The 461,373-nt window shown below is 73.6% G+C and carries 330 protein-coding genes, 1 tRNA gene, 4 pseudogenes and 1 riboswitch (2 of these 336 only partly in view); of the genes and pseudogenes, 200 read left to right on the plus strand and 135 right to left on the minus strand.

Annotated features, from left to right (window positions below):
* Positions 1-59 carry the final stretch of a preprotein translocase subunit SecG gene (secG, locus tag O7606_RS01690; protein ID WP_281597205.1) on the plus strand. Its footprint begins 196 nt before the window's first position, so the window shows 59 of its 255 coding nt (coding positions 197-255); the start codon falls outside the window, past its left edge; its stop codon occupies positions 57-59.
* Between the two features lie 110 nt (positions 60-169).
* Here the strand turns inward: secG and pgl are convergent, their stop codons facing one another.
* From pgl to tkt, 6 genes are all read right to left on the minus strand, one after another.
* Positions 170-922, minus strand: coding sequence for a 6-phosphogluconolactonase (gene pgl / locus O7606_RS01695; protein ID WP_281597206.1), 753 nt, complete (start codon positions 920-922; stop codon positions 170-172).
* A 108-nt stretch (positions 923-1,030) separates the two neighbouring features.
* A complete protein-coding gene (locus tag O7606_RS01700) occupies positions 1,031-2,047 on the minus strand; it encodes a glucose-6-phosphate dehydrogenase assembly protein OpcA (RefSeq protein ID WP_281597207.1) in 1,017 nt (338 codons plus the stop codon).
* A 49-nt stretch (positions 2,048-2,096) separates the two neighbouring features.
* Positions 2,097-3,647, minus strand: a complete 1,551-nt coding sequence (gene zwf / locus O7606_RS01705; RefSeq protein WP_281599446.1) for a glucose-6-phosphate dehydrogenase — start codon at positions 3,645-3,647, stop codon at positions 2,097-2,099.
* 2 nt (positions 3,648-3,649) lie between these two features.
* A complete protein-coding gene (locus O7606_RS01710; RefSeq protein ID WP_281597208.1) occupies positions 3,650-5,299 on the minus strand; it encodes a glucose-6-phosphate isomerase in 1,650 nt (549 codons plus the stop codon).
* Positions 5,300-5,315: 16 nt separating this feature from the next.
* On the minus strand, positions 5,316-6,518 hold the full coding sequence (gene tal, locus O7606_RS01715; protein ID WP_281597209.1) for a transaldolase: 1,203 nt from the start codon (positions 6,516-6,518) through the stop codon (positions 5,316-5,318).
* A gap of 16 nt (positions 6,519-6,534) precedes the next feature.
* Positions 6,535-8,673 carry a transketolase gene (gene tkt, locus O7606_RS01720; protein WP_281597210.1) on the minus strand — a complete coding sequence of 713 codons (2,139 nt, stop codon included), beginning with the start codon at positions 8,671-8,673 and terminating at the stop codon, positions 6,535-6,537.
* 272 nt (positions 8,674-8,945) lie between these two features.
* Between tkt and O7606_RS01725 the strand changes: the two genes are divergently transcribed.
* The 3 genes from O7606_RS01725 (at position 8,946) to O7606_RS01735 (ending at position 11,352) form a co-directional block, all read left to right on the plus strand.
* Positions 8,946-9,902: a heme o synthase gene (locus O7606_RS01725; RefSeq protein WP_281597211.1), complete on the plus strand. Its 957-nt coding sequence runs from the start codon at positions 8,946-8,948 to the stop codon at positions 9,900-9,902.
* A gap of 186 nt (positions 9,903-10,088) precedes the next feature.
* Positions 10,089-10,424, plus strand: coding sequence for a hypothetical protein (locus O7606_RS01730; protein WP_281597212.1), 336 nt, complete (start codon positions 10,089-10,091; stop codon positions 10,422-10,424).
* A 10-nt stretch (positions 10,425-10,434) separates the two neighbouring features.
* Entirely contained in the window at positions 10,435-11,352 is a 918-nt protein-coding gene (locus tag O7606_RS01735; RefSeq protein ID WP_281597213.1) for a hypothetical protein, read from the plus strand.
* Positions 11,353-11,475: 123 nt separating this feature from the next.
* On the opposite strand, the gene O7606_RS01740 is transcribed toward O7606_RS01735, so the two are convergent.
* Positions 11,476-12,483, minus strand: a complete 1,008-nt coding sequence (locus tag O7606_RS01740) for a COX15/CtaA family protein (protein WP_281597214.1) — start codon at positions 12,481-12,483, stop codon at positions 11,476-11,478.
* Positions 12,484-12,599: 116 nt separating this feature from the next.
* On the opposite strand from O7606_RS01740, the gene O7606_RS01745 reads away from it, so the two are divergent.
* From O7606_RS01745 to O7606_RS01780, 8 genes are all read left to right on the plus strand, one after another.
* Positions 12,600-13,379, plus strand: coding sequence for an ArsR family transcriptional regulator (locus O7606_RS01745; RefSeq protein WP_281597215.1), 780 nt, complete (start codon positions 12,600-12,602; stop codon positions 13,377-13,379).
* Positions 13,376-14,806, plus strand: coding sequence for a Fe-S cluster assembly protein SufB (gene sufB / locus O7606_RS01750; protein ID WP_281597216.1), 1,431 nt, complete (start codon positions 13,376-13,378; stop codon positions 14,804-14,806). Before O7606_RS01745 ends, sufB begins: the two co-directional genes overlap by 4 nt.
* A gap of 55 nt (positions 14,807-14,861) precedes the next feature.
* On the plus strand, positions 14,862-16,010 hold the full coding sequence (gene sufD / locus O7606_RS01755) for a Fe-S cluster assembly protein SufD (protein WP_281597217.1): 1,149 nt from the start codon (positions 14,862-14,864) through the stop codon (positions 16,008-16,010).
* Between the two features lie 2 nt (positions 16,011-16,012).
* Positions 16,013-16,357: a non-heme iron oxygenase ferredoxin subunit gene (locus O7606_RS01760; protein ID WP_281599447.1), complete on the plus strand. Its 345-nt coding sequence runs from the start codon at positions 16,013-16,015 to the stop codon at positions 16,355-16,357.
* On the plus strand, positions 16,357-17,130 hold the full coding sequence (gene sufC / locus O7606_RS01765) for a Fe-S cluster assembly ATPase SufC (protein WP_281597218.1): 774 nt from the start codon (positions 16,357-16,359) through the stop codon (positions 17,128-17,130). The genes O7606_RS01760 and sufC overlap by 1 nt, the downstream gene beginning before the upstream one ends.
* A gap of 4 nt (positions 17,131-17,134) precedes the next feature.
* Positions 17,135-18,469 carry a cysteine desulfurase gene (locus O7606_RS01770; RefSeq protein WP_281597219.1) on the plus strand — a complete coding sequence of 445 codons (1,335 nt, stop codon included), beginning with the start codon at positions 17,135-17,137 and terminating at the stop codon, positions 18,467-18,469.
* Between the two features lie 42 nt (positions 18,470-18,511).
* Positions 18,512-18,985, plus strand: a complete 474-nt coding sequence (sufU, locus tag O7606_RS01775) for a Fe-S cluster assembly sulfur transfer protein SufU (protein ID WP_281597220.1) — start codon at positions 18,512-18,514, stop codon at positions 18,983-18,985.
* 128 nt (positions 18,986-19,113) lie between these two features.
* Positions 19,114-19,536 carry a metal-sulfur cluster assembly factor gene (locus O7606_RS01780; RefSeq protein WP_281599448.1) on the plus strand — a complete coding sequence of 141 codons (423 nt, stop codon included), beginning with the start codon at positions 19,114-19,116 and terminating at the stop codon, positions 19,534-19,536.
* Positions 19,537-19,676: 140 nt separating this feature from the next.
* Here the strand turns inward: O7606_RS01780 and O7606_RS01785 are convergent, their stop codons facing one another.
* The gene (locus O7606_RS01785) at positions 19,677-19,955 is read right to left on the minus strand and encodes a superoxide dismutase (protein ID WP_281597221.1); all 279 of its coding nucleotides are present in this window, start codon (positions 19,953-19,955) and stop codon (positions 19,677-19,679) included.
* 14 nt (positions 19,956-19,969) lie between these two features.
* Positions 19,970-20,593 (minus strand): superoxide dismutase, encoded by a 624-nt coding sequence (locus O7606_RS01790; protein ID WP_348651151.1) that lies wholly within the window; start codon positions 20,591-20,593, stop codon positions 19,970-19,972.
* 89 nt (positions 20,594-20,682) lie between these two features.
* Here O7606_RS01790 and O7606_RS01795 point away from each other — a divergent pair, with 89 nt between their 5' ends.
* The 4 genes from O7606_RS01795 to O7606_RS01810 all read left to right on the plus strand — a co-directional run bounded on the left by O7606_RS01795 (position 20,683) and on the right by O7606_RS01810 (position 22,449).
* A complete protein-coding gene (locus O7606_RS01795) occupies positions 20,683-21,321 on the plus strand; it encodes an acVLRF1 family peptidyl-tRNA hydrolase (protein ID WP_281597223.1) in 639 nt (212 codons plus the stop codon).
* A 121-nt stretch (positions 21,322-21,442) separates the two neighbouring features.
* Positions 21,443-21,682, plus strand: a complete 240-nt coding sequence (locus tag O7606_RS01800; protein WP_281597224.1) for a winged helix-turn-helix domain-containing protein — start codon at positions 21,443-21,445, stop codon at positions 21,680-21,682.
* A gap of 118 nt (positions 21,683-21,800) precedes the next feature.
* Positions 21,801-22,229: a hypothetical protein gene (locus O7606_RS01805; RefSeq protein WP_281597225.1), complete on the plus strand. Its 429-nt coding sequence runs from the start codon at positions 21,801-21,803 to the stop codon at positions 22,227-22,229.
* Between the two features lie 49 nt (positions 22,230-22,278).
* On the plus strand, positions 22,279-22,449 hold the full coding sequence (locus O7606_RS01810) for a DUF433 domain-containing protein (protein WP_281597226.1): 171 nt from the start codon (positions 22,279-22,281) through the stop codon (positions 22,447-22,449).
* Positions 22,450-22,962: 513 nt separating this feature from the next.
* Here O7606_RS01810 and O7606_RS01815 read toward each other — a convergent pair.
* Positions 22,963-23,295, minus strand: a complete 333-nt coding sequence (locus tag O7606_RS01815) for a YnfA family protein (RefSeq protein WP_281597227.1) — start codon at positions 23,293-23,295, stop codon at positions 22,963-22,965.
* 159 nt (positions 23,296-23,454) lie between these two features.
* Here O7606_RS01815 and O7606_RS01820 point away from each other — a divergent pair, with 159 nt between their 5' ends.
* Positions 23,455-25,641 carry an EAL domain-containing protein gene (locus O7606_RS01820; protein ID WP_281597228.1) on the plus strand — a complete coding sequence of 729 codons (2,187 nt, stop codon included), beginning with the start codon at positions 23,455-23,457 and terminating at the stop codon, positions 25,639-25,641.
* Positions 25,638-25,961 (plus strand): hypothetical protein, encoded by a 324-nt coding sequence (locus O7606_RS01825; protein WP_281597229.1) that lies wholly within the window; start codon positions 25,638-25,640, stop codon positions 25,959-25,961. Before O7606_RS01820 ends, O7606_RS01825 begins: the two co-directional genes overlap by 4 nt.
* A gap of 24 nt (positions 25,962-25,985) precedes the next feature.
* On the opposite strand, the gene O7606_RS01830 is transcribed toward O7606_RS01825, so the two are convergent.
* Complete coding sequence (locus O7606_RS01830; protein WP_281597230.1) at positions 25,986-26,906, minus strand: neutral zinc metallopeptidase; 921 nt, start codon at positions 26,904-26,906, stop codon at positions 25,986-25,988.
* A 217-nt stretch (positions 26,907-27,123) separates the two neighbouring features.
* On the opposite strand from O7606_RS01830, the gene O7606_RS01835 reads away from it, so the two are divergent.
* On the plus strand, positions 27,124-28,728 hold the full coding sequence (locus tag O7606_RS01835; RefSeq protein ID WP_281597231.1) for an ABC-F family ATP-binding cassette domain-containing protein: 1,605 nt from the start codon (positions 27,124-27,126) through the stop codon (positions 28,726-28,728).
* Positions 28,729-28,814: 86 nt separating this feature from the next.
* Here the strand turns inward: O7606_RS01835 and O7606_RS01840 are convergent, their stop codons facing one another.
* Positions 28,815-29,354, minus strand: a complete 540-nt coding sequence (locus tag O7606_RS01840; RefSeq protein WP_281597232.1) for a GNAT family protein — start codon at positions 29,352-29,354, stop codon at positions 28,815-28,817.
* 148 nt (positions 29,355-29,502) lie between these two features.
* Positions 29,503-30,102, minus strand: coding sequence for a cadmium resistance transporter (locus O7606_RS01845; RefSeq protein WP_281597233.1), 600 nt, complete (start codon positions 30,100-30,102; stop codon positions 29,503-29,505).
* Between the two features lie 237 nt (positions 30,103-30,339).
* Between O7606_RS01845 and O7606_RS01850 the strand changes: the two genes are divergently transcribed.
* The 4 genes from O7606_RS01850 (at position 30,340) to O7606_RS01865 (ending at position 34,688) form a co-directional block, all read left to right on the plus strand.
* Positions 30,340-30,567: a helix-turn-helix domain-containing protein gene (locus O7606_RS01850; RefSeq protein WP_007072022.1), complete on the plus strand. Its 228-nt coding sequence runs from the start codon at positions 30,340-30,342 to the stop codon at positions 30,565-30,567.
* Positions 30,568-30,685: 118 nt separating this feature from the next.
* On the plus strand, positions 30,686-31,393 hold the full coding sequence (locus O7606_RS01855) for an enoyl-CoA hydratase/isomerase family protein (RefSeq protein WP_281599450.1): 708 nt from the start codon (positions 30,686-30,688) through the stop codon (positions 31,391-31,393).
* A gap of 121 nt (positions 31,394-31,514) precedes the next feature.
* Positions 31,515-33,479 (plus strand): ABC transporter ATP-binding protein, encoded by a 1,965-nt coding sequence (locus tag O7606_RS01860; protein WP_281599451.1) that lies wholly within the window; start codon positions 31,515-31,517, stop codon positions 33,477-33,479.
* 51 nt (positions 33,480-33,530) lie between these two features.
* Positions 33,531-34,688, plus strand: coding sequence for a hypothetical protein (locus O7606_RS01865; protein ID WP_281597234.1), 1,158 nt, complete (start codon positions 33,531-33,533; stop codon positions 34,686-34,688).
* Here O7606_RS01865 and mug read toward each other — a convergent pair.
* From mug to O7606_RS01895, 6 genes are all read right to left on the minus strand, one after another.
* Positions 34,660-35,226, minus strand: a complete 567-nt coding sequence (mug, locus tag O7606_RS01870; protein ID WP_281597235.1) for a G/U mismatch-specific DNA glycosylase — start codon at positions 35,224-35,226, stop codon at positions 34,660-34,662. The two genes, O7606_RS01865 and mug, sit on opposite strands and share 29 nt — an antisense overlap.
* A complete protein-coding gene (locus O7606_RS01875; RefSeq protein WP_281597236.1) occupies positions 35,223-35,984 on the minus strand; it encodes an SDR family oxidoreductase in 762 nt (253 codons plus the stop codon). The genes mug and O7606_RS01875 overlap by 4 nt, the downstream gene beginning before the upstream one ends.
* Before the next feature lie 33 nt (positions 35,985-36,017).
* Entirely contained in the window at positions 36,018-36,452 is a 435-nt protein-coding gene (locus O7606_RS01880) for a hypothetical protein (RefSeq protein ID WP_281599453.1), read from the minus strand.
* Positions 36,453-36,583: 131 nt separating this feature from the next.
* Positions 36,584-37,384 carry a DUF692 domain-containing protein gene (locus tag O7606_RS01885; RefSeq protein ID WP_281599454.1) on the minus strand — a complete coding sequence of 267 codons (801 nt, stop codon included), beginning with the start codon at positions 37,382-37,384 and terminating at the stop codon, positions 36,584-36,586.
* 65 nt (positions 37,385-37,449) lie between these two features.
* Positions 37,450-38,364, minus strand: a complete 915-nt coding sequence (locus O7606_RS01890) for a TIGR04222 domain-containing membrane protein (protein WP_281597237.1) — start codon at positions 38,362-38,364, stop codon at positions 37,450-37,452.
* Between the two features lie 87 nt (positions 38,365-38,451).
* Complete coding sequence (locus O7606_RS01895) at positions 38,452-39,024, minus strand: TetR/AcrR family transcriptional regulator (protein WP_281597238.1); 573 nt, start codon at positions 39,022-39,024, stop codon at positions 38,452-38,454.
* Positions 39,025-39,115: 91 nt separating this feature from the next.
* Between O7606_RS01895 and O7606_RS01900 the strand changes: the two genes are divergently transcribed.
* The 3 genes from O7606_RS01900 (at position 39,116) to O7606_RS01910 (ending at position 41,873) form a co-directional block, all read left to right on the plus strand.
* Positions 39,116-39,967, plus strand: a complete 852-nt coding sequence (locus O7606_RS01900; protein WP_281597239.1) for a carbon-nitrogen hydrolase family protein — start codon at positions 39,116-39,118, stop codon at positions 39,965-39,967.
* Positions 39,968-40,011: 44 nt separating this feature from the next.
* A complete protein-coding gene (locus tag O7606_RS01905) occupies positions 40,012-40,656 on the plus strand; it encodes an HAD-IA family hydrolase (protein WP_281597240.1) in 645 nt (214 codons plus the stop codon).
* A gap of 272 nt (positions 40,657-40,928) precedes the next feature.
* Positions 40,929-41,873 (plus strand): RIO1 family regulatory kinase/ATPase, encoded by a 945-nt coding sequence (locus tag O7606_RS01910; RefSeq protein WP_281597241.1) that lies wholly within the window; start codon positions 40,929-40,931, stop codon positions 41,871-41,873.
* Positions 41,874-41,963: 90 nt separating this feature from the next.
* On the opposite strand, the gene O7606_RS01915 is transcribed toward O7606_RS01910, so the two are convergent.
* Positions 41,964-42,212, minus strand: coding sequence for a DUF2630 family protein (locus O7606_RS01915; protein ID WP_281597242.1), 249 nt, complete (start codon positions 42,210-42,212; stop codon positions 41,964-41,966).
* Positions 42,213-42,682: 470 nt separating this feature from the next.
* On the opposite strand from O7606_RS01915, the gene O7606_RS01920 reads away from it, so the two are divergent.
* The 8 genes from O7606_RS01920 (at position 42,683) to O7606_RS01955 (ending at position 51,577) form a co-directional block, all read left to right on the plus strand.
* Positions 42,683-43,999: a cytochrome P450 gene (locus tag O7606_RS01920; protein ID WP_281599456.1), complete on the plus strand. Its 1,317-nt coding sequence runs from the start codon at positions 42,683-42,685 to the stop codon at positions 43,997-43,999.
* A gap of 15 nt (positions 44,000-44,014) precedes the next feature.
* Positions 44,015-44,905 carry a terpene synthase family protein gene (locus tag O7606_RS01925; protein WP_281597243.1) on the plus strand — a complete coding sequence of 297 codons (891 nt, stop codon included), beginning with the start codon at positions 44,015-44,017 and terminating at the stop codon, positions 44,903-44,905.
* Complete coding sequence (locus O7606_RS01930) at positions 44,902-46,530, plus strand: prenyltransferase/squalene oxidase repeat-containing protein (protein WP_281597244.1); 1,629 nt, start codon at positions 44,902-44,904, stop codon at positions 46,528-46,530. The genes O7606_RS01925 and O7606_RS01930 overlap by 4 nt, the downstream gene beginning before the upstream one ends.
* Before the next feature lie 98 nt (positions 46,531-46,628).
* Positions 46,629-49,238 carry a nitrate- and nitrite sensing domain-containing protein gene (locus tag O7606_RS01935; protein WP_281597245.1) on the plus strand — a complete coding sequence of 870 codons (2,610 nt, stop codon included), beginning with the start codon at positions 46,629-46,631 and terminating at the stop codon, positions 49,236-49,238.
* A 94-nt stretch (positions 49,239-49,332) separates the two neighbouring features.
* Positions 49,333-49,758: a roadblock/LC7 domain-containing protein gene (locus O7606_RS01940; RefSeq protein WP_281597246.1), complete on the plus strand. Its 426-nt coding sequence runs from the start codon at positions 49,333-49,335 to the stop codon at positions 49,756-49,758.
* Between the two features lie 8 nt (positions 49,759-49,766).
* On the plus strand, positions 49,767-50,153 hold the full coding sequence (locus O7606_RS01945) for a DUF742 domain-containing protein (RefSeq protein WP_281597247.1): 387 nt from the start codon (positions 49,767-49,769) through the stop codon (positions 50,151-50,153).
* A complete protein-coding gene (locus O7606_RS01950) occupies positions 50,134-50,730 on the plus strand; it encodes an ATP/GTP-binding protein (protein ID WP_281597248.1) in 597 nt (198 codons plus the stop codon). Before O7606_RS01945 ends, O7606_RS01950 begins: the two co-directional genes overlap by 20 nt.
* 115 nt (positions 50,731-50,845) lie before the next feature.
* A complete protein-coding gene (locus O7606_RS01955) occupies positions 50,846-51,577 on the plus strand; it encodes a DUF899 domain-containing protein (RefSeq protein ID WP_281597249.1) in 732 nt (243 codons plus the stop codon).
* 82 nt (positions 51,578-51,659) lie between these two features.
* Here the strand turns inward: O7606_RS01955 and O7606_RS01960 are convergent, their stop codons facing one another.
* Both O7606_RS01960 and O7606_RS01965 read right to left on the minus strand, forming a co-directional pair.
* Positions 51,660-54,518 carry an aconitate hydratase gene (locus tag O7606_RS01960; RefSeq protein WP_281599457.1) on the minus strand — a complete coding sequence of 953 codons (2,859 nt, stop codon included), beginning with the start codon at positions 54,516-54,518 and terminating at the stop codon, positions 51,660-51,662.
* 274 nt (positions 54,519-54,792) lie between these two features.
* The gene (locus O7606_RS01965) at positions 54,793-55,437 is read right to left on the minus strand and encodes a C39 family peptidase (RefSeq protein ID WP_281597250.1); all 645 of its coding nucleotides are present in this window, start codon (positions 55,435-55,437) and stop codon (positions 54,793-54,795) included.
* Positions 55,438-55,797: 360 nt separating this feature from the next.
* Between O7606_RS01965 and O7606_RS01970 the strand changes: the two genes are divergently transcribed.
* Positions 55,798-57,489, plus strand: a complete 1,692-nt coding sequence (locus O7606_RS01970; protein ID WP_281597251.1) for a right-handed parallel beta-helix repeat-containing protein — start codon at positions 55,798-55,800, stop codon at positions 57,487-57,489.
* A gap of 39 nt (positions 57,490-57,528) precedes the next feature.
* On the opposite strand, the gene O7606_RS01975 is transcribed toward O7606_RS01970, so the two are convergent.
* Positions 57,529-57,714: a hypothetical protein gene (locus O7606_RS01975; RefSeq protein WP_281597252.1), complete on the minus strand. Its 186-nt coding sequence runs from the start codon at positions 57,712-57,714 to the stop codon at positions 57,529-57,531.
* A gap of 19 nt (positions 57,715-57,733) precedes the next feature.
* Here O7606_RS01975 and O7606_RS01980 point away from each other — a divergent pair, with 19 nt between their 5' ends.
* Positions 57,734-58,468, plus strand: a complete 735-nt coding sequence (locus O7606_RS01980) for a hypothetical protein (protein WP_281597253.1) — start codon at positions 57,734-57,736, stop codon at positions 58,466-58,468.
* Positions 58,469-58,524: 56 nt separating this feature from the next.
* Here the strand turns inward: O7606_RS01980 and O7606_RS01985 are convergent, their stop codons facing one another.
* The gene (locus O7606_RS01985) at positions 58,525-58,983 is read right to left on the minus strand and encodes a DUF5980 family protein (protein ID WP_281597254.1); all 459 of its coding nucleotides are present in this window, start codon (positions 58,981-58,983) and stop codon (positions 58,525-58,527) included.
* A 283-nt stretch (positions 58,984-59,266) separates the two neighbouring features.
* Here O7606_RS01985 and O7606_RS01990 point away from each other — a divergent pair, with 283 nt between their 5' ends.
* From O7606_RS01990 to pulA, 6 genes are all read left to right on the plus strand, one after another.
* Positions 59,267-59,962, plus strand: a complete 696-nt coding sequence (locus tag O7606_RS01990) for a cellulose binding domain-containing protein (protein WP_281597255.1) — start codon at positions 59,267-59,269, stop codon at positions 59,960-59,962.
* Between the two features lie 177 nt (positions 59,963-60,139).
* Complete coding sequence (locus O7606_RS01995) at positions 60,140-60,388, plus strand: ATP-binding cassette domain-containing protein (protein WP_281597256.1); 249 nt, start codon at positions 60,140-60,142, stop codon at positions 60,386-60,388.
* Entirely contained in the window at positions 60,334-61,092 is a 759-nt protein-coding gene (locus O7606_RS02000; RefSeq protein WP_281597257.1) for an ABC transporter ATP-binding protein, read from the plus strand. The genes O7606_RS01995 and O7606_RS02000 overlap by 55 nt, the downstream gene beginning before the upstream one ends.
* 273 nt (positions 61,093-61,365) lie before the next feature.
* Entirely contained in the window at positions 61,366-61,800 is a 435-nt protein-coding gene (locus O7606_RS27580) for a transposase (RefSeq protein WP_348651111.1), read from the plus strand.
* Positions 61,801-61,805: 5 nt separating this feature from the next.
* Positions 61,806-62,807, plus strand: a complete 1,002-nt coding sequence (locus tag O7606_RS02005; protein ID WP_348651112.1) for an IS3 family transposase — start codon at positions 61,806-61,808, stop codon at positions 62,805-62,807.
* 746 nt (positions 62,808-63,553) lie between these two features.
* Positions 63,554-69,163: a pullulanase-type alpha-1,6-glucosidase gene (gene pulA / locus O7606_RS02010; RefSeq protein WP_281597258.1), complete on the plus strand. Its 5,610-nt coding sequence runs from the start codon at positions 63,554-63,556 to the stop codon at positions 69,161-69,163.
* A 160-nt stretch (positions 69,164-69,323) separates the two neighbouring features.
* On the opposite strand, the gene O7606_RS02015 is transcribed toward pulA, so the two are convergent.
* Together O7606_RS02015 and O7606_RS02020 are read right to left on the minus strand one after the other, a co-directional pair.
* Positions 69,324-70,856, minus strand: a complete 1,533-nt coding sequence (locus tag O7606_RS02015) for a hypothetical protein (RefSeq protein ID WP_281597259.1) — start codon at positions 70,854-70,856, stop codon at positions 69,324-69,326.
* A 478-nt stretch (positions 70,857-71,334) separates the two neighbouring features.
* On the minus strand, positions 71,335-72,816 hold the full coding sequence (locus O7606_RS02020) for an aminopeptidase P family protein (protein ID WP_281597260.1): 1,482 nt from the start codon (positions 72,814-72,816) through the stop codon (positions 71,335-71,337).
* A gap of 114 nt (positions 72,817-72,930) precedes the next feature.
* Between O7606_RS02020 and asnB the strand changes: the two genes are divergently transcribed.
* Positions 72,931-74,892: an asparagine synthase (glutamine-hydrolyzing) gene (gene asnB, locus O7606_RS02025; protein ID WP_281597261.1), complete on the plus strand. Its 1,962-nt coding sequence runs from the start codon at positions 72,931-72,933 to the stop codon at positions 74,890-74,892.
* Between the two features lie 89 nt (positions 74,893-74,981).
* Here asnB and O7606_RS02030 read toward each other — a convergent pair whose 3' ends face one another.
* On the minus strand, positions 74,982-76,106 hold the full coding sequence (locus tag O7606_RS02030) for a lytic polysaccharide monooxygenase (RefSeq protein WP_281597262.1): 1,125 nt from the start codon (positions 76,104-76,106) through the stop codon (positions 74,982-74,984).
* 385 nt (positions 76,107-76,491) lie between these two features.
* Between O7606_RS02030 and O7606_RS02035 the strand changes: the two genes are divergently transcribed.
* Positions 76,492-77,424: a carbohydrate kinase gene (locus O7606_RS02035; protein ID WP_281597263.1), complete on the plus strand. Its 933-nt coding sequence runs from the start codon at positions 76,492-76,494 to the stop codon at positions 77,422-77,424.
* A 396-nt stretch (positions 77,425-77,820) separates the two neighbouring features.
* On the opposite strand, the gene O7606_RS02040 is transcribed toward O7606_RS02035, so the two are convergent.
* Complete coding sequence (locus tag O7606_RS02040; protein WP_281599459.1) at positions 77,821-78,648, minus strand: MBL fold metallo-hydrolase; 828 nt, start codon at positions 78,646-78,648, stop codon at positions 77,821-77,823.
* A gap of 17 nt (positions 78,649-78,665) precedes the next feature.
* Positions 78,666-79,079, minus strand: coding sequence for a hotdog domain-containing protein (locus O7606_RS02045; RefSeq protein WP_281597264.1), 414 nt, complete (start codon positions 79,077-79,079; stop codon positions 78,666-78,668).
* 75 nt (positions 79,080-79,154) lie between these two features.
* Between O7606_RS02045 and O7606_RS02050 the strand changes: the two genes are divergently transcribed.
* Positions 79,155-80,258 carry a phosphatase PAP2 family protein gene (locus tag O7606_RS02050; RefSeq protein WP_281597265.1) on the plus strand — a complete coding sequence of 368 codons (1,104 nt, stop codon included), beginning with the start codon at positions 79,155-79,157 and terminating at the stop codon, positions 80,256-80,258.
* A gap of 70 nt (positions 80,259-80,328) precedes the next feature.
* On the opposite strand, the gene O7606_RS02055 is transcribed toward O7606_RS02050, so the two are convergent.
* From O7606_RS02055 to O7606_RS02065, 3 genes are all read right to left on the minus strand, one after another.
* Entirely contained in the window at positions 80,329-81,636 is a 1,308-nt protein-coding gene (locus O7606_RS02055; protein ID WP_281599460.1) for a PH domain-containing protein, read from the minus strand.
* Between the two features lie 245 nt (positions 81,637-81,881).
* Positions 81,882-82,403 carry a PH domain-containing protein gene (locus O7606_RS02060; RefSeq protein ID WP_281597266.1) on the minus strand — a complete coding sequence of 174 codons (522 nt, stop codon included), beginning with the start codon at positions 82,401-82,403 and terminating at the stop codon, positions 81,882-81,884.
* An 18-nt stretch (positions 82,404-82,421) separates the two neighbouring features.
* Positions 82,422-82,706 (minus strand): hypothetical protein, encoded by a 285-nt coding sequence (locus O7606_RS02065; RefSeq protein WP_281597267.1) that lies wholly within the window; start codon positions 82,704-82,706, stop codon positions 82,422-82,424.
* A 243-nt stretch (positions 82,707-82,949) separates the two neighbouring features.
* Between O7606_RS02065 and O7606_RS02070 the strand changes: the two genes are divergently transcribed.
* From O7606_RS02070 to O7606_RS02080, 3 genes are read left to right on the plus strand one after another with little or no spacing between them, the layout of a single operon-like run.
* Positions 82,950-84,041 carry a MoxR family ATPase gene (locus tag O7606_RS02070; protein ID WP_281597268.1) on the plus strand — a complete coding sequence of 364 codons (1,092 nt, stop codon included), beginning with the start codon at positions 82,950-82,952 and terminating at the stop codon, positions 84,039-84,041.
* Positions 84,020-85,006, plus strand: a complete 987-nt coding sequence (locus O7606_RS02075) for a DUF58 domain-containing protein (protein ID WP_281599461.1) — start codon at positions 84,020-84,022, stop codon at positions 85,004-85,006. The genes O7606_RS02070 and O7606_RS02075 overlap by 22 nt, the downstream gene beginning before the upstream one ends.
* The gene (locus O7606_RS02080; protein WP_281597269.1) at positions 85,003-85,953 is read left to right on the plus strand and encodes a VWA domain-containing protein; all 951 of its coding nucleotides are present in this window, start codon (positions 85,003-85,005) and stop codon (positions 85,951-85,953) included. The genes O7606_RS02075 and O7606_RS02080 overlap by 4 nt, the downstream gene beginning before the upstream one ends.
* 52 nt (positions 85,954-86,005) lie before the next feature.
* On the opposite strand, the gene O7606_RS02085 is transcribed toward O7606_RS02080, so the two are convergent.
* Positions 86,006-86,164: a hypothetical protein gene (locus O7606_RS02085; protein WP_281597270.1), complete on the minus strand. Its 159-nt coding sequence runs from the start codon at positions 86,162-86,164 to the stop codon at positions 86,006-86,008.
* Positions 86,165-86,545: 381 nt separating this feature from the next.
* On the opposite strand from O7606_RS02085, the gene fabG reads away from it, so the two are divergent.
* The 4 genes from fabG (at position 86,546) to O7606_RS02105 (ending at position 90,048) form a co-directional block, all read left to right on the plus strand.
* Entirely contained in the window at positions 86,546-87,250 is a 705-nt protein-coding gene (gene fabG, locus O7606_RS02090) for a 3-oxoacyl-ACP reductase FabG (protein WP_281597271.1), read from the plus strand.
* 93 nt (positions 87,251-87,343) lie between these two features.
* Positions 87,344-88,111 (plus strand): enoyl-ACP reductase FabI, encoded by a 768-nt coding sequence (gene fabI / locus O7606_RS02095; RefSeq protein ID WP_281597272.1) that lies wholly within the window; start codon positions 87,344-87,346, stop codon positions 88,109-88,111.
* 77 nt (positions 88,112-88,188) lie between these two features.
* A complete protein-coding gene (locus O7606_RS02100) occupies positions 88,189-89,208 on the plus strand; it encodes a ferrochelatase (RefSeq protein WP_281597273.1) in 1,020 nt (339 codons plus the stop codon).
* Positions 89,209-89,268: 60 nt separating this feature from the next.
* On the plus strand, positions 89,269-90,048 hold the full coding sequence (locus O7606_RS02105; RefSeq protein ID WP_281597274.1) for an HAD-IIA family hydrolase: 780 nt from the start codon (positions 89,269-89,271) through the stop codon (positions 90,046-90,048).
* 85 nt (positions 90,049-90,133) lie between these two features.
* Here O7606_RS02105 and O7606_RS02110 read toward each other — a convergent pair whose 3' ends face one another.
* The gene (locus O7606_RS02110; RefSeq protein ID WP_281597275.1) at positions 90,134-90,925 is read right to left on the minus strand and encodes a hypothetical protein; all 792 of its coding nucleotides are present in this window, start codon (positions 90,923-90,925) and stop codon (positions 90,134-90,136) included.
* Positions 90,926-91,079: 154 nt separating this feature from the next.
* On the opposite strand from O7606_RS02110, the gene O7606_RS02115 reads away from it, so the two are divergent.
* A complete protein-coding gene (locus tag O7606_RS02115) occupies positions 91,080-91,892 on the plus strand; it encodes a DUF3097 domain-containing protein (protein ID WP_281597276.1) in 813 nt (270 codons plus the stop codon).
* A gap of 43 nt (positions 91,893-91,935) precedes the next feature.
* On the opposite strand, the gene O7606_RS02120 is transcribed toward O7606_RS02115, so the two are convergent.
* Positions 91,936-93,267 carry a serine hydrolase domain-containing protein gene (locus O7606_RS02120; protein ID WP_281597277.1) on the minus strand — a complete coding sequence of 444 codons (1,332 nt, stop codon included), beginning with the start codon at positions 93,265-93,267 and terminating at the stop codon, positions 91,936-91,938.
* Positions 93,268-93,403: 136 nt separating this feature from the next.
* On the opposite strand from O7606_RS02120, the gene O7606_RS02125 reads away from it, so the two are divergent.
* The 4 genes from O7606_RS02125 to O7606_RS02140 all read left to right on the plus strand — a co-directional run bounded on the left by O7606_RS02125 (position 93,404) and on the right by O7606_RS02140 (position 98,235).
* The gene (locus tag O7606_RS02125) at positions 93,404-93,874 is read left to right on the plus strand and encodes an NfeD family protein (RefSeq protein WP_281597278.1); all 471 of its coding nucleotides are present in this window, start codon (positions 93,404-93,406) and stop codon (positions 93,872-93,874) included.
* Between the two features lie 5 nt (positions 93,875-93,879).
* Positions 93,880-94,989, plus strand: a complete 1,110-nt coding sequence (locus O7606_RS02130) for an SPFH domain-containing protein (RefSeq protein ID WP_281597279.1) — start codon at positions 93,880-93,882, stop codon at positions 94,987-94,989.
* A gap of 136 nt (positions 94,990-95,125) precedes the next feature.
* A complete protein-coding gene (locus O7606_RS02135) occupies positions 95,126-95,908 on the plus strand; it encodes a hypothetical protein (protein ID WP_281597280.1) in 783 nt (260 codons plus the stop codon).
* A gap of 143 nt (positions 95,909-96,051) precedes the next feature.
* The gene (locus O7606_RS02140; RefSeq protein WP_281597281.1) at positions 96,052-98,235 is read left to right on the plus strand and encodes a transglycosylase domain-containing protein; all 2,184 of its coding nucleotides are present in this window, start codon (positions 96,052-96,054) and stop codon (positions 98,233-98,235) included.
* A gap of 88 nt (positions 98,236-98,323) precedes the next feature.
* Here O7606_RS02140 and O7606_RS02145 read toward each other — a convergent pair whose 3' ends face one another.
* Positions 98,324-98,668, minus strand: coding sequence for a hypothetical protein (locus O7606_RS02145; RefSeq protein WP_281597282.1), 345 nt, complete (start codon positions 98,666-98,668; stop codon positions 98,324-98,326).
* Between the two features lie 210 nt (positions 98,669-98,878).
* Between O7606_RS02145 and O7606_RS02150 the strand changes: the two genes are divergently transcribed.
* The 5 genes from O7606_RS02150 (at position 98,879) to O7606_RS02170 (ending at position 104,106) form a co-directional block, all read left to right on the plus strand.
* Positions 98,879-99,679, plus strand: a complete 801-nt coding sequence (locus O7606_RS02150) for a helix-turn-helix transcriptional regulator (protein ID WP_281597283.1) — start codon at positions 98,879-98,881, stop codon at positions 99,677-99,679.
* Positions 99,670-99,858, plus strand: coding sequence for a DUF397 domain-containing protein (locus O7606_RS02155; RefSeq protein ID WP_281597284.1), 189 nt, complete (start codon positions 99,670-99,672; stop codon positions 99,856-99,858). The genes O7606_RS02150 and O7606_RS02155 overlap by 10 nt, the downstream gene beginning before the upstream one ends.
* Positions 99,859-99,937: 79 nt before the next feature.
* Complete coding sequence (locus O7606_RS02160) at positions 99,938-100,804, plus strand: RNA methyltransferase (RefSeq protein ID WP_281597285.1); 867 nt, start codon at positions 99,938-99,940, stop codon at positions 100,802-100,804.
* Positions 100,805-100,871: 67 nt separating this feature from the next.
* Entirely contained in the window at positions 100,872-102,323 is a 1,452-nt protein-coding gene (gene argG / locus O7606_RS02165; protein WP_281597286.1) for an argininosuccinate synthase, read from the plus strand.
* 118 nt (positions 102,324-102,441) lie between these two features.
* Complete coding sequence (locus O7606_RS02170; protein ID WP_281597287.1) at positions 102,442-104,106, plus strand: PucR family transcriptional regulator ligand-binding domain-containing protein; 1,665 nt, start codon at positions 102,442-102,444, stop codon at positions 104,104-104,106.
* An 83-nt stretch (positions 104,107-104,189) separates the two neighbouring features.
* Here the strand turns inward: O7606_RS02170 and O7606_RS02175 are convergent, their stop codons facing one another.
* Complete coding sequence (locus tag O7606_RS02175) at positions 104,190-105,014, minus strand: hypothetical protein (protein WP_281597288.1); 825 nt, start codon at positions 105,012-105,014, stop codon at positions 104,190-104,192.
* Positions 105,015-105,293: 279 nt separating this feature from the next.
* On the opposite strand from O7606_RS02175, the gene O7606_RS02180 reads away from it, so the two are divergent.
* Positions 105,294-105,575, plus strand: coding sequence for a BON domain-containing protein (locus O7606_RS02180; RefSeq protein WP_281597289.1), 282 nt, complete (start codon positions 105,294-105,296; stop codon positions 105,573-105,575).
* A gap of 22 nt (positions 105,576-105,597) precedes the next feature.
* On the opposite strand, the gene O7606_RS02185 is transcribed toward O7606_RS02180, so the two are convergent.
* A complete protein-coding gene (locus O7606_RS02185) occupies positions 105,598-106,947 on the minus strand; it encodes a hypothetical protein (protein ID WP_281597290.1) in 1,350 nt (449 codons plus the stop codon).
* Between the two features lie 54 nt (positions 106,948-107,001).
* On the opposite strand from O7606_RS02185, the gene murD reads away from it, so the two are divergent.
* Complete coding sequence (gene murD / locus O7606_RS02190) at positions 107,002-108,345, plus strand: UDP-N-acetylmuramoyl-L-alanine--D-glutamate ligase (protein ID WP_281597291.1); 1,344 nt, start codon at positions 107,002-107,004, stop codon at positions 108,343-108,345.
* A gap of 124 nt (positions 108,346-108,469) precedes the next feature.
* Positions 108,470-109,519, plus strand: a complete 1,050-nt coding sequence (locus O7606_RS02195) for a GNAT family N-acetyltransferase (RefSeq protein WP_281597292.1) — start codon at positions 108,470-108,472, stop codon at positions 109,517-109,519.
* 118 nt (positions 109,520-109,637) lie between these two features.
* Here the strand turns inward: O7606_RS02195 and O7606_RS02200 are convergent, their stop codons facing one another.
* Positions 109,638-110,261: a TetR/AcrR family transcriptional regulator gene (locus O7606_RS02200; RefSeq protein WP_281597293.1), complete on the minus strand. Its 624-nt coding sequence runs from the start codon at positions 110,259-110,261 to the stop codon at positions 109,638-109,640.
* A gap of 85 nt (positions 110,262-110,346) precedes the next feature.
* Here O7606_RS02200 and O7606_RS02205 point away from each other — a divergent pair, with 85 nt between their 5' ends.
* Positions 110,347-110,817, plus strand: coding sequence for a nuclear transport factor 2 family protein (locus tag O7606_RS02205; protein ID WP_281597294.1), 471 nt, complete (start codon positions 110,347-110,349; stop codon positions 110,815-110,817).
* 52 nt (positions 110,818-110,869) lie between these two features.
* Here O7606_RS02205 and O7606_RS02210 read toward each other — a convergent pair.
* Both O7606_RS02210 and O7606_RS02215 read right to left on the minus strand, forming a co-directional pair.
* A pseudogene (locus O7606_RS02210) lies at positions 110,870-112,225 on the minus strand (acyltransferase); the annotation flags it as partial.
* Between the two features lie 98 nt (positions 112,226-112,323).
* Positions 112,324-113,466, minus strand: a complete 1,143-nt coding sequence (locus tag O7606_RS02215; RefSeq protein WP_281597295.1) for a BadF/BadG/BcrA/BcrD ATPase family protein — start codon at positions 113,464-113,466, stop codon at positions 112,324-112,326.
* Between the two features lie 203 nt (positions 113,467-113,669).
* Here O7606_RS02215 and O7606_RS02220 point away from each other — a divergent pair, with 203 nt between their 5' ends.
* From O7606_RS02220 to O7606_RS02245, 6 genes are all read left to right on the plus strand, one after another.
* Complete coding sequence (locus O7606_RS02220; protein ID WP_281597296.1) at positions 113,670-114,629, plus strand: MurR/RpiR family transcriptional regulator; 960 nt, start codon at positions 113,670-113,672, stop codon at positions 114,627-114,629.
* A gap of 50 nt (positions 114,630-114,679) precedes the next feature.
* Positions 114,680-116,113, plus strand: coding sequence for an N-acetylglucosamine/diacetylchitobiose ABC transporter substrate-binding protein (gene ngcE, locus O7606_RS02225; protein ID WP_281597297.1), 1,434 nt, complete (start codon positions 114,680-114,682; stop codon positions 116,111-116,113).
* 24 nt (positions 116,114-116,137) lie between these two features.
* Positions 116,138-117,049, plus strand: a complete 912-nt coding sequence (locus O7606_RS02230; protein WP_281597298.1) for a sugar ABC transporter permease — start codon at positions 116,138-116,140, stop codon at positions 117,047-117,049.
* Between the two features lie 10 nt (positions 117,050-117,059).
* On the plus strand, positions 117,060-117,992 hold the full coding sequence (locus tag O7606_RS02235) for a carbohydrate ABC transporter permease (RefSeq protein WP_281597300.1): 933 nt from the start codon (positions 117,060-117,062) through the stop codon (positions 117,990-117,992).
* 111 nt (positions 117,993-118,103) lie between these two features.
* Positions 118,104-118,478, plus strand: a complete 375-nt coding sequence (locus tag O7606_RS02240) for a hypothetical protein (protein ID WP_281597301.1) — start codon at positions 118,104-118,106, stop codon at positions 118,476-118,478.
* A gap of 155 nt (positions 118,479-118,633) precedes the next feature.
* A complete protein-coding gene (locus tag O7606_RS02245) occupies positions 118,634-119,020 on the plus strand; it encodes a hypothetical protein (RefSeq protein ID WP_281597302.1) in 387 nt (128 codons plus the stop codon).
* Positions 119,021-119,167: 147 nt separating this feature from the next.
* Here the strand turns inward: O7606_RS02245 and O7606_RS02250 are convergent, their stop codons facing one another.
* Positions 119,168-120,379 (minus strand): pectate lyase, encoded by a 1,212-nt coding sequence (locus O7606_RS02250; protein ID WP_281597303.1) that lies wholly within the window; start codon positions 120,377-120,379, stop codon positions 119,168-119,170.
* A 233-nt stretch (positions 120,380-120,612) separates the two neighbouring features.
* Between O7606_RS02250 and O7606_RS02255 the strand changes: the two genes are divergently transcribed.
* From O7606_RS02255 to O7606_RS02265, 3 genes are all read left to right on the plus strand, one after another.
* Entirely contained in the window at positions 120,613-122,277 is a 1,665-nt protein-coding gene (locus tag O7606_RS02255; protein ID WP_281597304.1) for a bifunctional 3'-5' exonuclease/DNA polymerase, read from the plus strand.
* A gap of 88 nt (positions 122,278-122,365) precedes the next feature.
* Positions 122,366-122,959: a nucleotidyltransferase family protein gene (locus tag O7606_RS02260; RefSeq protein ID WP_281597305.1), complete on the plus strand. Its 594-nt coding sequence runs from the start codon at positions 122,366-122,368 to the stop codon at positions 122,957-122,959.
* Between the two features lie 8 nt (positions 122,960-122,967).
* Positions 122,968-123,636 (plus strand): M15 family metallopeptidase, encoded by a 669-nt coding sequence (locus O7606_RS02265; protein WP_281597306.1) that lies wholly within the window; start codon positions 122,968-122,970, stop codon positions 123,634-123,636.
* Between the two features lie 10 nt (positions 123,637-123,646).
* Here O7606_RS02265 and O7606_RS02270 read toward each other — a convergent pair whose 3' ends face one another.
* Both O7606_RS02270 and O7606_RS02275 read right to left on the minus strand, forming a co-directional pair.
* Positions 123,647-124,456: a metal-dependent hydrolase gene (locus tag O7606_RS02270; protein WP_281597307.1), complete on the minus strand. Its 810-nt coding sequence runs from the start codon at positions 124,454-124,456 to the stop codon at positions 123,647-123,649.
* A 199-nt stretch (positions 124,457-124,655) separates the two neighbouring features.
* A pseudogene (locus O7606_RS02275) lies at positions 124,656-125,012 on the minus strand (transposase family protein); the annotation flags it as partial.
* Positions 125,013-125,259: 247 nt separating this feature from the next.
* Here O7606_RS02275 and O7606_RS02280 point away from each other — a divergent pair.
* Together O7606_RS02280 and O7606_RS02285 are read left to right on the plus strand one after the other, a co-directional pair.
* Positions 125,260-125,559, plus strand: a complete 300-nt coding sequence (locus O7606_RS02280; protein ID WP_281597308.1) for a type II toxin-antitoxin system Phd/YefM family antitoxin — start codon at positions 125,260-125,262, stop codon at positions 125,557-125,559.
* Complete coding sequence (locus O7606_RS02285) at positions 125,556-125,798, plus strand: type II toxin-antitoxin system RelE/ParE family toxin (protein ID WP_281597309.1); 243 nt, start codon at positions 125,556-125,558, stop codon at positions 125,796-125,798. The genes O7606_RS02280 and O7606_RS02285 overlap by 4 nt, the downstream gene beginning before the upstream one ends.
* Before the next feature lie 550 nt (positions 125,799-126,348).
* On the opposite strand, the gene O7606_RS02290 is transcribed toward O7606_RS02285, so the two are convergent.
* Positions 126,349-126,558 carry a hypothetical protein gene (locus tag O7606_RS02290; protein ID WP_281599914.1) on the minus strand — a complete coding sequence of 70 codons (210 nt, stop codon included), beginning with the start codon at positions 126,556-126,558 and terminating at the stop codon, positions 126,349-126,351.
* 1,314 nt (positions 126,559-127,872) lie between these two features.
* Here O7606_RS02290 and O7606_RS02295 point away from each other — a divergent pair.
* Genes O7606_RS02295 through O7606_RS02315 form a run of 5 tightly spaced genes read left to right on the plus strand, consistent with a single transcriptional unit; the run spans position 127,873 to position 132,695 of the window.
* Entirely contained in the window at positions 127,873-128,487 is a 615-nt protein-coding gene (locus O7606_RS02295; protein ID WP_281597310.1) for a hypothetical protein, read from the plus strand.
* Positions 128,472-129,920 carry a radical SAM protein gene (locus tag O7606_RS02300; protein WP_281597311.1) on the plus strand — a complete coding sequence of 483 codons (1,449 nt, stop codon included), beginning with the start codon at positions 128,472-128,474 and terminating at the stop codon, positions 129,918-129,920. Before O7606_RS02295 ends, O7606_RS02300 begins: the two co-directional genes overlap by 16 nt.
* A gap of 35 nt (positions 129,921-129,955) precedes the next feature.
* Complete coding sequence (locus O7606_RS02305; RefSeq protein ID WP_281597312.1) at positions 129,956-130,681, plus strand: hypothetical protein; 726 nt, start codon at positions 129,956-129,958, stop codon at positions 130,679-130,681.
* Entirely contained in the window at positions 130,678-131,913 is a 1,236-nt protein-coding gene (locus O7606_RS02310) for an MFS transporter (RefSeq protein WP_281597313.1), read from the plus strand. The genes O7606_RS02305 and O7606_RS02310 overlap by 4 nt, the downstream gene beginning before the upstream one ends.
* Entirely contained in the window at positions 131,910-132,695 is a 786-nt protein-coding gene (locus O7606_RS02315) for a hypothetical protein (RefSeq protein WP_281597314.1), read from the plus strand. Before O7606_RS02310 ends, O7606_RS02315 begins: the two co-directional genes overlap by 4 nt.
* A 40-nt stretch (positions 132,696-132,735) precedes the next feature.
* Here the strand turns inward: O7606_RS02315 and O7606_RS02320 are convergent, their stop codons facing one another.
* Together O7606_RS02320 and O7606_RS02325 are read right to left on the minus strand one after the other, a co-directional pair.
* Positions 132,736-134,052: a glycosyltransferase family 4 protein gene (locus O7606_RS02320; RefSeq protein ID WP_281597315.1), complete on the minus strand. Its 1,317-nt coding sequence runs from the start codon at positions 134,050-134,052 to the stop codon at positions 132,736-132,738.
* A gap of 183 nt (positions 134,053-134,235) precedes the next feature.
* Positions 134,236-136,176, minus strand: a complete 1,941-nt coding sequence (locus O7606_RS02325; RefSeq protein WP_281597316.1) for an amylo-alpha-1,6-glucosidase — start codon at positions 136,174-136,176, stop codon at positions 134,236-134,238.
* Between the two features lie 84 nt (positions 136,177-136,260).
* Here O7606_RS02325 and O7606_RS02330 point away from each other — a divergent pair, with 84 nt between their 5' ends.
* Positions 136,261-138,981 carry a glucosidase gene (locus tag O7606_RS02330; RefSeq protein WP_281597318.1) on the plus strand — a complete coding sequence of 907 codons (2,721 nt, stop codon included), beginning with the start codon at positions 136,261-136,263 and terminating at the stop codon, positions 138,979-138,981.
* Positions 138,982-139,065: 84 nt separating this feature from the next.
* Positions 139,066-139,767: an HAD family hydrolase gene (locus O7606_RS02335; RefSeq protein ID WP_281597319.1), complete on the plus strand. Its 702-nt coding sequence runs from the start codon at positions 139,066-139,068 to the stop codon at positions 139,765-139,767.
* A 400-nt stretch (positions 139,768-140,167) separates the two neighbouring features.
* Here the strand turns inward: O7606_RS02335 and O7606_RS02340 are convergent, their stop codons facing one another.
* The 4 genes from O7606_RS02340 to O7606_RS02355 form a co-directional block, all read right to left on the minus strand.
* Positions 140,168-140,443 (minus strand): hypothetical protein, encoded by a 276-nt coding sequence (locus O7606_RS02340; RefSeq protein ID WP_281597320.1) that lies wholly within the window; start codon positions 140,441-140,443, stop codon positions 140,168-140,170.
* A gap of 46 nt (positions 140,444-140,489) precedes the next feature.
* On the minus strand, positions 140,490-140,921 hold the full coding sequence (locus O7606_RS02345; protein WP_281597321.1) for a hypothetical protein: 432 nt from the start codon (positions 140,919-140,921) through the stop codon (positions 140,490-140,492).
* A gap of 240 nt (positions 140,922-141,161) precedes the next feature.
* The gene (locus O7606_RS02350) at positions 141,162-141,860 is read right to left on the minus strand and encodes a VOC family protein (RefSeq protein ID WP_281597322.1); all 699 of its coding nucleotides are present in this window, start codon (positions 141,858-141,860) and stop codon (positions 141,162-141,164) included.
* Positions 141,861-141,917: 57 nt separating this feature from the next.
* The gene (locus tag O7606_RS02355; protein ID WP_281597323.1) at positions 141,918-142,496 is read right to left on the minus strand and encodes a DsbA family protein; all 579 of its coding nucleotides are present in this window, start codon (positions 142,494-142,496) and stop codon (positions 141,918-141,920) included.
* A 242-nt stretch (positions 142,497-142,738) separates the two neighbouring features.
* On the opposite strand from O7606_RS02355, the gene O7606_RS02360 reads away from it, so the two are divergent.
* The 6 genes from O7606_RS02360 to O7606_RS02385 all read left to right on the plus strand — a co-directional run bounded on the left by O7606_RS02360 (position 142,739) and on the right by O7606_RS02385 (position 150,719).
* On the plus strand, positions 142,739-144,028 hold the full coding sequence (locus O7606_RS02360; RefSeq protein ID WP_281597324.1) for an ABC transporter substrate-binding protein: 1,290 nt from the start codon (positions 142,739-142,741) through the stop codon (positions 144,026-144,028).
* 55 nt (positions 144,029-144,083) lie between these two features.
* Complete coding sequence (locus O7606_RS02365; protein ID WP_281597325.1) at positions 144,084-145,091, plus strand: sugar ABC transporter permease; 1,008 nt, start codon at positions 144,084-144,086, stop codon at positions 145,089-145,091.
* A gap of 1 nt (position 145,092) precedes the next feature.
* Complete coding sequence (locus tag O7606_RS02370; RefSeq protein ID WP_281597326.1) at positions 145,093-145,923, plus strand: carbohydrate ABC transporter permease; 831 nt, start codon at positions 145,093-145,095, stop codon at positions 145,921-145,923.
* A gap of 10 nt (positions 145,924-145,933) precedes the next feature.
* Positions 145,934-147,139, plus strand: a complete 1,206-nt coding sequence (gene ugpC / locus O7606_RS02375; RefSeq protein ID WP_281597327.1) for a sn-glycerol-3-phosphate ABC transporter ATP-binding protein UgpC — start codon at positions 145,934-145,936, stop codon at positions 147,137-147,139.
* 161 nt (positions 147,140-147,300) lie between these two features.
* Positions 147,301-150,228, plus strand: a complete 2,928-nt coding sequence (locus tag O7606_RS02380; protein ID WP_281597328.1) for a BTAD domain-containing putative transcriptional regulator — start codon at positions 147,301-147,303, stop codon at positions 150,226-150,228.
* A gap of 107 nt (positions 150,229-150,335) precedes the next feature.
* Entirely contained in the window at positions 150,336-150,719 is a 384-nt protein-coding gene (locus tag O7606_RS02385; RefSeq protein ID WP_281597329.1) for a fibronectin type III domain-containing protein, read from the plus strand.
* A gap of 209 nt (positions 150,720-150,928) precedes the next feature.
* Here the strand turns inward: O7606_RS02385 and O7606_RS02390 are convergent, their stop codons facing one another.
* Positions 150,929-151,468, minus strand: a complete 540-nt coding sequence (locus O7606_RS02390; protein ID WP_281597330.1) for a GNAT family N-acetyltransferase — start codon at positions 151,466-151,468, stop codon at positions 150,929-150,931.
* A 102-nt stretch (positions 151,469-151,570) separates the two neighbouring features.
* On the opposite strand from O7606_RS02390, the gene wrbA reads away from it, so the two are divergent.
* Positions 151,571-152,191 carry an NAD(P)H:quinone oxidoreductase gene (wrbA, locus tag O7606_RS02395; RefSeq protein ID WP_281597331.1) on the plus strand — a complete coding sequence of 207 codons (621 nt, stop codon included), beginning with the start codon at positions 151,571-151,573 and terminating at the stop codon, positions 152,189-152,191.
* Between the two features lie 227 nt (positions 152,192-152,418).
* On the opposite strand, the pseudogene O7606_RS02400 reads toward wrbA, so the two are convergent.
* Positions 152,419-154,293: pseudogene (locus O7606_RS02400) on the minus strand (anthranilate synthase family protein); the annotation flags it as partial.
* A gap of 219 nt (positions 154,294-154,512) precedes the next feature.
* On the opposite strand from O7606_RS02400, the gene O7606_RS02405 reads away from it, so the two are divergent.
* The 3 genes from O7606_RS02405 (at position 154,513) to O7606_RS02415 (ending at position 159,238) form a co-directional block, all read left to right on the plus strand.
* Positions 154,513-155,907, plus strand: a complete 1,395-nt coding sequence (locus O7606_RS02405; RefSeq protein ID WP_281597332.1) for an FGGY family carbohydrate kinase — start codon at positions 154,513-154,515, stop codon at positions 155,905-155,907.
* Positions 155,908-156,008: 101 nt separating this feature from the next.
* Positions 156,009-158,819 (plus strand): nitrate- and nitrite sensing domain-containing protein, encoded by a 2,811-nt coding sequence (locus O7606_RS02410; RefSeq protein ID WP_281597333.1) that lies wholly within the window; start codon positions 156,009-156,011, stop codon positions 158,817-158,819.
* A 5-nt stretch (positions 158,820-158,824) separates the two neighbouring features.
* Positions 158,825-159,238 (plus strand): roadblock/LC7 domain-containing protein, encoded by a 414-nt coding sequence (locus O7606_RS02415; RefSeq protein WP_348651152.1) that lies wholly within the window; start codon positions 158,825-158,827, stop codon positions 159,236-159,238.
* Positions 159,239-159,453: 215 nt separating this feature from the next.
* On the opposite strand, the gene O7606_RS02420 is transcribed toward O7606_RS02415, so the two are convergent.
* The gene (locus tag O7606_RS02420) at positions 159,454-160,974 is read right to left on the minus strand and encodes a GH1 family beta-glucosidase (protein WP_281597335.1); all 1,521 of its coding nucleotides are present in this window, start codon (positions 160,972-160,974) and stop codon (positions 159,454-159,456) included.
* A gap of 910 nt (positions 160,975-161,884) precedes the next feature.
* Here O7606_RS02420 and O7606_RS02425 point away from each other — a divergent pair.
* Positions 161,885-164,782, plus strand: coding sequence for a glycoside hydrolase family 48 protein (locus O7606_RS02425; protein WP_281599463.1), 2,898 nt, complete (start codon positions 161,885-161,887; stop codon positions 164,780-164,782).
* 312 nt (positions 164,783-165,094) lie between these two features.
* Here O7606_RS02425 and O7606_RS02430 read toward each other — a convergent pair whose 3' ends face one another.
* A complete protein-coding gene (locus O7606_RS02430; protein ID WP_281599464.1) occupies positions 165,095-165,823 on the minus strand; it encodes a DUF3159 domain-containing protein in 729 nt (242 codons plus the stop codon).
* Positions 165,824-165,913: 90 nt separating this feature from the next.
* Between O7606_RS02430 and O7606_RS02435 the strand changes: the two genes are divergently transcribed.
* Positions 165,914-166,801 (plus strand): phosphatase PAP2 family protein, encoded by an 888-nt coding sequence (locus tag O7606_RS02435; RefSeq protein WP_281597336.1) that lies wholly within the window; start codon positions 165,914-165,916, stop codon positions 166,799-166,801.
* Positions 166,802-166,827: 26 nt separating this feature from the next.
* Entirely contained in the window at positions 166,828-167,496 is a 669-nt protein-coding gene (locus O7606_RS02440; RefSeq protein WP_281597337.1) for a maleylpyruvate isomerase N-terminal domain-containing protein, read from the plus strand.
* A 30-nt stretch (positions 167,497-167,526) separates the two neighbouring features.
* Here the strand turns inward: O7606_RS02440 and O7606_RS02445 are convergent, their stop codons facing one another.
* Entirely contained in the window at positions 167,527-168,714 is a 1,188-nt protein-coding gene (locus O7606_RS02445) for a low temperature requirement protein A (RefSeq protein WP_281597338.1), read from the minus strand.
* 174 nt (positions 168,715-168,888) lie between these two features.
* On the opposite strand from O7606_RS02445, the gene O7606_RS02450 reads away from it, so the two are divergent.
* On the plus strand, positions 168,889-169,863 hold the full coding sequence (locus tag O7606_RS02450; protein ID WP_281599465.1) for an LLM class F420-dependent oxidoreductase: 975 nt from the start codon (positions 168,889-168,891) through the stop codon (positions 169,861-169,863).
* A 113-nt stretch (positions 169,864-169,976) separates the two neighbouring features.
* Here O7606_RS02450 and O7606_RS02455 read toward each other — a convergent pair whose 3' ends face one another.
* The 7 genes from O7606_RS02455 to O7606_RS27585 form a co-directional block, all read right to left on the minus strand.
* Positions 169,977-170,270, minus strand: a complete 294-nt coding sequence (locus O7606_RS02455) for a hypothetical protein (RefSeq protein ID WP_281597339.1) — start codon at positions 170,268-170,270, stop codon at positions 169,977-169,979.
* Positions 170,267-170,593 (minus strand): winged helix-turn-helix domain-containing protein, encoded by a 327-nt coding sequence (locus tag O7606_RS02460; protein ID WP_281597340.1) that lies wholly within the window; start codon positions 170,591-170,593, stop codon positions 170,267-170,269. Before O7606_RS02460 ends, O7606_RS02455 begins: the two co-directional genes overlap by 4 nt.
* A gap of 162 nt (positions 170,594-170,755) precedes the next feature.
* Entirely contained in the window at positions 170,756-173,008 is a 2,253-nt protein-coding gene (locus O7606_RS02465) for a transglutaminase domain-containing protein (RefSeq protein ID WP_281599466.1), read from the minus strand.
* Positions 173,009-173,223: 215 nt separating this feature from the next.
* A complete protein-coding gene (locus tag O7606_RS02470; protein ID WP_281597341.1) occupies positions 173,224-174,360 on the minus strand; it encodes a DUF58 domain-containing protein in 1,137 nt (378 codons plus the stop codon).
* Positions 174,361-174,369: 9 nt separating this feature from the next.
* On the minus strand, positions 174,370-175,365 hold the full coding sequence (locus O7606_RS02475) for a MoxR family ATPase (protein WP_281599468.1): 996 nt from the start codon (positions 175,363-175,365) through the stop codon (positions 174,370-174,372).
* Positions 175,366-175,388: 23 nt separating this feature from the next.
* Complete coding sequence (locus O7606_RS02480; RefSeq protein WP_281599470.1) at positions 175,389-177,983, minus strand: fibronectin type III domain-containing protein; 2,595 nt, start codon at positions 177,981-177,983, stop codon at positions 175,389-175,391.
* A gap of 220 nt (positions 177,984-178,203) precedes the next feature.
* A complete protein-coding gene (locus tag O7606_RS27585) occupies positions 178,204-180,825 on the minus strand; it encodes a tetratricopeptide repeat protein (protein WP_348651131.1) in 2,622 nt (873 codons plus the stop codon).
* A 263-nt stretch (positions 180,826-181,088) separates the two neighbouring features.
* On the opposite strand from O7606_RS27585, the gene O7606_RS02495 reads away from it, so the two are divergent.
* Positions 181,089-181,172: transfer RNA gene (locus tag O7606_RS02495), tRNA-Leu, on the plus strand.
* 123 nt (positions 181,173-181,295) lie between these two features.
* Here the strand turns inward: O7606_RS02495 and O7606_RS02500 are convergent.
* Both O7606_RS02500 and O7606_RS02505 read right to left on the minus strand, forming a co-directional pair.
* Complete coding sequence (locus O7606_RS02500; protein ID WP_281597342.1) at positions 181,296-182,006, minus strand: recombinase family protein; 711 nt, start codon at positions 182,004-182,006, stop codon at positions 181,296-181,298.
* The gene (locus tag O7606_RS02505) at positions 181,984-182,625 is read right to left on the minus strand and encodes a hypothetical protein (protein ID WP_281597343.1); all 642 of its coding nucleotides are present in this window, start codon (positions 182,623-182,625) and stop codon (positions 181,984-181,986) included. Before O7606_RS02505 ends, O7606_RS02500 begins: the two co-directional genes overlap by 23 nt.
* A gap of 298 nt (positions 182,626-182,923) precedes the next feature.
* Here O7606_RS02505 and O7606_RS02510 point away from each other — a divergent pair, with 298 nt between their 5' ends.
* From O7606_RS02510 to O7606_RS02520, 3 genes are all read left to right on the plus strand, one after another.
* Positions 182,924-184,090 carry a hypothetical protein gene (locus O7606_RS02510; protein ID WP_281597344.1) on the plus strand — a complete coding sequence of 389 codons (1,167 nt, stop codon included), beginning with the start codon at positions 182,924-182,926 and terminating at the stop codon, positions 184,088-184,090.
* Positions 184,091-184,304: 214 nt separating this feature from the next.
* Positions 184,305-184,691, plus strand: a complete 387-nt coding sequence (locus tag O7606_RS02515) for a hypothetical protein (protein ID WP_281597345.1) — start codon at positions 184,305-184,307, stop codon at positions 184,689-184,691.
* A 20-nt stretch (positions 184,692-184,711) separates the two neighbouring features.
* Complete coding sequence (locus O7606_RS02520; RefSeq protein WP_281597346.1) at positions 184,712-185,215, plus strand: DUF6036 family nucleotidyltransferase; 504 nt, start codon at positions 184,712-184,714, stop codon at positions 185,213-185,215.
* 158 nt (positions 185,216-185,373) lie between these two features.
* On the opposite strand, the gene O7606_RS02525 is transcribed toward O7606_RS02520, so the two are convergent.
* Positions 185,374-186,276 (minus strand): recombinase family protein, encoded by a 903-nt coding sequence (locus tag O7606_RS02525; RefSeq protein ID WP_281597347.1) that lies wholly within the window; start codon positions 186,274-186,276, stop codon positions 185,374-185,376.
* Between the two features lie 557 nt (positions 186,277-186,833).
* Between O7606_RS02525 and O7606_RS02530 the strand changes: the two genes are divergently transcribed.
* On the plus strand, positions 186,834-188,240 hold the full coding sequence (locus O7606_RS02530; protein ID WP_281597348.1) for an NAD(P)/FAD-dependent oxidoreductase: 1,407 nt from the start codon (positions 186,834-186,836) through the stop codon (positions 188,238-188,240).
* Between the two features lie 455 nt (positions 188,241-188,695).
* On the opposite strand, the gene O7606_RS02535 is transcribed toward O7606_RS02530, so the two are convergent.
* Genes O7606_RS02535 through O7606_RS02545 form a run of 3 tightly spaced genes read right to left on the minus strand, consistent with a single transcriptional unit; the run spans position 188,696 to position 191,948 of the window.
* Positions 188,696-189,502 (minus strand): MurR/RpiR family transcriptional regulator, encoded by an 807-nt coding sequence (locus tag O7606_RS02535; RefSeq protein ID WP_281597349.1) that lies wholly within the window; start codon positions 189,500-189,502, stop codon positions 188,696-188,698.
* Positions 189,499-190,734, minus strand: coding sequence for an allantoate amidohydrolase (locus O7606_RS02540; RefSeq protein ID WP_281597350.1), 1,236 nt, complete (start codon positions 190,732-190,734; stop codon positions 189,499-189,501). Before O7606_RS02540 ends, O7606_RS02535 begins: the two co-directional genes overlap by 4 nt.
* The gene (locus O7606_RS02545) at positions 190,731-191,948 is read right to left on the minus strand and encodes an alanine--glyoxylate aminotransferase family protein (RefSeq protein ID WP_281597351.1); all 1,218 of its coding nucleotides are present in this window, start codon (positions 191,946-191,948) and stop codon (positions 190,731-190,733) included. Before O7606_RS02545 ends, O7606_RS02540 begins: the two co-directional genes overlap by 4 nt.
* A 166-nt stretch (positions 191,949-192,114) precedes the next feature.
* On the opposite strand from O7606_RS02545, the gene O7606_RS02550 reads away from it, so the two are divergent.
* From O7606_RS02550 to O7606_RS02560, 3 genes are read left to right on the plus strand one after another with little or no spacing between them, the layout of a single operon-like run.
* Positions 192,115-193,656: an AtzH-like domain-containing protein gene (locus O7606_RS02550; protein WP_281597352.1), complete on the plus strand. Its 1,542-nt coding sequence runs from the start codon at positions 192,115-192,117 to the stop codon at positions 193,654-193,656.
* Positions 193,657-193,665: 9 nt separating this feature from the next.
* Positions 193,666-194,307 (plus strand): nucleotidyltransferase family protein, encoded by a 642-nt coding sequence (locus tag O7606_RS02555; RefSeq protein ID WP_281597353.1) that lies wholly within the window; start codon positions 193,666-193,668, stop codon positions 194,305-194,307.
* Positions 194,300-195,409, plus strand: coding sequence for an XdhC/CoxI family protein (locus O7606_RS02560; RefSeq protein ID WP_281597354.1), 1,110 nt, complete (start codon positions 194,300-194,302; stop codon positions 195,407-195,409). Before O7606_RS02555 ends, O7606_RS02560 begins: the two co-directional genes overlap by 8 nt.
* 10 nt (positions 195,410-195,419) lie before the next feature.
* Here O7606_RS02560 and O7606_RS02565 read toward each other — a convergent pair whose 3' ends face one another.
* A complete protein-coding gene (locus O7606_RS02565) occupies positions 195,420-197,039 on the minus strand; it encodes a PucR family transcriptional regulator (RefSeq protein ID WP_281597355.1) in 1,620 nt (539 codons plus the stop codon).
* A 152-nt stretch (positions 197,040-197,191) separates the two neighbouring features.
* Between O7606_RS02565 and uraD the strand changes: the two genes are divergently transcribed.
* The 9 genes from uraD to O7606_RS02610 are packed head-to-tail and all read left to right on the plus strand — an operon-like array spanning position 197,192 to position 205,409.
* Entirely contained in the window at positions 197,192-197,710 is a 519-nt protein-coding gene (gene uraD / locus O7606_RS02570; protein ID WP_281597356.1) for a 2-oxo-4-hydroxy-4-carboxy-5-ureidoimidazoline decarboxylase, read from the plus strand.
* On the plus strand, positions 197,707-198,048 hold the full coding sequence (uraH, locus tag O7606_RS02575; RefSeq protein ID WP_281597357.1) for a hydroxyisourate hydrolase: 342 nt from the start codon (positions 197,707-197,709) through the stop codon (positions 198,046-198,048). The genes uraD and uraH overlap by 4 nt, the downstream gene beginning before the upstream one ends.
* Positions 198,049-198,050: 2 nt before the next feature.
* Positions 198,051-198,893 (plus strand): factor-independent urate hydroxylase, encoded by an 843-nt coding sequence (gene pucL, locus O7606_RS02580; RefSeq protein ID WP_281597358.1) that lies wholly within the window; start codon positions 198,051-198,053, stop codon positions 198,891-198,893.
* Entirely contained in the window at positions 198,893-199,753 is an 861-nt protein-coding gene (locus tag O7606_RS02585) for an FAD binding domain-containing protein (protein WP_281597359.1), read from the plus strand. Before pucL ends, O7606_RS02585 begins: the two co-directional genes overlap by 1 nt.
* Positions 199,750-200,262: a (2Fe-2S)-binding protein gene (locus O7606_RS02590; protein ID WP_281597361.1), complete on the plus strand. Its 513-nt coding sequence runs from the start codon at positions 199,750-199,752 to the stop codon at positions 200,260-200,262. Before O7606_RS02585 ends, O7606_RS02590 begins: the two co-directional genes overlap by 4 nt.
* Positions 200,259-201,614 carry an 8-oxoguanine deaminase gene (locus tag O7606_RS02595; protein ID WP_281597362.1) on the plus strand — a complete coding sequence of 452 codons (1,356 nt, stop codon included), beginning with the start codon at positions 200,259-200,261 and terminating at the stop codon, positions 201,612-201,614. Before O7606_RS02590 ends, O7606_RS02595 begins: the two co-directional genes overlap by 4 nt.
* Positions 201,611-203,875 (plus strand): xanthine dehydrogenase subunit D, encoded by a 2,265-nt coding sequence (pucD, locus tag O7606_RS02600; protein WP_281597363.1) that lies wholly within the window; start codon positions 201,611-201,613, stop codon positions 203,873-203,875. The genes O7606_RS02595 and pucD overlap by 4 nt, the downstream gene beginning before the upstream one ends.
* Positions 203,875-205,188, plus strand: coding sequence for an allantoinase AllB (allB, locus tag O7606_RS02605; protein WP_281597364.1), 1,314 nt, complete (start codon positions 203,875-203,877; stop codon positions 205,186-205,188). Before pucD ends, allB begins: the two co-directional genes overlap by 1 nt.
* The gene (locus O7606_RS02610; RefSeq protein ID WP_281597365.1) at positions 205,185-205,409 is read left to right on the plus strand and encodes a hypothetical protein; all 225 of its coding nucleotides are present in this window, start codon (positions 205,185-205,187) and stop codon (positions 205,407-205,409) included. Before allB ends, O7606_RS02610 begins: the two co-directional genes overlap by 4 nt.
* 255 nt (positions 205,410-205,664) lie before the next feature.
* Here O7606_RS02610 and O7606_RS02615 read toward each other — a convergent pair whose 3' ends face one another.
* The gene (locus O7606_RS02615; RefSeq protein ID WP_281597366.1) at positions 205,665-207,125 is read right to left on the minus strand and encodes an SDR family oxidoreductase; all 1,461 of its coding nucleotides are present in this window, start codon (positions 207,123-207,125) and stop codon (positions 205,665-205,667) included.
* A 761-nt stretch (positions 207,126-207,886) separates the two neighbouring features.
* Here O7606_RS02615 and O7606_RS02620 point away from each other — a divergent pair.
* On the plus strand, positions 207,887-208,636 hold the full coding sequence (locus O7606_RS02620) for an NPP1 family protein (RefSeq protein ID WP_281597367.1): 750 nt from the start codon (positions 207,887-207,889) through the stop codon (positions 208,634-208,636).
* A 154-nt stretch (positions 208,637-208,790) separates the two neighbouring features.
* Here the strand turns inward: O7606_RS02620 and O7606_RS02625 are convergent, their stop codons facing one another.
* Positions 208,791-209,180 carry a GPP34 family phosphoprotein gene (locus O7606_RS02625; RefSeq protein WP_348651132.1) on the minus strand — a complete coding sequence of 130 codons (390 nt, stop codon included), beginning with the start codon at positions 209,178-209,180 and terminating at the stop codon, positions 208,791-208,793.
* Between the two features lie 20 nt (positions 209,181-209,200).
* Between O7606_RS02625 and O7606_RS02630 the strand changes: the two are divergent.
* Positions 209,201-209,431 (plus strand): annotated as a pseudogene (locus tag O7606_RS02630) (response regulator transcription factor); the annotation flags it as partial.
* 84 nt (positions 209,432-209,515) lie between these two features.
* Positions 209,516-209,701, plus strand: a complete 186-nt coding sequence (locus O7606_RS02635) for a LuxR C-terminal-related transcriptional regulator (RefSeq protein WP_281599475.1) — start codon at positions 209,516-209,518, stop codon at positions 209,699-209,701.
* 75 nt (positions 209,702-209,776) lie between these two features.
* Here O7606_RS02635 and O7606_RS02640 read toward each other — a convergent pair whose 3' ends face one another.
* Positions 209,777-210,556 carry a glucose 1-dehydrogenase gene (locus tag O7606_RS02640; protein WP_281597368.1) on the minus strand — a complete coding sequence of 260 codons (780 nt, stop codon included), beginning with the start codon at positions 210,554-210,556 and terminating at the stop codon, positions 209,777-209,779.
* 126 nt (positions 210,557-210,682) lie between these two features.
* Here O7606_RS02640 and O7606_RS02645 point away from each other — a divergent pair, with 126 nt between their 5' ends.
* The 5 genes from O7606_RS02645 to O7606_RS02665 all read left to right on the plus strand — a co-directional run bounded on the left by O7606_RS02645 (position 210,683) and on the right by O7606_RS02665 (position 222,521).
* A complete protein-coding gene (locus O7606_RS02645; RefSeq protein ID WP_281597369.1) occupies positions 210,683-211,321 on the plus strand; it encodes a TetR/AcrR family transcriptional regulator in 639 nt (212 codons plus the stop codon).
* A 793-nt stretch (positions 211,322-212,114) separates the two neighbouring features.
* Positions 212,115-219,440, plus strand: a complete 7,326-nt coding sequence (locus O7606_RS02650; protein ID WP_281597370.1) for a non-ribosomal peptide synthetase — start codon at positions 212,115-212,117, stop codon at positions 219,438-219,440.
* Positions 219,437-220,609, plus strand: coding sequence for an FAD-dependent monooxygenase (locus tag O7606_RS02655; RefSeq protein WP_281597371.1), 1,173 nt, complete (start codon positions 219,437-219,439; stop codon positions 220,607-220,609). Before O7606_RS02650 ends, O7606_RS02655 begins: the two co-directional genes overlap by 4 nt.
* A gap of 2 nt (positions 220,610-220,611) precedes the next feature.
* Complete coding sequence (locus tag O7606_RS02660; RefSeq protein WP_281597372.1) at positions 220,612-222,057, plus strand: condensation domain-containing protein; 1,446 nt, start codon at positions 220,612-220,614, stop codon at positions 222,055-222,057.
* On the plus strand, positions 222,054-222,521 hold the full coding sequence (locus O7606_RS02665; protein WP_281597373.1) for a nuclear transport factor 2 family protein: 468 nt from the start codon (positions 222,054-222,056) through the stop codon (positions 222,519-222,521). Before O7606_RS02660 ends, O7606_RS02665 begins: the two co-directional genes overlap by 4 nt.
* Positions 222,522-222,569: 48 nt before the next feature.
* On the opposite strand, the gene O7606_RS02670 is transcribed toward O7606_RS02665, so the two are convergent.
* Complete coding sequence (locus O7606_RS02670) at positions 222,570-223,787, minus strand: iron-containing alcohol dehydrogenase (protein WP_281597374.1); 1,218 nt, start codon at positions 223,785-223,787, stop codon at positions 222,570-222,572.
* Positions 223,788-223,807: 20 nt separating this feature from the next.
* Positions 223,808-225,295, minus strand: a complete 1,488-nt coding sequence (locus O7606_RS02675) for an NAD-dependent succinate-semialdehyde dehydrogenase (protein ID WP_281597375.1) — start codon at positions 225,293-225,295, stop codon at positions 223,808-223,810.
* Between the two features lie 171 nt (positions 225,296-225,466).
* Between O7606_RS02675 and O7606_RS02680 the strand changes: the two genes are divergently transcribed.
* The 3 genes from O7606_RS02680 to O7606_RS02690 all read left to right on the plus strand — a co-directional run bounded on the left by O7606_RS02680 (position 225,467) and on the right by O7606_RS02690 (position 227,705).
* Complete coding sequence (locus O7606_RS02680; protein ID WP_281597376.1) at positions 225,467-226,204, plus strand: GntR family transcriptional regulator; 738 nt, start codon at positions 225,467-225,469, stop codon at positions 226,202-226,204.
* 90 nt (positions 226,205-226,294) lie between these two features.
* On the plus strand, positions 226,295-226,864 hold the full coding sequence (locus tag O7606_RS02685) for a DJ-1/PfpI family protein (RefSeq protein ID WP_281597377.1): 570 nt from the start codon (positions 226,295-226,297) through the stop codon (positions 226,862-226,864).
* Between the two features lie 19 nt (positions 226,865-226,883).
* The gene (locus tag O7606_RS02690; protein WP_281597378.1) at positions 226,884-227,705 is read left to right on the plus strand and encodes an alpha/beta fold hydrolase; all 822 of its coding nucleotides are present in this window, start codon (positions 226,884-226,886) and stop codon (positions 227,703-227,705) included.
* 25 nt (positions 227,706-227,730) lie between these two features.
* Here the strand turns inward: O7606_RS02690 and O7606_RS02695 are convergent, their stop codons facing one another.
* Entirely contained in the window at positions 227,731-228,291 is a 561-nt protein-coding gene (locus O7606_RS02695) for an ankyrin repeat domain-containing protein (RefSeq protein WP_281597379.1), read from the minus strand.
* A gap of 6 nt (positions 228,292-228,297) precedes the next feature.
* Positions 228,298-228,888 carry a GIY-YIG nuclease family protein gene (locus tag O7606_RS02700; RefSeq protein WP_281597380.1) on the minus strand — a complete coding sequence of 197 codons (591 nt, stop codon included), beginning with the start codon at positions 228,886-228,888 and terminating at the stop codon, positions 228,298-228,300.
* Positions 228,889-229,111: 223 nt separating this feature from the next.
* On the opposite strand from O7606_RS02700, the gene O7606_RS02705 reads away from it, so the two are divergent.
* The 3 genes from O7606_RS02705 (at position 229,112) to O7606_RS02715 (ending at position 234,046) form a co-directional block, all read left to right on the plus strand.
* On the plus strand, positions 229,112-229,309 hold the full coding sequence (locus O7606_RS02705; protein WP_281597381.1) for a DUF6229 family protein: 198 nt from the start codon (positions 229,112-229,114) through the stop codon (positions 229,307-229,309).
* Position 229,310: 1 nt separating this feature from the next.
* On the plus strand, positions 229,311-232,172 hold the full coding sequence (locus O7606_RS02710) for a type 2 lanthipeptide synthetase LanM family protein (protein WP_281597382.1): 2,862 nt from the start codon (positions 229,311-229,313) through the stop codon (positions 232,170-232,172).
* Between the two features lie 107 nt (positions 232,173-232,279).
* Positions 232,280-234,046: an ATP-binding cassette domain-containing protein gene (locus O7606_RS02715; RefSeq protein ID WP_281597383.1), complete on the plus strand. Its 1,767-nt coding sequence runs from the start codon at positions 232,280-232,282 to the stop codon at positions 234,044-234,046.
* Between the two features lie 59 nt (positions 234,047-234,105).
* Here O7606_RS02715 and O7606_RS02720 read toward each other — a convergent pair whose 3' ends face one another.
* Positions 234,106-234,513, minus strand: a complete 408-nt coding sequence (locus O7606_RS02720) for a hypothetical protein (protein ID WP_281597384.1) — start codon at positions 234,511-234,513, stop codon at positions 234,106-234,108.
* Between the two features lie 374 nt (positions 234,514-234,887).
* Between O7606_RS02720 and O7606_RS02725 the strand changes: the two genes are divergently transcribed.
* The gene (locus O7606_RS02725) at positions 234,888-236,465 is read left to right on the plus strand and encodes an ABC-F family ATP-binding cassette domain-containing protein (protein WP_281597385.1); all 1,578 of its coding nucleotides are present in this window, start codon (positions 234,888-234,890) and stop codon (positions 236,463-236,465) included.
* 12 nt (positions 236,466-236,477) lie between these two features.
* Positions 236,478-238,097, plus strand: a complete 1,620-nt coding sequence (locus tag O7606_RS02730; RefSeq protein ID WP_281597386.1) for an ABC-F family ATP-binding cassette domain-containing protein — start codon at positions 236,478-236,480, stop codon at positions 238,095-238,097.
* A 112-nt stretch (positions 238,098-238,209) separates the two neighbouring features.
* Here the strand turns inward: O7606_RS02730 and O7606_RS02735 are convergent, their stop codons facing one another.
* The 3 genes from O7606_RS02735 to O7606_RS02745 all read right to left on the minus strand — a co-directional run bounded on the left by O7606_RS02735 (position 238,210) and on the right by O7606_RS02745 (position 244,525).
* The gene (locus O7606_RS02735) at positions 238,210-242,403 is read right to left on the minus strand and encodes an FG-GAP-like repeat-containing protein (protein ID WP_281597387.1); all 4,194 of its coding nucleotides are present in this window, start codon (positions 242,401-242,403) and stop codon (positions 238,210-238,212) included.
* A 150-nt stretch (positions 242,404-242,553) separates the two neighbouring features.
* Positions 242,554-242,925 carry an MmcQ/YjbR family DNA-binding protein gene (locus O7606_RS02740; RefSeq protein WP_281597388.1) on the minus strand — a complete coding sequence of 124 codons (372 nt, stop codon included), beginning with the start codon at positions 242,923-242,925 and terminating at the stop codon, positions 242,554-242,556.
* Between the two features lie 121 nt (positions 242,926-243,046).
* Positions 243,047-244,525 carry a proline-rich domain-containing protein gene (locus O7606_RS02745; protein WP_281597389.1) on the minus strand — a complete coding sequence of 493 codons (1,479 nt, stop codon included), beginning with the start codon at positions 244,523-244,525 and terminating at the stop codon, positions 243,047-243,049.
* A gap of 156 nt (positions 244,526-244,681) precedes the next feature.
* Here O7606_RS02745 and O7606_RS02750 point away from each other — a divergent pair, with 156 nt between their 5' ends.
* Positions 244,682-245,884, plus strand: coding sequence for a cellulose binding domain-containing protein (locus O7606_RS02750; RefSeq protein ID WP_281597390.1), 1,203 nt, complete (start codon positions 244,682-244,684; stop codon positions 245,882-245,884).
* 58 nt (positions 245,885-245,942) lie between these two features.
* On the opposite strand, the gene O7606_RS02755 is transcribed toward O7606_RS02750, so the two are convergent.
* Positions 245,943-246,488 (minus strand): hypothetical protein, encoded by a 546-nt coding sequence (locus O7606_RS02755; protein WP_281597391.1) that lies wholly within the window; start codon positions 246,486-246,488, stop codon positions 245,943-245,945.
* A 297-nt stretch (positions 246,489-246,785) separates the two neighbouring features.
* On the opposite strand from O7606_RS02755, the gene O7606_RS02760 reads away from it, so the two are divergent.
* Together O7606_RS02760 and O7606_RS02765 are read left to right on the plus strand one after the other, a co-directional pair.
* Positions 246,786-248,318 carry an endo-1,4-beta-xylanase gene (locus tag O7606_RS02760; protein WP_281597392.1) on the plus strand — a complete coding sequence of 511 codons (1,533 nt, stop codon included), beginning with the start codon at positions 246,786-246,788 and terminating at the stop codon, positions 248,316-248,318.
* A 489-nt stretch (positions 248,319-248,807) separates the two neighbouring features.
* Positions 248,808-249,029 (plus strand): hypothetical protein, encoded by a 222-nt coding sequence (locus O7606_RS02765; RefSeq protein WP_281597393.1) that lies wholly within the window; start codon positions 248,808-248,810, stop codon positions 249,027-249,029.
* Between the two features lie 101 nt (positions 249,030-249,130).
* On the opposite strand, the gene O7606_RS02770 is transcribed toward O7606_RS02765, so the two are convergent.
* Positions 249,131-249,967, minus strand: coding sequence for a FadR/GntR family transcriptional regulator (locus tag O7606_RS02770; protein WP_281597394.1), 837 nt, complete (start codon positions 249,965-249,967; stop codon positions 249,131-249,133).
* Positions 249,968-250,366: 399 nt separating this feature from the next.
* Between O7606_RS02770 and O7606_RS02775 the strand changes: the two genes are divergently transcribed.
* From O7606_RS02775 to O7606_RS02835, 13 genes are all read left to right on the plus strand, one after another.
* Positions 250,367-252,502, plus strand: a complete 2,136-nt coding sequence (locus O7606_RS02775; RefSeq protein ID WP_281597395.1) for an alpha-amylase family protein — start codon at positions 250,367-250,369, stop codon at positions 252,500-252,502.
* Positions 252,503-252,568: 66 nt separating this feature from the next.
* Positions 252,569-253,645, plus strand: a complete 1,077-nt coding sequence (locus O7606_RS02780; protein ID WP_281597396.1) for a Zn-dependent alcohol dehydrogenase — start codon at positions 252,569-252,571, stop codon at positions 253,643-253,645.
* Positions 253,632-254,669, plus strand: a complete 1,038-nt coding sequence (locus O7606_RS02785; RefSeq protein WP_281597397.1) for an aldo/keto reductase — start codon at positions 253,632-253,634, stop codon at positions 254,667-254,669. The genes O7606_RS02780 and O7606_RS02785 overlap by 14 nt, the downstream gene beginning before the upstream one ends.
* Positions 254,666-255,526, plus strand: coding sequence for an amidohydrolase family protein (locus O7606_RS02790; protein ID WP_281597398.1), 861 nt, complete (start codon positions 254,666-254,668; stop codon positions 255,524-255,526). Before O7606_RS02785 ends, O7606_RS02790 begins: the two co-directional genes overlap by 4 nt.
* Positions 255,523-257,130 carry an altronate dehydratase family protein gene (locus O7606_RS02795; RefSeq protein ID WP_281597399.1) on the plus strand — a complete coding sequence of 536 codons (1,608 nt, stop codon included), beginning with the start codon at positions 255,523-255,525 and terminating at the stop codon, positions 257,128-257,130. The genes O7606_RS02790 and O7606_RS02795 overlap by 4 nt, the downstream gene beginning before the upstream one ends.
* Positions 257,131-257,173: 43 nt before the next feature.
* Positions 257,174-258,445, plus strand: a complete 1,272-nt coding sequence (locus O7606_RS02800) for an extracellular solute-binding protein (protein WP_281597400.1) — start codon at positions 257,174-257,176, stop codon at positions 258,443-258,445.
* Between the two features lie 33 nt (positions 258,446-258,478).
* Positions 258,479-259,369, plus strand: coding sequence for a sugar ABC transporter permease (locus tag O7606_RS02805; protein WP_281597401.1), 891 nt, complete (start codon positions 258,479-258,481; stop codon positions 259,367-259,369).
* Between the two features lies 1 nt (position 259,370).
* Positions 259,371-260,261 (plus strand): carbohydrate ABC transporter permease, encoded by an 891-nt coding sequence (locus O7606_RS02810; protein ID WP_281597402.1) that lies wholly within the window; start codon positions 259,371-259,373, stop codon positions 260,259-260,261.
* A 37-nt stretch (positions 260,262-260,298) separates the two neighbouring features.
* Positions 260,299-260,706, plus strand: a complete 408-nt coding sequence (locus O7606_RS02815) for an RbsD/FucU family protein (protein WP_281597403.1) — start codon at positions 260,299-260,301, stop codon at positions 260,704-260,706.
* Positions 260,703-260,831 (plus strand): hypothetical protein, encoded by a 129-nt coding sequence (locus tag O7606_RS02820; protein ID WP_281597404.1) that lies wholly within the window; start codon positions 260,703-260,705, stop codon positions 260,829-260,831. Before O7606_RS02815 ends, O7606_RS02820 begins: the two co-directional genes overlap by 4 nt.
* A complete protein-coding gene (locus O7606_RS02825; RefSeq protein WP_281597405.1) occupies positions 260,828-261,853 on the plus strand; it encodes an NAD(P)-dependent alcohol dehydrogenase in 1,026 nt (341 codons plus the stop codon). Before O7606_RS02820 ends, O7606_RS02825 begins: the two co-directional genes overlap by 4 nt.
* A 108-nt stretch (positions 261,854-261,961) precedes the next feature.
* Positions 261,962-262,846 carry a fumarylacetoacetate hydrolase family protein gene (locus O7606_RS02830; RefSeq protein WP_281597406.1) on the plus strand — a complete coding sequence of 295 codons (885 nt, stop codon included), beginning with the start codon at positions 261,962-261,964 and terminating at the stop codon, positions 262,844-262,846.
* The gene (locus O7606_RS02835) at positions 262,843-264,285 is read left to right on the plus strand and encodes an aldehyde dehydrogenase (NADP(+)) (RefSeq protein WP_281597407.1); all 1,443 of its coding nucleotides are present in this window, start codon (positions 262,843-262,845) and stop codon (positions 264,283-264,285) included. Before O7606_RS02830 ends, O7606_RS02835 begins: the two co-directional genes overlap by 4 nt.
* A 54-nt stretch (positions 264,286-264,339) precedes the next feature.
* Here the strand turns inward: O7606_RS02835 and O7606_RS02840 are convergent, their stop codons facing one another.
* From O7606_RS02840 to O7606_RS02885, 10 genes are read right to left on the minus strand one after another with little or no spacing between them, the layout of a single operon-like run.
* Positions 264,340-265,398, minus strand: coding sequence for a Gfo/Idh/MocA family oxidoreductase (locus tag O7606_RS02840; protein ID WP_281597408.1), 1,059 nt, complete (start codon positions 265,396-265,398; stop codon positions 264,340-264,342).
* Complete coding sequence (locus O7606_RS02845) at positions 265,395-266,558, minus strand: pyridoxal-phosphate dependent enzyme (RefSeq protein WP_281597409.1); 1,164 nt, start codon at positions 266,556-266,558, stop codon at positions 265,395-265,397. The genes O7606_RS02840 and O7606_RS02845 overlap by 4 nt, the downstream gene beginning before the upstream one ends.
* Positions 266,555-267,391 (minus strand): IclR family transcriptional regulator, encoded by an 837-nt coding sequence (locus O7606_RS02850; protein ID WP_281597410.1) that lies wholly within the window; start codon positions 267,389-267,391, stop codon positions 266,555-266,557. The genes O7606_RS02845 and O7606_RS02850 overlap by 4 nt, the downstream gene beginning before the upstream one ends.
* Positions 267,392-267,393: 2 nt before the next feature.
* Positions 267,394-268,608, minus strand: a complete 1,215-nt coding sequence (locus O7606_RS02855; RefSeq protein WP_281597411.1) for a M20/M25/M40 family metallo-hydrolase — start codon at positions 268,606-268,608, stop codon at positions 267,394-267,396.
* A complete protein-coding gene (locus O7606_RS02860; RefSeq protein WP_281597412.1) occupies positions 268,605-270,137 on the minus strand; it encodes an FGGY family carbohydrate kinase in 1,533 nt (510 codons plus the stop codon). Before O7606_RS02860 ends, O7606_RS02855 begins: the two co-directional genes overlap by 4 nt.
* On the minus strand, positions 270,134-271,075 hold the full coding sequence (locus O7606_RS02865) for a sugar phosphate isomerase/epimerase family protein (RefSeq protein ID WP_281597413.1): 942 nt from the start codon (positions 271,073-271,075) through the stop codon (positions 270,134-270,136). The genes O7606_RS02860 and O7606_RS02865 overlap by 4 nt, the downstream gene beginning before the upstream one ends.
* Positions 271,076-271,090: 15 nt before the next feature.
* Positions 271,091-271,894: an SIS domain-containing protein gene (locus O7606_RS02870; RefSeq protein ID WP_281597414.1), complete on the minus strand. Its 804-nt coding sequence runs from the start codon at positions 271,892-271,894 to the stop codon at positions 271,091-271,093.
* Positions 271,891-272,721, minus strand: a complete 831-nt coding sequence (locus tag O7606_RS02875; RefSeq protein WP_281597415.1) for a carbohydrate ABC transporter permease — start codon at positions 272,719-272,721, stop codon at positions 271,891-271,893. The genes O7606_RS02870 and O7606_RS02875 overlap by 4 nt, the downstream gene beginning before the upstream one ends.
* Positions 272,718-273,686, minus strand: coding sequence for a sugar ABC transporter permease (locus O7606_RS02880; protein ID WP_281597416.1), 969 nt, complete (start codon positions 273,684-273,686; stop codon positions 272,718-272,720). The genes O7606_RS02875 and O7606_RS02880 overlap by 4 nt, the downstream gene beginning before the upstream one ends.
* Complete coding sequence (locus O7606_RS02885; RefSeq protein WP_281597417.1) at positions 273,683-275,005, minus strand: sugar ABC transporter substrate-binding protein; 1,323 nt, start codon at positions 275,003-275,005, stop codon at positions 273,683-273,685. The genes O7606_RS02880 and O7606_RS02885 overlap by 4 nt, the downstream gene beginning before the upstream one ends.
* Positions 275,006-275,227: 222 nt before the next feature.
* Here O7606_RS02885 and O7606_RS02890 point away from each other — a divergent pair, with 222 nt between their 5' ends.
* From O7606_RS02890 to O7606_RS02900, 3 genes are read left to right on the plus strand one after another with little or no spacing between them, the layout of a single operon-like run.
* A complete protein-coding gene (locus O7606_RS02890) occupies positions 275,228-275,953 on the plus strand; it encodes a GntR family transcriptional regulator (RefSeq protein ID WP_281597418.1) in 726 nt (241 codons plus the stop codon).
* A gap of 15 nt (positions 275,954-275,968) precedes the next feature.
* On the plus strand, positions 275,969-276,367 hold the full coding sequence (locus O7606_RS02895; RefSeq protein WP_281597419.1) for a Rid family hydrolase: 399 nt from the start codon (positions 275,969-275,971) through the stop codon (positions 276,365-276,367).
* A gap of 2 nt (positions 276,368-276,369) precedes the next feature.
* Positions 276,370-277,119: an MBL fold metallo-hydrolase gene (locus O7606_RS02900; protein ID WP_281597420.1), complete on the plus strand. Its 750-nt coding sequence runs from the start codon at positions 276,370-276,372 to the stop codon at positions 277,117-277,119.
* A 30-nt stretch (positions 277,120-277,149) separates the two neighbouring features.
* On the opposite strand, the gene O7606_RS02905 is transcribed toward O7606_RS02900, so the two are convergent.
* The 3 genes from O7606_RS02905 to O7606_RS02915 all read right to left on the minus strand — a co-directional run bounded on the left by O7606_RS02905 (position 277,150) and on the right by O7606_RS02915 (position 280,997).
* Positions 277,150-278,631, minus strand: coding sequence for a gluconokinase (locus O7606_RS02905; protein WP_281597421.1), 1,482 nt, complete (start codon positions 278,629-278,631; stop codon positions 277,150-277,152).
* 339 nt (positions 278,632-278,970) lie between these two features.
* Complete coding sequence (locus O7606_RS02910; protein WP_281597422.1) at positions 278,971-280,047, minus strand: hypothetical protein; 1,077 nt, start codon at positions 280,045-280,047, stop codon at positions 278,971-278,973.
* Positions 280,044-280,997, minus strand: coding sequence for a hypothetical protein (locus O7606_RS02915; protein ID WP_281597423.1), 954 nt, complete (start codon positions 280,995-280,997; stop codon positions 280,044-280,046). The genes O7606_RS02910 and O7606_RS02915 overlap by 4 nt, the downstream gene beginning before the upstream one ends.
* A gap of 230 nt (positions 280,998-281,227) precedes the next feature.
* On the opposite strand from O7606_RS02915, the gene O7606_RS02920 reads away from it, so the two are divergent.
* From O7606_RS02920 to O7606_RS02980, 12 genes are all read left to right on the plus strand, one after another.
* On the plus strand, positions 281,228-289,345 hold the full coding sequence (locus O7606_RS02920; RefSeq protein WP_281597424.1) for a type I polyketide synthase: 8,118 nt from the start codon (positions 281,228-281,230) through the stop codon (positions 289,343-289,345).
* A 1,265-nt stretch (positions 289,346-290,610) separates the two neighbouring features.
* Positions 290,611-294,861 (plus strand): type I polyketide synthase, encoded by a 4,251-nt coding sequence (locus O7606_RS02925; RefSeq protein ID WP_281597425.1) that lies wholly within the window; start codon positions 290,611-290,613, stop codon positions 294,859-294,861.
* Complete coding sequence (locus O7606_RS02935; protein WP_348651153.1) at positions 294,861-308,267, plus strand: type I polyketide synthase; 13,407 nt, start codon at positions 294,861-294,863, stop codon at positions 308,265-308,267. Before O7606_RS02925 ends, O7606_RS02935 begins: the two co-directional genes overlap by 1 nt.
* 14 nt (positions 308,268-308,281) lie before the next feature.
* Positions 308,282-322,960 carry a type I polyketide synthase gene (locus tag O7606_RS02940; protein ID WP_281597426.1) on the plus strand — a complete coding sequence of 4,893 codons (14,679 nt, stop codon included), beginning with the start codon at positions 308,282-308,284 and terminating at the stop codon, positions 322,958-322,960.
* 50 nt (positions 322,961-323,010) lie between these two features.
* A complete protein-coding gene (locus tag O7606_RS02945) occupies positions 323,011-334,527 on the plus strand; it encodes a type I polyketide synthase (protein ID WP_281597427.1) in 11,517 nt (3,838 codons plus the stop codon).
* Positions 334,528-334,582: 55 nt separating this feature from the next.
* Positions 334,583-344,617, plus strand: a complete 10,035-nt coding sequence (locus tag O7606_RS02950; RefSeq protein ID WP_281597428.1) for a type I polyketide synthase — start codon at positions 334,583-334,585, stop codon at positions 344,615-344,617.
* A gap of 25 nt (positions 344,618-344,642) precedes the next feature.
* The gene (locus O7606_RS02955) at positions 344,643-350,789 is read left to right on the plus strand and encodes a type I polyketide synthase (RefSeq protein WP_281597429.1); all 6,147 of its coding nucleotides are present in this window, start codon (positions 344,643-344,645) and stop codon (positions 350,787-350,789) included.
* A 27-nt stretch (positions 350,790-350,816) separates the two neighbouring features.
* Positions 350,817-351,674 (plus strand): 3-hydroxyacyl-CoA dehydrogenase family protein, encoded by an 858-nt coding sequence (locus tag O7606_RS02960; RefSeq protein ID WP_281597430.1) that lies wholly within the window; start codon positions 350,817-350,819, stop codon positions 351,672-351,674.
* Positions 351,675-351,700: 26 nt separating this feature from the next.
* On the plus strand, positions 351,701-351,985 hold the full coding sequence (locus O7606_RS02965; protein WP_281597431.1) for an acyl carrier protein: 285 nt from the start codon (positions 351,701-351,703) through the stop codon (positions 351,983-351,985).
* On the plus strand, positions 351,982-353,112 hold the full coding sequence (locus O7606_RS02970; protein WP_281597432.1) for an acyl-CoA dehydrogenase family protein: 1,131 nt from the start codon (positions 351,982-351,984) through the stop codon (positions 353,110-353,112). Before O7606_RS02965 ends, O7606_RS02970 begins: the two co-directional genes overlap by 4 nt.
* The gene (locus tag O7606_RS02975; RefSeq protein ID WP_281597433.1) at positions 353,109-354,182 is read left to right on the plus strand and encodes an HAD-IIIC family phosphatase; all 1,074 of its coding nucleotides are present in this window, start codon (positions 353,109-353,111) and stop codon (positions 354,180-354,182) included. Before O7606_RS02970 ends, O7606_RS02975 begins: the two co-directional genes overlap by 4 nt.
* Positions 354,183-354,777: 595 nt before the next feature.
* Positions 354,778-356,742, plus strand: coding sequence for a BTAD domain-containing putative transcriptional regulator (locus O7606_RS02980; RefSeq protein WP_281597434.1), 1,965 nt, complete (start codon positions 354,778-354,780; stop codon positions 356,740-356,742).
* 19 nt (positions 356,743-356,761) lie between these two features.
* On the opposite strand, the gene O7606_RS02985 is transcribed toward O7606_RS02980, so the two are convergent.
* Together O7606_RS02985 and hemA are read right to left on the minus strand one after the other, a co-directional pair.
* The gene (locus tag O7606_RS02985) at positions 356,762-357,427 is read right to left on the minus strand and encodes a class I SAM-dependent methyltransferase (protein ID WP_281597435.1); all 666 of its coding nucleotides are present in this window, start codon (positions 357,425-357,427) and stop codon (positions 356,762-356,764) included.
* A 30-nt stretch (positions 357,428-357,457) separates the two neighbouring features.
* Entirely contained in the window at positions 357,458-358,699 is a 1,242-nt protein-coding gene (gene hemA, locus O7606_RS02990; RefSeq protein ID WP_281597436.1) for a 5-aminolevulinate synthase, read from the minus strand.
* 206 nt (positions 358,700-358,905) lie between these two features.
* Between hemA and O7606_RS02995 the strand changes: the two genes are divergently transcribed.
* The 7 genes from O7606_RS02995 to O7606_RS03025 all read left to right on the plus strand — a co-directional run bounded on the left by O7606_RS02995 (position 358,906) and on the right by O7606_RS03025 (position 365,362).
* The gene (locus tag O7606_RS02995) at positions 358,906-360,444 is read left to right on the plus strand and encodes an AMP-binding protein (protein ID WP_281597437.1); all 1,539 of its coding nucleotides are present in this window, start codon (positions 358,906-358,908) and stop codon (positions 360,442-360,444) included.
* A gap of 2 nt (positions 360,445-360,446) precedes the next feature.
* Positions 360,447-361,967, plus strand: a complete 1,521-nt coding sequence (locus O7606_RS03000) for a long-chain fatty acid--CoA ligase (protein WP_281597438.1) — start codon at positions 360,447-360,449, stop codon at positions 361,965-361,967.
* A complete protein-coding gene (locus tag O7606_RS03005; protein WP_281597440.1) occupies positions 361,964-362,842 on the plus strand; it encodes a metallophosphoesterase in 879 nt (292 codons plus the stop codon). The genes O7606_RS03000 and O7606_RS03005 overlap by 4 nt, the downstream gene beginning before the upstream one ends.
* Positions 362,839-363,555 carry a 4'-phosphopantetheinyl transferase superfamily protein gene (locus O7606_RS03010; RefSeq protein WP_281597441.1) on the plus strand — a complete coding sequence of 239 codons (717 nt, stop codon included), beginning with the start codon at positions 362,839-362,841 and terminating at the stop codon, positions 363,553-363,555. The genes O7606_RS03005 and O7606_RS03010 overlap by 4 nt, the downstream gene beginning before the upstream one ends.
* Before the next feature lie 6 nt (positions 363,556-363,561).
* Positions 363,562-364,314, plus strand: a complete 753-nt coding sequence (locus tag O7606_RS03015) for an alpha/beta fold hydrolase (RefSeq protein ID WP_281597442.1) — start codon at positions 363,562-363,564, stop codon at positions 364,312-364,314.
* Between the two features lie 83 nt (positions 364,315-364,397).
* Positions 364,398-364,568 (plus strand): hypothetical protein, encoded by a 171-nt coding sequence (locus O7606_RS03020; protein ID WP_281597443.1) that lies wholly within the window; start codon positions 364,398-364,400, stop codon positions 364,566-364,568.
* 56 nt (positions 364,569-364,624) lie between these two features.
* Positions 364,625-365,362: an NAD(P)H-binding protein gene (locus O7606_RS03025; protein WP_281597444.1), complete on the plus strand. Its 738-nt coding sequence runs from the start codon at positions 364,625-364,627 to the stop codon at positions 365,360-365,362.
* A 51-nt stretch (positions 365,363-365,413) separates the two neighbouring features.
* Here O7606_RS03025 and O7606_RS03030 read toward each other — a convergent pair whose 3' ends face one another.
* Together O7606_RS03030 and O7606_RS03035 are read right to left on the minus strand one after the other, a co-directional pair.
* A complete protein-coding gene (locus O7606_RS03030) occupies positions 365,414-366,157 on the minus strand; it encodes a sigma factor-like helix-turn-helix DNA-binding protein (protein ID WP_281597445.1) in 744 nt (247 codons plus the stop codon).
* A gap of 30 nt (positions 366,158-366,187) precedes the next feature.
* Positions 366,188-366,307 (minus strand): sigma factor, encoded by a 120-nt coding sequence (locus tag O7606_RS03035; protein ID WP_281597446.1) that lies wholly within the window; start codon positions 366,305-366,307, stop codon positions 366,188-366,190.
* A gap of 206 nt (positions 366,308-366,513) precedes the next feature.
* On the opposite strand from O7606_RS03035, the gene O7606_RS03040 reads away from it, so the two are divergent.
* From O7606_RS03040 to O7606_RS03055, 4 genes are all read left to right on the plus strand, one after another.
* On the plus strand, positions 366,514-370,230 hold the full coding sequence (locus O7606_RS03040) for a hypothetical protein (RefSeq protein ID WP_281597447.1): 3,717 nt from the start codon (positions 366,514-366,516) through the stop codon (positions 370,228-370,230).
* A gap of 47 nt (positions 370,231-370,277) precedes the next feature.
* Complete coding sequence (locus O7606_RS03045) at positions 370,278-372,020, plus strand: SWIM zinc finger family protein (RefSeq protein WP_281597448.1); 1,743 nt, start codon at positions 370,278-370,280, stop codon at positions 372,018-372,020.
* Positions 372,021-372,174: 154 nt separating this feature from the next.
* Positions 372,175-374,070 (plus strand): glycerophosphodiester phosphodiesterase family protein, encoded by a 1,896-nt coding sequence (locus O7606_RS03050; protein WP_281597449.1) that lies wholly within the window; start codon positions 372,175-372,177, stop codon positions 374,068-374,070.
* A gap of 173 nt (positions 374,071-374,243) precedes the next feature.
* Entirely contained in the window at positions 374,244-374,780 is a 537-nt protein-coding gene (locus tag O7606_RS03055; RefSeq protein ID WP_281597450.1) for a pyridoxamine 5'-phosphate oxidase family protein, read from the plus strand.
* Between the two features lie 143 nt (positions 374,781-374,923).
* Here the strand turns inward: O7606_RS03055 and O7606_RS03060 are convergent, their stop codons facing one another.
* Positions 374,924-375,097: a CsbD family protein gene (locus tag O7606_RS03060; protein ID WP_281597451.1), complete on the minus strand. Its 174-nt coding sequence runs from the start codon at positions 375,095-375,097 to the stop codon at positions 374,924-374,926.
* 250 nt (positions 375,098-375,347) lie between these two features.
* Here O7606_RS03060 and O7606_RS03065 point away from each other — a divergent pair, with 250 nt between their 5' ends.
* The 3 genes from O7606_RS03065 to O7606_RS03075 all read left to right on the plus strand — a co-directional run bounded on the left by O7606_RS03065 (position 375,348) and on the right by O7606_RS03075 (position 377,398).
* The gene (locus tag O7606_RS03065) at positions 375,348-376,004 is read left to right on the plus strand and encodes a hypothetical protein (protein ID WP_281597452.1); all 657 of its coding nucleotides are present in this window, start codon (positions 375,348-375,350) and stop codon (positions 376,002-376,004) included.
* 99 nt (positions 376,005-376,103) lie between these two features.
* Positions 376,104-376,613, plus strand: a complete 510-nt coding sequence (locus O7606_RS03070; protein ID WP_281597453.1) for a sigma-70 family RNA polymerase sigma factor — start codon at positions 376,104-376,106, stop codon at positions 376,611-376,613.
* Positions 376,610-377,398, plus strand: a complete 789-nt coding sequence (locus O7606_RS03075; RefSeq protein WP_281597454.1) for a hypothetical protein — start codon at positions 376,610-376,612, stop codon at positions 377,396-377,398. The genes O7606_RS03070 and O7606_RS03075 overlap by 4 nt, the downstream gene beginning before the upstream one ends.
* A gap of 124 nt (positions 377,399-377,522) precedes the next feature.
* On the opposite strand, the gene O7606_RS03080 is transcribed toward O7606_RS03075, so the two are convergent.
* From O7606_RS03080 to O7606_RS03095, 4 genes are all read right to left on the minus strand, one after another.
* The gene (locus O7606_RS03080; RefSeq protein WP_281597455.1) at positions 377,523-377,849 is read right to left on the minus strand and encodes a hypothetical protein; all 327 of its coding nucleotides are present in this window, start codon (positions 377,847-377,849) and stop codon (positions 377,523-377,525) included.
* 413 nt (positions 377,850-378,262) lie between these two features.
* Complete coding sequence (gene rph / locus O7606_RS03085; RefSeq protein WP_281597456.1) at positions 378,263-380,848, minus strand: rifamycin-inactivating phosphotransferase; 2,586 nt, start codon at positions 380,846-380,848, stop codon at positions 378,263-378,265.
* Positions 380,849-381,124: 276 nt separating this feature from the next.
* On the minus strand, positions 381,125-381,901 hold the full coding sequence (locus tag O7606_RS03090; RefSeq protein WP_281597457.1) for a hypothetical protein: 777 nt from the start codon (positions 381,899-381,901) through the stop codon (positions 381,125-381,127).
* Positions 381,902-382,158: 257 nt separating this feature from the next.
* Positions 382,159-383,748, minus strand: a complete 1,590-nt coding sequence (locus O7606_RS03095; protein WP_281597458.1) for a DUF6194 family protein — start codon at positions 383,746-383,748, stop codon at positions 382,159-382,161.
* Positions 383,749-383,794: 46 nt separating this feature from the next.
* Between O7606_RS03095 and O7606_RS03100 the strand changes: the two genes are divergently transcribed.
* Positions 383,795-384,535, plus strand: a complete 741-nt coding sequence (locus O7606_RS03100) for a MerR family transcriptional regulator (RefSeq protein WP_281597459.1) — start codon at positions 383,795-383,797, stop codon at positions 384,533-384,535.
* Between the two features lie 151 nt (positions 384,536-384,686).
* Here O7606_RS03100 and O7606_RS03105 read toward each other — a convergent pair whose 3' ends face one another.
* Complete coding sequence (locus O7606_RS03105) at positions 384,687-387,026, minus strand: DUF4153 domain-containing protein (RefSeq protein ID WP_348651133.1); 2,340 nt, start codon at positions 387,024-387,026, stop codon at positions 384,687-384,689.
* Positions 387,027-387,245: 219 nt separating this feature from the next.
* Between O7606_RS03105 and O7606_RS03110 the strand changes: the two genes are divergently transcribed.
* Positions 387,246-389,132 carry a glycoside hydrolase family 15 protein gene (locus O7606_RS03110; RefSeq protein WP_281597460.1) on the plus strand — a complete coding sequence of 629 codons (1,887 nt, stop codon included), beginning with the start codon at positions 387,246-387,248 and terminating at the stop codon, positions 389,130-389,132.
* Here the strand turns inward: O7606_RS03110 and O7606_RS03115 are convergent.
* The 8 genes from O7606_RS03115 to O7606_RS03150 form a co-directional block, all read right to left on the minus strand.
* Positions 389,129-390,064, minus strand: coding sequence for an ECF transporter S component (locus tag O7606_RS03115; protein WP_281597461.1), 936 nt, complete (start codon positions 390,062-390,064; stop codon positions 389,129-389,131). The two genes, O7606_RS03110 and O7606_RS03115, sit on opposite strands and share 4 nt — an antisense overlap.
* Positions 390,061-391,773, minus strand: coding sequence for an ABC transporter ATP-binding protein (locus O7606_RS03120; protein ID WP_281597462.1), 1,713 nt, complete (start codon positions 391,771-391,773; stop codon positions 390,061-390,063). The genes O7606_RS03115 and O7606_RS03120 overlap by 4 nt, the downstream gene beginning before the upstream one ends.
* Positions 391,770-392,924: a CbiQ family ECF transporter T component gene (locus O7606_RS03125; RefSeq protein ID WP_281597464.1), complete on the minus strand. Its 1,155-nt coding sequence runs from the start codon at positions 392,922-392,924 to the stop codon at positions 391,770-391,772. The genes O7606_RS03120 and O7606_RS03125 overlap by 4 nt, the downstream gene beginning before the upstream one ends.
* Entirely contained in the window at positions 392,917-393,843 is a 927-nt protein-coding gene (locus O7606_RS03130; protein WP_281597465.1) for a hypothetical protein, read from the minus strand. Before O7606_RS03130 ends, O7606_RS03125 begins: the two co-directional genes overlap by 8 nt.
* Positions 393,840-395,276 (minus strand): prenyltransferase/squalene oxidase repeat-containing protein, encoded by a 1,437-nt coding sequence (locus O7606_RS03135; protein WP_281597466.1) that lies wholly within the window; start codon positions 395,274-395,276, stop codon positions 393,840-393,842. Before O7606_RS03135 ends, O7606_RS03130 begins: the two co-directional genes overlap by 4 nt.
* Positions 395,277-395,331: 55 nt before the next feature.
* Positions 395,332-395,811 (minus strand): hypothetical protein, encoded by a 480-nt coding sequence (locus O7606_RS03140; RefSeq protein ID WP_281597467.1) that lies wholly within the window; start codon positions 395,809-395,811, stop codon positions 395,332-395,334.
* 38 nt (positions 395,812-395,849) lie between these two features.
* Complete coding sequence (locus O7606_RS03145; RefSeq protein ID WP_281597468.1) at positions 395,850-396,935, minus strand: prenyltransferase/squalene oxidase repeat-containing protein; 1,086 nt, start codon at positions 396,933-396,935, stop codon at positions 395,850-395,852.
* A 96-nt stretch (positions 396,936-397,031) separates the two neighbouring features.
* A riboswitch (cobalamin riboswitch) is annotated at positions 397,032-397,173 on the minus strand.
* A gap of 8 nt (positions 397,174-397,181) precedes the next feature.
* A complete protein-coding gene (locus O7606_RS03150) occupies positions 397,182-397,976 on the minus strand; it encodes a helix-turn-helix transcriptional regulator (protein WP_281597469.1) in 795 nt (264 codons plus the stop codon).
* 128 nt (positions 397,977-398,104) lie between these two features.
* On the opposite strand from O7606_RS03150, the gene O7606_RS03155 reads away from it, so the two are divergent.
* Positions 398,105-400,114 (plus strand): ABC transporter ATP-binding protein, encoded by a 2,010-nt coding sequence (locus tag O7606_RS03155; RefSeq protein ID WP_281597470.1) that lies wholly within the window; start codon positions 398,105-398,107, stop codon positions 400,112-400,114.
* 51 nt (positions 400,115-400,165) lie between these two features.
* Here O7606_RS03155 and O7606_RS03160 read toward each other — a convergent pair whose 3' ends face one another.
* The 10 genes from O7606_RS03160 to aroB all read right to left on the minus strand — a co-directional run bounded on the left by O7606_RS03160 (position 400,166) and on the right by aroB (position 410,994).
* A complete protein-coding gene (locus O7606_RS03160; RefSeq protein WP_281597471.1) occupies positions 400,166-400,888 on the minus strand; it encodes an HAD family hydrolase in 723 nt (240 codons plus the stop codon).
* Complete coding sequence (locus tag O7606_RS03165; protein WP_281597472.1) at positions 400,885-401,982, minus strand: sugar phosphate nucleotidyltransferase; 1,098 nt, start codon at positions 401,980-401,982, stop codon at positions 400,885-400,887. The genes O7606_RS03160 and O7606_RS03165 overlap by 4 nt, the downstream gene beginning before the upstream one ends.
* Positions 401,979-402,956 (minus strand): sugar phosphate isomerase/epimerase, encoded by a 978-nt coding sequence (locus tag O7606_RS03170; RefSeq protein WP_281597473.1) that lies wholly within the window; start codon positions 402,954-402,956, stop codon positions 401,979-401,981. The genes O7606_RS03165 and O7606_RS03170 overlap by 4 nt, the downstream gene beginning before the upstream one ends.
* The gene (locus O7606_RS03175; RefSeq protein WP_281597474.1) at positions 402,953-403,924 is read right to left on the minus strand and encodes a BadF/BadG/BcrA/BcrD ATPase family protein; all 972 of its coding nucleotides are present in this window, start codon (positions 403,922-403,924) and stop codon (positions 402,953-402,955) included. Before O7606_RS03175 ends, O7606_RS03170 begins: the two co-directional genes overlap by 4 nt.
* Positions 403,921-404,952, minus strand: a complete 1,032-nt coding sequence (locus tag O7606_RS03180) for an alcohol dehydrogenase catalytic domain-containing protein (RefSeq protein ID WP_281597475.1) — start codon at positions 404,950-404,952, stop codon at positions 403,921-403,923. The genes O7606_RS03175 and O7606_RS03180 overlap by 4 nt, the downstream gene beginning before the upstream one ends.
* Positions 404,949-406,217 carry an aminotransferase class III-fold pyridoxal phosphate-dependent enzyme gene (locus O7606_RS03185; protein ID WP_281597476.1) on the minus strand — a complete coding sequence of 423 codons (1,269 nt, stop codon included), beginning with the start codon at positions 406,215-406,217 and terminating at the stop codon, positions 404,949-404,951. Before O7606_RS03185 ends, O7606_RS03180 begins: the two co-directional genes overlap by 4 nt.
* Positions 406,210-407,655: a trehalose-6-phosphate synthase gene (locus O7606_RS03190; RefSeq protein ID WP_281597477.1), complete on the minus strand. Its 1,446-nt coding sequence runs from the start codon at positions 407,653-407,655 to the stop codon at positions 406,210-406,212. Before O7606_RS03190 ends, O7606_RS03185 begins: the two co-directional genes overlap by 8 nt.
* Before the next feature lie 60 nt (positions 407,656-407,715).
* Positions 407,716-408,627 (minus strand): sugar nucleotide-binding protein, encoded by a 912-nt coding sequence (locus O7606_RS03195; protein ID WP_281597478.1) that lies wholly within the window; start codon positions 408,625-408,627, stop codon positions 407,716-407,718.
* Complete coding sequence (locus O7606_RS03200) at positions 408,624-409,859, minus strand: MFS transporter (protein ID WP_281597479.1); 1,236 nt, start codon at positions 409,857-409,859, stop codon at positions 408,624-408,626. Before O7606_RS03200 ends, O7606_RS03195 begins: the two co-directional genes overlap by 4 nt.
* An 85-nt stretch (positions 409,860-409,944) precedes the next feature.
* Positions 409,945-410,994, minus strand: a complete 1,050-nt coding sequence (gene aroB / locus O7606_RS03205; RefSeq protein WP_281597480.1) for a 3-dehydroquinate synthase — start codon at positions 410,992-410,994, stop codon at positions 409,945-409,947.
* Positions 410,995-411,517: 523 nt separating this feature from the next.
* On the opposite strand from aroB, the gene O7606_RS03210 reads away from it, so the two are divergent.
* The 6 genes from O7606_RS03210 to O7606_RS03235 all read left to right on the plus strand — a co-directional run bounded on the left by O7606_RS03210 (position 411,518) and on the right by O7606_RS03235 (position 419,838).
* On the plus strand, positions 411,518-412,477 hold the full coding sequence (locus O7606_RS03210; protein ID WP_281597481.1) for a helix-turn-helix domain-containing protein: 960 nt from the start codon (positions 411,518-411,520) through the stop codon (positions 412,475-412,477).
* 988 nt (positions 412,478-413,465) lie between these two features.
* Complete coding sequence (locus O7606_RS03215; RefSeq protein WP_281597482.1) at positions 413,466-414,452, plus strand: helix-turn-helix domain-containing protein; 987 nt, start codon at positions 413,466-413,468, stop codon at positions 414,450-414,452.
* A 72-nt stretch (positions 414,453-414,524) separates the two neighbouring features.
* The gene (locus O7606_RS03220; protein WP_281597483.1) at positions 414,525-417,281 is read left to right on the plus strand and encodes a LuxR family transcriptional regulator; all 2,757 of its coding nucleotides are present in this window, start codon (positions 414,525-414,527) and stop codon (positions 417,279-417,281) included.
* Positions 417,282-417,399: 118 nt separating this feature from the next.
* Positions 417,400-418,215, plus strand: a complete 816-nt coding sequence (locus O7606_RS03225) for an alpha/beta hydrolase (RefSeq protein ID WP_281597484.1) — start codon at positions 417,400-417,402, stop codon at positions 418,213-418,215.
* Positions 418,212-419,048: an alpha/beta hydrolase gene (locus O7606_RS03230; protein WP_281597485.1), complete on the plus strand. Its 837-nt coding sequence runs from the start codon at positions 418,212-418,214 to the stop codon at positions 419,046-419,048. The genes O7606_RS03225 and O7606_RS03230 overlap by 4 nt, the downstream gene beginning before the upstream one ends.
* Positions 419,041-419,838 carry an alpha/beta hydrolase gene (locus tag O7606_RS03235; RefSeq protein WP_281597486.1) on the plus strand — a complete coding sequence of 266 codons (798 nt, stop codon included), beginning with the start codon at positions 419,041-419,043 and terminating at the stop codon, positions 419,836-419,838. Before O7606_RS03230 ends, O7606_RS03235 begins: the two co-directional genes overlap by 8 nt.
* 12 nt (positions 419,839-419,850) lie before the next feature.
* Here the strand turns inward: O7606_RS03235 and O7606_RS03240 are convergent, their stop codons facing one another.
* The 4 genes from O7606_RS03240 to O7606_RS03255 form a co-directional block, all read right to left on the minus strand.
* Positions 419,851-420,255 carry a DUF4430 domain-containing protein gene (locus O7606_RS03240; RefSeq protein WP_281597487.1) on the minus strand — a complete coding sequence of 135 codons (405 nt, stop codon included), beginning with the start codon at positions 420,253-420,255 and terminating at the stop codon, positions 419,851-419,853.
* A 137-nt stretch (positions 420,256-420,392) separates the two neighbouring features.
* On the minus strand, positions 420,393-420,860 hold the full coding sequence (locus tag O7606_RS03245; protein WP_281597488.1) for an SRPBCC family protein: 468 nt from the start codon (positions 420,858-420,860) through the stop codon (positions 420,393-420,395).
* A gap of 51 nt (positions 420,861-420,911) precedes the next feature.
* Positions 420,912-421,739 (minus strand): hypothetical protein, encoded by an 828-nt coding sequence (locus O7606_RS03250; RefSeq protein ID WP_281597489.1) that lies wholly within the window; start codon positions 421,737-421,739, stop codon positions 420,912-420,914.
* A gap of 1 nt (position 421,740) precedes the next feature.
* A complete protein-coding gene (locus O7606_RS03255) occupies positions 421,741-422,262 on the minus strand; it encodes a DUF4352 domain-containing protein (protein WP_281597490.1) in 522 nt (173 codons plus the stop codon).
* Between the two features lie 252 nt (positions 422,263-422,514).
* Here O7606_RS03255 and O7606_RS03260 point away from each other — a divergent pair, with 252 nt between their 5' ends.
* Genes O7606_RS03260 through O7606_RS03270 form a run of 3 tightly spaced genes read left to right on the plus strand, consistent with a single transcriptional unit; the run spans position 422,515 to position 431,371 of the window.
* Positions 422,515-423,597: a serine/threonine-protein kinase gene (locus O7606_RS03260; RefSeq protein WP_281597491.1), complete on the plus strand. Its 1,083-nt coding sequence runs from the start codon at positions 422,515-422,517 to the stop codon at positions 423,595-423,597.
* Positions 423,594-426,392, plus strand: coding sequence for an SNF2-related protein (locus O7606_RS03265; protein ID WP_281597492.1), 2,799 nt, complete (start codon positions 423,594-423,596; stop codon positions 426,390-426,392). The genes O7606_RS03260 and O7606_RS03265 overlap by 4 nt, the downstream gene beginning before the upstream one ends.
* On the plus strand, positions 426,389-431,371 hold the full coding sequence (locus O7606_RS03270; RefSeq protein WP_281597493.1) for a class I SAM-dependent DNA methyltransferase: 4,983 nt from the start codon (positions 426,389-426,391) through the stop codon (positions 431,369-431,371). Before O7606_RS03265 ends, O7606_RS03270 begins: the two co-directional genes overlap by 4 nt.
* Positions 431,372-431,711: 340 nt before the next feature.
* Here the strand turns inward: O7606_RS03270 and O7606_RS03275 are convergent, their stop codons facing one another.
* The 3 genes from O7606_RS03275 to O7606_RS03285 form a co-directional block, all read right to left on the minus strand.
* Entirely contained in the window at positions 431,712-431,906 is a 195-nt protein-coding gene (locus tag O7606_RS03275; RefSeq protein ID WP_281597494.1) for a DUF397 domain-containing protein, read from the minus strand.
* Positions 431,899-432,780, minus strand: coding sequence for a helix-turn-helix transcriptional regulator (locus O7606_RS03280; RefSeq protein ID WP_281597495.1), 882 nt, complete (start codon positions 432,778-432,780; stop codon positions 431,899-431,901). Before O7606_RS03280 ends, O7606_RS03275 begins: the two co-directional genes overlap by 8 nt.
* 713 nt (positions 432,781-433,493) lie before the next feature.
* Positions 433,494-434,663, minus strand: a complete 1,170-nt coding sequence (locus O7606_RS03285) for an ISAs1 family transposase (RefSeq protein WP_281594764.1) — start codon at positions 434,661-434,663, stop codon at positions 433,494-433,496.
* 1,044 nt (positions 434,664-435,707) lie between these two features.
* Here O7606_RS03285 and O7606_RS03290 point away from each other — a divergent pair.
* A complete protein-coding gene (locus O7606_RS03290; RefSeq protein WP_281597496.1) occupies positions 435,708-437,291 on the plus strand; it encodes a S8 family peptidase in 1,584 nt (527 codons plus the stop codon).
* Positions 437,292-437,676: 385 nt separating this feature from the next.
* Positions 437,677-438,447 carry a hypothetical protein gene (locus O7606_RS03295; RefSeq protein ID WP_281597497.1) on the plus strand — a complete coding sequence of 257 codons (771 nt, stop codon included), beginning with the start codon at positions 437,677-437,679 and terminating at the stop codon, positions 438,445-438,447.
* 29 nt (positions 438,448-438,476) lie between these two features.
* Here O7606_RS03295 and O7606_RS03300 read toward each other — a convergent pair whose 3' ends face one another.
* Entirely contained in the window at positions 438,477-439,139 is a 663-nt protein-coding gene (locus O7606_RS03300) for a TetR family transcriptional regulator (RefSeq protein ID WP_281597498.1), read from the minus strand.
* Positions 439,140-439,230: 91 nt separating this feature from the next.
* Here O7606_RS03300 and O7606_RS03305 point away from each other — a divergent pair, with 91 nt between their 5' ends.
* The gene (locus O7606_RS03305) at positions 439,231-439,461 is read left to right on the plus strand and encodes a hypothetical protein (protein WP_281597499.1); all 231 of its coding nucleotides are present in this window, start codon (positions 439,231-439,233) and stop codon (positions 439,459-439,461) included.
* 9 nt (positions 439,462-439,470) lie between these two features.
* On the opposite strand, the gene O7606_RS03310 is transcribed toward O7606_RS03305, so the two are convergent.
* A complete protein-coding gene (locus O7606_RS03310) occupies positions 439,471-440,331 on the minus strand; it encodes a GNAT family N-acetyltransferase (RefSeq protein ID WP_281597500.1) in 861 nt (286 codons plus the stop codon).
* Between the two features lie 239 nt (positions 440,332-440,570).
* Here O7606_RS03310 and O7606_RS03315 point away from each other — a divergent pair, with 239 nt between their 5' ends.
* The 5 genes from O7606_RS03315 (at position 440,571) to O7606_RS03335 (ending at position 444,868) form a co-directional block, all read left to right on the plus strand.
* Positions 440,571-441,377, plus strand: coding sequence for a hypothetical protein (locus O7606_RS03315; protein ID WP_281597501.1), 807 nt, complete (start codon positions 440,571-440,573; stop codon positions 441,375-441,377).
* Positions 441,374-442,210, plus strand: coding sequence for a hypothetical protein (locus O7606_RS03320; protein WP_281597502.1), 837 nt, complete (start codon positions 441,374-441,376; stop codon positions 442,208-442,210). The genes O7606_RS03315 and O7606_RS03320 overlap by 4 nt, the downstream gene beginning before the upstream one ends.
* Positions 442,211-442,399: 189 nt before the next feature.
* Entirely contained in the window at positions 442,400-442,945 is a 546-nt protein-coding gene (locus tag O7606_RS03325) for a hypothetical protein (protein ID WP_281597503.1), read from the plus strand.
* A gap of 72 nt (positions 442,946-443,017) precedes the next feature.
* Entirely contained in the window at positions 443,018-443,758 is a 741-nt protein-coding gene (locus tag O7606_RS03330; RefSeq protein WP_281597504.1) for a HEAT repeat domain-containing protein, read from the plus strand.
* Positions 443,759-443,764: 6 nt separating this feature from the next.
* Positions 443,765-444,868 (plus strand): HEAT repeat domain-containing protein, encoded by a 1,104-nt coding sequence (locus O7606_RS03335; protein ID WP_281597505.1) that lies wholly within the window; start codon positions 443,765-443,767, stop codon positions 444,866-444,868.
* Between the two features lie 762 nt (positions 444,869-445,630).
* Here O7606_RS03335 and O7606_RS03340 read toward each other — a convergent pair.
* The gene (locus O7606_RS03340) at positions 445,631-452,407 is read right to left on the minus strand and encodes a colicin E3/pyocin S6 family cytotoxin (RefSeq protein WP_281597506.1); all 6,777 of its coding nucleotides are present in this window, start codon (positions 452,405-452,407) and stop codon (positions 445,631-445,633) included.
* A gap of 49 nt (positions 452,408-452,456) precedes the next feature.
* Positions 452,457-455,654 carry a DNRLRE domain-containing protein gene (locus O7606_RS03345; protein ID WP_281597508.1) on the minus strand — a complete coding sequence of 1,066 codons (3,198 nt, stop codon included), beginning with the start codon at positions 455,652-455,654 and terminating at the stop codon, positions 452,457-452,459.
* A 343-nt stretch (positions 455,655-455,997) separates the two neighbouring features.
* Here O7606_RS03345 and O7606_RS03350 point away from each other — a divergent pair, with 343 nt between their 5' ends.
* The 4 genes from O7606_RS03350 to O7606_RS03365 all read left to right on the plus strand — a co-directional run.
* Positions 455,998-457,605, plus strand: coding sequence for an RHS repeat-associated core domain-containing protein (locus O7606_RS03350; RefSeq protein ID WP_281597509.1), 1,608 nt, complete (start codon positions 455,998-456,000; stop codon positions 457,603-457,605).
* Position 457,606: 1 nt separating this feature from the next.
* Positions 457,607-458,068, plus strand: a complete 462-nt coding sequence (locus O7606_RS03355; protein ID WP_281597510.1) for a hypothetical protein — start codon at positions 457,607-457,609, stop codon at positions 458,066-458,068.
* 132 nt (positions 458,069-458,200) lie between these two features.
* Entirely contained in the window at positions 458,201-458,482 is a 282-nt protein-coding gene (locus tag O7606_RS03360; RefSeq protein WP_281597511.1) for a hypothetical protein, read from the plus strand.
* Positions 458,483-459,322: 840 nt separating this feature from the next.
* On the plus strand, positions 459,323-461,373 hold the 5' portion of the coding sequence (locus O7606_RS03365; RefSeq protein ID WP_281597512.1) for a DEAD/DEAH box helicase. The gene runs 4,381 nt beyond the window's last position; only the first 2,051 of its 6,432 coding nucleotides appear in the window; the start codon lies at positions 459,323-459,325; the stop codon falls past the right edge of the window.

A 461,373-nucleotide genomic window follows, 5' to 3' on the forward strand; every position in this document is an offset into this window, starting at 1 on the left:
TCTGGTTCGCCTGCATCGTCGGTCTCGGGCTCTGGCTCAAGCTGGCCGTGCCCGCCTGACGACCGCTGCGCCACACCCGCCGCGCGCGGCCCGTCCTCGGACGGGCCGCGCGCCGCTTTCTGCCCCCGCTGAGATGTCAGGAAGGTGCCCCTCCCTGCGCGCCAGGGCGTCAGGAAGGGGCTCCTCCCTGCACTGAAGCGGCGGCGGGACGGTCGAGCAGCCAGCGGGTGCGGGCGGTCCCGCGCGCCGCGGCGGCCGGCAGCGGCGCCCCCGCCAGGGACTCCCGGACGGCCGTCGCCTTGTCGGCCCCGCTGGCCACCAGCCAGACCTCCGCGGCGGTGACGATGGTGGGCAGGGTCAGCGTGGTCCGGGTCGGCGGCGGTTTCGGGCTGTCCCGGACGGCGGCGACCGGCCCGGTGGCGTCGCCCACCGGGTGGCCGGGGAAGATCGAGGCCACGTGCCCGTCCTCGCCGACGCCCAGCATCAGCACGTCGAACCGGGGCAGGGCGGCGTCGCCCGGCCCGGCGGCGGCCAGCTCCGCGGCGTACCGGGCGGCGGCGGCTTCCGGGTCGTCGCCGTCCGGGCCGTCGGAGGCGGGCATCGGATGCACCCGGGCCGGGTCCAGCGGAACCTGGTCGAGCAGCGCCGCCCGGGCCTGCGTCTCGTTGCGGTCCGGGTCGCCGGCGGGCAGGAACCGCTCGTCGCCCCACCACACGTCGACCCGGGACCAGTCGACCGCGTCCCGGGCCGGCAGGGCCGCCACCGCCCGGTACACGGCCGCGGCGATCCGCCCGCCGGTCAGCACCACCGCCGCCTGACCCCGGTCGGCCTGCGCGTCGAGCAGCTTCACCAGCAGCCGGGCCGCGACCGCCTGCGCCAGCAGGTCGGCGTCGGCGTGTACGGCGACACTCGCCTCACTCATGCCTGTGCCTTCTCTCGTGGACCGCCCGGCGTCCGCCCGCGGTACGTGTGTACGTGACGGCCCGCCCGCCGCCGGGTCGGACGGCGGCGGGCGGGCCGGTCGAACGCCTCAGCCCTGCGTGTCGCGGCCGGCGTGCGCGGTGACGCCCGCCTCGGCGCGTCGGGCGGTGGCCGGGTCCTTCCAGACGTGCACCCGCTGGGCGGGGCGGTCGTCGAGGCCGGTGAGCCCGGCCGTCGCGCCGAGCGCCTCCGCGTACACCTGGTCGGCGTCGAGCCGGCGCAGCTCCTCGGCCAGCTCGTCGCCGAGCGGGCGACGCACCAGGGGCAGGGCCCGGTCGGTCTGCCCGGTACGCCGGAAGGTGGCCATGCTGTCGTCCCGGGTGAGGGCCAGCTCGTCGCCGTTGGCGCAGCGCAACTGCACCTCCCGCATCCGGGGCTGGTCGTCGGCGGGCTCCCAGCGTGGGGTGATGCCCAGCCGGCTGCCCAGCCAGCCGCACATCAGCGCCGCCGTCGGATCCTTCCGGGGCGCCACCACGGTCGCCTCGGTGACCTTCGCCGCGGTGGTGTCGAACGCCCCGGCGACCAGGGTGCGCCACGGGGTGATCCGGCTCCACGCCAGGTCGGTGTCGCCGGGGGCGTAGTCCTCGGCCCGGTGCCGTAGCGCCTCGATCGGGTCGGCGGCCCTCGCGGAGTCGGTGATCCGCCGATCGGCGACCACCCCGAGGAAGTCGGTGGCGATCTCGGCGGGCGGCTCGCCGTGCCACCAGGTGACCACCGGCACGTCCGGCACCAGCAGCGGCATGACCACCGACTCGGCGTGCAGGGCGAGTCGGCCGTACATCCGCATGACGACCGCCTCGCACGGGCCGAGCCGGCCGCCGACGACGATCTCCGCGTCCAGGCGGCTGCGGTCGCGTTCGATGTCCGAGCGGACCACGACCAGCAGCCGGCACGGGTGGGCGGCGGCGGCGATGGTGGCCGCCGCCTCCGCTTCCCGGACCCGCCGTTCGTCCACCACCACGATCAGGGTGAGCGCCATGCCGCTGGCCACCCCGCCCGCGCTGCGCCGCTCGGCGGCGAGCGCCTTGACCACCTCGTTGCCGGTGGTGTCCCACAGCCCGATCACTGGAGCCTCCTGGTCTGCTCGCCGTGCCCGCCCGCGCCGGCCCGGCCGGTCATGCCCGCCGCCAGGCGCGGCCCTCTTGGGCCAGCATCTCGTCGGCGGCCCGGGGCCCCCACTCGCCGGCCCGGTACGGCTCGGGCTTGGCGCCCGTCCAGGCCCGTTCCAGCGGGTCCACCACCTGCCAGCTCTGCTCCACCTCGGCGGCGTCCGGGAAGAGGGTGCGGTCCCCGATCAGCACGTCCAGCACCAGTCGCTCGTACGCCTCGGGGCTGGCCTCGGTGAACGCCTCGCCGTACTGGAAGTCCATGGCGATGTCCCGGACCTCCATGGTGGTGCCGGGCACCTTGGAGCCGAACTTGAGCACCACGCCCTCGTCCGGCTGCACCCGGATGACGAGCTGGTTGTTGCCGAGCATCTCCATGTCGGCGTCGTTGAACGGCAGGTGCGGCGCCTTCTTGAACATGATGGCCACCTCGGTGACCCGGCGGGGGAGCCGCTTGCCGGCGCGGATGTAGAACGGCACCTCCGCCCAGCGGCGGTTCTGGATGCCCAACCGCACCGCCACGTACGTCTCCGTGGTGGAGTCCGTCGGGACGCCCTCCTCGTCCAGGTAGCCGACGGCGCGTTGCCCGCCGACCCAGCCCGGCAGGTACTGGCCCCGCACGGTGTCCCGGTCGATGTCCTTCGGCACGGTGATGGCCCGCAGCACCTTCAACTTCTCGGCCCGGATCTCGTCGGCGTCGAAGCTGGTCGGCTCCTCCATCGCCACCAGCGCCAGCAGTTGCAGGAGGTGGTTCTGGAACACGTCGCGGGCCGCCCCGGCCGAGTCGTAGAACCCGGCCCGGGAGCCGATGCCGACGTCCTCGGCCATGGTGATCTGCACCGAGTCGACGTACCGGGAGTTCCACAGCGGCTCGAAGAGGTTGTTCGCGAAGCGCAGGGCGAGGATGTTCTGGACCGTCTCCTTGCCCAGGTAGTGGTCGATGCGGAACACGTCCTGGCTGGTGAAGACGTCGTCGACCAGGTCGTTGAGCGCCTTCGCCGAGGGCAGGTCGTGGCCGAACGGCTTCTCCACCACCACCCGCCGCCACCCGCCGGAGCGGGCGTTGTCGGCCATGCCGGTGCGGGCGAGCTGCTTGAGCACGGTGGGGAAAGCCGCCGGGGGGATGGAGAAGTAGAAGGCGGCGTTGCCGGGGATGCCGTGGGTGTCGCGCAGCTCGTCGAGGGTGGCGGCCAGGTGGTCGAAGGCGGCGTCGTCGTCGAACGAGCCGCCGACGAACTTGATGTTGCCGGCCAGCCGCGCCCACACCTCCTCCCGCCAGGGGGTCCGGGCGTGCGACTTGGCCGCCTCGTAGGCGAGGGACTCGAAGTCGCCGTCGCCCCAGTCCCGGCGGGCGAAGCCGAGCACCACGAAACCGGGCGGCAGCAGCCCCCGGTTGGCCAGGTCGTACACCGCGGGTAGCAGTTTCTTACGGGCCAGGTCGCCGGTGACGCCGAAGATCACCAGAGCGCAGGGCTCCGGGATCCTCGGCAGCCGCCGGTCCTGCGGGTCGCGTAGCGGGTTCACGCCGCCTCCTCGCTCCGCCGGATCGTTCTCGGTCATCGTCACGTCCGCACCCGCCGGGCGGCGTCCAGCAGCTCCGCCACGCCGGCCGTCCGGTCGGTCAGGTGCAGCCGCAGCAGCGGGCGGCCCCGACCGGCCAGGGCCTGCCGGTCACCGGCGGCCTGGGCGGCCTGGAGCTCACCGAAGGTGTACGGCCGCCCCGGCACCGGCAGGTCGTCGGTGACCGCGCCGGTGATCTGGAGGAAGCTGCCCACCTGCGGGCCGCCCTTGTGGTACTGGCCGGTGGAGTGCAGGAACCGCGGCCCCCAGCCGAAGGTCACCGGTCGACCGGACGCCTGCGCCAGCAGCGCCCGCAGCTCGGCCGCGTCGGCGTCGGCGAACCGGTCCAGGTACGCCATGACCGCCAGGTAGCCGTCGTCGCCGAGCCCGTCGAGCAGCCAGCGCAGCACGCCGGGCAGGTCGCCCGGAGCGCCCGCAGGCGCGTACGCCTCCACCGCGCCGGAGGTGAACGACGGGGTCTCCGACACCGGGCCGGCGGCCAGGATGCGGTTGGTGTTGTCCTTGCTCTCGGTCACGTTCGGCTGGTCGAACGGGTCGACGCCGAGCACCACCCCGGCCACCGCCGTGGCGTACTCCCAGGTCAGGAAGTGCGCGCCGAGCGACCCGTTGACCGCCACGTCGACCGGCGCGCCACCGGCGGGCGTCACGCCGGCCGCGAGCGCCCCGCCGTAGCTGACGGTGAGCACGTCCGGGCCGGTCGCGCCGGGGCTGGTCGGCGACTCCACCACCACCGGCAGCAGGCCGAGGCCGCCCTTGCCGGTGGACTCGGCGACGAGCTGCTCGACCCAGTCGCCGAGCCCCTCGATGCCGGTGCCGTCGGCGACCAGGGCGATCTTGTCCCGGCCGACGGTGGCGGCGGCCCCGAGCGCCGCCCCCAACGCCAGGCCCGGGTTGTCGGCCCGGCCGCCGAAGCTGTCGGCGAGCGCCTCGGCCTGGTCGACCAGCTCCACCACGTCCACGCCGGCCAGCGCCGCCGGAACCAGGCCGAACGCGGTCAGCGCGGAGAACCGGCCGCCCACCTCCGGGTCGGCGAGCACCACCGACGCGCCCATCTCGGCGGCGGTCGCGGCCAGCGGCGACCCCGGGTCGGTGACGACCACGAAGTGCCGGCCGGCCTCCGCCTCGGTCATCCCGGCGTCCAGGAACGCCTGCCGGTACGCGCGCCGGTGGCTGTCGGTCTCCACCGTCGAGCCGGACTTGCTGGCCACCACGACGACCGTGCGCTCCAGCCGGTCGGCCAGCGCCGCCCGGACCTGGCCCGGGTCGGTGGTGTCCAGCACGGTCAGCGGTCGGCCGAGGGTGCGGGTGATCACCTCGGGGGCCAGCGAGGAGCCGCCCATCCCGGCCAGCACCACGTGGTCCAGGTCGGCCAGCTCGGCTTTCAGCTCCGCCAGCCGGGGCAGCAGCTCCCGGCTGCGGCGGTGGGTGTCCACCCAACCCAGCCGGATCCTCGCCTCCTCCTCGGCGTCCGGACCCCACAGCGTCGGGTCCTTGCCGGCCAGCCGGGCCGGCACGTCCGAGCGGAGCAGCGCCTCCCGGGTGGACGCCGCGCCCGCGGCGTCCACCACGTCCGCGCCGTACACGGACAGCCCGCCGGCGGACTCCGCCGGCCGGTCGAGCAGGCCGCTCACGCCGCCGCTCCCGGGCTCACGCGTTGCCCCCGGCGCGCTGCGCCGCCTCGGCGTGGCCGGAGGCGGCCTCGTTCGGCGCGCCGGCGCCCCCGGCGGCGGCCTCCAGCGACGCCGTGACCCCGTCGAGCAGCTCCCGCCAGCTCACCTCGAACTTCTCCACGCCCTCCCGCTCCAGGGTGGCGATCACGTCGGTCAGGTCCACCCCGACGGACTCCAGGTCGGCGAAGACCTGCCGGGCGTCGTCGTACGCGCCGGTGACGGTGTCGCCGCGGGTCTCGCCGTGCTCGGCGTACGCGTGCACGACCGACTCGGGCATGGTGTTGACCGTGCCCGCGGCGATCAGCTCCTCCACGTAGATGACGTCCCGGTAGTCCGGGTTCTTGGTGGAGGTGGACGCCCACAGCGGGCGCTGCGGGCGCGCCCCGGCGTCGGCGAGCGCCTGCCAGCGGTCGGAGGAGAAGACCTCCGCGTACCGCTCGTACGCCAGCCGGGCGTTGGCGACGGCGGCGCGTCCCTTCAGTCCCAGCGCGCGTTCTTTGCCTGCGGTGTCCGTGGCCTTGCCGGCCATCCGATCAAGTCGTTTGTCGACCTCGGAGTCGACGCGGGAGACGAAGAACGACGCCACCGAACCGATCGTGGACAGGTCGTGGCCGTTCGCCTTGGCCTGCTCCAGCCCGGCCAGGAACGCCTCCATCACCGCCGAGTAGCGGTCCAGCCCGAAGATCAGCGTCACGTTGACGCTGATCCCCTCGGCGAGCGTGTCGGTGATCGCCGACAGCCCCGCCTCGGTCGCCGGGATCTTGATGAACAGGTTCGGCCGGTCGACCAGCCACCACAGCGCCTTCGCCTCGGCGACGGTCTTGTGGGCGTCGTGGGCCACCCGCGGGTCGACCTCGATGGAGACCCGGCCGTCGACCCCCTCGCTGGCGTCGTAGGAGGGGCGCATCACGTCGCAGGCCCACCGCACGTCGTACGTGGTGAGCATGCGGACGGCCTCCTCGACCTCCACCCCCCGGGTGGCCAGGTCGCGCAGTTGCCAGTTGTACTCGTCGGCGTCACTCAGCGCCTTGGCGAAGATGGTCGGGTTGGTGGTCACCCCGACGACGTGCTGCTCGCGGCGGAGCTGGTCCAGCCCGCCGGAGCTCAGCCGCACCCGGGAAAGGTCGTCCAACCAGACCGCCACGCCGGCGGCGGTCAACTCGCTCAGTCTGTCCGTCATACCGTCCACGCTCCCCTCAGTTGCCGGTGGTGAAACCGGTGATGTCGCCGACCCGGGTCAGCGCCGCGTGCGCGGCGGCCACGATCCGGTCGGGGGTGAAGCCGAACTGCTCGAAGAGCACCGTGTGCGGCGCGCTGGCCCCGTAGTGCTCCAGGCTGACCGTCTCGCCGCAGTCGCCGACCACGGCCCGCCAGGACATCGCGATGCCGGCCTCCACGCTGACCCGGGCCTTGACCCCGCGCGGCAGCACCGACTCCCGGTACGCCTCGTCCTGCTCGTGGAACCACTCCTGGCAGGGCATCGACACGACCCGGGTGGGCGTGCCCTCGGCCTCCAGCCGCTCCCGGGCGGTCAGGCAGAGCTGCACCTCCGAGCCGGTGCCGACGATGATCACCTGCGGCTTGCCGTTGCCCGCCTCGGCCAGCACGTAGCCGCCCTTGACGGTGCCGTCGGCGCCGGCCAGGACGGACCGGTCCAGGGTCGGCAGGGCCTGCCGGCTCAGCGCCAGCGCGGTCGGCCGGTCGGTGTGCTCCAGCGCGGCGCGCCACGCCCAGGCCGTCTCGTTGGCGTCGGCCGGGCGGACCACGTCCAGGCCGGGGATGGCCCGCAGCGCGGTCAGGTGCTCCACCGGCTGGTGGGTCGGGCCGTCCTCGCCGAGACCGATCGAGTCGTGCGTCCACACGTACGTCACCGGGAGCTTCATCAGCGCGGCCAGCCGCACCGACGGGCGCATGTAGTCGCTGAACACCAGGAACGTGCCGCCGTACGGGCGGGTGCCGCCGTGCAGCGCGATGCCGTTGAGGATCGCCCCCATGGCGTGCTCGCGGATGCCGAAGTGCAGCGTGCGGCCGTACTCGTGGCCGGGGAACTCCTTGGTGGCGTGGCTGCTGGGGACGAAGGACGGCTCGCCCTTCATCGTGGTGTTGTTGCTCTCCGCCAGGTCGGCCGAGCCGCCCCACAGCTCCGGCAGCACCGGCGCGAGCGCGGCCAGGACCTTGCCGGAGGCGGCCCGGGTGGCGACGCCCTTGGGGTCCGCCGGGAACTCCGGCAGCGCGTCCGCCCAACCGTCCGGCAGGGTACGGGTGGCGAGCCGGTCGTAGAGCGCCTTGCGCTCCGGGTCGGCCTCGGCCCACCTGTCGAACGCCTGCTGCCACTCCTGCTGCTCCTGCTCGCCCCGGTTCAGCGCGGCCCGGGTGTGCCCGAGCAGCTCCTCGCTGACCTCGAAGGTGCGCGCCGGGTCGAAGCCGAGGATCTGCTTGGTGGCGGCCACCTCGTCGGCGCCCAGCGCCGAGCCGTGGATCTTGCCGGTGTTCTGCTTGTTCGGCGCGGGCCAGCCGATGATGGTGCGCAGCGCGACGAACGACGGCCGGTCGGTCTCCGCCTTCGCGGCCAGCAGCGCCTGGTACAGCGCCTCGACGTCCTCGTGGTACTCGCCCTGGTCGGCGTCGCCGCTGCGCCAGTCGACGGTCTGCACGTGCCACCCGTAGGCGGCGTAGCGGGCGGCGACGTCCTCGCTCTTGGCGATGCGGGTGTCGTCCTCGATGGAGATCTCGTTGTCGTCGTAGATCAGCGTGAGGTTGCCGAGCTGCTGGTGCCCGGCGAGGGCGCTGGCCTCGTGGCTGATGCCCTCCTCGATGTCGCCGTCGGAGGCGATGCACCAGATCTGGTGGTCGAAGACCGACGCGCCGGGGGCGGCGTCCGGGTCGAACAGGCCGCGCTCGCGGCGGGCCGCCATCGCCATGCCGACCGCGTTGCCCAGGCCCTGGCCGAGCGGCCCGGTGGTGGTCTCCACGCCCGGGGTGTGGCCGTGCTCGGGGTGGCCCGGGGTGAGCGAGCCCCACTGCCGCAGCGACCTCAGGTCGTCCAGGCTCAGCGGGTAGCCGGAGAGGAAGAGCTGGACGTAGAGGGTGAGGCTGGAGTGCCCGGCGGAGAGGACGAAACGGTCCCGTCCCGGCCAGTTCGGGTCGGCCGGGTTGTGCCGCATCACCCGGTTGAAGAGGAGGTACGCCGCGGGGGCGAGGCTCATCGCCGTGCCGGGGTGGCCGTTGCCGGATTTCTCCACGGCGTCCATGGCCAGCACGCGGGCGGTGTCGACGGCCCGGCCGTCGAGGTCGGACCAGTTGAGTGGGGCGTTCTCGGATCGTTTGGCAGCCACGTTGTTGTGCTCCTCGGCAGGATCGGCGGAACCCTCAGAGATGACCCTATCGAGCGCTGGTAAACCCTCGCGTACGGATCTCCGCATGCGGTGCGGCCGACCGGGTCCACCTGCCGCCGGTCGGACGACCCCGGTCGGGTGTGATGGCGGGCACGGGGGACGGGGCGAGCGGGCTGCGCGGATCACGCCGCGTAGGCTGTCGGTCGGTGTGTGGGTCCGCGAACCGGCCGCCGCCGAGTCGATCTCCTGCCGACGCCGGAAGGTGGCCGTCCGTGAGCATGATCACCGAGCGCCCCGTCAACAGTCCCGTCGGGCCTGCCCCGACGGAGACGGAGGCGGAGGACGCCGGGGCGCGGCAGGACGTGCGGGGGGTGGTCGCCGCGTACGTCGCCCTCACCAAGCCGCGCATCGTCGAGCTGCTCCTGGTCACCACCGTCCCCGCGATGATGCTCGCCGCCGGCGGGCTGCCGTCGCTCTGGCTGATGGCCGTGGTGGTGGTCGGCGGCGCGCTCGCCGCCGGTGCGGCGAGCGTGATCAACTGCTACCTGGACCGTGACATCGACCAGTTGATGCGGCGGACGAAGCGTCGGCCGCTGCCCACCCACACCGTTACTCCGCGTAACGCGTTGGTCTTCGGGTTGGTGCTGGCGACGGTGTCGGTGGCGTTGATGGCCGCGTTCACCAACTGGCTGGCCGCCGGGCTGACCCTGGCCGCCATCGTCTACTACGACCTCGTCTACACGCTGTGGCTCAAGCGCACCACCCCGCAGAACACCTTCTGGGGCGGCGCCTGCGGGGCGGCCCCGGTGCTGATCGGCTGGGCGGCGGTGACCGGGTCGTTGGCCCCGGCGGCGTGGGCCCTGTTCGCGGTGGTCTTCTTCTGGCAGATGCCGCACTTCTACGCGCTGGCCATCAAGTACAAGGCGGACTACGCCCGGGCCGGCATCCCGATGCTGCCGGTGGTGGCCTCCACCCGGCGGGTCAACGCCGAGATCATCGTCTTCACCTGGCTGACGGTGGCGGCGTCGCTGGCGGTCTGGCCGCTGGGCATGAGCCCGGTCTACGGGGTCACCGCCCTGGTGGTCGGCGGGATCTTCCTCGTCGAGGCGCACAAGCTGACCCGGCGGGCCGCCCGGGGCGAGGCGGTCAAGCCGATGCGCCTGTTCCACTGGTCGACGACCTACCTGACCATCCTGGCCGCCGCCGTCGCCCTCGACGCGCTTCTCTGAGCGTGCCGTCTTCAGGCTGGCGCTGACGTCATCCGGTCGTCACATTCCCCGCCCGTCTTGCCCGGTTAAAACGGACATAGCGGGGCAAGGTGGCTGATCATGCGGGATAAACGCGTGGGTAATTGGCATCACAAATAGTTCATGGTTCTCGCCCATGCGAGCCGGAGTCTGCTTACGCTTCGCGTCATGGCAGATGGTTCCGATACGACGCTGACAGCCGAACAGGCCGCCCCGCGCCCGGCGCCCGACGGTCTGGTGTCCGCCCTCAAGGCGTTCGCCGACAGCCACGGCGGCGCGACGGCGGTCGTCGAGTACGTCGGCAAGCGGGGCGCGCGGATCGTGCTGGTGGGCGCCGACGGGGTGTGGGCGGACCAGTTCGCCGGCGACACCGACGTCGCACGGCAGGCCTGCGCCCAGGCCGGCGTCACCGTGGAGAACGCCTGGGAGCGCGAGCTGATGGACCAGATGCGGCCGAGCAACGACCTATGGCGGTCGATGGCCCGCCGCACCATGGCGCGGTAGCCGACCGACCTTGTCCGACCGTCACCAGCCGACCCGGGGGAGACCCCGGGTCGCTCTTGTCACCTGCGGTGAGCTGCCCGACCTCGACCCCGACGACCGGCTGCTGCGGCGCCCGCTCGCCGCCCGGGGCGTGACCACGGAGGCCGTCGCCTGGGACGCCCCGGGCGTGGACTGGGCCGGGTACGACCTCGCCGTGATCCGTTCGACCTGGGACTACGCCACCCGCCGGGACGAGTTCGTCGCCTGGGCGGCCACCGTGCCGCGCCTGGCCAACCCGGCCGACGTGATCGCCTGGAACACCGACAAGCGCTACCTCGGCGAGCTCTCCGCCGCCGGGCTGCCCACCGTGCCGACCACCTGGGTCGCCCCCGGCCGGCCCTGGGCGCCGCCCGGGTCCGGCGAGTACGTCGTGAAACCGGCGGTCAGCGCGGGCAGCCTGGACACCGGTCGGTACGACCTGGCCGACCCCGAACACCGCCGGCTCGCCCTGGCCCACCTGGCCCGGCTCGGCGCGGCCGGCCGACTCGCCATGGTCCAGCCCTACCTGTCGGCGGTCGACACCGCCGGGGAGACCGCCCTGCTCTACGTGATCGGCCCGGACGGCCCCACGTTCAGCCACGCGATCCGCAAGGGCCCCATGCTCACCGGCCCCGACCAGGGCGTCGACGGCCTCTACCGGACCGAGACGATCGACAGGCGCGCCGCGACGCCGGCCCAGCGGGCCGTGGCCGAACGCGTCCTCGCGGCGGTGCCCGGCGGGGCACGTCGGCTGCTCTACGCCCGGGTGGATCTGATCCCGGGGGCCGGCGGCGCGCCGGTCCTGGTCGAGCTGGAGCTCACCGAGCCGTCCCTGTTCCTCGGCCACGCCGAAGGGGCCGCCGAACGTCTCGCCGACGCCATCGTGGCCCACCTGACCGCCACCGCCTGACCGCGCCCGCCCCGGCCCGCTGGGGCGTTGGCCGGATCACTGATACGGGGCGGTCAGCTCGGGCTGAAGCCCCGTTTTCCGGGAAGGTGATGTCCGGGCCGTCCCGGGTGGCGGAGCGCCAGCTCAGGGACGACCGGTGGTGAGGGGCGCCGCCCGCTCGGGCCGTCGCCCCGTCTCGTCGTCCCCGACGACCCGGGCCGCCCCGGCGTCGACGTCGGTGGCCCCCGGGTCGGCGGGGAGGGCCGGGCGGCGTTCCCGGGTCGACCACTGGACCGACAGGGTGGCCAGCAGCACCAGGCAGGAGCCGAGCATGTGCGCGCCGACCAGCAACGCCGGCAGGTTGGTGGCGTACTGCACGAACCCGATCAGCCCCTGACCGAGCTCCACCGCGACCAGCACGAGCGCCGCGCGGGCCGGACCGGTCGCGCCGACCGCGCGGAACGCGAAGACCAGCGCCACCGACAGGCCGACGAGCAGGAAGACGCTGTCCGCGTGCACCTGGGAGATGGTCGCCGGGTCCAGCCCGTTGCGGGCCGCGCCGTGGTCCCCGGCGTGCGGGCCGCTGCCGGTGACCCAGGTGCCGATGACCAGCACCGCCACGCTGACCAGCGTGGTGAGCCGGGCCAGGGCGCGCAGCGGCGCGGGCACCACCGGCACGGTCGGCCCGTCCGGCTCCTTCGTCCGCCGCCACAGCGCGTACGCCGCCGCGATCACCGCCATCGAGGCGAGGAAGTGCAGCCCGACCACCCACGGGTTGAGGTTGGTCAGCACGGTGATCCCGCCCACCACCGCCTGCGCGGGGATGCCCAGGAACACGGCGATGCCCAGCGGCAGCAGGCCGGGCCGCCGGGGCCGGTGCAGCAGCACCGCCAGCAGGGTGGCCAGCGCGATCAGGCCGACCACGAAGGTGAGCAGCCGGTTGCCGAACTCGATCACCCCGTACACACCCATCTCGGGGGTGGTGGTGTACGACTCGTCGGTGCACCGGGGCCACGTCGGGCAACCGAGGCCCGAGGCGGTCAACCGGACCGCCCCGCCGGTGACCACGATCCCGACGTTGGCGATGATCGAGGCGAGCGCGATGCGGCTCAGCAGGGTGGCGGAGACCGGGGACGGAACGGGACGCGTCACGTGGTGGATCCTACGCACCGTAGTGGCCGGGCCCGGATCGGCTCCTGCCGTGCGGTGGTTCGGATCACCGGGACCCCGGTTTGCAGCGCTCCGACGAAATACGTAACGTTGGCGTTGTGAAAAACGCGGCGGCGCGCTTCGGGCAGCAGCCGGCGACCGGTCCGGTCGCCGGGACGCCCGGCCCTGCCGCCGTCTCCCCGCGGGAGGCCGCCGACGTCTCCACCCGGGAACGGGTGACCCGGTTGCTGCTGGAGCAGGGCGCGGCCACCGCCGGGCAGCTCGGCACGGCCCTCGGGCTCAGCCCGGCCGCCATCCGCCGGCACCTCGACGCGATGCTCGCCGACGGGGACGTCCTCGCCCGCGAGCAGGCCGTCCGGGGCCACCGGGGCCGGGGTCGTCCGGCCAGGGTCTTCGTGCTGACCGACGCCGCGCGGGTGCGCTGCGGCACCCACCACTACGACAACATGGCCACCGCCGCGCTGCGGTGGATCGCCCGCAACGGCGGCTCCGAGGCGGTCGAGGCGTTCGCCACCGAGCAGGTGTCGGCGCTGGAGGCCCGCTGCCGGGCCGCCCTGGAGGACGCCGGCGACGACCCGCTGGCCCGGGCGGAGGCGCTCGCCGGAGCGCTCACCGCCGAGGGTTACGCTGCCAACGCGTCCACGATCGCCTCCGGCGGCCAGTTGTGTCAGCACCACTGCCCGGTGGCGCACGTGGCCGCCGAGTTCCCCCAGCTCTGCGAGGCCGAGACGGCGGTGATCTCCCGCCTGGTCGGGACCCACGTGCAGCGTCTGGCCACCATCGCGCACGGCGACGGGGTGTGCACCACGCACATTCCCGCCCAGCCGGGGCGTGCCCAGTCCGGAAAGACCGTCACCACTGTGAGGACAGATAGATGACCGAGCAGATCGTCCAGCCCCTGACCCAGGAAGAGCAGCTCGCCGCCCTCGGTCGCTACGAGTACGGCTGGGCCGACCCGGACGTCGCCGGGGCGGTCGCCCAGCGTGGCCTCAACGAGGCGGTGGTGCGGGACATCTCGGCCAAGAAGAACGAGCCGGCCTGGATGCTCGACCTGCGGCTGAAGGGCCTGCGGCTGTTCGGCCGCAAGCCGATGCCGGCCTGGGGCGCCGACCTCACCGGGATCGACTTCGACAACATCAAGTACTTCGTCCGGTCCACCGAGAAGCAGGCCACGAGCTGGGAGGACCTGCCGGAGGACATCAAGAACACCTACGACCGGCTGGGCATCCCCGAGGCCGAGAAGCAGCGGCTGATCGCCGGGGTGGCCGCGCAGTACGAGTCCGAGGTGGTCTACCACAAGATCCGTGAGGACCTGGAGGAGCAGGGCGTGCTCTTCCTGGACACCGACACCGCGCTGCGCGAGCACGAGGACATCTTCAAGGAGTACTTCGGCACGGTCATCCCGGTCGGCGACAACAAGTTCGCCGCGCTGAACACCTCCGTGTGGTCCGGCGGCTCGTTCATCTACGTGCCGAAGGGCGTGCACGTGGAGATCCCGCTCCAGGCGTACTTCCGGATCAACACCGAGAACATGGGCCAGTTCGAGCGGACGCTGATCATCGTCGACGAGGGCGCGTACGTGCACTACGTCGAGGGCTGCACCGCGCCGATCTACTCCTCCGACTCGCTGCACAGCGCGGTCGTGGAGATCGTCGTCAAGAAGAACGCCCGCTGCCGGTACACGACCATCCAGAACTGGTCGAACAACGTCTACAACCTGGTCACCAAGCGCGCCGTGTGCCACGAGGGCGCGACCATGGAGTGGATCGACGGCAACATCGGCTCCAAGGTCACCATGAAGTACCCGGCGGTCTACATGACCGGCGAGCACGCCAAGGGCGAGGTGCTCTCGGTGGCGATGGCCGGCGAGGGCCAGCACCAGGACGCCGGCGCGAAGATGGTGCACGCGGCCCCGCACACGTCCAGCACCATCGTGTCGAAGTCGATCGCCCGGGGCGGCGGCCGGACGTCGTACCGGGGTCTGGTGCAGGTGCTGGAGGGCGCGCAGCACAGCGCGAGCACGGTCAAGTGCGACGCGCTGCTGGTCGACACGATCTCCCGGTCGGACACCTACCCGTACGTCGACATCCGTGAGGACGACGTGTCGATGGGGCACGAGGCGACCGTCTCCAAGGTCAGCGACGACCAGCTCTTCTACCTGATGAGCCGGGGCCTGAGCGAGGACGAGGCGATGGCGATGATCGTGCGCGGCTTCATCGAGCCGATCGCCAAGGAGCTGCCGATGGAGTACGCCCTGGAGCTCAACCGCCTGATCGAGTTGCAGATGGAGGGCGCGGTCGGCTGACCGACCGCCCGACGCGAGCAATCCGCCGACCCGAGACCGACTGACCAAGGACGAGATGACTACCCAGGCTTCCGCGCCGCCGAGCACCAAGTCGCAGGCGCTGCGCTCGTACGACGTCGCCGACTTCCCGGCCCTCACCGGCCTGGAGGAGGAGTGGCGTTTCACCCCGCTCAAGCGGCTGCGGGGTCTGCTGGACGGCGCGGTCACCGACGAGTCCGCGCACTGGCCGACCGTCCAGGTCGGGCCGCTGCCCGACGGGGTGACCGTGGACGTGCTGACCCGCGACGACCCCCGTCGGGGCAGCGTGCTGACCCCGTTCGACCGGGTCAGCGCCCGCGCCTACGGCGAGGCGGACCTGGGCCGGCTGGTCCGGGTCGCCCCGCAGGCGGTCCTCGCCGAGCCGGTGACCCTGACCGTGCAGGGCGGGCCGCGGGACGTGGTCGCCTTCGGGCACACCTTCGTCGAGGTGGGCGCGCTGTCGGAGTCGGTGCTGGTGGTCGAGCAGGTCGGCAGCGGCACGCTCGCCGACAACGTCGAGGTCTCCGTCGGCGACGGCGCGAAGCTGACCCTGGTCACCGTCGCCGACTGGGCCGACGACGCGGTCCAGGCCCAGCACCTGAAGGTCCGGCTGGGCCGGGACGCCCGGGTGGTCCACGTCCAGGTCACCCTCGGCGGGGACCTGGTCCGCCAGTTCACCACCGTCGAGTACGCCGGGCGGGGCGGCGAGGCCGAGCTGTACGGGGTGTACTTCGCCGACGCCGGGCAGCACCTCGAACACCGGCAGCTCGTCGACCACACCATCCCGGACTGCCGCAGCAACGTCGGCTACCGGGGCGCGTTGCAGGGCGCCAGCGCGCACACGGTCTGGGTCGGCGACGTGCTGATCCGGGCCGAGGCGACCGGCACCGACACGTACGAGATCAACCGGAACCTGCTGCTGACCGACGGCGCGCGGGCGGACTCCGTACCGAACCTGGAGATCGAGACCGGCGAGATCGCCGGCGCCGGGCACGCCAGCGCGACCGGCCGGTTCGACGACGAGCAGCTCTTCTACCTGATGGCCCGGGGGATCCCGGCGGACGAGGCCCGTCGCCTGGTGGTCCGGGGCTTCTTCGCCGAGATCCTCAACAAGATCCCGGTGGAGTCGCTGCGCGAGCGGCTGGGCGACGCGATCGAGGCGCGGCTCACCAAGGCGGGCGCCTGATGATGATCCGGATCTGCGCCACCGGCGACCTGCCGAAGGGCTCCGTGATCAGCGCGGACGTCCACGGCACCCAGATCGCGCTGGTGCACACCGAGGACGGCGAGTTCCACGCCGTCCACGACGAGTGCTCGCACGCCTCGATCGCCCTCTCCGAGGGTGAGCTGGACGGCTGCGCGTTGGAGTGCTGGCTGCACGGGTCGCGGTTCGACCTGCGCACCGGCGAGCCGACCGGGCTGCCCGCCACCGAGCCCGTACCCGTCTATCCCGTCGAAGTCCGCGACGGCGACATCTACCTTCCCGTGGGCGACGACGGCCGCCCGATGCCGAGCAATGGAGTGACCCGATAATGAGCACCCTGGAGATCCGCGACCTGCAGGTGTCGGTCAAGCTGCCCGAGGGTGAGCTCAAGCCGATCCTGCACGGAGTCGACCTGACCGTCCGCTCCGGCGAGACCCACGCGATCATGGGTCCGAACGGCTCCGGCAAGTCCACCCTGGCGTACTCGGTCGCCGGTCACCCGAAGTACGAGATCACCGGCGGCACGGTGACCCTCGACGGCGCCGACGTGCTGGCCATGGAGGTCGACGAGCGGGCCCGCGCCGGGCTGTTCCTGGCCATGCAGTACCCGGTCGAGGTGCCCGGCGTGTCGGTGGCGAACTTCCTGCGTACCGCCAAGACCGCGATCGACGGCACCGCCCCGAAGCTGCGCACCTGGGGCGGCGAGCTGCGCGGCGCGATGGAGCGGCTCCAGATGGACCCGGCCTTCGCCCAGCGCAACGTCAACGAGGGCTTCTCCGGCGGCGAGAAGAAGCGGCACGAGATCGTGCAGCTCGAGCTGCTCAAGCCGAAGATCGCGATCCTCGACGAGACCGACTCCGGCCTGGACGTCGACGCGCTGCGGGTGGTCAGCGAGGGCGTCAACCGGGTCCGCGACACCGGCGACACCGGCCTGCTGCTGATCACCCACTACACCCGGATCCTGCGCTACATCAAGCCGGACTTCGTGCACGTCTTCGTGGCCGGGCGCATCGTCGAGCAGGGCGGTCCCGAGCTGGCCGACAAGCTCGAAGAAGAGGGCTACGAGCGGTACGTGGCCGGGGCCGGCTCGGCGCGGGCCTGACACCATGTCGGCGATCACGATCCCGGCGGGCATGCCGCAGTACGACGACGTGCCCCGCTTCGACGTGGCGGCGGTGCGTGCCGACTTCCCGATCCTCGACCGGGAGGTCAACGGGCACCGGCTGGTCTACCTGGACAGCGCCAACACCTCGCACAAGCCGCGCCAGGTGCTCGACGTGCTGCGGGAGCACTACGAGCGGCACAACGCCAACGTGTCCCGCTCGGTGCACACGCTGGGCACCGAGGCGACCGAGGCGTACGAGGGGGCCCGCGCGAAGATCGCCGCGTTCATCGGCGCGCCGGGCGTCGACGAGGTGGTCTTCACGAAGAACTCCACCGAGGCGATCAACATGGTCGCGTACGCGTTCTCCAACGCCTCGCCGCGCGCCGACGCCACTGCGCCGGCTGCTCCGTCGCGTGAGACGGACGAGCGGTTCCGGCTGGGGCCCGGCGACGAGATCGTGATCTCCGAGATGGAGCACCACTCGAACATCGTCCCGTGGCAGTTGCTCTGCGAGCGTACCGGTGCGACGCTGCGCTGGTTCCCGGTCACCGAGCACGGCCGGCTGGACGAGTCCGGCCTGGACGACCTGGTCAACGAGCGGACGAAACTGGTCTCGCTGGTGCACATGTCGAACATCCTCGGCACGGTCAACGCCACCAGCCGGATTACCGCGCGGGTCCGCGAGGTCGGCGCGCTGCTGCTGCTGGACTGCTCGCAGTCGGTGCCGCACCTGCCGATGGACGTGGTCGACTACGACGTCGACTTCATCGTCTTCACCGGTCACAAGATGTGCGGCCCGACCGGCATCGGCGTGCTGTGGGGGCGCGGCGAGCTGCTGGCGGCGATGCCGCCGGTGCTCGGCGGCGGCTCGATGATCGAGACGGTCACCATGGCCCGGTCCACGTTCGCCGCGCCGCCGGCCCGGTTCGAGGCGGGCACCCCGCCGATCGCCGAGGCGGTGGCGCTCGGCGCGGCCGTGGACTATCTGACCGGCATCGGCATGCGGTCCGTGCAGTGGCACGAGAAGGAGCTGACCGCGTACGCGTTGGACGCCCTGGGCACCGTCCCCGGGCTGCGGGTATTCGGCCCGGCGACGCCGGTCGGGCGGGGCGGCACCATCTCGTTCGCCCTGGGTGACGTGCACCCGCACGACGTCGGGCAGGTGCTCGACTCGCTCGGCGTGCAGGTGCGGGTCGGTCACCACTGCGCCCGGCCGGTGTGCGCCCGGTACGGCGTGCCGGCGATGACCCGGGCCTCGTTCTACCTCTACACCACCACCGAGGAGATCGACGCCCTGGTGGCTGGCCTGGAACAGGTGCGGAAGGTGTTCGAGTGAACGGCGACGCAGGAGCCTGCGGATCGACGGGAGTTCAGCCTGATGCAGCTTGAATCTCTTTACCAGGAGATCATCCTGGACCACTACAAGCACCCGCACGGTCGCGGCCTGCGGGATCCCCGGGACGCGACCGACCGGGTCGCCGAGGCGCACCACGTCAACCCGACCTGCGGGGACGAGGTGACCGTCCGGGTCGCCACCGACGGCGTCGTGGTGCACGACGTCTCGTACGACGGCATGGGCTGCTCGATCAGCCAGGCGTCGGCGAGCGTGCTGCACGAGCTGCTGCGCGGCCGGGACGCGCGGGAGGCGTTCGCCGTGCACGCGGCGTTCGTGGAGCTGATGTCCGGCCGCGGCGAGGTCGAGCCGGACGAGGACGTGCTCGGTGACGGGGTGGCGTTCGCGGGCGTCGCCCGCTTCCCCGCCCGGGTCAAGTGCGCGCTGCTGCCGTGGATGGCGTTCAAGGACGCCGCGGCACGCGCCGGTGTGGGCGCGAGCCCGGAGGTGAAGGCATGAGTTCGGAGAACACCGCGACGGCCGCCGTGCCGTCGAGCGAGGACATCACGACGGCCCCGACCTCGAACGGCGTCGCGTCGTCGAACGGCGTCGCGCCGGCGTCCGAGACCGCGCCGTCGAACGGCGTCGTGTCGTCGAACGACCCGGCCCCGGCGGCCGAGGCCGCCCCGTCCGCCGAGACCGTCTCGTCGACCGAGGCCGTTCCGTCGGACGGCGGCGCGCGCGGCAAGGCCGCCGTCGCCGACATCGAGGAGGCGATGAAGGACGTCGTCGACCCGGAGCTGGGCATCAACGTGGTCGACCTCGGCCTGGTGTACGGGGTGCACGTCGGCGACGACAACGTCGCCACCCTGGACATGACGCTGACCTCGGCGGCCTGCCCGCTGACCGACGTCATCGAGGACCAGGCCCGCCAGGCGCTGACCACCGGCCCGGGTGGCGGCCTGGTCGACGACATCCGGATCAACTGGGTGTGGCTCCCGCCGTGGGGCCCCGACAAGATCACCGACGAGGGCCGCGACCAGCTCCGTTCCCTCGGCTTCAACGTCTGACCGGCTCGCGCCGGGAGGCGCCGACCATTTCCAGGATGTGGGGGTGTCCGCTGCGGCGGACACCCCCACATCCCGTATCCGGCCCCGCCGGAGCGGGGCTGTGGGTGAGGTCGGGCGGACCTCAGCGGCCCGCGCCGGCGTCAGCGGGCCGGGCCGGGCGGTGGCCCGACGTCCGTCGCCGAGGCCATCAGCAGGGTCAGCTCCTGGACCAGCTCGTCCATGGTCTGCCCGGTCTGGGAGCGGACCAGGCTCAACGACAGCTCGGCGAGCAGGCAGAACCCCCGCACCCGGGCGCCCTCGTCGGGGAACCCGGCGAGCAGTTCCTCGGCCCCGGCGAGATCGCCACGGTGTCGGGCCGCGACGACCCCGGCGGCCTGCTGGGCCGCCGTGAACGCCGCCATCGGATCGGCGCCGGTCATCGGGTGGCCACCCGTCAGCGGGGGAGCAGCGGGTTGCCGGCGGCCCGGGCGGCGTCGAACCGTCGGGTCACGTCGGCCCAGCTCACCAGCCCCCAGAGCCGGTCGACGTAGTCCGGGCGCACGTTGCGGTACTGGAGGTAGTACGCGTGCTCCCAGGCGTCGAAGACCAGGATCGGGGTGCTGCCCTGCCCGACGTTGCCGTGGTGGTCGTAGACCTGCTCGACGATCAGGCGCTGGGCGAGGGGCTCCCACGCCAGCACGCCCCAGCCGGAGCCCTGCACGCCCTTGGTGGCGGCGGAGAGCTGCCCGGCGAACGCCTCGAACGAGCCGAAGTGCTCGGTGATCGCGGCGGCCAGCTCGCCGTCCGGCCGGTCACCGCCGTCGGGGGAGAGGTTGTTCCAGAAGATCGAGTGCAGCACGTGCCCGGAGAGGTTGAACGCGAGCGTCTTCTCCAGACCGACGAGCGTGGCGAAGTCGCCCTTCTCGCGGGCCTCGGCGAGCTGGTCGAGGGCATCGTTGCTGCCTTTGACGTACGCGGCGTGGTGCTTGCTGTGGTGCAGCTCCAGGATCTCTCCGGACATCGCCGGCTCCAGCGCGCCGTAGTCGTAGGACAGGTCGGGAAGCGTGTAGATCGCCACGCCGTCCACCCTGCCCTTGTTGCCACTCATTTGCAACTGCCATCAGTTGGCTTCTAGGGCCCGGGTCGGCATGCCGTAATGTCGGGACCATGAGCAGTCGACCCGCCGCCGGAGGTGGCCGCTGGGTCGAGGTCGACCCGCCCCGGGTCGCCCGCTGGGTCGACGGCTTCGCCGACCGGCACGGCCCGCCGACCACCACCGCCCAGCCGTACGGGCTGCTGCTCACCGCCCCCGACGGCGGCACCGCCGAGCTGCACACCCCGCCCGGCGTGCCGCCCACCGCCGACGTCCCCGCTTTCGTGGCGGCGGCGAGCGCCCCGCGCCGCATCGGCCTGCTGCTGGCCCGCAAGGGCGCGGTGGCGCTGGGCGTCGCCGACGGCGCGAAACTCGTCACCCACAAGGCCGACACCCGGTACGTGCAGGGCCGCACCGCCGCCGGTGGCTGGTCCCAGCAGCGGTTCGCCCGCCGCCGCGACAACCAGGCCAAAGCCGCCCTCGGTGAGGCCGCCGACCTGGCCGTACGGCTGCTGCTGCCCGAGGCGGCCACCCTCACCACCCTGGTCTGCGGTGGCGACCGCCGGGCGGTGGACACCGTCCTCGCCGACCGTCGCCTGGCCCCGCTGGCGGAGCTGCGCGCCGAGCGCCTGCTGGACGTTCCGGAGCCCCGGCACGCCGTCCTGCTCGCCGCCATCCCGGCGGCCTACGCCGTGCACATTCTGGTCCGCTGAGGGGCGGAGAGCCCCGGCGGTCAGCGCGGGGTGGCGGGACCCAGACAGGAGCGGGCCCGAGTGGCCGTGCTGCCCAGTCGCGGTGTGATCGAATCGGGTTGCCACGCGAGGAGTGCCAACCATGCGAGAAGTGCCGGACTACTGGCGCATCGCCGATGATGTGATCGCCGACGTCAGGTCCAAGAAGTTGAAGCCAAGGGGCGAGTTGCCCTCGATCGCCGATCTACGCGAAACCTATGGCGTCAGCCACGGGACGGTGCAGATGGCATATGCCCGGTTGGAAGCCCTGCGGGTGATCCGGCGACAGCAGGGCAAGGGCGTCTTCGTCAACGATCCGGCGCTATGGATGCGGGAACCCTGACCTCTCGCCGAGCCGGACAGCAGGTGCGACACCTGGCAAGCGGAGATCGGCCGGAACGGGTAGGAAGGTCTACGCAGTGCGATGCTGACAGTGAGCGGCTGGCGGAAAGGGGCGGGTAATGATCGACAAATTGCACGACGCCCTCCTGACGCCGGCCGACACCGCGCGATATCTCGGCGTACCCCGTAGCGCCATGTACTCCTGGCTGTTCGAAGGGGCGGCCGGAGCGCCGCTCGTGCACAGCGTTCCGGCCGCCAGGCGGGGTTGGCCGTCAGTGCCGTTCGTCGCCGTCATCGAGGCGTACGTCCTTCGTTCCCTCCGTGAGCGGAAGCTCGGGAAGGACAAGATCCGCGACGCCGCAGCCGAGATCCGTAGCGCCTTCGGTAACCCCTATGGGTTGGCCGACCGGCGGATCGCCACGGATGGCATCGACGTCTTCGTCCACTACCTGGACACGGACGAGTTGGCGCGAGCCGGTGACCGCCAGATGCCGATCCGCGAGGTGATCTCCGACTGCCTGAAGTGCATCGTCTGGGAACTCCGCTGACGACTATCCGGCCCGGTTGCGGCTGCGTCAGTACCCGGCCACTGCTCAGGTGATCATCGATCCCCGTTTTGGTTGGGGTGCTCCCGTCATCGCACGCACCAAGGTCCCCGTCGAAGCAGTAGTAGGGATGTGGCGCGCAGGTGAGCCCTCCGATGTCGTTGCCGACGAGTACGGTCTGATCATTGACGAAGTCGAACAAGTCATCCGAGTCGCCGCCTGAGTTCTTCGTCGATCGCTGCTTGGGCAAGGGAATCCCGCGAGCTCTGATCGCAGCAGGCTGGGCAATCCACCTGGTGTCCGACATCTTCGCTGCCGACGGCCAGTTCACCGGGCCTGGTTGAGTCGGGTCTCACGATTCACTGCCTGAGCAGCGCAGAACTGTCGCCTTTGGTGCGCGCCCAGCGGTTCGAGCACCACCGCGACAAGATCTGGCGGTACGGCAGGGAAGGACCTCCCGGCTTTCTGCATGGTCTACGCGGACTCCGTCGTCCGGCGTCGGCCGTAGGGCCACTTGTCGGATAGATGGGTCCTTCCTGCACCTGACCGGCGAGGTCATGACCTCTTGGCTTCCCCCGAAGGCGGTGCGCGGTCGCAGGGCTGGTCGTAGGAAGGCCTCGCGTCGCCCCCCCGCCGGCACAGTTTGTCGATCAGCTCCGCCCGATCCTGAACGAGCAGGACTGATCCGGCGTCCGTGCTCCGCGCCCCCTGTCGGCAGGGGGCGCCCGGAACCCTTTCAGCCGCGTGGGGCGTACATGATGACGGCGACGCCGACCAGGCAGATCACCGCGCCGGTGAGGTCCCACCGGTCGGGGCGGAACTTGTCCACCACGACGCCCCAGGCCAGCGAGCCGGCGACGAAGATCCCGCCGTAGGCGGCCAGGATCCGGCCGAAGTTCGGGTCCGGCTGCAACGAGGCGGCGAACCCGTACGCGCCGAGCGCCACGATCCCGGCGGCGATCCACAGCAGGCCGCGGTGCTCGCGCCAGCCCTGCCAGATCAGCCACGCCCCGCCGATCTCGGCCAGCGCGGCGAGCGCGAACAGGGCGAGGGAACGCGCGACGGCCACCCGGTCGACCCTACCGACACCCGCTCCGGCCGGGACGGCGCCCGGTCGGGTTCTGACGGTTTTCCGACTCGACGCCCACCGGCGCGGGGGGAACGGATTCGCTAGGGTCTTTCGGAGTTCCGCTCTGCCTGGTCAAGTGGATCATTTTGTGGGGGGCTGATGGCGCCGATTCGACGGCGGGCTGTCCTGATCGGCGTGAATCACTGTGGATTCGACCTGAAACTGCCCTCGCTCCGGTACGCCGAGAGCGACGCGCAGGCGCTGCGGAACGTCCTGTTGGACGAGCGGATCGGCACCTTCGACGACGACGACGTGCACCTGTTCGTCGGCCCCGACGCCGCGTGGAGCGTCGTCAAGGCCCGGCTGCGGGAGATCGCGCTCGACTCCCGGCCGTCGGACATGCTGCTGGTCTACTTCGCCGGCCACGCGCTGCGGCCGGAATGGAGCAGGCAGCTCGACGCTTACCTGGTCACCGACGACCTCGACCCGGACGGCCTGCGCCGGGAGCCGGACAACGGTCTGCGGTTGTCCTTTCTGAAGCGCGACGTGTTCGAGATCTTCCAGGGCACCTCGCTGCTGGTCCTCGACTGCTGTCACGCCGGCACGTACGTGGACGCGGACCTGCGGCACGCCGAGGTGATGCAGACCTACCCGACCCAGCTCGACCGGCACAGCGCGCTGCTGGCCTGCCCGGGCGGCGCGGTGGCCCGGGAGAGCGCCGAGCACGGCCACGGCGTGCTGACCCGTGAGGTGCTGCGGGCGCTGCGGGGTGACGCCGCCGACGCCACCGGCGCGGTGTCCTTCGAGCGCATGGTGACCTTCGTGGCGGAGCAGGGGCTCGAACCGCCCCCGGTGAAGCTCGCCCACACCTGGGGGCCGACGGTCGCGTTGACCCAGCCGCCGCTGTCCCGGCACGACCGGCAGGCGCTGGCCGAGAATGCCAACCCGTGCACCACCCGGGCCTGCAAGAACCCTCTCGACGACCTGTCCAGCTCCGTGATGCAGTTGCTCGGCCGGATGTTCCGGGCCAAGGCTCCGCTGCACCGCGCGCCGCAGCAGGGCCCGGCCGAGCGGGTGGAGATCATCAGGTACGCCCTGGACGCCGACTCGGTCGCCTGGGTGGAGTTCTCCGCCCGGGGCACCGCCGTGCTCAACGCGACGGCCCGGTTCGACCGGGACACGCTGGGGCCCCTGCTGCGCCGGGGTCGCGCCGACGCCCTGGAGCACCGCACGTCGATGCCGGGCTGGGTGGTGGCCGACGACGCCGGCCGGCGGCTGCTCTGCGTGCCCGTCTCCTACGCCGACGACCGGACGCTCGCCCTGACCGTGGTGGAGCCGGCGGCGGCGCTGCTCGACATGGGTGAGCCGTTGGCCGTCATGCTGCGTACCCTCTGGGACGCCAACCCGCTCGACGACCCGGTCGAGGCCGAGGTGCGGGTGCTCACCGCCCTGCGGACGGACTTCGGCCGGCTGCCGCTGGAGCTCTACGAGTACGCCTTCAGCCGTTACCAGAAACTCGTCGGGTCGATGACGATGGTGTTCCAGCCGGTGGTGGAGCTCGACCAGCGGGCGGCGGGGGTGAGCATCCAGAGCTTCGAGGCGCTGGCCCGTCGCGGTGACCACGAGTCCCGCGCCCCGTGGGCGGCTCTGCAGATGGCCCACTCCTGGGGCGACCGGTTCGTCGTCGAACGCGACGCGTTGCTGCTGGAGAAGGCGGTCCGCTCGTACGCCGCGGCCGACGCCGCCGCCCCGTGGCAGGGCACCAAGGCGCTGTCGGTCAACGTGGCGGTCCGCTCCCTGCTCAGCGACTCCTACCTGGCCCACCTGGGCCGGGCGCTCACCGAGGCGGACCTGAACCCCCGCACGCTCACCCTGGAGATCTCCGAGCAGGACCCGATCGAGCCGGGGCCGGGGGAGCGGTGGCCGCAGAAGCCGCTCGTCTACTTCCACCACCGGCTCACCGAGCTGGCCCGGGAGCTGCGGATCAGTTTCGCGGTGGACGACTTCGGAGTCGGCTACGCGTCGCTGGCCCGGATGGCGGAGCTGCCGCTGACCCAGATCAAGGTGGACCGGGCGGTGCTGCACCATCCGTTGGCGGTGGAGGAGCTCAGCCTCGTCGCCCGGGTGGCCCGCGACGCCCTCGTCCGTGGTCAGGCGCCCAGCGCCCGCGCGGTGATCGTGGAGGGCTACGACGACAAGGCGCCGGTGAGCCTCAGGCAGATATACGAGCTGGGCATCCACCACGTCCAGGGGTTCCTCTTCGGTGAAGTCGCCACCCCGGCGCTGGTCCCGTTGGACGAGTCCATGCGGGAGACCATCGCCGCCCTGGTGAGAGGAAAGAAATGACGAGCGTACGACTGTTGCTGCCGGCGGAGGTCGTCGAGGAGGCGGACCTGCCGTACGAGGGGGTCCGGGACGTCTCCGCCGTCACCCTCGCGGTCGAGGGGGTGGCCGTGGTGGCGAACCTCGCCACGTTGGCCACCCTGCAACCGCAGCTCGGCGCGTTGGTGGCGGCGATCCGGAACTGGCGGCTACGCGATCCGCGCCCGTCGGTGCTGCTGACCGTGCAGGGCCCTGGCATCGATCTGAAAATCGACCTGCCGCGCAACGTCAGCAAGGCTCAACTGCTCGACCAGCTCCGGCCGCTCTTCGCCGACGAGGACTGAGCTGCGGCCGGGCGACCGTACCGGTCACACCCCGCCGCTGAAGGTGTCGCACTGCTTCGGGTCGCCGCTGTCGTACCCCCGGGTGAACCACTCGCGGCGCTGCGCGGACGAGCCGTGGGTGAACTCGTCCGGGTTGACCGGACGGTTCGCCCGCTCGGAGATCGCGTCGTCGCCGATCTTCTCGGCGGCGTCGATGGCCTGGCTGATGTCCTGCTCGGTGATGCTGGTGAAGATCCTCTGCCCGCCGGCGTCGGCGGTGCCGGTGGCGTTCTTCGCCCACGCCCCGGCGTAGCAGTCGGCCTGCAACTCCAGTTTCACCGACAGCGCGTTGGCGTTGTCCGGGTCGCGCTGCTGCTGACGGCGCATCTGCGCCTCGGTGCCGAGCAGGGTCTGCACGTGGTGGCCGTACTCGTGGGCCAGCACGTACGGCTGGGCGAACTCGCCGGACGCGCCGAGCTGCTCGGCGAGCACCTGGTAGAAGGTGAGGTCGATGTAGACCTGCCGGTCGGCGGGGCAGTAGAACGGGCCGACGCCGGAGTCGGCGTTGCCGCAGCCGGTGGAGACCGCCTGGCTGAAGAAGACCGTGTCGGCCGGGGCGTACCGCTCGCCGAACCGCTCGGGCAGCGCGTTCTGCCAGTACGCCTGGATCGAGTTGACGTAGAGCGTGTTGCGGCAGTCGAGCTGGTCGAGGGCGTTCTCGGCGGCGCACTTCTGCTCCAGCGAGGTGTTGTCACCCTGCTCGGATCCGCCGCCGTTGGTCGCCGCGTTCAGCCCGAAACCGCCGCCGACCAACGCCACCAGCACCGCGATGACCAGGCTGATCAGCCCGCCGCGTCCGCCGCCGCCGGTCGGGATGGGAATGCCGAGTCCACCACCGCCGCCGCCGGATCCCCGCCGGTCGTCCACCTGACTGGTGTCGATACGCGCGTTCTCGTTCAGCTCCATGACGACCCCGATCGCCTCATCGGTCAGCTCCGGACCGATCCGTACCCGATGATCTTGTCGGGTAATCCGGGTCGGTCGCGTCGCGCGGCCCGGTACAATCGGTGCCGTGCTGCGCTGCGAAGGCTGAACCGCCCCGCGCCGACGGGTTGTCTCGATCCCGCCGGCGCTTTCGCGTGCCTTGAATCAGCCCTTCGGCCCTGAGAGCGAGTTCGCCAAGATGATCACTGCCACCGGCCTGGAACTGCGCGCCGGCGCCCGCATCCTGCTGTCCGACACCACCCTGCGGGTGCAGCCCGGCGACCGGATCGGCCTGGTCGGCCGCAACGGCGCGGGCAAGACCACCACCCTGAAGGTCCTCGCCGGCGAGGGGCAGCCGTACGCCGGGCAGATCGACAGGCGCAGCGCGATCGGCTACCTGCCGCAGGACCCGCGCACCGGCGACCTGGAGGTCACCGGCCGCGACCGGGTGCTCTCCGCCCGCGGCCTGGACGTGCTGATGACCCAGATGACGGAGCTGGAGGCCAGGCTCGCCGTCGACACCGACGAGCGCCTGGTCCGCCGGTACGGCGCGCTGGAGGACCAGTTCGCCGCCCTCGGCGGGTACGCGGCGGAGGCCGAGGCCGCCCGGATCTGCGCCAACCTCGGGCTGCCCGACCGGGCGCTCGCCCAGACCATCGGCACCCTCTCCGGTGGTCAGCGCCGCCGCATCGAGCTGGCCCGGATCCTGTTCCGGGACGCCGGCGAGAACGGCGGCGGCATCCTGCTGCTCGACGAGCCCACCAACCACCTGGACGCCGACTCGATCACCTGGCTGCGCGGCTTCCTCGCCAACCACAAGGGCGGCCTGATCGTGATCAGTCACGACGGCTCGCTGCTGGAGTCGGTGGTCAACAAGGTGTGGTTCCTGGACGCCACCCGCAGCGTGGTCGACGTGTACAACCTGGGCTGGAAGGCGTACCTGGAGGCCCGGGAGACCGACGAGCGGCGGCGTCGCCGGGAGCGGGCCAACGCCGAGAAGAAGGCCGGCGCGCTGATGGCCCAGGCCGACAAGATGCGGGCCAAGGCCACCAAGACCGTCGCCGCCCAGAACATGGCCCGCCGGGCCGAGAAGCTGATCTCGGGGTTGGAGGAGGTCCGGGTCTCCGACAAGGTGGCCAAGGTCCGGTTCCCCACCCCGGCCCCGTGCGGCCGGACCCCGCTGACCGCCACCGGCCTGTCCAAGTCGTACGGCTCGTTGGAGATCTTCACCGACGTCAACGTGGCCGTGGACCGGGGTTCCCGGGTGGCCATCCTGGGGCTCAACGGCGCCGGCAAGACCACCCTGCTGCGGATGCTCGGCGGCCTGCTGACGCCGGACACCGGCACCGTCAACCCGGGGCACGGGCTGCGGCTGGGCTACTACGCCCAGGAGCACGAGACCCTCGACGTGACGCGTACCGTCCTGGAGAACATGCGCGCCGCCGCGATCGAGCAGACCGACACCGACCTGCGCAAGATCCTCGGCGCGTTCCTGTTCTCCGGCGACGACGTCGACAAGCCGGCCGCGGTGCTCTCCGGCGGGGAGAAGACCCGGCTGGCCCTGGCCACCCTGGTCTGTTCCGGGGCGAACGTGCTGCTGCTGGACGAGCCGACGAACAACCTCGACCCGGTCAGCCGGGAGCAGGTGCTCGACGCCATCGCCCGCTACCCGGGCGCGATCGTGCTGGTCACCCACGACCCGGGCGCGGTGAGCGCGCTCAAGCCGGACCGGGCGATCCTGCTGCCCGACGGCGACGAGGACGCCTGGAGCGACGACCTGCTGGAGCTGGTCGAGCTGGCCTGAGCCCCGCCCGACGGGGCGCCGGCCGCGCTGCCCGCTGCCCGCTGCCCGCTGCCCGCTGCCCCGTCACCCGGCCCCTGCTGCCCTGCTCAGGGCCACTCGTCGGCGAGGACCGACCAGACCTGGTTGTCGTGCCGCTGCCCCCGGTACGGGAACGCCGACCGCAGCACGCCGTCCAGGCTCATGCCGAGGCGGCGGGCGACGTTGGCGCTGCGGACGTTGTGCGCGGCGGTCACCCACTCCACCCGGCTCATGCCGCGCTCCCGGAACGCCCAGTCGATCATGAGGCGGGCGGCCCGGGTGACCAGGCCCCGCCCCTCGGCGGCCGGCTCCAGCCAGCAGCCGATCTCACAGTTGCCGCTGGCGGCGTCGAAGGAGACGAACAGCATCCCGCCGACCAGCACGCCGTCCAGCCAGATCCCGTAGATCCGCCGGGCGTCGGCGGCCTGCCCGTCGGCGTACCGCTGCAGGACGGCGCGGGCGGAGTCCAGGTCGGTGCTGCGGGTGGCCCAGGGGACCCACGGGTCGACATGCTCCCGGGCCCGGTCGATGTGGGCCAGGAACTCCTCCGCCTGCCATGGTTCGAGCGGGCGGAGCTGGGCGTCCTCGGTGAGTGGGACGGCGAACACGGGCGCTCCTCTCCGGCGGCCGGGGCGGGGCTGCCGCGGCCGGTCGACGCCCAACCTGCCACACGCCGCGGGCGACGGTGGCCCGGGCGGCAGCCGGCGGTCGCGAGCGGCCCGACCCGGCGGTCCTGCCCGGCCCGGCGGAGCAGGGTCAGGTGGCGAGGTGGGCGAGGTGGGGGAGGACGCCGGAGCCGACCAGGATCACCAGGCCGATGGCCACGAAGATCACCGGCACCAGCCGGTGCCCGGCCCGTTCGGCCAGCCGGACGACCCGTGGGTGGCCGCCGAGCCAGGCCGCCGCCAGGCACCACAGGCCGATGGCGACCACGAAGACGAGCAGGAACACCGCGACGTCGGCCGGGCCGAGCGTGCGCAGCACGGGCACGTAGACGGCGACGTTGTCGGCGCCGTTGGCGATGGTCACCCCGGCCACGCCCAGCGTGCCGCCGACCACCGTCGGGGCTTCGTCGTCGTCCCGGCTCAGCAGCGCCCGGACGCCGAGCACGACCGGCAGCAGACCGAGCAGACCGGGCCACGGCTCCGGCACCACCAGCAGGCCGGCGGCGAGGACCCCGCTGGCCGCCAGCAGCGCGCCGATGCCGACGTATTGGCCGGCGGCGATCTGCCGTGGGCGCGGTCGGCCGGTGCTGCGGGCGGTGACGAACAGGGCCGTGAGCACCACGATGTCATCGACGTCGGTGGCGGCGAACACGACGGCCGCGCTGGCGGCGGTACCGAGCAGGTCTATCACGCGGGGCAGGGTACGCGGCTCCGGGTGGCCGCGACGGACGACGGGCCGGCCGACCACGGGTGACGTTTGCGCTGGTAGACACGGGTGGTCATGCCGATGTCATGACTTTATCGGGAACCCGACACCACATAGCGTGTCGATTGGCGAAGAGTTGATATCTGGCGCATGATCGTTCGAGGCGGTCTAATAGGTTGGACCGTTATCCGAACCGCACAGTCTGCGACGTGAGGAATCAGCATGGCAGCCACTGGCACAGCCACCAGCACCGAGAAGGGTCGCCGGATCGTCGGAGCCGAGCGTCAGACACTCGCCAAGGACCTCGTGAAGCGGTACACCGGGGGCGAGAGCATCCGCGCCCTCGCGGCCTCGACCGGCCGGTCCTACGGGTTCATCCACCGGGTGCTCACCGAGTCCGGCGTGCAGCTGCGACAGCGCGGCGGCGCCCGGCGCCGCAAGAAGGCGTGACGCGAGCAGGCGTTATCCGCCCGCCAGCGTCGTTTTTCCCCGCCGCACCCCGGTTCACCCGGTGAACGCCGGGTCCGGGGTTCGGCTGCACCACGCCGGGCCGGTGGCCACGGTGACGTTGAGTCGTCCCGACGTGCTCAACGCCCAGACCCCGGCGATGTGGCGTGCCATGAGTGACTTCTCCCGGCGGCTGCCCGGCGAGGTCCGGGTCGTCGTCGTGCGTGGTGAGGGCCGGGCGTTCTCCGCCGGGCTGGACCTCTCGGTCGCCACCACGTCCGGGCCGGACTCCTTCGCCGAGCTGGCCACCCTGCCCGAGGCCGAGTGCGCCGACCGGATCACCGAGTTCCAGGCGGCCTTCACCTGGCTGCACCGGCCGGGCATCGTCTCGGTCGCCGCCGTCCAGGGGCACGCCATCGGCGCCGGTTTCCAGCTCGCGCTCGCCTGCGACCTGCGGGTGCTCGCCGAGGACGCCCAGCTGTCGATGGCCGAGGTGACCCTCGGGCTGGTGCCCGACCTGGCCGGCACCGGCCGCCTGGTCGACCTGGTCGGTTACGCCCGCGCCCTGGAGATCTGCGCCACCGGCCGGCGGATGGACGCCGCCGAGGCGGACCGGCTCGGGCTGGCCACCGTGGTGGTGCCGAACGCCGAGCTGGACGCCGCCACCGAGGACCTGACCGCCGCCCTGCTCGCCCCGCGCCGCGACGCGGTCGTCGAGATCAAGGCCCTGCTGGTCGGCGCGGCCCGGCGTACCCCTGAGCAGCAGCAGCGGGCCGAACGTGAGGCGCAGGTACGGCGGTTGCGTGATCTTGCGGGACGCGGAGAGTAGTAAGGACCGATCGGGAAGACCCGGATTACCGCCGAGGTTGTCGTAGTCGTCGGGACAATCACATCCGACGGCTTTTCCGTACCACCCCCGGAGGTGACGCGTGTCGAACCCGCACGGCGGCATGGGCTGGAGCACGCTCCGCTCGATCCGCAACTCTGAGGAGGTCTCGACGCACCGGGTCGCCCGGGGCACCGGGCAGCGGATCGTCGCGTTCGCCCGCCCGTACCGGCGGGACATCGCGGTGTTCCTGGTCACGGTGGTGCTGGCCGCGGTCATCGGGGTCGCCACGCCGGTGCTCGCCGGTGACGTCATCAACACCATCACCGCCGGCGGGGCCGACGCCGGCGCGGTCGTGGTCCGACTGGCGCTGTTCATCGCCGGCCTGGCCGTCGCCGACGCGCTGCTCTCCCTGGCCCAGCGCTGGTACTCCGCCCGCATCGGCGAGGGGATCATCCTCGACCTGCGCACCCGGGTCTACGACCACGTGCAGCGGATGCCGTTGCAGTTCTTCTCCCGCACCCAGACCGGCGCGCTGGTCAGCCGGCTCAACAACGACGTCATGGGCGCCCAGCGGGCGTTCACCTCCACCCTCTCCGGGGTGGTCAGCAACGTCATCCAGCTCGTGCTCACCGCCGCGGTGATGTTCACCCTCTCCTGGCAGATCACCGCCCTGTCGCTGGTGCTGCTGCCGCTGTTCATCATCCCGGCCCGGCGGGTCGGCAAGCGGCTGGCGGAGATCACCCGGGAGTCGTACGACCTCGACGCCAAGATGAACGCGACGATGACCGAACGGTTCGGCGTGGCCGGGGCGCTGCTGGTCAAGCTGTTCGGCGCGCCGGAGGTCGAGGCCCGCCGGTTCGCCGGCCGGGCCGAACGGGTCCGCGACATCGGCATCCAGTCCGCGATGTACTCGCGGACGTTCTTCGTGGCGATGCTGCTGGTGGCCTCGCTGGCCCAGGCGCTCACCTACGGCCTCGGCGGCTGGCTCGCGGTCAACGGCGCGGTCAGCGCCGGCACCGTGGTCACCCTGGCCCTGCTGCTGACCCGCCTGTACGGGCCGCTGACCGCGCTGTCCAACGTCCGGGTCGACGTGATGAGCGCGCTCGTCTCGTTCGACCGGGTCTTCGAGGTGCTCGACCTGAAGCCGTCGATCGAGGAGAAGCCCGACGCGTCGCCCGTCCCGTCCGGCAACGGCCGGGTCGAGTTCCGGGACGTCCGGTTCCGCTACCCGAGCGCCTCCGAGGTGTCGCTGGCCTCCCTGGAGGAGGTCGCCACCCTGGACCGGACGGTCAACGAGCCGGTGCTGCGGGGCGTGTCGTTCACCGTCGAGCCGGGGCAGATGGTGGCCCTGGTCGGCCCGTCCGGGGCGGGCAAGTCCACCCTGTCGATGCTGCTCTCCCGGGTCTACGACGTCACCGAGGGGCAGGTGCTCATCGCCGGGCTCGACGTGCGGGACGCCACGCTCGCCTCGCTGCGCGCCGAGATCGGCGTGGTCACCCAGGACTCCCACCTGTTCCACGAGACGATCGCCGAGAACCTCCGCTACGCCAAGCCCGACGCCACCGACGACGAGATCTGGGCGGCGCTGGCCGGCGCGCAGGTCGCCGACCTGGTCCGGGCTCTGCCCGACGGGCTGGAGACCATGGTCGGCGAGCGCGGCTACCGCTTCTCCGGCGGCGAGAAGCAGCGCATCGCCATCGCCCGGCTGCTGCTCAAGGCCCCGTCGATCGTGATCCTCGACGAGGCCACCGCACACCTGGACTCGGAGAGCGAGGCGGCGGTGCAGCGGGCCCTGTCGGTGGCGCTGGCCGGGCGTACCGCGCTGGTGATCGCGCACCGGCTCTCCACCGTCCGGGACGCCGACCAGATCCTCGTCCTCGACGAGGGGCGGATCGTCGAGCGGGGTCGGCACGACGAGCTGGTCGCGGTGGGCGGCCTCTACGCCGAGCTGTACCGCACCCAGTTCGCCGTGGCCGACTCGCCCAGCCCGTACGCGGACGCCACCGGCCCGGAGCCGGTGGTCACCACCATGCCGATGTCGCCGTACCTGGCCGAGGAGGCCCTGCCCCCGGCGGCGGCGAACTGAGCCGACGGCGCGACCGGGCCGACGCTTGACCGGTCACCCGATGCTGGTGGGATGACCACTGATGGTGAGACGGGTGGGCGGCGCGGCCGGCTGGACTGGCGGGGGCGGCTGTCCGGGGTGTTCCTCGGGGCGGCCGGCGGCATGGGGGTCAACGTCCTGAGCAACGACGCCCGGTACCAGGGCGTCGTCGTCGCGGCGGTGGCGGGTGGCGTGCTGTCGGCTGCCGCCTGGCTGCGCCGGCTGCCGCCGCGCGCGCCGCTGGCCCGGCACACGGCCCGCGTCCTGCTGGCGCTGGCCCTGGTCGGGGCGGTGGTGGCCGCCCTCGCTCCGGGCGTCGCCGCCCGGGTCGCGGCCCTGGCGACGACGGCCCTGACGGTCACCGCCGTCCTCGTCGCCAGCGACCTTCAGGTCGCCGGTCGGGTCCTGGCCGGCGCGGCCTGCGTCGGGCTGGGCGTGTCCTGCGTCGCCATCGCCGTGGACTCCGGCGCCGGCCACCGGCTCCTGTTCTACGCGGTGCTCGTCATCCCCGGGGTGACGCTCGTCGGTCTCGGCGTGGAGATGCTGCTCGGCCGACCCGCCCCGGGCCAGGTGAACTACTTCCGCGGCGTCAGCCACCTCGTCGTCGGGGCGATCGTCGTCGGCCTCGGGCTGCTCGGCGTCCTGGTCGCCCTGGTGATGGACGGGCCGCCGGGTGATCTGTTCGCCATGACGGCGATGAGCGTCCTCGGCGTGGCCTACCTCGGCCTCGGCGCGGGCACCCTGCTCCGCCTCGACGTGCTGCGCGCCGTCGCGTACCTCGGTATCGGGGGGTCGGTCGCCGCCCTCGCGGTGGCGGTGGTCGAGGGTGACCCGCTCGTCCAGACGTTGCTCGGGTGTCTCGGCCTGGCCGCGGTCGGTCTCGGCGTGGCCGCCCTCCGGGGCAGCGAGGCCCTGCGCGGGCTGTCGTACCTGGTCCTCGGCGTGACGCTGCTCGGCTTCGGCGTGGTGCGGGTGTCCGACGGCCTGCGCGACGAGGAGTATCTGCCGTTGCTGACGCTCGGCGGTCTCGGCGTGGCGGTCCTGGGGCACGGCATGGTTACCCTGCGCGACAGCGCCGCGGTCGTGTCGGCGCGCTCCTGGCTGGGCGGTCTGACCAGGGATCCGGTCGGGACGACCGGCGCCCCGACCGCCGCCGAACCGGTCACGACGCCGCCGCGCGCAGCTCCCTGAAGGCCGCCCCGAGCGTGTCGACGGTGAAGTGGGCGTTCAGTCCGCTCGGGTTCGGCAGCACCCACAGGCGCGCGCCACCGAGCAACTCCGGCTGCGGCCCGAACGCCGCCTTCGGCCGGACGAAACCGATCCGGTACGCGGTCACCCCGACCACCGCCACCCACCGGGGCCGGCGTCGTTCGACCTTCGCAGTGAGCAGCTCCGCGCCGGTCACCAGCTCCTGCGCGGTCAGCTCGTCCGCGCGGGCGCTGGCCCGGGCCACCATGTTGGTGATGCCCAGCCCGTACCCGGGCAGCGTGTCCTGCTCGCTCGGGCGCAGTTGCCGGGGGGTGAAGCCGCCCCGGTGCAGGGCCGGCCAGAACCGGTTGCCAGGGCGGGCGAAGTGCCAGCCGGTCGCCGCCGACCACAGGCCCGGGTTGATCCCGACGAAGAGCACGTCCAGCCCGTCGGCGAGCACGTCGGGGATGGTCCGGTCGGCGGCGGCGGCGAGCTGCTCCCGGGTGGGCCGCGCCGACCGGCCGGCCGGGGTGGCGGTCACAGCGCGCGGGTCGCGCCGCCGTCGACCGGGATGGTCACCCCGGTCAGGTAGCCGGCGGCGGGGGAGAGGACGAACGCGGCGACCCGACCGAACTCGGCCGGCTCACCCAGGCGGCGCAGCGGGATGCCCGCCTCCGCCTCGGCGCGCGCCCGCGCCGCGTCGCCGCCCGCGGCCAGGAGCTGCGCGTTGCGGTCGGTCATGATCCGTCCGGGCAGCAGCCCGACCACCCGTACGCCCCGGGGGCCGTACTCGTCGGCGACGTCCTTGGCCACCCCGGCCAGGCCGGGGCGCAGCCCGTTGGAGATGCCGAGACCGGTGATCGGGTGCCGGGCCGAGGTGGACAGCACCAGCCCGACCGCCCCGCCCGCCGGCAGCGCGGCGGCCACCGTCCGGACCGCCCGGACGGTGCCCAGGAACACCGTCTCGAACGACTCCCGCCACTGCGCGTCACTGACCCCGGCGGCGGTGCCCCGGGGCGGCCCGCCGACCGAGACCAGCGCGCCGTCGAGTCGGCCGAACCGGTCCCGGGCGGTGTCGACCAGCCGAAGCGGCAGCTCCGGGTCGGCCAGGTCACCGGCTACGCCGACGGCGCGCGCCGGGCCGCCGAGGCGGGTGACGGCGGCGTCGACCGCGTCGGCGTCGCGGGCGGAGAGCACCACCCGCGCCCCGTCGGCGACGAGGCACTCGGCGGTGGCGTACCCGAGGCCGCGGGACGCGCCGGTCAACACGTACACCCGGTCGGTCAGTCCGAGATCCATACCGGCGATCCTGCCGCAGCCGGTCGGCGGTCGCTACCGGTGGGGGCGGTGGCGCACCCGTACCCGACCGGCGACCTGCACCGCGACGGCGTCGCCGACCCGGACGACGGCCGGCAGCCGGCGCGGCCGGGGAGCCCGGTCGCCGTCGTAGCGGGCGGCGGCCTCCCGGGTGGCGAGCTCCCCGGCGGCCAGCGGCGGCAGCCTGCCCTCGGCGCGCAACGCGCGGGCCAGGTCCCAGCCGTCGCGCAGACCGCCCCGGGACGGGCGGGCCGCCGCCCAGCGGGCGACGGCGTCCGGCCAGGCGGCGCCGAGTCCGGCGGCGAGCAGCGGCCAGTGCCGGGCGATCTCGCCGGCCCGTTTGCGCAGCAGCGCCGCCCGCGCGGCGTCGACCCGCCGGCTGTCGAAGCCGGACGGCAGCGGCCCGCCGGCGACCAGCGCCGCCACCAGCGCCGCCTGCCGCGCGGCCAACCCGCCGCCGTCCGGGCCGCCGCCGTCGACCCCGTCCGGGCCGCCGCTGCCGGCCGGGCGTGGGCCTCCCGGTTCCTGGTCGCCGTTGGGGGTCGGGCCTGCGCCGGCTCGGCTCGACCCGCTGACGTCGTTCATGTCACCGGCGGGTGGCCGGCCGCCGTGGCGAGCGCGTCCAGCTCGGCCCGCAGGGTGGCCGCCGGCGGGTAGTGCCCGTCGCGTTCCAGCAGCAGGGCGGGCGGCCGGCGTCGGGCGCAGACCTCGGTGACCAGGTCGAGCACCTCCGGGGGTACGGCACGGGTGTGCGTGTCGTGGTAGAGCCCGTCCTGTTCGAGGCCCCCGGCGACGTGCGCGTACGCGATCCGTTCCAGCGGGAACCGGTCCAGCAGGGCGAGCGGGTCGGCGCCCCGGTTGCGGGCGTTGGCGTACACGTTGGCGACGTCGAGCAGCAGCAGGGCGTCGGTGCGTTCCAGGATCTCGGTGACGAACTCCGCCTCGTCCCACTCGTCGTCGGGCCAGTCGAAGAGGGCGGCGATCGGTTCCAGCGCGATCGGGACCGCCAGCTCGGACCGGGCCCGGCGGACGTTGGCGACCACCACGTCCGCCGCCTCCCGGGTGCGGGGCAGCGGCAGCAGGTGGCCGGCTTCCACCCCGCCGGCCCGGACGAAGGCGATGTGCTCGCTGACCAGCGGCGCGGCCAGCCGGTCGGCGACGGCGGCCAGGTGGGCGACCCGGGCCGGGGCGACCGGCTCCGCGCCGCCCAGCGACAGCCGCACCCCGTGCGGCACCACCGTGACGCCCAGGGCCCGCAGCTCGGCCAGCCCGCCCGGCAGCGGCCCGGCCGGGTCGACGCTCTCCGCGATCACCTCGACGAACCGCAGGCCGGGCAGGTCGGCGACGAACCCGGAGATCTCCGGCCGCCACCCGATGCCCACCCCGTCCGGCCATGCCGCGGCCGGCCGGACGGCGGGCGGCGGCGGGCCCGTGCCGGTCGGCCCGGTCACCCGCCGCACCCGCCGCACCCGCCACCACAGCCGCCGCCGTTGCCGGTGCCGCCGTCACTGCTGCCGCCGTCCCCGCCGGCCCCGCCGGCGGAGGCGCCGGTGTCGCCGGTGGCCTGCCGCTCGATCTCGGCTTCGCCGGCGAAGGCCGGGTCGAGAGTCCAGAGCGTGGCCGTGCCGAACAGCGCCACGGCCATCCCGACCCCGGCGGCGCCGTAGGTGGAGAAGGCCGGCGTGGAGCTGGGCGCGAGGTGCCGGTAGCGGGTCCGCAGGTCGCGCAGGGCGGCCCGACCGGCGTGGGTGCGGTGCGGTATCCGGGTGGCCTGGGCCACGCCGACGACGGTGAGCCCGACGACGCCGACGAACAGGAATCCGACCGGCTGGTCGTTCGCCAGGCCGGCGACCAGTCGGAGCACGCCGACGGCCACGAGGGCGAGCAGCAGCGCGGGGCCGAGCCGGGCGGCCCGCCGATGCGACGCGGGCACCGCCAACCCCCGTCGTTCCAGGTCCTGCCGTAGCTGGTCGACCGCGGCGCTCACCCGGTGGTCCTGCGCCAGGTCCCGGGGTCGTACGCGTCGGCTGGCGGCGTCGTACACGGCCTGGTCGATCGGGTTCGCTCCGGCGGGCAGCGGCCCGGTGGCGGCCAGCCGGGGGACAGCCATCCCGATCGCGCCGGCGTGCCGCAGCGCGCCGATCGAGCTGTGCAGGGCGAGCCGGGCCCCGCCGTTGAGGTAGGCGACCTGCGGGGGGTCGAGCTGCTCCGGGCCGGACGTCCGGTCGCCCCCGAAGAGCCGGGCGCGGTGCACGACCGAGCCGACCACCGCCAGCGCCGCCACCGTCAGGTAGCCGGCGAGGAAGGTCGGTCCGGAGATGCCCCAGGTGTCACCTGCTGCGGCCAGTAGGGTCGTCGTCATCGGTTCCTCCTCCGGGGAGGCCAGGGTGCGGGCCCTCATTGTGGGAGAGCCCCGCCAGCGGCCGGCGACCCGGTGGACGGCCGTGCCTCACCGGCGGCGGACGGCCTCCTCGACCAGGTCGAGCACCGGGCCGAGGTCGCCGGCCGGGCGGCCCATCGCAAGGTGCAGCACCAGACCGTCGTAGGCCAGCTCCAGGAACTGGGCGAGCACGTCGATGGGTACGTCCTCGCGCAGCACCCCGGCGTCACGTTGCCGGGCCAACCGGTCCCGGGTGGCCTCGGCGATGGCGGCGGAGCGTTCCGCCCAGCGTCGGGCGAACGCCGGGTCGGTGCGCAGCCGGCGGGACACCTCCAGTTGGCTGCCGAGCCAGCCGGCGGTGTCCGGCGACATGGCCCGGCCGAGCAGGTCCCGCATGACCTGGACCAGGCCGTTGCGCGCGACCGTCTCCACCATGGCCGCCGCGTCGTCCTCGGCGACGGCCAGGAAGAGGGAGTCCTTGTCCCGGAAGTGGTGGAAGATCGCGCCCCGGGACAGCCGGGTGGCCTCCTCCAGCCGGCGCACGGTGGCGCCCTCGTAGCCGTGCCGCGCGAAACACGCCCGCGCGGCGGCGAGGATCTCCTGCCGACGCGCGTCGAGCTGGTCCTGACTTACTCTGGGCACGTTCCGATCGTGTCAGGTGCCCGGATCTCGTGCAAACCGTACGTACGGCTTAGGAGAGGTCGCTGTCGGCGGGCCCGCCTAGGATCACGGCATGACGTCGATCCCCGCGGCCCCGCTGACCGTCGCCGCCGTCCAGGCCGATCCCGTCCCCGGCGATCTGGTCGGCAACACGTCGACCGGCGCCCGCCTCGTCCGGCAGGCCGCCGACGCCGGGGCCCGGGTGGTCGTCCTGCCCGAGCTGTTCCTGCCGGCGTACCACCCGCCGACCCTCGCCGCCGACCCGGCCGGCACCGACGTGCCGGCCGACGCGGACGGCTCGGTGGCGGATCCCCGGCTCGACCCGCTGCGCGCCGCGGCCCGCGACGCGGGCGCGGCGCTGGTGGTCGGCGCGGCGGTGCGGCATCCCGACCAGCGGCGCACGATCTCCGCGCTGGTCGTCGACCGCGCCGGGGCGATCCGCGTCGGGTACGACAAGCAGCAGCTCTGGAGCTTCGAACGGGAGCTGTTCACCCCCGGTCGGCGCGGCGCGACAGCGCTGGTCGACGACTGGCGGCTCGGGTTGGGCATCTGCTACGACGGTTGCTTTCCCGAGCACGGGCGGGCCGCGGCGGCCGACGGCGCGCACGGCTACCTCTGCCCGAGCGGGTACCGCGTCGGCTCCGAGCACCGGCGCGACCTCTATTATCCGGCCCGCGCGCTGGACAACACCATGTACGTCGTCTTCGCCAACTCCGTCGGCGGCGCGGACCCGTGGCGGTTCAACGGCGGGGCGGCGGTGTACGACCCGGAGGGCCGCTGCCTGGTCCGAGGGTCGGGCAGTGGCGAGCAGGTGCTGGTGGCCGCGTTGGATCCGGCGCTGCTGGCGCGGACCCGGGCCGACCACCCGATGCTCCTCGACCGCCGCGCCGACCAGGGGCCGGCGCGGCTGCGGGTGCTCGTCTGACCTGGCCTCTGTCGGCGTACGCGCCGGTCCCGTAGCCTGCCCGAGTGCCGTTGCTCCTGCTGGACCTGGACAACACCCTGCTCGACCGGACCGGGCCGTTCCGGATCTGGGGTCAGCGTCTCCTGGCCGGCATCGGCGCGCCGGCCACCGACATCGACTGGCTGCTCTCCATCGACGCCGACGGACTGACCAACCGGTGGGACGTGGCCGACGCCATCCGCAGCCGGTACGACCTGCGCATCCCCTCGATCGACCTGGTCGACGGCATGCACGACGGCGTGGTCGAGCACACCAGGCTCAGCCCGCTGGTGGCCTGCGCCCTGCGGATCGCCGCCGACGCCGGCTGGGTGCCGGTGGTGGTCAGCAACGGCGTGGTACGCCAGCAGGAGACCAAGATCCGTCGGACCGGCCTGGACCGGTACGTGGCCGACTGGGTGATCTCGGAGGAGGCCGGGGTGAGCAAACCCAACCCGCGGATCTTCGCGATGGCCGCCCGGCGGGCGCGGCTGCCGCTGCGGGACGCCTGGATGGTGGGGGACAGCCCGGAGTCGGACATCGGCGGGGCGGCGGCGGTCGGTCTGCCCAGCGTCTGGCTGCGCCGGGGGCGGACCTGGCTGGAGCCCCGGTTCGCGCCCACCCACGCCGTCGACGGGGTGCTCGACGCCATCGCCACGGTGGTCGCCGCCTGATCCGCTGAGCCTGCGGGTCGGAGGGGCCGGGCGGATCGGGTCGCCGGGTTTCCCGGGCCGCCGGGTTTCCCGGGCGGGCCGGGGGGTGACCGGGCCGCCGGGCGCCCCGGCGGGGAAAACGGGTTGCCGGTGGCGGCGGCCGTCGCCGACCATGGGGCGGCGAGCAGCGCACCCGGGCAGCGCCCGGTCGAGGAGAGGAGGTCGGTCATGGCCGTCTTCGTAGAGGCCCACCACCTGCCTCCGTCAGCCTCGACCAAGGGATCACCGAACCAGTGCGAGACCACGACTCCGTTCCTCCGGCGCACGAGCGCCGTACCCGCGGCGGACGCCGCTTCGACGACGACGAGCCGCGCTTCCTGAAGCGCGGCCGGCCCACGCCGCTCCCGACCGCCGACGACGACGGCGACCCCGACCGGCCGCTGGCCGGCGACCGGTGGTCGACCTGGGACCAGGCGGTCCACGGCCCCGAGCCCCACCCGGCCTGGCTGGTCACCGAGCTGGCCGCCCAGGACACCGAGCTGGGCGTGCTGAAGACCGGCAAGGAGGCCGACGTCCACCTGGTCCGGCGCGCGGTGCCGGACACCGACCGGTCCTGCCTGCTGGCCGTCAAACGCTACCGGGCCCCGGAGCACCGGCTGTTCCACCGGGACGCCGGCTACCTGGAGGGACGCCGGGTCCGCCGCTCCAGGGAGAACCGGGCGATGGCCGGGCGCACCGCCTTCGGCCGCGAGATGATCGCCGGGCAGTGGGCGGCGGCCGAGTTCGCCGTGCTCTCCCGGCTCTGGGAGGTCGGGGTCGCGCTCGGCGGGGTCACCGTGCCGTACCCGGTGCAGTTGCTCGGCACCGAGCTGATGCTGGAGTTCGTCGGGGACGCCGACGAGGGCGCCGCCGCGCCCCGCCTGGCCCAGCTCCGACCGGAGCCGGCCGAGCTGCGCTCACTCTGGGAGCAACTGGTCGACGCGCTGACGATGCTGGCCCGCTCGGGGTACGCCCACGGCGACCTGTCGCCGTACAACCTGCTGGCGCACGCGGGCCGGCTGGTGATGATCGACCTGCCGCAGGCGGTGGACGTGGTGGCGAATCCGCAGGGGCAGGAGTTCCTCGCCCGCGACGTACGGGTGGTCAGCGCCTGGTTCGTGGCCCGGGGGCTGCCGGCGGAGCTGGCCGACTCCGCCACGTTGACCGCGCGACTGCTCCGCGAGGCGGGGCTGCGCTGACCGCGCGGACGGGTCCCCGCCCGGCGCCCCGGGCGTCGGAAGGGGACCCGTCCGCCCGTGTCCACGGCCGGGCGGCGCGGCCCGGCCGGGTCACTGGAGGTACCGCTCGACCTCCGGGACCGGCCGGGCGCCCTGCGACTCCGGGTCCCCGTGGGCCTGCCGGGCGGCCCGACGTCGGCGGAGCAGGTCCCAGCACTGGTCCAACGACTCCTCCAGCTCCCGCAGCCGGGTACGGGCGTCGTCGTCGGTGCCGGTGTGCCCGGACTGGGCCGTCGACCGGAGGCGGTGCTCCTCGTCGACCAGGTCGGAGATGCGGCTCAGGATGGTCTTGTCGTCCATGCCACGAGCCTGGCACAGCCCGTCCGCCCGCGCCCGCACACGCCCGCCTTCGACGTCGGAAGGGGTAGGTTGCCGGATGTCGACCGGGCGGTGACGACCGTGGCGTTCCACGGGCACGAGGTGGCCGCCTTCCCGCTCGCGCTGACCGGCCGGTCAGGCCGGTACCGGTCCGGGACGACCGGGGCGCGCGGACCCACCGGGGTCGGGGGCTGGCCCGGGAGTGTCGGCGGAACCGGTTTCCGGCCGTCACCGCGTAACTCTCCTATGTGGATTACGCAAATGTTGCGTGCGAAAATTCCTCACCCCCCGTCTGGTGGAACCTGCATCCTGATGTCATGCTCAGCGGGTCTTGTGACTTGGAATGACGGTCCCGCGACTCAGCGGTGATACCGGGAGGAGCCCAAAAGGTGGGATCACCACACCCCTTCCCGGCGCAGGTCAGTCGTCCCACGAGGGTTCCGCTGCGTCGGATGCTGCCCACCCTGGTCCGTGACCCGGCCCGCGCGTTGATCGACGCCGGCAACCGCACCGGTGGCGCGCTCGCCCGGCTCAACCTCGGCTCGTTCCGGCCCTATCTGGTCACCCACCCGGCGCACGTGCAGCACGTGCTGCGTGACCGGGCGGAGAACTACGAACGCGCCGGTGACGGGCTGTTCTGGCGGCCGGTCAAGCGGCTGTTCGGGGAGGGCATCCTGGGCGAGGGGCAGATCTGGTCGGCGAGCCGACGGATGCTCCAGCCGATGTTCACCGCCAAGCGGGTCGAAGCGATGATCGACGGCATGGCCGAGGCCGTCACCGCCGCCGTCGACGAGCTCGACGCGCCGTCGCGGGCCGGGCGGTTCGTCGACATCGGCGCCGAGCAGTCCCGGATCGTCTGTCGGGCGATCATGAAGGTGCTCTTCGCCGACAAGATCTCGGTGGCCGACGCGATGCGGGTGGTCGACGCCCAGGACGTGATCGCCAGCGCGGTGATCCCCCGGATCGTGGTGCCGTTCGCGCCGCTGTCGCTTCCCATGCCCGGTGACCGGCCGTTCCGCCGGGCCGTCCGGATCGTCGACGACGTGCTCGTCCCCATCGTGCGGGAATCCCGGGCCACTGCCGAGCAGGGCGACGACATCATCTCCACGCTGTGGCGGGCCCGCACCGACGACGGCCGGCAGCTCGACGAACGCCAGGTCCGCAACGACACCGTGGCCATGTTCGCCGCCACCACCGAGACCACCATCAACGTGCTCACCTGGCTCTGGCCGCACCTGGACGAGCACCCCGAGGTCGCCGAGCGGCTCTACGCGGAGATCGGTCGGGTGGTCGGTGACGAGCCGGTCCGCCGCGAGCACCTCGGCGAGCTGACGTACACCCGGATGGTCCTCGACGAGCTGCTGCGGCTGTACCCGATCGGCTGGCTGATCCCGCGCCGCGCGGTGGCCGACGACGTGCTCGACGGCGTGCCGATCGAGGCGGGGGCGACGGTGGTCGCCAGCCCGTTGATCACCCAGCGGATGGCGGCGTTCTGGGACCGCCCCGACGAGTTCGACCCGGAGCGGTTCCGCCCGGAACGGGTCCGGGCCCGGCACCGCTACGCCCACTACCCGTTCGGCGGCGGGCCGCACCAGTGCCTGGGCATGTACCTGTTCTACCTGGAGGCCCAGCTCATCGTCGCCACCATGCTGAGCCGGTACCGGTTCCGGCTGCGTCAGCCCGGCGTGCCCGGGCTGCGGCTGGCCGCCGCGCTGCGGCCCCGGCGGCGGGTGGAGCTGACCCTCACCGGCACGTCCACGGTCGCCTGAGAGGACCGCTCGGCAATGGACCTCGACAGTCACGTCGCGACCGCCCGCGAGCAGGGCCGCATCTGCGCCCTCGCCGCGAAGGGGCAGCGCGACCTGGCCACGCACGCCGCCCGGTACCCGGAGCTGTTCTCCGGGGCGCCCTTCGACGCGGCCCTGTTCAGCAACATCTCCCTCGCCATCGCCTTCGGCGCGCCCTGGTGCGGCGTCGAGGAGCTGCGCCTGACCAACCGGATGGTGCTGTGGGGTTTCGGGCTGGACTGGCAGGTGGACTACCTCGCCAAGTCGCGCCTGGAGATCGACCGGCTGGTGGCCGGCAGCCTCGCCGTGGTCGACGGCGACCCGCCCGCGCCGGACGACCCGCTGGGCCGGTTCCTCGCCGAGCTCTGCGCCGAGCTGGCGGCCAGGTCGGCGTACCCGATGCTGCGGCCGACCTGGCGGGCGGCGGTGGAGCGGACCCTGACCGCGATGGCGGTGGAATGGGACTGGAAGGCCGCCCGGCGGGACCTGAACGGGGCGCTGCCCACCTTCGACGAGTACCTCGCCAACGCCGACAACCTGGCCTGCACGGTGGTCAACGTCGCGCACTGGATCCACACCGGCGACCCGGACACCCACCGGGCGCTGCCGCGGCTGATCGAGGCCAGCGACGAGGTGCAGCGGGTGCTGCGCCTGGTCAACGACCTCGGCACGTACCAGCGGGACCTGGAGTGGGGTGACCTCAACGCGATCATGCTGGTCGCCGACCGGGCCGAGGTGGAGCAACGGATCGACGTGCTGGTGCGGCGCTGCCACGAGCTGCTGGAGCCGTTGACCGTGGACTGCCCCCGGCAGGCGCGCTACCTGGCCCGGCAGATCGGCTTCAGCAGCGGCTTCTACCGCTCCGCGGACTTCTGGGGGAACCGGTGACGGGCGTCGCCGCCGCGGCGCGGGAGCTGGTGGGCGAGACGCTCACCGCCCCGAGCGGGCAGTCGTCGGTGTCGGTGTACGAGACCGGTCGGCTGGTGAGTCTCTCGCCCTGGCTGACCCTGCACGTCGAACGGATCCGTCACCTGCTGGACACCGAGCGGCCCGGCGGCGGCTGGGGCGGCCCGGACGGGTACGCGCTGGTGCCCACGCTCAGCGCCACCGAGGGGCTGCTCGCCGCGTTGCGCCGGGGTGACCTCGACGGCACGGCCGAGCCGCTGGCGAAGGGCGCGGTCGCGGCGGTCGACCGGGGCCTGGCGTTCCTGACCGACCGGCTCGCCGCCACCGACGCGGCGGCCCTGCCGGACATGCCGGCCGTGGATCTGATCATCCCCGCGCTGGTGGAGTCGCTCGCCGTCCACCTGGCCGGGCTGCGGGACGCCGCGGTGGCGGGGCTGGAAGGGTGGCGGGACGCGCCCGCGCCGCCACTGCCGGTCGGGCTGTCCGAGGGCCGGCTGCGGCGGGTCCGGGCGGCGCTGACGTCCGGGCGGGCGCTGCCGGAGAAGCTGCTGCACGCGCTGGAGGTCGCCGGACCGGCGGCGTACCGGGCGTCCGGGGTCCGCCCGGTCGGCCCGGGCACGGTGGGGGCCTCACCGGCGGCCACGGCCGCCTGGCTCGGCGTGCCGGACGCCGGCGTCGACGCGACGGCCGCCCGCGGCTACCTGGAGGACGTGGTCCGCCAGTACGGCGGCCCGGCGCCGTGCACCAGCCCGATCAGCGTCTTCGAACGGTCCTGGGTGCTCAGCACGCTGGCCCGCGCCGGGGTGCCGGTGACGGCCCCCGAAGCGGTCCTGGGCAGCCTGCGCGACACCCTCGGCCCGGGCGGCACGGCCACCGCGCCCGGGCTGCCGGCGGACGCCGACACGACCTCGGTGACCCTGTACGCCCTGGCGCTGGCCGGGCGTCCGGCGGACCCGGCGAGCCTGTCCTCCTTCGACACCGGGGAGCACTTCTGCACCTGGCCGGGGGAGGACGGCGCCTCCATCACCACCAACGCGCACGTGCTGGACGCCTTCGGCTGGCACCTGCGGCACGGTGGCGTGCCGGCGCGGCGGCTGGCGCCGGTGGTCCGTCGGCTGACCGGCTGGCTGGCCGAGCGGCAGGAGCCGGACGGCTCGTGGCGCTCCGACCGCTGGCACGCCTCGCCCTACTACGCGACCTGCTGCGCGGCGCTCGCCCTGCACGCCTACGGGGTCGGCCCGGAAGCGGCGTCGGCGGTCGGCCGGGCGGTGCGCTGGGTGCTGACCGGTCAGCACCCGGACGGCTCGTGGGGACGCTGGGGCGGCACCGCCGAGGAGACCGCGTACGCGACGCAGGTGCTCCGGGCCGCCGGGGGCGCCGGGGCCGGTCCGGTCGGGGCGGCGGTGCGCCGGGGCTCGCGGTGGCTGTCCACGGTGGCGCCCGACGTGGACGGGCCGGCGCTCTGGCACGACAAGGATCTGTACCGTCCGTCACTGATCGTCCGCGCGGCGGTGCTCGCCGCAGTCGCGGCCGACCCGCCCGTGGGCAGCGCGGACGCCGGTGACACCGGCCCAGCCGTGCAAAGCGCCATGATCAGGACCGCTTGAGTGAACCCCGCGACGCTGCTAGCGTGCGCCGGGGTCGATCCGTGCGTCGACCGCCCGCGCTCGGGCATGTCAATCGAATACCCGGCCAGGACGGTGTAATGGGTTCCCGCAGTACGAATCTCCGTACCAAAGTCATCGCACTGCTCGCGTCGCTCGTCGCGCTCTGGGCCTTCGCGGCGTGGGTGACCGTCCGGGACGGCTTCAATCTGCTCGGGGTCCAGACCCTCAACAGCCGGGTCTTCGCGCCCAGTGAGCCGCTGCTGCTGCAGTTGCAGAAGGAACGGCGGTTGTCGCTCGCCTACCTGGGGCGGCCGGAGGCGGGGCAGTTGGAGCAACTGCGGGCCGAACGGGATCGGACCGACGGGCTGGCCGGCGCCTTCGAGGAGTCCGCGGCGCACTGGCGTACCGAGATCTCGGCGAGCGCCGAGGTCGAGCGGGCCATCGACGACGTGCTGTCCGGGTTGGACGGTCTGGACCGGATCCGCACCGAGATCGACGACAAGAGCATCGACCGTACCGCGACCCTCGGCGCGTACGTGGACGTGGTCGACTCGATCTTCCAGCTCTACGACGAGCTGGGTGGTCTCGACGACCGGCAGGTGGCCCACGACACCGCCGCCCTGATCGAGCTGAACCGCTCCCGTGAGCTGCTGTCCCAGGAGGACGCGCTGCTCACCGGCGCGCTCGCCGCCGGCCGGGTGATCAGCGCGGAGCAGGCGCAGTTCGCGCAGCTCGTGGGCGCCCAACGGTACACGGCGGCGAACAGCATCGCCTCGTTGCCGGGGGCGGACCGCAACCGCTACCGGCAGATGTCCGAGTCGGACGCGTTCCAGCGGCTGCGCACCCTGGAGGCGCAGGTCATCACCGCCCGCAACACCGAGGCCCGGCCCCCGGTCGAGGCGGACGCGTGGCGGGCCGCTGTCGAACCGGCGTTGCAGCAGCTCAACGACGTCGTCGGGGCCGGCGGTGAGGACGTCGTGGACCGGGCCGCCCCGGTGGCCGTCGGGGTGATCCTGCGGCTGGTGCTGGCCACCGGTCTCGGTCTGCTCGCCGTCGTCGCCTCGATCATCGTCTCCATCACCACGGCCCGGACGCTGCTGCGTCAGCTCGAACGACTGCAGGGCGCCGCGTTCACGCTGGCCAACGAGCGCCTGCCGAACGTGGTCGCGCGACTGGGCCGCGGCGAGGAGGTCGACGTGGCCGCCGAGGCGCCGCCCCTCGAATTCGGTGACGACGAGATCGGGCAGGTGGGGCAGGCGTTCAACGTCGTGCAGGAGACCGCCGTGCGGACCGCCGTCGAGCAGGCCGAGCTGCGGCGCAACGTACGTGACGTGTTCCTCAGCCTGGCCCGGCGTACCCAGGCCCTGGTCCACCGGCAGCTCACCCTGCTGGACGCGATGGAGCGCCGGGAGAACGACGCCGAGGAGCTGGAGGACCTGTTCCGGGTCGACCACCTGGCCACCCGGATGCGCCGCAACGCGGAGAACCTGATCGTGCTCTCCGGCTCTACCCCGGGCCGGGCGTGGCGACGCAACGTGCCGATGGTCGACGTCGTACGGGGCGCGGTGGCCGAGGTGGAGGACTACACCCGGGTCAACGTGCTGCCGTTGGGACAGGTCGCGCTGGCCGGCCGCGCGGTGGGTGACATCATCCACCTGCTCGCCGAGCTGATCGAGAACGGGCTCTCCTTCTCGCCGCCGCACACCACCGTGGAGGTGCGGGGGCAGCTCGTGGCGAACGGCTTCGTCATCGAGATCGAGGACCGGGGTCTCGGCATGACCGAGGAGGACCTGGCCGCCGCCAACGGGCGCATCATGGACCGCTCGGAGCTGAACCTCGCCAACGCCACCCGGCTGGGCCTGTACGTGGTCAGCCGGTTGACCGAGCGGCACGGCATCCGGGTGCACCTGAAGGAGTCCCCGTACGGCGGCACCACCGCCGTGGTGCTGATCCCGATGGGCCTGGTCACGGTGGGCGAGGAGGAGACCGGCGGCGCGACCGGGACGCGACCGGGCCAGCCGGAGCCGGCCGACGCCGCCGGGCCGGGCGGCGGGCAGCCGGGGCCGCGTCCGGCGGCGGTGGTCGAGCCGGCCGCGCCGCCGCTGCCGCGCGGGGACGAGTCCCACCAGTTGCCCACCCGGGTACGCACCACGCTGGAGCGCCCCCGGGCCCCCCGGGACACCCCGGTCGAGAGCGGGTCGGGGCTGCCGACCCGTCCCCGACGCTGGTCGGAGCAGTCGGCCCTGGACGGTCCCACGTTCCCGACCGGTCTGCCGGTGACGGTGCCCCGGACCGAGCCCGGCGGCGGCCCGGCCCCGACCGTCCCGCCGGCCGCGCCGACCCAGGGCGAGCCGACGACGGCGTCGGTGCCGGCCGCGCCGGCGCCGTCGGCGGAGCTGGCCGCGCCGACAACGTCGGCGGAGCTGGCCGCGCCGGCGCCGTCGGCGGAGCTGCCGAGGACGGGCTCCGGCCTGCCGTTCCGGGTACGTCAGGCCAACCTCGCGCCGGAGCTGCGGGAGGAGACGTCCAGCGTGGACGCCGCGGAGGACGAGACGGTACGCCCACCCGAGCAGGTGCGGCGGATGATGAGTTCGTACCAGACCGGCACCCGCCGGGGTCGCACCGACGCGGCCCGGCTGCTGGGTGGCCCGGGGCGTGGTCCGGAGCAGACGAACGGCCCGGACGACGAGGATTCGCAAGCGACGTGAGCGGGGCCGGCGGCGGGAGGAACCCCGTCACGCCGGCGGCGAAGGTCAGCCCCAGACGAGCACGGCGACGAGCCGGGGGAGAAGAGGACGACGAGTGGCGCAGAAGACGGCTTCGAGTGCCGACCTGACGTGGTTGTTGGATGATCTGGTCGGCCGGGTCAAGCAGGCCGAACACGCTATCGCTCTCTCCACAGACGGCCTTCTGATGGCCTCGTCGCGGGGGCTGAGCCGGGACGACGGCGAGCACCTGGCGGCGATGGCGGCCGGGATCCAGAGCCTGGCCCGGGGCGCGGGGAAGCGGTTCGGGGGCGGGCAGGTGCAGCAGACCATCATCGAGATGCAGTCGTCGTTCCTGTTCGTCACGGCGGCCGGCCGTAACGCCTGCCTGGCGGTGCTGGCCTCCGAGGACGCCGACGTGGGGCTGATCGCGTACGAGATGGCCATGCTGGTGACCCGGGTCGGCAAGTACGTGGCGTCGCCGTCCCGGCTGCCCGAGCAGTCGGCCGCGGCCGAGAAGTAGTCGCCGACATGACCGTTACCGGGGGGCCGATGGAAGAGCAGTGGGTGGACGACCACGCGGGGCCGGTGGTGCGCCCGTACGCGGTGACCCGCGGCCGGGCCCGGCCGGTGACGGGCACGTTCGACCTCATCTCCCTGGTGACGGCGGTCCAGGCGGACGTCACCCCGGAGGCGGGGCTCGGGCCGGAGCACCTCGCGATCGTCGGGCTGTGTCAACGGATGCAGTCGGTGGCGGAGATCGCGGCGCATCTCGACCTGCCGGTGGGCACCATCCGGGTGCTCCTGGGCGATCTGGTGGCCCGGCACCTGGTCGAGGTCCGCGAACCCCGGGCCACCGGCGGCCTTCCCGACGACAGCATTTTCGAGGCGGTTATCAATGGACTCAGGGCACTCTGAGCAGCCGGCGGGTACGGTGCCCACCGCGATCAAGATCCTCATCGCGGGCGGTTTCGGCGTGGGTAAGACGACCATGGTGGGCGCGGTCAGCGAGACCCGTCCGCTGCGGACGGAGGAGGTGCTCACCGAGTCGGGTGTCGGCATCGACGACCTGTCCGGGGTGGAGGACAAGGCCACCACCACCGTGGCGATGGACTTCGGCCGGATCACCATCAGCGACGACCTGGTGCTGTACCTGTTCGGCACCCCGGGGCAGGACCGGTTCTGGTTCGTCTGGGACGAGCTGGCGCTCGGCGCGATCGGCGCGGTGGTGCTCGCCGACACCCGCCGGCTGGCCGACTGCTTCCCCTCCATCGACTACTTCGAGGGTCGGGGCACCCCGTTCGTGGTGGCGGTGAACTGCTTCGAGGGGGCCCGGCAGTACCGGCTGGACGAGGTGCAGGCGGCGCTCAACCTCGACCCGGACGTGCCGGTGCTGCTCTGCGACGCCCGGCAGCGGGAGTCCAGCAAGGAGGTGCTCATCACCCTGCTGGAGCACGCCATGAAGAGCCGGGACGCGCGGCGCGTCGCGGACTGACCACGGGGTCGGCGCCCGTCGGGGCGGACGCACACCGCACGACAGAGGTGGCGGGACGGTCCGGTGACCACTATAGACTCGTCACCTCACTCTTCGTGGAAAGGCGTGCTGCCCCATGGTCGATCTGAAGGTCGTCACCCGGGACGAGTGGCTCGACGCCCGTAAGGAACTGCTCGCCCAGGAAAAGGAACTCACCAGGCAGCGGGACAGGATCACCGCGCTGCGCCGGCAACTGCCGGCGGTCGTGGTCGAGAAGGACTACACCTTCGCCGGGCCGGACGGCCCGGCGAAGCTGGTCGACCTGTTCGACGGGCGACGGCAGCTCATCGTCTACCACTTCATGTTCGACCCGCAGTGGACCGAGGGGTGCACCAGTTGCTCCCTGCTGGTCGACAACTTCGGCCACCCCGCGCACCTGAACTCCGCCGACACGACGCTGGTCGCCGTCTCCCGGGCGCCGCTGGCCACCATCACGCCGTTCAAGACCCGGATGGGCTGGACCTTCCCGTGGTACTCGTCGTTCGGCGGCGACTTCAACCACGACTTCGGGGTGACCGTCGACCCGGCCGTCGCGCCGGTGGTCTACAACTACCTCGACGCCGAGGCCCTCGCGGCCCGGGGCTTCGACCACCACATGGCCGGCGAGCAGCACGGCATCAGCGTCTTCGTCCGGGACGCGGACGGTCGCGTGCTGCACACCTACTCCACGTACGGCCGCGGCCCCGAGCAGGTGCTCAACACGTACCACTACCTGGACCTGACCCCGTTGGGGCGGCAGCGGTACGTCAACGAGTTCCCGCACCACGACACGTACGACGAGCCGTCGGCCGCCCCGCACTGCCACTGACCGGCCCGCCGACGACGGAGGTCTCCGGCGGGTGGCTGTCGCGCCACCTGCCGGAGACCTCCGGGTGAAACGGCCGCCGGGGTCAGCCGGCGATCATCCGCCGCAGCACGTACTGCAGGATGCCGCCGTGGCGGTAGTAGTCGGCCTCTCCCGGGGTGTCGATCCGGACGACCGCGTCGAACTCCACGCCGGTGTCGGTGGCGACCTTGACCGTACGCGGGGTGTCGCCGTCGTTCAGCGCGGTGACCCCGGTGATCGAGAAGGTCTCCGTGCCGGTCAGGCCCAGGCTGTCGGCGGTCTCGCCGCCCGGGAACTGCAACGGCAGCACGCCCATGCCGATCAGGTTGGAGCGGTGGATCCGCTCGTACGACTCGGCGATGACCGCCCGGACGCCGAGCAGCATGGTGCCCTTGGCCGCCCAGTCGCGGGACGAGCCGGAGCCGTACTCCTTGCCGGCCAGCACCACCAGCGGGACGTCCGCCTCCTGGTACGCCACCGAGGCGTCGTAGATGGAGGTCTGCTCGCCGGTCAGGTGGTTGACGGTGACCCCGCCCTCCACGCCCGGGACGAGCTGGTTGCGCAGCCGGATGTTGGCGAAGGTGCCCCGGATCATCACCTCGTGGTTGCCCCGACGCGAGCCGTACGAGTTGAACTCGTGGCGCGGCACGCCGTGCTCGGCGAGGTACCGCCCGGCGGGGGAGTCCGCCTTGATCGAGCCGGCCGGGGAGATGTGGTCGGTGGTCACCGAGTCACCCAGCTTGGCCAGCACCCGCGCGTCGGTGATGTCGACGACCGGCGTCGGGTCCTTCTGCATGCCCTCGAAGTACGGGGGCTTGCGGACGTAGGTGGAGTCCCCCTCCCAGGCGAAGGTGTCGCCGGTCGGGGTGGGCAGCGACTGCCAGCGCTCGTCACCGGCGAACACGTCCGCGTACGCCGAGCTGAAGCCGGTCGCGCCGATCGCCGAGGCGATGACGTCCTGGATCTCGGCGGTGTTCGGCCAGATCTCCCGCAGGAAGACCGGGTTGCCCTCGCTGTCCTCCCCGATCGGCTCGTTGGCCAGGTCGATGTCCATGGTGCCGGCCAGGGCGTACGCCACCACCAGCGGCGGGGACGCCAGGTAGTTCATCTTGACGTCCGGGTTGATCCGGCCCTCGAAGTTCCGGTTGCCCGACAGCACCGAGACGACGGCGAGGTCGGCCTCGTTGACGGCGGCGGAGATCTCCTCCGGCAGCGGGCCGGAGTTGCCGATGCAGGTGGTGCAGCCGTATCCGACCAGGTGGAAGCCGAGCTTCTCCAGGTAGGGCGTCAGACCGGCGCGCTCGTAGTAGTCCATGACCACCTTCGAGCCGGGGGCCAGGGTCGTCTTCACCCACGGCTTGCGGGTCAGGCCCTTCTCCACCGCGTTGCGGGCCAGCAGCGCCGCGCCGATCATGACCTGCGGGTTGGAGGTGTTGGTGCAGGAGGTGATCGCCGCGATCACCACCGCGCCGTGGTCCAGCTCGAACTCGACGCCGTCGGCCCCGGTGACCCGGATCGGGTCGCTGGCCCGGCCGCCCGACCCGACGGCGCTGTTGACCAGCTCGCGGGGGGCGTCGGCCGGGTCGCTGACCCCGTCGACGGCCGGCGCGTCACTGGCCGGGAACGACTCGGCGCTGGCCTCGTCGGCGCGGCCCTGCACGCCGTACGGCTTGGTCTGCTGGGGGACGCCGGGCTTGCGGCCCGGGTCGCCGCCGGTCTCGTCGGCGGAGACGTAGTCGGTGAGCGCGGAGCGGAACAGCGTCTTGGCGTTGCCCAGCGGCACCCGGTCCTGCGGGCGCTTCGGCCCGGCCAGGGACGGCTCGATGGTGCCCAGGTCGAGCTCCAGGCGCTCGGAGTACTCCGGCTCGGCGGCCGGGTCGTGCCAGAGCCCCTGCTCCTTCGCGTACGCCTCGACCAGCGCGACCTGGGACGCGTCGCGGCCGGTCAGCTCCAGGTAGCGGACGGTCTCCGCGTCGATCGGGAAGATCGCCACGGTGGAGCCGTACTCCGGGGACATGTTGCCGATGGTGGCCCGGTTGGCCAGCGGCACCGCGCTCACGCCGGGGCCGTAGAACTCGACGAACTTGCCGACCACGCCGTGCTTGCGCAGCATCTCGGTGATGGTCAGCACCAGGTCGGTGGCGGTGGTGCCGGCCGGCATCTCGCCGGAGAGCTTGAAGCCGACCACCCGGGGGATGAGCATGCTGACCGGCTGGCCGAGCATCGCCGCCTCGGCCTCGATGCCGCCGACGCCCCAGCCGAGCACGCCCAGGCCGTTGACCATCGTGGTGTGCGAGTCGGTGCCGACGACCGTGTCCGGGTAGGCCTGGCCGTTGCGCTCCATGATCGTGCGGGCCAGGTACTCGATGTTGACCTGGTGCACGATGCCGGTGCCCGGCGGGACCACCTTGAACTCGTTGAACGCGGTCTGCCCCCAGCGCAGGAACTGGTAGCGCTCCTTGTTGCGCTCGTACTCCAGCTCGACGTTGCGGGCGAAGGCGTCCTCGCGGCCGAACAGGTCGGCGATGACCGAGTGGTCGATGACCAGCTCGGCCGGGGCGAGGGGGTTGACCTTCGACGGGTCGCCGCCGAGGTCGCGGACCGCCTCCCGCATGGTGGCCAGGTCGACCACGCAGGGCACGCCGGTGAAGTCCTGCATCAGCACCCGCGCCGGGGTGAACTGGATCTCCACGCTCGGGTCGGCGCTGGCCTCCCACGCGCCGAGCTGACGGATGTGGTCGGCGGTGATGTTCGCGCCGTCCTCGGTCCGCAGCAGGTTCTCCAGCAGGATCTTGAGACTGTAGGGCAGCCGTTCGTGGCCGTCCACCTTGCTGATCTTGAAAATCTCGTAGCTCGCGTCTCCGACGCGTAGCTGGGTCTTCGCACCGAAGGTGTCGAGGCTCGCCACGTCGTACTCCTTCACACCAGCGACCATGAGTAGTCCTGAGCAGTCTGTCGCACCGGTCCGGGCGTCGCCCGACTTAGGCGACACTTACCGGCGATTCGCGCTGACCTGCAAACCGTACGTCCGTCTTGCTATCGGCGCAACCTGGTGTCAGTTCCTGGGAGGCGACGCCCCGCCATGATCCCTGGCGGTCGGCCCGGGCGTCGCCCCGACGACTCCGGTGACCGGTGGGTGGGCATGCCGGTGGGCCGGCCCCCTGTTGTCGGGGGTCGGCCCACCGGTGGTGTGGGTGTCAGGCGGAGTAGCCGCGGGTGGCGGTCCAGTCGGCGAGGGCTTCGGTGGTGATCCAGTAGGAGGCCTGGTCGGGGTTGGCGGAGTCGGCGATCTTGACGGTGTCGCCGTTGTCGCGGTAGGCGACGACGCTGATGTAGTGGCCGCCTTCGAAGGAGTGGGTGGCGCCGTCGGTGTCGGTGGCGGTGCCGGCGATGTTGGTGACGATGGCGCGGCCGTCGTCGATGGCGTTGATGATGTCGGCGCGCATCTTGTGGGTCTGGGTGGTGTCGGCGGTGGGGGTGGGGATTTCGATGGTGCGGTATTTGCCGTTGGTTTCGGTGTTGAGGTAGTTGGTGATGTCGGCGGCGGAGTTGGTGCCGGCTTCGGTGGTGCCCATCTTCTTGGCGGCTTCGTCGACGCTGGGGTTCTTGTCGAGGGCGGTGAGGGCGTTGCGGGCGGCGGAGGGGCCGCAGTAGTAGAAGTTGGGTTGGGCTTCGTAGCGGATGGTGAGGTGGCGTTCGCTGTTGGGTTTGCGGTCGGTGGTGATGGTGGTGGGGTTGGTGGTGGTGGGGTTGGCGAGGGCGGTGGTGGGGGCGGCGATGGCGCCGGCGGTGATGGCGGCGCCGGCGATGGTCAGGGCGGTGTTACGGATGATGGTGGTCATGGTGACTCCCTCTTCCGTTGGGGGTTTGGGGGTGGCGCGGGTCGACCCGGGGGGTGGGGGCCTGTGGTGGGGGTGTGCGCGGTTGTCGGGCCGGGGGTGGCTCGGTGGCGCGTCGGGGTGTAACGGCTGTTGGGCGGGGAGGCATTCCGGGGGCGCGGGGTCGGGGTGAGGCGCGTTGGTGCTCGCGCCGTGGCCCATGTACAACGCCGTCGGGTGGGCGGCCATTCCGCCGCGCCGGGCGCCGCTGACCGGACACCCGTCGCGGAATGGATGAAACCAGACATTCGGCCCGGGGTTTCCGGCCGCGGACACCGGGAAGACGCCCCGCGCCGGGGTCACCGCCCGACGAGGGGAGCGTCCGTGTCGTACCAGGCATTGTCGTCAGTCGTCGTCCCGCTCTCCGCCGCGCCGCTGTGGTGCGACGCCCGGGAGCACGGGCTCCGCGGCGACGGGATCGCCAACGACCAGCCGGCGCTCGCCGACCTGGTGGACCGGCTCGGCGAGGCGTACGCCGCCGACGGCAGGCCCCGCGTCATCCACTGCCCGCCGGGCACCTACTCGATCCGGGACGCCGGCACCGTGTGGCGCAGCGGAGTGTCCCTGGTCGGGGCCGGCCCGGCGGCCACCCGGTTCGTGCTGAGCAACGCCGGGAACCGGGCCGACCCGACCCCGCTGGCCTTCTGGACCACCGTGCAGCACGGCGCGAGCCGGGAACGGCACATCGCCGACTGCGCCTTCGTCGACTTCGAGATCGACGGCTCCGGGGTGGCCCTGACCGACTACAGCTACCTCGCCAAGGGCCTCGGTCTCCAGTACGTCGTGCGCGGGGTGTTCCGCAACCTCTACATCCACCACACCGGGGCCACCGGGCTGGGTTGCGACTTCCTCCAGGACACCGTGGTCGACGGGGTGGTGGCGGTCGGCTGCGGCCGGCTGGACAACGGCGTGCAGATGGGCGGAGCCGGCATCGGCATCGGGATCGGCGGCTGGGGCGCGATCGAACGGTGCACCATCACGAACTGCGTCACCCTCGCCAACGGCACCAACGGCATCTTCCTGGAACTGCAGAAGGACAACTGGACCCCGCCACGCGGTTACCGCATCGTCGGCTGCCACAGCCAGGCCAACCGGTTCGGCATCTCCGACTGGGGCGCCGACGGGCTGGTGGTGTCCGCCTGCACCCTCGTCGACAACCTGGAGGCGGGATTCGACATCTCCGCCAACGGCACCGCCGGGGTCGCCGGCCGGGGCGGCATCCTCAGCGACTGCGTGATCGACCGCAACGTGCGCGACGGGGTCAGCGTCGGCAACACGCCGGGGCCCTACACGGTGCGCGGCAACCGGATCAGCGGCAACGGCGCGTACGGGTACCACCAGCACGACCTCGGCCGCGGGTATCCGGGACCGGCCCACGACATCGCGATCGACGGCAACGACTTCTGGGACAACGGCCTCGACGCGATCCGCGTCGACCGGCCCATGGTCGACCTGTCGATCACCGGCAACCGGATCCGCAACAACGGCCGGCGGTGTGCCCCCGCCACCACCGGCGGCGGCGAATCGGTGCGGTACGGCCGGCGCAGCGTGACGGACCTGGCCGCGCGCTGGCCGTCCGACGGCCACCGCGGCAAGGTCCTACGGGTCGGCGCCCACTTCGCGGTGGTCACCGGCAACACCGACAGCGAGCTGAGCCTGGCCCCGCTGCGCCCGGACAGCACCACCGCCTGGAACGAGGACGTCCCGCCGCCCGGCGCGGCCTACGAGCTGCCGGCGGCGCCCGCGGTGCGCGCCGGGATCACCCTGAACGCGGCGGTCGACGCGGCCACCGTGTCCGGGAACCGGATCCGGGACCGGGACGGACACACCCAGACCCACGGGCTGTGGGTCACCGACCGGGGCGAGTGCGTGTCCTGCCGGGTCGAGGGCAACGACCTCACCGGCAACACGGTCGCCGGACTGCGGATCGACACGCCGCCGTCCGGCGGGCACTGGCCGCCCGGGCACACCGACCCCGACCGACGCCGGACCCACGGGCCGCCGGGCGCCGGCTAGGCAGGGTGGTGGCTGGGGCCGGGCGGCGGCCAGGTGGCCTCAGTCGACCGGGTCGGCGGGCGTGCCGGCCGCCTCGGCGTGCCGGTCGCGCAAGCGGGCCCGGATCTCCTCCGGCGTGTACGCCCGACGTCGCCGCTCGGCGCGGGCCACCACCACGCCGGTCGCCGCGACCCCGACCACGCCGGCCAACCCGAGGAGCTTCCACCACTGCATCCGTTGCCGCATCCGCCTAGGGTAGTGCGCCATGAGCATCAGCCTGGACGAGGCGGTCGAGCTGACCCGCACCGGTGACCTGTGGGTGTTCCGGGGGCGCAGCGTCCCGGACCGGGCCATCCAGTTCACCACCAACAGCCCGGTCAACCACGTCGGCATGGCGGTGGTGCTGGAGGACCTGCCGCCGCTGATGTGGCACGCGGAGCTGGGCCGCTCGCTGCCCGACCTGTGGTCGGGCGCCCACCAGCGCGGGGTGCAGTTGCACGACCTGCGCGACGCGGTCTGCGTCTGGGCGAACCGCTACGGCCAGCGCGCCTGGCTGCGTCAACTCGAACCGCCCGCCGATGCCGGGATGGAGGACGCGGTGCTGCGGACCGTAGCCCGGCTCGACGGCACCCCGTTCCCGTCCACCGCCCAGCTCGCCTGGCGCTGGTTGCGCGGCCGGACGCCGACGGTTCCCCGACCGTCGTTGCCGCGTCCGCTGTTCCCCGGCCGTCGCCGTGCCGTCGGCCCGGCCGGGCAGCCCGGCGCGGGCGGGCCGGTCGTCGCCGGGGCCGACCCGGACGGTCGGGCCGCCGACCGGACGTTGGAGACGGCGTACTGCGCGGAGGTGGTGGCGGTGACGTACGAGGCGATGGGGTTGCTGCCCGCCGGTCGCCGGCCGAACTGGTACGACCCGGGGCGGTTCTGGAGCGGCGACGACCTGGGCCTGACCGGCGACGCCACCCTCGGCGCGGAGATCGAGGTGCGGATCCCACCGCGGTGAGGTCTGCCCCGACCTCCGGCCGGCGGGCGACCGACCGGCAGGCCGACCGTTCCGGGTCAGCAGCCCCGGCGTTCCTGGACCCGGATCGTGACCGGGACGCTCTGGGTGTGCGCGCCGTCCGACGCGGTCAGCTCCGGCTGGTACACCCCGAACGGCAGCGGCGGCAGGGTCATCGCGACCATGTTGACGACCGTGTGCCCGTCGCCGGTACCGGGCGGGACCGGCGCGTGCGGCAGGCTCGTGGTGGTGCCGGCGGGCAGGTTCCGCGCCCCGATCTCCAGCGGCGCCGACCACTGCCCTTCGACGGCGACCAGGAAGTACGTGAACCAGGACTGGTCGGCCGGGATGCAGACCCGCTGCCCGAGGTCCACCAACTGCCAGCTCGCCCCGGCAGCGGTGGCCCCCGACGTGGTGGCCCCGGACGCGGCGGCGGGCTGGCTGCCGACGAGCGCCAGTGTCACCGCGGTGGCCAGCCCGAGCGCCAGCCGCGCGGCGGCGAAGAGTGATCGTGACATCGAAGCCTCCTCACACCTTCGACGGGTGGGCCTGGGGCGACGCCACCATCATTCGAACTTCGTCTGTCAATATGACAGCCCGTCGGGTCGCTTCCGACACGCGCGGCGGGATGCGGCGACCCGGAAACCGGCAGGCGGTCGACCGGCCCCGGGCGGCGCGGCCGGACCGCCCGACGACGGCGGTCGGGTCCGCCCCGGAAACCCGCCCCCGTGCGGGCCCGCCGGTGACTTTCCGGCCGGCAGCCGGGTGGCTAGGCTCTGGCGGGGCGGACGAGGGAGGGTCATGGCCGGCAGTCGTCGTGCTCGGGGCGAAGGCGCCGCCGCCTGGTCGTGGCTCGTGGTGGCGGTCGGCGTCCTGGTGATGGTGGTGCTGACGGCGGTCACCCTCGGGGCGATCTCCGGCGTCCGTCCGCTCGCCGACCCGGGACCGCCGCCACCGGCCGCCCCGCTGCCGGCGACGCCGGAGCCGTCGGTCTCCGTCCGGAAGGGGACGGCCGCGCCGGGCCCGCCCCGGACGCCGGGCCCGTCCCGCCCGCCGTCGGCGCCGGCCGCGCCCACCGCCGCCCGGAGCACGACCCCGGCCCCGGCCGCGACGAGCTCCCGCCCGCGGCCTGCCGAGCAGACGCCGGGCACGCTGGCCGGCAGCGCGCCCACCACCGGCCAGGTGACCGGCGACTACCGGCTGGTGGACGCCTACTCCGACGCGTTCATCGGCGAGGTGCGGGTGACCAACCGGTCACCGACCACGCAACGGTGGACGGTACGGGTGGAGGTGCCCGGCGGCCGGCTGGTGGCCGCCTGGGTGGAGAGCGCGGCGCAGCCCGCCGTCACCGGTTCGGCCGGTCGCCACACCTTCGCCAGCGGGGCCGATCTCCCGCCCGGCGGCTCGGCGGTGCTGCGGTTCCACTTCGACGGCACCGGGCGGACCAGCCGGCCGCAGCGGTGCACGGTCAACGGATCCGGCTGCGCCGGACTCTGAGACGCCGTCGAGCGCGGCTCGCCGACCCTCCCAGGCGGACCCTCCGGGGGCCTCACGCCCCGGTGGTCGACGCCGGTTCGACGCCGGTCGCCGCGGCGCGGGCGCGACGGTGGCGCAGCCAGAGAAATGTCGGCGGACGATGCGGTCCAACGCGTCCGGTGCCATCGGTGGAACACCATGGGTGAATACTTCGCCATTGAGCTGGACGGGGTGACCAAGCGGTACCCCGGCGGCGTCACCGCGGTCGCCGACCTGGATCTCCAGGTGCCCGAGGGGGAGGTCCTCGGCTTTCTCGGCCCCAACGGCGCGGGCAAGACCACCACCATGCGGATGCTGGTCGGGCTGGTCCGGCCGACCAGCGGTCGAATCCGGTGCTGGGCCGACCGCCCGGCGCCCCGGAGCAACTGGCCCAGGTCGGAGCGCTGATCGAGTCACCGACCTTCTATCCGCACCTCTCCGGCCTGGACAACCTGCGGCTGGCCGCCCGGTACGCGGGGGCGCCCGAGAGCGCCGCCGAGCGGGTGCTGGCCGAGGTGGACCTCAGCGGACGGGCCCGGTCCCGCTTCCGGGAGTACTCGCTGGGCATGAAACAGCGGCTCGGGGTGGCCGCCGCGCTGCTGAAGCAGCCACGCCTGCTCATCCTCGACGAGCCGACCAACGGCCTGGACCCGGCCGGCGTGTCCGAGATGCGTGAGCTGCTGCGTTCGCTCGGCCGACGTGGACACACCGTCCTGCTCTCCAGCCACGTGCTCGGCGAGGTCGAACAGGTCTGCGACCGGATCGCGGTCATCGACCGTGGTCGGCTGGTGGCCGACGGCACCCCGGACGCGCTGCGGGCCCGCCTCCGCAGCGGGCTGCTGATCGTCGTGGCCGACCCGCAGGACAAGGCGGTCGCCAGCCTGACCGACCACCAGGCGGTACGACGGGTCGACGTCGTCGATGGCTCGCTGCGGGTCTCCGTCGACCCCGCCCTGGCCGCCGAGCTCAACCGGCGACTGGTCGAGGCCGGTGTCGACGTACGGGAGCTGCGGCCGGTGCGGCACTCCCTGGAAGACGCCTTCCTGGAGCTGACCGGGGCCGAACGCGTCGGCGACCCGGACCCGACGAGCCCCGGGGAGGGCGACAAGTGATCGCATCGGTACGCGCCGCCTGGTTCGCAGACCGCAAACGGCCCGTGGGTTGGCGGGTCGGGCGGGGACAGGCGGGTCGGGTGGGGTGCTTCAGCGGCGCTGTCTGCTGTGCCGGGCGCTGCCTGGTGTGCCGGGCGCTGCCTGCTGTGCCAAACGGTGCCTGGTGTGCTAAGCACTGCCGGGCCTGTCCCCTCTCGGTCAGGATGGCGTGAGACACCCCGTGTGAGTGGGGTGCTGACCTGCTGAGGGCGGGGATCGGAGATCCTTGTGTACGTGTCCACTTCATCTGGCAAGCAGCCGGCGTCCGGCGGCGGGGACCCGGCGCCGAAGCCGTCGCGGCGGGTCTTCAGCCCGGAGTACAAGCTCGCGATGGTCGCCGAGTACGAGAACGCCGCGAACGGAGAGAAGGGTGCGATCCTGCGCCGGGAAGGCTTGTACTCGTCGCACATCATCGAGTGGACACGGGCTCGGGATGCCGGGCACCTCGGCCAGGCAGGGACTCCGGATTCCGGCGCTGCGTCGGCCGGGTCGCGGGTGAAGAAGTCCGCAGAACAGATCGAGCTGGAGAAGCTGCGCCGGCAGAACGAGAAGCTGCAGGCGGATCTGAAGAAGACCCGCATTGCGTTGGACATCATGGGAAAAGCGCACGCGCTCTTGGAGGAACTCTCCGAGAGCGCGGACAACGACAACCCGCCGAGGAGATCCTGACCGCCGTGTTCGGGCAGTTACGCGACGCGGACATCTCCGTGCAGCGGGCGTGCGCGTTGACCGGGACATCGCGGGCGACCTACTACCGGCGGGCGAAGCCGGTGGTCGGGCCGCGGCACGGGCCGTGGCTGCCGCGGACCCCGCCGCCGCAGGCGCTCAGCACCGCCGAGCGGGAGCGGGTCCTGGCGGTGTTGAACTCGCCTGCTTATGCCGACCTGGCGATCCCGCAGGTCTGGGCCAGGGAACTCGACGCGGGCCGCTACCACTGCTCGATGTCCACGATGTACCGCATCGCCCGCGCGGCCGGGCAGAGCCGGGAACGACGCCGGCTGGCGACCCATCCGCCCCGGGTGCGGCCGGAGCTGGTCGCGACCGGGCCGGGTCAGGTGTGGTCCTGGGACATCACCGCGTTGAAAGGACCCGTCAAAGGCGTCTGGTACCGGTGTTACGTCATGATCGACATCTACTCCCGGTACGTCACCGGGTGGCTCGTCGCGGCCGCCGAGGACGCGGTCGTCGCCCGTGACTTCCTGGCCGACGCGATCGACCGTAACGGGATCGAGCCGCACACCATCCACGCCGACCGCGGCGGCGCCATGGTGTCGAAACCGGTGTCGGAGATGCTCGTCGACCTCGGTGTCCTCCGCTCGCACTCCCGACCCCGGACCTCGAACGACAACCCGTACTCCGAGGCCCAGTTCAAGACTATGAAGTACGTGCCGGATTTCCCGGCCCGGTTCGGATCCCTCGCTGACGCGAGAGCCTTCTGCGACGGCTTTTTTACCGCCTATAACCACGAGCACCGGCATTCCGGGATCGGCTGGCACACCCCGGCGTCGGTGCACTACGGCACCGCCGAGCAGATCCGCGAGCACCGCCAGAACACCCTCGACGCGGCCCACGCCACCCACCCAGACCGGTTCAACCACCGGCCACGCCCACCGCAACTACCCGACCGTGCCTGGATCAACCAGCCCACCCAACAGGACCAAACCGTCTCAATTTGACTTGACAACTACCGGTCTGCCGCTCCCCGGCGTGCCCGGCGCCGAAGCCACCCCACCCCCTGAGTTCCTTCGGAGCTGCCCCGCCTGTGCGCCCGACCCCACCGCGTCCGTCCTCCCCAGTGCAGATCTTGGACAGTTTCAGTTCTATTTGGACGACAACTGTCCAAGATCTGCAGTCGTGGCAGTGGCAGTGGCAGTGGCAGTGGCAGTGGCAGTGGCGGGAGCGGTAGTGGGGGGCGGCAGCGGCAACGGCGGAAGTGAACGGCGGAAGCGGGAGTGGTAGTGGGGGTGGTAGCAGGGGCGGTAGTGGGGCGACAGCGGGGCGGGATCGGGGGCGGGCGCGGAGCAGAGCCGGGGGCGCGCCCGCCACCCCCGCACGAACCGGGGCGGGGGTGCGCTGCGAGGTGGGTGGGGAAGACGACGAGATGGGTGGGGAAGACCCTTGAGGTGGGGTGGGGAGGTGCGACGAGATGGGGCAGGGGAGGCGCTGCGAGGTGGGGCGGGGAAGTGAGGGACCGCGAGGGGCGGGGAAGTGAAGGACGAGGTGGGGCGGGGAAGTGGGGGACGGGAGGGGCTAGGAGGGAGGGGGCGGCGGCGCGGGGCGTGGGTCGGACGGTCAGGGTGCGCGAGCCTGACGTCGCGCTCTGCAAGGTTGCCGTAAGAATTCGACTTTGTTTGCAAGGTATTGCAGTTCGTTTCGGCAAGGGCTAGCGTGCGGGCGAATCACGACCACGGAAAGGCCGTCGATGACACCCCCGCCACCGCTCACCTCCCCACGACGACCGACGTCCTCCCCACGACGTTCCCGCAAGGCCCTCTTCGGCCTGGTGTCCCTGCTCGCTCTGGCGCTCGCCGGCGCTCCGGTCGCCGTCCAGCAGCTCGGCGCGGACGCCACCGACCGGCGCGACCCGCTCGCCGCCGCCGGGGCGCCACAGTGGCGCGCCGAGCCCTCCGCCGAGGTGCTGCTACGGGCCGCCGCGAACGACGCCCGCGCCGAGCAGTTCTACTTCGTCCTGCCCGACCGGTTCGCCAACGGCGACCCGCGCAACGACCGGGGTGGCCTCACCGGCGATCGGCTGACCACCGGCCTCGACCCCGCCGACAAGGGCTTCTACCACGGTGGTGACCTCAAGGGCCTGATCGACAGGCTCGACTACGTCGAAGGGCTGGGCACCACCGCGATCTGGCTCGCACCGATCTTCAAGAACCGGCCCGTGCAGGGCGCCGGCGACGACGTGTCAGCCGGCTACCACGGCTACTGGATCACCGACTTCACCCAGGTCGACCCGCACTTCGGCACCAACGAGGAGCTGAAGCGGCTGGTCAGGCTCGCCCACCGACGGGGCATCAAGGTCTACCTCGACGTCATCGTCAACCACACCGCCGACGTGATCAAATACGCCGAGGACCGGTACGCCTACGTCGACAAGACGACCAGCCCGTACACCGACGCGCGGGGACGCGCGTTCGAGGACCGCAACTACGCCGACGGCAGCCGGGACTTCCCGAAGGTGACCGCCGACGCCGGGCCGTACACGCCGACCTTCGCCAGCGCGGCGGACCGGACGGTGAAGGTCCCGGCCTGGCTGAACGACGTGACCATGTACCACAACCGGGGGGACTCCACGTTCGCCGGGGAGAACAGCGAGTACGGCGACTTCTTCGGCCTCGACGACCTGTGGACCGAGCGGCCCGAGGTGGTCCGGGGCATCACCAAGGTGTACGGCGACTGGATCGCCAGCACCGGCGTGGACGGGTTCCGGCTGGACACCGTCAAGCACGTCAACCTGGACTTCTGGCCGCAGTTCGCGCAGGGCGTCGAACGTGCCGCCGAGAGGGCCGGCAAGAAGGACTTCTTCATGTTCGGCGAGGTCTACAGCGCCGACCCGGAGGTCACCTCCACGTACGTGCGCCGGGGCGGGCTGCCGGCCACGCTGGACTTCGCCTTCCAGGAGGCCGCCCGCGGGTACACCGCCGCGGACGGCTCCGCGAAGGCTCTCGCCGACGTGTACGCCCGTGACGACCTCTACGCCGCGCGGGACACCGACGCCAACCGGACGACCACCTTCCTCGGTAACCACGACATGGGCCGGATCGGCTCGTTCATCGCGGCCGGCGCCGGTGACCCGGCCAGCCACCTGCGCCGCGACCAGCTCGCCCACCAGCTCATGTTCCTGACCAGGGGGCAGCCGGTGGTGTACTCCGGCGACGAGCAGGGCTTCACCGGCCCGGGCGGCGACAAGGACGCCCGGCAGGACATGTTCGCCTCGAAGACCGCCGACTACCTCGACGACGACCTGATCGGCACCGACCGTACCCACGCCGTCGACCAGTACGACACCAACCATCCGCTCTACCGCACGATCGCCGAGTTGGGCGCGCTGCGCAGGGCCCATCCGGCGTTGCGTAACGGCGTGCAGGTCACCCGGTACGCCGCCGACGGCCCCGGCGTCTTCGCCTTCTCCCGCGTCGACCCGAAGGAGCGCCGGGAGTACGTCGTCGCGGTGAACAACGCGGCGACCGCGCAGACTGTCACTGTGGACACCTGGTCAGCGAACAACACTTTCACCGGCGTGTACGGCGACGCCGCCCGCGCCACCGCCACGGGCGACGCCGCCCGCGCCACCGGGGCCGGCGACGCCGACCGGACCGCCACCGGCGACGCCGGCCGTGCCACGACCGCCGGCGACGGCAGGCTCACGGTGACCGTGCCGCCGATGTCGGCGGTGGCGTACCGGGCCGGCGCGCCGATCCCGCGGCCGACCGCCGCCCCGACCATCGCGATCACCGGCCCGGAGTCGGGCGCGGCCGTGGCCACCCGGGCCGCGGTCACCGCCCGGGTCACCGGTGACCCGCTGGCCACCGTCGCGGTGGCCGCCCGGGTCGACGGCGGGAAGTGGACGCTGCTCGGCGCCGCCGACAAGGCCCCCTACACGGTGCACCACGACCTGACCGGGCTGGCCGCCGGCACGCGTATCGAGTACAAGGCGGTGGTCCGCGACGGTCGGGGCCGGACCGCCGACGCCCGGTCCACCGCCACCGTCGCCACCCCCGACCAGGGGGCGTCGCGGGACTGGGCGGTCGTGCACTACCAGCGCCCCGACGGTGACTACGCCGACTGGGGGCTCTACGTCTGGGGCGACGTCGACCCGGCGTACGTCACCGAGTGGCCCGCCGGGCAGCCGTTCGCCGGAACGGACGCCTACGGCCGGTTCGCCTGGGTGAAGCTCAAGCCGGGCGCGAAGTCGGTAGGTTTCCTGGTGGTCGACAAAGACGGCAACAAGGACGTCGGCCAGGACCGCGTCATCGACGTGACCCGTACCGGTGAGATCTGGCTCAAGCAGGGCGACCCGACGGTACACGCCAGCTACGCCGACGCGGTCGGCGCGCCGCCGCCGCCGGTCGAGGACGGGTACGCGGTCATCCACCACCGTCGTCCGGACGGCGACCACGACGGCTGGGGCCTGCACCTCTGGGACGGCGCGGCGAACCCCACCGACTGGGCGACGCCGATGCCGCCGACCAGCGTCGACAGCTTCGGCGCGGTGTGGCGGGTGCCGCTGGCGGCCGGGGCCACCGGGCTCAGCTACATCATCCACTCCGGCGACGAGAAGGACCTGCCGACCGACCAGCGGCTCGACCTCGCCAGCACCGGCCGTGAGGTGTGGCTGCTCGCCGCGACCCCGGGCCGGCTGTTGCCGACCACCACCTCCGGGGCGGCCCGGGACGTGGACGTGACGAAACAGCAGGCGCACTGGATCGACAGGTCCACCGTGGCCTGGGCCGTCGGGCCGACCGACGGGAAGTCGTACGCGCTGGTCACCGCCCCGACCGGCGGGGTGGGCGTGGTCGACGGGGAGCTGTCCGGCACGTACGCCAGTCTGCCGTTGACCGCGCGGCGCAACGGGCTCACCGAGGCCCAGCGGGCGCGGTTGCCGCACCTGTGGGCGTACCAGGCGTTCGGGCTGGCCGACCGGGACCTGGCGAAGGTGCCGGCGGCGCTGCGCGGGCAGCTCCTGGTCACCGAGCGGGACCACGAGGGGACCCTGCTGCGCGCCACCGGCGTGCAGCTTCCCGGCGTGCTCGACGACGTCTACGCCGCCGCCACCAGGGCGACGCTCGGCCCGACGTTCGCCGGGAAGCGTCCGTCGCTGGCGGTGTGGGCGCCCACCGCCCGCGGCGTCGAGCTGGAGCTGTTCGACTCGCCGACCGCGACGCCGAGGGTGGTGGCCATGCGCCGCGACGACCGGACCGGCGTCTGGTCGGCGCGCGGGGACCGCGACTGGACCGGGAAGTACTACCGCTACCGGGTCCAGGCATGGCAGCCGGCCACCCAGAAGATGGTCACCGCGTCGGTGACCGACCCGTACTCGGTGGCCCTCGCGCCGAACTCGACGCACAGTCAGCTCGTCGACCTGGCCGATCCGGCGCTCGCCCCGGCCGGCTGGGACCGGCTGCGCAAGCCGGCGGCGGCGCCGTCGTCGAAGACGCAGATCACCGAGCTGTCGGTGCGGGACTTCTCCGTCGCCGACAGCACCGTGCCGGCCGACCGGCGGGGGACCTTCCTCGCGTTCACCGACCCGGCCACCGCCGGCATGACCCACCTGCGGAAACTCGGCGACGCCGGGGTCACCCACCTGCATCTGCTGCCCGTCTTCGACTTCGCCACCATCCCCGAGCGGCGGGGCGAGCAGAAGCAGCCGGACTGTGACCTGGCGAAGCTGCCGCCGGATTCGGACCAGCAGCAGAAGTGCGTGGCGGCGGTCGCCGACACCGACGGCTACAACTGGGGGTACGACCCGCTGCACTACACCGTGCCCGAGGGCGGGTACGCCGTCGACCCGAGCGGCGCGGCCCGGACCACCGAGTTCCGGCGGATGGTCGCCGGGGTCAACGCCGCCGGCCTGCGGGTGGTCATGGACGTGGTCTACAACCACACCTCGGCCGCCGGGGCCGACCCGAAGTCGGTGCTGGACCAGGTGGTGCCCGGCTACTACCACCGGCTGCTCGACGACGGCACGGTCGCCAACTCCACCTGCTGCGCCAACACCGCCCCCGAGCACGCCATGATGGGCAAGCTCGTGGTGGACTCCCTGGTCACCTGGGCGAAGGCGTACAAGGTGGACGGGTTCCGGTTCGACCTGATGGGCCACCACCCGAAGGCGAACATCCTCGCCGTCCGCGCCGCCCTGGACAGGCTGACCGTCGCCCGGGACGGGGTGGACGGGAAGTCGATCCTGCTCTACGGGGAGGGCTGGAACTTCGGCGAGGTCGCCAACGACGCCCGGTTCGTCCAGGCCACCCAGGCCAACATGGCCGGCACCGGGATCGGCACCTTCAACGACCGGCTGCGCGACGCGGCGCGCGGCGGCGGCCCGTTCGATTCCAACCCGCGGGCGCAGGGCTTCGCCTCCGGGCTGTTCACCGACCCCAACGGCGACCCGGTCAACGGCAGCGCCGAGCAGCAGCGCGCCCGGCTGCTGCACGCCCACGACCAGGTCAAGGTCGGGTTGGTCGGCAACCTCGCCGGCTACCGGTTCACCGACACCGCCGGCAGGCAGGTGACCGGCGCGCAGGTCGACTACAACGGCTCGCCCACCGGCTACACCGCCGCGCCGGGGGAGGCGGTCACCTACGTGGACGCGCACGACAACGAGATCCTGTACGACGCGTTGGCGTACAAGCTGCCGCCGGACACCCCGATGGCGGAGCGGGCCCGGATGCAGGTGCTCGCCCTGTCCACCGTGGTGCTCGGCCAGGGCACGGGCTTCGTCACCACCGGCACCGAACGGCTGCGCTCCAAGTCGCTGGACCGCAACTCGTACAACTCGGGGGACTGGTTCAACCAGATCCGCTGGGACTGCGCGCAGGGCAACGGCTTCGGCCTGGGCCTGCCGCCGGCGGCGGACAACCAGGACAAGTGGCCGTACGCGAAGCCGCTGCTGGCTGATCCGTCGCTGGTGCCGGACTGCGCGGCGGTGCGGCTCACCGACGCCCGGTACGCCGAGCTGCTGCGGGTCCGGGCGTCCTCGCCGGTGTTCGGGCTGGACACCGCCGCCGAGGTGCAGAAGCGGGTCGCGTTCCCGCTGTCCGGCCCGGGGGAGACCCCCGGGGTGCTGACCATGACGCTGGACGGCCGCGGGCTGGACGAGCGGTGGCGGTCGGTGACGGTGGTCTTCAACACCACGCCGAAGTCGGCGAAGCAGCAGGTCGCCGGCCTGCGTGGGGCGGACGTGACGCTGCACCCGGTGCTGCGCGACTCGGCCGACGCGCGGCTGCGGTCGGCGTCGTTCGACGCCGCCAGCGGCGCCTTCACCGTGCCGGCCCGCAGCGTGGCGGTGTTCGTCCAGCGCTGACGAGGGGTGGGCCCGGACCCGCTGGCAGCAGCGGGGCCGGGCCCACGTCTCGACCGGTACGACCTCCGGCCCCGCTCAGGTGATCACCTGGATCACTGGGCGGGGCCGCAGGGTCCTACCGTGACCGCTGCCGTCGCCGGCGTCGGCCGTCACCTGTCCGTCAGCCCTGGCAGTTCGTGATGGCTGTGCCGGCGCAGTTGTCCGGGTTGTTCTCGACGACCCGGGACCGGACGTCCAGGGTCACCGAGTTCGCCGTCCCGTTGGCGTTGAAGATGCCGCCGCCGTTCACCAGCGCCTGGTTCAGGGTGATGGTGGTACGGACCAGGCTCGCCACCCCGGCGGTCCCGTTGTACAGGCCGCCGCCGGTGAGGGTGGCCTGGTTCTCGGCGAGGTGGCTGTCGTGGACCGACAGCGCGCCGAGGTTGAGGATGCCCCCGCCGTTGCCGACCCCGGCGCTGTTGCCGACCAGTTTGCCGCCGGCCAGGTTCACCGTGCCGTTGGCGGCGTTGTAGATGCCGCCGCCGCCGCGGGTGAAGCCGAGCAGCGTCGCCGCCACCGCGGTGTTCTCCACCAGCTTGATCTTGCGGGCCCGGACCAGCGCGCCGCCTTCGACGGCGATGGCGCCACCGGAGAAGGCGGCCGTGTTCAGGGCGAACTCGCTCTTCTCGACGTCGGCGACGCCGCCGGCGACCTGGAGGCCACCGCCGTTGCCGCCGCTCTCGTTGCCGAGGAACCTGCTCTCCCTGATCACCGCGGTGCCGGTGCTGCGGACGGCGCCGCCGCCCGGCGTGACCAGCAGGACGACCGGGGCGGCCGACTTGTTCGCCTCGAACTGGGACTTCTCCACCAGCAGCGCGCCGGTGTTGTTGACCGCGCCGCCGCTGATGGCCGCGTTGTTCAGGGTCAACCGGGTGTGCCTCAGGGTGGTGATCCCGTTGTTCTGGATCGCCCCGCCGGTGCCGGTCAGCCCCACCGCGGCGTTGGCGGTCAGGGTGCTGTGCTCGATGGCGGCCTCGCCACCGGCGTCGACCAGCACCGCCCCACCCGGCCCGGAGACCAGCCCGTTGCGCAGGGTCACGCCCTTGAGGGTCAACTGACCGCCGTTGGCGACGTGGAAGAGCCGGAACTGGGTGGTGTTCGGCGTGCCGTACGCGCGCTCGATGGTCGAGTGCTTGCCGATGATGGTGAGCCGTACGGTCACCGGCGGCAACGCGTCGCCGTTGGTGGCCGCACGCAGGTCGTACGTGCACCCTTCGGCCAGGTGCAGGGTGGTGGCGTACTGCCGGTAGTTGGCTTCGGTCACCGCCGAGAACAGCGCGTCCCGGTTGCACGGCACCGGGATGGTCGGCTCGACCGGTTGGCCCGGCCCCCGCCCGTGCTGGCCGTGCTCGCCGTGCTCGCCTTTCTCGCCGGGTCGGCCTTTCCGACTGTCGCCGGGTGTGCCTTCCTGGCCTCCGGCCTCCGGGTGCTTGCCGCCGGGGGCGGTGCCGTCGCCGGTGAGGACCGACTGGGCGCCGGCCCAGCTCAGGCCGGTGAGCCGGGGCGCCCCGGTGGCCGCGACCACCCCGATGGCTCCCAGGCCGACCACGCTGGCCAGGCCCGCGGCGCCGGTGGCCAACCACAGTCGATGGCGGTTGCGCGGTGGCGCCGCCCCCGGGGCGGCTTCGTCGTTCTTTCGAAGGTAGTTGGACATCGGAGCTCTCTGCCCTCTCCTCGTACCAGACAAGGTCGCTCCGCCATGGCGAGGCGTCCTTCGCTACAAATCGGTTGTAGCTGCTGAACCACACCGTATGAGAACCTTCCTCGCCATGGGCGCTTATCCGAAATCCGCCCACATTCGGTACATCCGTTACGTAGCGGGCACGCTCTTCCCGATCCGTCGCATACCAGTGGCCCCGCTCCCGGGACGGGAACGGGGCCACCGCCATATGTGGATCAGCCGGACGACGCGACGCCGGCGGCGCGGTCCCGACGCTCGCCGTACGGGACGGGGAGAGCGTGGGCTGTCCCGGACGGCCGACGAACAGGTCGAAAGCCATGAACCGGAATAAAACTTACGAAGCAACCGTACCCGCCCGAACGGAACTCATGACCTGGTTCCGGAGAAACCAGACGCGAAGGACCCCGCCGCCCCCGGAACCGGGGAGGACGGGGTCCGTCGGGACCGTCGGTCAGCCGGGCAGGCGCAGCCCCGCCGCACGCTGCGCGGCCAACCAGGTCTCCACCTCGTCGGCCCGGCGGGGCAGCCCCGCCGACAGGTTCACCGCGCCGGTCGGGGTGACCAGGACGTCGTCCTCGATCCGGATGCCGATGCCGCGCAGCTCCTCGGGGACCAACTCGTCCTCCGGCTGGAAGTACAGGCCCGGCTCGACGGTCAGCACGTACCCCTCGCCGAGAGCGCCGTCCCGGTACGTCTCCTTGCGGGCGTTGGCGCAGTCGTGCACGTCGATGCCGAGCATGTGGCCGAAGCCGTGCAGCGTCCACCGCCGGTAGATCGTCGACTTCTCGTCCATCGCCTCGTCCACGCCCACCGGCAGCAGACCCAGGTCGGCCAGCCCCTCGGCGAGCACCCGCATGCAGGTCAGGTGCACGTCCTTGAACTTCACCCCCGGCTTGACGGCGTCGATGCCGGCCTGCTGCGAGGCGTACACGACGTCGTACACCTGGCGTTGCAGGGAGGTGAACCGGCCGTCCACCGGCAGCACCCGGGTCACGTCGGCGGTGTAGAGGTGCCGGTTCTCCACGCCCATGTCCATCAACAGCAGCTCGCCCGGGCGGGTGACCCCGTGGTTGCGCACCCAGTGCAGGATCGTGGCGTGCTCCCCGGCCCCGACGATCGAGCCGTACCCGACGTCGTTGCCGTCGTGCCGGGCGCGCAACGCGAAGACCCCCTCCAGCAGCCGCTCGGAGACGGCCCGGTCGGCCGGCAGCACCCGGGCCACGTCCTCGAAGCCCCGGACGGTGGCGTCGATCGCGTCCTGGAGCTGGGCGATCTCCCACTCGTCCTTGACCAGCTTCTGCTCCGAGATCGCGATGGCCAGCTCCCGGTCGCGGGCCGGCTGCCCCTCGGCGCGGGCCCCGTCGTAGGGCCGCACCGCCGCGTCCACCAGCGGGTCGAAACCCCGCAACACCCGGGTACGCGCCGGCGACAGCTCGGCCAGCGCCTGCTCCAGCCCGGTCAGGTCGGCGGTGGGCAGCCCCAGCTCGGTGGACTTCTCGCCCAGCGACGGACGCCGCCCCACCCACAGCTCGCCGTGCCGGCTGCGGAAGAACTCGTCGGTCTGCCGGGACGAGCGGGGGCGCATGAAGAGGGTGGCGTCGTGCCCGGAGCCGTTCGGCCGCAGCACGAGCACGCTGTCCGGCTCGTGGTCGCCGGTCAGGTAGACGAAGTCGCTGCCGGGCCGGAACCGGTACTCGGTGTCGTTGGCCCGGACCTTCTCCCCGCCGGTGGGGATCACCAGCGTCTCGCCGGGGAAGGCCGCCGAGAGCGCCGCCCGCCGTTTGGCGTGGTCGGGCGCCTCCGGGCGGGGGGCGACCGGCAGCTCGGTGTCCCGCCAGCCCTGCCGCATGAAGGCCAGGTACGCCTCGGGAAAGTCCGGGTCGTGTGATTCCGTGCCGTCCACCGGCTTCGTGTCGGTGCGCTCCTCGGCCATGCTCCCGCTCCCTCCGGTGGCGTCACTGGTTCCAGACGGTACCGCGCGCAGCCCCCCGCAGGAGAGCCCGTGGTGCCGCGACGGGCGGTCCGGGCGCGTGGAAAGATGGCCTGCATGTGCGGACTCCTGGCTTTCTTCAGCGCGCGCGGCGACGCCGGCGCGCACCGCGACGCCATCGCCGGAGCGTTGGAATGCCTGCACCACCGCGGCCCGGACGAGACCGGCGTCGAGTTGGTCGGCGACGCCACCGGCCGGTACGCGGACGGGGTGTTCGCCCACAAGCGGCTGGCCATCATCGACGTGGCGTCCAGCCACGAGCCGCTGCCCTACGCCGGCGGTCGGTACCTGCTCACCTTCAACGGCGAGATCTACAACTACATCGAGCTGCGCGAGGAGCTGGCCCGCACGTTCGGGGCCCAGTTCGCCACCGCCGGTGACGGCGAGGTGATCGTCGCCGGCTACCACTACTGGGGTGAGCAGGTGCTCACCCGGCTGCGCGGCATGTTCGCCTTCGTCATCTGGGACCGCCAGGAACGCCGCGCCTTCGGCGCGCGCGACCACTTCGGCATCAAGCCGCTGCACTACCTGGAGACCATGGACGGTCTCTACCTCGCCTCCGAGAAGAAGGCCCTGCTGCCGTTCGCGCAGTCCGCGTACGCCGGGGACGCCGGGGTGGACACGGCCAACCTCTCGCACTACCTGACCCTGCAGTACGTCCCCGAGCCCGGCACCCTGCACCAGGGGATCAGCCGGATCGGCTCGGGTGAGTACCTCACCTGGACGCCCGGTGGCCGGATCGACGTACGCCGGTGGTACCGGCCGGTGTTCCGGCCCACCCCGGTCACCGACGAGCAGCGCCTCTACGACCAGATCCGGGAGACGCTGCGGGAGAGCGTCCGGATGCACATGCGCTCGGACGTGCCGGTGGGCTCGTTCCTGTCCAGCGGCATCGACTCCACCGCCGTGGTGGCGCTGGCCCGCGAGTTCAACCCGAACATCCTCACCTTCACCGTCGGCTACGACGTGCCCGGCTACTCCGAGATCGACGTGGCCCAGGAGTCCGCCCGGCACCTCGGCGTGACCACCATCCCGACCAAGATCGGTCCGCAGGACATGATCGAGGCGCTACCGAAGATCGTCTGGCACCTGGACGACCCGGTGGCCGACCCGGCGCTGGTGCCGCTCTACTTCGTCGCCAAGAAGGCCGCCGAGCACGTCACCGTGGTGCTCTCCGGCGAAGGCGCCGACGAGTTCTTCGGCGGGTACACGATCTACCGTGAGCCGCTCTCGCTGAGCGGCGTCAACGGCCTGCCCGGCGGGGTGCAGAAGGGGCTGCGGGCGGTGTCGAAGGCGATCCCGCAGGGGGTCAAGGGCAAGAGCTTCCTGGAGCGCGGCACCACCCCGATCGAGCAGCGCTACTACGGCAACGCCCGGATGTTCACCGAGGAGGAGAAGCAGCACCTGCTGCGCCGGTACGACCCCTCGGTGCGCTACACCGACGTCACCGCCCCGATCTACGCCGAGTGCGCCGAGCTGGACGACGTCACCAAGATGCAGTACGTCGACCTCTACACCTGGCTGCGTGGGGACATCCTGGTCAAGGCCGACCGGATCTCCATGGCGCACTCGCTGGAGGTGCGGGTGCCGTTCCTGGACCGCGAGGTGTTCGAGGTGGCCGCCGGCATCCCGGTCGACCTGAAGCTGCCGCCCCGTTCCGACGCCACCAAGTACGCCATGCGCCAGGCGTTGCAGGGCGTGGTCCCACCGGCCATCGTGAACCGGCGCAAGCTCGGCTTCCCCACCCCCACCCGGGTCTGGCTGCGCGGCGAGATGTACGAGTGGGCCCGCTGGGTGCTGTCCACCTCGGGCGCCGGCGACCTGCTCGACCTGTCGTACGCGATGCGGCTGCTGGAGGAGCACAAGCGGGAGGAGGCCGACCACTCCCGCAAGGTGTGGACGGTGCTGATCTTCTGCATCTGGCACGCCATCTTCGTCGCCAAGACCCTCGACCCGGGCATCCAGCGCAACCAGTCCGCCCTGCTCACCAAGCCGGTGGTCGGCTCCATGGTCCGCTGACCGGCCCCGGACGGGCCACCGGCGGACGCCGCCGACGCGACGGCCCCGGGTCGGAGTTCCGACCCGGGGCCGTGTGGTGCGGGCGTCGGTCAGCGGCCCGAGCAGGTGATGCTCTGCGGCGCGCCGGCGTTGCCGTTGGCGGTGAAGCCGAAGGTCGTCTTGCCTCCGGCCGAGAGCGAGCCGTTGTACGCGGCGTTCGTCACCGTCACCGTCGAGCCCGACGTGGTCGACGTGGCGTTCCAGACCTGGTTGATGGACTGGCCACTGGCCAGGTTCAGGGTCGTCGTCCAGCCGGAGTAGGCCGAGGAGCTGTTGTTCGCGACCTCGACCTCACCCTGGAAACCGCCACCCCAGGTGCTGACCACCTTGAACGTCGCCACGCAGCCACCGGCCGGCGGCGGCGTGGTCGGGTTCGGCGGGGGAGTGGTCGGGTTCGGCGGCGGGGTGGTCGGGTTCGGCGGCGGGGTGGTCGGGTTCGGCGGCGGCGTGGTCGGGTTGGTGCCACCCGGGCCGATGCCGGTGACCTGGCCGTTGCCACCGTCGAAGGTCACGTCCGAGCAGCCGAAGAAGTTCTCCTGGCTGTCCGAGCGCACCCAGCGGGAGTAGATGATGTGCCGACCGCTCTTGTTCGTGGGCAGCCGACCGTTGAAGTAGTAGTGCCCCTCGTTGGTGCCGACCGCGCCGCGCTGCGGCGGGTTGGTCACGGTGAGGAACGGCTCCTCCAGGTCGCTCCAGGCGAGCGGCCGGGTGGGGCTCCAACTGTCCTTGGTCACGTAGAAGTAGAACGTGCCCGGGTGGTGCGCCCAGTTGGAGTAGTTGAACTCCATGGTCGCGCCGGCGGTGAGGTGGGTCAGCGGCCAGTCGGTGCGCGCCAGGTCGTAGCCGGCGAAGCCGGTGGCGCCGCCGCTGCACAGCTTGCCGTCCGGGACGAACCCGGTGGTCCGGCCACCGGCGTCCGAACGCAGCACGCTGAACCAGTTGTAGAGCGAGTTGGTGCCGCTCTGCGCGACCGCCGCGGAGCAGGCCGGGTTGTTCGGCCTGATCTCGCCGGTCTGGCTGAGGCCGTCCTTCCAGCACAGGTAGGTCCGGCTGCCCGGCTTCATCGCCGCGCCGTGCGCGGCGGCCGGGTCCGGCCGCAGCGCCACGGAGAAGGCCGTGGCGGCGGCGAGGGTGGCGACCGCGGCGAAGACCGCAGCCGTACGGGAACGTGACACTGGTTCTCCTGACCCGCCGGGCGGGCGAGATGCCGACCCGGCTTTACGAGCGGGCCCCGCAGCGGGGACCTCGCAGAGTGGTACGGGGTCGCGGTGCCGCACGCTCGGCAATGAAAAGGCCGGGCAGGTGCGCACCACCGTCCGGTCCGTCTCAGACGGACCGGAACGCTCACGCGACTCAGGCTCCCGGCACAGACGGCGCGTCAGCCCCCACGCCGTCCGGTATGCGACATCCCATCACGTTCCCGGCTCGTTCGCAATAGCCCACGGTCGATGACCTTCAGAAAACCGATCGCGACGACCCGGCCGGACCGCCCCGGTTGTGCCAGCCTGGTACGCACGGCCGGGGTGGTCCCGGCGGGCGGACGAGAGGATCGGGCGGATCATGGGTTACGCGGTGGTGCTCGGTGAGGCGCTTGTCGACCTGCTGGAGGCCGAGCACGACGGCGAGCCGGTCTACCGGGCGGCGGTCGGCGGCGGGCCGCTCAACGTCGCGGTCGGCGTGGCCCGGCTCGGCGGAGCCGTCCAGTTCGTCGGCTCGCTCGGCGACGACGTGCTGGCCGACCGGATCCGCCGACTGCTCACCGACACCGGCGTCGGGGTCGCCGGCGTGGTCACCGTGCCCGCGCCCACCGCGCTCGCGGTGGCGACCTTCGCCGGCGCGGAACCTGACTTCCGCTTCTACGGCGAGCCGCCGTCCTGGGCCCAGCTGGCCGCCGACGACCTCGACGTGGCGCTGGTCGAGGGCGCGGAGGTGCTCTACTGCGGCTCGATCGTGCTGCTCCGGTCGACGAGTCTGGCCGCCGCCCGTCGGGCCTGGACGCGCGCCACCGGGCTGCGGGTCTTCGACCCGAACGTGCGTCCCCGGCTGCTCACCGGGCCGGGCGCGCTGGCCGGGGCGCGCGACACCACCGCCGAGTTCGCCGCCGGCGCGCACCTGGTCAAGCTCAGCGCGGCCGACGCCGAGCTGCTCTACCCCGGCGAACCCGTCGAGCGGGTCGCGGCGCGCCTACGGGAGCGGGGCGCCGAGGCCGTCGTGGTCACCCTCGGCAAGGACGGCGCGCTGGTCGCGGCCGGCGCCGACCCGGTGACGGTGCCCGCCCCCGTGGTACGGGCGGTCGACGCCACCGGCGCCGGCGACTCGGTGATGGCGGCGCTCGTCGCCGAGCTGCTGGCCCACGGCCTCCCCACCGACCAGGCCGGCTGGGTCGACCGGGTCACCTTCGCGCTCCGGGTGGCCGGCCTGGTCTGCGAGTCACCCGGCGGCGCGCTGGCCATGCCCACCCGCGCCGACGTCGCCCGCCGCTTCGCCCACTGATCCGCCACTGCGCGCGAGCCGGCCCGCCCCTTCAGGCTTCAGGCTTCCGACTTCCGTCGAGGTCCCGCCAGAGGCCGCGCCTCGATCGCACTCGAACACGCTGGGTAACCCGTCGGCCCAGGCCCGCCCACCCTCCCGGAGGCTTTGCTCTGCGCCCATGACCGCACCGCTCACTCTCCGCTACCGGTGCGGTCGCGGGTGCAGAGCAAAGCCTCGTGTGGGATGTGGGTGGAGCTGAGGGCAGGAGGCGGAAAGTGCCTGCCTGGTGGGGTGTTGGCCAGGCTGGTGGGGAAGGTGAGCGCGACGCCGTCCGAGGCGGTGGCCACCTGGCGTGAGGGTGGTGGTCGTAAGGCTCGACGTGTGCGCGTAGCGCCGGCGTGGTCGGCGGCCGGCGGGTCAGGCGGTGCCGTCGAGCTCGGCGTAGCCGCGCCGGGCGGCGACCAGCGCGGCCCGTGCCCCGAACGGCGCCTCGGCGGCCACCCGCTCCGGCGGCGCGCCGCCGGTGTGCCCGGCCCGGATCAGCCAGGCCAGGTCGGCGAGCTGCCCGTGCTGGGCCCGGACGAAGTCGACGTCCACCAGGTCGCCGTGGCCCGGCACGACCGTCGTCGAGGCGGTGACGAGCCGCAGCAGCCCGGCCACCGCCTCCGGCCACTGCAACGGGTACGACTCCTCGAACGCCGGTGGGCCGCTCTGCTCGACCAGGTCCCCGACCACCAGGACGTCCGCGTCCGGCACCTGCACCACGAGGTCGCCGGCGCTGTGTCCGCGCCCGGGGTGACGCAGCAGGACCGGCCGCCCGCCCACGTGCAGCGTCGTCTCGGTGTGCACCTCGTCCGTCGGGGCCAGCAGCGGGGCGTCGGCCAGCTCGTCGGCCAGGCCGGGCCGCTCGGCGCGCATCTCCTCGTACGCCAGGCGGCGCAGCTCGTCCGGACGGTCGCGCAGCCACCGGGCGGTCTCCGGGTGCGCGTACACCGGGCGGGCCGGGTCGGCGGCCAGGACCGCGTTGCCGAAGCAGTGGTCGAAGTGGTGGTGCGTGTTCACCACGGTCAACGGATGCGGCGTCACCGCCCGGACGGCGGCGGCCAGCTCCCGCGCCTGGGCGACGGTGGAGAGAGTGTCCACCAGCAGCGCCGCCCCGTCGGCGACGACCAGGGTGACGTTGACGTCGAGCAGGGGCTCCCGCAGCACGTGCACCCGGTCCGCGACCTCGACGAAACCGCCCAGCCCGCCGGCCCGCCCGGTCACGCCGACCCGGCCGGTCGCGACGCCCCGACCGCGCGTTCGACGAAGCGTTGCCGGTCGAGCAGCACCCGCTCCACCCGTCCCTCGGCGACCGTCGCGTCGCCGTCGGTGACCCCGACCGTGAAGACCAGCCGCCGACCGTCCACCTCGTCCACCCGGGCCTCGGCCACCACCACCCGTCCCACCGGGGTCGGCGCGAGGTGCGCCAGCTCCACCCGGACGCCGACCGTCGTCGACCCGGGTGGCAGCCGTCGCGCGGTGGCCGCGACGGTGGCCGCCTCGGCCAGCGCGAGGACCCGGGGGGTGCCCAGCACCGGTACGTCACCGGAGCCCACGGCCTGGGCGGTGTCCGCGTCGGTGACGGTGAGCTCGACCCGGGCGGTCAGGCCCGGCGTGACGGTCTGGTCCGGCATGGCGACAGCCTACGCCGACCGCCGGGACACCGGTCGCGTTCGTCGATGCGACGCCCGCCGTTAACCTGAACGGTGATGGTCGCTGTCACTGATCCCCAGCCCCCTGCTCCGTCCGGCCCGCCCGGGACGTCCGCCGGCGGACGCCGCCGGGTGGTCGCCATGTCGATCTGGAGCGCCCTGTTCGTCGCCGGTTGGTTGACGATCGGCCTGCCCACAGACCCGGCGTACGCCTTCGTCTGGATCTGGTCCGGCGTCATCGCCTGGAACTGGGGCCGTCCATGGCGCAGCCACCTGGCGTTCGCCCGCGACTGGCTGCCGGTGGTGGTGCTGCTCGCCGCGTACAACCTCTCCCGGGGGTTCGCCGACAACGGCGCGACCCCGTACTCCTACGACCTGATCGTGGCCGACCGGTTCCTGGTCGGTTGGGCGACCGGGGGCGAGGTGCCGACCATCTGGTTGCAGGAGCGGCTCTACCGGGCGCAGGTGCGGTGGTGGGACGTGGCGGTGGCCTGGGTCTACTTCTCGCACTTCGTGGTCACCCTGGCGGCGGCCGTGGTGCTGTGGATGCGGGACCGGGCCCGCTGGGGCCGGTACATGCGGCGGTGGGGTTTCCTCTGCGCCGCCGGCCTGGCCACCTACTTCCTCTACCCGGCCGCCCCACCGTGGTGGGCGGCGCAGAACGGCCTGCTCGGGGAGGTCGCCCGGATCTCCACCCGGGGGTGGAAGGAGTTCGGCATGCACGGCGCGGGCAACATGCTCAACGCCGGGCAGATCGCGTCGAACCCGGTGGCGGCGATGCCGTCCCTGCACACCGCGTGGGCGCTGTTCGTGGTGCTGTTCTTCCTCACCTCGACCCGCCGCCGCTGGTGGCCACTGTTGCTGTCGTACCCGCTGGCGATGACGTTCACCCTGGTCTACTCCGGTGAGCACTACATCATCGACGTGCTGGTCGGCTGGGCGTACGTGGGACTGACCTTCCTGGTGGTCGGGTTGGCCGAGCGGGGGTGGGCGGCCCACCGGGCCCGCCGCGCCCCGGCGTCGCCGTCCGACGCCGCCCCGGCCGGGCCACCCGACGACACCGTCGGGCCGTCGGACACCAAGTCGTCGGACACCGAGCCGGCAGCCGACGGGCCGACGTCGACCCCGACGGAACCGCCGTCCGTACCGGCCAGCCGCTGAGCCGGTCTCCGCGCTGAGCCGTTCAGCCGGACCGGCCAGCCGGCGCTGCGCTGATCAGCCGGCCGGGCGGTCAGCCGGTCAGTCGGGCGGCCCGGGAGCGGGCGGTCAGCTCGGCCGCCAGCTCCCACGCCTCGGTCACGTCCCGGTGCAGCGCCGCCGCGCCGGCGCCACCGGCGGTGTCGGCGTGCACCGTCGCCAGCCGCAGCCGCCGCTGCACCGGGCCCTGCACCACCCGCACGCTCTGGATCCGGGCGTACGGCACCATGGCGACCTGCCGGGTGACCAGACCGGACCGGACGGCGAAGACCTGCTCGGCGAGGCCCGCGCCGAGCCTGCGGACGCTCAGCGGGCGCAGCCAGCGGGCCCGGTCCGGCGGCGCGGTCAACGGCAGCGCGTCGAGGTGTACGCCCGGCAGCACCTCGGCGACTACCAGCCCGCCGGTGGCGGGGTCGCCGACGGGCAGCAGGCGGTCCGGCCGGTTGCGGTCGTCCAGTTCCCCGGCGGAGTAACCGGCGACCTCCAGCCGCAGCCGCAGCCAGCCCTTGGCCCGCCACAGCAGTGGCCAGGTCACCCCGATGGCCTGTACCCGGTTCAGCGGGACGGTCTGCGCGCGGGTCTCCAGCAGGCCGTGGTGGACCCGCAGGGTGCCGTCGTCACGGTGCAGCCGGAAGTTCCAGTCGTCGAGCACCCGGCGGATCGGTTGCAGCAGCACCCCGGCCATCGCGGTGAGCGTGCTGGCGACGGCGATGAACGACCAGGATCCCTCGGAGAGGAACTGCCCGGCCACGAAGACCAGACCCACCGGCAGCATGAACGCCTGTGGCGTGAGCAACTGGCTGACCAGCAGGTCCTGGTTGCGTACGGCGTGCAGCGGCCGGCCGCTCGGCGCGGCGGTGACGTCGGGGACGGCGTCGGCCTGCGCTGTGGTGTCCGTACCGGTCGGCTCGGGCGTCCGGCGGGGCGGGCGTCCGGCGAGGTCGAGGAGGCGACCGCGCAGCGCCTGGGCGTCGGCGACGCTCAGGAACGCCAGCGGGGCCTCGGTCTTGCCGCCGCCGACGACCTCCAGCCGCAGCTCGGCCAGGCCGGTGAGCTGGGCGAGCAGGGGCCGGACCACTTCCACCGCCTGCAACCGTTCCAGCGGGATGGCCCGGGTCCGCCGCCACAGCAGCCCTTCGTGCACCCGCAGCTCCCGGCCGACCACGTGGTAGCCGGTCTGGTACCAACTGACCACCGAGAGCACCGTGGCGCCGAGGGCGAGCAGCACGACCATGATCGCGAACGTGCCGAGACCGACCCGGGACAGCGTCGACCAGGAGAGCCCGGCGATCACCACCACCAGTGACTTCGCCCCGTGCAGCACCGGGCTCAGCGGGTGCAGCCGTTGCCGGGGCTCACCCCCCTCGGGACCCGCGCCGACCCCACCGACTCCCGGGTACGGCCCGCCCGCCTCGGGCTGCCCGACCCCCGGGTACGGCCCGGCGGTCGGACCCGGCTCGGGGTACCCGGCGGGCCCGACCGCCGGGTACGGGTCGGGATGGCTGGCTGGTGGGTACGGGGCGGGGTGCGGCGTGCCCGGCTCGGGCCGGGCGGCGGGCGGGCCCTCGGGCCAGCCGGGGCCGCTGGTCACAGCCCCTCCGCGCGGTCTTCGCCGAGGGCGGTGAGGCGGTCCCGCAGCCGGGCCGCCTCGGCCGGCGGCAACCCGGGCACCCGGGCGTCGCTCGCCGCCGCGGCGGTGTGCAACTGCACGGTGGCCAGGTCGAAGGCTCGCTCCAGCGGCCCGGCGGTGACGTCCACGAACTGCATCCGCGAGTACGGCACGATCGACAGTCGGCGGACCAGCAGCCCGTGCCGGACCAGCAGGTCGTCGTCGCGTTCGGCGTACCCCCAGGCGTGCACGGCCCGGACGATCGTCACCACCCGCCAACCGGTCAGCAGCGCGACCAGGCCGAGCCCGAGGCCGAAGAGCCAGTGGCCGCTGAACGCCCAGCCGAGCGCCAGCCCGACGACCAGCACGGCGACGCCGATCGCCAGCCGGATCAGCTCCACCCAGATCAGGTCGGAGGAGACCCGCTGCCACCGCACCGTCTGCGGCCACGGCTCCAGTGGGTCGGCCGGCGCGGGCCCGCCGGTGGTCTCCGGGGTCACCGGTACGCCTCGCTGCGATCAGTCACCAGTCGAGGGTAACGACCGGGGCGCTGGTTCGACCTCCCGGAGAAAGCCCCGTGCGCCGAGAAAGTCGCCGAGCGTGGCGCGGTGCGCGGCGCAGGCCAGCCAGGTCTTGCGTCGGGACGGGTCGTGCAGCCGGGGGTTGTTCCACCGCAGCGCCCAGACCGCCGGGGCCCGGCAGCCGCGCGACGAGCAGACCGGCGGATCGCCGCCGTCGGCGCCGGCAGCGGGAAAAGGCTCGGCAGCGGGGAACGGACCAGCAGCGGGGGAGGGTTCGGTCACCCGGGCCAGTCTAGGTGGCGGCGCGCCGGGGAGATTGAGCGCCGGGCGGCCACGGGGGGAGCCGCCCGGCGACGGCGCAATTCTACACGGGGACACCGGCGTTCGGACACCCCCGGTCCGGCGATTCGGCGTCGACGGCCGGCGTGGCGAGAATCGCCTTCTCGCCCAGTCGGCGCTCAGCCGGGCATGCGAGGCTTGACCGCGTACCCCGTCGCCGACAACCGAGCACGCTGTGGAGGACCGGTGGCCCAGCCGACCACGCCCGACCCGACCGCTACCGACGCCCCGCCTTCGTCAACGAGCACACCGGCGGAGGACGCGACCCTGCTGGAACGGGCGTTGTTCGAGATCAAACGGGTCATCGTCGGGCAGGACCGGATGGTCGAGCGGATGTTCGTCGCGCTGCTCGCCCGGGGGCACTGCCTGCTGGAGGGGGTGCCCGGGGTGGCGAAGACCCTCGCCGTGGAGACCCTCGCCACCGTCGTCGGCGGCACGTTCGCCCGGGTGCAGTTCACTCCCGACCTGGTCCCCGCCGACATCATGGGCACCCGGATCTACCGGCAGTCCAGCGAGAAGTTCGACGTGGAGCTGGGGCCGGTGTTCGTGAACTTCCTGCTCGCCGACGAGATCAACCGGGCCCCGGCCAAGGTGCAGTCGGCGTTGCTGGAGGTGATGAGCGAACGCCAGGTGTCCATCGGCGGCCAGACCCACCGGGTGCCGGACCCGTTCCTGGTGATGGCCACCCAGAACCCGATCGAGCAGGAGGGGGTCTATCCGCTGCCGGAGGCGCAGCGGGACCGTTTCCTCATGAAGATCGTCGTGGGGTACCCGACGGACGCCGAGGAACGCGAGATCGTCTACCGGATGGGGGTCGCCCCGCCCGAGCCGACCCCGGTGTTCGACCCGGCCGACCTGCTCGCCCTGCAACGCAGGGCCGACCAGGTCTTCGTGCACAACGCGCTCGTCGACTACGCGGTCCGGCTGGTGCTGGCCACCCGCGCCCCGGCCGAGCACGGCATGCCCGACGTCGCCCAGCTCATCCAGTACGGCGCGAGCCCACGGGCGTCGCTGGGGCTGGTCCGGGCCACCCGCGCGCTGGCCCTGCTGCGCGGGCGGGACTACGCCCTGCCGCAGGACGTGCAGGACGTCGCCCCGGACATCCTGCGGCACCGGCTGGTGCTCAGCTACGACGCTCTCGCCGACGACGTGCCGGCCGACCACATCGTGCACCGGGTGATGTCGACCATCCCGTTGCCGTCGGTGGCCCCCCGGCAGCAGGTCAGCCCGCACCCCGGCGCGCCGGCGGGGCCCGGCTGGCCCGGGCAGCGGCCGTGACCCCACCGCCGCGCCGGCCGTCCGGCGTCACCACCCCCGGCGCCCGCAGCGAGGCCGTGCTGTCCCGACTCCAGCTCCTGGTCACCCGCAAACTCGACGGGCTGCTCCAGGGCGACTACGCCGGGCTGCTGCCCGGGCCGGGCAGCGAGGCGGGGGAGTCCCGCGAGTACCGTCCCGGCGACGACGTACGCCGGATGGACTGGCCGGTGACGGCGCGGACGACGACGCCGCACGTGCGGCGTACGGTGGCCGACCGGGAGCTGGAGACGTGGCTCGCGGTGGACCTGTCGGCGAGCCTGGACTTCGGCACCGGGCAGTGGCTCAAGCGGGACCTGGTGGTGGCGGCGGTGGCCGCCCTGGCACACCTGACCGTGCGGGGCGGCAACCGGATCGGCGCGGTGGTCGGCACCGGCGAGGTGACCGGGCGCGGCGCGGCCGTCGCCGGTCCGGCGACGCTGCGACTGCCGGCCCGCAGTGGCCGCAAGGAGGCCCAGGCCCTGGTACGCGCGGTCGCCGGCGTGGCCGCCCGGCCCGGACGCAGCGACCTCGGCACGCTGGTGGACGGGCTGAACCGCCCGCCCCGGCGGCGCGGCGTGGCGGTGGTGATCTCCGACTTCCTCGCCCCGCCGCAGCAGTGGGGTCGGCCGGTCCGCAGGCTGCGGGTCCGGCACGACGTGCTGGCGATCGAGGTGGTGGACCCGCGTGAGCTGGAGCTGCCCGACGTGGGCGTGCTGCCGGTGGTGGACCCGGAGACCGGCGAGCTGCACGAGGTGCAGACCGCCGACCCGGGGCTGCGCCGCCGGTACGCCGAGGCCGCCGCCGCCCAGCGCGCCGAGATCGCCCGCGAGTTGCGCGCGGCCGGCGCGGCCCACCTGCGACTGCGTACCGACACCGACTGGCTGCTGGAGATGGTCCGGTTCGTGGCCGCGCAGCGGCACGCCCGGACCCGGGGGACGACTCGATGATCCGTTTGCTGCAACCGTGGTGGCTGTTGACGCTGCTGCCCGTCCTGACGCTGGCCGCGTTCTACGTCTGGCGGCAGCGCCACCGCCGGGCGTACGCGATGCGGTTCACCAACGTGGAGCTGTTGCGTACCCTCGCCCCGAAGGGGCTGGGCTGGCGGCGGCACGTCCCGGCGGTGGCGTTGCTGCTCTGCCTGCTGGCGCTCACCACGGCCACGGCCCGGCCGGCGATCGACACCCGGGAGCCGCTGGAGCGGGCGACGGTGATGCTCGCCATCGACGTGTCGCTGTCGATGCACTCCGACGACGTGCCACCGAACCGGTTGGCGGCCGCCCAGGAGGCGGCCAAGCAGTTCGTCGGTGAGCTGCCGGAGACGTACAACCTGGGTCTGGTGTCGTTCGCCAAGTCGGCGAACGTGCTGGTGCCGCCGACGAAGGACCGGGCGGCGGTGGTGGCCGCCATCGACGGGCTGGTGCTGGCCGAGGCGACCGCGACCGGAGAGGCCGTCTTCACGTGTCTGGAGGCGATCCGGTCGGTGCCGGCCGACGGCGCGGCGGGCATCCCGCCGGCCCGGATCGTGCTGCTCTCCGACGGGTTCCGTACGGCGGGCCGGTCGGTGGAGGAGGCCGCGGCGGCGGCCCAGGCGGCCAACGTGCCGGTCTCCACGATCGCGTTCGGCACGGACACCGGGCAGGTCGACATCGGCGGGCAGGTGCAGCGGGTGCCGGTGGACCGGCTCGCCCTGGCCGACCTGGCCGAGACCACCGAGGGGTACTTCTACGAGGCGGCGTCGGTGACCGAGCTGAAACAGGTCTACCAGGACATGGGCAGCTCGATCGGGTTCCGTACCGAACCCCGCGAGATCACCCAGTGGTACGCGGCGGCGGCCCTGCTGCTGGCCCTCGCGGCGGCCGGCGCGAGTCTCCTGTGGACCTCCCGGATCCTGTGACCCGGCCCGGGCGGGCGGGTGGCGCCGGGCCGCGGCGCGCGCCCGCCGGCCGTCAGTGGGTGGCGCTGGTCAGGACGAACAGGACGGCCACCCAGACGGCGGCGAGGGTGAAGCCCAGCGGGGCGACGTAGCGGCTCATGGACGGCTCCGGTGGCGACGAGGCGGCCGGCGGCGGGAGAGGCCGGACCGGGGGGTGGGACAGGACGCGCACAGGACGTCGTGACCGGGGCTCGACCCGTGCGGCGTCCCGCCGGCACGGCGGGGGTGACCGGCGTCCCGACCGGAGGTCGGCACGGCGGGTCACCGCACGGGGAGCAGGGAGCTGGTCAGCTCACGAACCGAGTCGGGGCTCAGCGGAGCTGACGGACGGCCCGGCCACGACTCGGAGGATCGCTATCTCGCACAGCGATCACCTCCAGCGGTCGGCGGGGCCCGGAACGGGCATCATCGTACACCCGAGTCGGGGGCGTTTCCGGCGGGGTGACGGTGGGTCGTCGCGACGCGCGCCGACGGGGCCGGGTTCGCCCTTACCTGTGGGTAACCCCTAGTCTCCAACCCGTCTGTGCACTCGTTTCTCGCCCGAGGGGGACCCGTGGCCCGTACCGTGCTGGTGACCGGTGGCAACCGGGGGATCGGCCTGGCCATCGCGCAGGCGTTCGCGAAACAGGGCGACCGGGTCGCGGTGACCCACCGCTCCGGCGACGCCCCGGAGGGGCTGTTCGGGGTGCGCTGCGACGTCACCGACTCGGCCTCCGTGGACGCCGCGTTCACCGCCGTCGAGCAGGAGCTGGGGCCGGTCGAGGTGCTGGTCGCCAACGCCGGCATCACCGAGGACACGCTGCTGCTGCGGATGGGCGAGGAGCAGTTCACCCGGGTGCTGGACACCAACCTGACCGGCGCGTTCCGCTGCGCCCAGCGCGCGTCCCGCCGGATGCTCCGCAACAAGTGGGGCCGGATGATCTTCGTCTCCTCGGTGGTCGGCCTCTACGGCGGGCAGGGTCAGGTGAACTACGCGGCCAGCAAGGCCGGCCTGGTCGGCGTGGCCCGGTCGATCACCCGTGAGCTGGCCTCCCGCAACATCACCGCGAACGTCGTCGCGCCGGGCTTCGTCGACACCGACATGACCGCCGGGCTGCCGCAGGAGCGGCGCGAGCAGTACCAGGCGGCGATCCCGGCCAACCGGTTCGCCAGCGCCGAGGAGGTGGCCGGGGTGGTCACCTGGCTCGCCGGCGACTCGGCCGGCTACATCTCCGGCGCCGTCATCCCGGTCGACGGCGGCCTCGGCATGGGCCACTGACACGTCCCGCCCGCCCCGCCCGTCGGTCCGCCGCCCGCCCCGGCCGGCGAGCCGACGCCGACCACCGCACCGAAGCAACGGAGGAACCCCGACATGTCCGGACTGCTGGCCGGTAAGCGGCTGCTGGTCACCGGCGTCATCACCGACGCCTCGATCGCCTTCTCGGTGGCGAAGCTCGCCCAGGAGAACGGCGCGCAGGTCGTCCTCACCGGGTACGGCCGGCTCTCCCTGGTCGAGCGGATCGCCCGGCGGCTGCCGCAGCCGGCTCCGCTGATCGAGCTGGACGTCACCGACGCCGAGCACCTCGCCGGCCTCGCCGACGCCGTCCGTGAGCACGTCGACGGCCTGGACGGGGTGGTGCACTCGATCGGGTTCGCCCCGCAGAGCTGCCTCGGCGGCGGGTTCCTCGACGCGCCCTGGGAGGACGTGGCGACCGCCCTGCACGTCTCCACGTACTCGTACAAGTCGCTGGCCATGGCGGCGCTGCCGCTGATGTCGCCGGGCGGCTCGGTGGTCGGCCTCACCTTCGACGCGACCAAGGCGTGGCCGGTCTACGACTGGATGGGGGTGGCCAAGGCCGGGCTGGAGTCCGCCTCCCGCTACCTGGCGCTGCACCTGGGCCCGAAGGGCATCCGGAGCAACCTGGTGGCCGCCGGGCCGCTGCGCACCATCGCGGCGAAGTCGATCCCCGGGTTCGAGCAGTTCGAGGCGAGCTGGACGGAGCGGGCCCCGCTGGGCTGGAGCCTCACCGACCAGGAGCCGGCCGCCCGGGCCTGCCTGGCGCTGCTCTCCGACTGGTTCCCGGCGACCACCGGCGAGATCGTCCACGTCGACGGCGGCTACCACGCGCTCGGCGCCTGACCCGACGAGATGTGATCTCCGGCCGCCCGGCGGGGGGCGTGGTGGGGACGCCGCCGGCGGCGGGGAACAATGACGTCATGGCGTACGACGCGGTGGTGCTGGTGTCCTTCGGTGGTCCGGAGCGGCCCGAGGACGTGATGCCGTTCCTGACGAACGTGACCCGGGGCCGGGGCGTCCCGCCGGAACGGCTGGCCGAGGTCGCCGAGCACTACCTGCACTTCGGCGGGGTGTCCCCGATCAACCAGCAGTGCCGGGACCTGCTCGCCGCGGTCCGCGCCGACTTCGCCGCCCACGGGCTGGACCTGCCGGTCTACTGGGGCAACCGCAACTGGACCCCGATGCTCGCCGACACCGTCGGGCAGATGCGCGACGACGGCGTACGCCGGGCGTTGGCGTTCGTCACCAGCGCGTACGGCGGGTACTCCTCCTGCCGGCAGTACCAGGAGGACATCGCCTCGGCGCGGGCCGCGGTCGGGCCGGACGCCCCGGTGATCGAGAAGCTCCGCCAGTTCTGGGATCATCCCGGTTTCGTCGAGCCGCACGCCGACGCGGTCCGGGCCGCGCTGGCCCGGCTCGACCCGGCCCGGCGGGAGAGCGCCCGGGTGGTGTTCACCGCGCACTCCGTGCCCACCTCGATGGCCGCCGCCGCCGGTCCGCACGGCGGGCGGTACGAGGCCCAGTTGCGGGAGACCGCCCGGCTGGTGGCCGCCGCGGCGGCCCCCGACGTGCCGTACGACCTGGTGTGGCAGAGCCGGTCCGGGCCGCCGCAGGTGCCCTGGCTGGAGCCGGACGTCAACGACCACCTCGCCGCCCTGGCCGGGGCGGGCGTCACCGGCGTGGTGGTCAGCCCGATCGGGTTCGTCTCCGACCACCTCGAGGTGGTGTGGGATCTGGACACCGAGGCGCTGGCCACCGCCCGGCAGCACGGGCTGGACTTCGTCCGGGCCGCCACTCCGGGCGTCGACCCGCGCTTCGTGTCGATGGTGCGGGAGCTGGTCACCGAGCGGCTCGACCCGGACGCGGCGACGCCGCGCCGGCTCGGCGAGCTGCCCTGGTGGGACACCTGCCCCACGGTGTGCTGTGTGCCGCGCCGCTGACCGCGCCCCGGCCGCCCCGACCGTCGACCCGCGAGACCCTACCTACCCCCGAGGTGACTGATGCACGAGCGGAAACCGGTGTGCAGTTGGCTCACCGACATGGACGGCGTGCTGGTGCACGAGGGTCAGCCGGTGCCCGGCGCGCCGGAGTTCGTCAACCGGCTGCGCGCCTCCGGCAAGCCGTTCCTGGTGCTCACCAACAACTCGATCTACACGCCGCGGGACCTGTGCGCCCGGCTGAACCGGATGGGTTTCCAGGTGCCCGAGCAGGCCATCTGGACGGCCGCGTTGGCCACCGCGCAGTTCCTGGGCGACCAGCGGCCGGGCGGCACCGCGTACGTCATCGGTGAGGCCGGGCTGACCACGGCCCTGCACGCGGTCGGGTACGTGCTCACCGACTTCGAGCCGGACTACGTGGTGCTGGGGGAGACCCGGACGTACAGCTTCGAGGCGATCACCAAGGCGGTCCGCCTGATCAACGACGGGGCCCGGTTCATCTGCACCAACCCGGACGTCACGGGGCCGTCGGTGGAGGGCGCGCTGCCGGCGGCGGGCTCGGTCGCGGCGATGATCTCCAAGGCGACCGGGGTGGAGCCGTACTTCGTCGGCAAGCCGAACCCGATGATGATGCGTTCGGCGCTGAACACGATCAACGCGCACTCCGAGACCACCGCCATGATCGGTGACCGGATGGACACCGACATCCTCTGCGGCCTGGAGGCGGGGCTGGAGACGATCCTGGTGCTCACCGGGATCAGCACCCGCGCCGAGGCGGACCGCTACCCGTACCGGCCGTCGCGGATCGTCGACTCGGTGGTCGACCTGATCGACGAGCTCTGACCGGCCCCGGGGCCGGTTCGCGGGGCTCCCCGACGGCAGTCCGAACGCCCGGGGCGGCCGGGAGCACCGGGCGTCCGGCCCGGCCTCAGGGGCGCAGCGGGGCGTTGCAGGCGGCGACCAGGGCACGCCGACAGGCGGTGGTCAGCGGGCGCAGCGCCGCGTCGCGCTGCTGGGCTTCGTACCCGTTGACGGCGCCGCCGGGGGCGGCGTGCTCGGCCAGCGCGAGCACCCGGTCCAGCACGGCGGCGCGGGCGAACAGCCGCCGGGAGCGTGGGTCGAAGCCCGGCGGCAGGTCGGTGGAGCCGTCCGGCCGGCGTAGCGCCTCCAGCGCCCCGGCCAGCTCGGGCCGCCACTGGGCGACGTCGAGCCGGGTCAGCGCGGCGGTCGTCTCGGCCAGCGCGGCGGAGAGCTCGGCCTCGGCCTCGGCCGCGCCGGGCAGGGTCAGCGACGCGGCGGGCGCGTTCGCCGGCAGCGGGTAGCACCGCCACAGCACCGTCTCGAAGGTCATCCCGGAGCCGGAGGTGTGCGTCCGCACCTGGGGGATGAGCCCCAGCGCGCCGGCCACCACCGCCTCGCCGGCGAGCAGCGCCGCCCCGGCGAAGTCGCCCGGGCCGGGCAGCCCGCGCGGGTCGCCCGGCGCGGGCAGGACCAGCCGGATCTCGTCCGGGGAGAGCTTGGCCAGGGCGGGCAGGGCGGCGCGCAGCGGGACGTCCGTCCAGGTGCCGGGGGTGTCAGCGACGAGGTGCTCCTCGTCGCCGGCCACGGAGTCGGCGACCTCGTCGAAGGGGACCAGCCCGGCACGCCACGCGCGCGCCCAGGCCACGAACCGGCTCGACCGGCGCGGAGCGAGAGTGACCGCGCCCGTTGCGGGAGACATGCAGAGAAGAGTACGTGCTGAGGGCGGCTCTGTCTCGACCGTCGGCAGGGCCGTACCGCCTGCCCCGGCTTGCCCTTTTCGACCCGGTGCGCGGCTGGGGTCGGGCGGCGCGCCTGCGTGGCCCGTCCTGTTCGGCCGGCTACCGTCACCGCCCATGGGGAGGCGATACGGCGAGGACGTCCTCGCGGGAGACTGGCGGCGGCGGAAGGTGATTCCCGAGGTGGACGCCGAGCCCGACCTGGTGGTCGAGGACGCCGACTCGGGGTTCTGCGGCGCGGTGGTGGGGTTCGAGTCCGGGGCGGTGGTGTTGGAGGACCGGCACGGCCGGCGGCGCAACTTCCCGCTGCTGCCGGCGGCGTTCCTGCTCGACGGCGCGCCGGTGACGCTGCGCCGGCCGACCCGCGCAGCCACGCCCGCGCCCCGCCGACGCACCGCGTCCGGTTCGATCGCCGTGGACGGGGTACGCGCCCAGGTGGCGAAGGCCAGCCGGATCTGGGTGGAGGGGGTGCACGACGCCGCGCTGGTGGAGCGGATCTGGGGCGACGACCTGCGGATCGAGGGCGTGGTGGTGGAGCCGTTGGACGGCATCGACGCCCTGGACGCCGAGGTGCGCGGGTTCGCGCCCGGCCCGACCCGGCGGCTCGGGGTGCTCGTCGACCATCTGGTGCCGGGCTCCAAGGAGAGCCGGATCGTGGCCCGGGTCGACTCGCCGTACGTGCTGGTCACCGGGCATCCGTACGTGGACGTCTGGCAGGCGGTGAAGCCGGCCGCCGTGGGCATCCCGGCATGGCCGGTGGTGCCGCCGGGCCGCCCCTGGAAGGAAGGCGTGTGCGCCGCCCTCGGGGTGGCCGACCCGGCGGACCTGTGGCGCCGGATCCTGTCCCGGGTGGACAGCTTCGCCGACGTGGAGACCCCGCTGATCAACGCGATGGAACGGCTGATCGACTTCGTGACCGAGCCGTCCTGACGGGCGCTCTGCCGCCGCCGGGGAGTCGCGGGCGCGGGTCGCCTCAGGGGGCGCGGTGGTGGACGAAGGTGGCGATGTCCAGGGCGGTCGGGCGGCCGGCGTCGTCGCGCAGCACGGTGAGCGTCTCCCCGTCGTTCCAGCCGGAGCGGCCCCGCCACCGGTCCGGCCCCTCGGGGGCGAAGCGGACCCGCCGTTCGCCGTACTGGTGCGCCACCAGCTCACCTGCGTCGGCGTCCCAGGTGACGTCGACCGGGTGGCCCATCCACCACCAGCGGCCGGTCAGCGCGGCGGCGTTGGCCGGGGGCGGGCCGGTGGCCGGCAGCCAGGGGCGCGGCGGGGCCGGCTCGGCGTCCAGCACGGTGCTGAGGGCCTGCTGGCCGAGCGCGCCGATGGAGCCGGTCCGGAAGCCGTACGCGTTGGCGAAGCCGACCACGGCGGCGCGGTCGGGCCGGTGCGTGACCAGGGTGGCGACGTACCCGGGCATCGAGCCGCCGTGGCCCACGTACACCCGGTCGCCCTGCCGGTACAGCTCCAGCCCGAGGCCGTGCCCGCCGCGCCAGGAGTCCAGGTCGCTGATCACCACGGGCGCGCACATCTCGGTGAGGCTGGCCGGGGCGAGCACCGTCGGGTCGGGGTCGGCGAGGAACGCCGCCCAGGTGGCCAGGTCGGTGACGGTGGCCCAGAGCTGCCCGGCCGGGGCCATCGCCCCGGTGTCGGTACGGGGCTCCTCGTGGAGGGTGTCGTGCCAGGGGTGCACCACGTAGCCCCGGGCGTACGGTTCGGTGGCCTGGTAGGTGGTGCGGCGCATGCCGAGCGGGTCGAGGATCCGGTCCCGTAGCAGCGCGTACCAGGGTGTGCCGGTGAGCCGTTCCAGCGCCCCGCCGAGCAGCCCGTACGCCAGGTTCGAGTAGTGGTAGCCCCGGTACGGCGGGTACGCGACCTTGCTCCCGGTGGCCCCGGCCAGCAGGGTCGTCAGGTCGCCGCCCTCGGCGCGTTCCCACCAGTCGCCGTCCGGCTCGCGTTGCAGGCCGCTGGCGTGGCCGAGGAGCTGCCGCAGGGTGAGCGCGCCGAGCGGGGTGCCGGGCAGGTGCCGGTCGAGGGGGTCGGCCAGGTCGAGCCGGCCGGCGTCGCGGAGCTGCATGACCAGCACGGCGGTCATGGTCTTGCTGATCGACCCGAGCCGGTACTGGAGGTCGGCGTGCGGGCGTGGGCGCTCCCCGGCGGCGGCCAGGTGGGCCAGCGCGCCGTCGCGGACCACGCCGAGGACCAGGGACGGGGCCCGGCCGGTGACCTGGGTCCCGGCGACGAGGTCGTCGACCCGGCGGGTGGTCTCCGGCAGCAGCGGGCGGCCGGTCCGTTCCGACGGTGGGGTCATGGCGCTCCTCGGGCGGTGGGACGACGGGTCGGACCGACCCTACTGAGGTCCGTCCGACCGGCCCACCGGATTCCGCCGCCCGCCTCGGTGATCTTGAGAAGTGGGCCAACGTGCGCAGACGTGCCAGTATCGAATGGTGGACGCGGTGTTCTGGATCGTTCTGGGTGTGGTGTTGGCGGTCGCCGAGATCTTCACGGCGACGCTGTTCCTGATCATGTTCGCGGTCGGCGCGTTCGCCGCGGCGGGCGCGGCGGCGCTGGGCGCGCCGGTGGCGATCCAGGCGGTGGTCTTCGCCGGCGTCTCGGCGTTGACGGTGCTGGCGGCGCGGCCGACCATCCAGCGGCACCGGCGCTCCGCGGTGGAGACCGGTGACCAACCCTTCGGGGTGGAGGCGTTGGAGGGCACGACCGCGCTGGTTCTGGAGCAGGTCGACGCCGACCATGGCATGGTCAAGATCGACGGCGAGTTGTGGTCGGCCCGGTCGTACGACGCCACCCAGGTGTTCGCGCCGGGGCAGCGGGTTCAGGTGATCCAGGTCCGGGGAGCGACCGCCCTGGTCTGGCAGGACGACATATCCTCGGGGGAGCTCCCCGAAGCGAAGGGGTGAGCGTTATGGAACTGGCCATCGCGGTGCTGCTCGGCGCCGTGGCCCTGATCGTGGTGATCGCCCTGGCGAAGGCGGTGCGGATCGTGCCGCAGCAGCGCCAGGACGTCGTGGAACGGCTCGGCCGGTACAAGCGCACCCTGAATCCGGGGCTCAACCTGCTCGTGCCTTTCGTCGACGCGGTCCGCACCAAGGTCGACATGCGGGAGCAGGTGGTCAGTTTCCCGCCGCAGCCGGTGATCACCTCGGACAACCTGGTCGTCTCGATCGACACGGTGCTCTACTTCAAGGTGGTCGACTCGGTCCGGGCCACGTACGAGATCTCGAACTTCCTCCAGGCGATCGAGCAGCTCACCGTCACCACGCTGCGGAACGTGATCGGCTCGCTGGACCTGGAGCGGGCGCTGACCAGCCGGGAGGAGATCAACCGGCACCTCTCCGGCGTGCTGGACGAGACCACCGGCCGGTGGGGCATCAAGGTCACCCGGGTGGAGATCAAGGCGATCGAGCCGCCGCCGAGCATCCGCGACTCGATGGAGAAGCAGATGCGCGCCGAGCGGGACCGCCGGGCGGCGATCCTCAACGCCGAGGGGCACAAGCAGTCGCAGATCCTGACCGCCGAGGGTGAGAAGCAGGCCGCGGTGCTGCGGGCCGACGGTGACCGGCAGGCCCGCATCCTCCAGGCCGAGGGTCAGGCGAAGGCGATCCGGACGGTCTTCGACGCCATCCACACCGCGAACCCGAGCCAGAAGGTGCTGGCCTACCAGTACCTCCAGGCCCTGCCGCAGATCGCCAACGGCACCGCCAACAAGGTCTGGATCGTCCCGGCGGAGCTGACCAAGGCCCTGGAGGGGATGGGCGGCGCGCTCGGCGGGCTGAGCCAGATGGTCGGGGACGCCCCGTCGCCGGAGGCGTCCGACGGGGCCAGTGACGTCGAGCGGGAGGCCGCCGAGGCCGCGCAGGCCGCGGCGGAGGCCGCCCAGCAGATCCACGACGAGGTACGCGTCGCCGAGGCGCAGGCCACCGGTGGGCGCAGCCCGCAGGGGCTGCCCGCGCCGGAGCCGGTCTCGCCGGCCAGCCTGCTCCAGGACCCGGCCGACCAGCGCGAACGAGCCTGATTCCCGGGTAAGCCGGGCAAAAAGCGAATAACCCTCATACGGCGTTCCGTCGCCTGCCACGATCGGGTCGAGGCCCGATGGTGACCAGGCGCCGGGACGCCGTACGCGTCCCGCCCGCGACACAGCGAGGTGACGCATGAACGACGCGACACGACCGCCAGCCGACCGGACGGTGACGCCGGGAGCGCACGACCCGCTCGGACCGCTCGGCAGCCGCCGTACCGGTGGCGGGTTCGGCGTGCTCCCCTTCGTCGTCGAACCGCCCGCGAGCGGCCCGGCCACCGACGCCACCTGGGCCTGGTCGCTGCGCCGCTTCGCCCGGGGGGCGGTGTGGCTGCTGCCGGCGTACGCGATCCTCACCGGCGTGGTGGCCCTGGCCAGCGACGGCGGCGTCGGCAACGACCCTTACCCGGCCGACGGCCGGCCCCTGTACCTGGTCGGCTGGGTGGCGTCGATCTGGCTCGGCCTGCTCGCCCTGCTGGCCCTGGCCGGGCTGCTGGTGACCACCCGCAGCCGCCGGTCGGCGGTGGCCGGGCTGCTGGTCAGCCTCGCCGGCACGGTGCTGCTGCTGCCGTTCACCGGGCTGGCCGAGCAGACCCCGGTCTTCGGGGCCACCGCGCGCAGCCTGGTCCTGGTCGGGGCCACCTGCTACAGCGCCGGCTGGGCGCTGACCGGCTGGGCGGTCGCCCGGTCCGGCGTGTTCAGCATCGGTGACGGCGGCATGCTGATGATCGCCGCGCCGCTGCTCGGCGTCGGCGGCGCGTTGATCGGCTCGATGCAGACCTTCGGCGCGATGTTCGCCCTGGTCGCCGGGTTCGGCATCGCCTACCGGGCGGGCCGCCTGGTGCCGAAGCAGATCGCCCGGGACGCCGCCGCGGCGAGCCTGGCCACCCCCGCGCCCCCGGCGGCCCCCCGATGACCAGCCGGCCAACCGGACGAACGACGCCGCAACCACCACGACGGGACGATCGGACCCGCGCGACCTGGCAGCTCGCAGTGAGTTTCCTGGCAGCACGCCCGGCAGAGTGGGCAGGACGGGCAATTGCGCGCCAATCTGGGCGGATGGGTGAACGTGGTGTGGGCAGGCGGCTGGGCGCCGTGGTCGTCTGCGGCCTGCTCGCGGGGCTGGTCGTGGCCGCCGTGGCGCTGCCGGGCAACCTGGTCCTCGGGATGACGGTCAAGGCGGCCGGCGACGCGTGGCACCGCCTCCCGGCGGAGCTGCGCACCCCGGCCACCGCCCAGCGCACCACCGTCTACGCCAACGACGGTCGGACGCTGCTGACCAGCTTCTACGACCTGAACCGGCGGGAGGTGCCGCTGACCGAGGTGGCCCCGGCGATGCGGCAGGCGATCGTGGCCGCCGAGGACCGGCGGTTCTACTCGCACGGCGGGGTGGACCTGCGCGGCGTGGCCCGCGCCCTGGTCAGCAACGTCACCGACGGCACCAGCCAGGGCGCGTCCACGCTGACCATGCAGTACGTGCGCAACGTCCTCAAGACCGACCCGGAGCGCACCGCCGAACAGCGGGCCAGCGCCACCGAGATCAGCGTCGGGCGCAAGCTCCAGGAGGTCCGGTACGCGGCGGCGCTGGAGCAGACCCTCGACAAGGACGAGATCCTCGCCCGCTACCTCAACATCGCCTACTTCGGCTCCGGCGCGTACGGGATCGCGGCGGCCAGCGAACGCTACTTCGGCATCACCCCGACGGAGCTGACCCTCGGCCAGGCCAGCCTGCTGGCCGGGCTGGTGCAGTCGCCGGACGAGTACAGCCCGATCGACGGGGACGCCGACGCGGCGCTGGCCCGCCGCTCGTACGTGCTCGACGCGATGGTGGAGACCGGGGCGATCACCGCCGGGCAGGCCGACCAGGCCCGCGCCGAGCGGCTGGCGCTGAACCCGACCCCGCAGCCCAACGGCTGCACCGCCGTCGCCGACGGCCACGCCGACTGGGGCTTCTTCTGCGACTACCTGCGGAGCTGGTGGCTGACCCAGCCGGCCTTCGGCGACACCCCCGAGGAGCGGGAGCAGGCGCTGCGCCGGGGCGGGTACACCGTCGTGACCTCGCTGGACCCGCAGGTCCAAGCGTCCGCGCTGCGCCAGTCGCTGGCGGTGTTCGACCGGAACTCGCCGCGGGCGCTGCCGATCGCGGCGGTCGAGCCGGGCACCGGCCGGGTGCTGGCCATGGCGGTCAACCGCGACTACAGCCTCGCCGCCAACCCGCCGGGCCAGGACAACCGCCCCAACACCGTCAACCAGTTGGTGGCCGGCGGCGGGGCCATCGACGGCTACCAGGCCGGCTCGACGTTCAAGCTGTTCACCATGCTCGCCGCGCTGGAGGCCGGGCTGCCCCTGGCCACCAGCTACGACGCCCCGCCCCGGCTGGTCACCCGCTACCCGGCCGAGGGCTCCACGGCCTCCTGCGGGGGCCGCTGGTGCCCGGCCAACTCCAGCGCCGACATGAGCGGCCCCCGGACCATGTGGGACGGCTTCGGCCGTTCGGTGAACACGTACTTCGTGTGGCTGTCCGAGCGGGTCGGCCCGGCGAAGGTGGTGGAGATGGCCGAGCGCCTCGGCATCACGTTCCGCTCCGACGTCGACCAGCGCCTCGCCGCCACCGATGCCGCCGACTGGGGGGCGTTCACCCTCGGCGTCGCGGCCACCACCCCGCTCGACCTGGCCAACGCGTACGCCACGGTGGCCGCCGAGGGCACGTACTGCCGGCCGCTGCCGGTGGTCTCGGTCACCGGCCCGGACGGCGCGAAGGCCCCGGTCGGCGAGCCGTCCTGCCGGCGGGCGCTCGACGCCGACGTGGCCCGGGCCGCCACCGACGCCGCCCGCTGCCCGGTCGGCCAGCAGTCCGCGTACGCGCGCTGCGGGGGCGGCGGCACGGCCACCGCCGCCGGTCAGCTCCTCGGCGGGCGACCCCTGGCCGGCAAGACGGGCACCTCCGACGACGACGCCGCGAAGTCCTTCGTCGCGTACACCCCGCAGGTGGCGGTCGCCGGGATCGCCGCCAACCCGGACGACCCGGCCGACCGGGTCGGCGTCGCCGCGCAGTCCGGCGTGGTGACCGCGGTGGCCCGGGTGGTGGTCACCGCCACGGCGGGGCAGCCGGTCGTCGCCTTCACCCCGCCGAGCCGGGAGCTGGCCGTCGGCAACACCGTCCAGCCCCGGCCGACGCCGGGCCGCCCCGGCGGCAACCTGGACCTCGGCGACTGGCTCGGCCGGCTCAGCGTCCCACGCTGACCCGACGCCCTACGCCCGAGCAGGGCCCCGGATCCGCCTGGTTGCCGCCGGGCAGGTCCGGGGCCCCTGCCCTCGGGTGGAGTGACGATCAGGAAGCGTCCGGCCGGCGGTACGGGGCCCAGCCGACGAAACGCTCCCACAGCCGGCCCGGCTCCGGCACCGTGTCGGGGGTGACCCGGCACAGGTCGTCCACGGCCCGGTAGAGCATCCCGCACAGGTAGACCGCCAGGCTGACCATGTTGCCCTCGTACTCGATCAGGAGCCGCCGCCTGGCCTCGCCGCACGGCCACGGGTGCCCGCAGCCCCGGCAGACCCAGATCGGCTGCACCGGGGTGTGCGCCGTGGCGGCGCCGAACCCCGCCAGCGGACGATCGGCGGCGGGGATCCTGCGGCTCGGCTCGCGCGACTGCGGGGTCGGGCAGGGCATTGACATCGGCCTCCTCTACCGGCTGGAAGGGGATCGCCCCATATCCGGGGAAGGATTGAGGGGCGATCCCCATGCGGACCCGTCTCAGCCCTCCCCGGCGTGAAGCGGATCCGCTCACGTGACAGTCTGGTGAAGGCGCGACTACAGAGGGAAGGTGGGCGGGCTGCACGGTTCGTCCGTGCAGTTTTCGCCGCCTCAGGTACAGGAGGTGTGCAGATGGATCGACGGCCCACCGTGGAACTGTTCGCCGGTGAGCTTCGCCGGCTGCGCACCGACGCCGGGCTCTCACAGGAGGCGCTCGGCGAGCGGATCGGATACTCGGCCTCGTTGGTCGCCGCCGTTGAACAGTGTCGCCGGCCACCCCTTGAGGAGTTCGCCGAGCGTTGCGACAAGGCGCTCCAGTCGGGCGGTCTGCTGAGGAGGATCCGGGCGACGGCGCTCCGTGAGAACGTCATGCCCTGGTTCCGCGAGTGGGTCACGATCGAGCAGGAGGCCACCGCCCTGTGCAGCTTCGAGCCGATGGTCCTGCCCGGTCTGCTCCAGACCGAGGCCTACGCCCGAGCGCTGCACGAAGGGGCCAGTCAGCTCGTCGGCGAGGCGATGGAGCAACAGATCGCCGCCCGGCTGGCCCGTCAGGAAATCCTCACCCGGGATGCTCCGCCACTGTTCGTCGGGGTGCTCGACTACACGACCCTCGAACGTCCGGTGGGCGGCGACAAGGTCATGCGCGATCAGCTTCTGCATCTGATCGAGGTGGGCAATCGACCGAGGGTCCATCTGCACGTCGTTCCGAAGGGGACCGGCGCGTACCCTGGGATGAACGGCGCGTTCGTCATCGCCACCCCCGCACAGGGCGACGACATCGCCTACCTGGACAACCAGTTGCAGGGTGTGATCATTGAGAGAACGTCGGACGTACACTCGCTCCGGCGTACCTGGGAGTCCGTGCGAGCCGAGGCGTTGCCTCACGGGCAGACCCTCAAGTTGATCTCGGAGGCAGCGGAGCGATGGACCTGACCGGCGCTATCTGGCACAAGAGCACCCGGAGCAGCGGAAATTCGGGCAACTGCGTGGAGGTGGCCGACAACCTCCCCGACGTGGTCGGCGTACGGGACAGCAAGGACCGGCAGGGCCCGGTGCTCACCTTCTCGCCGCCCAGGTGGCAGCAGTTCGTGGAGTTCGCCAAGCAGCACTGACGGCACGAGCAGGCGATTCCCGCACCCGTCCCGCCGGGCCGCTTCGCCGGTCGGTCGGGCGGCCGGGGAGAATCCGGCGGTGCCCGTACACGAGATCACCGACCCTGACGACCCCCGGATCGCCGACTACCGCGCGCTGACCGACGTCGAGCTGCGTACCCGGTGGGAGCCGCCGCACGGGCTGTTCATCGCCGAGGGGGAGCTGGTGCTGCGGCGGGCGCTGCGGGCCGGTTACCCGCCCCGGTCGTTCCTGGTCGACGCCAAGCGGGTCGACCAGCTCGCCGACCTGGAAACCGGGGACGCGCCGGTCTACGCGGCCACCCCGGACGTGCTGGAGCGGGCCACCGGTTTCCACGTGCACCGGGGGGTGCTCGCCTCGTTCCGGCGCAAGCCGCTGCCGGGCGTGCCGGAGCTGCTGGCCGCCGCCCGGCGGGTGGTGATCCTGGAGGACGTCAACAACCACACCAACCTGGGCGCGGTGTTCCGGGGCGCGGCGGCGCTGGGCGTCGACGCGGTGCTGCTCTCGCCGTCCTGCGCCGACCCGCTGTACCGGCGCAGCGTACGGGTCAGCATGGGCGAGGTCTTCGCGGTGCCGTACGCGAAGCTCGACCACTGGCCGGCGGGCCTGGCGCAGGTGCGGGCGGCGGGTTTCACCGTGCTGGCCATGACGCCGGCCCCGGACGCGGTGCCGATGCAGCGGTTGGCCCCGGCGCAGCGGGCACGGGCGGCGTTGCTGCTGGGCGCGGAGGGCCCCGGCCTGACGGCGGCGGCGCAGTCGGCCAGCGACGTACGGGTGGTGATCCCGATGCGGCGCGGGGTGGACTCGTTGAACGTGGCCGCCGCGGCGGCGGTGGCGTTCTGGGAGCTGGGTCGGGACGACGAGCCGGGCCGGGACGACGAGCCGGGCCGGGACGACCCGCCGTTCGGTGACGGACAGCCGGCCTGACCTGCCCGGCCGCCCGGTCGGGCGGTTCGGCTTGCATGACCATGCGTCCTGTTGAATAATCTTCCCCGTGTCCAAGGTTCTCACCTCCCTGCCCATCGGCGAGCGTGTCGGCATCGCCTTCTCTGGCGGTCTCGACACCTCTGTCGCGGTCGCGTGGATGCGCGACAAGGGCGCCGTGCCCTGTGCCTACACCGCCGATATCGGCCAGTACGACGAGCCCGACATCGCCTCGGTGCCCGGTCGCGCGCTCAGCTACGGCGCCGAGGTCGCCCGGCTGGTCGACTGCCGCGCCGCCCTGGTCGAGGAGGGGCTGGCCGCGCTGACCTGTGGGGCCTTCCACATCCGCTCCGGCGGGCGGGCCTACTTCAACACCACCCCGCTGGGCCGGGCTGTGACCGGGACCCTGCTGGTCCGCGCGATGATCTCCGACGACGTGCAGATCTGGGGCGACGGCTCGACCTTCAAGGGCAACGACATCGAGCGTTTCTACCGGTACGGCCTGCTGGCCAACCCGCAGCTCCGGATCTACAAGCCGTGGCTCGACACCGACTTCGTCACCGAGCTGGGTGGCCGCAGGGAGATGTCGGAGTGGCTGCTCGAACGCGACCTGCCGTACCGGGACAGCACCGAGAAGGCGTACTCCACCGACGCCAACATCTGGGGCGCCACCCACGAGGCGAAGACCCTCGAACACCTCGACACCGGCATCGAGACGGTCAACCCGATCATGGGCGTCCGGTTCTGGGACCCGGCGGTGGAGATCCCCACCGAGGACGTCACCATCGGCTTCGACCAGGGCCGCCCGGTGACCATCAACGGCAAGGAGTTCGGCAGCCCCGTCGACCTGGTGCTGGAGGCCAACGCCATCGGCGGCCGGCACGGCCTGGGCATGTCCGACCAGATCGAGAACCGGATCATCGAGGCCAAGAGCCGGGGCATCTACGAGGCGCCCGGCATGGCGCTGCTGCACGCCGCGTACGAGCGGCTGGTCAACGCCATCCACAACGAGGACACCCTGGCGAACTACCACCACGAGGGCCGCCGCCTCGGCCGGCTGATGTACGAGGGCCGCTGGCTGGACCCGCAGGCGCTGATGCTGCGCGAGTCGTTGCAGCGCTGGGTCGGCACGGCGGTCACCGGTGAGGTGACGTTGCGGCTGCGCCGGGGCGAGGACTACTCGATCCTCGACACGACCGGCCCGGCGTTCAGCTACCACCCGGACAAGCTGTCGATGGAGCGCACCGAGGACTCGGCGTTCGGCCCGCAGGACCGGATCGGCCAGCTCACCATGCGCAACCTGGACATCGCCGACTCGCGGGCCAAGCTGGAGCAGTACGCCACCCTCGGCATGGTCGGCGGCGCGAACCCGCAGCGGGTGGTCGGCGCGGCCCAGGCCGCCTCGACCGGGCTGATCGGCGCGATGCCCGAGGGCGGCGCGGAGGCCATCGCCTCCCGGGGCGTCCCGTCCGCCGAGGACGAGGCCCTCGACCGCGCCGCCATGGAGTTCGGCGTCGACTGACCGCCGCTGCGGGGCCCCGGCGACCGCCGAGGGCCCAGGCGGCCGCCGGGGACACGGGCGGCCCCTGGGACACGGATCCCCTGCCGGGCTGGTCGGACGTGCTGTCACGCAGGGTAGCGTGTCGCCCGTGTTCCCTACCGTGCGTGAGGTGTTGGCGCTGGACCCGGTCCAGCACGGCGGGCCCCGGCTGGTCGCCGGCGAAGCCGGGCTGGACCGGCCGGTGCGCTGGGTGCACGTCACCGAGGTGCCGGACATCGCCACCCTGCTGCGCGGCGGCGAGCTGGTGCTCACCACCGGCATCGGGCTGCCCGCCCAGGACGCGGGGCTGCGCGCGTTCGTCGCCGCGCTCGCCGACGTGCCGGTCTCCGGGCTGGTGGTCGAGCTGGGCCGTCGGTACGTCGGCGGGGCGCCCCGGGCCATGGTCACCGCCGCCGCCCAGCGGGACCTGCCGCTGGTGGAGCTGCGCCGGGCCACTCCGTTCGTCCGGATCACCGAGGCGGTGCACGCGCTCATCGTCGACGCCCAACTGCACGAGCTGCGCGCCGCCGAGGAGATCCACCAGCGGTTCACCGAGCTGTCCGTCAGCGGGGCGGAGCCGCAGGAGGTGGTCCGGCAGGCCGCCGCCCTGGCCGGCTGCCCGGTGGTGCTGGAGAACATGTCCCGTCAGGTGCTCGCGTACGACCCGGCGGGGGTGAGCGCCGAGCTGCTGCTGGACGGCTGGGAGGAGCACTCCCGGCGGATCCGTCCGACCGGTCGGACCGCGTACGACAGCGACAGCGGCTGGCTGGTCACCACCGTCGGGGCCCGGGGCCAGGACTGGGGGCGGCTGCTGCTGCGCTGGCCGGGCCGGCAGCTCGTGCCCGACGAGGCGACCCCGCCGACCCGGCTGACCATTCTGGTCGAGCGGGCCGCCTCCACGCTGGCGTTGGGGCGGCTGATCCGGCGCGACGCCGAGGGACTGGAACGGCAACTGCACCGGACCTTGCTCACCGCCCTGCTCGACCACTCGCGACCGGTCGACGAGGTGGCGTTGCGGGCCCGCGCGCTCGGGGTGGTCCTGGAACGGCGGCACCTGGTCGGGGTGGTGGTCCGGCAGCGGGCCGACGACGCCGACGACAGCCCACCGGGCGACCCGGCCCGGCTGCGGGACCTCGCCGAGGCCGTCGGCCAGGCTTTGCGGGAGGCGAAACTGACCGCGCTGACCAGCGCGTTGGACGACCAGTCGGTGGGCGCGCTGCTGGCGCTGCCCGAGCCGGCCGCCGAGCCGCGGGCGCTGACCGCGTTCGCCGCCGCGCTGCGCCGGGTACGCCTCGACGCCCGCCCCGGGTCGCCGGCCGCGCTGGTGGTGGCCGCCGGCAGCGGGGTGGACGGCCTGCGGGAGGCGCGCCGGTCCCTGGTGGAGGCCCGACAGGTCGCCGACGCCGCCCGCCGGGACCGGCGGGACCTGCCGGTGTTCCGGCTGCCGCACGTCGGGCTGGCCGGACTGCTGCACCTGCTGCGCGACGACCCGCGCCTGCAGACCTTCGTCGAGCGGGAGCTCGGCCCGTTGCTGTCGTACGACGCGCGGCATCCCCGAGACCGGCTGCTCGGCACCCTGCGCGCGTACCTGGAGCAGGGGCGGAACAAGTCGGCGGCGGCCAACGCCGCGCACCTGTCCCGGCCGGCGTTCTACGAGCGGCTGGCCCGGATCGCCCGGATCCTCGACGCCGACGTCGACTCGGTCGAGACCTGCCTCTCCCTGCACGTCGCCCTGCTCGCCCTGGACGCCGTCCGCGCCCGGTGATCCCGAGGCGAACACCCCGGATAGCCGAAGTGGTGTCGGCCGGGCCCGTGCCCGCCGTTCCCGGGCGTTGCCCGCTGTCGTCGTCAGGGCAGCGCCGGGCCGCTCGGCTGGACGACGGTGCGGGTCGGCGCCGGGGTCTGGGGGCCGCCGCTCGGGGCGACGCTGGTCGGGGCGGGCCCGCTCGGCGACGGCGGACCGGAGGGCGACGGCGAACCGCTCGGCGACGGCGGACCGGAGGGTGACGGCGAGACGGTGGGGGCCGGGCCGGACGGGGTGGGCGTCGGGGTCGGCCGGTCGACGTCGCGGCAACCCGCCGCCGCGATCCGCGCCCGTTGGTCGGCCACGAGCTGCTCGATCAGCTTCGTCTGGAGCTTGGCGAGCTCGTACTCGGTCCGGATCCGTTCGTACTCCTCGACGTCCAGCGCGCCGCTCCGCCAGGCCGCCTCGGCAGCCTCGGCGTTGGCCTTCGTGATGGCCTCCAGGTCCCTGGTGATCGCCAACTCGTCGAGCAGGCGGTTGAGTTCCAACGCGAGGTCGACGCAGTTGCGGTCGGCCGGGTTCGCCGCGTCGTTCTGGCACCTCGCCTGGGCGTAGCGGGCGTTGTTCAGGGCGAGGGCGGCTTCGTCCGCCGCCTTCCGGGCGTCCCGCAGCTCCTGGGCGTTGGCGGCGCCCTGCTGGTACATCCGCAGCACCCGCTGGTAGCGGGCGATCGCCTGGTCGTGGCGGAGCTTCGCCTGGTCGACCCGGATCTGCTCGGCCTGGCAGACGGCCGGGTCGACCGGGACGACCGGGTACGGCGTGGTGGGCGGCACCGGCCCGGTGGCCCCGCTCGCCGTGCCCGCGGCGAGGACGAGTGTGACGAGCGCTGCGGTGAGTCCCGACAGTACGGCGACGAGCTTGCCTCTCACCGAGGTCTCCCCTCTGTCCGGGCGGGCCCGCATTCTGGCGACCGACGCGCCCTCTTCGCCCCGCCCAACGGACGCTATATCAATGAGAGGCTATGTGTCTGCCCGGCTGCCGGACGCGGGTGGCTGCCGGGCGGCTCACCCGGCCCGGCCCGGAGCGTCGCAGCCACCACCTGCCGGGATTTGTCACGGGCTTGTCGTAATGACGTCGCCGCGGGCCGGGTACCGAGGCGACAGGCCGGTTCCACCTGGAACCCCCGGATCCCCAGTGAGGAGTCCCCCGTGTTCTACCCCTGGTTCTCCGCCGGCGACGTGCCGGTGTTCCCGCCCCGCTCCGGCGACCCCGACACCGTGCTGGCCTACCGGCTGCTCGACCAGATGCGGCAGGACCCCCTGCTGCGGTACGAGCGGATCTGCATCGAGGCGCAGAACGGCGTGATCATCCTGGAGGGGGAGGTCAGCTCGGCGGAACGCCGCGCCGAGGCACACGCCCACGCCTGGCGCGCCCCCGGCGTCCGCGACGTCAACAACCGGCTGCGCCAGCGCCGTGGGCGAACGGCGTGACCGGCGGCGCGGCGACCGTGGGTCAGGTCAGCGCGGCCAGGGCCTTCGCGTACGCGGGCGGGACGAAGTGCGGGCCGCCGGGGGTGAACACGTCGGATCCGGCGGCGGCGGTCCACGCCTGCGGCGGCACCTCGGCGACCAGCGCCCGGACCACCGGCGCGTCCCGCCACTGGTCCTGCTCGGCGAGCAGCCCCAACGCCACCACCGACTCCTCGACCTCGCCGACGCACTCGAACGGCTTGTGTCCGTCCACGCCGAGCAGCTCCCGGTAGCCGGGCAACTGGCTGGCGTCGGCGAGCAGGTCGCCGCCGAAGATGTCGACGATCCGCTCGCGGGGCATGTTCGGGGCCAGGGCCAGGAAGACGAACCGGCACTTCGGGCAGTCCCGGCACCAGCGGGCGCTCGGGTCGTGCAGCTTGAACGCGGCGTTGCAGCTCGTCACCACCGCGTCGTAGCGGGTGGTCGCGGCGAACAGCCGGGCGATGTGCAGCTCCGACAGGGACCGCAGCAGCGAGAAGTACGGCTCGGCGAGCCCGGCGTGGTCGGTCAGCGCCGCCCGCAGCAGCCCTTCCGCCTCGACCCCCTTGGACCACTGGTGGTTGACCTCGTGTCCGTTCCAGATCAGGTTCGGGTCGGACGCGGACCGCTCGTTGGACATCACCACCGGACCGAGCCCGTGCAGCACGGCGGTGGCGACCGCGATCAGCGAGTTGATCGCGGTGACCGGGATGTGCCCGTTGCGCGCGCCGGCCTTGTTCAGCGCGAACAGCGCCGGGTCGAGCCTGCGTCGGGCGGCCAGCGCGGGCAGCCCGGACGCCTCGTTCACCGAGACGATCACGTGGTTCGGGTTGACCGAGAACGGCACCGGGTCCAGCCCGGCCCGGCGCAGCGCCTCCAGGCTGACGATCGAGTCCTTGCCGCCGCCGACGGCGCAGAGCGGACGCCGGTCGGCGGCGTCCAGCGCCCCGGGCGGGGCCACCGAGCCGGCGGGCGTCTCGGGGACCAGCTCCAGCACGTACGGCAGGTCGTTACGGTAGGCGTACTCGGCCAGGCCCCTGGTGTAGACGGCGGTGAGCCACGCCACGGCGGCCCCGCCCAGCGGCGCCGGGGCGATCAGCCGGGGCGGCGCGGCGGCCTTGTAGTAGCTCACCCCGGCGGCCAGGTGCAGCAGCTCCAGCACCCGGTCGAGGGCGGCCCGGGTGGCCGGTGACGGCGGCTCGGCGGGCAGCGGCAAGATGACCACCTCGGTGAACCGCAGCTCGCCGTCCGGCCCGGTGAGCGCGTAGTCCAGCCGCACCTCACCGGTGGTCAGGTCGATCGCGCGGGACGGGAAGGTGAAGGCGTCCATCCGCCGGAGCTGTTCGTTGGGCACACGCCATACTAGGCCGTGACAAATGAGCCCGTACCTGGCTGGAGGGGATCCCCTGTGCGCCTGTCTGACCTGCGCGGACGTTCTGTCGCCGTCTGGGGCACCGGTCGGGAGGGCCGGGCCGCGGTGACCGCCGTCGCCGCGCACGGCCCGGCGCGGCTGGTCGCCGTCGACGACAGCGCGAACTTCCTGTCGCTGGACTGGTCCGGGCCGCTGGCCGAGGCCGCGCCGCTGGTCACCGGCGAGGACGGGTTCGCCGCGCTGGCCGCCGCCGACGTGGTGGTCCGGTCGCCGGGCGTCCCGCAGACCCACCCGTGGCTGGTCGAGCTGCGCCGCCGGGGGGTCACCGTGACCGGCGGCAGCGCGCTGTGGCTGGCCGACCACGCCGCCCGCACCGTCGGGGTCACCGGCAGCAAGGGCAAGAGCACCACCTCCAGCCTGGTCAGCCACCTGCTCACCGCCCTCGGCCGGCCCAACGTCTTCGGCGGCAACATCGGCGTGCCGCTGCTCGACCTGCCCGAGGCCGGGCTGTACGTGCTGGAGCTGTCCAGCTACCAGTGCGCCGACCTGACCGACTCGCCCCGGGTGGCGGTGGTCACCGCGCTGTTCCCCGAGCACCTGGACGCGCACGGCGGCGAACGGGAGTACTACCGGGACAAGCTCAACCTGCTCGCGCACGGGCCGGAGACGGTGGTCGTCAACGACCTCGACGAGCGGCTCGCCGCCGAGCTGGGCGACCGGCCGAGGGTACGCGCCGGCCGTCCCGACGGCTTCCACGTCGCCGTCGGCCCGGACGGCACGCCGTGGTTCCACGCCGCCGGCCGACCCCTCTTTCCCCGTACGGCGTTGCCGCTGGTCGGCGCGCACAACGCGGGCAACCTGTGCGTGGCCCTGGCGGTGCTGGACGCGCTCGGCGTGGACGTGCCGGCCCGCGCCGACGAGATCGCGGCGGCGGTCGCCGCGTTCCAGGGGCTCGCCCACCGGCTCACCGAGATCGCCGACCCGTCCGGGCTGACCTTCGTCGACGACACCCTCGCCACCAGCCCGTACGCGGCGATGCACGCGATCGACGCGTACCAGGGCCGCCCGTTGACGGTGATCGTCGGCGGCACCGACCGGGGGCTGGACTACACGCCGCTGCGGGAACACCTGACCCAGCGGGAGATCACCGTGATCGGCATCCCGGACAGCGGGCCCCGGATCGTCGACGCCCTGGCCGGGCTGCCCCGGGTGCGTACCGAGCTCGCCGACGACCTGGTCGCGGCGGTGCGGCTGGCCCGTAAGCTCACCCCGGCCGGCGGGGTGGTGCTGCTCTCCCCGGCCGCGCCCAGCTACGGCCGGTTCCGCAACTTCGAGCACCGCTCCGAGGTCTTCGCCCAGGCCGTCCGCGACACCGCCTGACCGCCCCGCCCCGCCCCGCCCCGCCCTGGCCGGGCCGTCCGGCTGACCGGTCGCCCTTGGCCGGGCCGTCCGGCGGTCGAAATGCGGGTGCGGGCGGGCCCGCGCCGTCGGTACGGTGCCGGCCATGTCCCGCCTGGAGGTACGGCCGTTGACGGCCGACGAGCTGGCCGTCTGCGGCGCGTTGCTGGCCGGGCGGCACCGCCGGCACCGGGTCGCCCAGCCGTTGCTGCCGCCCCGCTTCGAGGACCCGGCGACCGCCACGGCCGAGCTGACGGCCGCCTTCGGGACGCCGGACGCCTCGGGCGCGGTCGCCTTCCGGGCCGGCGTCCCGGTCGGCTTCCTGCTCGGCGCCCCGAAAGCGGCGGCGACGTGGGGGCCGAACGTCTGGGTCGAGGCGGCCGGGCAGGCCACCACCGACCCCGAGGCAATGCGCGACCTGTACGGGGTGGCCGCCGCCCGCTGGGTCGACGAGGGCCGCACCGCGCACTACGTCCTGGTGCCCGCGCCCGACCGGGAGTTGGCGCACGCCTGGTTCCGGTCGGGGTTCGGTCAGCAGCACGCCCACGCCGTCCGCCCGATCCCGCCCGGGCCGCTGTCGGCCGGGCCGTCGAAGGCGGCGTCGACTCCGCCTGGGCCGTCGGCGGCGGCGTCGACTCGGCAGGGGCTGTCGGCGTCGGACGGCGCGGGGCGGCTCGTGGTGCGGCGGGCCGACCGGGCGGACGTTCCGGTGCTCGCCCGGCTCGACGCCGAGCTGCCCCGCCAGCACGGCCTGTCACCCACGTTCTCCGCCGGGCCCGCGCAGACGTTCGAGGAGAGCCTCGCCGACTGGACCGAGGACATCGACGACCCCGGCTACGCCACCTTCGTGGTGGAACGGGACGGCGAGGTGATCGGCTCGGCGTTCGGGTGCTCGGTGGAAAGGTCCGGCAGTCATCGTGGCCTGGCCCGGCCGGAGAACGCTGGCCTGCTCGCCTTCGCCGCGGTCTTCCCGCACGCGCGCGGCGTCGGCGCGGGACGGGCCCTGGGCGCGGCCGTGGTCGACTGGGCGGCCGGGGCGGGCTTCGACAGCGTGGTCACCGACTGGCGGGTGACCAACCTGCTCTCCTCGCGGGCCTGGCCGGCGCTCGGTTTCACCGAGACGTTCCTCCGGCTGCACCGCCTGGTCGGCTACTGAGCCCAGGATCGCGCGATCCTCACCGGATCACGCCCCTCGAAGCCCCAACGGTCACTGCGGGCGTGCGTAAACCTGCTGACGAGAGTCAGCCCTGGCGGTGACCGGCCACCGGCGGTCGTTACCGCTTCGGCGGGCGGTCGTCGGCGTTTTCCATCCGCTGGCCGTGGAGCACACGAAGCGCGTCGAGCGCGACCCCGGTGAGAACGGCGCGGCCGACACCGGCGCGGCCGAGCAACTCCATCCCCCGGGTTACGGCGACAAAATAGACCGCCAGCGACTGCACGTTCGCGTCGGCCGGCAGATCCCCGTTCTCCCGCGCGTGTTCCAGGCATCGGGCGTAGACCCCGGCGAGCTGTTCGATGCCGGCCTTCGTGGTCGTCGAGAGTGGATCCTCCGCGCCGGTCGATTCGACAAGCGCGCGCGTGGCGAGCGAGACCCGCCGCTCACTGCTGCTGAACTCGATCGCCATCATGAGCAGGTGGCCCCGAATTCGTTCCAGCGGCAGCGCGTCGTCGTGGCCGAGCGCTTCCGAGACGGCGCGGGTCGCCTCCTCCCGGTCCTCGGAGAGCGCCCGGAGAAACAATTCCCGTTTCCCGCCGAACGCGTTGTACAGGCTCTGTTTACCCAGGCCGGTCGCCCGCACCAGGTCATCAAGTGTCGCTGCGGCGAGGCCGTGCACGGCGAACACCTCACTGGCGCTGCTGACGACATCGCTCTCGATGAACTTGCGGGGGCGTGGCATGTGAGCCAGCTTACGTTATTGACCATCCGGTCAAAAACCTGTTAGCGTGGCCGGAGACGACACGAAGGATCAAGGGAGGGTGGACGTGAGAAGTAACGAAGATGTGGTCCGCGAGGCGTACCGGCTGGCGGAAGGCAACGTCCTCGACGGACAGGGTTTTCGCGCCTTGTTCACCGAGGATGGGACGTTCCACGACGTGCCGAATTCGCTGACCTTCCACGGGGACCAGATCCCTCAGGCGCTGACGGGCTTCGCCGGCGTTTTCCCCGACGTCCACCGTGAGCTACTCGCAGTGCATGCGCTGGGTGACGTCGTCGCCGTCGAGTTGCGAATCCAGGGAACGCATCTGGGCGGGTTCCCGACTCCGGTCGGCGAGATCCGTCCGACCGGTAACCGTATCGACGTGCCGACGGCGGATCTCTGGTATCTCCGGGCGGGAAGGGTGACAAGGTTCGCCTGTTACAACGCGGCGAACGTGCTACTCGCCCAGATCGGGGCCACGCCCGACTTCAGGTCGGCGGTCGAGGCCGCCAGGGCGACCACCACGGGGGATTAGCTCTACCGCGCCGCGCCGCGGATGCGGCAGATGGCCCGCCTCTCCGCGTCGGCCCGCCGGAGCCGGTGGCCCGTAGCAGCCGCAGCAGGCCGGCTCCGACGAGGTAGGCGACCAGCGCGCCGGCCGGCAGGCCCAGCGGCTCAGGCGACTGCCGGGGGGTCACCGCGTTGAACGCCAGCGCGGCGACCACGGTGGCGAAACCACCCACCGCCAACCCACCCCGCAGCCACGCCACCACCGGCCCGGCGGGCCGGCCCACCGGGCTGCCGCGGCGGATCGCGCGGGCCTCCACCGGGCCGAAGACCGCGACCAGCCCGGCCAGCGCCACCGACAGCATCAGCAGCCACGGCGCCCGCCAGGCCCACCAGGCCGGCGAGTCCACCGGCGGGGTGGGCAGCAGACCCACCAGGTCGAGTCCGCCGACCACCAGGATCGCCGCGGTGAGGTGCCAGAGGAAGACGGTCAGCACCACCGCGTTCACCGCGATCACCACCCGCCACGGGCCGGCGCGGCGCAGCCACCGCTCGACCGGATCCCGGCACAACATGATCAACCCTAGTTGTGCGGCCGCCAGGGCCAGCAGCGCCAGGCTCGGCGGGGCGGAGTTGTCCAACCGCTGACCGGGCACGTTGAGCATGCTCACCGGGTACGGGCCGACCGTGGTGGCCAGCACCAGCACGACGCTGCCGCCCAGCAGCAGCGGCCAGCCCGTCCGACGGTCCGGCGGCAGCCGTCGCCACCGCCGTCGGACGCCGCGCCGCGCGTCGTACCAGCCGTAGCCGAGCTGGTGCACGGCTAGCCAACCGAACAGGTAACTGCCCAGCGCCAGATGCGCCGGGCCGAGCAGCCGGCCCAGGTCACCGAGGCCGACCAGGGTCGCCAGCGCCACCGGCACGGCGAGCCCGAAGCGTTCGTGCAGCCGGTACGTCAGGGGGGTCAACGGCACCACCACCAGGTACGCCGCGAGGAACCACAGCGGCACGGTGGCGAACCAGACGACCGTACGGATCAGGGTCGGGTCGACGCCGGCCAGTCGCGCGGTCGACGCGCCGCCGGTGAGCACCAGCACCAGGACGGTGGTCGGCGGGATCAGCCGGGCGCTGCGGTCGAGCAGCCAGCCGGTGGCGGTCCCGCCCCGGCGTCGCCGGGACACCAGGGAGGCGGCGTTGGCGTAGCCGCCGACCAGGAAGAACACCGGCATCACCTGGGCCAGCCAGGTCAGCGGGTACGCCCAGGGCAGCTCCGGCAGGGCGGAGCGGCCGGTGGGGCGGCCCGTCTCGTCGTACCCGAGGACGGTGGCCGTCCAGTGACCGATCACGACCATGGTGATCGCCGCCGCCCGGAGCAGGTCGACGTAGCGTTCCCGGTCGGCCGGCGTCCGCTCGGCGAGCTGCCGCAGGCGGCCCATGCCGTCAGGCTATGCCCGCCCGCCGGGTCCGGACGGGCGAACGGCCCGGCCGACCAGCGTCGTGCCGGCGCGCAGGGTGACCGGGGGAGCGGGCGCGGTCAGGGCGCGGCGGTCAGCAGCCGGTCGTGCAGCGCGGCCGGGTCGGTCGTCCCGGGCAGGTCGCGGGCGGCCAGCCAGGCCGCCGCGGCGGCGCCGTCCCCGGCCCGGCGTACGGACGCGTCCGGCCAGCGGCGGCGCAGCTCGGCGCGGAGCGCGGCGGCGAGCGGGGTGTCCCCGGTGAGCAGCCCGCCGCCGAGCACGACCGGGTCGGCGGCCTCCGGCGGGCGGATCCGGCCGGCGCTGTCGGCGAGGTGCGCGGCGGCCTGCGCGATCAGCGCGACGGCGGTCGGCTCGGCGTCGCGGGCGGCCTCGACGACCAGCGGGGCGAGTCGGGCCAGCTCCACCGGGGGACGTCGGGTGATCGTCTGGACGAGCGCGTCCACGGTGTCCCGGGGGCGGGGCGCGACGGTGGCGTGGCCGAGCAGCGTGGTGAGGACCCGACCGCCGAGCGCGTCCGGCTGCCGCGCCCGGTCGAGGTCGGCCAGGACCCGGCGGACCGCCTCCCGGCCGAGCCAGAAGCCGGAGCCGGCGTCGCCGAGCAGCCAGCCGTGGCCGTCGGCGACCCGGTCCAGGCGCAGTCCGCGCACCCGGGCGGCGATGGCGCCGGTGCCGGCGACGAGGACGGTGCCGTCCGGGGCGGACGTGCCGGCCGCGTACGCGATCAGGGCGTCGCTGTGCACCGTGTACGGGCAGCGCAGCCCGGCGTCGCGCCAGGCGCGGTCGAAGGCGTCCCGCCCGGCCGGGTCGGCGAGGAGCCGGCCGGCGCCGGCCAGCCCGATGACCCCGGCGGCGACCCGGGACGGCGTGATCCCGGCCAGCGCGCCGCGCAGGGCGGCCCGTACCTCGTCGGCGGCCCGGTCGGGCCCGTGGCTGGTCGGGTTGCCGCCGCCGGCGCGGGCGGCGCCGAGGCGTTCCCCGGCGACGGTGGCCACGACGGCCCGGGTGGAGGTGCCCCCGACGTCCAGCCCGACGACGACGGCCCCGGAAACGCCGGCGTCCGGGCGGCCGGCGGCGGCCCCGGAGGAGCCGCCGGCGCCCGGGCGGTCCGCGACGGTCCCGGACGCGCCGCCGGTGGCCGGACGGTCCATGACGGCGCCGGCGGAGCCGCCGGGGTCCGGGCGGTCCACGTTGCTGCCGGACATGCCGTCGCACCTCCCGATGGTCGTCCCGTGGGGCGGATCCATGCTGGTCGACCCGGGCGCGACTGGCAAGGCGCGGAGGCGCGGCGCAGGGTGCGCCTCAGGTAACAGTTTGAAAACTTCGCCCACGCTCTTGACACGGAGGGGTCCTCAGTAAGAACTTTTACCACTAACAGTTAACACTCTTTTCGGAAAGGTGGGCCTCGATGGTCGGTCACGAGGTGGACGCCGCCGCCCCCGTGGCGGCCGACACCGACGGGTTCGACCGCCGCAGCCCGCTCGGCGTCGCCTCGGAGGGCGTGCTGGCCCGGGTCCGGGCCGGAGCCCCCGACCTGACCGGCGCGCTGCGCCGGGTCGCCGAACACGTGCTCAGCGATCCCGAGGCGGCGGCCCGGGCGACCATCGTGGAGCTCGCCGAACGCAGCGGCACCTCGCCGGCCACGATCACCCGGTTCTGCCGGGCGATGGGCTTCGACGGGTACGCCGACCTGCGGCTCGGCATCGCCGCCGAGACCGGCCGGGCCCGCTCCGCCGGCTGGACCGTCGACATCGGCCGGGAGATCCAGCCCGGCGACCCCCTGGAACGGGTGCTCGAACAGATCATGGCCGCCGACACCCGCGCCATGCACGACACCGCCGCGCTGCTCGACCTCGCCGAGGTGGAACGGGCCGCGGTGGCCATCGCCGGCGCGGCCCGGGTGACCATCTTCGGGGCCAGCGGCAGCGCGCTGGTCGGCGAGGAGATGCAGTTCAGCCTGCACCGCATCGGGGTGGCCGCCTGGGCCTGGAACGACGTGCACGAAGGTCTGGCCAGCGCCGCGCTGCTGCGCCCCGGCGACGTGGCGCTGGGCATCTCGCACTCCGGACAGACCCGGGAGACCATCGAGACCCTCGCCGAGGCGGGCAGCCGGGGCGCGACCACCGTCGCGTTGACCGGCTTCCCCCGTTCGCCCCTGGCCGAGCTGGCCGACGTGGTGCTGCTCACCGCCAGCCAGTCCACCACCTACCGCCCCGACGCGCTCTCCGCCCGGCATCCCCAGCTCGTCGTGCTCGACCTGCTCTACGTGGCGGTCGCGCAGCGCACCCACGACCGCGCCCACGCGGCCTTCCGGCGTACCGCCCAGGCCGTCGACGGGCACAAGGCCGCCCGCGCGGCCCTGCCCTGAACGCTCCTTCTCCCACCTCCGCACAGATCCCACTTCAAGGAGAGACGACGATGTCCGTTAGCCCCGCAAGCCCGGCCGACCTGAGCCGCCGTACCGTGCTGCGCCGCGCCGCCGCCGTGGGCATGCTGGCCACGCCGGCCGCCGGCCTGCTCAGCGCCTGCGTCGGCGGCGGTGACGACGAGCCGGTGGAGCAGGCCGCCGGCGACAAGTCCGCCACCAACCCGCTCGGCGTCAAGGAGGACGCGGCGCTGGAGGTGGTCATCTTCAACGGTGGCCTCGGCACCAAGTACGCCACCGACGTGCACATCCCCTCGTACAAGAAGGTGTTCCCGAAGGCGGAGGTGAAGTTCTCCTCGACCGAGGAGATCGGCACCGTCCTGCAACCCCGGTTCAGCAGCAACACCCCGCCGGACATGGTCAACAACGCCGGGTCGAAGTTCCTCGACCAGGGCGCGCTGGTGCAGGCCGACCAGGTGCAGGACCTCACCGAGCTGTTCGACGCCCCCGCGCTGGACGACCCGTCGAAGAAGGTCCGTGACCTGCTCGTCCCCGGCACCGTCGAGCAGGGCACCTACAACGGCAAGCCGTACGTGCTGAACTACGCGTTCACCGTCTTCGGGCTCTGGTACGACAGCGCGCTGTTCGAGAAGAACGGCTGGGTCGCGCCGAAGACCTGGGCCGACTTCACCGCCCTGTGCGACAAGATCAAGGCCGCCGGCATCACCCCGTACTCGTACGCCGGCGCGAACGCCGCCTACTACCAGTACCTCGTCCTGCTCACCAGCGCCGCCAAGATCGGCGGCCCGGACGTGCTGAAGAACATCGACAACCTCGAAGACGGCGCGTGGCAGGCCGAGCCGGTCAAGCAGGCCGCCGCCGCCTGGGCCGAGATCGGCGCGAAGTACGGCAACAAGGCGCACCTGGGCCTCAAGCACACCGAGGTGCAGCTCCAGCAGAACCAGGGCAAGGTCGCCTTCTACCCCAGCGGCTCCTGGCTGGAGAACGAGCAGGCCAAGGACACCCCGCCCGGCTTCAAGTACGCGGTCACCCCGGTGCCGAGCGTGACCGCCTCGGACGCGCTGCCGCAGACCGCGATCTACGCGGCGGCCGGCGAGATGTACTTCGTCCCGTCGAAGGGCAAGAACGCCCGGGGCGGCATGGAGTACCTGCGGCACATGCTCTCCAAGGCCGGCGCGAAGGGCTTCACCGAGCTGACCAAGGTGCTCACCGTCGTCCAGGGCGCGGTCGACGGCCTCGACATCTCGCCCGGCCTGACCAGCGGCAACGCCATGCTCACCGCCGCCGGCAAGGACTACTTCAGCTACCGTTTCGACACCTGGTACAAGAAGCTCGACGACGAGGCCCGCGCCGCCACCAACGAGCTGATGTTCTCCGGCGGCACCGCGCAGAAGTTCTGCGACCGGATGCAGAAGGTCGCCGACGCGGTCAAGAAGGACTCCTCCATCGAGAAGTTCACCCGCTAGGACCGGACAAGAGACGAGACGACCATGCGGCACGGCAGGTACCCGTTCATCGTCGGCTTTCTGGCGGCGCCGGTCGCGATCTACGTGACCTTCGTCCTCGGGCCGTACGCGCAGGCTTTCTACCTCGCCACCACCAACTGGCGGGGGGTCAGCGCCAACCCGGAGTTCGTCGGTCTGGAGAACTTCACCAAGCTGTTCTCCGACGACGTCTTCTGGAAGGCGATCCGGCACCACGGGCTCCTGCTGCTCGCCCTGCCGCTGCTCACGATCGCCCTCGCGCTCTTCTTCGCCTTCATGCTCAACGTGGGCGGGGGGAGCCGGGGCGGCGTGATGGCCGGGGTCCGGGGGTCGAGGTTCTACCGGGTGGTGTTCTTCTTCCCCCAGGTCCTGGCCGTCGTCATCGTCGGCGTCATCTTCAGCCGGGTGTACGCCCCGGACGACAGCGGCCTGCTCAACGGCGTGCTGGCCGCCGTCGGTCTCGACCCGGTGCTGTTCATGGCCGATCCGGACATCGCGCTCTGGTCGATCGTCGCGGTGCTGGTGTGGCAGGCGGTCGGCTTCTACGTGGTGCTCTTCTCCGCCGGCATGTCCTCGGTGCCGAAGGACATCTACGAGGCGGCCACCATCGACGGGGCCGGCCGGACGGCGATGTTCTTCCGGGTGACCCTGCCGCTGCTCTGGGACACCCTCCAGGTCGCCTGGGTCTACCTGGGCATCGCCGCGTTCGACGCGTTCGCCATCGTGCAGGTGCTCTCGGTCGACCAGGGCGGCCCCGACGGGGCCACCACCGTGCTCGGCATGGAGATCTACCGCAACGCGTTCAGCTACTCCCAGTTCGGCTACGCCTCGGCGATGGGCGTGGCGCTGTTCTTCCTGACGATCACGTTCGCCGCGCTCACCCTGCGCGTCAGCAAGCGTGACACGATCGAGCTGTAAGGCGGCACCGATGACCACGGAGATCGCATCCAGCGCCCCGGCCGCCCCGGCCGGAGCCGCCCCGCCGGGCCGGCGGCCCGCCTCCGCCGGCCGCCGCCAACGATCCGAGGTGGGCGCGCTCACCGTGCTGGGCCACCTCGCCCTGGCGGTCTGGGCGATCCTGGTGATCGCCCCGCTGCTCTGGACGATCCTCGCCTCGTTCAAGAGCAACACCGAGATCTTCCTCGGCAACCCGTTCGCGCTGCCCGGCAGCTTCAACTTCGACAGCTACGCCCGCGCCTGGAGCGAGGCCAACGTCGGCCGCTACTTCCTCAACAGCGTGTTCGTGGTGACGCTGAGCACCAGCGGCACCATGCTGTTCGGCGCGATGGCCGCGTACGTGCTGGCCCGCTACCCGTTCCCCGGCAACCGGGTCGTCTACTACCTGTTCGTCTCCGGTCTGGCGTTCCCGGTGTTCCTCGCCCTGGTGCCGCTGTTCCTGGTGGTCAACAACCTCGGGCTGCTCAACACGTACACCGGGCTGATCCTGGTGTACATCGCGTACTCGCTGCCGTTCACGGTGTTCTTCCTGGCCGCGTTCTTCAAGACGCTGCCGCAGTCGGTGGCCGAGGCCGCGATGATCGACGGGGCCTCGCACACCCGGCTGTTCTTCCAGGTCATGATGCCGATGGCCCGTCCGGCCCTGGTCTCCATCGCGATCTTCAACATCATCGGCCAGTGGAACCAGTACCTGTTGCCGGTGGCGCTGATGCAGGGCGAGGGGGCCGACCGCAAATGGGTGCTCACCCAGGGCATCGCCAGCATCTCCACGTCGGCCGGCTACCAGGCCGACTGGGCGGCCCTGTTCGCCGCCCTCACCCTGTCCATCCTGCCGATGATCGGCGTCTACGCCATCTTCCAGCGTCAGATCCAGTCCGGTCTCACCGCCGGCGCGGTCAAGTAGCCGCCGCCCCCCGCCGAGGTGTGGGCGGGTCACACGAAGTGCTTGACGGATCAAATTTCCGCACGGTAAATTCGACACCCGTCAATCGGTTCTGCTGGGAAGTGGTGAACCGTGCTGAAATCCCTTGCCCTCGCCGCAGCCGTCGCCGTCGTGCTGACCACCGCCTCTCCCGCCCCGGCGGCGACCACCCGGGCGGCAGACGACCCCTGGACGCCCGGCAACTGTCCGCAGGGCGTGCTCTGCATCTGGCCCGACTTCAACCCGTGGGGGACTCCGTCCCTGGTGACCAGCGCCGACTGGTCCGGCAACGTCACCGGGTTGTACTTCTACAACCGCACCTCCCGCAGCGTCGACATCCTCTACACCTTCAAGACCGACCCGTCCGGGCGCACCTACGAGAGGTGCGCGAACCCCGGCGGGGGAGACCTCTACGTGCACGGGAACGTGACGAAGGTCAGTTTCCGTGCGGGCGCCTGCAACTGGTGATCCCGTAGCGCGGCGAACCGACCCGGCCGGACCGAGGCGCGGAGGCGTGCAGGTCGGTGGGGCGGGACGGGTCGGGTCGAGCGCTGTCACGGACGAGGCGGTCCTCCGCCGGACAACCGATGTCCATCCGCGACGAATTTCCAGGTAGGTGAATCGTGCTGCTGAAGTCCCTCGCTGCCGCCGCCGCCCTCGCCGGCGTGCTGGTCGGCGCTCCGCCCGCCTCGGCGGCGACATCCCCGCCGCCGTACCTCTACTGGCCGCCCGGGAACTGCCCGCCGGGCATGTTCTGCGGCTGGCCCAACACCGACCACCCGCCGGAGGGCCCCACCGCGCCCCCGTCCGTGGTGACCGCCACCGACTGGTCTGGCAAGGTCACGGTGTTCAACTACTTCAACTACACCACCCGGAACGTCGACGTCACCTGGTCCTATTCGTACCTCGGGTCGGAGTACACCGGCACGTACTGCTCCCCTCCCGGCGACGGCCACCTCTACGTACCCATATACGTGACAAAGGTGACCTTCCACTCCCGCCCCTGCTGACCCGTCCCTGCGGCCCTGCCCTGCGGCCCCAGCCCCGCCGTGTCGATCCAGATCGACGTTGGGGATTCGGCGCTCCGCCAGGGCGGGCGGGAGGGGGCGCCGGCCGTCAGGGGGCGCCCCCTCCGCGTGGACCAGACGTGTCCGGGGCTACCGGAAGGTGACGTCGCTTCTGTTGACCTTGCAGTTGGCGTCGTTCCAGCCCTCACCGAGGTAGCTGGGCTCGCTGCCCTTGGGCACACCCTTGTACTTGCCGCAGATGGTGGCCGAGCCGATGACGACCACGCGGGTGATGGTCGCGGTGTCGTTCCAGTTGCTGTTGATGCCGGCGAGCATGTCGATGTCGTCGACGAGGACGTTGTCGATACGCACGTGGCGGGTGTGCGAGGTGGAGCAGTTGCCGCAGCCTCGGTACAGCTTGCCGGACCCCTTCAGGTAGAACCCGGAGATGTCGACCGTGCCGTTGCCGTTGTGCTGGAAGGTCTTGTCGCTGCCGTTGCGCGCGCCGCCGCCGATGACGTAGGAGGTGCCGCCGTTGGTCTGCTTGAAGGTGGCGGCGTCCTCACCGATGTCGTTCCACCACACGTTGCGCAGCGTGCAGGTGCCCTCGCAGTGCACGCCGTCACCGGCGGGTGAGCCGAGGATCACGTTCTGCAGGGTGCCGCCATTGGCGATCTTGAACATCGGGTCCTGTGACTCGCCCTGCCCGCCGTCACCGATGCAGCAGTAGGTCTTCATCCCGCCGTCGAAGGTGCCGGAGACGTTGACCGTGCCCGAGATGCTCACCGAGCCGGCCGACGACGGCCACGCGCCGGTCGGCGTGCCCGGGTTGCTGGTCGGGCTGGCCGTCGGCCCGCTGGTGGGGCCACTGGTCGGGCTGGGGGTCGGGGTCGACCCGCCGCCGTAGTACGTCTCGAACTCGGCGATCCGTGGGGTGCCGGACGCGCTGGTGATGACGAAGGAGAGCTTCTTCAGTGACGTCGAGGAGAAGTTGACGGTGCTCGGGGCGCTGCCGCCGCTGGCCAGGACGGCGCCCGTGTCGTGGTTCTTGAGCTGCCAGCCGCTGATCGAGCCGCCGCCTGAGCCCTGCACGATGACGGCGGAGGACACCGTGGTGGCGCTGCCCCACTTGACCGAGACCGTGCCGGTCGAGCCGCTCGGCGACCAGTAGCTGCTGGTGTTGCCGTCGATGACGTTGCCGTAGCTGGTGCCACTGGCCTTGCTGGAGCCGTCGGCGCCGGCGCCGAGGCTCAGGTTCGTCGCGGCCGAGGCGTGGGGAACCTGCAGCGCCAGCGCCACGACGGCGCCTGCGACCGCCGTGGCGCCACCGGCCAGCCATCGTGTGGCGACTTTGCGTCTCATCTGTGTTCACCTTTCGAGCCTGAGCGCCTCTGGTGGTGGGAAAGCGCTTTCCGGTAACGATAGAGACTGGCCGATGAAGAGGCAAGGGTCACACCCTGTTGACGGCCGCTTCCTGTGCCGTCCGGCTCCGGGCGGACCCGTTCCGCCCTCCGGCCCGCGGCAGCGGTGGTCGCCGCGCCCCGCGCTCCGCCCGGGCGCGCAAGCGTGTCGGTGGGTGGGGGCAGGATGAGGGCGTGCTGGTCGCGGTGGTGGCGGGAGAGGGCGCTGGTGGCGCGCTGTGCCCGCTGCGCCCGGACGGGCGGCCCGCCGGCCCGGCCGAGCCGGTCACCGATCTCGCCGCCGCCGTCGCCGCCCGGGAGGCCGCCGACCGGCCGCGCTGGGTGTGGGCGTCCGGCGCGACGCTCTACCCCGCCCTGCTGCGCGCCGGGGCGCGGGTCGAGCGCTGCCACGACGTCGAGCTGACCGAGGCGCTGCTGCTCGGGTATGCCGGCCGGTGGGGTGAGCCGCGCTCGTTCCCGGCGGCCTGGGCCCGGCTGACCGGCACGGCGGTGCCGCCGGATCCGCCGCCGCGCCCGGCCGCGCCGCCCGGCGACGGGCAGGCCACGCTCTTCGACGCGCCGTCCGGGCCGACCGGTCCGGGGGTCGAGGCGTTGACCCGGGTGTACGCCGACCAGCTCGCCCGGATCGCCGCCACCGAGCGCCCCGGCCGGTTCCGGCTGCTGGTGGCCGCCGAGTCGGCCGGCGCGCTGGTCGCGGCGGAGATGGGCGCGGTCGGGCTGCCCTGGCGGGTCGACGCGCACGACGCGATCCTCACCGGGCTGCTCGGCGAGCCGTCCCCGGTGGGCGGGCCGCCGCGCCGGCTGGCCGAGCTGGCCGCCCGGATCGCCGAGGCGTTCGGGGTGCGGCAGGTGCACGCCGACAGCCCGGCCGAGCTGCTGCGGGCGTTCGCCCGGGCCGGCGTCGACCTGCCGAACACCCGGTCCTGGGTGCTGCGCGGGGTGGACCACCCGGCGGTGCCGCTGGTCCTGGAGTACAAGGAGCTCTACCGGATCTGGACGGCGCACGGCTGGGCCTGGCGGGACGCCTGGGTGCGGGACGGCCGCTTCCGCCCGGAGTACGTCCCCGGCGGGGTGGTCTCCGGCCGGTGGGCGACCCGGGGCGGTGGCGCGTTGCAGATCCCGAAGGTGATCCGGCGGGCGGTGGTGGCCGACCCGGGCTGGCGGCTGGTGGTGGCCGACGCCGGTCAACTGGAGCCCCGGGTGCTCGCGGCGGTCTCCGGTGACGCCCGGCTGGCGGCGGCCGGCGGGGCGGGCGACCTGTACGCCGCGCTGGCCCGGGAGTCCTTCGGCGGTGACCGGGCCCGCGCCAAGGTGGCCCTGCTCGGCGCGATGTACGGGCAGACCGGCGGGTCGGCGGCACCCGCCCTGGCGGTGCTGCGGCAGCACTATCCGACCGCGTTCGGGTACGTGGAGGCGGCGGCGCGTACCGGTGAGGCCGGCGGGTTGGTCCGGTCGTGGCTGGGCCGGACCTGCCCGCCCGGCGGCGTCGTCGACCCGGAGGCGGGGGAGGACGACGGCGGGTTCGACCCGCAGGGGCCCCGGGCGCGGGCGGCCCGGTCCCGGGGCCGGTTCACCCGGAACTTCGTCGTCCAGGCAACCGCCGCCGAGTGGGCGTCCACCCTGTTGGCGACGCTGCGGACGGCGCTGGCCGGCACCGACGCGGAGCTGGTCTTCTTCCAGCACGACGAGGTGATCGTGCACTGTCCGGCCGGGCAGGTCGACGCGGTGGTCGAGGCGGTCACCGGCTGCGGCGAGCGGGCGACGGGGTTGTTGTTCGGCGCGACGCCGGTGCGGGTCCCGCTGGACGTGGCCGTGGTCGACTGTTACGCCGACGCCTGAGCCAACCGAAACCTTTGCACTAAATATCCGTTTCGCCCCGACACTACTGGTCGGGGCGCTCGTTGCACCCCATGTGCGTATCGCAGGAATGATCATCGCTGCCGGGGGCGGACGCCGCATCGGCGGTCCGGAGGCTCTGCTGCACCTGCGGGAGCGGCCCCTGGTGGACCAGATGATCGACACGATGACCGAGGCGGGCTGCGCGCAGACCGTGGTGGTGCTCGGCGCGGCGGCGGCCGAGGTGCGCCGCACCGCCGACCTGTCCGGCGCGACGGTGGTGGTCAACCAGGCGTGGGGGACCGGCGTGGGCTCGTCCATCCGGGCCGGGCTCGCCGCGCTCACCGACGACACCATCGAAGCGGTCGTGGTGATCCCGGTCGACATGCCCGGTCTCACCACCGAGGCGGTCCGCCGGGTGGTCGCCCTGCCGTACCCGGACGCGCTGGTCTGCGCCACCTACGGCGGGCTGCGCGGCTACCCGATGCTCTTCGGCCGCCGGCACTGGCCCGGCATCGCCACCCTGGCCAGCGCGGACGTCGGCGCGCGGCCGTACCTGCTGGCGCACAAGGACCTGATCGTCGACATCGCCTGCGACACCGTCGCCGACGGCAGCCGGGTGGACAGCCCCGAGCAGATGACCCGGTACGGCCTCACCGTGCCGCCCCAGCGCGTCGGCGCCTGACCGGCCCCGTGCCCCGACCTGCCCGCCGGAGGCGTCGATGGGCCGCGCTGCCGCTGGCCCTCGTCCTGGCCGGGACCGGATGCGTCCGGCGACCGCCACCGCCACCCGCGCCGCCCCCGTTCGTCCACGAGGTCCACCCGGTCACCCCGGCGGAGCTGGGACCCAGTTGGCGGCCGGGCTGCCCGGTCGGCGCGGAGCGGCTACGGCTGCTGCGGCTGGGTCACTGGGACTTCGACGGCCGGGCCCACGTCGGTGAGCTGATCGTGCACGAGCAGGTCGCCGCCGCCGTGACCACCGTCTTCGCCAGCCTGTACCGGCAGCGCTTCCCGATCCGGCGGATGACCCCGGTCGACCGCTACGGCGGGGACGACGACATCTCGATGGCCGCCGACAACACCTCCGGCTTCAACTGCCGACGCGCGGTCACCGAAGGGCCAGTGGCCTGGTCCAGGCACGCGTACGGGCAGGCGGTCGACGTGAACCCGGTGGAGAACCCGTACCTGCTCGGCGGGCGGGTGCTGCCCCCGGCCGGCGCCGCGTACGTCGACCGGAGCGCGTACCGGCCGGGCATGGCCGTGCCGGACGGCGTCCTCGTCCGTGCGTTCGCCGAGGTCGGCTGGGCGTGGGGCGGGGTCTGGTCCGACCCGGACTACCAGCATTTCAGCACGGGCGGCTGAACCGGGCCGGTCAGCCGTCGATGGTGAAGCGCTCCAGCACCGAGGGGGCGAGCAGGCCGAGCGCGGCCAGCACGGAGACCACCGTCAACACCGAGCGGACCACCACCACCTCGGTCTTGCCACCGGCGCGCAGGGCGATGCTGTTCGGCAGGCCGATCGGCGTCCACATCCGGCGTTTGATCGGAATGGGCCACAGGATCGGCACCCCGGCCTTGGTGATCATGTCGCCGATGATGTGCACGAAACAGCCCACCGCCATGGCCACGCCGATCATCGGGTAGCCCCGGTCGCCGGGCAGGTTGACGAACGTGTACCAGGCGCCGGCCGCCGAGGTGAGGGTGACGATCACCCAGCCGGCCCGTTCCGCCCAGCGGTCGAACAGCCCACGCAGCGCCAGGCCGATCATGAAGAACAGGATGCCGACCACCGCCCATTTCCCGTACGCGGTGCAGAGCGCGGTGGTGCCCCAACCGACCAGCACGGTGAACGGGATGGTGTGGGTGAGGGTGCGGTGCCCGTTGCTGCGTTTCGGATCCCTGCTCAGCTTCGTCGCGTAGTAGACGCCGAGCGAGATCTTCTCGATCACCTCGGCGACGAACAGCGAGAAGACGCCGAACGTGCGGGCCACCGTCGCGCCGCCCTGGTTACGGGTGACCTTGCCGGAGAGGTCGAGGTCGGGAAAGAGCGCCCCGCCGGCGCAGACCGCCGTGCCGACCGCCAGCGCCAGCGCGGACTGCTCGTAGTCGGCGAAGTGCTCGAGCGCCAATGACCCGGTCAGCCACACCGCCGCGCCGGACAGCGCGTGCGACGGTCCCATCATGCCGCTCATCCTCCCCGAAGATCGTGATCGACAAGCTACGGCACGCGTACGACATCACGGGTTCCGGGGTTGACAGTCGACAGTGGACCGATGGGCGGGCGGACGGCCGCATGGGTTGCTCGCCGCCACCTGCGGGCGGGTGAAGTCGGCATCGCCGACGGCCACCGGCCCCGGCGGCGGGTGTCGCGCAGGCGGCGCAGTAGTACGGCTTCTGGTTGGCGACTCGGTCGATCGGGATCAGGGTGCCGTCGAGGATCGCGTAGGCGAGCAGCCGGATCCTGGTCATGGCCGTGGCCAGGTCGCCGGCGGTCGCGGCGAGCAGGTCGATGGCCTCGCGGACATAACGCCAGGCCGTCGTGACGCCGATGTCGAATCCGGCGGCCAGGCGGGCCAGGGGGTCGCCGTTGCGCAGGTGGGCCAGGGCGAGCAGGGCTTGCCGGCCGGGGGCCAGGCGTCGCCACCGGGACCGTCGCTGCTGGCGGCGGGCTCGGATGAGGGCGGCGAGGTGGTTCAGGCCGCGGGTGGACAACGGAATCGCGGCAGGGTAAGACAGCACAGCGAGGCTCCCGGTTGGGGCATCTGATCTTGGTCGATTGCTGTCTTACCGGGAGCCTCGTCCTACCTGGACACCGGCCTCCCGCGCCGCCCGTGACCTGCACCGTCACGATGAAAATGGCTCATTAGGTGAAGCAACTTTTAGCCCAGTGGCTACTTCGGTGGCGGAGCCCTGTGGATGGCACCTCGGATCGGAGCTGGCATGTTTCTCCCCAGGCGGAACGGTACCGCGTGGTACAGTTCGGTGCATGACGAGGATTACGCTGCGGGAGTTCCGCGATGGCGCGGGTCGGGTGCTGGACGGAGTTGAGCGCACCGGTGAGCCGGTCATGATCACGAAGTACGAGCGGCCGGTGGCCGTGCTGGTGGGCATCGACGAGTGGGAAGAGATCGAGGCGTTCCGGGACCGCCGAGACGCTGCGGTGATCGCTCGTTCCCGTGCTGAGGGGCAGTTCGTGCCGCTGTCGGCGGCGCTGGAGTCGCTCGGGGTGGATCCTCGTGAGGTGGAGGCATTGCTGGCCGACCGGGCCGGCGATGCGGCGGCGTGAAGGTTCAGATCGACCGGGATGTGCTGGTCTGGTTGCACAAGCAGCCCCGCAACGTCTTTCTGACCGTCCTGAGCGCGATCCTCGGCTTGGTCTCCGACCCTGAGCCACAGAGCTCGACCGAGATGCGCGACGGATCCGGTCGTCGTTTGCGGGTCGGTGACTACCGGGTCCTCTACCGCCTCGACGGCGACGACTTGACCATCCACGCCGTCGGGCATCGCAAGGACGTCTACTCGTAAGCCGTCCGGGTCGCGGCGGCCTTATCAGCACAATGGGGTCGAGGTCGCCGACCGGCCGAGTCGCCGACCGGTGGGTCCCTTCGAGGCAGGGTTGCGCCACTGGCGCGGATGTCTCGCCGGCGCCCTCAGGGCCCCGGCAAAGTCGTCGGCGCGTCCGACATGAGGTATTCGGCTGGGAAGCGCCTGGGTTGCGGGCAGCAAGGCGGGTGTGACCGGTTCGGATGATCATCAGGGTGTCGAAGCCAGGTCCGCACCGGCACCGGCCCGCCCTCCGCACCGCAGGCATCACCAACATCGCCGCCGCCAACCGACATCAATGCCCGCGACAGCACCCGCCCCTTGGCCCTCCTTGGCTCACTTGACGACTTTGCCGGGGCCCTGCTGGCTGCCCGACGGCTCCTATCACGCGTTGATCTACACGGTCTGGCCAGGACGCTGCTACGCCGTCCGCGCCGTGACCGGGACCGTATCCGACCTCGTCAGCCTTCTCGTCCGACTGGTCGGTTGCGCCCTTGTCTGGCCAGGGGCTCAGTGCGTCGTGAGGCGTCCTTCAGGGCTGCTCGGTGGTGGTTCGGACGTCGAGGTGCGGCCGGTGCTCGCGGATCCACGTTTCGACGTCTGCGCGTAGCCACACCTGGCCCATCCGCAGGGTCTGGTACGGCTGCGGGAAGTCACGCCGGGACGCGATGACTCCGGCCCGCGCCCGGGACACGCCGCCCAGCATGTCTCGGATCTCTGCGATCCCGACCAACTCGCCCACACGCCGACCGTAAGCGTTCACGATACCGAGACGATCGGGAACGCCGATCGGGGTTGACGGTCGCTAACAGCGGATGCAGGATGAGGTCATGTCGCTGTCTGTGAGACGTCCGAAACCCGTCCCTTTCGCCCCTGTGCACCGCCCGGTCATTCGTCGCTGGTTCCGATTGTCCTGCTCATGCGGGTTGCGGTCCTGGCGGCGCTGTCCGGACCGGCGGTCGCCGACGCCCCTCGGGCCGCTCGCCACGTCGGCCCGCCTGGAGTCGGAGTACCAGCCGTGCCCGCCTCGGCCGGCTGACCCACCGTCGCCGTCCGGCCCGGATCCCGAGTCGGGGCCGTCGTCTCCGACCTGTCTGACCGGGCCGTCTCCGTGGCCGTACGTCTGCCGCCGGGAGTCGGGCGACGACGCGACGGTGGTCCTGTGGATCAACGGCGCTGCGCTGACCGCGCCCGCCCAGCGGTGGCGTGGCGGCGCAGGCCGTACGGTCCGGCCGAACGGGGGCCGGTGGTGAGGCGTGGGTTACCCGCTGCCGTCGACGGGCTGGTCGTCTGATGGGCCGCCGCCGGGTCGGTGCCCGGCGGCGGCACGGTTACGCCCGGCCGTCGTGGTTGTGTGCGACGTGCGGCGCGCCGTGGCCGTGTCAGCCCGCGAAGTTGCGCCTGCTGGTCGAGTACCGGGACGACCTGCTCGCCCTGATGGTCCGCCTCGGCGAGACGATGGTGGCGGCGTCGTCGGAGTTGCCGTCCGATGTGGACGTGGTGGCGCGTTTCCTGTTGTGGGCCCGCCGGCCGGCGCCGGCTACCCCCGAACCGGTTCGACCTGAACCTTCGAGACCTGTGACCCCCTCCCATGAAGATCATCTCCGCGTTGGTCGACGGCCGAGAATCCACATGGGATGAACGCTTCGATCGGCAGATGCCGAAAGTGATGGCGTCGTCACTGGTCAGTCATAGTTCCAGGTCAATGGGGATGTGATTGCCAGTCTCGACCCGGGGTCAATCATTATGTGCGGCGCGGACTATTGCGATCGACGAGGGCGTATCTCTTGACAGTCGTCCGCGCCCGGGGCAAGACTGACGAAAGCGCTCGCCGACCAGGCAAGGGCGGATCCGGTCCGGCCGGATATTCCAGAAAGGGGCCACAATGGAGGACGTCAAAGAGGTCACTCTGACCTCCGCAGAGGACATCCTGGCCGCCCTGCAGGCGGCGCACGCTGCGCCGCAGGAGATCGCCCACAGCATCCAGTGGGGCAGCGAGTAATCATCCATGTCACGCTCGGCGGTCACGCGATACGAATTGTCGTACCGGGCCACCGTGGGACCCGCGTTGGCGGAGGAAATTGCTTCCTTCGCCAACGCGGAGTTCAGTCAACTGTTCCTCAGGCGTCCCCAGGTCACCCAGTACTTCGTTTCCGCCGCCCCGGCGACCGCCGCGACCGTCGTCGCGGTACAGGACCGGTGCGACGTGGACGATTTCCGGGCGGCGATGTCGGTGAAGGAGACGCTCCCCGCCGCGGGGGCCGGGTCGCTGCCGGTGCCCCTGATCCGCCGTGAAGTCGTGCACATGATCGCCCTGCGGGAGCCCGTGCTCACCCGACAGCCTCCCGGCGGCGGCCCGGTCGGGGCGCTGGGCGGCTTCTCGTGGGGGCCCTGGCACCAGCAGCAGCGCAGCAAGTGGCGCATCGAGACCTGGCCCGGCGCGGACGTCTACCTGTCGATCGACCAGGCGGAGTGGGACCACGGTCACGGATTGCGGGCCGTCCAGCCGTCGATCGGGATCGAGGCGAACTTCTCCGACGACCGTGGTCCCGACGACTGGACGGAAGCGGCGCGGGCGCTGCTGGCGCACGCCGACCGCCTCGGCCTCAGGGACCTGCTGCCCGCGTACACCCGATCGAAAGTGGAGGCAGCCGCATGCCAGAGACCCTGATCCCGGTCGCGTCCGTCGCCGGCCGCACCCCGCGACCGTCGGCCCGGGTCTACCGGTCCGTGGCGCTGGTGAGCTACCTCGCCAGGGAATACCACATGGCGCCGTACGGCGCGGCGGTCCTCGCCAACGCGATCGAGGACGACGAGCGCCGCCGCCGTTGCGATCCGATGACGGACGTCGAGGTGATCGCGCTCGACCACGCCACGCCCGCGGAGCAGGCGGCGGCGGAGGTGCTCGCCCGCGACCCCGCGCTGATCGGCCTGAGCCTCTACGTCTGGAACTACTCCCGGACGCTCGCCCTGGCGTCGGCGCTGCGGCGGGCCCGACCCGACGCGGTGATCGTCGTCGGCGGGCCGCACGTCAGCCGCGACGACGCCCGGCTGACCCGTGCCGTCGCCGACGGCATCGTCGACTGTTGCATCGCGGGCGAGGGTGAGGGCGCCTTCCTGCGGATCCTCGGTCAGCCGAAGGACGAGCTGCCGGCGTTCGTCGACGGCGACCCGGCTCTCTTCTCGGCGCGTACGTCGCCGTACCTGTCGCAGCCGGTGCTGCGCCGGGAGCTCGACGCCACCAAGACGGTGATCATCGAAGGCTCCCGTGGCTGCCCCTTCCTGTGCACCTTCTGCGACCAGGGGTGGCGCAAGGCGCGGCTGGCCGACGACGCCCCGCTGCGGGACGAGCTGAAGGCGCTGTACGACCTCGGCGCACGACACTTCATCTTCCTCGACCCGACGTTCAACTACCACCGGTCCCGGATGCACGACGTGCTCGGCTTCATGCGCGAGGAGCTGCCGGGGGCGACCTTCAGCGCCGAGCTCAAGGTCGAGATGTTGAAGGACGACGACGTCGCCGCGCTGGACGGCCTGTGCACCCACATCGAGGCCGGCCTGCAGACCGTGCACCCCGAGACGCAGCGCGTCATCCGCCGACGGGAGAACGTCGACCGCCTCTGGGAGAACACCAACGCGCTGCTCGGCACGGGTATCAAGGTCGCCGTCAACACGATCTACGGGCTGCCCGGGGAGAGCCTGGCGGACTGGCTGGCCACCGTCGACGCCGCCTACGCCGCCACCCGCGCCCAGATCACCTCCACCTGCCTGAAGGTGCTGCCGAACACCGAGATCTGGAACCAGCGCCAGACGTTCGGCTACCTGTGGGACGAGGACGACCTGTTCCGGGCGCTGGAGTCGGACGCGATGAGCGGAGCCGAGTTCCGTCGCGCGGAGGCGCTGTCCCGGGTGCTCTCCGCCGTCCAGACCCCGGACGGGGTGGTCCCGGAGGTGCGGCTGTTCCTGGCGGACCGGCCGGGCTGGAAGCTCAGTGACTTCCTGGTGGCCATGGTCGACGGCCGGATCGTGTTGCGCAGCGGCACCGACCGGGCCGGCGCGCGGCGACTGCGCCTCGAGATGGCCGGCGAGGCGGCGGCGGCCTGACGATGGGACTTCCCCCCACGGCGACGAACGCGGGCGTGACCGCCCGGGTGGACGCGATCCTGGGGACCTTCCGGTCCTCCCGGGCGGTGGCGGCGGAACGGTTCGGCCCGCTCTCCAAGGCGTCGTACCTGGTCACCTTCGCCACCCTGACGGCACTGTTCCACGTCCACCTGGAGTGCCTGGACAGCGCGGAGCGGGGGTGGGTCGCCGGGCGGCTGGACGACGTACGCGAGGAGCTGTACGCGATGTTCCGCCGGATGACCCAGCCGCCCCGGGCGGAGGTCCGCCGGACGCCGGGCCGGTTCGCGGGCATCGCCTGCGACCTGCTCACCTTCGACGGGGAGCGGGCCGAGGCCCGGGCGGGCCGGGAGGCGTTGCGGGGCCGCGTCGTCGGACTGGACGACGTGCTCCGCAGCGGGACGTCGCCCGGCACCTACCTCTTCTGCCTCACCGAGCAGGACGAGCTCGTGCTCTACGCCGTGCCGCTGTCGTACGGCGACATGATGACGGGGGCGGTCGCCGGGGAATTCACCGTCAAGCACACGATGCTCCCGGAGGAGGGGGTGGCGGTGGTGTGCGCGGGCGAGATCCACGTGGCCGTCTCCCCGGCCGGTGCGCCGGGAGTGATCGTGACCCGCGCCTCCGGCCATTTCCAACCGCGGGCGTCGGCCGAGCTGCTGACCCGGGACCATCTGGTCCGTCGGTACGGCATGCGGGGTGACGCGGTCTGTCTGCTCTCCCACCCCGGCGCGGTCCGGTGAGTTCCGCCGTCGAGGCGGGCGCGCCCCCGGGGAGGACGCCCCTTCCCCGGGGGGCGGTCTCCTTCATCGTCGCCCAGTCGGCGTCCAACGCCTGCTCGGTGATGGAGATGTTCACGCTGAGCTGGCTGGTGCTCAGCGCGGATCAGCTCCACCTGACGCCGTTCTCGTTCGCCCTGATCGTGGCCGGTCACTTCCTGCCGGTGGTGCTGCTGGGGCCGCTGTACGGCCGGATCGCCCGGCGGATCCCGCCGATCCGGCTGTGGCGTTGGTGTCTGGCGGGCGAGGCGACCCTGACCACCGTCCTGGGGGTCAGCCTGCTGGCCGGGGCGGATCCCGCGTTCGGGGTCTTCGTCGTGTACGCCGTCGCGCTCGGCACCATGCAGGCCCTGGAGGTGCCGAGCCGGCAGTCGATGCTGATGAGTTTCCTTCAGGACGCGTTCGCCCGGGGGTACGCGCTGTTCACCTCGACCAGCCGGGCCCTGTCGGCGCTCGCCCCGCTGCTGGCCGGTCTCCTGCTCGCCAACGTCGACGTCGGCGTGGTCTTCGTCGTCAACGGGGTGAGCTTCGCGGCGATCCTGCTGGTCGTGCTGCGCAACGTCGCCCCGGCCACCGCCCCGCGCCCGGACGGCAGCCGGCAGCCGGGCCCCCGGGCGTCGATCAGGGCCTGGCGGCCGCTGCTCCTGCTGGCTTTCGCGCTCGCGGCGATCGGCAACCAGTTCCCGGTCACCAACATCCTGGCGCTCGACCATCTCTCCCACGACGGCAGCGTCGCCTTCGGCGTCGTCTCGGCCGCCCTCGCGGTCGGCATGGTGGCGGGTCCCCTGATCGCCCAGCGGGCGGAGCGGTTCGCGGCCGAGGCGACCGCGCTGGTGGCGGTGACGTTCGGGGTGTTCGAGATCGCGATGGGCTTCTTCGGCCCGATCGTCAGCTACTGCCTCCTCGCCTTCGGCGCGGGTCTGGCGCTCTCGTCCTTCATGGTCCTGTCGGTGACGACGATCAAGAAGCAGGCCGACCCGGCCGACCAACCCGGGATCATGGGCTGGTTCGGCGTGGCGACCATCGGTCTGGTGCCGGCCGGGACCCTCCTGGTGGGCTGGCTGGCCAGGTACGGGGATCAGGCCACCCTGATGGCGCCGGGCGGGCTCTGCGTCGTCGCCGGCCTCAGCTACCTCGTCCACGTGCGGCGACAGGGGGCCGAGCGCCCTGCCGTCCGGGAAGGAGCCTCGACGTGACCACGTCCTTCGCGCGCCTGTCCGACTTCCTCTCCACCGACGTCGACTGGGACGACTCCGAGGACGACGACACGATGTGGCGGGTGGGTGACTTCGCGTCGTCGTTGGTGCGCCGCAACCCGTCCCTGGTCCAGGAGCGGATGGCGGAGATCAGCCGGTCCCGGTCGCTGATGGACGAGCTGGTGCCGCACTCGGAGTTCCCGCACCGGCGGCGCGACAAGTTCGTGCTGTTCCGCGACCCGGGGGAACGGTTCGTGGTCCGGCTGCACCGCTTCCACCCCTGCGGCAGCACCGACACGGAGTACGGGCCGATCCACAACCACCGGTACCCGGGGGTGACCGTCCTGCTGCGCGGCGCGTACCAGGAGCGGGTCTACACCGAGGTGGCCCGCGACGACGCCCGCCGGACGGCCGATCTCACCCTCGACGAGGAGCGGGTGCTCGCCGGCGGCCAGGTCGACGTCAAGGGCTGGCGGACCGCCCACCAGGTCCGCAACGTCTCGCCGGACCAGGCCGCGTTCACCCTCTTCGTCCGGGGACCCTCGCTGCGCCGGTTCAGCCACATCTACGACCTGGACAACGGCACGTTCATGGACACGGCGGGCGCCCACGACCTGGCGCGGGTCGGCTTCCTGACCGCGATGATGGGGTCCGCCGCGGTGCGCAGCAGGCACGACGCGATGCGGTTCATCGGCCCCGCGGACCAGTGGTCCGAACGGTACGACGTGATGATGAGGGTGGCCGAGGGGCAGGGCTTCCCGCCCCCCGGCACAGCCCCGTGACGTCGACGCGTCACCCGGCGGGCGGGCGGCCGTCGACGCGTCACACGGCGAGCAGGCGGCCCTCGGGAATGGCGATCTTCTGGCGGACGACGGCGGCCGGGGCGGCGGTGTGGCGTACCCGCTGGGGTTGGTGCTCGCGGCGGGCGGCGGCGTAGCTGGCGGCGGTGGACGCGGCGATGGTCGCCCAGGCGTAGCGTTCGCCGACCATGGTGCGGGCCCGGCGGGCCACCCGGCGGGCGAAGACCTCGTCGCCGACGAGCTGGTCGACCGCGCCGGCCAGGGCGTCCGGGTCGCTGTGCGGGAAGGTCACGCCGGTCACGCCGGGCTCGACGATCTCGGCGAGGCCGCCGGTGGCGGCGACGGCGAGCGGCGCGCCGGCCGCGGCGGCCTCCAGGGCGACCATGCCGAACGGCTCGTAGAGGCTGGGCACCACTGTCGCGTCGGTGGCGCCGAGCAGCGCGGGGAGCTGGCCCTCGGTGAGGAAACCGGTGAAGCGTACGGTGTCGGCCAGCCCGAGGTGACCGATGCGCTCCCGCAGCTCGTCGCGGTACGGGCCGTCGCCGGCGATCACCACGCGCAGGCCGGGGTGCCGGCGGCGCAGCCGGGGCACCGCGTCGACCAGGTGCTGCACGCCCTTCTCGTAGACCAGCCGGCCGGCGAAGCCGATCAGCGGACCGTCGGCGGCGAAGCGGGCCCGGGCGGCGGCGACCGCCCGGGGGCGGGCGTGCCAGGCCCGACCGTCCACGCCGTTGGGCACCACGTCGACCCGCCCGGCCGGCACGTCGAAGAGGGTGGCGACCTGGTCGCGCATGTACCCGGAGCAGGCGATGACCCGGGTCGACGAGGTGCTCAGCCAGTGCTCGACGCCGTGGATGGTGCGGTTCTGCTCCTCCGGCAGCCAGCCCTGGTGCCGGCCGGCCTCGGTGGCGTGGATCGTGGTGACCAGGGGCAGGTCGAGGTGCTCGCTGATGGTGACGGCGGTGTGCGCGACCAGCCAGTCGTGGGCGTGCACCACGTCGTACCCGCCGGTGTCGGCGGCGCGCAGCGCGGTGCGGGTCAGGGTGTGGTTGAACGCCATCGTCCAGGCGAGCAGGGCCGGGGTGGCCAGGGGGAAGGCCACCGGGTCCTCGGGGGCGCGCAGGATCCGGACGCCGTCGGTGTACTCCTCCAGGGGCGCGCCCTCGGCGTGCCGGGTGACCACGGTGACCTCGTGGCCGGCGGCGGCGAGGGCCACCGAGAGCGCGTGCACGTGCCGACCGAGTCCACCCACGAGCACCGGCGGGTACTCCCACGAGAGCATCAGCACCCGCTGGCGGCGGGCGGGGTGGATGTCGATCACGTCCGCGTTCGGTGACATGCGGCGGCCCCCTTTGAGTTGTCGTCCCCCTGCGTGTGGCGGGCGGCAGTCGTTGCCCCGGCTGCCGCCGCCGCGCCCCGGTCCGGCCCTATCCTGCCGTCGCCGAGCTAACCGGCGGAGACATCGCCGTTGCGGGTGTGTAAAGCGGGCCTATCGGATACTGAGCCTTTACGGATGCCGGGTCTATCGGATCCGGCGTGCGCGCAGCACCTCGGCGACGGACCACGCCTGAAACGGGCAGCCGGTGGCCCCGTGCGGGGGCGTCCCGTCGGCCGTCTCGCTGATCGACCCTAGGCCATACTCGGTCAAATGGGCATCAACGCCCGTGAACAACTCGTCAACTGAAATCTTGCCCCGCCGGCAGGCGTCGGCGTACGGGCCGAGCAGCCACGGCCACACCGTGCCCTGGTGGTAGGCGGTGTCCCGCTCGGCCGGCCCGCCCCGGTGCCGGCCGAGGAAACCGGGGGAGTCGGGGGAGAGACTGCGCGGGCCCAGCGGGGTGAGCAGCCCGGCCGCCACCCGACGCAGCGTCGCCTCGTCCGGCTCCAGCGGCGCGTACGGCAGCGACCAGGCCAGGAGCTGGTTGGGGCGCAGCAGGTCGTCGTCGTGGTGCGGGGCGCCGCCCAGCGGGTACGCCGGCGCCGGCCCGTCCAGCACGTCGTGCAGCCAACCGGTCGGGGACGGGAACCGCTCCCGGAACGACGTGACCGCCCGACCGTGCAGCCGCCACAACCCGTCGGCGTCCCCACCGGCCAGCTCGGTCAGCTCGGCGAGCCCGGCCAACCCGTTGACCCACAACGCGTTGATCTCCACCGGCTTGCCGGTGCGCGGGGTCACCGGCACCCCGTACACCCGGGCGTCCATCCAGGTCAGGGCGGCCCCGGGGGTGCCGCCCTGGGCGAGCAGCCCGTCGGCCGGATCGACGCCGATGCCGTACCGGGTGCCGGCGACGTGCGCGTCCACCACCCCGCGCAGCGCCGGCAGCAGCTCGTCACCGAGGTCGGTGTCGCCGGTGACGGTCACGTGCCGACTGACCGCGTGCAGGAACCACAGCGTCGCGTCGACCGTGTTGTACTCCACCCGACCGGTGTCGGCGGTGTTCGCCAGCATCCCCTCCGACAGCGTCGCCGCGTACGACCGCAGCAGCTCCCGCCCCTCGGCCGCCCGGCCGGTGCAGAGGAACAACCCCTCGTACGAGATCATCGTGTCCCGCGACCACGCGCCGAACCACGGGTAGCCGGCCACCACGTCCGGCCCGGCCGGGGTGCGCACCACGAACGCGTCGGCGGCCAGGGCCAGGGTCGCCTCGACCGCGTCGGCCGGCTTGGCCGCCGCCACCACCGCGCGGTTACGGCGCCGGGCCGTGGCCACCACCTCGGTCGCCGGTGGCGGCGTCTCGTCGAGCCGGTCGGCCCAGGCCAGCACGGAGACCGTGTCCCCGGGGCGCTCCAGCAGGCCGGCGAACCGGCCCGCGTACCAGAGATCCTCCTCGCCGGTCAGGCCGCGCGCGATCTCCTCCCGGTGGCGTACGCCCAGCCACCACTGCCCCTCGGGCGTCCAGTCCGGCCCGGCCAGCCGGAACGCGCCCTCCACCACCACCCCGCCGTCGACCGGCTCCATCCGGGGCGCCGGCCCGTCGGCGCGGCGCTCGCCGTGCGCGTCCCGCCAGGTGCACACCGCCGCCAGCTCCAGCCGCACCGGCCCGCCGGAGACCAGCCGGTGCGTCACCGCCACGCAGGACCGGCCGGGCAGCATCGCCAGCTCCCGCTCGACCACCACGTCGCCGATCCGCCACCGCCAGCGCGGCAGGCCGTCGACCAGGGCGAACCGCTCCAGCAGCTCGTGCCCGCGTGGGTCGACCTCCCCGGAGGACCACTCGTGCGCGCCGAGCCGCGCCTGCCCGCCGGAGGGCAGCAGCACCGCCGCGTCCAGACTGGCCAGCCCCACCCGCCGGCTGGCCGGGGTCTGGCCGGCCACCACCAGCAGGCCGTGGTAACGGCGGGTGCGCAACCCGCTGACCGTGCCCATGGCGTAACCCCCGACGCCGTCGGGGACCAGCCACTCGCGGGTCGCCCCGCCGCCGAGGTCGCCACAGACCTGCGGACCGAAACCGATGTCGATCAACTTTCCTCCAGCAGCGACGTGCAACACGCCACGACGACGGTCCCCGCGGTGGTCAAGTGACCGCGCGGCGTGAAAGATGTGCGGGTGATCACTGACGTGTCGCCTCCCGTCGCGCCGGCTCCCGACGCCGAGCGGGTCCGTCTCGCCCAGGCCGACTCGGGGGAGCAGGACTGGCGCGCATGGGGTCCCTATCTGTCCGAACGGGCCTGGGGGACGGTACGGGAGGACTACAGCGAACACGGCACGGCGTGGGACTACTTCCCCCACGACCATGCGCGGTCCCGAGCCTACCGGTGGAGCGAGGACGGCATGGCGGGCGTGTGCGACGACCGGCAGACGTTCTGCTTCGCGCTGGCCCTGTGGAACGGCCGCGACCCGATCCTCAAGGAACGGATGTTCGGGCTCGGCGGCGACGGCGGCAACCACGGCGAGGACGCCAAGGACTACTGGTGGTACCTCGACTCCACGCCCACCCACTCGTGGATGACCTGGCGCTACCACTACCCGCAGGCCGCCTTCCCGTACGACGAGCTGGTCGCGGTGAACGCGCTGCGCGGCCGGGACGACACCGAGTACGAGCTGGTCGACACCGGCGTCTTCGACGACGACCGGTACTGGGCGGTGACCGTCGACTACGCCAAGGCGTCCCCGACCGACCTGTGCGTACGGATCACCGTCGCCAACCGGGGCGACCGGGCGGCCACCCTGCACGTGCTGCCCACCCTGTGGTTCCGCAACACCTGGTCGTGGGGGCTGCCCGGCAGCGACCGGCAGCCCCGCCTGGTCGGCGCCGAGGCCCGCCCGCCCGGCCGGCGGACCCGGACGACCCGCTCCGACGCCCGGCCCGCCGAGTCCGCGCGGCTGGTCGGTGAGCACCGGGTGCTCGGGCAGCTCGTGCTCGCCGGGGACGGCACGCCGACCCCGCTGCTGTGCGACAACGAGAGCAACGCCGAACGGCTCTGGGGGCTGCCCGGCCGGTCGCCGTACCCGAAGGACGGCATCAACGACCACGTGGTGTCCGGGGCCGACACGGTCAACCCGGAACGCGTCGGCACCAAGGGCGCGCTGCACTACGTCCTGCACGTGCCGGCCGGCGGCCAGCAGGAGATCCGGCTGCGGCTCACCCGCACCGCGCCGCCGCCCGCCGACACCCCGCCGCCGCCGCTCGACCTGGGGGCCGACTGGGAGGCGGTGGTACGGGCCCGGCGGTACGAGGCGGACCGGTTCTTCGCCGGCGTCGTCCCGGCCGCCGCGACCGAGGACGAGACGCTCGTCGCCCGGCAGGCGATCGCCGGGCTGATGTGGGGAAAGCAGTTCTACCACTTCGACGTCAAACGGTGGCTGGACGGCGACCCCGGCTCGTCCCCGCCGCCGGGCCGCCGACACGGGCGCAACAGCGCCTGGTGGCACATGACCAGCTTCGACGTGATCTCCATGCCGGACCCGTGGGAGTACCCCTGGTACGCCGCCTGGGACCTGGCCTTCCACTGTGTCAGCATCGCCCGCGTCGACCCGGCCTTCGCCAAGTCGCAACTGCTGCTCCTGCTCCGCGAGTGGTACCTGCACCCCAACGGGCAGATCCCGGCGTACGAGTGGGCGTTCGGGGACGTGAACCCGCCGGTGCACGCCTGGGCGGCGCTGAAGGTCTTCGAGATCGACGGCGGCCGGGACCACGAGTTCCTCGCCCGGGTGCTGCACAAGCTGCTGCTCAACTTCACCTGGTGGGTCAACCGCAAGGACACCGGCGGCAACAACGTCTTCGAGGGCGGTTTCCTCGGGCTGGACAACGTCGGCCCGTTCGACAGGTCGGCGGCGCTGCCGGTGGCCGGGGTGCTGGAGCAGTCCGACGGCACCGGCTGGATGGCCATGTACGCGCTGAACCTGCTCGACATGGCGATCATCCTGGCCGAGCACGACCGGGCGTACGTCGACGTGGCGACGAAGTTCTTCGAGCACTTCGCCTACATCGCCGCCGCCGCGTACGACCAGGGGTTGTGGGACGCCGAGGACGCGTTCTTCTACGACGTGCTGCGGCTGGCCGACGGGACGAAGGTGCCGCTGAAGGTCCGCTCGGTGGTCGGGCTGCTGCCGCTGGCCGCGACCACCCGGCTCACCGCGGGCACCATGGACCGGATGCCCGAGCTGGGCGCGCGGCTGCGCTGGTTCCTCACCAACCGCCCCGAGTACGCCGACGTGCTCGGCGCCCGCCGGCTCGGCCCGGACGGCCGCAACCAGCGACTGCTGTCCATGGTCGGCCCGGAGCAGGTGGTCCGGCTGCTGGCCCGGATGCTCGACACCGACGAGTTCCTCTCCGAGTACGGGCTGCGCACGCTGTCCCGGGCGCACCTGGATCGGCCGTTCTCGGTGACCCTGGGCGGGCAGGAGTTCAGCGTCGGGTACGAGCCGGCCGAGTCGACCAGCGGCCTGTTCGGCGGCAACTCCAACTGGCGCGGCCCGATCTGGATGCCGACGAACTTCCTGCTGATCAGCGCGCTGCGGGACTACGCGGCGTTCTACGGCGACGACCTCCAGGTGGAGTACCCGACCCGGTCCGGCCGCAAGCACACCCTCGACGAGATCGCCGACGACCTGTCCGCCCGGCTGATCGCCCTGTTCACCCGGGACGACTGGGGCCGGCGGGCGATCTACGGGGCGTGTCGGATCTTCCAGACCCACCCGGACTGGCGGGACCTGGTGGCGTTCCCGGAGTACTTCCACGGCGACAACGGGGCCGGCCTCGGCGCGTGGCACCAGACCGGCTGGACGGCGCTGGTCGCCGACCTGATCCTCACCCTGCGCCGCTGACCGGCCGGGGGCGGAAACCGGGATGAGCGCCGGCCCCCGCGCCCAGTACGGTGTGCCCGGTCCGGTCGACGGGAGGAGCGGGGGATGACGCAGACGCGACAGGAGAACGGCAGGGTGCTCGTCTTCGACGCCGACGACACGCTCTGGGAGAACAACGTCCTCTTCGAGCGGGTCATCGACGACTTCCTGACCTGGCTGGACCATCCCACCCTGGACCGGGTCGAGATCCGGGCCATCCTGGACGACATCGAACGCGCCAACACCGTCGCGCACGGGTACGGCAGTCGGGTCTTCCTGCGCAGTCTCGGCGAGTGCCTGGAACGGCTGCGGCGGCGCCCGGCCACCGTCGAGGAGCGCGGGCGACTCGACGAGCTGGTGACGGCCCTGGTCACGCACCAGGTGGAGCTGATGCCGGGGGTGGCTGAGACGTTGGACGCGCTGGCCGCCCGGCACGAGCTGCTGCTCACCAAGGGCGACCGGGAGGAGCAGCAGCGCAAGCTGGACGCCTGCGGACTGCTGCCGCACTTCCGGGCCGCGCACGTGGTGGCGGAGAAAGGCGTCGACACGTACCGCTGGCTGATCCGCGAGCACGGCTTCGATCCGGCGGTGGCCTGGATGATCGGCAACTCCCCGAAGTCGGACATCCTGCCGGCCCGGGCCGCCGGGATGAACGCGGTGTTCATCCCGAACGAGAACACCTGGGCGCTGGAGCACGACGAGCTGGATCCGGGCGACCCCCGCGTGTTGCGCCTCGCCACCTTCCCCGAGCTGCTGCGACACTTCTGAATGACAGCGTCGGCGACCGTCGCGGCGTCACACCGACCTGCCGGCGGACGGCATTGAGATTGATCACCATTGCGCCCGGTCGGCACGCCTTGTCCGGACGATCGTCGCGCGCCTAACCTTCTCCCGTGTCGACGGTCCGTCGGGGCGGGCCGGCGACACGACCGGAGCCCGGTACGGCGCACCGTGGAGCTGAGTGCGCGCGGGCCGCTCCGTGCCCCGCAGCCTGCTGTCGAGGGACGTGTCAGGTCGCGGGGGACCGGGTGGCGGAAACCGCCGCCGGACCGGACGCCCGGTGGTCAGGACCGGGGAGTTGCGGACCCGGTCCTGACCGACTCCTCCGTACGGCGGACGCCCCGGACGCGCTCGGTGCCCCCGGGGCGCCCAGTGCCCCCGGACGCGCTCAGTCGGCGTCGCCGCGGACGATCGCCACGGCCACCCGGCAGAACTCGTCCATGTCGGGAGAGAACCCCGCGGCGATGTCGGGATGCAGCCCGGAGCGGGTCTCGTCCAGCAGCCGCTGACACACCTGCTCCACCGGCTCACCGGCGTAGTCGGCCCGGACCCGGTCGGTGGCGGCCCGCAGCGCCGAGGTGAGCTGGGCCTCCAACGGCCCGCGCAGTTTCTGCTGTACCGGGTCCAGCCCCCTCGGGTCGAGGGTGACATGTGGCTCCGACATCGGCGCTCCCTTCGTCGGCGTCCGCGTACCCCGCCGCGGACGGCGGTCAAACCACGGGCGACGCCTCCGCCACCCGTACCTGGTAGGAGAACTCCTCGGCCGGCTCCTCCACGTACGACAGGCGGCGGATCTGCCGGTCGTCGGTGTAGAGGGCCACGTCCACCAGCACGCCGAGGTGGGCGAGGCCGATGGTGGCGATCCGCTTCTTGTCCGCCAGGACGGCGCAGATCCCGCCGAGCAGGGTGCTGGCGTCGGAGGTGCGGTGCCCGGGCGGGCAGCGCAGGGTCAGGTCGATCTCGACCGGCCCGGTCAGCGGGGTCCAGCCGGTGCGCTGGGCGGCGGTCAACGCCGCCTCCAGGAGAGCGCGGACCCGGGTGGCCTGCCGATGACCGGCGGCGAAGATCGACAGGGCTTCGGTCTTGACCGGTGGCAGGCCGCTCACCTCGAACGTCAGGGCGAGAGCGCGGGTGTCCTGCACGACGGCACCTCCTCGTGGGACGATCCTGCCCGAGCGGACCCGTGGGAGTGAGGCGTTCCCACGACAACCCCCCGATCGGGCCGGACGGGAGCCGGCCGAGGGTGGATCGACGACGACGGCGACGCCCCCGGCCGCGGTGACAGAACACGCTAGTGCACGACCACCTGCTCTCGGTAGTCGCCACGGTCACCGACCGGGCGGAAAGCGGCGCCGTTGCGCGGAGCGCGGCGCCGGGCCCGCTCAGTGACCGGGCGCGAAAGCGCAGAACTCGTTGCCCTCCGGGTCCGCCAGGATCCACCAGCCGATGTCGTCGTCCGGCTCGCGCAGCAGGGACGCGCCGGCGGCCACCAGCGCCGCGCAGTCGGGGCCGGTCAGGTCGACGTCCCAGTGCATCCGGTTCTTGACCGTCCTCGGCTCGGGCACCGGCGCGAAGACCCAGTGGTCCCAGGGGAAGCCGGCCCCGCCGACGACGGAGGTGACGCCGCCGTGGCCGTGGTCGACCCGGCCGCCGACCACCTCCGCCCACCAGGTGGCCTGCGCGACGGCGTCCCGGGCGTCGACGACCAGCTCGAACGGGCCGGCGGCGCGGCCCGGCCGGGAGGCGAACGCGCAGAACTCGTTGCCCTCCGGGTCGGCGAGCACCCACCAGGGGGCCTCGTCGTCGGGCTCGCGGACCAACCGGGCGCCGGCGGCCACCAGGGCGGCCGGGTCCGGCCGGTCCAACCGCAGGTCCAGGTGTACGCGGGTCTTGGCGGCGCGCGGCTCGGCGACCCGGTTGACCCAGATCGACTCCGGGCCGGGACGTCCGGGCCGACCGTCGACCCGGACGTCCCCGTCGCCCAGATCGACCACGTCGCCGCCGAGCGTCCGGGCCCAGAAGGCGCCGAGGGCGGGCGGGTCGAGGGCATCCAGGCAGAGATCCTTGAACCGGGCGATCACCGGCCCATCATGCCGCCTGCCGACCGGCGCCGCAGGGCGCCCCTCCTTGGCCGCACGTCAGCGACGGCCGCGTTTGATCTCGTGGAAGGCCGGCATCCGGACCAGGGGGAGCAGCGAGTCCCAGAGCAGCAGGGCGTCGTCGCGGTCGGGCGCCTCGGTGACGATCGGGCCGTGCACACCCCGCTCGGCGTCCGGCACCATCAGCACCGGGGAGCCGATGTCCGGGCCCGCCGAGGCGTACGCCTGCGCGTGCGACTCGCGTACCGCCTCGTCCCAGCTTTCGTCGTCGAGGGCCGGCGCGGCGTCCCCGAGGCCGGCCGCCTCGACGGCGGCGGTGACCGCCTTGTCGGCGAGCGGGTCGCCGACGTCGTGGCTGCGGGCGCCGAGCTCGGCGTAGAACCGGGCGACGTCGTCGTGGCGGCCGGCGGCGCGCAGCGCCTCGACCAGCCGCAGCGCCCGGGAGCTGGCGGTCATCATCTCGGCGAACTCCGGCGGGGTCGCGCCGTCGTTGAGGATGGCCAGGCTGAACGCCCGCCACTGGATGCGCAGCGCCCTCGCCTGTCCCACCGTCACCAGCCACCGTGAGGTGCGCCAGGTGTGGGGGCAGGCCGGGTCGAAGAAGAAGGTGACGTCCATCGACCGAGCGTAGTCGCCCGGAGATCCAATCGCAGTGGACGGCGGTTACCGCCGGTATATCCGGTTGTCGAGCCGCTGCTCAGTCGCCAGGTTTCGCCGTTCGACGTTACGGGCAGTGAGGGGCCACGAAACGCCCGGGATGACGTCGGATCCGCGACCAGACGCCTGTCCCGCTTGTTCTCGCCGCGCGCCGGGGCGCGGTCCCTTCCCCCGGCAGGTCGCCGTAGGAGAGGGGAGGGGCGATGAGCGAACCTGACGGCGCCGGCGTCCGGCGCCGACCACGGGCCCGGGCGGTGGCGGTGGCCGCCGCGTTGACGCTGCTGGCGCCGACCGCCGCCGCGTGCGGTTCGGGCGGGGACGAGGGTCCTCCGACGATCAACCTGTACTACCCGTTGGAAACGAACATGGAACAGGTGGTCGCGAACTGCAACGAGCAGGCGCAGGGCCGCTACCGCATCGCGTTCCGGGTGCTGCCCCGGGAGGCCGACGAGCAGCGGGTGCAGATGGTCCGGCGGCTGGCCGCCCAGGACACCGGCATGGACGTGCTCGGCCTGGACGTGACCTGGACGCAGGAGTTCGCCAGCGCCGACTGGATCCGGGAGTGGACCGGCGAGCACGCCGCCGACGTCGAGCAGGGCACCCTGGAGGGCCCGCTGGAGACGGCCCGGTACGAGGGGAAGCTCTTCGCGGCGCCGAAGAACACCAACGTCCAGCTCCTCTGGTACCGCGGGGACCTGGTGCCGGAGCCGCCGCGCACCTGGGACGAGATGATCGAGCAGGCCCGCGCGCTGAAGGAGCAGGGCCAGCCGCACCAGGTGTTGACCATGGGCGCGCAGTACGAGGGCCTCGTCGTCCTCTACAACACCATGGTCGCCAGCGCCGGCGGTGAGATCGTCAACGCCGACGGTGACAAGTCGGTGGTCGACGACGACGCGGTCCGGGCGCTCGACCAGCTCAAGCGGTTGGCCACCTCGGGCGTGGTCTCCTCGTCGTTCAGCAACTCGACCGAGGACCAGGTCCGGTTGGACTTCCAGTCCGGCAACGGGGCTTTCCAGATCAACTGGCCGTTCATCTACCCGGCCCTGCAGGAGGCCGATCCGGAGCTGGCCAGGCAGGTCAAGTGGGCCCGCTACCCCGGCGTGGACGCGCAGACCCCGAGCAAGGTGACCATCGGCGGGTTCAACCTCGCGGTCAGCAGGTACTCGGAGCACCCGGAGGAGGCCTTCGAGGCGGCCCGCTGCATGCGTAACGCCGAGAACCAGAAGGAGTCCGCGATCAAGGGTGGGGTGCCGCCGACCATCGAGGCGGTCTACGACGACCCGGAGATGGACGAGGCGTACCCGATGAAGGAGACCATCCTGGAGGAGCTGAAGGACCCGGCGGTCCGGCCGCTCACCCCGGCGTACCAGAGCATCTCGACGCTGATGTCCGCGATCCTGTCGCCGCCGTCGCAGATCGACCCGGAACGCACCGGCGACGAGCTGCGGTCGTCGATCGCCGACGCCCTGGAGTCGAAGGGGGTGCTCCCATGAGCGTGAGGAGCGAGCCGGTTCTGCGAGCCCCGCAATCGCGAAAGAAGGTGGCGCTGTGAGCGTTCCCGCCACGCCCGCGGGCGCCGAGGTGGCCGCGGAGAGCGCCGACAAGCCGGACGGCAGGCACGCCGCCGTCCCGACCCAGCGCTCCGGCTCCGGCCGTACCGGGAAGAAGTCCCCGCTGAGCGAGAACAAGAAGGCCGAACGGAAACTGGGCTGGCTGCTGTGCGCGCCGGCCGCGCTGGTCATGCTGGCGGTGACCGCGTACCCGATCCTCTACTCGGTCTGGCTGTCGTTGCAGCGCTTCGACCTGCGGTTCCCCGACGAGCGGGAGTTCGTCGGGCTGGAGAACTACGTCACCGTGCTGACCAACGAGTTCTGGTGGACGGCGTTCGGCGTGACCATGCTGATCACGGTGGTCACCGTCGCCGTCGAGCTGGTGCTGGGCATGGGGCTGGCGATCATCATGCACCGGACGCTCGTCGGCCGGGGCATCGTCCGGACGTCGGCGTTGATCCCGTACGGCATCGTCACGGTGGTCGCGGCGTTCTCCTGGCGGTACGCGTGGACGCCGGGCACCGGCTACCTGGCGAACCTGTTCGGTGACGGCGCGCCGCTGACCGAGCGGGCCAGCTCGCTGGCGATCATCATGCTCGCCGAGATCTGGAAGACCACCCCGTTCATGGCGCTGCTGCTGATGGCGGGTCTGGCCCTGGTGCCGGAGGACCTGCTCAAGGCGGCCTCCACCGACGGGGCGACGGCCTGGCAGCGGTTCACCAAGGTGATGTTGCCGGTGATGAAGCCGGCGATCCTGGTGGCGCTGTTGTTCCGCACCCTCGACGCGTTCCGCGTCTTCGACAACATCTACGTGTTGACCGCGGGCGGCAACGAGACCTCGTCGGTGTCGATGCTCGCCTACAACAACCTGATCCGGGGGCTGAACCTCGGCATCGGGTCGACGATGTCCGTGCTGATCTTCCTCACCGTGGCGGTCATCGCGTTCGTCTTCGTGAAGCTGTTCGGTACCGCTGCCCCGGGCAGCGACGACGGGGAGAGGCGCTGAGATGGCTGACACCACCCGCGCGAAGGTGCGCTGGGGTCTGCTGGACGTCATCGTGGTCGTCTTCGCGCTGATCCCGGTGCTGTGGATCGTCTCGCTGTCGTTGAAGACCCCGGCGACGCTCACCGACGGGAAGTTCATCCCGCAGGAGTGGACCCTGGAGAACTACCGGACGATCTTCTCCACCGACCAGTTCGTCCGGGCGCTGATCAACTCGATCGGGATCGCCCTGATCGCCACGTTCATCGCGGTGGTTCTCGGCGCGATGGCCGCGTACGCGATCTCCCGGCTGGACTTCCCGGGCAAGCGGGCCCTGGTCGGGGTGTCCCTGCTGATCGCGATGTTCCCGCAGGTCTCCCTGGTGTCGCCGCTGTTCGAGATCGAACGGCAGCTCGGCATCTTCGACACCTGGCCGGGGCTGATCCTGCCGTACATCACGTTCTCGCTGCCGTTGGCGATCTACACGCTGTCGGCGTTCTTCAAGCAGATCCCGTGGGACCTGGAGAAGGCCGCGAAGATGGACGGCGCGACCCAGGGTCAGGCGTTCCGGCGGGTCATCGCCCCGTTGGCCGCGCCGGGGTTGTTCACCACGGCGATCCTGGTCTTCATCTTCTGCTGGAACGACTTCCTCTTCGCCATCTCGTTGACCTCCACCGAGCGGTCCCGCACGGTGCCGGTGGCGTTGTCGTTCTTCACCGGCGAGTCGCAGTTCCAGGACCCCACCGGGGCGATCTGCGCGGCCGCCGTGATGATCACCATTCCGATCATCCTGTTCGTCCTCTTCTTCCAGCGTCGCATCGTCTCCGGCCTGACCTCCGGCGCCGTCAAGGGATAGGTGAACCATCGTGGCTGACATCGTGCTCGACAAGGTGAGCAAGAAGTTCCCGGACGGCACCACCGCCGTACAGGACGTGGACCTGGAGATCGCCGACGGCGAGTTCGTCATCCTGGTCGGCCCCTCCGGCTGCGGGAAGTCCACCACCCTGAACATGATCGCCGGGTTGGAGGACATCAGCTCCGGGGAGCTGCGCATCGGCGGCCAGCGGGTCAACGACAAGGCCCCCCGGGACCGGGACATCGCGATGGTGTTCCAGTCGTACGCGCTCTACCCGAACATGACCGTCCGGGAGAACATGGCGTTCCCGCTGCGGCTGGCCAAACTCGACAAGGAGACCATCGACAAGAAGGTCGACGAGGCGGCGAAGGTGCTGGAGCTGACCGCGCTGCTGGACCGCAAACCGGCCAACCTCTCCGGCGGGCAGCGGCAGCGGGTGGCGATGGGCCGGGCCATCGTGCGCCAGCCCAAGGCGTTCCTGATGGACGAGCCGCTGTCCAACCTGGACGCCAAGCTGCGGGTGCAGATGCGTACGGTGGTGTCCCGCCTCCAGAAGCAGCTCGGCACCACCACCGTCTACGTCACCCACGACCAGACCGAGGCGATGACCCTCGGCGACCGCGTCGTGATCATGCGGGGCGGCGCGATCCAGCAGGTCGGCCCGCCGCAGGAGCTGTACGACAACCCCCGCAACCTGTTCGTCGCCGGGTTCATCGGCTCACCGTCGATGAACTTCCTGCACGCGGCCGTGGAGGACGGCAAGCTGCGGACCGCCCTGGGTGACGTGCCGATCGGCGAGCGGATGCGCCGCGAGCTGGAGGGCGCCGACGCACCCCGGGAGCTGATCCTCGGGGTACGGCCGGAGCACTTCGAGGACGCCGAGCTGGTCGACGACGACACCCGGCGGCGGGGCATGGAGTTCGAGGCCCCGGTGGACATCGTCGAGTCCATGGGCTCGGACAAGTACGTCTACTTCACCGTCGAGGGGGAACAGGCCAGCGCCGCCGAGCTGGAGGAGCTGGCCGCCGACACCGGCGCGGACTTCGCCGGGGCGGGCGGCAACCTGGTGACCCGGCTCTCCGCCGAGTCGACGGTGAGCGAGGGCGAGAACCGGCGGGTCTGGTTCAACCTGGAGAAGATCCACCTGTTCGACCCGACGACCGGCCGCAACCTCACCCTGCACGAGGGCCGCGCGGCGGGCGCGCTCGCCGACTGACGCCCTTGTGGACGGGGGCGCCCGCCCCGTGCCGGGCGCCCCCGTCCGTGTGCCGGGCCACCTTCCCCGGCCCGACCCTCCTGGATGTCGATCCTGTCCGGTCCGTGTGGAAGTCGGATGGAAGACCGGTTGCGGCGGCCGATCCGGCTACCGTTACCCCGGTGCCCGTCCGCCCGCGCGCGGACGTGGAGCTCTGCTGCCCGGTCCGGGGGGAGTCGGTGGGAGGGGTGGTCGCGATGCTGCGTGTCGGTGTGCTCGGCCCGATCGAGGTGAGCTTCGACCAGCGGCCGGTGCGCCTGGGGCCGAAACTCGTCGAGTTGTTGTCCGTGCTGCTGGTCGAGGCGGGCTCGGCGGTGCCGGCGGAGCGGATCGTCGAGCTGCTGTGGGGGGACCCCGCCCCGGAGGGGGCCCGGGCGACCCTGCGCAGCCACGTGTCACACCTGCGTCGGGCGTTGCCGCCGGCCGACGCGACGGCCGGGCCGGTGCTGGTGACCGTCGGCGGTGGCGCGGGCGTGGCGTACCGGCTGGACCTGCCCTTCGACGCGGTTGACGCGGACCGCTTCGAGCGGCGGGTGGCGGAGGCCCTTCGGCTGCTCGCCGCCGACGAGACGGACCTGGTGGAACGGGCCGCCGTCCTGCTCTCCGAGGCGCTGGCGCTGTGGCGGGGGCCGGCCTTCGCCGACCTGGCCCGCCGGCCGTTCGTGCTGGCCCGGACGGCCCGGCTCGACACGGTACGCCGCTCGGCCCGACGCGCCCACGGGGCGGCCCTGCTCACCCTCGGCCAACCCGCCGAGGCGCTCGGCGGGTTGACCACGCTGCTGGCCGAGGACCCCTACGACGAGGCGGCCCGGGAGTTGCTCGCCACGGCGCTCTACGCCGACCACCGGGTCGACCAGGCGGCTGAGGTGTGCCGTGCGGGCCTGCGGCTGCTCCACGACCGCGGGCTGGACGCTCCTCGCCTCGAGGAGCTGCAACGCGACATCCTGCGCCGTCGCCTGCCGGCGCCGGCGTTCTCCGCCCGGGAGCCCAAGCCGGTCGTGCCGGCGCTGCTGCCGCCCGACCCGCCCCGACTGGTCGGGCGGTCGGCGGAGCTGGCCCGGGCCACCCGGCTGCTGGCCGACGCCGCCGAGCGACCGGTGACGTTGCTGGTCTCCGGGCCGGCCGGCGTCGGCAAGACCTGTTTCGCGCTGCGACTGGCGCACTCCGTCGTGGCCGCCTTCCCCGACGGTCAGCTCCATATCGACCTGCGCGGGTTCGGCCCGGACGCGGTGGCGGTGGAGCCCGGCGAGGCGGTCCGGGGCTTCCTGGACGCCCTCGGGGTGCCCTCGGCCCGGATCCCCGCGACCCTGGAGGCGCAGACCGCCCGCTACCGGTCGCTGCTGGCCGGTCGGCGGATCCTGGTCGTGCTGGACAACATCGCCGACGTCGACCAGGTCCGTCCCCTGCTGCCCGGGACGCCGGGCTGTGCCGTGGTCGCCGTCAGCCGTAACCGGTTGGCCGGGTTGGTGGTGGCCGACGGCGCCGAGCAGATCCGGCTCGACCTGCTCGACGCCGCGGATGCCCGGCTGCTGCTTGCGCGCCGGCTCGGCGCGGACCGGCTGGTCGGGCAGTCCCGGGCGGTGGACGACATCGTGGCGTCCTGCGCCCGGCTGCCCCTGGCCCTGGCGGTGGTGGCGGCCCGGGCGTCCACCCACCCGGACGCGCCGCTGCGCGTCTTCGCCGAGGAGCTGCGGATCGGACGGGACCGGCCCGACCTGGACGCGTTCGACGGCGGCGACCCCGGCACCGACGTGCGGGCCGTGCTGTCCTGGTCCCGCCGCCGGCTCAGCGGCCCGGCCGGTCGGCTGTTTCCCCTGCTGGGTCTGCCCGCGGAAGCCGAGATCAGCGTGGCGGCGGCGGCTAGTCTGGCCGGTCAGCCGGTCCTGCGGGTACGTCCCGCGCTGCGGGAGCTGGTCTCGGCGCACCTGGTGACCGAGCCCCGGCCCGGCCGGCACGGCTGCCACGACCTGCTGCGGGCCTACGCCGGGGAGCTGGGCCCGGCGCGGGGCACGGCCGAGCGGCGGGCGGCGCTGCGGCGGCTGCTCGACCACCACCTGCACACCGCGCTGGCCGCGGACCGGACGCTGTGGCCCACCCGTGATCCGCTGTCGCTGCCGGCGCCGGCGCAGGGGGCGACCGTCCTCGGGTTCACCGACCGACAGGCCGCGCTGCGCTGGTGGCAGGAGGAGCACGCGGGGCTGCGGTCCCGGCTGGAGCAGGCCGTTCAGGAGGGCTTCGACGACCAGGCGTGGGCGTTGTCCTGGGCGGCGATGAATTTCCTCACCCGGCAGGGGCACTGGCACGACCTGCTCCACGTCGGACGGATCGGCGCCCAGGCCGCCACCCGCACCGGCGACCCCGTCGCGATGGCGAAAACCTGCCGGGAGCTGGGCGGGGCGTACGTGCGGCTACGCCGGTTCGACGAGGCGCGCGCCGAGTACGTTCGGACGTTGGCGCTCTGCCGCGACCTCGGTGACCTGGTCGGCGAGGGGTTCACCTGGCGCTGCCTGGGCTGGTTGGCGGAGGAGCAGGGCGAGCTGGCCGAGGCGCTGCGGCACGACCAGCGGGCCCTGGCGTTGCTGCGGCGGGCCGGGCACGAGCGGGGGGTGAGCTACGCGCTCAACTCGGTCGGCTGGTGCCACGCCCAGCTCGGCGCGTACGAGGAAGCCGTCCGCCACTGCCGGGAGGCGCTGGAGCGGCTCCAGCGGGCCGGGGACCGGATCGGTGAGGCGAGCGTCTGGGACAGCCTCGGCTCCGCCTACCAGCACATCGATCCACGGCGGGCGGTCGACTGCCACCAGCAGGCGCTCGCGCTCTTCGTGGCGCTCGGCGACCGGATCCAGGAGGCGTACTCGCTGCGCCGGCTCGGCGCGGCCCAGCTCGCCGCCGGCGACCCGGACGCGGCGGTGGACAGTTGGCGGCGGGCGTACGGCGTCTTCGCGGCGGTCGAGCATCCCGAGGCCGGGCGGCTGGCGGCGCTGCTGGCCCGACACGGCCAACCGGAGACCGCCCCCACGGCGGACGGGCACCGGGCCGTCCCGGTGGAGTGAGCCGACGGGAACCCGACCGGCCGAAAGGTTCGTCAAGCGTCGATGTCTTGGTAGCGTCGGAGTACCGCCCCACACCGCCGAGGAGGCCGCCTACCATGTCTCGCCGGATGTCCCGCCTGGCCGTGCTCGCCCTGGCCGTGCTGCTCGCCACGCTCGCCGCGCCGGTCGCCCCGGCGGCGGCCGTCGTCCCGCTGCCCGCGCCGGGGCAGCCGGTCGCCTCCCAGGTGACCGCCACCGGCGCCGTGCTCACCTGGACCCGGCCCGACGGGCCGGTCTGGCGCTATTCGATGAAACAGCTCGTCGACGGTGAGTGGCAGGGGTACGCCTCGATGCCCTTCACGTCGTTCACGCTGGCCGGGCTGACCCCCGACACCGAGTACACCTTCGCGGTCTACGCCGCGGCGTTGTACGGCACCGACTACGGCACGAGCCCGCTGTCCGAGCCGGTCACCTTCCGCACGCTGCCCGCCCCGCCCGTCGACCAACCCTGAGCCGCCCCCTGATCGCGCTCCGCCCGGCGCTGCCGTAGGCGGAGCGCGATCCCCCGTTCAGGTTCGTCGGCGGTGGGCCGGGGGCCCCACCGTTGCCGCTGGAAGCAGCATCGCGCCGGGGCGGTCGGCCGGCGCCCGGCCGCCGTGGAACTTGCGGAAAACTTGAGGACAAACCGATCGATGCCGGTCAGCCCGGATCGCGCCGTCGGTCAGAGCCGCTGGTGCATCACCAGCAGGTCGACGTAGCGGCCGTCGGGGAGCCGGAAGCCCTCCGGGATCCGACCGACGACGTCGAAGCCGAGCGAGCGCCACAGGCGTACCGCCCGGGTGTTGGTCTCGACCACCGCGTTGAACTGCATCGCCCGGTAGCCGTCGGCGCGGGCCAGGTCGAGCAGGCGTCGGCCGAGCGCCCGTCCGACGCCGCGGCCGGCGGCGGCCGGGGCGACCATGAAGCTGGCGTTGGCCACGTGCGCGCCCGGCCCGCCCTGGTTGGGCAGGAGCTTCGCCGAGCCGAGCACCCGCTCGCCGGCGCCGGCTCGGGCCCGGCCCCGGTGGCCGTCATGGTCTCCGTCGCCGGGCCGGTCGACGGCGACGACCGTACGGGCCGGGGGTGGCGGCAGCCACAGCGTCCGGGCCGTCGGCTCGTCCACGTCGCGGGGCCAGGTGTAGGTGTCCCCGGCCGCGACGATCTCCCGCAGGAAGGGCCAGATCCGCGGCCAGTCGTCGGCGGTGGCGTCCCTGATCTGCACGCCGTCGAGCATGCCAGTCACGGGGCGGGGCGGGCGAGCCGGTTTGTCGCCCGGGACACCGGGTAGTCGACTGAGTTGATCCACTTCGAGGAGGGGACACCGATGGACGATCGGACCAAGGTCGCGGTGATCTACTACAGCGCGACCGGCATCACCTACCAGATGGCCCAGGCGGCCTGCGAGGCCGCGGGCGAGGCAGGCGCCGAGGTGCGCCTGCGCAAGGTGCGTGAGCTGGCCCCGGACGAGGCGATCCGGTCCAACTCGGGCTGGCAGGCGCACGTGCTGGAGACCCAGGACGTGCCCGAGGCGCAGCTCGACGACCTCTCCTGGGCCGACGTGGTGATCATGGGATCGCCCACCCGGTACGGGATGGTCGCCGCCCAGCTCAAGCAGTTCATCGACACCAGCGGACCGCTGTGGGCGCAGGGCGCGCTGGCCGACAAGGTCTACACCGGGTTCTGCTCCACGGCGACCGCGCACGGCGGGCAGGAGGCGACGCTGCTGTCGCTGTACACGGTCTTCTACCACTGGGGCGGGATCGTCGTCACCCCCGGTTACACCGACCCCAGCCAGTTCGTCGCCGGCAACCCCTACGGCGCCTCGCACACCAGCAACAACGGGGAGGTCGCCCCGGACCACGTCGCGCTGGCCGCGACGGCGTTGACCGCCAAGCGGGCGGTGGCGCTGGCCAGCCGGCTGCGACGGGGCGGCGCGGCGGGCTGACGCCCGGTCGACCAGGCGACCGGTGGCCCGGGCGGGGGCTCTCGACCCGTCCGGACCACCGGTCGGATCGTGCCCTACCCGGCTTCGACGCCGTTATGCGTACCGGTCGCCGCCGGTTCCGGCCCCGCCGGCCCGCGCTGTCCGGTCGCCGGCGCAGCCGTCGTCACGGCCGTCGTAGCCGTGACTGTCGTGGCCGTCGCCGTCGTGGGCCGCTCCAGGCGGCCCCGGGCCGGCAGCAGGTGGTCGAGCAGATCGGCCAGCACGGCCATCCCGTCCCGGCTCAGCACCGACTCCGGGTGGAACTGGACGCCGGCGAAACCCGTACCACGCAGCGCGTGCACCGCCCGGTCGGCGCCGTCCCGGGCCACCTCGACCGGGCCGTGGACGGTGTCCAGGCGTTCGCTGTCGGCCGACGCGGTGAACGTCGAGTAGAAACCGACCCGCCGGGTCACGCCGAACAACGTCACGTCCCGCTGGAGCCCCTGGTAGGTCGCCGCGCGCCGGCGCAGGGGCAGGCCGAGCAGCCCACACAGCACCTGGTGGCCGAGGCAGACCGCCAGGGTCGGCCGCCCCTCGGCCAGCAGTCCGCCCAACAGCTCACCCAGGGCCGCCATCTTCGCCCCGCCGACCGCCCGCGGATCGCCCGGGCCGGGACCGACCACCACCAGGTCGTACGCGTCGACCGGGCCGGGCCGGTGCCAGGGTCGTACGGTCACGGCCAGCCCGAGCGCGGCGAGCTGGTGGGCCAGCATGCCGGTGAAGGTGTCCTCGCCGTCGACGATCAGCGCCCGGGGGCGGGACGCGGTGACCGGGGCGGGAGGACGCTGGTCCAGCCAGAACCGGGCCAGCCGGTCGTTGCGGGCCGCCAACGCGGCGCGTACCCGCGGGTCGTCGGCGAGCCGGGCCACCGGGGCGCGGTGGTCGGGGCGCGGCGCGTCCGGACGCAGGCCGAGCGCGGCGAGCACCCCGGCCGCCTTGGCGTGCGTCTCGGCGACCTCCCCCGCCGCGGTGGAGTGCCGCACCAGCGTCGCGCCGACCGGGACCCGCAGCTCGCCGTCCGGGGTGAACTCGGCGGTGCGGATCAGGATGGGGGCGTCGAGGGTCTGCCGGCCGGCGTCGTCCCGGCCGAGCAGCGCGAGCACCCCGGCGTAGTAGCGGCGGCCGACGCGCTCGTGCCGGGCGATGACCCGGCAGGCGTTCTCCATCGGGCTGCCGGTGACGGTGGGGGCGAACATCGTCTCCCGCAGCACCTCCCGCACGTCCCGGGTGCTCCGACCGGCCAGCAGGTACTCGGTGTGCGTCAGATGGGCCATCTCCTTCAGGTACGGCCCGACCACCTGGCCGCCGGTCTCGGCGACCGTGGCCATCATCTTCAGCTCCTCGTCGAGCACCATGTACAGCTCGTCGACCTCCTTCGGGTCGGTGAGGAAACGCAGCAGCGCGTCCCGGTCGGCGGTCGCGCCGCCGTGCCGGAAGGTGCCGCTGATCGGGTTCATCATCACCAACCCGTCCTCGACGCTGACATGCCGTTCGGGACTGGCCCCCACCAGGGTCCGGGTCCCGGTGTGCGCCAGGAACGTCCAGTACGCGCCGCGCTCGGCGACCAGCAGCCGGCGCAGCGCGGCCAGCGCCGCCGCCAGCGGGACGCCCGGCACCTGGGCCCGCAGGGTGCGGTGGATGACGAAGTTCGCCCCCTCGCCCCGGCCGATCTCCTCGCGCAGCACCCGGTCGACGGTCGCGGCGTACTGGTCGTCGTCGAGGTCGAACCCCGCGCCGGTGGCGGCCACCGGAACGTCGGGCAGCAGCCGCAGCGCCTCGGCCAGCCCGACCCGCGCCCGCCCGGTGATCTCCAGGCACTCCAGCGGCGTGCCGTCGTCGACGCAGGCGAACCCGCGTTCGGTGACCTGCCGGTACGGCACCAGGGCCAGCGTGCGGGGGCCGGCGTCGCCGTCGGGCAGCGGCACGTCGGCGAGCCGGTCCACCGCGCGTACCGGGCCGGTGAACAGGTCGAGGTGATCGGCGCCCTCCCGGCGCAGCAGCGCGAACGGGCCGGGGTCGCCGCCGGCGGACAGCACGGCGAGCAGGGCGTTGAGGTCGGTCATCGGGGGTCGGTCTCCTCGGGCCGGTGGCCGCCGGTGGGGCGCCACGACCGGCACGGGACCGGTGGCCGCCTCGTCGGGCGGCCGGTGCGGAAACGCTATCCGCGCGTGGGGACCGCCAGGTCGGCGGGCCACCAGGAGCACGGGCGCGTGGGCATGTCGGGAGCCTACGCGCCGACACCCCGCCAGGGAAGACGTCTGCGCCGGGTACGGTGACCGACGATGAAGATTCTCGCTCTCGACCTGGGCACCTCCTCGGTGCGTGGGCTCGTGCTGGACGAGCGCACCACGCCGCTGCCCGGCGCGCTGGCCCGCCGCAAGATGCGACTGACCGTCGACGACGACGGCGCGGGCACCCTCGACGGCCCCGGGTACCTGGCCTGTCTGGTCGAGTGCCTGGACGAGTTGACCGCCGCCGGTCACCTGGCGGGCGTCGAGCTGGTCGCCGTGTCGGCGCAGTGGCACTCGGTGCTGCCGACCGACGCCGCCGGTGCCCCGCTCGGGCCGGTGCTGACCTGGCTGGACAGCCGCCCGGAGCCGCTGCCCGGTCAGTCCGGTCCGGTCGACCCGGACGCCTTCCACCAGCGCACCGGCGCGTGGTGGCACCGCTGCTACTGGTCGGTGCGGTTGCCCTGGCTGCGCAAGCGGGCGGCGGTGGCCCGGTTCGTCGGGCTGGCCGAGTTCGTGCTCGGCGCCCTGCTCGGCGAGGCCCCGATGTCGGTCTCCCAGGCGTCCGGGACGGGTCTGCTGGACCTGCGTGCCTGCGAATGGGATCCGGAGGCGTGCGACCTGGCCGGGGTGCGTCCGCAGGAGCTTCCCGTGCTGGCGCCGGCCGGCTGGCGGGGCCGGCTGCGGCCGGAGTTCGCCCGGCGCTGGCCCGGGTTGGCCGGCGCGGCGTGGGCCGCGCCGATCGGCGACGGCGCGGCGTCGAATGTCGGCTCCGGCTGCGTCGGCCCGGACCGGGCCGCGGTGACCGTGGGCACCTCCGCGGCGGTACGGCTGCTCCAGGCGGCCCCGGCGGGCGCGCCGCTGCCGTTGCTGCCCTCGGGGCTGTGGCGCTACCGGGTCGACCACGACCACGTGGTGACCGGAGCCGCGTACTCCTCCGCCGGCAACCTGTTCGCCTGGGCGAACCGGGAGCTGCGGCTGCCGCAGGGCGAGGAGCTGCACGCCGCGCTGGCACGGGTGCCGAGGTCCGGCGGCGTGTCGGCGGACCCCCGGTTCGGCGGCGACCGGCCGCCGGGGCTGGACCCGGCCGGCTCGGGCCGGTTGGCGGGGCTGTCGCTGTCCACCACGGCGGTGGAGATCCTGGCCGGACTGTTGGCCGGGGTCTGCGCCCGGGTGGCCGACGACCTCGCCGGGGTCGAGTCGACCGTGGGTCACCCGGTCGAGGTGGTGCTGGGTGGGGGAGCGGTGACCGCCTCGCCGTGGTGGCGGGAGGCGTTCGCGGTGGCGCTGGCCCCCCGCCCGGTGCGGCACCAGGCGAACCCGGAGATCGGCGCGACCGGGGCGGCGCTGGTCGCGGCGGGCCGGTTGGCGGAGGCGGCGGAGCTGACCGGCATCGGCCGGACGGATGATCGACGCTCACCGGGTCCGGTAGGAGGGGCACGCTCCTGAGCCTCTCCCCCGACTGACCCGTTGACAGTATCCGCTGGCCTGGTTGGATGGACTCCGCTCCCCGGTCTCGCGGCGGACGCGAGGTGACGGGGGAGGTGTGCGTGGGGACGGGTCCGGAGCAGACGGACGGCACGGCGGCCCCGTCCCGTCGACGCCGGCTGGACGTCCGGGTGGTGCCGCACCGGCGGCGGTCCCCGTTCCGGCTGCGGGACTGGCGGATCCGCACCAAACTGGCGGCTGTGCTGATCATCCCGTCGGTGGCGTTCCTGGTGCTGGCCGGGGTGCAGACCCGGGGCCTGGTCGGTCAGGCGGGGGTGCTCAGCGGCTTCGCCGAGCAGGTGGCGATCGGCCGGGAGATCACCCTCGCCGTGCACCAGCTCCAGCAGGAACGGGACCGGTCGGCCGGCGAGCTGGCCGGGCTGCGGGCGGCCGGCGGCGACACGGTCCGCGCCGATCCGGCGGTGGCGCTCAAGCCGTTGCAGGCCGCCACCGACGAGGCGATGCAGCGGCTCCGGCGGGCCGCCGAGCCGTTGGCCGACTCCGACGCCGCCTGGCGGGTGTCGTACGCGGAGGCGCTGGAGGCGTACGACCAGATCGTCTACCTGCGGTCGGCGATCGGCCCGGGGGTGTTGAGCAGCGGCACGGTGCTGGGCAACTACGACCGCCTCGTCGACGAGCTGCTGAACCTGCTGGCCGAGCCGTCGCCGGGCCCGGACGCGCCCGAGCTGAGCGACGCGGTGCTGCGCTACGTCCAACTGGCCCGGGTGAAGGAGCTCTCCTCCCGGATCCGGGCCCAGCTCTACGTGGCCGCCCGGGCCGGCCGGTACGGGGTCGAGGACCAGGTCCTCCTGACCGACCTGCGGGCCCAGCAGTTGACCGCGCTGGGGGCGTTCCGGGGCGCGGCCACGGTCGCCCAGGTGCGCCGGTACGACCAGACCACGCTGGATCCGGCGTTCGTGTCGGCGACCCGCCTGGAGGAACAGAGCCTGCCGGTCGGCGGGGCCGACCCGGCGGTGCTGCCGGCGACCCAGTGGTGGGCGGCCAGCGAGCAGCGCCACGAGCTGCTGCGACAGGTCGAGGCGGGGGTGTTGGAAGACGCGGTGACCCAGGCCGGGCAGGCCCGGGGGGCGCAGTTGCGGCAGACCCTGCTGGTCGTCGGCGGGATCGTCGCGGTGCTGCTGGTGGCGTTGTTGATCTCGGTGCTGATCGGCCGGTCCATCGCGCGCTCGATGCGGTTGCTGCGCGGGCAGGCGTTGCGTATCGCCCAGCTGGAGCTGCCCGACACGCTGGACCGGCTGCGCACGGTGACCGGCGGGGTCCCGGAGATCGAGGTCGCGCCGGCGGTGGTCCGGTCCCTGGACGAGATCGGTGAGCTGGCGGAGGCGTTCGTCGCGGTGCACCGCAGCGCGGTGAGCGTGGCCCTGGAGCAGGCGACGATGCGCCGCAACGTCAACGCCATGTTCGTCAACCTGGCCCGCCGCAGCCAGGTGCTGGTGGAGCGCCAGTTGGAGCTGCTGGACGACCTGGAACGCGACGAGAGCGACCCGGACCAGTTGGAGAACCTGTTCAAGCTGGACCATCTCGCGGCCCGGATGCGTCGTAACGACGAGAGCCTGCTGGTGCTGTCGGGGTCGGAGTCCAGCCGACGCTGGAACCGGCCGATCGGTCTGCCCTCGGTGCTGCTGGCCGCCGGGGCGGAGATCGAGCAGTACCAGCGGATCCGGCACGACTCCGTGGCCGACCTGCACGTGGTCGGGCACGCGGTGGGCGAGGTGGTGCACCTGCTGGCGGAGCTGCTGGAGAACGCCACCGCCTTCTCCCGGCCGGACACGCTGGTCCGGGTCAGCGCCGCGGCGGTCGACGGCGGAGCGGTCGTCGAGATCGCCGACCAGGGGCTGGGGATGAGCCCGTCGGCGTTGGAGCAGACGAACCGGTTGCTGGCCAGTCCGCCGGCGGCCGACGTGGCGGCGTCCGAGCGGATGGGGCTGTTCGTGGTCGGGCACCTGGCGGTCCGACACAGGATCGAGGTGCGGTTGCGCGCCGGGCAGCCGGAGGGGGTGGTGGCCCGGGTGACCCTGCCGGCGGCGCTGCTGGCCCCGGCGCCGGAGCGGGAGCTGCGGGCCCCGGCGTCGCGGCGGATGCTGACCGCGGCGCTGGCCAGCGCGGCCGGCCGGGCCGCGCTGGCCGGGTCCGGCGGTGGGGCCCAGGGGGCCCGGCGGGGGACGAACGGCGTGGCGGCCCCGGCGCCCGGTCCGGGCAGTGGCTTCGGCCCCGGCGGCGTGCCGGGTGGTGGCTTCGGCCCCGGCGGCGTGCCGGGTGGTGGCTTCGGCCCCGGCGGCGTGCCGGGTGGTGGGGCCGGTCCCTTGACGCCCGGCGCCGGTGGCACGGCGGGCGGGCCCGGCGGGGGCGGCGGTCAGCCCGGTCTCCTCGCCCCGCCACCCCGGCGGCCGGGCGGGTTGGAGTTGCCGGTGGCGGGGCGGCCACCGGAGCGGCCGGCCGGCCCGCGGCCGGTGCCGACCCGCGCCGAGGACGTGCTCGACTCCGCGGCCGGCACGTCGGCGCCGGAGGCCAGCACGTGGTGGTCGCGGAAGCCGCCGACGTCGCCGGGTCGCCCGGCGGGCGCGCCGACGCCGCCGGCCACGCCGGTCACCGGGGGAGTCAACGAGCGGGGGCTACCGGTGCGGGTGCCGATGGCGCAGTTGGCCGCGGTGACCCGGTCGGCGCAGCCGGCCGCACCGAGGTCCCGGCACGACCCGGACCCGGACGCCGTGGGAGGGATGCTGTCCCGGTTCTACGGCGGGGTACGCCGTGCCGAGGCCGAGGACGACACCAGGGAGATCACCCTGTCGGACGACACCCGGGAGCTACCCGTGCCGCCGACCGGGCCGCGCAGCGAAGGGGAACAGTATTGATGACGTTGAGCCAAGAGGCGCGTGACCTGAGCTGGCTGGTCAGCGCTTTCACCGAGCGGGTGCCGGGCGTCGCGCACGCGATCGTGGTGTCGTCCGACGGGCTGCTGGTGGCGATCTCCGACCATCTGCCCCGGGACCACGCGGACAAGCTGGCGGCGGTGACGTCCGGGTTGATGAGCATCACGGCCGGGGCGGCGCAGATGTTCGACGGTGACATCGTCAAGCAGACGGTGGTGGAGATGGGGCGCGGGTACTTCCTGGTCATGCAGATCCGCGACGGTTCCATCCTGGCCACCCTGGCCGCCGCCGACGCGGACATCGGCGTGGTCGGGTACGAGATGGCCCGGCTGGCGAAGCAGGCCGGTGAGATGCTGACCCCGGCGCTGCGCGCGGAGTTGCAGCAGGCCCTGCCGCGCTGAGTCGTTCCCCGGCGGCGCGTTACCGTCGTCGCCGGGTGGCCCGGCCGCGTCGTGGCCGCCGGACGGCGGCGTCAGGATGTGCCGTGGTCCCCGGGTGACGCGGTCGTGCGGGGTGGCGGCGCTGTCGTGGGGCGGACGACGGGCCCGTCGGGTTGTTCCGCCGGGCCCGTCCGCGACCGGAGGCGCCGGTCTGCCCTACCGGCGACCGTCCGCGCTCAGATCGTGTTGTCGGCGATCACCCGGCGGTACCAGTGGGCGCTGCTCTTCAGGACGCGCCGCTGGGTGGGGTAGTCCACGTAGATCAGGCCCCACCGCTGGTCGTAGCCCTGCTCCCACTCGAAGTTGTCCAGCAGCGACCACACGTGGTAGCTCTCCAGCGGCACTCCGGCGGCGATCGCCCGGTGGGCGGCGGCCAGGTGGTCGCGGAGGAACGCGACGCGTCCGGAGTCGTCGACCGTGCCGTCGGCGGCGAGGGCGTCCGGGGTGGGCAGCCCGTTCTCGGTGACGGTGATCGGCACCGGGCCGTAGTCACGGGTCACCCGGGTCAGGATGTCGTACATCCCCTCCGGGAAGATCTGCTGCCAGGTGGCCACCGAGGTGGGCCAGCGCCGTTCGGTGCCACCGGTCGCGGTGACGTAGATCGGCGTGTAGTACTGCACCGCCAGCAGGTCCACCGGGCTGGAGATGACGGCCAGGTCGCCTTCGCGGATGCCCCGGGCCAGCCGACTGGTGGGGCCGAGGTCGGCCAGCACGTCGGCGGGGTACCTGCCGGTGAAGACCGGGTCGAGGTAGAGGCGGTTCTCGTACCCGTCGAACAGGTGGGCCGCCGCGGTGCTGGCGGGGGAGTCGTCGGCCGGGTAGCACGGGTGCAGGTTGAGCGCGGGGCCGATGCGGCTGGCGCTGCCGGTGTCGCGCAGTTGCCGGACGGCGAGCCCGTGGGCGAGGTGCAGGTGGTGGGCGACCAGGTAGGCCGCGTCCGGGTCCTGCCGACCGGGGGCGTGGTGGCCGATGATGTAGCCGTTCTGCACCACGGTCTTCGGCTCGTTTATGGTCAGCCAGACCGGCACCTGCTCGCCGAGGGCGTCGAAGACGGCCCGGGCGTAGTCGGCGAACCGGTGGGCGGTGTCCCGGTTCTCCCAGCCCCCGAGGTCCTGCAGGGCCTGCGGCAGGTCCCAGTGGAAGAGGGTGGCCATCGGGGCGATGCCGCGCTCGTGCAGCCCGTCGACGAGCCGGCGGTAGAAGTCGAGGCCACGCTGGTTCGGCGTGCCGGCGCCGTCGGGCTGGACGCGCGGCCAGGCGATGGAGAACCGGTAGCTGCGCAGCCCGATGTCGCGCATCAGGTCGAGGTCGGTGGGGTAGCGGTGGTAGTGGTCGGCGGCCACGTCGCCGGTGTCGCCGCCGTGGGTCCGGCCGGGCGTGCGGCTGAAGGTGTCCCAGACCGATTCGCCGCGCCCGTCGTCCTTGGTCGCGCCCTCGACCTGGTAGGCGGAGGTGGCGGCGCCCCAGCCGAAGTCCGGCGGGAAGCGCAGCCCGAGCTGCCCCTCGGGGTCGGTGTGCCGGCCGGGGCCGTGCCCGTTCACCGAGGTGGTCCGACCGTCGGCCGTCGGCAGGCCGGCGGCGGGGGCCGGGTCCGGGTCCGTCGGGACGGTCGGCGCCGCGGTCAGCTCGGTCTCGGCGGTGGCGGCGCCGACGGAGGCGGCGCGTTGGTGCAGGCGCCGCCGGGTGACTATCGACATAGGACGTTCTCCTCGTGGATGCGGGGCCCGCCACCAGGCGGCCGGGAGCGCTCCCAGCATAGGGCAGGGTGAGTCGACCGCGGTGCGGTCCGGAGGCTTCCGGGGCTGGTCGCGGCGGGTCGAGCGGGGCTGGGACGGCTGTCGTCGGCGGCTCGGCGGGGCCGAATCCGGGTGCCGATAGCGAACGAGGCCGTCCGGGCGGCGCGTCGCGCCTGTCCCGTCGGCCTCTTTTCCCGTCGTTACTGGAGGTCTAGTGTGTGGGGACGGGGAGGGCAACCCCCGTCCCCACAGTGGTGCAAGTGCACGTACGAGCGGAATGGGCGTCCTGTCGTACGTGCCGCGCGGGAGCCGGGCCACGCGAGTGGCTCTGGTTCCACCTCCCTTCAGAGTGGATGGGATCCGGCTGACGGCGGAGTCCGGGCTGGCCCGCCGTCAGCCCTCCGGGCTGGGGCCGGATCGTTCCGGGAGGACGATCCGGTATGGAGTTAGTGCGTGAGCCTCGTCGATGGAAGCGCTCCCATCGACGATGCTGCGACTGTAACGCCCGTCACGGGTTTGTGAAAGACCCAAAATGAGACCGAAACATTCGGAGCCTCTGACCTGCAGTGATGCAAGCCGGACGCATGGTGTTCACCCGTGCTCTTGTTACGGGAGCGCTCCCATGACACACTGCGACTACCGCGGAGCCAGATTGCGCGGGTGCGGGTCGCCGAGGGCAACCGGTCACTGAGCCGGCGGCACCCCACCAGCGGAAGGGCGAGCCCGTCGCTCCCCTCCCGCAGCCCGTTCCGGGCGGGCCGACCCCCATCACCGCGCCTGCCACCCCCCGCGCACCTGTCGCGTGGAGGCGCTCGCCGCGGGCCCCACCGGCCCCGGCCTGGTCCGAGGAGACACCGCGCACATGAGACAACTGGCAAGACGTCGCCGGCTGGCGATGCTCGCCGCCACCACGCTGGCCATCGGCGGGGTCACCCTGCCGGCCAGCGTCGCGCAGGCCGCCCCGGCCTGCGACGTGGTCTACGCGACCAACGACTGGAGCAACGGTTTCACCGCCAACGTCACGCTGAAGAACCTCGGCGACCCGATCAACGGCTGGACGCTGAAGTTCAACTTCCCCTCCGGCCAGCGGCTCACCCAGGGCTGGTCGGCCCGGTGGAGCCAGTCCGGCACCGAGGTGACCGCCGTCAACGAGTCGTACAACGGCAGCATCCCCACCAACGGGTCTCTCAGCCTCGGCTTCAACGGCACCCACACCGGCACCAACACCAAGCCGACCTCGTTCAGCGTCAACGGCGTGACCTGTGGCGGCACCACCGCCCCGAAGCCGCCGACGGTCGCGTTGTCCGTGCCGTCCGGCCCGTTCGTGGCCCCGGCGGACGTGCCGCTGACCGCCACCGCCAGCGACTCGGACGGGACGGTCAGCAAGGTCGAGTTCTACCGCAACGGCCTGCTGGTCAACACCGACACCAGCGCCCCGTACGCGTACACGCTGGAGGACCTGCCGGCCGGCAGCTACACCGTCCAGGCCAAGGCGTACGACAACGCCAACCTCTCGACGACCGACGAGAAGTCGTTCACCGTCTCCGCGGCCACCGGCCCGATCCTGGTCGCCACCCCGTCGGCGGTGGGCGTTCCCGAGGGCGGCAGCGCCACGGTGAACCTCAAGCTCAGCGGCCTGCCCTCGGGCAACGTGCCGGTGACCCTGACCCGCACCGGGGACACCGACATCACCGTCAGCCCGGCCTCGCTGACGCTGACCCCGAGCAACTGGAGCACCGGCGTCAACGTCACGGTCAGCGCGGCCGAGGACGCCGACACGCTGGGCGGCGCCGCCACCATCACCGCCTCCGCGACCGGCTACGCCCCGCTGGCGATCACCGCCACCGAGGTCGACAACGACACCCCGGGCGGGGACAACGTCTGGAACGCCCGCTTCCTGGAGCTCTACGGCAAGATCAAGAACTCGGGGTACTTCAGCCCCGAGGGCGTGCCGTACCACTCCATCGAGACGCTGATCGTCGAGGCTCCCGACCACGGGCACGAGACCACCAGCGAGGCGTTCAGCTACTGGCTCTGGCTGGAGGCCGCCTACGGCCGGGCCACCCAGAACTGGGCCCCGTTCAACAACGCCTGGACGGTGATGGAGAAGTACATCATCCCGTCGCACGCCGACCAGCCCACGGCCGGCTCCCCGGGCACCCCGCAGTACGCCGCCGAGCACGACCTGCCCAGCCAGTACCCGTCGACCCTGGACGCCAACGTGCCGGTCGGCCAGGACCCGCTGCGCAACGAGCTGCAGACCACCTACGGCACCGGTGACATCTACGGCATGCACTGGCTGCTCGACGTGGACAACGTCTACGGCTTCGGCCGCTGCGGCGACGGCACCACCCGTCCGGCGTACATCAACACCTTCCAGCGCGGCACCCAGGAGTCGGTCTGGGAGACCGTTCCGCAGCCGTCCTGCGAGAGCCTGAAGCACGGTGGCCCGAACGGCTTCCTGGACCTGTACATCAAGGAGTCCGGCGGCACCCCGGCCAAGCAGTGGAAGTACACCAACGCGCCGGACGCCGACGCGCGTGCCGTGCAGGCCGCGTACTGGGCGCTGGTCTGGGCCAAGGCCCAGAACAAGCAGGCCGACGTGGCGGCCACCGTGGCGAAGGCCGCCAAGATGGGCGACTACCTGCGCTACGCCCTGTTCGACAAGTACTTCAAGAAGATCGGCAACTGCGTCGGCGCCACCGCCTGCCCGGCGGCCTCCGGCAAGGACTCCGCGCACTACCTGCTGTCCTGGTACTACGCCTGGGGCGGCGCGCTGGAGACCAGCCAGAACTGGTCGTGGCGGATCGGCTCCAGCCACAGCCACTTCGGCTACCAGAACCCGTTCGCGGCGTGGGCGATGGCCAACGTCAACGAGCTGAAGCCGCGGTCGCCGAGCGCGGTCACCGACTGGCAGAAGAGCTTCGACCGGCAGCTCGAGTTCTACACCTGGCTCCAGTCCGCCGAGGGCGGCATCGCCGGTGGCGCCACCAACAGCTGGGGCGGCCACTACGGCACCCCGCCGGCCGGCACCGCCACCTTCTACGGCATGTTCTACGACGTCGACCCGGTCTACAACGACCCGCCGTCGAACCAGTGGTTCGGCATGCAGGTCTGGTCGATGCAGCGGATCGCCGAGCTCTACCAGGAGACCGGCAACGCCAAGGCCAAGGCGCTGCTGGACAAGTGGGTGCCGTGGGCCATCGCCAACACCACGGTGGGCGCCAACTGGTCGGTCCCGTCCGAGCTCAAGTGGACCGGTCAGCCGGCCAACTGGAACCCGACCAGCCCGCAGGCGAACACCAACCTGCACGTCGAGGTGATCAGCACCGGTCAGGACGTCGGCGTCACCGGCTCCCTGGCCCGGACCCTGATCGCGTACGCGGCCAAGTCGGGCAACGCGGCGGCGAAGACCACCGCGAAGGGCCTGCTGGACGCGCTCTACGCGGCCAGCGACGCCAAGGGCGTCGCCCGGCCGGAGACCCGTGGCGACTACCGTCGTTTCGACGACGTCTACGACGCCAGCACCGGCCAGGGTCTCTACATCCCGCAGGGGTGGAGCGGCAAGATGCCCAACGGTGACACCGTCGCCCCGGGCAAGAGCTTCCTCGACATCCGCTCCTTCTACAAGAACGACCCGGACTGGCCCAAGGTCCAGGCGTACCTGGACGGCGGCCCCGAGCCGACGTTCACGTACCACCGGTTCTGGGCGCAGGTCGACGTGGCCATGGCCTACGCCGACTTCGGTCGCCTGTTCCCGAACGGCTGATCCGTGCCCGGTGGGTGGTCGCCGCGGCGACCACCCACCGGCTCCTTCCCGGTCGGGCGGATGCCGCCCGACCGGGCCCGGACCGGGTCGGCGGGGATCACCGGCCCGGTCCGCCGGGGCGCCCGATACCCACGGTCGGGCGGTGGTCGGGCCACCGGCCTGCCGGCGCAGCGCCGGTGGCCCGCCACATCGATGTGACGGTCGGCTTTTGCGCTCTGGCGCGAAAATCCCGGCCACCCCGGGGGGACAGAAGCCCCCCGACGGAGTAACGTGATTCCCGGAGAGGCCGCTCCCCCCGTGGCGGCCTCTCCCTCACTTTTCCGGGCCGGTCGACGCGGTCGCCTCCGGGCCCGACGACGCGGTCGCCTCCGGGGCGGTCGCCCCGTCCACCGGGTGCCGCAGCCCCGGGTGCCCGGCCGGCAGCGACCGACGGACCACCAGCCAGCTCCCGGCCAACGCCGCCGCCACCAGCGGCCAGGTCAGCGCGACCCGGGCGGCGACCAGCGCGACCACCTGCCCACCCAGGTAGAGCGGCACGAACACCGCCACCCGCAGCGCGTACGTGGCCGCCCAGACCCAACTGCCCCGGGCGTAGGCGCGCAGCAGCGCCCGGTCACGCCGCCACCGGGTCCGCTGCCCGAGCGCCACCCCGACCAGCACCCCGAGCAGCGGCCAGCGCGCCACGACGCTGACCACCCAGACCAGCGCGCTGGCCGCGTTGGCGAGCACCTGGATCAGGAAGAAGTCGGTGGCCCGGCCGGTCCGCAGGGCCACCAGCGCCGCCACGCACACGGCGAGCAGCCCGACCAGCACCGACCGGGGCCGGTCACCCCGACGTAGCCGCCAGCCGGCGACCACCGCCGCGGTCACCACGGCGGCGATCACCCCGCCGCGCAGCGACTCGCCGTCGACCAGCCAGCCCAGGCCGAAGGCCAGCGGCGGCAGGGTCGCGTCCACCGCGCCGCGCCGACCGCCGAGCAGATCCGCGAGGGACTCCGGGGCGGGCGGGTCGGCGGCGGGGGGTCGGGCACGTTGCGGAATACCGGTCACCGTCACCTCCTCGACGGCTCCCAACCTATCGCCGAACCACCGTGGGTCAGGTGATCGGTCCACCCGCGGTGGCGCTACGGTGTGCGGGTGCGCGTGACGGCTAGGGGTGGGACCGCGGTGTGGCTGGTGCTGCTGGGGCTCGGGCACGTGCTGGCCCTGCTCGCGCTCTGGCGACTGGCCCTGCACACCGAGACCGGTCAGTGGCTCGACACGGTCGCGTTGACCGGCAACCAGATCGGGCAGGACCGCATCGACGAACTGGTCAGCCGGGTGCTCAACGCGGTCTCCGTGGTGTCCCTGCTGGCGGCGACGGCGGTGATCGGCTTCATCGCGCTGCTGCGTCGACGGATCGCGTTGGCGGTCACCGCCACCGCGTTGATCGTCGGGGCGAACGTCACCACCCAACTGCTCAAGTACGGGCTCGACCGGCCGGAGTACGGCATCGACCCGCAGCGGGCGGCGGTCGGCAACAGCCTGCCCAGCGGGCACGCCTGCGTGGCCGCCTCGGTGGCGGTGGCGCTGGTGCTCGTGCTGCCCCGCCGGGCCCGGGTGGCCGGCGCGTTCCTCGGCGCCGGATACGCCGCGGTCAACGGGGTGGCCACCCTGTCCGCCGGCTGGCACCGGCCCAGCGACGCGGTCGCCGCGTTCCTGATCGTCGGCGGCTGGGCGGCGGCCGGTGGGCTGCTTCTGCTGGCCACCCAGCGGGAGCAGGCCCAGGTGGAGTCGGCCGACGCGCACCGGGGCGCGGCGCTGCTGCTCGGTCTGGTCGGTCTGGCCGCGGTCATCCTGTCGGCGGTCGCCCTGGCCTGGCTGGACGGTCTGCCCAAGGCGCCGGTCAGCGACCTCACCCGCCGTCCGCTGTTCGCCGGTTACGCGGGCAGCGCCGCCGGCATCGTCGGCGTGATGAGCCTGGTGATGGCGTTGGTGCTCGCCTCGGTGCACCGGCTGGTTCCCCGGGTCAAGGGCTGAGCCGCGCCGGATGCGACGGTAGCGGCGTGGAATCGACGCGACAGGCGTTCCGCGACGAGTGCGCCCGGCTCGGCGCGGTCCTGCGTACGGTGCCCGAGCCGGATCTCGACCGACCCACCGGCTGCCCACCCTGGACGGTGCGGGAGCTGATCGCGCACGTGCGCACCGGCGCGGGCCGGGTCACCGGCATGCTGACCGAGCCGGCCCCGCCCCGGGCGCGCGTCGACGCGGCCGGCTACTTCGGCGCGGCCAAGTTCACCCCTTCCGTGGACGCCGACCGGGTGGCCGGCGCGCGCCGGGAGGCCGCCGCCGTCACCGGGCGGGAGCTGGTCGCCGACTTCGACCGGGTCTGGCGGGCCGCCGACGCGGCGGTGGCCGCGCACCCACCGGGCCGGGTGGTCCGGACCCGGCACGGTGATCCGATGACTTTGGCGGACTTCCTGCTGACCCGGGTGGTGGAGGTCGCCGTGCACGGCCTGGACCTCGCCTTCGCGCTGGAGCGCCCACCGTGGCTGACCCCGGGCGCGGCGCGGGTCGTCGCCGGGCTGCTCACCGGAGGTCGCCCGGTCCCGGCCGAGCTGGGTTGGGACCGGCTCGCCCTGATCAGCCGGGCCACCGGCCGCGTGCCGCTGACCGACCGGGAGCGGGCCGCCGCCGGGGCCGCCGGTTTCCGCTGGCTCAGCTTCGCCGGCTGACGGGGCCGCTCAGCACGGTTGGGCCGCCGCTCAGAACGGCGGGGCCGCTTCTTCCGGGGGCCGGCCGCGGGCCCGCCGGGCGTCGACCACCGCCGTGGCGACCAGCACGGCCGCCGCGACGCCCGAGGCCACCAGCATCGGCGTACGCGCGAGCGCCGGCAGCGCGACGGCCAGCGTGCCCATGGCGAGCCAGCGGGAGGGTGACACCCGGTTGAACACCTCGTACTCGAACCGGGCCCGCCCGGCGAGGAAGACCAGCGGACCGCCGAGCACCAGGGCGGCCCAGGCCGCCTCCGGGCGCTCCAGCGGATGCTCGATGACCAGCTCGTAGCCGACCGCGGTGGCCACCACACCGATCACCATCACCAGGTGCGTGTCGGCGGCCGAGCGACCGATGAGGGCGGGCCGGTTGGCCTTGGCCACGGCCTCGGCGAGGATCTGCCCGGCCCGTTGGAAGTAGATCCGCCAGAGCAGCACGGACGTGGCCAGGGCCAGGGCGAAGGCGGTCGTGCGGGCCGGGTCGGGCGGGCCGGCGCTGTAGGCGAGTCCGGTGACCAGCACCGTCTCGCCGAGCGCGACGAGGAAGAACTGCTGGTACCGCTCGGCGAGGTGCTCGCCGGCGAGCTGCCATCGGCTGACCGTGGACCGGCCCAGGCCCGGCACCGGCCAGCCCGTCCGACCGGCGGCGTACTCGATGCCCAGCGCGAAGGCCCAGGACAGCACCCGGGCGTTGCCGGCGACCAACGCCCCACCCAGCCAGAACACCGCGCTGACGCCGTAGACCACCAGCATCCGTAGCTTGAGCCGGCGGACCTCGCCCCGGCCGAGGGCGAGGACCAGCATCAGCGGCCGGGACACCTGCGCGATCACGTACGCGGCGGCGAAGGTCATGCCGGCCGCGCCGAACGCCCGGGGGATCGCCACCCCCATCACCATGCTGGCCGCCAGCGTGGTGACCACCATCGCCTGGATCCACAGGTGGTACGGGTCGTAGCGGCTGGTGGTCCAGGCGGTGCCCTGCCAGACGGCCCAGAGGGCCAGCAGAAGCAGCAGGGTCTTGGCCCCGCCGGTGATCGCGCTCCACCCCTGCGCGCCGCCCGACTCCAGGGCGAGGTCCTCGAAGGAGCGGGCGCCGATACGGGTGAGCGCGAACACGAAGATCAGGTCGAAGAAGAGCTCCAGGAAGGTGGCCCGCTGCGGGCCCTCCGCGGCAGCCACCGGACGAGCCGTCCGGCGGCTCACCCCTGCCCCGTACCCTGGTCGCCGCATCCCACCTGGCAGTCGTAACACCCGCGCGTCCCCGACGGTCGGCGATCCGGCGAACCGCCGTCGCGGATCTTGCCGGATCTCGGGCGGCAGGGGGACGATCGGCCGGTGACGAATCGTTGGGGCATGACGGTGCCGTTGGACGGGGTGCCGCTCGCCGAACACGCCGGGGTCTACGCCACCCTCGACCGGGCCGGCTTCACCGACGTCTGGTCGGCGGAGGTCAACGGCGTCGACGCGTTCACCCCGCTGGCCCTCGCCGCGGCCTGGCAGCCCCGGCTGCGGCTCGGCACGGCGGTCGCGCCGGTGTTCACCAGGGGGCCGGGGCTGCTGGCGATGAGCGCGTCGGCGCTGGCCGAGGCCGCCCCGGGCCGGTTCAGCCTCGGCCTCGGCGCGTCCTCCCCGACGGTGGTCCGGGACTGGAACGCGGTCCGGTTCGCCGAGCCGTACCGGCGGACCCGGGACGTGCTGCGGTTCCTGCGCGCCGCGCTGCGCGGGGAGAGCGTCGACGAGGTCTACGACACCTTCACCGTTCGCCGGTTCCGGTTGGACCGCCCGCCGGTGGCCCCGCCGCCGATCCTGTTGGCCGCGCTGCGTCCCCGGATGTTGCGGCTCGCCGCCGCCGAGGCCGACGGGGTGATCCTCAACTGGCTGACCGCCGGGGACGTGCCGACCGTGCTGGCCGAGCTCGGTCCACGGCGACCGCACTTCGAGGTGGCCGCCCGGATCTTCGTCTGCCCCACCGAGGACGCCGCGCACGCCCGCGCGCTGGGCCGCCGGCTGATCGCCGGTTACCTGACCGTGCCCGCGTACGCGGCGTTCCACCGCTGGTTGGGCCGGGACGCGGCGCTGGGGCCGATGTGGCGGGCGTGGGCGGCGGGGGACCGGCGTGGCGCCGCCGCCGCGGTGCCCGACGAGCTGGTCGACGCGCTGGTGCTGCACGGCCCGCCGGCGCGGTGCCGGGCGGCGGTGCGCCGGTACGTCGACGCCGGGGTGGACGTGCCGGTGCTGGCGCTGCTGCCCACCCCCGAGGTGACCGCCGGCGGCGTGCCGGCCCTGACCACCCTGATCGCCCAGCTCGGCGTGCCGGCCGTCGCCTGACGACCGGGCGGGCGGACCGGTCCGCGCCTGGCCTCCCGGCGGGCGGACCGGTCCGCGCCCGACCCTGCGGCGGGCCGGCCGGTCGCCGCGGGTCCGGCCGGTCGGGTCGGCGCTCAGCCGATCTGGCTGAGCAGGCGTTCCACCTCGGTGAGGCGCTGGCGCACCTGGGTGAGCTCGGTGCGCAGCCCGGCCAACTCGGCCACGGTGGCCTGGCTGCTCTCCGCCAGCCGGGTCTGGGCGCTGCTGGCGTCGGAGGCGAGCTGCCGGTACTGCGTCTCGCGGGCGGCCGAGTGGCGGGCCCGGTAGACGCCCAGGGCCACGACGGCCACGCCCGCGACAAGCGCGATCAGCAGCACCGTCGAGCTGATCAGCGCGGTCTGCGCGATCGGGTCGTAGGCGATGTTCACTTCTCGTCCTTTCCGGGGCTGTGCGCGCCCAGGGTCGGTACGGCGGCGGCGATCGCCGCCGGGTCGAGGGTCAACGCGAACGGGTTGACCTCGAACCACTTGACGGAGCTGCCGTCCGGCGCGGTCTCCAAGGTGCCGGTGACCAGGCCGGCGGCCTCCAGCCGTTGCAGGTGCATGTAGAGCAACGGCCGGTTCATCTGGAGGCGGCGGGCCAACTCGCTGACGTAGCCGCGCCCGTCGGCGAGGGCGGCGACGATCCGCAGCCGGTGTGGGCTGGCCAGCGCGGCGAGCGCTTGCAACAACTCGTCTCCGGTAGGTGGCACCGGCCCCTCCGTCTCCTCGTCGACCGTGGGTGTCAGAATCTTCTGACGCCCCCTGTCAGAAGATTCTGACACCAGGTGCCCGGCGACGTCAAGGCAGCGTCGTGCGCGGGCGACCCGGCCACGCGGATCCGGTGGCCCGGTCGGCTGTGGAGGGCGTCCTGCTCAGGGCCGCCAACGCAACGGGCCCGGCCGCACCGGCCAGCACCACCGTCGCCAACGCGGCTGGACGGCGCGCAACGCGGCGGCATGGGCGCGGGCGATCTCCGCGGCCCGGTCCGCCTGCGTCCCGGTCACCCCGCCCGGGGCGAACGCCACCTGGTTGACCAGCGCCGCCAGCTCCGCCACCCCCGGTCCGTCGGCGTCCGGGGAGAGGTCCCGTGTCGACGCCTGACGTCCGGCACGGGCGCCCGCGCGGGCGTCGGCCAGCACCCGGTGGGCGTGCGCGGCGACCTCGGTGGCCGCCAGGTCGTCGCCGACCGGTCGCCCGGCCAGCCGGACCGCGTCGGTCACCTCCCGCCAGGCGCCGGCGACCCGGTCGGCGGGGTCGCCCCGGTCGAGTCGACGCCGGGTCAACCGCCGACGCAGCCCGGCCAGCGTCAGCAGGGCCGCCGCCACCACGAGCAGCAGCCCGCCCGCCCCGGCGCCCACCAGCGCCACCGTCGACACCCCGGCCGGGTCACGGCGCGGCGGCCCGGCCACCGCCGGAGGAGTGCCCGGCGGCGTCACCGCCGGCTCCGGCGCCTCCGACGGGGGCGGATCCTCCGGGGCCGGGCGGAAATCCTCCTCCACCGGGCGTGGCTCGTCGTCCGGTCGGGGCAGCGGATCGAACGCCACCCAACCGAGACCGTCGAAGAGCACCTCCGGCCAGGCGAACGCGTCGGCCGCCCGCACCGGGCCGCTGCCGGTGGCGCTGAAGCCCACCACCACCCGGGTGGGCAGCCCGGTCAGCCGGCCGAGCACCGCGAACGCGGCGGCGAACTGCTCCGAGGTGCCCCGCTGCCCGCCCGCGTCCCGCGGCCCGAACAGGAAGAAACCCAGATTCGGGTACGCGTGCCCGCTCGGCGCGTCCGGCACCGCCCGGTAGTGCTCGGCCAGGAACTGCTCGATCGCGGTGGCCCGCGCGTACGGCGCGCCGTTCTCCTCGGCGAGTTGGGTGGCCAGCCGGCGCATCGGCTCGGGCGCCCCGTCGGCGACCCGCAGCACCCGGGCCACCTCCGGTCCGGCGGGCACGTCGGCGGTGGCCAGCAGGTTCACGTCCGGACGCTCCCGGGCCGAGACGACCGTGTACCGCAGGCCGGGGGTCAACCCCTCGGGGCGGATCAGCGTGCCCGACGCCGGATCGTAGGCGACCCGGGCCCCGTCGACCGCACGCGGCGTGGCCACCGCCGGCAGCAGCCGCCCGCTCAGCCCGGCCACCGTGACCTCCTGCCGGACCGTGTCGACCCGACTGCCCGGGGCCGGCTCGACGGCCGGCAGCACCCGACCGGCGTTGCGGTAGGTCGCCCCGACCCGCCAGGTCACCCCGTCGTAGTCGCTGAGCACCCCCAACCGCAGCCGCACCTCGCCACCGCCGTCCGCGCCACCACGGTCGGCGGTCAGGTCGAACAGCTTCTGCTCCGGGCGCAACGCCCACCCCGAGATCCGGATCAGCGGGTTCTCGTCCAGGCTCTCCACCCGGGGCGGCTCCACGTACCGGCGGGGATCCACCGGCCGGTCGTCCACCTGACCGGCCACCACCGGCGCGAGCACGGCGACCAGCGCCGCCACCACGGCCAGCCCGACGGCGGTCGTCGCCACCCGGGCGGCCCGGGCCGCCGCCCGTGCCTGCGGCGCGAGCCGAGACGTCGACTCCCCGACGGCCCCCGGGGCGGACGCCACCAGCGCGACGGCGGCGAGCCCGGCGAACGCCAGCGTCGGCCAGGACGCCGGCTCGGCGTTCGGACCCACCACGTACACCGCGCCGACGTACAGCAGCGCCGGCGGCAGACAACCCAGCAGGACCCGGCCGGCCCGGACCGCCACCTCCACGCCGGCCAGCCCGGCCAGCCAGGCCGCGACCAGCGGCACCAGCACGGTGTCCGGGGTCGGCTCGACCGGGATCATCGCGGTCAGCAACCGGGCGACACCGTTGCCGGCGGCGTCCACGGCGATCTGCCCGAGCCCGCCGGTCAGCTCCGCCCGCCGGGCCGCCAGCCGCAGCGCCAGCGCCGTGTAGCCGAGCATGGCCGCCACCGACAGCGGAGCGACCAGCCAGGACGGCAGCCGTCGGGCGGCGACGCCGACCAGCGCCGCGCCGACCGCCGCGCCGGCCACGACACCGGTCAGCAGCGTGCCGGCGTACACCCGGTCGAGCGCCACCCCGGCCAGGGCGATCATGCCGACCAACGCCGCCGGCACCGACGCCGCCCGCAGCAGCGCCCCCCAGCGCCCCCACCCCGCGTCCCGGAGCGTCCCACCGCGCACCGTCGCGCCGCCCGTCGTCCCCTCGCCCGCCGGCGCGTCCGCCGTGCTGTCACCCGCCGTCGCGGCGCCCGCCGGGCCACGGCCTGCCGTCGCGCCGCGCGCCGGGCCGTCGCCGTCGGTCGGAACGCCGTCGGTCGTAATGCCGTCGGCGGGGCGGGCCGCCCCGGTCACCACCGGCGCACCCCGTCCCACTCGGCGGCGAAGGCCGCGCCGTCGACCGCGTCCACCACCACCAGACCCGCCGCGCCCGGCGGCGTCGGGTCCGTCGCGCCGAGCACCCCGACCACCACCGACGGGTACGCCCCCCGCAACGCGCCCACGTGCCCCAGCTCCGCCCGACCACCCGGCCCGGTCAGGAACACCAACGTGTCCCCGGCCCGCTGCTGCCGTACCCGGGCGGTGGCGTCCGCCAGCGTGCCCTCGGCCAGGGCGACGGTGGTGAGCCGGTCCAACGGATGGGCGTCCGGCTCGTCGTCCGGCGTCACCATGAGCAGCGTCACCGGCAGGTCCTCCCGCAACGCGGCGACCACCACCGACGCCGCCGCCTCACAGCCGGCCTCGAAACTGTCCGCGGCGCCGTCGGCGTGACCCGGATGGGCGGCGAACCGGTTGTCCAGCAGCACCACGATCCGGGGCAGGCTGGTGTCCACGTTCTCCCGCACCATCAGCTCACCCACCCGGGCGCTGGTCCGCCAGTGCACCCGGCGCAACTCGTCGCCGACCACGTACTCCCGCAGGCTGTCGAAGGTGATCGACCCGTGCGGCACCCCGTCGACCCGCCCGTCCAGGCTGCGACCCGCGCCGGTCGGCACCGCGGTCAACGGGTGCACCCGGGGACGCACCCACACCGGCGCCGTCTCCCCGTACCGGCGGGCCAGCGCGACCAGGCCCAGCGGGTCACGACGGGTGACCCGCAGCGGTCCGACCGGCACGATGCCACGCCGGACGGTCGGCACGTCGTACGTCACGGTGGTGTCCCGGCCGGGACGCAGCCGCAGCAGCGGCACCGGGACGACCCGACCGCCGCAGCGTTCCTCGGCGACCAGACTCGCCGCGCGCAGCCTCCCGCTGTTACGTACCGTCAACGTCATCCGGGCCGGGTCGCCCCGGGCCACCCGGTCCGGGTCGGCCCGCCGGTCCACCGTCAGTCTCGGCCGCCACGCGGCGACCACCAGGGCGTGCCCGACTGCGACGCCGGCCGCCGCGCCCAGCACGGTCAACTCCGGGTACGCGAACGTGAAGCCGGCCACGAGCAGCGCGACGGCGGCGACGGACAGCCCGATCCCCCGGGCGGTGATCCCCATCGGCGTCGGTCAGCTCCGGGCGGGCACGGTCTGCCCGGACGGCAGCGGCACCGGCACCGAGGCGACCGCCTGGCGCAGCACCTCGGCGGCGTTGACGCCCCGCACCTGCGCGTCGGAGGAGAGCAGCAGCCGGTGCCCGAACACCGGCCCGGTCAACGCCTTCAGGTCCTCCGGCATGATCCAGCCGCGTCCGTCGATCAGCGCGTACGCGCACGCCGCCCGGGTCAGCGCGATCACGCCCCGGGGGCTGACGCCGACCCGTACGTGCGGGTGGTTACGGGTGGCGGCGGCCAGCCGCACGGCGTACGCGTAGAGCGGCTCGGCGATGTGCACCCGCTGCGCCATCGTGATCATCTCGGCGACGGTGGTGGTGTCGGTGACCGCCGCCAGCGCCTCGGGGGAGCGGACCGTGGCCCCGCGCAGCACCTCCACCTCGACCGCCTCGTCCGGGTAGCCCACCGACAGTTTCACCAGGAACCGGTCGAGCTGCGCCTCCGGCAGCCGGTACGTGCCGTCCATCTCCACCGGGTTCTGCGTCGCCACCACCAGAAACGGTCGCGGCACCGGATGACGGACCCCGTCCACGGTGACCGTGCGTTCCTCCATCACCTCCAGCAGCGCCGACTGGGTCTTCGGCGACGCCCGGTTGATCTCGTCGGCGATGACGATGTTCGCGAACACCGGCCCCGGATGGAACTCGAAACCCCGGGTCGCCTGGTTGAAGATGGTCACCCCGGACACGTCCGAGGGGAGCAGGTCCGGGGTGAACTGGATGCGCCGCCACTCGCCCTTGACGGTCGCCGCCACCGCCCGCGCCAGGGTCGTCTTGCCGACCCCGGGCACGTCCTCCAACAGCACGTGCCCCTGCGCGAACAGCGCGGTCAACGCCAACCGCACCACCTCCGGCTTACCGAGCACGACGGAGTTGACGTTCTCGGCGAGCCGGGCGGCGAGGGCGGCGAAACCCTGCACCTCCTGCTGGGTGAGCGGCTGCTGTGTCACGATCGGTCCTGCTCCCTACCGGATGGTCAACAGTCGGGCAGGACGGTGATCTTGTCCCCGCCGTCGAGGTTCAGCCAGGCCCACGGGATGTAGTTCTTCCCCTGGTGGTTCACCCGCACCCACCAGGTGCTCGCCTTCTGGTCGTTGTAGATCCACGAGTCGACGTGCTCACCCTTGACCTTGCAGTACGCCAGCAACCGGGTGCCCGGCCTGGCCCAGCCGGCCTGCCGGTCGTTGTCCTGCCGGGGCACCTCGAAGACCTCGTTGCCGTTGCGGCCGTCCACGTCCCGGTCGCAGTAGGTGCGCTGCGCGCCGTCCGGGCCGTTGACGCAGGTCGCCGTCCCGTACAGCGGCTCGGTCTGCTGGGTGGCCTTCGCGGTCCCCTTGCCGGCGGCGTTGGTCGCGGTCACCGTCACCGCGTACGACGTGCCCGGCGACAGGCCCGGCAGGGTCAGCGTCGCGCACTTGCCGTTGGCGGACTCACCGCCTGCGGCGATCACACAGGTGACCTGCCCGCCACCGGCGTCCACCGTCACGGTCACGGTGACCGAGGTGGCCGTGGCCGAGGAACCGGTGACCGTCACCCGGGGCTCGGCGACCGTCCGGGCGGTCGCCGACGCCGCCGCGCCCGACCCGGCCTCGTTCACCGCCTTCACCGTCACCGTCACGTTCTGCCCGTCGCCCAACCCGTCCACCGTCACCCGGGGGTCGGTCACCTCGGACGTCCTGCCACCCACGTCCACCAGGTACCTCGTCACCGGTCGGCCGTTGTCCGCCGCCGGGGCCCACTCGGCCACCACCGCGCCCGGCCGGTCCGGCACCGTCGCCGCCCGCAGGTCCGCCGGTGCTTCCGGGGCGGTGAACGGCACCACCGTGTTGCTCACCGGGGACGCCTTCGACCCGGCCCCCCGGTCGTTGACCGCGACCACCGTGAACGCGTACTGCCGGCCGTACTCCAGCTCACCGGCCGGCACCACCAGCTCGGTGCCCTTCGTCTCGCCCGCCGGGGCGTTCGCGCCCGCCGACGCGGCCGTCACCACGTACCTGACGATCGTCGCGCCCTGGCCGTCGGCCGCCGGCCAGCGCACCCGCACCGTGCCGTCCGGCCGCTCCTGCGCGGTCACCTCGGTCGGGGCGTCCGGCACGTCCGCCGTCGGCACCACCGGGTTGCTGGTCCGGGCCGGACCCGCGCCCTTGGCGTTCACCGCGTGCACCGTGAACCGGTACGTCTCGCCGTTGGTCAGCCCGGTGACCTCCACCGAACGCTGGTTGGCCCCCACCTCGAACCGCTGCCCGCCGCCCTCGACCACGTACCGGCCGATCTCCGCGCCGTTGGCGGCGGCGGCCCGCCAGCTCACCCGCGCCGACGCGTCCCCGGCAGCCGCGGTCACGTTCCGCGGGGCGCTCGGCTTGCCGACCGTCGGCTTCTTCGGCGGAGGCGGCGGCGGGGGCGCCGGCGGAGGATCCCCGCCGAGCACGTCGTTGGCGTACTTGTCGACCTCGCTGACCTGGTGCTTGTCGTCCACCACCCGGGCGGTCGAGGAATCCGGGGCGTTGATGAACAGGTGATTCTCCCGGACCTCCAGCTCCATCGGCCCCCGCGCGCCCCGACCGGAGATCGTGTCGACCAACTGCCCGTCGCCGTCGAAGGCGTAGATCACCCCGCCGGTCTCGTCGGCGCAGTAGAACCGGCCCGCCCAGGCCACCGCCGGCTCCAGACCGGCCCCGGTCCCCGGCACGGTGAACTGCTTCACCTGGCCGTCCGTGCCGACCACGTGCACCGTACGGGCGTCCGGCACGGTCACCGGCACCCGCGCGCCGCTGGTGCGCGGCGGCAGCGTACCCGGCCCGGCGGCCGGCAGCGGTACCCGCCGGACGTCGTCGCCGCGCACCGTCACCAGCTCGCCGGCCGTCCGGTCCAGCACCGCCACCCCGTCGTCCAGGGTGGAGACGACCAGCTCGTGGTTGCCGTCCGCGACGTCGTGCGTGCTGACCTGCTTCGGGGCCAGCCCGCCGCCCGAGGCGGCCGCCGACGCCGGCTTCGCGGGCAGCTTCGCGGCGGTGATCGCCGACACGGTGCCCTCGCTGGGCACCGCGATCCACAGTCGGCCCTTGCCGTCGAACTGGCCGCCGGTGATGCCCGGCGGATACCGCACCGGCTCACCGACCGGCGCCAGCGAACGCGGGTCCAACTGCCGGACGATGCCCTGCACCGCGTCCACGACGAAAGCGGCGTCCTCGTGCAGGGCCACGTTCACCCCGAGACCCGGGGTGGTCCGGGTGGTCGCGGTGATCTGCAGCGTCGCCAGGTCCAGGGCGGAGACCTGACCGGTGTGCAGATCCCGCAGCACCAGCAGCCGGTCGGTCTGGGCGACCTGCATCTGGTGCCGCTTGGCCTGCGGCACCTCGACCCGGGTGTCCACCTTCGCGGTGATCCCGTTGACCCGGGCCAGCTCGCTGCGCGCGGTGCTCCACAACCAGGAGGAGGCGTCGAAGTTCGCCACCGCGTTGTCGGCGTAACCCAGGTTCAGCACGGTCAGGCCCATCGCGGCCAGCAACGCGCCGACCGTGCCCACGGTGACCAACCCGCCGCGCAGCCGGCGACGTTTCCTCGTTTTCACGCCCGTGCCGGCGCTGTCGACCGTGCCGGTGGCGTCGTCGGTGGTGGCCACAGCAGGCTGCCTCCCCCATGTGATCGGACTCGCCCGGGCGTCGGGCCAGGTGGCGTGCCGTCGCCGGCGGCCCGCCCGTGAGCCGGTGCCATCATATGGCCCGGTCGATACCAGGCCAACCCGGACGGTCGGGTCACGGACACCCAGCGTATGCAGGGCGGATGTCGCCTCAGCGGGGGGCCGGGCCCGACTCCCGGTCGGTGCAGACCTGACCGGACGTCGCGTACTGCTCGGTCGAATAGACGGCCAGGACGGTGAAGCAGTAGTCGACGCGCGGGTTCAGCCCGTTGACCGTCCAACCCGTCTGTCCCGGATCGAGGGTGGCCATCGCGCCCAACGGCTGCCCCGCCCGACCACCGGCCACCACGAACGGCACCACCCCGCCCGACGGGTCCGTCCAGGTCAGCCGGACACTCGTCGACTCGTCACGCAACCGCAGGTCGGCGGGGGGCTCGAAGTCGGCGCTCGGGGCCGGGGCCGGGGCCGGCCCGGTGGCGGTGGGCGGCACGGTCGCCGTCTGGTCGTTCAGCACGTTCACGACCAGCAGCATCGCGCCGGCCAGCACCAGCACGACCACCACCGCCGCCGCGGCCACCACCGCCACCAGCAGCCGCCGGCCACCGCGCGACTCCGGCTCCACTCCCGCGTACGCCGACGGCGTCGACCCGCCGCTGACGGGCTGCGCCGGGGGCCGGCCCTCCACCGCCGGGTACGACGTGAAGAACTCCCGCCCCCGCTCCGGTACGACCGCGTCGGCGTGCCCCGCGCCGCCCCCCGGCCCACGGCGCCCCCCCGACCAGTCGTCCGCTGCCTGACGTCGCCCGCCCGTCCAGCCGTCCGGCGCCTGATGTCGCTCGTCTGACCAGCCGTCCGACGCTTGACGCCGCTCGCCCGGCCAGCCGTCCGCCGCCCGTCGGGGCCCTGGCACGGTGCCGCCGGAGGCGGGCGGGACCGCCACCGCCGCGGTCGGGAAGGTGCCGCTCTCCGGGCGGCCGGAGACTTCCGGACCGCCGGACCGGGCGGACGGGACCGCCGCGGTCGGGAAGGCGGCGGTCCCGGAGCGGTCGGCGGTCTCCGGTGATCCGGCCGCTTCCGGCCATCCAGGGGCTTCCGGCCAACCGGCTGCTGTCGGGTCGGACGCGGACCACGGCGTGGTGGGCAGGTCCGGTCCGGGCGCTGCGGGCCGGCGTGCGGTGGGCAGGTCCGGTACGGCTGTGCTGGCCGCCCCGGGGCGCGGCGGCGTCGAGGACGGGACCGGGCCGTACGCCGGGTCGATCAGGTCCCAGGCCGGCGTGGTCGGCGCGCCGGCGGGCCCTGCCGGCATCGGCGGCCCACTGCGCGGCGTCGCTGCCCCGCCGTACGACGTCGTCGCCCCACTGGTCGGCTGTGCCGCCGTCGGGCCGCTGACCGGCGATGACGGGCTGCCTGGCGGGCCGCTGACCGGGGACGCCAGATGCGGTGGCGCGCTGACCGGCTCGTAGAGAGGCGCGGCGCTGACCGGCCGGACGGGGTAGGGCACCCCGCTGACCGGACCGGGCCCGGCGTCCACTGACCGCCCGGGCGGCCCGCTGACCGGCTGCGCGTACGGCGGCCCGCTCACCGGCGGCTGGTACGGCGGCCCGCTGACCGGCAGCGGATACGGTGATCCGCTCACCGGCTGGACCGGCGCGCCGGTCTGCGCCGGAGCCGGTGGGGTGCCGGGAGACCGCTGCCCGACATCCAGTGGATTGATCTGCTGGACCAGGATCGTCGGGTCGTCCCACTTCTGGCCCTGGACCGGACGACGCTCCTGCGGCCCGCCCGGCGGTGCGGCGGACTGCCCGGCCGGCGGCCCGTCGGCCGGCCCGGCCGGTGGCGTGGCGGGCTGCGTGGTGTCCGACCCGGCCGCCGGTGCGTCGGGCTGCCCGGCGCCCGCCCCGGGCCCGGCCGACGGTGAGGTCCCGTTCTGGTCCGGCGCGCCGGGCGGGCGCGGAGCGCTTCGGGGACGGGGTGGGACCCAACCGGTCTGCGGCGTGGCCGACGGCGCACCTGGCGACGGCTCGGGCGCGGTCGGGGCGTGCTCCGTCTGCCGGGCCGTCGTCGGTGGGGTTGCCGGCGGGTGGGGTGGCGCGGATCGTGGCGCGGCGGCCCCGGACACGGGTCGAGGCTGTGCGTCCGGCCGGCGTGGGCCGGGAACCCCGGTGGGGCCGTCCCCGGCCGTGGGCGACGCCGACGCCGGCGTCACAGGTGGGACCGACACCGGGTGTGCCGACACCGGGTGTGCCGACACTGGGCGAGCGGACACTGGGCGAGCGGACATCGGGGAAGCGGACAGAGGCGGAGCGGACACGGGCGGGGTCGGCATGGGCGGGGCCGGCTGCGGGGCGCCCGGGCCGAGGTAGTCGCGGGCCGTACGTACCGCGGGGTGGTCGTCGCCGAGCACGGCGGGGCCGGCGCTGGCCACCCGCCGGTAGTTGCGTCGTGCCTCGTGCCGGTTGCCGAGCTCCTCGGCGACGCCGGCCAGGTCGAACGCGATCGCCAACATCAACGGATCGGCGTGCCCGAAGCGTCGTTCCCCGGCGGCGAACGCCTCCTCCAGCACCCGCCGGGCGGCGGTGGGGTCGTCGGCCTCGCGGTGCAGCCGGGCGAGCAGGTGCGCGGTGCCCAGCAGGTCCGGGTGGTCCTCGCCGAGACGCGGACGCGCTGTCTCGACGGCGTCCGCGAGGAGCTGACGGGCGCCGACGGGATCGCCCCCGGCACGCAGCGCCAGGGCCCGGTCGCGGACTGGGGACAGGGGAGAAGGCTGGGACACACCGCCATGCTGCCGGTAGCCGACGGTCACCCGCCACCCCGGGACGCGTGTCGACCCTCCCTGCTCCTGGGTGACCGTGGGGTCCTCCCGAAAAGCCTGGTGATCCGGTCCCTGTGCTGCGGGGTTCGGCCACCCGTGCCGGTCGGTGACGGCGATGTGCATGATCGAGTTCGGCCGTGTACAGTAATGCCCCGTGCGGCCCCACCGGGCGGCCAGAGGGCGACAAAAACCACTCTGGCGGCCAGGGTAGGCTGTCAGTGTAGGTCCGGGTGGCGGAATGGCAGACGCGCTAGCTTGAGGTGCTAGTGCCCGTATAGGGCGTGGGGGTTCAAGTCCCCCCTCGGACACGTTAACCCCCACGGGTGGTCTTCACCGTAGATGAAGCGCCCTGGGGGTTTCTGCTGTCCTGCGCTGGTGTGGGATCGTGGGTAGTCGATGCGCGGTGGCTGCCTCGGTGATCTTTGTGATGGTCAGTGTCCGCCGATCGCGCAGGTGACGTGGAGGTCGTGTTCGAGTAGCGCGTCGCTGACTGTGTGGGGGTCGGCGGCCGGGATGCCGATCCATTCGGCGATTTGTGTGATCGCTTTGGCTTCGTGGATGTAGACGTTGCGTGGCCGGGGTGCGTCTCCTGTTGGGGCGGTGCGGTGGCCGTGGCGGCAGCGGTAGGCGGCGTGCTTGTTGACCCAGTGGGCGTCGAGGATCCGTCCGCATTCCTGGCAGCGGATCAGCCCGGTGAGCAGGTAGCGCCCGCTCGAGCCGTCGGCCGGGGCGGGCAGGGCGTTGGCCTGTTGGGCGGCGACGAAGTCGTGCTCGCTGACCAGCGGCGGATGCGCGATGTCCCGGGAGATCCTCCACTGCTGCATCAGGTTCCAGCGGCGTGCCTCCGACTGGCCGAGGAGATCATCGGCGGCGTCGAGCGGGCCGCGGTCGGTGTGCTGCCGGTTCCAGACCTGCCGGCCGGTGTAGCGAGGGTTGGCGAGGATCGCCGCCACCGTGCGTAGGGTCCATCCCGTGCCGCTGCGGTGCGGGTTGCGGCCGGGATCGACGCGGGACGGGCAGGTCACGTGCCGATCGTTGAGGTCGCGGGCGATCCCGGCGACGCTGCGGCCGGCGAGGCGCTGGGCGAATATCCACTGCACATGCGGTGCCGTGGACGGGTCAGGTTCCAGCCGGCGCGCCATGGGTCCCCATTTGGCGTGCGCCCGGTTCGGGTGTGGGCCCGCGTCGGCCAGCCGGTAGCCGTAGGGCGGTCGGCCACCGGGATGACGGCCTTGCTCGACCACCTGGGCGCGCATCGCGGGGCTTGGCCCGAAACCGGGAGCGTTGGACCTCTCGTTTCGAGTGCACGCCGAGCAGGGTCAGCAGCGACAGGTGGAACTCGTTGCTGGCGTCGACCGGTCCGTTGAGCTCGGACAGCCACAGCTGCACGCTGTACAGGTTGAACAGCGGCGCGAGGTCGCGGAACTGGTTGCCGTAGAAGGCTCGCTCGAACTCGCCCACGACCACCGCGTCGAACCCCCGGCCAGGGTCCGCGAGAGTTGCCAGTAGTCGGGCGGCTTGCGGGCGACGCGGCCAGGGCACCTGACGGGACTCGCCGACGTCGAAGAACTCGGCCACGATTACGTCCCGGCCGTCGATCACGTCCTCGGCGAAGTCGCGTTGCCACCGCGCCGACGACAACCGGTCCTGAAATTTCGCGTCGACATCCGGCCGTAGAACGCGAACCGGATACCCAGCGGCTTTGATGTTGCCTGGCGTCGCGTCCGGGGGCGGCCCCGCCGGGTCGGCTGCCGTATCCACCAGCCGAGCAGGTCAGGGCCGTCGATTTCCGGCGTGTACTGCATCAGGACCTCCCATACCGGGGCTTACGGTCAGCCCTCGGTATGGATGGACAACGACGTAGTAGGACCGGCTCGGCCTGACGTGTCGGTTCTTTCCGCTGCTGGTGGTGTGGTGGACTGGCGTGGTGAGTCCGAAGAGTCGTGGCCGTCCTGTGGGGCGAGGCCGGTCGCAGCGTAAGCCCCGGGGGCCGGCACGTCAGTTGCGTCTGTCCGACCATGTGTTGCGTGACGCGCGGTCGGTCGCTGAGGTGTCGAACGTGTTGGATGTGGAGGTGTGGGCCAGCGGTTGGCTGGGGCAGGCCTGGTTGGGCGCCGAGATGGGGGAGCGGCGGTCGGAGCACATGGTGTGCATGGAGGTGGTGGGTCGGGCGTGCTCGCGTCCGTCGCCGCACGCCCTGGTTGCCGTTGCCGCGTTGCGGCGGGTGGTGTCGCCGGACGAGTGGTCGCTGTTGGACGGGGCGGTGGAGATCCTCGTCGAGGGGCAGCCGGCGCCGTCGTGGCTTTCCGCTCCGGAGTTCGTTCCGGTACGGGCGCATCGCGCGGCGGATGTGTGGGACAGCGAGCGGGTGCTGTTCGTCGAGTACGGGCCCGATGATCCCCACGCGCGGCGGCACACGTTGATGGCACAGGTCACCGAGCCGGGCGGGAGGATGGTCGCCAAGTTGGGTGTCCTGCGGGAAGACGCGGCGGAGTACTGGTCGCGGCTGCGTGACGCGGGGGAGGTGCCGATGCCGGTGGTGGAGGTGCCGGTGCTGGAGGTGCTGGCGGATCTGGCCGGTGCCCTGCGGACCACCGACATGTACTGGCCGCGCCCGGACGATGAGGATTTTGTCGAGGTGCGGGCGTTGGCGTGGTCAAGGTGCCGGGAGTTCCTGCCGGACTGGCCGGACGTGCCGGGGTTGCCCGAGCGGCAGCGGCGGGAGTTGATCGACACGTTCCTGGCGCAGGCGTATCCGCTCGGCGCGGCGGGTGCGGGCGGGCCGGGTGAGGGTGACGTGGATCGTGAGGTGGTGCGGTCGGTGGCGGACGTCTTCGTCGATTACGGCCACGGGTACATCACTGCTGGTCTGCTGGCGTGGAGTCCTGGGTGGGTCGCGGCGTTCCTGGGCGACTGGTTGCCGCGCAAGACCATCCTGGACGAGGCGCAGCGGGAGGCGCTGCCCGAGGTGTTGCGTCGTTGGGTGCGGTTCGCGCTGGGCCGGCGGGGGGTCGACGCCGAGTGGATCGAGCCTGTGGTCGCGGCGGTCGACATCTATCTTCCCGGCTTCCTGGCTGCGGTGGACGACGAGTCTGCCTGGGGGCCAGCGAAGCAGATCGCTGCGGAATTGACGGCCCGGGGAGTTGATCTCAGCGACAAGGCCGCCGTCGACGCGGTGATCGGCGAGCTGAATGCCGCCCGACTGGCACGGAACCTCACCGAGTAGCCGTCCGGCTCCTTGCCCTGATGTCCTAGGAAGCTTCTAGCGGTTGAGGCGTCTGTCCCCAACGCGCAGCACCCCCGGCGATGCCTTTTCTCGCATCCGGAAGGGGCTGTGCCCCGGTAGAGCGGGTCAGTAGTCGGGCGTTGCGGGGCTCAGCAACAGGGAGGCGGTAGTCTGCAACCGGCGATGCCGTTGGTTCGGAGGTGAGCTTCGCGCTGTGGGTACCGGCTACGAACCGATGAGTCTGGCCGCGTTGGCTGGCCATCTCTCGTCCGCGGACAGCGATCGGATCCGCTGGAAGTTGGTGTGGGAGTTCCTGGAGGAGTACCGGTGGGAGCCGGCCGACACCAGGGTCGGTCTGTTGCAGGACGAGCCGGGGTTGACCGGGGACGAGCGGTGGGATGCGCTGCTGGCGGCGCTCGCGGAGCATCTCCTCGCGCAGGCGGATCTTGCTCCGCCGGCGTGGGTCGGGGCGCGGGTGCTGCGCCGGGCCTGGTTCCCGGCCGAGTTGGCCATTCATCGGGCCGATGCCCTGGCATGGGCGCCGGCGGCGTTCCGGAAGCACGGTGTGTACCTGTCGGTTCACGACCTGGCGGCGGCGTGACCGGGGGGGACGGCGTCCTGATGGGGCGCACGGAACTCGAGCGTGCGTTCACTCGCCTGGGGGAGAGGCTCGTCCAGCGCGGCGTCGTCGCTGACATCTTCGTGGTGGGTGGTGCCGCAATGGCGCTGGCCTACGACGCCAAACGGGTGACCAGGGACGTCGATGCGATGTTCGTTCCACACGGCGTCGTCCTCGACGAGGCGCGTGCGGTGGCCGACGACCTGGGGCTGCCCCCGTGGTGGCTCAACGAGCAGGCCAGCGTGTACGTCTCGGGCAAGGACGACCCGGGCAGGCGGCGGGTCTTCGATCATCCCGGTCTGCGCGTCATGGCGGCGTCGCCGGAGCACATCTTCGCGATGAAGGCGCTTGCAGCGCGGGCCCGTGACGTGGACGATCTCCGTACCCTGGCGGCGTTGGCCGGGGTCGTGACGGTGGACGACGCCGTACGCTTGTGCGGCGATTTCTACCCCGATGAGGTGATCTCGCCACGTGCCATGGGGGTCATTCGCGAACTCTTCGAATGACCCTGCGGGGCGACTGTCGCCTGCGACGATGCGGTTGTCCGAGCGTGAGTTGTAGTTCACCCCCGAATGATGATTATGGATTCGCGGTGAACGTCGCCCCTCGGACACATCATTACCACATATCGATCATGATGGTAGCGGGCTTGCCTGCTTGTTCTTCAAGATCGGTGTGCAGATCGCATTACCGCACATGACGTCGATCTTGTTGGTGCGTAGGAACGTGGCCAGTGTGTGCCGGCTTCGGACGTCTTCAGCGATGCTCGGATGCGTAGCCAGTCTGGCGATGATGTGGTCCTCCCTGATATAGAGGATCTTGTAACGGCGACTTTCGGGGCCCTGTGCGCTGGTGTGCCCGTGGCGACTCGGTAGCCGGGGCGTTGGTTGACCCAGTGGGCTTCCAGCCTCCGGCCGCATGGCCTACATCGCAGCAGGCCGGTGAGCAGGTAGCTGCGGGTGGCGCCGGTCTGGGTATTTCGGCGGGCGCGGATGGCCCGGGCGGCGATGAAGTCCTGTTCGGTGACCAGCGCGGTATGGGCCCGCTGTTTGGAGATCACCCAGTCCCTGGTGTGGCTCCAGCGGATGGTCCCGCGCGCCCCAGGTCCGTCGATGGCGCCGACGTCCGTGCCCTGCCGGTTCCACACCTGCCGGCCGGTGTGGCGGGGGTTGGCGAGGATCGCCGCCACTGTTCGCTGGGACTGGACACCCAGCAACATGATCAGCGCCTGGTGGGTCGGCTTGCTGCGGTCGACGGGTCCATCCGTTTCGGGTAGCCACAACTGCGCTTCGTGCTGTTCGAGCAGCGGCATCAGGGCCAGCAGTTGGTTCCCGGAGAAGGCGCGTTCGTGCTCGCCGATGGCGATCGCGTCGAACCCCCGAAGAGGATCGCCGAGCGCGGCCAGCAGCGCTGCGGATTGCGGGCGGCGGTGCCAGCTTCGGCGACGGGAGCAGCCGACGTCGAAGTGCTCGGCGACGATCGTCCCGTGACCGGACACGAGTTCGGTCGCGCAGTCCAGTTGCCAGTGGCGTGGGGTCACCCGGCCCTGACGCTCCACAGTCGACATCCGACCGTAGAACGCGAACCGCAGACGGCCCTGTCGTCGGGCTCGCGGCTCCGCACGCGGCTCCGACTGCTCGTTGAGCCATCGGGCCAGGGGATGCTCTTCGCCTCGGTCATCTGACACGTCGAACCGACCGGTGTGGCCGCGTCCCGTCTCGGACGCGGCCACACGCGTCGCCGCGAGGCCTCGCCACCGGGACCGGCGACGGATATGGCGGATATGGATGCGTTCATGTCATGGTCGGTCCGGGCGGGATCGCGTCCTGCCGGACCGGTGCGTCCACGTCGGCCACGGCACCTGGCAGCCCGTTCACAGCACGGAAACATAAAAATTAATCTGGTTCCATGCTCCTTTGTGGACCTGGGGAGTGGTCGATGTCATGCTCATGTGCGAGCGTCTATCGTTGTCGTGCGAGGATGGGGAACGTCTGTGCTGCTTGGTCCGCCATCGACTTCGTCGCCTCCCGCGTGCGGCCGTCGGTATGGGTTTGCCGCCGGGGCTGACGGCCCGCGCCTCGTCGACGACCCGATCCACGGCCAGAACGGGAAGGCGGCGGTGACATGAAGGTTCTCGTAATCGGTGGTGGTCCGGCTGGGAGCACTGCGGCGACGGCAATGGCCCAGGCCGGACTCGACGTGCGGCTCATCGAGAGCGCCCACTTTCCGCGATACCACGTGGGTGAGTCGCTCACGCCGTCGTGCCGGGTGGTGCTGGATGCGATCGGCTTGTCGAAGATTGTCGATGATTACGGTTTCGTGAAGAAGAACGGAGGCGTCATCCATTGGGATGACGACCAGTGGGCGTTCGACTGGCACGAGCAGTCCGGGGTGCAGTCATGGCAGGTGGATCGAAGCGAGTTCGACGCGCTGCTGCTGGAGCACGCCCGCCAGAACGGGGTTGCCGTCACCACCGGCGTCGCCGGTCGGTCGGTGCGGTTTGCCGACGGCCGACCAGTGGCCGTGGAGTGCTCCCCGGAGGACGGTGAGTCGTTCACCATAGATGATTTCGACTTTCTGATTGACGCCACCGGGCGTAACGGGCTGCTCAGCGCCCGTCACTTCGGCAACCGTAAGCCGCTGAGCAACCTACGGAATGTCGGCATCTGGGGCTACTGGACCGGTGCCAGCCTACTGCCCGAAACGCCGACCGGAGGAATCAATATCATTTCCTCGCCGGAGGGTTGGTACTGGGTGATTCCGATGGCCGGCGGGCGGATGAGTATCGGTTACGTCACCACCAAGGACGCCTTCGCCCGTGATCGTCGCGAGTACCCGTCGTCGGATGAACTGTACCGGCACCTGATCGCGGCATCGCCGACCGTGGCGGGCCTGACCGCAGGGGCGGCGTTCATCGGTAGTGCGAGGGTCGAGACCGACTATTCGTACATCGCGGATCAGTTCTGCGGGCCAGGTTACGCGATCGTGGGTGACGCGGCGTGTTTCCTGGATCCGCTTCTGTCCACCGGCGTGCATCTCGCGCTCTACAGTGCTTTGACTGCGGCCGCGTGCGTCGCTTCGATGGACCGTGGCGAGGTCAGCGAAACCGAGGCCCTCAGATTCTTCGAGTTTGCCTACCGTCGTGCGTACATGCGTCTCTTTGCGCTGGTGAGCATCATGTACGAGCGCTATCTCGGTAAGGACGGCTTCTTCCTCACGTCCGACCGGTTGATCGGAGACGAGCAACCCGCACAGGCGGAGGAAGGCGTTTCGTCCCGTTCCTTCGCGGAGATCATCGGTGGCCTTTCTGACCTGCGTGAGGCAGCCAACTCGTCCACCCGTGTCATCACCGATCGACTGCGGGAGGAGGCGGTGCGGGTGCAGATGCGGGCCGTACGCGCACCGGACTCCACTGGGCCCGACTTCACCCCGGTGCGCGGCAACCCTCTCTCCGATGCGGAGTCGGCTGACTACCGCCTCGTCACCAGTCCGCAGCTCGGCCTCGAACGGGTCCGTGAGCCACGTCCCTGAGCTCGGCAAAGGTCGCTCTTCCCCTTGGCCTCGACGATCCGCGCCGGACGCGGGCTCGCCGGGCACAGCAGGTCTGCGCCTGCCGTGGAGGTCGGACGTGCCGACTGCGCGAACCTGTCTCGTGGTCGCGTAGCTGATCGTGGTTGCCCTGGCCGTGCGGCCGGGGCAACCTGAGGCCGTGCGGCCAGGGTGACCTGGGGTCCGTGCGGGATGTGGACGCGGGCTTGTGCCGGCCTTCGAACCCGTGCGGTCTTCCTCCCTGTTCGACAGCCGATCGACGCACTGCCGGTCGCTGATACCGTCTCCTGACTCTCGCGTTGCCGACCTGGGTGGACGTCGCGTCCGCGTTCCGAACCGGGTGGCGGCCTGCCGTCCCTTCCTGCGACCTCGACGCGCAACCTGCGGGAGCCGGCGGCGCTCGGCTGACGACTCGGGCGCGCGGCGCGGTGACGAGATCACTCCACCTCGGCCAGTCGACGGTAGGCGCGGCTGATGCCGGAGATCCGACCACGCGCCGGTCCGCCGATCCTCGACAGCACCCCGTCGGCGAGGACGCTCACCAGGCTCATCGCGGGCGCGTAGCTGTCGAAGGCCAGGCCGGTCGAGATCGGACAGTCGAGCCAGTGGCGGGCGTGCCTCGCGTGGTCGCGGGCCGTGGCGTCAGCGAGCAGCACCACCCCGGCGGGGGTGGCTGCGGCTTCTGCCATGAACGCGCCGAAACCGGCCGGGCGGCGGCGGAAACCGACGACCAGGACGACGTCACCGGCTGCGAGGTCGGCGAGTTCCTCGCCGACGACCTGGCCGGGCAGGGGCGCGAGCCGCACGTCGGGGCGGGCGTGGGCGAGTTGCTGGCGAAGGTGCAGCGCGACCGGATGACTGTTGCGCCAGCCCACGACGGTGACCCGGCCGGCGGCGGCGACCAGGTCGACCACGTCGGTGAGCGCGGGCTGCTGGAGCGCCCTGTGGATCGATTCGGCCTGTTGGGCGGCGAAGGCGGCGAGGCTGGGCGGGACCTCGGCCCGGCGGGGCTCGCCGGCATGACGTCGCGCCCTCAGCTGTGCCCGCACCTCGTCGAAGTCGGCGAAGCCCAGGCGCCGGAACAGTCGGCTCATGGTGGCCTTGGAGACCCCGGCCAACGCGGCGAGTTCGGCGGCCCGGTAGGCCGTCAGGTCGTCGAGGTGCTCGATCAGCGTCTCGGCGGCCCGGCGCTCCTGGGGCGAGAGGCCGGCATGGTGCAGGGTGATCCTTTCCTCGAGCGTCACCGGCGGGCCCACCGCGCGGCGACGGCCAGCACCGCGCTCTCCAGCGCGTCGAGACCCTGTGCGACGTCGACCTCGTCGACGGCCTCCGCCGGGTGATGGCTGATGCCGTCGGCGCACCGGATGAACAGCATGCCCACGTCGGTGGTCTGCCCGAGCGCCATGGCGTCGTGGCCAGCGGGGCTCCACAGGCCGGGCGGCTCCGCGTCCCCGGTCGCCGCGATGCCGCTGACCACGGCCTCTTGCAGCCACGCCGCGCACGGGGTGGCCGCCGCCCGGTGCAACTCGTGCGCCTCGAAGCGGAGCCCGCGCGCGGAGCAGATGCCGTCGATCCGGCCCCGGACGGCGTCCCAGGTGGCGTCGCGGTGTGTGTCGGTGGTGGCCCGCAGGTCGAGGCTGAAGTCGACGCGACCGGGGACGACGTTGACGGCGCCGGGGGCGACCTCGATCCGGCCGACGGTGGCGAGACAGCCGGCCGCACGGGCGGTCTGCTCGATGGCCACGATGGCCTCGCTGGCCCCGACCAGGGCGTCGCGTCGACGTGGGTACGGCGTGCCCCCGGCATGACGGGCCTCACCGACGACGGTCAGCGAGAAGCGCCGGGCGCCGGCGATCGTCGTGACGTAGCCCAGCGCCCGGCCCGCCGCCTCGAGGTGGGGCCCCTGCTCGATGTGCGCCTCCAGATAGCCCACCAGTTCGTTCGGGGCGCGGGTGGCGTCGGCCACCCGCGCCGGGTCCAGCCCGAAATCGAGGAAGGCGTGGCGCAGGGTGAGCCCGTCGCGGTCACGGAGGTCCCACCAGGACTCGTCCCACCGCCCGGCGACCGCCCGGCTGCCCAGCAGGGTGGCGCCGAACCGGGTGCCTTCCTCGTCGCCGAAGCCGATCACCTCGAGAGCGATCGGCAGCTTGCGGACCCGGTCGCGAAGCCGCTCGGCCACGGCCACGGCCATCAGGACGCCGAGCATCCCGTCGTAGCTGCCCGCGTCGGGCACGGTGTCGAGATGGGATCCGACGAGCAGCGCCGGCAGGCCGGGCGAGCGGCCCTCGTGGCGACCGCACTGGTTTCCGGCCGCGTCCTGCCAGGTACGCAGCCCCGCCTGGCGCATCCAGTCGGCGACCCGGCCGTTGGCCCGCGCGTGCTCGGGCGACAGGTAGACGCGTTCGAGCCCGTCCGGGCGGGCGGAGAACTCGTCGAGCTCGGCGCAGCGGGCGAGGACGGTGGCCGCGTCGGTCATGACGCGTACACCTCTTGGGCCGCGCCGACGCCTCCACCGGCCGTGACCGGCACGTTCCCGGCGCGGAGCACCTGCTCGAGGGCGGCGAGGGTGAGCAGTACGGCCTCCTTGCGGGCATTGTGGCCCATGGTGCCGATCCGCCAGACCCGGCCGTGCAGGGGGCCGAAGGAGGTGCCGATCTCGATGCCGAAGTCGTTCAGCAGGGCGGCCCGCGCGGCGTCGCCGCCGAGCCCGGCGGGGATCTCGACCGCGACCACGTTGTGCATCTTGTGGGCGACGTCGCCGAAGACGGTGAGGCCGAGACCACGGACGCCGGCCAGCATCGCGGCCCCGTGCCGGCGGTGTCGTTCGACGGCCCGGTCGATGCCCTCCGCGACCAGCAGTCGCGCGCATTCGCGGGCGGCGTACAGCATCGTGGTGGCCTCGGTGTGGTGGTTGAGCCGCCGATCACCCCAGTAATCCATGATCATCGCGAGGTCGAAGTAGTTGGAGGCGATCCGGCTGCCGTGCGCGGCGTCTTGGTGCTCCCTGATTCCGGCCTCGACGTTCCTGCGGGCGTTGATCACGTCGGCCGCCCGAGGCGAGATGCTGACGGGTGCGCTGCCGGAGGGGCCGCCCAGGCACTTCTGCAGGCCCGCCGTCGCGACATCGAGGCCCCAGGCGTCCAGCTCGAAGGTGTTGCCCCCGAGCGAGGCGGTGGCGTCGCAATAGAACAGGACGTCGTTGTCGCGACAGATCCGACCGATGTCGGCGAGGGGCTGGCACATGGTCGTGCTCGTGTCACCGTGCACGATGGCCAGTATCTTCGGGGAGACGGCGCGCACCGCCCGCTCGACCGTCTCCGGCTCGAACACTTCGCCCCACGGCGCCTCGATGGTGTGCACCTCGGCGCGGCAGCGTTCGGCGATCTCGACCAGCAGGTGGCCGAAGCGGCCGAAGATTGGCACGAGCACCCGGTCGCCGGGCTCGATCAGCGAGACCAGCGCGGCCTCGATGCCGGCCCGGGAGGTGCCGTCGACCAGGAACGTCTGCTGGTTGGTGGTGCGGAACACCGCCCGGTAGAGCGCCATCGTCTCGGTCATGTAGGCGGTCATCGAGGGGTCGAACTGCCCGACGAGTTGCGCCGACATCGCGCGAAGGACCCGGGGGTCGGCGGTGATCGGGCCGGGCCCCATCAGGAGCCGGGTGGGTGGATGGATCGGCTCGGTAAGCATGGTGGCGTGCGGGCTCCTTCCCGTGCGGCCCGGGCGTCGCATCAGCCTATGAAACCCGTGTTTCGTGCGGATTTCTCGCCCTGCCAGGGCATCTGGCCTTTTGGATGCCCGTCGTCGGCCCGCCTCGGAACATGATTGAAACATGAGTTCCGTAGGGTCTGGGCCCGTGGGCGCCCCCGACGAACACAGTGCCGCGGACCTTCGATCGAGTGCGGCCGACGGGTTGATGGACGCGTTCTGGGCATACGAGCGCGCTCTCATGACCGACGACCTCGACGCGCTCGACCGGCTCTTCGCGCCGGGGCCGGCGACCCTGCGCGGCGACCCGGACGGGCTGTTGGTCGGTCACGACCGGATCCGCGACTTCCGTCAGGGCCGCGGTGGCGCCCCGCCACGGCGCGTCGTGCGGGTGCACGTCCGGCCGATCGATGCCGACCATGCTCTCGTCGTCGCCGTCACGGAAGCCGAGCGCGGCGGTCGCGGCCTCCAGACCCAGCTGTGGCAACGCGCGCCGGCCGGATGGGTGGTGAGCGCCGCCCACGTCGCCCTGCCCGTGCCCGCCCTCGACACCAGGATCTGGCGGGTCGTGGGTGATCCGCTCGTCCCGGCGACGGCCCCCGGAGTGCTCACCGGGCAGTCCGTGGCGGTCAAGGACCTGTACGCCGTGGCCGGTCAACGGGTGGGCGCCGGCAACCCGGCCCGGTTCGCCGCCGCACGGCCGGAGCCCCGGCACGCGGCGGCCGTCGAGGCGTTGCTGGCCGCAGGGGCGGACCTGCGCGGGATCGCCCGCACCGACGAGTTCGCCTACAGCCTCGCCGGCACCAACGTCCACACCGGCACAGCCCCGAATCCCCAGGCGCCGGGCCGCATCTCGGGCGGATCGTCGTCCGGGCCGGCCAGCGCCGTCTCCCTGGGACACGCGACCATCGGCCTCGGCACCGACACGGGTGGATCGATCCGGGTGCCGGCCTCCTATCAGGGGCTCTTCGGTTTCCGCCCCACCCACGGTGTCGTGTCCACCGACGGCGTGCTCCCGCTCGCGCCGTCCTTCGACACCGTCGGCTGGCTGACCCGCGACGCGGCCCTGCTGGCCACGGTCGGTGACGTCCTGCTACCCCCCGCACCCGGTCGCGCGTGCGGGGAGGCGGTCGTCGTGCCGGAACTGCTCGCCCTCGCTCACCCCGAGGTCGCCGCCCCGGTCGAGGCGTACGCCCGGGACCGGGCCGGCGCGGTCCGGGAAAGCTGGCAGCTGACGGAACTGCCTGCCTGGCTCACGGCATTCCAGACCCGGCAGGCGTGGGAGGCCTGGCAGGCGCACGGCGAGTGGCTGGCGCCCCGGCTCGACACACTCGGCGCGGACGTGCGTGGCCGCTTCGAGATGGCGTCGCGGGTCAGCGAGGACGACGCCGCCCGCGCCGCCGAGCAGGTGGCCGTCGCGCGACGACGCATCCGCGAGACGGTCGGCGATCGGGTGCTCGTGCTTCCGTCAGCCTCCTCCGTGGCGCCGCGCGTCGGTCAGGGGCTGACGGACATTCGCCACTCCACCATGCAGTTGACCTGCCTCGCCGGCATCGGCGGGCTGCCCGCCGTCAGCCTGCCGACCGCAACGGCCGATGGACTCCCGTGCGGTGTCTGCCTCGTCGCGCCCGCCGATCGTGACCGGGATCTGCTGCGCCTCGCGGCCGAGCTCGCGGTCGCGAAGCGGTAGCGGGCGACCGTGGACGCCCGACAGGCGGGGACGCCGTCGGTCGCCGGTCTGGTGCTGGCCGCCGGGGCGGGCCGGCGATACGGCCGTCCCAAGGCCCTGGTGGAGCGCGACGGCCAGCTGCTCGTGGAGCGTGCGTCGGCCACGGCCCGCGACGGCGGCTGCCGGCCCGTCGTGACGGTGCTCGGTGCGGCGGCCCCGGCTGTGCGCGCCCGGGCCGACCTCGGTGCCGCCGTCGTGATCGACAATCCCGACTGGGCGACCGGGATGGGCTCCTCGCTGCGCGCCGGCATCGCCGCCCTGTGGGCGACCGAGGCCGTCGCCGTCATCGTGCTCCTGGTGGACATGCCCGGCGTCACCCCGGAGGCCGTACGCCGGCTCACCGCGCTCGCCGGCCCCGACGCGCTCGCCATGGCCGGCTACGGCAGCCACCGGGGCCACCCCGTCCTGCTCGGGCGGGCGCACTGGGCGGATGTCGCCGCGCTGGCCGTCGGCGACGTGGGCGCCCGCCCGTATCTTCGGCACCGCGCGGCGGACCTGCGCGTCGTGCCATGCGGGGACATCGCCAGCGGCGCTGACCTCGACACCGACCAGGACAAGGAGAACGGTCCCGGGACCGATCGGGCGAGCGGGCGCCGGGGGCGACATGCGTGAGGTGCTGGACGACCTGCTGCGGTGGTGGCGGGCGGGTGAGCCGGTCGGCCTCGCCACCGTCACCGCCACCTGGCACAGCGCCCCGCGCCAGCCCGGCGCGACGATGCTGGTCGGGCCGGACGGCACGGTCGTCGGCAGCGTCTCGGGCGGCTGCGTCGAGGCCGAGGTCTACGAGCTGTGCCGTGCGGTGATGGCCTCCGGGGTGCCCCGCGCCCACCGCTACGGAGTCAGCGACGACGACGCCTTCGCCGTGGGTCTGACCTGCGGCGGCACCATCGACCTCTTCGTGGAGCGGGTTGATCGGAACACGTTTCCGGAACTGGCCGAGGTCGCCGCCGCGATCGCCGGCCGGGTGCCCGTCGGCGTGCTCACCTGCGTCGACGGTCCGCCTGGTCGGATCGGTCGGCATCTGACGCTCGGGCCCGACACGCGTCGTGGCTCGCTCGGCTCGCCGCGGCTCGACGCCGCCGCCGCCGACGACGGGCGCGGCCTGCTCGCCGCCGGCCGGACCGGCCTGCTGCGCTACGGCCCGGACGGGCAACGGCGGGGCGACGAGCTGACCCTGTTCTGCAGTGCCTACGCCCCGCCCGCCCGGATGATCGTTTTCGGGGCCGTCGACTTCGCCGCGGCGGTCGCCCGCATCGGCGCCTTCCTCGGCTACCGGGTCACCGTCTGCGACGCCCGTGGGGTCTTCGCCACCCGACGGCGTTTCCCCGACGCCCACGAGGTGGTCGTGGACTGGCCGCACCGCTACCTCGCCGGGCAGGCCCGCGCCGGGCAGGTCGACGACCGGACCGTGGTCTGCGTGCTCACCCACGACCCCAAGTTCGACGTGCCCGTCCTGCGGGTGGCCCTCGATCTGCCACTGGCCTACGTGGGCGCTATGGGCTCCCGGCGTACGCACGCGGACCGGATCGCCCGACTGCGCGAGGCGGGTGTGCCCGAGTCCGCGCTGGCCCGGCTGTCCTCGCCGATCGGGCTCGATCTCGGCGCCCGCACGCCGGAGGAGACCGCCGTCAGCATCGCCGCGGAGATCGTCGCCACCCGCTGGGCCGGCACCGGAGAACGACTGTCCGGGACTGACGGACGGATCCACCGCTGAGGTGGGGGCGTCAGCGCCCGAACGGCAGGTCACCGTCCGAGGGGAGACGCAGTGCGAGGAAGAAGTCGACCCGGTCCTCGAAACGGGTCAGGTCGCGCCCGGTGAGTTGCTCGATCCGGCCAATCCGGTAACGCAGCGTGTTGACGTGGACGTGCAGGAGGGCGGCGCAGCGGCTCCACGACCCCGACGAGGCCAGGAAGACACTCAACGTCCGTAGCAGCTCGGCGTGGTGCGCCCGGTCGTACTCCACCAGCGGGCCGAGCAGTCTGTCCCGGAACGAGCGCCGCGTGGCCGCCGGCACCCCGGCCAGCAACAGCAGGTGGGAGGTGAGTTCACCGGCGTCGACCACGGTCGCCGCCTCGGGGCGGGCGATCGCGGTCCGCAGGGCGTGCCGGGCCTCCGCGACGGCGCCGGTGAGCGCCTCGGCCCCGTTGACCAGGGCGCTGACGCCGACCGCGAGCCGGCCGGCGCCGATTCCCGGGCCCAGCACGGCCACCGAGGCACGGATCGTGTCGAGCACACCGGCCACCCGCTCGGGCGGGACGGCCAGCACGGCGAGCACGGCCTCCGGTATGGCGTGACCGGTCACCACGGTGGGCTCCCCGGCCGGTCGGACGATCTCGTCGCAGACCGCCACCGCCAGTTCCGGTGGTGTGCTCAGGCCGGTGAAGCTGACGGCCGCCGCCAGGAACATCGCGTCGGGCTTCAGCCCGCACGCCCGCAGCCGCCCGCCCAGGTCACCCGGTCCGCCCCGGCCGGCAAGCGCCGCGCCCACCTGGTCGGCGAGCCGCCGCTCGATCCGTACCGCCTCGTCCACCTGCACCCGTTCCATCGCCACCAGGCTGGTCAGCTCGGCGGCGACGTCTGGTGGGACCGGTGGGGCGGCGCGGTCGCCGGCCTCCGGCGGGGTACCGCGATCGAGGGCGTCCGGGGGCGCGTCGCGGGCGGCGTAGGCGAGCAGCCAGGACGCAAGCCGGTGCGCGGGCCGGCCGGGCACACCGACCACCTCCAACCGGCGGCCGTCCACGGTCACCCGGGCCGGCAGCCGTCCGGCCGAGACGAACGCCGTCGCCAGCTCGCCGAGGGCGCCCGCCCGCAGCGCAGCGGTGCCCACCACGAGCCGCCCGGTCGGTGTCAGCACCCAGCAGTCCACCCCGAGGTCGGCCGCGACCGGTTGGATCAGGTCGACCAGCCGAGCGCCGGCCGCCATCGCGGCGACCAGGCCCCGGTGCCGACCCAGCACGGTGGCGAGGCCGGTGGACCGGTGCGCCCACAGCGACGGCGTGACCTCGTCGATGACGTCGCGGAACGATATCTCGACCGGCACCTCGAACAGCGGCATGCGGTGCCGGCGGCACGCCTCCACCAGGTCCTCGGGCACTGAACCGAAAGCCGCGTCGCCCGCGCCGATCGCGGTCACCTCGGCGGCGGCGCAGGCGGCGACGAACGCCTCCGAGTCGGCTGGCTCACGTCGCCACATCAAGCCGGTCAGCACGATCTCCCCGCCAGCCAGGTATCGGCGTGGGTCGGGCAGGTCGGTCACGAAGACCCGGCTTACCGGGCGCTCCAGGTCGCCGTCGCCAACCAGCAGCGTCAGCCGTAGTCGCGGCGTGGCCAGTGTGTCGCGCAACAGCATCACCCGCTGCCGCCCTCCGCGTCGGTGGTCGCGTTCGTTTGGAGAAACCTACGAAAAACCTACGGCGGGCATGTTTCGGATTCGGTTTCCCCGCCGGTTCACCGGGCGTCGCCAGGCTGTTGTACTTCTCCACAACCGAGGGAGAGGTGATTGACATCGATCCGGTCAACGAGGCCCTCACCAGGTTCAACGCCCTTGCCGCAGCCGACGCCGAGCGCGACGTGCTGGCCTGCTGCCCGGCGCCGGCCTGGGCGCGAGAGATGGTCGCCGCGCGGCCGTACCCCGATCTCGACGCGCTGCTGGCGGTGGCCGACGCCGGGCTGCGGCGTCTGGCCTGGACGGAGGTCGCGCAGGCGATCGCCGCCCATCCCCGGATCGGGGAACGACCCGACGGCTCGACCCGGGAGTCTGCGTGGTCGCGTCGCGAGCAGGCGGGCGTCGCCGGATCCGACGCCGCGGCCCGGGAGGCGATGGCCGCGGCGAACCGGGCGTACGAGGAGCGGTTCGGGCACCTCTTCCTGGTCTGTGCCAGCGGGCGGGGCCAGTCGGAACTGCTCGCCGCCGCCCAGGCACGGCTGGCGAACGACGACGAGACCGAACGACGCGTGGCGCAGGACGAACTGCGCAAGATCGCCCTGCTTCGGCTCGAGAGGCTGCTGAGATGACGGACCGGTTCGCCGGCGTCTCCACTCACGTCCTCGACACGGGACGCGGGGCGCCCGCCCCGGACGTCCCGGTGCGGATCGAGCGACGCGACGCCGAGGGCTGGACCCGGCTGGCGGAGGGCCGCACCGACAACGACGGCCGGCTGCGTGACTGGGTGCCGGCCGGCGACTGGCGGGCCGGCGACTACCGGCTGCTGTTCCTGGTCGAGGCGCACCTCGGCGACACGGCGTTCTTCCCGGAAATCACCGTCGCCTTCCGGGTCCAGGACCCGGACCGGCACCACCACGTGCCGTTGCTGCTCAACCGCTACGGCTACACCACCTACCGGGGGAGTTGAGCGTGACCATCGTGCTCGGGGCGAACCAGTACGGCAAGGCCGAGACGCGGCTGGTGCGGGTGGACCGCGACGGCCCGCGGCACGAGCTGCGGGACCTCACCGTCACCGTGGCGCTCGCCGGTGACCTCGCGGCCACCCACCTGACCGGAGACAACAGCCAGGTCCTGCCGACCGACTCGCAGAAGAACACCGTGTACGCCTTCGCCCGGCAGCACGGTGTGGACCAGATCGAGGACTTCGGACTGTTGCTCGCCCAGCACTTCGTCTCCTCCCAGGCCGCGATCGACCGGGCCCGCGTCGACCTGTCCGAGCACACCTGGCGCCGTCTCGGCCCGCACTCCTTCCAGCGGGCCGGCAGCGAGACGCGCACCGCCACCGTCACCGTCACCGGCTCGGCGGCCGTGGTGGAGTCCGGCCTGACCGGGCTGGTGCTGCTCAACTCGACCGACTCCGAGTTCACCGGGTACGTCCGCGACCGGTACACGACGCTGCCGGAGACGCGGGACCGGATCCTGGCCACCGAGGTGAACGCCCGCTGGCGGCACCGTGGCGTCGACGGCGAGTGGGCCGACTCGTACGCCGGGGCCCGGGCCGCGCTCGTCGCGGCGTTCGTCGAGACCTACAGCCTGTCGCTGCAGCAGACGCTCTACGCGATGGGACGGCGGGTGCTGCAGGACCGTCCGGAGATCGCCGAGGTGCACCTGGCGTTGCCCAACAAGCATCACCTGCCGGTGGACCTCACGCCCTTCGGGCTGGACAACCCGGGTGAGGTGTTCGTCGCCACCGACCGGCCGTACGGGCTGATCGAGGGCACGGTCACCCGGGCGGAGCCGGGGGCGCGGTGATGGACTTCCTGTCGCCGGCCACCTGGGCGGAGGCGCTCGCCGCGAAGGCCGCGAACCCCGACGCGCTCCCGATCGCCGGGGGCACCGACGTGATGGTCGAGCTGAACTTCGACCGCCGACGGCCGTCCGCCCTGCTCGATCTGACCCGGATCGGCGAGCTGACCGAGTGGGGCGCCGACGGTGATCTGCTGCGGATCGGGTCGGGGGTGACCTACGCGCGGATCATCACGGAGCTCGCCGACCGGCTGCCGGGGCTGGCGATGGCCGCCCGGACGGTGGGGTCACCGCAGATCCGCAACCGGGGCACGGTCGGCGGGAACCTGGGCTCCGCGTCGCCGGCGGGCGACGCCCTTCCGCCGCTGCTCGCGGCCGGTGGCCTGGTCGAGCTGGCCTCCACGCGCGGCGTGCGCCGGCTTCCGGTGGCGGAGTTCTTCACCGGGCCGAAGCGCACCGTTCGGGCACCGGACGAGCTGATCGCGGCGTTCCTGGTGCCGTCGCACCGCGGGCCGCACCAGTTCGCCAAGATCGGCTCCCGCAACGCCATGGTGATCGCGGTGTGCTCGTTCGCGCTCGCGCTGCGCCCGGTCACCGGCGAGGTCGGCACGGGCATCGGGTCTGCCGGGCCGACCCCGCTGCGCGCGACGCAGGCCGAACGGCTGCTCGCCGCCGAGTTGCCGTGGCGGACGGCGGCGGTGCTGCCCGAGGCCGTCGTGGGCCGCTTCGGTGAGCTGGTGGCCGGCGCCGCCGCCCCGATCGACGACATCCGCGGCACCGCCGCCTACCGCCGGCACGCGCTGTCCGTGCTGGCCCGCCGCACGCTGCGGTGGGCGTGGGAGGAACACCGGAGGGAGGGGCCATGAGGATCACCTGCCGCGTCAACGGCGAGCAGCGGGAGGCCGATGGGGTGTGGCCGGGAGAGAGCCTGCTCTACCTGCTGCGCGAGCGGCTCGGCCTGCCCGGCGCGAAGAACGCCTGCGAACAGGGGGAGTGCGGATCCTGCACGGTCTACCTCGATGGCCTGCCGGTGTGCGCGTGTCTGGTGGCGGTTGGCCAGGCGCAGGGGCGCGAGGTGGTGGCGGTGGAGGGACTCGCCGGCCCGGACGGTGGGCTCGACCGCGTGCAGCACGCCTTCCTGCAGGCCGGGGCCGTCCAGTGTGGCTTCTGCACTCCCGGCCTGATCGTCGCGGTGCACGACCTGCTGGCCCGGGTGTCCACACCGACCGACGCCGACATCCGTGAGGCGCTCGCCGGCAACCTGTGCCGCTGTACGGGCTACGAGAAGATCATGGACGCGGTCCGGTCGGCCGCCGCGATGCCGCCCTCGACGGCCGCCGCGTCTCCGGCGTCCCGTCCGGGCGGTCCGCGATGATCGTCATCGAGGGTTGCGCGATCGTCACCGTCGACGGCGACAGCACGGAGTACACCGACGGGCATCTGGTGATCGACGACGGGCGGATCGTGGCGGTGGGCTCCGACGCCGCCCGCACCGCCGACGAGCCGGTCCAGCGGATCGACGGCACCGGTTGTCTCGCCACCCCGGGCCTGGTCAACACGCATCACCACCTCTACCAGTGGGCGACCCGCGGGCTGGCCCAGCAGGAGAACCTCTTCGGCTGGCTGACCGAGCTGTACCCGCTCTGGGCCGGCCTGGACGCGGACCTGGTGGCTGCCACCACCGGCGCCGGACTCGGCTGGTTGGCGTTGTCCGGCTGCACCACCAGCACCGACCACCACTACGTCCACCCCACCGGCGGGGGAGACCTGATGGCCGCCCAGGTCGAGGCGGCCGGTGAGGTCGGGCTGCGCTTCCACCCGTGCCGGGGCTCGATGGACCTCGGCCGGTCGCGGGGCGGCCTGCCCCCCGACCACGTCGTCGAGGACACCGACGCCGCGCTGGCCGGCACCGAGGACGCGATCGACCGCTTCCACGATCCCGCCGACGACGCCATGGTCCGGATCGCCGTCGCGCCCTGCTCGCCGTTCTCGGTCACCACCACCCTGATGACCGGGGCCGCCGACCTGGCCCGGCGCAAGGGGGTACGGCTGCACACCCACCTCGCCGAGACGGTCGAGGAGGAGGAGTACTGCCAGCGGATCCACGGCTGCGATCCGGTCGAGTACGCCGAGAGTCTGGGCTGGCTCGGCGACGACGTCTGGCTGGCGCACGCCGTGCACCTCGACGCCGCCGCGGTCGCCCGGCTCGCCGCCACCGGCACCGGTGTCGCCCACTGCCCCAGCTCCAACGCCCGGCTCGGCGCGGGCCTGGCGCCGGTCCGCGATCTGCTCGACGCGGGCGTCCCGGTCGGGCTCGGCGTGGACGGGCCGGCGTCGCAGGAGGCCAACCATCTCGGCGCCGAGCTGCGCCAGGCGCTCTACGCGGCCCGGCTGCGCGGTGGCCCGGCCGCGCTCGCCGCCCGCGAGGCCCTCTCCCTGGCCACCATGGGTGGGGCCCGTTGCCTCGGCCGCTCCGGCGACATCGGCTCGATCGAGGTCGGCAAGTTGGCCGACATCGCCCTCTGGCGTCTCGACGGGCTCGGCCACGCCGGTATCGCCGACCCGGTCGCGGCGCTGGTGCTCGGGCCACCCGCCCCGCTTGAGCTGCTGCTGGTCGGCGGCCGGCCGGTGGTGGCGCGAGGTGAGCTACGCACGGTCGACGAGCGTGAGCTGGTGCGGCGGGCGGGCCGGGCGCAGCGCACCCTGATGCGGAGGGCGGACCGGTGACCACATCGATGACCGGGACGAGCAGGGGCGCGGTGACCGGCGGTGTCGGGGACAGCCCGGTGCGGCCCGACGGGACGCTGAAGGTCACCGGCCAGTTCGCCTTCTCCTCCGACCTCCGGGCCGACGACATGCTGTGGGGGGCGACCCTGCGCAGCCCGCACGCGCGGGCCCGGATCCGTGGTGTCGACCTGACCGCCGCGCTGGCGTTGCCCGGGGTACGGGCGGTGCTCACCGCAGTCGACGTGCCCGGGGCCGGCAGCTACGGCCTGGAGGTCGCCGACCAACCGGTGCTGGCCGCCGACGAGGTGAGCTACCAGGGCGAGCCGGTGGCCGTCGTCGCGGCCGATCATCCGGAGACCGCCCGCCGCGCCGCCGCCCGGATCGTCGTGGACTACCAGCCGCTGCCCCCGGTCACCGACGCGGAGGCCGCGCTCGCCGCCGGAGACATCTTCCGGCACGTGCCGGTGCGGCGCGGTGACGCCCACTCCACCGCCGAGGTGGTGGTCACCGGCGTCTACCAGGTGGGCATGCAGGACCAGGCGTTCCTCGGACCGGAGTCGGGGCTCGCGGTGCCGACCGTGGACGGCGGCGTCGACCTCTACATCGCCACCCAGTGGCTGCACGTCGACCAGAGGCAGGTGGCCTCCTGTCTCGGCCTGCCGGTCGACCGGGTGCGCCTGTACCTCGCCGGCGTCGGCGGGGCGTTCGGCGCCCGGGAGGACCTGTCGATGCAGGTGCACGCCTGCCTGCTGGCGCTGCGCACCGGGCGGCCGGTCAAGATGGTGTACGGGCGGGAGGAGTCCTTCTTCGGCCATGTCCACCGGCATCCGGCGCTCATGCGGTACGAGCACGGCGCCGACCGCGACGGCCGGCTGGTCTACGTCAGGGCGCACATCGTGCTCGACGGCGGCGCCTACGCCTCCAGCACGCCGGCTGTCGTGGCGAACGCGGCGACGCTGGGCGTGGGCCCGTACGAGGTGCCCAACGTGGTGATGGACGCCTACGGGGCGCGCACGAACAATCCGCCGTGCGGCGCGATGCGCGGCTTCGGCGCGGTGCAGACCTGCTTCGGTTACGAGTCGCAGATGGACAAGCTCGCCGCCGCGCTCGGGCTGGATCCCGTCGAGATCCGTCGGCGCAACGCGATGACCACTGGCTCGGTCATGCCCACCGGGCAGGTGGTCGACGGGCCGGCGCCGGTCGCTCGGCTGCTGGAACTGGTGCGCGACCGGCCGGCCCCGGCGGTGGCGAGCGGTGACCCGCGGGAGTGGCCGGGAGGGGTCGCCAACACCACTCACGGTGAGTCCGTGGTGCGGGGAGTGGGGTACGCGATCGGCATCAAGAACGTGTGCTTCTCGGAGGGATTCGACGACTACTCGACCGCGCGGGTTCGACTGGAGATGATCGGTGGGGAACCGGTGGCGCTCGTGCACACGGCGGCCGCCGAGGTCGGCCAGGGCCTGGTGACCCTGCAGGCACAGATCGCCCGTACCGAGCTGGGCGTCGAGCGGGTCGTGGTCGCCGCCGCGGACACCACCGTCGGCAGCGCCGGCTCCTCGTCGGCCTCGCGGCAGTCGTACGTGACGGGGGGCGCCGTCCGGGCGGCCTGCCAGGCCGTCCGCGACGGTGTGCTGGCGCGGCTGGGCGGAAGAGCGGGTCCCGCCGACGGTCTGCGGCTGGCCGGCGGCATGGTCGTCACCGCGTCCGGCGTGGCCGTCGCGGATCTGGCGGAGGCGCTCGGCGACGATCCGGTGGAGGAGACCAGGCAGTGGCGGCACCGCCCCACCCATCCGCTCGATCCGCGGACCGGGCAGGGCGACGCCCACGTCCAGTACGCCTTCGCCGCGCACCGGGCCACCGTGGACGTGGACGTGGAGCTCGGCCTGGTGCGGGTCGTCGAGATCGCCACCGCCCAGGACGTCGGCAAGGCGATCAATCCGCAGGCCGTCCTCGGTCAGATCCACGGCGGCACCGCACAGGGGCTCGGGCTGGCGCTCATGGAGGAGCTGCGGGTCGTGGACGGGCTGGTCCGCAACCCGTCGTTCACCGACTATCTGATCCCCACCATCCTCGACGTGCCGCCGATGACGGTGGACGTGCTGGAGCTGGCCGATCCGCACGCGCCCTACGGGCTGCGGGGGGTCGGGGAACCTCCGACGATCTCGTCCACTCCGGCGGTGGTCGCCGCGATCCGGGCCGCGACCGGGCTGGCGCTGTCCCGAGTCCCGGTGCGCCCCGAATACCTGACCGGAGCCTTCTGATGGGCTACGACCTGGTGCTGCGGTCGCGGCGAGTGATCACGCCCGCCGGCGAGCGTCCCGCCGCGGTCTGCGTACGGGACGGGCGGATCGCGGCGGTCGAGGATTACCACGCGGTCGACGGCCAGGACCTCGGCGAGCTGGCCCTGCTGCCGGGCCTGGTGGACACGCACGTCCACGTCAACGAGCCGGGACGGACCGAGTGGGAGGGCTTCCGTAGCGCCACCCGGGCCGCCCTGGCCGGCGGGGTCACCACGATCGTCGACATGCCCCTCAACTCGCTGCCGCCGACGGTGACGGTGGACGCGCTGCGGGTCAAACGGCGGGCCGCCGCCGGCCAGTGCCACGTCGATGTGGGCTTCTGGGGTGGCGCGGTGCCGGACCATCTCGCCGATCTGGCGGCCCTGCACGCGGCCGGGGTGTTCGGTTTCAAGGCGTTCCTGGTCGACTCGGGGGTTCCGGAGTTTCCCCCGCTCGACCCGGCCGGCCTGCGGCAGGCGCTGGCGGCCGTCGACGCCACCTTTCTCATCCACGCCGAGGACCCGGCCGAACTCAGGGTGGCGCCGAACTCCGTGCGATACGCCGACTTCATGGCCTCGCGGCCGCCGGCCGCCGAGCGACGGGCGGTGGCCGGCGTGCTCGACGCCGCCCGCGCGACGGGCGCCCGGGTGCACATCCTGCACCTCTCCGCCGCCGAGACCCTGCCGCTGATCGCGCAGGCCCGCCGGGACGGGCTCCGGGTGACCGTCGAGACCTGCCCGCACTACCTGACGCTGGTGGCGGAGGACGTGGCGGACGGGGCCACCCAGTTCAAGTGCTGCCCGCCGATCCGGGGGGCGGGCAACCGGGACGCGCTGTGGGCGGGGCTCGCCAGCGGCATCATCGACTGCGTCGTGTCCGACCATTCGCCGTGCGCTCCGGAACTCAAGCACGCGGACGTGGGTGACTTCGCCACGGCCTGGGGCGGGATCGCGTCGCTGCAGTTGGGCCTGCCGGTGGTCTGGACCGAGGCCCGCCGGCGTGGGCACGAGCTGGCCGACCTCGTCCGGTGGATGGCCCGGCGTCCCGCCGAGATCGCCGGTCTCTCCGGCAAGGGCCGGATCGAGGCGGGCGCCACCGCCGACCTCGTGGCCTTCGACCCTGACACCACCTTTTCCGTGGATCCGGCGCTGCTGCGGCACCGGCACGCGGTAACCCCGTACGCCGGCCGGATGCTGGCCGGCGTGGTCCGCGGCACCTGGCTCGGCGGTCAACCGGTCGCCCCGGACGGCCCGCCACGCGGACGGCTGCTGAGCCGCACGGGGGTCGGCGCATGACCGGAGGTGGCGAGGTCCGGCCGGCGTGGCTGATCTGGCCGGCCGGGATGGGGGCCATTCTGGCCTGGGCCCTCGGCCGGCTGACCGGGGCGCCGATCTTCGACCTGTTGGCCGTCGCCGCGGGCGCCTGGGCGGGTGGCTACCTGCTGACTGCCGCGGCCTGTGCCCACCTGGCCCGGACCGGTCGGCTGCCGAGCGGAGACGATCCCGAGCAGGGGTGATCGTGCCGGGCCGGCACCGGACCGGGGGCCGGGCTCAGTCGGAGAAGTGCGCCTTGAGGACCACCGCGTGCACGCTGCCGGCGACCGGAACGTGTCCCCACGGGACTTGGTCGGGCAGCGAACGGTGATACTGAGCTACCCCCGGCGGCCGAACTCGCCTCGAAATCCCTGATCAGCGGCCGGTCAGCCGACCACGTAATCGCCCTGCCTGTCCCGGTCCCTGCGTTGATGAGGTTTGCGGTGGGGCAGCACCGATCACCAGGCGCAGGGTGTGTAGTCCTTGAGGAAGCAGCCGTACAGGTCTTCGCCCTGTTCGCCGCGGACGATCGGGTCGTAGACCCGGGCCGCGCCGTCGACGAGGTCCAGCGGGGCGTGGAAGCCGGCGTCCGCCAGCCTCATCTTCGTCGGGTGTGGCCGTTCGTCGGTGATCCAGCCGGTGTCGACGCTGGTCATGAGGATGCCGTCGGCCAGCATCTCCTGAGCGCTGGTGCGGGTCAGCATGTTCAGCGCGGCCTTGGCCATGTTGGTGTGTGGGTGCCCTGGCCCTTTGTAGCCGCGGGCGAACTGGCCCTCCATCGCCGACACGTTCACCACGTACTTGCGGCGGGCGTTCGCTGCGGCCATCGCCGGTCGCAGTCGGCTGACCAGCACGAACGGTGCGGTCACGTTGCACAGCTGTACTTCGAGCAGCTCGACCGGGTTCACTTCGTGCACCCGCTGCACCCAACTGTTGACCGGGTCGAGGTCCGGCACCAGGCCGCCGGCGTCGATGGCGCTGGCTGTCGCGATCCGTTCCGGCGAGGCGGAGCCGCTGGTCAGCGCGAGCGCTGTGAGCGCGTGCGGGGTGATGGTGGGCGAATTCAGTGGGGCTGTCAGGCTGCCCGCCGGGTCACCCTGGCCGGCCGGTTTGGCGAATGTGATCATCTCCGGCAGTGGGCCGTCCGGCAGGGCCGCCGCCTCCGCGGCGATGAGTTGCGCGTACGCCGCAGGCGTGCGGCGGACGGTCTGCGCCGCGTTGTTGATCAGGATGTCGAGTGGTCCCTGGCTGCTGACCGAGTCAGCGAGGGCGATTACCTGAGCGGGGTCGCGCAGGTCGATTCCGACGACTCGCAGGCGGTGGAGCCACTCCCCGCTGTCGGGCATCGCGGCGAATCGGCGGACCGCGTCGTGGGGAAACCGTGTGGTCACCGTGGTGTGCGCGCCGTCGCGCAGCAGCCGCAGCGCGATGTACATGCCGATCTTCGCCCGGCCGCCGGTGAGCAGCGCGCGTCGGCCGGTCAGGTCGGTGCGGGCGTTGCGGCGTTCCCGGTTCAGTGCGGCGCAGGGCGGGCAGAGCTGATGGTAGAAGGCGTCCACATCGCGGTAGCGCTGCTTGCAGATGTAGCAGCCGCGCGGCTTGTGCAGGACGCCGGCCGTGGCACCTACGGTGGGGGAGGAGAGCGGGTTGCCCTGGGTCTCGTCGTCGATCCGGCCTGGGGCGCCGGTGGCGGTGGCCGCCGTCACCGCACGGTCGGCCGCTGCGATGGCATCCCGCCGTTCCTCGCGTCGCCGCTGCTTGATCATTTTGTAGAGCTTCGCGGTGGCGCGCTGCACCCGCACCACGTCGGGGTGATCGGGAGGCAGGTCCTCCAACGCCTCGAAGACGCTGAGACAGGTCTCCAGTCGGGCCTGGTCGATGCGGTTTTGATCGGTTTCTGTAATTTTGTCCGCAGTCATGTGGTCGCTGTCTCGATCCCGTTCCCTGCGCCGGATCTATCCGGCCCACCCCAAGTCCGACCCGAAACTGTACGCACCGCGCGGCCTCCGACGCATCCCGCGCCTGCTCACCAGCCCGAAGACCGTAACCGAGCGGTGGTTCGACGACTGGCGCGACCTCTGAACGACACCCCAGGACCCACGGCCGCCATCACGGACGATGCGCAGCGACAACCGGGGCCGTCGATATCGGCCTCGCCGGGGCCTCGAACGTTGAAGGGGGTCTCGCGCCGGGCCCGGGCGGCCTCCCCGCGGGCCTCGGCCCGGGATCCCTCTTGAGGAGGATCACCGCGAGCCTGCGCCCCGACGCGTACCGCCTTCACGGGCCGACAGCCGACCTTCGGACCGGGTGGACGGTACGGGCTGGAGCAGCCTGCCCGCCGGGGCCCTGCCGGCTCAGGAGCGCCACAGCGCCGGATGCCGGATATCGGACAGTCATCGACGTATAGGGATAAAACCTCCGCCAGCTCGCGGATGTCTCGCCCACTCGGCGCGCCGGATCCTGACTCGGAAAGTCGACGCCATCGTCCGGCGCCGGTCGACCCCCGACCATCGACGATCCCAGCAGAAACAAGGAGGCAGTTATGTACCGGTCACAGCTCCTGGCCCTCGCCGTCAGATCGGCGAGATCGATCAGACCGGCCACCTCGGACAGGTCCGCTCCACCCACGCCGACCGCCCGCCCGGCGCGCTCCCGATTCGCCATCCGCAAGCGGTCCTCGGTGGCGGTCCTCGGCACGGCGGCGCTGCTGGTGGGCCTGAGCCCCACGGCGGCGCGAGCCGAGAACCTGCCCAATCTCCCCTACCGCGCCGGGGGGTACGAGGCGTCGTTCGCGCCCGCCTACGACTACGACACCGACGGTTGCTACCCCGTCGCCGCCATCGCGCCCGACGGGACCCTCAACCCCGGGCTCAACACCACGGGAGCGGTCAACGGCAACTGCCGTGACCAGTTCGACCTCGACCGGACCCAGAGCTACGCGCGGTCGACGTGCAACAACGGCTGGTGCGCCATCGTCTACGCGAGCTACTTCGAAAAGGACCAGAACGCACAGGGCTGCTGTGGCCACCGGCACGACTGGGAACACGTCATCTCGTGGGTCAACCAGTCGGCCAACCAGGTCGAGTACGTCTCCCGCACGGTACACAACAGTCAGCAGACGCATCACCGTTCGGCGGTCCGGTTCGACGGGACCCACCCCAAGATCGTGTATCACAAGGAGGGCGCGGGCGGTTCGCACCTCTTCCGACTCGCGAACAGCGGCGACGAGCCGCCGGAGAACCACTATCGCAACTGGCGGTACCCCACCCTGGTCGACTGGAACGGCTGGCCCAGCACCTGGCTGCGGGACAGGCTGATGTGGGCGGACTTCGGCGCCGCCACCATCAAGATCACCGACAACCAGGACCGGTTCAGGATCCTGCTCAACGACACCAAACCCGGCGGTATCCCGTTCAACCCCTGGGCGTAGCGCGGCTCGGACCACGTCACGACCGGGTCGCGTGACTGATCGAGGTTTCCGCCCGAGCCGGTGTGGCCGCTGGTGGCGGAGACCCGCCACCAGCGGCCCCATTCATGTGAGATGCAAGCCTGCCGGGCGTGACGTGGCGGACGACACCGTCGCGTCACTCCGGCGCCTGGCCCCGCGGAAGTACGGTGATCGCCACGATGGCGCTGTTCACCACGGTGGCCGTCACGGTGCGGGTCACGGCCGCCGACGCGACGTCGGCGCCCCAGTCGCCGCGTTCGAGCTCCTTGGCCCGTGTGATCACCGACGACGTCCAGGGGATCTCGCGATGGAACTGCGGGAGCGTTCCGCTCGCCGAGACCAGGGCCGTGAGCGCGGCGACCCGCGCGTTCGGCTCCACGCCGTCCACGAGCACCTGTCGGACGTCGGCGAGGAGACGGGCCCGGCGCTCGGTCCGTCCTTCCCGCAGAGCGGTGGACCTGAACAGGCCGAGAACCCTACGGGTCTCCTGGTCGATGTCCCCTCGCGCGACGAGCCGCCGCAGCACCGGCTCGCGCAGAGGCCGACGACGGCCGGTCGGCGGTCGAGGCGACCCTGCGGCACCGGCCCGACGTGCTGGTCATCGACCTGGAGATGCCGGGCGTGGACGGCCTCGACGCGGTCGCGCAGATCCGTGGCGCGCGACCGGAGCAGGTGATCCTCATGCTGACCCGACACGCCCGCCCCGGCGTGCTGCGCAAGGCGCTGCGGCTCGGTGTCCAGGGCTTCGTCAGCAAGTCCGCCGAGCCCGCTCACATCACCTCGGTCATCGCCACCCTGCACGCGGGGAGACGCTGGATCGACCCGGACGTCTCCGCGCTCGCCGTCACCGAGGACTGCCCGCTGACCGACCGGGAAGTCGACGTGCTGCGGGTCACCGGCGAGGGCTACGCGGTCACCGAGATCGCCGCCCGCCTGCACCTCGCGCCGGGCACCGTACGTAACTATCTGTCCAACGCGATGCGCAAGACCCAGACCCGGACCCGCCACGAGGCGGCCCGCTACGCCCGCGAACACGACTGGCTGTGACCATGCCCCCGACCTGTATCACCACCCCGATCAGCCCGGATCTGCGGTCAGGCTCGCCGTGCTGGTCTGCGGCGTTCACGCGGCTTCCTTCCGCAGCGCGGGGCCGAGGAGCAGCCCTCCGTCGATGACGTACTCGGCGCCGGTGATGAAGGTCGCGTCCGGCGAGGCGAGGAACAACAGCAGCGCGGTGATGTCGGCGGGCTGCCCGAGTCGCGGGACGGCGTACGGCTCGGGCGAGTAGAAGTCGGCGATCGCGGCGTCGCCGCCGGCTGCCGGCTCGGTGATGAACGGGGTGGCGACGACGCCGGGGTGGATCGCGTTGACGCGGATGTTGTCGCGACCCAACTCGAGGGCTGCGGTCCGGGTGAGTCCTCGAACCGCCCATTTGCTGGCGACGTAGGGCGCATAGCGGGCGGTGCCGCCGATGCCCATGGTGGAGGCGATGTTGATGATCGTTCCTCCCCCCGCGCGCCGTAGCGCCGGGGCGGCTGCCTTGATGCCGAGGAAGGCGCCGGTGAGGTTGATGTCGAGGATGCGGGCCCACACGGCCCGGTCGGTGGCCTCGATGGGGGCCGGCGGGTGCTGCACCCCGGCGTTGTTGACCAGGATCGTGAGCGCGCCGAAGACCTGCTCGGTCTCCGCGACGGCGGTGACCCACGACTCCTCCTGGGACACGTCGAGGCGGACGAAACGCGCCCCGTCTCCCAACTCGGCGGCGAGGCGGGCGCCACGCTCGGCATTGACGTCGGCGATGACGACGTTGGCGCCGTCGGCGTGCAGGGCGCGTACGTGGCTGGCTCCCTGCCCGCCGGCGCCGCCGGTCACGAGAACGGTCTGGTCGGTGAAGCGGGACATCAGGTCCTCCGGGTACGTGCGAGAGACGACTACCCGAAAACGGGTGGTGAGTCGAGCGACTCACCATGCCGAAGTTACGCCCCGGCGAGTGGTGAGTCAACCCACTCACCTCGCTAGGATGGGCACATGACCCCAGCACCGTCGGCCTATCACCAGCGCGTGGCGGAGGAGAAGCGCGCGCTCATCGTGCGGGCGGCTACCGAGCTCTTCCTCGAGCTGGGCTACGACCGGGTGTCGCTGGCGCGTGTCGCCGACAGCGCCGGCGTGTCGAAGGCGACGCTGTTCAAGCAGTTCCCGACAAAGGCGGCGTTGTTCGACGCCATCGTCGTCGACTCGTGGGCCGAGAACGACGTCGCCGACGTACCGCCCGCCGGTGACCTGGCGGCCGGTCTGACGGTTCTGGGACGGCGCTACGCGACGCTGTTGGCCCAGCCGGGGATGGCCGACCTGTTTCGCATCGTCATCGCCGAACTGCCGCGCTTTCCCGAGCTGGCCAAGGCTCACTTCTCGCAGGGCAAACTGCCGTACTTCGAGTCCGTCCGGGTCTACCTGCTGGCCGAGCGTGACGCGGGAGCCGCAGACATCGCCGATCCGGAGATGGCCGCCACGCAGTTCCTCGGGATGATCTCCAACTACCTCTTCTGGCCGGGCCTGCTGCTCCCGGACTGGGCGGTGACTCCTGCCCGGACGGTCGCGGTCGTGGAAGAAGCCGTCCGAACCATGGTGGCGCGGTACGGCGCCGATGTTCACCACCGGGAGCCGTGAGGCGGGTCAGGCCCGTTTCGGGTGAGGGTGAGCATTGCGGTGGCGGCGGTCAGGTGGTCCTGCGTGGGCGCGGGGGATCGACGGCTCGTCATCCTGTGTCGACGCCATTTGTCCTATGTCCACACCAGCTCACCTCCGCGTTTGCCGTGACCGGCCGGATCGCGACGACCGGGGCGCGCCGGCCGACGGTCACGGCGGCGGGCCGCGACGTTCGGTCCGCCGCCACGCCGCGGACCTTCAGTGACAGTCATCACTCTGTCTGTGCCTTCGGGCAGGTGGGGGCGCGGGCGCCCGCGAAGGGGGATTTTCGCCGATAGATATAGGAGTTGATCAATGCAATTATCACTCTGTGACTACCGGTTGGGAACTTTGCGTGTTGTCGCCGCCCCGCTCGTCACCTGAACCGCGTCCCGCCGCGGACAGCGGCGGTGGCTGAGCCGGCCCCGCGCCACGATCGCGACACCGCCCGCCCGCACCACCCTGCCACCCGTCCGGCCTCCACCGCTGCCCGCTCGGCGCCCACCGCTGCCCGCCGATGCCACCGCGCCGCCCGGGTATGCCGTCGCCGCCGCCGGACCGCACTGCCCCGGGCGGTCGCCGGGCCCCGCACCCGCCCGGCCCTGACCCGCCCGGCCCTGACCCGCCCGGCCCCGAACCGACCCGCCCCCGAACCGACCGGCCCCTGACCCACCCCGGCCCCCGAACCGGTCCGGCCCCGGAGCCGCCCGGGGAGCCGGTCCAGGCGCCGCGCCGCCGCTGACCCGCCGCCGCCACCCAGGAGGTAGAGCGAACCATGCCGAGATCCGGCCCCGCGCCACTGACCCCGTACCAGCGCGACATCTGGGCGTCGGCCGCGCACCTGCCCGAGAGCCCGCAGTTCAACTGCTCTGTCAGCGTACGGTTCACCGGCCCGCTCGACGTCGACCTGCTCCGTGAGTGCCTCGGCCGGGCGCTGGACCGCAACGACGCGTTCCGGTTGCGCTTCGCCGAGTCCGACGGCGTCCCCTACCAGTGGGTGACGCCGGAGGCCCCGCCGATCCGACTGGTCGACCTGAGCGCCACACCGGACCCCTGGTCGAGCTGTCTCGCCTGGCAGGACCGGGCCGACGACCGGCCGATCCGCCCGGACGGTGGCGCGATGTGCGAGGTGACCCTGCTGCGGGAGAGTGACACCGTCACCCACCTACACGTCAAGGCGCACCACATCGTGGTCGACGGCTGGGCCCTGCACCTGTTCGTCGCCCGGGTACGCGAGGACTACGCCACGGTGTCCCGGACCGGGCGACCCTCGGCGTCCGCCCCGCCGGCGTACCTCGACGTCGCCGGGCGGTCCGCGACGTACCTCGGCTCGCCCGACTGGGAACGGGACCGCGCCGCGCTGCGGGCCACGCTGGACGAGCCGGCGGAGGGACTGTTCCACCGGACGGTGACGCCCGCGCGGCGGCGCAGCGTCCGGTACCGCTTCCCGATCGAACGTGCCCTCGTCGACCGGCTCCGCGAGCAGGGCGACTCGCCGTACGCCTTCGTCGTGGCCATGCTCGCGGTCCAGTTGTCCCGGGTGCGCCAGCACGACCGGGTCGTGCTGGGCATCCCGCTGGGCAACCGGCACGACGAGGACGAGCGGCAGGTCGCCGGTCTCTTCGCCAACCTGCTGCCGCTGGTCGTGCGACCGGACCCGACGGAGTCGCCCCGGGAGCTCGCCGGCCGGATCCGGCTCGCCCTGCGCCAGCTCCGGCAGCACGAACGGCTGCCCCTCGGCGACCTGCTGCGGGGTGGCGTCCCCACCGGTGAGGCGCCCCGCCGGCCCTTCGACGTGACCGTCACCCACCTGCGCTGGCCGCCGCACGCCGAGATCCCCGGCGTGCGGACGGAGACCGGCGTGCACGGGCGGGCGCACCACCAGGACGCGTTGGCGCTCTACGTCAACGAGCTCGACCCCACCGGCGACCTCACCGTCGAGCTCGACTACGCGGCGGACGTCTTCGACGCCGACTTCCCGATCGCCGCCTTCGCCCGGCAGCTACGGGTGCTGCTGCGGCACGGCGTCGAACTGGCCGACAAGCCCCTGACCGGGGTGTCCATGTTCACCCCGGCCGAGCGCCGTGACCTGCTCGGGCGCTGGAACCGGACCCGCCACGACCACCCGCTGGAGCGGACCCTGCCCGAGCTGCTCGAGGAGCAGGCGGCCCGCACGCCGGACCGGCCGGCCGTGGTGGCCCCGGATCCCCGGCGGTCACTGACCTACGCCGAGCTGGACGCGCTCACCGAACGGGCGGCCCGGGCGCTGCGCGCCGACGGTGTCGGGCCGGGAGACCGGGTCGCCGTCCTCGTCGAGCGGGGGCCCCGGATGCTGGTGGCGATCCTCGCCACGCTCCGGGCCGGCGCCGCGTACCTGCCGCTGGACTGCGGGTTTCCCGAGCAGCGGATCCGGCACCTGGTGGCCGACGGCGGCGTCCGGGCGCTGATCGTGGACGAGGGGTCGCCGGTGGTCGAGCCGCCACCGGCCGGGGTGGTGGTCCGGTCGGTCGACGCCCTGCTGGCCGCCGCGGGCAGCGACCGCCCGGCGCCCGTCGCGGGGGCCCGGGACCTCGCCTACGTCATCTACACCTCGGGCTCGACCGGCAACCCCAAGGGGGTGATGGTCGAGCACCGGTCGGTGATCAACCGGCTGGCCTGGATGCAGCGGCAGTACCCGCTCGACGCCGGCGACGTGCTCCTGCAGAAGACCCCGATCTCGTTCGACGTCTCGGTCTGGGAGCTGTTCTGGTGGACGCTGGCCGGCGCCCGGCTCGCCCTGCTGCCCCCCGGCGCGGAGAAGGACCCGCGCGAGATGGTGGACACGATGACGCGGCAGCAGGTCACCGTCGTCCACTTCGTACCGTCGATGCTCGGGCCGTTCCTCGACCTGCTGGAGGCCGAGCCCGCGCTGCGGCCCGGCCTGGCCCGGCTGCGCTACGTCTTCTGCAGCGGCGAGGCGCTGCCCCCGGCGCACGTGCGGCGGTTCAACCGGATCTTCGCGTCGGCCGGGCGTCGGCCGGCGCTGGTCAACCTCTACGGCCCCACCGAGGCGACCGTCGACGTGTCCTGGTTCGACTGCCCCACCGACCCGGCCGACCCGGTGCGGCGGGTGCCGATCGGCCGGCCGATCGACAACCTCCGGATGTACGTGCTGGGCGCCGACGGCGAGCCGCAACCGTGCGGCGCGGCCGGTGAGCTGTACGTGGCCGGGGTCGGCGTCGCCCGGGGCTACCTGGGGCGGCCGGACCTGACCCGGGAACGCTTCACCGACGACCCGTTCGTCCCCGGCGAGCGGATGTACCGCACCGGTGACCTGGCCCGCCGGCTGGCCGACGGCACGATCGAGTACCTGGGCCGGCGGGACGGCCAGGTCAAGATCCGCGGCAACCGGGTCGAGCTGGGCGAGGTGCAGAGCCGGCTGGCCACGTACCCCGGGGTGCGGGACGCGGTCGTGGTGGACCGGGACGCGGCGGGGCTCGGCGCGCACCTCGTCGGGTACTACGTCGCGGCGGACGATCTCGACCCGGGCGCGTTGCGCGCGCACTGCGCCGACGCGCTGCCCGGTTACATGGTGCCCAGCCGGTTCGCCCGCATCCCGCGGATCCCGCTGACCGCCAACGGCAAGCTGGACCGCGCGGCCCTGACCGGGCCGGCCGACGACGCCGGGCCGGTACGCGCCGCGCCGTCGAACCCGACGGAGGCGGCCATCGCCGAGATCTGGGCCAGCGTGCTCGGCCTGCCCGAGGTGGGCGTGCACGACAACTACTTCACCATCGGCGGGGACTCCATCCTCAGCCTGCGCATCCGCGCCCAGGCGGAACGGCGCGGCATCCACTTCTCCCTGGCCGACCTGGTGCGGCACAGCACCGTCGCCGAGCTGGCGCTGCGGGTCCGTACCGGCGCCGAGCGGACCGAGACGCCGCGGTTGGCGCCCTTCGAGCTGGTCGCCGGGGTGGACCGGAGCCGGCTGGCCGGCACGGCGGGAGTGGTCGACGCGTACCCGGCCACCCGGATGCAGCTCGGTCTGCTCTATCACAGCCGGGAACGGGAACGGACCGCCGTCTTCCACGACGTCTTCCGTTACACGCTGCGGATGCCCTGGCGGGAGGAGGCGTTCCGGGCCGCCGTCGAACGGCTCGTCGCCCGGCACCCGACCTTGCGTACCGGCTTCGACCTCGGCGGGTACGCCGAGCCCCTGCAACTCGTCCACGACCGGGTCGAGGGCGGGCTGGAGGTCGTCGACCTGCGGCCGCCGGGGGCGGCCGACTGCGGGTCGGCGTGGGCCGAGCGGGCGGAGCGGGAGATCGAGGCCCACGTCCGGCAGCGGCGCTACCGGCGGTACGACGTCGAGCGTCCTCCGCTGTACCTGTTCCGGATGCACGTCCTGCCCGACCGGCTGGAGCTGGTGCTCAGCTTCCACCACGCCATCCTGGACGGTTGGAGCGTGGCCAGCCTGATCGCCGAGCTGTGCCAGGACTACCGGCACGGACTGGACCCGGCGAGCCCGCCGGCGCCGGCCGGGACGCCACCGTCCCCCGCGTACCACGCCGCGGCCGAGCGGGCGGCGCTGGAGAGCGCGGCGTCCCGTCGCTACTGGCGGGACAAGCTCGACCCGGTGACGCCGGCCCAGTTCGACGGGTTCCGCGCGCACCAGGCGCCGGGCGACGGGTCAGCCGTGGTACGTCGGCTCGACCTGCCGGCCGACCTGGACCGGGCGGTCGACCGGTTCGCCCGCCGGCATGCCCTGCCGGTCAAGTCGATCCTGCTGGCGGCGCACTGCCTGACGTTGCGGCTGTTCGCCGGTGGCGCGACGGTGACGACCGGCCTGGTCACCCACGGTCGGCCCGAACGCGACGGCGCGGAACGGACCGCCGGCCTCTTCCTCAACACCCTGCCGATCCTCCTCGACGCCACCGACGGCACCTGGCGGGACGTGGTGGCGGCGCTGTACCGGCAGGAGCGGGACGACCATCCCCACCGGCGGTACCCGCTGAGCGCCATCGTCGAGGAGACCGGCGCGGCGCTGTCCACCGCCTTCAACTACGTGCGCCTGCGTGGGCTGGCCGGTCTCGCCGCCGACGGGACGCTCGTCGACTTCCGGACCTGGGAGGAGACCAACTTCGCCCTGCTGGTCAACGTCATCGTCGGCCCGGACGGCGACCGGCTGGGCCTGCGGGTCGACTGTGACGGCGCGCTCGTCGGACCGGACCAGGCCGACCTGGCCGTCGACACCCTGCTGCGGATCCTGGAACGGATCGTGACCCGGCCGGACGAGCCGGTCGACCTCGGCTTCCTGCCCCCGGCCGGGCCGGCGGGGACGGCCACCGACGCCGGGTCGGCTGACCTGGCCACGGCCCCCGCCGGGCCAGGCGGCCCGACCACGGCCGACGCCGGGCAGCCACCGGCCGACGTGGTACGCCTCTTCGCCGCGCAGGTGGCCCGGGATCCGGGGGCGACGGCCGTGACGCACGGTGACCGCCGGTGGAGCTACGGTCAGCTAGACCGGGCCGCGGAGCAGGTCGCGCGCCGGCTGGTCACGCTCGGCGCGGCCGGGAGCCGGATCGGGATCGCCCTGGACCGCTCACCGGAGCTGATCGCCACCGTGCTCGGGGTGCTCCGGGCGGGCGCGGCCTGCGTGCCGCTGGACGTGAGCTATCCGGCGCGCCGGCTGGCCCTGATGGTCGCCCAGGCCCGGCCACTGCGGGTGGTGACCCAGCGCCGGCACGTCGGCCTGATCGACGACGCGTCACTGGCGCTGCCGGTGGAGTCGATCCTCGACCCGCCGGACCTCGACACCCGGGGCGGCGTCGACGCCCCGGAGGACGCCGACCGGCCGCCGCTACCGGACATCGCCCCGGAGAGCACCGCGTACCTGCTCTTCACCTCCGGCTCGACCGGTCGGCCCAAGGGGGTGCCGATGCCGCACCGGGCGCTGGCCAACCTGGTGCGGTGGCAGCTCGGGCAACCCAGCGGCACGGGCGCCCCGGCCACCCTCCAGTTCGCGCCGCTGAGCTTCGACGTCTCGTTCCAGGAGATCTTCGCGACCCTCTGCGCCGGCGGCCGGCTGCACCTGGTCGGCGAGGAGGACCGGCAGGCGCCGGCGGAGCTGCTGCGCATCCTCGACCGCGAGGAGGTGGAACGGGTCTTCCTGCCGTACGTGGCCCTGCAGGAGCTGGCCCGCACCGGGCAGGCGCTCGGGTTGCGTCCGCGCCGGCTGCGGGTGCTCGTCTCGGCCGGCGAGCAACTGCGGGTCACCGAGGAGATCCGCGCCTTCTGCGCCGGGCTCGACGGCGTGCTGCTGGAGAACCAGTACGGGCCGACCGAGACGCACGTGGTGACCAGCCATCCGATGACCGGCGATCCGGCCGGCTTCCCCGTCCTGCCGCCGATCGGCCGACCGGTGGACGGCAGCGAGGCGCTGGTGCTGGACGCCCGGATGCGCCCGGTGCCGGTGGGCGTGCCGGGGGAGCTGTACCTGGGTGGGATCTGCCTCGCCGACGGCTACCACGACGATCCGGAGCTGACCCGACGACGGTTCGTCGACCGCCCCGGCGGCGGTCCGACCGCGCGCCTGTTCCGCACCGGTGACCTGGCCCGCGTCCTGCCCGACGGCAGCATCGTCTGGCTGGGCCGCGACGACGACCAGGTCAAGGTACGCGGCTTCCGGGTCGAGCCGGCCGAGGTGGAGATGGCCGTCCTGTCGCTGTCGCCGGACGACGCCGCGCTCCGGCAGGTCGCGGTGGTGGCCCGCCGGCGCGGCGACGCGGACGCCTTCCTGGCCGCCTTCCTGGTCGGTGACGCGGACCGGGTCGATCTCGGTGACCTACGGTCCCGGCTGCGGGCGCTGCTGCCGGAGCACCTGGTGCCGGCCCGGTTCGAGTGGCTGCCGGAGCTGCCGAGGACCGCCAGCGGCAAACGGGACGACGCCGCGCTGCGGGCGCTGCCGCTGGCCGCCGTGTCGCGCGTCGACGCCGCGCCGCCCCGGGACCCCTACGAGCGCCACCTGGTCGAGATCCTCGCGGAGCTGCTGCACCTGCCGACGGTCGGCGTCCGGGACGACTTCTTCGACCTGGGCGGCACGTCGCTGACCGCGATGCGGCTGATCGTGCTGATCGAGCACCGGTACGACGTACGGCTGCCGTTGGCCACCTTCGTCGCCGGCCCGACCGTCGAGCAGTTGGCGGCCTGGCTGCGTACGGCGGGCACGGCGGCGACCCCGGCCTACGACCCGGTGGTGCCGATCCGCGTCGGCGGCGCCCGCCGGCCGATCTTCGTCGTCCATCCACTCGGCGGCAACGTGCTCTGCTACGCCCGGTTGGGTCGTGAGCTGCCGGACGACCAGCCGCTCTACGCCCTCCAGGCGGCCGGTATCGAGCCCGGCACCGAGCCGCTGACCAGCGTGCCCGAGCTGGCCCGGGCCTACCTCGCGGCGATCCGGCGGGTGCAGCCCGACGGGCCGTACACCCTGGCCGGCTGGTCGTTCGGCGGTTTCGTGGCCTTCGAGATGGCCCGGCAGTTGCGGCAGGGCGACCCGGACGCGGTGGCGCACCTGATCCTGCTCGACCCGATCGCCCGGGACTTCCGGCAGCGCCCACCGGCGGACGACCACGCCCTGCTGGAGTGGTTCTTCTGGGAGCTGATCTGGCAGGAACGCGGCGGTCGGGCGCCGGTGGTGGGGATCCCGGCGGAGCTGGACGACGAGGCGAAGTTCGACTTCATCGCCGGGCGCGCGGTGGCGGCGGGGCTGCTGCCGTCCGGGGCCTCGACCGCGCCGGTCCGCCGGCTGTACCGGGTCTTCCGGGCCAACTGGCAGGCCATCCTCGACTACCGGCCGCCCGTGACCGACCAGGACATCGTCCTGCTCCGCGCGAGCGGCGCGCTGCCCGACGTGCTCGCGCCGATGCACCGGGCGGCCGGCAGCCGGCACCTGGACGCGACCAACGGCTGGGCGGACCTGACCCGGGGCCGGGTCGACGTGATCGATGTACCCGGTGACCACCTGGTACTCCTCGAAGAGCCGCACGTGAGCGCGGTGGCAAGGGAGGTCGTGGCCGTGACGACAGGACGACGGACGACGCTGCTCGGAGGTTCCGGATCATGACGGACCGCCGACGACCCAAAGTGATCGTGATCGGCGCCGGTATCGGCGGGCTGACGGCGGCGGTGGCGCTGCGCCGGGTCGGGATCGAGGTGGAGGTCTACGAGCGGGCCACCCGGTTGCGCCCGGCCGGTACGGCGCTGTCGCTGATGTGCAACGCGCTGGCCGCGCTGCGTACCCTCGACATCGACCTCCGGTTGGACAAGCACGGCCAGGTCTTCGAGGAGTTGCGGTTCCTGACCACCCGGGGCCGGCCGATCCGTACCCTGCGGTTCAAGGAGATCGGCGACCGGCTGGGCGAGACCAACGTGGCCATCCACCGGGCCGACCTGCAACAGGCGCTGCTGACCGAGGCGGGTGACTGCCCGATCTTCCTGGGCGCGACCGCCGAGCGGGTCGAGACCGGCGCCGACGGCGTCCGGGTCACCTTCGCCGACGGCCGCGAGGCGTACGGCGACGTGCTGATCGGCGCGGACGGCTTCCACTCTGCGGTCCGCCGTCACCTGTTGGGCGCCGAGACGCCGCAGGAGGCCGGCTACGTCTGCTGGCTGGCCACCATCCCGTTCACCCATCCCCGGATGACGCCGGGATACGTCGGGCACTACTGGGGCGCCGGTCAGCGGTTCGGACTCATCGACATCGGGCAGGGCCGGGCGTACTGGTGGGGCACGAGGAACATGGCCCCGGACGAGGCCCGGCGGTGGCGGGGCACGGTGGACGACATCGCCCGGGTCTACCGGGGCTGGGCGCCCGAGGTGCGCGCGGCGATCGACGCGACGCCGCTGGAGGCGATCGTGACCGTACCGGCCCAGGACCGTCCGTTCCTCGAACGCTGGGGTGCGGGGCCGGTCACCCTCCTCGGTGACGCCGCGCACCCGATGCTGACCAGCCTGGGTCAGGGGGCGGCGATGGCGGTCGAGGACGCGGTGGTGCTGGCCACGGTGCTCGCCGACGCGCCCGACCCGGTCGCCGGTCTGCGCGAGTACGAGGACCGGCGTCGCAACCGCGCCCGCCAGGTGGTGGCGACGTCCCGCGAGGTGAGCCGGATCGAGCAGTTGGCGGCGCTGCGGCCCCGCCTCGGCCGCAACCTGTACTTCCGGTTCGCGCCGATGGCCCGGTTGAACGCGGCGAACGAGGCGGTCCTGTTGACCTTCGATCCCGCCGGGTCCTGACGATGACCCTCTCGCGCCCCGGTGACCGGCGGACGGCGGCGGACGCCACCGGGGCCGGGCCCGCCCGGCCACTGAGCCCGGTCGAGCGCTGGTACTGGATCGCCGACCAGGTCTCCACGTTGAACGTCGTCGGTCGGGTCCGGGCCGACGGCCGGCTCACCCTGCCCGACCTGCGCCGGGGCCTGGACGCGCTCCAGCGGCGGCACCCGCTGCTGCGGGTGGCCATCGCGGTGGACGGCAACTCGGCCGACCCCCGGTTCGTGTCGACCGGCAGCCCGATCCCGCTGCGCCACGTCCCGGCGGACGACGCCCGGCCCGGACCGCCGGACCGGTGGTGGGAGCAGGAGGTCGACCGGCGGGAGCTGGCCGAGCCGGTGGACTGGCGTCGTGGCCCGCTCGTCCGGGCGGTGGTCCTCGACCACCCGGCCGGTGGCCACGACCTGCTGGTGACGGTGCCGCACTGCGTCGCCGACGGCACGACGGTGCTCGCGCTGCTGCGCGACTGGGTGGAGTTCGCGGCGCGGCCCGCCGCCGTCACCGACGGCGCGGTGACCCCCGACGTCGAGTCGGCGCCGGTACGGCCGCCGGCGGAGCGGATGCTGCCCTGGCGACACCGGGGGTGGGCCGGTCGGCTCGCGCTGGCCCGCAAGCAACGGCGGGACGGTCGCGACCTGGTACGGCACCGACCGCGCCGGGTGGAGCCGAGCCTGGCGGTACCCTTCGCGCAGCGGCAGACCCGGCTCGTCCACCGGGAACTCACCCGCGGGCAGGTCGACGCGCTGGCGCGGGCGTGCCGGCGGGAAAACACGACCGTGCACGGCGCGCTCGCCGCCGCCATGGTGGCCGCCGTGGCGCGGGACGCCGGGCCGGTCACCCCGGGCGCCTTCTCCATCGGCTCGCCGATCGACTTCCGGTCCGCCCTGACGCCACCGGTCTCCGACCGCGAGGTGGGCAGCTACGTGGCGACCGTACCGTCGATCGTCGGGTACCGGCCGGACGGGGGACTCTGGCCGATGGCCCGGACGGTCAGCCGTGACCTGGCGCGCCGGCGGGCCCGGGGCGAGCACTTCGCGATGGTCAACCTGGTCACCCGGGCCTGCCCGCCCACGGTGGCCGCGGCGGCGCCGTTCCTGGAGTTCATGGAGGCGAGCGGGCCGATCAACCTCTGCCTGTCGAACCTCGGCCGGTACGACTTCCCGGCCGAGGTCGGCCCGGTACGACTCTCCGGCGCCCAGTTCGTCGCCGGCATCTCGGTCAGCGGCTACCTGGTGGGCACGGTCAACACCAGCCACGACCGGCTCTTCTGGAACTTCACCTACATCGACCGGGCCATGCCCACCGGACGGGTGGAACGGATCGCCGACGACGCCGTCCACGCTGTCCTGTCCGCCTGCGACGGCCCGGCCGGGAAGCAGATCCTCGATGGTAGCCCCAGGGAGGCCCGATGACCGACACCACCACCGAGGCGCGTCGCGACGGGTCGCGCGCGGTCTTCGCCCGGCAGTTGAAGCTGCTGGAGACCGGGGGCATCACCGAGTGGGTGGCGCTGTTCCACCCCGACGGGGTCCTGGAGTTCCCGTACGCGCCGCCCGGCTTTCCCCGCGAGGTGCGCGGGACGGAGGCGATCCACGCGCACATGCGGAACTTCCCCGAGCAGCTCGACGTGACCTTCTCCGGGGTGGTCCACCACGACACCGTCGACCCGGAGCTGGTCGTCGCCGAGTTCGAGGCGGTCGGCACGGCGCTGGTCAGCGGTCGCCCGTTCCGGCAGCGCTACGTCTCGCTGCTCTGGCTGCGCGACGGCCGGATCACGCGCTACCGCGACTACTGGAACCCGCTGGCGGTGCTGGCCGCGATCGGCGGCCCGGACACCTTCCGGGAGCTGTTCGCCGACCCGGCCGCCGGAGGCTGACCGCCCACCAGCCGGTCCCCGACGACCGGTCGCTGACTCCGCGCGGCGTCAGGACGCGCCGGTCCGGTCCCCGCGCCAGGCCGCTTCGAGGATCGCGGTGAGGCTGGCCGTGTCGGTCGGGCCCGGATGGTTCTGGATCAGGCGGGTGACGCCACCGGCCAGCTCCGCGAAGCGCGGGAGGTCGGCGCGGGCCACGCCGATGTCCGCCAGGCTGGCAGGGATGCCGATGTCGGCGAGGAGCCCGTCCAGCCAGGTGAGGAACACGTCCGTGGCCTCGGCGTCCGAGGCGTCGGCCACGTCGAGCCCGCACACCCCGGCGAGGACGGCCAACCGGTCGCCGATGGCGTGCCTGGCCGCGTCCAGCGCGTAGGGGAGCAGCAGCCCGACGCCCAGGCCGTGCGGCGTGTGCGTGGCCGCGCCGATGGGGTACTGGAGAGCGTGCGGGGCCGCGTTGCCCGCGTGGGAGAAGGCCAGCCCGGCCAGCATGGACCCGTAGGACATGTCCGCGCGCGCGTCCGGGTCGCCGCCGTCGGTGACCGCACGGCGCAGGCTACGGGCGATCCGCTCCGCGGCCCGGAGCGCGTAGTGGTCGGTGATCGGGTTGCGACCGAGGAACACCTGCTCCACCGGGTCACGCGGCCCGTGGGGCCGGGGCCGCGCGGTGTAGCTCTCCACCGCGTGGCAGAACGCGTCGATGCCGGAGTGGGCGGTGACGGTCGGCGGGCAGGTGTAGGTCAGCTCGGGGTCGACGATGGCGAAGTCGGGGATGATGTGGACGCTGGAGACGCCCACCTTCAGCTCGCGGTCCGGGTCGGTCAACACCGAGACGGGGGTGAGCTCGGAGCCGGTGCCCGACGTCGTCGGGACCGCGACGAGCGGAATGCTCCGCCCCGGCACCTTCGACTCGCCGTAGTAGTCGCGCGGCGTCCCACCGTGCCGCCGGACGACGCCGACGATCTTGGCGAGGTCGATCACCGTGCCACCCCCGACGGCGAGGATCACGTCCGCGTCCACCCCGGCGGCGACCGAGACGGCCAGGTCGACGTCGGCGAGTGGCACGTCCGGAGTCGCGTCGGAGAACACCTCGACGGCTTCGACCCTCTCCCGTACGGCGGCCACGATCGCGGCCACGCCCGGCTGCCCCAGGAGAACCTGGTCGGTCACGACGAGGACCCGCGAGCCCAGCTCGGCCACCACCCGTGGGATGTTCTGCGCGACCCCTTCGCCCACTATCAGTTGGCGTGGTCCGCGGACGGTCTCGAGCATGTCAGCGCCTCCCCGCGACGTCACGGCAGGTCGATCGCCGCGTAGGTGAGGTCGAGGTACTCCAGGATGCCCTCGTGCGCCCCCTCCCTGCCGATCCCGGACTGCTTCACGCCGCCGAACGGGGCTGACGGATCCGAGATCAGACCACGGTTGACGCCGAGCATGCCGGTGTCCAGCCCCTCGGTGAACCGGAGCGCCCGCCGCAGGTCCCGGGTGAAGACGTAGCCGACCAGGCCGTGCTCGGTGTCGTTGGCCCTCGCCAGCACCTCCTCGTCGGACGTGAACGACATGATCGGCGCCACCGGGCCGAAGATCTCGGCCTTGAGCATCCGCGCGTCGTCGGGCACGTCGACCAGGACGGTGGGCGGGTAGAAGTGGCCCGGCCCGTCCGGACGCTCGCCGCCCACCAGGACCCGGGCGCCGCGATCGACCGCGTCGGCGACGAGCGCGTCGATCCTGGTGACCGAGGCCCCGTCGATCAACGCCCCGACCTGCACGCCGTCGTCGAGACCGTGGCCCATCGACAGCGCGCCCATCCGCTCGGCGAAGCGGGCCGTGAACTCCTCGCGTACCGGCTCCTCGACGTAGATCCGGTTGGCCGCGACGCAGGACTCCCCGATGTTGCGCATCTTGGCCACCATCGCGCCGTCGAGCGCCACGTCCAGGTCGGCGTCGGCGCACACGATCAGGGCCGCGTTGCCGCCCAGCTCCATGGACGTGCGCAGCACGTTGTCCGCGGCCTGTCGCAGCAGCGTCCGTCCGACCTCGGTCGACCCGGTGAACGACAGCTTGCGGGTCCGGCCGTCGGCCAGCAGCGCGGAGACCACCTCGCCGGCACGCCTGGTGGTCACCACGTTGACGACGCCCGGGGGAACGCCGACCTCCTCCATGACGCGGGCCAGCAGCAGCATGGTGAGTGGCGTCTGGGCCGCCGGCTTGGTGATCGTCGTGCAGCCGGCGGCCAGCGCGGGAGCGATCTTGCGGGCGCCCATGGCCAGCGGGAAGTTCCAGGGCGTCACGAAGACGCACGGTCCGACCGGCTTCGGGACGGTGAGGATGCGGTACCCACCGGCGGGAGCGGTGCGGTAGCTCCCCTCGACGCGGACCGCCTCCTCGGCGAACCAGCGGAAGAACTCCGCGCCGTAGGTCACCTCCGCCCGAGCCTCGGCGAGCGGCTTGCCCATCTCCAGCGTTATCAGCCGGGCGATCTCCTCGGACCGCTCGGTCAGCGCCCGGTACGTCGCGGTCAGCAACTCCGACCGTCGCCGCGGCGGGGTCGCCGCCCACTCCGTGGTCGCCCTGCTGGCCGCGTCCAGAGCGGCGAGTCCGTCGACGACGTCGGCGTCCGCCACCTCGGCGACGGTCCTGCCGGTGGCCGGGTCCTCGACGGCGAAGGTGGCGCCGCCCGCGGCGTCGCGCCAGCCGTCGCCGATCCGGAGCCGCCGGTGCCCGGGGGCCAGGACGGTCATCGGGTCACCCCACCGAGCAGGGGCGTCGAGCATGCTCATGGGAGGCTCCAGGTGATCGGTGGAGAGCGATGGCGGGCGGTCTGCGCGATGCCGCAGGATGGCTGGCGTCCGTCATTTTTCCTATACGATCCGGTCGGGCCGTCAGCATGTCGCAGCGTGGTGACCGATGTCAACAGGCGCACGGAGACCAGGAGAGGACCGCACGTCACGATGGGCGACGAAGCGATGATCGCGGGGGGCCGTCGGGTGCCGCCGGGCGGAACGTCGTCGGGAAGACCCGGCGGCCGGCTCGCCGACGAGGTGTACGACACGCTGCTCGGGCAGTTGATGTCGCTACGGATCGAGCCTGGATCCCGCGTCACGATCGACGTCCTGGCGCGCGAGCTGGGGGTCTCGCAGACGCCGATCCGGGACGCGCTGAACCGCATGGAGGCCGAGGGCCTGGTGGTGCGGGTGCCGCATGCCGGCTACCGCATTCCACCCCAGATCACCCGGCGCCGGTTCGAGGACATGCTGGAGGTCCGCCTGCTCCTCGAGCCGGCGGCGGCGCGCCGGTGCGCCGAACGCGCGTCCCCGGCGCAGGTGGCCGGTCTGCGCCGGATGCTGGCGGAGATGGCGGAGCTGGAGGGGGGCGACGGGCCCACCGCCTACGGCGCCTTCGGTCTGCGCGACGCCGCCCTCCACGACCTCGTCGCCCGCAGCGCGGAGAACCAGGTCATCCGGGAGGCGCTCGCCCGCCTGCACAGCCACGTGCACCTCTTCCGGCTGCACCACGACACCCAGGTCACCCACCTGGCGATGGCCGAGCACGAGGAGGTCGTGGCCGCGATCGCCGCGCGTGACCCCGACGCCGCCGCCTACGCGATGCGTCGGCACATCCTGCGCTCCGGCGAGCGCTTCCGACGACTGTTCGACGAGATCGGGGACGCGGTGGCGGTGGAGGCTTGACGGGCGGGCGGGGCCGGGTAATGCTGACTCAATCGGATTCGATCGGATTGGATCTACCTCACCCGCGCCCCCAGATGCGAGGAGAAGCAGGTGCCCAGAGCGCTGCTCCTGACCGGCGACGCCGCGGAGGAGCTCGACACCATGTATCCCTACTACCGCGTGCAGGAGGGCGGCTGGGACGTCGACGTCTCGTCACGGACGCTGCGTGACGTGCAACTGGTCATCCACGAGTTCGACCCCAACTCCGACGCCTACGTGGAGAAGGACGGCCGGAAGCTGCCGGTCGACGTGCCCTGGGCCGAGGTCGACGTCGAACGTTACGACGCCCTCATCATCCCCGGGGGCCGCGCCCCCGAGTGGATCCGGGTCGACGCCGACGTCAGGCGCATCACCGAGCACTTCTTCGCGCGCAACCTCCCCGTCGCGCTGGTCTGCCACGGCGCGCAGGTGCCAGCGGTGTACGGGCTGCTGAAGGGGCGCAGGACGGCGTGTTTCCCCCCGATCACCGGCGACATGGAGAACGCGGGCGCGACGGTCGTCGACGCTCCCGACGTCGTGGACGGCAACCTCGTCTCCTGCCGGGGTTGGCCCGACATGCCGCAGTTCGGCCGGGCGATGATGGAGGTCTTCTCGAAGTCCGTCGACCCCGCGTCGGCCTGAGCGCGCCCGACGGACCCCGGTGACGGCGCCTCGGACGGTCGCGGTCGACGGGTCCCCCGTCCACGTCCTGGACAGCGGCACCGGGCCCGCGGCGCTGCTGCTGCACGGCTCCGGACCCGGCACGACCGGGTCCGGAGCCTGGGCGACGACGGCGCAGGCGCTGGGTCCGTCCTGGCGTCTGGTGGTTCCTGACCAGGCGGGGTTCGGCCGCACACCCGTCCCGGCGGGCGCCCGGGGCGGGCTCCGGCTGTGGACGGAGCAGGCCGCGGGCCTGATGGACGCGCTCGGTGTCGGGCACTACGCCGTGGTGGGTCACTCCATGGGCGGCGCCGTGGCGCTGGCGTTGGCGGCGGCCCGCCCCCGGCAGGTCACCCGGGTGGTGGCGGTCTCCACGATGGGCGCCCCCGGGGCGACGCTGTCCGCCGAGCTCGACGCGGTCTGGGCCGCCCCCGCCGGCCCGCTCGGGGCCCGGGACATGCTGAGCCGTCTCGTCCACGACCAGGCGCTCGTGACCGACTCGGCCGTCGAGGCCCGCGCGACCGCGATGCGGGCGGGGGCGGCCACGTTCGCGTCGTTGTTCCCGCCACCCCGGGCCCGATGGTTCGACGCGCTCACCCTCTCGGCGCGGACGCTGGCCGCGGTCCGCGCGCCGGTGCTGCTCGTGCACGGCGCCGAGGACCGGGTCACCCCGCTGGCGACGGCGGCCCAGCCCCTGCTCGGACACCTGGCCGACGTCCGCCTGCACGTGTTCGGCCGATGCGGGCACGTGCCGGCGATCGAGCATCCGTACGAGTTCCGGCAACTGCTGTCGTGCTTCCTCCGCCCGGATCACCGGCACTGACCGCTGCGGCAGGTCCTCCGGAGCGTCAGGCGCGGTCGACGGCTCCGTCCTCGTTGCCGTCCAGACCTGGGAAATCCAGCGGCGTCGTCTTTTCGGAGGTGATCTCGTGTCGCTGCTCGGAGCCTCCCACGATGCGGCACCAACTGTCGACGACCAGGCGGACGGGGCCGTCCCGCGTTTCCAGGTGGTAGCTGAACCCGCCGTACATGCCGGGGACCGGAAACCACATCCGCATCCGGTCCAGGTCCAGCAGGACATCGAGCAGGTGGTGGTGTCCACGGCGCGTGGCGATGTCGACCGGTCGCTCTCCTGCGGCGTCGCGCAGCCGTCGCCACGCGCCGCGGGCGATCAGCCGGCCGGCGGTCTCGGTCGACGCTCCGCCGTGGGCCGCCTGATGCAGCGGCGCGTACCAGGATCGACCGTCCGGGCGTGTCGAGTTCACGAGCTCCGGGTCGCGGTCGACGGCCGCGAAGACCTCCGCCCAGTCGTACCGCCTGGCGCTGTCGGCGAGTCGGGCACGCGCATCCGCCGCCCACGGGCTCAGCGTCGCCCGCCGGGTCACTCCGTCCCAGATCTGTTCGACCATCGTCGGCTACGGCGTTCGCGGCGGCTCGGCCGGCGGACGGCTGCTGGCGTTGTACGAGCTCTTGGCGGCGATCACGGCCGCCTGGAGATGCTCGGGGTCGACGCCGTGCACGTTGAGCGGCGGGCGCGTCCGCCGGACGAGCACGCCCTCGAGGGTCGCCGGATCCGCGTCCTCGGCCCAGGTCAGGCGCAGGTGCGTGTGCATCCACGCGGTCAGCCGCGCCTCGTCCTCGGGGACCAGGACGACCCGGTCGGTCCAGGTCGTCCGGTAACCTTCGCTGACCAGTAGCCCGGCCAGGGTGCGGCGCAGGGTCGAGCTGCCCGAACGCCTCAGGTGGTTGCGCAGGATCCGACCCCGCAGGCTGGTCGCCCGTCCGAGGTACAGCAGCCGTAACGACGGGACCTGCTCGTTCGGCGGCCCGGGAAGGTCGGGAAAGACCGAGGGGGCAGCCCACCAGGCGTAGACGCCGCTGCCCCGGCTCAGCCGTCTGCCGGCGACATCGAGCTCGACCGGGGCGCCGGAGAGCAGCCGCAGGGCCTCGTCGATCCGGGCTTCGTCGATCCGGGCTTCGTCGGGTCGCCGTTCGGGATTGGTCATCCGGACCATGGTAGGTCCCGGGCGGATCGTGGCCGGGACCGGAGGGACCGGGCGTCGTGCCGTACGTGACAAGTTCGTCACGGATCGCCGCGTGGGTCTGCCTCGCCGGCAGTTGTCGCTTTCCCCGGCAGCCCTACGAGCCCTGTTCCGTCGACGGCCCCCGTGCTTCCATTGTGGATGCCCTGCGATCAGGGCAATCAATCAACTGGGCTGGGAGGTCGTCATGAGCATCGACGTGCTGGAGCGCGCGGAGGCGGAGCAGTTGGTGGCCCGCTGGCGGGAGAGCGCCGACGGGGACAACCCGGCCGGCGCCCTCTACACCGGCGGCGCGTACGCCGAAGCCGACATCGTCGCCGCCGCCTGGGCCGAGACCGTCCGCTGCTCGAGCTGTACCGCGTCCCTGACCCGGCTCTGCTGCTGACGTGCCCGGCAACCCGGACGACGCGTTCGCGCCGGCGCTGGGCTGCCTGGTCGAGCCGCACCTGGCCGATCTGACAGCCCAGCTCCGGACCGTCGGGGCCCTGGGTCGCGCGGAACGGGTCGCCCTGGTCGCCTCCCTACGTGAGCAGCTCTACCAGAGCGTGCACCGCCGGGTCGCCCGCGTGCTGGTGCTCGAACTCCACGCCGCCCGGGTCACCGGCGCCCTGCACGCGCCCGATCCGGCCGGGCGCTGGGACGAGTTCCTCGCCCGCGCCGCCGGGCCCGACTACTGGCGTCAGCTCGGCAGCCACTACCCGACCCTGCTGCCCCGGCTGCGGACGCTGATCGGTAACCGCTGCGCCGCGGCCCGTGCGCTGGCCGGCCGGTTCGCCGTCGACCGTCCCGCCCTCGCCGCCCTGGTCCCCGACGGCCCCGGCGACCTGACCCGGGTGGATCTCGGCGCCGGCGACAGCCACCGGAACGGGCAGACCGTGGCGATCCTGCGCTGCCACGGTGGTCCGGTCGTCTACAAGCCACGTTCGGTCGTCGTCGACACCGCCCTGGCCGACCTGCTGTCCTGGTTGCTGCCCGACGAGCCGGCGACGACCCGGGTCCGGGTGCCGGCCGCGCTGCCCCGGGACGGCTACGGCTGGACCGGGTACGAGGTCCACCGCTACTGCGCCGACGACGCCGAACTCGCCGCGTTCTACCGGGGCCTGGGCCACTGGGCGGCGCTGATGCGGCTGCTCGGTGGCACCGACCTGCACGCCGAGAACGTCATCGCGGTCGGGCCGGTGCCGGTGGTCGTGGACTGCGAGACCCTGTTCACCCCGTTGCCGCCGCAACCGCCTTCCGGTTACGGCCGGGCCGTCGACCGGGCGACCGCGCTGATCGAGGGGACCGCGCTGCGGACCGGGCTGCTGCCGGGCCGGGGCGTGGCGCTCGGCTGGCGCGGGGTCGACATGTCCGCCGGGGGCTCGCTGCCCGGGCAACAGCCCATGGTCGAGCAACCGGTGATCGTGGACGCGGGCACCGACCGGGCCCGGCTCGGGACCGCGTCGTTCGAGGTGACCCCGGCGGCCAACCATCCCAGCCCGGCCCCGGCCCTCGCCGCCCACTGGCGGCACGTGCTGGCCGGCTTCGACGAGCTGACCGAGCGGTTGGCCGCCCAGGACCGGGCGGGCCGGTTGGCCCCGCGCCTGGCCGCCTTCGCGGACTGCCCGGTACGGGTGGTGCCCCGCGGCACCGAGGTGTACGCCGAGCTGGGACGGATGCTCTGGCACCCGGTCTCCCTGCACGACGAGCCAGCCGCCGTGGCCCGGGCGACCCGGTTGCTCACCGCCATGGCCCGGTACGCGCCGCTCGCCCCGGCCGACCCGGAGGTGGTCGGCGCGGAGGTCGCCGAACTGCTCGACGGGGACGTGCCCTTCTTCGACACGGTGCCCCGGGACGGACGCCTGACCGGTCCGCGCGGCACCACCTGGCTGCCCGCCGAGGACCTGGTCGACGGCGCGCTGCGCCGCTGGCGGCAGGCGGACCTCGACCGGGAACGCGAGGTCATCCGGGCCACCCTGGTCAGCGCGTACCTCAACGAGGGGTACCTGCCCCGGTCCACGCCGATGCCCCGGGCCAGGCCGGTCCTCGACGACCTGGACCGGCGTCGCCGCCGCCTGGCCGCGGCGACGGTACGTCGGGTCGCCGCCACGGCGGTCCACGCCGACGACGGCACCGTCACCTGGATAGCTCCCGTGCTCAACGCCACCGGTTGGGCCGTCCAACCGCTCAACCCGGACGTCTACAACGGCGCGGCCGGGGTGGCGGTGCTGCTGGCCGGCTACCAGCGTGAGGTGGACCGGGGCCGGGCCGATCCGGTGGACGGGGTCGACGCCCTGCGTGACGCCGTGCTCCGCACCCTGCGGCTGGCGCCGGAGCAGCGGTCCGCGCAACGCCGCGCGGGCGCCCCGCTGCGTCCGCCGCCGTCCGGCGGCTACGTCGGCGCGGGTTCCCAGATCTGGGCCTGGCTGCTGTTGGACCGGTGGGGGGTGGCCGGCCCGGACGGCCTGGGCCGCGCGGTCGCCGCCGCCGCCGAGATCGACCCCGACGACGGTGACGTCGATCTGCTGACCGGGGCCGCCGGAGCGGTCGTGCCGCTGCTGTGTCTGGCCGAGCGGACCGGTGACCCGAGGTGGCGGTCGTTGGCGACCACGATCGGTGACCGGCTGGTCGCCGCCGCGACGGTCACCGACGGGTTGGCCCGATGGCCCAGCGCCCGCTGGCCGGAGGGGCTCGGCGGGTACGCCCACGGGGCCACCGGGGTCGGCTGGGCGCTGTGTCGGCTCGCGACGGCCACCGGCCTGCCCCGCTTCGCGGCCGTCGCGGACGCCGCCCGCGGGTACGAGGAATCGCTGTTCGACCCGGTCGAGGGCGGTTGGCGGGACCTGCGGAACACCGGGATCACCGCGGCGGCCTGGTGCCATGGCGCGGTCGGGATCGGCCTGGCCGCCCTGGACAGCGCCCCGGCCCCGGACCGGATCGACCGGGGCCTGCTGCGCCGGGCGGCCGACGCCACCTGGGCGACCGGGCTCGGCTGGGGGCACAGCCTCTGCCACGGCGATCTCGGCGCGTGGGAGCTGCTCGACGCCGCCGTGGCGCACGGCGTCGGCCCGGCCGGCCTGGACCGGCGGACGCTGGCCGCCTGCGTGATCGGCGGGTTGGAGGAGCACGGGCCGGTCACCGGGCTGGCCCGGGAGGCGTTCTCGCCGGGGCTGATCAGCGGCGAGGGCGGGATCGCCTACCAGTTGCTGCGTATGCACCCCGACTGCGACCTGCCGTCGGTGCTGCTCCCCGGGGGTGGTACGCGCTGAACGACGACCGGGACGATCCACAGCTCGACGCCCCGTACTGGCGGCTGGACGACCCGGGGGACGACCGGGCCGGGCTCCTGCGCCGGACCCGTACCGCCGTCCGGCCGGTGTGGGACGTCGTCCGGGCGGCGGCGCCCCGCGCGGCGGCGGTCGTGCTGGTCGCGCACGTCCTCTCCGGTGTCGTGTCGGCCCTCGGGCTGCTGGCCACGACCGACGTGCTGGCCGGTCTGCTCGCCCCGGGCAGCGCCCGGCACCGGCTGGCCGCCGCTCTGCCCGCGCTCACCCTGGTCGTCGTCGCCCTGGTCGTCCGGGGCGCGTTGGACACGGTGGCCGAGTCGGCCCAGGCCCGGCTGGTGCCGACGGTGCGGCTGGTGGCCGAGGAACGTCTGGTCGACGCCGCCCTGCGGGCCGACCTGGCGGCCTTCGACGACCCGTCCTTCTACCACCGTCTGCACCGGGCCGGGGAACGCGGCCTGATGCGACTGGAGGAGTCGACGCAACACCTGCTGGCCCTGGTCGGCGCGGCCACCGCCATGGTCGCGGTCGCCGGTACCCTCGGCGTGCTGCATCCGGCGCTGCTGCCGGTGCTGTTACTGGCGGCGCTGCCGCAGGGCTGGGCGGTCCTGCGGTCCGCCCGACTGGAGTACGCGAGCCAGAGCCGCACGGTGACGCTGCAACGACGGATCGACATGGTCGGCGAACTGGCCGTCCGCCGGGAGTCCGCCGCCGAGATCCGGTCCCACCAGGCCGAGCCGCTGGTGCGGGCCGAGTACCGGCAGGCGGCCGGCAGGTTGCACGGGCACTGGGTGCGGCTCGGCGTCGCCCAGGCCCGGACCCGGGCGGTGGGGCGGGCCCTGGCCGGTGTCGGCCTGGCCGCGACGTACGCCGGGCTGGGCCTGCTGGTGCGCTCCGGCTGGGTGCCGCTGGCTGTCGCCGGGGCCGCCGCGATCGCCGTGCAGGTGGGGGCCAGCGCTCTGGCCCGCCTGATCGTGGCGGCCAACCACCTGGCCGAACAGGGCCTCTACATCGCCGACTACCAGGAGTTCCTGGCCGACGCGGCGAGCCGGGCCCGGCCGTCGACCGGCCGACCCGCGCCCGCCGTGCCGGCCCGCATCGACCTGCTCGGGGTCGGGTTCCGCTACCCGGGCAGCGAGGGGACGCCACCGGCCCTGCGTGGGATCGATCTGACCATCCGGGCCGGCGAGACCATCGCCCTGGTGGGGGAGAACGGCTCCGGCAAGACCACCCTGGCCAAGCTCCTCGGCGGACTGTACCGGCCCACCAGCGGCCGGATCACCTGGGACGGCACGGACCTCGCCGACCTCGACCCGACGAGTGTGGCCGACCGGGTGACGACCGTGTTGCAGGAACCGGTGCGCTGGCCGCTCAGCGCCCGGATGAACGTCCGGGTCGGCCGGCACGACCGGGTCGACCCGCACGACCACGCGTTGCTCGCCGCCGCCCGTCAGGCGCGGGCCGACGAGGTCGTCGACAGCCTGCCCCACGGGTGGCACACCGTGCTGTCCGCGTACTTCCTGGGTGGGCGGGACCTGTCCGGTGGGCAGTGGCAGCGCGTCGCCGTGGCCCGTGGCCTGTACCGGGACGCGCCGGTGCTCATCTGGGACGAGCCCACCGCGCCGCTGGACGCGCGGGCCGAGCACGCCGTGTACGAGTCGCTGCGCGAGCTCGCCGGGGGCCGTACCGTCGTGCTGATCACCCACCGGTTGGCCAGCGTCCGCCACGCGGACCGGATCTACCTGCTGCACGAGGGCCGCATCGTGGAACAGGGCACCCACCAGGAACTGCTCACCGCCGGCGGTCGTTACGCCGAGCTGCACGCCCTGCAGGACCGGCTCCGCGAGGTGGGCGCCTGACCGGCGGCCCGGACGGGTCGTCCCGGTGGCCGCCGGTGGACGACCACCGGGAGCGCCGGTCAGTTGGCCGGGAGGGGCGGCAGCTCGTAGAGGTACGCCGGCGCCCGGTACGACAGGTAGGTGCCCTTCGACCAACTGTGGAAGCTGTTGAGGTTGTCCGCCCGGCCGCCGCAGTCGGCGGTCCGGTAGCCGGGGACGACGTGGAAGCCGCCGCTCCAGCCGAGCGCCCAGGTCGCGTCGGCCGGGACGGGACGGCAGACGTCGTCCGGGGTGGCCTGCCGGCCGACCACCTCGGTCGGGTTGCTGGAGTAGAAGACGAGGCCCTGGTCGGGGTACTGGACCGGCTCACCGGCGGATGCCGGCGAGCCCGGCACGGTGACGGTCGACGTGGCGACCACGGCGGCGGCGACGCCTGCGGCGATCCGGGCGGCGACGCCTGCGGCGATCCGGGTGGCGGGTCCGGGCATGGCTGTCCTTCCGGGGCGGTGTGCGGGGAAGGGGAGGATGTGATCCCGAGCCGGGATCATGGTCACCTCTGTCTATGCCAACGATCCATCGGGATGGTTTCGCTGTCAACTGATCGAGGCGGGTCCGCGCCGGGTCGATCTGGTCGAGCAGGGCGCGGTGGGGCCCGGCGAGCCGCTTCGGTTGATGGTCCGCAGGAGCAGCGGTACGATCACCTCGTGATCTACTGACACCATGCCCCGCTCGTGCCGGTGGCGCTCCCTGCTCTGGTCAGGGGCGCTCGCGCGGGCATCCGGATCCGAATCGCCTTTCAGGTTCGATCTCTTCTGGTGGCAGGTGTCCTGTGTCAGACAGTGTCTTTCTGTGCGCCCGTGACGTGGCGAAATCCTATGGTGACCGGCAGGTGTTCGACGGGACGTCCCTCTCCGCGTCCCCGGGCCAGCGCATCGGCCTGGTGGGGGAGAACGGCGTCGGCAAGTCGACGCTGCTGCGGCTGCTGGCCGGGGTGGAGGAGCCCGACGCCGGCGAGGTGCGACGCCCGGCCGACTGCGGCTTCCTGTGGCAGGAGTCGCCGTTCGCGCCGGACGCGACGGTGCAGGACGTCGTCGACGACTCGCTCGCCGAGCTGCGGGCCGCCCGGACCAGGCTGGACCAGCTCACCGCAGAGCTGGAGCGACGGCCGGACGACGCCGACGTGCTCGCCGCCTACGGCGACCAGATCGAGTGGGCGCAGGACCACGACCTCTGGGACGCCGACCGTCGGGCCGAGCTCGTGCTGGCCGGGCTCGGGCTGGCCGCCACGGATCGGTCGCGACCGCTCGCGACGCTCTCCGGAGGCCAACGTTCCCGGCTGGGTCTGGCCGGGCTGCTGATCCGGCAACCGCGGGCGATGTTGCTGGACGAGCCGACGAACCACCTCGACGACGAGGCGGTCGGTTTCCTGGAGGAGCGGTTGCGGGGGCTGCCCGGGGTGGTCGTCGTCGCCTCGCACGACCGGGTGTTCCTGGACGAGGTCTGCACCGACATCGTCGACCTGGACCCGACCCGCGGCACGGCGAGCCGCTACGGTGGCGCGTACACCGAGTACCTGCGGGCCAAACGCCGGGAGCGGATCCGCTGGCAGGAGCAGTACGCGGCCGAGCAGGTACAGCTCGACGAGCTGCGCGAGGCGGTGCGGACCACGGCGCGGGCGGTCAACCACGCGCGGACCATCAGGGACAACAACAAGGTCGGGTACGACCGGCACGGTGGCCGGGTGCAGAAGCAGGTTTCCCGACGGGTGCGCGACGCCCGGCAACGCCTGGACGAGTTGACCCGCGACCAGGTGCGCGAACCCCCGAACCCGCTGGCTTTCGCGGCGACGCTCACCGGCAGCCCGGCAGACGACCGGGTCGCGGTGTCGCTGTCCGGGGTGGCGGTGGCCGGGCGGCTGAACGTCGACCGTCTCGACGTCTCCACATCGGAGCGGCTGCTGGTCACCGGCCCGAACGGCGCCGGCAAGTCCACCCTGCTGCGGGTGATCGCCGGTCGTCTCGTGCCGGACGCCGGAGCGGTGCTGCGGGCCGGCGGCGTCCGCATCGGCCTGTTGGAGCAGGAGGTGCGCTTCCCCGACGACGAACAGACCCCGCGGCAGGTCTACGACGCGGCGGCCGGACCCGACCCGGTGTCGTTGGCGCAACTCGGTCTGCTGGCCCCGCGCGACGTGGACCGCCCGCTCGGCCGCCTCTCCGTCGGGCAGCGACGGCGGCTGGCGCTCGCGCTGCTGGTGGCCACGCCACCGGACGTGCTGCTGCTCGACGAACCGACCAACCACCTGTCGCTGAGCCTGGTCGAGGAGCTGGAGGACGCGCTGCGGACGGCGCCCGGCGCGGTCGTCGTCGCCTCGCACGACCGCTGGCTGCGGCGCGGCTGGAAGGGCGCCGAGCTCTCCCTGTTGAACGGCGCGATCGTCTGAATGAGGTGTCCCATGTCAGCTCAGCTCACGTTGCGGGCCGTCAGCAAGTCCTTCGCCCACCGCCGCGTGTTCGACGCCGTCTCCTGCGCCGTCCGGCCCGGCGAGCGGGTCGGCATCGTGGGGGAGAACGGCGTCGGCAAGTCCACGCTCCTGCGGATGATCGCCGGCCGCGACGATCCGGACGACGGCGAGATCATCGTGACGGCGGCCGGCGGCGTGGGGCACCTGGGCCAGGTGGTCGACCTGCCGGACGACTCGACCGTCGGCGACGCGATCGACGCCGCGCTCGGCGAGATCCGCGAGCTGGGGCGGCGGATCGCCGCCGCCGAGCGGGAGCTCGGGTCCGCCACCGACGAGCGGATGGCCGAGTACGGCGCGCTGCGGACGGCCTTCGAACTGCGGGACGGGTACCGGGCCGACGCCAAGGTCCAGGCGGCGATGTCCAGACTCGGCGTCGGCGACCTCGACCGGGATCGTCGGCTCGGCACGCTGTCCGGTGGTCAGCTCGCCCGGCTCGCGCTGGCCGGCGTGCTCTCCGCCGAGCCGGAGCTGCTGCTGCTCGACGAGCCGACGAACGACCTCGACCAGGAGGCGGTGGCCTGGCTGGAGGGCCGGTTGCGTGGCCACCACGGCACGGTCGTCGTGGTCACCCACGACCGGCTGCTGCTGGAGCGGGTCGCGACCGCGATCGTCGAGGTCGACGGCGACCGGCGCACGGTGCGCCGGTACGGCGACGGCTACGCCGGCTATCTCGCCGAGAGGCGCGCCGCCCGGCAGCGCTGGGAGCAGGCGTACGCGGAGTGGGTGGGTGAGGTCGAGCGTTGGACGGAGTGGGGCGCGACCACCGCCTACCGGGTGGCCCCCGGTCGCGCCATCAGGGACCACAACAAGTGCAAGTACAACGGTGACGGCAGACGGGTGCAGGAGTCCATCTCCACCCGGGTGCGCAGCGCGGCCGAGCGACTCGGGCGGTTGCGGGCCGAGCCGGTGCCCGAGCCGCCCGAGCCGCTGCGCCTGCACGCTCCGCTGGACGCCGACGGCCTCGACGGACCGGTGCTGGAACTGCGCGACGTACGGGTCGACGGCCGGCTCGACGTCGACGAGCTGGTGTTGTCCGCCGGCCAGCGGCTGCTGGTGTCGGGTCCCAACGGGGCGGGCAAGTCCACGTTGCTGGAGGTGGCGTCGGGCCGGCTGCGCCCGGACCGGGGCGCCGTCGTACGCCACGGCCGGATCGGATACCTGCCGCAGGACGTCCCGCCGCCCCGGCCGGACGTCAGTCTCCTGACCGCGTTCAGCCAGGGTCGGGTGGGCGCCCCGGAGGAGCACCGGGAACGTCTGCGGTCGATGGGTTTGTTCCGGCCGGACGACTTCCGTACGCCGGTCGGCGCGCTGTCGGTCGGGCAACGGCGTCGGCTCGCGCTGGCCCGCCTGCTGGACCGGGACGCCGACCTCCTGCTGCTCGACGAGCCGACGAACCACCTGTCCCTGACGCTGGTGGAGGAGTTCGAGGCCGCGCTGGAGGGCTACCCCGGCGCGGTCGTCGTGGTCTCGCACGACCGGATGCTGCGCCAGCGGTGGCGGGGCGGCGAGCTCACCCTGCGCTCCGGGCGGCTGAGCCGCCGGACGGCGTAGCCACCACCCGCCCGACCAGCACCGGGTCACCTCGGCCCGGTGCTGGTCGTGACGTTCCCTTCCAGCCTGCCCGGCGGCGTCTCAGCGCAGGGCCACCGGCGGCCTCGCAGGGTCAGCAGCGGTTGGCGACGCAGAGCGGCAGGTCCGGGCTGTCGCCGGGAAGCGGCGGGTCAGGGGCGCCCGGCAGCGGTGTGGGGTTGCCTGGCGTGGGGCCGCCGGCCGCGCCGTTGTTGAACCAGGCGCGGATGCCGCCCTGATCGTCGAGGACGAGGTAGTCGGCCCGGCGATCGCCGTTGATCTCGGCGAGTTCCACCCGGTCACCCGGGTAGCCGGCGCCCGAGGCGACCTCGCCGAGCGACAGCCAGGCCGAGCCGGGTCCGCCCCGGTTGTTGAGCCAGGCCCGGATCTGCCCGCGCCCACCGATGACCAGGTAGTCGTCGCGGCGGTCGCCGTCGAGGTCGGCGAAGGTGACGGTGTTCCCGGCCGCGCCGACGCCGGCGGCGATCTCGCCCTGGGCCGCCCAGGTGACGGCGCTGCCGACGCCGGTGTTGAGCCAGGCCTGGACCTGGCCGAGGTCGCCGACGAGCAGGTAGTCGTCGCGTCCGTCGCCGTTGACGTCGGCGAAGCGCACCTGGCTCCGGGGGCCGGCGCCGGTGGCGACCTGACCCGACGACGTCCAGGCCACGGCGTCGCCGGTTCCCGTGTTCCGCCACAGCCGGATCTGTCCCTGGTCGCCGACGAGCAGGTAGTCGTCGCGTCCGTCGCCGTCGAGGTCGGCGAAGCGCACCTGCTCACGTGGGCCGGCGCCGGTGGCGACCTCACCACGCCAGTTCCAGCCGACCCGGCCACCGTCGCGCACGTTGAGCCAGGCCCGCACCTGGCCCTGCTCACCGACCGCGAGGTAGTCGTCGCGTCCGTCGCCGTTGAGGTCGGCCAGCCGTACCTGCTCCCGGCCGACGCCGCTGGTCGCGATCAGGCCCTGCCAGTCCCACGGGTCGGGGCGACCGTACCGGTCGTTGAGCCAGGCGCGGACCTGCCCCTGCTCGCCGACGACGAGGTAGTCGTCGCGGCCGTCGCCGTTGACGTCGGCCAGGGCGAGCTCGGCGCTCGTCGCGCCGACGCCGCCGGCGACGTCACCCTGATAGATCCACGGTCGCTCGGATCCGACGTCGTTCAGCCAGCCACGGATCTGCGCCTGGTCGCTGACGGTCAGGTAGTCGTCGCGGCCGTCGCCGTCGAGGTCGGCGAACCGGACGCGGTCCCGGGTCGAGCCCACCCCGGTGGCGACCTCGCCCTGGTAACTCCACCCCGGGCCGCCGGCGCCGTACGCGTTCAGCCAGGCTTTCACCTGGCCCTGGTCACCGACGACGAGGTAGTCCACCCGACCGTCCACGTCGATGTCGGCGAAGCGCACCTGGTCGCGGGTCGCGCCGACCCCGGGGGCGACCACGCCCAGGGCCGTCCAGGACACCGCGTCGCCGACGCCGGCGTTGCGCCACGCCTGCACCTGGCCCTGGTCGCCGACGAGCAGGTAGTCGTCGCGGCCGTCGCCGTCGAGGTCGGCGAACCGGACCTGCTCACGCGGCCCCGCGCCCGAGGCGACCTCGCCCCGGAACTGCCAGCCGAAACTGTCACCACTGCGCCGGTTCAGCCACAACCGGACCTGCCCCTGGTCGTCGACGAGCAGGTAGTCGTCCTGGCCGTCGCCGTTGAGGTCGGCGAACCGGACCTGCTCGCGGGGGCCGGTGCCCGGGGCGATCTCACCGACCCAGTTCCAGCCGGCCGGCCGGGGGGTGCCGGGAGGCGGGTTGCCCGCCGGGCTGCCGCACGGGGAGGAGTCACCGGCGACCGGGGGACGGATGAGCCCTTCGGCGAGGGCGTCGGTGACGGCCCGACCGAACGCGTCGGCCATCTTGCGGTAGCCGGTGTTGTTCGGGTGCAACGAGTCGGTCAGGTCCGCGGCGGTCACCGCGCTCATGCTGACCAGCCGCACCGGCCGCCCCTCGGCGCGCAGCTCGTCGACGATGCCGGCGACCCGCGCGTTGTACTGCTGGATCCGGTTGTTGGTCACGCTCGTCAGTGACGGCACGAGAGTGGCCACCAGCACGGTGGTCTCCGGGGCCAGCCGGAGGATGTGTTCGACGAGCGCCTGCAACCGGGCCGGCGCCGACGCGACGTCGACGTTGTTGGCCAGGTCGTTGGTGCCGATGTGCAGGGTGACCACGTTGGGCCGGTAGCGGCGCACCGTGCAGTCGCCGACCAGGTTGTCGATCTGGCTGATCCGCCAGCCCGGGTGCCCTTCGTGGTCGGTGTCGGGCAACTGGCCGGAGTCCACCGAGCCGACGAAGTCCAGCGCCCCGGGCTTGGCCGACAGTTGATCCCACAGCCGGGCCCGGTAACCGGTCCCCGCCGGGCTCCCGCCGACCCCGTGGGTGATCGAGTCGCCCAACGGAAGCACCCGCAGATCCACGTTGCCCGGCGCCGGCGTCACCGACGGCGGCGTCGGCAACGGACCGTCCGGATCCTCGGTCATCCCGAAGCTGTAACCGGTGTCGACGTTCGGGCCCGGGACGTTCTGCCGGGCGTAGGGGACGGTGTTCCACCAGGTGAAAGCGCCTTCGTACCAGACCCGGTTCTCCCACTTGTAGGTCATGCCCGCCGGCACCCCGTGGTACAGGAACCGGCCTCTCGACCCGGCCGGCACGCCGTTGCGCGCATCGCCGCCGGGCAGGGCGAAGCTGTGGTGGCCGGGACCGTCGGCGTTGCGGATGGCACGGTACCCGGACATCATGGTCGCCGGGTCCGAGCCGAACACGCAGCCGTTCGACTTGTACCAGTCCCACACGTACGTCGGGTCGCCGCCCTTGCGCAGCCGCAGGTCACCGAGGCAGTACTTGTCGCTCCACGAGCCGTTGGCCGAGTACGCGATGTGCAACTGCCCGTTCGGGTCGACGATCGGCTCGGGCGCCTCGTTGACGAACGGGTCACCGACCACCCGTTCCCACGACTCCCGGGGCTGGGAGATCCGGTACCTCGGCCCGGTCGTGGTGGTGGGGTTGGTCATCCGGGCGAGGTAGATGTTCTGCTCGACGTTCGTGGCGCCCTCCCAGCCCGACCAGACGAACCACAGTTGGTTGTCGAAGGTGAACGCCGTGCCGTCGATCGCCCACCGGTCGTCGGGCAGGCTCAGCTTCTGGTGGCTGCCGTAGCCGCCGGTCGGCGACGACGAGCTGATCACGTACATCCGGTGGGCGGCGCCCGCCCCGGCGGTGAAGTACACGTGGTAGCGGCCCGAGACGGCGACCAGTTGCGGCACCCACAGCTCGGCCAGGCCCGGGTTGCTCCAGATCCGGCGGGGCGGGGCGTCACCCAGCGCGGCCAGGCTGGCCGCCGACCTCGTGTAGATGCCGTCCCCACCGGACTCCACCGAGTGGTAGGTGTCGCCGACCCGGATCACGCTCGGGTCGGCGCCCCGGACGAACAGTCGCCCCGGGGTGGGCGGCGGCAGCAGGTCCGGTAGCGGCTGACCCTCGACGTTCCAGCCGCGCATCTCCCAGGCCAGGTGCTCCTCCAGCTCGATGGCCAACTCGGCGGCCTCCTCCGCGGCCACCGCGAACGGCACGCCGAAGGCCGACTGCAACGCGGGGACCTTGACGAGTAGCCAGTTGCCGAAGTTCTTCAACGCGCCCGGCAGGTAGTCCTTCGCGAAGCCCGTCGCGTACCTCTCCCAGACGAAGCCGACGACCAGGCCGACGACCGTGCGGATGATGATGTCCGCCCAGGCCCCGGCGGTCGCCAGGTCGCCCGCGAAGGCGTGTACGATCAGACCGCTGACGAAACCGGTCACGGCGCCCTGCATGGGGGTGCAGATCAGCGGCACTGTCGCCGCGCCCACGCCGGTGCTCAACAACGCGCCGACGCACAGCACCCGTAGCCCGTAGCCGGCGAGAGCGCCGATCGCCAGGGCGATGAGCTGGATCCACCACGACGACGACCGGACCTCCGTGGCCGGCACGGTGAGCGTCATCCCCGCCCCGTCCGGGGTCAGCGTCAACGTGCCGTCGAAGTCCGGCACCGAGGAGACGTCGAGGGCGGCGACCCCACCGGGCGGATTCTCCCGTAGGTCCTTCTTGATGGATGCGCCGAGCCCACCGTCCTGGCGGATCTCGGCCTGGATCTGCGGCACGACCTGACGGATGACCGCGGGGTCCAGGCCCATGTCCGCCGCGGTGAGGGTGAGGGTGAGATCAGTGGCGGCCCGCGCGGGCACGGCACCGAGGGACGCCACCAGCACCGCGACGAGCAATGCGGATATCGCGAACCGGATTTTCTGCACAGTGGCATTCAACTGTCTTGACGCCCGGCGGCAGTGTCGCCCAGGTGAACATTGCCCGGCAGCGCATGGCGATCGGGACGTCGTGACCACCCGAGCAGGTCGACGGCGCCGGCCGTGCGCTCAGCCGGTCGGGCCGAGCTGGCCGGCGAGCGCTTCGGGGGCGCGCATCCGCCAGGCGTCGGTGACGAGCTCGTCGAGACGGTCGACGTCGACCCGGTCGAGTCGCAGCATCACCAGGGGAAGCCCGTCGTAGCCGGGGGTGGTGAAGAAGAGGTCGGGCTCGCCGAGGAGCAGCGCCTGCTTCTCGGCCTCGTCGCCGACGTAGAGCACGGCGATGTCGGTGCGGATGACGCGCGGCCCGCCCGGCCGACGCTCGGGGTAGGACCAGACGAAGCCCTTGTCGGCCACCCGGAAGTCGAACCCGTCGCTGTCGACCTCGGTGACGTGCGGCAACGCCAGGGCCAGTCGACGTACGTCGGCGGCGTCAGCCATCGGCACCTCTCAGGGGCGTCACCTGCGGCATGTCGACAGGCTAACCGCCGGGTCCGACATCGTGACCCGGCCGCCCGGGTACGCGGGCGGCCGGGTCACGGACGGGCCGGTCACCGGGTGGTCAGTCGGCCGGGAACTCGTCCGGGTCGACGCTGCTGGTGCTGGCGTTGCCGCCCACCACGGGGGTGAGGGAGATCGTCCACCCGCTGTACGTCCGCGAGGTGGTGGTGAACTTGAGCGACTCGTCGAACTTCTCGAAGTCGCAGTCCCGGCTGAACGCCTTGTTCCTGGCGTCCCAGTCCTTGCCGCTGGTCGTGAAGATCTGGTAGCTGCCGTCCTTGATGCCGTACACCGTGAAGTCGCTCTTGCCGCGGACGTAGACCCGGGTGACCGCGGTCTTGCCCCGGACGATGCTGATCACCGTGTCGGCGCCGCCGTTCTCGATCTTGAGTTGACCGAGCCCGCCCCTGGTCCGCTTGACGTACGCGCCGTTGCCGAGCCGCCGGTTGCCGTCCTTGGTCGTCTTCGGCACGAAGGCGCCGACCCGGTAGGCCCGGCTGGGGTCGGCGGTCGCCAGCGCCTGGGCGGCGACCCGGAGCTGGGTGGCGGCCGCCTCCCGACTGACCCGCGCGACCGCCGCCGACCCGAGGCAGACCTTCCCCGACGTGGCGGCGGAGCCGGTGTCGGCCAGCGCCGAGGAGAGGTAGCCCAGCGCCTCGACCAGCGTCGCGTGGGCGGCGCTCACGCCCGTCGGGGGAAGCACCGCGGCCAACGCCCGGCGCTGGTCGTCGGCGGTCGTCGCCAGGCTGGACGAGGCGGCGCGTACCGCGGTCGGGTTCTTCGCGCCGCCGAGCGTGCGGAAGCCCCGGTTCAGCGCCTGGTCGGCGCGGGCCAGCGCCGCCTGGTAGTCGTCCGGGCTCAGCGGCACGACACTGGGGGACGGCGTGACCGACGGTCCCCCGGTGGTGGTGATGACCCCGCCGACCGGTCTGCCGTCCTCGTCGCCGCCGCTGAGCAGGAACGCCAGCGGCAGCACGCCGCACGCCAGCACCGCCACGACCACCACCCCGGCGATCACGCCGACGTTCCTGCGCCGCGCCGGCCGGCCGGGCGCCGGCATCGGCGGGCCGTACGGTGCCGGGCCGTACTGCGGGCCGCCCGGCGGCGAATACTGCGGCGCGCCGGGCTGGACGCCGCCCGGCGGCGGGTACTGCGGCGTGCCGGGCTGGACGCCGCCCGGCGGCGGGTACTGCGGCGTGCCGGGCTGGACGCCGCCCGGCGGCGGGTACTGCGGCGCGCCGTACGGCGGCGGGCCCGGTGGGGGAGCGTACGGCGGCGGGCCGTACTGCGGGGCGCCGGGCGGGGGAGCGTACGGCGGCGGCAGCGTGCTCCGCCGGACCAGGACGTAGGCGTCCTGGGGTGATCCGTCTGGCCCCGGCGGTCCCATACCGGGCAGCCGCAGCACCGAGCCGTCGGCGGCGCCGGCCGGCACCCGGACCGTCAGCGTCTGACCGGACCAGGGCAGGACGACGGTCCTCAGGGTTTCGGCGCTGGCCTCGTGCGGCCCAAGTTCGATCGTCAGGTGCGCCTCGGGTTGCATGCGTCGAGTATGGACACGTCGCGCAACCCGCTCGGCGTCGTGTGACCGCCGTGCCGCCCGCGCCGCCGAGCGGGCCCGCCCGGCCCTGCCAGATAGTGGGATACGTTGGTAAGCATCGATGCGTTGCGGCATTGTGGACGCATGGTAGGCGTCTCTGTGTCCGCGTCGCTCCGTCGCCTGCGGCCCGGTCTGCCGGCCCTCGCCGTGCTGTCCGTCGCGCTGCTCGGGATCGGTCTGGTCGCCGCGCCGCCGGCCGACGCCGACGCCGCCGCGCCCGGCGGGCCGGCAGCCGTCGGGTACCCCGAGGTCGCCCCGGCGCCCGGCAGCGCCCCGGGGTCGGCCGCGACCACCTCGCCGCCGACGCCCAGCACGACGCCCAGCACGCCGGGCACCTCGCCCTTCCCGCCGGGCGTGCCGACGAACCTGGCCGCCAGTCAGGTCCGCACGACGTCGATCACCCTCACCTGGACGGCCTCCACGCCCGGCTGCTGCCCGGTCGACGGGTACGACATCGTGTACTACCAGGAGTTCAGCGACGTCGTCTTCAGCGCCAACGTCGGGCCCGTCACCACTGTCACCATCACCAACTACATCTCGGCCGGCCGGCAGTACTCCTTCCGGATCTCCGCCCGTGACAGCCTCGGTCACCGCTCCACCTTCTCGAACCTGCTGACCGTGGTCACCCCGGTGACGGACACCGGCCCGGACACCACCCCGCCGAGCGCCCCGCAGAACCTGACCGTCGGCGACGTGACCGACTCGACAGCAGTGCTCTCCTGGTCCCCGTCGACCGACGACGTCGGCGTCATCGGGTACGACGTCTACCGGTTCGACGGCTGGTACACCTCACGGTTGGTCGCCACCGTGTCGGCGACGACGTACACGGTGCCGCTGCTGCAGCCGCAGCCGCCGACGCAGCGGCTCCTGTACTACGTGCGGGCCCGGGACGCGGCGGGCAACGTGTCGATCGCGTCCAACACGGTCAACGGGCCCCTTCCGGGCACCCCGCCGACGACTCCGCCGCCGTCTCCGTCGCCGTCGACCTGTCGGGTGACGTACCAGAAGCAGTCCGAGTGGCAGGGCGGGTTCGTCGCGGCCGTGACCGTCCAGAACACCGGGACGGCCCCGATCGACGGCTGGACCCTGTCCTTCGGCTTCCCGGGTGACCAGGAGGTCACCTCCGCGTGGAACGCCACGGTCAGCCAGAGCGGCGCCACGGTGACGGCCCGCAACGTCGACTGGAACCGGGTGCTCACGGCGAACGGCTCCGCGAGCTTCGGCTTCCAGGGACGGTGGAGCGCCGGCAACGCCGCGCCGACCGGCTTCACGCTCAACGGCGTCCCCTGCGCCGTGGGCTGAGGACGGACCGCGCGGACGCCGGTCGACGACCGCCTCGCCGGGCCGTCGCCCTCGACGGTCACGCCGGGGCGGCGGTGGACGCCGGACGGCGGCGCGCCTCGCGGACGACGCCGTGCCGCTTCAGTGCCCAGAGCAGGCGACGGGCGGGACGGTGCCGCAGGAGCAGCGACGCCGCCTCCCGGACCAGGGTCAGTCGACGGCCACGGAACTCGTCCTCCGCCACCTGCCACACCAGGGCCCGGATCGCCGTTGATTCGAGGCAGTGGCGGAGCTCGGCGCGTACGGCGGGATCGTCCACGGCGGACCGGATCGCCGCGGCGAGGCCCGGGCGGTCGGTGAGGTTGGCCGAGATCGCGGCGGCGAGGCCGTGCCGGATCTCGGCGGTCTCGATCAGCAGCAGGACCGCCCCCCGGATCTCCGCTGTCTCCAGCGCCGATCGCAGGAGCTCCGTCGCCCGGCGGCGTACCTCGTCGTCGTGATCGTCGACGGCCAGCGCGGCGAGCAGGGACGTCACCTCGTCCAGGTCGATCAGGTGGCGCAGGCCGGCCCGGAAGTCGGGTCGTTCCCAGGCGGCGAGCAGCACCCTGATCATGTCGCGGTCCACAGCCTTCCACCTACCCGACCGACCCGGAAGTCGAAACAAGCGGGCTCCGATTGTTTCGGTACCCGCACCGCCGTCGACGCCGGTGATCGCGGCTCGCGCTCCTGTCGACGTCTGTCGGCCCGGAGCTGTCCCCGTCCCACCTGCGCATGACCTGCTCTCGGGCGCTCCACCGGGCGCTGGAAGTTTCCGAAATGTTTCCGGAAGTCGTTGACAGTGTGTCCGGCAGGTATCGATACTGGCCGTTCGTAAGGCATAAACACGAATCGATCGCTTGTGGCCACGTACCGAGGAGAGCCTGTGAGCAGCAGCCTGAGACAGCGCAGGACGATCATCAGAGCGGCCCTGCCCGCGGCGGTGTTGATGCTGGTGAGCGGCGCGGTCGCGGTCCAGTCCGGCGGTCCGGCCGTCGCCGCCGAGACCACGCTGCGGGCCGCCGCCGCCAAGGCCGGGATGTTCTTCGGCGTGGCCGCCTCACCCAACCGGCTCTACCCGAGCGTCGGTCAGGAATTCGGTCAACTGACCCCCGAGAACGACATGAAGCCCGACCGGATCGCCACGTCGAGCGGTGGGCTGCAGAACACCAGCGGCGCGGACACCCTGGTCAACCACGCCCAGAGCAACAACATGCTGGTCCGGGGGCACACGCTGGTGTGGCACTCGCAGGCCGGCGCGTTGCAGGGCGCCAGCCAGGCGACCCTGAACACGTTCATCGGCAACGCCATCAACCGCTGGGGCAGCCGGATCGCCTACTGGGACGTCGTCAACGAGGCGCTGGAGGACAACAACACCGGCCGCCGCCGCAACCAGTGGCCGCACACCATGAACCGGGACGCCAACGGCGACGGCGACTTCTTCGACGCCGGCGACACCGACGTCATCCGGGACTCGTTCATCCGGGCCAGGCAGGTCGTCCAGGCCGGCGGGTACACCACCAAGCTCTGCATCAACGACTACGACGTCGAGGGCCTGACCGTCCAGGGTGGTGGCCCGAACCGCAAGGCCAACGCGCTGTACGACATCGTCCGCAACTACCGGCAGTACATCGACTGCGTCGGGTTCCAGGCGCACTTCAACGACAACCCGAACAGCGTCATCACCAACGACCTCCAGGCCAACATCCAGCGCTTCGCCGACCTCGGCGTCGAGGTGCACATCTCCGAGCTGGACATCGACGACGACCTGAGCAACAACGACATCGGCGCCGGTCAGGCGGAGAACTACCGCAAGGTCGTCCGGGCCTGCCTGAACGTCGCCAAGTGCACCGGCATCACCGTGTGGGGCATCTCCGACAGCGAGTCGTGGCGCTCCTCGGAGCGGGGCCTGCTGTTCACCGGCAGCAACGGCAGCTACCAGAAGAAGGCCGCCTACCACGCGGTCCTCGACGAGCTGAACAAGGGCCGTGGCACCACCACGCCGACCACCCCGCCGGTGACGACCCCGCCGCCGACCACCCCGCCGGTCGACCCGACCACCCCGCCGCCGACCACCCCGCCCGTGACGACGCCGCCGCCGACCACGCCGCCGGTGACGCCGCCGGCCGCCGGCTGCTCGGCCACGGTCTCGCTGAACTCGTGGAACGGCGGCTTCGTCGCCACCGTACGGGTCACCGCCGGCACGTCGCCGATCAACGGGTGGACCGTCCGGCTCACCCTGCCGTCCGGGGCCACGGTGACCAACACCTGGAACGCCAATGCCAGCGGCGCCAGTGGCGCGGTGCAGTTCAGCAACGTCGCCTACAACGGCGCGGTGGGCGCCGGCCAGTCCACCGAGTTCGGTTTCCAGGGCACCGGGGCCGCCACCGGCCTGACCCCGGTCTGCGCCGCCTCCTGAACGACCCGGGCCTGAACGAGCCCCGGCCTGGGCGGGCGCTGTCGCCCGTCCAGGCCGGGGCCGCTTCTCCGGATCGAGGTGTGGTGGTCGCCTGAGCGACGGCGCACCTCGGGTTCAGGGATGTCGGATCAGGCCGAGGGCGGTGGCCAGTCGGGTGACGTCGGCCGCTGCCGCTCCGCGCCGGATGATCCCGGTGAGCAGAGGTACCTGCGGCAGGGCGGTCGCGGACTCCGGCGGTGGCGTCGACCGTCTCCGCCGGACAGACGTGGCTGGTGCGGGAGGGACAGGACCCGGTCGCCGTGATCACGCTGACCGCCCCCCTCGTCGGCAGGGGTTCCGTCACGTCCGTACCGTCTAGTCCCGCGTCTCCGGCGCGTGCTTCCGACGCTCCGCGCAGCCCCTGCGCCAACGGTCGTCGCAAGACCGGAGCCGCCCGATCCGGGCGCCCCTGCCCGCCGGGCACGGGTAGGCCGGCGGGGGTGCGTCGCGATGATCCCGACCCTGCTCCTGTTCGGCGCCCTGTGCGGACGCTGGTGGCGGGCGGCGCTCGTCGTCGCGGCTGTGGGCTGGCCACTTCGGCTGGTCGTCGGGGGCGTGCCGAGCGCCGGGCCGGGGTTGCCCGGCGGGTCCGGGCTCGCCGTGGTCAACACCGCGGGCCGCGTGCCGGCCCACCAGGGCGTCCTGCGGATGGTCCGGGCGGCCCGGTCCTGACCTGCCCGGGTGGTGGCGCGTCACGTCGTCGTAGGTCCCGCCCACCGGTCACCGGAGCTGTGCGCGCCTCCTCGCCCGGGTCGGTCGTGGTCGCGTACCCGTCAGGTCTGTCGCGGCGCCGGGCGGACCGGCGTCGGCGGGCGGACGTCGCCGCCGGCCGGCGTCACCAGGGTCCGGGTGGCGGCCGGACGGTCGGACGTCGACCCGGTGTCACCGACGCCCACCGTACGGGCGTCGCCCGGCTCGGTGTCGTCGATCTCCTGCCGTAGCCAGTCCTCGACGTTGAGGATGTGCACGGCGGCCCGCAGTCGGGCGTGCTCGGCGTTGCCGGCGGCCAGCGCGGCGATGATGTCGTGATGTTCGGTGACGGCCGACGCCGCGGTGCTGGCGTGCACCGCGAGGCGGAGGCTGCGCGCGGGCGCGGTCTGTCCGCCGAGCATGTCGGTGAGCGCGGCGAGGGCCAGGTTGCCGGAGGCGGCGGCGATCGTGGCGTGGAACTGCCGGTCCACGGTGACCAGTTGTTCGGTGTCGAGAGGGTCGTCGCTGGCGAGGGCGTGGATCCGCTCGTTGAGCGCGCGCAGCTCGGCGATCTGGGTGGGGGTGATCCGGGTGGCGGCGCGGGCGGCGGCCTCCGCCTCCAGGACGCGGCGCACCTCGAGGAAGTCGATCGCGGTGTGCGGGTCGTGGAAGTTGACGATGAAGCTCACCGCGTCGAGCACCAGGCCGGGCGCGAGGCTGGTGACGAAGGTGCCCGCCCCCTGTCGGGTCTCCAGCACGCGCAGCACGCTGAGCGCGCGGATCGCCTCGCGTAGCGAGTTGCGGGAGAGGCCGAGACGCTGCGCCAGCGCCTTCTCCACGGGCAGTCGGTCGCCCGGTCGCAGCTCGCCCGAGAGGATCATCGCCTTGATCTTCTCGATCGCCTCGTCGGTGATGGCCACGTGATGAACCCTCCGCTTCCGCTGTGCATCCGAGAACATGGTGACTCATCACGGAGGTTGTCGGATGAATCGGGGTGCGGGTCACCGTACCTGAGTTCGCGGGCGTGCAACACCATGCCCACTGTGTGTGACTCGGGGGGCCGGTCGCTGGCCGGGCGGTCAGTGGACGGCGACCGCCCGTCATGGACAAAGCAGCAGCTCACCAGGGTTTGCGCCCGGCTGGGCGGTTCGCCCTCGGCTGGGGTGTCCGCCGAGGCGATCAGTTAACACGTTCGAAAAGAAAGCCTTGACTGCTCCGGAAGCATCCCCCTAGCATCCCAACCTAAGCCCGATTCATCGGGTCAATTGGACGGGCTTCGATAGCGGCCCGACAGGTCCACAGATGCGGGGGAGCCAGCGGTGGCCCTTGAACAGCCCACCTTCCAGCGCAACACCCATCGGCTGCTACGCGACATGCACATCCCCGACTGGGACCCGGGGTTCCTGGCCGACTACGACCCCGAGCGGCTCGCGGCCCGCTGCCAGGAGGCCGGCCTCAACGCGGTGATGCTCTACGCCAAGTCGCACGTCGGCCTCTGCGCCTACCCGACGGGCGTCGGACGGATGCACGGCAACCTCGCCGGCCGGGACGTGATGCGGGAGCTCAACGACGCGCTGCGCGCCCGGGGCATCTCGACCGCCGCCTACCAGAGCATCACCTTCGACAACTGGGCCGTCGAGACGCACCCGGACTGGGCGCAGATCGACCTGGAGTCCGGCCGGCCCATGCACGACCTCACCCGCTACGGCGTCTGCTGCCCGAACAACCCGGACTACCGGGCGTACGAGCTGGCGATCATGGAGGAGATCCTCTCCGGGTACGAGTTCGACGGCATCTGGCTGGACATGATCTTCTTCCTGGCCTTCTGCTCCTGCCCGGCCTGCCGGAGCCGGCTGCGGGCCGAGGAGGGCATCGAGATGCCGACCGTGGTCGACTGGACCGACCCGGCCTGGGCCGCGTTCCAGGAGGCGCGCCGCCGGTGGATCGGGGAGTGGACCACGATCCTCATCGACCGGGCCCACGAGCTGCGGCCGGAGATCGTGGTCACCCACAACCTGGCCAACGCGCTCTCCGGCTGGCGGTGCGGGCAGCCGCTGGCCGCTGGCCGGCTGGACACCTACACCTCGGCGGACCTCTACGGGGACCGGTTCGAGCACCTGGTCGTCACGAAGATGGCGCAGCACCTGAGCGCGAGCCAGCCCGGCGAGCTGATGGTCAGCGTCGGCACCGACCTGATCGACCACGTGGCCCTCAAGACGGCCGGGCAGCTCGCCACGGAGGCGCTCGCCGCGACCGCCGCCGGGTCGGCGTTCATCGTCATCGACGGCATCGACCCCGCCGGCACGGAGCAGCCCGGCAACTTCGCCACCATCCGCGCGGCGTTCGAGGCGATCAAGCCGTACGAGCCGGACATGGGCGGCCGTCCCGTGGAGGACGTCGCCGTCTACTTCTCCGACAACTCGTTCATGGACTTCGCCGACAACGGGATCCCCGCCGGACCGCCCACCAGGCTCGGCGGCGCCCCGTTCCCGCACGTGACCGCCGCCCGGGGCGCGGCGCAGGCGCTGACCGAGGCGCACGTCGCCTTCGGCGTCGTCACCGAACAGGACCTCGACCGGTTGGCGGACTACCGCGTGGTGATCCTGCCGGACGTCTCCCGGATGACCGGCCGCGAGGTCGACGCGTTCCGCGCCTACGTCACCGGCGGCGGGCGGCTGTACGCCAGCGGCTACACCTCGCTGGTCGGCGTGGACGGGGTCCGCCACGACGACTTCATGCTCGCCGACGTGTTCGGGGCGGCGCTGGCCGGCGAGGAACACGGCCGGGTCGCCTACCTGACCCCGGACGACGACGAGGTCCGCGCGGCGGTCGCGCCGCAGGCCGTCGTCAGCCAGCCGTTCAACGACCGGTGGGGCGAGCGGTACGAGCCGAGGCCGCTGTGCACGGCGCCCCGGGTCACCGCGACCACCGGCCGCCGGCTCGCCCACCTGACCCTGCCCTACGGCGACCCCCGGTGGGGCAGCGTCAACGACAGGTCCTGGGCGGCCATCCACTCCGCCCCGCCCTGGACCGAGACCGAACACGCGGCGCTGACCCGCAACGAGCTCGGCGCGGGCGTCGCCGTCTACAGCACGTTCGTGCTCGAACGCTCGCCCGCGGCGGCGAACCGTGCCCTGTTCACCAGCCTGGTGCGCGGGCTGCTGGGCGACCGGCCGACGCTGTCGGCCACCGCCCGCAGGAACGTCTGGCTCAGCGCGTACGACCAGCAGGACCGGTCCCGGGTGCTGGTGGCGCTGCACCACTACGGCGTCGAGCAGCCGGCCCCGGCGGAGCCGGCGACGGTCACCGTACGGCCGCCCGCCGGCCGCACGTTCCGGCGTGCCGCCGACGGGCCGGGCGCCCGGGTGGTCGAGGCGGAGCTGGGCGACGGGACCGCGGTGCTGCGGGTCGAGCTCGCCGCCGAGCTGGGCTTCGTCACCGTCGAGTACGCGTGATCGCGCGGAACAGCCGAGTACGCGTGATCGCGCGCGGAACAGCAGCAGCGGAAGGAGGTGGGAGCCATGCGGGGAGCCGTGTTCGTGGGCGTTGACCGCGACCTGGAGCTGACCGACGTCGAGCCGGTCCGACCCGGACCGTCCGACGTGGTGGTTTCCGTGGGCGCGACCGGGGTGTGCCACAGCGACCTGTCGGTGGTGAACGGGGCCCGGCCCTTCCCGGCGCCGGCCCTGCTCGGCCACGAGGCCGCCGGGACGGTGGTCGAGGTGGGCGCCGACGTGCGGCTGGTCCGGGTCGGTGACCGGGTCGTCACCAGCTTCATCCCCGCCTGCGGGCGGTGCTTCTGGTGCCTGCGCGGCCAGTCGAACCTGTGCCAGCTCGCCGCCGACGTGGTCACCGTGCCCAGGGCGACCCTGCCGGACGGCCGCGCCGCGACCGGCTTCCTCGGCCTGGGCACGTTCGCCGAGCAGATGACCGTGCACGAGGCGTCCCTGGTGCCGGTGCGCTCGGACCTGCCCGACGAGCAGCTGGCGCTGCTCGGCTGCGGCGTCACCACCGGGGTCTGCGCCGTGCTGCGCAGCGCCCGTGTCGAGGCCGGGGACACGGTGGCGGTGCTGGGCTGCGGCGGCGTGGGACAGGCCGTGGTGCAGGGCGCCAGGCTGGCCGGCGCGGCGCGGGTCGTCGCCGTCGATCCGGTCGGCTGGAAGCGGGAGGTCGCTCTCTCGCTCGGCGCCACCGACGCGCTGGACCCGACCACGGACGACGTACGCGGGGCGGTCCTGGCCGCCACCGGCGGGCGCGGCGTGGACCACGCCTTCGAGGCCGCCGGTCTGCCCGCCGTCACGCAGCAGGCGCTGACCCTGACCCGGCGCGGCGGCGCGGTGATCATGCTCGGCATGCCCGCCTTCGACGCGACGCTCCAGATCCCGGCGCTGCCCCTGTTCGCCGAGGGCAAGCGGGTCGTCGCCGGCAAGTTCGGCGACGCGCAGGTGCGCCGGGACGTGCAGCGGCTGATCGACCTGGCCGAGACCGGCCGGCTCGACCTCGCCGCGCTGGTCACCCGGCGGGTCGGGTTGGCCGACGTCAACGAGGCACTACGGGCCATGGCCGGTGGGGAGGTGATCCGCAGTGTCATCGTCTGAGCGGACCGCGGGGCGGCAGGGCCCGCCGACCCTGCCGGCGTTCGGGATCGGCACCGCCGCCCTGGGCGGCATGTTCGACCCGGTCTCCGCCGACCAGGCGCAGGCCGTGCTGCGCGGCGCGGCACAACGGGGCATCCGGTACGTCGACACCGCGCCGATGTACGGGCTGTCGACCGCCGAGCGGCGGGTCGGCGCGCTGCTCGACCACGTCCGTGGCGACGGGGAGATGCTGGTCAGCACCAAGGTCGGCCGGCTGATGCGGCCCCGGAACTGGCCCGGCGTCCCGAAGCGGGACGACACCTTCGGTTGGCGTAACGCCGGCGACTTCGTCCAGGTCTACGACTACAGCCACGCCGGCATCCAGCGGTCGCTGGAGGACAGCCTGCAACGCCTCGGCGTCGGCGTCGTCGACGTGGCCTTCGTGCACGACATCGGCCGGGACACCCACGGCGACCGCAACGACGGGTACCTGGCCCAGTTGCGCTCCGGCGGGTACCGGGCGCTGGCCGAGCTGAAGGACGCCGGCGTGATCCGCGCGGTCGGCGTCGGCGTCAACGAGATCCCGGCGCTGCGTGACTGCCTGGCCGACACCGACCTGGACTGCGCCCTGCTCGCCAACCAGTTCACCCTGCTCAGCCAGCCCGACTCCGACGAGGTGTTCGCCGAGTGCGCCCGCCGGGGCGTGCAGCTCGTCGCCGGCGGCGTCTACAACTCCGGGGTGCTGGCCGGCGGCGACCACTTCGGCTACCAGCGGACGCCGCCGCAGGTGCGCGATCGGGTCGACCGGCTGCGGGCGGTGTGCGACCGGTTCGGGGTGCCGCTCAAAGCCGCCGCCCTGCAGTTCGTCACGGGCAGCGGCTACTTCGCCTGCGTCATGCTCGGCGCCCGCGACCTGGCCGAGCTGGACGACTCGCTGGCGATGGCGGCGCTGCCGGTGCCCGAGGAGCTGTGGGCCGAGCTGGCCCGCCAGGGCCTGGTGGCCGAGCGCTGGATCGCCGCCCGCGGCAAGGGGGTGGCGACGTGATCGACGCGCACTTCCACGTGTGGCGGATCGCCCGCGGGGACTACGACTGGCTGGCCGGCGAGGACGCCCGGCTGCGGCGGGACTTCACCGTCGACGACTGGGTGGCGGCCGGCGTGCCGACACCGGTCCGCGCGGGCGTGCTGGTCCAGGCCGCCCCGACCGACGCCGAGACCGAGTTCGTGCTGTCCGTGGCCCGGGAGCGCCCGGAGCTGGTGGCGGGCGTGGTCGGCTGGGTGGACCTCGCCGCGGACGACGCGGCGGCCCGGGTGGAGCGCCTCGCCGCGCAGCCCCGCCTGGTCGGGCTGCGCCCCTGGCTGCAGGCGCTCGACGACCCGGACTGGGTGCTCACGCCCTCGGTCGCCCGGGGGCTGGCCGCGATCGAGTCCGCCGACCTGGTCTACGAGGCGCTGGCGCGCCCGGTGCACCTGGGTCGCCTGGTGGAGGTCGCCCGACGTCGTCCCGGCCTGCGGATCGTGGTCGACCACGCCGCCAAGCCCGACATCGCCGCCGACGCCTTCGAGCCGTGGGCGTCGGACCTGCGCCGGCTGGCCGAGGCGCCGAACGTGGTGTGCAAGCTGTCCGGCCTGCTCACCGAGGCCGGCGACCGGGTCGACGCCGCCGCGCTGCGGCCGTACGTGGAGACCGTGCTGGACGCGTTCGGCCCCGGGCGGGTGCTGTGGGGCAGCGACTGGCCGGTGGTCACCACCGTCGCGGACTACGCGTCGTGGCTGGCCACCGCGACCTCCCTGGTGCCGCCGCGGGACCACGAGGCCGTCTTCACGACCAGCGCCGTCGCGGCGTACCGACTGACCGTGTCCGCGACGGCGGACCAGACCGGACCGGAGGAGCAGCGGTGACCGCGATCCCACAGGCGGGCGGCGTGTCGGGGGCGACCCCGCAGCCGGACCGGACGGTGCCGGTGGCGCTGGCCCGCTCCCGCCGTACCACCATCCGGTTGCACCCGGACGACGACGTCGTGGTCGCCTGCTACGGCCTGACCCCGGGCGACCGGCTCGACGGCGAGGGCGTGACCGTGCGGGACCCGCTCCCGGCCGGTCACAAGATCGCCACCCGGGCCATCGCGGCGGGGGAGCGCGTGCTGCGGTACGGGCAGATCATCGGGGTGGCGACCCGGGACATCGCGCCCGGGGCCCACGTGCACGTGCACAACCTGGGCATGGTGGAGTTCGAGCGGGAGCTCGCGCCCGCCGTCGACGCCCGGCCGACCGGGTACGTGCCGACGCCGGCCACCTTCCTCGGCCTCCGGCGGGCCGACGGTCGCGCCGCGACCCGCAACTACATCGCGCTGATCAGCAGCGTCAACTGCTCGGCGACCGTGGTGCGGGCGATCGCCGACCACTTCCGCCGCGACATCCACCCCGAGGCGCTGGCCGACTACCCGAACGTCGACGGCGTCGTGCCGATCACCCACGGCGTCGGCTGCGCCGTCGACCCGCAGGGCCTCGGCCTGAAGGTCCTCCAGCGCACGCTGCGCGGGTACGCCCAGCACCCGAACTTCGGGGCGGTGGTGGCGATCGGGCTCGGCTGCGAGACCAACCAGCTCGACGATCTCCTGGAGGTGGACCTCAGCGCCGTCGACCGGCCGGTGGCCAGCTTCAACATGCAGGACGTCGGCGGCACCGCCAGGAGCATCCGCCGGGGCATCGAGCTGGTCACGTCGCTACTGCCCGAGGTGAACGACGTGCGCCGCACGCCGGTGCCGGCCGCCGAGCTGGTCGTCGGCCTGCAGTGCGGCGGCTCGGACGGTTACTCCGGCATCACCGCCAACCCGGCGCTCGGCGCCGCCGTCGACCGGCTGGTCCGGCACGGCGGCACCGCGATCCTCTCGGAGACCCCGGAGATCTACGGCGCCGAGCACCTGCTGGCCCGCCGGGCGCACACCCCGGCCGTCGCCCGGCGGCTGCTGGACCGCTTCGCCTGGTGGCAGGAGTACGCGGACCGGATGCAGGCCGAGCTGAACAACAACCCGTCCGCCGGCAACAAGGCCGGCGGTCTGACCACCGTCCTGGAGAAGTCGCTCGGCGGCGTCTCCAAGGGCGGCAGCACCGACCTCATGGAGGTCTACGAGTACGCCGAGCGGGTGCGCGAGCACGGGCTGGTCTTCATGGACACGCCCGGTTTCGATCCCGTCTCGGCCACGGGCCAGGTCGCCGGAGGAGCGAACCTGATCTGTTTCACCACCGGCCGCGGGTCCGCCTACGGCTGCCAGCCGACGCCCTCCCTCAAGCTCGCCTCCAACAACGAGCTGTGGCTTCGGCAACGCGAGGACATCGACATCAACTGCGGCGACATCGTCAGCGGGTTCAGCACGGTCGACGAGGTCGGGGAGCAGATCTTCCAGCGGATGCTCTCCTGCGCCTCCGGCCAGCGCTCGGTGAGCGAGTTGTTCGGCTACGGGCAGAACGAGTTCGTGCCGTGGCAACTGTCCGCCGTGATGTGACGACGTCTCGCCGACCACGAATGGGACAAAGGGAGTGAAGCACATGAAGGCTCACCGTTTTCTGGTCGCCACCACGGCGGCCGCGATGGCGGTCGCCCTGGCGGCCTGCGGGACCTCCGGTCCCGGGGACTCCGGCGACGGCGACCAGACCCTCAACCTGTGGTACCTGTCGGACAACCCGACGGTGCCGGACGCCGCCAAGCGGTTCGAGGCGGCTAACCCCGGGTGGAAGGTCAACCTGACCGACACCCCGAACGACCAGTACAAGACGAAGCTGCGGGTGGGCCTCGGGACCCCCAACGGCCCGGACGTCTTCTTCAACTGGGGCGGCTCGGACCTCGTCGAGTACGAGAAGTCCGACCTGGTCGTCCCGCTCGAAGACATGATGCGGGAGAAGAAGCTCAACGACGTGTTCGGCCCGGCGGTGCTGCGGCAGGGGCAGGTCGACGGCACGCAGTACGGGCTGGCGACCGCGGTCGAGGCGTCGATGGTCTGGTACAACAAGGACATCTTCGCCGAGCTCAACCTGTCGGCGCCCACCACCTGGGAGCAGTTCCTCGACGTCATCGCGAAGACCAAGGCGGCCGGCTACACCCCGATCGCGATGGCCAACTCCAGCCAGTGGCCCGGTAGCCAGTGGTGGTCGGAGCTGGTGGCGCTCTCCTGCGGCCCGGACTTCTGGGCCACCCTCGGCACCGAGCCGAAGATCCGGCTCGACGACCCCTGCGTGGTCGCGGGGCACCAGAAGATCGTCGAGCTGGTCCAGGCCGGCGCGTTCAACCAGGGCTTCAACGGCCTGGACTACGACAAGGGCGAGTCCCGGCAACTGTTCTGGTCCGGCAAGGCCGCGATGAACCACATGGGCAACTGGACGCTCACCTCCGCCAAGGAGGAAGCGCCCGAGATGATGTCCAAGATGGACTTCTTCACGGTGCCGGCCTGGTCGGGCGCCAAGGGGACCAGCGACATGATGACCGGTGGCCTGGCCCCGATGTACTCGGCGGCGAAGTCCGACAAGTCGGACAAGGCGGCCGATTTGCTGTACTACCTGGTCGACCAGGACTCCGCCAAGGCCATCACCGAGCTCGGCCGGGTGCCGGTCTACGAGGGGACCGAGATCAGCGAGCCGCTGGTGAAGAAGGTCTCCGACGCCATCGCCGCCGCTCCCGCCCTGGCCCCGTGGCCGGACCACGTGCTCGCGCCGGAGTGGACCACGGAGATGCTGCAGACCGTGCAGAGCCTGTTCGGTCTGAGCGTCAGCCCGCAGGACGCGGCCTCCCGGCTGCAGACCAAGTACGAGCAGGTCAAGCAGTAGCGCGCGGCCCAGGACGAGAGGACTCGGCACACCATGATTCGTAGTGAACGGCTGAAGTGGGCGGCCTTCCTGGCTCCGGCGCTCGCGGTGTACGCGGTGTTCCTGATCTACCCGGTCGTGCAGTCCGGTGTGTTGAGCTTCTCGTCCTGGGCGGGGCCCGGCCGCCCGTCGGTCCCGGTGGGACTGGCGAACTACCGTGAGCTGTTCGGCGACCCGATCTTCTGGCGGGCGCTCGGTAACACCGCGATCCTGCTGGTGGTGAGCGTCTTCGTCCAGTTGCCCATCGGGCTGGGGCTGGCGCTCATCATCACCAGCGCCCGGCGGGGGATGCGGTTCTGGCGGGGCGTCTACTTCGTGCCGACGCTGATGTCGACGGTCGCCGTGGGCATCCTCTGGCGCTTCGTCTACAGCCCCGACTACGGAATCGTCAACGGCTTCCTGCGCGGTGTCGGCCTCGACGGGCTCGCGCAGGGCTGGCTCGGCCAGACCAGCACCGCGCTGGCCGCGGTGATCGGCGCGAACGTCTGGCAGTGGGCGCCCTTCTACATGATCATCTACGTCGCCGCGCTCGTCGGACTGGACCCGGAGGTCTACGAGGCGGCGGCCCTGGACGGCGCGGACGGCTGGCAGAAGTTCTGGTACGTCACGCTGCCGCTGCTGCGCCCGGTGCTGTTCACCACGGCGATCCTGTCGCTGGCCGGGTCCATCAAGGCGTTCGACCTGGTCTACATCATGACCGACGGCGGGCCGAGCAACTCCACCGAGCTGCTGGCCACCTACATGTTCCGCCAGGGCTTCACGAACTACCAGCTCGGCTACGCCAGCTCGATCGCGATGGTCATGTTCCTGCTCACGCTCGTGCTGACCGTCGTGGTGCTGGCCCGCTCGAACCGGCGCGAGGGCGCCGAGAAGACGAGGGGTTGAGATGACCAGTGCTGTGGTGGACCGTACCGTCACCGGCCGGCCGCCGGCGAAGGACCGTCGTCCCCGCCGGCCCCTGCGCTGGTCCGGGGCCGCGCGACTGGTCGTCGCGATCGTCGCGGCGGTGCTGTCGCTGTTCCCGTTCGCGTTCATGGCGCTGAGCTCGCTGAAGACCCGCAGCGACTTCCTCGACCGTCCGTTCGGCCTGCCGCGTGAGCTGACCCTGGCCAACTTCACCGGGCTGTTCTCGGCCGACTTCGGCCGCTACTTCGTGAACAGCATCGTGATCGCCGCGGTGACCGTCACCGGAACGGTCGTCCTGGCGATCCTGGCGGCCTACCCGCTGTCACGCTTCCGCACCCGGCTCAACACGCCGATGATGCTGCTGTTCCTGGCCGGAATCATGGTGCCGGTGCACGTCACGCTCATCCCGATCTACGTCCTGACCCAGCAGCTGACGATGTACGACTCGATCGCCGCGCTGTTCGGCCCGTTCATCGCGTTCAACCTGCCGATGGCCGTCTTCGTGCTGGCCAGCTTCTTCCGGCAGATCCCCGAGGCGCTGTTCGAGGCCGCGAGGATCGACGGCGCGGGCCACTGGCGGATCCTGCGCAACGTGGTGATGCCGGTCTCCGGACCGGCGATCTCCACCGTCGGGATCATCACGTTCATCTTCGTCTGGAACGAGTTCGTCTTCGCGCTCGTCCTGCTCTCCTCGCAGCCCAACTATCCGCTGCCGCTGGGCCTCAACGCGTTCTACGGCCAGTTCAGCGTGAACATCCCCGGCATGATGGCGGCCCTGACGCTGGCCACCATCCCGTCGATCCTGTTCTACCTGTTGGCCCAGGAGCGGGTCGTGTCGGGCCTCGCGGCCGGCGCCCTGCGCGGCGAGTAGCGCCCCGACGGGCCCCGACCAGCGACCAGGAGACGCCATGCTGCTCAACATCAACCCGCTGCTCACCGGCGAGCTGCTCAAGCGGCTCGACGAGATGGGCCACTCGGACTACGTCCTGATCGCCGACGCGAACTTCCCGGCGCACCGCCTCGACCCGCGCGCCGTCGAGTACCCGGGGACGACGGTGCCCCAGGTGGCCGCCGCGATCTGCGAGGTCCTGCCGCTGGACGCCGACCTGGCCCCGGTGCTCATGGACAGCGGGCGGACGCCCGCGCCCACCGTCCAGGACGACATCCTCGCGGCCGTCGGCCACCCGTCGCCGCCCCGGACGGTGGACCGCTGGGCGTACTACGACCTGGCCGCCGGGGCCAGCGTCGTGGTGTCCACCGGCGAGCTGCGGCTCTGGGCCAACGTCATCCTCCACAAGGGGCTGGTGACCGGGTGACGGCCGCCGCGCCCGCCGGCACGACCCGGGCCGCCGCGCCCGCCGGCGACGTGCGCCGGGTCACCGTCGCCGATTCCCCGGTCGCCGAGACCGTCATCCACTCGCAGAACAGGAGATCGACGTGACCACGCAGACGATGCGGGCCAGCGTACTGGTGGAGCAGGGCCGCCTCCGGGTGGACGAGGTACGGATCCCGGAACCCGCCGCGGACCAGGTGCTGGTGCGTATCGCCTCGGTCGGGGTGTGCGGGTCGGACGTGCACTACTTCCAGCACGGCCGGATCGGCGACTTCGTGCTGGACTCGCCGATGATCCTGGGCCACGAGGCGGCCGGCGTCATCGTCGCGGTCGGCGCCGGCGTGTCGCCGGACCGCGTCGGCCGGCGGGTCGCGATCGAGCCGCAGCGCGCGTGCCGGGTGTGCGAGCAGTGCAGACACGGCCGGTACAACCTCTGCCCGGCCATCGAGTTCTACGCGACGCCACCGATCGACGGCGCGTTCGCCGAGTACCAGGCGATCCAGGCGGACTACGCGTTCCCCGTCCCCGACTCGATGAGCCTGGAGGCGGCGGCCCTCTGCGAGCCGCTGTCGGTGGGCATCTGGAGCAACCAGAAGGCCGGCACCGCGCCGGGCTCACGCGTCCTGGTCGCCGGCGCGGGACCGGTCGGCGTGATCATCACGCAGGTGGCGCGGGCCTTCGGGGCCAGCGAGGTGATCGTCTCGGACGTCTCCGCCGGCCGTCGGGAGGCGGCGCTGCGCTACGGGGCCAGCCGGGTCGTCGACCCGGCCGCCGAGGACATCGCGACGCTCGGTCTGGAGGTCGACGCGTTCATCGACGCCAGCGGCGCGGAGGCGGCGGTCCGGGACGGGGTGCTGGCGGTCCGACCGGCCGGCCGGGTCGTCCTGGTCGGCATGGGCGCGGACGACGTGACCCTGCCGGTGTCCCGGATCCAGAACCGGGAACTGATCCTGACCGGCGTCTTCCGGTACGCCAACACCTGGCCGCTGGCGATCGAGCTCGCCGCGTCCGGCCGGGTGGACCTCGACTCGATGGTCACCGGTCGGTACGGCCTCGACGACGTCGAGGCGGCGTTGACCGCCACCACCGACCCCCGGACGCTCAAGGCCGTCGTCCGTCCGGGCGACTGACGGCGACGTACCCCAGCGGCCCGGTCGGACCGGCCGCCCGACCGCGTGCCGGCGAGACGGCGACCCGGCACCTGCTCGGCCAACGAACGGAGAGAGAACATGCACATCGTGCGCTACACATCGGCGGACGGGAGCGCCGCCGGCGTCGCCGTCCGGGACGACGACGGCGCCCTGCGGCAACTGCCCTTCCCGTCCCTGGCCGCCGCGCTGCGGGTCCCCCTGGCCGAGCTGCGCGAGGCGGTGACGGCGGCCGACCGGCCGGCGCCGCCGGACGTGCGCCTGCTGCCGCCGGTGGACGGCCGGACCGAGGTGTGGGGCGGGGGCGTCACCTACCAGCGGTCCCGGCAGGCCCGGATGGAGGAGAGCGCCGCCGCCGACGTCTACGCGCGCCTGTACGACGCCGAGCGGCCCGAGCTGTTCCTGAAGTCGGTGGCCTGGCGGGTGGTGACCGACGGGGAGCCCATCGGCGTCCGCGAGGACTCGGCGCTGAACCTGCCGGAGGCCGAGCTGGGCGTGGTGGCGAACGCGGCCGGCGAGCTGGTCGGCTACACGGTCGTCAACGACGTCACCTCCCGCAGCATCGAGGGGGAGAACCCGCTCTACCTGCCGCAGGCGAAGGTGTACGCGGGGTCCTGCGCCATCTCTCCGGGGATCCGCCCGGCGTGGGAGGTCGACCGACCGGACGACCTGGCGGTGTCCTGCACGGTGCTGCGCGACGGGCGGCCGGTCTGGTCGGAGGCCACCTCCACGGCCCAGTTGCGCCGGCCGCCGACGGAGCTGCTGTCGTGGCTCTACCGGCAGGACACCTACCCCGACGGGGTGGTCCTGAGCACCGGCACCGGGCTGGTGCCGGAGCTCGACTTCACCCTCCGGGAGGACGACATCGTGGAAATCGACATCGCCGAGGTGGGCCGGTTGCGTAACCATGTGGCGCGGGGCGTCGCGGCCTTCACCTGGCTGCGGGACGACGCCACGGGACGGGGGCGCGCATGACCGGGGACAGCACGACGTCGGAGCTGGACGTGATCCTGGACGCGGCGGTGGCCGCCGCCCCGGCGATGGGCGTGGCCCCGCCGGACGAGCGGGCCCGGTGGCTGGTCGCGGTGGCCGACGCCCTCGACGCCGCCGCGGAGCGGCTGATCCCGATCGCGGAACGCGAGACCGCCATCCCGGCGGGTCGGCTGACCGGCGAGGTGGCCCGCACGACCGGGCAACTGCGGCTGTTCGCCGACGTCTGCCGGGAGGGGTCCTTCCTGGAGGCGATGATCGACAACGCCGATCCGGGCGCGACGCCGCCGAGGCCCGAGGTCCGGCGGACGCTGATGCCGCTCGGCCCGGTCGCCGTCTTCGCGGCCAGCAACTTCCCCTTCGCCTTCAGCGTCGCCGGTGGGGACACCGCGTCCGCCCTGGCCGCCGGCTGCCCGGTCGTCGTCAAGGCCCACCCCGGTCACCCGGCCCTGTCGGCGGCCACGGCGGAGGTGGTCGTCGACGCCCTGCGCGGGGCCGGCGCGCCCGCCGGCGCGTTCGCCCTGGCGTACGGCACGGAGACCGGCCGCCGGCTGGTGACCGACCCCCGGGTGCGGGCGGTCGGCTTCACCGGCTCCCTCGCGGGCGGCCGGGCGCTGTTCGACCTGGCGTCCGCCCGCCCGGACCCGGTGCCGTTCTACGGCGAGCTCGGCAGTCTCAACCCGGTGTTCGTGACCGGCGCGGCGGCGGACGAGCGCGCCGAGGAGATCGCCAGCGGATTCGTCGCCAGCTACACGCTCGGCGTCGGACAGTTCTGCACCAAGCCCGGCCTGCTGTTCGTGCCGGCGGGCTCGCCGATCGCCAGGCTCGCCGCCGACCACTGCGCCGACGTACGGCTCGGCCGGATGCTGGGGGAGCGGATCGAGGAGGGCTTCCACACGGTCGTGGCGCGGCTGCGCGCGGTGCCGGGCGTACGGACGCTCACCCCCGCCCCGTCCGGGGCGGAACCCCGACCGCTGCTGCTCGGCGCCGACGTGCCGACCCTGCTCGACCACGCCACCGAGCTGCTCGAAGAGGCGTTCGGGCCGGCGTCGCTGGTGGTGGAGTACGCCGACGCCGGCGAGCTGCGGGCGGCGGCCGGGGCGCTGCCCGCCTCGCTCACCGCCGGCGTCTTCGCCCGGGGCGACGAGCCGGAGCTCGCCGGTCTGCTGCCGCTGCTGCAGGACCGCGCCGGTCGTCTGGTGTGGAACGGCTGGCCCACCGGCGTGGCGGTCACCTGGGGGATGCACCACGGCGGCCCGTACCCGGCCACGACCGCGCCCCTGCACACCTCCGTCGGCGCGACGGCGGTACGCCGCTGGCTGCGTCCGGTCGCCTTCCAGAACTGGCCGCAGGACCTGCTGCCGGCAGCGTTGCGCGACGGCACGGCCTCGCCGGTACGCATCGACGGGGTACGGCAGGGGTGAGTCGATCGCCGTGACCGGCCCGGACACCCCTACCCGGGGCCGGGCCGGCCCCGGTCAGCGTCGGGCGGTCTGCACCGGGGCGCCGACGCGCAGCGACTCGACGATGGCCTCGGCCGCCTCGACGCCCCAGCAGGCCTGCTCCAGCGGCATCAGGTCGGGCTCCCGCCGGCCGGTGAAGACCGCGAGGGCGTAGCCGATCTCGCGGCGCAGCGCCCCGCCGACCAGCCCGTCCTCCTCCGGCCACAGCGACAGGTCGGGCACCTGGACGCCGGCCGTCGTCCACTCCACCAGCGCGTCGCTGACCAGCCGCTGCTTCAGGATCCCGTCCAGACCCAGCACCTCGGCCTCGCCGACGATCGCCCCGTCGAGGTCCAGCGGCCCGTCGTCCAGGGTGCCCGGTCCCGCCGCCGGCACGAGCCAGGCGGACTCGACGGTGGCGATCACGCCGTTGTCGAACTCGAGCAGCGCGCTGACCACGCTGGGCGCGGCGTCACCGGCGGCGGCGCTGCGCATCGCCATCACCCGGCGGACCCGGGCGCGGGCGAACGAGATCGCCAGGTCGATGTCGTGGACGCAGGACTCCCAGACCGGGTCGACCCGGTCGCCGAAGCTGAGGAACCAGGCCCGGCTGAAGTCGCGGCGCAGCCGCAACGCGCAGAGCCGGCCCACCGCGCCGCGTTCCACCCCGGCCCGCATCCGGCTCATCTGGGCGGTGAACCGGGAGATGTGCCCGGCCACCACCTGCCGGTCGTGGGCCCGCGCGGTGTCGGCGATCCGCCACGCGTCGGCGGCGGAGAGCGCCAGCGGCTTCTCGACGAAGACGTGGCATCCGGCGGTCAGCGCGGTCACCGCCAGCCCGGCGTGGGACGCCTCGTCGGAGGCGACCACCACGATGTCCGGCCGGACCTGGTCGAGCAGGGCGGCGAGGTCGGTTCCGGTCCGCTCGACCCGGTGGGCGCGGGCCGTCCCGGCCAGCCGGTCGGCGTCCGGGTCCACCAGGCCGACGATCCGGGCGCCGGCCTCGGCCCAGGCGCGGGCGTGCAGGGCACCGAAGCGTCCCACCCCGGCGATGGCCACGGTCGGTCCGGTCGTCCGGTCGGCTGCTCCGGTCACGGGGTGCTCCCATCGGTGCGGGTGGACGGTTCCTTGGCGCCGTGCCCGGTGAGCACCGCGACCACCCCGAACGGGCCGGTGGCGGAGGCGGCGACGGCGGAGGTCTCCAGGGCGGCCAGGGCGGCGGCGGCGGCCGGCTCCACGAACAGCCCCTGCCGGGCCAGCTCGTGTCCGGCCGAGGCGATCGCCGGCTCGCCGACGGCGACGACCTCCCCGCCGCTGCGCCGTACCGCGTCGAGGGTCAGCAGGCCCTCGTCGGCGTAGCCGCGCAGCGCGTCCGCGATGGCCGCGGCGGCGGTCGGGCGCACCTCGACCGGCTCGCGCAGCGCGGTCGCCCACTCCCCGGCGTCCCGGTCGCCGGCGCCCCAGGCGTGGGCGAGCGGCGCACAGGCGTCGGCCTGCACGCCCACCATCCGGGGGACGGTGCCGGTGCGGCCGGCGGCGCGCAGGTCGGTGAAGCCGAGCCAGACGCCCCGCAGCAGCGGGCCCGCGCCGACCGGCACCACCACCACGTCGGGCACGCCGCCGAGGTCGTCGACCAGCTCGGCGGCGACCGGCCGGTACGCCTCGGTCAGCAGCGGGTTCCGGTAGGTGGTGGTGACGTTGAGCCAGCCGTCGCCCTCGGCGCGGGTCGCCGCCTCGTACGCGTCGCTGTAGTGGCCGGGCACCAGCCGGATCTCGGCCCCGTGCGCGCGGGCGACGTCGAGCTTGCCGCCGGCGTTCGAGCCGGTCGCGCAGAAGACCCGGCAGCGCAGCCCGGCGGCGGCGGCGTAGGTGGCGGCCGAGACGGCGGCGTTGCCGGTCGAGGCCAGGACCAGGCCCGTCGACCCGAGGTCGAGCGCCGCCGACGCGGCCAACGCCATCGCCCGGTCCTTGAACGACAGTGACGGGTTGACCGACTCCAGTTTCGCGTGGACCGTCGCGCCGTCGCGTCGCAGCGGCAGCAGCGGCGTCGAGCCCTCGCCGAGGGTCACGGCGTGCCCGGTGCGGGGCAGCAGGCCGGCGTGCCGCCAGATGCCCCGACCCGTGGTGGGGCGGCAGCCCGCGGCGGTGACCGGCGTCAGGTCGAGCACGAGCGGGGACGCGCAGACCGGGCAGCGGTACGCGGGGTACGTCGTGCCGTGCCCGCACCGGACACAGCCGACGGTGGGCTCCCTCATCCGGACCCCCGGGTCTGGGTGGGCGTCCGGGGAGCCCGGGGCGGGGCCGGGACCTCGGCGACCGGGCCCGTGGTCCAGCCGAGCTGGCCGGAGACGTCGGCGGCGGCGGCGGCGACCTGCGGGCCGAGCCGGGCCACCCCCACCGCGTCGAACCGCGCGGCGGGCGCGGAGACGCTCAGGCCGGCGACGACGTGTCCGGTGTGGTCGAAGATCGGGGCCGCCACGCAGGAGATGCCGAGCTCGTTCTCCTGCAGGTCGCAGGCGTAGCCGTCGGCGCGTACCCGGGCCAGCAGCGCGTCGAGGTCGGCGCGGGGGACCGGCTCGCCGGTGAGCCGGCCGTGCGCCAGCGCCACCTCGTCGACGACGTGCCGGGGCGAGTGGGCGAGGATGGCGCGACCGATCGCGGTGGTCAGCGCCGGGTTGGTCTGACCGACCCGGCTGTGCATCCGTACCGGCTTCGGGCTGTCGATCTTCTCGATGTAGACGATGTGGGTCAACGCGAGCACGCCGAGGTGGCTGGTCTCGCCGAGCCGTTCGGCCAACGGCCGCATCACCGCGAGCGCCTCCTGGCGCAGGTCCAGCCCGTCCAGGTAGGCGCGGGCGAGGGTGAGGGTCCCGGCGGCCAGCGCGTACCGGCCGTCGGCGGTCTCCCGGACCAGGGCGATGCCGCGCAGCACGCCGAGGATCCGGTGCAGCGTGGTGGTGGGGATCCCGGTGGCCTTGCCGAGCTCGGTCAGCGCGGCGCCCTGCGGGCAGTCGGCGAGCGCGTGGAGCACGGCGACGGCCCGCTCCACCGCCCGCAGGCCGTCGGGTCCCCGTTCGATGTTGGGCATGCTCATACCTCTACTACCTCGGCGTCGGCGTGGCGCGGGCGCACCGAGAGCATCCGCTCCGCCATTGCAAGGTAGACCTCGGCCGCGCCGTGGAGCTGGTCGAGGGCGACCCACTCCCGCAACGAGTGCGCCTGGGCGATGTCACCCGGTCCACACACGACCGCCGGGGTGCCGGCGGCGGCCAGCAGCGCGCCGTCGGTCCAGAACTGCAACCCCACCGGCTCCGGGTCCGGCGCGACGTCGCAGAGCATCCGCAGGTACGGGTGCTCCGGCGGGCAGTCGAGCGGGGCGTGCACGAAGGTCGCCGTGCCGGCCATCTCCTCGACCGTCGCGTCGACGGCCGGGTCTGCGCGGCGCAGCCCGGCGACGACCTCCCGCAGCTCGGCCAGCACCTCGTCGTGCCGCTCCGAGGGCAGCCAGCGGCGGTCGAGAGCGACGACGCAGGACGCGGGCACCATGGGCGGGCGGTCGCCCCCGGCGACCACTCCCACGTTGACGGTCGCCGTGCCGAGCAGCGGGTGACGGCGCTGGTCCAGGGCGGCGGTCAGGTCCCGCTCGACGGCGGTGATGAACCGCGCCGCGTGGTAGACGGCGTTGATCCCGTCCCGGGGGACGCTGCCGTGGGTGGCGACCCCCCGGAAGGCCACCTGCGCCCACATCGCGCCCTTGTGCGCCCGTCCGACCCGCAGCGACGTCGGCTCGCCCACGATCGCGAAGTCGGCGGTGACGCCCGCCTCGACCAGCGCCCGCATGCCGGGGCTGCCGTTCTCCTCCCCGGCGACGCCGGTGAGCAGCAACTCCCCGGCGAAGTCGAGGTCCGCCCCGGCGAGCAGCTCGACGACGGCGATCATCGCCGCCAGGGCGCCCTTCATGTCGGCCGCGCCCCGACCCCACAGCTTGCCGTCGGCGATCCGGGGCCGCAGGCCGTCGGTCATCCCGTACGGCGGCACGGTGTCCAGGTGCGCGTTGAGCATCAGCGTCGGGCCGGGTCGGCCGCCGCGCAGCCGGGCGACCACGTTGACCCGGTCGCCGGTCACCGGTCGCAGCTCGACGTCCGCCCCGCAGGCGCGTAGCCGGTCGGCGACGTGCTCGGCGACGGCGCGTTCCTCCGCCGGATGGTCCTGGTGGCCCTCGATCGCGATGAGTCGGGCCGCCTCCGCGACGATCGCGTCGGGATCCAGTCGGGCCGCGAGGGTCCGGCCGGTGGGGTCCTTCATCGGTCTGCTCCGTCGTCGTCGGGGAGGGCGGGGTCACGGGGGAGCGCGGCGATCGCGGTCGCGGCGGCGTCGTAGCGTCGGCGGGCCCGGCGGTAGCCGGCCCGGCGTCGGTCCATGCTGGGCAGCGGCTCGCTGTCGTCGAGGGCGTCGCACGCGGTCGCGACGTCCGGCCACACCCCGGCGCCGAGCCCGGCCAGCGCGACGGCGCCGCGCGGCGAGGCGTCCTGGCGCAGTCGCGACACCGGAACGTCGAACATGGCGGCGAACGCCTCGCACCACAGCGCCGACCGGGTCACCCCGCCACCGACCCGGATCCCGGTCACCGCCTGCGCGCCGCCGAGAAGCTGCTCCACGGCGGCGGCGGAGGCGTACGCGACGCCTTCCAACGCGGCGCGGGCGACGTCGGCCGGGCCGTGCTCCGGGCCGGCGCCGAGCAGCGCGGCCCGCACGTCCGGGTCGTGGACCGGGGCGCTCGCGCCGAGCAGGTACGGCAGGAAGGTCAGCCCGCGCGCGCCCGGCCCGCTGTCGCGGGCCAGCCGGTCCGCCGTCCCGTCGGTGTCGCCGCCGGCCTGGCCCGAGCCGCCGGGCAGCAGGTTCCGCTCGCACCAGCGGATCGCCAGACCCGCGGCGTACGAGGAGACCATCCCGAGGAAGCCGTCCTGGCCGGCGCGGGCGAAGACGAACCGGTCGACGTCGCCGTGCGGCGCGTCCACCGGGGTGACGATCTGCGCGGCGGTGCCGACGTTGACGTAGACCCGGCCGCTGGTCACCGCGCCGGCGCCGAGCGCCGCGCAGGAGACGTCGCCCGCTCCGGCGACCACCGGGGTGCCGGCCCGCAGCCCGGTCGCCCCGGCCGCCGCCGGCAGCACCGTGCCGACGATCTCCGTCGGGTCGGAGACGGTCGGGGCGAGCCGTTCGTCGGCCCCGCACAGCGCCCACAGCTCGGGCGCCCACCGCCGCCGGCGTACGTCGTACAGCAGGGTGCCGGCGGCGTCGGTGTGGTCGGTGCCCCAGTCGCCGGTGAGGTGGTGCCGGAGCACGTCCTTCGGTTGGACCAGCCGCACGGCCCGGCGTACCGCGTCGGGCTCGTGGGCGGCGAGCCAGGCCAGCTTGGGCGCGGTGAACGCCTCCACCACCGGGTTCCCGGTCAGCTCGCCGACCCGCGCGCCGTGCCGGCGCAGCGCCCGCACCTGCTCGGCGGCCCGCCGGTCGGCCCAGGTCAGCGCCGGCCGTACCGGGCGGTCGTGCGCGTCGAAGAGCGCCGCCGCGTGCATGTGCCCGCTCAGGCCGACCGCGACGACGGCGTCGGCGTCGACGCCGACCAGCGCCTCCCGCAGCGCGTCGGCCGACGCCGTCCACCAGCGCGCCGGGTCCTGTTCGTGCCGCCCGGCGCGGCTGGTGTCCGACGGGTAGTCCCGGTGGGCCCGGGCCACCGTGTCGCCGGTGGCCGCGTCGACGACCACCGCCTTCACGCCGGTGGTGCCCAGGTCCAGACCGACGAGGGTGGCCGCGGGTGGGCGGCCGGTCAACGACCCCGCCGGGGCACGAAGCCGAACTCCGTCAGGTACTCGAGGGACTCCTCGGCGACCCGGTCGAAGTCGGCCAGCCCCACGCCGGCCGGCTCGCCGACGCCGATCGGACCGCCGACCTGCCAGCCCTCCCACTCGACGCTCACGTACCCGTCGAAGTTGATCTCGGCGAGGGCCTCGTAGGTCTCCCGGAAGTCGACCAGCCCGCCGCCGAACCAGATGTGGTTGCTGTGCACGATGGTCGGCAGACCCACCTCGTCCTTGATCTGGACGATGTCGATGTACGGCGCGAGCCGCCTGACCGCCTGCCTGACGTTCATGAACGGCTTCACCGCGACGTAGAACGCGCCGGTGTCCATCGTCATCCGCAGGTTGCTCGCGCCGACCTCGTCGAACATCCGCTCGATCAGCTCGACCCGGTTGAGGATGGTGCCCTGCAACAGCTCGACGCTGACGTTGAGGCCGAGACCGGAGGCGTGCGCGCAGACCTCGGTGATCGCCTCGCGGCACTGCCGCCAGGCGTCCTTGCGGGTCATCAGGACGTTCAGCGGCGGGTCGTAGTAGCCGTCCCCGATCAGCGTGCAGACCGACTTCGCGCCGAGCACGGCCGCCGCGTCGAGGGCCTTCTTGAACGACTCGATGCCGCGTTCCCGGTCGAACTCCCGGGGGCTGACGAAGGTGGTGTGGTGGCCGAGGTAGCCGATGTCGATGCCGGTCCGCTCGGCGGCGGCGCGGACGTCGCGCAGTTGCTGGTCGTACTCGGCCTTCGGCGCCTCCAGCAGCTTCGCGAAGATGAAGTCGACGCCGTCGTAGCCGTATTTGGCGGTCTGCTCGACGCACCAGGCCGCCGACTTGTCCCCCCAGGAGTTCCAGGCCGGGCCGGCCGCCTCCAGGCGTCCCCACGGCATGTTCGGCCAGACCTCAAAGCTGATCTTCACGGTGGTTCTCCTTCGCTACAGGTGCGGGACGAGGTGGGACAGCCGGCGGGCCGAGGCGGCGTTGTGCTCGGCCGCGCCGGGCATGTTGGCGCTCATGAACACCTCGGGTGTCTCACCGCGTCGGAGCTGGATGCCGAACGCCTCGACGATGATCGCGTCGAGCAGGGTCATCCCGACCACGGTGGACGCCGGGCCGGCGGAGGGCAGGCCCGGCCCGAGCGGCACGAGCGCGTCACCGGGCGGGCAGTGGTTGTCGATCACCACGTCCGCGATGTCGTGCAGGCGCGGCCCGGAACGCTCGATCGACGAGGCGTACCGGCGGGAGGTGATCGCGATCAGCGGCAGGCCGCGCGCCTTCACCGCCTGGGCCACCTCCACCGGGAACGCGTTCGCGCCCGAGTTGGAGACGACGAGCATGACGTCGCGGGCCGGGTCCAGCCGGTACCCGTCGAGCAGCGGCTCGGCGTGGCCGCTCTGCCGCTCCAGCACGGTGCTGTGCACGGCGCCCTCGTGCAGCATGTGCGCCGGCTTGAGGATCGGGCAGACCCGTACCGCGCCGCCGGCCCGGTAGAACGCCTCCTCGCCGAACATGTGCGAGTGCCCGCTGCCGAAGACGTAGAACAGGCCCTCCGCGGCGAACGCGCGGGCGACCAGCTCCGCCGCCCGGCGTACCGCCGGGAGCTCCGCGCGCAGCGCGTCGGCGAGCACGGACTGGACCCCGGCGGTGTAGCCGGCGGCGGTGACGTCCGCCGCCGACCGGTCCGCCGGGTCGGCGGCGGTCGACTGCTCGACGGTGGACGTGGGTCGTGGTGCGGTCACTTGAGCGCTCCCGTGGTCAGGCCACCGACGAAGTAACGCCCGGCGAAGAGGAACGGGACGATGGCGGGGATGATCGTGCAGACCGTGCCGGCCATCAGCAGGCCCCAGTTCACGGTGTACTGGCCCATGATCGCGCTGAGCCCGATGGGCAGGGTCTTGAGCTGGTCGCTGACGACGAGCTGCGAGGCGAACACGAACTCCGTCCAGGAGAAGACGAAGGCGTAGACGGCGACGGTGGCGATCCCCGGCGCGAGCAGCGGCAGGACGATCCGCAGCATCATCCGGACCGGCCCGGCGCCGTCGACCGCGGCGGCCTCGTCGATGTCCCGGGGGATCGCCATGAAGAAGCCGCGCAGCAGCCAGGTGCAGAACGGCGCGGTGAACGCCACGTTCACGATCACCAGCGCGTTGCGGGTGTCGATCAGCTCCACCGCCGCGAACGTCTGGTAGAGCGGCACCAGCAGCAGGGTCCCGGGGATCATGTACGCGACCAGGATCAGCCCGGCCAGCTTGTTGCCGCCCGGCACGCGCAACCGGTAGAGCCCGTACGCCGCCGCGAACGACACCAGCACCGTGAACAGCGCGGTGAGCAACGCGACGGCGAAGCTGTTGGTCAGGTAGCTCGGGTAGTCGGTGGCGGTGAAGAGCTGCCGGAAGTTGTCCAGCGTCGGGTTCACCGGCACCAGGGTCGGCGTCGACCGCAGGATCTCCTCGCGGTCCTTGAACGACGAGATCGTGACCCAGTAGAGGGGGCCGATCACGACCAGGGTGAGCAGGGTCCAGGTGACCAGGCGCGGCAGCCGCGCCCAGGGCAGGCGGGACGTCACTGGTCCTCCTTCGGCCTCGCGGCCCGGATGTAGACGGCGGCGACGGCGGCCAGCAGGATGATGGTGACCACGCTGGCGGCGGCGGCGTCACTGGCCTGGAACTGGTTGAACGCCTTGTTGTAGATGAACACCGGCGCGGTCAGCGACGCGTCGGCGGGCCCGCCCTTGGTCACCAGGTAGATCGAGTCGACGATGTTGAACGACCAGAGCGACCCGACCAGGCCGAGGGCGAAGAGCACCGGTTGCAGCAGCGGGAAAGTGATCTTCCAGAACATCCGCCACGAGTTCGCGCCGTCCACCCGGGCGGCCTCGTAGATCTCGTCCGGGATGGTCTGCAGCGCGCCGAAGATGACGACCGCGCCGAGCGGGAACCAGTGCCAACTGTTCATCAGGATCAGGGCCGGCAACGCCAGGGCGCTGTCACCGAACGGGCTGCCGAGACCGTCGATGCCGACCGCGCCGGCGATCTTCGGCAGGATGCCGTAGTTGCTGTTGCTCATCCACTGCCAGATGACCGCGACCGCGACGGTCGGGATCACCCAGGGGAAGAGGATCCAGGTCCGGGAGGCCCGGGACCAGCGGCTACGCCCTCCGATGATCAGCGCGGTGCCGAAGGCCATCAGCGTCTGCACCAGGAGGTTGCCGAAGAGCCAGATCCCCGAGCGGCCGATGGACCCCCAGAACGCGCCGTCGCCGAGCGCCTGGGTGTAGTTGTCGATGCCGACGAAGGTCGAGTCGCTGCCCACCACGCCCTGGTCCTGCAGACTCAGCAGCACGGTGTTGAGCAGCGGATAGCCGATCACGGCGAGCATCAGCAGCCCGAGCGGCGCGACGAGGGCGTACCCGAGCAGGTGGAAGGTCCACGGACGGCGGCGGGTGCGGCCCGCCGCCGGGGTCGGAGCGCCCGGGGGCCGGGCCCGGAGGATGCCCTCCGGGCCCGACGCCGGCGCGGCGGGCGCGCTCATTCAGCGATCGCCGCCTGCATCCGCTCTTGGCCCCAGCGGGCCGCCGCCTCGGGCGACTCACCGGTGCTGTACATCCGCTGCACGACCTGGGCCAGCACGTTCTGGCCGGAGATCTTGCCGACGGTGTCGATGTACTGGCCGTCGGTGAAGCCGAACAGCGCGCCCGTCTCCGACTGCTTCAACATCGCGTCGACGCAGGAGCGGTACTTCTGGACGACCTCGTTGCTGGTCCACGACTCGGCCGTGGCGCCGTCGGCGGTCAGCGGGAGGAACAGACCCGGCTCGGCGTTGAGCAGGGTGCCGTAGTTCTCCGGCTGGAGGACGAACTTCAGGAACTCCTCCGCGCCGGCGGCCTTCGCGTCGTCGTTCGACATGATCATCGCGGCGTTGGAGTAGTAGATGCTGCCGGGCTGGCCGCCGGACTCCGCCGCCGGGATCGGCGCGCAGCCCAGGTCGCTGGCGGGGCGGCCGGACTCCTGCTCGAACGGGGCCAGGTACTGCCCCTTCTCGATCGCCATCGCCGCCGCGCCGCTGTTGAACGCGGCCTGCGGCTCGCCCCAGGAGTAGTTGCCGCTGTCGCTCGGCGAGAACTTCAGCAGGTCCCGGTAGAGGGTGAGCGCCCGGACCGTCTCCGGGGTGTTGAAGTTGACCTCACCGGACTCGGTGAAGATGTTCCCCGCGCCGGCGGTCAGCATCAGGCTGTAGAGGACCTGGTCGGTGGCGAGGTTGCGACCGGCCGGCAGGGCGATCCCGCTCTGGTCGCCGGTGTTCAGCCGCTCGGCCGCGGCCAGCAGCTCGGCGTGGGTCCGCGGCGGCTCGGAGATGCCGGCCGCCTGGAGCAGGTCGGCGCGGTACCACAGCATCTGCACCATGCCGAACAGCGGCACGGCCCAGTACTCGTCGTCGTCCCGGTACGGCGCGGTGGCCGCCTCGCCGAAGTCGTGCTGCTGGTCGAGCTCCTCCACGAGCGACGTCACCGGCCGGACCCCGCCGATCGGACGCACGTAGGTGGTGAAGTCGGGAATGGTGAAGAGGATGTCGGGCTGGGTGTCCGACTGCACGGCGCCGGAGATCTTGGTGTAGATCTGGTTCCAGTCCTGCACCTGCGCCTGGACCTCGTACTCCGGGTCGGTGGCGTTGTAGGCGTCGATGAGCTGCTGGAACCCGGCGACCCGGTTCGGCGGCTGCTCCATGTGCCACAGCACCAGCGTCTTGTCGTTGTCGGCCGCCCCGCCCGATCCACCGCAGGCGGCGGCCGTGAGGGCCAACGTCGAGACCGCGGCGACGGCGGTCAGCCGCTTGAACTTTCCGTATCTCATGAGCTGCCACTCCTTCAGGAATTCCGCGACCTCTGGGGGGATCGTCACGTCCCGCGTGACGCGGCTGGTGACTCCGCTGCGGGCTAGACGGGATTGTGGGCTTTGGAATAGTGTTCCGAACGCTACCCGGGCGGTCTAGACCAGTCAACCCTCAGGGCCCGGATCCACCGGTGGCGGACCTGGTGGGTGGGGCTCGAACGGGAGATACGGGATGATCACGTCATGTCAACGCCGAAACACGTCGCGATAACGAAGGCCCTCCGGGAACAGTGCCGGGAGCTGCCGGTCGGCGCCCGGCTGCCCGCCGAGAAGGAGCTGGCCGCCCGCTTCGAGGTCAGCCGGATGACGGTCCGGCAGGCGCTCGACGCCCTGGCCAACGACGGACGGGTGGAACGCGTCCCCGGCCTGGGCACGTTCGTCCGCCGCCCCACCGTCGCGATGGGGCCGAACCTGACCTCGTTCAGCGAGGACATGCGCGCCCGTGGCCTGCGCCCGACCAGCCGGCTCATCGCCATCGAGGAGATCGCCGCCGCCGGAGACGTCGCCGCCGACCTCGCCGTCGAGGCCGGCGCCCCGGTCATCCGGCTGGAACGACTGCGGTTCGCCGACGACGAGCCGATGTGCCTGGAGGACGCCTACCTTCCCGCCCGGTTCCAACGCGTGCTCGACGACGCCGACCTGGAGCAGTCACTGCACGAGGCCCTCGCGGCGGCGGGCGTCGTCATGTCCTCCGCCCGCCGGCTGGTACGCGCGGTGCCCGCCCCGTCCCGCGACGCCCGGCTGCTCGGCCTGGCCGAGCACGCCCCGGCGCTGGAGATCGTGGACGTCTTCTACGACGCCAACCGCCGCCCGGCCCACCGGTCCCGGTCCCGCTACCGCCACGACCGGTACGAGGTCCGCTCCGACCTGTTCCGGAACGCCCACAGCGCCCCCGGGGCGCACCTCTGAGCAAGGGAGACCACCATGAGCTGGACCGCACGGACCAGTGCCGACCTGCCGAAGCCGGCCGGACCGTACAGCCACGTCGTCGACACCGGGAAGTTCGTGTTCACGGCGGGCTTCGGACCGCAGGACCCGGCCACCGGCGTCGTCCCGGAGGGCATCACCGCGCAGACCGAACAGGTGCTCGACAACGTCGAGGGCGCGCTGGGCGCCGTCGGCCTCGGTCTGGGTGACGTCGTCAAGGCCACCGTCCACCTCCAGCACCTCGACCGGGACTTCGCCGACTACAACGAGGTGTACGCGCGGCGCTTCCGGTCGCCGTACCCGGTCCGGACCACCGTCGGCAGCACCCTGGCCGGGATCCTGGTCGAGGTCGACGTGGTGGCGGTCCGGCCCGACGGCCCGGCGGCCGGGAGCTGACCGTGGGCGCCGTCGAGATCGTCGACTCCGTCTGGCTGGTCGGCAGCGGAACCCAGCCCGACGCGCTGACCGACCCGCACGACTGTCACTGCTACCTGATCTGGGACGGCGCCGACGGGCTCCTGGTCGACACCGGGACCGGCCTCGGCGCGCAGACGTGGCTGGCCAACGTCGCCGAGGTCTGCGACCCGGGCGCGCTGGCCGGGGCAGTCGTCACGCACTACCACGCCGACCACGCGGGCGGCGCCGCCGCGGCCGGGGCCGTGGGGCTGCCCGTCATCGCCAGCGCCGAGACCGGCGCGGCGCTGAGCAGCGGTGACGAGTCACGCACCTCGCTGGCGGCGGCCCGCGCGGCCGGGATCTACCCGCCCGGGTACCGGCTCTCCCCGGTCACCGTCGACCGGGTCGTCGGCGACGGCGACACCGTCCACGCCGGCCGCCTGGCCGTCGAGATCGTCGCCGCGCCCGGACACTGCGACGGTCACCTCGTCGTGCTGGCCCGGGTCGCCGGCCGCGACATCCTGTTCGGCGGCGACTGCCTCTTCGCCGGCGGCCGGGTCAGCATGCAGGCGATCCACGACTGCCGGCTCGACCGGTACGCCGAAACCGTCGTCGCGCTGGCCGGCCGGGACGTCGACGTGCTGCTCCCCGGCCACGGCGAGCCGGTGCTGCGGGACGCCGGCACGGAGATCCGGGAGGCGGCGGACTCCTTCCGTCGCCTCGTCCCACCACCCAACGTGCTCACCGGCTGAGCCGCGCCCCGGGGCGGCGCGGCGGGGTCCTCAGCTCCGCACGAGCGCGTCGTAGACCTCGGCGAACCGGGCGCGCCGGTGCGCGTAGTGGTCGACGTGCGCGGGTCGGGGCTCGTACGTCGCCCCGGTGGCCCGGGTCGCGCGCGGGACGTCCGGCGCCAGCACGTCGAGCGCGAGCAGCGCCGTGCCCCGCTGCGTGGCCCGCCGCCGGGTCACCTGCGTGACGGGGCTGCCGAGCACGTCGGCGAGGATCTGCAACCACTCCGGGTGGTCGTTGCTGACCCGACCCGCCGCCGCGACCTCCAGGATCCGCGGGGCGGCCGGGCGCAGCTCGTCGGCGACCCGCGCGTAGGTCATGGCCACACCCTCGACGATGCCGCGGAACAGGGCGTCGGCGTCCGTGGCGGCCGACACCCCGCCGAACACGGCGCGCGCCCCGCCGACCCAGCCCGGCGCCCGTTCCCCGGTGAGGTACGGCAGCGCCAACGGCGTGGCGTCGGTCGGCGGCGCGGTGAGGACGTCGGCGAGCGACGGGCTGAGCCGTAACGTGTCCTGCGCCCAGCTCACGGCGCGACCGACGTCGTTGATCGCCCCGCCGAGCAGCGTGCGTCCGGCGTCGACCCGGTAGTTCCACAACCCGAACGGCAGGGGATCGGCCGGACCGTCGAGCAGCACCCGCAGCGCGCCACTGGTGGACGTGGCCGCGGTGAGCACCGTGGCGTCGGTCGCCCCGGACCCGACGTTGCTGGCCAGCCCGTCGGTGACGACGGGGAACCAGACGGCCCGGGCGAGGGCCGGCCAGCGCCGGGGCGTCGCCGTCGGCGCCGGATCCGTGCCGTCCCGTGGCGGGGAGAGGTGCCCGGGGTCGACGCCCGCGGCAGCGAGCAGCTCGGCGTCGAACCCGCCGGTGCGCCGGTCGAGCAGACCGGTCCACGCCACCGTGGACGTTCCGGCGAGCGGCTGCCCGACCAGCCGCGCCAGGACGTACTCACCCAGGGACCACCAGGCGGCGGCCCCGGCGAACACCCGCGGCTGCGCGGCGGCGAGCCAGCGCAGCCGCGGGGCGTGGTAGCTCGGGTGCAGCCGGGCGCCGGTCCGCTGCTGCGTCGCCTGCTCGTCGAGCTCCTCCCGCAGCGCCCGGACCGCGTCCGCGCTGCGGGAGTCGGCGTACGTCAGACACGGGGTGAGCGCGCGTCCGGCCGCGTCCACCGCGATCAGCGAGGCGGCGAAGGTGTCCATCGCGACGCCGGCGATCCTGGTGCCCAGCCGGCGGTCCCCGGTCACCGCGTCGAGAATCTGCCCGACCTCGGCGGTCACCTGGTCGGGGTCGATGACCGAGGTGCCGTCCGACGCGACCGTGAAAGCGTGCGGCACCTTGTGCTGCAGGCCGTGGACCCGCCGGCCGGAGGCGTCGTGCACGCCGCCACGGGTGGCGGTGGAGCCGACGTCCAGCGCCAGCACCAGCGGGTCCAACGCCGAGTCGAGGGCGATGTCGTCGTCGGTCCGGGTCATCGGCGTCCTCGTCGTCGGCGGCGCGGTCTCCCGGCAACCCTAGCCGGGGTCGTGCCCGGCCGCCGTGTCCGCGGGGCCGACGGTCGGGCCCGCACGCCGGCGCGGCGGCGTACGGAAATGGCGACGACGCCCGCCGGCCGCGTGGAATCCGATCGAGGACCGCCGGTGGGACGGTGGCCGTGAACTGCGGCCAGGTCGGCGGGAGGATATGCGCGGACGCGCCAGGACGGGGACGCCCGAGCCGGTTTCGCCACGGCCCGGCAGATCAGTCGCGAAATGATGAACGACGGGTTTCGGACCCGCTGCGGCGGAACAATTTCCCGCCGGCCAGGACGGCGGTCAGTAAAGGCCCTCGGGCGCCGTCGAGGTGATCTGCAACGGGCGGACGTTGGCGACCCCGTCACACGGCCACGCGGCGCCGGTGTCGTAACGCAGCGCCTGATCTCTCTCCAATATGTTGGGAAGGAACAGGTCGTCGTGCAGGACGGTCAGCCGGACCTGGCCGGTCGCGCCGTACCCGACCGTGGTGGACCAGTCCGCGCGGTCCACGACCGACATGGTGACCTGCGGGTAGTTCGGGACGTACGGGAGGATCTCGCCTTCCTGCTCCGGCGGCAGGCCGGCGGCGTTGCCGAAGGTGTTGCCGTAGCTGCGGCCGCAGATGCCGCCGTCCAGGGCCTTGGTGAAGTCGCGGAACATGCCGGGGCTGATCTGGGTGCCGCTGAGCCGTACGCCGTCCAACGCGGCGACCGGGCCGGGGTGCCGGCGCGCCAGGATCTGGAAGACCGCGGGGGTGGTGGTCAGGTAGTGGACGCGTCCGCCGCGCAGCACGTCGGCGATCTGGTCGACCAGGTGGGCGCTGTAGTCGTTGGCGTCGGCCAGCCGACCGGCCCGGATCAGGCTCTTCACCCAGCGGGGATCCATGTCGATCGCGTACACCAGTCCCTGGTGCAGGTCTGCCGACTCCCAGACGCCGTTGCCGATCAGGTGCGGACCGGTGGGGGTGGCCTGCAGCCAGGCGCGCCCGGGCCGGAAACCCTCGGTGACGAACGACCAGCGTCGCCACGCGCCGCGGTGCAGCAGCATCCGCGGGGTGTAGAAGACCCGGCACGGGGTGCCGGTCGTGCCTCCGCTGTCCCAGACGCGGCCGGTCAGCGGACGCGGGACGGCCAGCGGGACCAGGTCCGCCGGGTCCTGGGCGCGCAGCACGTCCACCGGGAACGGGCCGAACGCGGTGAGCTGGTCGTAACGGGTGAGGTCACGCGGATCGAAGTCGAGGTCGGCCGCGCGCCGCAGCCAGTACGGCGAGCCGGTCCGCGGGTCGAAGTGACGGCGGACGACGCGCCGCGTCCACTCGTCGAGGTCGGTGGCCAGACAGCGGTCGACGAGCGCGTCGCAGGCGTCGGCGGAGGTCATCGGGTCGGGGTGAGGTCGATGCCGAGCTCGAACGCCGTGGTCACGGCGAGCTCGACGTGCTCGGGATGGTCGACGTGCACCACCGGGAACGGGAAGCGCAGGATGCCGTCGGGGATGGAGCCGCCCATCACCAGGCCGAGGCGGACGCCCTCGTCCCGCATCGCGTCGTAGAGGTGGACCAGGTTGATCGGGTCGGTCGGGTTGCGGTGGAACGCGTCGCGCACGTCCGCCGCGGTGACCAGGATCCGGCGGTCGAGACAGGACACCAGGGTCAGCTCGGGGTCGGTGAACGGCATGGCGTCCAGGTAGGGCGCCATGAACTCGCGGAACGGCATGCGCAGCGGGGAGTGGATGGCCATCGACCGGCCGGGCATCTCGACCGTCGAGCCCTGCGGCAGGTCGGCGGCCAGCTCGTCCAGGGCCGCCTTCTCGCCGGAGAGCATCAGGATCCTGGTCGCGCCGTCGGCGGTCGGGCCGAACTGACCGGCCAGATACACCCCCGGGCGGCCGTCGCCACGGTAGGGGCCGAGGTCGCCGCCGGTCGGCGCGAACGACAGGGCGAGGCCCTGCTCGGGCGCGTCGGCGGGTCGTTGCGGCGCGCCGCGGGCGTGCGCGAGCATCTCGAACAGCGCCCGCCGGCTGACCGCGCCGGCGAGGCTGGCCGCCGACATGCCGCCGAGGCTGAGCCCGCCGAGCACCGTCGGCCGCAGCCCGTGCCGCGCCAGCACGTCGTGTACGGCGATCGCGTGGGCCGCCTCGCGTACCGTGCCGACGCTCTGCCGCTCCTCGGGCGCCCGGGGCAGGTCCTCGTCGAGGATCTGCCCGACGGTCAGGCCGGTCCACTGCGCGACCTGCGCGTAGAACTCCTGCGCCAGGGGGTACTTCCGGTACAGGTCGACGCCGCGCGGCTCGTTTCCGACGCCCCCGCCGAACAGATAACCCAACGTCATTGGCTGCGCTCCTGATGCCAGTTGTTTCCCGATTGTTTCCGCGTTTTTGCCGGAGCTGACCTAATGCCTGAATGCGTGCCCCACCGTACCGACGGGTGGCGTGCCCCGGCAAGCGGCGCGACAACCTGTCGCGGTCGGCGCTATCGAGACGATATCGACCGCTGTAATGCTGGCCATCGCATCGTCCACCGGTTGCGCGCCACACAAAAAAGAAATCTCGAACGGGTGACATGAATTCCATCCCGCACATTGCTGTCGTCGGCTACTCGTGCAGATTTCCCGGGGCGGGTGACCCCGCCGCTTTCTGGCAACTGCTCACCGACGGTCGCGCCGCGACGACCCCGGCCGCGGCCCACCGCCGGGATCCCGCGTCCGGCACGGAGACCGCCGCCCGGCACGGGGCGTTCCTCGACGACCCCGCCGCGTTCGACGCCGACTTCTTCGGCGTCACGCCGGCGGCGGCGGCTGCCACGGACCCGCAGCAGCGCCTCACCCTCGAACTCGGCTGGGAGGCGCTGGAACACGCAGGCATCCGGCCCGCCGCGCTGGCCGGCAGCCGCACCGGCGTGTTCGTCGGGGCCGGCTCCGACGACTACGCCCTGCTGCGCGGCCGGCCCGGCGACGACGGCGTCGCCCGGCACGCCACGACCGGGACGCGGCGCAACATGCTCGCCAACCGGCTGTCGCGCCTGCTGGCGCTGCGTGGGCCGAGCCTCGTCGTCGACACCGGAGACTCCTCGTCGCTGGTCGCCGTCCACCAGGCGTGCGAGAGCCTGCGCGCCGGTGAGTGCGGCGCCGCCCTGGCCGGCGGCGTCCACCTGAACCTCGCCACCGACACCACGCTCGCGCCGGCCGCGTCCGGCGTGCTGTCGACCGACGGGCGCTGCCACACCTTCGACGCGCGGGCCGACGGTTACCTGCGTGGCGAGGGCGGCGCGCTGGTCGTCCTCAAGACCCTCGCGCAGGCGCACGCCGACGGCGACCGGATCCGCTGCGTGATCCGGGGCAGCGCGGTCGACCACGGCGTCGCCGGGGACGACCCCACGGCCGGCGTCGCCGCCCAGCGTGAGGTCGTCGAACTCGCCCACCGGCGGGCCGGGACCGCCGTACGCGACGTGCAGTACGTCGAGCTGCACGGCGCGGGCGACCCGGTCGGCGACCCGGCGGAGGCCGCCGCGCTCGGCGCCGCCATCGGCGTGCGCCTGCCGCCCGGACAGCCGCTGCGGGTCGGCTCGGTCAAGACCAACATCGGGCACCTGGAGTCCGCCGCCGGTATCGCCGGCCTGCTCAAGGTGATCCTGGCGCTGGAGCACGACGCGCTGCCGGCCAGCCTGAACTTCGTCCACCCGCGCCCGGCCATCCCGCTGGAGCGGCTGAACCTGCGCGTGCAACGGGAGCTCGGCCCGTGGCCGGCCCCGGACCGGACCCGACTGGCGGGGGTCGACGCGTTCGGGCCCGACGGCGTCAACGTCCACGTCGTCGTGGCGGCGGCGCCCACGCCGTCCGCCGCGGACGCCCCCGCGCCGGCCGGGCGTCCGGTGCTGCTGGCGCTGTCGGCCCGGGACGGGGACGCGCTGCGCGCCCAGGCCGGACGACTGCACGACCACCTGCGGGACCACCCCGGCCCGGCGCTCGCCGACGTCGGCTACTCGCTGCTGACCACGCGTACCCCGTTCGCGCGCCGGGCCACGGTGGCCGGCGACGGCCGGGACACGCTGCTGCGGGCCCTGCGCGACCTCGCCGTCACCGGCGTCGCCGCCACCGCCCGTGCCGACGCCCGCACCGTCTTCGTGTTCCCCGGGCAGGGTCCACAGTGGCGGGGCATGGCCCGGCAGTTGGGCGCGGAGTCCCCGGTCTTCGCGGCCCGGATGGCCGACTGTGACGCCGCGCTCGCGCCGTTCACCGGCTGGTCGTTGACCGACGCGGTCCGTCGCGACGGCCCGTGGGACCGGGTCGACGTGGCCGAGCCGGCCCTGTTCGCGGTGCTGGTCTCGCTGGCGCGGCTGTGGCGGCGCCACGGCGTGACGCCGGACGCCGTGGTCGGCCATTCGCTCGGCGAGATCGCCGCCGCCGTCGACGCGGGCGGCCTGTCCCTGGCGGACGGCGCCCGTGTCGTCGCGTCCCGGGCCCGCGCCCTGCGGGCGCTGGCCGGCAGCGGGGGCCTGGTCTCGCTGGCTACCGACCAGGAGCGGGCCGAGGCGCTGACCCGGGACGCCGGGCTGAGCGTCGCGGCGGTCAACGGCCCGTCGGCGGTGGTGGTGGCCGGCGCCGGGCCGGCCCTGGACCGGCTGCTGGCGGCCTGCGCCCACCAGGGCGTACGCGCCCGGCGGCTGCCGATCGACTACGCCGCCCACTCGGCCCCGATGGAAGCCCTGCGGGACGTGCTGCTGCGGGACCTCGCCACCGTGCGGCCGACCGCCACCGACGTGGACCTGTTCTCCACGGTGACCGGCGCGGTGGTCCCCGGCGAGGCGCTGACCGCCGACTACTGGTACGCGAACCTGCGCGAGCCGGTCCGGTTCGCCGACGCGACCCGGGCCCTGGTGGCGGCCGGGTTCACCCGGTTCGTCGAGGTGTCGCCCCACCCGATCCTGCTCGGCGGCCTGACGGAGACCGCCGACGCCGCCGGCCGTACGGTGACCGCGATCGGGACGCTGCGCCGCGACGACGGCGGCCTGGCCCGTTTCCTGGGCGCCCTGGGCGACGCGTGGAGCGACGGCGCTCCGATCGACGCCGGGGCCCTGTTCCCGGACGCCCGCCGCACCGACCTGCCGACCTACCCGTTCCAACGCCGCGTGCACTGGCCGGACGGCCTCCCCGCGCCCCGCGCGAAGTCCACGCCGGGTGGCGCAGCCGGGCCGGGCCGAGCGTCCACGCCGGGCCGAGCGGTCGGGCCGGGCGAGCCGACCGCGCCGGGCCACGAGACCGCGCCGGGCCACGAGACCGGGGCTCAGCCGGGACGGGACGTCGCCCGGCTCGTCCACACCCAGGTCGCGAAGGTCCTGGGCCGGGACGGGGCGGACCGTGTCCCGGCCGGGCACACCTTCGAGGAACTCGGTCTGGACTCCCAGGCGGGCGTGCAGCTCCGTGACCTGCTGCGGCGCGACACCGGGCTGACCCTGCCGGCCACCCTCGTCTACGACCACCCCACCCCCGGCGCGCTCGTCGCCTACCTGCGGCACCGCCTGGCCGGCGGCGCCGAGCCGCGGGCGGCGGAGACCACCCGGCGCCGCGTCGCGCCCACCGACGACCCGGTGGTGGTCGTCGGGATGGCCTGCCGGCTACCGAACGGCGTCGACTCCCCGCAGCGGCTCTGGCAGACGCTGACCGACGGCCTGGACGTCACCGGTGACTTCCCCACCGACCGCGGCTGGGATCTCGCCACCCTCACCGCCGACGACGGGCTCGGCGCGAGCTACGTCCGGCGGGGCGGGTTCCTCGACGACGTGGCCGGCTTCGACGCGGCGTTCTTCGGCATCAGCCCCCGCGAAGCCCTCGCCATGGACCCCCAGCAGCGGCTGCTGCTGGAGACCTCCTGGGAGGCCCTGGAACGCAGCGGCATCCGCCCGGACGGCCTGCGCGGCGAACAGGTCGGCGTGTACGTCGGCGCGACCGCGACGGAGTACGGGCCGCGCCTGCACGAGCCGGTCGAGGGCACCGACGGGCTGCGCCTGGCCGGCACGTCCGGCGGCGTCAACTCCGGCCGCGTCGCCTACACGCTCGGACTGCAGGGGCCGGCGGTCACCGTCGACACCGCCTGCTCGTCGTCGCTGGTCGCGGTGCACCTCGCCGCGCGGGCCCTGCGCGGCGGGGAGTGCCGCCTCGCGCTCGCCGGCGGCGTCGCCGTGCTGGCCACCCCGGGGATCTTCGTCGAGTTCGCCCGCCAGAACGCGCTCGCCCCGGACGGCCGCTGCAAGGCGTTCTCGGCGGACGCCGACGGCACCGGCTGGGCCGAGGGCGTCGGGCTGCTCGTGCTCGAACGGCGGTCCGACGCGATCGCGCACGGCCACCCCGTGCTGGCCGTGCTCCGGGGCACCGCGGTGAACCAGGACGGCGCGTCCAACGGCCTGACCGCGCCCAACGGCATGGCGCAGCAGCGGGTCATCCGGGAGGCGCTGGCCGACGCGGACCTGTCGGCCGGTGACGTCGACCTGATGGAGGCGCACGGCACGGGCACCCGGCTCGGCGACCCCGTCGAGGCGCGGGCGCTGCTGGCGACGTACGGGCGGGACCGTGCCCCGGACCGGCCGCTGTGGCTGGGCTCGGTCAAGTCGAACATCGGGCACACCCAGGCCGCGGCCGGCGTGGTCGGCGTGATCAAGGCGATCCTGGCGATGCGGCACGGCCTCATGCCGCGCACCCTGCACGTCACCGCGCCGTCGCCCGAGGTCGACTGGTCCTCCGGCGCGGTCAGCCTGCTCACCGGGGCGCGCCGGTGGCCGCGCGACGGCCGCCCGCGCCGCGCCGCGGTGTCCTCGTTCGGGATCAGCGGCACCAACGCCCACGTCATCCTCGAAGAGGCCCCTTCCGCGTCGGCCGAGGCCGCGTCCGTCGGGGCCGTGTCGGCCAGAGCCGCGTCGATCGTGGCCGTGCCGGCCGGGGCCGGGTCGGAGCGGCCGCTGCCGTGGGTGCTCTCCGGCCGCGACGCCGACGCCCTGGCCGCCCAGGCCCGCCGACTGGCCGACGTGGCGGACGACCTGGATCCGGTGGACGTGGCGTGGACCCTCGCCACCACCCGGACGAACCTCCCGCACCGCGCCGTCGTGCTCGGTCGTACCCGCGACGACTTCCGGCAGGGGCTCACCGCGCTCACCGAGGGACGCCCGTCGTCCGGCGTGACCGTGGGTCGGGCGACAGGCGCCGCGACCGCGTTCGTGTTCTCCGGTGAGGGGTCGCAGTGGCCCGGGATGGCCGCCCGACTGCTCGACCACTCGCCCGCGTTCGCCGCGCGGATGGCCGAGTGCGAGGCCGCGCTGACCCCGTACACCGGCTGGTCGCCGACCGGCGTCCTGACCGGCGCCGACGGCGCTCCGCTGCTGGACCGGGTCGACGTCGGTCAGCCGGTGCTGTTCGCGGTGAGCGTTTCCCTGGCGGCGATGTGGGAGTCGTTCGGCGTCCGCCCGGCCGCCGTGGTCGGCCACTCCCGGGGCGAGATCGCCGCCGCCTGCGTGGCCGGGATGCTCTCGCTGGACGACGCCGCGCGACTCGTCGCCGACCGTGGCCGGCTGCTGCGCGACTCCGACGTCGCCGGCCGGGGCGCGATGGTCTGGGTCGCGCTGAGCGCCGACGACGCGCGGGAGCGGCTCACCGCCGGACTCGCGATCGCCGCCGTCAACGGCCCCGCCTCGGTCGTCGTCGCCGGTGACCCGGACGAGGTCGCGGCGTTCACCGCCGGGTGCGCCGCCGACGGGGTCCGTGCCCGCCCGGGCAGCGTCGAGTTCGCGTTCCACACCGCGCAGATGGCGGAGACCGCCGCGGCGCTCGCCGTCGCGGCAGCACCGGTCGTGTGCCGCCCGGCGACCGTGCCGTTCTACTCCACCGTCACCGGGGACCTGCTGCCCGACGGCGCGGCGGACGCCGCCTACTGGCAGCGCAACCTGCGCGACCCGGTGCTGTTCGAACCCGCCGTCCGGGCCCTGCTCGACGCCGGCGTCGAGCAGGTCGTCGAGGTCAGCCCACACCCGGTGCTGCTGGCCGCGGTCCAGCAGACCGCCGAGGACCTCGACGTGCCGGTGACGGCGGTCGGCACGCTGCGCCGCGGCGAGGACGACCCGGCCCGCCTGCTGGCCAGCGTCGCCGCCGCCTGGGCCGCCGGCGCGCCGGTCGACTGGTCCACGCTGGTCATCGGCGGTCGCCTCGTCGAGCTGCCGACCTACCCGTTCCGCCGCGACCGGTACTGGCTCGCTCCCACCGGGGTCGCCGCCGGGCATCCGCTGGTGAGCACGACGGTCGAGGTCGCCGAGCCGGGCGCGGACGTGGTGCTGGCCGGACGACTGTCCCGTCCCGCCCTGCCCTGGCTGGCCGACCACGCGATCGGGGCCGCCGTGGTGGTGCCCGGCACCGCGTTCGTCGAGCTCGCCCTGCACGCCGGGGAGCAGGTGGGGCACCGGCTGGTGGAGGAGCTCACGCTGCTCGCGCCACTTGTCGTCCCCGAGGACGGGCACCTCGACCTCCAGGTCACCATCGGTCGCCCGGCCGGCGGCCGACGCGGCATCGGCGTGCACGCCCGGGGCCCCGGTGGCTGGACCCGGCACGCCAGCGGGACGCTGACCGTGGCCGGCGGCGCGCCGCCCGGTGGCGACCTGACGACGTGGCCACCGGTCGGGGCGGAGCCCGTCCCGCTCGACGGCTTCTACGCGCGCCTGCGGGACCGTGGCTACCACTACGGGCCGGCGTTCCAGGGGGTGCGGGCCGCGTGGCGGCGCGGCGACGAGCGGTACACCGAGGTGGACCTGCCCGGCGGCGGGCGCTGGGGCGTCGACCCGGCGGTGCTCGACGCCGCGCTGCACGCCATGTTCCTGCCCGGCGTGGTCGACGGCGACACGGTCCTGCCGTACGCGTGGACCGGCGTCCAGCGGCACACCGCCGCCGGCGGCGGCCCCGTCCGGGTCCGGCTGACCCGCCTCGCCGCCGACACGGTGCGCCTGCTCGTCACCGACCGGCGCGGCACGCCTGTGGTGTCGGTCGACGCGCTGGCCGTACGGCCGGTGACCGGCCGTCAGGTGCGGGCGATGGCGGGGGCCGGCGGGGAACTCCACGAGGTCCGGTGGGTTCCGGCCACCGCCGCCGCCCCGGCCGACGGCGCGACGACGTTCCTCGAGTGCCCGGCGGTGGTCGACGGCCCGGACCCGGCCGGGGTACGGCGGCTGCTGGCCGAGTTGCAGCGGTGGCTGCGGCAGGACAGCCCGGCCCGGCTGGCCGTGGTGACCCGCGACGCCGCCGGTGGCGCGCTGTGGGGTCTCGTGCGGTCGGCCCAGCTCGAACACCCGGGCCGGTTCGTCCTGGTCGACACCGACGACACCGACCCGGCGTCGGTACGGCTGCCGGCCGACGAGGACCAGATCCGGGTGCGTGCCGGCGAGGTGTCGGTGGCCCGCCTCGTGCCGACGCCGGTCACCGCCGACGTCGGGCGGGTCGACCTGGGCGACGGGTCGGTCCTGGTCACCGGCGGCACCGGCGCGCTGGGCGGCCTGCTCGCCCGGCACCTCGTGCGGGAGCACGGGGTACGCCGGTTGGTGCTGATGTCGCGACGCGGCCGGTCCGCCCCGGACGCCGGGCGGCTGGTCGACGAGCTGACCGACGCCGGAGCGCACGTCGAGGTGGTGGCGTGCGACGTCGCCGACCGGGGCGCGCTCGCCGACGCGTTGGCCGGGATCCCGGCGCTGACCGCGGTGGTCCACGCGGCCGGCACGCTGCGCGACACGACGCTGGAGGCGATGACGCCCCGGGACGTCGACGAGGTGTTCCGGGCCAAGGTCGAGCCGGCCTGGCACCTGCACGAGCTGACCGTGGACCGGAAGCTGTCGGCCTTCGTGCTGTACTCGTCGGCCACCGCCGTCCTCGGCGGCGCCGGGCAGGCCAACTACGCCGCCGCGAACGCGTCGCTCGACGCGCTCGCCGTGCGCCGACGTGCCCTCGGCCTGCCGGCGATCTCGTTGCAGTGGGGACTGTGGGCCGCCTCCAGCGGGATGACCCGGCACCTGTCGGAGACCGACCGGCGGCGGCTGGCCCGCGCCGGGCTGCTCCCGTTGACCGACGGGGACGGGCTGCGGCTGTTCGACGAGGCGCTCGTCGCGGGACGCGCCGTGGTCGCGCCGATCCGGCTCGAACCGTCCGCGCGGACCTCGCTGATCCGTCCGGCCCGACGGGTCGCCACCGCTGCCACTGTCACCGGCGGCCCCGCACCTGTCACCGCCACGGCCCCGGTCACCGGCACGGCCCCGGTCAGCGCCGCGTCCGGGCTGCGCGCACGGCTCGCCGCGCTCGCCGACCCGGCGGACCGCGAACGGGTCGCGGCCGAGTTCGTCCAGGCCGAGGTCGCCGCCGTCCTCGGCCACGACCGGCCCGAGGCGGTCGACGTGGAGCTGGCGTTCAAGGAGCTCGGCCTCGACTCGCTGACCGCCGTGGACCTGCGTAACCGGTTGCGCCAGGCCGCCGACGTACGGCTCGCCGCGACCCTGGTCTTCGACCATCCGCGCCCGATCGCGGTCGCCCGGCATCTGGTGGAGGTCCTGGTGGACGTGCCCACGGCCGCCGCCGTGCCCGACGGTGGCCACGACGACGTGGACATCGATGGTCTGGGTGTGGGGGATTTGATTCGTTTGGCGACTGAGGGGGTGGAGTGGTGATGGTTGGTGGTGGGGAGTCTCGGGATGTGTTGGTGGGTGCGTTGCGGGATTCGGTGCGTGAGGTTTCGCGGTTGCGGCGGGTGAATCGTGAGTTGCGGGGGTTGGTGTCGGAGCCGTTGGCGGTGGTGGGGGTGGGGTGTCGTTTTCCGGGTGGGGTGGTGTCGGCGGAGGGGTTGTGGGATTTGGTGGTGTCGGGTGGGGATGGGGTGTCGGGTTTTCCGGTGGATCGTGGGTGGGATTTGGTGGGGTTGGCGGGTTCGTCGGTGGCGGGGGAGGGTGGGTTTTTGGATGGTGTGGCGGATTTTGATGCGGAGTTTTTTGGGATTTCGCCGCGTGAGGCGTTGGCGATGGATCCGCAGCAGCGGTTGGTGTTGGAGGTGGCGTGGGAGGCGTTGGAGGGGGCGGGTTTTGATCCTCGGTCGTTGCGGGGTTCGGCGACGGGGGTTTTTGTGGGGGCGTTTTATCGGGATTATGAGTGGGTGTTGGAGGAGCGGGGGGTGGTGGTGGATGGGCATCAGATGGTGGGGAATTTGGGGTCGGTGATTTCGGGGCGGGTGTCGTTTTTGTTGGGGTTGGAGGGTCCGGCGGTGACGGTGGATACGGCGTGTTCGTCGTCGTTGGTGGCGTTGCATTTGGCGGGGCAGTCGTTGCGGCGTGGTGAGTGTGGGTTGGCGTTGGTGGGTGGGGTGACGGTGATGGCGCGGCCGACGGCGTTTGTGGAGTTTTCGCGGCAGGGTGGGTTGGCGGCCGATGGTCGGTGTAAGTCGTTTTCGGCGTCGGCGGATGGTACGGGTTGGTCGGAGGGTGTGGGTGTGTTGGTGGTGCAGCGGTTGTCGGATGCGGTGGCGCAGGGGCGGCGGGTGTTGGCGGTGGTGCGGGGTTCTGCGGTTAATCAGGATGGGGCGTCGAATGGGTTGACGGCGCCGAGTGGGGTGGCGCAGCAGCGGGTGATTCGGGCGGCGTTGGTGGATGCGGGTTTGGGTGTGGGGGATGTGGATGTGGTGGAGGGGCATGGGACGGGGACGCGGTTGGGGGATCCGATTGAGGCGGAGGCGTTGGTGGCGACGTATGGGCGGGGTCGGGTGGGTGGTGTGCCGTTGTGGTTGGGGTCGGTGAAGTCGAATATTGGTCATACGCAGGCGGCTGCGGGGGTGGCGGGGATTGTGAAGTTGATTGGTGCGTTTGGGCATGGGGTGTTGCCGCGGTCGTTGCATGTGGGTGAGCCGTCGGGGTTGGTGGATTGGTCGGGTGGGGTGTCGTTGTTGGTGTCGGAGGTGGCGTGGCCGGGTGGTGGGTCGCGGGTGCGGCGGGCGGGGGTGTCGTCGTTCGGGATCAGTGGGACCAACGCCCACGTCATCCTCGAGGAGCCACCCCCGGCGGCGGTCGTGCCGCCGCGCACGGACGCGCCGGAGACCATGGTGTGGCCGGTCTCGGCGGCCAGCGGGGCCGCCCTGCGGGAACAGGCCGCCCGCCTGCACGCCCATCTGCTCGCCCGCCCGCACGACCACCCGGCCGACGTGATGCGCGCCCTGGTCACCACGCGCGCCCTGCTGCCGTACCGGGCCGTGGTCGTCGGCGACGACCGCGCCGGCCTGCTCGACGACCTCGCCGTCCTGGCCGACGGGGGCACGAACCCCCGCGTCCTGGTCGGGGCGCCGGGCGACGGCGGCGATCTGGCGTTCCTGTTCACCGGGCAGGGCGCGCAGCACGCCGGCATGGGCCGCGACCTCGCCGCCCGCCACCCGGTGTTCGCCGCCGCGCTCGACGAGGTGTGCGCCGCGTTCGGCGACCGGCTCGGTCGACCGCTGGGCGACGTCCTCACCCACGGCAGCCAGCAGGACCTGGACCGGACGATCTACACCCAGCCGAGTCTGTTCGCGTTCGAGGTGGCGCTCGTCGCGCTGCTGCGGCACGCCGGGATCCGGCCGCGTCGGGTCGCCGGCCACTCGATCGGCGAGATCACCGCCGCCCATGTCGCCGGCGTGCTCTCCCTGCCCGACGCGGTCACCCTCGTCACCGCCCGCGCCCGCCTCATGCAGTCCCTGCCCGGGGGCGGCGCGATGGTCTCCGTCCGCGCCCCGGAGTCCGCCGTCGTCGACCTGCTGACCGGGTACGGGGACCGGGTGGCGGTCGCCGCCGTCAACGGCCCGTGGTCGGTGGTGCTCAGCGGTGACGAGGACGCCGTCCTGCGGATCGCCGACGTGCTCGCCGGGCGCGGGCGCCGGATCCGGCGGCTGCGGGTCAGCCACGCGTTCCACTCGCCGCGGATGGACCCGGTGCTCGACGAGTTCCGTACCGTCGCCGAGAGCCTCACCTACCACCCGCCGACCCTGCCGGTCGGGTCCACCGGCCGGGTCGACACGGCCGAACACTGGGTCCGGCACCTGCGGGACACCGTGCGTTTCGGCGACGCCGTCCGCGACCTGCGCGCCGCCGGGGCCGGGACGTTCCTGGAGATCGGTCCGGACGCCGCCCTCACCGTCCTGGGGCCCGAGTGCGCCCCGGACGCCGTCTTCGTCGCCGCCCAGCGCAGGGACCGGTCCGGGCACGCCGCGCTGGTGACCGCGCTGGCCACCCTCCAGGCCCGCGGGTCCACCGTGGACTGGACCGCGCTGTTCCCCGGCGGGGGCGCTCACGTCGACCTGCCCACCTCCGTGTTCCGCCGGCGCCGCTACTGGCCCGACGGCGGTGTCGTGCGCAGCGCCGACGCGACAGGTTTCGGCCTCGACCCGATCGGCCACCCCTGGCTGTCGGCCGCCGTGCGTCCCGCCGGCGCCGACGCGGCGCTGCTCACCGGCCGGATCTCGCTGGGCGCGCAGCCGTGGCTCGCCGACCACCGGGTCGGTGACAGCCTGGTGTTCCCGGGGTCCGGCCTGGTCGAGATCGTCCTCCACGCGGCCGAGCGGGTCGGCGCCGACACGCTCGACGAGCTGGTCATGGTGGCGCCGCTCACGCTGGCCGAGCCCGACGGCGCGGACGTGCAGGTCTCCGTCGGCGAGGCCGGCGTCGACGGCCGCCGGACGGTGTCCGTGCACGCCCGGCCGGCCGGCGCGCCGGACTGGCGGCCGGTCGCGGCCGGCGCCGCCTCCACCTCCGCCGGCGACGCGACCGTCCCGGACGGCGACGGCGACTGGCCCCCGGCCGACGCCGAGCCCGTCGACCTGACCGGCTGGTACGACGAGCTCGCCGCCCGACGCCTGCGCTACGGGCCCGCGTTCCGCAACCTGCGGGCCGCCTGGCGACACCAGGGCGAGGTGTACGCCGAGGTCGGCCTCGCCGACGTCGACCCGGGCTTCGGTCTGCACCCGGCTCTGCTCGACGCGACGCTGCACGCCATCGACCTGGGCGACCGGCCGGCCACCGGCGTGACCCGCCTGCCGTTCGGGTGGGCCGGGGTGCGTCGGCTCGCCACCGGCGTCTCCGCCGTGCGGGCCCGGATCACCCCGACCGGTCCGGACGCGGTGTCGCTGACCCTCACCGACACCGCCGGACGGCCGGTGGCCACGGTCGCCTCGCTGACCCTGCGCGAGTCCACCGCCCAGGCCGGCGCGCTGTACGAGGTGAACTGGACGCCCGTCCCGGCCGGGCCCACCGACCCGGCCGCCTCCTGGGCGGTGGTCGGCGACGACCGCGGTCTCGCGGCGGCGCTGCCCAACGTGGTCAGGTACCCCGACCTGGGCGCGGTGACCGGCGCCCCGGACGCCGTCCTGCTGGTCCTCGACCCGGCGGGACCTGACGTCGGCGCGGCGGTGGATGGTCCCGGCGCGGTGGCCGGCGACGCCGTCACGGTGGCGGACGGGGCCGGCGCGGCGAACGGGGCCGGCGTGGTGGCGGGTGCCGCCGCCCCGGTGGGGGGCGAGGCCGACGCGGCGCACGCCGTCTGCCACCACGCGCTCGCCCAGGCCCAGGCGTGGATCGCCGACGATCGGTTCGGCGTCGCCCCGCTGGTCGTGGTCACCCGCGACGCCACCACCGGTGACGACCTGCCCGCGGCCGCCGCCCGTGGGCTGCTGCTGACCGCGGCCACCGAGAACCCGGGCCGGTTCGTCGTGGTGGACGTGGACGGCTCGCCCGGCTCCGTCGCGGCGCTCCCCGGCGTCCTCGGTCTCGACGAGCCCCAACTGCTGCTGCGCGAGGGCGTGCTGCTCGCCGCCCGGCTCGGCGCGTCCGGCCCGGCGACCGCCGACCCGGCGACCGCTGCGCCGGTGTCGTGGCCCGAGCACGGCACGGTCCTGGTCACCGGCGCGACCGGCGCGCTGGGCCACGCCGTCGCCCGTCACCTGGTCGCCGCGCACGGCGTACGGAACCTGCTGCTGGTGAGCCGGCGCGGCCCGGACGCCCCCGGCGCGGACGACCTGCGCGCCGACCTGACCGGTCTCGGCGCGGACGTCACCGTCGCCGGCTGCGACGTCGCCGACCGGGACGCGCTCACCGCGCTGCTCGCCACGATCCCCGCCGACCGTCCGCTGACCGCGGTGGTGCACGCCGCCGGCGTGCTCGACGACGGGGTCGTCGGCGCGCTCACCCCGCAACGGCTCGACACGGTCCTGCGGCCCAAGGTGGACGCCGCCTGGCACCTGCACGAGTTGACCCGGGACGCCGGCCTCACCGCGTTCGTGCTGTTCTCCTCCGTCGCCGGCGTGGTCGGCACCGCCGGGCAGGCCGGCTACGCGGCGGCCAACGCGTTCCTGGACGCGCTGGCCCGGCGGCGGCGCGCCGCCGGCGACGCCGCGCTGTCCCTGGGCTGGGGAGCGTGGGCCGAGGCGGGCATGGCCGCCGGGCTCGGCGCAGCCGACCTGGCCCGGGTCGCCCGCAGCGGTATCGGCGTGCTCGACGCCGCCGACGGGCTGCGGCTGTTCGACGCGGCGCTGACCGGCGCTCCCGCCCATGTCGTGCCGCTGCGGCTGGACACCGGCGCGCTCGGCGCGGACGCCCCGGCGCTGCTGCGTGGGCTGGCCCCGAGCCGGCGCGCGTCCCGCGACCGCCCCGCCGGGGCCGACGCCCTGAAGCGACGGCTCGCCACGCTGAGCCCGGCGAAGCGGCACAAGGCGCTCACCGACGTGGTCCGCGCCGAGGCGGCCACCGTGCTCAACCATCCCGGGCCCGCCCAGGTGCCGGCGGAACGGACGTTCACCGATCTCGGCGTCGACTCGCTCACCGCGCTGGAGCTGCGTAACGCCCTGGTCCGGGCCACCGGCGTCCCGCTGGCCCCGACGGTGGTGTTCGACCATCCGACCCCGGCTGCCCTGGCCCGACTGCTGCTCGGCGAGATCGTGTTCGCACCGACCGGGCCCGACGCCTTCGACGAGGAGCGGTTCCGTCGTGACCTCGCCGCCCTGCCGGTGGAGCGGTTGCGCGCGGCCGGGCTCCTGCCCGACCTGCTCGCCCTGGTGGGGTCCCGCCCCGCCGACCGGCCCACCAACGCGACCGCGGGCGGTGACGACCCGGATGCCGATGTCGATGGTCTGGGTGTGGGGGATTTGATTCGTTTGGCGACTGAGGGGGTGGAGTGGTGATGGTTGGTGGTGGGGAGTCTCGGGATGTGTTGGTGGGTGCGTTGCGGGATTCGGTGCGTGAGGTTTCGCGGTTGCGGCGGGTGAATCGTGAGTTGCGGGGGTTGGTGTCGGAGCCGTTGGCGGTGGTGGGGGTGGGGTGTCGTTTTCCGGGTGGGGTGGTGTCGGCGGAGGGGTTGTGGGATTTGGTGGTGTCGGGTGGGGATGGGGTGTCGGGTTTTCCGGTGGATCGTGGGTGGGATTTGGTGGGGTTGGCGGGTTCGTCGGTGGCGGGGGAGGGTGGGTTTTTGGATGGTGTGGCGGATTTTGATGCGGAGTTTTTTGGGATTTCGCCGCGTGAGGCGTTGGCGATGGATCCGCAGCAGCGGTTGGTGTTGGAGGTGGCGTGGGAGGCGTTGGAGGGGGCGGGTTTTGATCCTCGGTCGTTGCGGGGTTCGGCGACGGGGGTTTTTGTGGGGGCGTTTTATCGGGATTATGAGTGGGTGTTGGAGGAGCGGGGGGTGGTGGTGGATGGGCATCAGATGGTGGGGAATTTGGGGTCGGTGATTTCGGGGCGGGTGTCGTTTTTGTTGGGGTTGGAGGGTCCGGCGGTGACGGTGGATACGGCGTGTTCGTCGTCGTTGGTGGCGTTGCATTTGGCGGGGCAGTCGTTGCGGCGTGGTGAGTGTGGGTTGGCGTTGGTGGGTGGGGTGACGGTGATGGCGCGGCCGACGGCGTTTGTGGAGTTTTCGCGGCAGGGTGGGTTGGCGGCCGATGGTCGGTGTAAGTCGTTTTCGGCGTCGGCGGATGGTACGGGTTGGTCGGAGGGTGTGGGTGTGTTGGTGGTGCAGCGGTTGTCGGATGCGGTGGCGCAGGGGCGGCGGGTGTTGGCGGTGGTGCGGGGTTCTGCGGTTAATCAGGATGGGGCGTCGAATGGGTTGACGGCGCCGAGTGGGGTGGCGCAGCAGCGGGTGATTCGGGCGGCGTTGGTGGATGCGGGTTTGGGTGTGGGGGATGTGGATGTGGTGGAGGGGCATGGGACGGGGACGCGGTTGGGGGATCCGATTGAGGCGGAGGCGTTGGTGGCGACGTATGGGCGGGGTCGGGTGGGTGGTGTGCCGTTGTGGTTGGGGTCGGTGAAGTCGAATATTGGTCATACGCAGGCGGCTGCGGGGGTGGCGGGGATTGTGAAGTTGATTGGTGCGTTTGGGCATGGGGTGTTGCCGCGGTCGTTGCATGTGGGTGAGCCGTCGGGGTTGGTGGATTGGTCGGGTGGGGTGTCGTTGTTGGTGTCGGAGGTGGCGTGGCCGGGTGGTGGGTCGCGGGTGCGGCGGGCGGGGGTGTCGTCGTTCGGGATCAGTGGGACCAACGCCCACGTCATCCTCGAGGAACCGCCCACGCTCCCGCCCGTCGAGCGGACCCCGCCGCCGTCCCGACCGGTGGCCGTGCCGATCTCCGGCCACACCGCGCAGGCCCTGCACGACCAGGCCGGGCAGATCCTGCCGCTGCTGCGGGACGGCATCGAGCCGTTCGACCTCGCGCACGCCCTGGTCACCACCCGGGCCACCTTCGACCACCGCGCGGTGCTCGTCGGTGACCGCGACGCGCTCGCCGCCGCCACGCCGGACACCGCCGCCACGCCGGACACCGCCGCCACGCTGGACGCCGCGGTCCGGGGCCGGGCCGGCGACCCCGGGTCCGTCGTGTTCGTCTTCCCCGGCCAGGGCTCGCAGTGGGCCGGCATGGCCCGGGACCTGCTCGACGAGTCCCCGGTCTTCGCCGACCGGATGGCCGCCTGCGAGGCCGCCCTCGCGCCGTACGTCGACTGGTCGCTGACCGGGCTCGTCCGCGACGGCGGGACCTGGGACCGGGTGGACGTCGTACAGCCGGCGCTGTTCTCGGTGCTGGTCTCACTCGCCGCGGTGTGGCGCTCCTACGGCATCGAGCCCGACGCGGTCCTCGGCCACAGTCAGGGCGAGGTCGCGGCGGCCGTCGTCGCCGGCGGCCTCACCCTCGCCGACGGCGCGAAGGTCGTCGCGCTGCGCAGCCGGGCCATCGCGCGCATCGCCGGCCGGGGCGGCATGGCCTCGATCCCCAGCCCGGTCGAGGCCACCGAGCGGCTGATCGCGCCGTTCGCCGGCCGGGTCTGCGTCGCGGCCGTCAACGGCCCGGCGGCGACCGTGGTGGCAGGTCCCGCCGACGACCTGGCCGAGCTGCTGGGGCGCTGCGCCGCCGACGGGGTCCGCGCCCGCCGGATCGACGTCGACTACGCCTCGCACTCCCCGCACGTCGAACAGCTCCGCGACGACCTGCTCGCCGCCCTGGCCGGGCTCACCCCCGCCAGCGGCGGCACGCCCTTCTGGTCCACTGTGGACGGCGCGTGGGTCGACACCGCCACGCTCGACGCCGACTACTGGTACCGCAATCTCCGGCAGACCGTCGCGTTCGCCCCGGCGGTGCGCGCCCTCGCCACCTCCGGGCACACCACGTTCGTCGAGCTGAGCCCGCACCCGGTGCTCACCGCCGCCGTCGACGACACCGCCCGGGACGCCGGCGTGCCGGTCGCCGCGTTCGGCACGTTGCGCCGCGACGAGGGCGGACTGCGACGACTGCTCACCTCCCTCGGCGAAGCCTGGGTCCACGGCCTGCCGGTCGACTGGACCGCCCAGTTCGCCGACGTCACCGCCGCGCCGGTCGCCCTGCCCACGTACCCGTTCCAGCGCCGGCGCTACTGGCCCGAACGGTCGGCGAGGCCCGCCGGCCACGACGACGACCTGCTCCGGGAACTGGACAACCACGCTTTGCCCGACCTCGCCGACGCGCTCGGCGTCGACGCCGCCACCCTCGGCCAGGTGCTGCCCGCGCTGTCCGCGTGGCGGACCGCCCGGGCCGGCGCCCGCCACGCCGACGGGTGGCGGTACCGGATCGGCTGGCAGCCGCTGACGCTCGACCCGGCCACGCCGACCGGCCACTGGCTCGTGCTGGCCCCCGAGGACGCCGAACCGCCCGCCGGGCTGGACCACACCCGGATCACCGTCGCCCTCGACGCCGACCGGGCCACGCTGGCCACCCTCCTGCGCGCCACGGTCGCCGACCGCCCGGTCGCCGGGGTGCTCTCGATGCTCGCCGACGAGGCGCGCCCGTACCCGGGGCGGCCGGAGCTGCCCGGCGGGGTGGCCCTCACCCTCGCCCTCGGTCAGGCCCTCAGCGACGCGGGCGTCACGGCCCCGCTGTGGCTGACCACCCGTGGGGTCGCCACGATCGGCTTCGGCGAGCAGCCCGGCCCGCCCGCCCAGGCCGCCGTCGCCGGGCTCGGCCGCACCATGGCGCTGGAACACGCCGACCGTTGGGGCGGCCTGGTCGACCTGCCGGCGACGCTGGACGAGCGCAGCGCCACCCGGCTGCGCGCCGTCCTGGCCGCCGTCGGCGACGAGGACCACGTCGCGGTCCGGGCGACCGGCGTGTACGGCCGCCGGCTGCTGCCGGCCGCCGCGCCCGCCACCGGGGAACGCTGGCCCACCACCGGCACCGTGCTGGTCACCGGCGGCACCGGCGGTCTCGGCGCCCACCTGGCCCGCCGCCTCGCCACCGCCGGCGTACCGCACCTGCTGCTGCTCAGCCGGCGCGGCCCGGACGCGCCAGGCGCCGCCGACCTGCGCGCGGAGCTGACCGGGCTCGGGGCCACGGTGACGATCGCCGCCACCGACGTGGCCGACCGCGACGAACTCGCCGCGACCCTGGCCGGCATCCCGGCCGAGTGGCCGCTGAGCGCGGTGTTCCACACCGCCGGCGTCCTCGACGACGGCCTGCTCGGGGACCTCACCCCGGACCGGGTCGCCGCCGTGCTGCGCGGCAAGCTCGCCGGCGCGGAGAACCTGCGGCACGCCACCGCCGGCGCCGACCTCGACGCGTTCGTGGTGTTCTCCTCGCTCAGCGGCGTCCTCGGCAGCCCCGGGCAGGCCAACTACGCCGCCGCCAACGCCGCCCTCGACGCGTTCGCCGCCGGCACGTCGGCGACCTCGGTGGCCTGGGGTCTCTGGGCCGGGCCCGGCATGGTCGGCCGGGCCGCCACCGACCAGCTCGGCGACGCCGGGGTCCGGGCGATGGACCCCGACGCCGCGCTCGGCGTGCTCGGCCGGATCCTCGCCGCCGGCCCGGGTCACGCGGTCGTCGCCGACGTGGACTGGCCCCGGTTCACCGCCTCGGGACGGATGCGCGCCGGCGCGCTGCTCGGTGACCTCACCGGCCCCGCCACCCCGGCCACCGACCACTCGACCTGGCGGGCCCGGCTCGCCACGCTGCCCGCCCTCGAACAGCGGCGCGCCGTCGCCGAGCTGGTCCGGGAGCTGACCGCCCGGGTGCTCGGCCACGACAGCGCCGCCGCGGTGGACCCGGCCCGCGCGTTCGCCGAGACCGGCTTCGACTCGCTCAACGCCGTCGCCCTGCGCAACCGGCTCGCCGACGTCACCGGGCTGCGGCTGCCGACCACGCTGGTCTTCGACCACGCCACGCCGGCCGCGCTCGCCGAACACCTGGCGACCGCCCTCGGCGGCGTCACCACCGCCTCCGCGCCGGCCGGGCCGGTGACCCGCGCCGCCGTCGACGAGCCGATCGCCGTGGTCGGCATCGGCTGCCGGTACCCCGGTGGGGCACGCGGGCCCGACGCGTTCTGGGACCTGCTCGCACAGGGCCGCGACGCCACCACCGACTGGCCCGCCGACCGTGGCTGGGACACCGACCGGCTCTACGACCCCGACCGGGTCCGCCCCGGCACCACCTACAGCCGCCGGGGCGGGTTCCTGACCGACGCCGCCGACTTCGACGCCGGGTTCTTCGGCATCTCGCCCCGCGAGGCGCTGGCCATGGACCCGCAGCAACGGCTGCTGCTGGAGACGTCGTGGGAGGCCGTCGAGCACGCCGGCATCGACCCGGCCACGCTGCGCGGCCGACCCGTCGGCGTGTTCGTCGGCACCAACGGCCAGGACTACGCCGACCGGCTCGCCGAGACCGACGGCGACGTCGAGGGCCACGTCCTCACCGGCACCAGCGCGAGCGTGCTGTCCGGGCGGATCGCCTACACGCTCGGTCTCGACGGCCCGGCCATCACCCTCGACACCGCCTGCTCGTCGTCGCTTGTCACCCTGCACCTCGCCGCCCAGGCCCTGCGGCACGGCGAATGCGAGCAGGCCCTCGCCGGTGGCGTCACCGTGATGAGCAGCCCGACCGTGTTCGTCGAGTTCAGCCGGCAGGGCGGTCTCGCCCCGGACGGCCGGTGCAAGCCGTTCTCCGCCGCCGCGGACGGCACCGCCTGGGCCGAGGGCGCCGGCATCCTGCTGCTCGAACGGCTCTCCGACGCCCGCCGGCACGGCCACCGGGTGCTGGCGCTGCTCACCGGCACCGCGGTCAACCAGGACGGGGCCAGCAACGGCCTCACCGCCCCCAGCGGCGCCGCCCAACAGCAGGTCATCCGGGCCGCCCTCGGCGCGGCCGGCATCACCGCCGCCGACGTCGGCGCGGTCGAGGCCCACGGCACGGGCACCGGGCTCGGCGACCCGATCGAGGCCCGGGCCCTCCAGGCCGTGTACGGGGTGGAGCACGACCCGCAGCGTCCGCTGTGGATCGGCGCGCTCAAGTCGAACATCGGTCACACCCAGGCCGCCGCCGGCGTCGCCGGAGTGATCAAGATGGTGCTGGCGCTGCGCCACGCGACGCTGCCGCCCACCCTGCACGCCGACGTCCCCACCCCGCACCTCGACTGGGCCGGCTCCGGCCTGCGGCTGCTGACCGACGCGACCCCGTGGCCGTCCGGTGACCGGCCCCGCCGCGCGGGCGTGTCGTCGTTCGGCATCTCCGGCACCAACGCCCACGTGATCGTCGAGGAGGCGCCGCCCGCCGACGGGCCCGCCGACGGGCCCGCCGCGTCGCCCGCCGGGACGCTGCCGACCCCGCTGCTGCTGTCCGCCGCCGACCCGGACGCGCTCCGCGCCCAGGCCGTCCGGCTCCGGGACCACCTCACCGTCGCGCCGGCCGACCTGACCGACGTGGCGTACACGCTCGCCACCGGCCGGGCCGCCCTGCGGCACCGCGCCGCCGTCCTGCGGCACGACGACGCCGAGGCCGGTACGGCGCTCGCCGCGCTCGCCGCCGGCGAGCCCGCCCCGGCCCTGCTGACCGGCGTGGCCGCCGGCCCCGGCCGCACCGCGTTCCTCTTCCCCGGCCAGGGCAGCCAGTTCGCCGCCGCCGGCGCCGAGCTGTACCGGGCCGAGCCGGTCTTCGCCGACGCGCTCGACGAGGCGCTGGCCCACCTCGCCCCGCACCTCGACGCGCCGCTGATCGACGTCATGTTCGCCGCCGAGGGCGGCGAGCGGGCCGCGCTGCTGCGCCGCACCCGCTACACCCAGCCGGCGCTGTTCGCGCTGGAGATCGCCCTGTGCCGCCTGCTGGCCTCCCGGGGGGTCCACCCGGACCTGGTGATCGGGCACTCGGTCGGCGAGATCGCGGCCGCGCACGTCGCCGGGGTGCTCGACCTCGCCGACGCCGCCACCCTGGTCGCCGCGCGCGGCCGGCTGATGGACGAGCTGCCCGCCGGCGGCGTCATGACCGCGGTGGAGGCCACCGAGGACGAGGTCCGGGCCGCGGTCGACGGCGCCGCCGTCGCCGTGGCCGCCGTCAACGGTCCGACCGCGGTGGTGCTCAGCGGCGACGCCGAGGCCGTCCGCGCGGTCGCCGGGCGGTTCGCCGCCACCGGACGGCGCGTCCGGGAGCTCACCGTCAGCCACGCGTTCCACTCCGCGCGGATGGACCCGATGCTGGCGGAGTTCCGGCGGGTCGCGGAGACCCTGCGCCACGCGCCGCCCCGGCTGCCGGTCATCTCGAACCTGACCGGCGAGCCGGTCGCCGCCGACGCCGACCACTGGGTCCGGCACGCCCGGGGGACCGTCCGTTTCCTGGCCGGCGCGCGGCGGCTGCACGCCGAGGGCGCGACCACGTACGTCGAGGTCGGCCCCGGCGGGGTGCTCACCGGCGCGCTCGCCGCCTGCCTGCCCGCCGACGGCGTCCCGGCCGCGGTCACCCTGCTGCCGAAGGGCCGACCGGAGGCGTCGTCGGTCGCCGCCGCCCTCGCCGGGCTGGCCGTCCGGGGCGTGCCGGTCGACTGGCGACCGGCCGGCCGCCTGGTGGACCTGCCCACGTACGCGTTCCAGGCCCGCCGGTTCTGGCCCACGGCCGCCCCCGTGGACCCGGCCGCCGAGACGGCCGCCCTGCGCTACCGCGTCGACTGGGCGCCGCTGCCGGCCCCGGCGACGCCCCGCCTGACCGGCCCGTGGGCGCTGATCGGGGACGCCGACCGGATCGGCGACGCGCTGCGCGGGTACGGGGCCGAGGTGCGGGTCCTGCCGCCCGGCCCGGACCTGGCCGACCGGCTCGGCCGGACGCCCTGGAGCGGCGTGCTGTCGCTGCTCGGCACGACCGCCGAGACCCTGGACGTGATCCGCGCCGGCGGCCCCGCGCCGCTGTGGTGCCTGACCCGCGGCGTCGCGCAGGACACCGCGCCCGACCCGGGGCAGGCGCAGCTCTGGGGGCTGGGCCGGGTCGCCGCCCTGGAACACCCGGACCGCTGGGGCGGCCTGGTCGACCTGCCCGCCGAGCCCGACGCCGCCGCCCTGCGGCTGCTCGCCGCCGCGTTGGCCGGCGGCTTCGGCGACGAGGACCAGATCGCGGTCCGCCCGGACGGCGCGTACGGTCGGCGGCTCGTCCGCGCCGCCGCCCCCGTGCCGGCCGGACCCCGGTGGACCCCGACCGGCACCGTCCTGATCACCGGCGGCACCGGTGGCGTCGGCACGCTCCTCGCCCGCGAGCTGGCCGCCGCCGGGGCGGAACACCTGGTGCTGGTCGGCCGCAGCGGTGGTGACCCGCCGGAGATCCCCGGCGCGCGGGTGACCGTGGCGGCCTGCGACGTGGCCGACCGGGACGCGCTCGCCGCCCTGATCGACGGCCTGCGCACGGCCGGCGACCTGCCCCGCGCGGTCTTCCACGCCGCCGGGACCGTCTCGGTCGAGCGCATCGACGCCCGCGTCGGCGACCGGGACCGGACCGCCGTCGAGCTGGCCGGCAAGGCCGCCGCCGCGTCCCACCTCGACGAGCTGCTCGACGGCGTGCCGCTCGACGCGTTCGTGCTGTTCTCCTCGATCGCCGCGACCTGGGGCAGCGGCGGGCAGAGCGGCTACGCCGCCGCCAACGCCCACCTCGACGCGCTCGCCGAGCGCCGCCGGGCCCGTGGCCTGCCCGCCACGTCCGTGGCGTGGGGACCCTGGGCCGACCTCGGCATGGCCCGCGGCGAGACGGGCCGACACCTGCGCCGCCACGGTCTGAACGGGCTGCGTCCGGCCGTCGCCCTGGCCGCGCTGCGCCAGGCCGTCGACGCCGGGGAGACGAACGTGGTCGTCGCGGACGTCGACTGGCCGCGTTTCCTGCCGACCTTCACGGTGGGCCGGCCCAGCCCGCTGCTGCGGGGCCTGGCCCCGGCCGTCGAGCCCGAGCCCGCCACCGTGGCCGGCACCGACTGGCAGCGGCGCTTCGCCGCCCGGCCCACCGCCGAGCAGCACGCCGTGCTGCGGGAGCTGGTCGTCGCCGAGGCGGCCGCCGCGCTCGGCCACGACGCCGGCCACCGGCTGGCGGCCGACCGGCCGCTGCACGACCTCGGTTTCGACTCGCTCACCAGCGTCGACCTGCGCAACCGACTCGGCGCGGCCACCGGCCTCACGCTGCCCGTCACGCTGACGTTCGACCATCCCACGGCGGACGCGCTCGCCGCGCACCTGCACGCCCTGCTCACCGGCGCCGGCCCGGCCGTCGCCCCGGTCGGCGGGGCCGCCGTCGGCGTCGACCCGGCCGAGCAGCTCGCGATCGTCGGCATGGCCTGCCGGTTCCCGGGCGGCGTCCGCAGCCCCGAGGACCTGTGGACGCTGGTCGCCGACGAGGTCGACGCCATCGGGCCGCTGCCCGCCGACCGGGGCTGGGACCTGGCGGCCCGCTACCACCCGGACCCGGAACGCCCCGGCACGTTCTACGCCGCCGGCGGTGGCTTCCTGACCGACGCCGGTGACTTCGACGCCGCCTTCTTCGGCATCAGCCCGCGCGAGGCGCTGGCCATGGACCCGCAGCAGCGGCTGCTGCTGGAGACCGCGTGGGAGGCCCTGGAACGCGCCGGAATGGACCCCACCCGGGTCCGGAACACCGCCGGCGGCGTGTTCGTCGGGCTCGCCGGGCAGGGCTACGGCACCGGGGCGGACACCACCGACGTCGAGGGCCACCTGCTCGCCGGCAACGTAACCGCGGTCGCGTCCGGGCGCATCGCGTACCAACTCGGGCTGGAGGGGCCAGCCGTCACGCTCGACACCGCCTGCTCCTCGTCGCTTGTCGCCCTGCACCTGGCGGGGCAGGCGCTGCGCGCCGGGGAGTGCGCGTTCGCGCTCGTCGGCGGCGTCGCCGTGATGGCCAGCACGGACGTGTTCGTCGAGTTCAGCAGGCAGCGCGGCCTCTCCCCGGACGGGCGGTGCCGCTCGTTCGCCGAGGCCGCCGACGGCACCGGCTGGGGCGAGGGGGTCGGCATGCTCGTCGTCGAACGGCTCGCCGACGCCCGCCGCCACGGCCACCCCGTCCTCGCCGTGGTACGCGGCAGCGCGGTCAACCAGGACGGCGCGTCCAACGGGCTCACCGCCCCCAACGGCCTCGCCCAGCAGCGGGTCATCCGGCAGGCGCTCGCCAACGCCGGCCTGTCGACCGCGGACGTCGACGCGGTCGAGGCGCACGGCACCGGCACCGTGCTCGGCGACCCGGTCGAGGCGCAGGCGCTGCTCGCCACGTACGGGCAGGACCGCGCCGGCCGGGGGCCGCTGCGGCTCGGCTCGCTCAAGTCCAACATCGGGCACACCCAGGCGGCGGCCGGCGTCGCCGGGATCATCAAGACGGTCCAGGCGCTGCGGCACCGGCTGCTGCCCCGCACCCTGCACGTCGACGAGGTCACCAGCCGGGTCGACTGGTCGGCCGGTGAGCTGGAGCTGCTCACCGAGGCGCGGCCGTGGACCGCCGAGGACGGCCGGCCGCGTCGGGCCGGGGTCTCGGCGTTCGGCATGAGCGGCACCAACGCCCACGTCATCCTCGAAGAGGCGCCCACCACCCCGGCGTCCCCCGTCGACCGGCCCGCCGGCCCGGTGGCGCTGCCGCTGTCCGCGCGTACCGAGACGGCGCTGCGCGCCTGGGCCGGCCGGCTCGCCGCCCACCTGGACGCCGAACCCGGGCTCACGCCCGCCGCGGTCGCCCACGCGCTGGTCACCACCCGCCCGGCGTTCGGCGTGCGGGCTGTCGCCGTCGGCGTCGACCGGGACGCGTTGGCGCGCTCCCTGACCGATCTCGCGGCCGGACGGGCCACCGCCGGCGCGGCGCGCGGCGACGTCAGCCCGGGCCGTACGGTCTTCGTCTTTCCCGGGCAGGGTTCGCAGTGGGCCGGTATGGCCCGGGAGCTTCTCGACGAGTCGCCGGTGTTCGCCGGTCGGATGGCTGAGTGTGAGGCGGCGCTCGCGCCGTTCGTGGAGTGGTCGTTGATCGGGTTGTTGCGGTCGGGTGAGGGGTTGGACCGGGTGGATGTGGTGCAGCCGGTGTTGTTTGCGGTGATGGTGTCGTTGGCGGCGGTGTGGTGGTCGTACGGTGTGGCGCCGGACGCGGTGGTGGGGCATTCGCAGGGTGAGATCGCGGCGGCGGTGGTGGCGGGGGCGTTGGGTCTCGACGACGGTGCGCGGATCGTCGCGCTGCGCAGCCGGGCCCTGCGGGCCCTGTCCGGCGACGGCGGCATGGTCTCGCTCGCCACCGGTCGGGCGCGCGCCGAGCGGCTCGTGGCGTCGCTGGACGCCGACGTCGCCGCGGTCAACGGCCCCGGCGCGGTCGTCGTCGCCGGCACGCCCGCCGCCCTCGACCAGCTCGTCGCCGCGTGCGAACGCGACGGCGTCCGCGCCCGCCGGATCCCGGTCGACTACGCCGCCCACTCCGCCCAGGTCGAACGGGTCCGCGACGAGCTGCTCACCGCGCTCGCCGACGTGCGCCCCACCCCGACCGGTGTCCCGATCTACTCCACGGTGACCGGTGAGGCGATCGACGGCCCGGCGCTCACCGCCGGGTACTGGTACCGCAACCTGCGTGAGCCCGTCGAGTTCGCCGCCGCCACCCGGCGGCTGCTCGACGCCGGGTTCACCCGGTTCGTGGAGACCTCGGCGCACCCGGTGCTGGTCGCCGGGGTCCTCGACACCGCCGAGGCGGACGGCCGGCAGGTCACCGCGCTCGGCACGCTGCGCCGCGACGACGGCGGACTGCCCCGCCTGCTCGCCGCGCTCGGCGAAGCCTGGTGCGACGGCGCGCCGGTGTCCTGGCCGACCGATGTCGCGTCCACTGATGTCGCGTCCACCGGTGGCGCGTCCACCGATGCCGCGTCCACCGGCGGCGCCTCCACCGATGTCGCGTCCACCGGCGGTGTGCCGGGCGGCGCGGTCGCGCTGCCCAGCTATCCGTTCGACCACCAGCGCTACTGGCTGCCCACCAGCGGACGGCACGGGTCCGCCAACGGCGGCGCCGTCCGGGCCAGGCTGTACCGCACCCGGTGGCGGCCGATGCCGGAGGCCGGCGACGGCCGGCTCGCCGGCGACTGGGCGGTGGTGGTCCCCGACGGGCACACCGACCACCCGGTGGCGGTCGCCGTCCGGGACGCGCTGCGCCGCGCCGGAGCGACACCGCGGATCACCACCCTGGACGCCGACCTCGCGACACCGGCGGGCGTGCTGTCCCTGCTGGCCCTCGACGGTACGGCCGCGTCGACCGTCCGGCTGCTCCAGCGTCTCGACCGGCGGGGTCTCACCGCGCCGCTGTGGTGCGTCACCACCGGCGCGGTCTCGGTGGCCGGTGAGCCGCTCGCCGAGCCCGCCCAGACGCCGGTCTGGGGGCTGGGTCAGGTGATGCTCCTGGAACAGGACGCCCGCTGGGGCGGCCTGGTCGACCTGACCGGCGTGGGCGACGCCGACCAGCTCGCGGCCGTCCTGGCCGGCGGGCACGGCGAGGACCAGATGGCGCTGCGTCCGGGCGGCGGGTACGCGCGCCGACTGGTCGACGCCGACCTGCCCGCCGGGCCGCGCCGCCGCGACTGGGCGCCCGGCGGCGGACTCGCCCTGATCGCCGGCGCCCTCACCGACCTCACCGCCGAGCTGGCCCGCTGGCTGGCCGGTCGCGGCGTCACGCACGTCGCCGTCGTCACCGGCGAGCCGGCCGCCCCGGATGCCGTGGCCGCCCTGCGCGCGGAGCTGTCCGGCCTCGGCGCCGAGCTGACCGTCGGCGGGCAGCCGCCGCCCGGGTCACCGGCGATCGCGCTGCACGTCGCCGCGCCGGACGAGCCGGGCGCCACCCTGACCACGCTCACCACCGCCGAGCTCGACGAGACCGTGCGCCGGACGCTGTCCGGCGTCCGCGAGCTCGACGAACGACTCGACGCCGACGACGACAAGGCGACCTTCGTCGTGGTAACCCCGCTCAGCGGGATCTGGGGCTCGGCCCGGCGGGCCGCGTCCACCGCCGGCTACGCCGGCGTGCAGGCCCTCGCCCAGCGTCGCCGCGACCGGGGCGCGCACGCCCTCGTGGTGGCCGTCGGCGGCCAGGACGGGCGTCCGGCCGGCGGCGGTGACCGGCCGTTGGCCCCCGCCACGGTCAGCGCGCTGCTGGAACGGCTCCTCGACCGCGACGAGACGGTCGCGGTCATCGCCGACCTCGACCTGGCGCGGCTGGTCGCGTCCGTGCCGGGCCGCCGCGCGCTGGGCCTGATGCGGGAGCTGCCCGAGGTCGCGCAGGCGCTGCGCACGACACCGGGGGAGGGCGCCGCCTCCGCGTCCGCGCTCACCGACCGGCTGCGCCCGCTGGACGCGCCGGCCCGCCACAAGCTGCTGCTGGACCTCGTCGTCGAGCACGCCGCCGCGGTCCTCGGCCACGCCGACCGCCGGGCCGTCCGCGCCGGCCAGGCGTTCTCCGACAGCGGCTTCGACTCGATGCTGGCCGTGCAGTTCCGTAACCAACTGCGTGCCGCCACCGGCGTGCCGCTCCCACCCACCGTGGTCTTCGACCGGCCCACCCCGAACGCGCTGGCCGACCTGCTCGTCGAGGAGCTGTGCCCGGAGACCGACGCGGGCGGACAGATCCTCGCCGAGCTGACCCGGCTGGAGGCCGCCCTCGCGGCGCTCACCCCGGACGCCGGGGCCGGCAGGGAGATCACCACCCGGCTGAACAACCTGGCCCGCCGGTGGAACGACACCGCCACGCCGGTCGCCGACGACGGCGACCTCGGGGCGGCCACCGCCGACGAGCTGTTCGACCTCCTTGACAACAACTACGGCGCGGCCTGAGGGACGGACGACGAATGCCGAACGACGAGAAGCTCCTGGAGTACCTGCGGCGCGCCACCGCCGAGCTCGGTCAGGCCCGCCGCCAGTTGCGCGAGGAGGAGGACGCCCGCCACGAGCCCATCGCGATCGTCGCGATGAGCTGCCGGTACCCGGGTGGCGCGAACTCGCCGGAACAGCTCTGGGAGCTGGTGGCCAACGGCGTCGACGCCATCACGGAGTGGCCGACCAACCGGGGCTGGGACACCGACGGCCTGTACGACCCCGACCCCGACCGGCCCGGCACCTCCTACACCCGCAACGGTGGCTTCCTGCACGACGCCGGCGAGTTCGACCCGGGCTTCTTCGGCATCTCGCCGCGCGAGGCGCTGGCCATGGACCCGCAGCAGCGGCTCATCCTGGAGACCGCCTGGGAGACCCTCGAACGCGCGAACATCCTCCCCGCCAGCCTGCGCGACTCCGACACCGGCGTGTTCATCGGGGCCATGATGAGCGGCTACGGCTTCGGCAGCGCCACCGTCCCCGAGGTCGAGGGCCTGCTGCACACCGGCATGGCCAGCAGCGTCATGTCCGGTCGACTGTCCTACCTGCTCGGTCTCGGCGGCCCCGCGATCACCGTCGACACGGCCTGCTCGTCGTCGCTCGTCGCGCTGCACCTGGCGGTCCGGTCGCTGCGGTCCCGGGAGTGCTCCCTGGCGATCACCGGCGGCGCGACGGTGGTCGCCGACCCGGACCCGTACGTGTCGTTCAGCCGGCAGCGCGCGCTCGCGCCGGACGGCCGCTGCAAGGCGTACTCCGACGCCGCCGACGGCACCATCTGGTCCGACGGCGTGGGAATGCTGTTGTTGGAGCGGTTGTCGGATGCTCGGGCGAATGGGCATCCGGTGTTGGCGGTGGTGCGGGGTTCTGCGGTTAATCAGGATGGGGCGTCGAATGGGTTGACGGCGCCGAGTGGGGTGGCGCAGCAGCGGGTGATTCGGGCGGCGTTGGTGGATGCGGGTTTGGGTGTGGGGGATGTGGATGTGGTGGAGGGGCATGGGACGGGGACGCGGTTGGGGGATCCGATTGAGGTGGGGGCGTTGGTGGCGACGTATGGGCGGGGTCGGGTGGGTGGTGTGCCGTTGTGGTTGGGGTCGTTGAAGTCGAATGTGGGTCATTCGTCGGCGGCGGCGGGTGTGGGTGGGGTGGTGAAGATGGTGGGTGCGTTGGGGTGTGGGGTGTTGCCGGGGTCGTTGCATGTGGGGGTGGGGTTGTCGGGGGTGGATTGGGTGTCGGGTGGGGTGGGGTTGTTGGGTGGTTCGCGGGTGTGGGAGCGGGTGGGTCGGGCGCGTCGGGCGGGTGTGTCGGCGTTCGGGGTGAGTGGTACGAACGCGCACGTCATTTTGGAGGAGGCGCCTGAGGTCCCCGCGCCGGAGGTGACCCCCGAGCCGGCCCCGGACCTGCCCGCGCTGCTGCCGTACGTGCTGTCCGGGCGGACCGGCGCCGCCCTCGCCGGCCAGGCCGGCAGACTGCTCGCGCACCTGACCGACCGGCCCGACCTGGCCCCGGCGGCGGTCGCCCGGGGGCTGGCCACCACCCGCACCGCGTTCGAGCACCGCGCCGTCGTGATCGCCGGGGACCGCGACCGGCTGCTCGACGGGCTGCGGGCCCTGGCCGCCGGCGAGGAGGCCGACCACGTCGTGCGCGGCGCCGTCGGACCGCCCGGCCGCACCGTGTTCGTGTTTCCGGGGCAGGGGTCGCAGTGGGTGGGGATGGCGCGGCGGTTGTTGGTGGAGTCGGGGGTGTTCGCGGCGCGGATGGCGGAGTGTGAGGTGGCGTTGTCGGGGTTGGTGGATTGGTCGTTGATCGGGTTGTTGCGGTCGGGTGAGGGGTTGGACCGGGTGGATGTGGTGCAGCCGGTGTTGTTTTCGGTGATGGTGTCGTTGGCGGCGGTGTGGGGTTCGTGGGGTGTGGTGCCGGATGCGGTGGTGGGGCATTCGCAGGGTGAGGTGGCGGCGGCGGTGGTGGGGGGTGGTTTGTCGTTGGTGGATGGGGTGCGGGTGGTGGTGGTGCGGAGTCGGTTGGTGGGGGGTTTGGGTGGTGGGGGTGCGATGGCGTCGGTGGGGTTGTCGGTGGGGGATGTGGTGGGTCGGGGTTGGGGTGGGGTGTCGGTGGCGGCGGTGAATGGTCCGGTGTCGACGGTGGTGGCGGGTGGGGTGGGTGTGGTGGAGGGGTTGGTGGGGGGTTTGGTGGGTGAGGGTGTGCGGGCGCGGGTGTTGCCGGTGGATTACGCCTCGCACAGCCCACAGGTCGAGCCGCTGCGCGACGATCTGCTCGCCCAGCTCGACGGCATCACGCCGCTCGCCTCCGACGTGCCGTTCTACTCCACGGTGACCGGTGGCCGGGTCGACACCCGTACGCTCGACGCCGACTACTGGTACCGCAACCTGCGGCAGACCGTCCGGTTCGCCGAGTCCACCCGCGCCCTGATGGACGAGGGCTACACCACCTTCGTCGAGGTCAGCCCGCACCCGGTGCTCACCGTGGCGGTCACCGAGACCGCCGACGCCGCCGGCCTCGACGTCACCGCCGTCGGCACCCTGCGCCGCGACCAGGACGGCCTGGACACCGTGCTGCGCTCGCTGGCCGAGGCCCAGGTGCGCGGTCTGACGCCCGACTGGACGACGGTCTTCGGCGCCGCCCGGGGCGCGGGCGTCGACCTGCCCACGTACGCGTTCCAGCGCCGGTGGTTCTGGCTCGAACGCCCCACCGGGCCGGTCGGCGCGACGCCGGCCGTGCCCGCCGCCGAGGCGGCGTTCTGGCAGACCGTCGGTGACGGCGACCTGCCCGCGTTCGCCGCCACGCTCGGCATCGACCCGGGCGACCCGGCCGGCGCCGTGCTGCCCGCCCTCGCCGCCTGGCGCGCCGGGCACGAGCGACGGTCCACCGCCGACTCCTGGCGCTACCGGGTCACCTGGCGGCGGCTCACCGACCCGTCCCCGGCGGAGCTGACCGGCGTCTGGCTGCTGGTCACCTCCACCCACGTCGACGCGGACCTGACCGCCGACTGCGCGCGGGCCCTGCGGGCGGGCGGCGCGACGGTCGTCACCCTCGAACTGACCCCCGCCGACGACGACCGCGCCCGGCTCACCGTCCGCCTCGCCGGGACGCTCACCGACCAGCCGGCCGGCGTGCTGTCGCTGGTCGGGGCGGACCCCACCACGCACCGCCGGCACCCCCAACTGACCGACGGCGCCGCCCTGAGCCTGACGCTCGTGCAGGCGCTCGGCGACGCCGGTTGCGCCGCGCCGCTGTGGTGGGCCACCCGCGGGGCGGTCACCACCGGCCCCGCCGACACCCTGACCAGCCCCGCGCAGAGCCTCGTCTGGGGCCTCGGCCGGGTCGTCGCGCTCGAACACCCCGACCGCTGGGGCGGCCTGGTCGACCTGCCCGCCGTCGTCGACGACACCGCCGCCGCCCGGCTGCGGCACGCCCTCACCGGCGCGGACGGCGAGGACCAGACCGCGGTACGCGCGACCGGCCGCTACGGGCGGCGGCTGGTCCGCGCGGCCGTCGGCGACACCGCCGGCGCGCGGAGCTGGCGGCCACGCGGCGCCACCCTGGTCACCGGCGGCACCGGGGGAGTGGGCGGCGCGCTGGCCCGCTGGGCGGCCGGCCGTGGCGCCGAACACCTCGTGCTGGTCAGTCGGCGCGGCGAAGCCCCGGACCTCGCCGCGGAGCTCACCGCCGCCGGCGCCCGGGTGACGGTCGCGGCCTGCGACGTCACCGACCGTGTGGCCCTGGCGGCGCTGGTGGACCGGTTGCGGGCCGACGGCGTCGACATCCGTACCGTCGTCCACGCGGCGGGCAGCGGGGTCCTGGCGCCGGTCGACGACACCGACCCCGACGACTTCGCGCCCACCCTGGACGCGAAGGTCCGCGGCGCGGACAACCTCGACGCCGTGTTCGCCGACGCGGACCTCGACGCGTTCGTGCTGTTCTCGTCGATCTCCGCGGTCTGGGGCAGCGCCGAGCACGGCGCGTACGCCGCCGCCAACGCCTACCTCGACGGTCTCGCCGAGCACCGGCGTTCCCGGGGACTGACGGCCACCTCGATCATCTGGGGCATCTGGGATCCGGCCGAGGGCGGCGGCATGGCCGCGAACCTCGTCGAGGGCCAACTGCGCGAACGCGGCGTGCCGTTCATGTCGCCGGCCGTCGCGCTGACCGGGCTGCAACAGGCGCTCGACCACGACGACACGGTCGTGGTCGTCTCCGCCGTCGACTGGGACCGGTTCGCGCCCGTGTTCACCTCGGTGCGCCCGAGCCCGTTCATCGCCGACCTGCCCGAGGTCCGCCGCGTCCTCGCCGGCACCGACGAGCCCGCCGAGGACGACGACGGCGTCGGGGCCGCCCTGCGCCGACGCCTGCGCGCGGACGCCGACCCGGACCGGCTGCTCACCGACCTCGTCCGGGCCCACGCCGCGGGCGTGCTCGGCCACGACTCGGCCGTCGACGTCGACCCCGACCGGGCGTTCCGTGACCTCGGCTTCGACTCGTTGACCGCGGTCGAGATGCGCAACCGCCTCACCGCCGCCACCGGGCTGCGCCTGCCGGTCACCGTCGTCTTCGACCACCCGTCGGTCACCGCGCTGGCCCGCCACCTCGGCGAGTCGCTGCTCGGCGCGGCTCCCGCCGCCCCGGTCGCGGTCACCGCGACGGTCGCCACCGACGAGGACCCGGTCGTCATCGTCTCGATGGCGTGCCGCTACCCCGGCGGCGTCGACACCCCGGACCGGCTCTGGGACGTCGTCGCCGCCGGCGCGGACGTCATCACCGAGATCCCGGCCGACCGGGGCTGGGATCTCGCCAGCCGCTACGACGCCGACCCCGACCGGCCGGGCGCCACGTACTGCCTGGCCGGTGGCTTCCTGGCCGACGCCGGCGCGTTCGACGCCGGATTCTTCGGCATCTCGCCACGCGAGGCCCTCGCCATGGACCCGCAGCAGCGGCTGCTGCTGGAAACCTCCTGGGAGGCCGTCGAAGCCGCCGGCATCGACGCGGCCGGCCTGCGCGGCAGCCGCACCGGCGTCTTCGCCGGGGCCGCCTACCAGGGCTACGGCAACCACGACGTCGGCGCGGAGGTCGAGGGGCACCTCATCGCCGGGGTCTCCACCAGCGTGCTGTCCGGTCGCGTCGCCTACACCCTCGGTCTGGAGGGCCCGGCGGTCACCGTGGACACGGCCTGCTCGTCGTCGCTCGTCGCGCTGCACCTGGCCGCCAGGTCGCTGCGCGCCGGGGAGTGCGACCTCGCGCTCGCCGCCGGCGTGACCGTCATGGGCAGCCCGCTGTCGCTCACCGGCTTCAGCCGCCAGCGCGGTCTGGCCGCCGACGGGCGCTGCAAGTCGTTCGGCGCGGGCGCGGACGGGTTCGGCATCGCCGAGGGCGCGGGGGTCGTCCTGCTCGAACGGCTCTCCGACGCGCGTCGCCACGGCCACCAGGTGCTCGCCGTGGTGCGTGGCTCGGCCATCAACCAGGACGGCGCGAGCAACGGGCTGACCGCCCCCAACGGGCTCGCCCAGCAACGTGTCATCCGGGCGGCGCTGGCCGGTGCCGGGCTCGGCCCGGCGGACGTCGACGTGGTCGAGGCGCACGGCACCGGCACCCGGCTCGGCGACCCGATCGAGGCGCACGCGCTGCTCGCCACGTACGGCCGGGACCGGCCCGCCGACCGGCCGCTGCTGCTCGGCTCGGTGAAGTCCAACATCGGCCACACCCAGGCCGCGTCCGGCCTCGCCGGGGTGATCAAGATGGTCGGGGCGCTACGGCACGAGTCGCTGCCCCGGACCCTGCACTCCGCCGAGCCGACCCCGGACGTCGACTGGTCCGCCGGCGCGGTCGCCCTGCTGCACGAGGCCCGGCCGTGGCCGGCCGGAGGTGACCGGGCCCGCCGCGCGGCGGTGTCCTCGTTCGGGCTCAGTGGCACCAACGCCCACGTGATCATCGAGGAGCCGCCCGCGCCCGCCCCGGCCAGCGCCGGTCCGGCCGCCGCCGATCCGCTCGCCGCCGATCCGGCCGTTGTCGGCCCGGCCACCGTCGGCCCGGCCACCGTCGGCCCGGCCACCGTCGAGCCGACCACCGCCGGCGGCGCGGCCGGGTCCGACCCCGGGTCGGCTGTCGCCCGGCCGGTGCTGTGGCCGCTGTCGGCCCGCAGCGTCCCGGCGCTGCGCGAACAGGCCCGCCGGCTCGTCGACCTGCTCGACGGCGAAGCCGCCCCGTCCCTGGCCGACGTCGGGTACTCCCTGGCCACCGGCCGCTGCGCGTTCGAGCACCGGGCCGCCGTCGCCGGCGTGGACGCCGACACGGTACGGCGCGCGTTGACCGCCCTGGCCGACGACGCCGCCGACGACCGGCTCGTCCAGGGGGTCGCCGACCGGCCCGGCCGTACGGTCTTCGTCTTTCCCGGGCAGGGTTCGCAGTGGGCCGGTATGGCCCGGGAGCTTCTCGACGAGTCGCCGGTGTTCGCCGGTCGGATGGCTGAGTGTGAGGCGGCGCTCGCGCCGTTCGTGGAGTGGTCGTTGATCGGGTTGTTGCGGTCGGGTGAGGGGTTGGACCGGGTGGATGTGGTGCAGCCGGTGTTGTTTGCGGTGATGGTGTCGTTGGCGGCGGTGTGGTGGTCGTACGGTGTGGCGCCGGACGCGGTGGTGGGGCATTCGCAGGGTGAGATCGCGGCGGCGGTGGTGGCGGGGGCGTTGGGTCTCGACGACGGTGCGCGGATCGTCGCGCTACGCAGCCGGGCCCTGCTGCCGCTGGTCGGCCGGGGCGGCATGCTCTTCGTCGCCGCCCCGCCCGACCGCGCCACCGGCCACCTCGCCCCGTGGGCCGACCGGGTCTCGGTCGCGGCGGTCAACGCCCCGGGATCGGTCACCGTCTCCGGTGACCCCGCGTCCCTGCGGGAGCTCGGCGCGCGCCTCGCCGACGACGGCATCATGTCCTGGGAGCTGCCCGGGGTCACCTTCGCCGGGCACTCACCGCAGGTGGAGGCGCTGCGTGACGAGCTGACCGGGGCGTTCGCCGGCCTCGACCCGCGCCCCTCGGAGGTCGCCTACTACTCCGCGGTCGCCGGTGACCGCGTCGACCCCACGACGCTGTCCGCCGACTACTGGTACCGCAACCTGCGGGAGCCGGTCGCGTTCGCCGCCGCGGTCGACGCGCTGCTGGCCAGCGGGCACACCACCTTCGTCGAGGTCAGCCCCGACCCGGTGCTGTCGGTCTGGCTGCGTGAGGCGCTGGAGCGGGCCGGGACGCCGGGGTGCGTCACCGGCACCCTCGCCGCCGGCGACGGCGGCCTCGACCGGCTGCTCACCGCGCTCGGCGCGGTCCACGCCCACGGCGTACGCGTGGACTGGGCGGCCGTGTACGCGGGCGTCGACACCCGCCGGGTCGCGCTGCCCACCTACCCGTTCCAGCGGACCCGCTACTGGCTCACCCCGCCCACCGTCACCGCCACCCCCCGCCCGGTCGTCGACGACTGGCGCTACCGGGTGACCTGGGCCCCGGTCAGCGCCCCGACGGTCGGGCGGCTCGACGGCACGTGGTGGCTCGTCACCGCACCCGACGCCGAGCCGGACCCCGCTCTCGCCGCCGCGCTGACCCGCCGTGGCGCCACCGTCGTCCCGGTCCGGCTCGCCGCCACCGACCGCGCCGGCATCGCCGCCGTCCTGCGCGCCCAGCCCGACGCCCCCGACCGGATCCTGTCGCTGCTCGCGCACGCTCCCGGCGTCGACCCGGCGGGACCGGCGCTGCCGGCGGGCGTCGCGTCGACCGCCGCGCTCGTGCAGGCGCTCGGCGACACCGGCGTCGCCGCGCCGCTCTGGGCCGCCACCACCGGCGCCGTCTCGGTGGGCCGCGCCGACCCCGTCACCGCCGTCGAGCAGGCCATGGTCTGGGGTCTCGGCGCGGTCGCCGGCATGGAGTACCCGCAACGCTGGGCCGGCCTGGTCGACCTGCCCGCCCAGCTCGACGGTCGCGCCCTCGACCGGCTGGTGAGCGTCCTCGCCGGACTCGACGGCGAGGACCAGGTCGCGGTCCGCGCGTCCGGGATCTTCGCCCGCCGGCTCGTCCGCGCCACCCCGGCCCCCGCCCCGACCGGCCGGCGCGCCTCCGGAACCGCGCTGGTCACCGGCGGCACCGGCGCGCTCGGCGGGCACGTGGCCCGCCGGCTCGCCAGGCAGGGCGTCACGCACCTGCTCCTGCTCAGCCGGCAGGGCCCGGACGCCCCCGGCGCGGCGGCGCTGGTCGCCGAGCTGACCGGCGAGGGGGTCACCGCCAGCGCCGTCGCGTGTGACGTCACCGACCGCGCCGCGCTCGCCGCGGTGCTCGCCGACATCCCGGCCGACCGCCCACTACGGACGGTGGTGCACGCCGCCGGGGTGCTGGACGACGGCGTGCTCGACAGCCTCACCCCGGAACGCGTCGCCGCCGTGCTCGGCCCCAAGGCGCGGGCCGCCCGGCACCTCGACGAGCTGACCCGGGACGCGGAGCTCGACGCGTTCGTGCTGTTCTCCTCGCTCGCCGCGACCTTCCCCGGCAGCGGACAGGCCAGCTACGCCGCCGCGAACGCCTACCTCGACGCGCTCGCCGAACACCGCCGCGACCTCGGCCTGCCGGCCACCTCCGTCGGCTGGGGCCTGTGGGCCGGCGCGAGCGCCGCCACCACCGCCGGTGACCGGCTGGTCCGCGCCGGCCTGCGGCCGATGGACCCGACGCTGGCGCTCGACGCGCTCGACCAGGCGCTCGCCGCCGGCGAGAACCGGCTCGTCGTGTCCGGCTTCGACTGGGCCAGCTTCACCCGCACCACCGGCACCGTGCGCGTCGCCACCGCGCTGCGCGACCTGCCGGACGCCGTGCCGCACCTGCGGACCACCGGCGACGACCGGCCCGACCTCGCCGGACGGCTGGCCGGACTGTCCGCCGCGGACCGCGACGAGGAGCTGCTCACCCTGGTCCGCGCCGAGGTCGCCGCGGTCCTCGGCCACACCGACCCCACGGCGATCGAGCCCGGCCGCATCTTCCGGGACCTCGGGTTCGACTCGCTGACCGCCGTCGACCTGCGCAACCGGCTCGCCGCCGCCACCGGGCTGCGACTGTCGGTCACCCTCGCCTTCGACCATCCCACGGTCACCGCGCTGGTCGGGCACCTGACCGTCCTGCTCGGCCTCACCGACGCCCCCGGGGCCACCCCCGCCGCCCCGGTCGCCAGCGCCACGCCGCAGGCCGACGACCCGATCGCCATCGTCGCGATGAGCTGCCGCTTCCCGGGCGACGTCGACTCGCCCGAGGCGCTGTGGCGGCTCGTCCTCGACGGCGGCGACGCGATCACCGGGTTCCCCACCACCCGGGGCTGGGACCTCGACGAGCTGTACTCCGCCGACCCCGGGCAGCCGGGCACGTCGTACACCCGGGAGGGCGGTTTCCTGCACCACGCCGACGAGTTCGACCCGGCGTTCTTCGGCATCTCCCCACGTGAGGCGCTCGCCATCGACCCCCAGCAGCGGCTGCTGCTGGAGATCACCTGGGAGGCGTTCGAACGCGCCGGCATCGACCCGCTGTCGCTCAAGGGCAGCCGCTCCGGCGTCTTCGTCGGCTCCAGCTACCACGACTACGGCCCCCGGGTACGCAAGCCGTCCGAGGACGTCGAGGGCTACCTGGGCCTCGGCAGCGCCGGCAGCGTCGCGTCCGGTCGCATCTCCTACACCCTCGGTTTGGAGGGGCCGGCGGTCACCGTGGACACCGCCTGCTCCTCGTCGCTCGTCGCGATCCACCTCGCCGCCCAGGCCCTACGCGCCGGCGAGTGCACGCTCGCCGTGGCCGGCGGCGTCGCGGTGATGGCCACCCCCACCTCGTTCGTCGAGTTCAGCCGGCAGCGCGGGCTCGCCGGGAACGGCCGCTGCAAGCCGTTCGCCGCCGCCGCCGACGGCACCGCGTGGGCCGAGGGCGCCGGCGTCGTCGTGCTCGAACGGCTCTCCGACGCCCGCCGCAACGGCCACCCGGTGCTCGCCCTGGTCCGCGGATCGGCCGTCAACCAGGACGGCGCCAGCAACGGGCTCACCGCCCCCAACGGCCCCTCCCAGCAGCGCGTCATCGTCCAGGCGCTGGCCAACGCCGGCCTCGACCCCGACGACGTCGACGCCGTCGAGGCGCACGGCACCGGCACCCGCCTCGGCGACCCCATCGAGGCCCAGGCGCTGCTCGCCACGTACGGCCGGAACCGGCCCGCCGACCGGCCGCTGCTGCTCGGCTCGCTCAAGTCCAACATCGGCCACGCGCAGGCCGCCGCCGGCATCGGCGGCGTCATCAAGATGGTGCAGGCCATGCGGCACGGGGTGCTGCCCGGCACGCTGCACGTCGACGAGCCGACCCCGCTGGTCGACTGGTCCTCCGGCGCGGTGTCGGTGCTGACCGGGAACACCCCGTGGCCCGACAACGGCCACCCGCGCCGCGCCGCCGTGTCCTCGTTCGGGGTCAGCGGCACCAACGCGCACACCGTGCTGGAACACGTCCCGGCCGAGGACCCCACCGAGGGGCCCGCAGACGGCGGGCCCGTGCCGTGGCTGCTCTCCGGCCGCAGCGCCCGGGCCCTGCGCGCCCAGGCCGAGAAGCTGCTCCACTACGCGCAGGACCGGCCACGGCTCAGCCTGACCGGTACGGCCCGGGCGCTCGCCACCGGCCGCAGCGCCTTCGAGCACCGGGGCGCCGTCGTCGCCGACGACCGGGACGCCCTGCTCGCCGGCCTGCGCGCGCTGGCCGACGGCACGCCCGCCCCCGGCGTCGTCCGGGGCGTCGCCGCCGCCGGCCGGACCGCGTTCCTCTTCGCCGGCCAGGGCAGCCAACGCGCCGGTATGGGCGCCGAGCTGTACCACGCCCAACCGGCCTTCGCCGACGCGTTCGACCAGGTGTGCGCGGAGTTCGACGCGGTGCTCGACCGGCCGCTGCGCGACGTGGTGTTCGCCGCGGCCGGCGCCCCCGGGGCCGCCCTGCTCGACGCCACCGCCTACGCCCAGCCGGCGCTGTTCGCCATCGAGGTCGCGCTGGCCCGGCTGCTGGCCGGCTGGGGCGTGGTCCCGGCGCTGCTGCTGGGCCACTCGGTAGGCGAGCTCGCCGCCGCGCACGTCGCCGGCGTCCTCACCCTGCCGGACGCCGTCCGGCTGGTCGCCGCCCGGGGCCGGCTCATGCAGGCGCTGCCCACCGACGGCGCGATGGTCGCGCTCACCGCGTCCGAGGAGGAGGCCCGGGTGCTGCTGGCCGGGCACGAGGAACGGGCCGCCGTCGCCGCGGTCAACGGCCCCGCCGCCACCGTCGTCTCCGGCGACGAGGACGTCCTGCTCGCCGTCGCCGCCCGCTGGCAGGCGGGCGGCGGCAGGGCCCGCCGGCTGCCGGTCAGCCACGCGTTCCACTCGCCGCGCATGGACGACATGCTCGACGACTTCCGCCGGGTCGCGGCCACCGTCGACTACCAGCCGCCGCGCATCCCCCTGGTGTCCAACGTGACCGGCACGGTGGCCACCGCCGACCAGCTGCGCAGCCCCGAGTACTGGGTCACCCACGTCCGCGCGGCGGTGCGCTTCCACGACGGCGTGCGCCGGCTGGCCGACGAGGGCGTCACCCGCTTCGTCGAGATCGGCCCCGACCAGTCGCTGAGCACGCTGGGCCGCGACTGCCTCGCCGCGCGCGGCGTCGACCCCGACGCGTTCGTCCCGCTGCTGCGCAGGGACCGCCCGGAGACCGTGTCGGTGCCGACCGGCCTCGCCCAACTGCACGCCCGGGGCGGCCAGGTCGCCTGGCGCGACTACTTCGCCGGGGTCACCGCCCGGCACGTCCCGCTGCCGACGTACGCGTTCCAGCGGGACCGGTACTGGCTGGAGGGCGACGCCGCCACCGGGGACGTCACCTCGGCCGGGTTGCGGGGCGCCGACCATCCGCTGCTCGGCGCGGCGGTCGAGCTCGCCGACTCCGCCGGCCACCTGTTCACCGCCCGCCTCTCCACCCGTACCCATCCCTGGCTGGCCGACCACGGCGTGCTCGGCGTGACGCTGTTCCCGGCGACCGCGTTCCTGGAGTTGGCCGTCCGGGCCGGCGACCAGGTCGGCTGCGACCGGGTCGAGGAGCTGCTGCTCGAAGCGCCACTGACCATCAACGGATCGGAGGCGGTGCTGTTGCAGGTCACCGTCGGCGCGCCCGGCGACGACGGCGGCCGCGCCCTGACCGTCCACTCCCGCCCCGGGCACGCGCCGGCCGGGCAGCCGTGGACCCGGCACGCCAGCGGCGTGCTCACCGTCGCCGTGCCGGCCCCGGCCCCGCAGCGGCTGGCCGACTGGCCGCCGGCCGGCGCGGAGCCGATCGACGTCGACGGACTCTACGAGCGGCTCGCCCAGGGCGGCTTCGCGTACGGCCCGGCGTTCCAGGGCCTGCGCGCGGCGTGGCGGCTCGGCGACGAGGTGTACGCCGAGGCGAGCCTGCCGCAGGGGCAGCAGCCCGACGCCGCCCGCTACGGTCTGCACCCCGCCCTGCTGGACAGCGCGCTGCACGCGGTGACCTTCGGCGTGCTGCGCGGATCCACCGACAGTTGGCTGCCGTTCTCGTGGAACGGCGTCACGCTGCGCGCGGCCGGCAGCCCGGCTCTGCGGATCCGGCTGCGACCGGCCGGCCCGGAGGCGGTGCAGGTGCTGGCCGCCGACGCCACCGGGGAGCCGGTCGTCCAGATCGACTCCCTGGCCCTGCGGGCGGTCTCCGCCGACCAGGTCCGCGCCACCCGGCCGGTCGGTCGCCACGACGACCTGTACCACCTGGAATGGCAGCCCCTGCCGGCCCGGCCGACGCCCACCGACGGCGAGTGGGTGACGCTCGGCGACGACCCGACCGGTTGGGCGGCGGCGGGCGTCACCCGGGCCGTCGCGGACCTGGCCGGGCTGACCACCGGCGGACGGCTGCCCGCAGTGGTCGTCGCCCCCGTCCCGGTCCTCCCCGGCGACCGGACGGAAGCCGCGCACGCCACGGCCGAGCACGTGCTCACCCTGCTGCGCGACTGGCTGGCCGAGGACCGCCTCCGGGCCGTCACCCTGTTGGTCGTCACCCGGGGCGGGGTCGCGGTGACGCCCGACGCGGACGTGCCGAGCCTGGCCCACGCCGCGGTGTGGGGGCTGGTCCGCACCGCCCAGACGGAGAACCCCGGCCAGTTCCTGCTGGTCGACCTGGACGACACGCCGGCCTCGACGGCCGCCCTGCGCGCCGCGGTCGGCTCGGGCGAGCCGCAGCTGGCGGTACGCGACGGCGTCGCCCACCAGGCCCGGCTCACCCCGGTGCCGCGCGCCGACGCCGAGACCACCCCGGCGTGGGGTGGCGACGGCACCGTCCTGATCACCGGCGGCACCGGCGCGATCGGCAGGCACGTCGCCCGGCACCTGGTCACCGCGCACGGCGTACGTCACCTGGTGCTCACCGGCCGGCGCGGCCCGCGGGCCGACGGCGTCGCCGAGCTGCGCGCCGAGCTGGCCGCGCTCGGCGCGGACGTCCGGATCGTGGCCTGCGACGCCGCCGACCGCGACCAGCTCACCGCGCTGCTGGCCGGGCTGCCCGCCGCCCACCCGCTCACCGGCGTGGTGCACGCCGCGGGCGTCCTCGCCGACGGGATGCTCGACGCGACGACCCCGCGGCGACTGCACGACGTGCTGCGGCCCAAGGTGGACGCCGCCCTGCTGCTCGACGAGCTCACCCGCGACCGGGAGCTGACCGCGTTCGTGCTGTTCTCGTCGATCGCCGGGATCTTCGGGGGCATCGGGCAGGGCAACTACGCCGCCGCGAACGCGCTGCTCGACGCGCTCGCCCACCGTCGCCGCGCGGCGGGCCTGCCGGCCACCTCGCTGGCCTGGGGCCTGTGGGCCACCGAGGGCGGCATGAGCGGCAACCTCGACGCCGCCGACCTGCGGCGCATCGCCCGTGGTGGCATCCTCGCGTTCCCCCCGGCCGACGGCGTCACGCTGTTCGACACCGCGGTCGCCGTGGACGAGCCGGTCGTGCTGCCGTTGCGTCTGGACCTGGCGGCGATGGCGGTCAGCGGGTACCCGAGCCTGCTGCGTGGCCTGGTCCGCCCGCCGGCACGCCGCGCGGTGGGACCGGCCGCCGGCCCCGACGCCGTCGAGGCGCTCACCCAGCGGCTCGCCGGGCAGAACGCCGACCAGCGCGAACGCACCCTGGTCGAGCTCGTCCGGCAGCACGCCGCGACAGTGCTCGGCTTCGCCGACCCCGGCGCCGTCGAGGCGGACCGTGGGCTGCTCGACATCGGCTTCGACTCGCTCACCGCGGTCGAGCTGCGCAACCGGCTCGGCGTCGCGACCGGTCTGCGGCTGCCCGCGACGCTGCTGTTCGACCATCCGACGTCGACGGCGATCGCCCGGCACCTCGCCGAGGAGCTCGCCCCCGCCGGGGCCACGTCGGGCGTGGCCGGTCTCGCCGAGCTGGCGCTGCTGGAGAGCAGGCTCGACGGCACGGCGACCGACCCGGAGGTCGTCGACCGGTTGCAGATCCTGCTCACCAGGCTGCGCGCCGACGCCACCGGCGGAGCCCTGCTCGGGGAGCGGATGGACCAGGCGACCGACGACGAGCTCTTCGACTTCATCGACAACGAGCTCGGCATGTCGGGACCGTCCGCCGCCCCGTGACCGTCCGCCGCCCCGGTCCGCGACCCGCCCGCAGAAGGTGACGACGACTGATGAACGACGACAGGCTCCGCGACTACCTCAAGCGCGTGGTGACCGACCTGCAGCACACCCGGCAGCGGCTCGCCGAGGCCGAGACCCGCGACCAGGAACCCATCGCGATCATCGGGATGGGCTGCCGCTACCCCGGCGGGGTCCGCACCCCCGAGGACCTGTGGGAGCTGGTGCGCTCCGGCACCGACGCGGTCGGCGCGTTCCCCGGTGACCGGGGCTGGGACCTGACCGGGCTGTACGACCCGCAGCGGGAGCGCCCGGGCACCACGTACTGCGCCGAGGGCGGCTTCCTCGACGCCGCCGCCGACTTCGATCCCGGTTTCTTCGGCATCTCGCCGCACGAGGCGCTGGCCATGGACCCCCAGCAGCGGCTGCTGCTGGAGACCACCTGGGAGACGCTGGAACGCGCCGGCCTCGACCCGGCCGCCCTGCGCGGCAGTGACACCGCCGTGTTCGCCGGCATCATGTACCAGGACTACGCGCTGCGCCTGAACCGGGTGCCCGACGAGGTCCAGGGCTACCTCGGCAACGGCATGTCGGACAGCGTCGCCTCCGGCCGGATCGCGTACACGTTCGGCTTCGAGGGGCCGGCGGTCACCGTGGACACGGCGTGCTCGTCGTCGCTGATCGCCATCCACCTGGCCGCGCAGGCGCTGCGGCGGCGGGAGTGCTCGCTGGCGCTGGCCGGCGGCGCGATGGTCATGTCGACGCCGGTGCCGTTCGTGGAGATGAGCCGGCAGGGCGGTCTGGCCGGCGACGGGCGCTGCAAGTCGTTCGCGGACGAGGCCGACGGCACCGGCTGGGGCGAGGGCGTCGGCATGATCCTGCTCGAACGTCTCTCCGAGGCCCGACGCCTCGGGCATCCGGTGCTCGCCGTGGTCCGCGGCAGCGCCGTCAACCAGGACGGCGCGAGCAGTCGGCTCACCGCCCCCAACGGCCCTGCCCAGCGGCGCGTCATCCGACGGGCGCTGGCCGACGCCCGGCTGACCGCCGACGCCGTCGACGTCGTGGAGGCGCACGGCACCGGCACCGCGCTCGGCGACCCGATCGAGGCGCAGGCGCTGCTCGCCACGTACGGCAGGGACCGGCCGCGGGACCGGCCGCTGCTGCTGGGCTCGCTGAAGTCGAACATCGGCCACACCCAGGCCGCGGCCGGCGTCGGCGGCGTCATCAAGATGGTGCTGGCGATGCGGCACGGCATGGTGCCGCCCACCCTGCACGCCGCGCACCCCACCACCCAGGTGGACTGGTCGGCCGGCAGCGTACGGCTGGTCACCGAGGCCGTGCCGTGGCCGGAGACGGGTCGGCCGCGCCGCGCGGCGGTCTCCTCGTTCGGTATCAGCGGCACCAACGGCCACGTCATCATCGAACAGGCCCCGGAAGCCGGGCCGGCGTCGGCGGTCGAACCGGCGACTGCGGTCGGGTCGGCCGTGGCGGTCGGGTCGGCCGCCGACGCCGTGCCGGGCCCGCCCGTCGGGGCCGCCGTGGCGGTGGACGCGCCGGTGCCGTGGCTGCTGTCGGCGCGGGACCGGGGCGGTCTGCGGGACCGGGCCGCCGCGCTGCGGGAGCTGCTCACCGCCCGACCCGGCCTCGACCTGGCCGCCACCGGCCGCGCGCTGGCCACCTCCCGTACGGCGTTCGCGCGCCGCGCGGTCTCGCTCGCCACCGACCGCGCCGGTCTGGTCGCCGACCTGGACGCGCTGCTGGCCGACCTGCCGTCCCCGACGCTGGTCCACGGCGGCGACGTCCACGCCGGTCAGGTGGTGTTCGTGTTTCCGGGGCAGGGGTCGCAGTGGGTGGGGATGGCGCGGCGGTTGTTGGTGGAGTCGGGGGTGTTCGCGGCGCGGATGGCGGAGTGTGAGGTGGCGTTGTCGGGGTTGGTGGATTGGTCGTTGATCGGGTTGTTGCGGTCGGGTGAGGGGTTGGACCGGGTGGATGTGGTGCAGCCGGTGTTGTTTTCGGTGATGGTGTCGTTGGCGGCGGTGTGGGGTTCGTGGGGTGTGGTGCCGGATGCGGTGGTGGGGCATTCGCAGGGTGAGGTGGCGGCGGCGGTGGTGGGGGGTGGTTTGTCGTTGGTGGATGGGGTGCGGGTGGTGGTGGTGCGGAGTCGGTTGGTGGGGGGTTTGGGTGGTGGGGGTGCGATGGCGTCGGTGGGGTTGTCGGTGGGGGATGTGGTGGGTCGGGGTTGGGGTGGGGTGTCGGTGGCGGCGGTGAATGGTCCGGTGTCGACGGTGGTGGCGGGTGGGGTGGGTGTGGTGGAGGGGTTGGTGGGGGGTTTGGTGGGTGAGGGTGTGCGGGCGCGGGTGTTGCCGGTGGATTACGCCTCGCACAGCCCACAGGTCGAGCCGCTGCGCGACGATCTGCTCGCCCAGCTCGACGGCATCACGCCGCTCGCCTCCGACGTGCCGTTCTACTCCACGGTGACCGGTGGCCGGGTCGACACCCGTACGCTCGACGCCGACTACTGGTACCGCAACCTGCGGGAGACGGTCCGGTTGCAGGACGCCGTCACCGCCACACTGACCGCCGGGCATCGCGTGTTCGTCGAGGTCAGCCCGCACCCGGTACTCACCGTGGCGATCGAGGAGACCGCCCGGGTCGCCGGCCACGACGCCCTCGCCGTCGGCACCCTGCGCCGCGACGACGGCGGCCTCGACCGGGTCCGGGCCGCCGTGGCCGAGCTGTGGGCCGCCGGCGTCCCGGTCGACTGGACGCCGACGTACGCGCACCTGCCGCGTCGGCACGTCGAGCTGCCCACGTACCCGTTCCAGCGGCGGCGCTACTGGCTGGAGGACTCCGGCCCGGCCACCGGCGACCTCGGCGCCGCCGGCCTCACCGCCGCCGAGCATCCCCTGCTCGGCGCGGTCGTCACGCTCGCCGACGGCGACGCCCTGCTGCTGACCGGTCGGCTCTCGGCCCGGACCAGTCCGTGGCTCGCCGAGCACGACGTCCTCGGCGACCTGCTGTTGCCGGGCACCGCGTTCCTCGAACTCGCCACCCACGCCGCCGACCAGGTCGGCTGCCGCCGCGTCGAGGAGCTCACCGTCCAGACGCCGCTGGCGCTGCCCGTCGACGGCGGCGTCGACGTGCAGGTGAGCGTCGGCGGGCCGGACGCCTCGGGCCGCCGCCCGTTCGGGGTGTACGCCCGGCCCGCCGGCGCGTCGGACGGGCCGTGGACCCGGCACGCCGACGGCGTGCTGTCCCCGGAGGCGTCCCCCGCGCCGGCCGCCCGGACGGCCTGGCCGCCCCCGGCCGCCGACCCGGTCGACCTGACCGGACTCTACGAGCGCTTCGCCGCGGGCGGCTTCGCCTACGGCCCCGCCTTCCGGGGGCTGCGCGCGGCCTGGCGCGTCGGCGACGACGTGTACGCCGAGGCCACCCTGCCCGCCGACCGGCACGCCGAGGCCGCCGGGTACGGCCTGCACCCCGCGCTGCTGGACTCCGCCCTGCACGTCACCGGGCTGGACGAGGGCGGCGGCCGGATGCCGTTCGCGTGGACCGGCGTGGTCCGGCACGCCCACGGCGCGACCACGGTGCGGGTACGGGTGTCGCCCGCTGGCGAGAACGCGGTGTCGGTCCAGGCGTGGGACGCCGCCGGGCAGCCCGTCGCCGCGATCGACGCGCTGCTGCTGCGCCCCGCCGCCCCGGCCGCCCGGCAGGACCCGCTGTTCCGGGTGGACTGGCTTCCCGTACGGGTCGCGCCGGCACCCGGGGCGAGCGCCCCCGACCTGGTCTTCGAGGCGGTCCCGGCCGGCGGGGCGGGCGGTCCGGCGGCGGTACGGGAGGCCGTGCGGCACGTCGCGGCCCGGCTGCGGGACTGGCTGGCCGACGACCGGTCGACCGACCGTCGGCTCGTGTTCCGTACCCGGGGGGCGGCGCCCGGCGGGGACGTCACCGACCTCGCGCACGCCGCCGTCTGGGGTCTGGTGCGTTCCGCCCAGTCGGAGCACCCGGGCCGGTTCGCGCTGGCCGACGCCGACGTCGCCGACCTGCCGCTGGTGGCCGCCGTGCTGGCCGCCACCGAGGAGGACCAGGTCGCCGTCCGTGACGGTCAGGCCGTCGTCCCGCGACTGGCCCGGGTGACCGCCGGCGGATCCCCGGACCCGGTCACCGGGCCGGCGGCCGGGCTCACCGGTCCCGACGGCACGGTCCTGATCACCGGCGGCACCGGCCTGATCGGCTCCCGCGTGGCCCGTCACCTCGCCGCCCACGGCGCCCGCCACCTGCTGCTGACCAGCCGCCAGGGCCCGGCCGCCCCCGGGGCCGCCGACCTCGTCGCCGACCTCGCCGCGCTCGGCGCGACCGGCATGGTCGTGGCCTGCGACGTCGCCGACCGGGAGGCGCTGCGGGCCCTGCTCGGCACGATCCCGGCGGACCGTCCGCTGACCGCCGTGGTGCACGCCGCCGGAGCGCTCGACGACGGCGTCGTCACCTCACTCACCGACGAGCGTTTCGACACGGTGCTGCGGCCCAAGGTGGACGCCGCCTGGCACCTGCACGAGCTCACCGCCGGGCTGGACCTGCGCGCGTTCGTGCTGTTCTCCTCCGCCGCCGGCGTGTTCGGCGGGCCGGGCCAGGGCAACTACGCCGCGGCCAACGCGTTCCTCGACGCGCTCGCCCGGCGCCGCCGCGCCGCTGGCCTGCCCGGTCAGTCGATCGCGTGGACGCTGTGGGCGCGGCCCAGCGCGATGACCGGCCACCTCGGCGCGGACGAGGCTCGCCGGATCGCCCGTTCCGGCATGCCGGCGCTCACCGACCGGCAGGGCCTCGACCTGTTCGACGCCGCCACCGGCGTCGACGAGCCGGCCCCGGTGGCGATGCTGCTGGACACCGCCGCCCTGCGCGCCCGCCCGACCACCGACCCGGTTCCGCGGCTGCTGCACGGGCTGGTCCGCCCGGCGGCCCGGCGGGCCGCCGTCGCCCCGGCCCCGACCGACGCCGCCGACACCGCCGGCGGCCGGTTCGCCGGCCTGCCGCCCGCCGAGCGGCGGCGGGAGCTGCGGGAGCTGGTCCGCGCCCAGGCCGCCGAGGTCCTCGGGCACCCGTCGGCGGGCGCCGTCGAGCCCACCCGCGCCTTCCGTGACCTCGGCTTCGACTCGCTCGCCTCGGTCAACCTGCGCAACCGCCTCGCCGCCGCCACCGGCCTGCGGCTGCCTCCCACGCTGGTGTTCGACCATCCCACCCCGGACGCCCTCGCCGCGCTGCTGGACAGCCAGCTCGGCGGCCCGCCGGAGACGACGCCCACCACCCCCACGACCCGAGCGGCCGGGCCGGCGTCGGCCGACGAGCCGATCGCCATCGTCGCGATGGGCTGCCGGTACCCCGGCGGCGCGGACTCCCCGGAGCGGCTGTGGGACCTGGTCGCCGCCGGCGTCGACGCGATCTCCCCGTTCCCCGAGGACCGCGGCTGGGACCTCGACGCGCTCTACGACCCCGACGGCGACACGCCCGGCACCTCGTACGTGCGGGAGGGCGGCTTCCTCTACGACGCCGCCGACTTCGACGCCGAGTTCTTCGGCATCTCGCCCCGTGAGGCGTTGGCCATGGACCCGCAGCAGCGGCTGCTGCTGGAGACCACGTGGGAGACGTTCGAACGCGCCGGCATCGACCCCGGCACGTTACGCGGCAGCCGCACCGGCGTGTTCACCGGCGTGATGCACCACGACTACGCCGTGCGGCTGCTCGGCAACGTCCCGGAGGAGATCGAGGGCTTCCTCGGCGCCGGCAACTCCGCCAGCGTGCTGTCCGGCCGCCTGTCGTACGTGTTCGGGCTGGAGGGCCCGGCCGTCACCGTCGACACGGCCTGCTCGTCGTCGCTCGTCGCGCTGCACCTGGCGGTCCGGTCGCTGCGGTCCGGCGAGTGCGACCTGGCCCTCGCCGGTGGCGTGACGGTGATGAACAGCCCCGAGCTGTTCGTGGTGTTCAGCCGCCAGCGCGGGCTGGCCGCCGACGGCCGCTGCAAACCGTACTCCGACGCCGCCGACGGCACCGGCTTCGGTGAGGGCGTCGGCGTCCTTCTGGTGGAGCGGTTGTCGGATGCTCGGGCGAATGGGCATCCGGTGTTGGCGGTGGTGCGGGGTTCTGCGGTTAATCAGGATGGGGCGTCGAATGGGTTGACGGCGCCGAGTGGGGTGGCGCAGCAGCGGGTGATTCGGGCGGCGTTGGTGGATGCGGGTTTGGGTGTGGGGGATGTGGATGTGGTGGAGGGGCATGGGACGGGGACGCGGTTGGGGGATCCGATTGAGGTGGGGGCGTTGGTGGCGACGTATGGGCGGGGTCGGGTGGGTGGTGTGCCGTTGTGGTTGGGGTCGTTGAAGTCGAATGTGGGTCATTCGTCGGCGGCGGCGGGTGTGGGTGGGGTGGTGAAGATGGTGGGTGCGTTGGGGTGTGGGGTGTTGCCGGGGTCGTTGCATGTGGGGGTGGGGTTGTCGGGGGTGGATTGGGTGTCGGGTGGGGTGGGGTTGTTGGGTGGTTCGCGGGTGTGGGAGCGGGTGGGTCGGGCGCGTCGGGCGGGTGTGTCGGCGTTCGGGGTGAGTGGTACGAACGCGCACGTCATTTTGGAGGAGGCGCCTGAGGTCCCCGCGCCGGAGGTGACCCCCGAGGACGGCCTTCCGGTCGCCTGGGTGCTGTCCGCCCGTACCCCCGGGGCCCTGCGCGCCCAGGCCGACCGGCTCGCCCGGCGGCTCGTCGACGACCCGTCGCCGCGCCCCGCCGACGTCGGCCTGACGCTGGCCCGGCACCGGGCCCGGCATCCCCACCGCGCCGTGCTCGTCGGAGACCGCGACGGCCTGCTGGACGGCGTGCGCGCGCTCGCCGCCGGGGAGCCGACGGCCGCCACCGCCACCGGCGTCGCCGCGAACCTGGGACGCACCGTGTTCGTCTTCCCCGGCCAGGGCGCCCAGTGGGCCGGCATGGGGGTCGAGCTGCTCGGCGCCAACGCGGTCTTCGCCGACACGATGGCCGCCTGCGAGGCCGCTCTCGCCCCGTACGGCGACCGGTCCGTGCTGGAGGTCCTCAGTGACCCGGCCGCCCTGGAGCGGGTGGACCAGGTCCAGCCCGCCCTGTTCGCCGTCATGGTCTCCCTCGCCGCCACCTGGCGGTCGTACGGGGTGGAGCCCGACGCCGTCGTCGGCCACTCCCAGGGCGAGATCGCCGCGGCGGTGGTGGCCGGCGCGCTCTCCCTGGCCGACGGCGCGAAGGTCGTCGCCCTGCGCAGCCGACTGCTGCGCGCGCTCGCCGGCACCGGGGCGATGGCCTCGATCGCGTCGGGCGTCGACGACGTCCGGGCCCGCCTGGCCGGTCGGCCGGGCCTGTCGATCGCCGCGGTCAACGGCCCCCGGGCCACCGTGGTGGCCGGCGACCCCGCCGCCGTCGCGGACGTGGTCGACGCCTGCGAACGCGACGACGTCCGCGCCCGCCGGATCGACGTCGACTACGCGTCGCACTCCGCGCACGTGGACGCCCTGCACGACGAGCTGGTCGCCGCGCTCGCCACGGTCACCCCCACCGCCGCCCGGGTCCCGATGTACTCCACGGTGGACGGCGGCTGGCTGGACGGCCCCGAGCTGACCGCCGGGTACTGGTTCCGGAACCTGCGTGGCACGGTCGGTTTCGCTCCCGCCGTACGGGCCCTCGCCGACCATGGCCACACCACGTTCGTGGAGGTCAGCCCGCATCCGGTGCTGACCGCCGGGATCAGCGGCACGCTTGAGGACGACGCCGAGCCGGCGCTGGTGACCGGCTCGCTGCGCCGTGGCGAGGGCGGACTCGCCCGGCTGCTGCTCTCGCTGGGGCAGGCGCACGCCGGTGGCGTGCCCGTCGACTGGGCGGCCGTCTTCGCCGGGACCGGCGCGCGCCGCGTCGACCTGCCGGTGTACCCGTTCCAGCGCACCCGCTACTGGCTCGACGCGTCGCCCGGCCGGGCCGACGTCGGCGCGGCGGGACTCGGCGCGACCGGGCACCCGCTGGTCGCCGCGGCGGTGGACCTCGCCGGCAGCGGGGAGCGGCTGCTCACCGGGCGGCTGTCCCGCGCCGCGACGCCGTGGCTGGCCGAGCACTCCCTGGCCGGCGTGACCCTGCTGCCCGGCGCCGCGTTCCTGGAGCTCGCCCTGCGCGCCGCCGACGAGGCCGGCGTCGGCGTCGTCGAGGAGCTCACCCTCCAGGCCCCGCTCGTGCTGCCCGCCGACGGCGGCGTCGGCGTGCAGGCGCGGATCGGTCCGCCCGGCCCGGACGGACGACGTACGGTCGGCGTGTACGCCGACACCGCCGGCTGGACGGCGTACGCCGAGGGCACGCTGGCCCCCGCCCCGGCGGTCCCGGCCGACGTCCCGGTGGCCTGGCCCCCGCCCGACGCGGACCCGCTGGACGTCACCCACCTGTACGACCGCTTCGCCGGGGCCGGGTACGGGTACGGGCCCACGTTCCGGGGCGTCCGGGCCGCCTGGCGGCACGGCGACGAGGTGTACGCCGAGCTCGCCCTGCCGCAGCCCGGCGACGGCGCCGACTACCTGCTGCACCCGGCGCTGCTGGACAGCGCCCTGCAGGCGAGCGCCCTGCTGCCCGGCCGCGACGACGTCGCCCGGCTGCCGTTCTCGTGGACCGGCGTGACCCTGCACGCCACCGGCGCCGCCGCCCTGCGGGTCCGGGTCACCGCGCACGGCGCCGACGAGGTGTCCGTGGAGGCACGGGACCTCACCGGCGCTCTGGTGCTGACCGTCGGGGCGCTGGCGCTGCGTCCGGTCCCGGCCGGCGGCCTCACCGCCGCCTCCGGCGTACGCCCGCACCACCTGCGGTGGGCGCCGCGCCCGACGCCGCCGGGCCCGCCGGTCGACGTCGCCCGGCCCGGCTGGCCCGACCTGGCCGCGCTGCGCGAGCAGCGGGTACCCGCCCACGTGGTCGCCGACGTGACGTCGGACGACCTGCGGGAGGCCACCGGTCGCGCCCTCGGCCTGGTCCAGGGCTGGCTGGCCGACGAGCGGTTCGCCGACTCGACGCTGGTGTTCCGCACCCGCGGCGCGGTCCGCCTCGGACCGGGCGACCGGGCGTCGGACTGGGCCGGGGCCGGCGTGTGGGGCCTGGTGCGTACCGCCCAGCTCGAACACCCGGGCCGGTTCGTGCTCGCCGACACCGACGACGACCCCGCGTCCCTGGCCGCCCTCACCGCGGCGCTGCCCACCGGCGAGCCGCAGTGGGCGGCCCGGTCCGGCGAGCTGTTCGTGCCCCGGCTCACCGCCGGCGACCCGGACCTGCTCACCGAGCCCGCCGAAGCGGCCTGGCGGGTCGAGACCGGCGCCGGGCAGGCGGTCGACGACCTGGTCGCGCGGGCCTGCCCCGGGGCGCTCGCCCCGCTCGGGGAGGGCCAGGTCCGGGTCGCCGTCCGCGCCGCCGGCCTCAACTTCCACGACGTGGTCGTGTCGCTCGGCCTGGACCCGGACCAGCCGACCCTCGGCAGCGAGGGCGCCGGCGTCGTGCTGGAGACCGGCCCCGGCGTCACCGACCTCGGCCCCGGCGACCGGGTGCTGGGGGTGTTCGGCGGCGCGTTCGGCCCGGTCGTCGTCGCCGACCGCGCCGGCCTGGCCCGCATTCCGGCCGGCTGGTCGTTCGCCCAGGCCGCCGCCGTGCCGATCGCCTTCCTCACCGCGTACTACGGGCTGTTCGACCTGGGTGGCCTGCGACCCGGTCAGAAGGTGCTGGTGCACGCCGCGACCGGCGGCGTCGGCACGGCGGCGGTGCAGCTCGCCCGGCACGTCGGCGCGGAGGTCTTCGGCACCGCCAGCCCCGCGAAGCAGCCCGTGCTGCGCGCCCTGGGCCTCGACGACGCGCACCTCGCCTCCACCCGCACCCTCGACTTCGCCGACCACTTCCGGGAGACCACCGGCGGTCTCGGCGTGGACGTGGTGCTCGACTGCCTGGCCCGCGAGTTCGTCGACGCGTCACTGGACCTGCTGCCCCGCGGCGGCGCGTTCGTGGAGATGGGCAAGACCGACGTCCGTTCCGCCGACGAGGTCGCCCGCGCCCACCCCGGCGTGCGGTACCAGGCGTTCGACCTGGCGCAGGCGGGCCCGGAGCGGATCGCCGCGATGCTCGCCGAGGTGCTGGCGCTGTTCGCCCGGGGGGCGCTGCGACCGCTGCCGCTGACCTGCTGGGACGTGCGGCAGGCGCCGGCGGCGTTCCGGCACCTGTCCCAGGCCCGGCACGTCGGCAAGAACGTGCTGCTCGTCCCGGCACGACCCGACCCGGGCGGCACCGTCCTGGTCACCGGCGGCACCGGCACGCTCGGCCGCGCCGTCGCCCGGCACCTGGCCGCCACCCACGGCGTCCGGCGGCTGCTGCTGCTCAGCCGCCGCGGCCCGCGGGCGGCGGACGTGCCCGGGCTGATCGCCGACCTGGCCCGGCTCGGGGCCGAGGCGGAGGTCGTCGCCTGCGACGTCGCCGACCGGTCCGCCCTGGCCGGGGCGCTCTGCGCGATCCCGGCGGACCGGCCGCTCACCGCCGTCGTGCACGCTGCCGGCGTCCTCGACGACGCCCTCGTCGAGTCGCTCACCGTCGAGCAACTGGACCGGGCGCTGCGCCCCAAGGTGGCTGCCGCGCTCGCCCTGCACGAGCTGACCCGTGACCTCGACCTGGCGGCGTTCGTGCTGTTCTCCTCCGGCGCCGGTCTGCTCGGCGCGGCCGGGCAGGCCAACTACGCCGCCGCGAACGCCGCGCTCGACGCGCTGGCCGCCGAGCGGCGCGCCCAGGGCCTGCCGGCCGTCTCGGTCGGCTGGGGACTGTGGGAGGACCGCAGCGAGCTGACCGCGAACGTGACAGGCGTCGCGCTGCGCGCCGCCGACGCGCTCACGCTGTTCGACGCGGCGTGGCGCTCGGCCGTGCCGTACGTGTTCGCGGCCCGGCTCGACCCCGCCGTGCTCTCCGGCGACCGGGTTCCGGCCGTGCTCAGCGCCCTCGCCCCGACCCGCCGGCCGACCCGGCGGCAGGTGGACGTCGGCGCCGCGCAGGCCGACCGGCTCGCCACCATGCCGCCGGCCGAGGCGCGCCGGACGCTGCTGGAGCTGGTCCGGGGCAACGCCGCCGCGGTCCTCGGCCACCCGTCCACCGAGTCGATCCGGCCCACCCGGCCGTTCAAGGAGCTCGGCTTCGACTCGCTGACCGGGGTGGAGCTGCGCAACCGGCTGGCCGACGCGGTGGGCGTACGGCTGCCGGCCGCCCTGATCTTCGACCACCCGACGCCCGACGCCCTGGCCCGCGACCTGCTGCGCCGGGTCGGCGCGACCGCGCCGGCCGGCCCGCCGCAGCCGCCGCTGCTGCTGACCGAGCTGACCCGGTTGGAGGCCGGCGTCGACGCGCTCGGCCCGCAGGAGCCGCCGCCGGATCTGGCGGCCCGGCTGCGCCGCCTGCTGTCCAGGATCGAGGCCACCGCCGACGGCGGACCCGACGACGACGCCGGTCAGGAGATCGAGGCCGCCAGCAACGACGAGCTGTTCGACCTGATCGACCGCGAACTGGGGCTGCGATGACCCGCCCGACCACCCCGTGGGCCGTCCCGGTCCCCGCGCACACCCGAGGAGCCCGGTGAGCGAGCAGCGGCTACGCGAGTACCTCAACCGCGTCACGATCGACCTGCAGCGCACCCGCCGGCAGCTCGCCGAGGCCGAGGCCGCCGGGCACGAGCCGGTCGCGGTGGTCTCCATGGCGTGCCGCTTCCCGGGCGGGGTCCGTACCCCCGAGCAGCTCTGGGACCTGGTCGCCGACGGCCGGGACACGGTCACCGGGGTGCCCGCCGACCGTGGCTGGGACCTGGCGAGGCTGACCGGCGGCGACGTGCCGTCCCGGGGCGCGTTCGTCGACGGCGTCGCCGACTTCGACCCGGCCTTCTTCGCCGTCTCACCGCACGAGGCGACCGCGATGGACCCGCAGCAGCGGCTGCTGCTGACCACGGCGTGGGAGGCGATCGAGCGGGCCGGCATCGACCCGGTCACGCTGCGCGGCACCGACACCGGCGTGTACGCCGCCGCCGTCGACCAGGGATACGCCCAGCTCGGCGCGGCGGCCATCCCCGCGGTACGCAACTTCGTGGTCACCGGCAACTCGATGAGCGTGCTCTCCGGTCGGGTGTCGTACGCGCTGGGCCTCGAAGGCCCCGCGCTCACCGTGGACACCGCCTGCTCGTCCTCGCTCGTCGCGGTGCACCTGGCCACCGCCGCGCTGCGCCGCCGGGAGTGCGCGCTCGCGCTGGCCGCCGGCGTGACGCTGATGTCCCTGCCGCTGGTCTACGCCGAGTTCAGCCGCCAGGGCGCGATGTCCCCGGACGGCCGCTGCAAGGCGTTCTCGGCGGACGCCGACGGCACCGGCTGGGGTGAGGGCGTCGGCGTGCTGATGCTGGAACGCCTCACCGACGCCCGCCGCAACGGTCACCCGGTGCTGGCCGTCATCCGGGGCTCGGCGATCAACCAGGACGGGGCCAGCAACGGGCTCACCGCCCCGAACGGGCCCTCCCAACAGAGCCTCATCCGGGCCGCGCTCGCCGACGCCGGGCTCACCGCCGCCGAGGTGGACGCGGTGGAGGCGCACGGCACCGGCACCACCCTCGGCGACCCGATCGAGGCGGACGCGCTGCTCGCCACGTACGGTCAGGGCCGTCCCGCCGACCGGCCGCTGTGGCTCGGCTCGCTGAAGTCGAACATCGGCCACACCCAGGCCGCCGCCGGCGTGGCCGGGGTCATCAAGACGGTCCTCGCGCTCGGCCACGGCGTGCTGCCCCGCACCCTGCACGTCACCGCGCCCACCCCGCACGTCGACTGGTCCGCCGGTCGGGTGGAGCTGCTCACCGGGAACCGGCCCTGGCCGGAGACCGGCCGGCCCCGCCGGGCGGGCGTCTCGGCGTTCGGGATGAGCGGCACCAACGCCCACGTCGTCCTGGAGCAGGCCCCCGCCGCCGAGCCGGTCGACCCCGCGCCGCCGCCCGCCCCGGTCGCGCCGTACGTGCTGTCCGGTCGTACCCCCGCCGCCCTGCGCGAGCAGGCCGCCCGGCTCCGGGAGCGGCTGGCCGCCGACCCGGACGTGCCGCTCGCCGACGTCGGGCTGTCCCTGGCCGTCACCCGCAGCGCGTTCGAGCGGCGGGCCGTCGTGGTCGCCGAGGACCGTGCGCGCCTGCTCGCCGGGCTGGGCGCCCTCGACGCCGCCCCCGGCGTGGTCACCGGCGACGCCGGGACCGACCCCGGACGGCTGGTGCTGGTGTTCCCCGGTCAGGGCGCGCAGTGGGACGGCATGGCCCGCGACCTGCTCGCCGAGTCCCCGGTGTTCGCCGCCGCGCTGGCCGACTGCGAGCGGGCCCTAGCCCCGTTCGTGGACTGGTCGCTGACCGACGTGCTGCGCGGCGTCCCCGACGCCCCCGGACTCGACCGGGTCGACGTGGTCCAGCCGGCGCTGTTCGCGATGATGGTGTCCCTCGCCGCGCTGTGGCGTTCCTGGGGGGTGACGCCGGACGCGGTCGTCGGGCACAGCCAGGGCGAGATCGCGGCGGCCGTCGTCGCGGGCGCGCTGTCCCTGGACGACGGCGCGAAGGTGGTGGCGCTGCGCAGCCGGGCGATCGGCGCGCTCGCCGGCCACGGCGGCATGGTGTCCCTCGCGCTCGACGCGGACGCCGCCGCCGTGGCGATCGCCCCGTGGGCCGACCGGATCTCGATCGCCGCCGTCAACGGCCCCGCCGCCGTCGTCGTCTCCGGCGACCGGGACGCCCTCGCCGGGCTGGTCGCCGCCTGCGCCGCCCGGGACGTCCGCGCCCGGCTCCTGCCGGTCGACTACGCGTCCCACTCGGCGCACGTCGAACGGGTCCACGACGAGCTGCTGGCCGCCCTCGCCGACCTCACCCCGCGCTCCGGCGACGTGCCGCTGTGCTCCACGCTCACCGGCGACTGGCTGGACACCGCCGCCATGGACGCCGGCTACTGGTACCGGAACCTGCGCGGCACGGTCCGGTTCGAGGACGCCGTCCGTGCCCTCGCCGACCGGGGTCACCAGGTGTTCGTCGAGGTCTCGCCGCACCCGGTGCTCACCGGGCCGGTGCAGGACACGGTCGAGGACGCCGTCGTCGTCGGCACCCTGCGCCGCGACGAGGGCGGCCTGCGGCGCGCGCTGATCTCGGCGGCCGAGCTGTGGGCGCGGGGCGGCGACGTCGACTGGGCCGCGTCGTTCCCGGGCGCGCGCCCGGTCGCGCTGCCCACGTACCCGTTCCAGAACCGCCGGTTCTGGGCCGAGCCCGACCCCGACGTGGTGGTCGACACCGGCGACGGCGAGTTCTGGGAGCTGCTCGGTCGCGGCGACCCGGACGAGCTGGCCGGGGTGTTCGCCGTCGACGCCGAACCGCTCGGCCGGGTGCTGCCGGCCCTGCGCGGCTGGCACCGCCGCCGGCAGGAGAACGCCCGGCTCGACGCCCTGCGCTACCGGGTCACCTGGGAGCGGCTCGCCGACCCCGCGGCGGTCCCGCTCACCGGCCGGTGGCTGCTGGCGCTGCCGGCGGCGGGCCCCCACCTGCCGTACGCCGAGCAGGTCGCCGACGCGCTCACCGCGCTCGGCGCCGAGGTGACCACCGTCGCGTTGACCGACGAGGACGTCGACCGGACCCGGCTGGCGGCCACCCTGGGCGGCGTGCCCGGCCCGGTCGCCGGGGTGCTCTCCCTGCTCGCCCTCGCCGAGCGGCCGCACCCCCGGCACCCGGCGCTCCCGGTCGGCGTCGCGCTCACCGTGGCGCTCGTGCAGGCCCTCGGCGACCTCGGCGTCACCGCCCCGCTGTGGGCCGCCACCGCCGGCGCGGTCGCCACCGTGGACGGCGCGCCGCTGCCGGCCCCCCGGCAGGCCATGGTCTGGGGCGTCGGCATGGTCGCCGCGCTCGAACAGCCGCAGCGCTGGGGCGGCCTGCTCGACCTGCCCGACACCCTCGACGAGCGGGCCCGGCAGCGGTTGGGCGGCGCGCTGACCGGCGACGAGGACCAGGTGGCGCTCCGCCCGGACGGTCTGTTCGCCCGCCGTCTGGCGCCCGCGCCGCGACCCGCGGGCGTCCCCGGCCGGCGGTGGCGACCGCGCGGCACCGTGCTGCTCACCGGCGGCACCGGCGCGATCGGCCCGCACCTGGCCCGCTGGCTGGCCGGCAACGGCGTCGAGCACCTGGTGCTGCCCGGCCGCCGCGGCGAGGACGCCCCCGGCGTCGCCGGACTGCGCGCGGACCTGGCCGCGCACGGCGTCCGGCTCACGCTGCCCGTGTGCGACCTGGGCGACCGCGACCAGGTCGAGCGGATGCTCACCGACCTCGACCGGCGGGGCTGCCCGGTCCGCGCGGTGCTGCACGCCGCCGCGTCCATCGCGCTGGCCCCCCTGGACAGCGGACCGCTGGACGCGTTCGCCGAGGTGGTGGCGGCCAAGGCGGCCGGCGCCGCACACCTCGACGCGCTGCTCGACCGGGACCTCGACGCGTTCGTGCTGTTCTCGTCGATCGCCGGCGTGTGGGGCAGCGGCGACCACGGCGCGTACGCCGCCGCGAACGCCTACCTGCACGCCCTCGCCCGGCACCGGCGGGCCCGGGGGCTGACCGCGACGACCGTCGACTGGGGCGTGTGGCAGGCCACCACGCCCGGCCAGCCGATCGTCACCGGCGACGGCGCGGACCTGTTCAACCTCGACGAGCACGGCCTCGGCCGCCTCGACCCGGCCACCGCGATCGCCGCCCTGCAACAGGCCCTCGACGACGACGAGACCGTGCTCGCGGTCGCCGACGTCGACTGGGGACGGTTCGCGCCGGTGTTCACCTCGGCCCGGCCCAGCCCGCTGCTGCGCGCGATCCCCGCAGCCGTCCGGGACAGCGCCGGGCCGCCCGCCGGGGCGTCGGCGCTGCGCGACCGGCTGGCCGCGCTGGGCCCGTCCGAACGCGCCCGGACCGTCCTGGAGCTGGTCCGCGCCCAGGCCGCGCTCGTCCTCGGCCATGACTCGCCGCGCGCGGTCCCGGCCGGCAAGGCGTTCCAGGAGCTCGGCTTCGCCTCGCTGACCGCCGTGGAGCTGCGCAACCGCCTCAACGACGCCACCGGCCTGCGGCTGCCGTCCTCGCTGGTCTTCGACTACCCCGACGCCCGCGCGCTCGCCGCCCACCTCGGCGCCGAGCTGTTCGGCGGGCCGACCCCGCAGGCCGCGCCGCCCACGCAGGCCGGGACGCCGCCGTCCCCGGCCGGCGCGGACGACCCGGTCGCGGTCGTCGCGATGAGCTGCCGGCTGCCCGGCGGCGTCGACAGCCCGCAGAAGCTGTGGGAGCTGCTCGTCTCCGGCGGCGACGCGGTCACCGGGTTCCCGACCGACCGGGGCTGGCCCGGCGACGAGCTGTACCACCCCGACCCCGACCACCCCGGCACCGCGACCACCAGGCACGGCGGTTTCCTGCACGACGCCGGCGAGTTCGACGCCGCCTTCTTCGGCATCTCCCCACGCGAGGCGACCGCCATGGACCCGCAGCAGCGGCTGCTGCTGGAGACCTCCTGGGAGGCGCTGGAACGCGCCGGCCTCGACCCGGAGCGGCTGCGCGGCTCCCGCACCGGCGTCTACGTCGGCGTCAACTACGGCGACTACGCGACGGCCGTCGCCCGGTCCGGGGACGGCGAGGGGCACCTGCTCACCGGCAGCGCCGCCAGCGTCGTGTCCGGCCGGATCGCGTACACCTTCGGTCTGGAGGGGCCGGCCGTCACGGTCGACACCGCCTGCTCGTCGTCGCTGGTGGCCCTGCACACCGCCGCCCGGGCGCTACGCGACGGCGACTGCTCGCTGGCGCTCGTCGGCGGCGTCGCGGTCATGTCGACGCCCGGGGCGATCCTCGCCTTCTCCCGCCAGCGCGGGCTGGCCGCCGACGGCCGGTGCAAGGCGTTCGCCGACGCCGCCGACGGCATGGGGATGGGCGAGGGGGTCGTCGTCCTGCTCGTCGAGCGGCTCTCCGACGCCCACCGCAACGGCCACCCGGTGCTGGCGGTGCTCCGTGGCTCGGCGGTCAACCAGGACGGCGCGAGCAACGGCCTGTCCGCCCCCAACGGCCCGTCCCAGCAGCGGGTCATCCGGGCCGCGCTCGCCGACGCCGGCCTGACCGCCGCCGACGTGGACGTGGTCGAGGCGCACGGCACCGGCACCACGCTGGGCGACCCGATCGAGGCGCAGGCCCTGCTCGCCACGTACGGGCAGGACCGCCCCGCCGACCGGCCGGTCCTGATCGGCTCGCTCAAGTCCAACATCGGCCACGCGCAGGCCGCGTCCGGCGTCGCCGGGCTGATGAAGGCCGTGCTGGCGCTGCGCCACGGCCAGGTCCCGCCGACGCTGCACCTGGACCGGCCGACCAGGCACGTCGACTGGGGCCGGGGCGCCGGCGCGCTCGTGGACCGGCTGACGCCGTGGCCGGTGACCGGGCGGGCCCGCCGGGCCGGGGTGTCGTCGTTCGGGCTCAGCGGCACGAACGTGCACGTCATCCTCGAACAGGCCCCCGCCACCGGGGCCGCCCCGGAACCGGCCTGCCCGCCCGACCCGGCCGGCGGCGGGCCGCTGCCCTGGGTGCTGTCGGCGCGCGCCCCGGCCGCCCTCGCCGACCAGCGGGACCGGCTCCGGGAACACCTGGCCCGGACCCCCGGGCTCCACCCGGCGGACGTGGGACGCGCCCTCGCCGGCCGGACCGCGCTGCCGCACCGCCTCGTCCTGGTGGGGGAGACCGACGAGGTGTCCGGCGTGGCCGACCCGGACAGCCGGACGGTGTTCGTCTTTCCCGGCCAGGGCTCGCAGTGGGTCGGCATGGCCGCCGACCTGCTCGCCGACTCGCCCGTGTTCGCCGCCCGGATGGCCGAGTGCGACGCGGCCCTCGCCCCGCACGTCGACTGGTCGCTGCTGGACGTCGTCCGCGCCGCGGCCCCGCTGGACCGGGTCGACGTGGTGCAGCCCGTGCTGTTCGCGGTGATGGTGTCGCTCGCCGCCGTCTGGCGCGGGTACGGGGTCGAGCCCGACGCGGTCGTCGGCCACTCGCAGGGCGAGATCGCGGCGGCCGTGGTCGCCGGCGCGCTCTCCCTCGACGACGGCGCCCGCGTCGTGGCGCTGCGCTCGCGCGCCATCGTCGGGCTGGCCGGCGCCGGCGGCATGGTGTCGGTCGCCTTGACCCGGGGCAGCGCGGAGGACCTGGTGGCCCGCTGGGGTGGCCGGCTCTCCGTCGCGGCGGTCAACGGGCCGTCCGCCGTGGTCGTCTCCGGCGAGGCCAGCGCGGTCGGCGAGCTGCTCGCCACCTGCGAGCGGGACGGCGTACGGGCCCGTCGGATCGACGTCGACTACGCCTCGCACTCGGCGCAGGTGGAAAGCCTCGAAGCGGAGCTGCGGCAGGCCCTCGCGCCGGTCACCCCGGGCGTGGCCGACGTGCCGCTGTTCTCCACCGTCACCGGCGACTGGCACGACGGCGTCGACCTGGACGCCGACTACTGGTACGCCAACCTGCGTCGCCCGGTCGCCTTCGCTCCCGCCGTACGGGTGCTGGCCGAGCAGGGCTACACGACGTTCATCGAGGTCAGCCCGCACCCGGTGCTCACCGTGCCGATCGAGGAGACGCTCGACGCCGCCGGCCGGGACGGCGTCGCGCTCGGCACGCTGCGCCGCGGCGAGGGGGACCGCCGCCGGCTGCTGCTGTCGCTGGGCGCGGCCTGGGCCGCCGGGCGGCCGGTGCGCTGGTCGGCGTGGTTCGCCGGCGTCGCGGCGCGGCACGTCGACCTGCCCACGTACCCGTTCCAGCGTCAGCACTACTGGGCGCGGCCGGCCGCCGGGGGCGGGGCGGACCTCACCGCCGCCGGTCTCGACGCCGCCCGGCACCCGCTGCTGGGCGCGGCGGCGGAGGTCGCCGACACCGGTGAGCTGCTGCTCAGCGGCCGACTGTCGACCCGGGCCCAGCCGTGGCTGGCCGAGCACGCGGTCGCCGGCGTGGTGCTGCTGCCCGGCGCCGCGTTCGTCGAGCTCGCGCTGCGGGCCGCCGCCGAGGCCGGGGCCGCGCTGGTCGAGGATCTCACGCTCGAAGCGCCGCTGGTGCTGCCGCCCGGGGCGGCGGTCCGCCTCCAGGTCCGGGTGGGCGCGCCCGGCCCGGACGGCGGGCGCGCGCTCACCGTCCACTCCCGCGCCGACGACGCCCTGGACGCGACCTGGGTCCGGCACGCGACCGGCACGGTGACCGCCTCCGCCGCGGCGGCGGGTCCCGCCGTGCGGAGTTGGCCGCCGCCGGGGGCCACCCCGGTCGGGATCGACGACCTGTACGACGGGTTCGCCGCGTCCGGCTATCGGTACGGCCCGGTGTTCCGTGGGGTACGCGCCGCGTGGCGGCGCGGTGACGAGGTCTTCACCGAGGTGGCGCTGCCGGCCGGCGAGGACCGGGACGCCGCCGCGTACGGCGTGCACCCGGCCCTGCTCGACGCCGCCCTGCACGGCATGTGGATCGGTCCCGGGGGCGGCGACGCGTCGGAGTCCGGGACCACCCGGCTGCCGTTCGCGTGGACGGACGTCACGCTGCACGCCGTCGGCGCGACCCGGCTGCGGGTACGGCTGCGCTTCGACCGGGACGGGCGGGTGGCGATCGACGCGGCGGACGGCGACGGGCAGCCCGTGCTCTCGGTGGGCGCGTTGGTGACCCGGCCGGCCCGGGCGGACCAGCTCGCCGCGTCGGCCGCCGCCGTGGGCGTACCCGATTCGCTCTTCCGGCTCGCCTGGACGCCGACGCCCGCCACCGGCGCGCAACCGGGACCGCCCGGCCGGCTGGCCGCGATCGGGCCGGCCGGTCTGCTCCCCGAGACCTACGCCGACCTGGCCGGGCTCACGGCCGCGCTGGACGGCGGCGCGGGCGTGCCGGACGTCGTCCTCGTCGCGACCCGCGCCGCCGGCCGCGACGCCGCCTCGGTCCGGGCGGCGACGGCCGACGCGCTGACCCTGGTCCAGCGGTGGCTCGGCGACGCCCGGCTCGCCGACGCCCGGCTCGTGTTCGTCACCGACCGGGCCGTCGAGGCGGTCCCCGGCGAGGGCGTCGGGGACCTCGCCGGCGCGGCGGTACGGGGACTCGTCCGCTCCGCCCAGGCGGAGCATCCGGGCCGTTTCGTCCTGCTCGACGCCGCCGATCCGGCGGAGCTGCTCGCCCTGCTCCCGGCCGCCCTCGCCGCCGACGAGCCCCAGCTCGCCGTCCGCGACGGCGTCCTGCTCGCCCCCCGCCTGGCCCGGCTGACCGGGCAGACCGGTCCCGGGACGTCCTTCGCGCCGGCCGGCACGACGCTGGTGACCGGCGCGGCGGGCGTGCTCGGCGGTCTGGTCGCCCGGCATCTCGCCGCCCGCCACGGCGTCCGCCACCTGCTGCTGGTCGGTCGCCGGGGCGACGGGGCCGCCGGGGCGACCGAGCTGCTCGCCGAGCTGGCGGAGCTCGGGGCCGAGGCGACGTTCGCCGCCGTCGACGTCGCCGACCGGGCGGCCCTCGCCGGGGTCCTGGCCGGGGTGCCCGCCGACCGGCCGCTGACCGCGGTGGTGCACGCGGCCGGCGTCCTCGACGACGGCGTTCTCGCCGCGTTGACCCCGCAGCGCCTCGACACCGTGCTGCGGCCCAAGGTCGACGGCGCGCTGAACCTGCACGAGCTGACCCGCGACCTGCCGCTGTCGGCGTTCGTGCTGTTCTCCTCGGCGGCCGGGGTGATCGGCAACGCCGGCCAGGCGAACTACGCCGCCGCGAACGCGTTCCTGGACGCGCTGGCCGCCCGCCGGCGGGCCGAGGGCCGGCCGGGCCGGTCCCTGGCGTGGGGGCTGTGGGAGCGGCGCAGCGAGCTGACCGGCACGCTCACCGATCCGGCCCGGCGGCGGCTGACCGGCGGCGGGGTCGGCGCGCTGTCCGACGCGGAGGGGCTGGCGTTGTTCGACGCGGCGCTGCGGCCGGACGAGGCGCTGCTCGTGCCGGTACGGCTGGAGCTGCGCGAGCGGACCGCGATGACCGGCGCCGACGTGCCCGCGCTGCTGCGTGGCCTGGTCCGTGGCGTGGTGCGCCGGACCGCCGGGGCCGCCGACGGCGTCGTCGACGCGGACGCGCTGCGCCGCCGGTTGTCCGGTCTGCCGCCCGCCGACCGGGCGGCCCGGATCGAGGAGTTGGTCCGTGACCGGGTGGCGCGGGTGCTGCGCCACGACGACCCCGGCGCGGTCGATCCCGCGCTGGCGTTCAAGGATCTCGGGTTCGACTCGCTGACCTCGGTCGAGCTGCGCAACCAGCTCAACGCGGCCACCGGGCTGCGCCTGCCCGCGACACTCGTGTTCGACCATCCGAGTCCCGGGGCGGTGGCCGCGTTCGTCGCGCGGAAGCTGGCCCCGACGGACGGCCCGGCCGAGCCGGCGACGGCCGCCGCCGACGAGACCGTACGCCGGCTGTTGGCGACGATCTCCCCGCAGCGGCTGCGCTCGGCGGGTCTGCTCGACGCGCTGCTGCGGCTGGGGGACCCGGATCCGGAGCCGGCGGTCGCGCCCACCACGGACGCCTCGGCCGCCATCTCGCAGATGGACGTGGACGACCTGGTCCGGATGGCGCTCGGTGACGGTCGTGCCTGACCAGTCCGACAAGGAGAGGACCGCCATGGCGGCAGATCAGGTTGTCGAGGCCCTGCGCGCCTCCCTGCTGGACAACCAGCGGCTCCGGCAGGAGCGTGACGCGCTCGCCGGGCGGCTGCGGGAGCCGGTGGCGATCGTCGGTACGGCCTGCCGGTTCCCCGGTGGGGTCGGCACCCCCGACGAGCTGTGGGACCTGCTGGTCGCCGAACGCGACGGCGTCACCGAGGCGCCCGCCGACCGGGGCTGGGACCTGCCCGCCACCCCCGTGCTCAGGGGTGGCTTCCTGACCGACGCGCTCGACTTCGACGCCGCGTTCTTCGGTGTCTCGCCGCGCGAGGCGATCGCGATGGACCCGCAGCAGCGGTTGCTGCTGGAGGTCTGCTGGGAGGCCGTCGAGCGGGCCGGCATCGCGCCGCACAGCCTGCGCGGCGGCGACACCGCCGTCTACGCGGGCGTGATCAACAGCGACTACGGGGCCCGGCTCGGCCGCACCCCGGAGGACCTCGCCGGGTTCCTCGGCACCGGCGCCATCCCCAGCGTCGTCTCCGGCCGGGTGTCCTACCTGCTCGGGCTCGGAGGGCCCGCGGTCAGTCTGGACACCGCCTGCTCGTCCTCGCTGGTCGCGATCCACCTGGCCTGTCAGGCGCTGCGGGCCGGGGACACCTCGCTCGCCCTGGCCGGCGGGGTGACCGTGATGAGCACGCCCGGGGTGCTCAGCGGCGCGCACCGGCAGGGCGGGCTGGCCGGTGACGGCAGGTGCAAGTCGTTCTCGTCGGACGCCGACGGGGCCGCGTTCGGCGAGGGCGTCGGCGTGGTCGTCCTCGAACGGCTCTCCGACGCCCGCCGCCACGGCCATCCGGTGCTGGCCGTCATCCGGGGCTCGGCGGTCAACCAGGACGGCGCGTCCAACGGCCTCACCGCCCCGAACGGTCCCGCCCAGCGGCGGGTCATCCGGGCCGCGCTCGACAACGCGGGGCTCGCCCCGGCCGACGTCGACGCCCTGGAGGCGCACGGCACCGGCACCGTCCTCGGCGACCCGATCGAGGCGCAGGCCGTCCTGGAGGTCTACGGCCGGGACCGGCCCGCCGGACGGCCGCTGCTGATGGGCTCGCTCAAGTCGAACCTCACCCACACCCAGGCCGCGGCCGGGGTGGGCGGGGTGATCAAGATGGTGTTGGCGCTGCGGCACGGTCTGCTGCCGCGTTCGCTGCACATCGACGAGCCGACCGACCAGGTCGACTGGACCGAGGGCGACGTGACGCTGCTGCGCGCCGCGACCCCGTGGCCCGACCGTGGCGTTCCCCGGCGGGCCGGGGTGTCGTCGTTCGGCGCGAGCGGCACCAACGCCCACCTCATCCTGGAGTCCGCCCCGCCCGCCGCCGCCCCGCCGCCCGCCGCCGCCCCGCCGCCCGCTGCCGGCTCCGCGGCCCCGCCGCCCGCCGACGGGCCGGTGGCCTGGGCGTTGTCCGCCCGCACCCGGCCCGCGCTGCGTGCCCAGGCCGCCCGGCTGCACGCCCGGGTCAGCGCCGACCCGGGTCTGCGTCCGGCCGACGTCGGGCTGTCCCTGGCGCTGGGCCGCTCGCGGTTCGCCGAACGGGCGGTGGTGGTCGCCGCCGGTCGGGACGACCTGCTCGCCACCCTCGCCTCGGTGGCCCGCGACGAGGCCCCGCCGGTGGCCCGGGCCGGCGTCGCCGCGGTGCTCGGCGCCGCCCCGGCCAGACCCGACCGGGCCGTCTTCGTCTTTCCCGGTCTCGGCGCGGAATGGCCCGGCATGGCCCGGGACCTGCTGCGTGACTCGTCCGCCTTCGCCGCGCGGATGGCCGACTGCGAACGGGTCCTCGCCGCGCACCTCGACTGGTCCCCGGTCGCCGTGCTGCGTCAGGAGCCCGGCGCGCCCGACCTCGCCGACGTGCGGGTGCTGCAACCGGTCCTGTTCTCCGTCCTGGTGTCGCTGGCGGCGGTGTGGCAGGCCCACGGCATCGAGCCGGCCGCCGTCGTCGGGCACAGCCAGGGCGAGGTCGCGGCCGCCTGCGTCGCCGGCATCCTCAGTCTGGAGGACGCCGCCGCCGTCGCGGTCCGTCGCAGCCGCGCCCTCGCCACCGTGACCGGGGACGGCGGAATGGCCACCGTGCTGCTCTCCGCCGCCGAGGCCGAGGAGCTGATCGCGCCGTACGGGGGCCGGCTCTCCGTCGCCGCGGTCAACGGTCCCCGCGTCGTGGTGCTCGCCGGCGCGGCCGACGCCCTCGACGACCTCCTGGCCGGGGCGGACGTGATGGCGTTCCGGGCCCCGGTCGACTACGCCCCGCACAGCGCCGACGTCGAGCCGGTCCGCGACGCGCTGCGCACCGGACTCGCCGGGCTGCGACCACGACCGGGGCACGTGCCGATGGTGTCGACGGTGGACGGCGCGTGGGTCGACGGGACCACGCTCGACGCCGGGTACTGGTTCCGCAACCTGCGGCAGCCGGTGCTGTTCCACGACGCCGCCCGACTGCTGTTCGACGCCGGTCACCGCACGTTCGTCGAGGTCAGTCCACACCCGACGCTCGTGTTCAACCTGCAGGACGCCGCCGCCGGCTCCGTCGACCTCACCGTCGTCGAGACGCTGCGCCGCGACGACGGCGGCGGCGCCCGGCTGCTCGCCTCCCTGGGGCAGGCGTACGTGGCGGGGCTGGACGTCGACTGGCGTCCGGCGTACGAGGGCGTCGACGCCCGCCGCGTCGACCTGCCCACGTACGCGTTCCAGCGGCAGCGCTACTGGCTCGACGCGACCCGCGCCGGAGGCGACCCCGCGTCCATCGGGCAACGCGACCCCGGGCATCCGCTGCTGAGCGCCGCGGTCGACCTGCCCGCCGCCGATGGGACCGTCTTCACCGGCCGGCTGTCGCTCACCGAGCAGCCCTGGCTCGCCGACCACACGGTGCGCGGCGCCGTCCTGCTGCCCGGCGTCGTGTACGTCGAGATGGCCGCGCACGTCGGCGGTCAGCTCGGCTGCCCCCTGGTCGAGGACCTCACCCTCGCCGCCCCGCTGCTGCTGCCCCGCGACGACGCCGCCCAGTTGCGGCTGACCGTCAGCGGGCCGGACGGGGCGGGACGCCGTACCGTCGAGGTCCATTCCCGGATCGAGTCGGCGGGGCCGGACGCCGGGTGGACCGGCCACGGCACCGGGGTGCTCGCCCCGGCCGCCGCCGCGCCGCCGGCCGCGGAGCACCTGACCTGGCCGCCGGCCGGCGCGCGGCAGATGCGGGTCGGCGAGCTGTACCGCGTGCTGGCGGAGCGGGGGGTCGAGTACGGTCCGACCTTCCGGGGCCTGCGCGCGGCCTGGTCACGCGGCGACGAGGTGTTCGCCGAGGCGAGCCTGTCCGAGCTGGTCGGGGCCGACTTCCCGGTGCACCCGGCGCTGCTCGACGCGTTCCTGCACACCGTCACGCTGCGCGACGCCGGTGAGCGCCACGACGCCGAGCAGCCCGCCGGGACGGGCGTGCCGCTGCCGTTCGCCTGGCAGCGGGTACGCCTCTGGTCCGGCGCGCGGGCCGGGCAGGTGCTGCGGGTCGCGCTCCGCCCGGCCGGCCCGGACGCGATCTCGCTGCACGTCACCGACGAGGACGGCCGCGCCGTGGTCACGGTCGGCACGCTCACCATGCGCAGCGCGTCGTTCGACTCGCTGCGTCCGGTGACCGACTCGCTGTACCGGGTCGAGTGGACCCCGCTGGAGCGCCCGGCCGGGGCTCCGGTCGACGGCTACTGGGCCTGGCTCGGCTCGGACGACCCACGGCTGGTCCCGGCCGGCGCCCCGGAGGCGGTCGGCGACGTCGCCGGCCTGGACGCGGCGCTGCTGGTCTGCCCACCGACCCCGGACGCCGCCCCGGCGTCGGTGCGCGCGGCCACCACGGCCGTCCTGGCGGGTCTGCGCGACTGGCTGGCCCGCCCGGCGGCGGCGACCCCGCCGCTGGTCGTGCTCACCCGTGGCGCGGTCGACCTCGACGACGGGCCGGTGGACGTCGCGGGCGCGGCCGTGCGTGGCCTGGTCCGTTCGGCGCAGCAGGAACACCCGGGCCGGGTCGTCCTGGTCGACTCCGACGACCCGGCGGGCACCGCCGCCCTGCTGCCCGCGCTGCTCGCCGGTGACGAGCCGGAGGCGGCGCTGCGCGGCGGCCGGATCCTGGTGCCCCGCCTGCGTCCGGCGCCGCCGGCCGCCGGCCGGGTCGGCCCGTTCGACGACGCCGGCACCGTCCTGCTGGCGGGCGGCGGCGTGCTCGCCGGCATCCTCGCCCGACACCTGGTAGGCCAGCACGGCGTCCGCCGGTTGCTGCTGCTCAGCCGCCGGGGGACGGCCGCGCCCGGGGTGGGGGAGCTGGTCGCCGAGCTGACCGGGGCCGGCGCGCGGGTGAGCGTCGAGGCGTGCGACGTGACCGACCGGGCCGCGCTCGACGCCGCCCTGGCCGGCGTCCCGGCCGCGCATCCGGTGACCGCCGTGGTGCACACCGGCGGCGTGCTCGACGACGCGCTGTTCGCCGACGTCACCCCGGAACGGCTCGCCGGGGTGCTCGCGCCGAAGGTCGACGGCACGTGGAACCTGCACGAGGCGACCCGGGACCTGCCGCTGCGCGCGTTCGTCGTCTACACCTCGGTGGCCGCGCTGTTCGGCGGTCCCGGTCAGGCCGCGTACGGCGCCGCGAACGCCGCCGCCGCCGCGTTGACGAGCCTGCGCCGACGGGCCGGACTGCCGGGCACCGCGCTCGCCTGGGGGCTGTGGGAGCAGCGCAGCGGCCTGACCGGGGCGCTCTCCGACGCCGACGTGCGCCGGATGGCCCGTGGCGGGGTGCGACCGTTGACCGCCGAGGTCGGCGTCGCGCTGTTCGACGCGGCGCTGTCCCGCGCCGAGCCGCTGCTGGTCCCGGTGGCGCTGGACCTGGCGGCGTTCCGCGCCGCCCCGGCGCCGCACCTGCTCCGCTCGTTGGTCCGCGCGCCCGCCGCCGGGGCCGCCACGGTCGACCCGGGCCTGCGTGACCGGCTCGCCACGGCCGACGCCGACGGGCAGCTCGCCCTGCTGCTCGACGCGGTCCGGACGCACTCCGCCCAGGTGCTCGGCCACGCCGACGCCACCGCGGTCGACGCCGAGGACGCCTTCCTGGCCGTCGGCTTCGACTCGTTGACCGCGCTGGAGCTGCGTAACCGGCTCGCCGCGGCCACCGGCCTGAACCTGCTGCCGACCGTGGTGTTCTCCAGCGGCACGCCCGCCAAGCTCGCCGAGCTGGTGCGGACCGAGTGGGCGGCGACGCACGCCGCCGCGCGGCCGGCGGCCCCGGCGCGCGCCCCGGCCCGGTCGGCGGACGACGACCCGGTGGGCACGCTGTTCCGGCAGCTCGCCCGGCGGGGCAAGTCGGACGAGGCGATCGACCTGCTCAAGAACGTCTCGGCGCTACGGCCGGAGTTCCGCACCGCCGCCGAGCTGCGTGACTCGGCGCAGCCGCCGGAGCTGCTGCGGATCGCCGTGCACGACGACGCGCCGGAGCTGGTCTGCTTCGGGTCGCTGGTCGCGCTCGGCGGCGGCCACCAGTACGCCCGGCTGGTCGGGCGGTTCCGCGGCACGTACGGCGCGAGCACGCTCCCCGCGCCCGGGTTCGCGCCCGGCCAGCGGGTCCCGGCGAGCATGGCGGCGGTGCTGGAGTACCAGGCCGAGGAGATCGTCGCGCGGCTCGGCCCGGACCGGCGGCTGGTGCTGCTCGGCTCGTCCTCCGGCGGCATCACCGCCCACGGGGTCGCCGCGGAGCTGGAGCGACGCGGCGTGCGCCCGGCCGGCGTGGTGCTGCTCGACACCTACCTGGCCACCGACAAGGCGATGACCCAGTTCAACAGCGTGCTGCTGGGCGGCATGTTCGACCGGGAGGAGCAGGCGGTCCCGATGGACGCCGCCCGGTTGACCGCCATGGGCCGGTACTTCCGCCTGCTCGAGGACTACGAGCCGCCCCGGGTCGCGGCGCCCACCCTGCTGGTCCGGGCGTCCAGCCCGCTCGGTGAGGTGGGGCCGTCGGCCGGCGACTGGCGGTCGCGTTGGCCCGGCGCGACCACCGTCGTCGACGTGCCCGGCGACCACTTCTCGATGCTCGAGAAGCACGTGGACACCACCAGCGACGCGGTGTCCGCGTGGCTCGACCAGCTCCTGTCCTGACCCACCACGGAGAGGTTCGACACGACGATGAACGACCAACCCACCGGCGAACGGATCACCGTGGTCGGCGCGGGCGTCATGGGGGTCGGCATAACCGCCCTCGCGATCTCCCGTGGCCTGCCCGTCCTGCTGGTCGACGTGGACGGGGCCCGGCTGGCCGACGCCCGCGTGCGGATCGACGGGGAGCTGCGTATCGCCCAGCTTCTCGGCAAGCTGCCCGAGGGCACGGTGACGGGTCCGCTGGAGACGGCCACCACGCCGGCCGGCGCCGCCGACGCGACGATCGTCGTCGAGGCCACCACCGAGGATCTGGCGGTCAAGGCCAAGGTCCTGGCCGAGATCTCCACGATCCTGCGTCCGGGCACGCCGCTGGTGTCCAACACGTCGTCGATCCCGATCGACGAGCTGGCCGGGTTCGCGCGACGTCCGGCCGACGTGGTGGGCACCCACTTCATGAACCCGCCGTACCTGATCCGGACGGTCGAGGTCATCCGGGGCGCGCGTACCGGCGAGGACACCATGCTCGCGCTCGGCCGGTCGTTGGCGGCCCTGGGCCAGGAGCCGATCGTGGTCCGGGACGCCCCCGGCTTCGTGACCAGTCGCGTCCTGCACCCGATGATCAACGACGCGGCGCGGATCGTGCAGGAGGGCACCGCCGGCGTCGAGGACGTCGACAAGCTGATGGAGAACTGCCTCGGCCACCGCACCGGGCCGCTGCGCACCGCCGACCTGATCGGCATCGACAACCTCGTCGACTCGCTGCGGGTGCTGCACGAGCGCACCGGCGACGCCGGCTGCCGCCCCTGCGACCTGCTCCTGGAGAAGGTCCGACTGGGCCACCACGGCCGCAAGTCGGGACGCGGTTTCTACGAGTACGCCCACTGATCCGCCGACACCCCTACGGAGATGTGATGGAAGCGATGGACGGCACGGCAGCCCGCGACGACGTGGCCCCCGGCAGCCAGGTCGAGAAGGACATCCTGGCGTTCCTGGAGGCGCAGACCAGGCGTTCCTGGGACCCGCAGGTCGACCTGTTCGCCGCGGGCGGCCTCTCCTCCCTGTTCGCCATGCAGCTCGTGGTGCACCTGGAGCAGACCTACCGGATCGCGATCCGCGGCGCGGACCTGCGGCTGAACAACTTCCGGACGGTCACCAGCATGGTGGCCCTGGTGCGGCGGCTGCGGGGCACGCCGTGACCGACGCCGTGGCCGCCGCCGAGGCGATGGTCACCGATCTGGTGGGCGACCGGGCGCAGGAGTGGGACCGCTCCGGCCGGCTGCCCCGGGACCTGCTGACGAAGCTCGGCGCCGGCGGCTACCTGTGCCCCCGGGCGCCCGCCGGGCACGGCGGCCTGGGCTGGGACAGCGCCCAGGACGGGCGGTTCACCGCGCACGTGGGCAGCCTCTGCTCGTCGCTGCGCAGCGTGCTGACGTCGCAGGGCATGGCGGCCTGGACCATCGACCGGCTCGGCGCGGACGACCAGCGGGCCGATCTGCTCGCCCGGCTCACCGGCGGTGACCTCGCCGCGGTCGCGTTCAGCGAGCCGGGGGCCGGCAGTGACCTGTCGGCCATCACGACGCGGCTGGTCCGCGACGGTGACACGGTCGTGGTGACCGGGGTCAAGACGTGGTCGACGGCCGCCGCGTACGCCGACCTCGTGGTGGTCTTCGGCGTCCTCGACGACGACGGCGGGGCGGGGGCGGTGGTGGTGCCGACGGCCGCGCCCGGGGTCCGGGTCGACCGGATCGCCGACCCGCTGGGCTGCCGTGCCGCCGGCCACGCCGACGTACGCCTCGACGCCGTACGGGTGCCGTCGGCGTACCTGCTGGGCGGCGGTGGGCAGTTCCTGCCGTTGCTGGTCACCACCGCGCTCGCGTACGGCCGGATGTCGGTGGCCTGGGGTTGCGTCGGCATCCTGCGCGCCTGCCTCGCCGCCGCCGGCGCGCACGCGCGTACCCGGGAGCAGTTCGGCAGGGCGATCGGCGGCCATCAGCTCGTCGCCCGGCACCTGGCCGAGCTGCTGGTGGCCGAACGCAACGCCACCCACGCGTGCGAGCACGCCAGCCGCTGCTGGGACCAGGGCTCCCCGGACCAGGTGCTCGCCACCGTGCTGGCGAAGCACGTCAGCGCCACCGAGGCCGCCCGGGGGGCCGCGGTCGCCGTCCAGGTGCTGGCCTCGGCCGGGGCCCGCGACGGGACCGCCGTGGCGCGCGCGCTCCGGGACGCCAAGTGCATGGAGATCATCGAGGGCAGCAACGAGATGTGCCAGCTTCTGCTGGCCGATCACGTGCTGGCGGGCGCCGGCGCGGGGGAGCGGACATGAGCAGCACGGTGAAGTGCCTGGTCTGGGATCTCGACAACACGCTGTGGCGGGGCACCCTGCTGGAGGACGGCGAGGTCGTGGTGGACGACGCGGTCCGGCGGATCGTGACCGAGTTGGACTCCCGCGGCATCCTCCAGTCGGTGTGCAGCCGCAACGACCACGACCAGGCGTGGGCGCGGCTGGAGGCGCTCGGCCTGGCGGAGTACTTCGTCCTGCCCGAGATCGGCTGGGGACCGAAGTCCGAGTCGGTCCGCCGGATCGCCGAGAAGCTGAACTTCGCGCTGGGCGCGATCGCGTTCATCGACGACCAGCCGGCCGAGCGCGCCGAGGTGGCCTACCACCTGCCCGAGGTGGCCTGCTACCCGGCCGAGGCGGCGTCGACCCTGGCCGACCTGCCGGCGTTCACCCCCGCCACGAGCACTGTGGACTCCCGGCGTCGCCGACAGATGTACCAGGCCGGGTTCCGGCGCGACGCCGAGCGGGCCGGGTTCCGGGGCGCGGACGAGGACTTCCTGCGTACGCTCGACCTGGTGCTGCGCGTCGGCCGCGCCACCGAGGCGGAGCTGAGCCGGGTGGAGGAGCTCACCCTGCGCACCAGCCAGATGAACGCCACCGGCGTGCACTACTCGGACGGGACGCTGCGGGGCCTGCTGGGCGATCCGCGCCACGAGGTGCTCGTGGCGTCGCTGACCGACCGGTTCGGTCCGCACGGCGCGATCGGGGTGATCCTCGTCGAGAGACATCCGGACGTCTGGCACCTGCGGCTGCTGGCCACCTCCTGTCGGGTCGTCTCGTTCGGGGCCGGATCGGCGCTGCTCGGCTGGTTGGCCGACCAGGCGGCCCGCTCGGGCGCGCACTTCCTGGCCGACTTCCGCCCGACCGAGCGGAACCGGATGATGGAGATCGCCTACCGGTTCGCCGGTTTCGACGACGCGCACTGCGCCTGCCGGGCCGCCCTGGCCGACCCGGCGTCCCCGGACGTCCAGCGGCTGCACCTGACGCCGGCGACGTGGGACGGCCCGACCACCATGCGACTGGACGCCGTGGACCTGACGCCGGCCGCCCGCTGACGGGCGCTCCCGCCGCGCGGGTGGACGCCACGCGGGGGTCGGGGTGGGCGTGATCCGTCCCGCCCGGGAGAGCCAAAGGATTACGCAATGTATATATTCGAATACATGCAGAGAGGGTGGTCTGGGATGTGGCGCACGGCTCCCTTCTCGTCCCGGCGGGGTGAGTGCCGGCGACCCGACTCGCCGGAGCAGCTCAGCGGCATGATCAGCGGGCCGCGGGGGCGGCGGGCGGGTGGTCTGCGACGGACGCCCGCGACAACCGGCGGCGCGGACCGACCGGGCCGCTCCCGGGGCCGGTGGCGGCCCGCCGGGGCGCGGTGACCGCGGACGGGCACGCCAGGTCCGGGCCCGTCGCGCCGGGACGGTCGGCCGCGGTCGGCACCCACGACAGGTCGCGGCAGGGTGTCCCCGACCCGGCGGACCCTCCTGCGCCAGCCGGTCGGGGCTGGCCACGGCGGCATCCACGGCGGGTGACCCGCACCCGCGCAACCGATCCGAAAATACCGGCGCCACCTTCGGGCAGGTGAGCGATTCAGCTCTTTAGCGGCCTTTCCGAAGATCATCGTGAACGGTGCGAAACTAAAGGGGTAATCAGGTGGAGTTTCTCTTCCTCGGCCCGTTGGCGGTCCGCTCCGATGAACGTGAGGTGACAATTTCGGCCCCCCGGCAGCGGGTGGTCCTGGCCACCCTGCTGCTCAACCCGAACAATGTGGTGCCGGTCGACCGGATCGCGCGGTTCGTCTGGGACGACCCGTTGCCGCCCAGCGCGGCGGCCACGGTACGGACCTACGTCATGCGCCTGCGCCAGACCCTCGGCGAGTCCGGCTCCGCGCGGATCGTCACCCGGGCCCCCGGCTACCTCCTGCGGGCGGCGGAACACGAGACCGATCTCGGCCGGTTCCACGCGCACCGGATGGCGGCGAAACGGCTCGCCGAGCGCGACGACCTGCCCGGCGCCGTGGCGGAGCTCGACAAGAGCCTCGGGCTGTGGCGCAACGAGCCGTTCCTGGACGTGCCGTCGCCCCGGCTGCGTGACTTCGAGGGCGCCCGCCTGCGCGAGCTGCGGTTGCAGGTGTTCGGCTGGCGGGTGGACATGCAACTGTCCCTGCGCCGGCACGCGGAGCTGCTGCCCGAGCTGCGGCAGATCGTCCGCGAGCAGCCGCTCAACGAGGCGTTCGTCGGGCGGCTCATGCTGGCGCTGGCCCGCGCCGGTCAGCGTCCCGAGGCGCTCGACCTCTACCAGCGCACCCGGGCCGCCCTGATCGGCGAGATCGGCATGGAGCCGGGCGTCGAGCTGCGCGCGATCCAGGGCCGGATCCTGCGCGCCGAGGACGAGCCGCCGCCCGCCGCCACGGTACGCGTCGAGCCCGAGGAGCCCGCCGCGCCGGAGCCGGCGACCCCGGCGGCGGAGGCGGTGACGCCGGCGCCCCTGCCGGCGCAGTTGCCGCCCGCCTCACCCGACCTCACCGCCCGGGGCCGGGAGGTCGCGGAACTCGCGGCGCTGCTCGGCGCGCCGCGCGCCGAAGGGACCCGGCCGGGACCGCTCGCCGTCATCACCGGCGGCCCCGGCGCCGGCAAGACCAGCCTGCTGCTGCGCGCCGCGCACGCCGCCCGGGACGACTTCCCGGACGGGCAGCTCTACGCGAGCATCGAGAACGTCGCCGACCCCGCCGAGGTGGCCGCCCGGTTCCTCGTCGGGCTCGGCGTGCCCGAGCACGCCGTGCCCGGCGGCAGCGCCGACCGGCTCGCCAGGTACCGCTCGATCATCGTGCGGCGGCGGGTCCTCGTCGTGCTCGACGACGCCACCTGCGGATCCCAAGTGGTGCCGCTGCTGCCGGCCAGCGGTGAGAGCCGGGTCCTGGTCAGCAGCCGCTACCGCCTCGTCGAGCTGGGCTGGTCGCGCACCATCCAGCTCGAACCGCTCGACGACGACGAGTCGCTCGAACTGCTCGCGTCCGGCGTCGGCCGGGAACGGCTGCGGGCCGAGCCGGAGGCCGCCCGCTGGATCGCGCGGGCCTGCGGCGGGCTGCCCCTGGCGCTGCGGGTGGCGGGCCTGCGGCTGATGCGGCGGCCGGGCCGCCGGCTCGACGCGGCCGCGCGTCGGCTCGCCGATCCGCAGCGGGTCCTCGACGAGCTGGAGTACGGCGACCTGTCCGTACGCGCGGCGCTGGACCGGGCGCACGACGGCCTGGCCGGCCGGGGCCGGGCCGGCGGCGACCTGCGCCTCGTCCTGCGCCGGCTGGGCATGGTCAGCAACTGCTGCATCCGGCCGGGGCTGGTCGGGGTGCTCCTGAAGTGCCCCACGGACCGCGCCGAGGAGCTGCTGGACGACCTCGCCGACGCGCACCTGCTGAGCGTCGAGGACTGCGGCTGCTACCGGATGTCCTGGCTGACCTGGCTGTACGTCCGGGAGCGGTTGTACCGGGAGGAGCCGTCGGGCTACTACGTCGAGGCGGTACGACGGCTCAACCGGTACCGCCGGGCCGCCACCGAGCCGGGCTGCGCCACCTGCCCCCGGTGCGACCGGCCGCGCCTGGCGGTCGCGACGCGGCTGCCCTGACCGCACGACGCCGCCGGCCTCAGGGCCGGCGGCGCAGCAGCGTGACGCCGTCGGCGACGGCGAGCAGGCTCAGGTCCACCCGCTCGTCGGTACGCAGCCGGGCGTTCAGCTCGCGGATCGCCACGGTGTCCGGGTCCTCGGCCGCGGGGTCGACGACCCGACCGAAGAACAGCGTGTTGTCGACGACGATCAGCCCGCCCGGACGCGTCAGCGACAGGCCCAGCTCGTAGTAGTCCGGGTAACCGGTCTTGTCCGCGTCGACGAAGACCAGGTCGAAGCCGCCCGGCCCCTCCTCGGCCAGCAGCGTGGCCAGCGTCTCCCGGGCGTCGCCGATCCGCAGGTCGATGCGGTCGGCCACCCCGGCCCGCTGCCAGTAGCCCACCCCGATCGACGGCCACCGGTCGGTGATGTCGCAGGTCACCAGGCGGCCGTCCGGCGGCAGCGCGCGGGCCAGGCAGAGGGTGCTGTAGCCGGTGAACGTGCCGACCTCCAGGACCGAGCGGGCGCCCACCAGGCCGGCGAGCAGCGCGAGGAGCTGGCCCTCCTCGGGCGGCACCTGCATCGCCGCGCCGGCGGGCAGGTCGGCGGTCTCCGCGCGCAGCTCACGCAGGATGTCGTCCTCGCGTAGCGACACCTCGCGCAGGTACCCGGCGAGACCGGGGGTGACGGTGATCTGGTCGGCCACAGGGGTCCTTCGGGTCGGCGGACGGACGGGTCAGGACGTCGAGACGGTCACCCTGGACGTGGGGGAGCGGCTCTGCGCCAGCTCGCCCCAGATCGCGTCGAGCGCGTCGACGAAGCCGCGCACGCCGTCGGTGGAGTGCACCGCGCCGGGCGCGACCCGCAGGATCTCCCGACCCACCGGGACGCTGGGCGCGTTGATCGACTGGACGTAGATGCCGTGCCGCGCCAGCAGCAGGTCGGAGATGCGCCGGCAGGTGGCGTCCTCGCCGACCAGCACCGAGACGATGTGCGACTCGTCGGACAGGAACGGGATGCGGCGCTCCCGCAGCAGCCGGTGCATCAGCGTGGCGTTCTCCCGCAGCCGGACGCGCTCGGCGTCCGAGCGGCGCAGGTGCCGTACCGCGGCGAGCCCGCCGGCCACCACCGCCGGGGGCAGCGCGGTGGTGAAGATGAACGACCGGGCCAGCCCCCGGACCACGTCGATCACGTCGGCCGGCCCGGCGATGTAGCCGCCGGTGGTGCCGAAGCCCTTCGCCAGGGTGCCCATGACCACGGTGAACGCGTCGGCGAGGCCCAGGCTGGCGGCGATGCCGGCGCCCTGCGGGCCGTACATGCCGACGGCGTGGACCTCGTCGAGGAACGTCACCGCCCCGTACCGGTCGGCGATGTCGGCGATCCGGGCCAGCGGCGCGATGTCGCCGTCCATCGAGTACACCGACTCGGTGACGATCATCTTGGGGCGGGCCGGGTCCTCGGCGGCGACCAACTCCTCCAGGTGGTCCGGGTCGTTGTGCCGGAAGATCCGCTTCTCGGCACCGCTGTGCCGCAGCCCGTCGATGATCGAGGCGTGGTTCTTCTCGTCGGAGAACACCAGGCAGCCCTCGATCCGCCCGGCGAGCACCGACAGCGCGCCCTCGTTGGCGGTGTAGCCCGAGGCGAACAGCAGGGCGTCGTCCTTGCCGTGCAGCTCGGCGAGCTCGCGCTCCAGCTCCGAGTGCCAGGTGTTCGTCCCGGCGATGTTGCGGGAGCCGCCCGCGCCCGCGCCGGAGGCGGTGATGGCGTCGCGCATCGCGGCCAGCACGCCGGGGTGCTGCCCCATGCCCAGGTAGTCGTTGCTGCACCAGACGCTGATCTCGGCGGGCGTGCCGTCCCGGTTGCTGCGGGCCGTGGGAAAGCTGCCGGCGACCCGGACGACCTCGAGGAACTCGCGCTGGTGCCCGGCGGACTCCAGGTCGTGGCGCAGCCGCCGCAGGGCGTCGAGGTAATGCGACAAGGGAGTCGACCCACTCTCTGTGTTTCACGGCGATCCGCTCCGGTGGACGCTTATCCTGGCAGCGCCGAATATCGTCTTGATAGCGGCACGGTGGCTGCTCCGAGTGAATGCGGCAGGTGCCGTGACAGCCGTGGCGAACACTTTGTGTTTTATTGACGGGCCGCTATGCTCGCAGCAATTCCGCCACGCGAGGAGGCGAATCCGCCATGCCCGCCAACGACACGTACGTCAGTCGGATACTCCAGGTCCTCGGCGAGGATCCCGGCAAGGTGGTGATGGTCGGGCGGAACGTCACCATGACCGCGGCGGAGCTCGCCGGCACGGTCCGTTCGGCCGCCGCGGTGCTCCGGCGGCGGTTCGCCGGCGGCCCGGCCCCGGTGGTCGGCATCCTCACCGTGACCAACTCCCCGGCCACGCTGATCCTCCGGTACGCCGCGAACCTGGTCGGCGCGACCGCGGCGCACCTGCACACGACGAACGCCGTCGACCCGAACGACCGGCTCGGCCTCGACGCCCTCCGGCGCATCGTCGAGGAGACCGGCGTCACGGTGCTCGCCACCGACGCCGAGAACGTCGACCGGGCCCGCGCGGTCCGCGACAGCCTCCCCTCGGCGACGCACCTGGCGGCGCTCGGCCGGCTCGGCCTCGACGTCGTCGACCTGACCCGGGGCGACCGGGCGTTCGACGAGTCCACGGTGGCGGTCGACGCCGGGGCCGACGCGGTCGTCACCTACACCAGCGGCACCACCGGCCGACCCAAGGGCATCGTGCTCAGCTTCCGTACCCGGCGGGGCTTCATCACCGGCGGCCTCCAGCAGGCGGACCGGGCGACGTACCTGGCGACCCTGCCGATGAGCCACTCCAGCGGCCAGGCGGCCGACGACACGCTCGCCTCGGGCGGCGTGGTGGTCCTGCACGACGGCTTCGACGCCGGCGCCGTGCTGGACGCCGTGGCGGAGCACCGGGTGACCCGGCTGCTCGTCTCGCCGTCCCAGCTCTACCTGCTGCTGGACCATCCGGCGATCGACCGTGCCGACCTGTCGAGCGTCCGGGTGCTCAGCTACACCGGCGCGCCCGCCTCGCCGGAGCGCCTGGCCCTGGCGGCGAAGCGGTTCGGCCCGGTGCTCCTGCAGGTCTACGGGACCAGCGAGGCCGCGGCCATCTCCATGCTGACCCCGGTCGAGCACGGTGACCCGGCGCTGCTGGGCACCGCGGGCCGACCCGTCTTCGCCGAGGTGCGCGTCCGGGACGAGACCGACGGGCGCGACCTGCCGACCGGCGGGGTGGGGGAGATCCAGGTGCGCACGTCGTACGGCATGACCCGCTACGTCGCCGATCCGGAGCTGACCGCCCGGACCCTGCGCGACGGCTGGTTCCACACCGGCGACCTGGGCTTCCTCGACGCGAACGGCTACCTCACCATCTGCGGCCGGCGGGGAGAGGTGATCAAGACGAACGGCATCAAGATCTATCCGGCGGTGGTCGAGCGGGCCCTGATGACGCATCCCGGCGTCGCCCAGGCCGCCGTGTTCGCCGTGGTGGACGGCGACCGGGTGGAGCACCTGCACGCCGCGGTGGTCCCCCGGGACGGCCACGACCTCACCGGGGACGAGCTGCGGGAGCACGTCGCCACCCGGCTGTCCGGCAAGCAGGCCCCCGCGCGGTTCCACCTCCGCGCCGCCCTGCCGCTGACCGGCATCGGCAAGCCCGACAAGGCCCGACTGGCCGCGGAAGCGAGCGGCTGAGCATGTCCGTCTCCCTCGCCACCGTGCTCGCCGAGTCGGCCCTGCGTCGCCCGGACCATCCCGCGCTCGTCACCGACGCGGTCACCCTGACGTACCGCCAACTGTGGTCCGGCGCCCGCCGCCACGCCACGGTGCTGCGCCGGCACGGCATCGGCCCCGGCGACCGGGTGGCGCTGCTGCTGCCGAACTCGCCGGAGTTCCCGATGGCCTACTTCGGGGCGCTCGCGCTGGGCGCGACCGTCGTGCCGCTGCCGACGACGCTGCGGGCCGGGGAGATCGGGTACGTCCTCACCGACTCCGCGGCGGCCGTGCTGGTCCGCGCCGACGGGCCGGGATCCGACGCCGGCGTCGAGGCCGCCGACGCCACCGGCACGCCGGTCCTCACGTTGACCGGCGACTTCGCGCGCGACGCCGAGCCGATCCCCGGTCCGGTGCCCCGCGCGCCGGAGGACGTCGCGCTGATCCTCTACACCTCCGGGACCACCGGGCGGCCCAAGGGCACGATGCTCACCCACCTCAGCGTGTTCCTCAACGTCGAGCTGGGCAGGGAGTCGCCGTTCGCGATGGTCGCCGACGACGTACTGCTCGGCTGTCTTCCGCTGTTCCACACGTTCGGCCAGATCTGCGGCATGGCCACGACGTTCCGGGCCGGCGCGACGATGGTGCTGATGGACCGTTTCGACGGTCCGCGGGCGGTGCGGCTGATGGCCGCGCACGGCTGCACCGTGCTGATGGGCGTCCCGACGATGTACCACGCGCTGCTCGCCGCGACCGAGCACGGCCCGGTCCCGCCGCTGGACCGGGCGTTCTCCGGCGGCTCGGCGTTGCCCGTCGCGGTCCTGGAGACGTTCGAGGAGCGGTTCGGCTGCCCGGTCTACGAGGGGTACGGGCTCACCGAGGCCTCGCCCGTGGTCGCGTACAACCAGCCGGCGTGGCCGCGTCGGCCCGGCACGGTCGGCAGGCCGATCTGGGGCGTCGAGGTGGTGATCGCCCGCGCCGACGTCGACGACCGCGTCGAGCCGGTGCCCGTCGGCGAGATCGGTGAGATCGTCGTCCGGGGGCACAACGTGATGGCCGGCTACCTGAACCACCCGGAGGCGACGGCGACGACCGTCGTGGACGGTTGGCTCCGCTCCGGCGACCTCGGCCTGTTCGACGCCGACGGCTACCTGCGCGTCGTGGACCGCAAGAAGGACCTGGTGATCCGGGGCGGCTTCAACGTCTACCCGCGTGAGCTGGAGGAGACGCTGATCCGGCACCCGGCGGTGGCCCAGTGCGCGGTGATCGGCGTTCCGCACCCCACGCTCGGCGAGGAGGTCTGCGCCGTGGTCGTGCCGCGACCCGCCGACGCGGCGGACGGTGAGCTGCCCGGACGGATCGTGGCCTGGTGCCGCGAGCGGATGGCCGGTCACAAGTACCCCCGCCTGGTGGTGCTCACCGACGCCCTGCCGCTCGGGGCCAGCGGCAAGGTCCTCAAGCGGGAGCTGGTCGCCCGGTACGCCGCCCCGGGCGCGCTGCCGTGACCGCCGACGGCCGGTTGACGGCGGTCAGCGACCTGCACGTCGCGCACGCCGAGAACCGGGAGATCGTCAGCCGGATGCGTCCCGGGTCACCGGACGACTGGCTGCTGGTCGCCGGGGACGTCGCCGAACGGTTCGCGGACGTGCGGTGGGCGCTGGGCCTGCTCGCCGAGCGGTTCGCGAAAGTGGTGTGGGCGCCGGGCAACCACGAGCTGTGGACGCCGCCCGACGACCCGGTCACCGCGCGCGGCGTCGAGCGCTACGAGCTCCTGGTGGAGCTGTGCCGCGACCTGGGGGTGGTCACGCCCGAGGATCCGTACCCGGTCTGGCACGGCGAGGGCGGCCCGGCGCGGATCGTCCCGCTGTTCCTGCTGTACGACTACACGTTCCTGCCGCCCGGCCTGACGACGAAGGAGGCGGCGCTGGCCCACGCCTACGAGACCGGTGTGGTGTGCACCGACGAGATGCTGCTGCACCCCGACCCGTACCCGAGCCGCGAGGCGTGGTGCGAGGACCGGGTCACCAGGACGGAGAAACGGCTGACCGACCTCGACCCCGCCCTGCCCACCGTGCTGGTCAACCACTATCCGCTGGTCCGCACCCCGACCCGGATCCTGCGCTACCCGGTCTTCGCCCAGTGGTGCGGCACCGTCCGGACCGCCGACTGGCACACCCGGTTCGGCGCGGCGGCGGCCGTCTACGGGCACCTGCACATCCCCCGGACCACCTGGCACGACGGCGTGCGCTTCGAGGAGGTGTCGCTCGGTTATCCCCGCGAGTGGCGGGCCCGGGGCGTGCCGACCCCCGGCCGACCACGGCAGATCCTGCCTGATCCGGGCACCCCCGCCGAGACCTGGTTCGGGGCGGGGCGGCTGTGATCGCCACGATCGTGCCCGCCCGCGCCGTGGCGGTCGAGACGTTCGGTGACCCGCCGGAGCGGATCGCGCTGTTCCCCGAGGAGGAGGCCGTCCTCGGCGGGTCGGTGGCGAAACGTCGGGACGAGTTCACCGCCGCCCGGTGGTGCGCCCGGACCGCGCTGCGCCGACTGGGTCGGCCCGCCGCGCCGATCCTGCCGGGGGAACGGGGCGCGCCCGGCTGGCCGGCCGGCATCGTCGGCAGCATCACCCACTGCGACGGTTACCGGGCGTGCGTCCTGGCCCGGGAGACCGACCTGGTCACCGTCGGCATCGACGCCGAGCCCCACGCGCCGCTGCCCGACGGGATCCTCGACGCGATCGGGCTGCCCGCCGAGCTGGACCGGATCCGTCGACTTGCCGCGCAGACGCCCCGGATCGCCTGGGACCGCCTGCTGTTCAGCGCGAAGGAGGCGGTCTACAAGGCGTGGTTCCCGCTGACCCACCGCTTCCTGGACTTCGACGAGGCCGACATCGTCCTCGTCCCGGACGGCACGTTCACCGCGACCCTGCTCACCGCCGGGCCGGTGACGCCGGGCGGGCCGCTCACCGGTCTCGTCGGCCGGTGGGCCCAGACCGACGACCACGTCTTCACCTGCACGGCCATCGCGCGGGACGCCGCGCCGACAAGCACCGCGCCGACAAGCACCGCGCGGGACGCCGCGCCGACGAGTTAGGACGACATGACCGACGCCCTCTGGTTCCGGCGTTTCCAGCCCACCGACCCGACCACGCGCCGGCTCGTCTGCTTCCCGCACGCCGGCGGGTCCGCGAGCTGGTTCCGGCCCGTCGCCCAGGCCCTCGCGCCGGAGGTGGACGTGGTCGCCGTGCAGTACCCCGGCCGTCAGGACCGGCGCGCCGAGCCCTGCGTGGACGACATCGGCGTGCTGGCCGACCGGCTGCGGGCGGCGCTGACCGGGTGGGGGCCGAGGCCGCTGACCCTGTTCGGCCACAGCATGGGCGCCGTCGTCGCGTACGAGGTGGCCCGGCGGCTGCGCCGCGACCATCCGGACCAGCCGCTGCACCTGTTCGCCTCCGGTCGCCGCGCCCCGCACCGGACCCGGACGGAGTCGGTGCACGCCCGCGACGACGCCGGGATCGCCGCCGAGGTGCGCCGGCTGGGCGGCACGGAGGCGGCGCTGCTGGGCGACCCGGAGGTGCTGCAAATGATCATGCCCGCGTTGCGCGGCGACTACCGGGCGATCGAGACGTACCGGTGGCGGCCGGACGGGCCGCCGCCCTGCCCGGTCACCGTGCTGACCGGCGACCGGGACCCGCACACCACCCTCGACGAGGCGCGGGACTGGGCGCGGCACTCCCGGGAGCCGTTCGACCTGCACGTCCTTCCCGGCGGCCACTTCTTCCTGGCCGAGCAGGCGCCCGCCGTGCTGGACGTGCTCCGCGCCCACCTCTCGGCCGCCACGGCCCGCGGGTGAGCCGGACGGCGACGCGGCGTCCCGGTCCGTTCGGGACGGGTGTACCTGGCGGACCGGGACGCCGCGCCGGTTGACTGGCCGGCATGACCGACATCACGCCGGACCACTTCCCGGCCCACGTCAAGAGCTCCTACGTCAACTGCTCGGAGTACGCCCGGGCCGCCCGGCTGACCCCGCCGCCGGCCGCCACGGCCACGACCGCCGCGGATCGTCCGGCCGTGGCTGTCACAACCGGGGCGGCTGTCCGGTCCTAGCTGGCGACGCCGGAGGACATCCGGCGTCGCCGACCGAGACAGAGGGTGTGAGGGGCATGAAGATCGCCGTGCTGGGTGGTACCGGACTGATCGGGTCGCAGGTCGTCACGATCCTCCGGGCGCAGGGACACGAGGCGACGCCGCTGTCGCCGAGCACCGGGGTGGACCTGCTCACCGGCGAGGGCCTCGACACCGGGCTCAAGGGCGCCGACGTCGTGCTGGACCTGACGAACTCGCCCAGCTTCGACGAGACGTCGGCCGACTTCTTCCGCGCCACCACGGGCAACCTGCTCGCCGCCGCCGGGCGGGAGGACGTCGGCCACGTCGTGGTGCTGTCCATCGTCGGCGTCGACCAGGTGCCGGACGTCGCGTACTACCGGGCCAAGACGTTGCAGGAGGAGCTGGTCGCGGCAGGCCCGGCGCCGTACTCGATCGTCCGCGCCACCCAGTTCTTCGAGTTCGTCGACGCGATCCTGTCCTGGACCGCCGACGGCGACACGGTACGGCTGCCCGCCACGCCGGTGCAGCCGATGGCGTCGGCCGACGTGGCGCGGGCGGTGGCCGGGGTGGCCGTGGGCGCGCCGCTGCGCGGCGTGCGGAACGTGGCCGGCCCCGAGGTGTTCGGCCTCGACGAGCTCGGCCGGGTGGCGTTGGCCGCGAAGGGCGACCCCCGCGCCGTCGTGGTCGACCCCATCGCCGGCGTGTTCGGCGCGGTGCCCGGCGACGTGCTCACCGCCCCGGAGGGCGCGGTCCTGGTGACCACCACCTACCGGCAGTGGCTGTCGTCGCGCTGAGCCGTCGGGACGGGCGGCCGGTGACCCCGACGGGTCACCGGCCGCCCGCCGTCACGACCGGACCGGCGGCGCCCCGGCGACCGGAGCGAAAGCGCCCAGCTTGTCGGGGTTCAACATCCACAGCAACTGTTCGACGCCGGCCTCGGAGGCGACCACCGCGACCACGCCGAGCAGCGTGCCGCCCCGGCTCAGCACGGCGGCGGGGTGCCCGTTCGCCTCGACCCACCGCACGTCCACGCCGGCCCAGAACCACTTCGCGGACGTCGCGAGGAACCGCGCCACCCGGTCCGCGCCGACGACGACCCGGCGGGCCACCCCACGCGCGCCGTTGCCGTCGGAGACGCTTGTCGCGTCCGCCGCCAGCAGCCGTTCCAGCGCGGGCAGGTCACCGCCGCGGGCGGCGTCGACGAAGGCCGCCAGCAGCCGCCGCTGGGCGGCCTGCGGCGTCGGGGTCCGCCGCGCGCCGGCGAGGCGTCGGCGGGCGCGGCTGACCAGTTGGCGCGCCGCCGGCTCGGTGCCGTCGAGGATCTCGGCGATCCGGGGGTACGGGTGGTCGAACGCCTCCCGCAGCACGTACGCCGCCCGCTCGTGCGGCGTCAGCTTCTCCATCAGCGTCAGCACGGCGAGCGCCAGCGCCTCCCCGCGTTCGGCGCCCAGGAACGGGTCCGCGCTCGTGTCGACCGGCTCCGGCAGCCACGGCCCGACGTACGTCTCCCGGCGTCTGCGCGCCGACTGCAACTCGTTGATGGCCAGCCGGGTGGTGGTGGTCGCCAGGAACGCGCCCGGGGCGGTCACCGCGCGGCGGTCGGTGGCCTGCCAGCGCAGCTAGACCTCCTGCACCAGGTCCTCGGCCTCGCTGACGCTGCCGAGCATGCGGTACGCGATGCCGAACAGGCGTGACCGCACGCCGGTGAAGACCGACACCGCCTCGTCGCGATCGTCCACCGTCACCCTTCCCCGGTCGCCCCTGCCCGGGCCGGTCGGCTGCCCGGACGCTGAGGGGTGTTCACTCGCCGGCAACCATGTCAATCTATCTGGTGGGGAGAATGTCGATGGGCCTGGAGTCCGGTCGGCTTCGTGCCGGTCGCCGGGCGTCCTGCGGGAGAGCGTCGCCGCTGTCGGTACCGAGCCACCGAGCCGGGGAGTGAGCCATGGTCCGCGTCGTCCGCGCCCTGTCGGGTCTGTTGCTCGTACCGATGGTCGCGCTGTCCCCGCCGTCGCCGGTCGCGGCGGCGCCGCCGTCGACGGTGGCCGGGACGGCGCCGCCGTCGACGGTGGCCGGGACGGCGCCGCCGTCGACGGTGGCGGGTCTCGCGGGTGACGCCGACCTGACCGCCGGCAACCGGATCGGGGCCGTCGCCGGGATGCCCGACTGGTCCCGGGTCGGCTACCTGGGCGGTCAGGCGTTGCCGTCGGACGGGGACCTGGCGGGCGGCGCCTGCACGATCGACCCGGCGCGGCTGGCCGGCGAGTTCGGCGTCCGTGCCGACGACGGAGTGGACGACAGCGCGGGCCTCCAGTCCGCCATCGACCGGATCAAGGCGGGCTGCTCGCCGTCCGGCAACGCCCACCGGCTGTCCCTGATCGCGCTGCCGGCCGGGCGGGTCGACATCTCCCGGCAGATCTACGTCGACGCGAACTTCCTGGTGTTGCGCGGTCAGGGCGCCGGCGGTGGCGGCACGCACGTGGTGTTCCGCCCGGACGTCGACACCCGCTACGACACGCTGACCGCCGACGGCAGCCGGTGGAACCAGGACGCCATGACGTACGGCGTCGCCCCCGACGCGGGCAGCGGCGGCTGGATCTGGCCCGGTCGGGCCCTGTTCAAGGTGCAGACCCGCGAGGTCGCCGAACGGTACGCCGACGAGTGGGCCTCCGCCCCGGCCAACCGCAAGGACCTGTTCGAAGGCTCGGTCAACCAGCACTGGGCCTCCGGGGTGAAGCTGGCCGCGGCCGCCGGCGACCCGGGTTTCTCGGCCCGCGCCGGGCAGAGCGTGATCCACCTCGACGCGAAGGCGAAGATGGACGGCTTCCGCGCCGGCGGTCACGTCTGGGTCGGCGCGGCCAACAGCCTGCGCTTCTACGAGCAGCAGGGGCTCTCCCCGAGCGATCCGGGCGCCCGCGAGAACCTGCACATGCGTCAGCAGATGTTCCGGGCGGTCGCGGTGAACACGTCCGCGAAGACCGTGACGCTGGACCGCCCGCTGGAGTACGACGTGCCGGTCGACTCCACCTCGGACGGATCCGCGCCGATCGGCGGCGCCGTCTACCCCAGCAAGATCACCCCGCTGCGGGCGGTGGAGGGCGTGGGCTTCGAGAACTTCGCGTTCTCCCAGGAGATGACCGGCCTGCCCAAGCTCCGTGGCGGCGTCTACCAGCCGAGCCCGACCGACGCCGTGCACAACTACGGCAACCTCGCGCCCGAGTACGCCATGCACGGCATCGCGTTCAAGTGGGCGGCGAACAGTTGGGTACGGGGGCTGTCCGGCGCCATGACCGGCTCGCACCCGATCGTCACGGAGGTCGCCCGGAACCTCCAGATCGAGCGCAACACGTTCGACGGGGCGTGGAACAAGGGCAAGGGCGGCAACGGCTACCTGCGCGGCAGCCGGGTGTGGGACTCGCTCTGGGCCTACAACACCAGCCGGAACCTGCGGCACTTCACCTTCCAGTGGTCGGCCAGCGGCAACGTGGCCTTCGGCAACGACCTGGACTCCGACCTGAACCTGCACGGTGGTTGGGAACGCTACAACCTGTTCGAGGGCAACACCGTGCGCATCCCGTACGACCACCGGTCCGGCAGTTGCACGGTCAACTGCGGCGGCGAGGGCGGCGAGCTGGAGGACGGCACCTGGTTCCCGATCTGGTGGGCGGCGGCGGCGAAGGCGATCAAGTGGTCCGGCTCGTCCGGCCCGCAGAACGTCTTCCACCACAACACGCTGATCAAACAGGCCGTCGCCGGGGGACCGTTCCTGCCGTACGAGCCGTACTCGGCCGGCGACGGCGACGCGGAGTCGATCCACCAGTTCGGCTCCGACGCGGCGGACCCGCGCGCGTTCGCGCCGCTGAGCCAGGGCGGCGCGCCGATCAAGGACTGGTCCGGCCGGGAGACCGCGAACTACGCGGGCAACGGCGTCGCGGTGCGGACCGGTGAGCGGTGGCCGTCGCTGTTCCTGCGCGACGTCGGCCAACTCGACCCGCGCGCCCCGAACCACCAGACGGTGCTGACCTGGAACATGGAGGGCGCGGGCTCCGGCGGGGACGGCGGCTACCAGAACAAGTACTCCACGGTGGTGGGGTTCCTGAGCCAGGGCGGTCTGGTCGCGGCGCTCCAGGAGGCCGGGTCGCCGCCGGCCGGCAGCGCGCACGAGATGGCGCGGCACGACCAGAACGTGTTCCAGAACCACGGCGTCTTCCCACCGGTGCACGAGTACTACCTGGGCCCCCTGCTGGGCGAGGCGACCCGTCACCTGTACTGGCTCAACACGGACACCTCGAACCAGGGGCCCAACCGGGTCAACCTGGCGATCGCCACCGCCCAGCGGGCCGACGAGGTGATCGTCGTCGCCGGCGCCGCGAACGCCCGGCCGGCGCTCGGCGTACGCATCGGCCAGACGGTCTTCTTCACCGTGCACGGCTGGTCGGGCAGCGGCAACGACATGCCGACCACGCTGGCCAACGTCCGGGCGCACATGCAGGCCAACCCCGGCCCGAACGGCCCGTACGAGTGGATCGTGCTCGGCGACTTCAACCGGGAGCCGCCCGGGTTGCGGGCCGCGCTGCCGGCGAACCAGTACGGGGTGATGGGCCCGCCCAGCCCCACCCACCCGACGTGGGGCCCGGTCTCGTCGTACGACTACGCGGTCACCGACTTCGGCAACGGGGCGCCCCGGCTCCTCAACGCCCGCACGCAGACGACGATCGTGCTGTCCGACCACCATCCGGTCACGTACACCTTCGACCTGCGCGCCGCCGCCGACGTGCCGCCGCTGGCCACGCCCACGACGCCCGGTCAGGCGCTGCTGCGCAACGCCGGCACCACCACCGTCGCCGACGCCGAGCCCGGCGGCGGGCCGCTGGTCGTGGACACCGCGTACGATCCGTCGCGGGCGCAGCAGTGGCGACTGGACTGGGACAACGAGGTGCCCGGTCACCTCCGCCTCCAGCGGGTACGGGACGGGAACGTCCCGGACGGGCGGTACCTGGGCCTGGCGGACGCGGCCCGGGACGCCCGCGCCGCGCTGAGCTGGTCGCCGTCGCTCGACCAGTTGTGGCGGCCGGTGACAACCGGCGACGGCACGTACACCCTGCTCAACTACGTGACCAACCAGGCGCTCACCACGTTGCCCGGTGACTTCCTGCTGGCCGCCCGGGACGCGACCGACTCGCCGTACCAGCGCTGGTTCTTCTCCTCGGCGACGGACCTGGAACAGCGACGGGACATCCTGCACGTGCCGACGGTCGACGGCGGCGAGGCCGAGCTGGGCGTGGCCGACCCGGACGGCGTCGAGAACCGGCCGGTGCAACTGCTGCCGCACACGTCCGCCGCCCGGCAGTGGCAGCCGATCCTGGCCGGGCAGCGCGGCGCCGACAGGTGCTTCTACCTGCTGTACGGCGACGAGTACCTCACCTCGACACCCGACGGTGGCCTGCCGCGACCCGGCGCCCACGTGGTGCTGGACGGCTACCAGCCGGACAGCGAGGGGCAGATCTGGTGCGTCCGGCAGGACAGCACGTCGATGGGCATCTACAACAACACGGTCGCGCAGGGGCAGCTCGTCCAGACCTGGCTGACCGACCACGGACTCCACGCCCACCTCAGCGTGGAGTCCGTACCGGACACCGGCCGGGACGGCTGGCGCTGGTGACCACCGTCCACAGCAGACAGCGTCGGCGCAGTGGTTGAATGTCCAACGTGGTCTGGTTCGATGAGGCCGATCTGCGGCGGCGGGCGGGGAACACCTCGTACGTGCGGGGCATCGGCTACGTCAACGAGGTCGACGGACTCTCCCTGTCGCCGACGGCCGTGACGGCCACCGTCCAGGGCACCGGCACATACCAGGTGTGGTTGGGCGAACGCGGTGGTCGGCTCGTCGGTGAGTGTTCCTGCCCGTGGGGGCAGGAGGGCCACTTCTGCAAACACTGCGTCGCGGTCGGCCTGACGGCGCTCAACGCGGTTCCCGCCGCGCCGGTCGCATCGGCGGTTCCCGCCGCGCCTGCGGTTTCCAGCGCGCCGGTCAGGTCGGCGGGTCCCGCCGCGTCCTCGACGGCCGGGTCCGGTCCCGGGCCGGCGGTCGCGGACGCCGGTGACCTCCGCGCCGCGCTGGACGGCCTCGACAAGGCGGCGCTGGTCGACCTGCTGCTGGAGTTCGCGGACCGGGATCCGCAGGCACGCCGGCTGCTGTCGCTGCGTGTCGCGTCCCCGGGCTTCGACGCCGAGCTGCTGGGCGCGACGGTGGACTCGCTGCGGAGGACCTGGCACCTGGGTGACGTCGCGTTGGCCCGGTTGGCCCGGGCCGCCGACAGCGCGCTGCGCGCCCTGGACGTGTTCGCCCCCACCCATCCGGGCCTGGTCAGGCCGCTGTACCAGCGGGCGGTGCGGCACCTGACGGCAGCGAACCTCGACGGGCAGCCGGAGGACGGTCTGGCGGCGATCAGGGCGGCCGTGAGCCGCGCGACGGACGGGGTCGTCGCCACCTGCGAAGCCGAGCCGGCCGACCCCGCCGAACTCGTCCGCTGGCTGATCGACGTGCAGCTCAGGGGCTCCCGCTTCCCGGATCTCGCCGTCCGCCGGTTCGCCGGGATCCTCGGCGCGGACGGACTGGACCGCTACCGGCGGCGGCTGGCGGAGCTGGACGACGAGGCATCCCGGGCCGGTGACGGGGAGCGACGCTCCCGCCGGCACGCGATCTTCCGGCTGCGGGAGGCGTTCCTGGTCGACGTCGTGCAGGACGTCGACCAGCTCGTCGCCCTCTACGCCGACGACCTGTCGCAGCCCGGACGGTACGTGCGGATCGGCGCGACGTTGCGCGCCGCGGGACGGTTCGACGAGGCGGTCGACTGGCTGCGCCGCGGCCTGGCCGAGACGCTCGTGGAGCACCGGGAGATCGGTGACCTGCTCGTCACCGTGTACGTCGAGACGGGCCGCCTGAAGGAAGCGGCGCGGGCCCGGCTGGACATCTTCCGCCGCGATCCCGACGAGTACCACTACCGGATGCTGCTGCGTGCCGCCGAAGCCGTCGACGCGGTGGCCTACGCCCGGGCGGAGGCGCTGACGGCGCTACGCGAGCGGGCGGCCCGTGGCGGCCCGGGAGCGGCCGACCCGCTCGTGCGGATCCTCGTCGCCGACGACGACGTCGACCGGGCCTGGGCCGCGGCACAGGAGTTCCCCTGCGGTGCCGAGTGCATGCTCCTGCTGGCCGGCAAACGGGCGAAGCGGCATCCCGCCGACGCGATCCCGGTCTACGAGCGGGAGGTCGACCGCGCGATCGCGCGCCCGGACCGGACGGGGTACGCGTCGGCGGCCCGGCTCCTGGTGGCGCTGCGGGACCTCCACCAGCGGGCCGGCAGCGACTTCGACGCGTATCTCCAGCGGGTCCGGGCCGCCCACCGCCGCCGGAGCGCGCTGATGAAGGAGCTGGCCGACGCCGGTCTGTGACGGCAGCGCCCTGACGAGCGGGGCGGATCCGACGGAAGCCGCCGCCCCGACCGGGTGCGCGCGCCGTCGGGGACCGGATCCGCGGAGGCGACGTTCGCGTCCGGGCCACCCGGGATTGGCGTGCCGTTCCGATCGGCTTCCTAGCGTCCGGATCATGATTCATTCGGTTCATCCGACCCGTCCACGGCGGTCGCCGCGCGCCCGTGGCGTCGCCGCCCTCTCCGTCCTGGCGTTGTCGGCGGGCGTGCTCGCCGTGCTGGCCCCCGTACCGCCGGCCGTCGCCGGGCCCGGGACGGTCGTCGTCGACGAGGACTTCTCCGCCGGCACGCTGCCCGCCGGCTGGCGCGCCGTGGACGGCGACTGGAAGGTGGCGAACGGCCGTTTGTACGGCACGTCCGCGAGCTCCGCGGACAACAACAAGATCACCTTTGGTCGGCACCTGACCGACTTCCGGTTCGAGGCGACGGTCCGCTTCGAGTCCGTCGCGTCGGCCACCCGGTGGGCGGCGCTCGGTCTCGACGTGCCCGCCAGCGGGGCCACGCCGTGGTGGATCGCCACGATGCGCAGCGGCAGCACGGCGTCCAACGGGCTGGAGTTCGCCCAGCGCACCACCGGCAACGCGTGGAACGTCACGGACACCGGACCCGCCCCGTACGCGGCCGGCACCGGCCGGGACGTCCGGGTCGCCGTCGAGGTGCACGGTGGCCAGGCCCGCTGGTTCTTCGACGGGCGGGAGGCCCTGCGCACCACCGGCCTCCAGCGTTCCGCCGACGGCGGGCAGGCGCTGCTCGTCAACGGCGCGACGGTCTCCTTCGACGACGTCAGCGTCACCGAGCTGGCGGCGAACGGGCACCTGCGTCCCGAGGGCAGCCCGCTGACCGTGATCGCCCACCGGGGGGCGTCCGCCGCGGCCCCGGAGAACACCCTGGTGGCGCAGGAGGTGGCCCGTCGGGCGGGGGCCGACTGGATCGAGAACGACGTGCAGCCGTCCCGCGACGGGGTGCCGTTCGTGCTGCACGACGCCACCGTGGACCGCACCACCGACGGCGTCGGCCGGATCCGGGACCTCACCGCCGCCCAGCTCAAGGCGCTCGACGCCGGCTCGTGGCTCGCCCCGCAGTACGCCGGCGTCAGGCTGCCGACGCTCGCCGAGCAGTTGGCCGACCTGCGCGCCCGGGGCGGCAACCTGCTGTTGGAGATCAAGGGGGCGCACACCCGCGACGAGGTCGCGAGGATCGTCGCGGTGGTCCGCGAGCAGCAGATGAGCCGTCGCGTCTTCGTGCAGAGTTTCGAGGTGGAGGTGTTGCGGCACACCCGGCAGCTCGCGCCCGAGCTGCCGCTCGGGCTGCTGCGCAGCAGTCTCGACGCGGACCCGGTCGCGCTCGCCCGGGAGCTCGGCCTCACCGCCTACAACCCGAGCGCCGCGGCGTTGCTCACCCGGCCGGCGGTGGTGCGGGAACTGCACGACGCGGGGGTCGCGGTGCTGGTGTGGACGGTCGACTCGGCGGGTCAGTGGCAGTCGCTGGAGCAGGCCGGGGTGGACGGGATCATCACCAACCGTCCGGCGGAGCTGGCCGGCTGGAACGCCGCCTACCTGCAACGGCCGGCCGCCACGCCCACCGTCGCCATCGGCTCGCCCGCCGACGGCGTCAGCCTGGACCGGGCGCAGGCCCCCACCGTCACGGTGACCGCGACCAACGCCGAGAGCGTCACGCTGACCCTCGACGGACAGAAGATCGCCACCGACGGCAGCCTGGACCTCACCACGCTGGCCGCCGGCGGGCACACCCTGCGCGCCGAGGCGGTCGGACCGGCCGGTCGCGCCTCGGCGACCAGCACCTTCACCGTCGTGGCGACCCGGGCCGGTCTCGGGTACGTGATCCTGGGCTCCGGCGCCGACCGGGCGGCGCTGACCGCGCTCACCACCCTGCTCGCCAACGGCAGGTACGCGCAGGTGGCGACGCTCGCCGAGCGGCAGGCCGGCAGGCAGATCCCCGCCGGGGTGGCCGCCGTCATCGCCGCCGACGCCCTCGCCCTCGCCGGGGGCTGACCCGGTGGGCGGTCACCCAGGGACGCCCCGCCCGGGCCCGGGTGACCGCCCACCGGCCCGGGCGGCGGCGCGTCGGGAAACCTGACACAGGGTGTCAGGCGCGCGGGGGAACATGGTGACCGCCGGGCCGCGTCGCCGGCGCGCGCCCGAACCACCGCCGGAAGGGACCCGACGTGCGTGAGACACCCGACGAGCTGCGCGAGTTGCAGGCGCTGCTGGATTCCTCGTTGACCCGCTCCACCGCCCACCTCCGCTCGATCGTCGCGGAGCGGACCGTGACCGCGCAGCAGCTCACCCGGATCCTGACCGGCATGTGCACGCTGGCCCTGTCCACCGTGACCGCGCGGGGCGAGCCGCGGATCAGCGGCGTGGACGGGCACTTCCTGCACGGGCGGTGGCTGTTCGGCACGGCGACCGGCGCGGCCAAGGCCCGTCACCTCGCCGCTCGTCCGGCCGCCAGCGTGGCGCACCTGCGCGGGGAGGACCTGGGGGTGTTCGCGCACGGCACGGTCGAGATCGTCAACGGCCGGGGCGGCGAACCGGCCGCGGACTGGCCGGAACTGCTGGCCTACCTCAAGGACTGTTACGGCGACGACGCCTTCGACTGGACGGAGGAGGTGGTCTACTACCGGCTGCGTCCGCACTGGATGACCGCCTACGCCCCGGCGGTCGACAAGCTCCTCGCCGCCTCCGGCACGGGCCGGCCGTGACCGGCACGGGCGACCCCGACGACGTCCGGTCGACCCGGTCGTCGCCGCTCTGACCGGCGGCCGACAGCCGTGACGGCCACGACGGGAAGCTCCGTCGTGGCCGTCACGTTCACCTCACCCTCCCACGCGTCGCGCGGGTCGGATCAGCTCTTGAAGATGTCCTTGATCTTCTCGCCGGCCTGCTTGAGGTTGGCGCTGGCCTGGTCGCCGCGACCCTCGGCCTCGAGCCGCTCGTCGCCGGTCGCCCGGCCGGCGCCCTCCTTGACCTTGCCGGTGGTCTCTTCGGAAGCGTTGCCGATCTTGTCGTCGATACCCATTGGTTTCCCCCTGTGGTCGCTGGTGCCGCTACACCGACGTCAGTACCCCCGGCAGCGGACGCCAACCATTTCCGGTCGACGGACCGACCGGTCCCGCCGCGGCCGTGACGGGGGTCACCGGACCCGCGTTCCGGGTCGGCTGAAACCATCCGCCCGCGCCGTGCGTCATCAGGGCTGAACCGGAGCGAGGACCGCCGGCCGGCAGGACCGGCGGACTCGACGGTCGAGGAAGCCGGGAGGAATCGTGTTGATGCGGAGACGGCTCGCTGGCGCGGGTCTGGCGGTGCTGACCGGCGCCGCCGCGATGGTCCAGGGGGCGCTGCCGGCGTCCGGAAACGCCACCGTGACGGCGCAGACGGCGCAGGCCGGGTCGGCGGGGCAGGCGGCGGCCGGGGCGCGGTCGCCGGCCGGCGACCCGGCGGCGGCCGACCGGGCGACGCAGCCGGGCACGGACCTGGTCCTGACCGGCCGGCGGCGGGTCACCATCGTCCGGGTGGGCTCGTTCGAGTCGGGGCTGTCGCTGCTCGACGGGGGGCGACTGGCCGAGGTGGACGACGACCGTGGCCGGCAGGTGTTCGTACCGACCCCGCTGGGCTCGGGCGAGTTCCTGATCAAGGCGTACCACGGCGGCGGGACCGGGCAGCCGGTCTGCTGGCAGGCGCGCAATCCGGGTGACGGTCAGCCGCTGTTCGTCGGCGGCGCCGCCTGCCGGGCGGACGACCCGGCGCAGCGGTTCGTCGTCGCGCCGGCCGCCGGGGGAGGCCCCCGCGAGTACCTGATCAGCAACCGGTGGGCGTATCTGCGTGACTCCGCGCGTTCCGGCCTGATCCTGGAGGAGTTGGGCGACGCCCCGCCGTTCAGCAGTTTCCGGTTCAACGACAACGGGCCGGCGCCACGCCCGAGGTGACCCCTCGGCGGTCCGGCCGGGGACCTGCCGGCCGGACCATCGATGTCGCCTCCGGCGGCGGCTTTCCGGATCGACCAGGTCGGGCGGAGACTGTGACGGATGCGTGACACTGCGGAGTTCGACGCGTTCTACTCCGCGTCCGTCCACCGGTTGCTGGGACACCTGTACGCGATGACCGGCAACCGGGCCGAGGCCGAGGACGCGGTGGCGGAGGCGTACGCGCGGGCGTGGGACCGCTGGGCGACGGTGCGGGAGTGCGACAGCCCGGAGGCCTGGGTGCGCCGGGTGGCGTACCGGGTGGCGGTGAGCGCGTGGCGCCGGACGGTCAACCGGATGCGCGCCCATCGTCGGGAGGCGACCGGACGACACGTCGACGACGTCTCGGTCGACCACGTCGCGATCGTGGCGGCGCTGCGGCGCATCTCCGCCGAGCAACGCCGGGCCGTGGTGCTGCACCACCTGGCCGGGCTGAGCGTGGCGGAGATCGCGGCGGAGGTCGGCGCCAACGAGAACACCGTCAAGACCCGGCTGGCCCGGGGCCGCCGCGCGCTCGCCGCGCACCTGACCGGACCGGATCACCACGGCGTGGACGGGAGGGCGCGGTCATGAGTTCCGATCACCGGCTCGAGGCGGCGCTGCGGGCCCTGGCCGGGCAGGACGGACCGGGGACGATCCCGCCCGCAGCCGAGATCCGGCGACGCGGCGACACCTGTCGGCGGCGGCGACGGGCGGCCTCGGTCTCGTTCGCCGCTCTCGCTGTCGTCTCGCTCGGCGTCGGTGTGGGGTTGACCCGCCCCGGCGGCGTGCCCCCGGGCGTCCCGGTCGGCCCGGCGGGACCGACCGCCGGACCGACCGCGTCGACCGACCCGTCCCCCGGGGCGACCGGCGGCCCGACCGATCCGCCGACCGATCCGCCGACCGGGCCGCCGACCGGGCCGTCCGGCCCGCCCGCCGGCCCGCCGGACGGCGATCCGCTGCTGTCCGGGCAGCGGCGGGTCGCCATCGTACGGACACCCGACGCGGCGGGCGGGCTGTCGCTGCTGGACGACGGCCGGCTGGCGGAGGTCGACGGCGACGAGGGACGCCAGTCGTTCGTGTTCGTGCCGCGGCAGCCCGACACGTACCAGATCCGCGTCGCCGACCAGACGGACACCTGCTGGGAGGTCCGGTCGTCGGGCAGCCAGCCGTTGCGGGTCGAGGCGGCCCACTGCGCGCCGACGGAGCCGAGGCAGCGGTTCACCGTCGTCCGCGACGGCGACGCGACGTACGCGATCAGCAGCCACTCGGCCTACCTGCAGATGTCGCGGAGCCGGGGGCTGATCCTGGAGGAGGCCGGCGACGCCCCGGTGACCGCCCGGTTCCGGCTGGTCGACAACGGACCCTCGGCCGGCTGAGCGGCGGGGAAGCCGTCAGACGGCGCTGTCCGATCGTCGCGGCGGCCGACCGTCCGGCCCCAGCCGGCGGGTGGTCGCCGTCCTCCCGACACCGGACGGAGGCGCCGCCGGACCGGCGCCTCCGTCACGAGGGGTAGAGTCTTTCCGCGCTGGATCGGACGGACAACCCGGCAAGCCAGGAGGGCGGCCCGTCCCTGCGGAAAAGGTCGAGCACTAGCTGCTCGAAATGGTCTGTTGCCTCGTCCTCGTCGTCGATCGGCACGATCGCCTCTGCGGTGATCGAGGGCTCCTCGGCATCGGTTTCGGTCGCGACACCGCTGATCTTGCCCTCATCCTCCAGGGCGACGAGCGCCTCGAACAGGCGTTCGGATTCGCCGAGGAGTCGTTCCGTGAGGGCTCGCTCTCCGTCGGGGCCTCGACGTGAGACCTGCAACGTGGTGCGCACCCGCATGCCTGCGTCTCATTTCTCTCACACTCAGCCCAACAACGGAGTTTCCTGGCCCACCTCCACAACTGGAAGGCCTCCTCGCTGCTGTCGGCGTGCTTGAAGCGGACGAGGCGGGAATGACCCCTGCAGGGGCAGACCGCAAGGAAACCTCTTCTCTTCTTCTCGAACCCGAATCGGCGTTCTTCCAGCAGGACGATGACCATTCTGGTGATGGGGTCAAGTCGTCCGATTTTGTCGGCCAGACTCACGCGAACAGTTCTCCCTGTTGAGGTGTTTCTCTCCCCAACGAGGGCGGACGCAAGCGGATGCTGTCGGCTGCGTCACAAGCGTCGGTGTGTGTCGCTCCACGCCGAAGCATGATGATCATGCCATATGTGGTCTCCGAGCACCGGCGCCCCGCCGGCCCTGAAGCAGCGTCAGGGCAGGATCTCCACGTACCCGTCCGTGCCGTGCACCCGGATCCGTTGCCCGTCCCGGACGAGCCGGGTGGCGTCGACCACGTTCACGACGGCGGGCAGGCCGTACTCCCGGGCGACCACCGCGCCGTGGGTCATCGTGCCGCCGACCTCCGTCACCAGGCCGGCGACCGCGACGAACAGGGGAGACCAGCTCGGATCGGTGTAGGCGGTGACCAGGACGTCACCGGGTTGGAGATCGGCCCGCGCCAGGTCCAGGACGACGCGGGCCCGGCCCTCGACGGTCCCGGCCGAGACCGGCAGACCGACCAGGGCGCCGGCCGGCGCGTCGTCCCGCCGGTACGCGCCGGTGAGGGCCTCGCCGTCGGAGGTGAGCACCCGGGGCGGCGTGAGCGCGTGGTACGACCGGAACGCCTCCCTGCGCCGCCGGACGAGCCGCCCGTCGACCTGACCCGACAGCGCCGCCTCGCGCAGCTCCGGGAGGGTGAGGTAGAAGGCGTCCTCCGGCTCGGCGAGCACGCCGTCGCGCACGAGCCGCCCGGCCTCCGCCAGCAGGGCCTGCTTGTAGACGAGGTAGCGGCTCACGATGTCGTACTTCGGGTACTCCCGGTAGCCGATGAACGTCCGCAGCCGGTCGATCATGTGTTTGGTCTCGGTGGCCTTCCGTTCCCCGTCGGGCAGGGCCCGTAGGCGGGCGAGCACGTCCTGCTCCATCAGCCGGGCCTTCTGCCGGCCCTGCGCGAACCGCCGCGCGGCGGCGCCCGGCGGGAAGGCGCGGACGTTGTCCAGGATCAGGGGCGCCAGGGTGCCGGGGCGTTCCCGCCACCGTGGCCGGGTGATGTCGATCTCGCCGACGCAGCGCATGCCGTACCGGTCGAGGTAGTCGGCGATGGCGGCGCGGGCCTCGGCCCCGCCGGCCAGTTTCGGCAGCTCGTCCAGGAAGCCCTCGTCGGTGGCGTCGACGCCGCGCAGGAACGCCACCACCTCCGGGTACGGGCGGATCACGTCGGCGACGTCGAGCAGCGCCAGCCCCATCTCCGAGGTGACGTTGTGCGGGGCGGACAGGGTCAACGTGTCGGCGGCGTTCTTCTCGCCCAGCCACTCCCGTAGCCGGTCGTTGAGCCACCAGGTGGCTTCCATTCCCGCCATGACCACCTGCATGACCAGCGGATCGGCGAGGCCCCGCCGGTGTTCCTGGAACGCCTCCAGCAGGAAGTCGAACAGCTCCGGTCCGGTCTTCGTCGCGATGTCGCGGCGCAGGGCGGCCAGCGACGCCCGACTGCGGGCGACCAGCCCGGTGACGATGGCCGGATCGGTCCCGATCGGCGCGGACGCGGGGGCCGGCGGCCACGGCGGCCCCTCGTCCGGCAGCGACGGGACGAAACCGTCGCGGTCGAGGACGGTCTCCAGCGCGTCCCTGATCAGCGGATCCGACTTGCCCACCACGTCCAGGAGGGCGGCGCGGCTGGCGGGCGCGGCCAGACGTCGGGTGACGTCGACGAACAGCCGTCCGCCGGCCTCGTGCATCGGCACCATGGCGGTCGCCTGCCACACCGAGATCCCCAACGGCTTCATCGGGTCGGTCATCATCTGCTGGTGACCCACCGAGACGTAGACGTGGTTCTCCGCGTCGTCGGCCTCCGGGACCGGGAACAGCGTGGTGATCGGCCGGCTCTGCACGATCTGGAAGTCCCCGTCGACCAGGCACCACTCGACGTCCTGCGGCCGACCGAAGCGCGCCTCGATCCGCCGGCCGAGCCGCGCGAGCCGGACGACCTGCGGGTCCGTCAGCGCCGGCTGCTCCTGCCGCCGCGGGTCGACCGCCTCGTCCCGCGTCCCGCCGGCCGGTCGGGCCCGTCGGGCCTGCCGCTTGGCGACGACCTTACGGCCGACGACCTCGCCGTGGCGGACCGTGTACACGTCCGGCGTCACCAGGCCGGAGACCAGGGCCTCACCGAGCCCGAGGATGGCCTCCACGGTGGACACCGTCCGGTCACCGGTCACCGGGTCGGCCGTGAACAGCACGCCGGCCGCGTCCGCCGCCACCATGCGCTGCACGACCACGGCCATCCGGGCCGTCCGGTGGTCGATGCCGTGACATTGGCGGTAGGTCACCGCCCGCTCGGTGAACAGCGACGCCCAGCACCGCCCGACGTGCCGCAGGACCGCCGCCGACCCCACCACGTTCAGGTACGTGTCCTGCTGGCCGGCGAAGGACGCGGTCGGCAGGTCCTCCGCCGTCGCGCTGGACCGGACGGCGTAGCCGGCCCGCTCACCGTGCCGGGCGAGCGCGCCGGTGATCGCCGCCGCGAGGTCGGCCGGGACGGGGGTCTCCTCGACGGCGCGGCGGATCTCCGCGCTGAACGTCCGGACCGTCTCGGTGTCCTCCGGGTCCAGCCGCGACAGCCGGTCGAGCTGGTCGTCGACCGACGGCGTCTCCGCCATGATCCGGCGGAAGGCGTCCGTGGTCACGCAGAACCCGGCCGGCACGTGGATGCCGTCGATCCGCGACAGTCCGCCCAGGTGGGCCGCCTTGCCGCCGACGAGCGCGCTCGGCGTCTCGTCGATCTCGTCGAGATCTGACACGTACCGCGTTGTGGACACACGCACGTCTTTACCCCGTTTCCGCAGGTGGTGGCTGTGGTCGACGATTCTGCGCCACCACCCGGGTCTTGCCGCAAGCCCCGGGGTGCGATATATGTTGACAATGGCAGGGAGACGTCTCCCTGCCATTGTCGTTGGTGAAACCTTTTCGTTCGTGAGAGCTTCTTGTCGGCCGCCGGTCCGGCCGGTTGTCGTTCGGATCCGGCGTGGGCCGGTCACCGCCGGCGGTGACCGGCCCACCTGCCGTGACCGCTGCGGTCAGCAGCCGATCCGGCTGGTGGAGAGCGCGATGTCGTCGATCCACAGGTCGAACGTGCCGGGCGTGGTGCCACCCTGGTAGAGCTGCCAGCCGATCTTCACCGTGTTCACCGCCGGCAGGACGAACGGCACGTCGTTGCCGCCGTGCTCGTTCGTGGACGCGGTCAGCTCCGGGTTCGCCACCCCGTCGATCCACACCGCGACCCGGTTGTCCGCCGGGTCGAGCTGCCACTCGAAGCACTGCCAGGTGTCCTCGACGACCGGCGCGGACTCCCGCCAGTTCGTCCAGTCGCCCGTCGGGCCACCGTCGGCGCCCACCCCCCAGAAGATCCCGGGTACGGTCGGCGCGTACTGCCCGCCGATCGGGCGGACGACCTCCGGGCTGCCGGTTCCGGTCGCCTCCACGAGCGTGAAGTGCGCCCAGTCGGGCGCCGTGGGGAAGGCGTCGACCCGCAGCCGCATCCGGCCGTAGAAACGGTTGCCCGGCGCGGCGAAGTCGTCGACGCGCAGGAACGCGCGTCCGTTGTCGACCGTGTGGACGTGCAGCACCTGGTTGCCCCGGCGGGCCCGCTCGACGGTGAGCGTGCCGTTGCGGGTGTCGACGCCCCACTTCACCGTGCTGGGGCCACCGGTGGGCAGCCGCTCGAAGTCCTCGCAGAAGAGCAGGCCGCGTTTGCACGAGCCGTTCTGCGGGGCGCCCGACGCGCCCGCCGGGACGCTGCCGGCGGTGACACCGAGCATCAGGGCGGCGGCGATCACCGCGATGGATCTGCGCATGGTCATCCTCCATGACGGGTGGCCCCCGGACGGGGGGCCAGGAAGGGACTGCCCGGACCTCTCGTCTCGCCGCCGGCTCTGACGGATCGACGAGCCACATCGGATGCCCTCGGCGGGGCCGACGTCGCCCGGACGCCGGTCGTACGGGCGCGCCCAACCCGACGACATCGACGATCCTCAGCGTAACCGGCCGTTCCGGGGTACCGTCGCCGGGGCGGCTGCGGCGCGCGGACGGGCGTGGGGGCGTGGCGACGGCGTCAGTCGGGCCGGTCGGCGGCCCGGCGCGCGGCGCGGTCGTGACGGTCGACCGCGCGGGCGTGCGCGACCGCCAGGAGCCTGTCGATCTCGGGCAGCGACTGCGGGCCGGGCATGACGATGCTGGCGAAGCCGTGGCGCGCGTAGCCGGGGTGGGGCACGACGACGTCCAGTCGGGCGAAGTCGAGCTCGTGCCGGTGCTGCTCGAACTCTCCCGGCGGGAAGCCGAAGAGCCGCTCGAACTCGGCCCGGCCCACGTCGAGGTTGAGCCGGAAGACGCCGGGACGGTCGAGTTCGGAGGACTCGTCGAAGCCGGGCACGTCGCGTTCGACGATGGTGGCGAACGGCTGGCGGCGCTCCGGGCCCACGTAGAAGAACCGGTCCCCCCAGGCGTCCTGCGGCGCGCCGTGCCCGGCGTCGGCGACGAGTTGCTCGACGCCGGGCAGCGTGAGGATCCGCTCGGCGAGCATGGCCGGGCCGGTGCCGGTGGGGACGTGCAGCACGACGTCCGCGTGCGCGACGGTGGCCTGGTCGAGCGAAAAGTACCGGTGGTCGTGGGTCCGCTGCTCGGCGGCCGGCACCTCGCCGGCGCGTACGTACCGGGGGAGCAGGTCGTCCCGGTGGAGGCGCCCCTCGTAGGTCGACGGGGCGGGCGCCCCGATGCCGAGGGCGGGGCTCGCGCCCATGCTGCCGACGATCACCGCGTACCGGTCGCCGAGCAGCGACCCGACGATCGCGCCCGCGCTGTGCCACGACAGGTCCAGGTCGGCCATCGTCATCGTGCTCGGCTGCCGCTGGAGGTGCCGGTTGTGCGCGAAGACCAGCGTCGGCCCGCGGTGCGCCTCGGCCGCGTGGATCGACAGCAGGTTCTCCGCCATCAACTCGCCGCGGACCGCCAGCAGCCGGGAGACGCGTTCCTCCTGGGCGAGCGGCGCGGCGGCCGCGGCGTGGTAGCGCAGCACCGCCACCGCCGCCGTCGCCCGGACGAGCGCCGCCCGCCAACCGCGCGTCCGGCGGGCCGCCTGGAGGTACAACTCGGTCAGCAGGTCGTCGGCGATCACCCGTAGGCGTTGCGCGTCGGTCGAGCGTCCGACCGAACGGCCCGGCTCCCAGACGGCGGCCGGCGCGCTCCACCGGGTCTCGTCGCCGACCAGCCCGTCGATCTCCGCCGACCGGTCCTGGTCCAGGAACTCGCACACGTCGATCAGGTAGCGCCGTGGGCTCGGAGCGCCGGAGATCTCCAACGGCGCGTCGAAACCGTGGAACGTGACGTGCTCGGACGCCGGGCGGGCGGCGTTCCACTCCCGCATCCACAGCAGCAGGTCACGGTTGGCGGGCAGGGCGCCGAAGTCGTGGCTGAACCCCTCGGTGAGCGCGCGGCGCAGCGGCACGGCCGACGAGCCCCGGACGAACTCGTCGGCGACCAGGCCGGCGACCCGGTCGCTCTCCACCGCGATCGACCGGTAACCGTGCCGGACCAGCGTGGCGAAGGCGTCGTTGCGGAGTTGGAGGAAGGCGGACTCACCGTGCGTCGGCTCGCCGAACGCGAGCAGGGCCGGCGGTCGGGGCAGCAGGTCGAGGAAGAACGTCATTCCATCGACCGTATCCTTGAACCACCCGTGGAGACTTTCCGACGACATGACGCGGTGGGAGCCGGTGGAACCCTCAAACGGCGGGTCACGCCGACCGGTCGACCTGGCCCGCCCGCACGGCCTCTCCACCCAGGCCGTGCGCAACTACGAGCGGGACGGCGTGCTACCGCCGGCCGAACGCGGCCCGAACGGCTACCGCCGGTTCACCGACGCGCACGCCACCGCGCTGAGCGCCTACCTCGCGCTGATCCCGGGCCACGGTCACGCCACCGCCGGCGAGATCATGCGGGCGGTCAACCGGGGTGACGTCGACACCGCGTTACGCGCCGTCGACCGCAGCCACGTCCTGCTGCAACGGGACCGGGAGACGCTGGACGCCGTCGAGGCGGCCGTCGCGGTGCTCACCGGGGCCCCGCCCGCCCCGCCCGACCGTCCGGCCCTGCCGATCGGCGCGCTGGCGCACCGGCTCGGCGTACGACCGGCGACCCTGCGTAAGTGGGAACGGGCCGGGATCCTGCGACCGGCCCGCGATCCGGCGACCGGGCACCGCGCGTACCGCCCGGACGACGTCCGGGACGCCGAGCTGGCCCACCTGCTGCGCCGCGGCGGGCACCGGCTCGACCACATCGCCGCCGTGCTGGGTCAGGTCCGCGCCGCCGGTGGCGCGGAACCCCTCGCCGACTCCCTGCGACAGTGGCGGCGCCGGCTCACCCGGCGCGGCCTGGCCATGCTCACCGGCGCGGCCCGGCTCGCCGACCACCTCGACCGCCGCGCCGGACCACGCTGATCCCGCCGTGGGCGGGGTGAGGCCGGGCCGCCGGCCACGCTGATCCGGCCGTGGGCCGGGTGACCCCAGGCCGCCGGCCGCGCTGATCCCACCGCCGGCCGAGGATCCCACCGCCGGTCGAGGTGATCCCGGGTCGCCGTCCCGCCGCCGGTCAGCGCGGTTGGCGGGTCTTCGGCAGGTCGAACTGGTCGGCGGCCCGGCAGTCGCCCGGACCGCCGACCGCCCCGGCGCCGGCCCGCGCCAGGGCCTGCCGGGCCCGGAACCGGCCCAGGTTCCAGGCGTACCAGGGATCCGGCTCGGCGAGGTCGTCGGCGATCCAGCTCAGCGTGCAGCGACGCACCGGGTCGGGCAGCCCCGTCAGGGCGGGCGTCGCGTCGGCCGACAGCGCCCGCAGGTACCAGGCGTCGATCTTGCCGGTCTCCCGGTACCGGTCGATGTTGCGGCCGGCGGCGTACCCCTCCGGGTTGAGCACCGCCAGACCGAGCAGCATCAGCACGGCGAGCGCCACCGTGCCGCGTGGGATCCAGCCGCCCCGCAGCCGCGACCCGGCCCCGAGGATCATCAGGAAGATGCTGCCGAGCAGCAGCTCGAAGGCCATCACGAAGAGCCGCTCACCGGTGAAGCTGTACACCTTCTGGTACGTGTACATCCGGGACAGCGCCGAGATCACGATGACGACGCTGAGCACGCTCACCGCGCCGAGCAGGACGCGGAGCACGACCCGCTCGGCCCGGCTCTCCCGGCGGGCCCAGCGACCCACGCCCCCGAGCACCGCCAACGTCAGCAGGGTGACCGTGACGAGCTGCCAGAAGCCGCTGCGGGCGTACTCGGCGTAGTTCAGGCCGGCGGTACGCAGCACGTGCCGCTCCCCGCCGAACAGCACGGTGAACTGCACCGCCACGAACCCGCCGAACAGCAGGGTCAGCGCGGTGAGCGCCGGGGCCCACTCCAGCATGCCGAGGCGGCGGTGGACCGGCCGGTCCACCGCCGACAGGTCCGGGGGAGCGGAGAGGGTCCACACGGCGGCCACCGCGCAGAGCGCGCCCAACGCGGCGAGGAAGGCCCAACGGAACACCGTGCCCAGGTCGACCTCGGGCACGATCGTGTCGAGCAGCACCGAGAACGCGCCGTCGGCGGAGGAGAGCAGCGCGCCGAAGACGACGAGCGCGGCGACGGTGGCCGCCGCCGAGCCGACCGCCCGACGTACCCGCCCCGGGTCGGCGGTGGACCGGAAGTGGGCGCGTACCCACGGCAGCCCCCGTACCGCCGCGACCGGCCCGACCACCAGACTGAACAGGATGGACCGGATCCGTCGTCCACCGATCACGGCGAGCGCCGCGCAGCCCAGCGCGGCCAGCACACAGAACGTCACCAGCCACCAGGCGTTACGGAAAGCCGGCACCGCCAGCAGCGCCAGCGCCGCCGCGGCCCAGCCGCCCCGGACCCACCGCTCGGCGCGCGGCAGTCCCGCCAGCGCCGGCCGGACCGCCGCCACCACCGCGACGGTAAGCGTCAGCCAGCCGAGGAACCAGCCGATCCCGGTGCGGGTGAGCGGCACGAAGAAGGCCGACCCGAGCGCGCCGGCGACGACCGCGGCGGGCACCGCCCGTCCCTGGGCGGGCTCGGGGCCGGGCCAGTGCCGCTGGAAGAACGACGGCTGGGGTGGTCGCGGCTGGAAGTAGCCGCCGCCGGGCCTCGGGTACGCCGGTCCGCCGCCGGCCCCGCCCGGACGGGGCGGCCCGGCCTGCCCGTCGGCCGGCCCTCCGGCGGCGCGGGCCGGTGACCCGGCCGACCCGGCAGCCGGTCGACCGCTGGGCGGGACCACGACGAGCGGGCGGCCGGTGGCCGCCGCCACCGCGATCGACGAGACACCCTCGACGCCGGCAGCCGCCGGAGCCGACGGCGTGCCCCGTGAGACCCCGGGCGAGCCCGCCGGGGCCGCCTGCGCCGGGGCCGCCGCCGGACCACCCGCCGCCGGAGCGCCCGTCGCCCCGGCCGGGTCCGGAGCCCCGGCCGGGTCCGGAGCCCCGGCCGGGTCCGGAGCCCCGGCCGGGTCCGGAGCCCCGGCCGTCGCCGGAGCGTCGGTCTTCGTCGGAGTCCCGGCCGTTCCCGGAGCGTCGGCCGTCGTCGGTGGGGCCGTGCCGGCCGGCTCCGGTGGCGGCGGCGTGGCGCTCCCGCCCGTGGCGGCGGCGTCCGGCGACGACGACACCCCGGCGGAACCGGCGCCCGTGGCCGCGTCCGGGGCCGCCGGCGCTCCGGCGGGCGTCGGCACGGGAGCCGCGCCGTCCCCGGCGACCGGGATCAGCGGGACGAACACGGCGTACCCGCGGGTGCCGGGCGGCAGACTCACCGGGAGCGCCCACGCGGGTTGGCCCTCCGGCCACGCGATCGTGCCGGCCGCGCCGTCGCCCGCCGGCATGGCCAACAGGTACGGCGTCGGGCTGCCGGAATCGTCGGCGGGCGGCCGGGGAGCCGGTGGTGGCAGCGTCACGGCGAACTCCTCTGTCGACGGTGGTGACACACTGTACGGCTCACCCGCAGATCACTTCCGCCCTGCTCCGGCCTGCCGTGGCCGCACGGCGGCACGGCCGGGGGCGGTGCCCGGGCCGGCGCGGCGGCGTTTCCGTCGCCGTCGGGCGGGTAGACCCTCCCACGTCCCGACCGGCCCGACGCCCGGCGGGCGGCGACGTTGACCCACGGGGAGGGACGCGTGCCGGCCCACGGCTTCCACGCCTCGCACGAGCAGTTCCCGCCCAGGAGGACATGGGCGCCCACGTGTTTGTCTCCGCCGGTCCGGGCCTTCCCGCCGATCGACTCGTACGCCTTCCTCTCCGACACCCACACCACGGCGCTGGTGGGGCCGGACGGCTCGGTCGAGTGGTTGTGCGTGCCGGAGGCGGACGGCGACGCCGTGCTGGCCCGTCTGCTGGACCGGGACGTCGGCGGCGGTTTCGCCCTGTGGGTCGACGGCGCGCCCGCGCCGATCCGCCGCTACCTGCCGGACACGCTGGTGCTGGAGAGCCGCTGGACCGGCCCGGACGGCACCGCGTCCGGCCTCGACTGCCTCGCCGTCGCCCCGGGGGACTCGGAGCAGCCGTTGCGGGCCGAGCAGGTCCTGGTCCGTCGGGTGACGGCCGGTCACGGCACGGTCCGGCTGCACGCCCGGCTGACCCCCCGCCCCGGGTACGGGGCCAGGTCGGCGCGGTGGGAACGGGCCGGCGCCGGCTGGCGGGCCGTCGGGACACCGCTGTGGTTCGTCACCGACCTGACGGTGACCGTCGACGGCGGCGCCCTGTCCGCCGAGGGGGAGCTGTCGGCCGGCGGGTCGGCGACGTTGCTGCTCGGCTACGGGGCCGACCCGGCCGGCGTCGACCCGGACGACCTGGTCGAGCGGACCTGCCGGACGTGGCGGGACTGGGCGTCGCGCAGCACGTACGACGGGTTCGCCGCCGACGCCGTCCGGCACAGCGCGCTGGTGCTGCGCGGCCTGTCCCACGACGCCAGCGGCGCGCTGCTGGCGGCGGCGACGACGTCGCTGCCCGAGACGCTCGGCGGCGTCCGCAACTGGGACTACCGCTACACCTGGCACCGGGACGCCGCGTTGCTGCTGCTGGCCCTGTTCCGGCTCGGCCACGGTGAGGAGGGCCGCCGCTACCTGCGTTTCCTGCTGGACATCTGCGCCGGCCAGGACCTCCTCGCGCCGTTGGTCGGCATCCACGGCCACACCGACACCGAGCGGGAGCTGGACCACCTGGCCGGGTACGCCGGCTCCGCGCCGGTCCGCGTCGGCAACCAGGCCGTCGAGCAGGTGCAGTTCGACACGTACGGGCACATTCTGGACGCCGCGCTGGCGTACCAGCAGCTCACCGGGGACCTGACCGGCGACCAGTGGCGGCTGCTGCGCCGGCACGTCGACACGATGGCCGACCGGTGGCGGGAACCCGACCACGGCGTCTGGGAGATCCGGGGCCCCCGCCGCCACTACGTCAACTCCAAGGTCATGACGTGGGTCTGCCTCGACCGGGGCGTCCAGCTCGCCGGCCTGCTCGCCGACGACTCCTCGCCGGTGCGGCGCTGGCGGGCCGCCGCCGACGAGCTGCGCGCCGACATCCTCGACCGCGGGTACGACGAGCGGATCGGCAGTTTCGTCCTGGCCTACGGCTCGACCGAGCTGGACGCCTCGCTGCTGCGGATCCCCCTGGTCGGGTTCCTGCCCGGCAACGATCCGCGGGTGGTGGGCACGATCGAGCGGGTCCGGCGTCGGCTCTCCGCCGGGCCGGGGCTGGTCCGCCGCTACACCGTCGACGACGGGCTGCCCGGCGAGGAGGGCGCGTTCCTGCTCTGCTCGTTCGAGCTGGTCTCCGCGCTCGTCCTTTGTGGCCGGCAGCAGGACGCGCGCGTCCTGTTCGACCAGCTCATGTCGTACGCGGGGCTGCTCGGCCTGTACGCCGAGCAGCTCGCCCCCGACGGTGTCGCCCTGGGCAACTACCCGCAGGCGTTCACCCACCTCGCGTTGATCGAGGCGGCGCTGAACCTGGACCTGGCCGGCGACCGTGACGCCCTGCACGCGTGGGCCGTGCGCGACCAGCCGTCCTAGCCGCGCCGGTCACCGCCCGGCGTCCCGTCCGTCGGGGTCGGACAGGCCGGGTTGGCGGCGTCGTCGCCCGGGATGCCCGCCCGCCCCCGGTCTACGCCGTCCGGCGCGTCGGACGTGCCGGGGGCGTCGAAGGTGACCGGGGCGTCGAAGGTGACGGGGGCGTCGAACGCGGCCCGGCGGGCGGCGCGGCGCAGCGCGGCGAGCACCGCCGGGCCGGCGAGCACGATCGCCACGGCGGTGGTGACCGCCCGACCGGTGTCCCAGCCGAACGTGGAGGTGACCGCGGTGAACACGGCCAGCCGGTGCAGGTTCTCCAGCACCGGCGCGCCGGGCAGATAGGACAGTTGGGTGTCCGCGCCGATGCTGAACGGCCAGAACCACAGGTTCATCAGCAGGCCGTAGCCGTACGCGGCGAGCGCCCCGTACCCGGCCAGCAGGGCGATCTCGGCGCGGCCGCCGACCCGTCCCGGCAGCAGCCCCGCGCCGAGCCCGATCCACGAGGCGCACAACATCTGGAACGGCAGCCACGGCCCGATCCCGGCGGTCAGCAACGCGGACGCGAACAGCGAGATCGAGCCGAGCAGGAACCCGAAACCGGGCCCGAAGACCCGCCCGGCGAGCACCAGCAGGAAGAAGACGGTCTCGATGCCGGCGGTGCCGGCGCCCAACGGGCGCAGCGCGGCGTTGACGGCGGCGAGCACGCCGAGCATCGCCAGCGCCTTGCTGTCGATGCCGCCGGAGCTGAGCTCGGCGAGGACGACCGCCACCAGCACCGGCAGCACGACGACGAGCACCAGCGGCGCCTCACCGGCGCGGGCGGTCCCCTCCGGATCCGCGGGGACGAAGAACGGCCAGGTGAACGTGGCCAGCGCGGCGACCGAGGCCAGGGCCAGCACCACCGCCGTACGCGGCGCGACCCGCAGCACGCTCACGCCGGCTCCCCGGTCGTCGCCAGCGCGGCCGCCACCTGGTCCACGGTCAGCCACGGCTGCGGCGCGAGGACCTTGGCCACCTGCGGCGCGAACGCCGGGGAGGCGAGCATGACCTCCGCCGCGCTGCCCTCGGCGACGATCTCCCCTTCGGCCATCACGATCACCTGGTCGGCGAGCGTCGCCACGAGCTCCACGTCGTGGGTGGCCAGCACCACGCCGCGGCCGGCGGCGGCGAGCCCCCGCACGACGGCGGTGAACTGCTTCTTGGCCAGGTAGTCCAGGCCGCGGGTGGGCTCGTCCAGCAGCACCACCGGCGGCGCGGCGGTGAGCTGGACGGCCAGCGCCAGGGCCAGCCGCTGCCCCTCGGACAGGTCACGGGGGTGCCGGTCCCCGGGCAGGCCGGGGACGAGCTGGTCGAGCAGGGCCCGGCAGGTGCCGGCGGGCGCGTCGCTCTCCCGGTCGGCCTGCGCGCACTCGGCGTCCACCGTCTCCAGGTAGAGCAGATCCCCCGGGCTCTGCGGCACCAGGCCGACGAGGCGGCGGGCCCGACCGGCCGGCAGCCCCTTCGGGTCGACCGCGCCGCTGCCGGCCACCGGACCGTCGACGGCGACCGCGCCGCGCGTGCCGCTGCCGGCGACCGGACCACCGGCGGCCGTCGGGCCGCGCGTGCCGCTGACGGCCACCGTGCCGGCGTGCCGGGGGCCGCTGCCCTGCACCGCCCAGAGCAGGCTGGACTTGCCGGAGCCGTTGCGGCCCATCAGCGCGACGACCCGGCCCGGAAACAGGTCGAGGTCGACGCCGGCCACGGCGACCGTCCCCGGGTACCGCACGACGATCCCACGGGCGGTGAGCACGGGCGCGGCCGGCGGGGTCGGTGGCGGCCCGGTGGGACGCGCGTCGGCCAGCCGGCGGCGCAGGACGGCGGCGCGGCGGCGGGCGTCGCGCACCGACAGCGGCAGCGGCGTCCAGCCGGCGAGACGACCCAGCTCCACGAGCGGTGGCGCGACGTCGACGTGGGCCAGCACGTCGGCCGGGTCCCCGTCCGCGACCCGGCCGTCCCCGGGCAGGTAGAGCAGCCGGTCGGCGTACTGCACGACCCGTTCCAGCCGGTGCTCGGCCAGCACGACGGTCACGCCCAGGTCGTGCACGAGCCGGGTGACGGCGGCGAGCACGTCCTCGGCGGCGGTGGGGTCCAGCGCGGAGGTGGGCTCGTCGAGCACCAGCACCCGCGGGTGGCTGGTGAGCACCGCGCCGATGGCGACCCGCTGCTGCTGGCCGCCGGAGAGCGTCCGCAGCGGTCGACCGCGCAGCTCGGCGATGCCGAGCAGGTCCAGGGTCTCCTCGACCCGCTTGCGCATCACCGTCGGCGGCAGGGCCAACTGCTCCATGCCGTACGCCAGCTCCTCCTCGACGGTGTCGGTGACGAACCCGGCCAACGGATCCTGGCCCACCACGCCCACCACGTCGGCGAGGTCCCGCGGAGGGTGCCGGCGGGTGTCCCGGCCGTCCACCGTGACCGTGCCGTGCAGGGTGCCGCCGGTGAAGTGCGGCACCAGCCCGTTGATGGCCCGCAGCAGGGTCGACTTGCCCGCGCCGGTACGGCCGGCGACCAGGCAGAGCTCACCCTCCTCGACGCGGAGCGTCACGTCCCGCAGCGGGGGCGGGCCGCCGTCGCCGTAGCGGACGGTGACCCGGTCGAAGCTGATCACGTACGACCTTCCCGCGCCACCGGAGGTGGCGGCGTCGACCAGGCCGGCGCCGCCGCGACCACGACCGCGAGCAGCGCCAACGCCGTCAACTCGGGCCAGGCCGTCGGGGTGACCGGGGGATACAGCAGGTCCGGGTCGACCGCGCCGGCCAGCATCGTCAGCGCGCCGACGGCCACCCCGCAACCGGCCACGAGGATTTCGGCGGGACGCCAACGGTCCGGGCGGTAACGGCTGCGCCGGACCCGCCGGCCGGCCAGCAGCATCCCGGCGACCGCGGTGACCATACCGACGAGGAGCATCGGCAGGCCCAGGTAGCCCGGCCCGGTCGGGTCGAGCAGGCCGTACGTGCCGGCGCAGACGCCGACCAGCCCACCGAGCACCAGCGCGCCGGTCACGGTCCGCTGCCCGGCCGGCACCGCCGCGGTACGGCCGTAGCCACGGGAGTCCATCGCCGCGGCGAGGGCCAGGGACCGGTCCAACGCGTCGGCGAGCACCGGCAGGGCGATCCCGCGCAGCGCCCGCATCCCCCGACCCGACGCGCCCCGCAGTCGGCGGGCCCGACGTACCCGCAGCACGCTCTCCACCAACTGCGGGGCGACCGACAGCGCCACCACCACGGCCGTGCCGACCGCGTACAACGCCCCCGGCACGGCCTTGAGCAACCGTCTGGGGTTCGCCAGCGCGTTCGCCGCGCCTAGACAGACCAGCATCGTGGCCAGCCGCAGGCCGTCGTAGAACCCGCCGAGAACCTGCTCGGCGGCGACCGGCCCGAACAACCGGATGCCCGCCGCCCATCCGGGCAGGGGGATCTCCGGCAGCCGGACCAGCACGTGCGTGCCCTGCCCACCGCCGAACACGATCCGGAACACCACCCGCATCGCCACGACCACCGCGCCGAGCATCAGGTACATCCGGAAGGCCAGCGCCCACGGGGCGTCCCCCCGCCGCCGGACGACCACCAGCGCGGCGACCGCGACCAGCAGCCCCAACAGCAGCGGATTGGTGGTGTGGCTGGCCGCCGTGGCGAGGCCGAGCGCCCACACCCACCACGCGCCCGGGTGCAGCCCCCGGGGCAGCCGGTCGGCCCCCCACCGGCCCGGCCCGGCCACCCGGCGCCGACCCCCGGCGGGCGCCGCCCTGCCGTCAGCCATCCGGGTCGGCGTGCCGTCGTCGCCGGGCCGCGAGCAGGCCACCGGCGGCGAGCGCCGCCAGCAGCGCCGCGCCGACCACGGTGCCCAGCGGCGGACCGTTCCCGTCGTGTCCGGCGGCGACCCCGGTCACCGCCGGCCCGTCGGTCGCCCGCCCGGACGGCACGCCGGGGGCGTCGCCCGGCGTCACGCCCGGTGGCGTCGCGTCCACCGGCCCGACCGCCGCGGACGTGCCGGCGGCCTCCGGTCGACCCGACCCGCCCCCGCCCGGCCCGCCGCCCGGCCCGGGAACACCCGGCCCACCGGTGCCCGGCCCGCCACCACCGGCGGCCGTCGGGGGCGGCGGTTTCCCGTCCGCAGGTGGTGGCTTCGGGACGACGGGTCCGCCGCCGGTCGGAGGCGGCGGAGGCGGTGGCGCGGGTGGCGTCGGCCGGAGCGGCGCGACCCCGGGTCGGGGGGCGTCGTCGGCGCTGCGGTTCAGGGAGAACGACCAGCCCTCGAAGCCGCCCGGCGACGGTCTCCGGTTGGCCACCCCCTTGTCGCTGTACGTCCACCCGCCCCCGTCCGGGGCGTGCCAGTACGACCAGTAGGCGCTGGCCGGTGGCGTGTCCACGCACCGCTCCGCCGCGGCCGACGGCTTACCGTCGATCCGGCAGACGAACCCTTCGCCCCAGCGCAGGGTGCCGGCGACCTGGAAGCCGGCGTTCTTCAGCGCCGCGAGGCCGGTGGCCTGCTCGCCCCGGGCGCACCGCACCACCGTCCCGCCACCGAGCTCGTTGAAGTCGACCACCACGGTCACGCCGGAGGCGTCCGGGCAGTAGCCGGCCGACCCGGCCGCCACCGCCGGGACGACCGGCCAGGTGACCGTGCCGGCGGCGGTCAGCGCGACGACCAGCCCGCCCCGCAGGGCCCGGCCGGTCACGTCGTCCGCCGTCGTCGGGTCAGCACCAGCAGCGCCACCCCGCCACCGACCATCAGCAGCGCCACCAGCACGTAGCTGACGACGGCGGCGCCGGTGGTGGGCAGCCGGCCCGGTCCGGGAGCGGGCGGGGCGGGGGCGGGGGTGGTCGTCGGCGGGGGAGTGGGGGAGGTGGTCGGCGACGCGGTGGCGCTCGGCGTCGGGCTGGCCGTGCCGGTCGGGTCGGGCGAGCCGGTCGGTGTGGGCGAGCCGCTCGGTGTGGGCGAGGCGGTGCCGGTCGCGGTGGGCTGCGGGGAGGTCGGCGGCAGGTCGACGCCGATCCGGCCCAGCGGCACCTGGGCGAGCCCGAGCACGGCCTGCGCGGTGGCCCGACGCCACTGGTCCCGGCCGGTGTCGGCGATCCCCGCCGTCACGGCGGCCGTGAAACCGGCCGTGTCGTAGGCCACCGCGCCCGCGTCGGCCGCGGCCGCGCCGCCGGTGGCCGTGGTGAGCTGGAGCGCGGTCAACGCCCCGGCGGCGCGGGCGGCCTCGGCGTCCCGACCCGCCGCGGCGAGAGCCTGCCCGGCCAGGCCGGTGCTGTTCGCGTTCGCCCCGACCGTCGGCCCCGAACCGCCGAAGGAGCCGTCGGCGTGCTGCCGGGTCACCAGCCAGTCCACCCCGCGCCGGGCCGCGTCGGCCGCGCCGGTGGCCCCGTCTTCGGCGGCGGCCAGCAGGGCCTGCGTCGCCATCGCCGTCGAGTCGACGTCGAGCACGGCGTCCGGCTGCTCGTCGCAGGCCGGCGACGGCCCCGACGCGGTGTCCGGGTAGAGCCGGAAGCCACCGGCGGCGCACTGTTGCCGGACGAGGAAGTCCACCGTCTCCGGTGGCGCCCCGCCGCTGCGGACCAGGCCCAGCACGGCGAAGGACTGGTCGAACGTGTTGCTGGCGTCCGGACCGCTGTCGGCGGTGGTACGGCTGGTGATCCGGCCCCGCTGGTGACCGGTGTCCGCCCCGGCGACCAGCGAGAGGGTCTCCGCCCGCAGGTCGTACCCGCCGAAGTCGGTGGGGTCGGCCCCGACGGCGGAGGCGGCGTAGAGCAGTTTCGCGGTCGCCCCGCCGTCGGTGAAGCCCTCGATGCCGTAGTCGTCGTAACTGTTGTAGGACCGCACGTGTGCCGCGACCTGCCGGGTCGCGGCCTGCCGGGTCGGCGTGTCCACGCCGGTCGCGGCCAGCGCCAGCAGCCCGTCGACGGTCAGGCCCCAGTCCTGACCGCCGAACGGGCCGGGCAGCGCCCCGTCGGCGTACTCGCCGGCCAGCCAGGACGCGGCCGCGCGCCCGGCGGTGGTGTCCGTCGGGGCCGGCGCGGCCCCGACGGTCGACGGGAGGACGGAGAACGCGGCGAGGGTCGTCGCCGCGACCACGCCGAGGCCGGTGGCGGGACGCCGGGACAGGGGCATCGGATGCCTTTCACGCAGTGGTGGGTCAGGACCCCGGCACGTCCGGGGTTAACGGTCAGGGAGCGGGGACGCTGGGCGGCGCGCCCGCCCCGAACGCCCAGCCCTCGACGCTGCCCGGGGCCGGGTTGTAGCTGCCCGCGCCGGAGGAGCTGTAGGACCAGGCGCCCCCGGCGGGGGCGTGCCAGTACGACCAGTACGCGGTGACCGGTGGGGTGTTGACGCACGGGTCGGTGGCGGCGGTGGGCTTGCCGTTGATCCGGCAGACGAACGCCAGCCCCCACCGGCTGGTGCCGGTCACCGTGAAACCGGCCGTCTGGAGGGCGGCCAGCCCGGTGGCCGGGTCACCGGGGGCGCAGGCGACCTGGACGCCGCCACCGAGCGCGGCGAAGTCCACCACGACGGTGACCCCGGTGGCGCCGGTGCAGGCGGCGGCCTGCGCCGCCGGTGGCGTCGGCTCGACGGCGGTCAGGGTGACGGCGGCGACGACGGCGGCCAGCAGACCGGCCAGTCGGGCTCGGACGGTGGTACGGAACATGGGTCCTCCTGGACGGGAGCGGCGGTGGGCGGGACGGCTCACGGGCAGGTGGGCAGCGGCGCGCCCACCGTGGCGTCGGCGCTGGACACGTGGTCGTACCCGACTCCGGTCAGGCCGAGGACGGCCTGGGCGGTGGCCCGGGTGGCGGTGTCGCGGTCGAAAGCGCCCCCGTCGAAGTCGACGGCGCCCCGGTCGGCCGGCGCGCCGGCGCAGCCCACCTGGAGCCGGGCCAGGAACCCCCGGGCCCGCGCCCAGGCCAGCGGGCGGTGCCCGGCGCGCAGCGCCTGCGCGGCGAGCCCGGTGCTGTTCGCGTTCGCCGTGCCGGCCCCGTTGGCGAAGCCGCCGTCGGGGCGCTGCACGGACAGCAGCCAGGCCAGCCCGGCGTCGGCGTCGGCGGAGCGGCCGGCCGCCCGCAGCGCCTGCGTCGCCAGCGCGGTGGCGTCCACGTCCGACACGCAGGTCGGCTGCGCCGGCAGCAGCGGGTAGCCGCCGTCGGCGCACCGGGTGCCGGCCAGCCAGGTGGCCGCCTCCGGCGGCACGCCCGGCCCGGTACGGCGCAGCGCGAGGATCGCGAACGACTGGCTGAACGCGTTGCTGTAGTCGCCGTACGCCGAGCGGTCGGCGAACCGTCCGCCGGGCTGCTGGAGGGAGCGGAGCCGGTCGACCAGGTCCACCCCGCCCACGTCGGTCGGGTCGCCGCCGCGCGCCGCGACGGCGAGCGCGAGTTTGGCCGTGGCGCCCGCGTACGCCTCGGCGTCGCCGTCGCCGAGGTAGCCGTCGCGGACGTCCGGCCGGGTGACCCAGGCCAGCGCCCGCGCGCCGTGGTCGTCGGCGACCCCGGCGGCGGCGAAGGCGAACACCGCGTCCAGGGTGAGACCCTGGTCCGGGTAGGCGACGCCGTCGAAGACGGTCTCGAAGCGTTCCCCGTCGACGAGTTGGCGGGCCAGCCACCCGGCGGCGGCGTCCGGACGGGTCACCCCCGTCCGCTCGACGGTGGCGACCGGGGTGGTGGCGACAGAGCCGGCGACGGCTGGAACGGCGACGGCGGGCGCGGCGAGGGTGACGGCGGAGAACACGCCGCAGAACAGGGCGAGCAGGTGGTGCCGGCTGAGGCGGACGACCATCGGAAGCGCCTTTCCGGCCCGGCGGTCGTCAGAAACCCCGACCAACGGCAGCGGCGCGCGATCGGGACTCCGACCCGTGGGCCACGACGGGTGGGGGAGCGGACAGGCGGGTACGACGGGTATTCGGGCTCGCCACCGAGGTGTCACCTCGACGGCCTACCGTTGCGGGCCAGCGCCGGACTTCGACCGGACTTCCCCCGCACGTACACGCGATGCAGTTGTGCCGACAGTCTTGCCGGGCGGCCGTCACCTGTCAACGCGTCGTCTGTCGCGAGCGGACGGTGACGGCATGTCGGGCCCGCGGCCCGGCCTGCCCGGCGGCCCGTCCCCGGCCTGCGGTTCGGCCCGGTAGGCGGCCCTGGCCTGCGGTTCCGTCCGGTGAACGGCTCTGGCCTGCGGTTCGGTCCGGTAGGCGGCCCGGGTCAGGTCGAGGGCCTCGGCCGCGTAGGCGCGGGCGACCGGGACGGCGCGCAGGTCGACGGCGAGGACGGCCAGCAGCGCGGCCAGCCGGGCGGCGGCGGTGTAGAGGCGGACGCGTTGCGGCGGATGCTGCCGGGTGGCCATGAGCTGGTCCACGCAGATCCGCAGCGGACGCAGCCGGGCCACCAGGGTGGCGGGCGGGCAGCGCCCCCGGTCGGCCACCGCCTGCCGCACCTCGTCCTCCAGGCGCGCCAACCGGGCGTCGGCGTCGGCGGTGTCCGTCAACGCCGACCGGTGGGCGTCGATGTGCGTCCGGTGCTCCCAGAGCGCGGCGTGGTCGTCGGCGCGGGCCGCCGGACGGCGTCGCCGTCGGTCGTCCAGGCCGGCGATGCGGTCGTGCTCGGCGGCCAGCACGCCACCGGTCCGCAGCACCGTGTCGCACCGGCTCCAGAACGACCGCTCGGGATGCTGGCGGCCGGTCTCGGTGTTCGCCACCGAGCTGCGCCCGTACTGCACGAGCCGGGCCAGGCCGTGCTGGGTGTGGCCGGCGGCCCTGCGCAGGTGGGCGAGGTGCCGGCCGAGCGCGCGGCGGGCGGCGGTGATCTCGTCGGGCCCACCCATCGCCGCCACCCCCGGTCGCCGCGGTCACGATGAGCCGACACGGTAACCACCCCGGGTGACCATCTGCCGACAATGTCGTCGCCCGGCGTTGCGGGCGTGTCGACCCGGCGGGCGCATACCGTCCCTGCATGTTCACGACCGGCCACCCCGACCGACCGGCCGCCCCGCCCGCGTCGGCGGCCGGCGATCCGACGCCTGACGATCCGGTGCTGCCGGAGCTGCGCGAGATGTGGTGGGAGACCGGCGTGCGGGCCCGTGCCCAGGCCGGCGTGTTCGCCGTCTTCTCCGAGCTGCCGCGCCTGATCCGGGCCGCCCTGCGGGTGAGCTGGCGGGCCGACCGGGTCCGCACCACGATCGTCGGCGTCACGACGCTGTTCGCCGGCGCGATGTCGGCGTTCGGGCTGATCGCCGCGCAGCGGGTGCTGGTGGAGCTGTTCGCCGGCGGGCCCACCGCCGACAAGGTCCGCGCCGCGCTGCCGGCCCTGGTCGCCCTCGCAGCGGTGACCGCGCTGCGCGCCGGGATGGCCGCCGCGACGGGGTACGCGCAGAACGGCCTCACGCCCAAGGTGGACCGCGAGGTCGAACGGGGCCTGTTCGAGGTCACCACGGCAGTACGGCTGGAGGCGTTCGACGCCGACGCGTTCGCCGACGACATGGAACGCGCCTCCCGTGGCGCGGACTCCACCACCGGCCTGGTGCAGGCGTCGACGAACCTGCTCGCCGGCCTCAGCGGCGTCCTCGCCGTGGCCGTCGCCGTGCTGGTGATCCACCCGTTGCTGCTGCTCGCGCTGCTGGTGGCCACCGTGCCGAACGCGTGGGCGTCGCTGCGCGCCGGGCACCTGAGCTACCAGACGTACGCCGCCGGTTCGGTCCGGCGTCGGCGGCTGTGGCTGCTGCACCGGCTGATGGCCGAGCGTGACTCCGCCGCCGAGCTGCGCTCCTACCGGCTGCGTGAGTTCCTGCTCGACCAGTACGACCGGGTGATGGCTGTCGAGACCGGTATCCAGCTCGCGCTGGCCCGGCGGGTCACCACGACCACCACGGTCGGCGCGATGACCGGCGGGGTCGCCGTCACCGTGGTCTACGTGCTGCTCGGCCTGCTGCTCGTCGACGGGCAGATCCCCCTCGCCGCCGCCGCGACCTGCGTCATCGCGATCCAGACCGCGCAGCGGTCGCTGGCCGCGGTCACCTTCCAGGTCGACCGGGTGTACACCGAGGGGCAGCACTTCCGCGACTACACCGGCTTCATGACCCGCGCCGCCGACTACCTGCCGGCGGCCACCGGCCCGGTAGACCGGACGCCGCCGGTAGACCGGACGCCGCCGACGGACCGGCTGCGGGAGATCACCGTCGACGCGGTCAGTCTCCGCTACCCCGACCGCGACGCCCCGGCCGTCGACCAGGTCAGCCTGACCGTCACGGCCGGCCAGACGGTGGCGTTCGTCGGCGAGAACGGCTCCGGAAAGTCCACCCTGGCCACCGTGATCGCGACTCTGCGCGCGCCCACCAGCGGGCAGGTCCGCTACAACGGCCGGCCGGTCGCCGACTGGGGCGTCGAGGCGTTGCGGGCCCGCATCGCCGTCGTCACCCAGGAGTTCTACCGGTGGCCGTTCACCGCCGCCACGAACATCGCCATCGGCGACGTCACCGCCGTCACCACCCGGGACAGCATCGAGACCGCCGCCGGGCGCGCGGTCGCCCACGACATGATCACCGACCTGCCGCACGGCTACGACACGCTGCTCGACCGGACCTTCGCCGGTGGCCAGGACCTCTCCGGCGGGCAGTGGCAACGCGTCACGGCCGCCCGTGGCTTCCTCCGCGACGCGGACGTGCTGATCATGGATGAGCCATCGTCCGCGCTGGATCCCCGCGCCGAGGACGCCCTCTTCCAGGCCATCCGGGACCGTCAGGGGCGCGCCGTCACCATCCTCGTCACCCACCGGCTCGCCAACGTCCGGCACGCCGACCACATTCACGTCCTGCACCACGGCCGGGTCGTCGAGTCCGGCAGCCACGACCAGCTCATCGCCGCCGGCGGCCGGTACGCCGAGCTGTTCGGCCTCCAGGCCGCCGGCTACGACACCACCCGGGCCGCGTCCGCCCCACCCGCGCCCCGCCAGCCCGCCGCCACCTGAACGCCCCGTCGGGCGGCCCGGTCAGCCGCCGCTGCCCTGAACGCGGCCCCGTCACCGGTCCGCGGCGGTCAGCGCCAGGACGGCGCGCAGGCCCCGGGGGCGGTCGGGCCGTCGGGGCGTGGGCAGGAGGTAGACGGCCATCCCGAGCCGGGCCGCCGCGCCGTCCTTGACCGGGTCGTCGCCGACGAACAGCGTCCGCCCCGGTGGCACGCCCAGCTCCGCGCACGCCCGCTCGAACAGCTCGGGCTCCGGCTTGACCGCGCCCTGCTCGCAGGAGAGCGCGTACGAGCCGATCAGCTTCCCGACGCCGATCCGGTCGAAGGTCGGCCGGACGTCCCAGCCGATGTTGCTCACCACCCCCAGCCGCAGGCCCGCGCCGTGCAGTCCGGTCAGCACCTCGACGGTGTCCGGGTAGGCGGGCCACGACCCCGGGTCGGTCAGGCAGGCGTACGCGGACTCGGCCAGCGTCTCCGGGGCGACGCCGGGCTGGAAACCGTCGGCGGCGGAGGTCATCAGCCGGGTCCACACCGCGTGGTGCTGCCGCGCCGACCGGTCGCAGCCCTCCCGCGCGGCCAGCCCCTCCGGGGAGTCCACGGTGGCCAGCAGCGTCTCGATGAGCCGCCCGGCCCGTGCCTCGTCCAGCTCGACGCCCCGGGCCGCCGCCTGCGCGCGTACCCCGGCGGGCGTCAGCACCGCGCCGTCGTCGCACAGCGTGCCGGAGAAGTCGAACAGCACGGCGTCGAACCGCCGCGCGGCGCCGTCGGTGGTGGTCATGACAGCTCCGCCAGCCCGCGCCGGTCGGCGGCGAGGGTCTCGCCGGCCAGGACGATGCTGTCGCTCACCGTCACGCCGTCGGGCACCGTCGCGCCGGGCAGCACCACCGACCGCAGCACCGTGGCGCCCGGCTCGATGCGGGCGCCGGGATGCAGCACGCTCCGCGCGACGACCGCCCCGGCCGGGATCTCCGCCCCGACCAGGCTGTCGATATCGGACCGGTAGCGCGGCGCGGCGGCGGCGAGCGTACGTGGCAGCAGCTCCGGGTCCATCGGCAGTTCCAGCAGCTTGAGCTGCTCGGAGTGGTAGCGGTCGACGGTGCCGATGTCGGCCCAGTAGCCGGGGATCGGGAACGCCGACACCAGTCGGCCCTGCGCGATCATCCGGGGCACCACGTCCCGGCTGATGTCGTGCTGCCAGCCGTCGTCGCCGAGGGCGACCAGCTCGGCCAGGACCTCCCGCAGGGCGTCCACCCGGAACAGGCAGAACGCCGTGAAGACCAGGTCGGACGTCGGCTCCGGCGGTTTCTCGACCAGCCGGCGGACCCGCAGGTCGTCGTCCACGTCGACCATCCCGAACAGTTTCACGTACCGCCGTTCGATGCGCTGCACGCCGATGGTGCAGTCGGCGCCGGACGCCCGGTGCGCCGCCACCATCGGCGCGTAGTCCAGCAGGTAGACGTGGTCGGCGTGCTGCACCAGCAGGTCACGCGCCCCGGGCGCGAAGATCCACTCCGCGTTGGTCGACAACGCGTCCGCCGTGCCCCGTTCGGCGGGACGCTCGGGCAGCGACCCGCCCGGCGCGGGCGGACCCGCCGACCGCAGCAGCTCGTCGTTCGGGCCGAAGTGGAGCCGGGTGCCCGGCCGGTCGTCCCAGTGCGCCATCAGGTGCCGCACCAGGTCGCCCTCCCGGTGCAGCGACATCAGCACCAGCTCGGGCACCCCGGAGCGCACCGCGTTGGCCACGCTGAAGTCCACCAGCCGGCAGGACGCCGCGTACGGCACGAGCGGTTTGCAGGCCCGCGCGGTGAGGGGCCCCATCCGCTCGCCCAGACCGCCGGCCAGCAGCGCGGCGCGTACCCCGTCGAGGCTCACCACGTCCTCCCCTGCGGACTCGACGAGGGCAGCAGCCGGCGCAGCAGCGCCACCGAGTTCGTCACCCCCTGGGTCGTCGGCAGCAGGGCGTCCTCGTGTTCCACGTACACCACTCCCCGGTAGTTCTCGTCCAGCAGCGCCGCGACGATCGCCGGCCAGGGCAGCTCGCCCGAGCCCAACGCCCGGAACCGGATCGCCGGCCCCGGCCCGTACCGTGACCAGCCCGGCCCGCCCGGGTCCGTCGACCGCCGCCAGGTCTGAAGATCCTTGGCGTGTACGGCGGCCAGGTCGTCGCCCCAGCCGCGTACCGCGTCGACCGGGTCGTGCCCGACCGCGGCCAGGTTCGCCGGGTCGACGCACAACCCCACCCCGGCCGCCGCCGCCAGCAGCGCCCGCGCGCTGGCCGGGTCGTAGGCGACCTGCTTGGGGTGGGGTTCGACCAGGACGCGCACCCCCAGCCCGGCGGCCAGCCGCAGCACCGGCTCGGCGGCCCGCGCCCACGCGGCGACGTTGTCCTGCCAGCTCACCTCGCTGCCCCACCAGGACAACCAGCGGCCCAGGTCCGGCACGCCCAGCATCAGCCGGGCCGAGGGCACGCCCAGCCCGGCGGCCAGCCGGACGGTGCCCAGCGCCGCCCGCAGCCCGTACGCCCGTTTCTCGTCGGCCGGGCCGGCGAGCACCGGGTCGGTGTGCGGGCCGTGCGGGCCGAGCAGGAGTTGGGTGTCGCGGCTGTTGCTGACGCACCCGACGGTCACCCCGGCCGCCCTCGTCGCGGCCAGCAGCTCCCGGTGGTGGGCGGGGTCGTCCAGCCGCTCGGCGTCGACCAGGCCGAACGTGCTGTCCGCCGGCAGGTCGACGACGTCGACCCCGACCCGGCCGGCGGCGGCCAACGCCCCGGTCAGGCCGGCCGGGGCGAACGCCGCCAGACACAGACCCAGCCGGACCGGCCCCGTCCACTGCTGCGCGGTCGTCACCGCCCACCTCCCAACGGTCGGACCCACACCCACCGGTCGGCCAGGGCCGCCGGGACGCGGTCGCCGACGTCCCGCAGCGCCCGCAGGACGACGTCGACCGGGTCGTCGACGACCGCCGGGTCGCCGTCCGCGCCCAACTCGTCGACGAGTCGTCGACGCAGCACGTCGGCGAACTCGGGGCAGCCCCGGAACACCCCGCCGGCCAGCGTCGCCGACCAGTCCCCGTCCAGCCCGGCCCGGTCCCGCGCCGCCCGAACCCCGTCGACCAGGTGGTCGAGGGCGCCGCGGACCACCGCCCCGGCGACCGCGTCGCCGTCGAGCCAGCAGCGGGTGACCGCCGCCGCCAACGCGGCCACCGCCGCCTTGGGGAACGGCTGCCCGGCCAGGGCGCGGGCCAGGTCCTGCACGGTGCCGCCGCCGGCCCCGGTCAGGGCCGCGGTGAGGGCCGTCGGCGCGCCCCGGCCGTCGCTGGCCCGCACGGCGGCCCGCAGGCCGTCCAGGCCGATCGCGAAGGCGCTGCCCTCGTCGCTGCCGAGGTACTCGCATCCGCCCACGGACAGCGGGGCGGCGGCCCCGTCGCCGGCCAGGAAAGCCGTCCCCGTGCCGCACACCACGGCCACCCCCCGCCCACCCAGCGGACGGGCCACCAGCAGCGGAAGGACGTCCCGGGAGACGACCAGCTCGCCGGTCAGCCCGGCGGCCCGGGCGAGCCCGGCCAGGTGGTCCACCACGGCACGTGGCGCGTCGGCGTCCAGGGTAGCCGTCGCCAGCCAGCCCCGGGTCGGCTGGCCGCCGGTCCGCTCGGCGATCGTCCTGAACAGCCCGAGCAGGTCGGCGTCGGCGGCGGGCGCGCCCACCGAGGCCGGGTTCACCGACCCGACCGACCAGCGGTTACCGTCGTCCAGCAGGGCTTTCGTCGCGGTGCCGCCCGCGTCGACGGCCCAGAGCCTCGTCGTACGAGATGTCATCGTGCGCCTCCCGAAGGTGGCGGCCGGTCGGGCCAGACCACCGTCTTGCCGAGCCGACGCCCGGCGGCCTGCTCCCGCAGCACGTCCGCCAGGTCGGTGAGCGGAATCTCGTTCGTGATCATGCGTTCCACCGGGAGCGTGGCCGGGTCGGGCCCGGTCAGCAGCCCGACGGCCGCCGCGAAGTCCTGCGGAGCGGTGCCGTAGCTGCCCCCCACCCGTACCGGCTTGCCCTGCCAGCAGGTGGCGACGGCGGCCTCGGCCCGACGGACCGTGTCCAGGTCGCAGTCCAGGCCGGGCAGCCGGTCGCCGGGCGCGGTGCCGCCGTACAGCAGCGCCAGCCCGCCGGGCCGGACCACCCGCAGGGCGTGCGCCAGCACCTCGGGGAGCACGAAGCTCGTCGCCACCACGGCCAGGTCCACGTCGTCCGACGGCAGGTCGGTCAGCGCGCCCACCGGCACGTCGAGGACCCGGCGTCGCCGCAGGAACGTGGTGCGGTCGGCGCTGCGGTTGCCGAGCGCCACCTCGGCGCCCTGCGCGTGGGCCGCCCCGGCGATGAGCACGCCGGCCGTCCCCGCGCCGAGCACGGCGACCCGCAGGGATCCCAGGCCCCGGCCGAGGTGCCCGGTCGCCGCCCGCAGGCAGTGCGCCGCGCACGCCAGCGGCTCGGCGAAGACCAGCCGTCTCGGGTCGCCGTCCGCCGGCACCACCGGCAGGGCCGCGACCAGCAGGTCCGCCGGCCCGGCCGCCCACATGGCGGTGGCGAAACCGGTGCCCCGGTCCACCGGGACGTTCGGGTCCAGGCCGACCCGCCGGCCCGGCGGGAGGGCGGCGAGCGTGGACTCCTCCACCACGCCGACGATCTCGTGCCCGAACTGGCTGGGCCCGTGCCGCTCGCCGGCGACCTCCTTGAGGTCCGACCGGCACAACCCGACGAGCTCGACGCGTACGCGCACCGCGTGCTCGCCGGGCGGCCGGCGCGGCGGGTCGGTCGTCAGCCGGGGGCCGTCGGCCGCCAGGACGCACCTCACGGCACGTCGTCCAGCGCCTCGCCGAACCGGTCGGCGACGAGGTGCGCGTCCGCCGGGGAGAGGATCAGCGGCGGACGCAGCTCGATGACGTTGCCCAGGCCGTGCTCGGAGACCCGGGTGATGACGCCCCGCCGGTGCAGCGCGCGCTGGAACGCCTGCGCCCTGCCGACGCCCCGGCTGCCGTCCGGCTCGACCAGCTCCACGCCGAGCATCAGCCCGACCCCGCGCACGTCACCGATCACGGGATGGTCCCCCTGGAGGGCCCGCAGCCGGTCCAGCAGCACCGCGCCGCTGGCCCGTACGTTCTCCAGGAAGCCGGGACGCTGCACGATCTCCAGGGTCTTCGCGGCGGCGGCGGCGGCCAGCGTGTGCCCGCCGAAGGTGAAACCGTGCAGGCTGCGGTCCCAGTCCGCCATCCGTTCCTCGGTGAGGATCGCGGCGAGCGAGAGCCCGCTGCCGGTGAGCCCCTTCGCGACGGTCATCATGTGCGGCTGCACGCCGAAGTGGTCGGCGGCGAACATCTGCCCGGTACGGCCGAACGCGGTCTGGATCTCGTCGAAGATCAGCACGATCCCGCGGGCGTCGCAGAACGCCCGCAGCTCGTCGAGGTAGCCGTCCGGCGGCACCACGTTCCCGCCCACCCCGCTGATCGGCTCGATGATCAGGCAGGCCACGCTGCCGGAGCTGGCGTAGTCGATGAAGTCGTCGATGCGCTGCACGCACCAGAACCCGCACGAGTCCGGGTGCTGGCGGTAGAAGCACCGGAAGCAGTACGGCTCCGGCACCCGCACCCCGCCGGCCAGCGCGTACGGGAACGGCGCGCGCATCCGGCTGGTGCCGTTGAGGCTGGTGGCGGCCACCGTCTGACCCAGGTGGCCACGGAACGGCACGATCACGTCCCGCCGCCCGGTCAGGTGCTGGGCGATCTTGATGGCGCCCTCGTTGGCGGTGGAGCCGCCCGAGCTGCGCAGGTTGACCCGGGTCAGGTTGGGCGGGCTGATCCTGACCAGCTCCTGCATGACCTCGTTGGTGGCCTCGGTCTGGAACGACGAGCTGGCGAAGATCAACCGTTCGCTCTGCTCCCGGACCGCCGCCACGATCTCCGGATGCTGGTAGCCGAGCAGCAGGTTGAAGGTGCCGGAGACACAGTCGAGGTACTCGCGGCCGGCGCTGTCCCAGGCGCGCAGACCCTCCCCGCCGACCAGCACCGCGTCGCCGAGCTGGTACTGCGCCACCTGTCCGGGGCCGCCGGGCAGCTCACTCATGCCGGTCCCGGTGGTCGTCGTCCAGCCCCGCCAACTGCGCGCGTACCCAGGTCTCCACCGTCCACGGCTCGGCGACCTCCCGGCGTCGGCGCGCGGCGTCGGCGCGTTCCCCGGCGGACGCGGTCAGGCCGGCCACGATCGCCTCGGCCTGCTCCACCACGTCGAACGGGTTGACCACCCGGCACACCGGACCGAGGACCTCGGCGGCCCCGCAGCTCTCCGACAGGATCACGTCGGCGTCGCGGGTGTTGACCAGCGGCGTCTCGAAGGCGGTGAGGTTCTGCCCGTCGACCGTGGAGTTGATCATTACCAGGTCGGCCCGGCGCAGACAGCCGATGCTGTGGTCCACGTCGTTGTCGCAGTGGGTACGCACCACCTCCGCGCCCAGCTCGGCGTTGACCTTGGCGACCGCCGCCTCCACCCGACGCACGTAGTCGGCGTTCGCCGCCACGTACAACCGGTTGGGGTTCATCCGCACCAGCATCCGGGCCCCGCGCAGCCGCTCGTCGGAGCGCACCGCCAGGTGGAACGCCTGCACCGCGCGCTCCGCGTTCTTCATCGGATCGGTACGTCCGCTGTGCACCACCAGCGGCGCGTCCCCGACCCACTCCGCGACCCCCTCGGGCAGCCGGGGCCGGCGGCCCCGCAGGGCCAGCGGGCTGTAGCCCAGCGGCATCGTCCGGACGTGGCAGCGCCGGCCCCGCCAGCGGACCACCCCGGACTCCCGGTCGACGGTGGCGTCGGGCACCAGGTCGGCCACGCAGTCCAGGAAGTTGCGGGTCCACCGGTCGGCGAAGAAACCGATCGTGGTGGAGGCCAGCATGCCTTCCAGCAGCGTCGTCCGCGCGGGCCGGGGCAGCACCCGCCAGTAGTCGGCCGACGGCCAGGGGATGTGCACGAACAGCAGGACCGGCGCGTCCGGCCGCTGCTCGCGCAGCCGCGCCGGCACGCCGATCAGTTGGTAGTCGTGCACCAGGTAGACCGGCTCGTCGACCCCGGCGGAGGCGGTGAGCAGCGCGTCGGCGAAGTCCCGGGTGAACTCCTCGAACCGCTCGAACGCGTCGTACGTCCGCGCGTCGAAGGTCGGCGTGGTCCATCTGTCCCAGCCGTAGTTGTTCGCCGCCCACAGCAGCTCGGCGGTGAGGAAGTCCTGCACCACCGTGAACGTCTCGCGGTCGTGCCGCAGCAGCCGCACCTGGATCTCCCGCCCGGACGGCAGCGTCATCGGCAGGCCGTCCGGGTTCTCGGCGGCGGCGCGGTGGTCGTCGTCGGAGTCCGCGCTGGCGATCCAGGAGACGTGCAGCACGCCCGCCTGCTCGGCCACGACGTTGCCGGTGCCGCCGGGCGCGAGCCAGGAGCGCAGCGCCCCGGTCTCCGGGTCCGGGGCGTACGTCACGGCAGCCCGCTTGCTGGCCAGGAACAGATGCTGTTCGGTCACCGTGGTCTCCTCCTGTCTCGATCAGCTCGATCCGTCTCGATCAGCGCGGGGCCGTCCCGGTCAGCTCGGTGGCGGCCCCGCCTCAATCAACCGGGTGGTGGCGGTGAGCACGTCCACCGGCCGCAGGCCCCGCAACTCGGGAAGGTCACCGGCCCGCTCACTGTGCAGACACGCGTTGCGCGGGCGGCACGCGTACCGGGTGTCGCGCCGGGGGACCGGCCGGAGCAGCCCCGGGTCGGCGTCGACGCGCTCGGCGACGTGTCGGGCCCAGGCGAGCCTGCTCAGCCGCCGGGGCCCGCCGAGATGCACGACCCCGGTGTGCGGGGAGTCGAGCAGCGCCGTCGTCCAGGCGGCCACGTCGTCCACCAGGACGGGGGTGTTCCAGTGGTCGTCCGGCACCGGCACCGGACGACCCGCGCGCAGCAGCTCCACGCAGGTGGTGAAGAAGTTGGGCCGCAGGCCGGCGGAGTCCCAGCCGTAGACCAGGCTCACCCGCAACGCCAACGCGTCCGCGCGGTCGCGCAGCAGCTCCCGCTCGGCGGCGAGCTTCGCCCGGCCGTACACGTTGGCCGGCTCGGTGGGCTCGGACTCCCCGCACGAGTCCCGGCGGCCCGGGAAGACGTTGTCCGTCGAGATCATCACCACCCGGCGACCGGCCAGGACCTCGGCGAGGTGCCGGGCGCTGCCCAGGTGGGCGGCCATGGCCTGCGCCGCGTTCTCCTCGCACCAGGTGATGTCCGAGGGACCGTGCACGGTCACCACCGCGTCCGGCCGTACGGCGTCTACCAGCTCACGTACCTGGTCCCGGTCCACCACGTCGACCGGTGACCAGTCGAGCTGCCGGGTCTCCGGCGTCGACGGGCGACGCCGCGAGCTGATGGTGACGGCGTGCCCGAGGGCGCGCAGCCGCTGCCCGACGTGGCCGGCGATGAAGCCCGACCCCATGATCAGCACCCGTGGTCGACCGCTCACCCCGTCCGTCCCCCTCCGCCGTCGCCCTGCCCCGGTTCGGCCGCCCGCGCCCCGCTGAGGGCGGGCGACTCCGCGCCGCCCGGCCCGCCGGCCGGGGCCGACAGCATCCGGGTGACCTGCGCGCCGACCACCAGCACCGCGCCGCCGAGCGCCACCAGCGTCAATGCCGTCCGCAGGCCCAACCCGCCGGCGAGCACGCCCACCAGCGGGGGACTGGACAGGAAACCCGCGTACCCGACGATCGTGACCACCGAGATCGCGGTGGCCCGCCGCTGCGGGCCGGCGGCCCGACCGGCCGCGCTGAGCAGGGTCGGCAGGACGGGCGCGATGCCGAGACCGGAGATCCCGAACCCGAGCAGCGACCACCACGGGCTCCACGCCGCCGCGCCGACCGCCAGCCCCACCCCGCCCAACGCGCCACCCAGCATCAACAGCCGACGCTCGCTGACCCGGTCGCCGTGGCGTTGCGCGATCATCCGGCCGATCGCCAGACCCGCCATGTACGTGGCCGGCGCGAGACTGGCCACCAGGGGACCCACCCCGAGCCGCTGCTCCAGGTGGATCGCGCCCCACTGCTCGACCGCGTTCTCCATCAGCAGCGCGGTCGCGCCGATCGCACCGACCAGCAGCAACGGGGCGAGCAGCCGACGCGGGCGGGCGCCGGCGGGCGCGGCGGCCGGCTCCTGCCAGCCGCGCCGGTCCACCACCAGCGCCGCGCTGACCGCCACCACCGCCGCGATCAGGAGCAGGACCGCCTCGGTGGGGACGCCCACCTGACGGGCCAGCCCGACCGCGGGGGCGGCGGCCAGCATCGCCACCGGCGTGGCGGCGTGCACCCGGTTGAACAGCCGGCGGCCGTCGCGCGCCTCGTAGGCGGCCGTGGTCGCGTTCAGCGCCACCTCGATCGCGCCGCTGGACCCGCCGACCAGGAACAACGCGACGACGAACGCCTGGTACGACGACGCGACCGCCGTCGACGCGACGGCCAGCGCGAACACCACCGTCACCAGCGGCAGGGTGTGCTGCCGCAGCCGCCGGGCGAGCCGCCCGGTGAGGAGCATGGCCGGCACCGCCCCCACCGGGATCGCGAACAACGCGAAGCCGAGCTGCTGGTCGCTCAGCGCGAGATCCGCCTTCATGCCGGGAATCAGGGCAGCCCAGCCACCCCAGAAGACCCCCCAACTGGCGGCTACGGCCAGTAGCCCGTCGGCCGAAGCCACGCCACGTTTCACCACTGTTCTCCTTGCATTGATCATTTTCTGTTCACGGGCGACCGGCAGGACGCCCGGACGCCCGGCGCGTCGGCGGCGCGGAAACCTACGCCGCCGTCCGCTGCCGGTGGGCGCCGTCGCCGCGGTGCGTCACCGCCGCGTGGATCTCCCGGTCCGACACGTCGTCGGCGATCACCGTCTCACCCAGACCGACCGGAAGCACGAACCGGAGCCGCCCGTCGCGGATCTTGCGGATCTGACCCAGCGCGGCGACCGTACGGGCCGGATCGACCCGGGCCGGCAACGTGTCCAACGTGGTGGGCAGACCGACCGTGGCCAGCAGGCCGGTGATCCGCTGTCGGGTGCGGGCGTCGAGCAGGCCGCGCGCCTCGGCGATGCGGGCGGCGCAGGCGGTGCCGAACGCGACGGCCTCTCCGTGCAGCACCGGACCGTAGCCGGTGACCGTCTCCACGGCGTGCCCGACGGTGTGGCCGAGGTTGAGTGGGCGACGCAGGTCCTCCTCGTACGGGTCCTTCGCGACCAGCCGGCACTTGATCGCGCTCGCCGCCCGGACGAGCGTCATCGTGGCGGCGACGTCGGCGGACAGGATCGCCGGATGCCGCTGCTCGATCAGCGCGAACAGATCCGGGGACGCGATGATGCCCTTCTTGATCGCCTCGGCCAGCCCGGCCCGGAGTTGACGCTTGTCGAGCGTGCTCAGGTAACCGACGTTGGAGACGACAGCCTTCGGCTGGTGAAAGGAGCCGATCAGATTCTTCGCGGTCGAGTGGTCGACGGCGACCTTGCCGCCCAGAGCCGCGTCCACCTGGGCCAGCAGAGTGGTAGGCACATTGATGTAGGGCAGTCCCCGCATGTATGCGCTGGCCACCCAGCCGACGGTGTCGATGACCACGCCGCCGCCCACGCCGAGCACGATGTCCCGGCGGGTCAGCTCGGTGCCGGCGAGCCAGTCCCACAGGTCGGCGGCGGTGCGCAGACTTTTGTTTTCCTCACCCGATTCGAAAGCTCTGAGCGTTACCGGAACCCCTTCCCGCGCCAACTTCTCGGCGAGTCGGTTGGCGTGCAGCGCCACCACGGTGTCGTCGGTTATCAGCGCGACCCGCCGGCCGTCGATGTCCTCGCACAGGCGTCGCACCAGAGCCGATTCGTCCTGGCACACGGAAACGCGATAAACGTCCGTACGGCGCACCGAAGTGCTGATCTCGTCGTCTGACTCCTGCGGCAACGCGACCCGTTCCGACACCCGAACGTACCCGAGCATGTGTCACCCCCGGTGATTGCGCACGGCTCGAAAGTGAAAGCCAATCGAACCTGACGCGTGATCTGCTCTCCACGTCACAAGGAACGTTCCTGCTAACGACAACCTGTCGCTCAGTCTAGAGGCCGCCGGACAACCCGCAACTCGACCGAATCACCACCCGGCTCCGACCATATCGCCGGCTCAAGGTCAGAGTCAAAGCACAACTTAATTGATCTCCGTTGTTGCTGGTGAAGGGCGTGACGAACGGACGGGATCAAGGAAAATCCGGCTTCGGCGCCTGTCGTCCGACGCGTTCCGCCGGCCGGCGGCGGCGCCGCGGTCGCCCCGCCGACGGCAGCCGACGCCCTCGGCGGGACGGTGCATACTGGAGCGTCGTTCCACTCCCGGAGGCGAGACCATGGGGTACGTCCTCGACACGTCGGACATCCCCGCGCCCGACCGCGTGGAGGCCGTGCACACGGCGATGATGCACGCGTCCGCCCCCTGCCACGTGCTGCACGAGAATCCCGACGGTGGCATCCACGCCCGGATGGAGGTGTGGGACCTCGGCAACGCCAACATCTTCACCCACCGGTCCTCCGGCATCCGGTTGCTGCGCACGGCGAAACTGGCCCGGCAGGACGGCATGCCGGTGATCGCCCTGTCGGTGCAGCAGCGCGCCGACGGGCGGATCGAGCAGCGGGCCCGGCAGCGGGTCGTGCCACCGGGCGAACTGCTCGTGGTGGACCTGTCCGGGGCGTACGACTTCTCCTGGTCGGGCGACGGGGCCGCCGGCTGCCTGCAGATCCCGTACGACCAGCTCGGTCTCCCGCTCGACCTGGTGCGTCGGGCCGCGTTCGAGGTGGCCGCCAGCCCGCTGTACCCGATGGTCACGGCACACATCGCACAGCTCAGCCGGCGAGCGGCCGGCATCGCCACCGACGCGGCCTCGGCGACGGTGGCGGCGGCCAGCATCGACCTGGCCCGGGCGTTGCTGGTCTCGGCGGCCCGCTCCGGGCGGCACCGACAGGTGCGCGCCGAGACGTTGTTGACCCGCGTCCGGGCCTTCGTCCGGATGCGGCTGGCCGACCCGGATCTCACCCCGGCGGCGATCGCCACGGCACACGGCATCTCGCTGCGGCAGCTCTACAAGGTGTGCGCCGAAGCGAACCTCAGCATCGAACAGTGGATCATCAGCGAGCGACTGCACCGGGTACGGCACGAGCTCACCCAGCCGGACCGGCAGCACGTGCCGATCGGCGTGATCGCCCTCCGCTGGGGCTTCCGCGACCCCACCCACTTCACCCGCCGCTTCAAGGCCCGGTACGGCATGACGCCGAGCCAGTGGCGGCGCGCGTCGGCCGCCGCCCGCGCCTGACCGGCACGCCGGCACCCGCTCCACCACCCCACCCGACCACCCCCACCACCCTCACCCACCCGCTGGCCTGTCCCCCTCCGGCTGTGGTGCCCTGCGTCCAGCCTGCCTGCCTCCGGGGGCGTGCCCTGCCTCCGGCGGCGTGCCCTGCCTTCTGCGGGCCTGCGTCCGGCCGGCGTGCCCTGCGTCCGGCTGACTCCGTCCGGCTGGCTCCGGTCCGGCGGGTCAGCGGGTCAGCGGGTCAGCGGGAGTATCGCAAGCGAGCCACTGTCGAGCTGCCCCGTCTGTGCTACCGGCCCGTCCGCCGCCACTGGCCCCGCGGTTTCCACCCCGGACGTCTCCTGGTTTCGGCATCCGTGCCGACAGTCCCACTCCGGCAGGCTGGGCCGATGCCGGCGACCAGCTCCGGCAGGGCCGCGACCACCTGCACCGGCAGTCCCCACTGCGGCGACGATCTCGGCTCCGGTGCTTGGGCCGGTGTGCGGTGCCCCGTATCCGGGGCAGCTCGACAGTCCGGGTAGGACCTTGTCTGCTCCTCCGGAGGCGGTGGTCACCGCCTGGTGGTGCGCTTGCGCGCTCAGGTCCGGGGAGGCGATCGGTCGGGTGCCCCATATCTGGGGCAGCTCGACAGGCTGTGCGGAGCACTACCTGTTCCCGGGCCGCCGCCGCCGGCGCCGCGGGCACGACCCTTGACCGGTGCCCTCCCGGCGCGCGCCGAGGCGGCGGTGCCGCGCACAGCGCCGAGGCGGCCGTGCCGGCGCGCAGCGACAGCCGAGCGCCTGCGCAGCGAGAGGCGGCCACGCCGGGCCCGGGTGCGGCGAGGACAGGCCCACGCGTGCGCCGGGGCCCACCGCGCGCGTGCAGCGAGGGCCGACAACCCTGCGCGTACGGCCGATCCGGCGGCTCGCTTTCCCGTTACGGTACGGCGCGGACCCGCTCGGGGCAGCGGGATCCGCTGGGCACAGGGGTGCCCGACGATGGGGGAGGGGCCGTGCTCGTACTCGACACGCGGTCGCTGCCGGCCGGGGAACGCGCCGAGGCGTTCCAGAGCACGGTCAGCGCCAACTGTTCCTCCAGTATGGCGTCGTTCGAGGACCCCGACGCCATCCAGGCGCGGATGACGGTCTTCGACTTCGGGCCGGCGAAGGTGTTCAACATCGACGCCTCGGGGACCACGCTGCGGCGTACCCCGAAGATGTCCCGGGCGGAGACCGAGACGTCCGTCGTCCTGGCGCTGCCGATGCGGACCGACAACCACATCGCCTGGGCCCGCGAGGAGCGCCAGTTCGGGCCGCGTGACCTGCTCCTGGTCGACCTGTCCGTGCCGTACGTCTACGGCTGGAAGGGACGGGGGGCCTCCTACGCCCTGCACGTCGACGTGGACGACCTCGACCTGCCCCGCGACATGATCCATTCGGCGGCCCGGGAGCTGCGCGGCAGCCCGCTCTACGATCTGGTGCGCGACCATGTGGCCCGGGTGACGGCCGACGCGGACACCCTGGCCCACCGCCCGGGCGCGGCGGAGCTGGGCGCGGCCTCGGTCGACCTGATGCGGGCGCTTGTGGTTTCCGCCGCCGGCGCGGACCGTCGGCTGCGGGACGCCCTGCACTCCTCGACGCAGGCGCGGGTCCGCGCGTACGTCCGTCACCACCTGCGGGATCCGGACCTGACCCCGGAGCGCATCGCCGCCGCCAACGCCATCTCCGTACGGACCCTCTACAAGTTGTACGAGGAGTCGGGGCAGAGTCTGGAACAGTCGATCATCGAGCAGCGGTTGCGGGGCGCCCGCGCCGACCTGACCGCCGACCGACCCCGGCACACCTCCATCGCGGCGGTGGCCCGGGCCTGGGGTTTCGCCAACCCCAGCTTCTTCACCCAGCGGTTCCGGGCCGCCTTCGGCGTGACCCCGCGCCAACTGGCGACCGCGCGCCCGCGCCAACCGGAGGCTGCGCGCAGGCGACAGAACCGCGCGTCCTGAGAACACTTCTCCCGCCGTCGTTCTGCGACAGTTCTCGCCGTACGACGGGTGGTCCGCGTCGGAGGTGGGTCGATGCTGGCGCAGAAGGTGGGCGACGGAGCTGTGGTGCTGCGCGGCCGGGACCGGGAGTTGGCGGCGGTCACCGACCTGCTGGCCGCCGCCCGCGCCGCGCGCGGGGCGGCGCTGGTGGTGCGCGGCCATGCCGGGATCGGCAAGACGACGCTGCTCGACGCGGCCCGCCGGGCCGCGACCGACGCCGGCATGCTGGTCCTGGAGACGAACGGCGCCGAGGCCGAGACGGCGTTGCCGTTCGCCGGCCTGCACCAGCTTCTCGCGCCGCTGCGGGGCAATCTCGACGCCCTGACGCCCCGGCTGCGGCGCACCCTGCGGGGCGCGTTCGGTGAGGACGACGTCCGCCCGGACCTGTTCAGCGTCGGGTTGGCGGTGCTGGAGCTGCTGGGCGACACGGCGTCCCGCACGCCGCTGCTCGTCGTCGCCGAGGACGCGCACTGGCTGGACCCGGAGACCCGTGACGTGCTCGTGTTCGTGGCCCGCCGGCTGACGGTGGAGCCGATCGCCGCGCTGATGTCCGTCCGCGCCCAGCACACCGACGTGCTGGTCCGGACCGGTCTGACGCAGCTCGACCTCGGCGAGCTCGACGACGAGGCGGCGCGGCGGGTGCTGGGCGACCACGCGCCGGCGCTGCCGGCGGGCCTGCGGGACCGGATCCTCACGGAGGCGGCGGGCAATCCGCTCGCCCTGGTGGAGCTGCCCCGGTTGCTCACCGCCGGTGGCGTCGGCCTGCCGGACCTGCTGCCCCTCAACGAACGGCTGGAGTCGGCGTTCACCGACCGGTTCGCGCAGTTGCCGGCGGCCACCCGGGCGGTGCTGGCGGTGTTCTCCGCCGACACCGGGTGCCCGCTGTCGACGCTGTTGACGATCGCCGGGGTGCTGACCCGCACGGAGGTCGCCACGGACGCCATTCAACCGGCCATCGACGCGGGCCTGCTGGAGATCCGGGCGCAGCGGCTGTGGTTCCGGCATCCGCTGGTGCGTTCGGCGGTGTACCGGTCGGTCGGCGACATCGCCCGGCTCACCATCCACGCGCTGCTCGCCGAGGCTCTCACCGGTGATCCGGACCGGCGGGCCTGGCACCGCAGCGCCGCGACGCTCGGCGCTGACGAGGACGTCAGCGCCGAGCTTGAGGCGGCGGCCGGGCGGGCCCTGGACCGGGGCGCGCTCGGTGTCGCCGTCGCCGGTCTCGACCGGGCCGCCGACCTGACCGGCGACCCGGACCGCCGGTCGTCGATGCTGTTGCGGGCGGCCGACCTCGCCGCGCAGTCGCACGACCGGCGGGTCGCCGCGCACCTGGTCGCCAGGGTCGACCCGACCCGGGGCGACGCCGTCGACCGGGGCCGGCTCGCCCTGGTCCGCGACATCGTGGACGCCGGCGACGTGCGTGACACCGCCCGCATCGACGCGCTCTGCGACCTCGCCGTGGCGGCCCACGCCGCCGGTGACACCGGCCTGGCCGCGACGTTGTGCTGGCGGGCGGCGTCCCGCCGCTGGTGGGCCTGCCTGCCGGCGCACGTCGGCGGTCGGGTCACCGCGGCGCTCGACGCGCTCGGGCTGGCCGCCGACGATCCGCGTGCCCTGGCGATCGGCGCGTACGCCCAGCCGGACGTCTGCGGGCCGGAGGCGCTGCGGCGGCTGCCCACCATCGTCCCGGACCGGGCCGACGTCGACGGCATGCGTTACCTGGGCAGCGCCGCGCTGGTCCTCGGTGACTTCGTCACCGCGTCGTCGTTGCTGGCCACCGTGGCCGCCGCGTACCGGTCCGAGGGGCGGGCCGCGTTGTTGGCCCGTACGCTCTCCTCCGCCGGCTTCGTCCGCCTGTGGCTGGGACACTGGCCGGAGGTGCGGGCCGACACCGAGGAGGCCGAGCGGCTGGCGGAGGAGACCGGCGAACGCTTCTGGGTGGTGGCCGCCCGGGCCAGTCGCGCCCTGCACGAGGCGATGAGCGGCAACAGCGACGCCGCCGTCCGGCTCGCCGACGCCGTGCTGGCCAGCCCGCTGGTCACCGGGGTGCGGTTCGCCGCCGAGGCCGCCCAGCACGCCCGGGGTGTCGCCGCCAACGCCGCCGGACGGCACGACGAGGCCCTGGAGATCCTGCTGCGGCTGTTCGACCCGGCGGACCCCACCCACCACCTGGACATGGCCGGCTGGGCGCTACCGGATCTCGCCGACGCCGCCGTCCGCGCCGGCCGGCAGCCGGAGGTCGCGGACATCGTGCGGCGGGCCGGGGAGCGGGCCGCGCGGCTGCCGTCGCCGATGCTGCGGCGTTCGCTCGGGTACGCCGCCGCGGTGCTGGCCGCCGACGGGGAGGCCGGGCCGGCGTTCGCGCGGGCGTACGCGACGGACCTCGCCGACTGGCCCGTGCACCGGGCCCGGCTGGATCTGGCGTACGGCACCTGGTTGCGCCGCCGGAAACGGATCCTGGAGTCCCGGGCCCCGTTGCGGGCCGCCCGGGACGGCTTCGACGCGCTCGGCGCGCACGCGTGGGGGCGGCTGGCCCGGGAGGAGTTGCGCGCCACCGGCGAGGAGAGCGCCGGACGGGCGGTGAGCTCGGGGGAGCGGCTGAGCGCGCAGGAGCTCCAGACGGCGATGCTCGCGGCGGCCGGGCTGAGCAACCGCGAGATCGGCCAACGGCTGTTCCTGTCGCACCGTACGGTCAGCTCCCACCTGTACCGGATCTATCCGAAGCTCGGCATCAGCGGCCGGGCCCAGTTGCGCGCCGCGTTGGACGCCCTGGCCGGCGACCCCGGTTGACGTGGTCGGTGAACGTCGCCGGGTGACGCAGTCGGGCGGGACAGTCAACGTACGGATTCGTCGTCGGGTCGGGTCGCGGCACAGTCGTCGGCACACCCTCTGCGAACGGAGCGCACGAATGAACACCTCCCGGAGAACCCTGATCGCCGGTTCGGCCGCGGTCGCGGCCGGCGCCCTCCTCGGGCCGGCGCAGGCCGCGGCGATCCCCCCGCCGCCCCCGTACCGCGCGAGCGGGCCGACGATCGTGCTGGTGCACGGCGCGTTCGCTGACGCTTCCGGCTGGACCGAGGTGGTCCGCATCCTGCAACGCGACGGCCACCGGGTCATCGCCCCCGCGAACCCGCTGCGCAGCGTGAGCGCCGATTCGGCGTACCTGGCGAGCGTGCTGACCACCGTGGACGGTCCGCTGGTCCTGGTCGGCCACTCGTACGGCGGCATGGTCATCACCAACGCCGCCGTCGGCAACCCCCGCGTCAAGTCCCTGGTGTACGTGGCGGCGTTCGCGCCGGAGCAGGGCGAGACGGTCCAGGAGCTGCAACTGAAGTACCCGGGCAGCAAGCTCGGCGAGGCGGCGCTGGACTTCCGCCCGTACCCGACCGCGGACGGCGCGGGCAGTGTGGACGGCTACGTCAAGCCGGAGGCGTTCCGGGAGGTCTTCGCGGCCGACCTGCCCCGGGCCACCACCGACGTGATGGCCGCCACCCAGCGGCCCGGCGACGTGCACACCCTCGGGGAGCCGTCCGGCCCGCCGGCCTGGCGCAGCGTCCCCTCCTGGTACCTGGTGGCCCGGCAGGACAACCTGATCCCCGCCGACGCGCAGCGGTTCATGGCCCGCCGTGCCGGGGCGCAGACCCGGGAGGTCGACGCCTCGCACGTCGCCATGATCTCCCAGCCCCGGGTGACCGCCGACGTGATCCGGAGGGCTGCCCGGTGAGCCACGTGACCACCGCCGACGGGACGCGGATCTTCTACAAGGACTGGGGCGTGGGTCGCCCGGTGCTGCTGTCGCACGGCTGGCCGCTGAGCTCGGACAGTTGGGAGGCCCAGCAACTGTTCCTCGCCGAACACGGCTACCGGGTGGTCGCCCACGACCGCCGGGGCCACGGGCGGTCCACCCAGACCTGGCACGGCAACGAGATGGACACCTACGCCGACGACCTGGCGGCCCTGCTGGACCATCTGGACCTGCGCGAGGTGACCCTGGTCGGCTTCTCCACCGGCGGTGGCGAGGTGGCCCGCTACATCGGCCGGCACGGTACGGCCCGGGTCGCCCAGCTCGTGCTGGTGTCCGCGGTGCCGCCGTTCATGTTGCGCACCGACGACAACCCGGGTGGCGTGCCGGTCGAGGTGTTCGACGGGATCCGGGCCGGCTCGCTGGCCGACCGCTCGCAGCTCTACCACGACCTGGCCGACGGCCCGTTCTTCGGCAACAACCGGCCGGGCGGGCACGTCTCCCCGGGCGTGCGGGAGGCGTTCTGGCGGCAGGGTCTCCAGGCCGGGCACCGTAACGCGTACGAGTGCGTGGCGGCGTTCTCCGCCACCGACTTCCGGCCGGACCTGGACGCGGTGGACGTGCCGACCCTGGTCGTTCACGGCGACGACGACCAGATCGTGCCCTACGCTGTGGGTGGCCAGGCTTCCGCCGCGCGGATCAAGAACGCCCGGCTGATCACCTACCCGGGGGCCCCGCACGGCATCACCGACACCCACAAGGGTCAGCTCGGCGACGACCTGCTCGCGTTCCTGAAGGAGTACGACAATGGGTAGGACCATCGTGCTGGTGCACGGCCTGTGGGTGACTCCGCGGAGCTGGGAGCACTGGGTGCCGTACTACGAGGCCCGGGGCCACACCGTGCTGACTCCGGCCTACCCGGGTTTCGAGATCGAGGTGGAGGCGCTGCGCGCCGACCCCGACACGATCGCGAAGCTCACCGTGCCGGAGACGGTCGCCCACCTGGAGAAGGTCATCGGCGCGCTGCCCGAGAAGCCGATCATCATGGGGCACTCCTTCGGCGGCACCCTCACCCAGCTCCTGCTGGACCGGGGGCACGGCGCGGCCGGCGTGGTGATCAACTCGGCCCCGCCGGAGGGCATCCGGGTGAACCCGCCCTCGCAGATCAAGTCGCTGTTCCCGATCCTCAACAATCCGGCCAAGCGGCACCAGGCCGCCGGGTTCACCCCCGAGCAGTGGCACTACGCCTTCACGAACACGCTGTCCGAGGAGGACTCGCGGGCCGCCTACGACCGGTACGCGATCCCCGCGCCGGGAAGCTGGGTGTGGGCGTACGGGCTGCTGGCCAACTTCACCCCGGGCCGGCAGGAGACCTGGGTCGACTTCCACAACGAGAGTCGCGCCCCGCTGCTGTTCCTGGCCGGCGGCGCGGACCACATCATGCCGCCGTCGGTGAACAAGTCCAACGCCCGGCACTACAAGGCGGCCGGCACGGTCACCGACTACCGCGAGTTCCCGGGGCGGTCCCACTGGACGTGCGCCGAGCCCGGCTGGGAGCAGATCGCCGACGCCGCGCTCGACTGGGCGTTGCGGCACGCCCGCTGAGCCGGCGGCTACCTACCGGACGCCGACCGGCGTCAGGCGCCGGTCCCGGACCCGCTGGTACAGGGTGCTGTCGTGACGGCCCGGGGTGTAGGCGAGATAGTCCCAACCGATCTCGTCGCCGTCGTGGAGCACGGTGGTGTCCACCCCGGTGTCGGCGATCTTCCCGTTGACCGAGAGCTCCCAGAACACGAACGTGCCCGGATCGCTGCCGATCTGGTCGGAGAGGTCGTCGATCATGCTGACGAGGTAGCCGAGACTCTGGCCGTAGTACCGCATTTCGAAGTGGTACGCCTTGGCGGTGTGCTGGTCGAACGCCCGTTCCATCGCCTGGCGCACGGTCAACCCGGGCGCGTACGCGATGTTGTCGATCTTGCCGACCGTGTTGCCGAACACCTGTAACCGCATCCTGACCGACATGGTCTCCCCCGATGATCGTACGGCCGGGGCACGCCCGACCGGCCGTACGATTGTCTCCCGCGCCGGGCCCTCCCGACCCCGGAATGGCCCGACCCCTGGGCCCGTCCGCCCCCGGCGTCACGACGACCGGGCCGCGGTCAGGCGGCGGCCTCGACGTGCGACGCCAGGTTGGCCAGGGAGGAGGCGATGCCGGCCTGGTGGTCGGCCTGGCCGACGCCGGGCGGCACGCCGGTGGCGGTGACGGTCACCTCGGTCCCCGTGCCGCTGGCGGCCAGCTCCCAGGTCATGGTCATCACCCCCGCGTACGTCGGGTCGTCGGAGTCGAACACGGCCCGCTGCACGACCCGTTCCGGTGGAGTCAGGTCGACGAAGCCCACCTCGACCACGTCGGTCGCGTCGGACGTCTTGCCCGGCGCGTCGGCGGCGTCGAGGTAGGTCAGGACCATCCGGAAGCCGCCCCCGGGGCGCGGATCCCACCGCTCGATCCGCCCACGCATGCCCGTCGGCGGCAGCCACGCCTGCAGCGCCCCCGGGTCGAGCAGCGCGCCGTAGACGGCCGCCGGAGCTGCCGCGATCACCCGGCTGACCCGGTCGGTCCGTCCCATGTCGCGATCCTAGACCTGGCCGGTGGTCCGCCGGCCGGTCCGGGAGCCGGCTCAGGTCGCCGGGGTGCGGGCGGCGTGCCAGTCCCGCAGGAACGCGTCGACCAGCTCGTACGCGCGGGGCCGCAGGTCGAAGGACTCCTCCTGGCGGCGGCGGGCCATGTGCGCCAGCGCGTCGGCGGCCTCGTTGAGCAGGTGGTTGCGGTGGCCCTTGACGTGCGTGAAGACCAGGTCCGGGCGGGCGGCGACCTGGGTGGCGAGCCGCAGCAGCGTGGGCTGGGCGCCGAAGCGGCGCTCCCGGAGCCGGTAACCGGCGGGCATCTCGTCGACCGCGCCGGCCTGCCAGCGGCGCAGCCACTTCACCGCCTCCAGGTTGTCCACCAGCACGGTCAGCCCGGCCGGCGGATCGTCGTACCCGCTGAGCAGGTACTCGACCGCGCGCAGCTCGTCGACGAGGACGCGGGACGGGCCGGTCGGGTCGAGCCGACCGGTGCCCCGGCCGCGCAGTCCGTAGTGACCGTCGGCGACGACGTATCCGATGCCACCGACGCGTCCCTTCCAGCTCGCGTCGGTGGCCGCGACGAGTGGCGTGGCCGCGGCGGCGGCCCACCGGGCGACGTGGCCCCGGCCCCGGCCGGGGTCGTCGCCGGCACGGCGGTGGGCCGGGTGCCCGGCCGCGAGGCGCTCGGCGGCGTCGAGCCGGTCGCCGGCCACGGCCGTCTCGTCGTAGCGGGCGGCTTCGCACGCCGCCCGGACGTGGTCGGCTACCGGCCGGCAGCCGGCGCAGTCGTTGTCGAGCAGGTACGCGCGCAGGTCGGTGGCCCGTTGGCGTTGCCCGGCCGGGAAGAGGCGCGCCGCCCGGAGAAACTCGTCCGGACGCATGTCAGCCGAGCGTCACGTCGACGCCGCCGGAGAACGGCGAGTCGTGCAGTTCGAGCTTGGTGAGCTTGACGCCCTTGGGGATGTCGAAGACGACCACGCCGGTGACCTGGTTGCCGGGGTTGATGTCGTTGAGGAACGTCTCGGCGTCCTTGTTGGCGTAGATAGCGGCCCCGTTGTCGGCGGAGAACTCGGTGCCGTCGGCGTCGTACGCCTTCTGGCTGCTGCCGTCGAACATCTGCGCCTCCTTGCCGATGTTCTTGACGTTGACGGTGACCAGGCAGAACTGGCCCTGCGCCTTGGCCCCGAGCAGGTCGCTGCCGACCTTGGCGACGCCGCACTTCGACGACTTGACGGTGAACTCGAACTTGCCGTCGCGGGCCGGCTCACCGATCTTCGCGGTCTTCGCGGGCGCGTCGTCGCCGCCCTGGGCGGCGCTGCCGGCGGTGTCGTCGGCGCTGCCGGCGCCGCAGCCGAGGGCGACGAGGCCGGTGGTGATCAGGGCGAGGGTGCTGATGCGGCGCATGGCGCTCTCCTCTGTGTCCGTCCGAAGTGGCGGCGTCCATGAGAGCATCAGTCGTGAACGCCGTCAACAAAGATATCGTTTGGCAGCGGACGACACATTGGGGGATGCCGGCTAGTCGGTCCGGTCGGCCGGCACCCGTCGAACGGGCACTGGCCGTCGCAGCCTCCACGTTGTACGGTCGTGCGTTTGTCAGCCGCCGGACCGACCGTGGGGGCCCGGATTCCGGGCGGCTGTCATCGTGAGGGGAGCGGGATGACGCTGGGCGCCGTCGGCGGTTTCGAGCGGGTCAGGCCACTGGGCTCGGGCGGCATGGGCGAGGTGTTCTTCGCGGTGTCGCCGACCGCCGACCCGGTGGCGCTCAAGGTGATCCGGCAGCACCTCGTCGCCGAGCCCACCATCCGGGAACGCTTCGCCACCGAAGTGGACAGCCTGCGACTGGTGTACGGCTCCCGGGTGGCCCGCCTGGAGGCCGCCGACCCGTACGGCGACCCGCCCTGGCTGGCCGTGGAGTACGTGCCCGGCGCGACCCTGCGCCAGCACGTCGACGCGCACGGCCCGCTGCCGTTGCCGCTGGCCGCGATGGTCGGGGCGATGCTCGCCGACGGGCTGGCCAAGGTGCACCAGGTCGGCCTGCTGCACCGGGACCTGAAACCGCAGAACATCATCCTCGGCCCGGACGGCCCGAAACTCATCGACTTCGGCCTGGCGGTGCTGCTGGACCGCAACGACTACCTGACCGAGCCCGGCGCGCTGGTCGGCACCCCCGCCTACATGTCACCCGAGCAGGTCCGGGGCGAACGCGACCTGACCCCGGCGGTGGACATCTACGGCCTGGCGGCGACCCTGGTGTTCGCGCTGACCGCGCACGGCCTCTACCCGCCGTCGAACTCGTGGAACCTGCTGCTGCGGATCACCGAGCCGACCGACCTGCCGGACCTGTCCGGGGTGCCCGCCGAGCTGACGCAGGTGCTCGGCGCGATGCTCGCCCACGACCCGGAGGCCCGGCCCGGTCTGGCCGACGTGCGCGCCCGACTGCTGACGGTCGCCACGGCCAGCAGCGGGTTGAGCGTCCCCGACCTGCGCCGGGAGGTCGCGTCCCGCACCTACGACGCCGACTCCGCGCTGCCCGTCCCACCGGACCGGCAGGACCCGCGCGTCGACCCGGAGGGCGGCGGCCCGACCGACGTCCCGGAGCCGCCACCGGCCCCGGACACCCCCGACGAGCCCGGCGCCCCGCCGGCCGCCCCCGGGCGACCCGACGTGACCTGGCTGGTCGACCGGATCCGCCACCGGTACGCCCGCCGCGCCACCCTCCTCCAGGAAGGCCCCCGATGAGCAGCCAGGACGTCACCTTCGCCCCGGGCTCCCGGGTCCTCGTCCGGGACGAGGAGTGGCTGGTGCGCGGCGTGCGGACCGGCACCGCCGACGGCACCATGATCAAGGCGGTCGGCGTGTCGGAGTTCGTGCAGGACGTCGAGGCGACCTTCTTCACCGCCCTGGAGCCCGTCCAGGCGATGCGCCCGGAGGACACCGTCCTGGTCCGGGACACGTCGTCGCGGTTCCGGCAGAGCCGGCTGTTCCTGGAGGCGGCGCTGCGCCGTACGCCGCTGCCGCGTACCGAACGCGGCCTGGCCCTGGCCGACCGGTTCCTGCTCGACCCGCTCAGCTACCAGCAGCGCCCGGTGGAGCTGGCGCTGGCCGGGCTGCGACCCCGGATCCTGCTGGCCGACGTGGTCGGGCTGGGCAAGACCCTGGAGATCGGGCTGATCCTCGCCGAGCTGATCCGCCGGGGCCGGGGCGACCGCATCCTGGTCGTCTCGCCGCAGCAGGTGCTGGAGCAGTTCCAGCGGGAGCTGTGGACCCGCTTCGCGATTCCGCTGGTGCGACTGGACTCCACCGGCATCCAACGCATCCAGCAGGAGATCCCGGCCGGACGGAACCCGTTCACGTACTTCAAACGGGCCATCATCTCGGTCGACACGCTCAAGGACGCCGGCCAGTTCGGTCACCACCTGGACGCCACCACCTGGGACGCGGTGGTCGTCGACGAGTCGCACAACCTGATCAACAAGGGCACCCAGCGGCACGAGCTGGCCCGCCGGCTCGCCGCGAAGACCGACGCGCTGCTGCTGGCCAGCGCCACCCCGCACAACGGCGACCAGGAGTCCTTCGCGCAGCTCATCTCCCTGCTCGACCCGGCGGCCATCGCCAACGAGAAGGACTACCAGGCCAGCGACATCGCCCACCTCTACCTGCGCCGCACCAAGATCAGCCCCGAGGTACGCGACCAGATCGGCGACCGCTGGGCCGACCGGGGCCCGTCCCTGGCCATCACCTGCCCGGCCAGCCCGGTCGAGGAGCAGATCTTCGACGAGCTGACCGACGTGTGGCTCGCCGGGAAGTGGAGCGACGAGGCGGTCACCGGCCAGCACCGGCTGTTCCCGTACACGTTGCTGAAGTCGTTCCTGTCCTCGCACCGGGCGCTGTACGAGACGGTGACCAACCGGCGACGCCGGGCCACCGGCACGGAGGCGGCGGCGCTGGACCGGCTCGCCGCGCTGACCGCCGCGCTGACCGACGACGACGCCAGCAAGCTCCGCGCCCTGGTCAGCGAGCTGAAGACGATCGGCGTCGGCCGGGGCAGCGACGTACGGGCGGTGGTCTTCTCCGAGCGGGTACCCACCGTGAAGTGGCTCGCCGGGACGGTGCGTGCCCTGCTCGGCCTCCCGCCCGGCGCGGTACGGGCGCTGCACGGCGGCGTCGCCGACTCCGACGAGCAGCGCATCCTCCAGGAGTTCGAGCTGGCCGGCAGCGAGGTGCGGCTGCTGTTCACCGGCGACGTCGCCTCCGAGGGCGTCAACCTGCACCAGCAGTGCCACCACCTGGTCCACTACGACATCCCGTGGAGCCTGATCCGCATCGAGCAGCGCAACGGCCGGATCGACCGCTACGGCCAACGCCACCGGCCGCAGTTCCGCGCGCTGCTCCTCACCTCCGCCCGCGCCGACGCCAAGGACGACCAGGCGATCTCCAAGCGGCTGCTGGACCGGGAGGAGACCGCGCACCGCACCCTTGGCAGCGTCAGCGCCGCCACCGGCGTCTACGACGCGAAAGCCGAGGAGGACCGGCTGGTCCGCGACCTGTTCCACGACCGGTCGGTGGACGAGTCCTACGACGCCGCGCACGCCGAGGTCGACGTGATGGCCGACCTGTTCGCCGACGTCGGCACCGCCCCGGTCACCGCCGACGTGCCCCGCGCCCGGGTGCCGAAACTCTTCGACTCCACCGAGGACTTCGTGCACGCCGCCCTGCGGGAGATCTACGACGACCGCCCCGAGGACCACATCGACCTGCGCCGCGAGGACGAGCTGATCACCTTCCTCGCCCCCGACGACCTGGTGCACCGGCTCACCGACCTGCCCCGCTCCTACCTACGCGCCCACCGCGAGGGCGACCACCTGCGCCTCAAGGTCACCTTCGACCGGGCCCTCGCCCAACGCAAACTCGACCAGGCCCGGCAGCGCAAGACCCCCACCTGGCCGGAGATCGCCTTCCTCAGCGACGTGCACCCGATGGTCGACTGGCTGGTCGACAAGGTGCTGATCCGGCTCGGCCGGCAGCAGGCCCCGGTGCTCACCGCCGACGTCACCGCCCCCACCTACCTCGTGCAGGGCGTCTACGCCAACCGGCTCGGCCAGCCGACCGTGGTGCAGTGGATGGCCGTCACCGGCCTGCCCGACGCCCCCGAGATCCGCCCGATGGACGACGCGCTGCGCGCGGCCGGCGTCGGCCCGACCATGGTCAACCGCGCCGGGCACGTCGACCTGGAACCGCTGACCCGGCTGCTGCCACAGGCCGTCGACGCCGCCCGCGCGCACCTGGCCGGCAAACGCGCCGAGTGGGCCGACGCGAACGCCGAGCCGCTGCGCCGCCACCGGCAGCAGCTCGACCACTTCCAGCAGGCCAGCCTCCTCGACGAGCTGCCCGCCGCGCACCGCGAGAAACGCCGCCGACGGGTCCGCGCCACCGTCGCCGAACAACACGACCTGCTCGACCGCCTGGAAACCGACGGCGACCCGCTGCTGCGGGTGCTCGCCGTCCTCGTCCCGTCCCCGGAGTCCGCCGCATGAGCCCCGAGTCGCTGACCAACCGCGGCGAGTACCTCTCCGCGCACTACCTCGCCGAGATCCTGCCCACCACCCTCAAGGGCAGCGACCTGGTGAAACGCTGGGCCGCGGCGGAAAAGGACGGCGAGCAGACCCCGCGTACCCGGTTGCGGGCCCTGCGCCGCGCCTACTTCGACGCGAAGACCGAGCTGGCCGACGAGGCGTTCTTCGACCCGGAACGCCTCCGCAAACTGCACCGCGAGCTGCTGCGCGCCCTCGGCTTCGACCCCGAAACCGAGCCGCCCGCCGAGACCGAGCCGCACCCCGAGCCGCGCACCGAGACCCGCGCCGAGCCGCGCACCGTCACCGTCGAACGGGCCGGTCAGGAGCACGTCGTCACCGTCGCCTACGCCGAGCTGGGCGGCGGCCACGGCGGCATCGTCGCGCTGGACTGCGGCTGGGCCGTCGACACCGAGGCCGCCCAGGACCCGGACGACGCCGGCCGACTGCTCACCCCGGTCACCCTCACCGCCGCCGACAGCATCGACACCGGCGCGAAACTCGCCTCCTGGCTGTTCGCCGCCGACGAGCCGAGACCCCGGTACGTGCTGCTGCTCAGCGGCGGCGTCGTCACCCTCGCCGACCGGGGCGCCTGGGGCGAGGGCCGCTACCTCGCGGTCAGCCTGGACACCCTCTACGCCCGCAACGACGACCGGGAGTACGACGTCGTCGCCGCCCTGTTCGGCGCGGACTCGCTGCGCCCGCCCGCCGAGGGCGGCACGGAACCCCTCGCCGAGCTGGTGACCGGCTCCCGCCAGCACGCCGTCGGCGTCTCCGGCGAGCTCCGCGAGGGGCTGAAGGTCTCCGTCGAGCTCATCGCCAACGAGGTCCTCGACCGGATCCGGCAGGCCGGCTACCGGCCCGAGCAGGTGATGGCGCTGGACGAGCTGGCCCGCGAGCTGGGCCGGGAGGCGCTGCGCTACCTGTACCGGATCCTGTTCCTGCTCTACGCCGAGGCCCGCCCGGAGCTGGGCGTCCTGCCCGTCAACGACCGCGAGTACGTCGAGGGCTACAGCCTGGCCCGCCTCGGTGACCTGGTGGCCCGCCGGCTGCCCCCGTCCGCCGACGGCGGCTTCCACCTGTACGACTCCCTCGACCTGCTGTTCCGCATGGTCAACGAGGGCCACCGGGAACGCGCCGGGGCGACCGTCGACGAGCACGCCAGCGAGGGCGAGGGGCTGCGCTTCGAGCCGATGAGATCCGACCTGTTCCTGCCCGAGCGGACCCGGCTCATCGGCCGACTGATGCCCGCCCCGGGCGACGACGAGGACGACGACGACCCGCCGACCATCGACACCCGCCTGCGCAACAAGGTCCTCTACCAGGTGCTCCGCCGGCTGATGCTGACCAAGGGCGGCAAGCGCCGCCGGGGCGGCTTCATCTCGTACGCGCAGCTCGGCATCAACCAGCTCGGCGCGGTCTACGAGGGCCTGATGTCGTACACCGGTTTTGTCGCCACCGAACCGCTCTACGAGGTCGCGAAGAACGGCGACCCGAAGGACGGCTCGTGGATGATCCCGGCGTCCCGGGCCGACGAGTACGACGACGCGGTCTTCGTCTACAAGGAGGACCCGTACACCGGGGTGCGCAGCCGGGTCAGCCACGACCCCGGCGCGTTCGTCTGGCGGCTCGCCGGCCGCGACCGGCAGACCAGCGCCTCCTACTACACCCCGCAGTCACTGACCGAGGTGACCGTCCAACTCGCCCTCAAGTACCGCCTCGACCAGGACGACACGGTCACCCCGGCGCGGGAGCTGCTGGACTGGACGATCTGCGAGCCGGCGCTGGGCTCCGGCGCGTTCCTCAACGAGGCGATCAACCAGGTCGCCGCCGAGTACCTGCGCCGCCGGCAGAAGGAGCTGGCCGTCACCCTCGACCCGGAGGACTACCACCTGGAGCTCCAGCGGGTGAAGGCGTACATCGCCCTGCACAACTGCTACGGCGTCGACCTGAACCGCACCGCCGTCGAGCTGGCCGAGGTGTCGCTCTGGCTCAACGTCATGCACGCCGGCCTCCAGGCCCCCTGGTTCGGCCTGCACCTGCGACGCGGCAACTCGCTCATCGGCTGCGGACGCAAGACGTACGACGCGAAACAGCTCACCGACAAGTCCTGGCTGACCACCGCCCCGCAGGAGAAACCCTTCCGGCACGGCGACGTCGACAGCGGCGCCGTCCACCACTTCCTGCTCCCGGCCGACGGGTGGGGCGCGGTCGCGGGGGAGAAGGAGGCCCGCGAGCTGGCCCCCGCCGAAACCGCCAAACTCAAAGCCTGGCGTACGGCGATGCGCCGCACCCCCACCGCCAAAGGCAAGAACCCGCAGGTCAGACGGTTGCAGGCGCTGGCCCGTCGGGTCGAGTTCCTGTGGGGCCTGGTGCAGCAGCGACTCGCCATCTCCGAAGCCGAGATCCGCCGCGACATCCCCGTGTGGGGCGCTGACGATCTGCCCCCGGTCACCGGGGCGGTGGAGCGGGAGAAGATCCTCGCCGACCTGACCGCGCCCGGCACCCCGTACTGGCGGCTCAAGACCCTGATGGACGTCTGGTGCGCGCTGTGGTTCTGGCCGCTGGACGCCGTCGGCCTGCTCGACGGCTCCGACCCCGCGTACCCGACCACGCCCGTCGAGGTGTCACAGGTCCGCGACGTGCCGGCGGACGCCGAGCCGACCGGCTACGAGGTCGCCGACTTCTTCGGCAACGTGCAGACCCACCAGGTCAAACCGTCGACGAAGCCCATCGGCGGCACCCGGCAGATCACCGTGGCCGAGAAGCTACGCCGGCAGGTGCCCCTGACCAGCCTGGACGACTGGCTCACCTTCGCCGAAGCCCTGATCGGCCGCAAGGACGCCGACGAGGACGACGAGCACTTCTACGGCCTGACGTTCACCAGCCTGGACGAGATGAGCGCCTTCGAGCAGAAGCTGGACGGCGTGATCGGCGTCGACGCCCCCTGGACCCTCACCGACCGCTTCCCCTGGCTGCTCACCGCCGAACAGATCGCCGACCAGCAGGGCTTCTTCCACTGGGAACTCACCTTCGCCCAGGCCTTCACCAACGGCTTCGACCTCCAGGTAGGAAACCCACCCTGGGTACAGCCAGACTGGATGGATGCTTCCGTTCTCGCTGAGGTGGATCCGTGGTTTATGGTTGCCGCCGAAAATGAATGGGCGACCTATGTGCGTCGCAGACAGAGTTTGCTCGAAACTGGATCTGCGCGCGACTTCTATCTAAGTGAGCGTTCGGTAGTCGGTGGAAGTGCTGCTTTTACCGGCTCGCCGATTTATTATCAAGTGTTAGGCGGTGGGCGTGCCGACTTTTATCGCTGCTTTATCGCTCAAGTATGGCGCAATGCGACCGTGGCGGGTATTTCCGGTCTACTTCACCCCGGCACTCATCTCACAGGGCCGCAGGAAGGATCTCTTCGCCCCGAGGCTTACCGACGTCTGCGGATACTTGGCAGTTTTGTCAACGTGGCGAACTGGGCGTTCGCGCCTCCTGTGGGGAGGAAGCAAGAGTTTGGCGTAAATGTTTATGGGAGAGCTGGGGAAATCTCCTTTGTTCATGCCAGCAAGCTTTACTCTGTCGAAACCTTCAGGGCGTCTCTTAATCATGATGGCAATGGCGAGATTCCGGGCATCAAGAATGGCAGGAATTGGGATAGAAGGCCACATAGGGATCGCCTGATTCGCGTCGATCGTGACCGTCTCGAAATGTGGCGTCGTCTACTAAATTTGAGCAATGCTCCTGTTGAATCGACGCCCCTTCTGCATCCCGTTACCACTGCCGAGACGGCAGCAATGGAGGCGCTTGCGAGGGCGAAGCCTAGACTGCGTGATTGTGAGGCATTTATTAGTGTTGGTTTCAATGAGCGGACCGACAAGGTTGCGGGACTCTTTTATGAGGAAGTCGGTCGGCGCGACACCTGGGAAGATGTAATCCTTAATGGGCCAAACTTCTCGTTGGCCACTCCGTTTGCCAAGCAGGATCCGCAGACAGGAAATTTTGATCAACCGGTAGACTTAGAGGAATTAACAGAAAATTTTCTCCCTTCCACCAAATTTCGGCCACCAAATGATCGAGAAAATTACGAGCGAAAGCTCGATAATCGGCCGGACGGGAGAGGAGGTAGGCGCAGTAGCATAGAATTTTACCGGCTGTTTTGGCGTGAAATGACGAAAGCCGAAAACGAAAGAAGCCTTTTCGTTGCGCTCTTTCCGCCGGGGCCCAGTCATGTTCATGCTGTCCGCAGCATGGCTATGGGGAGTGACTTGCAGACCGCTTTGGTCGCCGGATTCTGGTCGGCTCTACCTCTGGATTATCTGCTCAGGGTGACAGACAGGGACCATATGAGCCGAACAGAAGCCCTTGTGATGCCGGTGCCGGAGGAAAATCACCCTTTGCAGTCTGCGCTTCTGCTTCGCACGCTTAGGCTGAATGCGTTGACTTCCGGTTATGGCCAGTTGTGGAACCGTCTGTTCCGAGAATCTTGGCAGCATGAGGAGTGGGCCCTGAATTGGCCGTCTCCTGGGCGCCTTGGTGATGTGCCTCGAACATGGGATCCATCTGTGCCGATCCGTAGTGAGCTGATGCGACGGTCAGCCCTGTTGGAAATTGATGCTTTGGTGGCGGTCTGGCTGGGTATGGAAGTAGAGCCGTTGTTGGCCCTATACAAATCTAGATACGGCACGCTGGCGAAGTATGAGACTGCTATGTACTTCGACGCTGCCGGTCGGAAGATTGCAGCGGATAGAATAGCCTGGGGAAGGCGGCAGCGCCCCGATACCTTCGCCGAATTAGAGAAGCATCTGTCGGATCCGGCGGGATGCCCGGCTCCGAAGGGATATGCTGCACCGTTCTACCATGCGGATCGAGAGAGCGAGTATCGATTGGCCCATTCGATCTTCAGTGAGCGATATAAGGAAGCGGATATCAGCTCACGATCGTAGTCCTCGGAAGCGCTGACTAGAGCGGAGGGCGAGGTTGTGCGCTCACTTGGCGGTGGATGGGGAGCGCCGACGACTTTCTTCAGTTAACGCGCAGCCTCCGACTGGCGAGCAAAGACCTCTACAGCGCCCGGAGCTTCCGAAAAGTCCTGATGAAGTCCGATTTTGCGGAAGTGAGTGGTGGACGGCCGAACATCTTGTCTGTCTGGAGCGGGAACCGCAGTGCTGATGGTCACCGTATTGGGATGGTAGATCGAGCGGCGGGCTGGCTGCTACGTCGAGCGGACAGTCAGCAGCGCGACCGTATGGTGCCTTTCGGTTGCGCTGCCGTCCCCGATTTTGTTCAGTGCCGGGTCTTAGTCGTCTGGATAAAGGTGGTCCAAGCGGTGGTAGGGAAGGTGAGGGCGGGGCCCGCCGGGTTCTTGCTGTCGCGTACGGCGACGAGGCCGGGTAGGTTGTCGGCTACCTCGACGCAGTCACCTCCGTTGTCGCCGCTGCGGGTGCTCTTGCGCCACTGAGCACCGGTCAGGTCAGCCATGGTGAACCTCCATGATGATCTTGTTGACCAGATTTTCCGATTGTGCCTCATCCAACGCGAGATCATCGAGGCTCGCCCATACTTCTTCGTAGATTGCGAGTTCTTCCTTGCGGTCGAGGTAGAGCGCCCCGGTCAGAGACTCCTTGTAGACGACCGACGGCTCAGGCTCGACCCGGTTGCGGATGGGGAAGTCCAGCATGACGAAGGAGCCGGCGACCGCGCCGAAGTGCAGGCCGACGCTGTGGGGTAGGACGCGGATGGAGACGTGGGGCAGTTCCCTGATCTCCAACAGGTGACGGAGTTGCCCAGCCATGGTCGCTGGGCTGCCTACCGTGCGCAGTAGTGCTCCCTCGGACAGGATCACCTCCAGCTTGGGTGCCCGAGGAAGCCTCCGATGCAGGATGGCCTGCCGTTGTTGCCGTACCTCAACGAGGCGTTCACGCTCATCGTCCGTCATCGTGCGTCGGCGCTGGTAGACCGCGTGCGCATACTCGGGTGACTGCAGCATGCCGGCGATCAGGGCTTCGTCGAAGCGGCGGATGCTGGAGGCTGCTGACTCCAGGCCGACGTACAGCTCGAACCACTCGGGGATGGCGTCGAGGTAGGAGTGCCACCAGCCCTTGGCCTTGGTCTCGTGGGCGACGGCGATGAGGGCCTGGGTCAGGGTGGGTGTCGCGCCGTAGAGGTCGCAGAGGGCGCGGACGTCGAGAGGGCGGATCGGGCCCAGGCCGCTCTCGATGCGCCACACCTTCTGCCGGCTACAGTGCAGCGCGTCCGCCGCGCCGTCGAGGGTCATCTGCGCTTCGGAGCGCAGCTCCCGTAGCGCTCGCCCGAGCTGTCGTCTCGGGACGGTCGATCCCATGTCGTCGGCCATCCGCCACCCCTCTCCGTGTTGCGTTTTGTTACATCGGGATGCCACCGGTGAAACGTCGCTCTGTCAACAAATCGGAAATGACTGGGTCGGCGATGTCTCGCGCTTTCGTGGCTACTCCATGGACCTTACCGGACGCCTTCGACAATCGCTATAACGGCGCAATTCCCACGCCTGAAAATATCACGTTCCTTCGCGAGGAAGGGTTGGCGTGAAAGTGGTTGTCCTGACCGGGGGCGGCTACGTCGGGCGATAGAATCAAGTTTATCGATTCAGGTCGGCGGCTGTCCTGAACCCGCATAGCGTTCTGCATGTTCCGTGCTGGAGCCGAGCTTCCTGGCATTCCCGCCAACGCCTCGTCACAGGCTGGACGTTGCCCCGACACCGCGACCGCAGAGGCAAGGAGATCCGACGTACGGGCAGAGACGCCCCCGACCCTCCGCTGTGGGTGCGACTCGCCGGCGTCGGCGGCTGCCTCCGGACAGTGGAATCCCGGACACTGTCCGGTGTGACGACCACCGTCCACGCTGTGGACAGCAGGCGAATCAAAGTGAAGGAAAACGCACTAGTTGATCTTTAGCGCCCCAGCTCAGGAAGTCTCTTCCCCGCGCACGCGGGGGTGATCCGGTGCCGGCCGAGAGCCACCATCCACTGCCCGCCTCTTCCCCGCGCACGCGGGGGTGATCCCCCGATGCCGCAGGGTCCCGGCAAAGTCGTTAGATGATGCCGAGGAGGGCCAGTGCCCGGCTGCTGTCGCGGGCGTGATGCCGGTTGGCAGCGGCGATGTTGGTGAGCCCGGCGAGGCGTAGGGCGCCGATGGCGGCGTTGCGCAGGGCGGCCATGACTTGCGGTCCGGTGCCGGTACGGATTTGGCTGCGGTCTTCGTCGTAGGTGACGTCGCGGACCCAGTGGATCTTGTTCTCGATGGACCAGTGGCCGCGGATCCACGCGGCCAGTTGATCCGGTTTCGCCTGGTGGACTTGCAGGTCGGTGATGGCGTAGACGGTCTCGGTGGTGAAGCGTTTCGGCTCATCGAGGCGTCGTCGGCGGCGGCGGATCTGGATGGCCTGGGCGGCGTGCGGGAAGTCGATGCCGGTGGAGATGGTGAGGATCTTCAGGGTGCGTATCTCGCGGCGGCCGTGCCCGCGGTCGTCGTGGCGGGTGGCGTCGGGGACGGCCCGCCAGGGCAGACCGGCGAGTTGGGCGTGCAGGTGGGGCTGGTTGGCTTTGACGGTCAGGATCCAGTGCGCGCTGCGTTCGGCGAGGTAGGCGACGTGTTCGCGCTGGCAGTGCAGCGCGTCCGCGGTGATCACCGTGTTGCGCAGGTCGCTGATCTGGTCGAGTAGAGGTCCGAACCGGGTGATCTCGTTGGTCTTGCCGTCTACGTTGGTGCTTGCCAGGACCACACCGGTGGCCTGATCACAGGCGGCCATCACGTGATCGGCGGCGGTGACGGCGGTGCGGGATCCGCGCAGGGTCTTGCCGTCGACCGCGATCGCCTGCCGGCTGCCCGAGGCGCTGGTCGTGGCCCGGCCGACGAGCCAGCCGCTGATCGCCGTGGTCAGCAGATCCGGGTCCAGGGCCTGCAGCAACCGGCGGATCATCGCCTCCGACGGGCGCCGGTCAGCGGCGATACCCAGTGCCTCGGCCGTCTCGTCCGGGACATCGGCCACCCACTCCGCGATCGCGGAGTACGAGCGGTAGCCGGCCACCACGGCACACACCACCGCGGTCACCACCACGCACAGCCGATGCCGCACACCGCGGCGAGCTCGTGGATCAGGCACCCCGGCCAGTGCTGCGGGTAGCCCGCCAGCGGTTTCGGGCACGGTCAGAGCCGGTGCATCGGACAAAGACGAGATCAGCGATGATGGCAGGGCGGGCATGACTCACTTCGGATCGATCACCGTGGCGTAGGAACCTTGATGATCTTCTGAGCTGGTCATGCCCGTCTTGCTGCCACAAACGCTGGCGCTTCTACTTCAGAAGCCTCAAGTCGGACAGCGTCACGACTTTGCCGGGGCCCTGCCCGATGCCGTCGGTGCCGCCGCCGGGCCTGTCCTCTTCCCCGCGCACGCGGGGGTGATCCGTACGTGTGCGCCTCATCGATGATCGTCACGACCTCTTCCCCGCGCACGCGGGGGTGATCCGCCGCCGTTGGTAAAGGCTTGGGCGAAGGTGAGCTCTTCCCCGCGCACGCGGGGGTGATCCGGCGGTGTCGAGGGGGAGTAAGTCCGTCTCTCGCTCCTCCCGCGCACACGGGGATGATTCCGTCCACACGGTGCTGTCGATGTCCTGCGCGACCTTCTCCCCGCGTGTGCGAGGGTGGTCCGATCAGCACGGCTCCGGTGGTGTCGCGCAGCTCGTTTCCCCGCGTACGCGGGGGCTGATGCCGCCGAGAACGCGAGCGCGGTTTCTGCTGCCGGGAGGGCCGAGGGGTGTCGCCCCGTCGGTCCGGTCGGACCGCCTGCGTGGTCGCCGGCCCCGGGAGCCGGTGCCGGGCCACGTGGACCCTCAGTCGTTCGTTGTCGGGTCCACGTGGCCGTAGGCGGTTGCCGCGTGGGTGCCGGTGGCCGGGTCGGCTGCGGTGGCGTTTCTGCCGGCCATCCACCTTTCTGTCGACGATCTTCATCAAGGCACATGGGATCCGGAATGGGCGACGACTGTGACCTCCTCCATGGGCGACCGGTGTCCGGGGTGACGTATCCGCATGACTCCTGATCGCGGATTCGTCGCCCCGCTGAGTGGCTGACTTCGCTCACCCCAGGAAAGCCGCAGGTAAGGCGGTAGATCGGGTTATTTCGGAATGGGCGTCCACAGTGAAGTTCGTCAATTGACTGACGGTTGGCGGCGCGGATATCCTGGCGTGGCGATCATGATTCGCGTTCTCCACGGTTTCCCCCACCAGTGTCAGCACGGAAGGGATCACCATGAGGAAAATCGGCGTGGCCTGGCGACGGCGGTTGGTCGGTTCGGTCGCGGCAGCCGGAATGGCCGCCCTGTTCCTGGCGGCGACCGCGTCCCCGGTGGCGGCGGCGGAGGGTCGGATCGTCGGGGCCGGTAGCCCGGGGGCGATCCCCGACAGCTACATCGTGGTGCTCAAGGAGAGCAGTGCGGCTGACACCCGGGCGGCGACGCGTCAGTTGGCGGCGGAGTTCGGCGTGCGGGTGGAGCACACCTACTCGCACGCCGTACGCGGGTTCGCCGGCACGATGAGCGCGACCGCCGCCCGCCGGCTCGCGGCCCGGCCCGAGGTGGCGTACGTCGAGCAGAACGCCGAGGCGCGGACCACCGCGACCCAGCCGAACCCGCCGTCCTGGGGGCTCGACCGGATCGACCAGGTGGACCTGCCGCTGGACAACAGCTACACCTACCCGAACATGGCGACCAGGGTGCGGGCGTACGTGATCGACACCGGTATCCGGACCACGCACACCGACTTCGGCGGCCGGGCGTCCTGGGGCACCAACACCACAGGCGACGGCAACAACTCCGACTGCAACGGCCACGGCACGCACGTGGCCGGCACCATCGGCGGCGCGGCGTACGGCGTGGCGAAGGCGACGTCCCTGGTCGCGGTCAAGGTGCTCGGCTGCACGGGCTCGGGCAGCTGGGCGGGGGTCACCGCCGGGGTGGACTGGGTGACCGGCCACCACACGGCCGGCGTGCCGGCGGTGGCGAACATGAGCCTCGGCGGCGTCGGCAGCAACACCACCCTGGAGAACGCGGTCCGCACCTCGATCGCTGACGGTATCGTCTACGCGATCGCCTCGGGCAACAACAACAGCGACGCCTGCAACTACACCCCGGCCCGGGTGGCCGAGGCGATCACAGTCAACGCCAGCACCCGCACCGACGGCCGCGCGTCGTTCTCCAACTGGGGCACCTGCACCGACATCTTCGCCCCGGGCGATGGCATCACCTCGGCCTGGCGCACCAGCGACACCGCCACCAACACCATCAGCGGCACCTCGATGGCCGCCCCGCACGTGGCCGGCGCAGCCGCCCTGGTGCTCTACTCCTACCCGGGCATGAGCCCGGCCGAGGTCGCGGACAACCTCTACGGCAGCGCCAGCCCGAACAAGATCACCAATCCGGGCACGGGCTCGCCCAACCGGCTGCTCCGCGTCGTCCCCGGCACCATCCAGCCCAGCCTGAAAACCCTCTACCGGCACGTGAACGGCCCCGACCACATCAGCAGCACGAGCGTCTCGGTCGGCGGCTACGTGAACGAGGGCGTCCTCGGGAAGGTGCGCACCACCTCCGCAACCGGCACGAAGCCGATCTACCAGTGCCTGGTCGCTGGCTCGGACTACATGACCTCCGTCGACGCCGGCTGCGAGGGCCAGACCCCCGCCGGCCTCATCGGCTACGTGTACGACTCGCCGCCGGCCCAGCCCCACCAGGCGTTCTACCGGTGCCTGGTGATAAACGCCGGCGACCACTTCGACTCGCCCGACGCCAACTGCGAGGGCCAGATAACCGAGAGCCTGATGGGTTACCTGCTCGTCTGACCCTGAGCGGTTCCGTTCCGACCCCCCCGACGACGGCCGTGGCGCGCGAGCGCCGCGGCCGTCGTCCGTCAGTGGCTCACGTGCGGCTCAGCTCCGCTTCGCCGGGCACTGCGGCAGCCGGTCGTCCCCGAGTGGCCCGTGAGCTGCTGGTGGGCTGACCGGCGGCCCGCCGGTGCCGGCGGGGAGCGGGCGGGTTCGGTTCGCTGCGGGTTCCGGTTCTCGGCTGGCCGTCGCGCGCTGGCATGGGCCCATTTAAACCGGCCCACGCCATCCGGGTCCGCAGTGGACGAACTTTGTGGACAGGATTCACGATCTGGCGTACTGTCCGCTCGGCCGACCGAGCGTGGACCCCGGCCGGCGGAAAGCGAGCGGAGGAGCGCGCGGCATGGCGACAGTGCCCCACGACGGACCGGTCCCGGAGGCGGCCACCGGCGGTAACCGGGTCCTCGACCTGCTGGACAAGGCGATCGACCTGCAAGGTCCGCTGGTCCGCAAGAACATCGCCCGCGCTCGCCAGCGGAACCCGGACGCCACGCCGGCCGAGGTGATCCGCAGCCTGGAACGGATGTACGTCAGCGCCCTGACCGGCTCGGGTGCCGCCGTGGGCGGGGCAGCCGCCGCGCCCGGCGTCGGCACCGGCGTCGCGGTCGCCCTGTCGGCCGGCGAGTTCCTGTCGTCGCTCCAGTTGAGCGCGCTCTTCGCGCTCTCGGTCGCCGAGGTCCACGGCGTGCCCATCGACGAGGTTGAACGCCGGCGCACCATCGTCATGGGCATCATGCTCGGCGGGTCCGGCCAGGCCACCATCGCCAAGGTCGCCGAGCGCACCGGGAAACACTGGGGCCGCCACATCGCCGCCAAGGTGCCCGGCGAGACGCTGCGCCAGATCAACAAGGTCCTGGGCAGACACTTCGTCACCAGGTTCGGCACCCGGCAGGGCATCATCGTCCTTGGTCGGGTGGCGCCCTTCGGCATCGGCGCGGTGATCGGCGGCGGCGCGAACGCCGCCCTCGCCGCGCTGGCTGTCCGGGCCGCCCGGCACGCCTTCGGCCCCGCCCCGGAAGCCTGGCCCGACACCACGACGCCCGACACTCCGACGCCCGACACTCCGACGCCCGACATCGCGACGCCCGGCACCCCGCCCCCGACCGCCGGGTAGCTGCCGCAGCGTCCGCCCGGCGTACCCGGTCACTCCGGCGTGCCGGCCCCCGTCGCCGCCCGCAGGATGCCGTCGAGCCCCGCCGCGAAGAGCAGGCCGTCGTCCCAGCGGGCGTCGTCCAGGTGGCTGGAGGCGTCGAGGGTCGGATAGGCGTCCGGGTTCCTGGTGACGAGGTCGCGGGCCGCCGCCCTCGCCCGCGGGTCGGCGGTCCGTCGCCAGGTGGCCTCCGTCAGCGAGGCCCCGATGACGTAGTTCGCCACCATCCGGGTCGCCACCGCGAGCGCCCGTCCCCGGCAGCCGCCGCGCGCCAGCGCCGACTGGAGGAATTCGGTACGGGTCAGGACGTTGGGCCCGAGCGTCGGGCGTCCGATCAGCCCCGGCGCCCACGGGTGCCGCAGCATGGCCTCCCGCCAGCCCAGGACGAGCAGGCGCACGTCCGCCCGCCAGTCGTCGCTCACCTCCGGCACCGGCACGTCACCGAAGATCCGGTCGACGGCCAGGTCCAGGACGTCGTCCTTCGTCCGCACGTGCCAGTACAACGCGGTGGCCGTCACGTCGAGCCGCTGGGCGAGGCCGCGCATCGTCAGGCCCTCGACGCCCTGCGCGTCCAGCAGGGCGACCGCCGCCGCCACGATGTGGTCGAGCAGCAGCGCCGGTCTCCGGCGGGCCCGCGCCGGCCCTGCGGTGGTCATCGTCCCACCTTATTACGGTGGACCAGAAACTTAACAGCGTTAATCTGATGGGTGTACGACGTGGACCGACGGACGCCCCGGAGGACGCCCCGTGCCGCTGCTGCGGATCCAGCTCGACACCGACCCGGTCACCGCACGTCGGGTGCTGCGCCTGCACCAGGAGGGCCGGGTCCACCACGAGTCCCGGGAAGCGGCCCGCGAGCAGGCGTGGCGGCAGGGCCGCACCCCGGCCGGCGACCCGGTCTTCGTCGGCGTCACCAACGGCCGCCGAAACGTACGGCTCCTCTACGACGTCGAGGTCTACTCCGACACCGTGCCCTGACCCGGGCGCTCACCCGAGCGCGGGCCGGCGCAGGTCGCGTACCTCGGGAAGCTGCCGGAACCCGGCGGACCGGTAGGTGGCGACCGCGCCGACGTTGCCGCTCGGGGTGGCCACGACCGCGCCCGACGCGCCCATCTCCCGCAGCGTCGCCGCCGCGGCGACGCAGATCGCCGTACCGTGGCCGTGGCCGCGATGATCCCGGTGCACGCCCATCGGTTCGAGCAGGCCGGGCCGCCCCGGCCCGGCCGACCACACCGTCACCACGGCCACCGCCGCGCCCCGCGTGTCGTAGCCGACCAGGCAACAAGCATCCGCGTACGGCGACCCGGCGGCCATCGCGTGCCACCGCCGCGCCGTGAACGTCGACCTGTCGAACGCCGCCCGCTGCACCGCCACCCGCGCCGCCACCTGCTCCGGGCCCACCACCTCGACCCGCAGACCGGACCCCTCGACGGGCCCGGTCAGGTCACGCCGCAGCGGCGTCCACGCCTCGTCGGGCTGCCATCCGGCGGCCAGCAGCAGCGCCCGGAAGGCGCCCTCGCCGCGCGCCTCGACGGCCACGCTGCCCGACGGCAGGACGCCACGCCCCGGCCGGCTCACGTCGTCGACCATCCGCCGCGCCAGCTCCTCGTCCCCGGCGACGTCCGGGGCGATCGCCAGCCGTACCAGGTCGGGGCTGTCCAGCAGCCCGACCGCGACGATCGTGCCGTTGCGCCGCCAGACCCGCAGCGCGCCGGCCGTCGCCGCCGTGCCGTACGACAGGTGCCAGCCCACGTCGCCCGGGTGCAGGTGCGGCGGCGCTTCGTCGTGCTGCCACCCGCGCAACGCGCGCACGACCTCGGCCAACCCGGCGACACCTGGCACGCTCATCGTGACCGACACGCCCCGATCAGACACCGCCGCCGGTAGCGGATCAACCGGATTTCCTGGTCGGCGCCGCCGGGCCGGACACGTTCCGGTGTCGATCATCCGACGGTCGCGCGCCGCCGTCGTGGGCGTCACGGTGTAGTACCGTCGCCTCCACTCAGCCGCGGAAATCGCGCGGTGGCCGACGGGAAACCGATGTCGACGGTCATCTGACGTGCCCTGCGCAATTGAAGGAGAAAAGCTTGCCGGCCATCGCGAGGATCTACCTTCAGGGCGCGACCAGGCGGGTTCTCGGGGACGGTTTCGAAGAGCTGGACGGCAGTTACCGGTACGTCCGGGGGGAACGGACCGGCCGTTGGTCGTGGGAGGTCCTCGACGCCAGAAAAGGCGTCTGGACGTACGGGGGAACCGGCCCGAACGGGCCACGTGACTTCGTCGCCACGGTACGGGCGGACGCCGAGAACGCGGCCCGCGCCGAGAGCACGGCGTCGCTGGACGTCCTCGGCTCGATGGAGCTGGGGACGGTCGACCCGGCCCGGCCGCGCGCGGTCCACGCGATGGTGGCCTCCTGCGTGCCGGTCGCCCTGCACGCCACCGACAGCGACCGCTACCTGCTGTGCCACCGGGCCCCGACCACCGAATGGGCGGACGTGTTCCGGGTCGCCCGCGCGAACGGCCTGACCCGGGTGACCGTGCACTGCCCGCCCGGCGCCTGGGACGACGCGGCCAGCCGGGCCGCCGCCGGGGAGAACGTCACCGCCCGGGCCGGGACGCCGTGGGAGTCCAACGCGACCTGGGTGGTCGGCGGGCCGGTTCCCCCACCCGGGGACGGACTGGTCCCCGGGGCCGACGCCCGGCCGGCGGAGCCGGCGGACGACGCGGTCCCCGGCGCGGCGGACCGCGCGCGGGAGGCGTTCCCGGGTGAACGGGACGCCGTGCCCGACGACCCGGACGCGGTCGTGCCGGGCGGCCCGGAGCCCGGCGACGCCCTGGCCGGCCCGGAGCCCGCCGAGCCGGGCATGAGATCGACTTTGGAGGAGATGGCGTGACCGACACCGCAGACTTCTGGCAGTTCCGCAGCAACACCGTCGGCACGTGGCACAACGACTTCCACTTCCAGCGGTGGATGGCCGAGCACGCCGAGGCGGCGGACCACCGCCTCCACCTGGAGGTCACCACGCAGGCGTTCCCGTGCTCGACGCACACCCTGGACGGGGAGCTGCGCTACCTGTTCTACCTGGCCCACTACTGCGTGTTCAACGCGTCCGACGTCTACCGGCAGGACGGCTCCGACCGCAAGGGCCTGTACGCGCGGACGTACGCCATCCAGACCCACGTGGTGGACGACGCCGGCCACCCGCTGCCCTACGAGCGGGCCAGCATGGTCAGCAACAGTCCCGAGAACAGCCAGGGCGTCACCACGTACACCAGCTCGATGAGCGCGTCACTCGACGGGAACGTCGGCATGTTCGGCGACCAGCCCACCGCGGGCGTGAGCGGCGGCGTCTCGTTCGGCACGTCGAAGAGCTTCGCCATGGCCGACGTGACGATCGTCAACGACAGCAACTACGAGAACGACGTCAACGCCTCCCGGTGGACGTTCGAGTTCAAGCGCCCCGACATCGACCAGGGCGTGTTCAGCTCCGAGCTGAGTCCGCCCGCCGCGCTCGCGCACGCCACCTTCGAGCCGGTGCTCTACGAGGCGTGGAGCCTCCCCGAGCCGTACGGGGAGCGGTTCACCCTGCGGATGACCGTCGACGTCGGGCTGGAGTACAGCACCCTGGACCGGGGGCTCGTCCTGCGCCACCAGTGGCAGGGCTACGGCTCCCAGGCCACCCACCTGCTCGACGTGCCGTACCCGCCGCCGCCCTCGCGGGGATAGGGCGTCCCGTACGACGATTTCTGCCTCAAGGTGGCCTACACCTGGATCGGGCGCTTTGTCAGTGTTGACCAGGCAGTCTGCCTACGCGAATCCCGAAAATGCGAAGCTTGACAGGGCGCGGTATCGGAAATCACACTCACTGCCAATAAAGTAATGGCGTTGATCATTGGCCGTCGAGGGTGGGGAGTCATGCGCAAAATACGCAGGATCCTGCAAGCGGTCCTTTCCGGAGCGGCGGCGACCCTGCTGGTGGCGCTGGCCGCGCAACCGGCCGCCGCGTGGACGTGGTCGCCCGTGACGACCGTCTACTCGTCGGTCAGCTCCTCCTACTGCGTACGGGCCCAGGCCGGGATCGACCACTTCGTTCCCGGAAGCCTTTCGGGGAACCTCGCCTACGCCAACGCCTACCTGCTGCGGGTCCGGGTGGACCTGCTGACCGGCTTTCGCTCCTGCGAGCTGTCCGCCACCGGCTGGGGCCGCGCCCGCCTGGACGTGGAGAGGTGGAACGGCTCCACGTGGACGTTCTGCCGGGGCTCCGGCTGGGCGTACGGCAGCTTCGGCTGGTCCGGCGGCGAATTCCCCGGACCCTACGGGCCGTCGCAGATCCTCGACTACGGCGGGTCGTCCTCGTGCGGCCAGGGCTACTACCGGACGAGGGCGTTCGCCGAGTACGAGACCAGCCCGTCTACCTGGGTCGGCGGCAACGTCGTCTCAGGCTACGAATGGGTACCGTGACCTGATCGGGTGAGCGCCGCTTGACCCTGACACAGTGGCAAGCTTTTCACTGTGCCGCAGGAGGTGGTAGCGATGAGCGTCCCGACCGAGGACCAGACCACGACGAAAGCCATCCGCGCGCTCGCGCACGACAGCCCGACGGTGCGGCTGCGGGCCACGATGGCGGTCGGCACGACCCCCGACCCCCGGTACGTCGACACCCTCGTCGAACGCTGCGGCGTCGAACCCGAGTTCTTCGTACGCGAGGCGCTGACCTGGGCGCTCACCCGTCACCCGGCCACCCTGACCGTGCCGAAACTGGTCGCCGAACTCCGCTCCGAGCATGCCCCGGCCCGCAGCCAGGCCCTGCACACCCTCTCCAAGGTCGGAGACCGGCGGGCGTGGCCGTCGATCACCCGGGCCCTGCTCACCGACCCCGACGACGAGGTGGCCCGCGCCGCGTGGCGGACCGCCGTCGTCCTCGTACCCGAAGAGGAGGCATCCGGGCTGGCCGTGACGCTGGCCACGCAGCTCGGGCGCGGCGGACGGGAGACGCGGTTGAGCCTCAGCCGGGCGCTGGCCGCGCTCGGCGAGGCCGCCGAGCCGGCGCTGCGGGCCGCCGCCACCCACCCCGACCCGCGCGTACGGCAACACGCCCTCGCCACCGAACGCCTGCTCCACGACCCCGACGCCGGCTTCGACCTCGCCGTCGAGGAGGCGAAACGCGTCGTCGCCCTCGGCCCAGCCGGCGTCGCCGCCCTCGACTCGGCCGGTGTCGCGGCTCCCGGCCCGGCCGGCTTCGCGGCCTCCGACCCGGACGGGCAGGGAGGATGACCTGCCGTGCGGATCGGTGAGGTGGCCCGACGCTCCGGGGTCAGCGCCCGCATGCTCCGGCACTACGAGACGCTCGGCCTGGTGCGGCCCACCGGACGCACCGGCGTCGGCTACCGCGAATACTCCCGCGACGACATCCGACGCATCCTGCACATCGAGATCCTGCGCTCGCTCGGCCTGTCGCTGCGGGACGTCGGACGCGCCCTCGACGACCCCGGCTTCACGCCCGCCGCGCACGTCGACGAGCTCATCGAGCAGACCCGCGAACGCATCGCCCGCGAGGAGGAGCTGCTCGCCCGGCTCCGCCGCATCGACGCCACCGACCCCACCGACTGGGACGACGTCCTCCAGGTCGTCGCGCTCCTGCACAACCTCGGCTCGGAGAGCGCCGGCAAACGCCAACGCGCCGCCCTCTCCTCGGTCTCCGCCACCGGACCGGTGCCGGTGGAAGCCCTCGTCGAGGCGGTGCTGCGCGAACCCGACCCGAGCGCCGCCGGCGCCCTGCGCTGGGCCCTCGCCCGCTCCGGCGACGCCGCCCTGGCGCCGCTCGCCGACGCCCTGACCGCCCCCGAGCCCGCCGTACGCAAACGCGCCGTCGACACCATCGCCAAGATCCCCCACGGTACGGCCACCGCCCTGCTCCGTGACGCCCTCACCAGCCCGGACGTCGTGGTCGTCCGGTCGGCGGCCCTGGCGCTCGCCCCACGTGGCGTCCCCGACGCGATCCCCACCCTCCTCGCCATGATCGTCGAAGGCACGAACGACGCCGACGCCGCCGACGCCCTGAGCGCCCTGGCAACCGCCCCACCGCCCACTCCGACGAATGCTCCCGCCTCAGGCGATGTTCCCGCCTCGATGGGGGATCGCGGGCCGGTAGCGAATGGGGGGTTGGCGGGGGAGCGCGGGTTGGCGGATCAGATCGCCGGCCGACTGGTCGAACGCCTCGGCGGTGACGGTGTCGAGCCGGCCGCCCGGCAACGGCTCACCCAGGCGCTCGGCGACATCCCGGGCGCCGCGGCGGCCCGTGCCCTCGCCGAGCTGACCCACGACCAGGACCGCATCGTCGCCCTCACCGCCACCTCCATCCTCAAACTCCGCGACTCCCGGTGACGAAGAGCCCCCGACCCTCCACCGCCTCGCCTTTCCTGAAAAGGTGGCCTCCGGCCCTGAGGAAACCCCCTTATCCCAGCAACGCTGCGGGCCTTTCTCGCTAAGATCCACAGACCCACCATCGGTGGCTAACTCCGGTGACGGCAGATTGGGGAGGCCGGCGCGGCAACACGATCTCGGTCAGTGCTGCTGACATCAGCGGGTGCGGTCCTGTTCTGGGTCATGGTCTTCGCAAAATCATGATCATCAACGGACCGCACCCACCCTACATGGGCCCCCGAATCTCACCGAACCGTGCGGCTCGACAGCCCTTCAACCGGCCCGGCACCGAGCAACCCGCTCACCCAGTCGTCAAGCAAGGCGCCCATCCACACCAAATCAATCCATGTATTCGGATGCTTTAGGGTTCTCTGGCGGCAACACTGACGGCAACGCGAACGCCCCGCGATGCCCTTCGACGCACAACGGAGTGGCACCAATGCTCTTGGTATTGGCGCCACTCCGGGAGGAATTATGCGCCAGCGCCCGGACGAATAGCCGATTCTCGCCCGAGAAGATAATCGAACTTTAACGGGATAATCGTTAAGCCGAATCGTGCAGCTAGATAGCTCAGGGATGCGTCAGAAACGTCGTAGAGATCTGCGTCTCCAAGCTCATTCAATCCAAGTATCGTCAGTGCATCGCTATCTGCAAGGCCGCTTAGCCTGTGCCGAGCCCAAAGCGATCCTGACTTCCGATCGAATTCTTCTAGCACCCACTCCATCAGCAACCTCCCAGCTTGCGCCCTGGCACCGGCTGACCCTTTCTGCCGGGGAGTTGCTCGCCCGTAGCTGGATTGAACTCCCCCATATGCTTGGCGTTCTTTTTGCCATTGGTCCACATCTCAATTGTGCCGTGCGCCGAATCCCACTCGAGAATTCGGCCGTCCGACAAGGACCAACGAGCACGATATCCGCCGCCGGCTTTCGGTGATCCACGCCCAACGTATGTCGCATCAGGGAAGCCCGGAAGTGCCTTATCCGATGGCGGAGGCGTGTAACCCCCATCATTGTGTACGAGCACCGGCGTGTCGCCGGCGAGTACATAGTACGTGTGGATGTGGGCGATGGTGAGGTTGTAGGTGGTTGTGGTGGTGTCGTGGGTGGGGCGGGTGCCGTTGATCTGGGCGGTCGTGCCGTCGGGGGTGCGGAGGTGTTGTCCTGGGGTGAGGGTGCCGGCGGGTTGCCACTGCTGTCGGGTGGCGTTCCAGAGGGGGTGGTCGGCGGTGGTGTCGAGTGGTTGGCCGTCGACGATCAGGGTGAGCAGGGTGTCTTCGTGGATCCAGAGGTGGGTGACGGGTCGGGGGCCCTGCTCGCCGGTTTCGGGGTCGGTGGCGAGGACGGTGTCGCCGAGGCGGATGGCGCTGAGGGGTTTGGTGGTGCCGTCGGCCATGAGCACTTGGGTGTCGCCGCTGAAGCTGCACAGGCCTCCCCAGGGCACGTCGTCGCTGGCCCGCCCGGCGTCGAGTAGGACCGCCCCGGCGCGGCCGAAGGATCTGACCTTGCCGAGCCGGGGCAACAGGATGTCGATGGAGAGGAACACGCAGCCGGTCGCGCTGCCGTCGGCGCAGTCGATGGCGTCGGCGGCGCCGGTGAGCTCCAGGACGACGTCGCCAAGGGCCTGCCGGAACTTCTGCTGCTCCTCCTTGTCGATCTGTCGGCAGATGTCGGGTGAGTTGTAGCAGAAGGCCATCCACTGCGCATTCCGCTGCTCGACGGGGTCGAGGTCGCGGAACTCCCGCTGGTTGTTGGTCATGGCAAGCGCGACCTGGTCGAGGGTCCGGGCGTCCCTGCCCTCGGTGGTCTTGCCGCCTCCGGTGCCGCCGAGTTGGATGCCGCGGTACTGGTTCAACGAGGTGCCGCTGACCTGCATGCCGCCGCCGGTGTTCTTGCCGCCGCCCGCGCCGCTTTTCGGGTGCGCGATCTGGCCGCCGCCGTGGGCGTCCTCGAAGAAGGTCAGGCCGGACGGGTCGGAGAAGGTGGCCGGGCTGTTGTTGCCGTACGCGTAGCCGTTCCACTGTTGTGGATCGCCGAGGTCCTGAAGCGGGTCCACGCTGATGAACCGGCCGAGCGCCGGATCGTACTCGCGGGCCCCGATGTGGACCAGCCCGGTGTTGTCCCTGGTGCCGCCCAGGAAACCCTTGTCCATGATGGCGGGCCACGCTCCGGTGGGGGTGCCGCGATCGTTGCCGAACGGCAGGGTGCGCCGCCGGGTGACCGACAGGTCCGTGTTGGCGATGCTGACCTCGGCCGTGCCGTGGTGGTCGTTGACCAGCCACGTCAGGCCGGTGAGGGAACGCATCGCGACGACCGTGCCGGCGTGCGAGTAGTAGCGGGTGCCCGCTGCGGCGCTCGCGGTGGGTTTGCGTACCTCGGTGCCGTCCGGCAGGTAGAGGGTGGCGCCCGTGGGGTCACGGCGGATGAGCCGGTTGCCGTCGGCGTCGTATACGTAGCTGGTGGTGCCGGCGGGCTCGGCGAGATGGTCGAGCCGGCCCTCGGGGCTCCACGTCAGCGTCTGGTTGCCCGGCCGGGTGGCCGTGTCGCCGGTGCCGGTGTACGTGTAGGCGTCGGTCCTGCTGATCGTGCCGGTGGTGACCACCGAGGTCACCGCGTGCGGGCGGGAGCCGGCGGCCCCGCCGGGCGCGGGGTAGGCGTAGGTGCGGAGCGTGCCGGCCAGGTGGTCGGTCTCGGTCTTGCGGTTACCGGTCACGTCGTACGTGTAGGAGTGCCAGTAGCGGGCCGGGCCGACCAGACCCCCGAGGCTGGGAGTCGTGCAGGCGCCGGGGCCCGGCGTCCACGCGGCCGTCAGGCGACGCAGGTAGTCGTACTCGAAGCACTGGACGTCGGCGGCCCCACCTGCGGGCGTGTCGGCGATCTGGGTGAGGTTGCCCCGTTCGTCGTAGCTGTAGCCGAAGTTGACCGCCTCCGGTTTGAGCTCCGGGATGGCGTTGGTGTTGAGCAGCCGGCCGGTGTGCTGGTCGGTGGTGTGGGTGATCCAGGTGCGCTTGCCGGTCGCCCCCAGGATCCGTTGGCTGAGGTTGCCGAGCTTGTCGTAGACGGTGTTGTTGACGTAGATCTGCGATCCTGCGGTCAGCATGACCATCGGCGCCCCGATGTCGGTGTAGCTGTAGGTCAGCTTCTCGCTGGCCAGACCACCGGCGGCGGGAAGCGTGCTGGTGGCGACCGCGCCGTCGGGCCGGTAGGTCGTCGCGTACGGGTACGTGCAGGGCGTGCTGCCGCCGGCCGCGCAGAGCGCGCTGTCGACCGCCGGGAGGGTGAGCTGGCTGCTCAGGGGACGGCCGGCCACGTCGTACCCGGTGATGTCGGTCCGGTACGCGTTCGTGGAGCCGGCCGGCTCGTACCGGATCGCCGCGCTCAGCCGGCCCACGCCCTTGACCGACGTGTCGTAGCTCCACTCGGCCCGCTTCGGGCCGGTGACCGAGTCGTTCCGCAGCGTGGTCCGGCGGCCGAGACTGTCGTACGTGTACGCGAGGGTTCGGTTGCGGGCGTCGGTGACCGTGGTCAACTGCCCGGCCGCGTCGTAGGTGGAGACGGTGACCCCCCGGTCCGGGTCCTCGTCCCGGACCCGACGACCGAGCTGGTCGTACGCGTACCGCCAGGTGTTGCCGGCCGGGTCGGTGAGGCTGGCCAGTTCGCCGAACGCGGCGTAACCGTAGGTGGTCTTGTCGAAGTGCGCAGGATTGTCGCTGCCCACGTCGGCCCGGTTCTTGTACTGCCGCAGCTCGACGGCGCGGCCCCGGGCATCGCTGATGGTCGTGGTGGCGGTGCCGCCCCGCGGCGGGGTGACACTGACCCGTTCACCGTCGTAGCTGGTGGTGGTGCGCCACTTCTCGTTGGTGGCCTGGTTCACGCCGACCTTGAAGATGGCGTCGGTGACGCGGGCGGCCCCGTCGTAGACGTTCAGGGTGTGCGCGGGCACCGCCGGGGTGCCGGTCTGGCCCACCAACTCCGTGCCCGGCGGGTCGTTGGTCGTGTCGTAGTAGGGCTGGGAGGTCCACTGCACCAGGCCACGTGAGTCGTGGACGGTGTCGGTGAGCACCCGGCCGCCGCCGGTCGCCTGCGTCTGGGTCTGGCGCGGCCGCAGCAGCCCGTCGTAGAGGGTGATCGACGTCCGGCGGGCGTAGGTGACGCTCGGCGTCATCGTCCAGGTGGTGACCGCGGTCGGCGCGGTGTTGCGGACCAGGTAGCTGTGCTCGACGTCCGGGGCGTTGGGGTAGGTCGCCTTGGCGCGCCCCGGTCGCCACGCCTTCAGTAGCCGACCGAGTCCGTCGTAGGTGACCTCGGAGATCCCGCCGTTGTTGTTGTCGGTGGTCGTCAACGGGAGGTGCCAGGCGGTCGCGTAGGTGGTGGTGGCGCTGTACCCAAGCGCGTTGGTGATCGTCTTGGCGGTCACCGGTCCGGTGGTGGCCGGGGTGTAGGCGGTGGTCGTCTTGCGGTCGAGCGCGTCGTAGGCCTCCTTGTTGCGGCCGTTGTCGTCGTAGACCGCCCGCGCGGTGGTGACCCAGGTGGGGGTGGTGCCCGACCACGAGGCGATCTCCTCGGTACGGACCGCGTTCCCCTTGACCGGGAGGTAGGTGTTCCAGTCGCTGCCCGGCAGGTCGTACGTGATCCGGGTGCTGGAGATCATGTCGGCGGGCAGACTGGGCGTCGCGGCGCAGTTGACGGCGACCGTCTCGACTTTCTTGACCCGACCCAGCAGGTGATTGGTCGGGTTACGGGCATACCAGGTGCGGGTGCACCTGTCGTCGCCCGCGGTCGACTCGTCGCCGAGGTCGTCGACCTGGGTGGGCAGGTTGTCACTGTTGAACGTGGTGACGGTCTTGACCCAGCGGACGCCCCCGGCGGCGAGTCGGCTGCGCGACCGGGTGGTACCCACGTTGGTCATCCACGCCTTCAGCGGGCCCGAGGTGGCGGTGGGGCCCTGCCGGACAGGGGTGTTGATGGTGCCGGACACCCAGTCCCCGCCGTTGCCGAGCAGGGTCGTCTCCTCGCGGAGCATCCCGGCGTACGCCTCGTGGTCGGCGATCGCCACGTTCTGCGAGTCGGTGACGGTCACGCTGCGGGTGCCGGTCGGCTGTTTGTCGCCGTCCATGCCCCGGAAGTAGCGGTACTCGCTGGCGGACTGCACGCCCGTCTCCAGACCCTTGCGGACCCGGACGTGCCCGTAGCCGCGGAACTGGCTCCAGGTGCGCTCCTTCTCCTCGACCAGCTCCGAGTCCTCGTAGTGCCAGGCCGGGCTGTCGAGGTAGTCGTAGTTGCTCTGCTCGTGCGCGAACCCGCCGGCGTTGTCGTACACGTCGATGCGGGTGACCCGGTACTTGTGGAACCAGTCCCGTTCCGGTTCCCCGCCGTCGGGCGCCCAGTAGCGGGGGAAGCACGCCTTCGTGTTGGTGTGCGGTTGCGGGAGAGCGTTGCGGGCGCACTCCGGGGCCGAGTAGGTGACCGCGACCTGGGCGCCGGTCTCGGTGGTCACCGTGTTCACGCGGTACCGGAACAGGTCCGACCGGCCGTCGGCGATGGCGTCGACCCGGTTGGGGCGCGCCTCACTGCCAGGATCGAAGACGATCTCCGGATCGGAGACCTCCGGGCCGCCCGCGCTGGTCACCTTGCCGGTACGGGTCACTCCGGCCAGCCACATCGGCTCGCCGGTGTTGTCGCCGGTCTGCAGGTAGGTGTGCCGCAGGGTCCACCAGGTCACGTCCTGATAGGAGGTGCCGGCGCCGGAGTAGACCTGGGAACGGACCTGAGCCAGCCGCTTGGCGGTCCAGAAGGTCGGTGACAGTTGGCTGGTGCAGGGGCTGGCCCTGCAGTACTGGTCCCAGGGGGTGTCCGGCCACGACGACGCGACCGCGTCAGACCCGGACCAGCAGTTGCTCTCACAGCGGTCGGCGGGGTCGAAGATCAGCCTGGCGGCGGCCTGCGTGGTGGACGTGGCGTCGCTGCGGTTGCCGTACTCGACGCGGCTCAACCAGCCGCCGCGGTGGTAGGTGGTGCGCTTGGTCGGGTCGCCTTCCCGACCGTAGGCGCCCGCCTCCCGGCTGTAGAAGTAGGTGAGCGTGTTGCCGTGCAGATCCACGACGTGGTCGAGGTTCCAACGCCAGGCCTGCGTGGTGCGGGAGGCGGCGAAGTTCCCGGCGGTGTAGCCGTGCTCGTCGGGGTGGTTGCCGTACACGGGCACGGTCCACACCGAGTTCGTCGCGACGGTCCCGGAGGCCCCGCCGGGGCCCGAGTTGCGGCCGAAGAAGTACTGGACGCCGTCGGGCGTGGTGACCTTCCAGTACTCGCCGTCGTCGTCCCCGTTGCCGAATCCCGTGTTGGTCGACAGTTCGATCCTGGAGCCGTCGTCGCTGACGCCCTTCCAGGTGTTGCCGGCAGACTTGACCAGCTCGGTGGCGCGGCCGTTGAGCGAGATGGTGGCGTTGCCGTCCGGCTTCAACCAGCACAGGTCACCGCTGTTGACCGCGGTGTTGTTGGCGGGGCTGCCTCGCATCGGCTCCTTGTCGCCGTTGCACGCGGTGTACTGCCGCTCGATGTAGCCGGGCCAGAAGTCCCAGCCGTCGCCGATCCACGAGCCCTGGGTGTTCGTGCCCGCGGTGCGTCCGTCGACCGCCCCGGAGGAGTACGTCAACGCGACGGACGGCTCCGGCCCGCCGACCCCGGGGGGTGCGTCGAACGGGTACGACCAGGTGAAGTCGCCGGTCTGCGGCCCGACCTGCCAGGTGGAGGCCGGGGACAGGCTGGTGGCGGCGAAGTCACCCGAGTCGCCGGACGGCCCGCTGGTGACGGCGAGAGTCACCGCCGTGCCGTCGGCGGGCAACTCGACCGGCGCGGACACCACTGCGGCACGTCGGTCGTTCGTGCTGGGCAGCGGCTGGCCGTCCGGCAGGCGGACCAGCCGGAGCCGGTTCGCCCAGTCGGCCCCGTAGGCTCGGGCGAACCCGGAATAATCCACCTGCACCGTCACGGTGTCCCGCCGGCGCACGCCGTCGGCCCGGCTCACCGTGAGCGCCACCCCGGGCGCGCCCCGGTCCCGCGCGGACCGTTGGTCCAGGACCTCGACGGTCACCTGACGTACGGGAACCGCGTCATCGGACCCGGGCCGGGCCCCGGCGGGCGGCGTCACCCGTACCGGGAGCTTCCCGGTCCTGGTTCCGTTGCTCCGGCTGGCGTCGGTCGCCACGTCGGTCAGGTCGACCGTCGCCCGGCCCGGAGCAGGCCAGGTGACCTTCGGGTTCCCGCGACGCTGCCGGTCTGCTGCCGTCCAGGCGGGCCTGGTCTTGTGGACCAGTGGGGTGGCCGCCACCCCGGCCACCTCGGGGGCCTTCGGCGGGGACCAGGCGGGGGCCGCGTCGACGGCCGGCGCCTGGCCGGCGAGGGTGACCGCCATGACGACGGCGAGCGACGCGGCGACCCGGCGGCCGGCCCTACCGACCGTCCGGAAAGTGGCCCGGTACGGACCTGAGCGGCGTGCGACGGACATAGCGTCTCCCCGGGCGACAACGAATCGGTCTGGAAGGGCGGGAAAGGACTCAGGCGAAGGCATGGTCGATCACCTCACCGGGACCCCAGACGCCCTGGCTGGCGTAGACGTGGTCGAGGTCGCCGACCCATCGTTCGGCGGCCGCCCCGGCGTCGAGGGCCCGGGCCAGCGCGAGTGGCCCGGTGGCCGACCAGGGTGTGGTGTGCGCGGCCTCGGCGTAAGACCCGCCGAGGTCCGGCGTGCCGTTGACGTACAGGCGGATCGTGCTGGTCGGTCGGTCGTAGACGCCGACGAGGCTGACCCAGTCACCGTCGACCACGTAGTCGGCGGTGCAGGCGGCCGTCTGGTTGGCGGCGCCGCTGTCGGTCTGAGCCAGGGTGAAACACCACGCCGGATCGGCCGCGCCGTCACCGTCGACGTCGACGTCGGTACGGAGGCCCAGCCGGAACAACGAGGTGGTGGTGCCGTCCTGGGAGACAGCGGCGTGTGGGCTGGCCAGGTCGGTGAGCCTGACCCAGGCCGCGACCGTGAAACCCTCGGGAGCGTTGGTGTCGAGCACGGGGGACGAGGTCGTGAGTTGGCCGCTGCCGTCGGTGGTGACCGCGCCGCCCACCCGGCCGTCCGGCTGCCAGGTCACGCCGCTCCCGCTGAGAGCGGCCGGCCGGGTGTTCCCCGGCACGGAGGAAGCCGCTGTCCCGGTGGCGTCGTCCAGCGTCCAGTGCCAACTGTCGGTGCTCGGATTGACCAGGAACTGGTAGACCCGGGGATCGGAGGTGGCGCCAGCGGCGGTACGGGACTGCACCGCCAGGACGTTCAGCCCGTCCCGGGCCGGCGTGATCGTCTCGGCGGTGGTCGTCCCGGTCACCTCCCGCACGGACAGGTCGTCCCAGAACACGCTCTTGCCGGTGCCCGGCGCGAAGCCGTTGTAGAGGCGCACGAAAGCCTCGGTCGCGGTCACCGGCACGGTCAGCACGACCGAGAGCCGCTGCCACGTGTCGGTCGCGGTGGGCCGGGATGACAGGACGTGGGTGTAGGCGCCGGCGTTGTGGTACGTGGGAACGATGGCGAGACCACGCCAGTCCGTCGGGTTGAGCCCGGTCGCCCCCGGGACGTAGACCCAGCCGGTGACCCAGTACCGCCTACCGGCCTGCATGCCGAGGTGGAACCCGCCGCTCCACTCCCCGCCGACGGTCGCATACGCGAACGCAGCCCCCGCCGCGGTCCCGGACGCGGCCGGGGTGACCTGAAGCGAATCCTGACTCTGGTGGCCGCGGGCGGTGGAACGGGAGATCGTCGCGTACTGGCCGGCGGTGAAGCCGGTGAGCCCGCTGGAAACCTGCTGCTGGTTGGTGGTCAGCAACTGGGTCTGGGGAGTGCCGGCGGGCACGGTCACCAGCGGGTCGCCGTTGAGCTGGTAGACGTACTCCGCCACCTCCGTGGCACCGCCGGGCCCGTAGGTGAACGAGCCGGGCTGACCGGGACCGCCGTTCCAACCCCCGGTGCTCTTCTCGGGGTAGGCGCTGCTCGAAACAGCCGGCAGGGACGGGTCCTGCGTGTTCACAGTGAAGGTGAACCAGGCCGAGTAGTCGCCGCACAGGTAGGCGTCACATGCCTTCACCCGCCAGTGGTAGGTGCCGTCCGCCAGGGCGGCGCCGGTGAGCGGAACGACCCGCCACGGCCGGGCGGTGCCCGACGACACACCGGTCACGGCGGTCCCGGACTTCGCCATCAGGGTGCCCTTGGTGCTGTTGTAGACCTGGTACTCGGCGCGCAGGGTGCCGGTGTCCGGATCGGACACGGTGGCGGCGAGCTGGGGAGTGCCGGAACGGACCACCGCCGGGGACGTGCAGGCCGAATAGCACGAGTCGATCTTCAGGCTGGTGGGGCTGTTCGGGGTGCGGTTGTACTTGAGCGTCACGTACGGCGTGTGTGTCGCCGCCTCGGACGAGTTGAACTTCTTCCAACCGTTGTGGTTGGACTCGCTGGTCGCCCGCAACCCGATGTTGGCCCACTGCTGTTCAGCGGAGTCGAAGGCGGCCTGGAAACTCTTCTTGACCGATACCGAGACCCAGCCGTCGGCGCAGTTGGGGCCGTAGCCCTTGGTGCCGGTGGAGGTGCCGTCCTGTTCGAGCCAGGCCGGCTGGTTGCCCCAGCGGGCGGAGGAGTTGGCCCAACTGACCCGCCACGACTCCCACGACGCCGCCGTGCACGACCAGGAGTAGAAGTTCCACAGGAACAGCTCGGCGGAGATGACCGTGGCGCCGTCCAGACCACCGAGGCGTTGGAAGTTCAGCAGCGACCGGGCCGTGCAGCCGGAGGAACAGCCCGCGCCGCCGTCGTCGCTGTAGCCCAGCCGCAGCTCGGTGTCCCCCGACTTGTCGGTGGTGGCGATGGTGTTCTGGACATAGGCGTCGAACCCTGGCGCGAGATTCACCGACGGATCGATGGTCACCGGGTACGTGAGTTGACTGTCCTCGTAGAAGCCCGGATCAGGGGTCATCACGAGTTCCTGGCCGCCGTCCTCACCGATCGCGGTCACCACCTCGACCTCGGCTCGGTGCGCCGGATCGCCCGACGGCAGCGACCGGGCGTCCCACATCTCGCCCTGCGACACGGTTGCGGTTCGGGTCGGCGCGTTGGCAGCGCGGTTGCGATCACCGGACGGGCCGGTCGACCACGGCAGGCTGATGGTCTGCATGGTGGCCGCTGCGGTGGCGTCCTTGACAGTGAACGAGTACTGAAAGCCGGTCCGTCTGGCCTCGACCACCAGGTCGACGCCCGGCTTCACCTCGGCATAAGTAGCGGTCACCCCGTCGAGCTGCGGCTCGGGCAGCGCCCCCGTCCAACCCAACTCGACCCGCTGCTCGCCGCTGCCGGCCACGGCCAGCACGTCCGTCGCGGCGTCCCGCGCGCCGGACAGCCACAGCCCGTTGGCGTCGACGGCCGGTGCCACGTTCCCGTCCGGCAGCCGACGAAGTGTCAGGTCGACGTCGACCCACTGCCCGGTGCCGACGCGGGCGCGTACGGGCGCCGCGTGCAGCTCGGCGCTGAAGGTGCCGTCCGGGTACGCCCAGGCCCGGCTGGTCTCCGTCGTCGCCCCGGTGACCAGGATCGGCTTACGGGTACGGTAGGCCAGCTCAGCGGCTGCTGCCTCGTCGGCCGCTGCGGAAGGCGTTGCGGCGGACGCTGCGGCTTGTGGTGGCAGGACCGCAGCGTGGGCGGGTGCCCCGAGCAGAGGCGATGTCAATCCGATGACGAGACCGGCCGCCGCAGTGAGGCCGACAGCTGAGAACCCATTGCCCGAAGTGCAGCGTCGTCGAAAGAGCCTTGCCCATGATCGCACCATGCTGAGTCCCCCGTTTGTCGACCATCCGTCAAGGCCGCCGGTAAGACTAGGGATCGCATGCCCTCGATGTAAGCAACGGTCACAACTCGACACCACAAACCGGACCAGTCGTGTAAATCGACAAGCCGCCATGACTTTGGGTTACCGCGTGATCGCTTGACGCCTCCTGTGACGCGTCGTCGGCCGTGAGTATCCGCGCCGTCTGCTTCGGCAGGGTCGACTCCACGCCGGCACGGTCGTCGCGATGCGTTCCCTCACCGGCCTGACGTGGCTGGTCAACGACCACCACGGCACGGCCGAGGTCAGCATCGCCAACACGGACCTGTCGGTCACCCGGCGGCGCACCCTGCCGTTCGGCAACGATCGCGGCACCCCCACCGGAGCGTGGCCCGCCATCATGGACAAGGGTTTCCTGGGCGGCACCAGGGACAACACCGGGCTGGTCCACATCGGGGCCCGCGAGTACGATCCGGCGCTCGGCCGGTTCATCAGCGTGGACCCGCTTCAGGACCTCGGCGATCCACAACAGTGGAACGGCTACGCGTACGGCAACAACAGCCCGGCCACCTTCTCCGACCCGTCCGGCCTGACCTTCTTCGAGGACGCCCACGGCGGCGGCCAGATCGCGCACCCGAAAAGCGGCGCGGGCGGCGGCAAGAACACCGGCGGCGGCATGCAGGTCAGCGGCACCTCGTTGAACCAGTACCGCGGCATCCAACTCGGCGGCACCGGAGGCGGCAAGACCACCGAGGGCAGGGACGCCCGGACCCTCGACCAGGTCGCGCTTGCCATGACCAACAACCAGCGGGAGTTCCGCGACCTCGACCCCGTCGAGCAGCGGAATGCGCAGTGGATGGCCTTCTGCTACAACTCACCCGACATCTGCCGACAGATCGACAAGGAGGAGCAGCAGAAGTTCCGGCAGGCCCTTGGCGACGTCGTCCTGGAGCTCACCGGCGCCGCCGACGCCATCGACTGCGCCGACGGCAGCGCGACCGGCTGCGTGTTCCTCTCCATCGACATCCTGTTGCCCCGGCTCGGCAAGGTCAGATCCTTCGGCCGCGCCGGGGCGGTCCTACTCGACGCCGGGCGGGCCAGCGACGACGTGCCCTGGGGAGGCCTGTGCAGCTTCAGCGGCGACACCCAAGTGCTCATGGCCGACGGCACCACCAAACCCCTCAGCGCCATCCGCCTCGGCGACACCGTCCTCGCCACCGACCCCGAAACCGGCGAGCAGGGCCCCCGACCCGTCACCCACCTCTGGATCCACGAAGACACCCTGCTCACCCTGATCGTCGACGGCCAACCACTCGACACCACCGCCGACCACCCCCTCTGGAACGCCACCCGACAGCAGTGGCAACCCGCCGGCACCCTCACCCCAGGACAACACCTCCGCACCCCCGACGGCACGACCGCCCAGATCAACGGCACCCGCCCCACCCACGACACCACCACAACCACCTACAACCTCACCATCGCCCACATCCACACGTACTATGTACTCGCCGGCAACACGCCCGTGCTCGTACACAACACCGGTGGCTCGTGTGCTGTTGGACTTCCGAACGATCCGTATGACCCAGCGGCAGTTGCCGAACGTAGCGCAGCCAACCGTGCGCTATACGCTCCGAGCGCTTCCGACAGGGCGGCCGATTTGGGATATGGCACTCGCATCCCAGCACAGAAGGCTCCCTTCAATTCCCACGGGCAGGAAGTCTTCTCTAACGGGAAAACCTACATCACGCGAGACGTTGACGGGCACAATGTAACCGACGGGTGGAAGATGTTTAACCGTAGGGGGCAACGGATTGGGACCTATGACAGCGACTTGAACTATCTCAAGGAGTAGCGTGTTCGCAATCGAAGTGGTCCAGAATGGGTTCGTCCTCGGCGCGGATGAGAGCGCTGACGGTGTGACCGGGCGAATCACAATCGATGACTTCGCGGAGACATTCGAGGTGCCGCTAGGCTTCTGGACGGTCTCTGACTACCAAAATAGCTGGTGTCGGGCGTTTGCGGTGCTGGAAGAAGGATCATCTGCGGCATCATGCTTGATGGCGTCTATGACTGATCCGGAAACCACCAACTTTCTGTTTTGCTGGCCGCTGTATCGCGATGGAGAAACTGTCCACATTCAGAACTCTATAATTTTTCTTGACGAGGTTCGATCCGAGTTCGATCCAGGCCAGCCGTGGCTTTCGATTTCCTCGCGTTGCGCTGTCGACGAGGATGGAAACGTCGTTTCTGAATGGGTAACCTCCATGGATTCGATGAGAGAGTTTTTCGGAAGCCGTTGTGATGACGTGCAGTGAGGCGAGGCTCTACGCCCTATAGGGCAGGTTTCAATGTCCGAGCGCTTGCGGCCCTCGGATTACCGGGGCCTCTACTTCACGGAGCGTACCCGATTTGACATAACGCCAGGTCAAAGCTATCGCGTCTACGAGATGGCGCTGTTCAACTCGGGGCTCACTGTGCTAGTAGTGGACGACAAGCGGCAACCCAATTGGTATCCGATGGAGTTGTTCGAAGTGGAAGAGGGGGTCCTGCCTGCCAACTGGACTTTCGCCTTACGTAATGGGGGTCAAGCTGGAACTCAAGCCGTTTGGGGTCATCCTCGACTCGTAAACGACTCAGCCTTGGATGAGTCGCTTGCAGATCAGGATTCTGATGCACAGGTGATTTTCTGGCAGGATGTCGCCGTCCCTGAGGGCGTGGAGACCGAATAGAGCAGCCGAAAGTTTGCTGGGAGAGCCAGGTGGGGAGCCTGGCGGTCAGCGGTCTGGCTGTTCGGGACAATCGGAAACGGTAGCGCTGAGTAGCGAAGGGCTGTCGATGACTGCTGTATTGGTGCCACTCGACCATGGGGCTGCCGCACTCATAGGTGACATCTGAGCTGACGAGAAGGTGACCGGCCAAGATCCCACTACTTCCGGGTTGTAGTGGTGCCCGAGCGGGGTGAAGGCACTACTCCCCCCAGGTAAGACGATCTTGCCCGGCGGTGGGGAGGGCAGGGAGGGCGGCGTGGAATGGGTGGGTGCCCCAAATGTGGGGCAGCTCCAAAGGATCCGCGTACTGGTACCCGCAGAGGGCCGTTGCGTTCTCGCTCGGTGGGCCGGTGAGCTGGGATGATGCTGGGCGTACCCGCACCACCGGCGGCAATACTAACCGCGAGACCGCCTACCTGGTCACATCCCTGCCCGCCGCCGACGCCCAACCGGCTGACCTGCAAAAATGGGCAAGAGCGGAGATCGCCATCGGGCCCGCACCGGCACCGGACCTGCCGTCATGGCCACCCTGCGTAACACCGCAATTGGTTGGCACCGCATCCACGGCGAACCCAACATCGCCCGCGCCAACCGACGGCCGACCGTCGCTCACACGACCTCATAACCGCCGTGCCAGCAGCTACGTCAGAACGCAATAGCCCGGGGTGCCCGCACCCGCGCGCCGTACCTGGGCGTCGCGCCGCACGCGCGTGCCGCGCCGGCGAGAGAACTGGCCCACGGACGACTGTCCTCGGGCGGGTCACTGTGGAGGGTGGCGTAGCATGCCTCGGTGATTCGCGTATGAGGCCGACCATCGCGGCCGACACCCTGCGCCGGACCCTCACCCAGTACCTCACCACCACGTTCGGGCTCAGCGAGGCCGACGTACGGCAGGGCCTGGAAGGGTTTCTCTCCCACCCGGAGCAGGGCATCTTCCGCGGGCCGTACCTGCGGATCCGGACCCCCTTCCGGCCGGCGGCCGGTGACTGGCGGGCGGGGCTGGAGTGGGCGCCGGCCGGCTTCGCGCCCTACTCGCACCAGGCGAGGGCGTTCGCCCGACTGTCCACCCGGGACGGGGTTGCCCGACCGACCCTGATTACCACCGGCACCGGATCCGGCAAGACCGAGTCGTTCCTGATCCCGGTGCTGGACCACTGCCGGCGACGGAAGCGGCGGGGCGCGGGCGGCGTCAAGGCGATCCTGCTGTACCCGATGAACGCCCTCGCCACCGACCAGACCCAGCGGATCAACGAGCTGCTCACCGATCCGGCGCTGGCCGGGGTGACCGCCGGCCTCTACATCGGCGACGTGGCGGCCATCGAGTACCCGCACGTGCTGACCCGACGGTCCGAGATGCGGCGCACCCCGCCGGACATCCTGGTCACCAACTACAAGATGCTGGACCTGCTGCTCCAGCGCGCCGACGACCTGCCGCTGTGGCGGGACGCCGAGCCGGCGTACGTGGTGCTGGACGAGTTCCACACCTACGACGGCGCGCAGGGCACCGACGTGGCGATGCTGCTGCGGCGGCTCGCCGCCGCGCTCGGCCTGGCCGAGCCGGACCGGCCGTTGGGGACGATCTGCCCGGTCGCCACCTCGGCCACCCTCGGCGAGGGCGGTGACCGGGACGGCCGGACCGCCATCCGGGAGGTCGCCGAACAGGTCTTCGGGGTGCCGTTCGACGTCGACTCGCTGGTGGGGGAGGACCGCTACGCGCCCGCCGAGTTCATCGTCCGGCAGGACTTCAGCCTGCCGCTGCCCAGCCCGGAGCAGCTCGCCGCCCTCGACGACCGCGACCCCGACGCGCTGATGGCCGACGTCGCCGCGCTGGTCGTCGGGGAACGCTGCCTCGACGACCCGGTGCGCCTCGGCGAGCTGCTGCGCCGGCATCCGCTGACCAAGGCGGTGCTCGACTCGCTCCAGTCCCGGCCGGGCACCCTCGACGAGATCATCGACGTGCTGCCCCGCAAGAACGCCACCGGCTGGGGCAGCGCCATGAAGACCCGACCCGAGGTCACCGCGACCGCCCTGGCCCGCTTCGTCGGCCTGCTGGCCATGGCACAGCACCCGGACGCGCCGGGCCGCCCGCTGCTGAACATCGAAACCCACCTGTGGGTACGGGCCGTCTCCCGGCTGCTGCGCGGCACGTCCCACCAGCCCACCTTCGGCTGGTACGGGGAGCCGCCCCGAGAGCCCGACCCGTACGCGCCGGACGCCGACCGGGTGGTCGCCGACAACCGCCACCCGCGCCTGCCCGCCGTGTACTGCCGGCACTGTGGCCGCTCCGGCTGGATGGCGCTGTCCCCGGAGAGGGACCCGCAGGAGCTGGAGACCGACCCGGACAAGATCTACCGGGCCAGCGTCGGCCGGGACAAACGTCGGGTCCGGGCGCTGCTCGCCGCCACCGCGGACGAGATCCGGCAGCAGCCGACCGGCCTGCTGGTGCTGGAGCACGGCCGGCGGGCGCGCCCGTTCGACCCGGGCCGCGACGGCCGGCCCGACGACGACGCGATCGTCGTGCGCGGGGACCTGACCGGCGTCGACGCGGCCGAGAAGGACCGCTGCCCGGCCTGCCAACTGGACCACGGTATCCGCTTCCTCGGGGCCGGGTTGGCCACCCTCGCCTCGGTGGCGGTCACCCAGCTCTTCACCGGCGGCGAGCTGACCGGGGACGAGAAGAAGACCCTGCTGTTCAACGACTCGGTGCAGGACGCCGCGCACCGCGCCGGGTTCGTCGCCAACAGGTCGTACGCGTTCTCGCTGCGTACCCTGCTCGCCGACCAGCTCGCCCCGGGCGTGCCGGTGGGGCTCGACGAGCTGGTCGCGACGATGGTGGCCAGGGCCGCCCAGCC

The organism is Micromonospora sp. WMMD882 (assembly GCF_027497255.1).
Taxonomy (GTDB): domain Bacteria; phylum Actinomycetota; class Actinomycetes; order Mycobacteriales; family Micromonosporaceae; genus Micromonospora.

Coding starts and splice junctions, on each gene's coding strand:
- O7606_RS02355 (WP_281597323.1), bottom strand. CDS start 142,496: ATGGACGTCACCTTCTTCTTCGACCCGGCCTGCCCCCACACCTGGCGC.
- O7606_RS02880 (WP_281597416.1), bottom strand. CDS start 273,686: ATGAGCGCGCCCGCCGCGCCGGCGTCGGGCCCGGAGGGCATCCTCCGG.
- O7606_RS03095 (WP_281597458.1), bottom strand. CDS start 383,748: ATGACGTTCTTCCTCGACCTGCTGCCCCGACCGCCGGCCCTGCTCGCG.
- O7606_RS02720 (WP_281597384.1), bottom strand. CDS start 234,513: ATGCCCGGACCCGCCACCCGGATCGCCGCAGGCGTCGCCGCCCGGATC.
- O7606_RS03270 (WP_281597493.1), top strand. CDS start 426,389: ATGAGCCCCGAGTCGCTGACCAACCGCGGCGAGTACCTCTCCGCGCAC.
- O7606_RS03070 (WP_281597453.1), top strand. CDS start 376,104: ATGCGTGACACTGCGGAGTTCGACGCGTTCTACTCCGCGTCCGTCCAC.
- O7606_RS02645 (WP_281597369.1), top strand. CDS start 210,683: ATGACCCCAGCACCGTCGGCCTATCACCAGCGCGTGGCGGAGGAGAAG.
- O7606_RS03000 (WP_281597438.1), top strand. CDS start 360,447: ATGTCCGTCTCCCTCGCCACCGTGCTCGCCGAGTCGGCCCTGCGTCGC.
- O7606_RS03310 (WP_281597500.1), bottom strand. CDS start 440,331: ATGAGCGTGCCAGGTGTCGCCGGGTTGGCCGAGGTCGTGCGCGCGTTG.
- O7606_RS02120 (WP_281597277.1), bottom strand. CDS start 93,267: ATGACCCCACCGTCGGAACGGACCGGCCGCCCGCTGCTGCCGGAGACC.
- O7606_RS02805 (WP_281597401.1), top strand. CDS start 258,479: ATGATTCGTAGTGAACGGCTGAAGTGGGCGGCCTTCCTGGCTCCGGCG.
- O7606_RS03300 (WP_281597498.1), bottom strand. CDS start 439,139: ATGACCACCGCAGGGCCGGCGCGGGCCCGCCGGAGACCGGCGCTGCTG.
- O7606_RS02670 (WP_281597374.1), bottom strand. CDS start 223,787: ATGCTCGAGACCGTCCGCGGACCACGCCAACTGATAGTGGGCGAAGGG.
- O7606_RS03340 (WP_281597506.1), bottom strand. CDS start 452,407: ATGTCCGTCGCACGCCGCTCAGGTCCGTACCGGGCCACTTTCCGGACG.
- O7606_RS01915 (WP_281597242.1), bottom strand. CDS start 42,212: ATGGACGACAAGACCATCCTGAGCCGCATCTCCGACCTGGTCGACGAG.
- O7606_RS03295 (WP_281597497.1), top strand. CDS start 437,677: ATGGCGACAGTGCCCCACGACGGACCGGTCCCGGAGGCGGCCACCGGC.
- O7606_RS01935 (WP_281597245.1), top strand. CDS start 46,629: ATGGGTTCCCGCAGTACGAATCTCCGTACCAAAGTCATCGCACTGCTC.
- O7606_RS02230 (WP_281597298.1), top strand. CDS start 116,138: ATGCGGCACGGCAGGTACCCGTTCATCGTCGGCTTTCTGGCGGCGCCG.
- O7606_RS01860 (WP_281599451.1), top strand. CDS start 31,515: ATGGGCTGGAGCACGCTCCGCTCGATCCGCAACTCTGAGGAGGTCTCG.
- O7606_RS02780 (WP_281597396.1), top strand. CDS start 252,569: ATGCGGGGAGCCGTGTTCGTGGGCGTTGACCGCGACCTGGAGCTGACC.
- O7606_RS03255 (WP_281597490.1), bottom strand. CDS start 422,262: ATGCGCCGCATCAGCACCCTCGCCCTGATCACCACCGGCCTCGTCGCC.
- O7606_RS01925 (WP_281597243.1), top strand. CDS start 44,015: ATGGACCTCGACAGTCACGTCGCGACCGCCCGCGAGCAGGGCCGCATC.
- O7606_RS02110 (WP_281597275.1), bottom strand. CDS start 90,925: ATGTCTCCCGCAACGGGCGCGGTCACTCTCGCTCCGCGCCGGTCGAGC.
- O7606_RS03140 (WP_281597467.1), bottom strand. CDS start 395,811: ATGTTCCGTACCACCGTCCGAGCCCGACTGGCCGGTCTGCTGGCCGCC.
- O7606_RS03330 (WP_281597504.1), top strand. CDS start 443,018: ATGAGCGTCCCGACCGAGGACCAGACCACGACGAAAGCCATCCGCGCG.
- O7606_RS02890 (WP_281597418.1), top strand. CDS start 275,228: ATGTCAACGCCGAAACACGTCGCGATAACGAAGGCCCTCCGGGAACAG.
- sufD (WP_281597217.1), top strand. CDS start 14,862: ATGACTACCCAGGCTTCCGCGCCGCCGAGCACCAAGTCGCAGGCGCTG.
- O7606_RS01795 (WP_281597223.1), top strand. CDS start 20,683: ATGAGCAGTCGACCCGCCGCCGGAGGTGGCCGCTGGGTCGAGGTCGAC.
- O7606_RS01950 (WP_281597248.1), top strand. CDS start 50,134: ATGGACTCAGGGCACTCTGAGCAGCCGGCGGGTACGGTGCCCACCGCG.
- O7606_RS02590 (WP_281597361.1), top strand. CDS start 199,750: ATGAGGATCACCTGCCGCGTCAACGGCGAGCAGCGGGAGGCCGATGGG.
- O7606_RS03360 (WP_281597511.1), top strand. CDS start 458,201: ATGGCGCTGTTCAACTCGGGGCTCACTGTGCTAGTAGTGGACGACAAG.
- O7606_RS02405 (WP_281597332.1), top strand. CDS start 154,513: ATGAAGATTCTCGCTCTCGACCTGGGCACCTCCTCGGTGCGTGGGCTC.
- O7606_RS02585 (WP_281597359.1), top strand. CDS start 198,893: ATGGACTTCCTGTCGCCGGCCACCTGGGCGGAGGCGCTCGCCGCGAAG.
- O7606_RS02270 (WP_281597307.1), bottom strand. CDS start 124,456: ATGATGGGACCGTCGCACGCGCTGTCCGGCGCGGCGGTGTGGCTGACC.
- O7606_RS03280 (WP_281597495.1), bottom strand. CDS start 432,780: ATGGCCGACGACATGGGATCGACCGTCCCGAGACGACAGCTCGGGCGA.
- O7606_RS03080 (WP_281597455.1), bottom strand. CDS start 377,849: ATGCGGGTGCGCACCACGTTGCAGGTCTCACGTCGAGGCCCCGACGGA.
- O7606_RS02145 (WP_281597282.1), bottom strand. CDS start 98,668: ATGTCAATGCCCTGCCCGACCCCGCAGTCGCGCGAGCCGAGCCGCAGG.
- O7606_RS02100 (WP_281597273.1), top strand. CDS start 88,189: ATGGCGTACGACGCGGTGGTGCTGGTGTCCTTCGGTGGTCCGGAGCGG.
- O7606_RS02615 (WP_281597366.1), bottom strand. CDS start 207,125: ATGACTGCGGACAAAATTACAGAAACCGATCAAAACCGCATCGACCAG.
- O7606_RS02835 (WP_281597407.1), top strand. CDS start 262,843: ATGACCGGGGACAGCACGACGTCGGAGCTGGACGTGATCCTGGACGCG.
- pulA (WP_281597258.1), top strand. CDS start 63,554: ATGACACCCCCGCCACCGCTCACCTCCCCACGACGACCGACGTCCTCC.
- O7606_RS03275 (WP_281597494.1), bottom strand. CDS start 431,906: ATGGCTGACCTGACCGGTGCTCAGTGGCGCAAGAGCACCCGCAGCGGC.
- O7606_RS03185 (WP_281597476.1), bottom strand. CDS start 406,217: ATGAGTGAGCTGCCCGGCGGCCCCGGACAGGTGGCGCAGTACCAGCTC.
- O7606_RS03350 (WP_281597509.1), top strand. CDS start 455,998: ATGCGTTCCCTCACCGGCCTGACGTGGCTGGTCAACGACCACCACGGC.
- O7606_RS02135 (WP_281597280.1), top strand. CDS start 95,126: ATGAACGACGCGACACGACCGCCAGCCGACCGGACGGTGACGCCGGGA.
- O7606_RS03020 (WP_281597443.1), top strand. CDS start 364,398: ATGACCGACATCACGCCGGACCACTTCCCGGCCCACGTCAAGAGCTCC.
- O7606_RS03060 (WP_281597451.1), bottom strand. CDS start 375,097: ATGGGTATCGACGACAAGATCGGCAACGCTTCCGAAGAGACCACCGGC.
- O7606_RS03155 (WP_281597470.1), top strand. CDS start 398,105: ATGTTCACGACCGGCCACCCCGACCGACCGGCCGCCCCGCCCGCGTCG.
- O7606_RS02885 (WP_281597417.1), bottom strand. CDS start 275,005: ATGAGATACGGAAAGTTCAAGCGGCTGACCGCCGTCGCCGCGGTCTCG.
- O7606_RS02675 (WP_281597375.1), bottom strand. CDS start 225,295: ATGAGCATGCTCGACGCCCCTGCTCGGTGGGGTGACCCGATGACCGTC.
- O7606_RS02470 (WP_281597341.1), bottom strand. CDS start 174,360: ATGGGGATCACCGCCCGGGGGATCGGGCTGTCCGTCGCCGCCGTCGCG.
- O7606_RS02530 (WP_281597348.1), top strand. CDS start 186,834: ATGAAGGTTCTCGTAATCGGTGGTGGTCCGGCTGGGAGCACTGCGGCG.
- O7606_RS03050 (WP_281597449.1), top strand. CDS start 372,175: ATGATTCATTCGGTTCATCCGACCCGTCCACGGCGGTCGCCGCGCGCC.
- O7606_RS02640 (WP_281597368.1), bottom strand. CDS start 210,556: ATGTCCCGCTTCACCGACCAGACCGTTCTCGTGACCGGCGGCGCCGGC.
- O7606_RS01865 (WP_281597234.1), top strand. CDS start 33,531: ATGACCACTGATGGTGAGACGGGTGGGCGGCGCGGCCGGCTGGACTGG.
- O7606_RS02050 (WP_281597265.1), top strand. CDS start 79,155: ATGGTCGCTGTCACTGATCCCCAGCCCCCTGCTCCGTCCGGCCCGCCC.
- O7606_RS03125 (WP_281597464.1), bottom strand. CDS start 392,924: ATGGCTGACGGCAGGGCGGCGCCCGCCGGGGGTCGGCGCCGGGTGGCC.
- O7606_RS02765 (WP_281597393.1), top strand. CDS start 248,808: ATGATCCCGACCCTGCTCCTGTTCGGCGCCCTGTGCGGACGCTGGTGG.
- O7606_RS02150 (WP_281597283.1), top strand. CDS start 98,879: ATGGATCGACGGCCCACCGTGGAACTGTTCGCCGGTGAGCTTCGCCGG.
- O7606_RS01785 (WP_281597221.1), bottom strand. CDS start 19,955: ATGACCGGCGCCGATCCGATGGCGGCGTTCACGGCGGCCCAGCAGGCC.
- O7606_RS03075 (WP_281597454.1), top strand. CDS start 376,610: ATGAGTTCCGATCACCGGCTCGAGGCGGCGCTGCGGGCCCTGGCCGGG.
- O7606_RS01760 (WP_281599447.1), top strand. CDS start 16,013: ATGATCCGGATCTGCGCCACCGGCGACCTGCCGAAGGGCTCCGTGATC.
- O7606_RS01825 (WP_281597229.1), top strand. CDS start 25,638: ATGACGAGCGTACGACTGTTGCTGCCGGCGGAGGTCGTCGAGGAGGCG.
- O7606_RS02905 (WP_281597421.1), bottom strand. CDS start 278,631: ATGACCCGGACCGACGACGACATCGCCCTCGACTCGGCGTTGGACCCG.
- O7606_RS03245 (WP_281597488.1), bottom strand. CDS start 420,860: ATGGGACGGACCGACCGGGTCAGCCGGGTGATCGCGGCAGCTCCGGCG.
- O7606_RS02250 (WP_281597303.1), bottom strand. CDS start 120,379: ATGAGACGCAAAGTCGCCACACGATGGCTGGCCGGTGGCGCCACGGCG.
- O7606_RS01820 (WP_281597228.1), top strand. CDS start 23,455: ATGGCGCCGATTCGACGGCGGGCTGTCCTGATCGGCGTGAATCACTGT.
- O7606_RS02280 (WP_281597308.1), top strand. CDS start 125,260: ATGACGAGGATTACGCTGCGGGAGTTCCGCGATGGCGCGGGTCGGGTG.
- O7606_RS02920 (WP_281597424.1), top strand. CDS start 281,228: ATGAATTCCATCCCGCACATTGCTGTCGTCGGCTACTCGTGCAGATTT.
- O7606_RS02740 (WP_281597388.1), bottom strand. CDS start 242,925: ATGGCTGACGCCGCCGACGTACGTCGACTGGCCCTGGCGTTGCCGCAC.
- O7606_RS02340 (WP_281597320.1), bottom strand. CDS start 140,443: ATGTCGGAGCCACATGTCACCCTCGACCCGAGGGGGCTGGACCCGGTA.
- O7606_RS01900 (WP_281597239.1), top strand. CDS start 39,116: ATGACGTCGATCCCCGCGGCCCCGCTGACCGTCGCCGCCGTCCAGGCC.
- O7606_RS02730 (WP_281597386.1), top strand. CDS start 236,478: ATGTCAGCTCAGCTCACGTTGCGGGCCGTCAGCAAGTCCTTCGCCCAC.
- O7606_RS02385 (WP_281597329.1), top strand. CDS start 150,336: ATGTCCCGCCTGGCCGTGCTCGCCCTGGCCGTGCTGCTCGCCACGCTC.
- O7606_RS02035 (WP_281597263.1), top strand. CDS start 76,492: ATGGGTTACGCGGTGGTGCTCGGTGAGGCGCTTGTCGACCTGCTGGAG.
- O7606_RS03145 (WP_281597468.1), bottom strand. CDS start 396,935: ATGGTCGTCCGCCTCAGCCGGCACCACCTGCTCGCCCTGTTCTGCGGC.
- O7606_RS03160 (WP_281597471.1), bottom strand. CDS start 400,888: ATGACCACCACCGACGGCGCCGCGCGGCGGTTCGACGCCGTGCTGTTC.
- O7606_RS02650 (WP_281597370.1), top strand. CDS start 212,115: ATGCCGAGATCCGGCCCCGCGCCACTGACCCCGTACCAGCGCGACATC.
- O7606_RS02500 (WP_281597342.1), bottom strand. CDS start 182,006: ATGGCGCGCCGGCTGGAACCTGACCCGTCCACGGCACCGCATGTGCAG.
- O7606_RS02810 (WP_281597402.1), top strand. CDS start 259,371: ATGACCAGTGCTGTGGTGGACCGTACCGTCACCGGCCGGCCGCCGGCG.
- O7606_RS02975 (WP_281597433.1), top strand. CDS start 353,109: ATGAGCAGCACGGTGAAGTGCCTGGTCTGGGATCTCGACAACACGCTG.
- O7606_RS02695 (WP_281597379.1), bottom strand. CDS start 228,291: ATGGTCGAACAGATCTGGGACGGAGTGACCCGGCGGGCGACGCTGAGC.
- O7606_RS02960 (WP_281597430.1), top strand. CDS start 350,817: ATGAACGACCAACCCACCGGCGAACGGATCACCGTGGTCGGCGCGGGC.
- O7606_RS02300 (WP_281597311.1), top strand. CDS start 128,472: ATGCCAGAGACCCTGATCCCGGTCGCGTCCGTCGCCGGCCGCACCCCG.
- O7606_RS01945 (WP_281597247.1), top strand. CDS start 49,767: ATGACCGTTACCGGGGGGCCGATGGAAGAGCAGTGGGTGGACGACCAC.
- wrbA (WP_281597331.1), top strand. CDS start 151,571: ATGGACGATCGGACCAAGGTCGCGGTGATCTACTACAGCGCGACCGGC.
- O7606_RS02105 (WP_281597274.1), top strand. CDS start 89,269: ATGCACGAGCGGAAACCGGTGTGCAGTTGGCTCACCGACATGGACGGC.
- O7606_RS01965 (WP_281597250.1), bottom strand. CDS start 55,437: ATGACCACCATCATCCGTAACACCGCCCTGACCATCGCCGGCGCCGCC.
- O7606_RS03150 (WP_281597469.1), bottom strand. CDS start 397,976: ATGGGTGGGCCCGACGAGATCACCGCCGCCCGCCGCGCGCTCGGCCGG.
- O7606_RS02560 (WP_281597354.1), top strand. CDS start 194,300: ATGCGTGAGGTGCTGGACGACCTGCTGCGGTGGTGGCGGGCGGGTGAG.
- O7606_RS02130 (WP_281597279.1), top strand. CDS start 93,880: ATGGAACTGGCCATCGCGGTGCTGCTCGGCGCCGTGGCCCTGATCGTG.
- O7606_RS02955 (WP_281597429.1), top strand. CDS start 344,643: ATGGCGGCAGATCAGGTTGTCGAGGCCCTGCGCGCCTCCCTGCTGGAC.
- O7606_RS01890 (WP_281597237.1), bottom strand. CDS start 38,364: ATGACGACGACCCTACTGGCCGCAGCAGGTGACACCTGGGGCATCTCC.
- O7606_RS03090 (WP_281597457.1), bottom strand. CDS start 381,901: ATGCGCAGATCCATCGCGGTGATCGCCGCCGCCCTGATGCTCGGTGTC.
- O7606_RS02945 (WP_281597427.1), top strand. CDS start 323,011: ATGAACGACGACAGGCTCCGCGACTACCTCAAGCGCGTGGTGACCGAC.
- fabI (WP_281597272.1), top strand. CDS start 87,344: ATGTCCGGACTGCTGGCCGGTAAGCGGCTGCTGGTCACCGGCGTCATC.
- uraH (WP_281597357.1), top strand. CDS start 197,707: ATGACGGACCGGTTCGCCGGCGTCTCCACTCACGTCCTCGACACGGGA.
- O7606_RS03285 (WP_281594764.1), bottom strand. CDS start 434,663: ATGCCCGCCCTGCCATCATCGCTGATCTCGTCTTTGTCCGATGCACCG.
- O7606_RS02850 (WP_281597410.1), bottom strand. CDS start 267,391: ATGCCCAACATCGAACGGGGACCCGACGGCCTGCGGGCGGTGGAGCGG.
- O7606_RS02420 (WP_281597335.1), bottom strand. CDS start 160,974: ATGTCGATAGTCACCCGGCGGCGCCTGCACCAACGCGCCGCCTCCGTC.
- O7606_RS02965 (WP_281597431.1), top strand. CDS start 351,701: ATGGAAGCGATGGACGGCACGGCAGCCCGCGACGACGTGGCCCCCGGC.
- O7606_RS02320 (WP_281597315.1), bottom strand. CDS start 134,052: ATGTCACCGAACGCGGACGTGATCGACATCCACCCCGCCCGCCGCCAG.
- zwf (WP_281599446.1), bottom strand. CDS start 3,647: ATGACCGAGAACGATCCGGCGGAGCGAGGAGGCGGCGTGAACCCGCTA.
- asnB (WP_281597261.1), top strand. CDS start 72,931: ATGTGCGGACTCCTGGCTTTCTTCAGCGCGCGCGGCGACGCCGGCGCG.
- O7606_RS02610 (WP_281597365.1), top strand. CDS start 205,185: ATGACCGGAGGTGGCGAGGTCCGGCCGGCGTGGCTGATCTGGCCGGCC.
- O7606_RS02660 (WP_281597372.1), top strand. CDS start 220,612: ATGACCCTCTCGCGCCCCGGTGACCGGCGGACGGCGGCGGACGCCACC.
- O7606_RS02200 (WP_281597293.1), bottom strand. CDS start 110,261: ATGCCACGCCCCCGCAAGTTCATCGAGAGCGATGTCGTCAGCAGCGCC.
- O7606_RS02045 (WP_281597264.1), bottom strand. CDS start 79,079: ATGCCGGACCAGACCGTCACGCCGGGCCTGACCGCCCGGGTCGAGCTC.
- O7606_RS02655 (WP_281597371.1), top strand. CDS start 219,437: ATGACGGACCGCCGACGACCCAAAGTGATCGTGATCGGCGCCGGTATC.
- O7606_RS03015 (WP_281597442.1), top strand. CDS start 363,562: ATGACCGACGCCCTCTGGTTCCGGCGTTTCCAGCCCACCGACCCGACC.
- O7606_RS01805 (WP_281597225.1), top strand. CDS start 21,801: ATGATCGACAAATTGCACGACGCCCTCCTGACGCCGGCCGACACCGCG.
- O7606_RS02705 (WP_281597381.1), top strand. CDS start 229,112: ATGAGCATCGACGTGCTGGAGCGCGCGGAGGCGGAGCAGTTGGTGGCC.
- O7606_RS02940 (WP_281597426.1), top strand. CDS start 308,282: ATGCCGAACGACGAGAAGCTCCTGGAGTACCTGCGGCGCGCCACCGCC.
- O7606_RS02335 (WP_281597319.1), top strand. CDS start 139,066: ATGACGCAGACGCGACAGGAGAACGGCAGGGTGCTCGTCTTCGACGCC.
- sufC (WP_281597218.1), top strand. CDS start 16,357: ATGAGCACCCTGGAGATCCGCGACCTGCAGGTGTCGGTCAAGCTGCCC.
- O7606_RS03240 (WP_281597487.1), bottom strand. CDS start 420,255: ATGTCGGTCAGGATGCGGTTACAGGTGTTCGGCAACACGGTCGGCAAG.
- allB (WP_281597364.1), top strand. CDS start 203,875: ATGGGCTACGACCTGGTGCTGCGGTCGCGGCGAGTGATCACGCCCGCC.
- O7606_RS03025 (WP_281597444.1), top strand. CDS start 364,625: ATGAAGATCGCCGTGCTGGGTGGTACCGGACTGATCGGGTCGCAGGTC.
- O7606_RS01730 (WP_281597212.1), top strand. CDS start 10,089: ATGGCAGATGGTTCCGATACGACGCTGACAGCCGAACAGGCCGCCCCG.
- O7606_RS03040 (WP_281597447.1), top strand. CDS start 366,514: ATGGTCCGCGTCGTCCGCGCCCTGTCGGGTCTGTTGCTCGTACCGATG.
- O7606_RS01850 (WP_007072022.1), top strand. CDS start 30,340: ATGGCAGCCACTGGCACAGCCACCAGCACCGAGAAGGGTCGCCGGATC.
- O7606_RS01955 (WP_281597249.1), top strand. CDS start 50,846: ATGGTCGATCTGAAGGTCGTCACCCGGGACGAGTGGCTCGACGCCCGT.
- O7606_RS02015 (WP_281597259.1), bottom strand. CDS start 70,856: ATGTCCAACTACCTTCGAAAGAACGACGAAGCCGCCCCGGGGGCGGCG.
- O7606_RS02915 (WP_281597423.1), bottom strand. CDS start 280,997: ATGACGTTGGGTTATCTGTTCGGCGGGGGCGTCGGAAACGAGCCGCGC.
- O7606_RS01875 (WP_281597236.1), bottom strand. CDS start 35,984: ATGGATCTCGGACTGACCGACCGGGTGTACGTGTTGACCGGCGCGTCC.
- O7606_RS03250 (WP_281597489.1), bottom strand. CDS start 421,739: ATGCGTCCGGACGAGTTTCTCCGGGCGGCGCGCCTCTTCCCGGCCGGG.
- O7606_RS02700 (WP_281597380.1), bottom strand. CDS start 228,888: ATGACCAATCCCGAACGGCGACCCGACGAAGCCCGGATCGACGAAGCC.
- ngcE (WP_281597297.1), top strand. CDS start 114,680: ATGTCCGTTAGCCCCGCAAGCCCGGCCGACCTGAGCCGCCGTACCGTG.
- O7606_RS01830 (WP_281597230.1), bottom strand. CDS start 26,906: ATGGAGCTGAACGAGAACGCGCGTATCGACACCAGTCAGGTGGACGAC.
- O7606_RS01990 (WP_281597255.1), top strand. CDS start 59,267: ATGGCCGGCAGTCGTCGTGCTCGGGGCGAAGGCGCCGCCGCCTGGTCG.
- O7606_RS02545 (WP_281597351.1), bottom strand. CDS start 191,948: ATGCTTACCGAGCCGATCCATCCACCCACCCGGCTCCTGATGGGGCCC.
- O7606_RS02370 (WP_281597326.1), top strand. CDS start 145,093: ATGGCTGACACCACCCGCGCGAAGGTGCGCTGGGGTCTGCTGGACGTC.
- O7606_RS02845 (WP_281597409.1), bottom strand. CDS start 266,558: ATGAGGGAGCCCACCGTCGGCTGTGTCCGGTGCGGGCACGGCACGACG.
- O7606_RS01980 (WP_281597253.1), top strand. CDS start 57,734: ATGAGCATCAGCCTGGACGAGGCGGTCGAGCTGACCCGCACCGGTGAC.
- O7606_RS02815 (WP_281597403.1), top strand. CDS start 260,299: ATGCTGCTCAACATCAACCCGCTGCTCACCGGCGAGCTGCTCAAGCGG.
- O7606_RS02080 (WP_281597269.1), top strand. CDS start 85,003: ATGATCCGTTTGCTGCAACCGTGGTGGCTGTTGACGCTGCTGCCCGTC.
- O7606_RS02910 (WP_281597422.1), bottom strand. CDS start 280,047: ATGACCTCCGCCGACGCCTGCGACGCGCTCGTCGACCGCTGTCTGGCC.
- O7606_RS02665 (WP_281597373.1), top strand. CDS start 222,054: ATGACCGACACCACCACCGAGGCGCGTCGCGACGGGTCGCGCGCGGTC.
- O7606_RS02540 (WP_281597350.1), bottom strand. CDS start 190,734: ATGACCGACGCGGCCACCGTCCTCGCCCGCTGCGCCGAGCTCGACGAG.
- O7606_RS02895 (WP_281597419.1), top strand. CDS start 275,969: ATGAGCTGGACCGCACGGACCAGTGCCGACCTGCCGAAGCCGGCCGGA.
- O7606_RS02235 (WP_281597300.1), top strand. CDS start 117,060: ATGACCACGGAGATCGCATCCAGCGCCCCGGCCGCCCCGGCCGGAGCC.
- sufU (WP_281597220.1), top strand. CDS start 18,512: ATGCAGCTTGAATCTCTTTACCAGGAGATCATCCTGGACCACTACAAG.
- O7606_RS03220 (WP_281597483.1), top strand. CDS start 414,525: ATGCTGGCGCAGAAGGTGGGCGACGGAGCTGTGGTGCTGCGCGGCCGG.
- O7606_RS01800 (WP_281597224.1), top strand. CDS start 21,443: ATGCGAGAAGTGCCGGACTACTGGCGCATCGCCGATGATGTGATCGCC.
- O7606_RS03290 (WP_281597496.1), top strand. CDS start 435,708: ATGAGGAAAATCGGCGTGGCCTGGCGACGGCGGTTGGTCGGTTCGGTC.
- O7606_RS01835 (WP_281597231.1), top strand. CDS start 27,124: ATGATCACTGCCACCGGCCTGGAACTGCGCGCCGGCGCCCGCATCCTG.
- O7606_RS01770 (WP_281597219.1), top strand. CDS start 17,135: ATGTCGGCGATCACGATCCCGGCGGGCATGCCGCAGTACGACGACGTG.
- O7606_RS02800 (WP_281597400.1), top strand. CDS start 257,174: ATGAAGGCTCACCGTTTTCTGGTCGCCACCACGGCGGCCGCGATGGCG.
- O7606_RS02745 (WP_281597389.1), bottom strand. CDS start 244,525: ATGCAACCCGAGGCGCACCTGACGATCGAACTTGGGCCGCACGAGGCC.
- O7606_RS03325 (WP_281597503.1), top strand. CDS start 442,400: ATGCGCAAAATACGCAGGATCCTGCAAGCGGTCCTTTCCGGAGCGGCG.
- O7606_RS03225 (WP_281597484.1), top strand. CDS start 417,400: ATGAACACCTCCCGGAGAACCCTGATCGCCGGTTCGGCCGCGGTCGCG.
- O7606_RS02360 (WP_281597324.1), top strand. CDS start 142,739: ATGAGCGAACCTGACGGCGCCGGCGTCCGGCGCCGACCACGGGCCCGG.
- O7606_RS03210 (WP_281597481.1), top strand. CDS start 411,518: ATGGGGTACGTCCTCGACACGTCGGACATCCCCGCGCCCGACCGCGTG.
- O7606_RS02450 (WP_281599465.1), top strand. CDS start 168,889: ATGACGGTGCCGTTGGACGGGGTGCCGCTCGCCGAACACGCCGGGGTC.
- O7606_RS02020 (WP_281597260.1), bottom strand. CDS start 72,816: ATGGCCGAGGAGCGCACCGACACGAAGCCGGTGGACGGCACGGAATCA.
- pgl (WP_281597206.1), bottom strand. CDS start 922: ATGAGTGAGGCGAGTGTCGCCGTACACGCCGACGCCGACCTGCTGGCG.
- O7606_RS02260 (WP_281597305.1), top strand. CDS start 122,366: ATGATCATCGCTGCCGGGGGCGGACGCCGCATCGGCGGTCCGGAGGCT.
- O7606_RS02215 (WP_281597295.1), bottom strand. CDS start 113,466: ATGTCCGGCAGCAACGTGGACCGCCCGGACCCCGGCGGCTCCGCCGGC.
- O7606_RS02220 (WP_281597296.1), top strand. CDS start 113,670: ATGGTCGGTCACGAGGTGGACGCCGCCGCCCCCGTGGCGGCCGACACC.
- tal (WP_281597209.1), bottom strand. CDS start 6,518: ATGACGGACAGACTGAGCGAGTTGACCGCCGCCGGCGTGGCGGTCTGG.
- O7606_RS01995 (WP_281597256.1), top strand. CDS start 60,140: ATGGGTGAATACTTCGCCATTGAGCTGGACGGGGTGACCAAGCGGTAC.
- O7606_RS03100 (WP_281597459.1), top strand. CDS start 383,795: ATGACGCGGTGGGAGCCGGTGGAACCCTCAAACGGCGGGTCACGCCGA.
- O7606_RS03135 (WP_281597466.1), bottom strand. CDS start 395,276: ATGCCCCTGTCCCGGCGTCCCGCCACCGGCCTCGGCGTGGTCGCGGCG.
- O7606_RS02140 (WP_281597281.1), top strand. CDS start 96,052: ATGGGTGAACGTGGTGTGGGCAGGCGGCTGGGCGCCGTGGTCGTCTGC.
- O7606_RS02935 (WP_348651153.1), top strand. CDS start 294,861: ATGGTTGGTGGTGGGGAGTCTCGGGATGTGTTGGTGGGTGCGTTGCGG.
- O7606_RS02115 (WP_281597276.1), top strand. CDS start 91,080: ATGGGGAGGCGATACGGCGAGGACGTCCTCGCGGGAGACTGGCGGCGG.
- O7606_RS03065 (WP_281597452.1), top strand. CDS start 375,348: ATGCGGAGACGGCTCGCTGGCGCGGGTCTGGCGGTGCTGACCGGCGCC.
- O7606_RS01985 (WP_281597254.1), bottom strand. CDS start 58,983: ATGTCACGATCACTCTTCGCCGCCGCGCGGCTGGCGCTCGGGCTGGCC.
- O7606_RS02520 (WP_281597346.1), top strand. CDS start 184,712: ATGGGGCGCACGGAACTCGAGCGTGCGTTCACTCGCCTGGGGGAGAGG.
- O7606_RS02595 (WP_281597362.1), top strand. CDS start 200,259: ATGATCGTCATCGAGGGTTGCGCGATCGTCACCGTCGACGGCGACAGC.
- O7606_RS02195 (WP_281597292.1), top strand. CDS start 108,470: ATGTCCCGCCTGGAGGTACGGCCGTTGACGGCCGACGAGCTGGCCGTC.
- sufB (WP_281597216.1), top strand. CDS start 13,376: ATGACCGAGCAGATCGTCCAGCCCCTGACCCAGGAAGAGCAGCTCGCC.
- O7606_RS02680 (WP_281597376.1), top strand. CDS start 225,467: ATGGGCGACGAAGCGATGATCGCGGGGGGCCGTCGGGTGCCGCCGGGC.
- O7606_RS02855 (WP_281597411.1), bottom strand. CDS start 268,608: ATGAAGGACCCCACCGGCCGGACCCTCGCGGCCCGACTGGATCCCGAC.
- O7606_RS02155 (WP_281597284.1), top strand. CDS start 99,670: ATGGACCTGACCGGCGCTATCTGGCACAAGAGCACCCGGAGCAGCGGA.
- O7606_RS03265 (WP_281597492.1), top strand. CDS start 423,594: ATGAGCAGCCAGGACGTCACCTTCGCCCCGGGCTCCCGGGTCCTCGTC.
- O7606_RS02525 (WP_281597347.1), bottom strand. CDS start 186,276: ATGTCGACTGTGGAGCGTCAGGGCCGGGTGACCCCACGCCACTGGCAA.
- O7606_RS03175 (WP_281597474.1), bottom strand. CDS start 403,924: ATGACATCTCGTACGACGAGGCTCTGGGCCGTCGACGCGGGCGGCACC.
- O7606_RS02995 (WP_281597437.1), top strand. CDS start 358,906: ATGCCCGCCAACGACACGTACGTCAGTCGGATACTCCAGGTCCTCGGC.
- O7606_RS03235 (WP_281597486.1), top strand. CDS start 419,041: ATGGGTAGGACCATCGTGCTGGTGCACGGCCTGTGGGTGACTCCGCGG.
- O7606_RS03260 (WP_281597491.1), top strand. CDS start 422,515: ATGACGCTGGGCGCCGTCGGCGGTTTCGAGCGGGTCAGGCCACTGGGC.
- O7606_RS01920 (WP_281599456.1), top strand. CDS start 42,683: ATGCTGCCCACCCTGGTCCGTGACCCGGCCCGCGCGTTGATCGACGCC.
- O7606_RS01975 (WP_281597252.1), bottom strand. CDS start 57,714: ATGCGGCAACGGATGCAGTGGTGGAAGCTCCTCGGGTTGGCCGGCGTG.